Annotated in this window: 382 protein-coding genes, 3 tRNA genes, 3 pseudogenes, 1 riboswitch and 1 other annotated feature (2 of these 390 only partly in view); of the genes and pseudogenes, 77 read left to right on the top strand and 311 right to left on the bottom strand. The window is 47.1% G+C overall.

The annotated features are described in order from the left end of the window. The 6 genes from FB479_RS13830 to pepT form a co-directional block, all read right to left on the bottom strand. Nucleotides 1-873, bottom strand: partial view of a serine hydrolase domain-containing protein gene (locus FB479_RS13830; protein ID WP_142065657.1) — the beginning only. 1,176 nt of this gene lie to the left of the window's left edge; 873 of the gene's 2,049 nt are visible here — the first part of the coding sequence; its start codon is at nt 871-873; the stop codon falls past the left edge of the window. A 41-nt stretch (nt 874-914) separates the two neighbouring features. Then, nucleotides 915-1,667: a GNAT family N-acetyltransferase gene (locus tag FB479_RS13825; protein WP_142065656.1), complete on the bottom strand. Its 753-nt coding sequence runs from the start codon at nt 1,665-1,667 to the stop codon at nt 915-917. Between the two features lie 104 nt (nt 1,668-1,771). After that, nucleotides 1,772-2,599, bottom strand: coding sequence for a MerR family transcriptional regulator (locus tag FB479_RS13820; protein WP_255438396.1), 828 nt, complete (start codon nt 2,597-2,599; stop codon nt 1,772-1,774). Between the two features lie 138 nt (nt 2,600-2,737). Continuing rightward, the gene (locus tag FB479_RS13815; RefSeq protein ID WP_142065654.1) at nt 2,738-3,334 is read right to left on the bottom strand and encodes a class I SAM-dependent methyltransferase; all 597 of its coding nucleotides are present in this window, start codon (nt 3,332-3,334) and stop codon (nt 2,738-2,740) included. A gap of 144 nt (nt 3,335-3,478) precedes the next feature. Further along, nucleotides 3,479-4,495 (bottom strand): agmatine deiminase family protein, encoded by a 1,017-nt coding sequence (locus tag FB479_RS13810; RefSeq protein ID WP_370511686.1) that lies wholly within the window; start codon nt 4,493-4,495, stop codon nt 3,479-3,481. A gap of 275 nt (nt 4,496-4,770) precedes the next feature. Continuing rightward, the gene (pepT, locus tag FB479_RS13805) at nt 4,771-6,003 is read right to left on the bottom strand and encodes a peptidase T (RefSeq protein WP_142065652.1); all 1,233 of its coding nucleotides are present in this window, start codon (nt 6,001-6,003) and stop codon (nt 4,771-4,773) included. A gap of 401 nt (nt 6,004-6,404) precedes the next feature. Between pepT and FB479_RS13800 the strand changes: the two genes are divergently transcribed. Continuing rightward, nucleotides 6,405-7,688 carry a cytochrome P450 gene (locus FB479_RS13800; protein ID WP_185746365.1) on the top strand — a complete coding sequence of 428 codons (1,284 nt, stop codon included), beginning with the start codon at nt 6,405-6,407 and terminating at the stop codon, nt 7,686-7,688. Nucleotides 7,689-7,859: 171 nt separating this feature from the next. Here the strand turns inward: FB479_RS13800 and FB479_RS13795 are convergent, their stop codons facing one another. The 12 genes and pseudogenes from FB479_RS13795 to FB479_RS13735 form a co-directional block, all read right to left on the bottom strand. Next, nucleotides 7,860-19,880 (bottom strand): non-ribosomal peptide synthetase, encoded by a 12,021-nt coding sequence (locus FB479_RS13795; protein ID WP_142065650.1) that lies wholly within the window; start codon nt 19,878-19,880, stop codon nt 7,860-7,862. An 836-nt stretch (nt 19,881-20,716) separates the two neighbouring features. Further along, complete coding sequence (locus tag FB479_RS13785) at nt 20,717-21,271, bottom strand: dihydrofolate reductase family protein (RefSeq protein ID WP_142065649.1); 555 nt, start codon at nt 21,269-21,271, stop codon at nt 20,717-20,719. Nucleotides 21,272-21,435: 164 nt separating this feature from the next. Beyond that, nucleotides 21,436-23,691 (bottom strand): ATP-binding cassette domain-containing protein, encoded by a 2,256-nt coding sequence (locus tag FB479_RS13780; protein WP_142065648.1) that lies wholly within the window; start codon nt 23,689-23,691, stop codon nt 21,436-21,438. An 87-nt stretch (nt 23,692-23,778) separates the two neighbouring features. Beyond that, nucleotides 23,779-25,091: pseudogene (locus tag FB479_RS13775) on the bottom strand (molybdopterin molybdotransferase MoeA). After that, a complete protein-coding gene (moaA, locus tag FB479_RS13770) occupies nt 25,051-26,058 on the bottom strand; it encodes a GTP 3',8-cyclase MoaA (protein WP_142065647.1) in 1,008 nt (335 codons plus the stop codon). The pseudogene FB479_RS13775 and the gene moaA overlap by 41 nt, the downstream one beginning before the upstream one ends. Next, complete coding sequence (fdhD, locus tag FB479_RS13765) at nt 26,045-26,866, bottom strand: formate dehydrogenase accessory sulfurtransferase FdhD (protein WP_185746372.1); 822 nt, start codon at nt 26,864-26,866, stop codon at nt 26,045-26,047. Before fdhD ends, moaA begins: the two co-directional genes overlap by 14 nt. 32 nt (nt 26,867-26,898) lie before the next feature. After that, nucleotides 26,899-27,249 (bottom strand): Na-translocating system protein MpsC family protein, encoded by a 351-nt coding sequence (locus FB479_RS13760; RefSeq protein ID WP_106655290.1) that lies wholly within the window; start codon nt 27,247-27,249, stop codon nt 26,899-26,901. Next, entirely contained in the window at nt 27,246-27,659 is a 414-nt protein-coding gene (locus tag FB479_RS13755; protein WP_142065645.1) for a phosphate-starvation-inducible protein PsiE, read from the bottom strand. Before FB479_RS13755 ends, FB479_RS13760 begins: the two co-directional genes overlap by 4 nt. Continuing rightward, a complete protein-coding gene (locus tag FB479_RS13750; protein WP_142065644.1) occupies nt 27,656-28,135 on the bottom strand; it encodes a helical membrane plugin domain-containing protein in 480 nt (159 codons plus the stop codon). The genes FB479_RS13755 and FB479_RS13750 overlap by 4 nt, the downstream gene beginning before the upstream one ends. Further along, the gene (fdhF, locus tag FB479_RS13745) at nt 28,135-31,086 is read right to left on the bottom strand and encodes a formate dehydrogenase subunit alpha (RefSeq protein ID WP_142065643.1); all 2,952 of its coding nucleotides are present in this window, start codon (nt 31,084-31,086) and stop codon (nt 28,135-28,137) included. Before fdhF ends, FB479_RS13750 begins: the two co-directional genes overlap by 1 nt. Nucleotides 31,087-31,374: 288 nt before the next feature. Continuing rightward, nucleotides 31,375-34,038, bottom strand: a complete 2,664-nt coding sequence (locus tag FB479_RS30510) for an IPT/TIG domain-containing protein (protein WP_185746364.1) — start codon at nt 34,036-34,038, stop codon at nt 31,375-31,377. Nucleotides 34,039-34,107: 69 nt separating this feature from the next. Continuing rightward, entirely contained in the window at nt 34,108-34,533 is a 426-nt protein-coding gene (locus tag FB479_RS13735; protein WP_142065641.1) for a VOC family protein, read from the bottom strand. Between the two features lie 187 nt (nt 34,534-34,720). Here FB479_RS13735 and FB479_RS13730 point away from each other — a divergent pair, with 187 nt between their 5' ends. Then, entirely contained in the window at nt 34,721-36,778 is a 2,058-nt protein-coding gene (locus FB479_RS13730) for a LuxR C-terminal-related transcriptional regulator (RefSeq protein ID WP_142065640.1), read from the top strand. A 46-nt stretch (nt 36,779-36,824) separates the two neighbouring features. On the opposite strand, the gene FB479_RS13725 is transcribed toward FB479_RS13730, so the two are convergent. The 5 genes from FB479_RS13725 to FB479_RS30960 form a co-directional block, all read right to left on the bottom strand. Next, nucleotides 36,825-37,910: a serine hydrolase domain-containing protein gene (locus FB479_RS13725; RefSeq protein WP_142065639.1), complete on the bottom strand. Its 1,086-nt coding sequence runs from the start codon at nt 37,908-37,910 to the stop codon at nt 36,825-36,827. Beyond that, on the bottom strand, nt 37,907-39,355 hold the full coding sequence (locus tag FB479_RS13720; protein ID WP_142065638.1) for a serine hydrolase domain-containing protein: 1,449 nt from the start codon (nt 39,353-39,355) through the stop codon (nt 37,907-37,909). Before FB479_RS13720 ends, FB479_RS13725 begins: the two co-directional genes overlap by 4 nt. A gap of 27 nt (nt 39,356-39,382) precedes the next feature. Then, the gene (locus FB479_RS13715; RefSeq protein ID WP_142065637.1) at nt 39,383-41,002 is read right to left on the bottom strand and encodes an ABC transporter substrate-binding protein; all 1,620 of its coding nucleotides are present in this window, start codon (nt 41,000-41,002) and stop codon (nt 39,383-39,385) included. A gap of 97 nt (nt 41,003-41,099) precedes the next feature. Further along, nucleotides 41,100-42,122, bottom strand: a complete 1,023-nt coding sequence (locus FB479_RS13710) for a MerR family transcriptional regulator (RefSeq protein ID WP_142065636.1) — start codon at nt 42,120-42,122, stop codon at nt 41,100-41,102. 198 nt (nt 42,123-42,320) lie between these two features. Beyond that, complete coding sequence (locus FB479_RS30960; protein ID WP_255438386.1) at nt 42,321-42,560, bottom strand: pyridoxal-phosphate dependent enzyme; 240 nt, start codon at nt 42,558-42,560, stop codon at nt 42,321-42,323. A 329-nt stretch (nt 42,561-42,889) separates the two neighbouring features. Here FB479_RS30960 and FB479_RS13700 point away from each other — a divergent pair, with 329 nt between their 5' ends. Continuing rightward, nucleotides 42,890-43,447, top strand: a complete 558-nt coding sequence (locus tag FB479_RS13700) for a helix-turn-helix domain-containing protein (protein WP_142065635.1) — start codon at nt 42,890-42,892, stop codon at nt 43,445-43,447. A gap of 60 nt (nt 43,448-43,507) precedes the next feature. Here FB479_RS13700 and FB479_RS13695 read toward each other — a convergent pair whose 3' ends face one another. From FB479_RS13695 to FB479_RS13580, 24 genes are all read right to left on the bottom strand, one after another. Continuing rightward, nucleotides 43,508-44,440: a D-alanine--D-alanine ligase gene (locus FB479_RS13695; RefSeq protein WP_142065634.1), complete on the bottom strand. Its 933-nt coding sequence runs from the start codon at nt 44,438-44,440 to the stop codon at nt 43,508-43,510. Nucleotides 44,441-44,486: 46 nt separating this feature from the next. Next, nucleotides 44,487-45,977 carry an aminotransferase-like domain-containing protein gene (locus FB479_RS13690; RefSeq protein ID WP_142065633.1) on the bottom strand — a complete coding sequence of 497 codons (1,491 nt, stop codon included), beginning with the start codon at nt 45,975-45,977 and terminating at the stop codon, nt 44,487-44,489. Nucleotides 45,978-46,175: 198 nt separating this feature from the next. After that, nucleotides 46,176-46,430, bottom strand: a complete 255-nt coding sequence (locus FB479_RS13685) for an aspartyl-phosphate phosphatase Spo0E family protein (protein ID WP_106655277.1) — start codon at nt 46,428-46,430, stop codon at nt 46,176-46,178. A gap of 194 nt (nt 46,431-46,624) precedes the next feature. Further along, nucleotides 46,625-47,887, bottom strand: coding sequence for an aminopeptidase P family protein (locus tag FB479_RS13680; RefSeq protein WP_142065632.1), 1,263 nt, complete (start codon nt 47,885-47,887; stop codon nt 46,625-46,627). Between the two features lie 278 nt (nt 47,888-48,165). Further along, entirely contained in the window at nt 48,166-49,797 is a 1,632-nt protein-coding gene (locus tag FB479_RS13675; RefSeq protein WP_142065631.1) for a peptide ABC transporter substrate-binding protein, read from the bottom strand. Nucleotides 49,798-49,824: 27 nt separating this feature from the next. After that, nucleotides 49,825-50,781: an ABC transporter ATP-binding protein gene (locus tag FB479_RS13670; RefSeq protein ID WP_142065630.1), complete on the bottom strand. Its 957-nt coding sequence runs from the start codon at nt 50,779-50,781 to the stop codon at nt 49,825-49,827. After that, nucleotides 50,774-51,796 (bottom strand): ABC transporter ATP-binding protein, encoded by a 1,023-nt coding sequence (locus tag FB479_RS13665; RefSeq protein ID WP_142065629.1) that lies wholly within the window; start codon nt 51,794-51,796, stop codon nt 50,774-50,776. The genes FB479_RS13670 and FB479_RS13665 overlap by 8 nt, the downstream gene beginning before the upstream one ends. A 13-nt stretch (nt 51,797-51,809) precedes the next feature. Then, nucleotides 51,810-52,757 (bottom strand): ABC transporter permease, encoded by a 948-nt coding sequence (locus FB479_RS13660; protein WP_142065628.1) that lies wholly within the window; start codon nt 52,755-52,757, stop codon nt 51,810-51,812. A 4-nt stretch (nt 52,758-52,761) separates the two neighbouring features. After that, nucleotides 52,762-53,694 carry an ABC transporter permease gene (locus FB479_RS13655; RefSeq protein ID WP_142065627.1) on the bottom strand — a complete coding sequence of 311 codons (933 nt, stop codon included), beginning with the start codon at nt 53,692-53,694 and terminating at the stop codon, nt 52,762-52,764. A gap of 109 nt (nt 53,695-53,803) precedes the next feature. After that, nucleotides 53,804-53,908, bottom strand: a riboswitch (SAM riboswitch). Nucleotides 53,909-54,032: 124 nt separating this feature from the next. Continuing rightward, on the bottom strand, nt 54,033-54,824 hold the full coding sequence (locus FB479_RS13650) for a sulfite exporter TauE/SafE family protein (RefSeq protein ID WP_106655270.1): 792 nt from the start codon (nt 54,822-54,824) through the stop codon (nt 54,033-54,035). Nucleotides 54,825-54,855: 31 nt separating this feature from the next. Next, nucleotides 54,856-56,274: an MBL fold metallo-hydrolase gene (locus FB479_RS13645; RefSeq protein ID WP_142065626.1), complete on the bottom strand. Its 1,419-nt coding sequence runs from the start codon at nt 56,272-56,274 to the stop codon at nt 54,856-54,858. Nucleotides 56,275-56,300: 26 nt separating this feature from the next. After that, the gene (locus tag FB479_RS13640) at nt 56,301-56,876 is read right to left on the bottom strand and encodes a DUF1641 domain-containing protein (RefSeq protein WP_142065625.1); all 576 of its coding nucleotides are present in this window, start codon (nt 56,874-56,876) and stop codon (nt 56,301-56,303) included. A 42-nt stretch (nt 56,877-56,918) separates the two neighbouring features. Then, the gene (locus tag FB479_RS13635) at nt 56,919-58,118 is read right to left on the bottom strand and encodes an FAD/NAD(P)-binding oxidoreductase (protein WP_142065703.1); all 1,200 of its coding nucleotides are present in this window, start codon (nt 58,116-58,118) and stop codon (nt 56,919-56,921) included. A gap of 132 nt (nt 58,119-58,250) precedes the next feature. After that, entirely contained in the window at nt 58,251-58,895 is a 645-nt protein-coding gene (locus tag FB479_RS13630) for a response regulator (RefSeq protein ID WP_106655267.1), read from the bottom strand. After that, nucleotides 58,892-59,968, bottom strand: a complete 1,077-nt coding sequence (locus FB479_RS13625) for a PAS domain-containing sensor histidine kinase (RefSeq protein ID WP_232030467.1) — start codon at nt 59,966-59,968, stop codon at nt 58,892-58,894. The genes FB479_RS13630 and FB479_RS13625 overlap by 4 nt, the downstream gene beginning before the upstream one ends. A 235-nt stretch (nt 59,969-60,203) precedes the next feature. After that, nucleotides 60,204-61,391 carry a staphylopine family metallophore export MFS transporter CntE gene (cntE, locus tag FB479_RS13620; protein WP_142065624.1) on the bottom strand — a complete coding sequence of 396 codons (1,188 nt, stop codon included), beginning with the start codon at nt 61,389-61,391 and terminating at the stop codon, nt 60,204-60,206. Between the two features lie 43 nt (nt 61,392-61,434). Further along, nucleotides 61,435-62,178, bottom strand: a complete 744-nt coding sequence (locus FB479_RS13615) for an ABC transporter ATP-binding protein (protein WP_142065702.1) — start codon at nt 62,176-62,178, stop codon at nt 61,435-61,437. After that, nucleotides 62,165-62,989 carry a staphylopine uptake ABC transporter ATP-binding protein CntD gene (cntD, locus tag FB479_RS13610; protein WP_142065623.1) on the bottom strand — a complete coding sequence of 275 codons (825 nt, stop codon included), beginning with the start codon at nt 62,987-62,989 and terminating at the stop codon, nt 62,165-62,167. The genes FB479_RS13615 and cntD overlap by 14 nt, the downstream gene beginning before the upstream one ends. Nucleotides 62,990-62,993: 4 nt before the next feature. Continuing rightward, a complete protein-coding gene (cntC, locus tag FB479_RS13605) occupies nt 62,994-63,887 on the bottom strand; it encodes a staphylopine uptake ABC transporter permease subunit CntC (RefSeq protein ID WP_142065622.1) in 894 nt (297 codons plus the stop codon). Next, nucleotides 63,888-64,820: a nickel/cobalt ABC transporter permease gene (opp1B, locus tag FB479_RS13600; RefSeq protein WP_142065621.1), complete on the bottom strand. Its 933-nt coding sequence runs from the start codon at nt 64,818-64,820 to the stop codon at nt 63,888-63,890. Nucleotides 64,821-64,840: 20 nt separating this feature from the next. Then, nucleotides 64,841-66,448 carry a staphylopine-dependent metal ABC transporter substrate-binding lipoprotein gene (gene cntA / locus FB479_RS13595; protein WP_142065620.1) on the bottom strand — a complete coding sequence of 536 codons (1,608 nt, stop codon included), beginning with the start codon at nt 66,446-66,448 and terminating at the stop codon, nt 64,841-64,843. Nucleotides 66,449-66,472: 24 nt separating this feature from the next. Continuing rightward, nucleotides 66,473-67,789 (bottom strand): opine metallophore biosynthesis dehydrogenase, encoded by a 1,317-nt coding sequence (locus FB479_RS13590; RefSeq protein WP_142065619.1) that lies wholly within the window; start codon nt 67,787-67,789, stop codon nt 66,473-66,475. Nucleotides 67,790-67,807: 18 nt separating this feature from the next. Beyond that, nucleotides 67,808-68,614: a class I SAM-dependent methyltransferase gene (locus FB479_RS13585; RefSeq protein ID WP_142065618.1), complete on the bottom strand. Its 807-nt coding sequence runs from the start codon at nt 68,612-68,614 to the stop codon at nt 67,808-67,810. 35 nt (nt 68,615-68,649) lie between these two features. After that, nucleotides 68,650-69,495: a histidine racemase CntK family protein gene (locus FB479_RS13580; RefSeq protein ID WP_142065701.1), complete on the bottom strand. Its 846-nt coding sequence runs from the start codon at nt 69,493-69,495 to the stop codon at nt 68,650-68,652. A gap of 333 nt (nt 69,496-69,828) precedes the next feature. Here FB479_RS13580 and FB479_RS13575 point away from each other — a divergent pair, with 333 nt between their 5' ends. Further along, the gene (locus tag FB479_RS13575; RefSeq protein ID WP_142065617.1) at nt 69,829-71,046 is read left to right on the top strand and encodes an MFS transporter; all 1,218 of its coding nucleotides are present in this window, start codon (nt 69,829-69,831) and stop codon (nt 71,044-71,046) included. Between the two features lie 69 nt (nt 71,047-71,115). Here FB479_RS13575 and FB479_RS13570 read toward each other — a convergent pair whose 3' ends face one another. The 3 genes from FB479_RS13570 to FB479_RS13560 form a co-directional block, all read right to left on the bottom strand. Continuing rightward, nucleotides 71,116-72,936, bottom strand: coding sequence for a PAS domain-containing sensor histidine kinase (locus FB479_RS13570; RefSeq protein WP_142065616.1), 1,821 nt, complete (start codon nt 72,934-72,936; stop codon nt 71,116-71,118). 241 nt (nt 72,937-73,177) lie between these two features. Continuing rightward, the gene (locus tag FB479_RS13565; protein ID WP_106655255.1) at nt 73,178-73,750 is read right to left on the bottom strand and encodes a cupin domain-containing protein; all 573 of its coding nucleotides are present in this window, start codon (nt 73,748-73,750) and stop codon (nt 73,178-73,180) included. A gap of 51 nt (nt 73,751-73,801) precedes the next feature. Beyond that, on the bottom strand, nt 73,802-74,485 hold the full coding sequence (locus tag FB479_RS13560; protein ID WP_106655254.1) for an MOSC domain-containing protein: 684 nt from the start codon (nt 74,483-74,485) through the stop codon (nt 73,802-73,804). 126 nt (nt 74,486-74,611) lie between these two features. Between FB479_RS13560 and FB479_RS13555 the strand changes: the two genes are divergently transcribed. Then, the gene (locus FB479_RS13555; protein WP_142065615.1) at nt 74,612-75,508 is read left to right on the top strand and encodes a LysR family transcriptional regulator; all 897 of its coding nucleotides are present in this window, start codon (nt 74,612-74,614) and stop codon (nt 75,506-75,508) included. A gap of 88 nt (nt 75,509-75,596) precedes the next feature. Here the strand turns inward: FB479_RS13555 and FB479_RS13550 are convergent, their stop codons facing one another. The 5 genes from FB479_RS13550 to FB479_RS13530 form a co-directional block, all read right to left on the bottom strand. Next, nucleotides 75,597-76,211, bottom strand: coding sequence for a MarR family winged helix-turn-helix transcriptional regulator (locus tag FB479_RS13550; protein ID WP_142065614.1), 615 nt, complete (start codon nt 76,209-76,211; stop codon nt 75,597-75,599). Nucleotides 76,212-76,322: 111 nt separating this feature from the next. Then, nucleotides 76,323-76,562: a glutaredoxin family protein gene (locus FB479_RS13545; RefSeq protein ID WP_142065613.1), complete on the bottom strand. Its 240-nt coding sequence runs from the start codon at nt 76,560-76,562 to the stop codon at nt 76,323-76,325. A gap of 95 nt (nt 76,563-76,657) precedes the next feature. Next, a complete protein-coding gene (locus FB479_RS13540) occupies nt 76,658-77,113 on the bottom strand; it encodes a hypothetical protein (RefSeq protein WP_142065612.1) in 456 nt (151 codons plus the stop codon). 150 nt (nt 77,114-77,263) lie between these two features. Then, nucleotides 77,264-78,640: a sensor histidine kinase gene (locus tag FB479_RS13535; RefSeq protein WP_142065611.1), complete on the bottom strand. Its 1,377-nt coding sequence runs from the start codon at nt 78,638-78,640 to the stop codon at nt 77,264-77,266. A 12-nt stretch (nt 78,641-78,652) separates the two neighbouring features. Next, nucleotides 78,653-79,339, bottom strand: coding sequence for a response regulator transcription factor (locus FB479_RS13530; protein ID WP_106655248.1), 687 nt, complete (start codon nt 79,337-79,339; stop codon nt 78,653-78,655). A 147-nt stretch (nt 79,340-79,486) separates the two neighbouring features. On the opposite strand from FB479_RS13530, the gene FB479_RS13525 reads away from it, so the two are divergent. Further along, nucleotides 79,487-80,197 (top strand): C40 family peptidase, encoded by a 711-nt coding sequence (locus tag FB479_RS13525; RefSeq protein ID WP_142065610.1) that lies wholly within the window; start codon nt 79,487-79,489, stop codon nt 80,195-80,197. A 153-nt stretch (nt 80,198-80,350) separates the two neighbouring features. Here FB479_RS13525 and FB479_RS13520 read toward each other — a convergent pair whose 3' ends face one another. Next, a complete protein-coding gene (locus FB479_RS13520; protein WP_232030470.1) occupies nt 80,351-80,521 on the bottom strand; it encodes a hypothetical protein in 171 nt (56 codons plus the stop codon). 255 nt (nt 80,522-80,776) lie between these two features. Between FB479_RS13520 and FB479_RS13515 the strand changes: the two genes are divergently transcribed. Then, nucleotides 80,777-81,439 carry an S-layer homology domain-containing protein gene (locus FB479_RS13515; protein WP_142065609.1) on the top strand — a complete coding sequence of 221 codons (663 nt, stop codon included), beginning with the start codon at nt 80,777-80,779 and terminating at the stop codon, nt 81,437-81,439. A 53-nt stretch (nt 81,440-81,492) separates the two neighbouring features. Here FB479_RS13515 and FB479_RS13510 read toward each other — a convergent pair whose 3' ends face one another. The 7 genes from FB479_RS13510 to FB479_RS13480 form a co-directional block, all read right to left on the bottom strand. Then, the gene (locus FB479_RS13510) at nt 81,493-82,329 is read right to left on the bottom strand and encodes a M55 family metallopeptidase (protein WP_142065608.1); all 837 of its coding nucleotides are present in this window, start codon (nt 82,327-82,329) and stop codon (nt 81,493-81,495) included. A gap of 25 nt (nt 82,330-82,354) precedes the next feature. Then, on the bottom strand, nt 82,355-83,776 hold the full coding sequence (locus FB479_RS13505) for a serine hydrolase domain-containing protein (RefSeq protein WP_142065607.1): 1,422 nt from the start codon (nt 83,774-83,776) through the stop codon (nt 82,355-82,357). Nucleotides 83,777-84,137: 361 nt separating this feature from the next. Then, nucleotides 84,138-84,797 (bottom strand): anti-sigma factor, encoded by a 660-nt coding sequence (locus tag FB479_RS13500; protein ID WP_255438384.1) that lies wholly within the window; start codon nt 84,795-84,797, stop codon nt 84,138-84,140. A gap of 59 nt (nt 84,798-84,856) precedes the next feature. Continuing rightward, nucleotides 84,857-85,402, bottom strand: a complete 546-nt coding sequence (locus FB479_RS13495) for an RNA polymerase sigma factor (protein WP_142065605.1) — start codon at nt 85,400-85,402, stop codon at nt 84,857-84,859. A gap of 96 nt (nt 85,403-85,498) precedes the next feature. Beyond that, on the bottom strand, nt 85,499-85,987 hold the full coding sequence (locus tag FB479_RS13490; RefSeq protein WP_142065604.1) for a hypothetical protein: 489 nt from the start codon (nt 85,985-85,987) through the stop codon (nt 85,499-85,501). Nucleotides 85,988-86,025: 38 nt separating this feature from the next. After that, complete coding sequence (locus FB479_RS13485; RefSeq protein WP_142065603.1) at nt 86,026-86,829, bottom strand: extracellular solute-binding protein; 804 nt, start codon at nt 86,827-86,829, stop codon at nt 86,026-86,028. A gap of 274 nt (nt 86,830-87,103) precedes the next feature. Continuing rightward, a complete protein-coding gene (locus FB479_RS13480; RefSeq protein ID WP_142065700.1) occupies nt 87,104-88,009 on the bottom strand; it encodes a LysR family transcriptional regulator in 906 nt (301 codons plus the stop codon). Between the two features lie 139 nt (nt 88,010-88,148). Here FB479_RS13480 and FB479_RS13475 point away from each other — a divergent pair, with 139 nt between their 5' ends. Beyond that, nucleotides 88,149-89,189 carry an alpha/beta fold hydrolase gene (locus FB479_RS13475; protein ID WP_106655238.1) on the top strand — a complete coding sequence of 347 codons (1,041 nt, stop codon included), beginning with the start codon at nt 88,149-88,151 and terminating at the stop codon, nt 89,187-89,189. Nucleotides 89,190-89,309: 120 nt separating this feature from the next. Here FB479_RS13475 and FB479_RS13470 read toward each other — a convergent pair whose 3' ends face one another. The 16 genes and pseudogenes from FB479_RS13470 to FB479_RS13400 form a co-directional block, all read right to left on the bottom strand. Beyond that, nucleotides 89,310-90,881, bottom strand: a complete 1,572-nt coding sequence (locus FB479_RS13470) for a serine hydrolase domain-containing protein (protein WP_142065602.1) — start codon at nt 90,879-90,881, stop codon at nt 89,310-89,312. Nucleotides 90,882-90,884: 3 nt separating this feature from the next. Then, nucleotides 90,885-91,796: a sensor histidine kinase gene (locus FB479_RS13465; RefSeq protein WP_142065601.1), complete on the bottom strand. Its 912-nt coding sequence runs from the start codon at nt 91,794-91,796 to the stop codon at nt 90,885-90,887. A gap of 27 nt (nt 91,797-91,823) precedes the next feature. Then, the gene (locus tag FB479_RS13460) at nt 91,824-92,585 is read right to left on the bottom strand and encodes an ABC transporter permease (RefSeq protein ID WP_142065600.1); all 762 of its coding nucleotides are present in this window, start codon (nt 92,583-92,585) and stop codon (nt 91,824-91,826) included. Continuing rightward, entirely contained in the window at nt 92,578-93,501 is a 924-nt protein-coding gene (locus tag FB479_RS13455; protein ID WP_142065599.1) for an ABC transporter ATP-binding protein, read from the bottom strand. The genes FB479_RS13460 and FB479_RS13455 overlap by 8 nt, the downstream gene beginning before the upstream one ends. Before the next feature lie 98 nt (nt 93,502-93,599). After that, a complete protein-coding gene (locus FB479_RS13450; protein ID WP_106655477.1) occupies nt 93,600-94,289 on the bottom strand; it encodes a response regulator transcription factor in 690 nt (229 codons plus the stop codon). Nucleotides 94,290-94,621: 332 nt separating this feature from the next. Continuing rightward, entirely contained in the window at nt 94,622-96,211 is a 1,590-nt protein-coding gene (locus FB479_RS13445) for a lipase family protein (RefSeq protein ID WP_142065598.1), read from the bottom strand. A 51-nt stretch (nt 96,212-96,262) separates the two neighbouring features. Next, a complete protein-coding gene (locus FB479_RS13440; RefSeq protein ID WP_142065597.1) occupies nt 96,263-96,991 on the bottom strand; it encodes a thioesterase II family protein in 729 nt (242 codons plus the stop codon). Nucleotides 96,992-97,021: 30 nt separating this feature from the next. Beyond that, on the bottom strand, nt 97,022-97,729 hold the full coding sequence (locus FB479_RS13435; RefSeq protein ID WP_142065596.1) for a 4'-phosphopantetheinyl transferase family protein: 708 nt from the start codon (nt 97,727-97,729) through the stop codon (nt 97,022-97,024). After that, a complete protein-coding gene (locus FB479_RS13430; protein WP_142065595.1) occupies nt 97,726-99,525 on the bottom strand; it encodes an ABC transporter ATP-binding protein in 1,800 nt (599 codons plus the stop codon). Before FB479_RS13430 ends, FB479_RS13435 begins: the two co-directional genes overlap by 4 nt. Before the next feature lie 2 nt (nt 99,526-99,527). Beyond that, entirely contained in the window at nt 99,528-101,309 is a 1,782-nt protein-coding gene (locus tag FB479_RS13425) for an ABC transporter ATP-binding protein (protein ID WP_142065594.1), read from the bottom strand. 83 nt (nt 101,310-101,392) lie between these two features. Beyond that, the gene (tycC, locus tag FB479_RS13420) at nt 101,393-120,877 is read right to left on the bottom strand and encodes a tyrocidine non-ribosomal peptide synthetase TycC (RefSeq protein ID WP_255438394.1); all 19,485 of its coding nucleotides are present in this window, start codon (nt 120,875-120,877) and stop codon (nt 101,393-101,395) included. Between the two features lie 67 nt (nt 120,878-120,944). Further along, entirely contained in the window at nt 120,945-131,729 is a 10,785-nt protein-coding gene (gene tycB / locus FB479_RS13415) for a tyrocidine non-ribosomal peptide synthetase TycB (RefSeq protein WP_142065592.1), read from the bottom strand. Between the two features lie 94 nt (nt 131,730-131,823). Continuing rightward, on the bottom strand, nt 131,824-135,102 hold the full coding sequence (gene tycA, locus FB479_RS13410) for a tyrocidine non-ribosomal peptide synthetase TycA (RefSeq protein WP_142065591.1): 3,279 nt from the start codon (nt 135,100-135,102) through the stop codon (nt 131,824-131,826). Between the two features lie 727 nt (nt 135,103-135,829). Further along, a complete protein-coding gene (locus tag FB479_RS13405) occupies nt 135,830-136,978 on the bottom strand; it encodes an AI-2E family transporter (RefSeq protein WP_142065590.1) in 1,149 nt (382 codons plus the stop codon). A 164-nt stretch (nt 136,979-137,142) separates the two neighbouring features. Beyond that, nucleotides 137,143-137,607 carry a DinB family protein gene (locus tag FB479_RS30955; RefSeq protein ID WP_255438393.1) on the bottom strand — a complete coding sequence of 155 codons (465 nt, stop codon included), beginning with the start codon at nt 137,605-137,607 and terminating at the stop codon, nt 137,143-137,145. Between the two features lie 81 nt (nt 137,608-137,688). Beyond that, nucleotides 137,689-138,846 (bottom strand): annotated as a pseudogene (locus FB479_RS13400) (MFS transporter); the annotation flags it as partial. 220 nt (nt 138,847-139,066) lie between these two features. Between FB479_RS13400 and FB479_RS13390 the strand changes: the two are divergent. Continuing rightward, nucleotides 139,067-141,181: a hypothetical protein gene (locus tag FB479_RS13390; protein ID WP_142065589.1), complete on the top strand. Its 2,115-nt coding sequence runs from the start codon at nt 139,067-139,069 to the stop codon at nt 141,179-141,181. A gap of 48 nt (nt 141,182-141,229) precedes the next feature. On the opposite strand, the gene tyrS is transcribed toward FB479_RS13390, so the two are convergent. The 10 genes from tyrS to FB479_RS13350 form a co-directional block, all read right to left on the bottom strand. Next, the gene (tyrS, locus tag FB479_RS13385) at nt 141,230-142,498 is read right to left on the bottom strand and encodes a tyrosine--tRNA ligase (RefSeq protein ID WP_483297511.1); all 1,269 of its coding nucleotides are present in this window, start codon (nt 142,496-142,498) and stop codon (nt 141,230-141,232) included. Nucleotides 142,499-142,555: 57 nt separating this feature from the next. After that, nucleotides 142,556-142,785 (bottom strand) — a binding site (T-box leader). A 75-nt stretch (nt 142,786-142,860) separates the two neighbouring features. Beyond that, nucleotides 142,861-143,121 carry an ATP-binding cassette domain-containing protein gene (locus FB479_RS30950; RefSeq protein WP_255438383.1) on the bottom strand — a complete coding sequence of 87 codons (261 nt, stop codon included), beginning with the start codon at nt 143,119-143,121 and terminating at the stop codon, nt 142,861-142,863. Beyond that, nucleotides 143,024-143,536, bottom strand: a complete 513-nt coding sequence (locus tag FB479_RS30945; RefSeq protein ID WP_255438398.1) for a hypothetical protein — start codon at nt 143,534-143,536, stop codon at nt 143,024-143,026. The genes FB479_RS30950 and FB479_RS30945 overlap by 98 nt, the downstream gene beginning before the upstream one ends. A gap of 16 nt (nt 143,537-143,552) precedes the next feature. Continuing rightward, nucleotides 143,553-143,978: an ATP-binding cassette domain-containing protein gene (locus tag FB479_RS30940; protein WP_255438382.1), complete on the bottom strand. Its 426-nt coding sequence runs from the start codon at nt 143,976-143,978 to the stop codon at nt 143,553-143,555. Nucleotides 143,979-144,292: 314 nt separating this feature from the next. Then, nucleotides 144,293-145,957 carry a DUF6138 family protein gene (locus FB479_RS13375; protein WP_142065588.1) on the bottom strand — a complete coding sequence of 555 codons (1,665 nt, stop codon included), beginning with the start codon at nt 145,955-145,957 and terminating at the stop codon, nt 144,293-144,295. Between the two features lie 38 nt (nt 145,958-145,995). After that, entirely contained in the window at nt 145,996-147,057 is a 1,062-nt protein-coding gene (locus tag FB479_RS13370) for a suppressor of fused domain protein (RefSeq protein WP_142065698.1), read from the bottom strand. 135 nt (nt 147,058-147,192) lie between these two features. Next, nucleotides 147,193-147,831, bottom strand: coding sequence for an RNA ligase family protein (locus tag FB479_RS13365; protein WP_142065697.1), 639 nt, complete (start codon nt 147,829-147,831; stop codon nt 147,193-147,195). Nucleotides 147,832-147,845: 14 nt separating this feature from the next. Beyond that, the gene (locus tag FB479_RS13360; RefSeq protein WP_142065586.1) at nt 147,846-148,808 is read right to left on the bottom strand and encodes an AAA family ATPase; all 963 of its coding nucleotides are present in this window, start codon (nt 148,806-148,808) and stop codon (nt 147,846-147,848) included. Nucleotides 148,809-148,917: 109 nt separating this feature from the next. Continuing rightward, nucleotides 148,918-149,736, bottom strand: coding sequence for a VHS/ENTH/ANTH domain-containing protein (locus FB479_RS13355; protein ID WP_142065584.1), 819 nt, complete (start codon nt 149,734-149,736; stop codon nt 148,918-148,920). A gap of 106 nt (nt 149,737-149,842) precedes the next feature. Beyond that, a complete protein-coding gene (locus FB479_RS13350) occupies nt 149,843-151,318 on the bottom strand; it encodes a protein adenylyltransferase SelO (protein WP_142065696.1) in 1,476 nt (491 codons plus the stop codon). A gap of 246 nt (nt 151,319-151,564) precedes the next feature. Between FB479_RS13350 and FB479_RS13345 the strand changes: the two genes are divergently transcribed. Together FB479_RS13345 and FB479_RS13340 are read left to right on the top strand one after the other, a co-directional pair. Then, nucleotides 151,565-151,999, top strand: a complete 435-nt coding sequence (locus FB479_RS13345) for an SRPBCC family protein (protein WP_106655214.1) — start codon at nt 151,565-151,567, stop codon at nt 151,997-151,999. Further along, complete coding sequence (locus FB479_RS13340) at nt 152,000-152,371, top strand: ArsR/SmtB family transcription factor (protein WP_106655213.1); 372 nt, start codon at nt 152,000-152,002, stop codon at nt 152,369-152,371. It abuts the gene before it with no gap. A gap of 112 nt (nt 152,372-152,483) precedes the next feature. On the opposite strand, the gene FB479_RS13335 is transcribed toward FB479_RS13340, so the two are convergent. Continuing rightward, a complete protein-coding gene (locus tag FB479_RS13335) occupies nt 152,484-152,750 on the bottom strand; it encodes a hypothetical protein (protein WP_255438380.1) in 267 nt (88 codons plus the stop codon). A gap of 13 nt (nt 152,751-152,763) precedes the next feature. Between FB479_RS13335 and FB479_RS13330 the strand changes: the two genes are divergently transcribed. Next, nucleotides 152,764-153,729 carry a DHH family phosphoesterase gene (locus FB479_RS13330; protein WP_106655212.1) on the top strand — a complete coding sequence of 322 codons (966 nt, stop codon included), beginning with the start codon at nt 152,764-152,766 and terminating at the stop codon, nt 153,727-153,729. Between the two features lie 94 nt (nt 153,730-153,823). On the opposite strand, the gene FB479_RS13325 is transcribed toward FB479_RS13330, so the two are convergent. After that, on the bottom strand, nt 153,824-154,414 hold the full coding sequence (locus FB479_RS13325) for a dihydrofolate reductase family protein (protein WP_106655211.1): 591 nt from the start codon (nt 154,412-154,414) through the stop codon (nt 153,824-153,826). A gap of 176 nt (nt 154,415-154,590) precedes the next feature. Further along, nucleotides 154,591-156,069: an Lsa family ABC-F type ribosomal protection protein gene (locus tag FB479_RS13320; RefSeq protein ID WP_106655210.1), complete on the bottom strand. Its 1,479-nt coding sequence runs from the start codon at nt 156,067-156,069 to the stop codon at nt 154,591-154,593. A 519-nt stretch (nt 156,070-156,588) separates the two neighbouring features. On the opposite strand from FB479_RS13320, the gene FB479_RS13315 reads away from it, so the two are divergent. The 4 genes from FB479_RS13315 (at nt 156,589) to FB479_RS13300 (ending at nt 160,698) form a co-directional block, all read left to right on the top strand. Continuing rightward, nucleotides 156,589-157,218 carry a hypothetical protein gene (locus tag FB479_RS13315; protein WP_106655209.1) on the top strand — a complete coding sequence of 210 codons (630 nt, stop codon included), beginning with the start codon at nt 156,589-156,591 and terminating at the stop codon, nt 157,216-157,218. 304 nt (nt 157,219-157,522) lie between these two features. Continuing rightward, nucleotides 157,523-158,716 carry an MFS transporter gene (locus FB479_RS13310; RefSeq protein ID WP_142065582.1) on the top strand — a complete coding sequence of 398 codons (1,194 nt, stop codon included), beginning with the start codon at nt 157,523-157,525 and terminating at the stop codon, nt 158,714-158,716. After that, the gene (locus FB479_RS13305; RefSeq protein ID WP_255438379.1) at nt 158,700-160,079 is read left to right on the top strand and encodes a M14 family zinc carboxypeptidase; all 1,380 of its coding nucleotides are present in this window, start codon (nt 158,700-158,702) and stop codon (nt 160,077-160,079) included. Before FB479_RS13310 ends, FB479_RS13305 begins: the two co-directional genes overlap by 17 nt. A 148-nt stretch (nt 160,080-160,227) precedes the next feature. Then, entirely contained in the window at nt 160,228-160,698 is a 471-nt protein-coding gene (locus FB479_RS13300; RefSeq protein ID WP_142065578.1) for a GbsR/MarR family transcriptional regulator, read from the top strand. Nucleotides 160,699-160,792: 94 nt separating this feature from the next. Here FB479_RS13300 and FB479_RS13295 read toward each other — a convergent pair whose 3' ends face one another. Continuing rightward, complete coding sequence (locus FB479_RS13295) at nt 160,793-161,287, bottom strand: YdhK family protein (RefSeq protein WP_142065576.1); 495 nt, start codon at nt 161,285-161,287, stop codon at nt 160,793-160,795. A gap of 109 nt (nt 161,288-161,396) precedes the next feature. After that, nucleotides 161,397-161,876, bottom strand: coding sequence for a MarR family winged helix-turn-helix transcriptional regulator (locus FB479_RS13290; RefSeq protein ID WP_106655204.1), 480 nt, complete (start codon nt 161,874-161,876; stop codon nt 161,397-161,399). Between the two features lie 210 nt (nt 161,877-162,086). Here FB479_RS13290 and FB479_RS13285 point away from each other — a divergent pair, with 210 nt between their 5' ends. Then, nucleotides 162,087-163,475 carry an MFS transporter gene (locus tag FB479_RS13285; RefSeq protein ID WP_142065574.1) on the top strand — a complete coding sequence of 463 codons (1,389 nt, stop codon included), beginning with the start codon at nt 162,087-162,089 and terminating at the stop codon, nt 163,473-163,475. 63 nt (nt 163,476-163,538) lie between these two features. Here the strand turns inward: FB479_RS13285 and FB479_RS13280 are convergent, their stop codons facing one another. Continuing rightward, nucleotides 163,539-163,994, bottom strand: coding sequence for a serine hydrolase domain-containing protein (locus tag FB479_RS13280; RefSeq protein ID WP_142065572.1), 456 nt, complete (start codon nt 163,992-163,994; stop codon nt 163,539-163,541). Between the two features lie 284 nt (nt 163,995-164,278). Then, on the bottom strand, nt 164,279-164,623 hold the full coding sequence (locus tag FB479_RS13275; RefSeq protein WP_047069284.1) for a winged helix-turn-helix transcriptional regulator: 345 nt from the start codon (nt 164,621-164,623) through the stop codon (nt 164,279-164,281). Nucleotides 164,624-164,841: 218 nt separating this feature from the next. On the opposite strand from FB479_RS13275, the gene FB479_RS13270 reads away from it, so the two are divergent. Next, nucleotides 164,842-165,432 (top strand): NAD(P)H oxidoreductase, encoded by a 591-nt coding sequence (locus FB479_RS13270; RefSeq protein ID WP_142065569.1) that lies wholly within the window; start codon nt 164,842-164,844, stop codon nt 165,430-165,432. Nucleotides 165,433-165,710: 278 nt separating this feature from the next. Here the strand turns inward: FB479_RS13270 and FB479_RS13265 are convergent, their stop codons facing one another. The 8 genes from FB479_RS13265 to pdhA form a co-directional block, all read right to left on the bottom strand. After that, entirely contained in the window at nt 165,711-166,049 is a 339-nt protein-coding gene (locus FB479_RS13265) for a hypothetical protein (RefSeq protein ID WP_142065567.1), read from the bottom strand. A gap of 719 nt (nt 166,050-166,768) precedes the next feature. Next, complete coding sequence (locus tag FB479_RS13260; RefSeq protein WP_142065565.1) at nt 166,769-168,253, bottom strand: amidase family protein; 1,485 nt, start codon at nt 168,251-168,253, stop codon at nt 166,769-166,771. Between the two features lie 183 nt (nt 168,254-168,436). Beyond that, a complete protein-coding gene (locus tag FB479_RS13255; protein ID WP_106655195.1) occupies nt 168,437-168,694 on the bottom strand; it encodes a hypothetical protein in 258 nt (85 codons plus the stop codon). A 154-nt stretch (nt 168,695-168,848) separates the two neighbouring features. Next, nucleotides 168,849-169,199: a VOC family protein gene (locus FB479_RS13250; RefSeq protein ID WP_106655194.1), complete on the bottom strand. Its 351-nt coding sequence runs from the start codon at nt 169,197-169,199 to the stop codon at nt 168,849-168,851. A 131-nt stretch (nt 169,200-169,330) separates the two neighbouring features. Continuing rightward, nucleotides 169,331-170,776: a dihydrolipoyl dehydrogenase gene (lpdA, locus tag FB479_RS13245; RefSeq protein WP_142065563.1), complete on the bottom strand. Its 1,446-nt coding sequence runs from the start codon at nt 170,774-170,776 to the stop codon at nt 169,331-169,333. Then, nucleotides 170,777-172,078 (bottom strand): dihydrolipoamide acetyltransferase family protein, encoded by a 1,302-nt coding sequence (locus tag FB479_RS13240; protein ID WP_142065561.1) that lies wholly within the window; start codon nt 172,076-172,078, stop codon nt 170,777-170,779. A 17-nt stretch (nt 172,079-172,095) separates the two neighbouring features. Beyond that, nucleotides 172,096-173,079: an alpha-ketoacid dehydrogenase subunit beta gene (locus FB479_RS13235; protein ID WP_142065559.1), complete on the bottom strand. Its 984-nt coding sequence runs from the start codon at nt 173,077-173,079 to the stop codon at nt 172,096-172,098. Further along, on the bottom strand, nt 173,076-174,143 hold the full coding sequence (gene pdhA / locus FB479_RS13230) for a pyruvate dehydrogenase (acetyl-transferring) E1 component subunit alpha (RefSeq protein ID WP_142065557.1): 1,068 nt from the start codon (nt 174,141-174,143) through the stop codon (nt 173,076-173,078). Before pdhA ends, FB479_RS13235 begins: the two co-directional genes overlap by 4 nt. Before the next feature lie 231 nt (nt 174,144-174,374). Between pdhA and FB479_RS13225 the strand changes: the two genes are divergently transcribed. After that, a complete protein-coding gene (locus FB479_RS13225) occupies nt 174,375-175,784 on the top strand; it encodes a sigma-54 interaction domain-containing protein (RefSeq protein WP_142065555.1) in 1,410 nt (469 codons plus the stop codon). A gap of 304 nt (nt 175,785-176,088) precedes the next feature. Here the strand turns inward: FB479_RS13225 and FB479_RS13220 are convergent, their stop codons facing one another. The 8 genes from FB479_RS13220 to FB479_RS13185 form a co-directional block, all read right to left on the bottom strand. Continuing rightward, complete coding sequence (locus FB479_RS13220; protein ID WP_142065553.1) at nt 176,089-177,381, bottom strand: NPP1 family protein; 1,293 nt, start codon at nt 177,379-177,381, stop codon at nt 176,089-176,091. 446 nt (nt 177,382-177,827) lie between these two features. Then, nucleotides 177,828-178,319: an SRPBCC family protein gene (locus FB479_RS13215; protein WP_142065551.1), complete on the bottom strand. Its 492-nt coding sequence runs from the start codon at nt 178,317-178,319 to the stop codon at nt 177,828-177,830. A 19-nt stretch (nt 178,320-178,338) separates the two neighbouring features. Further along, a complete protein-coding gene (locus FB479_RS13210; protein ID WP_106655188.1) occupies nt 178,339-179,166 on the bottom strand; it encodes a carbohydrate ABC transporter permease in 828 nt (275 codons plus the stop codon). A gap of 12 nt (nt 179,167-179,178) precedes the next feature. After that, nucleotides 179,179-180,489: a carbohydrate ABC transporter permease gene (locus FB479_RS13205; protein WP_142065695.1), complete on the bottom strand. Its 1,311-nt coding sequence runs from the start codon at nt 180,487-180,489 to the stop codon at nt 179,179-179,181. A gap of 108 nt (nt 180,490-180,597) precedes the next feature. Next, the gene (locus FB479_RS13200) at nt 180,598-181,926 is read right to left on the bottom strand and encodes an ABC transporter substrate-binding protein (RefSeq protein ID WP_106655187.1); all 1,329 of its coding nucleotides are present in this window, start codon (nt 181,924-181,926) and stop codon (nt 180,598-180,600) included. Nucleotides 181,927-181,959: 33 nt separating this feature from the next. Next, a complete protein-coding gene (locus FB479_RS13195; RefSeq protein WP_142065549.1) occupies nt 181,960-183,018 on the bottom strand; it encodes a Gfo/Idh/MocA family protein in 1,059 nt (352 codons plus the stop codon). 12 nt (nt 183,019-183,030) lie between these two features. Continuing rightward, the gene (locus FB479_RS13190) at nt 183,031-183,999 is read right to left on the bottom strand and encodes a sugar phosphate isomerase/epimerase family protein (protein WP_106655185.1); all 969 of its coding nucleotides are present in this window, start codon (nt 183,997-183,999) and stop codon (nt 183,031-183,033) included. A 64-nt stretch (nt 184,000-184,063) separates the two neighbouring features. Beyond that, the gene (locus FB479_RS13185) at nt 184,064-185,050 is read right to left on the bottom strand and encodes a substrate-binding domain-containing protein (RefSeq protein ID WP_106655184.1); all 987 of its coding nucleotides are present in this window, start codon (nt 185,048-185,050) and stop codon (nt 184,064-184,066) included. Nucleotides 185,051-185,239: 189 nt separating this feature from the next. Here FB479_RS13185 and FB479_RS13180 point away from each other — a divergent pair, with 189 nt between their 5' ends. Next, nucleotides 185,240-186,136 (top strand): NAD-dependent epimerase/dehydratase family protein, encoded by an 897-nt coding sequence (locus FB479_RS13180; protein ID WP_142065547.1) that lies wholly within the window; start codon nt 185,240-185,242, stop codon nt 186,134-186,136. Nucleotides 186,137-186,148: 12 nt separating this feature from the next. On the opposite strand, the gene FB479_RS13175 is transcribed toward FB479_RS13180, so the two are convergent. The 3 genes from FB479_RS13175 to FB479_RS13165 all read right to left on the bottom strand — a co-directional run bounded on the left by FB479_RS13175 (nt 186,149) and on the right by FB479_RS13165 (nt 188,795). Further along, nucleotides 186,149-186,637, bottom strand: a complete 489-nt coding sequence (locus FB479_RS13175) for a MarR family winged helix-turn-helix transcriptional regulator (RefSeq protein ID WP_142065546.1) — start codon at nt 186,635-186,637, stop codon at nt 186,149-186,151. Between the two features lie 137 nt (nt 186,638-186,774). Further along, a complete protein-coding gene (locus FB479_RS13170) occupies nt 186,775-188,121 on the bottom strand; it encodes a serine hydroxymethyltransferase (protein ID WP_142065544.1) in 1,347 nt (448 codons plus the stop codon). An 11-nt stretch (nt 188,122-188,132) separates the two neighbouring features. Beyond that, a complete protein-coding gene (locus FB479_RS13165) occupies nt 188,133-188,795 on the bottom strand; it encodes a GntR family transcriptional regulator (RefSeq protein ID WP_106655180.1) in 663 nt (220 codons plus the stop codon). Nucleotides 188,796-188,950: 155 nt separating this feature from the next. Here FB479_RS13165 and FB479_RS13160 point away from each other — a divergent pair, with 155 nt between their 5' ends. Continuing rightward, nucleotides 188,951-189,550, top strand: a complete 600-nt coding sequence (locus FB479_RS13160) for a GNAT family N-acetyltransferase (protein WP_106655179.1) — start codon at nt 188,951-188,953, stop codon at nt 189,548-189,550. A 151-nt stretch (nt 189,551-189,701) separates the two neighbouring features. Here the strand turns inward: FB479_RS13160 and FB479_RS30935 are convergent, their stop codons facing one another. From FB479_RS30935 to FB479_RS13145, 3 genes are all read right to left on the bottom strand, one after another. Continuing rightward, complete coding sequence (locus tag FB479_RS30935) at nt 189,702-189,818, bottom strand: TetR family transcriptional regulator (protein ID WP_255438378.1); 117 nt, start codon at nt 189,816-189,818, stop codon at nt 189,702-189,704. A 78-nt stretch (nt 189,819-189,896) separates the two neighbouring features. Next, nucleotides 189,897-190,829: a response regulator gene (locus FB479_RS13150; protein WP_142065542.1), complete on the bottom strand. Its 933-nt coding sequence runs from the start codon at nt 190,827-190,829 to the stop codon at nt 189,897-189,899. A 4-nt stretch (nt 190,830-190,833) separates the two neighbouring features. Then, nucleotides 190,834-192,093, bottom strand: a complete 1,260-nt coding sequence (locus tag FB479_RS13145) for an ATP-binding protein (protein WP_142065694.1) — start codon at nt 192,091-192,093, stop codon at nt 190,834-190,836. 268 nt (nt 192,094-192,361) lie between these two features. On the opposite strand from FB479_RS13145, the gene FB479_RS13140 reads away from it, so the two are divergent. After that, a complete protein-coding gene (locus FB479_RS13140) occupies nt 192,362-193,339 on the top strand; it encodes a glutaminase (RefSeq protein ID WP_106655176.1) in 978 nt (325 codons plus the stop codon). 43 nt (nt 193,340-193,382) lie between these two features. Further along, nucleotides 193,383-194,795 (top strand): alanine/glycine:cation symporter family protein, encoded by a 1,413-nt coding sequence (locus FB479_RS13135; RefSeq protein ID WP_106655175.1) that lies wholly within the window; start codon nt 193,383-193,385, stop codon nt 194,793-194,795. A gap of 52 nt (nt 194,796-194,847) precedes the next feature. Here FB479_RS13135 and FB479_RS13130 read toward each other — a convergent pair whose 3' ends face one another. Together FB479_RS13130 and FB479_RS13125 are read right to left on the bottom strand one after the other, a co-directional pair. Next, entirely contained in the window at nt 194,848-197,433 is a 2,586-nt protein-coding gene (locus FB479_RS13130; protein WP_142065540.1) for a metallophosphoesterase, read from the bottom strand. 2 nt (nt 197,434-197,435) lie between these two features. Next, nucleotides 197,436-198,701, bottom strand: coding sequence for a class I SAM-dependent methyltransferase (locus FB479_RS13125; RefSeq protein ID WP_142065538.1), 1,266 nt, complete (start codon nt 198,699-198,701; stop codon nt 197,436-197,438). 177 nt (nt 198,702-198,878) lie between these two features. Here FB479_RS13125 and FB479_RS13120 point away from each other — a divergent pair, with 177 nt between their 5' ends. Further along, on the top strand, nt 198,879-199,583 hold the full coding sequence (locus tag FB479_RS13120; RefSeq protein WP_106655172.1) for a MerR family transcriptional regulator: 705 nt from the start codon (nt 198,879-198,881) through the stop codon (nt 199,581-199,583). A 61-nt stretch (nt 199,584-199,644) separates the two neighbouring features. Here the strand turns inward: FB479_RS13120 and gnd are convergent, their stop codons facing one another. Beyond that, nucleotides 199,645-200,541: a phosphogluconate dehydrogenase (NAD(+)-dependent, decarboxylating) gene (gene gnd, locus FB479_RS13115; protein WP_106655171.1), complete on the bottom strand. Its 897-nt coding sequence runs from the start codon at nt 200,539-200,541 to the stop codon at nt 199,645-199,647. 171 nt (nt 200,542-200,712) lie between these two features. On the opposite strand from gnd, the gene FB479_RS13110 reads away from it, so the two are divergent. From FB479_RS13110 to FB479_RS13100, 3 genes are all read left to right on the top strand, one after another. Beyond that, the gene (locus FB479_RS13110; RefSeq protein WP_142065536.1) at nt 200,713-201,579 is read left to right on the top strand and encodes a MurR/RpiR family transcriptional regulator; all 867 of its coding nucleotides are present in this window, start codon (nt 200,713-200,715) and stop codon (nt 201,577-201,579) included. Between the two features lie 195 nt (nt 201,580-201,774). Next, entirely contained in the window at nt 201,775-203,316 is a 1,542-nt protein-coding gene (gene gntK / locus FB479_RS13105; RefSeq protein WP_106655169.1) for a gluconokinase, read from the top strand. Between the two features lie 25 nt (nt 203,317-203,341). Continuing rightward, the gene (locus FB479_RS13100; protein ID WP_106655168.1) at nt 203,342-204,670 is read left to right on the top strand and encodes a GntP family permease; all 1,329 of its coding nucleotides are present in this window, start codon (nt 203,342-203,344) and stop codon (nt 204,668-204,670) included. A gap of 76 nt (nt 204,671-204,746) precedes the next feature. Here the strand turns inward: FB479_RS13100 and FB479_RS13095 are convergent, their stop codons facing one another. After that, a complete protein-coding gene (locus FB479_RS13095; RefSeq protein WP_142065534.1) occupies nt 204,747-205,169 on the bottom strand; it encodes a VOC family protein in 423 nt (140 codons plus the stop codon). Nucleotides 205,170-205,287: 118 nt separating this feature from the next. On the opposite strand from FB479_RS13095, the gene FB479_RS13090 reads away from it, so the two are divergent. Further along, nucleotides 205,288-205,590, top strand: a complete 303-nt coding sequence (locus FB479_RS13090; RefSeq protein WP_370511683.1) for a glycine zipper domain-containing protein — start codon at nt 205,288-205,290, stop codon at nt 205,588-205,590. A 226-nt stretch (nt 205,591-205,816) separates the two neighbouring features. Here FB479_RS13090 and gltB read toward each other — a convergent pair whose 3' ends face one another. Then, nucleotides 205,817-210,430 (bottom strand): glutamate synthase large subunit, encoded by a 4,614-nt coding sequence (gene gltB, locus FB479_RS13085; RefSeq protein WP_142065531.1) that lies wholly within the window; start codon nt 210,428-210,430, stop codon nt 205,817-205,819. Between the two features lie 124 nt (nt 210,431-210,554). On the opposite strand from gltB, the gene gltC reads away from it, so the two are divergent. Next, nucleotides 210,555-211,457 carry a glutamate biosynthesis transcriptional regulator GltC gene (gene gltC / locus FB479_RS13080; RefSeq protein WP_106655164.1) on the top strand — a complete coding sequence of 301 codons (903 nt, stop codon included), beginning with the start codon at nt 210,555-210,557 and terminating at the stop codon, nt 211,455-211,457. A 75-nt stretch (nt 211,458-211,532) separates the two neighbouring features. Next, nucleotides 211,533-211,967 (top strand): VOC family protein, encoded by a 435-nt coding sequence (locus FB479_RS13075; protein WP_142065693.1) that lies wholly within the window; start codon nt 211,533-211,535, stop codon nt 211,965-211,967. Between the two features lie 31 nt (nt 211,968-211,998). Here FB479_RS13075 and FB479_RS13070 read toward each other — a convergent pair whose 3' ends face one another. The 10 genes from FB479_RS13070 to FB479_RS13025 all read right to left on the bottom strand — a co-directional run bounded on the left by FB479_RS13070 (nt 211,999) and on the right by FB479_RS13025 (nt 220,337). Further along, a complete protein-coding gene (locus FB479_RS13070; RefSeq protein ID WP_106655163.1) occupies nt 211,999-212,538 on the bottom strand; it encodes a GNAT family N-acetyltransferase in 540 nt (179 codons plus the stop codon). A gap of 27 nt (nt 212,539-212,565) precedes the next feature. Next, complete coding sequence (locus FB479_RS13065; RefSeq protein ID WP_142065529.1) at nt 212,566-213,408, bottom strand: MetQ/NlpA family ABC transporter substrate-binding protein; 843 nt, start codon at nt 213,406-213,408, stop codon at nt 212,566-212,568. A 41-nt stretch (nt 213,409-213,449) separates the two neighbouring features. Further along, nucleotides 213,450-214,118 carry a methionine ABC transporter permease gene (locus FB479_RS13060; RefSeq protein ID WP_142065527.1) on the bottom strand — a complete coding sequence of 223 codons (669 nt, stop codon included), beginning with the start codon at nt 214,116-214,118 and terminating at the stop codon, nt 213,450-213,452. Beyond that, a complete protein-coding gene (locus FB479_RS13055; RefSeq protein WP_142065525.1) occupies nt 214,115-214,900 on the bottom strand; it encodes a methionine ABC transporter ATP-binding protein in 786 nt (261 codons plus the stop codon). Before FB479_RS13055 ends, FB479_RS13060 begins: the two co-directional genes overlap by 4 nt. Nucleotides 214,901-214,904: 4 nt before the next feature. Further along, on the bottom strand, nt 214,905-216,062 hold the full coding sequence (locus FB479_RS13050) for a M20 peptidase aminoacylase family protein (RefSeq protein ID WP_142065523.1): 1,158 nt from the start codon (nt 216,060-216,062) through the stop codon (nt 214,905-214,907). Between the two features lie 4 nt (nt 216,063-216,066). Next, nucleotides 216,067-217,419 carry an LLM class flavin-dependent oxidoreductase gene (locus tag FB479_RS13045; protein WP_142065692.1) on the bottom strand — a complete coding sequence of 451 codons (1,353 nt, stop codon included), beginning with the start codon at nt 217,417-217,419 and terminating at the stop codon, nt 216,067-216,069. Between the two features lie 21 nt (nt 217,420-217,440). Next, a complete protein-coding gene (locus FB479_RS13040) occupies nt 217,441-218,283 on the bottom strand; it encodes a MetQ/NlpA family ABC transporter substrate-binding protein (RefSeq protein WP_142065521.1) in 843 nt (280 codons plus the stop codon). A gap of 30 nt (nt 218,284-218,313) precedes the next feature. Next, nucleotides 218,314-218,964, bottom strand: coding sequence for a methionine ABC transporter permease (locus tag FB479_RS13035; protein ID WP_142065518.1), 651 nt, complete (start codon nt 218,962-218,964; stop codon nt 218,314-218,316). A gap of 2 nt (nt 218,965-218,966) precedes the next feature. Then, entirely contained in the window at nt 218,967-219,986 is a 1,020-nt protein-coding gene (locus tag FB479_RS13030) for a methionine ABC transporter ATP-binding protein (RefSeq protein WP_142065691.1), read from the bottom strand. Between the two features lie 93 nt (nt 219,987-220,079). Further along, nucleotides 220,080-220,337, bottom strand: a complete 258-nt coding sequence (locus FB479_RS13025; RefSeq protein ID WP_142065516.1) for a glutaredoxin family protein — start codon at nt 220,335-220,337, stop codon at nt 220,080-220,082. Between the two features lie 346 nt (nt 220,338-220,683). Here FB479_RS13025 and FB479_RS13020 point away from each other — a divergent pair, with 346 nt between their 5' ends. After that, a complete protein-coding gene (locus tag FB479_RS13020; RefSeq protein WP_142065514.1) occupies nt 220,684-221,700 on the top strand; it encodes an LLM class flavin-dependent oxidoreductase in 1,017 nt (338 codons plus the stop codon). A 31-nt stretch (nt 221,701-221,731) separates the two neighbouring features. Here the strand turns inward: FB479_RS13020 and FB479_RS13015 are convergent, their stop codons facing one another. The 5 genes from FB479_RS13015 to FB479_RS30925 form a co-directional block, all read right to left on the bottom strand. Beyond that, the gene (locus FB479_RS13015) at nt 221,732-222,226 is read right to left on the bottom strand and encodes a VOC family protein (protein WP_142065512.1); all 495 of its coding nucleotides are present in this window, start codon (nt 222,224-222,226) and stop codon (nt 221,732-221,734) included. A gap of 125 nt (nt 222,227-222,351) precedes the next feature. Further along, nucleotides 222,352-223,683, bottom strand: a complete 1,332-nt coding sequence (locus tag FB479_RS13010) for an LLM class flavin-dependent oxidoreductase (RefSeq protein ID WP_142065510.1) — start codon at nt 223,681-223,683, stop codon at nt 222,352-222,354. Between the two features lie 135 nt (nt 223,684-223,818). Next, the gene (locus FB479_RS13005; protein ID WP_142065508.1) at nt 223,819-224,793 is read right to left on the bottom strand and encodes an ABC transporter substrate-binding protein; all 975 of its coding nucleotides are present in this window, start codon (nt 224,791-224,793) and stop codon (nt 223,819-223,821) included. Nucleotides 224,794-224,940: 147 nt separating this feature from the next. Further along, complete coding sequence (locus FB479_RS30930) at nt 224,941-225,234, bottom strand: helix-turn-helix transcriptional regulator (RefSeq protein WP_255438377.1); 294 nt, start codon at nt 225,232-225,234, stop codon at nt 224,941-224,943. A 39-nt stretch (nt 225,235-225,273) separates the two neighbouring features. Continuing rightward, entirely contained in the window at nt 225,274-225,657 is a 384-nt protein-coding gene (locus tag FB479_RS30925) for a hypothetical protein (RefSeq protein WP_255438376.1), read from the bottom strand. Between the two features lie 388 nt (nt 225,658-226,045). Between FB479_RS30925 and FB479_RS12995 the strand changes: the two genes are divergently transcribed. Next, nucleotides 226,046-226,867, top strand: a complete 822-nt coding sequence (locus FB479_RS12995) for a hypothetical protein (RefSeq protein ID WP_142065506.1) — start codon at nt 226,046-226,048, stop codon at nt 226,865-226,867. Nucleotides 226,868-226,907: 40 nt separating this feature from the next. On the opposite strand, the gene ybaK is transcribed toward FB479_RS12995, so the two are convergent. The 16 genes from ybaK to FB479_RS12915 form a co-directional block, all read right to left on the bottom strand. Beyond that, nucleotides 226,908-227,387, bottom strand: coding sequence for a Cys-tRNA(Pro) deacylase (gene ybaK, locus FB479_RS12990; RefSeq protein WP_142065504.1), 480 nt, complete (start codon nt 227,385-227,387; stop codon nt 226,908-226,910). Between the two features lie 115 nt (nt 227,388-227,502). Next, nucleotides 227,503-229,080, bottom strand: a complete 1,578-nt coding sequence (locus FB479_RS12985; protein WP_142065502.1) for a glutathione ABC transporter substrate-binding protein — start codon at nt 229,078-229,080, stop codon at nt 227,503-227,505. A gap of 170 nt (nt 229,081-229,250) precedes the next feature. Then, the gene (locus FB479_RS12980) at nt 229,251-229,793 is read right to left on the bottom strand and encodes a GNAT family N-acetyltransferase (RefSeq protein WP_142065500.1); all 543 of its coding nucleotides are present in this window, start codon (nt 229,791-229,793) and stop codon (nt 229,251-229,253) included. Between the two features lie 97 nt (nt 229,794-229,890). Further along, complete coding sequence (locus FB479_RS12975; RefSeq protein WP_142065498.1) at nt 229,891-230,181, bottom strand: hypothetical protein; 291 nt, start codon at nt 230,179-230,181, stop codon at nt 229,891-229,893. A 24-nt stretch (nt 230,182-230,205) separates the two neighbouring features. Continuing rightward, entirely contained in the window at nt 230,206-231,864 is a 1,659-nt protein-coding gene (locus FB479_RS12970; RefSeq protein WP_142065496.1) for a hypothetical protein, read from the bottom strand. A gap of 2 nt (nt 231,865-231,866) precedes the next feature. Beyond that, the gene (locus FB479_RS12965) at nt 231,867-235,334 is read right to left on the bottom strand and encodes a DUF4132 domain-containing protein (RefSeq protein ID WP_142065494.1); all 3,468 of its coding nucleotides are present in this window, start codon (nt 235,332-235,334) and stop codon (nt 231,867-231,869) included. A 19-nt stretch (nt 235,335-235,353) separates the two neighbouring features. Continuing rightward, nucleotides 235,354-236,493, bottom strand: a complete 1,140-nt coding sequence (locus tag FB479_RS12960) for a VWA domain-containing protein (protein ID WP_142065492.1) — start codon at nt 236,491-236,493, stop codon at nt 235,354-235,356. Further along, nucleotides 236,478-238,880: a DUF5682 family protein gene (locus FB479_RS12955; RefSeq protein ID WP_142065490.1), complete on the bottom strand. Its 2,403-nt coding sequence runs from the start codon at nt 238,878-238,880 to the stop codon at nt 236,478-236,480. The genes FB479_RS12960 and FB479_RS12955 overlap by 16 nt, the downstream gene beginning before the upstream one ends. Beyond that, on the bottom strand, nt 238,841-239,941 hold the full coding sequence (locus FB479_RS12950) for an ATP-binding protein (RefSeq protein WP_185746362.1): 1,101 nt from the start codon (nt 239,939-239,941) through the stop codon (nt 238,841-238,843). The genes FB479_RS12955 and FB479_RS12950 overlap by 40 nt, the downstream gene beginning before the upstream one ends. A gap of 199 nt (nt 239,942-240,140) precedes the next feature. Beyond that, nucleotides 240,141-241,001, bottom strand: a complete 861-nt coding sequence (gene kynA / locus FB479_RS12945) for a tryptophan 2,3-dioxygenase (protein WP_142065486.1) — start codon at nt 240,999-241,001, stop codon at nt 240,141-240,143. A 79-nt stretch (nt 241,002-241,080) separates the two neighbouring features. After that, the gene (locus FB479_RS12940) at nt 241,081-242,076 is read right to left on the bottom strand and encodes an aliphatic sulfonate ABC transporter substrate-binding protein (RefSeq protein ID WP_142065484.1); all 996 of its coding nucleotides are present in this window, start codon (nt 242,074-242,076) and stop codon (nt 241,081-241,083) included. Nucleotides 242,077-242,107: 31 nt separating this feature from the next. Then, nucleotides 242,108-242,863 carry an ABC transporter permease gene (locus FB479_RS12935; protein WP_020477521.1) on the bottom strand — a complete coding sequence of 252 codons (756 nt, stop codon included), beginning with the start codon at nt 242,861-242,863 and terminating at the stop codon, nt 242,108-242,110. Next, entirely contained in the window at nt 242,796-243,638 is an 843-nt protein-coding gene (locus tag FB479_RS12930; RefSeq protein ID WP_142065482.1) for an ABC transporter ATP-binding protein, read from the bottom strand. Before FB479_RS12930 ends, FB479_RS12935 begins: the two co-directional genes overlap by 68 nt. A gap of 186 nt (nt 243,639-243,824) precedes the next feature. Continuing rightward, nucleotides 243,825-245,309, bottom strand: coding sequence for an amidohydrolase family protein (locus FB479_RS12925; RefSeq protein WP_185746361.1), 1,485 nt, complete (start codon nt 245,307-245,309; stop codon nt 243,825-243,827). Nucleotides 245,310-245,492: 183 nt separating this feature from the next. Continuing rightward, nucleotides 245,493-246,104 (bottom strand): DedA family protein, encoded by a 612-nt coding sequence (locus FB479_RS12920; RefSeq protein ID WP_106655137.1) that lies wholly within the window; start codon nt 246,102-246,104, stop codon nt 245,493-245,495. A gap of 152 nt (nt 246,105-246,256) precedes the next feature. After that, nucleotides 246,257-246,769 carry a GNAT family N-acetyltransferase gene (locus FB479_RS12915; RefSeq protein ID WP_106655136.1) on the bottom strand — a complete coding sequence of 171 codons (513 nt, stop codon included), beginning with the start codon at nt 246,767-246,769 and terminating at the stop codon, nt 246,257-246,259. A gap of 175 nt (nt 246,770-246,944) precedes the next feature. Between FB479_RS12915 and FB479_RS12910 the strand changes: the two genes are divergently transcribed. Beyond that, nucleotides 246,945-248,690 carry a cysteine desulfurase-like protein gene (locus FB479_RS12910; protein ID WP_142065480.1) on the top strand — a complete coding sequence of 582 codons (1,746 nt, stop codon included), beginning with the start codon at nt 246,945-246,947 and terminating at the stop codon, nt 248,688-248,690. Nucleotides 248,691-248,731: 41 nt separating this feature from the next. On the opposite strand, the gene FB479_RS12905 is transcribed toward FB479_RS12910, so the two are convergent. From FB479_RS12905 to cyoE, 5 genes are all read right to left on the bottom strand, one after another. Continuing rightward, entirely contained in the window at nt 248,732-250,339 is a 1,608-nt protein-coding gene (locus FB479_RS12905; protein ID WP_142065478.1) for a SagB family peptide dehydrogenase, read from the bottom strand. A gap of 22 nt (nt 250,340-250,361) precedes the next feature. Beyond that, nucleotides 250,362-252,302, bottom strand: coding sequence for a TOMM precursor leader peptide-binding protein (locus FB479_RS12900; RefSeq protein ID WP_142065476.1), 1,941 nt, complete (start codon nt 252,300-252,302; stop codon nt 250,362-250,364). Then, nucleotides 252,299-254,242: a putative thiazole-containing bacteriocin maturation protein gene (locus tag FB479_RS12895; RefSeq protein ID WP_142065474.1), complete on the bottom strand. Its 1,944-nt coding sequence runs from the start codon at nt 254,240-254,242 to the stop codon at nt 252,299-252,301. The genes FB479_RS12900 and FB479_RS12895 overlap by 4 nt, the downstream gene beginning before the upstream one ends. Nucleotides 254,243-254,409: 167 nt before the next feature. Further along, nucleotides 254,410-254,670, bottom strand: a complete 261-nt coding sequence (locus FB479_RS31270) for a heterocycloanthracin/sonorensin family bacteriocin (protein WP_106655131.1) — start codon at nt 254,668-254,670, stop codon at nt 254,410-254,412. Between the two features lie 179 nt (nt 254,671-254,849). Beyond that, the gene (gene cyoE / locus FB479_RS12885; RefSeq protein ID WP_142065472.1) at nt 254,850-255,767 is read right to left on the bottom strand and encodes a heme o synthase; all 918 of its coding nucleotides are present in this window, start codon (nt 255,765-255,767) and stop codon (nt 254,850-254,852) included. Nucleotides 255,768-255,947: 180 nt separating this feature from the next. Between cyoE and FB479_RS12880 the strand changes: the two genes are divergently transcribed. Continuing rightward, nucleotides 255,948-256,547: a TetR/AcrR family transcriptional regulator gene (locus tag FB479_RS12880; protein ID WP_106655129.1), complete on the top strand. Its 600-nt coding sequence runs from the start codon at nt 255,948-255,950 to the stop codon at nt 256,545-256,547. Nucleotides 256,548-256,560: 13 nt separating this feature from the next. On the opposite strand, the gene FB479_RS12875 is transcribed toward FB479_RS12880, so the two are convergent. From FB479_RS12875 to FB479_RS12855, 5 genes are read right to left on the bottom strand one after another with little or no spacing between them, the layout of a single operon-like run. Next, nucleotides 256,561-257,757, bottom strand: a complete 1,197-nt coding sequence (locus tag FB479_RS12875; RefSeq protein ID WP_142065470.1) for an MFS transporter — start codon at nt 257,755-257,757, stop codon at nt 256,561-256,563. Between the two features lie 22 nt (nt 257,758-257,779). Continuing rightward, nucleotides 257,780-258,154, bottom strand: coding sequence for a hypothetical protein (locus tag FB479_RS12870; protein WP_142065468.1), 375 nt, complete (start codon nt 258,152-258,154; stop codon nt 257,780-257,782). A gap of 5 nt (nt 258,155-258,159) precedes the next feature. Then, nucleotides 258,160-258,870 carry a DUF4274 domain-containing protein gene (locus FB479_RS12865; RefSeq protein WP_142065466.1) on the bottom strand — a complete coding sequence of 237 codons (711 nt, stop codon included), beginning with the start codon at nt 258,868-258,870 and terminating at the stop codon, nt 258,160-258,162. 50 nt (nt 258,871-258,920) lie between these two features. Beyond that, nucleotides 258,921-259,256: a hypothetical protein gene (locus FB479_RS12860; RefSeq protein WP_142065462.1), complete on the bottom strand. Its 336-nt coding sequence runs from the start codon at nt 259,254-259,256 to the stop codon at nt 258,921-258,923. Between the two features lie 10 nt (nt 259,257-259,266). Further along, a complete protein-coding gene (locus FB479_RS12855; RefSeq protein WP_142065460.1) occupies nt 259,267-260,217 on the bottom strand; it encodes a helix-turn-helix transcriptional regulator in 951 nt (316 codons plus the stop codon). A gap of 113 nt (nt 260,218-260,330) precedes the next feature. On the opposite strand from FB479_RS12855, the gene FB479_RS12850 reads away from it, so the two are divergent. Next, complete coding sequence (locus FB479_RS12850; protein WP_142065458.1) at nt 260,331-261,146, top strand: alpha/beta fold hydrolase; 816 nt, start codon at nt 260,331-260,333, stop codon at nt 261,144-261,146. 210 nt (nt 261,147-261,356) lie between these two features. On the opposite strand, the gene FB479_RS12845 is transcribed toward FB479_RS12850, so the two are convergent. From FB479_RS12845 to FB479_RS12740, 22 genes are all read right to left on the bottom strand, one after another. Then, complete coding sequence (locus FB479_RS12845) at nt 261,357-262,136, bottom strand: TrmB family transcriptional regulator (protein ID WP_106655122.1); 780 nt, start codon at nt 262,134-262,136, stop codon at nt 261,357-261,359. A 69-nt stretch (nt 262,137-262,205) separates the two neighbouring features. Then, on the bottom strand, nt 262,206-262,613 hold the full coding sequence (locus FB479_RS12840) for a nuclear transport factor 2 family protein (protein WP_142065456.1): 408 nt from the start codon (nt 262,611-262,613) through the stop codon (nt 262,206-262,208). 138 nt (nt 262,614-262,751) lie between these two features. After that, the gene (locus FB479_RS12835) at nt 262,752-263,663 is read right to left on the bottom strand and encodes a helix-turn-helix domain-containing protein (protein ID WP_185746360.1); all 912 of its coding nucleotides are present in this window, start codon (nt 263,661-263,663) and stop codon (nt 262,752-262,754) included. 307 nt (nt 263,664-263,970) lie between these two features. Further along, nucleotides 263,971-265,317: an acetyl-CoA carboxylase biotin carboxylase subunit gene (accC, locus tag FB479_RS12830; RefSeq protein ID WP_088907409.1), complete on the bottom strand. Its 1,347-nt coding sequence runs from the start codon at nt 265,315-265,317 to the stop codon at nt 263,971-263,973. Nucleotides 265,318-265,331: 14 nt separating this feature from the next. Further along, nucleotides 265,332-265,781 carry an acetyl-CoA carboxylase biotin carboxyl carrier protein gene (locus tag FB479_RS12825; RefSeq protein ID WP_142065452.1) on the bottom strand — a complete coding sequence of 150 codons (450 nt, stop codon included), beginning with the start codon at nt 265,779-265,781 and terminating at the stop codon, nt 265,332-265,334. A gap of 20 nt (nt 265,782-265,801) precedes the next feature. Next, the gene (locus FB479_RS12820; RefSeq protein WP_142065450.1) at nt 265,802-267,367 is read right to left on the bottom strand and encodes an acyl-CoA carboxylase subunit beta; all 1,566 of its coding nucleotides are present in this window, start codon (nt 267,365-267,367) and stop codon (nt 265,802-265,804) included. Nucleotides 267,368-267,371: 4 nt separating this feature from the next. Beyond that, complete coding sequence (gene meaB, locus FB479_RS12815; RefSeq protein ID WP_142065448.1) at nt 267,372-268,424, bottom strand: methylmalonyl Co-A mutase-associated GTPase MeaB; 1,053 nt, start codon at nt 268,422-268,424, stop codon at nt 267,372-267,374. Next, on the bottom strand, nt 268,421-270,592 hold the full coding sequence (scpA, locus tag FB479_RS12810) for a methylmalonyl-CoA mutase (RefSeq protein ID WP_142065446.1): 2,172 nt from the start codon (nt 270,590-270,592) through the stop codon (nt 268,421-268,423). The genes meaB and scpA overlap by 4 nt, the downstream gene beginning before the upstream one ends. After that, nucleotides 270,592-272,715 (bottom strand): methylmalonyl-CoA mutase family protein, encoded by a 2,124-nt coding sequence (locus tag FB479_RS12805; RefSeq protein WP_142065444.1) that lies wholly within the window; start codon nt 272,713-272,715, stop codon nt 270,592-270,594. The genes scpA and FB479_RS12805 overlap by 1 nt, the downstream gene beginning before the upstream one ends. 31 nt (nt 272,716-272,746) lie before the next feature. Beyond that, nucleotides 272,747-273,262, bottom strand: a complete 516-nt coding sequence (gene accB / locus FB479_RS12800) for an acetyl-CoA carboxylase biotin carboxyl carrier protein (protein ID WP_142065442.1) — start codon at nt 273,260-273,262, stop codon at nt 272,747-272,749. Nucleotides 273,263-273,503: 241 nt separating this feature from the next. Continuing rightward, entirely contained in the window at nt 273,504-274,151 is a 648-nt protein-coding gene (locus FB479_RS12795) for a TetR/AcrR family transcriptional regulator (RefSeq protein WP_185746359.1), read from the bottom strand. Between the two features lie 81 nt (nt 274,152-274,232). Beyond that, nucleotides 274,233-275,135 (bottom strand): M15 family metallopeptidase, encoded by a 903-nt coding sequence (locus FB479_RS12790; RefSeq protein ID WP_142065438.1) that lies wholly within the window; start codon nt 275,133-275,135, stop codon nt 274,233-274,235. Between the two features lie 96 nt (nt 275,136-275,231). Next, a complete protein-coding gene (locus FB479_RS12785) occupies nt 275,232-276,809 on the bottom strand; it encodes a glutathione ABC transporter substrate-binding protein (protein WP_142065436.1) in 1,578 nt (525 codons plus the stop codon). 96 nt (nt 276,810-276,905) lie between these two features. Continuing rightward, entirely contained in the window at nt 276,906-277,877 is a 972-nt protein-coding gene (gene msrA / locus FB479_RS12780) for a peptide-methionine (S)-S-oxide reductase MsrA (protein WP_106655098.1), read from the bottom strand. Nucleotides 277,878-278,051: 174 nt separating this feature from the next. Beyond that, nucleotides 278,052-279,431 carry a M20/M25/M40 family metallo-hydrolase gene (locus FB479_RS12775; RefSeq protein ID WP_106655096.1) on the bottom strand — a complete coding sequence of 460 codons (1,380 nt, stop codon included), beginning with the start codon at nt 279,429-279,431 and terminating at the stop codon, nt 278,052-278,054. A 31-nt stretch (nt 279,432-279,462) separates the two neighbouring features. Then, the gene (locus tag FB479_RS12770) at nt 279,463-281,478 is read right to left on the bottom strand and encodes a S9 family peptidase (RefSeq protein ID WP_142065435.1); all 2,016 of its coding nucleotides are present in this window, start codon (nt 281,476-281,478) and stop codon (nt 279,463-279,465) included. 5 nt (nt 281,479-281,483) lie between these two features. Next, nucleotides 281,484-283,286, bottom strand: a complete 1,803-nt coding sequence (locus FB479_RS12765; RefSeq protein ID WP_142065433.1) for a S9 family peptidase — start codon at nt 283,284-283,286, stop codon at nt 281,484-281,486. A gap of 80 nt (nt 283,287-283,366) precedes the next feature. After that, entirely contained in the window at nt 283,367-284,995 is a 1,629-nt protein-coding gene (locus FB479_RS12760; protein WP_106655091.1) for a peptide ABC transporter substrate-binding protein, read from the bottom strand. 36 nt (nt 284,996-285,031) lie between these two features. Further along, a complete protein-coding gene (locus FB479_RS12755) occupies nt 285,032-285,979 on the bottom strand; it encodes an ABC transporter ATP-binding protein (RefSeq protein ID WP_142065431.1) in 948 nt (315 codons plus the stop codon). Further along, nucleotides 285,980-286,999, bottom strand: a complete 1,020-nt coding sequence (locus tag FB479_RS12750; RefSeq protein ID WP_106655087.1) for an ABC transporter ATP-binding protein — start codon at nt 286,997-286,999, stop codon at nt 285,980-285,982. A gap of 28 nt (nt 287,000-287,027) precedes the next feature. After that, nucleotides 287,028-287,972 (bottom strand): ABC transporter permease, encoded by a 945-nt coding sequence (locus FB479_RS12745; RefSeq protein ID WP_142065429.1) that lies wholly within the window; start codon nt 287,970-287,972, stop codon nt 287,028-287,030. A 3-nt stretch (nt 287,973-287,975) separates the two neighbouring features. Then, on the bottom strand, nt 287,976-288,908 hold the full coding sequence (locus tag FB479_RS12740) for an ABC transporter permease (RefSeq protein ID WP_106655083.1): 933 nt from the start codon (nt 288,906-288,908) through the stop codon (nt 287,976-287,978). 399 nt (nt 288,909-289,307) lie between these two features. On the opposite strand from FB479_RS12740, the gene FB479_RS12735 reads away from it, so the two are divergent. The 3 genes from FB479_RS12735 to FB479_RS12725 all read left to right on the top strand — a co-directional run bounded on the left by FB479_RS12735 (nt 289,308) and on the right by FB479_RS12725 (nt 292,307). Then, entirely contained in the window at nt 289,308-290,618 is a 1,311-nt protein-coding gene (locus FB479_RS12735; protein WP_142065689.1) for a helix-turn-helix domain-containing protein, read from the top strand. A 174-nt stretch (nt 290,619-290,792) separates the two neighbouring features. Further along, entirely contained in the window at nt 290,793-291,731 is a 939-nt protein-coding gene (locus tag FB479_RS12730; protein ID WP_142065427.1) for an alpha/beta hydrolase, read from the top strand. A 48-nt stretch (nt 291,732-291,779) separates the two neighbouring features. Continuing rightward, nucleotides 291,780-292,307, top strand: a complete 528-nt coding sequence (locus FB479_RS12725) for a GNAT family N-acetyltransferase (RefSeq protein ID WP_142065425.1) — start codon at nt 291,780-291,782, stop codon at nt 292,305-292,307. A 71-nt stretch (nt 292,308-292,378) separates the two neighbouring features. Here the strand turns inward: FB479_RS12725 and FB479_RS12720 are convergent, their stop codons facing one another. The 3 genes from FB479_RS12720 to FB479_RS30505 all read right to left on the bottom strand — a co-directional run bounded on the left by FB479_RS12720 (nt 292,379) and on the right by FB479_RS30505 (nt 296,661). Continuing rightward, the gene (locus tag FB479_RS12720) at nt 292,379-293,266 is read right to left on the bottom strand and encodes a DMT family transporter (protein WP_106655078.1); all 888 of its coding nucleotides are present in this window, start codon (nt 293,264-293,266) and stop codon (nt 292,379-292,381) included. A gap of 172 nt (nt 293,267-293,438) precedes the next feature. Beyond that, nucleotides 293,439-295,514, bottom strand: coding sequence for an acyltransferase family protein (locus FB479_RS12715; RefSeq protein WP_142065423.1), 2,076 nt, complete (start codon nt 295,512-295,514; stop codon nt 293,439-293,441). Between the two features lie 616 nt (nt 295,515-296,130). Continuing rightward, entirely contained in the window at nt 296,131-296,661 is a 531-nt protein-coding gene (locus FB479_RS30505; RefSeq protein ID WP_185746358.1) for a hypothetical protein, read from the bottom strand. 220 nt (nt 296,662-296,881) lie between these two features. Here FB479_RS30505 and FB479_RS12705 point away from each other — a divergent pair, with 220 nt between their 5' ends. Next, nucleotides 296,882-298,492 carry a multicopper oxidase family protein gene (locus tag FB479_RS12705; RefSeq protein ID WP_142065422.1) on the top strand — a complete coding sequence of 537 codons (1,611 nt, stop codon included), beginning with the start codon at nt 296,882-296,884 and terminating at the stop codon, nt 298,490-298,492. A gap of 43 nt (nt 298,493-298,535) precedes the next feature. Here the strand turns inward: FB479_RS12705 and FB479_RS12700 are convergent, their stop codons facing one another. Then, nucleotides 298,536-300,500, bottom strand: a complete 1,965-nt coding sequence (locus tag FB479_RS12700; protein WP_142065420.1) for an ATP-dependent DNA helicase — start codon at nt 300,498-300,500, stop codon at nt 298,536-298,538. Nucleotides 300,501-300,668: 168 nt separating this feature from the next. On the opposite strand from FB479_RS12700, the gene FB479_RS12695 reads away from it, so the two are divergent. Further along, nucleotides 300,669-301,028, top strand: coding sequence for a Lin0512 family protein (locus FB479_RS12695; RefSeq protein ID WP_048032795.1), 360 nt, complete (start codon nt 300,669-300,671; stop codon nt 301,026-301,028). On the opposite strand, the gene FB479_RS12690 is transcribed toward FB479_RS12695, so the two are convergent. Together FB479_RS12690 and pepF (FB479_RS12685) are read right to left on the bottom strand one after the other, a co-directional pair. Further along, a complete protein-coding gene (locus tag FB479_RS12690; RefSeq protein WP_142065418.1) occupies nt 301,025-301,354 on the bottom strand; it encodes an MGMT family protein in 330 nt (109 codons plus the stop codon). The genes FB479_RS12695 and FB479_RS12690 overlap by 4 nt on opposite strands. Nucleotides 301,355-301,434: 80 nt before the next feature. Next, entirely contained in the window at nt 301,435-303,234 is a 1,800-nt protein-coding gene (gene pepF / locus FB479_RS12685; RefSeq protein WP_142065416.1) for an oligoendopeptidase F, read from the bottom strand. A 246-nt stretch (nt 303,235-303,480) separates the two neighbouring features. Here pepF (FB479_RS12685) and FB479_RS12680 point away from each other — a divergent pair, with 246 nt between their 5' ends. Then, a complete protein-coding gene (locus tag FB479_RS12680) occupies nt 303,481-304,707 on the top strand; it encodes an aminopeptidase (protein WP_142065414.1) in 1,227 nt (408 codons plus the stop codon). Nucleotides 304,708-304,810: 103 nt separating this feature from the next. Here FB479_RS12680 and cdaS read toward each other — a convergent pair whose 3' ends face one another. Continuing rightward, nucleotides 304,811-305,425, bottom strand: a complete 615-nt coding sequence (cdaS, locus tag FB479_RS12675) for a sporulation-specific diadenylate cyclase CdaS (protein ID WP_106655064.1) — start codon at nt 305,423-305,425, stop codon at nt 304,811-304,813. A gap of 155 nt (nt 305,426-305,580) precedes the next feature. Here cdaS and FB479_RS12670 point away from each other — a divergent pair, with 155 nt between their 5' ends. The 3 genes from FB479_RS12670 to FB479_RS12660 are packed head-to-tail and all read left to right on the top strand — an operon-like array spanning nt 305,581 to nt 309,305. Further along, nucleotides 305,581-307,056 (top strand): spore germination protein, encoded by a 1,476-nt coding sequence (locus FB479_RS12670; protein WP_142065412.1) that lies wholly within the window; start codon nt 305,581-305,583, stop codon nt 307,054-307,056. Nucleotides 307,057-307,106: 50 nt separating this feature from the next. Beyond that, nucleotides 307,107-308,150 (top strand): Ger(x)C family spore germination protein, encoded by a 1,044-nt coding sequence (locus tag FB479_RS12665; protein ID WP_255438372.1) that lies wholly within the window; start codon nt 307,107-307,109, stop codon nt 308,148-308,150. A gap of 21 nt (nt 308,151-308,171) precedes the next feature. Further along, entirely contained in the window at nt 308,172-309,305 is a 1,134-nt protein-coding gene (locus tag FB479_RS12660; RefSeq protein WP_142065408.1) for a GerAB/ArcD/ProY family transporter, read from the top strand. Nucleotides 309,306-309,309: 4 nt separating this feature from the next. Here FB479_RS12660 and FB479_RS12655 read toward each other — a convergent pair whose 3' ends face one another. The 13 genes from FB479_RS12655 to FB479_RS12595 all read right to left on the bottom strand — a co-directional run bounded on the left by FB479_RS12655 (nt 309,310) and on the right by FB479_RS12595 (nt 324,014). Next, nucleotides 309,310-310,074, bottom strand: a complete 765-nt coding sequence (locus FB479_RS12655; protein WP_142065406.1) for a LamB/YcsF family protein — start codon at nt 310,072-310,074, stop codon at nt 309,310-309,312. Nucleotides 310,075-310,078: 4 nt separating this feature from the next. Then, nucleotides 310,079-311,086, bottom strand: a complete 1,008-nt coding sequence (locus tag FB479_RS12650) for a 5-oxoprolinase subunit C family protein (protein WP_142065403.1) — start codon at nt 311,084-311,086, stop codon at nt 310,079-310,081. After that, a complete protein-coding gene (gene pxpB, locus FB479_RS12645; protein ID WP_142065401.1) occupies nt 311,087-311,836 on the bottom strand; it encodes a 5-oxoprolinase subunit PxpB in 750 nt (249 codons plus the stop codon). 32 nt (nt 311,837-311,868) lie between these two features. Further along, entirely contained in the window at nt 311,869-312,516 is a 648-nt protein-coding gene (gene pcp / locus FB479_RS12640) for a pyroglutamyl-peptidase I (protein ID WP_142065399.1), read from the bottom strand. Then, on the bottom strand, nt 312,488-315,688 hold the full coding sequence (locus FB479_RS12635) for a M14 family metallopeptidase (RefSeq protein WP_142065397.1): 3,201 nt from the start codon (nt 315,686-315,688) through the stop codon (nt 312,488-312,490). Before FB479_RS12635 ends, pcp begins: the two co-directional genes overlap by 29 nt. Before the next feature lie 12 nt (nt 315,689-315,700). Continuing rightward, nucleotides 315,701-316,612 carry an ABC transporter permease gene (locus FB479_RS12630; protein ID WP_142065395.1) on the bottom strand — a complete coding sequence of 304 codons (912 nt, stop codon included), beginning with the start codon at nt 316,610-316,612 and terminating at the stop codon, nt 315,701-315,703. Further along, nucleotides 316,609-317,544, bottom strand: coding sequence for a nickel ABC transporter permease (gene nikB / locus FB479_RS12625; protein WP_106655050.1), 936 nt, complete (start codon nt 317,542-317,544; stop codon nt 316,609-316,611). Before nikB ends, FB479_RS12630 begins: the two co-directional genes overlap by 4 nt. 70 nt (nt 317,545-317,614) lie before the next feature. After that, on the bottom strand, nt 317,615-319,195 hold the full coding sequence (locus FB479_RS12620) for an ABC transporter substrate-binding protein (protein WP_106655048.1): 1,581 nt from the start codon (nt 319,193-319,195) through the stop codon (nt 317,615-317,617). 67 nt (nt 319,196-319,262) lie between these two features. Next, a complete protein-coding gene (locus FB479_RS12615) occupies nt 319,263-320,249 on the bottom strand; it encodes an ABC transporter ATP-binding protein (RefSeq protein ID WP_152667630.1) in 987 nt (328 codons plus the stop codon). Between the two features lie 20 nt (nt 320,250-320,269). After that, complete coding sequence (locus FB479_RS12610; protein WP_142065391.1) at nt 320,270-321,223, bottom strand: ABC transporter ATP-binding protein; 954 nt, start codon at nt 321,221-321,223, stop codon at nt 320,270-320,272. Then, the gene (locus tag FB479_RS12605) at nt 321,223-322,014 is read right to left on the bottom strand and encodes an IclR family transcriptional regulator (protein WP_255438371.1); all 792 of its coding nucleotides are present in this window, start codon (nt 322,012-322,014) and stop codon (nt 321,223-321,225) included. Before FB479_RS12605 ends, FB479_RS12610 begins: the two co-directional genes overlap by 1 nt. A gap of 159 nt (nt 322,015-322,173) precedes the next feature. After that, the gene (locus FB479_RS12600; protein WP_142065387.1) at nt 322,174-323,058 is read right to left on the bottom strand and encodes a YitT family protein; all 885 of its coding nucleotides are present in this window, start codon (nt 323,056-323,058) and stop codon (nt 322,174-322,176) included. A 101-nt stretch (nt 323,059-323,159) separates the two neighbouring features. After that, nucleotides 323,160-324,014 carry a DMT family transporter gene (locus FB479_RS12595; RefSeq protein ID WP_106655041.1) on the bottom strand — a complete coding sequence of 285 codons (855 nt, stop codon included), beginning with the start codon at nt 324,012-324,014 and terminating at the stop codon, nt 323,160-323,162. 238 nt (nt 324,015-324,252) lie between these two features. Here FB479_RS12595 and FB479_RS12590 point away from each other — a divergent pair, with 238 nt between their 5' ends. From FB479_RS12590 to FB479_RS30500, 3 genes are read left to right on the top strand one after another with little or no spacing between them, the layout of a single operon-like run. After that, complete coding sequence (locus FB479_RS12590) at nt 324,253-325,857, top strand: SWIM zinc finger family protein (protein ID WP_142065385.1); 1,605 nt, start codon at nt 324,253-324,255, stop codon at nt 325,855-325,857. After that, nucleotides 325,854-328,712: a DEAD/DEAH box helicase gene (locus tag FB479_RS12585; RefSeq protein ID WP_142065383.1), complete on the top strand. Its 2,859-nt coding sequence runs from the start codon at nt 325,854-325,856 to the stop codon at nt 328,710-328,712. The genes FB479_RS12590 and FB479_RS12585 overlap by 4 nt, the downstream gene beginning before the upstream one ends. Before the next feature lie 7 nt (nt 328,713-328,719). After that, nucleotides 328,720-328,857, top strand: coding sequence for a hypothetical protein (locus FB479_RS30500; protein ID WP_185746357.1), 138 nt, complete (start codon nt 328,720-328,722; stop codon nt 328,855-328,857). 25 nt (nt 328,858-328,882) lie between these two features. Here the strand turns inward: FB479_RS30500 and FB479_RS12580 are convergent, their stop codons facing one another. The 6 genes and pseudogenes from FB479_RS12580 to FB479_RS12555 form a co-directional block, all read right to left on the bottom strand. Continuing rightward, nucleotides 328,883-330,841, bottom strand: a complete 1,959-nt coding sequence (locus FB479_RS12580) for an EAL domain-containing protein (RefSeq protein WP_255438370.1) — start codon at nt 330,839-330,841, stop codon at nt 328,883-328,885. Nucleotides 330,842-330,963: 122 nt separating this feature from the next. Next, nucleotides 330,964-331,746 (bottom strand): Fe-S oxidoreductase, encoded by a 783-nt coding sequence (locus FB479_RS12575; protein ID WP_142065687.1) that lies wholly within the window; start codon nt 331,744-331,746, stop codon nt 330,964-330,966. A 24-nt stretch (nt 331,747-331,770) separates the two neighbouring features. Then, nucleotides 331,771-333,516 (bottom strand): ABC transporter ATP-binding protein, encoded by a 1,746-nt coding sequence (locus FB479_RS12570; protein WP_142065382.1) that lies wholly within the window; start codon nt 333,514-333,516, stop codon nt 331,771-331,773. A gap of 198 nt (nt 333,517-333,714) precedes the next feature. Next, nucleotides 333,715-334,190: pseudogene (locus FB479_RS12565) on the bottom strand (P1 family peptidase); the annotation flags it as partial. A 234-nt stretch (nt 334,191-334,424) separates the two neighbouring features. Further along, the gene (locus FB479_RS12560) at nt 334,425-334,814 is read right to left on the bottom strand and encodes a YfjL-like protein (protein ID WP_106655032.1); all 390 of its coding nucleotides are present in this window, start codon (nt 334,812-334,814) and stop codon (nt 334,425-334,427) included. Beyond that, nucleotides 334,811-335,908, bottom strand: a complete 1,098-nt coding sequence (locus tag FB479_RS12555) for a C39 family peptidase (protein ID WP_142065380.1) — start codon at nt 335,906-335,908, stop codon at nt 334,811-334,813. Before FB479_RS12555 ends, FB479_RS12560 begins: the two co-directional genes overlap by 4 nt. Nucleotides 335,909-336,634: 726 nt before the next feature. Between FB479_RS12555 and FB479_RS12545 the strand changes: the two genes are divergently transcribed. The 3 genes from FB479_RS12545 (at nt 336,635) to FB479_RS30495 (ending at nt 339,941) form a co-directional block, all read left to right on the top strand. Beyond that, a complete protein-coding gene (locus FB479_RS12545; RefSeq protein WP_255438369.1) occupies nt 336,635-338,089 on the top strand; it encodes a SulP family inorganic anion transporter in 1,455 nt (484 codons plus the stop codon). A gap of 214 nt (nt 338,090-338,303) precedes the next feature. Then, complete coding sequence (locus FB479_RS12540; RefSeq protein WP_142065378.1) at nt 338,304-339,533, top strand: MFS transporter; 1,230 nt, start codon at nt 338,304-338,306, stop codon at nt 339,531-339,533. 252 nt (nt 339,534-339,785) lie between these two features. Beyond that, the gene (locus FB479_RS30495) at nt 339,786-339,941 is read left to right on the top strand and encodes a hypothetical protein (protein WP_185746356.1); all 156 of its coding nucleotides are present in this window, start codon (nt 339,786-339,788) and stop codon (nt 339,939-339,941) included. A gap of 137 nt (nt 339,942-340,078) precedes the next feature. Here the strand turns inward: FB479_RS30495 and FB479_RS12535 are convergent, their stop codons facing one another. The 6 genes from FB479_RS12535 to FB479_RS12510 all read right to left on the bottom strand — a co-directional run bounded on the left by FB479_RS12535 (nt 340,079) and on the right by FB479_RS12510 (nt 344,815). Then, nucleotides 340,079-341,032 carry an NADP-dependent oxidoreductase gene (locus tag FB479_RS12535; RefSeq protein ID WP_142065376.1) on the bottom strand — a complete coding sequence of 318 codons (954 nt, stop codon included), beginning with the start codon at nt 341,030-341,032 and terminating at the stop codon, nt 340,079-340,081. Between the two features lie 14 nt (nt 341,033-341,046). Beyond that, on the bottom strand, nt 341,047-341,376 hold the full coding sequence (locus FB479_RS12530) for a winged helix-turn-helix transcriptional regulator (RefSeq protein ID WP_142065374.1): 330 nt from the start codon (nt 341,374-341,376) through the stop codon (nt 341,047-341,049). Nucleotides 341,377-341,404: 28 nt separating this feature from the next. Next, nucleotides 341,405-342,379: an LLM class oxidoreductase gene (locus FB479_RS12525; RefSeq protein ID WP_142065372.1), complete on the bottom strand. Its 975-nt coding sequence runs from the start codon at nt 342,377-342,379 to the stop codon at nt 341,405-341,407. A gap of 80 nt (nt 342,380-342,459) precedes the next feature. Continuing rightward, complete coding sequence (locus FB479_RS12520) at nt 342,460-343,671, bottom strand: MFS transporter (RefSeq protein ID WP_106655022.1); 1,212 nt, start codon at nt 343,669-343,671, stop codon at nt 342,460-342,462. Nucleotides 343,672-343,885: 214 nt separating this feature from the next. Further along, the gene (locus FB479_RS12515) at nt 343,886-344,512 is read right to left on the bottom strand and encodes a LysE family translocator (protein WP_142065370.1); all 627 of its coding nucleotides are present in this window, start codon (nt 344,510-344,512) and stop codon (nt 343,886-343,888) included. 42 nt (nt 344,513-344,554) lie between these two features. Next, entirely contained in the window at nt 344,555-344,815 is a 261-nt protein-coding gene (locus FB479_RS12510) for an ATP-binding protein (protein ID WP_255438390.1), read from the bottom strand. Here FB479_RS12510 and FB479_RS30915 point away from each other — a divergent pair. From FB479_RS30915 to FB479_RS12500, 3 genes are all read left to right on the top strand, one after another. Further along, the gene (locus tag FB479_RS30915; protein WP_255438397.1) at nt 344,709-344,939 is read left to right on the top strand and encodes a hypothetical protein; all 231 of its coding nucleotides are present in this window, start codon (nt 344,709-344,711) and stop codon (nt 344,937-344,939) included. The two genes, FB479_RS12510 and FB479_RS30915, sit on opposite strands and share 107 nt — an antisense overlap. Nucleotides 344,940-345,319: 380 nt before the next feature. Continuing rightward, nucleotides 345,320-346,957, top strand: coding sequence for an ABC transporter substrate-binding protein (locus FB479_RS12505; RefSeq protein WP_142065368.1), 1,638 nt, complete (start codon nt 345,320-345,322; stop codon nt 346,955-346,957). A gap of 129 nt (nt 346,958-347,086) precedes the next feature. After that, complete coding sequence (locus FB479_RS12500) at nt 347,087-348,469, top strand: M14 family zinc carboxypeptidase (RefSeq protein WP_142065366.1); 1,383 nt, start codon at nt 347,087-347,089, stop codon at nt 348,467-348,469. A 370-nt stretch (nt 348,470-348,839) separates the two neighbouring features. Here FB479_RS12500 and FB479_RS12495 read toward each other — a convergent pair whose 3' ends face one another. The 9 genes from FB479_RS12495 to FB479_RS12450 form a co-directional block, all read right to left on the bottom strand. Then, nucleotides 348,840-350,186 carry a sensor histidine kinase gene (locus FB479_RS12495; RefSeq protein ID WP_142065363.1) on the bottom strand — a complete coding sequence of 449 codons (1,347 nt, stop codon included), beginning with the start codon at nt 350,184-350,186 and terminating at the stop codon, nt 348,840-348,842. Between the two features lie 7 nt (nt 350,187-350,193). Further along, nucleotides 350,194-350,883 (bottom strand): response regulator transcription factor, encoded by a 690-nt coding sequence (locus FB479_RS12490; RefSeq protein ID WP_106655017.1) that lies wholly within the window; start codon nt 350,881-350,883, stop codon nt 350,194-350,196. 11 nt (nt 350,884-350,894) lie between these two features. Further along, nucleotides 350,895-351,479, bottom strand: a complete 585-nt coding sequence (locus FB479_RS12485) for a TVP38/TMEM64 family protein (RefSeq protein ID WP_142065361.1) — start codon at nt 351,477-351,479, stop codon at nt 350,895-350,897. Nucleotides 351,480-351,605: 126 nt separating this feature from the next. Then, nucleotides 351,606-352,100: a GyrI-like domain-containing protein gene (locus FB479_RS12480; RefSeq protein ID WP_142065359.1), complete on the bottom strand. Its 495-nt coding sequence runs from the start codon at nt 352,098-352,100 to the stop codon at nt 351,606-351,608. An 83-nt stretch (nt 352,101-352,183) separates the two neighbouring features. Further along, nucleotides 352,184-353,113 carry a helix-turn-helix transcriptional regulator gene (locus FB479_RS12475; RefSeq protein WP_142065357.1) on the bottom strand — a complete coding sequence of 310 codons (930 nt, stop codon included), beginning with the start codon at nt 353,111-353,113 and terminating at the stop codon, nt 352,184-352,186. 465 nt (nt 353,114-353,578) lie between these two features. Beyond that, nucleotides 353,579-353,788 carry a hypothetical protein gene (locus FB479_RS12465; RefSeq protein ID WP_047069123.1) on the bottom strand — a complete coding sequence of 70 codons (210 nt, stop codon included), beginning with the start codon at nt 353,786-353,788 and terminating at the stop codon, nt 353,579-353,581. A 76-nt stretch (nt 353,789-353,864) separates the two neighbouring features. Further along, nucleotides 353,865-354,698 (bottom strand): ethanolamine ammonia-lyase subunit EutC, encoded by an 834-nt coding sequence (gene eutC, locus FB479_RS12460; protein ID WP_142065355.1) that lies wholly within the window; start codon nt 354,696-354,698, stop codon nt 353,865-353,867. A gap of 20 nt (nt 354,699-354,718) precedes the next feature. After that, the gene (locus tag FB479_RS12455) at nt 354,719-356,080 is read right to left on the bottom strand and encodes an ethanolamine ammonia-lyase subunit EutB (RefSeq protein WP_017248249.1); all 1,362 of its coding nucleotides are present in this window, start codon (nt 356,078-356,080) and stop codon (nt 354,719-354,721) included. A 137-nt stretch (nt 356,081-356,217) separates the two neighbouring features. Beyond that, entirely contained in the window at nt 356,218-356,592 is a 375-nt protein-coding gene (locus tag FB479_RS12450) for a response regulator (RefSeq protein WP_012686288.1), read from the bottom strand. 263 nt (nt 356,593-356,855) lie between these two features. Here FB479_RS12450 and FB479_RS12445 point away from each other — a divergent pair, with 263 nt between their 5' ends. Together FB479_RS12445 and FB479_RS12440 are read left to right on the top strand one after the other, a co-directional pair. After that, nucleotides 356,856-357,950 carry a bifunctional transcriptional activator/DNA repair enzyme AdaA gene (locus FB479_RS12445; RefSeq protein WP_142065353.1) on the top strand — a complete coding sequence of 365 codons (1,095 nt, stop codon included), beginning with the start codon at nt 356,856-356,858 and terminating at the stop codon, nt 357,948-357,950. Between the two features lie 21 nt (nt 357,951-357,971). Then, nucleotides 357,972-359,435 (top strand): MFS transporter, encoded by a 1,464-nt coding sequence (locus FB479_RS12440; RefSeq protein WP_142065351.1) that lies wholly within the window; start codon nt 357,972-357,974, stop codon nt 359,433-359,435. 72 nt (nt 359,436-359,507) lie between these two features. Here FB479_RS12440 and FB479_RS12435 read toward each other — a convergent pair whose 3' ends face one another. Further along, a complete protein-coding gene (locus FB479_RS12435) occupies nt 359,508-359,948 on the bottom strand; it encodes an Rrf2 family transcriptional regulator (protein WP_012686286.1) in 441 nt (146 codons plus the stop codon). A gap of 155 nt (nt 359,949-360,103) precedes the next feature. Here FB479_RS12435 and FB479_RS12430 point away from each other — a divergent pair, with 155 nt between their 5' ends. Next, nucleotides 360,104-361,393, top strand: coding sequence for an acyl-CoA thioester hydrolase/BAAT C-terminal domain-containing protein (locus FB479_RS12430; RefSeq protein ID WP_142065348.1), 1,290 nt, complete (start codon nt 360,104-360,106; stop codon nt 361,391-361,393). A 72-nt stretch (nt 361,394-361,465) separates the two neighbouring features. Then, nucleotides 361,466-361,804 carry a histidine triad nucleotide-binding protein gene (locus tag FB479_RS12425; protein WP_007727375.1) on the top strand — a complete coding sequence of 113 codons (339 nt, stop codon included), beginning with the start codon at nt 361,466-361,468 and terminating at the stop codon, nt 361,802-361,804. 10 nt (nt 361,805-361,814) lie between these two features. On the opposite strand, the gene FB479_RS12420 is transcribed toward FB479_RS12425, so the two are convergent. Further along, nucleotides 361,815-362,792, bottom strand: coding sequence for a YpdA family putative bacillithiol disulfide reductase (locus FB479_RS12420; RefSeq protein ID WP_142065346.1), 978 nt, complete (start codon nt 362,790-362,792; stop codon nt 361,815-361,817). A gap of 148 nt (nt 362,793-362,940) precedes the next feature. On the opposite strand from FB479_RS12420, the gene FB479_RS12415 reads away from it, so the two are divergent. Beyond that, nucleotides 362,941-364,542, top strand: coding sequence for a glycosyl hydrolase family 18 protein (locus tag FB479_RS12415; RefSeq protein WP_255438368.1), 1,602 nt, complete (start codon nt 362,941-362,943; stop codon nt 364,540-364,542). 76 nt (nt 364,543-364,618) lie between these two features. On the opposite strand, the gene FB479_RS30490 is transcribed toward FB479_RS12415, so the two are convergent. Beyond that, nucleotides 364,619-364,783, bottom strand: a complete 165-nt coding sequence (locus FB479_RS30490; protein WP_185746355.1) for a hypothetical protein — start codon at nt 364,781-364,783, stop codon at nt 364,619-364,621. Between the two features lie 214 nt (nt 364,784-364,997). Here FB479_RS30490 and FB479_RS12410 point away from each other — a divergent pair, with 214 nt between their 5' ends. The 4 genes from FB479_RS12410 (at nt 364,998) to FB479_RS12395 (ending at nt 367,187) form a co-directional block, all read left to right on the top strand. Beyond that, a complete protein-coding gene (locus FB479_RS12410) occupies nt 364,998-365,573 on the top strand; it encodes an adaptor protein MecA (protein WP_232030566.1) in 576 nt (191 codons plus the stop codon). A gap of 292 nt (nt 365,574-365,865) precedes the next feature. Continuing rightward, on the top strand, nt 365,866-366,234 hold the full coding sequence (locus tag FB479_RS12405) for a hypothetical protein (RefSeq protein WP_106653136.1): 369 nt from the start codon (nt 365,866-365,868) through the stop codon (nt 366,232-366,234). A gap of 54 nt (nt 366,235-366,288) precedes the next feature. Next, complete coding sequence (locus FB479_RS12400) at nt 366,289-366,516, top strand: YozQ family protein (RefSeq protein WP_106653135.1); 228 nt, start codon at nt 366,289-366,291, stop codon at nt 366,514-366,516. A gap of 116 nt (nt 366,517-366,632) precedes the next feature. After that, nucleotides 366,633-367,187 carry a spore coat protein gene (locus FB479_RS12395; protein ID WP_106653134.1) on the top strand — a complete coding sequence of 185 codons (555 nt, stop codon included), beginning with the start codon at nt 366,633-366,635 and terminating at the stop codon, nt 367,185-367,187. Between the two features lie 107 nt (nt 367,188-367,294). Here FB479_RS12395 and FB479_RS30485 read toward each other — a convergent pair whose 3' ends face one another. From FB479_RS30485 to FB479_RS12375, 5 genes are all read right to left on the bottom strand, one after another. Continuing rightward, nucleotides 367,295-367,453 carry a hypothetical protein gene (locus FB479_RS30485; RefSeq protein WP_185746354.1) on the bottom strand — a complete coding sequence of 53 codons (159 nt, stop codon included), beginning with the start codon at nt 367,451-367,453 and terminating at the stop codon, nt 367,295-367,297. A gap of 35 nt (nt 367,454-367,488) precedes the next feature. Further along, complete coding sequence (locus tag FB479_RS12390) at nt 367,489-367,824, bottom strand: hypothetical protein (RefSeq protein ID WP_142065342.1); 336 nt, start codon at nt 367,822-367,824, stop codon at nt 367,489-367,491. A gap of 160 nt (nt 367,825-367,984) precedes the next feature. Further along, a complete protein-coding gene (locus FB479_RS12385) occupies nt 367,985-368,947 on the bottom strand; it encodes an L-threonine 3-dehydrogenase (RefSeq protein WP_106653132.1) in 963 nt (320 codons plus the stop codon). Further along, nucleotides 368,944-370,137 (bottom strand): glycine C-acetyltransferase, encoded by a 1,194-nt coding sequence (locus FB479_RS12380; RefSeq protein WP_142065340.1) that lies wholly within the window; start codon nt 370,135-370,137, stop codon nt 368,944-368,946. The genes FB479_RS12385 and FB479_RS12380 overlap by 4 nt, the downstream gene beginning before the upstream one ends. A 293-nt stretch (nt 370,138-370,430) precedes the next feature. Beyond that, nucleotides 370,431-370,808, bottom strand: a complete 378-nt coding sequence (locus tag FB479_RS12375) for a (2Fe-2S) ferredoxin domain-containing protein (RefSeq protein ID WP_106653160.1) — start codon at nt 370,806-370,808, stop codon at nt 370,431-370,433. Nucleotides 370,809-370,954: 146 nt separating this feature from the next. On the opposite strand from FB479_RS12375, the gene xerS reads away from it, so the two are divergent. Next, complete coding sequence (gene xerS / locus FB479_RS12370) at nt 370,955-372,067, top strand: tyrosine recombinase XerS (RefSeq protein ID WP_142065338.1); 1,113 nt, start codon at nt 370,955-370,957, stop codon at nt 372,065-372,067. Nucleotides 372,068-372,404: 337 nt separating this feature from the next. Here the strand turns inward: xerS and FB479_RS12360 are convergent, their stop codons facing one another. From FB479_RS12360 to FB479_RS12270, 19 genes are all read right to left on the bottom strand, one after another. Then, on the bottom strand, nt 372,405-373,220 hold the full coding sequence (locus FB479_RS12360) for a transglycosylase domain-containing protein (protein WP_142065336.1): 816 nt from the start codon (nt 373,218-373,220) through the stop codon (nt 372,405-372,407). Between the two features lie 109 nt (nt 373,221-373,329). Further along, on the bottom strand, nt 373,330-374,913 hold the full coding sequence (locus tag FB479_RS12355) for an acetate--CoA ligase (protein ID WP_142065334.1): 1,584 nt from the start codon (nt 374,911-374,913) through the stop codon (nt 373,330-373,332). 128 nt (nt 374,914-375,041) lie between these two features. Further along, nucleotides 375,042-376,049, bottom strand: a complete 1,008-nt coding sequence (locus FB479_RS12350; RefSeq protein ID WP_142065332.1) for a branched-chain amino acid ABC transporter permease — start codon at nt 376,047-376,049, stop codon at nt 375,042-375,044. Nucleotides 376,050-376,056: 7 nt separating this feature from the next. After that, nucleotides 376,057-376,917 (bottom strand): branched-chain amino acid ABC transporter permease, encoded by an 861-nt coding sequence (locus tag FB479_RS12345; RefSeq protein ID WP_106653127.1) that lies wholly within the window; start codon nt 376,915-376,917, stop codon nt 376,057-376,059. 27 nt (nt 376,918-376,944) lie between these two features. After that, on the bottom strand, nt 376,945-377,646 hold the full coding sequence (locus FB479_RS12340) for an ABC transporter ATP-binding protein (RefSeq protein WP_142065330.1): 702 nt from the start codon (nt 377,644-377,646) through the stop codon (nt 376,945-376,947). Next, nucleotides 377,630-378,400 (bottom strand): ABC transporter ATP-binding protein, encoded by a 771-nt coding sequence (locus FB479_RS12335; protein WP_142065328.1) that lies wholly within the window; start codon nt 378,398-378,400, stop codon nt 377,630-377,632. The genes FB479_RS12340 and FB479_RS12335 overlap by 17 nt, the downstream gene beginning before the upstream one ends. Before the next feature lie 12 nt (nt 378,401-378,412). After that, nucleotides 378,413-379,582, bottom strand: a complete 1,170-nt coding sequence (locus FB479_RS12330; RefSeq protein WP_370511685.1) for a substrate-binding domain-containing protein — start codon at nt 379,580-379,582, stop codon at nt 378,413-378,415. Nucleotides 379,583-379,649: 67 nt separating this feature from the next. Then, complete coding sequence (locus FB479_RS12325; RefSeq protein ID WP_106653123.1) at nt 379,650-380,696, bottom strand: 3-oxoacyl-ACP synthase; 1,047 nt, start codon at nt 380,694-380,696, stop codon at nt 379,650-379,652. Then, complete coding sequence (locus FB479_RS12320; protein WP_142065324.1) at nt 380,693-381,109, bottom strand: MaoC family dehydratase; 417 nt, start codon at nt 381,107-381,109, stop codon at nt 380,693-380,695. The genes FB479_RS12325 and FB479_RS12320 overlap by 4 nt, the downstream gene beginning before the upstream one ends. A gap of 10 nt (nt 381,110-381,119) precedes the next feature. Next, nucleotides 381,120-382,646: an o-succinylbenzoate--CoA ligase gene (locus tag FB479_RS12315; protein ID WP_142065321.1), complete on the bottom strand. Its 1,527-nt coding sequence runs from the start codon at nt 382,644-382,646 to the stop codon at nt 381,120-381,122. Nucleotides 382,647-382,679: 33 nt separating this feature from the next. Beyond that, nucleotides 382,680-383,285, bottom strand: a complete 606-nt coding sequence (locus FB479_RS12310) for a TetR/AcrR family transcriptional regulator (protein ID WP_142065319.1) — start codon at nt 383,283-383,285, stop codon at nt 382,680-382,682. Nucleotides 383,286-383,492: 207 nt separating this feature from the next. Then, nucleotides 383,493-384,398: a C40 family peptidase gene (locus FB479_RS12305; RefSeq protein ID WP_142065317.1), complete on the bottom strand. Its 906-nt coding sequence runs from the start codon at nt 384,396-384,398 to the stop codon at nt 383,493-383,495. 335 nt (nt 384,399-384,733) lie between these two features. Then, entirely contained in the window at nt 384,734-385,360 is a 627-nt protein-coding gene (locus tag FB479_RS12300; RefSeq protein WP_142065315.1) for a fumarylacetoacetate hydrolase family protein, read from the bottom strand. 58 nt (nt 385,361-385,418) lie between these two features. Beyond that, nucleotides 385,419-385,964, bottom strand: a complete 546-nt coding sequence (locus FB479_RS12295; RefSeq protein WP_106653117.1) for a hypothetical protein — start codon at nt 385,962-385,964, stop codon at nt 385,419-385,421. Nucleotides 385,965-386,097: 133 nt separating this feature from the next. After that, entirely contained in the window at nt 386,098-386,727 is a 630-nt protein-coding gene (locus FB479_RS12290) for a VanW family protein (protein ID WP_142065313.1), read from the bottom strand. Between the two features lie 125 nt (nt 386,728-386,852). After that, nucleotides 386,853-387,899, bottom strand: a complete 1,047-nt coding sequence (locus FB479_RS12285; RefSeq protein ID WP_106653115.1) for an NAD(P)/FAD-dependent oxidoreductase — start codon at nt 387,897-387,899, stop codon at nt 386,853-386,855. A gap of 180 nt (nt 387,900-388,079) precedes the next feature. Further along, nucleotides 388,080-388,166, bottom strand: a tRNA-Leu gene (locus FB479_RS12280). A 7-nt stretch (nt 388,167-388,173) separates the two neighbouring features. Next, a tRNA-Thr gene (locus FB479_RS12275) sits at nt 388,174-388,249 on the bottom strand. 43 nt (nt 388,250-388,292) lie between these two features. Continuing rightward, a tRNA-Asp gene (locus FB479_RS12270) sits at nt 388,293-388,369 on the bottom strand. A gap of 177 nt (nt 388,370-388,546) precedes the next feature. Between FB479_RS12270 and FB479_RS12265 the strand changes: the two genes are divergently transcribed. Beyond that, nucleotides 388,547-389,455: a C40 family peptidase gene (locus FB479_RS12265; protein ID WP_106653113.1), complete on the top strand. Its 909-nt coding sequence runs from the start codon at nt 388,547-388,549 to the stop codon at nt 389,453-389,455. Nucleotides 389,456-389,534: 79 nt separating this feature from the next. Here FB479_RS12265 and FB479_RS12260 read toward each other — a convergent pair whose 3' ends face one another. The 18 genes from FB479_RS12260 to FB479_RS12175 form a co-directional block, all read right to left on the bottom strand. Then, nucleotides 389,535-389,774, bottom strand: a complete 240-nt coding sequence (locus FB479_RS12260) for a hypothetical protein (RefSeq protein ID WP_106653112.1) — start codon at nt 389,772-389,774, stop codon at nt 389,535-389,537. Between the two features lie 120 nt (nt 389,775-389,894). Continuing rightward, complete coding sequence (locus FB479_RS12255; RefSeq protein ID WP_142065311.1) at nt 389,895-391,682, bottom strand: M3 family oligoendopeptidase; 1,788 nt, start codon at nt 391,680-391,682, stop codon at nt 389,895-389,897. A gap of 98 nt (nt 391,683-391,780) precedes the next feature. Beyond that, on the bottom strand, nt 391,781-392,998 hold the full coding sequence (locus FB479_RS12250; RefSeq protein ID WP_142065309.1) for a M20 family metallopeptidase: 1,218 nt from the start codon (nt 392,996-392,998) through the stop codon (nt 391,781-391,783). Nucleotides 392,999-393,035: 37 nt separating this feature from the next. Beyond that, complete coding sequence (locus FB479_RS12245) at nt 393,036-394,004, bottom strand: P1 family peptidase (RefSeq protein WP_142065307.1); 969 nt, start codon at nt 394,002-394,004, stop codon at nt 393,036-393,038. Then, nucleotides 394,004-394,561: an ECF transporter S component gene (locus tag FB479_RS12240; RefSeq protein ID WP_056493023.1), complete on the bottom strand. Its 558-nt coding sequence runs from the start codon at nt 394,559-394,561 to the stop codon at nt 394,004-394,006. The genes FB479_RS12245 and FB479_RS12240 overlap by 1 nt, the downstream gene beginning before the upstream one ends. A 66-nt stretch (nt 394,562-394,627) precedes the next feature. Continuing rightward, nucleotides 394,628-395,464, bottom strand: coding sequence for an energy-coupling factor transporter transmembrane component T family protein (locus tag FB479_RS12235; protein ID WP_142065305.1), 837 nt, complete (start codon nt 395,462-395,464; stop codon nt 394,628-394,630). A 13-nt stretch (nt 395,465-395,477) separates the two neighbouring features. After that, nucleotides 395,478-396,338, bottom strand: a complete 861-nt coding sequence (locus FB479_RS12230; RefSeq protein ID WP_106653108.1) for an energy-coupling factor transporter ATPase — start codon at nt 396,336-396,338, stop codon at nt 395,478-395,480. Further along, nucleotides 396,335-397,204: an energy-coupling factor transporter ATPase gene (locus tag FB479_RS12225; RefSeq protein WP_106653107.1), complete on the bottom strand. Its 870-nt coding sequence runs from the start codon at nt 397,202-397,204 to the stop codon at nt 396,335-396,337. Before FB479_RS12225 ends, FB479_RS12230 begins: the two co-directional genes overlap by 4 nt. Before the next feature lie 162 nt (nt 397,205-397,366). Next, nucleotides 397,367-398,665: a sigma-54 interaction domain-containing protein gene (locus FB479_RS12220; RefSeq protein ID WP_142065303.1), complete on the bottom strand. Its 1,299-nt coding sequence runs from the start codon at nt 398,663-398,665 to the stop codon at nt 397,367-397,369. After that, nucleotides 398,662-398,904 (bottom strand): hypothetical protein, encoded by a 243-nt coding sequence (locus tag FB479_RS12215; RefSeq protein WP_106653159.1) that lies wholly within the window; start codon nt 398,902-398,904, stop codon nt 398,662-398,664. The genes FB479_RS12220 and FB479_RS12215 overlap by 4 nt, the downstream gene beginning before the upstream one ends. A gap of 24 nt (nt 398,905-398,928) precedes the next feature. After that, entirely contained in the window at nt 398,929-399,264 is a 336-nt protein-coding gene (locus FB479_RS12210; RefSeq protein ID WP_142065301.1) for a TIR domain-containing protein, read from the bottom strand. A 121-nt stretch (nt 399,265-399,385) separates the two neighbouring features. Then, nucleotides 399,386-400,057, bottom strand: a complete 672-nt coding sequence (locus tag FB479_RS12205) for a GNAT family N-acetyltransferase (RefSeq protein ID WP_142065299.1) — start codon at nt 400,055-400,057, stop codon at nt 399,386-399,388. A gap of 41 nt (nt 400,058-400,098) precedes the next feature. Continuing rightward, on the bottom strand, nt 400,099-400,770 hold the full coding sequence (locus tag FB479_RS12200) for a GNAT family N-acetyltransferase (RefSeq protein WP_142065297.1): 672 nt from the start codon (nt 400,768-400,770) through the stop codon (nt 400,099-400,101). A gap of 36 nt (nt 400,771-400,806) precedes the next feature. Further along, nucleotides 400,807-401,664 (bottom strand): carbon-nitrogen hydrolase family protein, encoded by an 858-nt coding sequence (locus FB479_RS12195; protein ID WP_106653102.1) that lies wholly within the window; start codon nt 401,662-401,664, stop codon nt 400,807-400,809. 128 nt (nt 401,665-401,792) lie between these two features. After that, nucleotides 401,793-403,052 (bottom strand): M20 family metallo-hydrolase, encoded by a 1,260-nt coding sequence (locus tag FB479_RS12190; protein WP_106653101.1) that lies wholly within the window; start codon nt 403,050-403,052, stop codon nt 401,793-401,795. Continuing rightward, nucleotides 403,049-404,671, bottom strand: coding sequence for an amidohydrolase (locus FB479_RS12185; RefSeq protein ID WP_142065295.1), 1,623 nt, complete (start codon nt 404,669-404,671; stop codon nt 403,049-403,051). Before FB479_RS12185 ends, FB479_RS12190 begins: the two co-directional genes overlap by 4 nt. A gap of 26 nt (nt 404,672-404,697) precedes the next feature. Beyond that, nucleotides 404,698-406,188: a sodium:solute symporter family protein gene (locus tag FB479_RS12180; protein WP_142065293.1), complete on the bottom strand. Its 1,491-nt coding sequence runs from the start codon at nt 406,186-406,188 to the stop codon at nt 404,698-404,700. Further along, a complete protein-coding gene (locus FB479_RS12175; protein WP_026043050.1) occupies nt 406,185-406,382 on the bottom strand; it encodes a DUF3311 domain-containing protein in 198 nt (65 codons plus the stop codon). Before FB479_RS12175 ends, FB479_RS12180 begins: the two co-directional genes overlap by 4 nt. Nucleotides 406,383-406,535: 153 nt before the next feature. Here FB479_RS12175 and FB479_RS12170 point away from each other — a divergent pair, with 153 nt between their 5' ends. Continuing rightward, the gene (locus tag FB479_RS12170; RefSeq protein WP_142065291.1) at nt 406,536-408,179 is read left to right on the top strand and encodes a PucR family transcriptional regulator; all 1,644 of its coding nucleotides are present in this window, start codon (nt 406,536-406,538) and stop codon (nt 408,177-408,179) included. 43 nt (nt 408,180-408,222) lie between these two features. Then, nucleotides 408,223-408,408, top strand: coding sequence for a hypothetical protein (locus FB479_RS12165; RefSeq protein ID WP_047069069.1), 186 nt, complete (start codon nt 408,223-408,225; stop codon nt 408,406-408,408). Between the two features lie 66 nt (nt 408,409-408,474). Here FB479_RS12165 and FB479_RS12160 read toward each other — a convergent pair whose 3' ends face one another. The 6 genes from FB479_RS12160 to FB479_RS12135 form a co-directional block, all read right to left on the bottom strand. After that, complete coding sequence (locus FB479_RS12160; RefSeq protein ID WP_047069488.1) at nt 408,475-410,088, bottom strand: ABC-F family ATP-binding cassette domain-containing protein; 1,614 nt, start codon at nt 410,086-410,088, stop codon at nt 408,475-408,477. Between the two features lie 349 nt (nt 410,089-410,437). Further along, nucleotides 410,438-411,559 carry a sulfate/molybdate ABC transporter ATP-binding protein gene (locus FB479_RS12155; protein ID WP_106653097.1) on the bottom strand — a complete coding sequence of 374 codons (1,122 nt, stop codon included), beginning with the start codon at nt 411,557-411,559 and terminating at the stop codon, nt 410,438-410,440. Beyond that, a complete protein-coding gene (gene cysW / locus FB479_RS12150) occupies nt 411,556-412,422 on the bottom strand; it encodes a sulfate ABC transporter permease subunit CysW (protein ID WP_106653096.1) in 867 nt (288 codons plus the stop codon). The genes FB479_RS12155 and cysW overlap by 4 nt, the downstream gene beginning before the upstream one ends. A gap of 12 nt (nt 412,423-412,434) precedes the next feature. Further along, on the bottom strand, nt 412,435-413,271 hold the full coding sequence (gene cysT / locus FB479_RS12145; RefSeq protein WP_142065289.1) for a sulfate ABC transporter permease subunit CysT: 837 nt from the start codon (nt 413,269-413,271) through the stop codon (nt 412,435-412,437). A 30-nt stretch (nt 413,272-413,301) separates the two neighbouring features. Then, entirely contained in the window at nt 413,302-414,294 is a 993-nt protein-coding gene (locus FB479_RS12140; RefSeq protein ID WP_370511684.1) for a sulfate ABC transporter substrate-binding protein, read from the bottom strand. A gap of 296 nt (nt 414,295-414,590) precedes the next feature. After that, a complete protein-coding gene (locus tag FB479_RS12135) occupies nt 414,591-415,817 on the bottom strand; it encodes an NAD(P)/FAD-dependent oxidoreductase (RefSeq protein WP_106653093.1) in 1,227 nt (408 codons plus the stop codon). 149 nt (nt 415,818-415,966) lie between these two features. Here FB479_RS12135 and FB479_RS12130 point away from each other — a divergent pair, with 149 nt between their 5' ends. After that, complete coding sequence (locus FB479_RS12130) at nt 415,967-416,269, top strand: DUF3846 domain-containing protein (RefSeq protein ID WP_142065285.1); 303 nt, start codon at nt 415,967-415,969, stop codon at nt 416,267-416,269. 91 nt (nt 416,270-416,360) lie between these two features. On the opposite strand, the gene dut is transcribed toward FB479_RS12130, so the two are convergent. Then, nucleotides 416,361-416,897, bottom strand: a complete 537-nt coding sequence (gene dut, locus FB479_RS12125) for a dUTP diphosphatase (protein WP_106653091.1) — start codon at nt 416,895-416,897, stop codon at nt 416,361-416,363. A gap of 196 nt (nt 416,898-417,093) precedes the next feature. Between dut and trhO the strand changes: the two genes are divergently transcribed. The 3 genes from trhO (at nt 417,094) to FB479_RS12110 (ending at nt 420,180) form a co-directional block, all read left to right on the top strand. Further along, nucleotides 417,094-418,038 carry an oxygen-dependent tRNA uridine(34) hydroxylase TrhO gene (gene trhO, locus FB479_RS12120; protein ID WP_106653090.1) on the top strand — a complete coding sequence of 315 codons (945 nt, stop codon included), beginning with the start codon at nt 417,094-417,096 and terminating at the stop codon, nt 418,036-418,038. A gap of 144 nt (nt 418,039-418,182) precedes the next feature. Beyond that, nucleotides 418,183-419,634: an amidase family protein gene (locus FB479_RS12115; RefSeq protein ID WP_142065283.1), complete on the top strand. Its 1,452-nt coding sequence runs from the start codon at nt 418,183-418,185 to the stop codon at nt 419,632-419,634. 12 nt (nt 419,635-419,646) lie between these two features. Beyond that, the gene (locus FB479_RS12110) at nt 419,647-420,180 is read left to right on the top strand and encodes a hypothetical protein (RefSeq protein WP_255438366.1); all 534 of its coding nucleotides are present in this window, start codon (nt 419,647-419,649) and stop codon (nt 420,178-420,180) included. Nucleotides 420,181-420,211: 31 nt separating this feature from the next. Here FB479_RS12110 and FB479_RS12105 read toward each other — a convergent pair whose 3' ends face one another. Beyond that, on the bottom strand, nt 420,212-420,661 hold the full coding sequence (locus FB479_RS12105) for a hypothetical protein (protein ID WP_106653088.1): 450 nt from the start codon (nt 420,659-420,661) through the stop codon (nt 420,212-420,214). A 217-nt stretch (nt 420,662-420,878) separates the two neighbouring features. Here FB479_RS12105 and FB479_RS12100 point away from each other — a divergent pair, with 217 nt between their 5' ends. After that, on the top strand, nt 420,879-421,622 hold the full coding sequence (locus FB479_RS12100; protein WP_142065281.1) for a class I SAM-dependent methyltransferase: 744 nt from the start codon (nt 420,879-420,881) through the stop codon (nt 421,620-421,622). Between the two features lie 92 nt (nt 421,623-421,714). Here the strand turns inward: FB479_RS12100 and FB479_RS12095 are convergent, their stop codons facing one another. Next, nucleotides 421,715-423,079, bottom strand: coding sequence for a D-serine ammonia-lyase (locus tag FB479_RS12095; RefSeq protein ID WP_142065279.1), 1,365 nt, complete (start codon nt 423,077-423,079; stop codon nt 421,715-421,717). A gap of 159 nt (nt 423,080-423,238) precedes the next feature. Between FB479_RS12095 and FB479_RS12090 the strand changes: the two genes are divergently transcribed. The 3 genes from FB479_RS12090 to FB479_RS12080 all read left to right on the top strand — a co-directional run bounded on the left by FB479_RS12090 (nt 423,239) and on the right by FB479_RS12080 (nt 425,100). Next, nucleotides 423,239-423,730, top strand: coding sequence for an NUDIX hydrolase (locus tag FB479_RS12090; RefSeq protein WP_142065277.1), 492 nt, complete (start codon nt 423,239-423,241; stop codon nt 423,728-423,730). An 18-nt stretch (nt 423,731-423,748) separates the two neighbouring features. Beyond that, nucleotides 423,749-424,201, top strand: coding sequence for a GNAT family N-acetyltransferase (locus tag FB479_RS12085; protein ID WP_142065275.1), 453 nt, complete (start codon nt 423,749-423,751; stop codon nt 424,199-424,201). A 98-nt stretch (nt 424,202-424,299) separates the two neighbouring features. Next, complete coding sequence (locus FB479_RS12080; RefSeq protein ID WP_106653157.1) at nt 424,300-425,100, top strand: VOC family protein; 801 nt, start codon at nt 424,300-424,302, stop codon at nt 425,098-425,100. 63 nt (nt 425,101-425,163) lie between these two features. Here the strand turns inward: FB479_RS12080 and FB479_RS12075 are convergent, their stop codons facing one another. From FB479_RS12075 to FB479_RS12060, 4 genes are read right to left on the bottom strand one after another with little or no spacing between them, the layout of a single operon-like run. Further along, the gene (locus tag FB479_RS12075; protein ID WP_142065273.1) at nt 425,164-426,282 is read right to left on the bottom strand and encodes a YheC/YheD family endospore coat-associated protein; all 1,119 of its coding nucleotides are present in this window, start codon (nt 426,280-426,282) and stop codon (nt 425,164-425,166) included. A gap of 59 nt (nt 426,283-426,341) precedes the next feature. Further along, entirely contained in the window at nt 426,342-427,250 is a 909-nt protein-coding gene (locus tag FB479_RS12070) for an RluA family pseudouridine synthase (RefSeq protein WP_106653082.1), read from the bottom strand. A gap of 33 nt (nt 427,251-427,283) precedes the next feature. Further along, on the bottom strand, nt 427,284-427,631 hold the full coding sequence (locus FB479_RS12065) for a thioredoxin family protein (protein WP_088907287.1): 348 nt from the start codon (nt 427,629-427,631) through the stop codon (nt 427,284-427,286). 58 nt (nt 427,632-427,689) lie between these two features. Next, complete coding sequence (locus FB479_RS12060; protein WP_047069050.1) at nt 427,690-428,577, bottom strand: LysR family transcriptional regulator; 888 nt, start codon at nt 428,575-428,577, stop codon at nt 427,690-427,692. Between the two features lie 114 nt (nt 428,578-428,691). On the opposite strand from FB479_RS12060, the gene leuC reads away from it, so the two are divergent. Both leuC and leuD read left to right on the top strand, forming a co-directional pair. Next, nucleotides 428,692-430,122: a 3-isopropylmalate dehydratase large subunit gene (leuC, locus tag FB479_RS12055; protein WP_106653081.1), complete on the top strand. Its 1,431-nt coding sequence runs from the start codon at nt 428,692-428,694 to the stop codon at nt 430,120-430,122. Further along, nucleotides 430,119-430,703 (top strand): 3-isopropylmalate dehydratase small subunit, encoded by a 585-nt coding sequence (gene leuD, locus FB479_RS12050; RefSeq protein WP_142065271.1) that lies wholly within the window; start codon nt 430,119-430,121, stop codon nt 430,701-430,703. Before leuC ends, leuD begins: the two co-directional genes overlap by 4 nt. A 76-nt stretch (nt 430,704-430,779) precedes the next feature. Here the strand turns inward: leuD and FB479_RS12045 are convergent, their stop codons facing one another. From FB479_RS12045 to FB479_RS11940, 22 genes are all read right to left on the bottom strand, one after another. Continuing rightward, entirely contained in the window at nt 430,780-431,286 is a 507-nt protein-coding gene (locus FB479_RS12045) for a GNAT family N-acetyltransferase (protein WP_142065268.1), read from the bottom strand. Nucleotides 431,287-431,402: 116 nt separating this feature from the next. Continuing rightward, the gene (locus tag FB479_RS12040) at nt 431,403-433,061 is read right to left on the bottom strand and encodes an AMP-binding protein (protein ID WP_142065266.1); all 1,659 of its coding nucleotides are present in this window, start codon (nt 433,059-433,061) and stop codon (nt 431,403-431,405) included. A gap of 180 nt (nt 433,062-433,241) precedes the next feature. Then, nucleotides 433,242-433,718: a hypothetical protein gene (locus FB479_RS12035; RefSeq protein ID WP_106653077.1), complete on the bottom strand. Its 477-nt coding sequence runs from the start codon at nt 433,716-433,718 to the stop codon at nt 433,242-433,244. Between the two features lie 275 nt (nt 433,719-433,993). Next, a complete protein-coding gene (locus tag FB479_RS12030) occupies nt 433,994-434,485 on the bottom strand; it encodes a YajQ family cyclic di-GMP-binding protein (RefSeq protein WP_106653076.1) in 492 nt (163 codons plus the stop codon). A gap of 20 nt (nt 434,486-434,505) precedes the next feature. Further along, nucleotides 434,506-435,294 carry an SDR family oxidoreductase gene (locus FB479_RS12025; RefSeq protein WP_142065264.1) on the bottom strand — a complete coding sequence of 263 codons (789 nt, stop codon included), beginning with the start codon at nt 435,292-435,294 and terminating at the stop codon, nt 434,506-434,508. 124 nt (nt 435,295-435,418) lie between these two features. Continuing rightward, entirely contained in the window at nt 435,419-438,514 is a 3,096-nt protein-coding gene (locus FB479_RS12020; protein WP_142065262.1) for an efflux RND transporter permease subunit, read from the bottom strand. A gap of 4 nt (nt 438,515-438,518) precedes the next feature. Further along, nucleotides 438,519-439,742: an efflux RND transporter periplasmic adaptor subunit gene (locus tag FB479_RS12015; protein ID WP_142065260.1), complete on the bottom strand. Its 1,224-nt coding sequence runs from the start codon at nt 439,740-439,742 to the stop codon at nt 438,519-438,521. Nucleotides 439,743-440,025: 283 nt separating this feature from the next. Continuing rightward, a complete protein-coding gene (gene pepF, locus FB479_RS12010) occupies nt 440,026-441,888 on the bottom strand; it encodes an oligoendopeptidase F (RefSeq protein WP_142065258.1) in 1,863 nt (620 codons plus the stop codon). Nucleotides 441,889-441,986: 98 nt separating this feature from the next. Next, entirely contained in the window at nt 441,987-443,273 is a 1,287-nt protein-coding gene (locus tag FB479_RS12005) for a UDP-glucose dehydrogenase family protein (protein ID WP_142065256.1), read from the bottom strand. A gap of 12 nt (nt 443,274-443,285) precedes the next feature. Beyond that, entirely contained in the window at nt 443,286-444,359 is a 1,074-nt protein-coding gene (locus FB479_RS12000) for a glycosyltransferase (protein ID WP_142065254.1), read from the bottom strand. Nucleotides 444,360-444,385: 26 nt separating this feature from the next. Beyond that, a complete protein-coding gene (locus FB479_RS11995) occupies nt 444,386-445,336 on the bottom strand; it encodes an NAD-dependent epimerase/dehydratase family protein (RefSeq protein ID WP_106653069.1) in 951 nt (316 codons plus the stop codon). Then, nucleotides 445,333-446,136, bottom strand: coding sequence for a glycosyltransferase family 2 protein (locus tag FB479_RS11990; protein WP_106653068.1), 804 nt, complete (start codon nt 446,134-446,136; stop codon nt 445,333-445,335). The genes FB479_RS11995 and FB479_RS11990 overlap by 4 nt, the downstream gene beginning before the upstream one ends. Beyond that, complete coding sequence (locus FB479_RS11985) at nt 446,133-447,179, bottom strand: glucose-1-phosphate thymidylyltransferase (RefSeq protein ID WP_047069035.1); 1,047 nt, start codon at nt 447,177-447,179, stop codon at nt 446,133-446,135. Before FB479_RS11985 ends, FB479_RS11990 begins: the two co-directional genes overlap by 4 nt. A 121-nt stretch (nt 447,180-447,300) precedes the next feature. Then, nucleotides 447,301-448,473, bottom strand: a complete 1,173-nt coding sequence (locus FB479_RS11980; RefSeq protein ID WP_142065252.1) for a glycosyltransferase family 4 protein — start codon at nt 448,471-448,473, stop codon at nt 447,301-447,303. Further along, nucleotides 448,454-448,876, bottom strand: a complete 423-nt coding sequence (locus tag FB479_RS11975) for a hypothetical protein (RefSeq protein ID WP_106653066.1) — start codon at nt 448,874-448,876, stop codon at nt 448,454-448,456. Before FB479_RS11975 ends, FB479_RS11980 begins: the two co-directional genes overlap by 20 nt. Nucleotides 448,877-448,981: 105 nt before the next feature. Further along, nucleotides 448,982-449,665 (bottom strand): DnaD domain-containing protein, encoded by a 684-nt coding sequence (locus tag FB479_RS11970; RefSeq protein ID WP_106653065.1) that lies wholly within the window; start codon nt 449,663-449,665, stop codon nt 448,982-448,984. 124 nt (nt 449,666-449,789) lie between these two features. Beyond that, entirely contained in the window at nt 449,790-451,079 is a 1,290-nt protein-coding gene (gene asnS / locus FB479_RS11965) for an asparagine--tRNA ligase (protein ID WP_142065250.1), read from the bottom strand. A 216-nt stretch (nt 451,080-451,295) separates the two neighbouring features. Continuing rightward, nucleotides 451,296-454,160: a WIAG-tail domain gene (locus FB479_RS11960; RefSeq protein ID WP_142065248.1), complete on the bottom strand. Its 2,865-nt coding sequence runs from the start codon at nt 454,158-454,160 to the stop codon at nt 451,296-451,298. A 178-nt stretch (nt 454,161-454,338) separates the two neighbouring features. Next, complete coding sequence (locus tag FB479_RS11955; RefSeq protein WP_106653062.1) at nt 454,339-455,850, bottom strand: AAA family ATPase; 1,512 nt, start codon at nt 455,848-455,850, stop codon at nt 454,339-454,341. After that, entirely contained in the window at nt 455,843-456,370 is a 528-nt protein-coding gene (locus FB479_RS11950) for a hypothetical protein (RefSeq protein ID WP_142065246.1), read from the bottom strand. Before FB479_RS11950 ends, FB479_RS11955 begins: the two co-directional genes overlap by 8 nt. A gap of 152 nt (nt 456,371-456,522) precedes the next feature. Further along, nucleotides 456,523-457,002 (bottom strand): cell wall elongation regulator TseB-like domain-containing protein, encoded by a 480-nt coding sequence (locus FB479_RS11945; protein ID WP_142065244.1) that lies wholly within the window; start codon nt 457,000-457,002, stop codon nt 456,523-456,525. Between the two features lie 29 nt (nt 457,003-457,031). After that, entirely contained in the window at nt 457,032-457,736 is a 705-nt protein-coding gene (locus FB479_RS11940) for a hypothetical protein (RefSeq protein ID WP_142065242.1), read from the bottom strand. Between the two features lie 133 nt (nt 457,737-457,869). Between FB479_RS11940 and FB479_RS11935 the strand changes: the two genes are divergently transcribed. Further along, nucleotides 457,870-458,049 (top strand): hypothetical protein, encoded by a 180-nt coding sequence (locus FB479_RS11935; RefSeq protein ID WP_126435445.1) that lies wholly within the window; start codon nt 457,870-457,872, stop codon nt 458,047-458,049. Nucleotides 458,050-458,112: 63 nt separating this feature from the next. On the opposite strand, the gene FB479_RS11930 is transcribed toward FB479_RS11935, so the two are convergent. The 4 genes in view from FB479_RS11930 to dinG are tightly spaced (at most 41 nt apart) and all read right to left on the bottom strand, a layout consistent with a single transcriptional unit that may run on beyond the window. Next, nucleotides 458,113-459,417, bottom strand: coding sequence for an amidohydrolase (locus FB479_RS11930; RefSeq protein WP_106653059.1), 1,305 nt, complete (start codon nt 459,415-459,417; stop codon nt 458,113-458,115). A 16-nt stretch (nt 459,418-459,433) separates the two neighbouring features. Continuing rightward, nucleotides 459,434-460,057: a redox-sensing transcriptional repressor Rex gene (locus FB479_RS11925; RefSeq protein ID WP_142065240.1), complete on the bottom strand. Its 624-nt coding sequence runs from the start codon at nt 460,055-460,057 to the stop codon at nt 459,434-459,436. A gap of 16 nt (nt 460,058-460,073) precedes the next feature. After that, the gene (locus FB479_RS11920) at nt 460,074-460,979 is read right to left on the bottom strand and encodes a ComEC/Rec2 family competence protein (protein ID WP_106653058.1); all 906 of its coding nucleotides are present in this window, start codon (nt 460,977-460,979) and stop codon (nt 460,074-460,076) included. Nucleotides 460,980-461,020: 41 nt separating this feature from the next. Continuing rightward, nucleotides 461,021-461,373 carry the final stretch of an ATP-dependent DNA helicase DinG gene (dinG, locus tag FB479_RS11915; protein ID WP_142065238.1) on the bottom strand. 2,551 nt of this gene lie beyond the right edge of the window, so the window shows 353 of its 2,904 coding nt (coding positions 2,552-2,904); the start codon falls outside the window, past its right edge; it ends in the stop codon at nt 461,021-461,023.

Below are 461,373 nucleotides of genomic sequence, written 5' to 3'. Positions count from 1 at the left end.
CTGTTCCATCGCCCGAACCGATTTTTCAGAAAGAATGTGGTTTGCCTGTCCCATAAATAGTTGCGAGAATCGCACCAGATCTTCTGCTGTGGAATAAATGCCCCCCTCAGCGATCACAGGAACAAAACTATTCGGAAGCTGACTTGGATAATCCGAGATATATAACCCGGCAAGCTTGCTGTCTTTCAAATCGTCCTGCGGTGTTTTCGTATATTTCATCTGCAATGGTACTGTGATCGCTTGATGAATAAAAGCGGTAAAGCTCATTCCACTGACTCTCTCAACGAGAATCTCGGCAAGCGAAAAGCTGCTATTGGAATACACCGAAAATGCTCCAGGGTCCGCCTTCAAGGTTTGCTCGGACAACGTCTGCAAAAGTGTATCATGGGCATAGGTGTCATTATCCTCGAATAAGACATCGTTCACAGATCCAGTTCCTCGCAGTCCGGAGGAGTGGTTCAACAGCATGCGTGGAGTAATGCGCTTATAACGTTCATCCTTCATCTTGAAATCGGTTATGTACTGGACGACCGGAGTATCCAGATCAATTTTCCCCTCGTCTACCAATTTCATGACGGCTGCCGCCCCAAATACTTTGCTGACCGAACCGATCCCGTACATCGTATCCTTGGTCAGTGGCTTATCGTTCTTGCCGATCTGGCCAGATACAGTGATTTTTCCATTATCAATAAGCGCATACTGAACGCTAAACGTTTCGGTGGAGTCGATAAGCAACGCAGCCTTCTCAACAGCGATTTTCGCCAATCCTTGGCTAAGAACCGCAGGGGTGACGCTTGCAGCTGTTGCTCCGTTTGGTGCGATCATAGTCAACGCAAGTGTAGCGGATAGCACCCAAGACTGCTTTTTCTTCATGATAGTGTCCTCCTGCAAATATGAGTCATGACATCGTAAGCTCAGTCAGTAGAGTCGGGAGAAATCACTTCCCATTTTCCAAACAGCGCGAAACCCGCTGCTTTCGCCAATCCCGTAGACGTATGGTTATCGAGTTGGCATCGGTACTGCGGCTCGTATCCCTGACTATAGGCGTATTTGGAGATGGAGCGCACCACTTTTCGGGCGTGACCTTTTCCTCTAAAGGACGTCAACGTCAGTACGCCAAGATCTGCAATTTGCGCATCCTCTTCCCATGGATACATACTGGCAGCGCTGACCAGGCGATTTTGCTCAAAAGAGCCGAACACTGCCCAGTGATCCAATTCCACATAAGCGTCATCCAAATCTTGTTCCGATGCGGAGGATGCGAATTCGGAGAAAACCGCCTCATCTTGCTCGGTTAACCGGCGCAAGTCACCTTCGGAGTCTTCTTGCAGCAATACATTCTTATCGGCTTTTGAAAAATAAAAAAGATAATCTGCGCCATGCAGAGTGACCCCCGCTTCATTCAATTTCTGGCGAAAGATCGACTCAGTTAAGGATTGTTGGTGAGAGATGCCTATCTTATCAGCCAGCGCAGGTGTTAAGACCGCCAGCACACGTCCGTCGGTGGTTTCCAGCACCATGACCCGGCTATCCTCGTCAAGTGCTGGGTTTATGGTAACAGTAAAAGATTCATTGCGATAGAGGACGTCACCGTTTAAAAATTGCTCCCGCCAAAAGTCAGTGATCGTTTGTGAAAATACAGGCGTACTGCCTACTTGATCTGTCATTATGGTCACTTCCCTTTACGTCAGACTTATGTCTAACACATTCTATAGCTTGACATAGTGTTAAGGTCAACAGCAAAACACGATTTCCTCACTATCCCGAACATTCACTGAGCACGATTCGAGTGACTTGCAATCGGAATGCATATTTCCGTGATGTATTCCGATTGGTTATCTATTTCTCTACCGTCTTTATAATATCGTTCTACTGTTGGTCCTATGATGGAATAGTGATTCTGCTTCGCCCATTTCATGAGCGCTATGTATGCATTGCCAATACTGTCATAGCTACCAATAAAAATCGTGCTCATAAATAAGCCACCTTCTATTATTCTGGTATGATACGCTCCCTGATTGTATTCTACGTTTACCGGTAGACAAACTTCGATATCTGAATCGTCCGGATCATAATCGGAATAGGATTGATGAAAGATCGTCATATGTGTACCGGTTGAAACCAAATCGTTGCTTGAAGCAATCACTTCGTAGAGTTCATTGATCATTTGATCGATGGCTTCTTCATTGGTTCGTTTTCTTTGACATAATGCTAAAAACTCGCTGCGATGTCCGAGTAAAATATCGAAGCTTCGAATAGATCCATATATGTTATCTTTGCCCGACATTGTCCTGATTTGTCTTTCCAGCTCCATCATTAAATAATGATGTTCTGTTGTAGACTGTTGCAGGATATCGATCCTGTGTTGAAGCGCCTGTAAGGTGTATTCCACATCATTTTTACATAGGAGGTACTTGATCTCTTCTAATGAGAAGCCATATCTTCTGAATTGTTTTATCATCGAAATTTTAAACATTTCCTCATCGCTGTAATACCTGTATCCGTTTTGTTCTATATAGCTGGGCTTTAACAATCCAATCTTGTCATAGTGACGTAACATCCTAGAAGATATCTTGCTTAACTTCGCAAATTCACCAATCGTATAAATAAAATCACCTTCATTCTCGAGAAGATAAACAAGTCCGTGGAGCCAATGTCAATCAGCTGGCAAAAAAAGAAGCCCCGGCAGCAATACTGTCGTGACCTCATAATTATTGCGCAGAACGATGATTCCCCATCATTTCCTTATTACTAGCTGAATGACATGGGCTAATCCAGTGTGCGCCTTTCCTGCCTTACGCTCTTGTTCGCCATAGAAGAAATGGATCACCTCATGACCTTCGCACCAAGCAAGGATATCTTTTGGTTCATATAGCATTTCACGTTCTGGAGGGCCGCCCGTACCATACTTTAATTGTTCCTCGGAGAATACCTCAAGCATGAGAATTCCTTTTGGCTTTAACGCCTTTTTCATTTTGTTAAGAACTGTGGCCTGAGCGTCTTTATAAAAATGTCCATATACCATGATGGCAGCGTCATACTCTTCTCGCGGGACATCTTCCTCCAACAGGTCAATTTTTTGGGTATGTACGTGAACGCCATGCTTCTGAGCCAGTTTTCTCGTTTTTTGCAATCCGCTTTCCGCATAGTCAATGGCTGTCACATCAAGATTTCTTTTTGCTAAAAAGACGGCATTTCGGCCTTCACCCTCAGCAAACGCAATAACTTTTTGACATTGTTCGAGGCGGAAGGCTTGTTGTTGAATGAATACGTTCGGTTCTTCTCCGTAATAATATTCTTCTGAATGATAACGTTCATTCCAAATATTTTCCATATTCACTGTCCTCCTCTGGTAAAAATTTTTCCAGGCGCAATTATTTTCGCTGACTATCATGGAGTTATTATATCCATAATATCTTTTTAATGGGTGTGTGTCAACTGGTGCTGTGCCGATTTACCGCGGTCATGTATGGTTTATTTACTTTGGTTGCTGTTGCGTTACGCAGTGAATCATGCCACCATACGCATACAACTTTCTTACATCTATGCCGACGATTCTTCTGCCTGGGAACTGTCCTTCCAAGATTTGCAGACCCAACCTGTCATGTTCATCACCATATATTGGAACCAATACCACTTCGTTACCTATATAAAAATTTAAATAGGAGCCTTTAGAGCCAGCTTCTTTCACTACTCTTTTGGTAACCGGCACTGGTATGAGTTGAAATGGCTTTCCGTCCGTATTTCTTGCTTGTCGTAATTCCTGATAATGCTTTTCGTACGTCTCCAAAAGATATGCTTCACTTTCGTCAAAAGGATCATATTCATAGAGGATGGTATTTGAATTAACAAAACGTGCTGACCCATCGATATGGAAATCCGTTACTTCATCATGGTTATCCTCTCCACGAAGACCGGTGATCCAGATAAAATTCGTTACACCCAGATACGTGGTTAGCTCACTTTCGATTTCTTCTTGACGAAGCGCTGGGTTGCGATTGTCATTCAGTATGGAGGATTTTGCTGCCAACAAAGTACCTGATCCATTTACTTCGATTCCCCCGCCTTCCAGACAAACGCTCGTTCTAACGAGTGGGCTACTACCATTCTCGCTGATTTTGATGGGAACCTTAGCGTCGTTTTCAAATGGATATTTATTTCCCCAACCATTGAAATTCCAATGGGTTAGACAAAGATCCCCTTTACCATCTTTTACAAAAATCGGACCATGATCTCGAATCCAAACGTCATCGGTTTCTTGTATCAAGAAATCTATTTTATCCATATTCACTTTTGCTTCATTCAACTTCGTTTGAACATGCTTTTTTTCGTTTTCATTACACACAACAATGTGCACATTTTCTCCATAGTGAAGCTCCCTTGCGATCGTTACCCAAATATCATCGAGTTTCGCTCTGTATCTTTCGCCTTTATCGGTTCCATTATGAGGCCATTGGAGCCACGTTCCCTCATGTTTTTCCCATTCTGCTGGCATATAAAAGACATTGTTTTCTCTACTTCCCACCAAGTTTCACTCCCTCTTACGAAAGTAAAACTCATCATAAACCTTCACAATGTGTCAAGGTCAAGGACAGATCTTTGAACGTACCTCATTGCCCAGCGGCAAATTTCGTGGGAGCATGGAAGAACTTCCATCTTTTTAGAGTTACATGGTGAAGAGATTAAAATGACTCATGACAAAGGGCGAATCGTCTCTACTAGACATCCGCCCTTTGCCTCGCTTTGCTTCAGCGTTGAGTCCACTCGCCATCAAGCTCTTTGCTCATACAACTTAACGATTTCGATGATGGTGTTGACAGCGTGCAACATGTTGTCAACGGAAACATACTCGAACCGCCCGTGGTAGTTTTCCCCGCCTGTGAAAATATTCGGTGTTGGCAACCCCATGTAGGATAGCTGGGAGCCATCGGTACCACCGCGAATCGGCTGAATACTCGGCACGATTCCGAGGTTTTCGAGCGCTTGTATAGCGATTTCCACTACTTCCATTACAGGCTCAATCTTTTCCCGCATGTTGAAGTATTCATCTTTGATTTCCAGCTCGATACGCTTGTCTCCGTATTTTTTCTGTAACTCTTCTACGATACGAGCCAACTCAGACTTTCTCTCCTGAAAACGATTACGATCGTGATCCCGGATCAGATAACGAAGCTGAGTTTGCTCGACGTCTCCTTGAATGGAAGACAGATGATAGAAGCCTTCGTAGCCTTCCGTCTCCTCAGGAGTTTCATCAGCCGGCAGCTTTCCATGCAGTTCCATGGCTATTTTAGCAGCGTTGACCATTTTACCTTTGGCTGAGCCTGGGTGAACGTTCTTTCCTTTGCAGGTAATGATGGCGGATGCAGCATTAAAGCTCTCGTACTCGATCCCGCCAAGAGGACCGCCATCCATCGTATAGGCATATACTGCATCGAAGGCGGACACATCAAACTTGTCTGGGCCTCTGCCGATTTCTTCATCCGGGGTGAAAGCCACCCTTACTTTCCCGTGCTTCAGTTCTGGATGGCGAATCAGATAAGCCATAGCGGTCATGATTTCGGCAATACCAGCTTTATCATCAGCGCCAAGTAATGTGGTACCGTCTGTCGTGATTAACGTGTGGCCTTTGTAGCCAGCCAGCTCTGGAAAATCACGCGGCGAAAGGACAATATCCAATTCTTCATTTAAAACAATGTCTTGTCCGTTATAGTTTTCGATGACTTGTGGCTTCACGCCAGCGCCGGTAAAATCGGTGGCCGTATCCATATGAGCAAGAAAACCGATTGTTGGAATTTCTTTGTCTGTATTGGACGGTAGGGTTGCCATTACATATCCGTTCGAATCCATCGTAACTTCCTGCATGCCAATGGCTTCCAGCTCATCTACGAGCATTTGGGCAAGCACTAGCTGCCCTTGTGTAGAGGGACAAGTTTCGCTGTTCTCATCCGATTGTGTATCAACTTGCGCGTAAGAGATGAATCTATTTATGATTTCCGTTTTCATGGTCTTATCTCAACTCCAATACAAGTAGTCAAACCTATTGAAGAAAGAGGCAATCTCGTGACAAATTCTACCACGATCCCTGGCGATTCTTCAATCCATACCCCAAGCATCCCAGCCTTCTCCCATTCTCAGCGTCTCGTACACCTTTTTACGGTGAAATATGTTCGATGATAACGCCTCTTTTAACTTAAGTTTGAAGCATATTTCTCGCGGATTTCCTTCACGCGTTCCCAAGAAAACTGACGAAACATTTTCACCATTCTACCAAAATTATCAGTAGTAGTTTTTTTGCATTTAGAGTAAGATAAATTTGAATTATAGTAATTATTTTACTTTTATGGATTTAACTACTACACTAGTTTGCTAGGATGGTTTTTGTCTTAATTAGAGGAGATGAAAAAATGAACAGACGGTTAATTGAGGAAGAGCTTTCAGCTTATACGGTTGATCCCCTCGCGTTTCTTACAGAAAAGGCAAGACAAACCGATGTGATTCGATTACATCAAAAAAGCGGAAAAAATATGTATTTTTTGCTTCATCCCGATGACATCAAGGAAGTTTTAGTTACTCAACATCATCTTTTCGTTAAAGGACGTGGTGCACGGTTAGTTAAAATTATGCTGCTCGGGGACGGCATTATAACCACTGACGGAGATCAACATCGGAAAGCAAGGACAATGATAAGTCCTCATTTTCGAGCGAGTGATATTGCTAGCTATGTCAAGATTATGGTTCGTGAAACCAATGCAATGCTAGATCATTGGGGTAACGGTGGGATGATAAATATTAATCATGAGATGGCCAGGCTTGTACTTCGCATCACAAATCGGTCTCTTTTCGGATATGAAATTGAACAAGATATAGAACCATTCATTAATGGAATATGGAAAATCAGCGAGCTCATGCGGCACCAAAACACACCCTCCCTTTCAGTCAAAAATCCTAGAAATATTATTAGAGAGCTAGACAAAATTGTTTATGGCATGATGGAAAAGTATCGCTCTAATCCAAAACAGTCCGAACATACCCTACTCGCCACATTGATGGAGTCTGGTATGTCCGATGAAGCTATCCGTGATCAAATCATGTCTATGACAGCAGCAAGTTTTGAAACTACAGCGGCCGCTCTGACATGGACGTTATATTTACTCTGTCAGCATCCCGAATGCATAGAGAACATCGTGCAGGAAGCAAAAACCTACGAAGGTGGGGATCGGTCACCAGATATCCATACCTTAAATGGATTGATGTATACATCTGCCGTTATCAAAGAATCTTTGAGACTGTACCCCCCCTCTTGGGCACTTACTAGGGAAGCTACAGAAGATGTGAACATCCATGGCGTTATGTACCCACAGGCAAGTGATATCTATATACCTCAATACATACTTCACCGTGATGAGCGTTATTTTGAGAAACCAAATCAATTTCTTCCAGAACGGTTTCTCCCTGGCTCTCCAGCCCCATCACCTTCTGTTTATTTCCCGTTCGGTATTGGTCCTCGAAGTTGTATAGGTATGAATTTTGCCATCATGGAAATTAGTACTGTCCTTTCGCTGCTTCTCAGTCGCTTTACTTTACACATTCCCGAAGACCAGCCCCCCCTTACACCACAGATCGGTTTCTCCATGACTCCGAGTAACCTATATGTACAAGCCAAAAGACAACATCCGATATTTGTATGATCATGCAGTTCGTTGAAAGTATAGTTTTATACTAGAAAATAAATCGGTGATGGACCTCATGGAACATCACTTTTTTGATGGGACAAAAAAGAAGCTAGAGAAAAACGAAACAGTTTTCCCTAGCTTCTTTACTATTTCGGGACTTTTTAGTCACCCCTTTATTACGAGACCTTATGTCTTCCGAACGTAGTTGACCAAAAGGATATAGTCAAACAATTTACGCAGGTATGGCAAATCTATTTCCGGATATTCAAAATTCAGCTTTTTCAGATACGCGATCGTGAATGTCGATTGCTGGATAATCCTTGGGTACTGCTGATCTGCCGTTTCCTCACTCTTGTCATGCAACATCCTGACCCCAAAATTTCCTGATGCTCTATCGCCTCTCAGTGTTTGCTCAATGTATCGCTCCAAGTCTTCCGCAGCCATTACCCTAATGGAAAATCCACTCGCTTGGAAAGCATCATACAAGCGTTGCCCCAATACATAGCGATGGTTATATATATGAAACGTTTTTCCTTCTGTTTCCGTTTGTATGATGGATACAATGGCCTCTGCGCAAATATCAACGGGTGTAAACTCCACAGGCTGACTCAACATTTCCGAAGACATAATACCTGTTTCCATTATCAACTTCAGATTCATATAGAACATGTTTTCCTCGATATTCTCTTGGAAGACGCCGTCCGAAAATCTCCCTGTTAAATTCCCCACACGATAAACAGAACCTCTTAATCCTTTCTTCAGATTGTCGTAGATCAATTTCTCCGCCTCAAACTTAGATCGGATGTACACATTATCCTTATAATTTTGACCAACGTAGAAATCGTTTTCTGTGAAAGTAACAACACCTTGAGAATCTCCTAGGACAGTAGTGCCAGATACACTCATTGTGGAGACATGATGAAGCGGAATCTGATTATATAAGCAGAAATCCACCATATTCTGTACGCTAAGTACATTCGATTTATCAAAATCTTCTTCGAATCCAAAATGTTTGACCAGTGCTGCCGTATTGATAACCGTATCTATTGTGTCTCCCAGCCGTAGGAGCTCTTCTAGCTCAATCCCTAAACCACTGTCGGAAATATCACCAGCATACACACGAATCCGCTCAAACCAGGCTTGCAACTGTACCTCACTTGTAGACTTGTAATAAAACCGCATTTTATCCTTTAATCGGTTAAAGACCATCGTTCGATTCCTACCGCGAATAATACAATGGATTGAGGCATCTGTTTTGGTAAGAAGCTCGTAGAGCACATGAATTCCAAGAAAACCGGTCGCCCCTAGTAGCAAAACCTCTCCTAGCGTACGTCTTAGGACTTTGGACTGTGTCACCTGATGTAATTCTCCACGAAGATCAATCCATTCGATTTGCGTATCATTTATCCCCGCTCTCCCAATTGATTTTCCGTCAATTTTCGCTGCGATTTCCTCTATTGTATGGAAATCGTAGAAATCCTTGATATTCAGATTCCAATTCAGTAAATAGGACTTGGTCAACAAATTTAGAATCATCAAGGAATGACCACCAAGTTCAAAAAAATTACTGTAAATACCAATTTGTTCTTCAGGGATTCCTAGCACCTCAGAAAATAGACCTATCAACCGAGCTTGCGTCTGCGTAGTCGCAGCAACTGGTACGTCTGTATCTTTCATCATATCCGCCGGTTTAGGCAACAATTTACGATCCACTTTCCCATTTGGAGTGAGAGGAAAACGCTCCAGCTTCATAATATAGGACGGAAGCATATACTGCGGTAACTGTTTGGACAGCTCGACTCTCAGTTCATGAACCGTTCGTTTTTGATCACCTGTGAAATAGGCGCATAAATAGGCTTGTCCCGCTTCGTCTTCTCTGGATATCGCCACTGCTTCGAGAACCCCATCTATCCCCAGCAGCTTCTCTTCTACCTCGCCAAGTTCAATCCGATATCCCCGAATTTTCACTTGTTGGTCGATCCTTCCTACATATTCAAGACTACCATCCGGTAGCCATCTAGCGAGATCACCAGAACGGTACATTCTCTCTCCAGGTACAAATGGATTTTCTACAAACTTTTCCAACGTCAACGCGGGGCTCCCCAGATACCCGCGAGCTAAGCCGACCCCAGCGATGCACAGTTCTCCCACAACACCAACAGGCTGCAAATGTCTGAAAGCATCCAAAATATAGACCTGATGATTTGAAATCGGGCGGCCGATCGAAATCTTGCTACTTCCAGTCGGATCCAATACTACTGACCCAATCGTAGTTGCGATTGAATCTTCCGTCGGTCCATACGCATTGAAGTACATCAGATGTGGGCTCCACTTTGACACCAATTGTGGAGAAGATGCAGAACCTGCCGTTATTAATACCCTTAATTGAGGCATCTGCTTTGGATCTAAATAAGTCGCATATGATGGTGGTAATGTCGCGATGGAAATGCGATGCTCCGCCATATACCTTTCAAATAGTTGAAAGTTAAGGATTGTGGCATTTGTGGGAATAAATAAAGTCGCCCCACAAAATAGCGCCTGAAAAATTTCCCAAACAGCAGCGTCAAAGGACAGGCTGGCGAACTGTATCACGTTGTCATGCTCACGGATGGAGAGCTTTTGATCAAACAATGCTTTTAGGTTGCATACGCCTCGATGTTCAAGCATAACTCCTTTCGGCTTCCCGGTTGTTCCTGAAGTATAAATCACATACGCAAGATGATTTATTTCTGCCACCTGAACTAAGTTCGAACCGTCTTCTCCGTCCCCACTTTCTTCGCCAAGTGTTATCCTATCGCCGTCAAAGACAACCCGATCCTTCAGGTGGTTTTGCAACAGCAAATGCTTTGCTCCTGAATCTGCCAGCATATAATTTATCCGTTCTTCTGGATAATTCGGATCGATCGGTACAAAGGCGCCTCCAGCTTTCAATATCGCCAGCACACCCACAATCATTTCCATTGACCGTTCAACCATGAGTCCGACCAAGTGATCCGGCTTGACTCCTTTTGATCGAAGTTTCCGGGCCAATCTGTTCGACTTCTCGTTCAGCTCGCGGTAGGTGAGGTGCTTGTCTTCATACACCACTGCAGTCAAATCTGGCGTTCGCTCTACCTGACCCTCGAACAAACCGTGTATCGTCGTTTTGCGAGGATATTCACATACCTGAGAATTAAATTCTTCTCTGATCTTACGCTTATCCTTCTCTGCAAGAAGCTCCAATTCAGGTAGGCGAATGTATGGATTCTCCATGATTTGCGCAAGGAGATACATCCAATGCTTCTGTATCGAGACTACATCTGATTCATTGTACACACTAGCATTGTAGCCAAAGCAAACCTCGATATCCTCAGATGGTACAATAATCACATTAAAGTCATAGTTTGTTTGTTCTGCTGACTTTATGTTACGAAGGGCAAAAGGCGCTCCTCCGTCGTTACCAAACTGCTGTAACTGCTTGTCCATCGGATAATTTTCGAAGACCATCAAATGCTTGATCAAGTCCTGCCTCTGGTCGCTAAGGGTTTGAATTTCATAGAGCGGGTATGTGTCATAAGCAAATGAGGCCAAAGCCTGCTCTTGTGTCTTTCTCATAACATCTGCAAAAGAATCTGTTTCCTCGGCTCTGATTCGTACCGGAATGGTATTGATTAAGAGGCCAATGATGCTCTCCACGCCCCTCAACTCCGCCGGTCTACCGGATACGACACTTCCAAAAATGACATCCGGATGGTTGTTATATTTCTGAAGCAGAATCCCCCATGCCGTTTGTATTAATGTATGTAGTGTCACCTCGTGCTTACTTGCCATCTCTTGTAATTGTTTGCTCCACTCTTTGCCTAGATTAAATCTCACTTGTTTAGAAACGTAGCCATCTGCCCCGCTAGAAGTTAAGCCAAAGGGGAGCTCTGTGTTATATTCGAATCCTGCCAAATACTCGCGCCAGTAATCAACAGCTGCTTTCTCATCCTGCTGATCCAACCACGCAATATATCTACTAAATGAAACGGCTTCGACATCCCGCGGCAGCTCATTTCTCATCAAAATGGAATACGTGTCGAATATTTCATTCAACATCAAAGACAAACTCCAGCCATCCATGATGATATGATGCGTATTCCAGATCATCTGGTATACTTGTTCTTCCTTACGTAGAACGAAAACCCGCAAAAGCGTATCTGCACCTAGGTCGAAGCCTCTAGCTTTTTCCTCTATGAGCAGATTGGAGATAAAATGCTCCTGATGGTCCTTCTCCATTGCTGTCAAATCCCGGTACAAAAACTCGCTTTGTCTTTTTTTGAATACTACCTGCTGATATTCTCCATTTCCTCCGAGGAGAAAGTTGGTGCGAAGCGCCTCGTGTCTTTGAATGAAGCAGTCAAGACTTCGCTTAAAATGGTCGATATCCAACGCCCCGTGAAAATCAAATGACAATTCACTAAAATAAGTGGAAGGTTCCAATATGCTTTGAAAAAGGATCCCCTTTTGCATCGGCGTGAGCGCATACACATTCTCAAGCTGGCCACGAGGAGAAATTCTATCCGCCAATAAGTCTAACTCCTCAATAGTCATTCCCTTCATACCAATATCGCTAGGAGTCAACTCCGGTTTTTCTTTCCCCACACAATGACTTACAACTGCTTGGAGACTTTCTTTCAGTAGCACAGCAAAACTCTCTATCTCTTCCCTATCGTATCGTATCGTGTTGTAACTGATAACAAATGAAAGTATGCCGTTTGACACCACTCCGTTGATATCGATCAAGTACGTACTGTAGGAACGAGGGCTAACAAGGCTTCCACTTGAATAAGGAGATTGCTGGAAAATGCTATTATGTTGGTTTTGATCGAATTGACCCAGATAGTTAAAGCTGATTTCTGGCGCGAATTCTAACTCGTCGCCGTGGTGGAATGGATTCAGGTATTTCTCAATGCCGAAGCCCATTCCTTTATGTGGAATTTGGCGAAGCTGTTCTTTTACATACTTGATTTGCATGCCAATGGAGAGATCTTCCCTTATCTCCAAAGAAACAGGAAACTCGCTTGTGAACCAACCCACGGTACGGGAAATATCAAGATCTACAGGAATACCTTCCCGGCCATGACTCTCCAAGTTAATTAGCACATGTTTCATACCCGTCCAATGGTGAATCGCCAAGCCTAGTGTCGTCAGGAGAAGATCGTTCACTTCCGTATTGTATGCCCGGTGCGTCAGCTTTAAGAGCTGTTCTGTTTCCGCGTTGTTCAACAGAACGATTACGTTTTCAATGTCTTTGGCCACTGGCATCTCTTGGGTGTTTTTTGCTAGCAAGCATTCCTGCTGGAACCTGCCAACCTGCCTCCAGTACTCCCGATCACTCTGGAATAAAGGACTTTGCGAGAAGAGGGACAACTGTTCTGTCCAATCCCGGAAGGAATCCGTTTTTTTCGGCAAACAAATAGTATCACCAGCAAGAGATTGCTCATAACCTGTTGCCAAATCATCAAGCAGGATCCTCCATGAAATCCCGTCCACCACGAAATGATGGATGACAATAAGCAGATGGTCTCCGTCCACGCAACGGAACAAACCACCCTTCACTAACGGACCGTTTTTTAGGCAAATACTACTTTGGGTCTCGTTAGCATGAATCTCTATATATTGTGCTGGATTGTTCATATTCCTAAGATCAAATACCTCTAAACTAAATAGTTCACCTTCCTGAACGCCCCGTATCCAAGCTTCTACGCCAGCTTCTGATTCCCGTAGTACCATTCGCAGCGCATCGTGATGTACGACGATCTTTTCCATTGCTTCGCGGAGTGAACCTTCGTCCCACCCCTGTTTCCGAAATAGCATGACTGCTTGGTTAAAATGATGTCGATCAACAGTCCATACTTGATTAAACCAATGTTGAATCGGTGTAAGTTTACTTGGTCCCTCCACCGTTCCTTGTTCCGCTACTCTGCCAACAGGAACGATAAAGGCGCTTATTTTGGCGATAGTCGTATATTTAAATAAATCTTTTACGTTTAGCCTGTATCCCGCTTGATACAGCCTGGAAGCAACCTGAATCGATTTAATCGAGTCGCCCCCTAGTTCAAAAAAATGATCTCTGATCCCGATCTTTTCGACGCCTAGAACACTCTGCCATATCGATACGAGAACGCTTTCCACCGTATTTCTTGGAGATTCATACGAACTTTCGGTCATTCGCCTCTCTGAAGGTGCAGGAAGGGCTTTACGATCAACTTTCCCATTCGGAGTCAGTGGTAGCTGGGGTAGCTGTACAAAGTGTGTCGGTATCATGTATACGGGCAGTTTTTCCAAGAGAGCATCCCTAAGTTCGTTACTAGTATAAGGCCGATCTCCAACAAAATAGGCGCACAGCCTCTTCTGCTCGTATTCATCACGTGTGATAGCAATAGCACGTTTTATACCCACTATGCTCAATAGCTGTGATTCAATTTCACCCAACTCGATCCGGTAACCGTTGAATTTAATCTGGTCGTCTAACCGTCCCAAATATTCGACATTCCCGTCAGGCAACCATCTTGCCAAATCTCCTGTCCTGTATATTTTTCCGTTTAGCTGGTAAGGATTGTCCACAAATTTTTGAGACGTTTTTACTAAATCGTTGTAATACCCCCGACCTACGCAGTCACCGCCTATATATAACTCTCCAACAACACCGATAGGCTGAGGTGCTAACTCCGCATTTAGAATGTACAGATGAACCGACGGCAAAGCTTTGCCAATTGGTACACGCATAAGTGGCTTGAATGTCGACTGTTCAAAATAGCAAGCATCGATACACGTCTCAGTCACTCCATAACTGTTAAGAATTCTCATATGTGTACCGTACCGTTTGAACAATTTGAGATATTCTTCTACAGGAAAATGATCTGCTCCTATAACCAGTAACTGAAGACTATCGATGTCTAAGCGATTTTCATAAACATAATCCATAAATGGGATGACTATTGCTGGTGTTGTATCCCACGCTTGAATGTTATGCTTCCGAAACAATTCATACATTTCTGCTGGATTGAGCCTCGCATAGCTGGAGCAAAGGATTAGTTCACCACCAAATAAGAGAGCACGCATCCAGTCGCCGGTAAAGACATCGAATGAAAAGCTTGCCGTTTGTAGCCACCTAATAGCCGCATTCTCCAATTGATACGCTTGATTCCATGCACTTGCCATCACCATCATTTGCTGATGTTCAATCATGACTCCCTTTGGTCGTCCGGTCGTTCCTGAAGTGTATATGACATAGCCCAGATTTGCCGGCGTATGGATCGACACGAGGTTCGTGCTCTCTTCAGCATAAGACACCGGTTCATCTAGCATGATCCATCTGCCTGCAAAGAAAGCCTTCTCCTTCAAGTGGGTTTGTGAAAGGAGCACTTCAACCTGTGAGTCCTCTAGCATAAACTCAATTCGCTCCGCAGGATATCCGGGATCTATTGGCACAAAGGCTCCTCCTGATTTGAGGACTGCTAAAATACCAATAATCATCTCCAGCGAACGTTCCGCAAGTATACCTACTAACTGATCTGGTTGCACACATTGAGTCCGTAATGTGTGAGCCAGCCGATTGGCCTTTTCATTAAGCTCCTTGTAAGTAATCCGTTCCTCTTCGAACCACACCGCAATCTGTTCAGGCGTTCGTACTACCTGCTCCTCAAACAAGATGTTGATCGTCTTCTCCCGTGAATAATTGGCATATTCAGGACTGCTAAATTCATGAAGAATCTTTGTCTCTTCCTCTGGTGTTATCATTCGGATGTGAGCAAGCTTTGTTGAAGGATCTTCCACAATGGATCTGATTAATTGACTATAGTGCTTAGCCATTCGCTCGATCGTATCTGGATCGAACAAGGCAGTAGCATATTCAAAACTGCACTCCAACCCGTTCTCGCATTCAGTTACGTCAAGACTCAAATCAAATTTTGATATCGAATAATCGCTAGGGTACCGTTTCAACAGTAAACCATCCATTTGCACATCCAGATTTATCTCATTATGCAAAGTAAACAACGTATCAAACACTGGGTTACGGCTGACATCCCGCTGAAGTTGCAGTCTATCTACCAACTGATCAAACGGATAGTCTTGATGTTCGAAAGCCCCTAGCGTCGTTTGTCTAACTTCTTCGAGAAAAGATAGAAATGATTGATCACCCCTCGGGTAGCTTCGGATAGCGAGGGTGTTCACAAACATGCCCATCAGAGGATAAAGGTCCTCATGGGATCTACCCGCAATGGGCGTACCCACAATGATATCTTCCTGCCCCGTATATTTGTGAAGCATGAGAGTATAGACCGCGAGTAGTACCATGAACAATGTCGTTCCGGTATCTTCCGAGAGTTGCCGAATTCCCTCTCTCGTCTGAGCATCGATCACAAATCGGAAAGTTTGCCCGTTGTAAGTTTGAATAGACGGTCGTGAATAATCCAAAGGCAACTCTAGATTCGGGAGATCTCCGCTTAGCACATCCAGCCAATATGCCTCTTGCCGTTTCATGATATCCTGCAAGTTCGATTGCTGCCACACGGCGTAGTCTTTGTACTGAATCCGTAGTTCAGGCAACTTTGTCCCATTATATAAGTGAACAAGATCCCTCAGTAGGATCGAAATGGAAACCCCATCCGCTATGATGTGATGCATATCAATAAATAGAAGATGGCGGTCACTCTTTGTTTGAATGAGCCAAACCCTCAAGAGCGGTGCCTTCTTAAGATCAAATGGACAAATGAATGACCTGAACAGTCTCGTTGTTTCCTCCTCACACGCTATATGATAGTCCAAAGCAAAGTCCACTTCCCGATATATTCGTTGCGAAGGTTCCCCTTCTACCATCTCAAAGCCGGTTCGCAGGGTTTCATGACGTGAGATTAAATCGCGGAATGCAGTCTCCAGACGGAATCGACATAGCAATCCCTCAATCAACAGTATGCCGGGCATGTTGTAAATAAGTTTTCCATCTTCCAAGTGGTTCAATATATACATACGTTTTTGAGCGGAAGACAATGGGTACGACTCCCTGTCTTCGATTACGGGAATGGCAGTATAGACGACTTTCTCTTTGCCTCTAATGACTTGAGCCATTTGCTCGATGGTTTGGTTCTGAAAAACTTCTCGCAAACTAAGGTTAATATGCAACTCTTTATGAAGCTTGGTCACCAGGGTAGCAGCCCTTAGTGAATGGCCCCCTATATCAAAAAAATTGTCCTCAATACTGATGTTTTGTATTTGTAGTACATCCTGCCATACCTCATGAAGTTTTTGTTCCAGTGCATTTCGTGGACCTACGCCCTCCTCTTCAGTAAGCATGCTTGTTTCCGGGGCAGGCAGTGCTTTTGAGTCGACCTTCCCGTTTGCAGTGAGTGGCAATCGCTCCATACGTATGTAGCAGGAAGGGACCATATATCCAGGTAGTTCTTTAGAAAGAATCGTTCTTAGTTGGCGAGGCGTCCAGTGTCCATCGTCAACGAAATATGCACAAAGTTGTACCTGACCATAAACATCTTTCCAGGGTACTACCACTGTTTCCTTTATGGATTCAATATTCAGAAGATGTGTTTCCACTTCTCCAAGCTCAACGCGAAATCCACGGATTTTAACCTGACTGTCCATTCGTCCTAAATATTCAATATTCCCATCTGGCAACCACCTCGCTAGGTCGCCTGTCCGATACATTCTTTTTCCCGGATCAAATGGATTAGTAATGAATTTCTCTGCTGTCATGTCAGGAAGATTAACATAGCTACGAGCAAGTCCTACGCCGCTAATGCATAATTCACCGGATACGCCGATTGGTTGCAAGTCAAAATCCGGACTTATGATATATATCCCGGTATTCCAAATGGGACGTCCTATAGATGGAATACTAGGGACATTGCCGGATTTCGGGTGAATAGCAAGTGCAGTAACTACATGCGTTTCCGACGGACCATAATGATTATGTAGGATTACTTCATTTTCTTGTAAAAATGATCTCAGATCTGGATTAATAACCAATTGTTCGCCCGCGACAATGAGGTGACGCAACCTGCCTTTAAACAACGCTTTTAATAAATCTATTTCTGAAGCCACATATTTTAGATAGGCTGTAGGAAAATATACGACTTCTAGTTCATTCTCTGCAATAAACTGAACGACTGCTTCGGGATTCCCCTTTTGCTCCTCTGGTATTACATGTAGCTCGGCGCCACATAATAACGCACTGAAAATTTCTTGATAGCAGACATCGAAGTTAATGGAAGCAAACTGGAGTATCTTGGGGTAAGAAAGATCCGTCATCATTTCGGTCTGTTGCCATTGAATTAGATTTGTTATTGTACCGTGTTCAATAATAATCCCTTTCGGCGTTCCGGTGGAGCCAGAAGTGTATATAATATATAGAGGCCCGGGATCTTTTCTAGATCGTAGCACTTGAGAAGATGACATACCTGTTGCAGAAGTGAGTGCTTGATCTATGGAAAGTACCGTTTGTTCACCATATGGTTCCTCTAACATAGAGCCATCTGTGAGTATAAGAATTGGACGGCTGTCATTAAGCATGTATCGAATTCGTTCCTGAGGATAATCGGGATCAAGAGGCAGAATGACCGCTCCCGTTTTCACTATCGCCAGGATACTTAGTAAATAGAGGTCTGAACGAACCATCATGACCCCTACAACACTCTCCTCTCCGACTCCCTTCGCTTGTAGGAATCGGGCCAATTGATTCGTTTTCCTATCCAACTCCTCATAGGTTAGCGATCTTTCTTTGAATACAATAGCTATGTTATCGGGTGTCAAAGAAGCTTGCTCTGCAAACATCTCATGAACACTCTTTTTCTTCAATTCTTTCTCTGTATCGTTGAAGTCTTCCAGAAGCACCTTTCTTTCTGACTGGTCCAACAGTTGTAATTCCTTCAATCTGATGTTTTTCTTGTCGAGAATTTCACTAATAATACACTTCAATCTCCAATAAATGAGATCGATTTCCTCATCGCTGAATTGGTCCGTTTTATAATCGATATACAGGGTAAGCTTATGTTCATTCCCTTCACGTATGCTTACCTGAAGTGGTTCGATTTGCTGTCCAGTGAAATGCCATTCTGAAATAACAGGTACTCCATTGATTTTATGAAAAGACTTGGAATTCAAAAAATTCAAAGTAACATCATGTAGACTTTCAAGATTACCGTGCTTTGTTTGCAATAGGGGAAACAATAAATCAAAAGGATATTTTTGATGAATATAAGAACGTTTAGTCTCTTGGTGGACATAAGTCATCAGTTCGGAAATGGTTACGTTAGGGGAACTCTTCAGTCTAAGTGGTAGGGTAGATGTACACATGCCAAAAAGCGCTCGCTCTTCTTTTCCCGATCTGTTGTATACAGGAGTACCTAAAACAATATCTTCAATATTATAAATTTTATGCAGATAGACATACATGACTGAAGTAAAGAAAGTATTGTACGATTTTTGATTGTCACTAATAAAGTTTCGAATAGATGCAGATTGTTCATCTGTAAACAGATACGTTTTCCGATTGGCTTTTATCTGCTTACTATCAGTCATTGCTCTTTCTGGTAAATCCGCATATTTTTCCAGCCAAAAATTTTCATTTTTGATAAACCTATCTGAAGAATCTATGTATGCAGCCTCTTTTTCCAAATAGTCGATATAGGAGAATGTGTGATTATGAAATGTATCTAGTAAAGACGATTGTAAAGATAGGTCTCCCTTTGCTTGATAGTAATCCCAAATGAAATTAACAAATAATGCATTTGACCATCCATCTGAAATGATATGGTGTATTTTAAAAATAAAACCTTGTCTATCCTCTATTTTGAAAAAATAAATTGCGAACAACGGAGTATCAAGCATGTTGAGTTGAAAATTTTCCTTCGCTAACAATCTTCGGTCAAATTCCTCCCAGGGATTTTCGTACATATTAAAATAAATGGTTTCAATATGAATGGGATCAAAGTCAGAAAAATACTGTTTGATTTCTCCATCAACAGCAGATAACCTCAGCCGGATACTTTCATGCTTTCGCATAAAAAGAGTAATGGCTTCTTCAAGGACTTCAAAGTTAATATCTTGTTGAACATAAGAGCTTATCGTTTGCAAATTTATGCTGGTGTCAGGATACATATTTTCGATATACCAGATTCTTTTTTGTGCATGAGATAATCTGTAAAACTGATCGGGATTTTCGCTTCTCATTTTTTCCTCCACCTATTCTTTTTTGTGTATAGACAGAGTAAAGTAACCTACTTTTTTCTGCCCCATGTGAGGAGATACTATCACTTGCTTAACTACAGCATTTCCGCATGGCAATCAACCGTACAGTGAGTAGTAGGAACATGTTTCGCATTCCTCATTTCTCCCAGCCGATATTTCCAGAACATTTCCACACAGCGTTGAAACTTTTGTTGATGCATCATTATACTTGCAGCGTATCGTTTCGGTGATATTTTCAGCAATTTGCCCCCATCAACTGATACTAAGCATCCCCAAAAGAGGATGCTTAGTATCACTGTTTATCCACCAACACCATGCTCATATTGTATTACGGTGTCTTTAGGGATTGAATCTTGTCCATTCGTAACGATGCTACCCAGTCCCAAAACGAGAATAATTGATAACAAAAATGCCCTCATCGCTTCGTGCCCCCTCCATAATTCTCTTGCAATTCCGAGCATCGAACCAGATAGGTAACGACTCGTGATCGTGTCACCCTCCCCTCGACAAAGTATTCCGATACGTACCGCTCATATAGCCATCCAGAAGTGCGCCCAGATGGCCAATTGTCTTAGCCCGGTAGGGAATTCGATTTAGCCAGAAACACCCAACTTACAGTATTTTACAGCATTCGTGAATTGCATGTAAATATTTTCCTCCTCATATGGTATTGTCGGCATCCTTGAAGCAACCTACTACTATCGGAAGAACAAGGCCTCTCAAGAACCCTGTATTTGTCATGGAGGGCGACCAATACCTGGTTATTATCGTCTTATTGCTTCCTGGGACCCCGATATATCTGAGTTCTAACCCGCTACTTACGACTTGGTCAAATGATAGATGAGTTGCACAACACCAGAGGAAAACGTTCTTGTATTCACCAGTTTTACATTCAACCTCTGTTTTATATCCATAAACAACGGTTTTCCCTCTCCCAAAATAACAGGGTGAACAGATAATCGAAATTCATCCACAAGCCCTAAATTGATAAAAGTTGTGATAAGACTGGCTCCACCATATAACCAGATGTCTTTACCAGGCTCATTCTTTAATTGATTTACGACTTCGAGAATATGATCATTTACGAATATTGCTTTATGATCAGTCCCTTTTTGTGTCTTGGAAAACACATATTTTTGTTTACGATGAACCAATTCCCAAATTTCTTTTTCCATATCAGAATGGTCAATTTCTGGTGTAAATTGCCCCCATAAATCATAACTTTTTCTTCCATATAAAATTGTATCAATTTGATGTAGGAACTGAACAAACCCCATCTCAGAGTCCATTATGCACCAATCAACTTCCCCATTTTTCCCTTCAATAAAACCGTCTAAAGTGACCGCTAAATCTAATATGATTTTTCGTTTCATGATTGATTACTCCTTTCGTTGATCTACCACCCAGTATAGACCTGTAAATATGTCACCTCATGTCATATTCGTAACAAAAAGGTCTCGATTAAACCGGTATATGCAAAAACAGCTCACTTAATTGGCGATAGGTACCATTAAGTAAGCTGTTTTATAATGATGGATTACTTCAAGTATCTTCCCGTAATCGACTGCTCCGCATGGATGATTTGTCTAGGTGTGCCCTCGAAGACCACCTGACCGCCATTGCTTCCTCCGTCCGGTCCCATATCGATAATCCAATCTGCTTGGCTGATCACATCGAGGTTGTGTTCGATGACGATTACCGTATTGCCGGCATCCACGAGGCGGTTCATAATCTCCAAAAGGTGACCGATATCTGACATGTGCAGGCCAGTTGTCGGCTCGTCCATCACATAGATACTGCCTTTCTTGTGCAGCTCGCTTGCCAGCTTGATGCGCTGACATTCCCCGCCCGATAGCGTGCTGAGTGGCTGGCCGAGTGTAATATAATTCAGTCCCACATCACTCATCGCCTGGAGTTTGCGCACAACCTCTTTTAACTCAAAAAATTCCAATGCCTGCTCTACAGTCATCTCCAGCACTTCTGCAATTGACTTGCCGTTCAGCTTGTACGCGAGCACTTCTTCCTTGAACCGTTTACCACCGCAGACTTCGCACGGCAGCTTCACGCTTTCAAGGAATGCAAGGTCTGTATACACCACACCCAGCCCTTGGCAGTTCTCGCAAGCCCCCTTGGAGTTGAAGCTGAACAAGCCTTGGTTGACCTTGTTCGCGGAAGCAAACGCCTTGCGCACATCATCCATAATCCCTGTGTAGGTCGCGGGATTCGAACGTGTCGACACGCCTACCGCCGATTGATCGATGACAATTGCATCCGGATACTTGCTAAGGAATACTTCGTTAATCAGCGTACTCTTGCCTGAGCCGGCGACACCCGTAACTACTGTCAGCACTCCGGTTGGAATATCAACGCTCACGTTTCGCAGGTTATGCAGTGTGGCATCCTCGATGGACAGCTTGCCGGACGGCTGCCGGGAATCTTGCTTCAGTTGGAGCGGCCGATTCATATGGGTGCCAGTCAGTGTCCCTGATTCCAGCAGGCCTTGGAAGCTTCCTTCATACACGATGGTACCCCCGTGGCTGCCGGCGTTCGGCCCGACGTCGACGATATGATCTGCCACCTTGATCACATCGGGATCATGCTCGACGACAATCACCGTATTGCCCTTGTCGCGAAGCTTTTGAAGCAATTCATTTAACCTGTGCACATCACGGGGGTGCAAGCCAACACTGGGCTCATCGAAAATGTAAGTGACATCCACCAGACTGCCGCTCAGATGCTTCACCATCTTTACGCGCTGCGACTCGCCGCCGGACAATGTATCCGTCTCACGGTCCAGCGTCAAATAGTCAAGTCCGATATCCACCAGATGTTGCAACCGCTCCGTAAGCGACTTGATCATCGGCGCGGCGACCGAATCGTCAATCTCCCGAATAACTCGGATAAGCTGACCGACCTCCATGGAGGACATCTCCGCAATGTTGAGCCCATTGATCTTGCAGTTGAGCGCGGCTTGACTGAGTCTTGCCCCATGGCAGCTGGAGCAGGTACCCTCTGAGATGAATGGCGCAACAGCCTTTTGTGTACGCTCAGACTTCGTCTTTACATCCTGCTTGATGTATTTGTTGGTGAACTTCTCAATGACGCCTTCCACTGTAATATTCGTTGCCTTCCCAGCGAAATCCATCTTCACTTTTCTCGCCTTGCCGTAGAGCAGTTGCTCCAGTTCTTCATTCGAATAATCGCTCAGCTTCTTGTCTGGGTCGAAGGACCCCGACTGCACGACGATCGTCCAATCCCAACTGTCTACCTTATAGTCCGGCAGCATGATTGCCCCTTCATTCAACGACCTGGACATGTCCACCGCCTTGCTGATGTCGACACCTAATTTGCGACCGATCCCGTTACATTCGGGACACATACCTTGTGGATCGTTAAAAGAGAACATATGCGCTTGTCCAACATAGGGCTTACCCACTCGGGAGAAGAGAAGACGGAGTATGGGGGAGATATCAGTAATCGTCCCCATTGTGGAATGGGAACCGCCGCCCAGCCGCTTCTGGTCCACGATAACCGCCATGCTCAGGTTCTCGATCGCGTCTGTATCTGGCTGTGGATAGCGGGGCAGAAAATTGCGCACGAACATGCTGAAGTTCTCATTCAGCAATCGCGTGGATTCTGCGGCGATCGTATCGAAGACGATCGATGACTTGCCGGATCCAGATACACCGGTGAAGATCGTAATCTTCCGCTTGGGAATTCGCAAGGATACGTTCTTGAGATTGTTTTCCCTCGCACCGGAGATTACGATATACTCCTGATTAGATTCGCTCATGCCAACATCCTCCCGACAGTATTCATTTCTACTTATATTTTCATTGTACCATTCAAAAGGAAGCTTTCGTACCGAATGCGGTTAGAATTATCCTCTAAGCATTAATGCCGATACAAGTTCACTTTGTAGAATTCCCTTTCCTCCAGGTGGAATCTTGATCAAGCAATCGGAATCTTTAATGGATACCGTAACACTTGATTGGTCAATCCCGACAGGCTTTACGAATACCTTGCCATCGATTACATACGACTTTCCGCGAACATACCGAGGATACGCATTTACCTTTGTAAAATCTTCGCCTAGAAAAGCAGTAAAGTCCTGCAAGTAACGATTTTGAATACCCTGCATACCCAAGGTCACGGGACGAACGAAGAGCTCAAAACCAACAAAGCACGCTCCCGGATTGCCTGACAAGGCAAACAAGAATTGATCATTCCAAACCCCTGCAGACGTAGGGCTTCCCGGTCGCATCGCTACTTTGTTAAACAGGACCTTCCCTTCCCATTTTTCTAAAATATCTACGAGAATGTCGTAGTCGCCTACCGATACTCCACCTGATGTGATCACGAAATCCGCAACGGAAAATGCTTCCAGAATAAGATTTTGTGCCTGATCCGCTTCGTCTGGGATGGATCCCATCTGTAACGGAATCCCTCCTGACTCCCGAATAAGTGCCGCCAGCATGTAAGAGTTACTGTTTCGAATTTTACCTGAGCAAGCGGAGCATCTACAGGTAAAAGCTCTGAGCCTGTTGCAAAGATCGCGATGATTGGGCGCTTATAAACTTTGACGCGAGAGAAACCGAATGTAGCCAACAACGCGGTCTCACCAGCACGGATTTCTGTCCCTTTTTGCAGGACACACTCGCCTTTTGTCATTTCGTGGCCAATTGGAGTCAGATTCTGCCCAGGGTGGACCTCTTTTTTTATCGAAATGTATGTTTTGCCCTGCTCCTCAAAGTCGTCTGTCATTTCCAGCATGATGACTGCGTCTGCATTTTCAGGTACCATCGCTCCCGTCATGATTCGGGAGGCCGTTCTTTGCGATAATTCTTTTGTAGGAAGGGTCCCGCAAGGAATATTGTCGATCACTTCCAAAAGAACAGGAGATTCAGGTGATGCCCCGCGAGTTGAACTGGACATGATCGCAAAACCATCCATCCCGGAACGCCGGAAATGAGGCAAGTTGTCTGGCGCAATGATATCCTCCGCCAACGTACGACTGTAGGCATTTTCCAATGAGACTTCTTCTGCAACTAGATGATTCAAATGTTGCTCAATTCTGCGCTGCGCTTCCACGACTTGAACCGCATTTCGATGAAATCGATTCACGCTTTCCACTCTTTCCATGTCCACTACACTACCCTCCAATTTGAGACATACGCCTAACGGTTGGTACATGCGACTGACTCTCATCGGCTAAAGCTTTGGCCATTTCGTGATTCAGTGGCTTGATATGCAATGCTCGGAAAAAGAGGTCGCGTACCGCTTCATCATTTCCAATGCACTTACGAACGTTAAACTCATCCGACCAGTATAAGCATGGCTTTATGTTTCCATCCGCGGTCAAACGAAGCCGGTTACACGTTTCACAGAAATGATCGCTCACGGGATGAATAAGCCCAAAACTCCCCTTGGCCCCTTCTATCCGAAAAGTTTGTGCGGGTCCGTTGCCTCGCACATCATGACTCTCCGTCACTTTCCAGCCCAATTGATGACAACGGTCCAATACGGCGGACAACGGCAGATAGGATTGCTTCCACTTCATGTCGTTGTGGCCGATGGGCATGTACTCAATAAATCGCACTTGTAAATGACGATCGATCGTTAACTGAAGAAAATCTTCTATTTCGTCATCGTTGATCCCCTTCATAAGAACGACGTTCAACTTAATCGGATCGATCCCTACTTGTTGGCATGCAGCTATACTATCCAGAACTCGATGGACATCACCACCGCGGGTAATCAACGAAAAACGATCCGCTTTCAATGTATCCAGACTGATATTCACACGGTTCAAGCCAGCTGCTTTTAATTTTTCGGCCTTTTTCGCCAAGAAAATACCATTAGTAGTTATAGCGATATCTTCGATTCCTGGAATTTCCGCTATCGCGAATACCAAATTTTCAATGCCATTGCGAACCAATGGTTCTCCACCTGTCAGCCTTACTTTTTTGACCCCTATTTCGGCCAAAACCCTCACAACCTCGGTTATTTCTTGCAAGGACAGGATATTTTCATCAGGTTCAAATTCCATTCCATCAGCAGGCATGCAGTAAACACATCGCAAGTTGCAACGATCCGTTACCGAAATGCGTAGATAGTCATGGACACGACCAAAAGCGTCCACCAATTCACTTGGAATCACTGGACTTCCCCCTTTCTACCTCTGCAATTCGTTCGGGCCAGGTGTACACGTTAAACGTCTGATTTCGAATAAAACCAACCGTGGTAATACCAAGCTCCTGTGCCAGACGAAGAGCCAATTCAGTAGGAGCTGATTTTGATAAAACAACGCTACATCCTATCTTGGCTACTTTCAACAATACCTCGGAAGAGATGCGGCCACTAAAGACCATGATTTTATCTTCAATAGATACGGAATGCATCAAACAATATCCGTATAGTTTATCGAGTGCATTATGTCGTCCTATATCCATTCTGGAGAGAACAAATCCGTTTTTATCGCACAAGGCAGCATTATGAACGCCACCCGTTTTTTGAAAGAGTTTTGCAGAGTGTTGCATCTCTTGCATGAATCGAAAACAATCAGTACTTGAGAGCAAGACTCCTTTGGCTTCAACCTTTTTCACTGTTCGCGCATCATTATAAAAGTAAAAACTTTGCCGACTTTTCCCACAACAGGAAGTAACGTATCTTTTCGAGTGAAACAGCTGGTTGTATTTGTTCACTTTTTTTGCTTCCACATAGGCGTGTCCCGTTGTTTCGTCTATGAAGAGATCTGCTATGTCAGAATACGCGTTTATCACTCCTTCAGACGCCAGAAAACCAATGACGAGTTCTTCGATGTATTCCGGACTGCAAACTAAAGTCGCAAACTCTTCCTGATTCAACATGATCGTAATGGGTGACTCTGTCACGATGGAATCTTCCACTTCTTTTAAAGTACCATTTTTATAATGCAGGACATGTGATAAAACGCACACAGGTTGAATCACGAACGTTTCCCCCTTCTCTCCTACACTGATCAAGAAATCGGTCTATCTAAAACATAGACGGTCATGGCAATATCCTCTTCAATACTGATATCTGAAAAAATCCGCAAAACCTTTGCGTGGATGATATCCTCGAGTTTTGCTACTACCGCAGGGTCGTTGTAAATGTTCTTCACGAGCTTCGTGCGAGCATCGTGTACCATTCGTTTGCCTTCTTCAGACAAAATCATAAATTTTTCTACATTTGTCAGGTTTCCTTTCATCTCACAGATCACCCATGGACCACAAAAACGTGTAACGATTTCTTTTGGACCGTTACCGACGTATTCTTTTCGTATCTCACGAACTAGCATGCTGAATTGATGTTCCAGGTTTTTCGTCATTCAATGTTCTCCTTCCATTCCCCCCACTTGTTCTTGCGAGGAGCCAACAATAGGTAACAAATGACCAGAATAAGAATAACTAGCGATAGAATCAGATTATTCAAAGCGTCATCACGATTGACGATAATAAAACGTATCGTGCCGGTAATGCCGATATAGATGAGGTAACGCAGCGGAAAGTGATACGCTTCCTTGAAATATTTGACGATCATAGAAACAAAAACAAAGTACAGAAAAAAGGCTAAGACTTCCTCCAAAATATCATGAACGTTAGTATTGCCAAGAAGTGCAGCGGTCACAATGAAATACAGTTCACGTACAAGATAAAAGCTCAAGACCAGTCCCAGAATGATGAGTGAAATATTTAACATCCGTTGATAGAAGTGCACGATCGATGTCTCCTTCATCATTCCTTTAGGCCCTCTCCTAATCCTTTCAGCAGGTTTATGCCAAAACCCAACGCCCGGTTGATGTCTGGATCACGCAGAGCTTTCATCAAATCGATGACACCTACCTTTTTTCCAGAGCGAAGAGCGTCATCTGCCCTTTGTAGCCCCTTTGTAACACCGCCCATCAGCTTTTTTGTCATTTCAGGATCTAGCTCTGCAAGCCCACCTGCGGCAGCCATCGCATTGTTGATCATATTGGTGACAGGAGGACGCACCATTTGTCCTACGACAATTTTGGCAATATCTTCTTTCGCTTCAACGGCCGCGTTAAGCGCTCCAAGAATTCCACTTTCATGGAGTTCCTGGAGCAGCTTGATCGTAGCCTGGATCCCTTCCGGATTTTTGGCGAGCGCATGTATGACACTTTCTACCGTTTGATCTTGTTTTTCTTTTTCGGTAAGAACAGGTTCTAGCACTTTTGAAATCGGTCTTGCCATTATTTTTTACCTCCCACAATGTTTACATCTGCAATCGGTTCATAATCGTCTCTGGCCCATTTTCGCTCTACTTGGACACCCATCTGAGGGTTTCGCTTCGCGTAGCGGGGATTGTACCTGGGCAGTGGGATCATTCCTTTTTCTTTGAGAAACTCCATACGTACCTTTGTTTGCTTGTAGGCAGGGGTTTGCGTTCGAACGTCCCCAACGCTGCCGGTCAAAAGGTTAATGGCATTTTCATGGCTAATGGAGTGCATGGGTACATACAGCTCTTTACCGCTTACTCGATCTGTCACGAGAACACGAAGCTTAATGGCACCGTATGGAGAGACGAGACGAACCAATGAACCGTCTTTTAGCCCCCGCTCGCTGGCAAGCTCAGGCGAAACTTCTACAAATACTTCCGGTAGTTTATATTGGATGCCTTTTGATTTATTCGTCATGTTTCCTTCATGGAAATGTTCCAGTAGTCGTCCGTTGTTTAAGGTAAGATCAAATTCCGATGAATACTCGATAGGCGGAACATATTCAACGAGCGAAAGTCTTGCTTTTCCGTCAGGGAAGTTGAATTGTTCTTTGTATAGAAGCGGCTCGTCGGTACCATCCTGTTGCACTGGCCAAAGCAAGCTGTTCCATCCTTCTAAACGATCGTACGAAACTCCAGCATAAATCGGTGCCAGACTCGCAATTTCGTCCATGATTTCACGAGGGTGTTGGTAATTCCAGTTTGCACCCATACGTTGTGCAATCAGTTGGATGATCGACCAGTCCGGTTTTGAATCTCCCGGTGGTTCCATTACTTGATACAACCGCTGGATACGTCTTTCCGTATTCACAAAGGTACCCTCTTTTTCCAGGGATGGAGACGCAGGTAAAACGACATCGGCAAATTGAGCCGTTTTGGTCAGGAATACGTCCTGTACGACAAAGAATTCAAGCTTGCTGAGGGTCTCATGCACGTGGTTGGCGTTGGAATCGACCCAAGCCATGTCTTCACCCATCAGGTACATCGCTTTCAGCTCACCTTTCTCCACCGCTTCCAGCATTTCGATATTCGTTAGGCCTGGTTTGTTCGAGATCGTTACGCCATACGCCTTTTCAAATTTGGCTCTCGCCTGATCGTCCGTAATAGGCTGATACCCTGGAAGCCACGTAGGGAGTGTCCCCATGTCGCAAGCTCCCTGTACGTTGTTGTGCCCACGCAATGGATAGGCTCCTGCTCCCGGTCGGCCGTAGTTTCCTGTTACCAGCAAGAGATTAGAGATAGCGGCTGACGTATGCGAACCGGCGATATTCTGAGTCACACCCATTCCCCACAAAATGCAAGTACCATCTGCTTCGCGAATCATTCTGGCTGTTTGAATCAACTGTTCTTTTGTCAGCCCGGTTACTTCCACAGCGTAATCCAGCGTGTATTTTTCGAGCATTTTCCGATAATCGTCAAAATCGTTTACCCGATTTTGGAGAAAGGGTTCGTCATGCCAGCCTTGGTCGATGATGTACTTTGCGACTGCCGTCAGCCAGACAAAATCGGTCCCTTGTTTTGGATGCAAGAAAAGATCGGAACGTTCGGCCATTTCATGCTTGCGCAGATCAGAGACAATCAGTTTTTGACCGTATAATTTCTTTGCCCGTTTCACGCGGGTTGCCAAAACGGGATGGCCCTCTGTTGGATTCGCCCCGACGATGATGACCAGTCCGGCACTTGCGATATCTTGAATAGTACCGGAGTCCCCACCGTGTCCTACCGTTGCCAGTAATCCGTCAGTGGCAGGTGACTGGCAGTACCTGGAGCAGTTGTCGATATTGTTAGATTCAAATACCTGCCGCGCCAGTTTTTGCATAAGATAGGCATCTTCGTTGGTTGTTTTGGATGAGCTTACAAATCCAAGCGCGTTGCCTCCGTAGTTTTGCTTGATGTTACCCATTCGCTCGGCAATCAGTGATAGTGCCTCATCCCACGTAGCCGGAACAAATGCGTCTCCTTTTCGAATCAAAGGTGTGGTCAAGCGTTGATCACTGTTAACAAAATCCCAACCGAACTTCCCTTTCACACAAGTAGAGACACTGTTGACTGGAGAGTCTTCCGTTGGTTCCACTTTCAGAATGTGGCGTCCTTTGGTCCATACCTCAAATGAACAGCCTACCCCGCAGAACGTACATACGGTTTTTGTTTTCTTGGTCCGTGTTTCCCGCATGGCCGCCTCCACTTCAGAGATAGCAAAAATGCTGCTGTAACCGGGCTCGACTTCTTTAATGAGATCGATCATCGGATTCAACAGGTCTTTTTTAATCCCTGACAGAAAGCCAGCTTCACCGAGCATGGATTTCTCCATCAGCGCATTGCACGGACAGACTGTCACACACTGACCGCAAGACACACAAGATGATTCATTAATCGATTTATTGTCGTCCCAGATCACTCTTGGAATCTCTCGTTCCCAATCGATGGTGAGCGTTTCATTTACCTGCAAATCCTGACAAACCTCCGTGCAACGTCCACAGAGAATGCATTGATCGGGATCATAACGATAAAAGGGATGGGACATATCCACCTCTTCCTTTTTTTCTCGGAACGGGCGTGTTTGGTGGTCAATTTCCAGCAGTTCTGCCGTATTGTGAACCCGACAATTTCCGTTGTTGTTGTCGCAGACGGTACAATACAGCATGTGGTTTTCCAAGATCCGGTCCATTGCTTCTGCCTGTGCGCCTTTTGCCCGTTCAGAGGATGTAAGGATGTGCATACCTTCCTCGATAGGGGTCGAGCACGCTCGCATCATTTTCCCGTCAATCTCACACATGCACGTATCACACGTTTGAATAGGTCCTAAAATGGGTGAATAGCAGATGTGAGGATGCTCTATTCCCTGTTGCAGCAAATAATCCAGGATACGGGTTCCTTCCTCCGCTTCATGCTTCACTCCATTTAGTTCAAAGCTAATTTTTTTCATCTTCTCTAAAACCTCCAAGAAAATAATAAAAGCCCACCACCAAACAACCTGAGCATGAACACATGAACATGCGCAAATTGTTTGATGGTGGGCTAATTCCTAAGCATCCAATGATACTCGTTATCCGTCCCAACATATCTATGCGTGAGATCAGGATGATTGAGCAATTCGTCATTACTAACCATCAATGATCAATTACGGCTACATTATATCACCGGATCTACATGGAAATCCAACTTTTTTTATGGAAGCGTATCTGTGTCAATCGTCCTATGATTCTTTGCTTGCTTACAGAAGAGGCAAAATGGCGTTCGCGTACGCCTGGGCTCCCTTTTGATTGGGATGACCGATGGAGGCACGCTTGCATATCTCGAAATCCAAACCCGTGCACCCTGCTTCTGTGCAGGAGACGAGGCGCTCGGCTGCGATCAGGTCTTGTGGAGTCAGGTCCAAATTGATGCCGAATACATAGGGATCATCCGTCAGCGCCGCATGCTCCGGACCAAAATTCGGATCGGCGAAAAAGATACGCTGTTGACCGAGCTCCGCATTTCTCTCATCGATGGCTTTACGCAGGTAGACCTTTGATTCTGTTTCAAGCTGGGCACAGCGCTTGTATACCTTTTCCAACTCAGCCATTCCTAGAATTCCTCCAGCTGCACCGCCGCCGACTCCTCCGACAATGGCCCCCACGCCGATCAACAGTGCTTCTACCGCTGTCATATCGCTCTTTTCAGATACAGGTGGATAATAACCGGTAACGATGACTTTGGCTTGTGTGAATTTATTCGTCACCTCGACCAGCAATTTCTTCATGCTCTCATAGAAATAGTCATAATGTAATTTCCCCAAGTCAGCTGGATGGAAAGGATTCAGAACTGTCCGAACATCGACATCGTTCATGCCTCCATCCAAAAGAATCAGATCCACCAAGTCAGCCTCGCCTTTGAAGAACGCACATTGCTGCAGGATCGTTGGGAATGATTTAGGTACTTCGCCGTCTACGGGGGCCACTACGTCATCTTTACCCTCTCCAATAATGGCGCCGGAATGAGCGAGTACTTGTGTATATTGCTTGATATTTCCTTCTCTGGCCTGAACGGCTGCACCCACGATGGAATAAAACTTCTCATGCTCTTGCAAGCCTTGCCCCCAGCTCACGGAATCGCCCATCACGAGCATATGGAAGGTTTCTAGGGTCAGCGGAATTTCATTAGAAGGTGTGCCATCGGAAAGCCGTACTTTCAGGGTCACCTGCTCACCCGCTGGATTGCTTTCCACTTCCGCTGGTCGAATCAAGGTAAATTCCACTTGTGTCGAGCTTAGTATCCGTACATCGGGCATTTCTTGGTTGTTTACCAAGACGAGTGTCCCTTCGGAAAAGCCGCTTCCGTTCACGATGGCTTTTTGTCCGGGTCTCATCCGTGTTTTCACTTGATTTTCCTGTTGGGCGGAAATGACTTTTGGATTCACGTAGATGGATGCCTTTGTAGAGAGAGTCATATCTGATTGTCGGACCTGGAGCATATGGGAGCCTCCTGTCACGAAAGGCAACACAAAATGGAGCATGGTATCGCTTACTACCTGGGTTTTCGTTTCCGCGCCATCGATCAGCACGACATCGGTTTTGGTATAACGACTTCCTTCCAGTGTCACTGTATCACCTGCGAATGCATAGAGCGGGGATACATGGCTGATCGACGGCTCCAAGAGCTTGCGTCTGAAATCATCCGCGTCGATGGCTCGAAAGCTCACAGGATCAGACAATCTGCCTCCCGCATATCCGGCACGACCAGCATCAGCGTATGAACCCTGCGCTCCCGGTTGACCTGCCGTTCTCGGCCCTGGACCGCATGCCGTACCGAATTTTGCATTCTTGCTGTCACCCACGGCGCCACCTGGTCCGCCTGCTCCAGGATTACCAGGGATTCCGCCTGCCCCCGGGCTGCCCCCCTCAATCGTGATCGCAAAGCCTTGCGAATAATTTTGGATGATGGTTTGTGGCGCGTACAAGGTCAGCCGACCGCCAGCGCCCCCATTGCCTCCCGGGCCTCCGTAGCCAGCTGCACCGCCACGTCCTCCGTTTCCACCTGCTCCTGCTCCGGCTTTGCAGAAACCTGCCCAATCCAATTCGGCTGGTTTGCCTTTTCCTCCCCGGCCACCATCTCCTCCGTCTTGCCCAGGCCCGCCTTGTGTGCCATCTTGCCCTTTCAAGTCAAAATGAGGGCGTCCCGCCATATTGAGGACCCACAGTTCGAGTTCAGGAGCAGCAGCTCCGTCAAATCCACGGTCTCCGGGCAATCCATGTGTTCCAGGTGTCCCCGGAATGCCGGAGAGCGTCGAAGACATTGGTGCATCTGGCGGTGTTGCCGGTTTCTGGCGTTTGCCTGGAACATAGCGGTAGGGACGCTCCCATGTAAACGTAACATTCTGACCGACCGTCAACTTTTCAGCGATGATGATTAAGTAGCGCTGCGGATATTTCAAAATGACATTGGTTCCATCCTCAATATAAATTTCCGATGCGGCCCAATAGGCGGTGTCTACCGATATATTCAAGGCCGAAGCAGGAGACGGTACAGCTAATGTAGCCGTCATTTTTTTAGGAAACGGAATGGCTTGCAACAGTTCCGCTTTACCACTCAACATTTGCAAAGAAGGCGTAGATTTGGCTGAGTCGATTCGATACGCAGACTGAATCATGGTATTCCCACTGACGAGTGTGGGGCTTGGTTTCGTCAGCCCCGATTGAGGTACTACTGTCCCACGGATCTTGAGCGAACCCAGACTGGACAGGGACGTAATCCCGAATGACTCCAGTACCGCTTTGTGATACGTCATTCGATCCTGAACCATTTGGGGTGCTGCTTGGAAGGAAGCCGGATTCACAGCCATGGACGTGATCCCAAGGGTATTTCCCCCTGCATTGAAAGTGTTTGTAGAAGTTGACATTGTTTTTTCCTCTCCCTTATCACAATGAATGAAATAGTTTGTGCGAGCCAGCCTTCATTGCACGGACAATCATTCTTGGCTAGCGCCGAATTCCTCTAACTCCCGAAAGCTGATTTTTCTTCTTTGTGGATGAGGTGTTTCCCCTTGATGCGCCCATATGATCTCCACATGATTGCCTTCCGGATCAAGAAAAGAAAAACGTGCAAATTCGCTCTCCACATACGGACCATGTGCCAAAATACCGTGCTCCGTCAGTTTCCTCCACAATTCCTTGAAGTGATCCAACGTATCCACCCAAAAAGCCAGATGCACATGATGCGGATTGTTCAGGATGAGCAAATCGTGCCTGCCCGATTGCGGATCAATCGCCAAGCATGCCGTTTCGTCGCTAGGGTTCACCACTGTCAGATCAAGTGCGGTTTCATAAAAAGAGGCCAATCTGCGAACATCATGCGCATATAAGGAAATGTGACCCAAGCGGCTTAGTTTTGACATGTTCCCTCCATCCTTTCGTATTGACTCGCCTGTTTCATCCTAACACCGAGAATACAGGGCTCGATATTACTCGAAAGGATGCATCCAAAAGGATACCCGTGCGATAAATATGAGTACCCAGTATATAAGAAGCGTAGTAAAATCGTAGGAAGAAAAAGGAAAACCTTTTGATGGAGCGGGTGATGCTATGAATTATCAGGATAGCCTTGAAGAGCTGGAAAGTCGTCTGTTGGTAGGACGAACCGAGGAAGTCCTTCATTTTTTGAAGTTGCTTGCGGATGAGCGGCGCTCCAAAAAAATCATGAATCTCTTCGGGACCGCAGGCGTGGGAAAAAGCTATTTGCTCGACGAACTTAAGCGGCAAGCTCATCTGCGTCAAGCAGCTACGCTCTCTTTGGACAGCGAGCAATTTTGGCACACGCCCTCTGATTTTTGCCTACATATTTTGCAGGCGTTGCACGTTTATCATAAGGGAGAAGAGCAGCATCCCTCTCAATTGTTGGAGGAATGCGTTTCGAAGCTGAATGAAAAAGCGGCTGATCAAAGACTCGTCCTCTTTCTCGACATTTACGAGAACTTGGACGGCCTGGACCATTGGCTGCGCGAATATTTTTTCAAACGATTAAGCGCGAATATCCTGATCGTAGTCGCAGGGCGGCATCCACTGTCTGAAGCTTGGCTTCTTTCCCCCGGTTGGCGTCACTTCATCAGTAGGGTCCCTTTGTCCCATCTTCCTTACGATGCTGTTGAACGGTATGCGCATTACTGTCACATTTTTGAACCGCCTATCATCCAAGAAATGTGGCGACGCTCCAAAGGGCATCCCCTTACCCTTTCCTTGCTGTCCTTTACCTTGCAGCCGAAAGATCAAGAAGGAAACGGTGCTTTTCAAGAGGAAATGGATACGTTGCCGTTTGTTGTAAGCCAATGGCTGCGCGAGGTTCCCGGCGAGCATTTGCGTCCTCTCGTGGAAGCAGCCGCCGTATTGCGGCACTTCAATCAGGATAATCTGTCGTTTTTATTGAAAAGGGAAATTACAGCCTCTGAGTTTTTTCAATTGATCCGATTTTCGTTTGTACGGAAAGTGGACAGCGGCTGGACGATTCATTCCTTGATGAGAGAATCCATTGCCCAGGATATGCGGGCACGGACCCCGGTTCATTTTGCAGATTTGCAAAAGCGGGCCGTTCACTACTATTATGAGAAGTTCACCAAGTCAGCTCATTCGGTCCGTACACCAGAGGCTTTAGAGCTTACCTTCTTTTTAGGTGATGCACTCATTCGCGCCTTTTTAAATTGGTTCGATCCATTACCCAAACCATTCGAATCGATTCACACTGGTCATCGGGAAGAACTGCTAGAGTATATCCGCAATCAGCGGCACTGTCCCTCCCCTAAAACGATCAAGCTGTTTGATCCGCATACGAACCACCATTTTGATTTTCACCTGACAGCGGAGCAAACCTTGTACCCATTGAATTGGCTTGATCATGACCGTCTATTCTCGCTGGGATACGACGTGCTTCGCGTTCTGCGCAATGAAAACGGAGCGATCTCAGCACTTGCCGCAGTTGTTCCCATCAACGAAAAAACCCTTCCTTACCTGATGGAACATTCCGGCTCCCGTTCGTATTTCACCGCTCTCTCCAAACAAGAGCTAGAACGATTTAACGTGCCGGAACACACACGAGCAGGCTGGTTCATTCATACCATTCATCAAGACGATTACGAGGATGTTTCCCAACATACAGCCATTGGCCATATGCTGCACGGTTTGATGTTCACCGGAGAATTTTTATTGTGTTCACCTGCACCGTTTCCTTTTTTCAAAGCCGCCCACGAAAGTTTGGGATTTGATATAGCCGAATTTGCTACCCACACCAACTATGACGGAGTAACACCCACCCTCGTATTTTTCCGTGATACGCAAGGTGAGCATTTGCCCGCTTATTTGCAAAAGCTGCTTAAGCGATCCGGATTGGATGCGGATTTGCGTCTGGAAGAAGAAGCGATTCCAGCTACTTCTCCTCCAGCATCACCGGGAATAGTCACAACACTGGACATGAGCATGCTGACAGCACGGGAACAGGAAGTAGCCGCCCTTGTTCTGGAAGGATTGACGAACGCAGAAATCGCTGCTCGCTTGTATTTGAGCGAAGTCACGGTAAAAAAGCATTTGAAATCGATTTTTGAAAAGATGGATGTCAGCAACCGGACACAGTTGGTGAAAAAAATGCTTGTGTAGATCGAAAAAAGAGGAACCGTCGATGGCGGCTCCTCTTTTTATATGGCTACGGCATGACATACGGTTGTTCGAATAAAATATTCTCCACTGCCTCTACTACTTTTTCCGTCCACTCCCGTTCCTGATCCACGTTTGTGACATAAATAATCGTTTTATCGGTTTCAATGTATCGTCTTAGCCAGCTTCGATACCCCGGCCAGCTACCTCCGTGATGCACGACTTTTCCTGTCACCTGATCTTCACGCAGCCGCCAGCCATATCCATAATGAGATAGACTGTCGTCCGTAAGCTGTATTGGGGAAAACGCTCTCTCTAGCGTTGCTTTTTTTACCAGCTTTTCTGTGTAAAGAGCTCTGTCCCACTTACGCAAGTCATCCAGTGTTGAACTGACCGCACCGTCTCCCTGAATGCCATCCAGATAAATGACAAAATCGTGCTCACTTGATTCATCCGGTAACACGAATGCATCAGATTGAGCAGACTTTACATATCCGTAAGCGTAATGTTTGGTCAACTCAGGAGAATATCTTCGGTTGTACACTTTCGTATGCTGCATATCTAGTGGTTGAAAAATGTTTTGCTGCAAAAAATCAGCAAATGGTGTATCAGCAACGTGTTCTACGATAGAAGCCAATAAGGCATAGCCAGTATTACTGTACTCATACTTTTCATTGGGTAGAAATAAGACGTTGGGTCGATGCTTGATTAGCAGTTCGAGTATGTCCTGATTCGTAGCGATTTTTGATTTATCCCAATATTGGGAAAACAATTCCATGTAATCTGGCAAACCGGATGTGTGTACAAGTAGATTCTCTACAGTAATATCGGCATAAGGAAAATCTGGAAAGAAGCTGTCAACTTTATCTGTATAGTCGAGCTTCCCCTGCTCTTGCAAGATCATGATGCCCATTGCTGTAAACGCCTTGGAAACCGATGCGAGTTCAAATACCGAATGTGGTGACAATCTCTCAGCCGTTTCCAGATTGGCCATTCCTATGGATTTTTGATAAAAGGGTTTCCCTTCTTCCAAAATCAAGATGTTGCCACTCCAATTGTTTTGTTCGGCAATCGTGGTAAAAAGCTCATCAAGCTGGCGGTGTCTCGTATCACTTACGTTGGCTCGCTGGGTCATTTTTCGTTTCCCCCACTCGTTTTTTTATCATGAATAGTAAATTGTCTCGCCGCAAAGGCGATTCGAACAATTTCATTATTACCACTTCTGATAAACCTTGCAGAGAGATCTGTTCCAAATGCTCGGACTACAAACAGATCTTCAGCAAATGGTCTCATTACGTAGGTTTCTCCCAAAAAGGAGAGCATCAGTTGACCATTTTCCAATCGGATCGGCACTGTCCCAAACTCACTTGATTGATAGTCCCCCACGAATTGATTCATTGCTTCCTCAGTTAGGAAATCAATCTTGCTAACCAGATGAGAGGATTCCGGAGGGCGGTTTTCCAGACTATTTAGCGCACCCAGCATAACAGCCAAAACCGGTGACATTTCTAGATTGGACAGTGCCACTCCGGCCAGTCCTGTTTCGGGAAAGAAGCACATTTGCGACGTAACCCCTTTAATGCCACCACTATGTTCAACTAACGTTTTTCCGTAGAAGTCAGAAGTGATAACCAATCCGTACCCGTAAAATTGACCAGGTACCAAGTCAGTCGGAAAGTACGGGGTTATCATTTGTTGCACACTTTCAGATGTCAGGATACGATTTCCCCCTGGTGTAAGCCCACCTTTGCAGAATATGTCCGTATATCGCAACATATCCCGCACCGTTGATTTTAGAAATCCTGCCGCCCGAGAAGCGGGAGTATCCCACCAATTCGGAGATGGAATCACTTCCTTGTGATCGCCTCTGTCTCGCATGATATACAGCTTTGTAATATTCTCATAGCCATTCAGCTCTTCCAGAAAAAAGCTCGTGTGCTCCATTCCGATTGGATCTATGATATGCTCCTTGACATAAGCCTCATACGACTTCCCGCTGACGCGTTCAATGATCGCTCCCAGCAAGGCAAAACAATCATTGGAATAACTGAACTCTGTACCTGGTGGCCCTAAAAGCTCTAAATCTAATGTAGAGATTACATTCATCAGGTCTTCGTACGTATCGATTGGTACCGCATCATCTGTATGGTTTTGCAGAAATGGATGGTCTTCTACCTCATTCTCTTCCAAGCTTCGCATCACACTTGCATAAAATGTTGGCAAAGGAGGAATTCCGCTCGTATTCGTCATAAAATGATGAATCGTGATTTGCCCCACATCAAGATTTTTCAGACGAAATTCCGGCAAGTATTTGACAACTGGGTCATGTACGGATAACTTACCAGCTTCTTGTAATTGCATGACCGCCACACAGGTAAAGGATTTTGTTATGGATCCAATCCCAAATACCGTATCGATCGTAACCCCTAGTTGCTGTTCCACATCACGGAAGCCAAATCCGTTACTGTAAAAGATTTGACCATCTTTTGCTATTCCCATACAAACACCAGGAACCTGACCTTTTGTTATCCATTTTTGAGCATATTGTTCAAAAGAATCCATCCATCCGTTATTTGGCATATGCTTCTCTCCTTTGTTGACATATCGTTAGTTCTCGATCCAGCTGTCATTATATGTCGGCATGACAGATGTCCACTTTACTCCTTTTACACGAGAATTCATGACAGTAAAGGCCTTATCGTAATAGAGAGGGACAACATACGCTTGCTCAATCAGATGCTTTTGTACCTCCATGTACACTTGCTTTCTGGCATCAGTCTGTATGGTTGTACGCCCTTTCAATAGGAGAGCATCCAGCTTGTCATCTTTTACACCAGACAGGTTGTAGGCGCCGCTGGAATGAAAATAGAAGTAAAGAATATCAGGGTCATCATAGGAGCCCGATATAAGCGTTATATCAAAATTTCCTTTAACGACTTCCTGCATGTACCCTGCTATTTCTAGATTCTGAATCATCATGTTGATACCAGCCTCTCCCAGCATGGCTTGGAGCAATTGGGCTTCTTTGTCAAAATCTGCGGTACTGAGCAAATTCAGACTCAGTGTTTTTCCGTCCTTTTCTCTCACACCACTTCCGTTTACTTTCCAACCAGCATCGTCCAGCAATTTCTTTGCTTCGTTCACATTATACTCGTAACCGTACTTCTCTAAGGATTTATCATACCCTAGCGTTGATGGAGATAACGGCGCATGGGCTACTTCGCCTTCTCCCTGCGTAACAGCTTGGATAATGGCTTCTTTATTGACGAGCATGTTAAATGCTTTACGCACCTGCATATCTTGAAACGGTGGTCTCTTCAGATTCATCTCCATCAATAAGCCCAGTCCAGGACGTAAACGCTCTATCACTTGATATTTCGGATTATTTCGATAATATTTGGCGTCTTTCACAGGTATTTCCGTTGCTACATCGATAGCACCACTCTCTAGCGCTGATAACCTGAGTTGGCTGTCAGCAATCGCTTTTATGACAAGTTTGTCGGCTCTTGGAGGACCTTGATTTTCATAATATGGCTCTCCCCACTGAAAAGCTTCATTTCTAACATAGGTGACACCTTCGCCCGTTTTCCAGCTCTCAAACTTCCACGGCCCTACTCCCACTGGACTCCGGCCGTACTCCTCTCCACCCTGTTCAATCGCTTTCAACGATAACGGCTGTGTTATATAATTCCCTAGCGAATCGAGGAAGGCAGAATTGGGGTCATGTAGTTCCAGAACGAGGGTCTGATCGTCTGGCGCTTTCACACTTTTTATTGGAGCCATTACTTCAGCGGCTGTTTTTGCTTTTGTCTGTGGATTGAGAACACGATCGAAGGTTTCCTTAAAGCTTTTTGCAGTCAGAGGTGTCCCATCGTGAAAGGTAATCCCGGAACGAATGGTGAAGGTCCACGTTTTGCCTTCCTCAGAAATTTTATAGTCACTTGCCAGGGAAGGCTTGTATTCATTTGTCGCAGAATCCTTATATAGCAGCGATCCACCGAGCAACCAGGTATAGACCCCAGCAGATCCAGCAGACAAGTGAGCGTCTAACGTATCCGGTTCATAAGGGTAGGCTACTGTAATGGTTCCGCCCGATTTTGGTTTGGCACTCTCCTGTTGCTCGACTGGCACAGGTGTTTGCGTGCTGCAACCAACCACCAAGAACACAAATAGAGTGACAAAGCCCCCCAAAAAGACACTGTACGTTTTTCGCTTGTTTTTCTTCATGTGTCAGCATGCCACCTCCTACCCTTTTCTTTTTGAAAGAACTTCCGATGATGACAAAGAATGTCACCTCCTTCGCAAGCTGTAACAAAGAGTACATTTACTCTTTATCCAGTTGTTGAAGCTTCCACTGTAATCCTTGGTAGAATAATTCATTTGTTTTCATATACGGTTGCAGACCAGGGTACAGGATTGAACAAATTCTTCTAAAGCGTTCGAGATTTTCTGATTGGTTTGAAAGCATCCTTTCAGCAAATCGACGGAAAAATAACTGCGAGACAGGGAGTTCGTCAACATCGGCAAACAGCAGCACATACTCTTGAATATTCGCCTGTACGACAGGACTGTCTGGAGTTGCATGTTGCTCCGCTGCTTTCAACAACTGTTTATGGTTTTTAAGCATTCTGGCAGTCCACATCTCAACACTAATTTTGGGCAGGTGAACTACTTCCAGGAAGGACATAACATCATGCTTCATCTCCCCGACAATCTGTGGATCATTAAACATTTCCTCCAACTCATCTAGTGCAGCCGTTTGTGCTGCCGAAAGCTTGCCTTCCAGCAATGAAGATACGTTAATCCCTAGTAAAAAAATTTCTCGCCATTCAACCGGAAATTGTTCAGGAAAAACGGACGAAAACATTTTTTCTAAAATAAACCTTTCCCGTTCCAATGCATTTGTAGATATTGATTCAATTAGCTCGTGCATATAACTCAGAGAATCATGGCCACCCTTACTCTGCTTTGTTTGTTCCAAAATGGATTTCATGCTGGCAAGCGTACGCATTTGGATGTCCAAAGCTTCGATTTGCCATTCTATCGCCATATCAATAGGTATATCCCCAGCTAACATTCTCTGAATCTCATCAATCCCAAAGTTTAGATAGCGAAGGGTTAAGATCAGCTTTAACCGCCATATTTCCTCTGCCGTATACATACGATGCCCTCCAGGAGTTATCTCAGCAGGTGAAAGCAGACCGATCTCGTCATAATAACGAACAGTGGGTACAGAAGATCCTGTCATTTTCGCCACTTGTCCTATGGAGAACTTCACGTCCTTTGTTGTTGGATCAATCTGTTGATTTTGTGTGGTGTCTATTCTGTTCCTCGCCTTTCCGTGCACGTTACAACACCTCCTAGTCAATTATAAAACCTCAAGTAACTTGAGATTCAAGGGGCAATCTGATGAAAGGAGACATGGGCATCCCTTCGCTCAACTGATTTTCATGCTTTTACCGTAAAAAAAGAAGCGTAATGTGAACATAAAAAAGCCAGGTGGGTGTTGACACCTGACTTCGTAAACGTAAACGGACGGTTGAAGTTATTCATAGAGATCTGCGCTTAAATATTTCAGCCCTGAATCATTAATCGTCAACGCAATATTTGCCCCTTTTTCTTTCCCTTTCAAAAGCTGTAGGGCAGCCGCAACATTTGCTCCTGAAGAAAATCCTGCGAATATTCCTTCTTTTCTTGCTAGTTCTCTAGCAGCTTGTATCGCTTCTTCATCAGTAACATGGATGTAGTCTGTAACGAAGTTCTTATCCAGAAGAGGTAAATCCATGCAATTTCCGCCACCTTGGATCTTGTGATTGAGATTAGTAGCAGCTTTACTAGAGTAGAAGGGAGCGGTATAAGGTTCAAAGGTACCACCAGAACCAGTTTGGCGAAAATATTTCCATCGAGATTTTCCGTAAGCCTTGAAAGATGAACCATGGGAGTATTACCAATCGCTTTATGAACGCCTGATAAAATCATGTTCTCCATAGACATAGCGCCTCTTTTCGTATATTTTGGACTAGATAGTGTCTGCATCGAACTATATATAGTCTGATTGCAGATTATAACGTACATACGTGCAATATAACGTCCAAATTCAATGGAGGGCATTTTATGGAAGAGTTCCACACAAATATTGGAGAGAACATAAAGCGTATTCGGAAAGAAAGAAACTTGAGCTTGGATAAAACTGCTGAAATAACAGGAGTTAGCAAAACGATGTTAGGACAAATTGAAAGAGGCAAGTCTGCTCCAACCATCACAACACTTTGGAAAATAGCGAGTGGGTTGCGCTTGTCCTTTTCTTCACTCGTTAGTCAATACAAGCCGAATGTTACGATCGTGAAAAAGAAGGAAGTAAATCCAATTATTGAAAATAATGGACAGTACCGTGTATATCCACTTGTACCCTATAATCCAGAACAACAGTTTGAAATCTTCTCCGTAACTCTTGAACCAGGATGCGAACATATAGCAGAACCACATTCAACAGGGGTTGAGGAATTCATTCTCGTAAATGAAGGCACGCTAGAGGTTGTTGTCAATGAACAGGTTTATGTAGTGGAACCGGAGGATACTCTTATTTTTAAAGCAGACAGGCCTCACATTTATCGAAACAACGGTGATCGTATCGTAAAGTGTTCCGTAGTCATTCACTACTCAAGTCAATGAAAACAAAGAGAAACCCACTACATGTAGGGTTTCTCTTCCGATAGATCACTAGCATATTTGCTATCCGTTAGCAGTATTCCCCCATTCCTGTTTCCGTTCATGGAGCGAGCTCGCAATCATACGGTCCAGCAGCTGTGTAAAGGTCATACCTGCTGCAGCTGCACTCTTTGGAAACAGGCTGTTGGCGGTCATCCCCGGTAAGGTGTTCACTTCTAGTACGTAAGGTATATCCTGGCACAAAATCATATCGACCCTCGCATAGACCTTGCACTGCAGCAGCCGGTAGCTAGCGAGCGCCGCCTCGCGAACACACTGCAGGGTAACGGGAGGAAGCTCGATCACCTTCTCCTCCGCGCCGCCGTCCTCATATTTCGCTCGGTAGTCGAACCACTCTGAATGCGCGGAGCGAATGCCGATAATCGGTAGTACCTCGCCATCCAGAATCGCGCAGGTAATCTCCGTCCCTTTCAAATAGGACTCAATCAAGATCCCCTGATCCAAATGGCTGGCTTCCTGAACAGCCGACAGCAGCTCACCCTCACTATGCACGAGCTGGACACCAATGCTGGATCCCCCCATATTCGGCTTCACAATCACCGGGTAACCCAATTGCTCCACCGCCTGAGGATTATAAACGTCCTTCCAATAAAGTCCTGTAGGCGTTTGAATACCCGCCTCCTTCAGCAGCATCTTGGACAGTTGCTTATTCATGCATAGGCTGCTTGCCAGGACACCGCTTCCTGTATAGGGAATACCGAGGGTCTCCAACGCTCCCTGCACCGTGCCATCCTCGCCATATTGGCCATGCAGCGCCAACAGCGCGAAATCAATACCTTCCTGCTGAATCTGTGTGAGTAAATCCGCTCGCTGCGTAACGATAATGGGAACTGCCTCATAGCGGCTGCGATCCAAATGATTAATCATCTCTTGACCAGTCTGCAGAGAAACCTCACGTTCAGAAGAAATACCACCCATAATTACGCCTATCTTCATGATGACACCTCATTTTTCATCAAAATGGTTGTACGGTTCGTAATCGTTATGTCTCAAGAAAGCGACGCGCCTGTTTGCCGATTATCTGAATACCCCGCTCGATATTTTCATCCGTTACTCGTGAAAAACCTAGTCGCAAGGAATTCGTCCCTGTTCCTTCTTGAATAAAAAATTTGTCCCCCGGTGTAAAAATGACACCCTCCTCTGTGCAAGCTTCTAGCAGCTGGCGTGTATTTACGCCAGAGGGGAAGGTAAGAAACAAATGCAAGCCCCCATCGCCAGACAGCTGCGCCTCAGGGAGATGCGCTTCACAGCATGCCTTCGTCAGCTCATATTTGCGCTTATATTCCATACGTGCTTTTTTGACATATTTATCGAAATTTCCATTCAGCAAATATTGATAGAGGATCGATTGATCAATGGTTGAAGTATGGATGGTACGTGCACGCTTCATGCTTTCCAGATGGTCGATCAGTGCCTTGTCTCCGAGCACCCAGCCCACTCGCAATCCAGGGAACAATACCTTGGAGAAGCTACCAATATAGATGACTCCGTTCCCTTGCCCTGCTGCCGCGATTAATGGCGCAACATGCGCCCCCGAGTAGCGCAGTTCCTCATTGAAACCATCCTCAATCACCGGAATCTGATAGCGCATCATTACTTTCATAACGGCAGTGCGCTTCGCTGGCGACATGACAATGCCTGTCGGATTGTGATAGGAAGGAGTCAAATAGGCCAGGTCGAAGCTGTTTGTCTGCTTCTGCAATACCGCCTCAAGCTGCTCCACATCAATACCATCTCTCTCCATCGGAATGCCGGTAATCTCGAATCCTTGCAACTTCAAATTCTTGATCGCTGTATGATGGGTCGGATTTTCACAAATGGCTGCTCCACGACGCGCAGAAGGACGCAGTGCCGATAGCACGATGTCAAAACCTTCTGTAAACCCGCTTGTAATCAGCATATCCTTGCCGGTCAAATCAACGCCCTTATTCTCCATATAACGCATCAAGTAATCGATCAGTGGCTTGTAGCCCTTGGCATATCCATAGTTGAGCAGCACCTGTCCTTCGATTGCCATCCGATCCATAAAGGCTCGCCTTACATCCCCCAGATCAAACAACTGCTCATCCGGTGCGATGCTTGTGAACGAGATGGTTCCTTTTTTGGCGCGAATGCCCTGCTTCATCATGTCCAGTTCTGCTGCGGATACCGCATATTCGTTCATTCGTGCCTTCCAGTCGATCTGCCAGGAGACGGCGTTGTCAGCTCCTCCGTTATCTGCAACGAAATGGCCTACCATAGCGGTTACATAGCTGCCTTTACCGGGAATCGCATACGCAAATCCGTCATCCTCCAAGCCTTCGTAGGCTGCAATGACTGTATTGCGGCTCACTTTTAGCAAACTGCTCATCTCTCGTGTGGAGGGCAGCTTTTGATCCGCCTGAAGCGCGCCTTTGATTATTAAGCGTTTGACGTATTCTTTTACTTGTATCGCGACTGGACGGTCACTAACAAGCTTGAAATCCTGGAACATCCTTCATCGCCCCCGTCTATAATGATGGCATGGGAGACGAGAGAAAAAAAGAACCACCGCACTGGATTTTTCATCCTTCGGTGGTTCCTCTGTAGCAGTCAGCATACACCCAGGGTAAAAATGAAAGTAAAAAAGAACCCATTTTTCCTAAGGGTTCCTCTTTTGCAATCATTTTTTAGTAGGCCGCTAGTGAATCCTTTACCAGAGGCTATCCGTTTTATGGTTGTTTTGCGCCATCACAATATATTTGTCCAATTGCTGGCTTACCCCCAAAACTACGTCACTTGTAAGACCATGTTTTCCTGCCAATTCAATCATTTGCTGTCGTAGTTGCTCGATGCTTTTTTCTAAATCTAAGTGGTGTCGACTTGCTTCTTTTCCCGAGCCCCAGATCGTGCACTTGTTTTTAGGGGCACCTACTCTTTCTCTTTTCGGGGATGTTCCTAGGTGCACAGGGACTTCCCTTTCTAATGAACTTACGAGAGCTTTTATGTTAAGCACCTCCTATTTTTACAAATTATTACATTAACAAGTATATATGAATATGCAAGAATTCACCAACTAAGAAAAAATTGAATAGAAAAAAACATCCTATCGAAAGGATGTTTTTTCTACAATGGATGAATCCATTCACTCGTAAGCGTTCGCTATTTCTTATTCCCGATCAACAATTCCACTTCTTCGATTTCCTTCGGGATCTGCGATGAGAGCACCTCGCAGCCGTCTTCTGTTACTAACACATTATCTTCAATCCGAATGCCAATCGCTTCTTCCTCTATGTACAGACCAGGTTCAATCGTGATCACCATACCTGGTTGCATGGTAACACTGTAATCCGAGAAATCGTGCGTATCCAGTCCAAGGTGATGAGACACGGAATGATAGTAGTATTTGGACAGCTCATTACTGTCCTGGATTAGACCGAGACGTAGGAGGCCATCTGTCAAGACTTGTTTCGTGACATCATTGAGTTGTGGAAGTGTGACACCAGGCTTCACTGCTTCGATCGTCTTGATTTCTGCTTCGAGCACGAGTTGATAGATCGCTTTCTGACGTTCTGTAAAGCGACCATTCACGGGAAACGTTCGCGAAATGTCAGCCGCATAGTAATTCGATGCTGCACCGAGGTCGAGAAGGACCAGGTCACCATCTTCCGTACGCTGATTATTCGCTTCATAGTGCAAAATAGTAGCATTGATTCCGCTAGCAATAATGGGTAAATAAGGAAGCTCGCGAACACCATGCGACTTCAACGTGAAATCATAGTGCGCTTCTAGCTCATATTCCATCATTCCAGGACGTGCATGCGACCACATACGCCGGATTGCTTCATCCGTGATCGCAATCGCACGTCTGATTTCTTCAATTTCTGCCGGACTCTTCACCATACGCAGTTCTTTCAGCCATGGGCCCGCATCGTGAATCTGCAGGGTCCGGTATTTTTTTTGCGCGTCTTCAGCAAAATTCTCTGCGGGCGTCAGCTCATCGCTCCACAGATAGCGATACAAGTCAAGATAAAGCGAGCACTTGCCTTCGCAGCGCCTCATAAAGGTTCCAAATGACTCCAGCCACTCATCGAGATAGTCGCAGTGTTCGATACCAGATTGCTCTTTCGCCTCTTGATCCGATAAGACGGCCCCTGTCCATTTCGCTTCCAGTTCATTTGGGCGCTGAAGAAATAACGTTTCGGTCACGATGCCAGCGCGTTTCGTGATCATAAGAATGAGGTTGCTGCGCGCAATGCCGGTTAAATAATAGAAGTTGCGGTTCGGTGAAAACAGAAATTTATCGTCATTGCTGCGTGTCTTTACAACCCCTGAAAATAGGACAAGTGCGCTGTGATCAGGCATTTTTTCCGCGAGTTTTTGACGGCGATTGATGAAAACTTTTGAATCCAAAGTTATTGTCATTTGATTCCACCTCTTCGTTCATGAGTTTCTTCTTGGCTTGATCCAGCATGTGAAAGGCACTCTTGCCTCCTGTAAGTTCAGTATAATCTGACAATTATCCACCGATTTTACTTTGATAAATCGTCATGAATCCTCCTTTTTCTATATTTTAGGATACTTTGATCATTTGGGAAACGATTTTTCGCAATAAACCTTTTATTGAGTCCATAAAACAAAGAGCAGTTGCTTTAGCTAAACTGCTCTTGTTTTAGTAGATTACGACCGTATTATATTAAAAGTTACTCTGCCACTCTTTTCGCCCAGCGCAGGTCCGGTGTCCCGGTTACACTAAAGCGGATGCCTTCGATTTTTTTGCTGTTGAGGTAGTTTTCATTATTGAAATAAACCGGGATGACGGGCATGTCCTGCATCAAAATGGTTTCGGCGTCGTGCAGAAGCTTCATGCGTGCTTCCTCGTTTTGCTCGACCTTTGCTTTTTCGATCAGTTCGTCAAACTTTGGATTGGCCCAGTTGGTGAAGTTACGCGAGCTTTTACCTGTGTACAGCTCCAGCATCGCAAGCGGATCGAGGTAATCGCCGCCCCAACCCATGCGGGCAATCTGGAAGTTTTTCTGCTTGAACGTATCGATGTACGTTTTCCACTCCTGATTTTCCAGCTTCACTTGCACGCCCAGATTTTGCTTGAACATTTCTTGCAGCGCTTCGGCGATCTTCTTGTGGTTTTCTGCGGTGCTGTATTTCAATGTAATCGGCGGAAGCTCTGTCCAGCCTTCTTCCTTCAAGCCTTCCGCCAGAAGTTGTTTCGCCTTAGCTGGATCAAACTGATAGTAAGGCGCCACTTCTTCTCGGAAGTCTTTGCCCGAAGGAGTTTTCACACCGAATGGCGTATAACCGTACGCCGGAAGCTGGCCCCCCTTGGTCACGTTTTTCGTCAGAATGTCCCGGTCGATCGCGTACGAAAAGGCCTGACGAATTTTCGCATTAGTAAACGGCTTTTCCTCTACGTTGAACGTATACGTATAAATGCTGTAGTCCGGGAATGATTTATACTCTTCTTTTTCTTTTTCCTGCTCAATCACATCGATCGGCAGGGAGTCAATCAGGTCGAGCGCTCCCGTTTTGAACATTTGGTAGTAGGTGGTCGCTTCATTTACCATCTTGAAGTGGACGGTGTCCATTGTTACCTGTTCTTTCTCCCAGTAGCTCTGGCTTTTGGCGATTGTCAGCTGACTGTTGTGGTCCCAGCTTTCCACGGTGTACGGGCCATTGGTCACGATGCCTTTCGCTTCGGCCGCCCAGTTTTTATCCGCATCCACGACTTTCTTGTTCACCGGCAGATAGGCGCGACTCATCATGATTTTCGGGAAATAGGTGATGGGGTCTTTCAGTCCGACGATGAGTGTGCGGTCATCCTTCGCCTTGATCTGAACGTCATCCACGCTGCCTTTGCCCGTGTTGTATGCCTCCGCGCCTTGTATGTAGTAGAGCGCAGATGGTTCATAGGCGGCAGTCTGCGGATTCAGCACGCGCTTCCAGGAGTATTCGTAGTCATGCGCCGTCAACGCATCACCGTTCGACCATTTCATATCGGGACGCAGAGTAAACGTGTAGGTTTTGCCGTCCGGAGAGACTTCCACCTTTTCGGCTGCGCCTTCGCTGATGTTCCCATTTTGGCTGTATCGGAACAATCCTTCGTACAGATGGTCAATCACCCAATATGAGGTGGTATCGGAAGCAAACGCCGGGTCTAATGTGTACGGTTCGCCCCGCAGATTAGCGGTAATAACTTGTTTGACAGCTGCTCCCGTCTGTTGATCGGAAGACGCTGCCGGTTTATCGCTGCCGCACGCAGAAAGCGCAGGTATAGCGAGCGCCAGCAATGCGGCAAAAGCGAGCAATCCCTTTTTCATGATGATTTCCTCCTTGTTCTCCTCTATCTACTGTACAAGATGGCAAGCGATCCAGTGTCCGTGCCTCACCTCCTTCCAGTCCGGCGCTGTTTCGGCGCAAATGCCTTGGGCAACTGGACATCTGGTGCGAAACGGGCAACCGCTTGGCGGATGAATGGGACTTGGCGGTTCTCCAGCCAGTACAATCTGCTCCCGCTCTTCGCGCTTGGCTGGATGGGAGACGGGCATGGCCGAGATCAAAGCCTGTGTGTACGGATGTAGCGGCATGGCAAACAACTCATCACTTGGTGCCAGCTCCATCATTTGTCCCAGGTACATCACGCCAATCCGGTCGCTGATGTGCTTCACCATCGACAGGTCATGGGCGATAAACAGATAGGTGATAGACCGCTCTGCCTGAAGATCGGCTAAAAGATTGACGATTTGCGCCTGAATAGACACATCCAGTGCGGAGATGGACTCGTCTGCCACGATAAAGCTGGGCTCCACCGCAAGCACACGGGCGATTCCGATACGTTGTCGCTGTCCGCCACTGAATTCATGCGGAAAGCGTTTTGCGTGGCTTGGGTGCAATCCTACCAGCTCCAGTAGCCGATAGATGCGCTCTTCCCGCTCTTTTCCTTTTGCCAATCCATAGGAATCGATTCCTTCGGCGATGATGTCACCCACTCGTAATCGTGGATTGAGCGAGGCTTGCGGATCTTGGAAGATCAGCTGCATGTGGCGGTTTGCTTCCCTTCGCTCACGTCTGTCCATTCTGGTGATGTCTTTAGCTTGAAACAAAATGCGCCCTGCAGTAGCCGGGTACAGGCCCACGATCGTCCTGCCCAGCGTAGACTTGCCGCAGCCGCTTTCCCCGACGATTCCGAGCGTCTCCCCTCGCCTGATTTCAAAAGAGACGCGGTCAACAGCTCTAACCCGCTGGCCTCCGCCAATCTCAAATGATTTGGCGAGATTCTCCACCCGCACAATGTTGTCAAACATGTATCTCCCTCCTTGCTACCATCCACGCATCCGCTCTTTGGGCACGCGGGTCGTTCAACCAGCAGCTTGCCTCATGCTGATTGAAAAACGAATTCGATTGCGGCATATGCTCCAGACAAATTTCCATGGCAAACCGGCAACGGGCAGCGAACGGACAACCGGCAGGCGGGCGAAACAAATCCGGCGGTGTCCCTTCGATGGGGATCAGCCTCTCTTTTTTGCCTGCATCGAGGCGTGGCACAGACTGCAACAGCCCTTGTGTGTATGGATGGCGCGGGTTGTCGAAGATTTCTCCCACCGGGCCGCTCTCCACCACTACGCCTGCGTACATGACCGCTACATGATCGGCCACCTCTGCGACTACGCCCAGATCGTGGGTGATCAGAATGATCGAGGTGTTCAACTGCTCCTGCAATTCCTTCATCAGACGAAGGATCTGGGCCTGAATGGTCACGTCGAGCGCCGTCGTCGGCTCGTCGGCGATAACCAACTGCGGTTGGCAGGCAAGCGCCATGGCGATTCCGACACGCTGCCGCATGCCTCCGCTTAGTTCATGCGGATATTGTTCAAATCGCCTCGCTGCCTCCGGAATGCCTACCCTCTCCAGCAGTTTCAGCGTCTCTTCCTTTGCTTCTGTCTTCGTCTGCTTTCGATGTTTGATCAGCCCTTCTGCAATCTGCTGGCCGATTTTCATCGTGGGGTTCAGCGAGGTCATCGGGTCCTGGAAGATCATCCCAATCTGCGAGCCACGAACCTGCTGCCATTCCAGCTTGGTCAGCCCCGTCAGTTCACGCCCGCGAAACCGAATGCTGCCGCCTTTTACCTGTCCGGATCGTGGAGGAATCATCCCCATCAATGCCCGCGCAGTCACACTTTTTCCGCAGCCGCTTTCCCCGACAATCGCCAGCGTCTCTCCCTCCTTTACAGAAAAGGAAACCCCTCTTACTGCCTGCACCTCTCCGCCGTACGTGCGAAAGGAGACGCGCAACTGATCTACTTCTAACAATGGCTTCACGATGTACTCCCCCTCATTTCCTGATCCGCGGGTCCAGTGCGTCCTGCAAACCATCCCCGAGCGCGTTGCACGCGAACATGGTAAGCGAAATCATAAATCCCGGAAAAAACAACCGCCACCACTGTCCGCTCAGCATAACCGCCAGCGCGTCGTTGGCCATCGTTCCCCAGCTGGCAGTTGGCGCTTGCACACCCAGCCCAAGAAAGCTGAGAAACGATTCGGCGAAAATCGCGTGTGGTATCGAAAAGGTCAGGTTGACGATGATGACGCCGATCGTATTCGGCAGCAGATGTTTGATGATGATTTTGGCATGGGAGGTACCCAGCTTTTCTGCAGCCAGCACAAACTCCTGACGCTTGATCTGCATGATTTGTCCTCTGACCAGGCGGGCCATGCCGACCCAGCCGGTTAGTGAAAGGGCAATAATGATCGTTGCGAGACCAGGCTCCAGAACCACCATCAGCAGGATTACCACTAGGAGATACGGAATGCTGTACAGAATTTCAGCCAACCGCATCAAAATGTTGTCCACACGGTCGCCCAGCTTGTTCCTCCCTGCCATGTAACCGGATATCCCACCGATGCATACACCGATCACTAGGTCGATGGCAGCCGCCGCCACACCAATAAACAAAGAGATTTGACCACCTACCCAGGTACGTGCCCACATGTCCCGACCCAAGTCATCCGTTCCAAACCAGTGCTCGCCCGACAGTGGCAGATTCCCCTTTGTCAATGACTGTTCATGCGGGCTGTGAGGAACGAGCATCGGACCGATGATCGAGAGGGTCACCACTGCCATGAGCAGGAAGAACCCGAGCATTGCCAGCTTGTTACGGCATACCCGCTGCAATACCTCCTGCCAATAACTAAGACTGGGACGTTCCCGAATTTCTTCGGAAAGCCGGTTTCGGTCGACCGGTCGAAACAGGGAATCCAGTTGTGTTGCCTGATTGGCCATAACGCTACTTCCCTCCACTCGTCAATCTGATGCGCGGGTCAATCACCCTATACAGCAGGTCGATGATGTACAAAGTAAAAATGAGTACAAAGCTGTAAAACACTGTCATTCCCAAAATAACGGGATAATCGCGGTTAAAAATGCTTTCCACGAAGTATTTGCCGAGCCCGGGAATGGCGAAAATCTTTTCCACCACAAAGGTTCCGGTCATCAGGTTGGCAAACAGCGGACCGATAAAGGTAAGAACCGGCAGGATGGCATTGCGCATCCCGTGTCGAACGACAATCGTAAAGGTGCCGAGCCCTTTCGCCTCCGCCGTGCTTATGTATTCCTGCTGCCAAACCTCAAGCATGCTGGCTCGGACGAAACGGGCGATAATGGCGAGCGGACCGATAGCGAGCGCAAGCGTTGGAAGAATCGAGTGTTCCCAGCTCCCCCACGCAGCAACAGGAAAAAGCTCCCATTTGACAGCCAAGTACTTGATCAACAGTGGCGCCAGAATAAAACTGGGGACGGAGATCCCAATGATGGCTGCAAACATGGACAAGAAATCCAAGGTTCGATTGTGATAGAGTGCCGCTACAATTCCCAGTGTGATTCCACCTGCCAGCGCGACAATAAACGACTGGAGTCCCAGGACAGCCGAGGCGGGAAATCCTTCTGCAATGAGCGTGTTCACATCTCTCGTCTTCGACTGGATTGAGGGCCCCAAGTCAAATTGCAGCAATCCTTTCAGATAGAGCAGATACTGTACCGTGATTGGCTGATCCAGGTTGTACTCCGCCCGCATGTTCTTCACCACTTCTTCGGGAAGCATTTTGGCGTCAGATGCGAACGGGTCACCCGGAATCAGGTGCATGGTCACAAACGTTACTGTGACAATGATCCACAGGGTAACGATCATGAGAAAGCCACGCTTGACCGCATAATGAAGCACGTTGTTTCCTCCTTAACATAAAAATAAGTAAACAGATATGAATACTACGAATTAAAAATAGAGAAAACCCCTCTCCGAAAAGAAGAGGGGCGATTTCGCGGTTCCCACCTTCTTATCTCGCAGAATACATCCGCAGGAATTGGCACCGTAAGGTCAATTAGACCAAGGTTGCCGGGTTTCATCGGGCCAGTCCCTCCACCACTCTTGATAAGAATGTTCTATGAAATTTAATTTCATCGTAAAATTCTTTTTTATCTTATCACTTTACTCGGATATGTCAACGCTGTTCCATGACAATTGATTTTTCTTTATTTTTGCTTTATGGAAAAAGTAAATCTTCACACCCCTATGAAAATGAAGATGTCGGCCCAAATCTTAATCGTGGTTCCTAGGATCAACAAGGCAAGAATGGTTTGGAGAATCCGGGTGTTCAACCGTTTGCTGACCTTCGTACCGATGGGCGCTGCCAGGATGCTGGCGATTACCATGACCACGGATGGCCACAGCAATATGTCCCCCGCCATCCATTTCCCAACCGTCGAACCGATGGAGGAAAGAAACGTAATAGCAAGAGAGGAAGCAATCGTTACTCTTGTCGGAATCTTGAGGATGATCAACATGATGGGAACCAAAATAAAAGCGCCAGCTGCCCCGACAATTCCGGAGGCGCCCCCGACAACCAAAGCGGATAATACGGCTGTTGGTTTATGAAAGATAACCTCGGTCTGTTCTCGTTCGTCCACTCGCTTTTTTGGCAGGAACATCAAGATTACAGCTATGGTGGCCAGAATGGCGTAAACGATATGGATGGCTTCAGCCGAAAGAAATTTCCCTCCATACCCTCCAAGCAAACTCCCGACAATAATGGCACTTCCCATGTACAGAACCAGCTGGTAATGAATAAGCTTATCTTTGCGCAGAGACCAAACAGCAGCCAGAGTGGCAAAAAATACTTGGACGGCACTTATTCCGGATACTTCGTGAGCCGTGTAAGCAACGAATCCAAGGGCGGGCGGAATGTACAAAAGCATCGGATACTTGATGATGGAGCCCCCGATTCCGACGAGACCAGAGATAAACGATCCCGCGAAACCGATAACAAACAGTGTGATCACAAGGTCGATAGTCATAGGCTCACCCTTTGCAACACCTCGCTTCGTTTTATTCTCGTTCTACGAGTGCCAAGCCGTCTAGTTGCCATTTCAAGATTCCGCCGCTTAAATTCATGACATCCTTAAATCCGTTTGCCTGAAGAATGCTTGCGCCTATGGCGGATCGGGCACCGGAACGGCACTGTACGAGAAGCGGCTTGTCGTGAGGAATCTCATCCAGCCGCATTGCGAGTGTACCGAGCATGACGTGCTGTGCGTCCGGAATGTGTCCTTCCTTCCACTCAGCTAGATTACGTACATCTACTACATGAACCTCTCCCTTTTCCACCCTTTCTGCAATCTCTAACGGTGTTACCTCTTCGATTGTCTCGAGCGAAGACTCTTCCCTTTCCAGTAGCTTACCGCTATCGATAAAGCCCGTAACACGATCAATCCCTACGGAATGCAAGGCTTGCAAAATCCCGTCCAGCTCATCTGGAGCGGCCAGGATGTGAACCGGGCGATTGTAATCGACGATCCAGCCCGCCCAGTTGGCAAATGATTTGTTAAAAGGAATATGAAGTGTTCCCGGCAAATGCCCCTTGGAAAATTTCTGGAAAGGACGCGTATCCACAATTTGACCGTTTTCCAGCGATTCCTTTACCGCTTCAATCGAGTTGAACTCTTGGATAACAGGGAGTTCCTTGAGCAATGCAGGGCCTTCTTTATTCACGCGTTTCATCACTGCAAAATACTTCGGTGGCTCTGGTTGTCCATCCAGGAGTGCCTTGACGAATTCCTCTTCATTGGAGTGTGACATCGCCCAGTTAAAGAGCTTTTCATAACCGACGGTAGAAGACGGCACGGCTCCCAGTGCTTTCCCGCAAGCACTCCCTGCGCCATGAGCTGGCCATACCTGCATATAATCCGGCAGCTGCTTGAATTTTTGGAGGGACTGGAACATAGCTCTTGCACCTGCCTCGGACGTACCCTTCATACCCGCCGCTTTTTCGAGCAAGTCCGGCCTGCCGATATCGCCGACAAAGACGAAATCTCCCGTGAAGATCCCGATGGGGCGATTTGCATTCCCTCCGAGGTCTGTCAAAAGGAAGGAGATGCTCTCAGGGGTATGGCCAGGGGTATGCATGACTTCAAATAGCAAGTTCCCGATCAAAAAGGAATCCCCATCGTGGACAAGCTGATGGTTCAATCCTTCCAAGGATTGATATTTCCAATCTTCATCGCCCTCATTGGATAAAAACAGCTTGGCCTGATAAGCTGCACCCAGTTCCCTGGCACCAGATACAAAATCAGCGTGAATGTGGGTTTCGGTGGCGGCTACAATCGTAACCCCCTCTGCTTTGGCGACTTGAAAATAAGGAGCCAGATTGCGGGCGGGATCGATCACGATCGCCTCCCCGGTTTTTTGGCAGCCGACCAGATACGATGCATGGGCCAGCATTTCATCATAAAAGTAACGCAACAACATGGTGCATTCCTCCTTTTACACGTCTATTATTTGCTTGATTTTTCCGCGAGTACCTCGAGCAGCGATTGGGTAAAGCGAAGTGACTTTTGGACGGTGGGATCTTTCATGAGCTTGTAAAGCGTGAACACGGAAACGGGTTCGCTTTTACGTTCGGCTCTTTTCTTTGCTTCCTGGAAGACAGCTACTCCGTGCTCCACTTGCGCGGACACTGGAGCGATGTACGCTTTCATCCCGTTGAGCAAATATTGCTGCGATTCCTTATCCTTTCCGAGGCTTTCCAAAAAATCAGCAGCTTGTTCGAGAACGCTGAGATATTGAACAAGCTTTGGCATTTTATCAAGCAAAGTGAACAGGGCGTCTAGTGATTCTTTTTCCACAAAGAAACGAGACAGTTGACTATCTACTCGCTCAAACAAATACCGTAGTGATTCCTGATCGCGCAAGATCGATGTGGCTAGTTCAAGCCCCTCTTCGGCTGCGAGGACGGTATCTTTTATTTTCGGGAGTTTTCGGATCAATATGGTGATGGCTTCCTGAACTTCTGGATCAGATAAATCCTCTACAAACATGTCAGGGCTTCGCTGTTCCTTCCTGTCGTTCAAAATGTTGCTTTCCCCCTCTCTCCCTCTCTTTCAAAGAATGTCTTACATCAATCCTTTTAGCATCCCATTCCAATAAAGAATGGGAAGCAGCTCTCTTTTCATTACGTACATACTGAATCTCTCTTCAGATTGATCAAAAGGAAAGGTTTCACACGGCATCAGGTTGTAGTCAAATTCGGCCAGTACCAGTTTGTTGTACCCCGTTACGAGTGGGCAGGATGTATAACCGTCATACTTGGCAGCCAATGGAGCACCATTGATCAGCGCGAGCAGGTTTTTCTCGACGACTGGCGCCTGTTTGCGTATAGCCGCTCCAGTTTTGGACGTAGGAAGATTCGTGCAATCGCCGATACCGAAAATAGTGGGGTATCTTTTGTGCGCAAGCGTAAATGGATCGACATCGACCCAGCCTCCTGTGTCTGCCAATACACTGTTTGCAATGAAATCGGGCGCTTTCATGGGAGGGGTCACATGAAGCATGTCATACTTCCATACGTCCTGCTCTTTGGTGTCCAGATTCTCGAAGACTGCTTCTTTGGTATCCGCCCGCACTTCCATCAGGTTATGCTTGTATCTGGTTTCGATGTTCTTGCGACGAATCACGTGATTGAGAGTATTGGCATACGCGGGAACGTCAAAAATACTTCCCTTCGCCGATGCAAAAATAATCTCTGACTGGTTGCGAACATGTACCTTGCGAAAGTAATCATCAGCCAGATACATGATTTTCTGAGGGGCTCCGCCGCACTTTACGGGTGAATTCGGGTGCGTAAAAATAGCTGTGCCGCCTTTAAAGCTCCGGATAGCTTCCCATGTACTTTCTACCGTTTGGTATGCGTAGTTGCTGCAAACGCCGTTCTTCCCGACGGCATCCTTCAGGCCCTTTACCCCCTCCCAATCTAGTTGCAGACCGGCAGCAACAACGAGATAGTCATAGGAAACGATGGTTCCCTGCTTTGTACTGAGTGTGTGTTGTTCCGGTTGAAACATGGTAACCGCATCGCAAATCCAGTCGACGCCCGCGGGTATCAGAGAGGGGAGGTCTCGCTCGGATTCCTCTTTTTTCGCGGCACCCCCTCCGACTAATGTCCACAAAGGCTGATAATAATGCTTGGATGCGGGATCGATGATGGCGATTTGTCCCATGAGCCTTTTGGAAGCCCGGACGATACGGGCAGCAACAGAGATACCTGCTGAGCCTGCTCCCACAATGACAACCGAATAATGAACCTGTTTTGCCATAGTTCCTCCTTCGACGACGATATGGTTTTCAATCGTACGATGATGGTTCATGAGGTGCAGTCTCTATATTCAGTTTATTTCTCTGTCATTTTTTCCATATAGGGGAAGTCCCCTACTTTTTGAGCCAGGCTGTTAAAACGCCAGATCGAGATATCTATTTTTAATGGCGTATTGGATCAATTGATGTTTGGAATCCAGTCCTAGTTTCTGCATGATATTCGTTTTGTGGTTCTCCACCGTTTTGACGCTGATCAACAGCTTATCTGCCATTTCCTTATTGGTATAGCCAAGCACAATAAGTCTGACAAGCTCCTTTTCACGTAGCGTTAAAACAGAAGGCATCGTTTTGGCATCCGATTTCAGCCATAGATTGATAATCTCTTGCGATACGGAAGTCTTGTAGAAGCGCTTACCTCTGTAGACCTCCACAATGGCTTGAAACAGCAGCTCGCCATGGCTGTTTTTTAAAATGTACCCATGGGCTCCGACGGTGATAGCCTTCTGGACAAAAATCTCCTCGTCATGCATGGTCAAGATGACAATTTTCACGAAAGGATTGGACTTGCGAATCTCATTGCTCGCTGTAAACCCATCCAGCCCATTCGGCAACGACAAATCCATCAGCACCACATCGGGTTCCAGCTGATTGACCTTAAGGATGGCATCGTTGCCTGTATGACTCTCTCCGACAATTTTAATTTGAGAGTAACTTTCGAGAAGCACACGCAATCCCTTCCGAATCATCGTGTGATCATCAACCAAAAGCACTCGTATCACTTTGCTCTCCCTCCTTGTCCCAGTACCGTTACCTTGATCGATGTACCTTCGTGGAGCACGGATTGAATCTGAAGAGTCCCCTCCATCTGATCCACTCGTTCTTCCATATGTTTGAGTCCCAGACCAACCTGAACCTGATCGCGCACAAATCCGATTCCGTTATCCTGAATCAGCAAAGTCAAGAGGTCGTCTTCCTTGTACAAGATGACTTCAATGAGTGTTGCCTTCGCGTATTTCAGTGCATTATGTAAGGCTTCTTGGATGACACGATACAGATTGATTTCCAAGATTGGCTGAAAATGATCGCTGACATTGCTGTAGGAAAAGGTAATGGAAACATCCTGATGTGCTTTGTTCAAGCTAGAAACAAGATGCCGAACTGTAGGAATCAGCCCCAGTTGATCGAGACTATGCGGACGCAGCTGTAGCGAATACAGCTTGACGTCTTGTATTGCTTTTTCCAGCTCATTCACGATCTCTTGCATGAATTCCCGGAATTGTCCTTCCTGGTTCAGACGCGCTTGAATCGCTTGTATGCCTACCGATACGGAATACAAGGATTGTCCTACGCCGTCGTGCAGCTCCTTGGCCAAGCGCTTGTGTTCGTTTTCCTGCGCTTCTAGTGTTTTTTGCAGAACCTGCTTGGAGATTCTGACCTCCTCTTCTTTTTTCTTGACCGTCATATCTTTCAAGACCAAAAGGACATCCTGCATGTTTTGTTCGCCATTTTCATAGATGACAGCCGTGCTCATCTCCATGTCTACGTACCGCCCTTCATAGGTAGGCATCGCAGAAAGAAAATAGGGAACCTCCCGTTTGGCGAGCAAATAACATCGTTCTTCTCCCGGTTCCAACTCTCTGTTTTGGCAATAGGAGCAGAACGGCACCTTTTCTCCTCGTTTCCAACCGGTCATTTTCTCGGCGGATGGGTTCATCACCATAATTTTTCGTTCCTGATCCATGAGAATAATCCCATCCTGTAAGTGGTCGAAGATTTGCTTTAGATAACCGTTATCCATCGCCTTCCCTTCATCGCCAGAGCATTCAAAAAAAGTGGGACATTGATCCATCATAGGTCCTCCATGCTTGCTCGTATTTCTTCCATGATCCAATCGTAAGAGACGTGGAGCACCTTTCAAATAGGTACCTTCCCCTATTTATGTGACGCTAAATGATGATCAAATAGATACTGGGTTATGATTCGCATCTGCGTATAAAAAAGCCGAGTAACCGCTAGGTATCATCCCCTAGCATGTACTCGGCTTGCCGTATCTTCAAACATTGCGTAGACTATTTCTGAGAACAACTTTATTGTAACCCAGCAGAAGTTTTGGTTCGTTCATAGGCGAAAATGATCATCGTAACGCCTAAGATTGCGCAAATCATATACATATCGGAATAGGAGAAATAATCCGCGACTGGCCCCATGATGACTCCTCCCAGAGAAACACCCAAATCGGCCATCGCTATGAATAATCCGATTAACACGTTGCGATCCGTCTTTGGCAGAACAAAGGTTAAATACGTCGTTAACGTAGGATAAAGGAGGGCTTGAGCAATTCCCATTAATATAGCGCCTACGTAGAAAAAGGCTGCCCCACCCAGGATAGAAAAGCTTACACTTAACGCCGCTGCTGCAAGCGTGAGCATAATTCCCATCATATAAGATGAACGCCACTTGCCATCCGAAGGAATTTTCTTTCTCAACACAAACCGCGATAATACGACGGTACCCGCTTGAAGCATTAGGAAAATTCCCGCATTCCCGTAGTTGATTTGTACAGCGTACAGCGGGATAAAGGTAGTTACAGCTCCAAATATAATGGATGCCGCCAGCATTAGGACGCTGCATTTACATAAATGTGGGTTTTTGACTAATTGGCTTACGGAACCAAACATGGTTGCTCCCTTTTCTGTCTGTCCCTGAACTGGCTCGGCCACTTTTTTGTCCATTTTGGCACTATAGCCCACCACTCCTGTAAGGATCGCAATGGTGACCATGGCAACTGTAAAAGAATGGCTATCCCCCGCTTGCCAGATGCCTAAAGCGAGTAGTGGACCAAGAATACCAGGCAAATAAGCACATAAGGAATACATGGAAATCCCTTGTGAACGATCCTTGTCCGGCAACGCATCAATAATCCCTAACTGTAAGGCCATGGAGAAAAAAGCGGTGCACACCCCTTGCAGAATACGGGCAACGATAAAGCCCTCTAATTCAGTGAACGTATATAAAATGAGAGCCGCTCCATTGAAAATAAGAATCGTGCGGAGCACTTTGATTGGTCCATGTTTTTGGATGATATGGCCTGCCCATGGCCGGATAAACATGGTTGTAAACAGATACGCTCCCATAACGACTCCGATTGTCGTATTGGTCGCCCCCAACTCTGCACCCTTCAAGGGAATAATGACATTCAGAATGGAGTTCGCGCTAAAATACAAAAGAGTCAATATGTACAATCGCAAAAATGGCCAAGACAGAGCCCCTCTCATAGCTCCTTCCTCCTTCCTCTGTTCACTCTCATTGCCCATTCCATTAAGCAATAATCATTTGCAGCAATTTCTTCGTATAGACGGACTGAACATCTTTTAATTGTTCAACCTTCACAACCTCTTCGATCTCACCATTTCGTATAATCATGACTCTGTCGCAAATATAGGCGGCAGCCTGTATATCATGGGTGATGAAGATATAGCCCATGTCGTAACGTTTTCTCAAGTTCTTCAGTAAATCAAGCACTTGCATTTGCACAGAGCCATCCAAGGAACTGATTGCTTCATCGAATAGGATACATTTTGGTTCCGTTGAAATGGCTCTCGCTATGCATACCCTCTGAGCCTCCCCCCCTGATAACTCATGCGGATATTTTTTTCGATAGGAAGGCTCCAAGCCCACTTGCCATAATAAATGGTCAATCTCGCTAAGAGCATTTTCCCGTGTCTTTCCTTTCATTTGTAAAGGCTCCCGAATGGCGTCCTCAACCGTATAAAATGGATTGATTGAGGAAGTGTAATCTTGAAATACAGCGCTGATGTTCCCTGTTCTCACTTTTCGGTCCTCTACTTTTTTGCCCTCAAACAAGATGGTACCTCGATCTGGCTTTTCAATCCCCAACAGCAATCGTCCCAATGTTGATTTACCACTTCCGCTTTCTCCGATGATACCGAGACATTCCCCAGGCTTGCATTCGAAGCTAATGTTTTTCAACACACGCTCTCTTTCCCTTGAGAATAATCCACCTTTTCGATAGGATTTCTCCACGCACTCAACGCTCAGCAACATGAACTCCTCCCATGACTCTCTTAAAATGTTGATTCATCGCCAGCTTCGTGGCGAGTAAATACCGGGTATATTCATGCTGCGGTTCTGAGAAGATGGCTTGGGTCGTCCCGGTTTCAACAATTTCTCCTTCCTTCATGACGAGAACTTCATCCGCCATTAATTTGACGATCCCTAAATCATGAGAAATGAAGATCATGGAGCAGCCCATTCGTTCACGCAATTGCAGGAACTGTTCAACGACTTCGAACTGCGAGATTGTATCGAGTGCTGTCGTGGGTTCATCAGCAATCAGAATGTCAGGCTCCAATACGATGGAAAGCGCAATCATGACTCGCTGCAGCATTCCACCCGACAGCTGGTGGGGGTACTTATTCATCACCTCTATCGGGTCTTTCAGCATGACGCTTTCCATGGCATTTTTCATTTTGGTTGTGATTTCGTCACGGCTCCATCCAAAATGCTCCGCAAGCGTCTCCTTTAGATGAACGCCCACCACGCAAGAGGGATCAAAGGCACGCATGCCATTCTGCAAAATCATGCAAAGCTGTTTCCCCCTCTTTTTCCTCATCTCCTGTTCGGAGAGCTCCATGAGGTTTTCGCCTCGTAACAGAATGTCTCCCGATTGGCGAATCCCGGCTTTATTCAATCTCATGATGGCCTTGCAAGTCACCGACTTCCCGCTTCCGCTTTCTCCAACGATGGCCAGGCAGCTTCCCTGCTTCACATAGAATGAACTATTTGGAACAATCACTCGATCATTGCGACTGTCCCAGATTTTCAGGTTTTTCACCTCCAAAATGTTCGTCATCCGGTTATGCTACCCCCTTTCCTTCGAGCTTTGCTGCAGAGGCTCTTACTAATCCTTGCTGCTTGTAGGTAGAAGTCATTAATTTCGGATCTAAAGCCACTTGAAGCGTATCAGACAAATAGTTAATCGCCGATACTACGATCACGATTGTCAAACCGGGAGCCAGCATGAATTCCGGGCGTGAAAACATGACGTCTCTCGCTTCATTCAACATCATGCCCCACTCTGCTCCGGGTGCTTGAATGCCTAAACCGAGGAAGGAAAACCCCGATATTTGCAAAATCATCGAACCGAAGGAGCTGCTTGAAATGACGGCAATGTCGGGCAATGCAACCGGAACAATGTGCCTGAGCATGATTGCCATATTGCTTGCTCCCATAGCCTTTGAGAATTTTACATAGTCCGATTCCGCATATTGCATGACTGACGTTCTGATGATTCGAGCAAACCACGCCCATTTCATCAATACAAAGGCGATGATCAAATTTTCAAAACCTACTCCCAAAATGCCGATGATCGCCAGAGTCATGACATATCCAGGAAAAGAAAGGATCACATCGCAAACGCGCATCAAGAAAGCATCTGTTCTTCCACGAAAGTAACCCGCAAGAACACCTACAATCGACCCAATCGATACAGATAGGAGCAGCGCAGCAAAGACCCAGAGCATGCTGGGACGAATCGCGTAAATGAGTCTGGATAAAACGCATCGCCCTAAGTGGTCGTTGCCCAAAAGATATTCCCATGATGCGGATGCAAATCGAAGCTCCATATGTACTTCTTCGGGATCATGCGGTGCAACGAAAGGCGCAAATATCCCAGCCACAGCTGTGACTGTAATAATCGATAAGGATAGGACAGCGACCTTGTCTTTCCACACATTTTCTAATCGCTTCATCTAGAGACCATCCCTTATTTTAGGGTTCAATGCCGCATTGATGATGTCGGAAACGGTGTTGAACAGAATAAAGACGACTGCCAACACAAGGACATAGGCTTGGATGATTGGGAAATCCCTGCTTAAAATGGATTTGACACTTAAAGTTCCAAGTCCCGGCCAAGCAAAGATGTTTTCCACGACGACTGTGCTTCCCAAAATAATGGGAATCGCCATGCAAAATACCGAAATGGCCACCTGCAATGAATTTCTGAGAATGTGCATCGTGATCTTTTTCTCCGGTAAGCCACATGCCCTGGCGTAGAGAACATAGTCTTCATTCATGTTGCTTAACATGGAACTTCTGATGATTCGAAAATAGATACCAGCATAGCTGATTGTAATCACAGCAACAGGCAATAGATAGCTTTTGAACGATTCCATTCCGCTTGTCGGTAGCAAATCCAGCTTGACGGAAAAATACCAGATCAAGAGAGCTGCGAGCCAATAGGACGGCATCGATGTCAGGAAAAACGAAACGCCTCTCACTGATCTGTCCACCCATTTGCCTGCATTCAATGCGCATGCCACCCCCAATACGATGGACAGTACAACAATGGCAAATGTCGAAACCAACGTCAGCTTTACTGTATGGAGAAAGGCTGGTCCTAGCATTGACCACACGGGTTTTCCCGTTACATAGGAATCTCCAAAATCTAGCTGCAAGCATGAAACAACCCAGTTAAGGTAACGAGTCAGAAAGGGTTGGTCCATCCCAAGTTTCGCTCTTGTTTGCGCAAGCAACTCATCCGTTATTTGGGGTATGCCTTGCGAATGCAGCACCACTTCGGCGGGATCCAAGGGAGATAGGTGAATGAAGGCAAACGTTACAAACGATATAATCAGGACCAAAGGAATCGATAGTAGTAACCTTTTGATGATATAACTGCCCATCGCATGCTCCTTTTGTGTATTTATTCAAAGTACATCCGCTCAAATGGTAGCTCGAATTGCGTTTGCTTAAACGAGATACCCTGCAGGTTTTTGGGCGCCAAGATCGTGACTCTTCCATTCGTAATCGGAATAAATACGGCTTCCTCATGGACAATGCTCAAAATATCGGCGTATAGCGATTTTCTATTTTCCTCATCAGTCGACACCATGACTTCTTCTATTTTTTTATAGAGCTCATCAGCTTTCGCGATGCCTCTTGTCGTATGGTAATAGGAAGACTTGGAAGTAAAAGCAGCGATTGTGCTCTGCGGATCATACGCAAGTCCCCAGGTTTGATTGAAAAGCAGGTCATAGTCACCTGTAGACCTTCTGTTCGCAATCGAAGAAGACTCCTCGCCAATAATCTCCAGGTGAATCCCAATTCTTTTTACCGTATTTTGAATCAATTCAGCCTGCGTTTTTTGAGTGGACGAATTTACATCATAAAAAAGCTTCATAGCTAATGACTTTCCGTCTTTCGTTCTGATTTCGCCCGCATTCCCGATACCCCAGCCTGCTTCCTCCAAAATCTTCCTCGCTTTTTCCAAATCGTATCCCCGCTTCTCTAATTTCACGTTTGCGTAATTCACATTCGAAGAGAATAGCGTATAGGCTGGTTCTTCAGTGCCTTCAAATATTTGTTTGCTGATCGTCTCTCTGTCAATCGCATGCCAAAACGCTTCGCGCACAGCCCTTTCATGTACAGGGCTCTCAGTTTTGCTGCTATTGGCGACAATTATGCCTGTGTTCATTGGTTGACTGCGAATGATTTGGTGTTCACCTGATTCAACGAACTGATTCATGGATTCTACATCGAGACTATTCGCGCCTCGATCATCCGTAAATACAAAGTTCACCTCTCCCTTTTGCAGGGCCAAGAAAGTAGTTTCTCCTGCGGGAAGTACTTTGGCTGTGATTTTCTTCACTTTGGGCGCGCCGCCCCAGTAATTTTCATTCGCTTCAAATACGGCATACTGATCGACTTTATGCTCAGTGAGCTTATAAGGGCCTGTTCCGTTATAACCACTGACGCCATCTTTGGTTCCCCCGTTCACAAAATTTTTGGGCGAGATGAATACATAAGGTCTTGTCATCGACAATTCGACCAGCGTCGGGTAATACGGTTCGGACAAGACCAGTTCAACCGTATACTCATCGAGTACATTGCACTCCACGATCTTTGTAGATAGCTTGATCCACGAATGCTTGCTTGCATTGCTTTGCACCGCTTCTATATTCTTTTTCACTGCTTCCGCATCAAACGGCTCTCCATCATGGAACGTCACGTTTTTTCTCAAGTGAAACGTGTACACTTTTCCATCGTTGGAAACTTCCCAAGATTCAGCCAACGATGGCTTGATTCCATCTTCCGTATTTTCTACTAACGATTCGTACACCATCCCTTGTGCCGGCATGGAGCCTGAGTAAAAATGGGGGTTCATATCGTTAATATCTTTCGAAGTGGCATACACGATCTCTTTCCCTGGATCGGTTGACTCCGTTTTTGCCGTATCACCGTTACTGCAGCCAACCAGCAATACGATTGAGGCCATGAAAGACCTTACTAAAAATCCCATTCTTCTTGTCATACCCATTCCTCCTGAAAATACGTGCTAACACAGTTTCTTTGATCCGATATCCTTGTCGATCTCACTGCATATCATCCTTAAATCTTCCTCAAAGCTTTGCGCCACGAATGCATCTGATAACCGTTCGCCCTTACGTGTTCGTGCAACTTCCGCAATTTTACGTTCGTACGTTTCAATGAATGTATCGATGGTAGGGCAGCTGACATCTATAAATCTTGCAATGCCTTGAATGATTTTTATCCGATAGTAATCTTCCTTTGGCATACGCGGGATATCCCAATACCCTTCTCTATTGATAAACATTTTGCGAATGGGAACAGCAGAAAAATCGAAGTATCTTCCATCTGAATCTGGCTCCGAAAAAGGATCGATCAACAGGGAGGTATACCGAATGAACAATAAATACTCTTGATGAATCGCTTCAAAATGAACGAAGTTTTCGATGTCATCACGCGATAGATTCTCCAGCCTCACCGGATAGTTGTCATCCGTCATGAACTTTAGCAAATTGAGCCCTCTTATATTGAGCTTTTCCAACACATTGGTGATCTCTTTCCATTGAGCCAGCATATCGCGGATGAGATATTGCGTGATGGGGCCCTCTGGAAACATTTTGTATACGTACTTTTTGATGGTTTCCTCTCCAAATATCACGCGAAGGGAGAAAGCATTCATAAACAACGGCGGATGTACGTATAGTGATATATTTCTCGTTTCCGCCTCGATCGGAGAATCCATGACTTCCAAATCGATACCTAATTGCTCATATAACTCACAAAGTCTTTTTACATACTGGGAGGGAGAGTGCGTCGAGCCAATATAAACTTTTTTCTTAACCCCTGTCGTCATCACACGATTGGAGGGCTTATCATGGAACCAGCGTGTATCACCAAGGTATGTAGAAAAACTGATAATCTCCGCATCTGAAGAAATACCGTTCAGATAATGGCGCAGTAAACTATTGGAACCAAAGGTCGGAGAAATTAATACCATGCACTTTACTTGTTTTAAAATCTGATCATTGATTTGTTGCAAGACCTCTATGTAAGCATCTGTTGTGACAGACAAAATGATCGTATCCCATTCCCCTGTAACGGTCCCATATCCATGGAATACATGATCGATTTGGCATTCGCCTTCCAGCTTTTGATGCTTATCATTTTGGATATCCACGCGAATTTGCTGGCTATTTTGCTTAAGTGCAGTAAAGAATGATTCGGAACGAACAGACTCACGCCCAACGATCCCAATGTAGCAATTCCATTGTTTTTTAAGCATGACAGCCATTTGAATGGAAGCAGGACCTGTTCCCAATAGCAAGATTCGTTTCAAAGAGCCCATAGAAACCTCCTTTTACGATCAGCATGCAGCTGATGCTTTTTTATACAAAGCGATATCAAACACACGGTCGGGACGCAAGATGGTTTCAATCAGCCTCCATTTCCGCTCATCTACCTCTCTCATGGGGTAGTTAAAAAGGGACTTCAGTTGATTACCGTATCGAATCGCCACAATCACTTGTTCATTTGTCAATGGATGCAATTGTTCCAGCAGGTCATATTTATTGGCAACCGTCGAACTAAAAATGATATGGGTTGCATCCTTCGTCACATCAAGTCGTTCCACAAACTCTTTCTCCAAGCGGATAGGCAATTCACTACCCAGCCTTTCTACAACACTCCGTCCTAGTTTGATGGCCTCCTCATCAATGTCGATACCAACCACTTCCGCTCCAGTTCGCTTCGCAATCAACAATGGCGTCATGGGAAATGAGCCTGAGCCAACCATCAACACCTTTGAATCAACAGCAACTTGGAAACTCCCAAATTCTTCTTCAATACATGATTCTATGTTTTGAAAGTAGTCAGTCTTATCGGCAATCCCATCCAGCAGCTTCAGCGCACGATATTTCTCCATAATGGCAACGCAAGTCGCCGACGCTTTCCTTACATCCTCCACAAGCTGATTCAACTGGCTTACGATTGACTGTTCTAGCTGCTCCCAGGCTTCTTTGTTTCTTTCATCCGTTATGAATGTAGAATACTCATCTATGATCTTCTCTAACTCCGAGCTATGATAGATGGTGCCGTCATAACGATCTGCTAAATGGGTGAACCTTTCTAGAAATGCCGTCAAATGTTGTTGCAACTGTTCTGGTCTATCCATTCAGTTCTCCCCTTGTTAAATTCAAATGTGAAACCTCAAACGGTATCTTGTATCTCGATAAATGCTTTGCCTCGTGCCACGATTCCGACGGCTCCCTCAATTTTCAGGCTTGTTACTTCCTCTTTTTGCCAATTGGCCGTTACATGAATCGTGCCACCCGGTTGCCTGATTGGAGCAGCGATATCGCCTTGCTTTTTCCAAGCCAGATAGGCTCCAAGTGAAGCAGTACCTGACCCACAGCCTCTTTCCCAGATCATGCTATCTAATGGCGGAACAAAGATAAGCGGAGCCAATTCATTTGAAGCTGGCCGATACAATAGCACCCCGATCAAATTCGCCCCTACAGTTACTCCAAGCAGCTTGGCTAAAGACTGTGCACGTTTTCTTACCTCCTCATTGAACTGGTCCACTTCAATCACGATGTGAAAGAAATCAGGATACCTCACAATCACTACGCTTATTTCGTGGCCATCGTAGTTGATTGATTGCTGCTCGATCTTTTTAGGAAAAGGCATCGAAACTTGGCAGAAATATTCATCTTCGATTCTTTTCACTCGACAAGCAACGAGATGATCTGTACCGGAAGCTTCCAAAACAATTTCGGTCCAATCATTTTGCTGTAGGCCATTTTCATGCGCAATGAACGTCGCTAATGCCATGCATGCATTGCCGCAAAACTCACCCCCAGCCATTTGCAGATGTGCTGCTGCTCCATACTTATTCGGACTTTCGATAAACCCCACTTGTTCAGCATAGACACTGTCGTATGACATGATTTTTGAGGCGATGTGCGTATATTCTTCAACTGGATGATTGTTTCTCACAAGAATGGTCATATTTTGTGTGGGATTAAACTTTATAAAATCGATTTCCCGTTTCATCACAACCTACCCTCTTACCATATTTTTAATGAACAGCTAATGATTTTAAGCTAAACGTAATCATTACGATTTAAAGCTCAAAAAATTAAACCGTAATGATTACGGTTATTAATGACTAGATCATACCCACAATTTGGTTGTCTGTCAACTGCACACTTGTAGTTCTTTATTCCTCTTCTCATTGTTCATCACTACGCAGAGTTACAAGGTGAAAGATTCCTCATGCAAAAAGAATACCTTGACTTAACAAAGTAGAACAGGTAATCTTTACCCGCTACTATAAAACGGCAATTCAACAGGGATTTTATACTGCAGAAAGGTTGTATTGACTTCATGGAGTTATCTCAAACTACTACCAAGAAACAGATCAACAAGGAAAAGTCTTCTATCTCTTTGCTCTCTCTTACCGTGGGCTCTTTTGCCATTGGGATGACGGAATTTGTCATTATGGGTCTGTTGCCGAATGTTGCACAGGACTTGGATGTTAGTATCTCATCTGCGGGTCAGCTCATTACCATGTATGCGCTAGGGGTAGCCGTTGGAGCACCGATCCTGACAGTCCTCACCCATCGAATTCCCCAAAAGAAGCTACTCTGTCTTCTTATGATTCTATTTATTATTGGAAATGGAATCTCTGTTTTTGCTCCCAGCTACGCAATATTGATGGGGGCACGCCTGATTACCGCTTTGACACACGGGACGTTCTTTGGAGTTGGAGCTGTTGTAGCCTCCAGTCTTGTAAGTCCTGACAAACGTGCCGCAGCCGTTTCCATTATGATGGCAGGTCTGACGATTGCCAATATTATTGGTGTGCCTCTGGGGACTTTCATCGGTCAACACATGGGATGGCGAGCCTCATTTGGCTCTATTGCGATCATAGGAATCATAGCACTGATCGGAATACTCGTTTTCGTCCCAAACATACGACAAGAAAACACGGGGAGTATCACTGGGCAAATAACCGCTCTTCTCAAGCCAAAGCTCCTTCTATACCTCCTGATTGGAGCACTAGGGAACGCAGGTCTATTCACCGTGTTTACGTATATTGCGCCATTGCTGACGCAAATTACCGGTTTTGCTGAGTATCATGTAACGTGGATTCTCGTCCTATTCGGCTGTGGAGTGACCATCGGCAATATCGTGGGCGGAAAGCTTGCGGATTGGAAGCTGATGCCTTCCGTACTCGGACTTTACTTTACGATTTGCATCATTCTTACGCTGTTTACGTTTACCGTATATAGTCCCATAGCTGCCGTATTGACCATTTTTCTATGGGGAGCTGCTTCTTTCGCTGTATTTCCAGGGCTGCAAGTACGTGTGATGAACCTCGCACAGAATGCACCAGCGCTGGCTTCTACCTCCAGCCATTCTGCCGGAAATCTAGGAAATGCTGCTGGTGCTTTCATTGGCGGATGGGTTATTACTCATCTGGATATTACCGCTCTCCCATGGGTCGGTGCTGTACTCGTAGCACTGGGTCTGATTTTGGGAATCGCTTCCTATATCGCTGAACGCAAGCAGCAACAAAGTGAAAAAGGGTACTCAATTTGAGCACCCTTTTTCTTTTGCTCTTTTTAAGCCGTTCCGTACGGTTTTGCTAGGATTCTCTCCCACATCTTCCTATTTCGAAATGGGAAACATGATTTCCACGAGGGTACCCTTGTTGATCTCACTTGAGATGGTGATGGTTCCTTGATGATCTTTCATTATTTTATTGCTGACAAGTAAACCTAAGCCTGTTCCTTTCTCTTTCGTCGTATAAAAAGGTTCGCCGAGCCTAGGCAGCAGCTCTTGGGAAATGCCACAACCATTGTCGGTAAAGCGAATCAGCACTTGGTTATTATGTAGACATGTGGTTTCTATGCTGATTTCGCCATTCGTTGTGATAGCGTCCAAGGAATTCTTCAATATATTGATAAAGACTTGTTTTACTTGATTTTCTTCCCCATTGATCGCAATCGGCATCTGGCTGAATATTGTGTTGATCGTAATGTTGTTTAGATTCGCTTCTGATTCGAGAAACTTTACCACACTTTCAATGAGAGGGTGTAAAAGAATCCGCTTCACATTCAGCGTTTGCGGTTTGGCCAATACAAGCAGCTCACTCACGATAAAGTTGATTCGATCTAGCTCGGACAACATAATGTCTGTATAAGTGGCGCCCTCCGATAGTGTTGGCCGCAAGTACTGGATAAAGCCTTTTAATGACGTAAGCGGATTTCTTATTTCGTGCGCGATACTTGCAGCTAATTCACCGATTACGGACAGCTTTTCTGTTCTGCGGAGAAGTTCTTCGTTTTGCTTCCTTTCCGTAATATCACGTGTAACGTTGATGAAGTACTGACTTTCGCCATCCGAGCTGAAAAAAGGCATTCCTTTTGATTCGAGGTAGATCCATTTCTCGTTTTCCAGTTTGTATCGATACTCACATGAAATAGGTATATGGAATTGAAGCATAGTGGAAAATCGCTCACAGACGAGTGGTGCATCTTCTGGATGTATGTTTTCTATGATAATTTGGCTCGTACCTAGTTTCTTCAGATGTGAAGGTGAACTATATGATACGTGACCGTTCTTATCGATCACGGATATGAAGTCTGCTGTGTGTTCGGCAATGAATCTATACTGTTCCTCGCTCTTGCGCAAAGCTGCTTCAGACTGTTTTCGCTCGGTGATATTGCGTGAAACGAATAGAAAGCTCTCAACCTCTTTGTTCTCAGACATGATCGGAACACAACGCGACTCCCAATACACCCATGATCCATTTTTATGGCGTAATCTGATCTCCACTTGAACATTTTGCGGATGCGTAGAGATTAAATTATGCAGATCTTTCACGATTTTTACATCTTCGGGATGAATGAGATCAAAACTATTCGTTTGAAGAAATTCATCCGGTGTGTATCCCAAGTGCTGCTCGATCGAAGGAGATACAAAAAGATTATTCATGTGTACATCATGTTGGCAAATGACATCGCTCGTATTTTCTACAAGGATGCGGTACTTTGCCTCGCTATTCACGAGTGCTTCTTCCGCCATCTTTCGGTCCGTAATATCTCTGGCGATGACTGAAGTGCCTACGATCGTACCTTCTGTATCTCTTATAGGGGAAGCTGTTAGACCAACCTGAACGATCTCGCCATTTTTTCGTTGACGCACGGTCTCATAGCCCGTAATATTTTTTCCTTCAAATTTAATCTCGTGGAAAATTTCCTTTGTCTCGTTTATGAGATCTTCAGGTACGAGACAGTACGGGTCATTCAGCAGGTCTTGATATGTCCAACCATAGATTTTTTCAAAAGCACTATTCACAAAAAGTACATTACCCTGCATGTCCCTAATTGAAATCGCGTCCATAGTCGTTTCAACCAGTGACTGAAGCAGCTCTTTCATGTTGAACTGTTCTTGTCTAAGGTCGATTCGCTGAGCTTCTTTATCCATAGGTTTATACCTGCCTTAAACGAAGATTGTGAATAACGTTAATATTCTATACTTGCTATAAATATCCTTGAGAAAATATCTATCTCACTAAAAAAAGCCCCTTAAAAAGGAGTGGCATGCCTTCTCCTATCTTTTTGAGTCGCTGCCTCAAGGTGAATACAGGTTGGATTATGTACGACAAGCTGGAGTCCAAACAGAAAAACCACCTGACCATTACTAGAGGTGGTTTCTTTGATGATTCTTATTGAGGGCTTTGCTCAGAAGCCATGGCACTAGCTTTCGTCTCATGAACGGTTCCAAATGGATGATGAGGTGGCGCGTAGATGGAATATACTTTAAGCGGCGTATTCCCCGTATTGATAAGATTGTGCCATGTGCCCGCAGGGATCATGATGGCATCGTTATCGTTGACTCTTTGTTCAAAATCTAAATGATCTTGTCGATCCCCCATCCGAACAAGCCCTTGACCTTCTTCCACTCGGATGAATTGATCCGTATTCGGATGATTTTCCAAACCGATGTTGTCTCCAACATTTATACTCATCAGCGTCACCTGCAAGTGCTTCCCTGTCCATAATGCCATACGGAATGTGTTGTTTTGCTTTGTGGCTTGCTCAATATTCACGACAAATGGCTTTGGCCCATAATCTCTCCATTCGATGGTATTCTGATAACGATTCCACTGCCGATTCCCATTCGTATGGCTCCAGTTGTTGTAATAATGAGGACTCCACCCATAGTGAAAATGGCTGTTATTCCAGCCGGCAAGCACGGGATAATACCATTGATAGTAATGGTAAGAGTTGTTGTACATCACAATCTCCTCTCCAGTGTTAAGGATTTACCCTTTAGCCTATGTGTGTAGTTATGATTGGTTCCCGGTCATCCTTTCACGAGTATCGATTTCCACGCCGGATAATCGTTTAGAAAAGGTCGCTCGCCAATTTAAGGACAGTTCCTCTACCTCCAACAGCTTTTTCATGCCATCGATATTGTCTTTTTCTTTATGCATGATTCGGTTTGCATACGAAATCGTAATTGCCTTTGGGTGGCGCGAGATCCTTGTCAAAACATCGGAAGGAGATACCAGCCCTTCTTTCAACACGCGAAAATAAAAGCCGGTATAGCCTGTCTCCTGTACCTTTAGCAGCATTTCAGGCAAACCGTATCGAACAGACAATTTGTAACACGGCTGTCTCGGTTGACTGACTTGTACGACCGCTTCCCCTAGCTGAAAGGTATCACCGATACAAACATCCGTTTCTACTAAACCCCGGATCGTCAGATTTTCTCCGAATGCACCGAATGCCAATTCTTTCTGTAATTCAGCTTCCCAAAATGGATAGTGCTCATAGGGATAGACGCATACAGCCTTTTCCTTCCCTCCATGGTGGACAAGATCTGCCTGCCCATCTCCCTCCAAGTTCAAAAAGGATAAATAAAGAGCTTGTGTGGTCGGCGTTTTGTAAATGCCGGTAGAAACCTCTTTATTTTGATACTGTACCTGTTTGGGCTTACCCACATTTATCGAAAGGATTTCGATATTCACAAGAGATCACCTCATTCTTTTTTGGAAAGTGCATTGTGCACTACATTCATACAAATCCATAATGGTTTGTTCTATAATGATAGGAAAATCCTATTATTAGATCATAAATCGCCGGAGGGATGGTCGTTGGAGCTCAAGCAATTAGAGTACTTTATGGCACTGTGCCAGGAGTTGAATTTTACACGCGCAGCCGAGAAATTGGGCATTGCGCAGCCTTCACTCAGTCAGCAAATCCGTCTGCTTGAGCATGAAATCGGCATGCCACTGTTTGATCGCGTCGGCAAACGAACGGTTATGACAGAAGCAGGCAAAACATTGCTTCACCATAGCTATAATGTGTTTCATGAGTTGTCACAGGCACGTGCAGCGATTAGCGAGCTGCAAGGCTTAAGCAGAGGCTCTTTAAAGATTGGCGTACTGCTGACGGTTGTCAATTACTTGCTTCCGCCTACTGTTATCGAGTTTCACCAGCGTTATCCGAAGGTTGAATTATCTATTTTCGGGTTAAGAACCGGTGATATTTATGAAGGACTTTTGAAAAACGAACTCGATCTCGGCATTGTTTTTTTGCCGATGGAGCATGACGATCTGGAAACCATTCCGCTCTATACAGAAAATCTGGCCCTAGGGGTACCTGTGGATCATCCGCTCGCGAAGGAACCGTTTGTTTCGCTTGCGATTTTAAAAGAAACCCCCTCCATTTTATTGCCCAACACGTACTTTTTGCGTCAGTTGATTGATGAAAGGTGTCAGGAGCTGGGCTTCTCGCCACAGCCTGTTTTGGAGATGACTACAATGGAATCCATTACGAATATGGTCGGGCAAGGTGTCGGTGTCACGGTCCTTTCGAAAGGCTACCTCGACTATATCGATGATAAACGAATTTGTACGATTTCGATCCAACAGCCCAATATCACGGCGCAAATCGGTATCGTTTACCGGAAAAACAAGTATTTGTGCGCAGCAAGCCGAGTCTTTATGGAGCAGTTGATTGCCACGGTAAAACGTGATGATGTTCGATGATGCGGGAGTCAAGAACAGTTTATGACGAGGCAAATCATTGTTCAATAGCATCGTTGTTATCATTTCGATAGGTATTGTCTATCATTATTTAGTCATTCCCAGAGGAAATATGCTCGGGGCATTCTTTCAAGGATGCTTCATGCGTGAGATACTTTTCAATGAACGCGCAATAATGGGGTGTACTGGAATCCCCTGTATTCGGCCGAAAATGAATGCAGCCTAGACAAGGCTCCGCTACAACGAGATGGCCACGACTTTGCATCGCGGTTATCACGGAGCCGAGCCCGATCTCGAAATTTTCCAGTATCTCATCTGGAATAGAATGAAGGGCTTCCTCGAGTGTATACCCCCATTTTTCAAGGCTTGATGCAGCTTCTTTTCCCTTTGCAGTCAGTTGAAGCAGGGTCACTCGTCGATCTTCTTTTTTAGGTACTTTCGCTATGTGCCCTTTCGTTACGAGTCCATTGATAATTTTTACGGCTGTCACATGCGTCGTTCCTATTGCTTTGGCAAAGTTACCAATGGAAGCTACGTCGCTTCTCGTATACAAAGTGAACAGTAACGCCTGAATTTGTACGGGGGACAATCCCTGTTCATCACTCTCTGCCTGTGTCACCTTTTTTATCGCCTGGGACATCCGAAATAGAGCCATCATAATACGGGCTGAGCGATTTTCCTTACGTTGTTGGGGATCAAACATCATGAGCTTATCTTACCTTCCATGTTCCATTCTTCTATCCATTGTAAATGCCAAGCATGGTCGTGTAAAAGCATAGGAAAAGGAGGCGCCTCAAAAGCACCTCCTTTTTCATACTTAGCCGTTTTTCACATCTTCCAAGCTCGCCCCATAGTTTATGTGGTAGACGTTCCCGCCAATCACGAGAGCAGGTACTGATTGAATACCAGCCTTCTCTGCTTCCTCAATGCGAATTCGCTCTGTACCAAGGTGGACAACTTCGATATCGACCTTTGTTTGATCCAGGTAATCTAGGACGACTTGCTCCGCATCTACACATACTGGGCAACCTGCATGATAAAAAATGGCTTTTAACATTTGGAATCAGCTCCTGTCGATTTTATGTAGCATTGATACGTATTTGATTATAGGAGCGACTATCTGTAGGAACAATTACATATTCCCTATCGTTATCATAGGGAATCTCGATGGTTGAAATGAATGAAGTCTTTGAACACTTTAACAAATTCTCTATACTGGTCTTTTTCGAAAGCTAATGGCGGAACATGGATCGGTTTTGACATGTCCACACCATATCCGAACGCTCTCCAAATGATGCAGTCCTTCATCTCCTCTACGTTCGTGGTGACAACAGTACATGAGATATCCATGTCATCTGAACAAACCAAAACAGGAAGAGCTACATTGGTATAAGACAGCAGTTCAAGGACTTTTTGCTGATCGCGATTTTCAAACAGTCCGATAGGTGGAACTAATAAATCAAAAGAACGACTCTGAGTATTTTGATTCAAATAGTCATTCAAAGTGATGTCGTTGATAGTAATGACATACTGGGGATGCTGAAAACCCTCCATCTGAGCTTGGCGTATATCGATTTTGCTACGTATGTATTTATGGGACTTACGCACTTTTAACACCTCCGTCAAGAAAATCTCTTTGTATGACTTCCTTTCATTTTACAGGTTCATAAACGGGAACACTATGAGAAACAAAGGCTCTGGAATACACGCCCGATCTGACCCATTTCTTGAAAAACGCGCACAGAGCCTCATCCCTATTCATTCGTATCGTGAGTCCATCCCCGCTTTTTTCAACAAGACATGAACAATCATGCCTCTCTCCGCAGATGGAGCAATGGAGATGCTTCCCTCGTGATCTGCGACAATCGCTTGGGCGATGGACAGACCGATCCCGCTTCCTCCTCTTTTTCGCGTACGGGATTTGTCCACGCGATAAAATCGCTTAAAAAGGTGAGGAATCTCCTTTGCTTGAATACCAATCCCTGTATCCTCTACCACAATGTGCACGGCCTCTTCATCCCCATAGGCTCGTACCTTCACTTCTCCTTCATCTGTATATTTCCGTGCATTGTCCAAAAGGATATCCAATAACTGTCGAATCCGCTCCCGATCCATCAAAAGGACAAGAGATTCTTCCCATTCAAAAAGCAGCTTAATTTGTGGAGGGAAAATGGGCACCCACGCTTGCTTTACTTCAAGAAGCAGAGGGGTTAATGGCTGCACGACTTTCGATGAACCTAGTTGAGAGATATGCTGCAATTTGGCTAAAGACAACAGATCATCAATGAGTTTGAAAAGTCGTTTACACTCCTGATGAACAGCAGCGAGCGCTTCATCCCTTACTTCGGGCTTGTGCTGCCCCCATCTTTGCAGAAGACTCACATACCCTTCAATAATCGAGAGAGGTGTACGCAACTCGTGTGATGCATCCGTGACGAATCGCTGCTGGTAGACCATTGCTTCTTCCATGCGATCTAACAGCAGATTAAAGGCGTGGATCAGCTCGTAAATTTCATTCTCTACGTGGTGATGATGAATTCGTTGGGAGAGTCGTTGAGGGAAAATGGAATGGATTTGTTGGATCAGATGATCGAGAGGCTTGAGTCCCCATTTACTCAACCAATAGCCGCCAACCGCAGAAAGAAGCAAGGTGAAAAAGGAAGAGAGAAACAGAATCGTGAGCAAGATGGAAAAATACCATTCAAGCGCTTCTGTCGTCGTAGAAATTTGCACAAAGAGAAGCTCAGATGTGAATGGCAGCTGTACAGGTTCTTTTGCGACCAAGGTCCTTTCATAATAGTCTTCAGGCTCTACTCTCCAATTGGCTCCCTGTATCGAGGCGATTTGCTTGCCGTTTTGGTCGCTGATGTTTATGAGTTGATTGACGTCAGCGTAATTGGTTAACAAACGAGTCAAATAAGTAATCGTCAGCGATGCTTCTTCGGTGATCTCCGTTTTCAAATCGGCTGCGATGGCCGTTGCCTTCTGATTGAGTAATTTTTGCTCATGCTGATGGACGAGATTAGAGGTGCTGAAAAAAATAAAAATGGACAAAAAGAGAAGCAAAACCAGCATGCCAGAGCTAAATAAAAGCGTGAGTCTCCATTTAAGTGAGTATCTGCGATGTGTAAGCACTGCGTTCTCCTTTTAATCTCGTAGTGTATATCCAATTCCTCGCACAGTATGAATCAGTTTGACAGAAGGATCACTTTCAATTTTGTTCCGCAAATACCGGATATACACATCCACGATGTTGGTATTCCCCATAAAGTCAAAACCCCAAACGGCTGTGAGAATTTGCTCTCGCGATACTGCTTGCTCCTTGTTTTGAACCAGATAATGAAGCAAATCAAATTCGCGTGGTGTCAGCATGATTTCCTCTTCATCGAGGAACACACGCCGAGCGTTGGGTTGGATCCGCAATCGGCCAACCTGTATCTCCTGGTTCGCTTTTGATTCCCGCTGACGCAATAAAGCCCGAATCCTTGCAAACAACTCCTCAATGGCAAACGGCTTCGCCAGATAGTCATTGGCTCCACTGTCTAATCCCGTCACGATATCCGGAACCTCTCCACGAGCCGTGATCATGATAATGGGGACATCATTGGTTTCCCGAATTCGTCGGCATAATTCTATCCCCGATAATTCGGGCAGCATGACATCCAGGAGGATGAGGTCGTACTCCATCGTCAGTGCCTTTTCTAATCCGGAAAGCCCGTCGTATTCAATATCCGTAGAAAATCCTTCATTCTCCAATTCCAACTGTAAGTATCTTGCCAAGTTATGCTCATCTTCCACAAGCAGTAAATAGCCTTTTCCATCTGGTGTAGGCATGCGAATCATCTCCGTTTGAATATCTTACCAACAGTTTTCTCAGGAAACTCTCATGAAATTCTACCGGGAATCTTAGTTTTGTTCTGTACGATAAGAGCGTGGATGAGGAACACACAACAAGATGAAGCATTCAGAAGGAGGAACATCATGACAAAGCGAAACTGGAAAGGTACCACTACTACGGTCGTAGCTATTCTAATGGGAACTTCTCTTCTCATGAACGGACAAGCCTACGCGGCTTCAGAGACAAGTCTCACCTCCACAACTACACATAATCAGGATAAACATAAGATTGACCATAAGCTGCAGCAGAACAACGAAGAATCAGTTGACGATCAAAACAATGAACAGGCTGAAAATGAGCAAACTGATCAAATGGTGCAAGATGGTACTAACATCGACCTGACAGCCGATGAGGAAAGCAACAATAATAGTCAGAATAAACAGACACAAGATAAAGCAGCCGCTTCCTCTTCCGACATTGCCGATCAGGTCATTTCAAAAGGATTGAAGTATAAAGGCGTACCCTATAAATACGGTTCGAGCAAAAAAACAACGCGTACATTTGATTGCTCTTCCTTTACACAGCGAGTGTTCAAAGAGGTTGGAGTAAAACTGCCGAGAGACTCGCGACAACAGTCCAAAGTCGGTCAAAAAGTTTCGAAGGATCAGCTGCAAAAAGGAGATCTAGTTTTCTTCCGCAGCTACGGCAGCTCGTCCTCTCGAATTACCCATGTTGCCATCTACGCTGGAGACAATAAGCTGCTGCATACGTATGGTAAGCCGGGAGTTACGACAACCAAATTCAAAGGAACTTCCTGGGAAAAACGCTTCGAGCTTGGAAGACGTGTGATGTAATCATCTTCTTGGAATAGGTAAAAAAGGCTGCTGAGAGCTTCAGCAGCCTTTTTCATGCTCTCCTTATAACTGGTAGCCTGATTCGCTCACCGTGACAAAGGAAATGGAAGAAATAGGTTCTTCTGCGCCCCACTATGTAAAAGAATGAGCAAACTACAAAAACTCTGTCAAAATGACGCCTTCCTGATTGTCGCCTGAAAGCACATATTTCCCATTGGTCGGCACTTGAAGCATGATGCTCGTCGTCACTGGATAATAATAAATTTTGTAGTCGCCACCATTTATTGTCCCTGACACTTCTTTTGCCGCCCGCAAGTCATTCACGTACTCCTTTAAGGATAATAGACGCTCTTGCATAATGGCGCTGTGCGGTCTTTTTCAATAGGATGATACTAGGCAATAATAAATGAAATCGTGATCAAAGGATAAAATTTTCCTTCAATCATTTTGTTGTAAACAAACTGAAAATTTCGGCAGAAGTCCTTTGTAAGTCGATAGGAGCGCGAAAGAAAGCTGAAACGTTGTCAATTGTTCCACGTCAAATGGAGTGAAACTTCAAAAATTGACGAGGTGGCTACCATGAATGTCAGGCAAAATATGATCTCTCTTTCCTTCCTTGCTCTGTTAACTGTATCATTCGCCCAACCAAGCTTTGCTGCAACGACTCCTTTTACGGATCTTGCCCACTCGGGAGCGAAAGATAAAATTCTTGCTTTACAGCAACAAGGCGTGATAAAAGGCGTAGATGATAGCAAATTTGCACCCGACGAAACGATAACGGCTGCGCAAGGTATTCAACTGATTGTAAATGCCTTTGATTTGAGTCTGGCGGCGATCCGTTTTGTAAAGGCTCCACAAGCCACTGACTTTTTTTCCAAAGCGGACAACGATGCTTGGTATGCAGAGAGTCTGATTATAGCGGCTGCGAACGGATTGGAGTTACCAGCTGATCTCGATCCGAATGCTGAATGGACAAAAGAGCAATTCATTCACCAGCTAATGAGAGTTATGGAGACCAAGGGGAATCTGCCCATGATCAAGCTAGTACCAGTAGAAATTCAAGATAATCATGAGCCCACCGTGGATTACCAAGGCTCCATTCAACGAGCTTTGGCAAGAGATATTATCCAATTGGATAAGGAAAACAAGCTCCATCCGCAAAAGCCCATCACGCGTGAAGAGGCAGCTGAAATGATTTACAATGCCCTTGCGTATTTGAAAAGCCATAAGCCTTTGAACTAAATCAAAAAAATGCAGCGAATCCTCGTGATGAGGGGCTGCATTTTTTTGTCTACTTAATCAGTAATCATCCGATTCACTTGCCCGGTTATCAACAGCATCGCTTGCAAGACGGGCATCATGCTGACAAGATCATGCGAATGGAAGCGTACCGTGCGTCCTTCGATGAGTTCAATTCCTGGCATCCAGCTGACTGCTGTGGCAAATTGTGATTTCGTAAACTCGACTGCTATCGTATTCTCTACTCTTTGCGCAAGCGGTTTAACTGTACTGCGATGGAGCAATGCTTCTTTTGCTTGTTGACGGATCAGCTCTCTCGCCCGAACTGGATGCATCGCTTGCGACGAGAGTCCCGTTATTCCTGTTTTCACAGCGACCGTAAAGACTCCAGGGATATCTTCTTCCACCTCTTTGGCTGTTTGGGAATCTCCGGTAACGAGTACGACTGGAACACCAAAGGCTCCAGCGATTGCTGCATTTAAACCAGCTTCGCCCACCTCTTTGTCATTCAAGATGAGCCGATGGATAGCGAGTCCAGACAATGTATGATTGAGTACCGCATCCCCTGTTCCCGCCCTTCCATGGTAACCGATGAAAAACGCGGCATCGCAGCTACTGTCGATCCCCTGCATCATACAGAGAGGCTTGAAAAATCCACGGATGACATCTGCCTGTGGATGCAATTCTTCCAGGATGATATTGTTCATCGGTCCATGAGACTCATTGACGATAATTTGGGTAGCTCCTGCTTCCAGTGCACCCTCAATCGCCGCATTTACATCTTGGGTCAGCAGTCTTCTCCCCGCTTCGTAATGTCTCCGCCCGGGGATAACATCCTCCCATTCGCTCAGTCCAGAGATCCCTTCCATATCCAACGAAATAAACACCTTCATGAGAAATAGCCTCCCTTATCTTGGATTAAATTGCTTTCGGCATTTGGCGCGATCCCAACGCCAAGCGCTTGATCTCACCGTCTGGATGGCGAACAAAGCGGATAAGTGAATCGACGTTGTGGCGCGTGAACAAAAACGTATCTTCGCCAACGGAACGCAATGGGAACACATCACTGCCCAGAACGAGTACGAGCTGTCTCTGTGCCTCATCGAATCTGATCTCTACTGCCTCTCCTTCTCCGGATTTATATGTACCAGGACATTGCTGCAAGTAAGCAAGCGGCACTTCACATTCGGAAAACGTGGCGAACTGCGTCTCGAGCGGGCGGCCGAACATGCTGTTTAACAAGCCTAATGTCAGATTCGTAATGGGGGCATCATCCATGTTGGTTAAAAGAATGCCAGTCACTCCCGCCTCTGGGACGATGATCATTTGCGCGGTGATTCCTTTTAAGCCACCAGTATGGGTAAGTAAGGTGTACTCTTCGGAAAATGGAAACACACCGAGTCCGTAACCATAGCTGCGACTCAAGTCAATACGGACATGAGGGGCAGTCATTTGTGAGGCGCTATCTCCCGAGATGATACTCGCTCCCTTTGAAAGCCCGCCTGTCCGATAGACATCCGCATACCGAAGCATGTCACGTGCGGACGATTTGAGGAAGCCTGCTGCACGCATGGAGGGAGCATCCCACCAACCGGGGGCACGTACTACTTCACGTACGCCATCATTCATGCGACGTGTGTACAGCATGGTCGTATTGTCGTTCTCGCCTAATTCCTCCACATGAAAAACCGTTCGTTCCATGCCAAGCGGCTGTAAAATATGTTCTTGGACGTAGGCTTCGTACGTTTTGCCGCTGACACGCTCAACAATCGCCCCAAGCAAGCCAAAAGCTTCGTTCGAATAGCTGAATTCTGTCCCCGCAGGTCCCAACAATTCAAAGGGCAGCTTTTCTATATATGACATGAGGTCTTCGAAGGTATCGATTGGGTGTTTACATTGCGCTTCAAAATGGTGGAGTAATTCTTCTGCTGTCGGATCGGCTTGTAAGCTGGGTAGCATGGCGGGAATAAGAGATGGAAGTGGTGGAAATCCGAGGGTGTGTGTCATGAAATGATGAATGGTAATACTCTTCGTTTGGGCTTCGTTCGGTGTACGAAATTCAGGCAAATACGTGATAACCGGATCATGCACGGAAAGCTTCCCTTCTTCCTGAAGCTGCATGATCGCCATACATGAAAACGACTTCGTAATCGACCCGATTCCAAATACCGTATCCAGATCGATGGGAGCTTGCTTTTCGCGGTCCCGATAACCAAACGCTTTTTCATAAGTGAGTTCTCCGTCTTTGGCTACAGCAATGATCGCACCGGGAACCTGAAAATCATCCATCAGCTTTTGGGCGTATGCTTCAAACGACGCTTCCCACTCATTCTTCTTCATGTCATGCCTCCTTAGGTTCATTACTTGCAAACAGGAAAGCAATTTCAGTTTTATTTTCGAAGTAGAAACTTCAAAAAAATAAGGATATGAAGTTCATGCACTAGTAGAATTATAAGGGGCAGATGAAAAAACGACAATATACAATTCTGAAAATAAATAATTTTCATAACGAAATGTAATCAAATATTGAATTATCCTGCCCGTTCGTTGAGCAAAGGCTGCGAGTTTTAACACCAGCAGCCTCTATTTGTGTTGTTCCACTATCGAACCCATTAGGCGGAACTGGCCGAGCCGTGTGGACATATGCGGATTCCAGCCGAAGCCCTCTCCATGTGGCAAATTCAAAGGGTTAGCCTACCATCTATGACCCGGCTATTTTTTTTCCCCTTGGTTGTCTGCTGTTGGCATCCGGTTCGACAGTGATGCCGATTTGATCAAAAGTCTGCCCTTCGGCGAGCTGGTAGGTCAGTATTCCGGATCCGTTTTCGTCCGGCTTGAATATGCCGCCATTTTCCCTCGTGCTGTTTTTCAGCAGCCAAACCTGGTAAACCTGTGAACCTTCGACGCCGGGCAATTCTTGAACCTGCACCACCAAATTTTTCTCTGATCCCTGCTGGACAATATAGGCGATGCCGTTTGTTCCTGGGTGGCTTTGATTGGCTGCTTTTAAGGGAATCGCCGTTACAATTTCAATGGGAATATTTTCAGCATGGCGATTTTTTACCTGTACATTCGCTACTCCAAGGCCAATAAACGCGAGCAACAGGACGGTCACGATACTGGTTGAAACTGGAGTGAACTGGCTTTTGAGCATCATGGCGAGCTTGCTCATCGTAGCCATGAATGTTTCCGTACCGCTTTTCCTTTTGTGCTCAAAAACAAACCCCAGCACCTCGCCTTTTAGCGATTCAGGCACCTCGATTTCGGAATAATCGAACGGCAAAGCATGCCAGGCCTGGGATAATTCCTGATATTCTTTCGTACACGCCGTACAATTCTTTACATGTTCAGCAAAGGCCATGTGTTCGCTCTCCTTGAGCTCATTTGCTATATATGGAATTAAATGATCACAAACCCTTCTCATTTTATATCCTCCGTTTCCAGATGCTTCCTCAATCCTTTAAGAGCCTGGTGAAGCCTGCTTTTAATCGTGCCGAGCGGCTCTTGTTCCAGCTTGGCGATCTCCGAAAGAGAATACCCTTTCCAATAAAGCAAATCGATTAATTTTCTTTGGGCCGTTGGCAATTTGTTTTTTGCCATCGCAATCTCATTCGTATTTACTCGTTGCTCGACTGCATTAACAGGGTCAGCGATCTCTACATGTTCCTCTCGATGGTATTGCGTATGCCTCTTCTCTTTTCGGAGATAGTCAATGCAAATATTGCGGGTAATCGTGAGGAGCCAATTTACAAAGCTGCCTTGAGTAGGATCGTAATGGCTGTTTGTTGTCCATAGCCTCAAAAAGACCAGCTGAATAATCTCTTTCGTCTTATCCTCATTCCCATTGCAAAACTTCATAACGAAGCCGTAAACAAGCTTTATATATCGATCATAGAGCTCCTCTAATGCGTGACCATTTTTTTCTTTTACCAATCGCATTAATTCCGCATCGTAATTTTCTTTCATGTGGCACTCCCTGCTTTTGGATAAAAATATACTGCCATAACACGATTTTAAAAGTAAAGATGGGAACGACCGCGACTGATCGTTCCCTGGGCAGGCTTATTCAAATGCTGTTTCGCTGTTTACGATAAACCATACATCTTTTACTCCTTGTCCGTTTACATCCCCTTCTTGCTGGTCTTTTGCATAATAATAGAGAGGAAAGCCTTTGTACGTAACCTGCTTCTTCCCGTTGTCTTCTCTTGTGATCGTATCGAAATCCTTTTTGTCAAAACCTTCCGGGACGGCGAAATCCTCCTGGGTAAATGCCGGCCAGTTTGCCAGGCAGTCTCCGCTGCAATTGCTTTTTCCTGCTTCGTCCTTTTTAAAGTAATACAGGGCCCTTCCCTGTGGATCCGCAAGGTACTTTCCAGCTTTCTCATTCTCCAAAAGCTGGAGGCTCTCAGCCGGGGCTTGTTCCGATTTCGTTTGTTCCGTTTGGGCTTGATCGGGTTGAACCGTCTCTGTTTTTACCTCCGTGCTTTTTCCGCAGGCAGCCAAAGCAAAAATAATCGTAAGTATCGCAAGGGTAAAAACTGCTTTCTTCATGTATGTTCCTCCCAGTTTTTTAGATGTAAGACTCGTCCTTACTTCCAGCCCCATTTTTGAAAGATTTGGTGAGATTCTTCCGTTCTTAAATAATCAATAAATTGCTGTGCCTCTTTTTTCTGATCAGTAATTTTCGTCAGGGCGATCGGCGTTCCACGATAGAGCTTTTCTTCTTCGGGCAGTTTGACCAGGTCTGTCACATCCTGGAGGCGGTAATGCCACGATTCATAGGTAATCCAGGCGTCCAGGCTGGAATTCGATTTCCATTGTTCAATGGCTTCGGCACTCGACTTTACAGAAAGGTTAATATTTTGAGAAATGCCTTCGATCAGCCCTTTTCTGCCTGCCAGGTCTTCCCACAGGCCAAGCTGGCCAGCCCCATTCACATCAATAATTTTTACTCCCTTTTTCGTTAAATCCTCCAGGCTTTCAATTTTCTTAGGATTTCCTTTCCTCACCAATATTCCTGCAGCACGCGGGTAAAGCTCCGTACGTGATTTTGTGTCGATCATTTCGGGGTGGTTAAAGATGAAGTCCTGCAGCATATACTCGGAGCCACCGAAAATAATATCGGCATCTTGCTTTGCTTGGCCGATCCACTTGCCCTCTGGTCCGGCTGTTACTTCCACCTTCATTCCTGTTTTAGCTGAAAAATGTTCAGCAGCCTCCTTGATCGGTCCAAGTGGTCCACCTGGTCCGTACACCCGGATGACTTGATCACTTTGGCTTGATTTTGGTGTCGCCTGGGACGCCGGCTTACCGTCCATTTGTGCATAGGCTGACATTCCGACAGCAGTAAAGACATAGAGCAGTAGAGCTGCTAGGAACACGGTCTTCTTCATGATTCTTCCTCCATTTCACACATGTTTTTTACCTGTACTATCAAAGGAAACGAAGGGAGGCGGTAAACGGTTTGATTGCAATTGCGAAATAGTTGGAAAGTTTCATAAAGGAAAACTAGTCTGGTGAAAAATAAATAAAGATCTCCGCACAACCTACGCCAGCCTGGCCAGGTGTATGGCGATCTTTTTCATATTCTGACACGCTGATCGGTTCGACTGCTTGAATTACCGGGACTTTCCCCCTGCCCGTAGGTGTTTTCATATCGGGAATAGGCTAAACGGTTTTATTCTCCTCTATAGCGATAACCTCCCTTGCTGCTTCTATGAATGATAATAGGATTGGTGAAAGCCACTTGTCTTTATGCCATAGCATCTGTGTATACACGTGCAAGTCCGGAATTTGCCATGGAAGAGCAACAAGTTCGCCCCGTTCAACTTCCGCTTTCGTTGTCATTTCAGGAAGAAAGGCAATACCGATTCCCGTAATTGCACATTGTTTAATGGCTTCGGCATTTTGAAACTCTAAATACGTAATACTATCAATGCCCTTTTTCTCAAATTGCCGGTCAAACATGGTTCGATAGGGACAACCCTTTTCATTCGTCAGGAACACCTGTCCGTGAAAATCTTCCAGCTGCAGTACAGTTAGTTTCGAGAGTGGGTGGTCTGGAGCGGCGAAAAAGCGGAAAGTTTCTTCCACCAATGGCTCCACTGCAAGTGCGCTTGAGCGAATGGGTTCGTCCAACATAAAGACGACATCCGCGGTTCCCTCAAAGAGCGTTTGCTTGAGTTGTTGATTTGGAACGGAGCGGAAGATGAGACGAACTCCCGGATAGCGCGAACGAAATAGGTGAAAGACAACTGGAAGCCGATAGGCGCAAAGAACCTCGTTAGCACTTATTGTTAGGGTGCCGCTTACATTCTCATTGTCATGAACGACGCCGCGAGCTTCGTCCAATTTGTCTAGAACGCTTTGGATATGAGTTAAAAAGCGTTTACCCGCAGTTGTTAGAACGAGCTGCTTGCCCAAGCGGTCAAAGAGACGAACACCAAGCTCATCCTCCAATGCTTTTATTTGCATCGTGACGTTGGAAGGGACGTAGTTCAGCACTTCCGCTGCCCGACTGAAATTTAAAGTTGATGCAACCGTGCGGAACGTAATCAGTTGGCGCAATTCCATCATACGATCCCCCTTTACCTTCAAAATTATTGAATATTGCTTTGAAATTCATTCACTTTTGCTGAGACTATCACAGATCTATACTAACAACAAGAAATACATACTTGTATGGTTTCATTTTGAAGGGAGAGACAATACGATGGATTATGAGATTTTTGATTTGGGTGACGTTACCTTGCAATCAGGAGTGACGTTACCGAGCGCTTATCTTGCTTATAAGACTTATGGAAGATTGAATGAAAAGAAAGATAATGTCATCGTCTATCCAACTGCATTTGGCGACCAGCATGTTCAGAATGAATGGTTGATTGGAAACGGCATGGCACTAGATCCGCAGAAATATTTCATTATCGTTCCAAATCTGCTGGGCAACGGATTATCTTCGTCTCCCAGTAACACGCCTCCCCCATTCGACCGGGCTAATTTTCCGCAGGTAACCATTTATGACAACGTTACATTACAGCATCGGCTGGTGACCGAGAAATTCGGCATTCAAAAGATTGCTCTCGTAGTAGGGTGGTCAATGGGAGGCATTCAAGCATTCCAATGGGGGGCAAGTTATCCCGACATGGTGGAACGAATTGCACCTTTCGCCGGAGTTGCAAAGACATGGCCCCAAACGTATGTGGTCCTAGACGGCATGAGAGCTCCGCTCATGGCTGCGGCCCGCTTCGATTCAAATAAACTAAACCAGTTGACTTCTGCAGACATGCGCGCGGTTGGCCGTGTCTATGCAGGATGGGGTGTATCGCAGGCGTTTTACAGAGAGGAAGTTTATCGTGAGCTGGGATTTGACTCATTGGCAGATTTTGTGGCTGGCGTCTGGGAAAATAGCTTTATGAAGATGGATCCGCACAATGTCCTGGCCATGTTATGGACAGGCCAACATGCAGATATTAGTGCAAACCCCTCCTATAACGGAGATTTCGATGAGGCGCTCAAAAGCATTAAAGCGCTTGCCTGCGTCATGCCAGGGAGCACGGATCTCTTCTGCTCGGCAGACGATAACGAATACGAGGCTAAGCTAATACCTAATGCTATTTTTAAACCTATCGAATCGATCTGGGGCCATTTTGCCGGTCGTGGAATCAACAGTGCCGATAATAAATTTATTGATGACAATCTAAAACGCTTGTTGGGTCAACGCCTTGCATCCAATAGCCTCCGCACAAATAATTAAAAATAGCATGGAAGAAGGCCAAATTCGAAGGTTGAACGTAACGATAATAGCTTCGTTCAACCTTCTATGAATTTGGTCACTACCCAATAAACTGCGTCGATTCACAGCCTACTCTCGACATTAAGCCATGGGGTGCCCTTCTGTAGTGATTCGGTTAATCGTTTGTTTCTGAGAACCTCTTGATTGTATCCGTATTTGACAAATTCGAATAACACGAACTATCACTATGACAAGATTTTGAAAAGAAGCTATTCCCAGCCAAATAATAATACTCGGCATCATCATAAAGATACCTTCCAAACTTAGCACTCGTTCGCCACCAAGAAATGTGATCATTTTCGGCAGGAAAAGGAGCAGGAATAACGGTAACATCATTAGGATGAAGGATAGGAATCTCAACCAACTAGGACGCTTCTTGTAGTGCGCTTCCCCTTTCTTTAACCGCCAAAAGCGGTGAATTCCCAAAAGCACCGTGATCAAGATGATGATACACATACCCGATTCAAGCATGGTATAAGTGAGAAAAGAATTTTCTGGCGGGGAATTAGTCAATATTCCCGACAATCCACTCACAAATGAATAATAATCGACGAAAGTATTCAAGCCACTGTTGAACAAGATGACAATACCAAGCTTCTGATCAGGTATTACAAGTTCTTGCGCTTTGTAGGTCCACAAAATTCCTCCATGTTCGATTTGTGTTTTTTCATCAGCGGTTTTAGAGATTTCCCAGCCCAGACCATATGATCCCTTAGGACCTGTAGGTGAATGCATGGTTCTAATCCCCTCACTACTAAGCAGCTGCACATTGTTGTATTTTCCACCGTTTCCCTGTATGATCAACCATTTAGCCATGTCGTTGACTGTTGAAACCATCCCTGCCGCTCCTTCAACGAACCATTCCGGTTCTGCAGTAGCTATTGGTTTTCCAAATAGAAAATAGTGTCCTCTTGAAATTTCACTGGACTTTTCAACAAATTGACTTGTATTTGAGACATCAAAGGTACGATTCATTTCAAGTGGAGTGAAAATATGCCGTTGCAAATAATCAGGGAACTTTTCCTTGCTGACTACTTCTACCAACCGGGCTAACAGTTGGTAATTCGTATTATTGTAATGAAATTCTCTACCGGGGTCGCTATGGAGGGTAACTTCATGCAATCGTTGCACGACTTCTTCTAACGAGTTGGGCTGGGGATGAATCGTCATATCTGGGTAAACGGTGTCAGTCAAGCCGCTTGTATGACTCAACAGGTGACGAACCGTGATTGTCGATCCACGGGGATCATTCAGTTGAAACGAGGGAATATAGTGAGCAATCGGTTTGTCTAGATCCACTTTTCCGGACTCAGCTAGCTGCATGACAGCCAAAGCTGTAAATGATTTGCTCAACGAAGCAATAGCGAATGGAGTATCAGCTGTGATCGGACTCTGATCAGCTGTTTTTCCATAACCTTTTGAGAAAATAACTCTGTCATCGCGGGTAATCGCTACCGCTAATCCCGGAATATGATTTTCTTCCATTTTCAATTGAATGAAACGATCGATTTGATCCTTAGGAAAGTCTTCTTGAGCAAAGGCACTATCAATAGAAGTAAGAAGGATAGTCAAACAAAAGATAAGAGTCAAAGTGAATTTGACATACACCGCCCACTGATATTTTTGTACTTTACACTGTAAATAGGTAATCAAACGTTATTCCCTTCCTTCATCCAGATTCCATTCACATTTCATGATGAGTGATTCTTCTTGAAGTTCTGCTGTCAGCTTCCCATTCATTTTTAGCATAAGAGTCTTGGCTATGGACAAACCCAGACCCGTGCTTCTGCCCGACCTTGTCGCATCAGACGTATAAAAACGGTCAAATAACTTTTCCACATCTTGCTGATTCAAATGGCAGGCATGATTGCTTACAGAAAAAATAACGGTCGAATCCTGCTTCTCAAGGCGAATCCTGACTGGGCCAACAGCGTGAGTAGCTGCATTTGCCAAGAGATTTTCCACAACACGCTTGATAGCCGATTCATCTGTATAAAGCAAGATTTTCTCGTTCGGCAATTGTATCAACGGTTCTAAAGCGCGTTCGTTGAACCGGTCGTAAAAGCCCAGTAAGACTTCCGAAACGAGCGTGTTCATGTCCACCTTTTCCAGGTCCAGCTCAAAGTCAGCATGGTCGATAACCGATAGATCGAAAAAATCATGTAACAACTCTTGCAAACGCTTCGTTCGGTTCTTGGCGATCATCAAGTATTCCAGCTTCTCCGCCTCGCCTGCACCTTCCGACTCCATAAGCTGGATATACCCCAGGATGGATGTGAGTGGGGTACGCAAATCGTGTGAGATATTCGCAATTCCTTGCTTGAGCTCGTTTTCAGTCCTTCTGCGCAATGCGTTGGCCTCCACAATAAGTGTAAGCAACTTGTTGATTTCCTCGGTCAATGTCTCTAAATCCTGATCAAACAAGGCAATATCGATCTTTTTCTCGGTTGATCCCTTCGTATAAGACTGCAACTGATGGGTTACTCGCTTTATCTCTCGTTTCATGCCATACAAGCGGATCATTGTAACGACTGCTATGGCACATGCAGCACACACCACAATAAGCATCTCGGTCCTTCCCTTCCTCCATCCTTGCTACTTGATTTCTTTTCTCTTGTAAACCCAGCAGCCGGCAAGTCCACAGCCAAAGAATGTCAGGATCGGGACTACCGTCAATCGCCATAATTCGGTGTTGCTTGGCGAGGTACTACCAATATCGCCTACTAATGTAAACACGCTATATTCATAAGCAGTTTCAAAGATAGGCAGATATTCACCTATGCTTGTAAAAATGACATCGATACTCAAAAAGAAGATAATTGAGGTAGAAATCGTTTTACCGCTGGTCGTGAAGGTAATGGCAAACAATGCAGCGACCGAGGCAAATGACGCCGAAAACAGTATGGTAAAAAGCATTGATCTCAAGACGAGCAACGCTGCTGATTGGTTATCGATCGCCCCAAACCCAGACAATATGGTGCTGATCACCATATTAAAAACCGGAAACAGTAGAGAAAGAAGGATTACACCCCAAGAGTACACACACAGTTTTGCCGTGAAAATTTTCATTCTGCTATTCCCGCTCGTTGCCATGTTCTTCATGACCCCGGTTGAATACTCGCTAGATATAAAGAAGCCTGCCAGGATACACAAGGACACCTTGATAATCAATGTGTTGCTGGAAAGAGCTCGCTGGAAGGATTCTAATCCAGTAAATAGAGGATCACCATCCAGCCTATTATCGAAATGCCAGTAAAGCGGCCAAAAGATCGATAGCGCTACCATGATCATCGCTAGTGTCCTGAAGGAGCGGTCCTTCCGCAATTTATACCATTCGGACTTGATGAGATTATACATGGCTCTCTCCTTTGATCCGATTTGCGAAATAGCTCTCCAGATCTTCACCCATCGGCATGAACTGTTCAATTGTGAGCCCAGCTCTGAAAAGAATCGAAGAAACCATACCGGGATCATGAACGAATTGATACAGCCTGATCACACCATCTGGCATCACTTCAAAATTGCTGGTATGCAGTTCTTGATCAATAATCGTAGCGGCCTTACTTGCATCATTTACTTTGATGTGCAAGTACTGCTTACACTTTTCATGCAGTTCATTTGCTGTCAATTGTTCCAGCAGCTTTCCCTTATGGATGATTCCATAATGAGTGGCTAGCAAATGCAACTCACTGAGGATATGCGTTGAGATCAAGATCGTAGTTCCGTTCTCCGAATGCAATCTTTTCAGGAGCTCTCTCAATTTTATGACTCCCGTCGGGTCAAGTCCTGTCGTAGGCTCATCCAAAATTAAAAATTCAGGATCGCCGAGTAAAGCAATAGCGATTCCAAGACGTTGCTTCATTCCTAAGGAAAAATGCATGGATTTTTTCTTGCCAGCTTCCTGTAATCCAACTAGCTCTAGTGTATTCTCTATGCATTTGCGTCCCGGTATTCCTTTTTGTATGCGATGTACCTCGAGATTCTCCCATGCGGTCATGTGAGGAAACAACGCAGGACTTTCGATTAACGAACCAATTCGTTTTCTAGCAAGGACAAGTTCCCGTTCTCCATTCGCTCCAAATAACTCAATAGAACCCGATGTAGGAAATGTCAGCCCATTCACAATCCGAATCAATGTAGATTTCCCTGCGCCATTTTGTCCAATAAACCCGTAGATTGACCCACGTTTAATCATAAGCGTTACTTTGTCAAGAGCGACGTTGTTTTTATAAGCTTTCGTTAAATCGTTCGTTCTGAGAACATGCTCAGTCATCTGTCGAACACCTCCCCCCTTAGGCGATACCTTCATTATCAAAAGCTCGCCATAAGAGAACTCAAAGAGAATCTTAAGAAAACATTAAGTTGGTACCGTTATCGAAGCCGATAGCCCATCCCCCATAGCGTTTCTATATATTCCTGTTTGGGATTGGCTTTTGCCAGTTTGCTTCTTAAATTGCTGATATGTACGCCCACCGTATTGTCATCCCCCATAAACTCCTCGTTCCAGATACTTTCAAAAACATTCGCCTTCGAAAACACTTTTTTGGGATACGACATGAACAGCTCTAAAATAGCAAATTCTCTTGCTGTCAAAGTTACATCGGAACCGTTAATCGTCACGAATTTGGTTTCTTTATCCAGCACGAGATCCTTGTACGTTAATCGATTACTTGGAGGCGGACTTGAGAATCGCAAGTATCTTCTCATATGGGAATCGATGCGTGCAGACACCTCCTCAATATCAAACGGCTTTGTAATAAAATCATCTGCTCCAGTACGAAGGGTTGCTATTTTCGTCTTTTGCTCGTCTTTGGCAGAGATAATAATAACTGGCGTCCGAAACACCTCGTTGATCTTCTCCAGTAATTGTTCACCGGTGAGTCCCGGGAGCATCAGATCAAGTAGTACGAGATCCCATTCCTGTCTGTCCAAGTAGAGATTCGCTTCTGTTCCCGAATAGGCTGCTTGGGCAATGTACCCGCTTTTCGTGACAATCGTACACAATAGTTTATTAATATCGCTGTCATCTTCCACAACTAATACATGTATCTTTTTATCCATGGTCTCACCTTTTTTCTTTGTGAATAGGGTTGAATCGTGATTTGATTCGTAGACTCCCACTGACTAGTATCTTCTCATGCTAATTGAGTCTTAATCCTAATAGTACCTTGAAAATACTAGCGTATTGCAAACTTTTACTTATTGTCAAAAAACCCCTAGCTGTGTATGCTAAGACCCTTGTTACGAAAATGGCACGGAATCTGTTATACACTCTAGATAGAAGATCAGGCAAGTAGACATGAAAGTTCATAAGAATGAATACAGTGTCTTTTGGGATTCAGTTGTATGCAGAAAAAAAACGACCCTTTTCAGGGCCGTGAAATGGTTTGCTCTTATTTTTCTAATTCTCCATCGCTATTTGTTACCGCAAAATTGTAATTAATAGAGCGTGTAAATGGTTCGCCGTCCTCATTGATGCCGGTTACGTCAAAGGAGAGATTATAAACGCCTGGCTTCGTCGGCACGGTAAAATTGCCAGTAAGCTCATCTTCTTTTACGGCAAACTTCACTTCATCAAGGACGCTTGCTTTTTCGCCGTTCAGCGAACGTGTCAGGTTTGCTTTTTCCAGTAATGATTGATCAATTTCGTTTTTGCCCAGGTCGACGGAAATCTTCGCTTTGTCGCCTTTCTTGAATACCTTTTTGCTCGCCTTTACTTTCGCTTCCTCTCCGCCATCCACGGAACCAACCATGAAAAAGGCGTCGTCAGAGCCCTCCACTTGAAGTGTCCATTCGCCTGCTTCTGGCTCCTCTACTTCAATGAAGTGATGAACAGCATCTTTGAATATTTCGGGTTCATCCTCCGAGTCGCTTTTTTCACTGCGGTCCGCTTCATACTCTTTGCCAGAAGGACTGATCAGGGTCACAACGGTGTCTTCCGATGAGGTCATCGTATCCAGATTGAACTGATCGATTCCGCTCTCCAGGAAAAATGTTTCCGTGACGTTGTCTTCCACTTCGCCGCCACGGAGAATGACGGAGCTCTCTTCCACAGTGCTTGATTTTGATTTGTCGTCTTTGCTTACTTTATTTGCATGTTCGCGGATAGAGGCCTTTTGCAATTTCGGTTCGACCAGATCCCATGTATGCGAGGCTTTTGCTATTTGACCGTGGGAAATGTCTTTTGTAAAGCTCTTGATCCCATAAGTCAAACCGAAGGCAGAATCAACGGAAACAGCGCCATCATCTTCTCCGGGAAGAACCGCATGAGCAAACCAGGTAGGACTAAACATGCCATCATCGCCTGTTCCGGCAGCCATGTATGTCTTGGTTGAACGACTTTCCGCACGGTTGTCAGTCTGGGATCGGAAGTTGGCCATGTATGACGTTTGCAGGGAATACACCGCATCGTCTTTTTTGCCGAGAATGTCAGCAAGCCATCCTGCCCAATTGCTGTACGCCATGTCAGCCAATTCTGAACCTTTGTTTGGCGTGGAAAGCTGGTGAACAACGTTGACATACGGATGCGCGCCATAGTGGACGAGTGCTGTCTGTGTATCGATGCCACCTTTTGAATGTGCAATGATATTGATTTTGGAAACACCGTAATAATCTGCAACCTTTTTAATGACTTCAGCGAGCTTGGCCCCGTTTGTCCACATGTTACCACCAGTACCATCCGCGTCCTTCAGTTGCACAAAAGCGGTACGATACCCGGCGTTATAGGCTGCATCATAAAATCCATCTGTTGTATACCAGGTTTTGTAGCTGGAGTGCAGACCTTGGACAAACAGAATCACGGGTTTGTCGTCGGATGCATTGGGAGGAACCGCACCTGTGTACCAGTCACCAAAATGACCACTTGGATTGTCGTCATGCAAAACAGGAGCTGGAGCCGCTGCGCTTGCTGCTTGCGGGTAGACCAGCGCCGTTGATAATGTAACGGCCGCCAGCAAACGAGATAATGCTTTCTTTTGATTCATGAAAAGAACACCAACCTTCACCTTATGATTTATTGTTGCCGTACACAATCGTTAGAAATGTGCACGGATTGCAACTGCCTGTTCTACCTTCAATGTGTCTTGAATGATCACTAGGATCGTATTCATTTGCTGATGAATAAAGAAATGCCCACCAGGCATGGGGTAAAATTTGCATTCTCGCCCGCAATAGTCTCGCCACGCCATAATATCTTGGATTTCTATAGAATCTTCTTTCCCAAACAAAACCGTCATGTTGACAGGGATTTGTCGAGGAAGCTCGTTATTCATTTCGTAAGTTTGCACGGCTTGGAAATCAGCGCGAATCGTAGGCAAAAATAACTCCAAGAGCTCGTGATTGTCCAAAACTTCATCGGGAGTGCCCCCAAGTGTACGTAGCGATTCGATGAACTCGTTATGCGGCAGGTTGTATGTTTTCACCAGTTTGTGATACGCATGCGGCACACGGGATGCAGACAGGAACAAGTGCTGGGGCAGTGGCTTTCCATTCTGCAGCAGCTTGCGTGTCAGTTCAAACGCGATTAATCCACCCATGCTGTGGCCAAAAAAGGCAAAGGGCTCTTCCCCCAGCTCTGGTGTGATCCGTTGGTATACATCCTCCAAAATCTCATAGAACGAGGTGGAAAGAGCCATGCTATCGCTCTGAAATGAAGGTCGCACCTCGAAGGGATCAATTTCCAAGAACGCTGGCGACAATACCCGCCTCCAACCGTAATAGATGCTGGGAAGTCCACCTGCGTACGGAAAGCAGAACAATTTCATCTCTTTCCCCGTCCTTTCCTCTTTACGTCATTACCTCGACATCTTTCTTTGAAAAATGGCTTGGTGCAAATCTAGTAAATTCTTCATAACTACTTGATCAGCAAACTGATTAGTAGTCGCGCATACTGACAATTTGTAGCCTGGATCGATCTCATACTGATGAAATGACCAAGCGTCGCGTGAATCATTTTGCGATACGGTAATCGATTGATCTAAATGTTTTCGAATGGCGAATGATTGCAACGGGATGGACAGCCCCATGCCTCTCGCTTTTATATAACTCTCCTTCAAGGTCCAAAGGTCGTAGAAATACAAAAGCTGTTCATCCCGATGTTTCGCCAAGAGATCTTCTATTTCGGCTGGTGCAAAATAATGAGCGGCAATATCCAAATCAATCGGACATATTTGCTCCACATCAATCCCTACTTGCGAGTCATGCGTGGCGCAGACCACCCACTCTCCAGAATGCGAGACGTTAAAGCAGAAGTTCGGAAATGATTTCAAAAAAGGTTTGCCGTATGCATTGTAGTCATACTCGATTTCGTCATTGGAAATCTCGTAGGCTTCACAAATGAGAGAGCGTACGAGCACGTCCGCGAGCAACGCCCGATAGGAATCAGCCGGATTTCTGAAACGGTTGACCCGTTCTCGTTTTTCTTCGGGTAGTGCTTGCAAAAATCGGTTGAACAACTCTTTCTCCATGACAGCAGGACATTTCAACGCGTAAATGGCAATCATGTAGTACTCACTCTCCGTTCTGTCAATTCAAGACGACTGACCTGTTCTGCTCGATCCTTTCGCTGCTGTACTTCATACAATTTGGCGTACGTACCGTTGTACTGCATTAAATCAACATGGCGCCCTTGCTCGATGACTTTTCCTTGATCCATCACGTAAATCACATCGGCATCCTCTACAGTCGATAGACGATGAGCGATGACGAGTACCGTTTTATCTTTCATGAGTGCGGTTAATGCTTGCTGCACCCAATATTCCGATTCTGCATCCAAAGCGGACGTTGCTTCATCCAGTAGAAGGATCGGTGCATTTTTCAGGATGGCTCTGGCAATGGCAATTCGCTGACGCTGTCCGCCAGATAGCGTGGCACCGCGTTCTCCTGTTTGGGTCTGGTAGCCATCTGACAGTTCCATAATAAAATCATGCGCATACGCTGCTTTGCTTGCCTTGATGACATCCTCTTCCGATGCATCCAGGCATCCGTATCGGATATTGTCCTCGATGGTTCCTTCAAACAAAAAGGCATCCTGAGGCACGTATGAGATCATGCCTCTTATTTCTGCAAGTGAATAAGCTCCCATGGGCTTGCCAAGTAAATAAAGAGAGCCGCTCGCAGGTGGGTAATACCCTAACAGAAGTTTCATGACGGTGCTTTTTCCACTTCCACTCGTTCCTACCAGCCCAGCCATTTGGCCTTGCTCGACTTGCAACGAAACACCATCCAGCACGTTTGTAGCTTCGTTGTATCCGAAAACGACCTGCTCCAACTTCAGCATGCTTTCGCATTGCTGATCTTTGTCGGCGCTCTTTAGATACTCTTCTGGTTCGAGAGGTTCATTCAAAAAATCGACGACCCTAGAAGCACCTGCTAGCGAGCTCTGCAACGCTGTGATGACTTGGCCAAGCTGGAGAAATGCCAGTGTCACAAGCATCTGTTGTTGAACCAGGGCGACCAGCACGCCCAACCCGATGATTTGTTTGGAAACCATCATGATTCCAAAAACAAGCATTCCCCCGAAGCTTAAGAATTGGATGAAAAAATTGGTCCCTTCCAATAATCCGTGTTTATGCCCTTGCTCGATGGCAGATGAGGCTACTTCTTCGTTTGCTTCCGTGTAACGTGCGGTCACAACGTTATGTAAATGAAACATTTTGATGATAGGTAACCCAGACAAGAAATCGTTTAATCTTTCTGTCCCAATCCCCATCTGCTGCTGCATTCGATCTCCGATTCGCCGGACTGACTTGGCAAACAGCGTATTCACATAAAGAGTCAATGTGCTTACGAGCAACAGGACAACGGCAATTTTCCAATCCATAGCAAACATTCCTATGATCGAACCGATCAGCGACAGCAGGATGATGCTTAACATTTTCAATTGCTCTGCGTACGCGTTTTCCATAAGGACAACATCATTGCCCAGTCTCGACATCGTATCTCCCGAATGGTGCTGCTCATAGTAATCGAAAGGCAGCTTGCTCAATCGTTGATAGACATGCAGCCGAATGTTGGCGATGAGCTCGCGAACGCATCGACGATAAATGTAGCTGAAAAATGGAGACAGGATACTCAGCAATAGGAACATCACAGCCATGGTGACAATCGCTCTGGTTAATAAAGCAGGGTCTTTTGTGTTCGCAAAATCCGTCAGATCCTTGAATACGAAAGGTAAAGATACCAATACAGCTGCTTGACCGATTCCGTCACCAACGAGTCCCAAAATATACGCTCGCTTTTTCGATTTCATAAACGACAGCAGTTGAAGTAGTTCCCGCATCAAATTCTGGATGAACATGCCTATACCCCTCCTGCTGCCAGCGAGCTGTGCAACTCTGTGGCAAACCGTTTTTGATACAATCTGGTGTAAACGCCGCCTTGGTCAAGCAAATCGTAGTGTGTACCTCGCTCAACAATTTGTCCTTGCTCCAAAACAAGCACTTCATCCGCGTCTTTTATCGTAGACAGTCGATGAGCAATGACGAGGACGGTTCGATTTTTCATCACATTTTCCAGTGCTTCCTGGACCAAAGCTTCCGATTCTGTATCTAAGGCAGACGTTGGTTCATCCAGTAGCAGAATCGGGGCGTCCTTCAAAATCGCTCGGGCAATCGCGATGCGCTGTTTCTGTCCTCCAGATAATCGGGAGCCGCGTTCCCCCACTTTTGTTTGATATCCTTGCGGCAGCTCCATGATGAAGTCATGCGCATTGGCCGCTTTTGCCGCTGCGATGATCTCGTCTTGTGTCGCTTGAATGCGTCCATACGAGATATTTTCCGCAATGGACACGGGGAATAGCATCGTATCCTGAGAAACCATGGAAAGATAGCTCCGCATGTCCGTCATATTCCAGTCCGTCATGGAATGCCCGAAAACATTCAATCTTCCGTTGCCCGGTTCGATTCGATAAAACCCGCACAGCAATTTCATGATGGTGCTCTTTCCACTCCCGCTGGCACCTACCAACGCAACGGTCTTGTTCGGATGTAACGTAAAGCTTACGTTGTCAAGAATCCTTGCCTGATCGTAGGCAAACGAAACATTCTCAAACTGTACAGGAATCGCCTCTGGATCAACAGGAATGGCAGGCTGATCATTTTGTTCGACTGGCTGTGAAAAAATTTCTTGCAGCCGCTTTGCTGCACCTGATGTCTCCTGTACTTGGGCAAACAACACGGGGGCGAGTGAAAGTGGTTCGATTATAAAGTGAAGCAAATAGCTGAAAATGACCAAGCTGCCCAGATCCAATTCTCCCGCCTGAATCAAGTACCCACCATAAGCGACAAAAAACAGGATTGGGGAAGAAAACAATAATATCCCTGGCGCTGTCATCCACGCGCGTTTCTTCTCTGCCTGAAACGCATTTTTCAATACCTGCTTCATACCCGCATGGTATTTACGATACAGGACGCCTTCCAATTGGAAAGCTTTGACCATGTGAATCCCGGAAAGCGTATCCTGAGCGATGGCGTTCGTTTGACCCAGATGGTCCTGCATTTGCTCCGAATATTTTTGAAGCGGTCTGCTCATCCACCCTGTAATAGCGATGGCGACGGGAAGGATTGCGACGCTGAAGATGATTAACTTCCAATTGATCGTCAACAACAGTCCAAGAGCTCCGACAAAAACAACTGGCAGATAAAAAAGCTGAAAAAAATGCTTTTGCAAAAAGCTTTGCAAGATTTGGGCATCCGTTGTTAAGCGAGAAACGAGATCGCCGGAATGATATTTATCCATGGTAGACATGGGGACTTTTTCGAGATGGGAAGCCATGCTGTTTTTTAAATCTCTCATGGCTCTTGAACTGAATCTAGCTGCCGAATACGTGATGAAATATTTCGAGAGAAAACCGACGATGGTCAGACAAAAAATGATGAGGGCGATATTGACCAGCTTGTCGAAGTCGTTCGTATGCTCGACCATGGTTTTGATCAGGATTCCCATCCAAATGTCTGCCACAGCCACAAGAATCGAGGCAATGATACAGATCATGACCCAACCTCGATAAGGCTTTACATACGAGAGTACCCAGCCAAACACGGGCTCTTTCTTTCTGTGCTGAGCTTGCTTGGTAAAAATCATTTGCTGCTCCTCTCCAAGGATGTAGTGGATGAACTCCCCTTGGAAAACGTGTTCCCAAGGGGAATCATCACAAAGCCACGATCTTATTTCAGAATGAACAGCTCTTGCAGGATGTCTCGGAGGATGGAGGCATTCATCGACACGTAATTTCCTCCCAACATTCTGGAGTGGATTCCGTACCCTTCGTACGTCATCAGTCGTTTCGTAGCCTGTGCCCAAGCGGATTCATTCCATTTGACTGCAACCAGATCTTCCTCGCCCGATTCCAGCTCTGATTGAATGAGATGGATCGCTCCGTTCGTTGCACCCGTATTGATCAGTTGATTGTGGTACATCACGTAGCTGACTGTTTTTCGAATGAAGCTTTGCTTGACGAATTCATTGGCAGCGTACAAATTGAAGTCTTCTTGTGTCATGTTGAACATCTCGATGTTTTCTCCAATTTCGGCAAATAACTGGGCAATATCACTCTCTGTTTCCGCCAGAGTCCGCTCCATCACCTTGTCTTTCCAATACGAATCGAACAAGATGAGGTCAGTCACGACATAGCCTTGGTTCTCCAGTTCTTTTGCGACTTCAAAAGCCAGATTGCCTCCCGAAGAATATCCCATGAGTGTATAGGGTCCTTTTGGATCAATCGCGACGATGGCTTCCATGTACTGCTCAAGTCGATTGTCTTCTTGGATGAAATCAAAGCTATACAGGGAGACGCCCTTGATTTCATCAGCAAGCTTCTGGTAATAGACACTTTGGGCTCCAATCGGTGTAAAGCAGAATACCTTTCTCGCCGTCTCTTCATTTAAGAGAATGGCTCCCCCGGAGTTGCCCTCGAAGTTCTTGTGCGTGATGAAATCCGCTACCTTCTCAATGGTTGGATGCTGGAAGATGAGGTTCAACGGCAGTTCAATCTGCATGTACTCATACACCTTTGCAACCAGCAGCGTTGCTTTCAATGAGTGTCCGCCCAGTTCAAAGAAATGGTCCGTGATGCCGATCGGGTCTACCCCCAAAACTTCTTGCCAGATGGATGCCAATTGATGCTCGGTCGCAGTTCTTGGTGCCACGAACTCACGTGTGGTCGCATCCGATGGCTGTGGCTTCGGCAACGCTTTGCGATCCACTTTTCCATTGGCCGAGAGTGGAAGCTGATCCAACTGAACAAAATAGCTTGGAACCATGTAAGCAGGCAGTTCCTTCGCCAGATGCCTTCTCAGCTCGGAAACGGATACGTCTGCTGCTGTGACCAGATAGGCGCACAGATACTGTCCGGACGTTACGTCATCCTCTTGCACAACTACCACTGCTTGATCGATGCCATCGTAAGCGAGTATGGTGCTCTCGATTTCCCCGATCTCGATGCGGTACCCTCTCACCTTCACCTGTTCGTCAGCCCGACCGATGTAATCGATCGTGCCATCTGTCCGCCATTTCACCAAGTCACCCGTTTTATACATGCGCTCTCCTGGCACAAACGGATTCGGAACGAACTTTTCTTCTGTGAGCTCGGGTTTGTTCAAATAACCTCTTGCAAGTCCGGCTCCTCCGACGCATAGCTCTCCCACTACGCCGATCGGTTGCAAGTGATGTTGTGTATCGACGATGTAAACCTGTACATTGGCTAGCGGTCGCCCAATCGTGATGTCTTGCCCTACTTCGATCGTACGAGAAATGGTGGTGACGACGCTGTTTTCGGTCGGACCGTATTCATTGTTGATCTCGATTGCTGGATGCTTTTCTTTCGTTTTTTGTACAAGCTGCGCAGGTAGTTTCTCGCCTCCCAATGTTACGCAACGCAGAGGAGAGAAATCTGCAGCAGTTGAGCAATCCAGAATCGCTTGGAATAAACTCGGCACACCGTAATAATGTGTGACTCCCGCCTGGGCAATCAGCTTCTTCAGCGCTACCGGATCTTTGGCTTCTTCCTCTCTCGGCAAGACGCAAGAAGCACCTCCGAGAAGCGGAGCGAACAAGCTGGCTACAAAACCATCGAAGGCAAAGGAGAATACCTGCAACGCCTTGTCTCCCGGTCCGAATCCATATTCATCTCTTCTCCACTGCAAGCAATTGACGATTCCCTGATGTGGAATCATGACGCCCTTCGGCTTTCCGGTCGTACCCGATGTATAGATCACATAGGCGAGATCGGTCGGTTGATTGAGTGGTGCGAGATTGGAACCATCCATCTGGGCATCATGCTCTGCGTTCAGATCAAGCCAATCAATCCCGCTCGACACGCGAGACAATAGCTCTGACAGATGAGCTTGGCAGAGAAGCAGCGCAGCGTCGCTGTCCGCAAGCAAGTACTGAATGCGTTCTTGCGGATACGCCGGATCGATTGGAACATAAGCACCACCTGCCTTTAAAATACCAAGGATGCCAATGATCATCTCCGGTGAACGCTCCGCCATGACCGCTACGAGCCGATCAGTTCCGACTCCTTTGGTGCGCAGAACTCTTGCCAGTCTGTTGGCTCGCTCATTGAGCTCGCTGTACGTCAGTGACTGCCCGTTAAAGAGAATGGCTTCCTGATCCGGAGTCTTCGCAACTTGCTCTTCGAATAATTGATGCAACGTTTTGTCTTGTAAATATTTTACAGATGTACCATTGAAATTCTCGAAAACCTGCTGCTTCTCCTCCTTCGAGAGCATGTCGATCTCACTCAAGCGGATATGCGGATTTTGCACAACCATTTGTGCAATGGTCAGGAAGTGGTTGCTTAACCGTTCAATCGTTTCTCTCGTAAACAAGCTTGTGCTGTACTCCACACCAATGCTAATCTCTTCATGCTCTTCTGTGGCAATCAACGTCAAATCGAATTTGGAATGGTTGCCAGTCTGATCCGTCATGAAAGGAGCAAGTGTCAAGCCTTGCAGGTCGATGGACACGCCTGTGTTGTTCTGCACAGTAAACATGGTGTCGAAGAGCGGGTTTCTGCTTAAGTCTCGTGGAATGTCGAGCTTTTCCACCAGCTCCTCAAATGGATAATCCTGATGGGCGTAAGCGTCCAGTGCATTCTGCTTGACTTCCAGCAACAACTCGGTAAATGTTTTCGCAGCATGCGGCTTGTTTCTCATCGCCAATGTGTTCACAAACATACCGACAATTGGTTCCAGATCAGCATGGGATCTGCCTGTAATCGGTGTGCCGACAATGATGTCCTCTTGCCCGGAATACTTGGAAAGCAGAACATTGTACGTCGCGAGGAGCACCATGTACAGTGTCGTTCCGGTTTCTCGGGCCAGCTGGTTCAAGCCATCCATGAGCTGTTTACCAGTTCCGATGGTATACTGATCCCCTGCGAAATTTTGGATGCTTGGTCGGGTGAAATCCGTTTGCAGGTTTAGTACTGGAATTTCGTCTGCAAACACTTGAGCCCAGTACTGTTCTTGCTTGTTGAAGGCTTCGGATCGGAAAAGCTCCTGTTGCCATACGGAGAAGTCCTTGTACTGGATTCGCAGCTCTGGCAAAACATCCCCTTGGTACAACTTCACTAATTCAGACAGGAGAATGCCGGAGGATACACCGTCGGAAATGCTATGATGCATGTCGGTAAAGAGCACATGACGATCTTCTCCGATATGCAGAAGACGGACGCGAAGCAACGGCGCTACCCCCAGATCGAATGGTTGAACGAGGGTTGAAAGAACCTCTTGAGCCTGGTCTTCAGTGATCGTTGTATACGAAAGTTCAAAAGAAACTTCCTCGTGAATCTTCTGAACAGGTTCTCCATTTACAACGGCAAAAGACGTACGAAGACTCTCATGTCGCTCAATCAGCTGCTTGAACGCTGTCTCTAATCGTTCCGGTTCCAGCTTCCCTTCGATCAGCATGGTCGAAGGCATATTGTAGCTGATGCCGACTCCCTCGAATTGATGGAGAATATACATGCGCTTCTGAGCCGATGAAACAGGATAATACTCTTGCGCAGGTGCTGGTTGAATCGAAATGACGTGCCCTCTTGCTGTCTCTTCGATGTGTGCAGCCAATTGCTGAATCGTCGGTTTTTCAAACAAAATACGAAGCGGAATATCGACTTGATATTCGTTATGCATGCTCGAAATCACACTCATTGCACGCAGGGAGTGACCGCCAATTGCAAAGAAATCATCCAGAATCCCTACTTGCTCCATATTCAGCACTTGCTCCCATACGTGGGCCAATTGTGTTTCCAATTCCGTACGCGGTGCTACGTACTCCGTTGTTCTAAGCATGGATACATCTGGCGCAGGCAAGGAACGTCTGTCGATCTTCCCATTTGCTGTAAGCGGCAGCGCTTCAAGAGTTACGAAATACGATGGAATCATCGCTTGAGGCAATTCTTTTAGCAATTCCTGACGTAATTGTGCTGTGTCGATCTCGTCGTCTGCCACCATGTACGCGCATAAATACTTTTCTTGTCTGTGATCCTCTCTTGCGATGACAACTGCTTCCAAAATTCCGTCCAGCTTGCGTAGCTGTGTCTCGATTTCGCCCAGCTCGATACGGACACCCCTGATTTTCACTTGATGATCGTTACGCCCCAGGAATTCCACATTGCCATCCGCACGCCACTTCGCCAAATCACCCGTACGATACAACAGCTCACCTGGCGCGAATGGATTCGGTACGAACTTTTCCAGTGTCAACTCGGGTCTGTTCAAATATCCGCGAGCGACCCCTGCTCCACCGATGCACAACTCACCCACGACTCCAACAGGTTGAAGGTTCAATTGTTGATCCATCACATACATCTGCATGTTCGGCAGCGGTTTTCCGATCGGTACCGTTCCCGAGCGGATGGATGCGACATCCGTTTCTTCATAATAGCTGGAATCAATGCACGCCTCTGTTACCCCATAGCTGTTGATAATGCGCAGCGTATGGCTGAATCGGCTCAGCAAGGTCTTGAAGTCTTCTGCTGGGCAACTGTCTGCTCCGAGAATCAGGAGCTTCATCTGACTGATATCTAGCTTGTTTTCGTAAATGTAATGCATCAACGGCATGATCAAAGCTGGTGTCGCTTCGAAAATCGTGATTTCATACCGCTTGATGATTTCGTACAAGGAAGCCGGGTCCATTTTGACCTCATTCGGGCAAATGATCAGCTGCCCTCCTGTAAGCAATGCTCTGGCAAAGTCGCCAGTCGATACGTCGAAGGCGAAGCTCGCCATTTGCAGCAAGCGAACCGGGAAGGTATCCAGGTGATACTCATCCTGCCAGGCAAACGCGACATTCGCATAGCTCCGGTGCTCGATCACGACCCCTTTTGGCTTGCCAGTCGTACCGGAAGTATAAATGATGTAAGCGGCGTGTTCCGGCAGTGCCACAGGCTCCAGATTGCTCGCTTCTCCCTGATACAGCCCCTCTGCATCCAGATAGAGAGTTTCGTGAGGGAATACAAGCTGTGTATTCATCTTTTGCAAGGTAAGCAGCAGCTTCGCATCGCTATCTTCCAAAATGAATGCTTGACGCTCCAACGGATAGTCTGGATCAATCGGGACGTAGGCGCCACCAGCTTTCAAAATACCGAGTGTCCCTACCACCATGTGCAAGGAGCGGTCTACCATGATGCCGACAGTGCTCTCTGGATTGACTCCCATTTGGCGCAAAACACGTGCGAGCTGATTCGCTTTTTCATTTAATTCCCGATACGTTAGCTGTTCATCCTCGAAGATTACGGCTACCTGATTCGGCGTTTTTTCGACCTGCTCTTCGAATAGCTCCTGGAACGTTTTATTCGTTGGATAAGCGGCTTTTGTTGCATTGAAATCATGCAGCATTTGCTCCCTCTCATCTTTTGACAAAACACTGATCTCTGCCAGCTTGCTATCTGGATTGGCTATGATCGTCTTTAAAAGATTGACGTAATGAGTTGCCATGCGATCGATCGATTCTTTTGCAAACAACTTCGTGCAATAGTTGAATTGCACGAGAAGCTCATCTTGTTGTTCCATCGCATCCAGAGCGAGATCGAATTTCGCGATCTTGCCATCTACCGGATAAGCGGACATGTTGAGACCTGCAATTTCTAATGCAGATGAGTCCGCTAGCCCCAGACTGAACATCGTATCGAACAGCGGATTTCGGCTTAAATCGCGCCGCACTTGCAGCTTATCTACGAGATGTTCAAACGGATAATCCTGATGTTCAAATGCATGCAGCGCATTTTGTTTCACGTCACCCAAAAACTCGCGGAAGGTCAGATTGCCTCCTGCCACATTTTTCAAAGCAAGCGTGTTGACGAACATGCCGACGATTCGTTCCACATCTGCGTGGGATCGACCTGCAATCGGTGTGCCGACTACGATTTCTTCCTGTCCTGCGTATTTGGACAGCAGCACATTGTAGGCTGCCAAAAGCACCATGAACAGCGTTGAGCCTGTATTTGCAGCGAGTTGCCGCAACTCCGCAAGCAAGTGATTTCCTGTACCGATCGCTACGGTGTCGCCTTCGAAGCTTTGAACAGTAGGTCTTGGGAAATCATTTGGCAGGTTGAGTAACGGGATCTCTCCTGCAAAGACATTCGCCCAATAATCCTCCTGTTTTTGGAAACGCTCAGACTGGGATAGCTTTGTTTGCCAAGCAGCAAAATCTTTGTACTGGATGCGCATGTCAGGGAGCTGCTTTTCTTCGTACAAGCTCGCAAACTCCTTGGCGATGACTGCAAGCGATACACCATCGGAGATAATGTGGTGCATATCCATGAAGAACAAGTATCGTTCTGCTCCCAGCTTGATCAATTCAACCCGGAACAGCGGAGCCACCTCGAGATCAAACGGCTGGACCAACTCCTGAATGCGATGCTCTACCTGGTCTTCTGTCGCCTCAGAAATACCAATGAACAGCGCGACATCTTCATGGACTCGTTGCACGGGTTCCCCGTTTATCGAATGAAAGGATGTTCGCAAGGATTCATGTCGTTTTACCAGTGTTTGGATCGCATGTTCAAAGCGCTCGTAATCCAGATGGCCTTCTATTATCAGCACATTTGGCACGTTGTAGCTGATCCCGCTTCCTTCAAACTCATGCAGGATGTACATTCTTTTTTGTGCGAACGAGACTGGATAAAAGTCAGCTTGCTCTACTGGTTGAATGGTCTCGAACTGTTCAATCTCACTCGCAGTGATATAGGCAGCCAGCTCATGGACCGTAGGAGATTCAAACAGCGCTTTTAGCGGAAGCTCTACCTGAAATGCTTTATGCACCTGCGTGATTACATTCATGGCCTTCAGGGAATGGCCACCCAGTTCGAAGAAGTTGTCGTGAATGCCTATCGCATGAGTACCCAATACCCCTTGCCAAATTTCAGCCAGCTTCTGCTCAGTCGTGTTTTGCGGGGCGACATATGTGGAGCTTTGTACCCGATCTCCAGATGGTTCAGGCAAAGCTCTACGATTGACCTTCCCGTTTGCAGTCAAAGGCAGTTTATCCATTTGGACATAGAAGGCTGGAACCATGTAGCTAGGCAATTTTTTGGAAATAGCCTCTCTCAGCTCTGCCACGTCGAGTTCCGTTTCTGGAACAAAATAAGCGCAAAGAGATTTTTGGCCGTTCGTATCATCCATCACCGTTACGACAGCTTCTTTTACCTTTTCCTGATTGGTCAGAACGGTCTCGATTTCCCCAAGCTCGATCCGATAGCCTCTGATCTTTACCTGTTGGTCGATACGCCCCAAATACTCAATCGTTCCATCCGCCTTCCATCGCGCCAAATCCCCTGTGCGGTACATGTTTTCACCAGAAACAAATGGATTCGAAACAAACTTCTCGGCGGTCAATTCCGGCTTGTTCAAATAGCCTCTGGCTACTCCATCTCCACCTACGCACAGTTCACCCGGCACCCCAATAGGCTGCGGCTGATTGTAGCGATCCACGATATAAGCAGTGGAGTTCGTGATCGGCTTTCCAATCGGAATATTGTCTTCGAATTCCTTCTCAATCAGATAGCACGTAGAGAAAGTTGTGTTCTCTGTCGGGCCGTATCCGTTCCAAATCTCCAGAGCGGGATGGGCGCTGTTAACTTTGTTGATGTGTCTCGGAGACAGTGCTTCGCCACCGACAATTAACGCCCGCAAGCCTTCAAACATCGCCGGGTTGTCTTGCGAAAGCTGGTTAAACAGTGGTGAAGTTAACCACATCGTTGTAATCCGATTCTCCCGCAGGAAGCTGCCCAGCTTCTCCGCATCCAACAGAACATCCTTGGTCACCAGGAACAAACTAGCACCATGCAACAGAGCTCCGAAAATCTCAAATGTCATGGCATCGAAGCCAATAGCACCCGTTTGAATCATGCGATCTTCTTCGCGTACCTGAACGTAATTCGTATTTTTCACCAATCGGGTGACATTGCGATGCTCGACCATGACTCCTTTAGGTTTGCCTGTTGAACCCGACGTGTACATTACATAGGCCAAGTCCTTGGCGTCATTGAGGTTGGTCAAATTGCTGGCATCTTCTTTCTCTAGACTCTCGTCTTCCAAAACGATTGGAATGAAACCTTCGTCAACAAGATGCAGCAAATGTCTTTGGACAAGAACAACCTTCACGCCGCCATCTTCAAGCATGTAAGAGATGCGATCAGCTGGATGCTCAGGATCAATCCCCAGATAGGCGCCTCCCGCTTTGATGATCCCCATAATGCCTGTGATCATCTCGAGTGAACGATCTGCCAACAAACCTACAACGCTGTCTCTTCCTATTTCCAATCGGCGAAGGGCACTTGCGATCTGATTCGCCTTTTGGTTCAGCTCCCGATACGTTAGCATCTGCGCGTTCATCACAACTGCAGTATGCTCGGGCGTTCTTTCCACTTGCTCCTCGAACAGCTCCTGAATCGTGCTTTCGCGTGGATACGCGGCAAACGTGTTGTTGAATGCAACAGTTACAAGGTGTTTTTCTTCCTCACCGAGCAAGTTGATTTCACGCAACGCCACTGTTTGGTCTGCAATGACTCCTCGCAGCACCTGGAGGAAATGACCTGCCATTCTTTCCATCGTGTCTCTTTGGAACAATTTCGAGGAGTACACGAGACCAAAATGAATTCCTGTCTCATCCTCATGCGCTTCCAGTGTGAGATCGAATTTGGCGTTGCCCTGCTGCCCATCTCCGGAGTAAGCTTCAAATTTCAGCCCATCCAGCTCATAAGCTTTTTTGTCCAGGTTTTGCAAAATAAACATGGTGTCAAACAGCGGGTTTCTGCTGAGATCCCTCTGGATTTCCAGTTTTTCGACCAGCGCTTCAAACGGATAATCCTGGTGGGCGTATGCTTGCAGCGTATTCTGTTTGACATCTTCCAAAAATGCCTGAAACGATTTCGTTCCGTCCGGGTAGTTTCGCAAAGCCAGTGTATTGACAAACATCCCCAAGACTTTTTCTACATCCGCATGAGATCTGCCAGCAATCGGCGTTCCCACTACGATGTCTTCTTGGCCGCTGTATTTGGAAAGGAGCACATTGTAAGCCGCCAGCAAGACCATAAACAGCGTGGTGTGGTTCTCATGGGCGAGCTTGTATAAATCGTCCATCAACGTTTTGTCTGTCTGGAACGTAATGCAATCTCCCTCAAAGCTTTGAACCAGCGGGCGAGAATAATCGGCGGGCAGATTCAGTACCGGAATGTCACCCGCGAAGGACTTCAACCAGTAGTTCTCGTGCTTTGTATAGATGTCTGTTTGGAACAGATCCGTCTGCCAGACAGCAAAATCTTTGTATTGAACAGCCAGCTCTGGCAAAGATTCGTTTCGATACAGCTTCGAGAATTCATCCATGATGATTCCGACAGAGACGCCATCCGAAATGATGTGATGCATATCCATCAGGAAGAGATGTCGCTTCTCTCCCAATCTGAAGAGTCCGACCCTCAACAACGGAGCCTTCTCCAGATCAAATGCTTGCACAAATGATTCGATGGTTTGCTCGACTTGGTCTTCCGTCAAATCCTCATAGCGCACATCCAGTTCGACTGCCTCATGTACACGTTGAACAGGCTCGCCATTCACTGTGTGGAAGGATGTCCGCAACGATTCGTGTCGCTTGACAAGCCCTTCCATCGCGGTTTCAAATCGTGCACGATCCAGATCGCCTTCAATATACATCACGCTTGGCATGTTATAGACTGTGCCAGTGCCTTCAAACTGTCGCAGGACAAACATCCTCTTTTGTGCAGAGGAAACGGGATAATACGCTTGCCGCGGTACAGGCTGAATCGGTACATGTGTGTCTTTTCCACTTGTTTCAATATACTGTGCCACTGCCTGGATGGTAGGTGTCGCAAAGAGTACTCTGAGTGGAAGCTCGACTTGATACTCCCGATGAATCTGTGCGGCAAGCGACATGGCTTTCAAGGAATGCCCGCCTAGCTGGAAGAAGTTGTCGAGAACACCAATGTCGTTTACCCCAAGCACACGTTCCCAAATCTCTGCCAGCCTGCTTTCCACAGGACTTGCTGGCGCCACATATTCTGCTCCCGTTACAGGTCTGCCTTCTGGTTTCGGCAAGGCTTTCCTGTCGATCTTTCCATTAGGCGTAAGCGGGAGATGATCGAGCTGGACCAAGTAAGCAGGAATCATGTAAGACGGCAAGGATTGCGACAGATACGCCCACAGATTCGAGACTTCAAGCTTTTCTTCCGCCGTGTAATAAGCAGCAAGCGACGATTGGCCCTGTTGGTCTTCATGGACAATCACGACAGCCGAAGTCACCTTTTCAACGGAGAGCATAACCGACTCAATCTCGCCGATTTCAATCCGATATCCCCTTACTTTTACCTGTTCATCCAAGCGACCGACAAATTCAATCGTTCCGCCAGGGAGCCACTTTCCTAGATCACCCGTTTTGTACATGCGCTCGCCTTCCAAATACGGATGAGAAACAAACTTCTCTGCTGTGAGTTCCGGCTTGTTCCAATATCCACGTGCCAAACCGTGACCACCGATGCAAATTTCCCCGACGACGCCGATTGGCTGTAGCTGATGGAATTTGTCCACGATATAGATGCTGGTATTGGCAATGGGACGTCCGATCGTTATCACAGAATCCAGTTGCGAAATTCGCTGCCAGGTGGCGACGACACTGCTTTCTGTCGGACCGTATTCATTGACGATAACCAGTTGCGGATTGTGCTGATTGCTCTTCTCAACGAGCTGCGCAGATACTTTTTCGCCCCCTAGTGTGACGGTTTGCAGGGAGCTGATATCCGCAGCAGAACCGCATTCCAATATCGCTTGGAACAAACTTGGCACGCATGTCATTTGAGTGCATCTCGCAGCTGCTATAAGTTTTCTGAGAGATACAGGGTCTTTGGCTTCTTCATCCTCCGCCATAACAACGGTTGAACCGGAAAGGATCGGCGTAAAGAAGGAAAGAACAAAGCCATCAAACGCAAAGGATAGGGGCACCAGACTTCTATCATGGACGCTAAACTGATACTCCTCTTTCTTCCACAACACGCTGTTGACAATGCCACGATGCTCGATCATTACTCCTTTTGGCTTGCCTGTTGTCCCCGATGTATAGATGACATAAGCCAAATCGGAAGCGGTTTGAATCGGCTCGAGATTCGAACGGTTGGAAGAATAGTTCTTCTCCTCCTCCAGATACAGGCATTCCACGCTCACACTAGAAGCCAGCTTAGCGCCAAGATGTTTTTGGGTAAGCACCAGACGGGCTTCGCAATCCTCCAGCATGTAGGCCACACGATCTTCCGGATATTCGGGATCGATAGGCACGTAGGCTCCACCTGCTTTCAAAATGGCCATGATTCCCACAGCCATTTCCACAGAACGGTTTGCCATGATTCCTACGAATTGGTTAGCCTTTACTCCCCGTTCACGCAAGGTAGCGGCAAGCTGGTTTGCTCGCTCATTCAGTTCGTGATAGGACATCTGCTTGTCGCCGATTTCAACCGCAGCAGCCTGTGGTGTTTTTTCCACTTGCTCCTCAAACAGCTCATGTAATGTCTTGTTCTGCGGATATTCCGTATGCGTTTGGTTGAATTCTACTATCAAGCGATGCTTTTCTTCATCGGAAAGCATCGTAATTTCGGACAAGGTAATGGCTTGTTGCTCAATAACGGCATGAAGGATATGGATGAAATGTGCCGCTATTTTTTCAATCGTCTCTCTTGTAAACAATTTGGTGCAGTAATCAAGGCTAAAGATGATCTCCTCATCTTCTTCGTACGCCTCTAATGCCAGATCAAACTTGGCCTGATTCACGTCTGCCATATAGGGTGTAAACGTCAGTTGCTCCATTTCGAACGGCTTCTGATCCATATTTTGCAAGATAAATACGGTGTCAAACAAAGGATTGCGGCTCAGATCCCGTTGAATGTTCAGCTTATCGATCAGCTCATCCAGTGGATAATCCTGATTCTCAAAGGCTTTCAGCGTATTGTTTTTCACTTCTGCCAAAAAGCTGAGGAAGGTCTTATCCCCCACAGGCTTGTTTCGCAATGCCAGTGTATTGACAAACATACCGATGATCGAATCCGTTTCTGCATGGGACCTGCCAGCAGTAGGCGCACCAACAATAATGTCCTCTTGTCCAGAGTATTTGGAGAGAAGTACATTGTAGGCAGCCAGCAGAACCATGTAGAGCGTAGCTCCAGTACCATGAGCAAGTCGATTCAATTCTTTTTTCAAAAGGGCCCCGGAGCTGAAAACAAATCGCTCACCCTCGAAGCTTTTCACAGAAGGTCTCGGATAATCCGTTGCTAGATTCAGTACAGGAATTTCTCCCGTAAAGGTATCGATCCAAGAGGCTTCCTGAGCAGCGAACTCTTCCGTCTCGAACCACTGATTCTGCCAATGGGCAAAGTCCTTGTACTGAATGCTCAGTTCAGGCAGCTCTTCCCCGTGGTAAAGCTGAGCAAGCTCTTGAACAAGAATGCCAATCGATACACCATCCACGACAATATGGTGGAAATCCAGCATGAAAAGATGGCGTTCCGGAGCCACTTTGACCAGTCCAGCGCGCATCAGTGGAGCTTTTTCCAAATCGAACGGTTGAATAAATTGCTCGACGATTTGTTTTAGCTCTCCCTCTGTTGACTCCATAAACGAGATTTCCAGCTCGACATTTTCATGTACACGCTGAACAGTCTCTCCTTTCATGGAGTGGAACGAGGTACGCAGAGATTCATGGCGTTTCACCAGACTCTTGAGCGCTTGCTGCAAACGCTCTGTATCCAGCTTGCCATCGATGTACAGAATGCCCGGCATGTTGTAGCTGATGCCTGCACCTTCCATTTGTCGGAGAAGAAACATTCTCTTTTGTGCAGAAGAGACCGAGTAATACTCCTGCTTTTGGACAGGTTCAATCGTCGTATACTTGCCTTTGCCAGCAGTAGCGATATATGCTGACAAGTCAGCAATCGTAGGCAATTCAAACAGTGTTTTCAACGGCACATCTACATGAAGGGTCCGATGGATCAAAGAGATAACGTTCATCGCCTTCAAAGAGTGTCCGCCCAACTCGAAGAAATGATCGTGTACCCCGATTGGGTTCACCCCAAGTACACTTTGCCAAATGTCTGCGAGCATGGCTTCCACTTCATTGCGCGGCGCTACATACACGGTTTCAGATGAGGATGTTCCCTCAGGCTGAGGCAATGCTTTGCGATCTACCTTGCCATTTGCCGTGAGCGGCAGCTGCTCCAAATAAACAAAATAAGAAGGAACCATATAAGATGGCAAATGGGAAGCCATGTAAGCTCTCAGGTCGGCCGTGTTGATTTCCTGTTCGGAAACGATATAGGCGTACAAGTTGCTTTGCCCTTTTTCATCTGGACGGGCAAGGACAATGGCCGTTTTTATCCATTCATGCTGCAAAAGTTTTGCTTCGATCTCACCCAGTTCGATCCGGTGGCCTCTGATTTTGACCTGATGGTCGATGCGTCCGAGATATTCCACGTTGCCGCAGGCTAGATACCTTACCATGTCTCCAGTACGGTACATCCTGCTACCCGGTTCAAACGGATTGTCAATGAAGCTGGCAGTTGTCAGTTCTTCACGATTCCAGTAGCCGCGGGCCAAACCATCGCCAGCAATGCACAGTTCTCCTGCAACTCCTACAGGCTGGAGCTGGTTGCTCGCATTTACGACGTACAAACGGACGTTATCAATCGGTTTGCCAATGGGAATCACGCCATACACCGGCAAACGAGGGCAAACCCAGTATGTCGCATCAATCGTGGATTCTGTAGGGCCATAGAGGTTAATCAACTGCGCCGTTTGCGTCTGGTAAAAGCGCGAAACAAGTGCAGGTGCCAATGCTTCTCCACCGCAGAGAACGCGTTGCAAGCTCGTGCAAGAGCTCCATCCCGGTTCTGTCATGATCAGGTCCAGCAAGGAAGGAACCATCTGTAAAGTCGTGATCTTCTCTTCTCTGATCATGCGAGTCATGTACTCGATGTCGCGATGTCCGTCTGGCTTTGCCAGTACCAGGCGTCCCCCCGTGATCAGCGGCAAATAAAATTCCCATACGGAAGCATCGAAAGAAAAAGGCGTTTTTTGCAAGACAGCATCCTCTGTAGTCAGTGGGAAGGCATTCTTCATCCAGAGCATGTGATTGCAGATCGCTTGATGCGCGATCATAACCCCTTTGGGATTTCCGGTCGAACCAGATGTATAGATGACATAGGCCAAGTCATCCCTGCGAGAGACATTGTCAAGATTGGTGTCGTCACCTGCATAAATCGCTTCATCATCTACGTCAATGATTTCTCCTGCATACTCTACTGTCTCTTTCAAATGACGCTGTGTCAGTAGAATCGGAGCTTTGCTGTCGCTGAGCATGTATTGGATTCTTTCTGGCGGGTAGGTAGGATCAATTGGCGTATACGCACCACCTGCTTTTAACACGGCCAACATGCTCACGACCATCCCAATGGAACGGTCTACCATAATTCCGATCAACGTATCTGGTTGCGTTCCTTTGCTCCTCAGCAAACGAGCTGCTTGATTCGCACGGGCGTTCAACTGGCGATAGGTCAAGGTGTATCCGTCATAGGCTACAGCTACTTGATCTGGCGTAAGCGCTACTTGCTCTTCAAACAATTGATGCAAAACCTGATCAGCGGAACGTTCGACAAAAGTATCGTTGACATTCAGGATGAGAGTACGTTTTTCTGCTTCTGTCATCATGTCGATTTCTGCTAACTTGGCATTCGGCTGTGCAGGAATGGTACGCAGGATTTCCAGATAATGATGGGCCATTCTTTGGATGGTTTCTTTCCTGAATAGCTTCGTTCCAAATACGAATTGGAATTGAATGTCGGATTGCGATTCACTCGCATTCAAAGCAAGATCGAACTTTGAAATTTTGTTAAACAACTCATACGGAGCTGCTGTAAGCTGCTCGATTTCCAGCGACTGCTGATTGGCATTTTCCAAAGAAAACATGGTGTCAAACAAAGGATTTCGGCTAATGTCACGTTGAATCGCCAGCTTTTCAACCAGCTCTTCAAATGGATAATCCTGATTGTCATAGGCCGCCAGCGCATTTTGTTTCACTTCTTGCAAGAATTGGGTAAAGGTTTTGTCGCTCGCAGGCTGATTTCTCATCGCCAACGTATTCACAAAGATCCCCATGACGTTTTCCACGTCGGCATGGGAACGACCAGCGACAGGCGTACCCACGATGATATCCTCCTGGCCGGAATACTTGGACAGGAGTACATGGTAGGCCGCGAGCAAGACCATATACAGGGTTGTTCCCGTATCAGCTGCTACCTTGCGCAAACGCTCGGTCAATTCTTTTCCTGTGTCAAAAAGAACAAGATCCCCTTCAAAGCTTTGAATAGTTGGACGCGGATAATCAGTCGGCAGATTGAGCAAAGGAATTTCATCCGCAAACGTATTCAACCAATGTAGCTCCTGCTTCTTGTACACGTCCGTCTGGAACAGCTCATTTTGCCACGCAGCGAAATCCTTGTACTGGAGAGGTAGAGGCTGCAAGGCTTCCCCTTGATACAACTTGGCAAATTCACTCAGCAAAATTTGGGACGAAACACCGTCCGAGATGATATGGTGCATGTCGAGCAGGAACAAATGACGGTCTTTGCCCAACTGGACCAAGCCTGTTCGAATCAACGGAGCGATTCCGAGGTCAAAAGGACGGACAAAATCACGCATGATCTGCTCCGCTTTGTCTTCCGTAGACTCCAGCATCAGGATGGGTACTTCTACCTCATCATGCACTTTCTGTACAGGCTCACCATCGATCCTGTGGAAGGAGGTGCGCAAGGCTTCGTGGCGTTCCGCCAGTCGTTGGACCGTGCTCGCAAAACGATTGTAATCCAGCTTTCCTTCCAGCAGCATTGCACCCGAAATGTTATAGCTGATTCCGCTTCCTTCAAATTGCTGAAGAATATACATTCTTTTTTGAGCAGAAGATACGGGATAAAATTCTTTTACCTCAACCGGTTGAATGGCTGTGTACTTGCTTTTCCCTGATCTCGAGATAAAAGCAGCGAGCTGGGATACGGTCGGATTCTCGAACAGTGCCTTTACTGGCAAATCCACTTCCAACACTTTAGAAACTTGAAAGATGACTGTCATAGCCTTCAGTGAATGTCCGCCCAAATCAAAGAAATGATCGTGAACGCCTACACGGCTAACCCCCAGGACTTGCTGCCAAATCTCAGCCAATTTTGTTTCCGTTTCATTCTGAGGAGCGGCGTACGCTGTTCCCGTTACAACTGCACCGTCAGGCTTCGGCAATTTCTTCCGCTCTACTTTTCCATTGGCTGTCAGCGGAATTTTCTCCAAACGGACAAAGAAGGACGGGATCATGTAGGAAGGAAGTGTACTTCCCAGATGCTCTCTCAGTTCCGATACGGTCAACTCCTGCTCGGAAACAATGTAGGCATAGAGCACATTTTGACCACTGTCATCCTTTTCAGCGATGACGACGGCTTCCTTGATCCATTCATGCTGCGTCAAACGCGTCTCAATTTCGCCCATCTCAATCCGATGCCCGCGAATTTTGACTTGATGGTCGATTCTTCCCAAGTATTCCATATTGCCGTCGGGCAGCCATTTTGCAAGATCGCCAGTTCGATACATTTTGGTCCCCGGGCGAAACGGATTATCGATGAACTTTTCCTGGGTCAGCTCTGGTCTTTTGAAATATCCTTTGGCTACGCCATCTCCAGATATATACATTTCACCAATGGAGCCGACGGGTATCGGCTGCATGGAGGAATCGAGCAAATAAAGCTGGACGTTGTCTGCGGGGACTCCGATTGGAACCGATTCTTGGATGGTTTTTTTAGGGTCATACAAATAAATCATGCAGCCCACAACCGTTTCGGTAGGTCCATACTCATTGAAAATCTTGACATTCTGTCCAAAGTTCTCATAGATTCTCTTCGCCAATTGGGTTGGCAAGTTCTCACCACCGACAATAAACCGTCGGATGCTGCTGTTTGTTCCATCTATTTCTTCAATCAGCTTCAAATGTGTTGGCGTCAGCTTGATGATGCCCACTTGATTATCTTGGATGATGTCTAAAATGACCTGTACCTTATCTGCTCCTCTGTAGACATAGATCGTATTGCCTGACAGAAGCGGCGTGAAGATCGAGGTGACAGTCAAATCAAACGAAATGGAAGAGTATAGCGGAAAGTCTACAGCTTCCCCTTGGACATACTCCTTGTTGGCCCACCAAATGTAATTGACTAGACCTTGGTGGGTAATCATCGCGCCTTTTGGATTCCCCGTGGACCCGGAAGTATAGATCATGTACGCCAAATCGTCCGGTGTGCATGCAGTGTCTAGATCCGTACTGTCTCCTTCAAACAAGGAAAGATTGTCTAGGTAGAGGATGTCGCCTTCAAACTCGACTTTTTCCTGAAGATGGGATTGCGTCAAGAGAATCGTCGTCTGACTGTCATCCAGTAAATACTGAATTCTCTCTATCGGATACTCAGGATCAATCGGCAAATAGGCGCCGCCTGATTTTAGAACTGCCATCATAGCCACGATCAGCTCGAGTGAATGCTCCGCCATTATGGAGACGATACTGCCTTGGGTAATTCCTTTCCCACGCAGAGCTCTGGCCAACTGGTTGGAACGCTCCTGAAGCTCCTGGTAAGTAAGGCGATCTTCCCCGCAAACAACCGCAACTTTCGAAGGCGTCTGTCTTGCTTGCTCCGCGATCAGCTCAAAAATCATTTTGTCCCGCGGATATTCAGCTGCTGTGTCGTTATAAGCTACCAGCAATTGCTGTTTTTCCTCATCCGTGATGATCCCGATATCTTGAAGCAGCACATCAGGGTTGCGAATGACTTGCTCGATGACGGTTTTCAAATGGCCTTCCACTCTGTCTACGAATGCCTGCTCATAAACCGCTGCATTATAGCTCAACTTCACATACATTTCGTTCCAAGGTGCGATAGCTACTACTACGTTAAAATCATAGGAGGTCTGCTCTTCTCCGTTTTCAACGGTGAACTGAAAACCTAGTGAATCCTCCATGTGCTTTAAGGAATTATCCGGGTAGTTTTCAAACGTCACCAAATGATCAATCAATTCCTGCTTCAGTTGTGTTTTACTCTGAATCTCATAAAGAGGGGCGAAATCATAGGCGGCAGACGACAAGGCCTGCTTCTGAACAGTCTTAAGCAGCTCGCTGAACGATTGCTGTCTGTTCGTTTGGATTCGGGTTGGAATCGTATTAATGAACAAGCCAACCATACTCTCAATGCCTTGGATCTGGGGAGGACGACCGGATACAACAGAACCGAATACAATATCGTCCGAATTTTTGTACTTGCTCGCCAAAATGCCCCAGAGGGATTGAACCACACTGCTCATAGTGGCCTGATTCTGATTGGCAATTTGCATCAATTGCTGCGTCTTCTCAGGGGATATGGTGAAATGAGAATCGATATGCAGATAAGTGCCATCCTCCGCCACATGCTTCTTCTTGGGGAAATCAGCCTGATGGTCAAAGCCTTCCAGGTAATTTTGCCAGTAAGCGAGCGCCTCCTCTTTGTTTTGCTTATCCAGCCATTTGATGTATTCGCTATATGGTTTGGTTGCTTCCTGTGGAATAGGCTCACCTTTGTAAAGGGCCGCGTAATACGAGAGCAGTTTATTGAGCAATACCCCCAATGTCCAACCGTCTACGATGATATGATGGAACGCCCAAACGAATTGAAACTTGTTCTCCTCTGTTTGGAAAATCGCTGCTTTCATCAAGCTATCTTTTGTCAGGTCAAACGTATGATGCTGACGCGTATACGCTTTTATGTAATCGTTCAGATCATTTACAGGCAAATGAGCAATGTTTTCGAAATGCACAACTGCTTTTTTCTCTTTAAAAACAACCTGTCTGGGTCGCTGCAGGTTTTGATACACAAACACCGTTCGCAATACCTCGTAGTTTTCTACAAGCTTGTTTATGCTCTCTTCAAACGTAGGCAGATGAAAATTGCCTTGGATCGTTGCGGACATCTGGAGGCAGTAGGCACTGCTCTCTGAATCTTTGACAGCATGAAACAGCATACCCTCTTGCAATGGAGTTAACGGATAAATTTTTGCGATATTTTCCTGCTTTTTCATTACGCACCTCAACTCTGTTATTGATAGATTCAAAGAGGGTTCCTCCAATAAAAACTCCTCTTGCACAGCTTTTATTGGAGGAAAAGCATTAAATCATTTCCAGTATGTTCTCCAGTTCTTCCATGGAAAGGTCGTCATCTCCCAGATCGCTCGGAGTCAACTCCCCTTCTTCTTTTGCCATGCAATGCTCGATGATACGCAGTAAGTGATTCCGGTAACTGTACGCTAAGTTTGTCATGGTTTCTTCTTTGTACTGGAGACGGCTGTATCCAAAGCTGATCTGGAGCTTTCCATCCTCGATCAAGCCGGAAATGTCCAAGAGGAATACTCTCTCTGATTCTGGACTGAACAGCTGTCCTGTCCCGAGCGGTGAGAAGGTATAACCGCCCGATTTTACATCTGAGTCAAATTGCCCGAGATAGTTAAAGCTGATTTCCGGCTGCAAGGCAAATGACAAGGATAGTTGCGTCTTGCTGGACGTCATCGTACGTAAAATCTCGTAGCCAATTCCTTTTTTCGGAATGCGGCGCAGGCTTTCTTTGATCTGCTTGATTTGGTAAGCCAAGTCTTCTGATTTTTCCATATCAAGTACGACAGGGAACTGGGATGTGAACCAGCCAACCGTTCTTGTGACATTCATTTCATTCTGAATGTCCTCACGTCCGTGACCTTCCAGGTTGATGACAGGGCAGCTGGTATTTGCCCATTCTTTTACGGTTAACCCCAAAGCTGTCAGCAGCAGATCATTTATTTCTGTGTGATAGGCATGATGCACGTGACGCAAAAGGTTTTCTGTCTCTTGTGCTGTCAATTCGACCTTTACAGTGTGCGTGTGCTTTTGTTTCCGATCGACTGTGACAAAATCAGTTGGCAATGCGACTGGCATAGTGGTGCTCTCCAGGTTGTGCCAATACGCTGCTTCCCGTAACAGCTCGTCACTCTGTGCGTAGCTTTGCAGTTGAGCTGCCCAGTCTTTATAGGAATCTGTTTTCTTCGGTAAAACGATCTCCTGATTTTGGAGAGCCTGTGAATAGGCCGATGAAAAATCTTCAAACAAGATTCGCCAAGATACGCCATCCACGACCAGATGGTGTATGGCAATCAGTAAATGGTCGCCTTCTTTGGTTGAGAAGAGAGCCAAATGAACCAGTGGTCCCTGTTCCAAATCGATACTGCTTTGGATGAGATCAGACAATTCCAGGATGTGAGCTGCGCTATTTGCATGTTCCCTCACATCAAAAGAATAGAAACGGAATCGGTCATCCGTAAGCCCTTGATTGATTTGCGTCATGATCCCATTTTCCTGTTTGTATATCATTCGTAACGCATCATGGTGCTCGACGATTTTATGGAAGGCTTGCTGAACAAGGGCTGCATCAAAGCCTTCTTCACGATAGAGCATGACAGCCTGATTCCAATGGTGACGATCCGTGAAATTTCGCTCGAAGAACCACTTCTGGATGGGTGTCAAGCCAATCTCGCCCTCTACGACTCCCTGATCACTCTCTCTGTTGTTCGGTGTTACATGGATAGCGACTTCCTCGATCGACGGATGTTGGAACAGTTCTTTCATCGCAAGCGTCCAGCCTGATGCGTACAGGCGAGTGGAAACTTGAATCGCTTTGATGGAATCTCCACCCAATTCAAAGAAGTTGTCTTTTATTCCGACTTGCTTGATACCCAATACGTCTGTCCAGATGGTAGCCAGCAATTGTTCCAGCTCGTTTCTGGGTGCTTCATATTCTCTTCCCGAATTGACATCCTGGCTTGGCTTCGGTAGTGCTTTTCGGTCAATCTTGTCATTGGGGGTCAGCGGCATCTTATCCAATTGGATAAAGAAGGATGGAACCATATAGGCAGGCAGTTCCTTGGCAAGATGCCTTCTCAACTCGGCAATGGACACTTCTGATGCTGCTACGAGATAGGCGCAAAGATACTGGCCGGCAGCAGAGCCATCATCTCGAGCAACCACCACCGCCTGATCGATGTTCTCATAGGCGAGTATGGCGCTCTCGATTTCCCCGATCTCGATTCGATACCCGCGCACTTTGACCTGTTCGTCAGTCCGACCGACGTATTCGATCGTGCCATCCGTCCGCCATTTCACCAAGTCACCTGTTTTATACATGCGCTCTTTTGGTTCAAACGGATTCACAACAAACTTTTCATCTGTGAGCTCCGGTTTGTTCAGGTAGCCTCTTGCAAGCCCAGGTCCTCCAATGCATAGCTCACCCACCACACCAACCGGCTGCAAGCGATGTTGTGCATCTACGATGTAGACCTTTACGTTGGCAATCGGCCGGCCAATCGTGATGTCTTGACCGGGTTCAATAGAACGGGAGATGGTGGAGACCACGCTATTTTCAGTCGGACCGTATTCATTGTTGATCCCGATTTTTGGATGCTTTTCTTTCGTTTTTTGAACAAGCTGTGCAGGTAGCTTCTCGCCTCCCAGTGATACGCAGCGAAGCTCAGGGAAGTCTGCCACAGTCGAGCAATCCAGAATTGCTTGGAACAGACTCGGCACACCATAATAATGTGTGACCCCAGTGGATGCGATCAGCTTTTTCAACGCGATCGGGTCTTTGGCTTCTTCCTCTCTCGGCAACACGCACGCAGCACCTCCGAGAAGCGGCGCGAACAAGCTCGCTACAAACCCATCAAAAGCAAAGGAGAACACTTGCAATGCCTTGTCTTCCGGTCGGAATCCATATTCATCTCTTCTCCACTGCAAGCAGTTAATGATCGCACGATGCTCGATCATGACTCCCTTCGGCTTGCCGGTCGTACCGGACGTGTAAATGATATAAGCTAAATCGGAAGGCTTGTTGATGCAAAGCAGATTGTCTGTCTGTGGAGAATAGTTCCTAGAGTCGCCCAAATCGATGATCTCTGCATGACTGGTGACCTTGGGGATCAAGTGAAAACGAGTAAGCATGAGTTTCGCCTGACTGTCCTCCATCATGTAGCGGATTCTTTCTTCCGGATACTCAGGATCGATGGGCAAAAAGGCGCCGCCCGCTTTCAAAATGGCAAGAATGGCAATGACCATCTCTAATGACCGTTCCAGTAACATGGCGACGATTTGCGATGGCTCAACACCTTTCTCACGCAAAACGGATGCGAGCTGATTCGCTCTTTCATTCAACTCTTGGTACGACATTCGCTGTCCTTGGAATACGAGCGCTGTTTGATCGGGCATTTTTGCCGCCAGTTCTTCAAAGAGCTGTTGAAGGGTTTTGTCTTTGGCGTATTCTCTGTCCGTACGATTGAACTCCACCAGTAACAGCTGCTTCTCTTCTTCCGTCAGCATTTCAACCTCTTGCAGCATCCGATCAGGATGGGCCGCAATGCTTTTCAGGATTTGCAAAAAGTGGCGGGACATCCTGTCTACCGTATCTTTTTTGAACAGCTTGGTGCTGTATTCCAATCGCAAAAACAGGTCTGTTTCACGCTCGGTCATATGAAACGACAGGTCGAATTTCGCTATCGAAGGAGCACTGCCGGATTCATAAGGGCGATAGACCAGTTGATCCAGCGTTTTTGGGTCCAGTTCATCGGTTTGCAGGATGAACATGGTGTCAAACAGTGGATTACGACCCGGGTCACGCTGAATGCCAAGCTTTTCAACAAGACTTTCAAACGGGTAATCCTGATGATCATAGGCATCCAAGGCATTCTGCTTGACTTCCATCAGAAACTCCTTGAAGGTCTTTTCGGATGTCGGTTTGTTTCTGATCGCCAGTGTGTTGACGAACATTCCCACAACGGGCGCAAGCTCAGATCTTGACCTGCCGGAAATCGGCGTTCCCACAATGATGTCATCCTGCCCGGAATACTTCGAGAGCAGCACATTGTAGGCTGCCAGCAAAACCATGAACAGCGTCGTTTTGGTTTCTGTCGCCAGCTCGAGCAGGGCATCCCGCAGTTGGTGGCCAGTTGAAAGCGCGATGTGGCTACCTTCAAAGCTTTTTACGGCTGGTCGCGGGTAATCCGTCTGTAAATCCACGGCTGAAATGTCTCCTGCAAACGTACGAAGCCAATACTCTTCCTGTTGCTTGAAGGCATCTGACTGAAACAAGCCCTGCTGCCAGACAGAAAAATCCTTGTACTTAATGCGCACCTCTGGCAAATTTCTTCCCTGGTACAATTCAGCTAGCTCATTGAACATGATCGTGACCGATGCAGCATCTGCGGCGATATGATGCATGTCATAAAGGAGAAGATGACGCTCATCCGAAATTTTCACCAAGCCCATGCGGATCAGTGGCGGAACAGAAAGATCAAATGGACGGACAAACGAGTAGAAAATTTCATCGATCTGATGCGCCTCCGCTGTTTGATACTCCATTTCCACTTTCACATAGCTATGAATTTTTTGGACCAGCTCACCCCCGACCATCTCAAATGACGTTCTCCAGATGTCGTGTCGATCCACCAATGCTTGCAGCGCATACGCCAATTGCTCGCGAACCAGCTTGCCTTCCAGCATGATCATGCCAGGCGTATTGTAGCTAATGCCGGCCCCTTCAAGTTGATAGAGCAGATACATTCGCTGCTGGGCTGATGATACCGGGTAGTAATCTCGCGGCTCTGCTGGTTGAATGGATGCATCTGATGCAGCTTCGCTGTTTTCAATCAATCGGGACAAGGCACGAACAGTTGGAGAACCAAAGAAATGCTTCAGCGAAAGATCAATTTGAAACTCTCGATGCACATGCGCCACTACCGTCATAGCTTTCAAAGAATGTCCACCCAGCTCAAAAAAGTTATCCATCACGCCGATGCCGGAGATGCCAAGGACGTTTTCCCATATCTTTGCCAGTATTGCCTCTACTTCATTGGCAGGCGCGACATACTCCACACCTGTTGCAGGCTTTCCTTCAGGCTTCGGGAGCGCTTTGCGATCGATCTTGCCATTTGGCGTGAGCGGGAAAGCATTCAGTTGAACCAGATAGGTTGGGACCATATACGCTGGCAGTTCTTGCGATAGATGTGTTCGAAGAGCCACTTCCGAGATGTTTTCTTTACTGGTGAAATAGGCAGTCAGAAACGCGTCCCCGCTTCCATCCGGATAAGCGACGACAATCGCTTCATTTGTCGTTTCATAGCTGAGAAGAACCGATTCGATCTCCCCGATCTCTATCCGGTATCCTCTCACTTTTACCTGTTCATCCAGGCGTCCTATGAATTCAATCGTACCGTCAGGGAGCCATCTGCCAAGGTCGCCTGTCTTGTACATGCGTTCACCTGGCTTAAATGGATTGGAAACAAACTTCTCCTCGGTAAGCTCTGGTTTGTTCCAATATCCACGTGCCAACCCGAGTCCGCCAATGCATATCTCTCCCACTACACCAATTGGTAGCAGCTGGTGCGAATGGTCCACGATGTATATGCTTGTGTTTGCAATTGGCCGTCCAATGGTGATCGGAGCATCTGGGAGCGCATCGCACAAATAGGTGGCGATAACGCTGCTTTCTGTCGGACCATACGCATTGATAGTAATCATCTGCGGATTCATTTCTTTGCACATCTCAACCAGCTTCGGCGATAGCTTTTCTCCCCCGAGCATGGTCATTTTCAGTGGACTGATCTCTTCGGTGGTGCTGCATTCCAAAATCGCTTGGAACAAACTTGGCACGCACACCGTGTAGCTGCAACTCCAGATTGAGATCAGGTTTTTGAGCGCGATTGGATCTTTGGCTTCTTCATCCTTCGTCAAGACAACAGTTGAACCAGATAGAATCAATGCAAAGAAAGTAAGGGCAAAAGCATCAAAGGCAAAGGAGAGAACCAACAAACCTCTGTCATGGACAGATAAAGCAAGCTCTTCTTTGTTCCACGTGGCACTGTTGACAATACCTTTATGCTCCCCCATGACCCCTTTTGGCTTACCTGTCGTACCCGATGTGTAAATGATATAAGCCAGATTGGTAGCCGTATGAATCGGGTCAAGGTTTGTGGTGATACGAGAATAGTTACTCTTATCCTCCAAATACAGGCATTCCACTCCAGCAGCAATCTTTGTTCCAAGATGCTCATGAGTAAGTACGAGACGAGCTTCGCAATCTTCCAGCATATAAGCAATGCGATCATTCGGATAATCTGGGTCGATAGGAACATATGCCCCACCAGCCTTGAGAATGGCAAGGATTCCAATCACCATCTCCAAGGAACGATTGGCCATAATCCCAACTCGTTGGTCAGCCTTTACTCCTTTTTTCCGTAATGTACGAGCAAGCTGATTAGCCTTCTTATTGAGCTCCTGATATGTCAACTTCTTGTCCCCGCAAACCAGTGCGATTTGATCAGGGGTTTTCAGCACTTGTTCTTCAAATAGCTGGGGAAGTGTGCTTTCCAACTGAACAGGCTTCACTGTGTCGTTGAAATGGACCAGCAATTCCTGCTTTTCCTGCTCGGTGAGCATCTCCATCTCGTAGAGAGCCAAGTCCGTGTTCCGGATGACTTCTTGCAAGATTTGGATGTAGTGACGCGACATGCGTTCGATGGTTTCCTGCTTGAACAGCTTGGTGCAAAATTCGAAGCAGAACATTAGACCGGCATGGTCTTGGGTTGCTTCGAGAGTCAAATCGAACTTCGCCATTTTGCCCTCTGGCACGTAAGGCGTCACTGTCATGCCCTCGATCTTGATCGGATCGGCATCCATGTTTTGCAAAATGAACAAGGTGTCAAACAATGGATTGCGGCTTCGATTTCGACTGACCGCCAGCTTTTCAACGAGCTCCTCAAACGGGTACTCCCCATGCTCAAAAGCAGCGAGTGTATTGTCCTTTACTTCTCGTAAAAATTGCTTGAAGCTTTTGGTTGCCACGGGCTGGTTTCTCATTGCCAGCGTGTTTACGAACATACCCGTGATGCTTTCCGTGTCAGGGTGTGTTCTTCCAGCTGTCACGGTTCCGACCACCATGTCTTCTTGCCCGGAGTATTTCGCGAGCAAAACATGGTAGGCTGCCATGAGCACCATGTAGAGCGTCGTACCAGTATCAGCCGCCACTCGTTGCAAACCATCTAGCAGCTGTTTTTCTGTGCGGAATAGATAACGTTCGCCCTCAAAGCTTTGAACAGACGGTCGAGAGTAGTCCAAAGGCAGGTTCAAGACAGGAATTTCACCAGCGAATCGCTCGGTCCAATACGCTTCTTGCTTTCTGTATTCATCTGTCTGTGCCAAACCTTTTTCCCAAACCGTGAAGTCTTTATATTGAATGCGTTGCTCTGGCAAAGATTTGTCTTGATAGAGCTGCGCAAGATCATTCAGGATGATTTGCGATGACACGCCATCCGAGATGATATGGTGCATATCGATGATCATGACATGGCGCCGCTCTCCCAGTTTGACCAGTCCAACCCGACTTAGCGGCGCTTTTTCCAAATCAAACGGACGCATGAAATCCGTGATGACTTGATTCAAACGATCTTCTGTTGCTGCCATGCAGGTGATTGGCAGTTTGCATTCCGGATGGATGCGTTGAACCGGCTCGCCGTTGATGGTATGAAAGGACGTTCGCAGCGATTCATGACGATTCACCAGACTGGAAATGGCTTGCTCCAGCTGCTGCACATTCAATTCCCCATCGAGTACCGTCACTACGGGCAGATTGTAAACCGTACTAGCCGGATCGAGCTGGTTTAAAATCAGCATGCGTTTTTGCGCAGAGGATACTGGATAATGCTCTTGCATGACGACCCGCGGAATAGCGAGATACGTTCCTGCCTCTTCACCTTCCACATACTTGGCGATTTCTTGAATGGTTGGTCTGTCAAACAAGACGCGAAGCGGAACATCTGCTTGGCAGTCTTTTTGTATCCGGGAAATGAGATGAATCGCTTTTAGCGAATGACCCCCCAGCGTGAAAAAATTGTCCTGAATGCCAATTGGAGACACGCCGAGTACACTTTCCCAAATGGCTGCCATTTTCTGTTCCAGTTCGGTTGTCGGGGCGAGGTAATCCGCTCCCGTAAATGCATTCCCCTCAGGTATGGGCAAAGCTCTTCTGTCTGTTTTTCCGTTAGGTGTGACCGGAATCCGCTCCAGCTTCATAAAGAAGGAAGGGATCATATACTCCGGCAGCGTTCGTGATAAGTACGCACGCAGCTCCTCGTTGCTGACTTCTTCTGTCAAAACGACATAGGCGCACAAATACTTTCCGCCAGTCTCATCCGTTCTATCGATGACCACGGCTTCCTTAATCAAATCGTGGTTGAGCAAGTGCGATTCGATCTCTCCCAGCTCGATACGATGACCCCTGATTTTCACCTGATGGTCGATTCGCCCTAAGAACTCGATATTGCCATCTGGCATCCAACGGGCGAGGTCACCCGTTCGATACATTCTTTCCCCGGATTGATACGGGTTCTCGAGAAACTTCTCCGCAGTCAGCTCCGGATTGTGCAAATACCCTCTTCCTACGTTCGCCCCAGAGATATACAGCTCCCCGACAATGCCCTCTGGCTTCATCTGCAACTTTTCATCCAGGATATAAATGCCCGTGTTGCTGATCGGTTTTCCGATTGGCGGCAGCTCTGGTATATCCATACTCGGGTCCATCGTATAGGTGGTCACCACATGTGTCTCCGACGGCCCGTAATGATTGTGTAAAAATACGTGATGGTTCCGCAGATATTTCTGTAGCTCATGAGTGACGACGAGCTGTTCTCCGGCTGTGATAATGTGCTTGACGCAACGCGGGAAGCTTTGCGCATAATCTTTTTCGTTAAAGATAAATTTCAAGAAGGTTACAGGGAGGGACAAAATGCTGATCTGTTTTTCCTGGATAAAGGCAAACAGTTTTTCTACGTGACGTCTCATCTCATTCGTGATGAGATAGAGCTGTCCCCCGGAAAGCAGCGTCGAGAAAATCTCCTGGTAGCAAACATCAAAGCTGCATGTGGTATACTGCAATACTTTTTCATGAAACTCGATGTTGGTTTTGGCAAACGTAAAGTGCATCAGATTTGCCATGTTTTTATGCTCAAGCATGACGCCTTTTGGTTTCCCTGTCGTTCCTGAAGTGTAGATGATATAAAACAAGTCATCCGGTTGATTGATCGTTTCGACAGACGCACTGCTCTCTTCCCAGATGGCTGGAGCGCAGATATCTATTTTTTCAGTGGAAGCAGAGACTTTCTCGATTAGATGATGCTGCGTCACTACCAATTGAGTCCCGCTATGTTCGAGCATGTAGGCAATTCGTTCTTCTGGCAGCTCCGGATCAATCGGTACAAACGCACCACCGGCTTTCAAAACCCCAAGAATTCCGACAATCATCTCGATCGAACGATCCATCATCGTACCAACCAGACTGTCTGCTGCAATCCCTTTTCTTCTCAAAAATCTGGCGAGCTGATTGGACTTCTCATCTAGTTCACGATATGTCAATTGCTGTTCTCCGAATACGACAGCAACCTGATTAGGTGTCCTTTCCACCTGTTCCATAAAGAGCTCGTGTATGGTTTTCGTTGGATAGGCAGCTGAAGTAGCAAGGTTTTTGGCCATTAATTGTTGTTTTTCAGTATCTGTCAGCATGGTAACCTGTTGAAGGGTGATCTTCGGATTTTTTGCCACGCAAGCCGCGATCTGCTTGAAGTGTCCAGCCATTTTCTGGATAAAGGCTTCGTCGAAAACAGCAGCATTATAATCAAACCGCATCGCAATCTCTTCTTTGGGCATTACCATGACGGTCATGTCATAATTGGTAGGCTCAAACATCTCGACATCAGAAATGGTAAAGCCTACTTGCTGTGTCGCTGCCTTTTTCTGCAAGGCCTCCACTAACGGATAGTTTTCGATGACCATCAGGTGATCGATCAAATCTTTCTTCAATACAGAATCGTTTTGTATATCGTACAAAGGAACATGCTCATATGGCTGGGATTGCAGTGTTCTTTGGTGCACACCCTGTATCAAGTCGGCAAAGGTTTGATCGTTTTTCGCTTGGATGCGGAATGGAATAGTATTGATAAACAACCCTACCATTTTGTCGATTCCGACGATTTCAGTTGGACGCCCGGATACGACAGAGCCGAAGAGCACATCATTCGTAGCGTTATAGGATTGGAGCAGAATCCCCCATAAGGTTTGAATCACAGTCGGCAAGGTCACTTGATTTTGACTTGCGATCGCAGAAAGCTGCTGCGTCAGCATACGGTCCAGCACAAAGCGATATTGCGCTGGTAGAAAGGCATTGCTAGAAGACTTCCCAAATTTCGGCAAGGAAGTTTGCTGTTCAAACTGTCCCAAATAGTCTCTCCAATATGCGAGAGCAGCCTCTTTATCTTGCTTTTCCAGCCAGAGAATAAATTGGCTGTAAGGCTGCACAGGATCAAGGGAAATCGGTGCCCCGTTTTTTAAGGACAAATAGACGGAAAGCAAGTCATCAAAAATAATGCTAAAGCACCAACCATCCATGAGTATGTGATGAAAACTCCAGATGATTTGGTATTCGCTCTCCGTCATTTGGAAAATAGCCACTCTCATCAACGAATCTTTCGCCAGATGAAAGGTTTTCTCTTGGTCATTCCTTTTGTATTGTGTGTAGCGCTGCCGCTTTTCTTGCTCGTCATATGCCGTTAAATCGCAAAATAGGATGGGAACGGGCCGTTCTTTCAAGACAACCTGCAAAGGCTGCTTTAATTTTTCATAGAGAAACAGCGTACGGAACACATCATATCTCTCTACCAGCACATGCAAGCTATTGGTAAACAAACCAACATCAAGATCGCCCTGAATCGAAATGGACATCTGCACAAGATGAGAGTTATGTTCTTCATCTAGCAAGGCGTGAAATAACATTCCCTCTTGCATAGGCGTCAATAAATACATATCTTGTACTTGTTCTTTGCTAAAAATACTCATTCCGGCACCTCGATATCGATAATATTTGTCAAATTTGTATAAAAATGTAAATGAATAACGTGTCTTACCCCATGAAATATTAGCAAGTGCATATTTAGTTAAGCGTATTGGCAAGCACTTCGAAGATGTCGTCCATTTCTTCCATTTGAAGTCCTTTTAGACTAAAGTCACTGGGAGTCCGTTCGACTTCTTTTTTCTGTACGCAATGTGTAATGATTGACCGGAGATGTTTTTGATAGTTCTCACTCAATTGATGGATGGATTCTTCTCTAAACTGCTCCTCGCTGTAAGTAAACGTGATGAGAAGCTCCCCACCTTCAATTCTTCCTGTAATATTCAAGGCGGTATAAATCTCCGAATCGGGACTCAGATTGTTCTTCCCATCCGCACCGAGCGTGTTGCCTGAACTATAAGGAGAACGGGTAAACAGTTCGCTGTTAAGACCAGAGTCAAATTGACCCAAGTAGTTAAACGTCACTTCGGGTTGCAGGGAAAAGGACAAGGAACTTCGTCTTTCCGGTTCTGTCATATATTTCAAAATTCCATAACCAATGCCTTTATTTGGGATCTTCCTCAGGTTTTCTTTCGTGCATTTGATAAGGTTAGGTAAGTGATTCATTTGACTCACATCTAATAAAACTGGATATTGGGACGTAAACCATCCTATTGTTCTTGTCACGTTAGCGTGTTCGATCACATCCTCGCGCCCGTGCCCTTCCAGATTAATCACGATTTGGTCAAGCCTGCTCCACTCTGCAACAGCTAGCCCCAACGCTGCCAGTAACAAATCATTGATTTCTGTTTGATAAGCAGAATTTGCCTGTTTCAACAATTGTTCGGTTTCCTCTGCTAACAATCCGACCTGTATGTTTCGGGTACTCTTCTGTTTGCAGCCTACCGTTTCATAGTCTTTTGGAAGGGACGCATTCCTAGCTCCAGATTCAAGATTCTCCCAATACGGGATTTCCCTCATCAACGCATCACTATTCGCGTAGTCGTTCAGCCACACTGCCCAATCTTTAAAAGAATCCGTTTTTTCTGGGAGAACGATTTCTTTTCCTGCGAGTACCTGACTGTATGCAGTTGCTAAATCCTCAAACAGAATGCGCCAAGAGATTCCATCCATGACTAAATGATGGATAGCCAGGAATAAATGGTCGCCTTGGAGCGTATGAAACAAGGCTGCCTTTACCAACTGTCCCTCTTGTAAATTCATGCTGCTATGCAAACGTTTCGTTTCTTCTTCGATCGCTTTCTGGACATCCGAATGCGAGGTTAGATCATATTGAAGGAATTGATATAATTCACTACCCAATCCACGATTCTGTTGAACGATACTCCCATTTTCGCGTTGATAGATCATACGGAGCGCATCGTGATGTGAAAGGATTTTATCCAGGGCCTTTCGGATGGCTTCAGGATTAAATCCCTGTTCGCGATACAACACATACGATTGATTCCAATGGGACATATTCGTAAAGTTCTTTTCAAAGAACCAGTGTTGAATCGGCGTTAACGCGACAGGACCTTCGATGATTCCCTGCTCGCTACTCCTCGTCGTACTTTTTACATAGAGAGCAACCTGTGAAATTGTCGGGTAATTCAGTAAATCTTTCGTGTCTAGTTTTCGTTGATAGGCATGCAAACGAGCAGCAACCTGGATCGCTTGAATGGAATCCCCACCAAGTGAGTAAAAATTATCGAGAATCCCAATTTTTTCGATTCCCAATACCTCTTGCCACACGGTTGCGAGAATCTTTTCTGTTTGATTTCTGGGAGGTTCGTATGCAGGATTTGTCTCAGAAGTAACATCCGGTTCTGGCAATGCTTTGCGATCAATTTTGTCATTTGGCGTGAGCGGCATTTTATCCAACTTCACGAAATAGGAAGGAAGCATGTATGCAGGAAGCTTTTGAGCGGCATATTCTCTGATCTGTGCAGGTGTTACTTCCTTTTGCGAAATAAAATAAGCGCACAAATAGGGTTGAGCATGTTGGTCTTCTCTAGCGATTACCACTGCCTCTTTTATTTGTTCATGTTTCAGCAAAACGGACTCGATTTCACCCAACTCAATCCGATGACCTCTGATTTTCACCTGATGGTCGATTCTGCCGAGAAATTCGATTTCTCCAGACGGAAGCCATTTGGCCAGGTCTCCTGTCCTGTACATCTTCTCTCCTGGTACAAACGGATTATCTACAAATTTTTCGGCGGTCAAATCTGGACGATTCCAATATCCTCTGGCTAAGCCTACTCCACCTATGCACAATTCGCCTTCACTGCCAATTGGCTGCAATTGTAGCTCTTCATTGACAATATAAGCGTACGTATTTTGAATCGGTTTACCGATTGGGATCGTTTGGTTGAGAAGCTCATTGGGAGGTGCCTCCCATATTGTCGCGCAAATGCTTGTTTCCGTAGGTCCGTATGCATTCACGTACCTGACTTTGTTTTTCCATCTATTCACTAAAGGGAAGTTGGCAGCTGAACCTGCCGTAATCATGATGCGGAGAGTAGTAATATGATCTGGGTTGAGGTGAGTTAAATAAGTAGGTGGCAACGTGATGATGGTTAATTCATTTTCATTCAAATAGTTTTCAAGACTGATGAAATCATGAATTGTCTGTTTGGAAAGGATATAGAGGCTAGCACCGGTTAATAAAGCCATGAACATTTCCCATACCGATGCGTCAAAAGACATGCTGGCAAACTGTCCAATCCTGTCTGCAGGTGTAACGTCAAACGTATTTTGGAAGAATGATTGCAAATTCGCGATCCCTTTATGCTCCAGCATGGTTCCTTTTGGCTTGCCGGTTGTGCCTGAAGTATAGATGACATACGCCATGTCAGTAGGCTTGCTTGGCAAGTGAAGATTGGAATTTGGGCGAGAATCCAGCTGTTCTTCCTCGAGTACGACTACAGGACCACGGTATCCGACGTCATAAACAAGTTGGCTGACGTTTTTCTGGGTGATGACGATTTTAGTCTGACTGTCTTGCAGAATATATTGAATCCGATCACGGGGATATTCGATATCGATGGGAACATACGCTCCGCCAGCCTTGAGGATGGCCAGAATAGCCGTAACATTTTCAATGGATTTCTCCATCATCACACCGACAATGCTGTCTGTTGTAATTCCTTTTTCGATCAGAGCTCTTGCTAATTGATTGGCCTTCTTGTTGAGCTCCTGGTAAGTTAAGCGCTCATTTTCATAAACGATGGCAACTCGGTGTGGCACAGCTTCTGCTCGTTCCTCGAACAACTGATGAATCGACTTATCCTGTGGATATTCCGCCTTAGTATCATTAAACAAGGCTACTTGTTCTTTTTCCCACTCCAAGTCGATGAGATTGGCCTGATTTGCTAACATATGTCCCCTCCAATTAATTGGCAAACTTTTGTCTATCATGAAGTGTGACAATATCATATGATGGCCAAACAAGTGACAGTTAAGATAAACTTCAGCATCAGCAACATTAAGTATAATGGCCGAATGTAACAAATTATATGGGGTTTTGTATCTTTATTGTAATTTTCACCCATAACTGTATATCTATGGTCATGAACCGATTTTCACCTTCAAATTCTCTAAGATTTTTCAAAGTTTCACAATGGGGATAATTCCCTGTTTGTATTAAAATGTATTCAGGAAAAAAGTCTCTTTCCATTTTTTGGGCAAATGGTGAACACTGGTACTCTAACCGAATGGATACAGAAAATGATTTCTGAAAATAAAACCATCACATCACAATTTTCATACGGTTAGTTTGCGTATCACCCCTTCATAAAAAATTGTCCAGCGAAGTCCTCGTTATGTTCTGCATACATATTCTCGCGTAGCTTAAACTGTTATTCATTATAGCAGAGAGAAATTTTGTGTACAGATAAAAATAGGAATTTTTTGCTAAAAATGTTTATTTTTAAAAAATCTGTGTCTTTCAATCTGAAAGGACCTTAGACCCATCAAACTGCAAATACGATCTCGTGAACTCACGTTTTCGAGAACAAAAAAGGCCCACACCTTGTGTTTCCATCAAAAAGTGTGAACCCTTTTATTGACAATAAGGCTGAGCTCCTTAGGAGGTTTATGCCCTTGCTTACTCTTTTATCACAATGTTCTTCTCCTGCAATCGCTTGTTCGTAGCACTTCTGACCAGCGTATACACGACGGCAAAAGCAGGAATACCAAGCAACATGCCCATGATCCCAAATAGACTTCCGCCCACTAACAAGGCCAGCATGACCCATAAGCCTGCTAATCCGATGGAATTCCCTACGACCTTTGGATAAATAAAGTTACCCTCGATTTGTTGCAGAACAAGAATAAATACAACGAACCAAATTGCTTTTACCGGATCAACCATCAAGATGATAAACGCACTGGGAATAGTCCCGATGTAAGCACCAAAGATCGGAATAATGCTCGTTACCCCAATGATCACACTCACCAGAAGTGCATATGGCATATGGAACATCCACATGCCGACAAAACAGAGAGAACATAGTATCAGTGCCTCGGTGAGCTGACCCGCTATGAAACCACTGAATGCTTTGTTTGTAATTTCACCAATTTCTACAGCTCTGTCCGCCCTCTCTTTTGAGGCGTAGGCATATATCAGTTTTTTGGCGATCATCGTTAACTTTTCCTTACTGAGTAGCAAGTAGACGGACAGCATCAGGCCCATGATAATATCGATAAAGCTGATCGTAAACATTTTCGTGAATTCCAAAATCACCGGAATGGAAGTCAGGAAAAACTGTCCAAACTTGGTCAGACTATCGTTCCACTTCTCCACGAGTGTATTCCACAGATCGCCAGACAAATGAAACTTCGCTGCGATACCATCCACGAAAGCCTTCCATGATTCCATATCATTCGGCAGACTGAAGGCAAGCACGGAAATACTCGAGATCAACTGAGGAACAATAAACCACATCAAAAATGTCAAAAATACCAAAACAGTTGCTAAAGTTAACAAAATAGAAAATGGACGTCTCACTCTCAACCAGATTCGATTGTTTCTCCGGTTGATGGGAGCAAATACTCTCTCTTCATAAAATCTCAATAAAATGTTTAGAATGTAGGCGATGGCGATCCCATAAATGACAGGATCTAATAAATCAAACATGTTAAAGACGAACAACTTGACAGCCGTAAAATTCCAGAACAGAACAAACAAAAGTACGGTGTAAGTCGCGATCATGATGTATTTCTTCATATCTGGCCAGTTTAACCTATCCATCATTCTCTTACAGACTCCTAACGATTGTGTTTTCTAAGGTGACAGGCTTATCCATAACTTTTTTCTATTATATCTTGAATACCCTTCAAAAACCAAAATCGAAAAATAAAACATCATTAAGACTGCATGGAAACGAAAAAACACCCATGCGCGGGTGTTTTGTTATGTCATGTTTTGCTTGTACGCAACTTGTACGCAGCCCGTACCCGTTCGATCTGGGCAAGATGGGCGCGAACGTGCTCAACCCGATATTCGAGCAACTCTTTAAAGGTGAACCGCCCTGCATCTGCATAAACCCCTACACGCTCATATTGATCGCGGGTTAATGTCTCCAGAATCGGTTGCATGCTACAGCGGAGCATTTGGAATAAGAGTAGGTACTGCTCGCGGTCCAACAGATCGTATGCCAAGTTATTCACCCAAGCAAGCTGATCAAACGAGATCAAGAGTGGCTCTTCCTCTGCCAAAACTTTTTTCAACCGATGTGTAGACAAAATTTCGGAATCCGTTACATGGATAAGGATTTGATGAATACTCCATTTGTCTGGTGCCGGCTTGAAGCGAAGCTCTTCCTCGCTTAAGCCTTCGATTGCTTCTCGAAGCATGTTGTATCCACGTGCGTACTCTTCCATCAATGCTTCCACCTTTGTCCCCTCCTTGACTATACAGATGCTTTCCTGTGATGACGAAACGTTTTTCACATGAATGTAAGCTGCACGTATCAATTCCCGATCTCGTTTGCCGTGTAGCCAGTGATAAAGTGGGATACTGAAAAGGATGAAGGCAACCATCCCGATGAAAATTGTCCGGTATCCTGTATACGGTACGATAAATCCGAGCAGATAGGGCCCGATTCCTAAACCTAGATCATACAAAATGTAGTAAGTTGAGGTTGCTAATCCAAAGCGATGCGGAGCTGTCACCTTCACAGCTACCGTTTGGGCAATAGAGTTAAAGTTACCGAAGCCCACTCCAATCAATACGGCAGATAGCAGCAACATCCAAGAAGTTGAGGCTTGACTGAATAAAAGCATCCCGAGAGCAAATAGCACCAGGCTGGGGTATGTCACGATGTTCGCCCCTCTTGCGTCCATTAGTTTTCCTGAGAATGGTCGCGAGAGGATAATGACAATGGCATACACCAAGAAGAAATAACTGGATGCTGAGGAGAGATTCATTTCTTCCGCATAAAACGATAGAAATGACAAGACACCTGAATAGCTGAAGCCGATTAATAAAGCAATGAATGAAATCGGAAATGCTTTCGGTTCGATGAATTTCGAAAGCACAGAACCTTTTGCTTCCTCTTTCACACTCACGGAAGGAAGTGGAATATTGATTTTTGCCATGGCATAAAACATTAAACAAATCAGGGAAAACACGACATTCATCGTAAAGATCCAGGTGAAACCATCTTCAAGCCGCAATAAAATCATGCCGAGAAAAGGTCCAATCGCAGTGGCTAAAATCGCACTTAAACTATAATAGCCAATCCCCTCACCCTTGCGAGACGCTGGCAGGATTTGGGCAATAATGGTACCTGTTGCTGTACTGGCAATACCAACGGCAATCCCTTGCAGTAATCGATTTACCAGTAGCAAAGTAATATGGACAGCAAAAAATCCTAACCCAATCCAAAGCGTTTTTTTCGTACCAATATGACTAATGGCTCTACCAGTGAGCAGTCGGCCAATCAAAGCTCCAATGATAAAGATACTGGAAACCAATCCGGCTGAACTGGTTGAAGCGTGAAATTCAGTTTTAGCATACGATGCAATCGTTACCATTAGCAAGAAAAACATAAGTGTCAAAAGAAAATTGATGAAAGAAACAATGACGAACTCTTTTGTCCAAAGCCAATCCTTTTTCACTGCTCACCCTCTTCTCTTTGGGTAATAGCCGGCTTCTCTACTTGCCAATAATTGGCGACGTCGCTAAAAGTAGCAGGACCGTTATTTTTGAGATACCGAATTAACGCCCATTGCGTGTTTTTCTTGCTGCTTGAGAAGGTCTAAAATCTTATGGGTTACCTTGTGGCTTTTTCCGCGCCCATTCGTCTAACCTATATCATCAATACAAAAGGAGAAAATCATGCTGGTAAAAAGGTTTTTCGCTATTTACTTCTTATTATTGCTTTTCTTCGTACTTTATTTTCCAATACCTACGCTTGCAAAGGAATCCTCCTTTCAAAATCCGTATTATGTGTTTAGCTGGGATGAGGCAGGCAATGTCCGCATTACCGATTTGGGAAAAAACGAAATTCTCTCTTCCATTCAGTACCAAGCGGAATATGGCACGATCTATAATGCACTAACTCCTTCCCTTCCGAAAGGAGCCAATCAAATATCGTTGGATCAAAGTCCACCATTTCAACCAGGGGCGGCCATCGAGATTCGCTCCGAATCGTTTGGCGGCAGAATGAATGCTCCGCTTGTCCATCAGGCTAAAGTGACTGCCGTCCGTGGAAATGTCGTTTATTTCTCTCCTGCTACGACGAAAGTCATTGACCGGAACATATTTATCAAAAGAGCCAGCCAATGGGTTCGCAAATGGGATGACGTACAGGTGGAACAACAGGAGACGGCTACTGGCAGCACAGTTATCGTCACCGGTCAAACTCCGATTTCAATAGTTACAGCACAATATGAATTGCAAAAAAATAGCCCTGCCATCGATGTCACCGTAAAAACCCGCTACAAGCGGGAGGCAAAGGTTTTTCGAGAGGCGTTCACCTTGCAATTCAAGCCAAAAGTAACAGAGGTATACCGGAAGAACCGGAAAGTGGACACACAAAAATTCCAAGCTTCTTACTGGCTCGATCACCAAGGTGCGAAATTTGGTCATGGGAAGCAAGCAGCTTTTTTATACCATACCCCCAACGTATCGTCACTTGAATTGAATACGACGCAAAAACAGCTCATCGTGAATCTGGATCACATGAACGATCACAGATACGTGCAGCAAGGCTCTACGAATCAAGTCGGAAAAGTCCGACACGCTTCCGAATATCGTGCAAACGATGAACGGACGAATTCCTTCTCGCTGGTAGTTGGGTATCAACCGAAGCTCATGCCGCGATTTATGAGTCAGCCTTCTGGTTTTTTGGCGACGCACGTATGGACAGAGCATGCTGACGAGCAGACGATACAATCGAATCGGGCTGTTTATTTCGGCTCCGAGAAAATTACATCGTCGGCACAAGCGACAGGCGGTTTTGTCAAACACCGGATTCCGGTTACGAAAAGCGTGTTTTACTCGAATCCGTATTTTCAAGCGAAATCGCCTGTCAATGTCGCCATTCAGCAAAGCCCTGAATTTTTGCAGTTTCTGGATGATCTGAATCGGAACGGTAATGATATCGGTCTACATACCCTCTATCCATACGAAATAAGGCACTACCAAAAAACTACGGAAGATGCCTTGCAGGTAATGAAAGATCACTTCCAGAGCAGTACATGGATTGACCATGGGTATCTGAAGTCCAGCTTTGCGTTTAACGCGCTCGACATCCACACTGCGAATTACTTGGCGCATCAATGGAAAAAATACGGCACATCGTATTTTTGGCACTACAGTTCAGAAGATATCGCCAATCCAAACAATGGCCTTGATTTGTACCAAACCCAAAGAGGCGACGCTCTGCGCACCCCTCTCTATTGGTCGCATCCGACTGTCACCGGCCCGTTTTATTCATGGTCGGCTGCCACCATTCCGGAAGATACACTGTATCTGTATCGAGAACAAAATCTCCAGCAGCTCATTCAAAATCGTGGGGTTTTTATCAACCATACCTACTTGGCAAGAATTCCGTCCAATAAGAAAGGCGGGAAATTTGTCATTCGGGATGCCAAAGGAAACTGGATCATTCATCCTGATTTTGACCGCTTGTTGAAGCGAATGGACACGCTGCGCGATCAAGGCAAATTGCATTTGACAACCGTACGTGAAATCATGGATTATTGGCTCGCTCTCTCTCAAGTCAGAATCGAATATGCACCAAACGGCTCTATTGTTCTGCACAATGATGGCAAGCGCAAGATTTCTGGTCTTTCCATGGCGACAAAAGCTACGGAAGTCTATGTGAATGGGATGAAGCCGTCGCAAAAGAAAACAGATGGCGATCTTATCTTTTGGTTCGATCTGGAGCCGAATGCAGTTGCTGTTATTGCTGCGAACAAAGTGGATAGTATTGCACTCCCGAAATAAAATTAAAAGCTTCCCTAGCGGTTCTAGGGAAGCTTCTTATTTCTTCATCTATTGAGACAATTTTACCAAGCTGTAGTTTTTCTTGCCTTTGCGGATAATGATGAAGCGGCCGCCGATAGCGAGACTTGGCGTTACTTCCAGTTCCAGATCAGTAACACGCTCGCCATTCATGGAGATAGCTCCTTTTGTAATATCCTCACGTGCTTGACGCTTGGATGGCTCAATGCCGATCTCAACGAGCCAGTCGACAATGTTCTTCGTTTCGAGGGTAGATTCGTACGTCGGCATTTCTTTGAAGCCTTGCTCGATCTCATCTGCCGACAGCGATTTAATATCACCAGTAAACAAAGCAGCTGTAATGCGTTTCGCCTGCTCAAGCAATTCCTCGCCGTGCACAAATCTCGTCATTTCCTCAGCCAGCGCTTTTTGCGCCTCGCGTTTATGTGGCTCAGTCTGTACTTTTTCAGCCAGTTCTTCGATTTGCTCTTTGGAGAGGAACGTAAAGTATTTCAAGTATTTCACAACATCGCGGTCGTCGGTATTCGCCCAGAATTGGTAGAATTCGAATGGTGTTGTCTTGTTTGGATCGAGCCAGATGGCTCCTCCTGCTGTCTTCCCGAATTTCGTTCCATCTGCCTTCAGCATCAGAGGAATCGTGAGACCGAATGCTTTTGCTTCTGGCCCTTCTTTTTTGCGAATCAGATCGAGACCGCTCGTAATGTTGCCCCATTGGTCGGAACCGCCGATTTGCAGCTGAACATCTTCATGTTTGTACAGATGCAGGTAATCCAGCGATTGCAGAATTTGATAGGAAAACTCCGTAAACGAAATGCCGCTCTCCAGTCTGCTCGACACGACATCCTTGGCAAGCATCGTATTGATGCTGAAGTTTTTCCCGTAATCTCGCAAAAATTCAATGACATTAATTTTGTGCGTCCAGTCGTAGTTGTTCACCAAACGGATTTGGTTGTCTCCTTCTGTAATGAACAGCTTTTTCATCTGTGCAGTGAGTTTTTCGACGTTCTCCTGTATTTGTTCAAGTGTTTGCAAAGAGCGCTCAGATTGACGGCCGCTCGGATCGCCAATTGTACCTGTTGCACCACCGATCAAAATGACCGGACGATGACCAGCGAGCTGGAAGCGTTTCAGTACCATGAAAGGAATCAAGTGACCGATATGCATGCTGTCACCTGTTGGATCTACACCACAATATAACGAGACTGCTTTTTCATTCGTTAATTCTCGCAGCCCTTCTGCATCTGTTTGCTGATTGACGGCTTCGCGCCATTCGAGTTCGTCGATAATATTCACTGCCATACACTCCTTCAATCTCCTATGGTAAAAAACAAAAAATCGCCCCTTGTCTATTGTAGACATAGGGACGATTGAATAACCGTGTTACCACCCATCTTGCACCAATGGACCCAAGCGTTAGCGCAGGCCATTCATGCCACTCGTAGCGAGTTATCGTTCGCGATTCCGCTCGGCATTACCCGAGATACTCCAGAGTGTAATTCGCTCGCTTATTGTGTACCGGGTTCCATCAACCCCCGGCTTTCTAGAACAGGGAATAAGCTGCTACTGGGCTCTTTCAACGTATGTTTCATATGAAATTAAAGTCAGTATATTGAATTCAAATAGCAATGTCAACCATGTAGCAATGATTCCGCCACGATCCCTTATTTTATTTTCGTGAGACCGTCGGAAGTTAGTTCATAAACAGCTGTTGCGACTTCATGTAAATACCGTCGATCATGCGAAATACTGATAATCACACCGTCAAAAGCCGTTAAGGCGCGGCACAGAACAGGAGTCGTCAAAGGACTGAAGTTTCTGGTCGGTTCATCCAGTATCAATATTTCGCACTGCTCCAAAATCATTTTTAACAGGAGTAATTTCGCTTTCTGTCCTCCAGATAATTTTTGAATCGGTTGATGCATCGAATTCGCTCGCTTCTTCCACACTCGGGATCTCTAGAAACGATTCCGACGCTTTCTCCATTCGCTCTCTTTGATTTTTCAAAGACTTGATTTTCTTTTGCAGTCGCGGATCTGACCGTACGTTTCGATGCTGATGCTCCGCCTTATTCCAAATGTCATGCCATTTCTCCATTTGCTTTCTATGATCAGAAGCTTGCTTTTTGGCTATCTGTTCTTGTTTGCTCAAGTTGTTCTCCCGATTGGCGAGGTAAATCTCATATGGTTCTCTTGAAAACGTATGTTTGGGTACTTGTTTGCGCTTCGTCAGTTCCATATGAAGGATACTGTTTGCTGTATTCGCAATAAAAGTTTCGTCATGCGATACATAGATGACAGGAATAGCCGTCTGTTGAATAAATTCTTCCAGCCACTCCATTGTTTGAATATCCAAATCATTCGTGGGTTCGTGCCAACAGACTTAAAAAGCGGTATTTGAAACGCTCACCACCAGACAGAACACCCATTTTTTTATCTGAATCCAATACATGAATGTCGAAATCATCCATCGCTCTCACCAGTTCTTTGCTCCATTGATTTTCAGCAAAAAAGTCGGCGATGGTCATTTGTCTTTCTTCGTCCGATAGCTCCTGCGAAAGAAAACCCATGGAACATTCGTTTCTCAATACTTTCCCTTCAAATGTACAATACTCGGCAATCATTTGTTCCTCGTAAATGAATGTTAATAAGCTGCTTTTTCCATTTCCCTCTTCCCCGATGATGGCAATCTTGTCGCCGAGTTGCAGGGTCAGATGCAAATTTTCAATGAGAGTCCTGTCGTCTTTTTTGGTGGTAATCGTGATATTGTGCAGTTCAACCATTTGGATTCCCCATTTCGTTTTTCCGTTTCTCGTCATTTACTCTTTGTTCATCTGTATCACCCCCCTTTTTTGACAACAAAAAAAGATGCTTCTGTCCAATAAACAGAAGCATCTTGCTCTCATACTAGAAAACGCTATATGGAAAATAGCCCATACAGGAATTCAAGATATAAATTTGCGGGTGAATTTGGCTTCTTGTTTATTTATTATAGGATTGGCTTTTCCAATAAATAAACAATGGCGCAAATCATTCACCCTCCGTTTCATGTAGTTGCCTTCCATATAGCATGGCCTTCTAAATATTGTCAATGAAGCTATTCCACCAAGGCTAGCAATTGTGCAAGCTTGTCTTTGATGGGGGAAGATTCCTTTTTCACCGCCTGTGCGAGCTTCTTATTCCCGCCGAAAAGGCGATAAATAACGGTTTCCCGATGGTAATCTTCCATCGCTGCCAGCTCCGCTATGAGAGCATCCACCAGTTCTGGACGATCGATGGTCATATTTTTCAAAGGCTTCGCCCCTTCGCCACTGCCAAGCAAAAGAGAGACAAGTACCGGCATATTCTCTACGGTTACACCGTGCGCCTCCATAAAAGGGATGGCATAATCGTCCTGGGCAGACTGATGTTCGGTGTCGACCAGCTGCATATAGCGACGAACGAGCGGAAAATAATCACTGCTAGTTAAGCCAAGCGCAAATACCGCATAGGTGCCAGGCATGACGGATTTCTCACTAGGCTCTACATCCCCGTACCACGCGAACTCCTCCATCGCAAGCTCGGCATATTCTGCGATTTTCGGGTATAAGACAGGATAACGCGACGCATTCGCAAAAAACTGATGGAGACCAGACTTCGCCAGCTTTTTTACTGGCAGGTAGTGCTTTTCGCTGCTCTTCAGCTTGAGCTTGTACCCTTTGGGAAAGCCTTCACGCAAAAGGCCGTTGATAAAATCGATGGCTTCACCATAGGCAGCTTCTTCCTCAAAAACGATCCGGATGTCGATTGCTTGCAAAACGTCATTGGCGCTTGCTTGAATCAGACTGCTTTTATACTCGTTTTCAAAGCGGCCGCTGCCCCGTTTTACATAGTCCACAGCTCGCTTGGAACCCAGCTGAACAGCGAGGTCCAAGAACTTCTTGCGGGTGTCCGGTTCCTTGTTACCTATTGCGAGAGCAACGTACAGGAAAAAGTCCAGCTCCTCTGTCTTTGGTTCCTGACGCTCCTGCTCGGGTTTCAAAACCCAATCCATTCCATAGTGCCCGGTACGGTCGAAAAATTTGACTAAAAAACGCTCATCCGCCCAGCCTTTTAAAGCCAAAGCAGAGTGGTATGTCCACGAATCACTGCGTTCTTTATTGGAGCGCAGCTTTTCGCTAAGACGCTGGATGAGTGGTTCGATAAGCTCCTGCTTTTGTTCCATCAAATCGGGATTTGCGAGACAATGGGCGAAGAAGAAATCATCTCTTTCTTTCGGACGTACAGGAAGCTCCGCTTTAATTTTTGTCTCGATAAATTGATCCAGTGCTTGTTTTAGACTCTCGCGTTTTCGCTCGTTTATGAAATGGCGAGAATGGCATTGCACCGATTGTTTCCACTCGAATTCGAAGACGAGCTCGAAGCGGTAATTAAAAAAGCGAGGACCATAGTCGTTGGAAAGGAAAAGGGATTCCATACGTTCACACAGTGCCGGAAAAAACTCTTGCATAAGCATTTCCTCTGTAAGCTCCTCCATGTAAGAACCCGCGTCGTATTTGTATGAGTCGTCGCTCCAACTGAACGGTTCATGGACATCCACGTGGATTTTGCCATTGGCCCAATTAAGTTTTCCTTTTCTCCATGCGACCCTCAGGTAGTCTTTGATCCCCGCCTGCAGTTGACTCCAGTCTTTGATCTCGTTGATCCGCTGGTTCTCTTTATTGTAAATTTCTTGGATGGAAGTCCATACTTCATTTAGAAATGCTTCTGCTGCCTGATTCATTGAATGACTCTCCTCCTCGCCAAAACAACGCTACCGTCCTAACCGATGACCTTGACGACATTGCCCTCGCTATCAGTAATATTGGTTTTCACAATGTTTATAGCAATTCCTTTCAGGGAAGGGATCTCAAAGCTGCTTTCCTTTGGAAGCAACTGCTTGGTAAGTGCATTCGTCGTCGCATCATCGAGAACAAAGCGAATGACGTCCTCTCCAGGAATACATTCAGGCTTGTCTCCTGCCTCAAATACAACGCGGACATCAGGTCCCACCAGGCTCAGGCTTTCCCCTTTTCGCAGACGTCCACGGAGAATTTTTCCGATAACTTCCGCTTGCTTAGCTCCCAGCCTCAGGGTCGAAGGCGTTTTCTTCAAGAAGCCCTTTTTACCTGGCTCCCAGCCAAGCTGACTCACAAACAAATAGGCAGTGTTGGAGCCTTCTTGTTCCATTCCTTTTTGAACAGCATCAGAAACTGTAGAGTTGCGCAGGAGAGAATCCCGCTCGAGATCGGTTATGTAGGAAGGCATGTACGGCAAGCCAGATTGGAGTACGCCATGTGTATTCCAAGCCATCATCGCATCGAGTTCATCACCTGTGATCCCAACCATTTGCAAGAATTGGACTCGACCATTCGGCGTATCGATTTCGGCAAGCTGCGGGTCCTTGACAAAAGCGAGTGCAGTCAGTTCGGTATCGGCACCCAAGCATATCGGTCCGTTTGCATCCAAATGATCACCTGCTTGAAACACATTGCCCGTGTTGAATACGTAACGCCCCATATTTTGAAGCAGATTCAGCGCCCAAGCAGGAGGTTCTTCCTCGTCGTCCTTTCGCGCCAATCGAAACGTCAATTCAAAGCCAAAACCGCTTTCCTCTTCATTCTCGGATTCCTTTTCATACAGCTCGGTAAATCCATAGGTCACAAAATGCCAATGCGGGTAAGGCTCGTCTGATTTATAGGCGCTTATTCCATCCAATGGATCGTTACCACCCAGCGCATACGAGATGAGTGTCCCGTAATGCTTCGGCTCCTGCTCTCCATAAATATTTCTCATCTCCTGATCAATGGCATCCCAGCCCGCTGACATCATTTCTTCATTCATTTCTTCACTCATCGTTCTTGCCTCCCATGTAATGACTGTCTTAACAATAGCCAAAATGAATTTTGGATACTCTATTAGACCGTCAATACCACTTAACAAATTACATCGTTCTCATTCCCTTCTATTCAAAAAACTTTAATCGGTTGGTGCTATCCCATTCGGAACGACTGGCTTCGATAACCAATGCTGGTCGGTTTGCACATGATTTTTGCGCACAAACTTGGCGGCCGATTGTTTAAAATCTTCGTACGGAAACCTCTCCGTTACGCGTACCACGTACCCTTCTTGTTCACCGCCGAAGACAGATTGTTTGGTGTAGCAACTTTTTACGGTCTCTTCCTTCCAAATCCCCCTGTATAAGACAGGCGCTGTTTCTAAGCCAAGCAATTCGGCCCATTCGACCGTTTCATCCCACGACAAGCATTCATTGTTTTCATTCCAGATCGAGAAAACGTAGAAATAGCTCGTTAGGTGTTCGTAGTAGATGGAGTGCAGGGCATATACATTTTCCCCGCATATTCTCCAGCCTTCCGGGATATGAAACGAAATCGTCCCGTGCAGCATCTTTACCCAATGTCTAGATGCGTGGTCTTTGCTATCGAGTGACCTTGCATGGATGTGGTTTCTGTATAGAGTCGTATTCTCTCCATCCAGTTTTTCTGTCACGACTACTTCTTTTCCCTCGAAGTGAGTAACCGATCGTAAAATCTTATCATCGTCGGTTCTACTTCTTGACCAGGGTAAATGAAAGGTTCTCGGGTATTTTTTCAACATCATTTTTCACCTCCTTATTTGGCATAGGCATCTCCTTCCTTGAAAAAGTACAGCTTCCACAGGTACTCTTCGCCCAATAAATGATAAATCTCGGAAATATCTTGCTGTGTCCCGTAGTTAATCTTCATGTGCATTTGAATCAGATTGACGACTTCGAAGATAAAATCATCTTCGAATCCTAATTCTTTTAAGAAATGGCAAGCAATTTGCGCAGAAACATGCTCATGTCCGTAGTAGGAGTAATGGCCTTTCATCGGTTTGTAGGTTTTACAAAATGGTTTTCCTGTATCGTGAAACAAGGCGACCACTTGCATGAGAAATTTGTCTTCTTCCGTATAAAAGGCGTTTACATAATCGAAAACATGATACGTATGCTTGCACAAAGGATACTGATGATAAGGGTTTTCCTGATTAAACTGATACATCTCACGGAAGATCGGTATGGCATTCAGCCTGTCGAACAGCTCTTCATAGGAGGGTTCATTTTGAAGCAATTGAATAAACTCTTCTTTTTCAATGGCATAAGGAACTGATTCGTGCAAGAGATGAATGTGATCCCAGCCTTCATTCTTAATGGGAAAATGAAAGTTCTTCCGCATCTTCGCCAAGATGTATTCGTCTACGGTTCTCTTTCGGGAACGATTGCGCTCCAGGCAAACAGAATAAGGAACATCGACGTAATAGCATTCCTTTTGAACATCGGGAAATTTGGCAAGGACCTTCATTCTTTTCTCTCTGTCGATATTGGTCGCGTCTAAGATGACATTCTTTCCATTTGCCAGCTCTGTTGCAATTTTTGAATAAACCTCAAAAAATACTTGCGCTGACTTTTTTTGTTTTCGCTCATCACCGAATAAGTTTTGGCGAATTTCATCCGTAGACACGATGGTTGCCCGTTCCTTTTTGGCAATTTCTTGTGCCCACTTGCTTTTGCCACTGCCCGCAATGCCTGACAGGACGATTAATTTCTTTTTCACTTATATCTCACCTCCTTTCAATAAAAACTAAATTTCGACACGCTTTTCCAATATTATACACACATCGCGTATAGATGGCACCCTTCTTTATTCCTAGATTTTTCGTTCTTTACAGCCACGGACCAAAGAAGTTCTGGACAGCTTGCTCCGAATAGCTATCCTCACCGCGCCAATTCACGACAGCGAAAAAGTCGTTCTTCCCGCCACGACCTGGTCTGTCCTTGCTTGGAGCCAAGATCCCAGCGGATGCAAGAATTTCCATGAAGACATCCCGTTCGTTCTTGCTAGATGGAAAGACTCCATTAAGGCGCTTCTCCAGTTGACGAGCGGCATCAGTTGGTTCACTGCTTGCGATGATGTCTAGCACCTGTCGGAAGATTGCAATATCTTCTTCCTGTACCGAAAGATTTTCTTCCTTGCTTACTAGCTCCAAATCAAGCATAAGGTACGGTAAATAGTTCAGGCGTATACCTCCCCACTTGATTCTTTCGAAATTCAATACATTCAAATCTTCATCCGTATACTGCTCTCTGCTTGCAATATGGTAGCGGTCGCAAAGATGGCAATCTCCGTACATAGCGAAATAGGTGCCGTTTTCTGGATTTATATACTTGCCGACGTTGCTTTCGAACGTATGGGCAGTCAAAGTCTGAGTCAAAGCCCAGCTAGACAAGGCGCTGCGCAGGTACACCTTTCGCGTCGAGAGACTGTGCAAAAATGCTGCGGCGACTTGCTCTTTCGTCACTTTTTCATGCAGGGCAATGATTCTGTCTATGCACTCCTCGTGACTGATCGTCAGCGGGTCAAACATGAGACCTTTGCTTTTTGCGTATTCAAAATCTTCTCCCGAAAAATCGTACGGAGCACTGTTCCAGCCTTTGCTGCTCCAAAATGTCTTCATCAAGATTTGCTTTGCTTTTTTATCCATACAACAATTGCTCCTTTTTTCTTGTCTTTCCATATTTTAGCGCGGATCGTATGTATGAAAAAAGAGTCCAACGTGTGAAAGATCGTTGGACTCTGATTGCGTGCTTTCACGTACCGCAAAACGTTTGGTAACGACATGCCGATTCCGCTGGTAACGTCGTGTATTCAACCTGTTCAGGAGTGTAAGCATATGGATCAGAAAGGACTGCTAGGAGCCGTTCCATCACTGTGTAGTCGCCCTCTTTCCATGCTGCTTCCAACGCTTCTTCTACACGATGGTTCCGAGGGATGACTGCCGGATTACTCTTTTTCATCAACTGTTGCATTGCTGCGGGATCTTCTGGTTGTCTAGCTAGTCGCGCTTTCCATTGCTCATGCCACTCCTTGAATTCGCTCGTGCCAAACAGAGCGGTATCTTCTAGTTGATTAAGCGTGAAAGCACGGAATGTATTGGTATAGTCTGCACGGTGGTCCTTCATCATGTTGAGCAGACCTTCGATCAATGCTTCGTCTTGTTCCTCTTCGTTAAACAATCCGAGCTTTGCCCGCATTCCTGTGAGCCAATTGCTGTGATACAGCTTGCTAAATTCGGCAAGGGCGTCTTCGGCTATTTTCACTGCCTGCGCTTCATTTTCATGAAGCAACGGCAATAAGGATTCCGCAAACCGAGATAAATTCCACACGGCAATGTACGGCTGATTTCCGTAAGCGTAGCGGCCCTGAACGTCAATGGAGCTGAATACCGTTGCGGGATCATACGTGTCCATGAAAGCGCAAGGACCGTAATCAATGGTCTCGCCACTGATCGCCATGTTGTCGGTATTCATGACCCCGTGAATAAAGCCCACGAGTTGCCACTTGGCAATCAACGCAGCCTGGCGCTGGATAACTCCTTTCAGCAGGAGGAGATAGCGATTTTCTTCTGCTGCGATCTCTGGGAAATGTCGTTGCAACGTGTAATCAGCTAACGCGCGAAGATCTTCTATGGAGCACCATCTTGCCGCGAATTGGAACGTTCCTACCCTGATATGACTGGCAGCGACACGCGTCAAAATGGCACCAGGCAGCTCGGTTTCACGATAGATAGACTCGCCGGTTGTCACTACGGCAAGGCTCCGAGTAGTAGGAATACCGAGTCCATGCATCGCCTCGCTAATGATGTATTCACGCAGCATCGGTCCAAGGGCTGCCCTGCCATCGCCGCCGCGTGAATAAGGCGTTCTGCCTGAGCCTTTCAATTGGATGTCAAAGCGCTCGCCGGAGGGCGTAATCTGCTCGCCAAGCAGGAGAGCCCTGCCGTCGCCCAGCATGGTAAAATGGCCAAATTGGTGTCCCGCATATGCCTGAGCGAGAGGCATTGCACCTTCTGGGGTTTTGTTTCCCGCGAGCATGGCTATCACTTCTTCGCTTTGCAGAGCTTCGACATTCAACCCTAGCGATTTTGCCAAGCGTTCATTGAGAATGGCTAGCTTCGGTGATCGTACAGGAGGTGGATTTAGCCTCGAAAAAAATGATTTTGGCAGCGTTGTATAGCTGTTATCGAAGTTCCATCCAGGTTCGATTGGTGTTTTTTTGTCTGTCATTGTATCTCCTTTATCGATTGGCGTTATTTGAATGGACGTAACGGTACGCATGATACATTTTGCCAATTTATTATACCCTTTTCATGCAAAATAGGAGCACATTCGCACATTTTTAGCGCACTCCTCGCCGAATATATTTCATTAATTGGAGGAAAAATACCATTTACATAAAACCAAAAGGTGTTATATCATCATAAAATAAAACCAAAAGGTGTTATATTTACACTACGAAACGGAGAGATTTTTGTGGAACAGAATAATCAGCAAGCCGTAGAAGATATTAAACAAACCATCGTTTTCGATGCTCCTATCCAAAAGGTATGGGAGAAAGTATCCACTGCGGAAGCCATTTCTGCTTGGTTCATGCCTAATGATTTTCAGCCTGTCGTTGGTCATGAATTTCATATCCAATCGCCATTTGGGCCGTCCCCTTGCAAAGTGTTGGAAGTAGAAGCTCCTCATCGCCTTTCTTTTGCCTGGGATACGGATGGCTGGGTAGTTTCTTTTCTTTTAAAAGACATGGGGGATAAAACGGAGTTTACCCTGATTCATGGTGGTTGGGGGGCAGCAGATGCCATCATCGGAAAAGCAAACGAGAAGAGCGCAGTGATTCGCGACAGAATGAATCAAGGCTGGGTTGGCATTGTTCACGAGCGTCTGAAAAAGGTTGTGGAAGGCTAAATGTCTGCTTCAGCAGAAAAGGTTGATGTATTTCAAGCGATCGCTGATCCTACTCGTCGAGAAGTACTTCGCTTGCTAGCTGAAAAAGAATTGCCGATCTCAGCGATTACCTCTCATTTCCCCATAAGCCGAACTGCTGTGGTCAAGCATCTTCATATACTTGCGGATGCAGATTTGGTTACGGGACACAAGGTAGGTCGCGAGAGAATTTATCGGTTACATCCCGGTCCCCTGACCGAGGTAAAACAGTGGCTTTCCTTTTACGAGCAGTTCTGGAACAACAAGCTGTCTATGCTGAAGCATTTGGTGGAGACCGATGGAGATACGGAGCTGACTGTCGTGCAAACGGAACCGCATCAACCAAGGAAATAGTTTGTCATGCCTTCCCTCTTGAGCGATTGACCCAAGATCAAAAGGGTTTTCTTTGATCAGGTATTTCGAATAGCAAAAGACTGCCGATTTCTCGACAGCCTGGGTAGTTCGATTACTTGTTCAACAGCTCGGTCAGTTCAGTGGATTCGGTCAAGTGCAGCGATGCAGTTCCATAAGCTTTGCCATCTTCTGAATCCAACATATGGTCTTTTTTATCTCCGCTCAATACGAAGAACAGTGTCTTCGCCTTTACTTCCGCTTTGTTGTCTGTACCAACAGTCGCTGGCAAAGTGTTTGTCGTTACTTCAGCGTAGTTGAATTCAACAAGACAGAATGGGAAAAACAATGAATGGTAGTTTGAATGACGAACCTCTTTCATAAGGAGATGCTTCATGAATCATCAAAAAATCGTGCATTTCAGTGATAAGGATTTGGATGGCGAATCATGTGCGATCCTGAGTCGGATTGCTTTTTCCAATCAAGAAGTCGATTCCCGCGGAGTGACGCCTTACACTGTCAATCAAGAAGTACAAAAGTTCATCGAAGAAGAGCTTACGCTCGATATGTATGTCGTGATAACCGATGTGAGTGTCAATGACGAGGTCGCTTTGCTCATTCAGAAAAAGATCGATCAAGGACATGTGTTGGTCTTGATCGACCATCACCCAACCGCCTTGCCATTGGCATCCAAGTACGATTGGGCAAAGGTTATCATCGAAGAATCAGGGAAAAAGACCTCGGCAACGAGCCTTTATTATGATTACCTGGTTAACCACGGATATCTGTCTCCTACTGGCGTTCTCTCTCACTATGTGGAGCTGGTTCGTTCCTTTGATACGTGGGACTGGGATGCAACCGGTACAATACAGGCGAATCAACTGAACATTTTATTCTATATGGTCGAGCGAGAAACGTTTGTTCAAAATGTGCTGGGACGCTTGCGTGGTGAGGGTGCCGATACGGATCAATTCGTATTTGACGAGGTAGAATCGATTCTCATCTACACAGAAGAAAAGCGAATCGATGAGTTTGAACAAAAAAAGCTGAAGCAAATGAAGCTAATTCCCGTAGAAATCGATTTAGAAGAGCCAAAAACGTATCAAGTGGGCGTCGTTTTCCTTGAACAGTATCACTCCACAACAGGCAATTTCTTATGTAAACATGCAGAAATGATTGATTTCGTCGCAATGCTCGATCCTGGAAAAGGCAGAATCAGCTTTCGAACCATTCGAGAAGATGTGGATCTGTCTGTGATCGCCCAGCATTACGGAGGCGGCGGTCATCCAAAGGCGTCTGGATGTTCCTTTACGGGTGTTACGTTAAAGGCTTACGTGTACCCTGCTTTACGAACGGATTAGAGAAAAAAATATAAAGTCCAATTTCTCCATCCATGAAATTGAGAAATTGGACTTTTTGTTACTCCAGAAAACGCCTGATTGTTAAACAACCTTTTTATTTTTCTTGTGCCTCTCCGATCTCATAACGCAGTTGTATGGATCCGCTTTTTCCGTAAAGCTTCGTTTCTATCAACTTCATATCATGTCGTGTTTGGATGTTGTCAAAGTAAAATTTGCCGCTGCCCATTAAGACCGGATGAATAATCATTCGGAGTTCATCAAGCAGATCCGCATTGATTAAACTTTGAACAAGACCCGCGCTTGCAGGAACAATGATATCACCCTTGATTTGTGTTTTTAGTTCCTTTATTTTCGTCATGACATCAGAATGAAGGAGTGTAATCGTATCGGCATAGTCCCCCCAATGAGCTTCCGTAAGCTCACTATTATTGGTTGCTACATACTTTTGTGTCTTATTCATAGCATCAGCCCAATCTCCCTCTTGGAACGGCCAATAGCTTGCAAAGCCTTCATAGGTGACCCGCCCCATCAAAATTGCGTCAACCCTCTGGAAGAACGCAAGACCATCATCTGTGGCGTCGATGATACCAGGCAACGCCCAGCTAACCATATTGTCTTCTTCTCCTGTTGGCCCAGTGTAGATACCATTTAATGTGCTGCTTACATTTGCAATTATTTTCCCCATCGGATCTCCGCCATTCTTTTATTATTATCTTAAAATTACCACATTTCACTACTTAGTATTTCTTCTCGATTGCTCACATTTCCCTTCCGAATAGTCCCTTTTCCTCATACGAAAAAAAGGTGAGGAAAACGAAACGGTTTTCCCCACCTTCTTCCTTTTAGAGACTTTACGTCTTATTACAGTTCAACGATCTTTGTAGCGATGTTATTGCAAAACTCCCTGTCATGCTCCACAAAAAGAATCGTTGGCGAGTGTTCAAGGAGCAGCTCTTCAATTTGCATGCGAGAAATCACGTCAATAAAGTTTAACGGCTCATCCCAAATATGAAGATGTGCTTTCTCGCAAAGACTTTTCGCAATGAGTACTTTTTTCTTCTGCCCGCCACTAAAAGCGGAGATATCCTTCTCAAATTGCACGCGGGAAAAATCCAGCTTGCGCAAAATCGATTTAAACAGGCTTTCATCGATCCCGTTGTCTCGCGCGAAGTCAGTGAGATTGCCCTTTAGATGGGAAGTGTCTTGAGAAACATACGAGATTTTCAGTTGACTCCCCTTTCGGAAGGTGCCCGTATAATCGATGTTCTCCTCACAAATGAGCTTGAGAATGCTGGATTTTCCTGAACCGTTCTTGCCTGCGAGCGCAATACGCTCCCCCTGTTCAATCGTAAAGTTGACATCGGAGCAAACTAGCTTCTCTCCGTAATAAATCGAAACCTTCTCCAGTTCGGCCAGTTGACTTTTATGATAAGCAAGCTGTGCAATCTTTAAACTATCCTTGTTTTCAATGTTTTTCAGCAGCTTCGATTTTTCATCAATAGCGGATTGCTGTCTTTGCTCAATCGATTTGGAGCGCTTCATCATTTTCGCAGCCTTATGGCCGACATACCCTTTGTCTACTTTGGAACCGGAATTCAATGTTCCATTTTTCGTCTTTTCCACAGCGTCCGACCAGTTGCTTGTACGTTTGGCTGCGTCCGACAAGCGTTTAATGTCTTTTTTGAGCTTCTCGTTCTCAGCAAGTTCATAGTTATCCTGTCTCTGTTTATTTTCCCACCAATCGGAGAAACTCCCTTTTTGCACCTCGATGTTCGTCTTGTTGATGGACAGGATGTGGTCGACACAGTTGTCTAGAAATGCTCGGTCGTGGGACACCAGAATATAACCGCTTTTGGAATGGAGATAATCACTGACGAGCTCCCTTGCATGCATGTCGAGATGATTCGTTGGCTCATCAATTAACAAAAAACTGTTTTCCTTTAGAAATAAGGCGGCTAACATCACTTTCGTTTGCTCTCCGTTAGACAAAGATTCAAAGGGACGATATAGAACATCCTCTGAAACCTTTAAGAGGGAGAACTCGCGCATTAATTCCCATAACTGATAGTCCGGGACAATGTCTTGAACGATATCAAGGGTAAGATATTCTTTGTTCTCGACTTGGAATGGGAAGTATTCAAAGCTGACATGAGCGCTTATCTTTCCGCTGTATTCATACTTACCAAGCAACAGGTTGAGAAAGGTCGTCTTCCCTCTCCCGTTTCTTCCCGTAAAGCCCAATTTCCAATCCGTATCGATTTGGAAGCTCACGTTTTCAAAAATGTTATCGAAGCTGCCTTCATAGGCAAACGTCAGGTTATTTACACTAATTAGCGACATACAATTATCCCCCTGTATGCAAAAAAATAGAAAAGCTACAAGAAAGTTACTCTCTTGTAGCTCAAATAAATACAGCAAATCCAACTCAAAAAATGGAGTTAGGATAAGGATATATTGTTTGAGTGAAGAGATATAAGTAACTTTCTTGCACATAAAGAATAAAACAAGCGAAGGATATCGCTGTTTGTTTTATTTTTTAAGCAAGAAAATTATCCATTATACTCTTCAGCTCCAGTCATTAAGTTAACAGCATCATATCATATTCATTTGTACGTTTCAACCAGTACTATTTCCGTTTTTTTACTGTACTTCTACTGAAAGCTTGTTTCCCCTTGCAGCAATCGCCTTGCAATCGTTCGTTTTTGTATTTCAAATGATGGCTGTCGGGTTTAATTCTTTCATGCATATCCACACAAGAATTTTTTTCCATAAAAGGCAGGGATTTTCAATTCTATTTTGAATTTATCATACTTATTGAAATTCATTTCACTTATTGCATTCATATGGAGGAGTAAAGCTATGAAAAACGTGGTAAGAAGTCTGGGTATTCTCGTTTTGGCATCATCATTCCTGATCGTCCCGACACAAGCAGCAGATGCGGTAGCAAAAGGAAAAGACTCTATCGTCCGTCCACAAAAAAATATCTTTGAAGGAAACTGGCGGTACGGCGATACGTTAGTAGTGGCATACGATACATTCTTTCCGAATGGATGGATTTCGATTGAAAAAGAGCCACATCGCGGAACACAGCGTGGATATGAAGTAGCGAAATATATTAATGGCGCTAATTATGGGCAAGTGGAAAGAAGCTTAAGCTTTAACATCCCTTCTGGCTGGGTAGAAATCGGTCGAGGTTATAACAGCAAGAGACAGGCTTATATTGATATCAGAAATGAGAATAAAAAACGGTACCAGCCTCATGAGCTGGAGAATAAATGGGTCTCTACCGGCCAACCTGTACCATATGGCTGGGTCGTGGTAAATCTAAATCTCTTTGAAAAACATATCGTAAATATCACCAGTATCCCTACTGAATCCAGCATTGAAGCGATCAAGCATCCTTCGCCATCCTTTGCTTATGAAATACCAAGAGGCTGGGAAATCACTGTAGACGGGGCGAATTCTCGAATCCTCACGAGAAAGTACTAATCATAACGGATACAATTAGTTACGAAATGAGATAAATAAACGACCTGTAGGTAGCATGATGGAAAACCATTCATGCAACCCACAGGTCGTTTTCGTTATTCGAAATGTAGCTCTCAGCTGCTTCCAATTACATGTGCAGTTGAATCAGATTGCCAGAAGGATCCTCCGTGACAAAATGGCCGCTCTCCTCCTGGCTAGGAGTTTTTTCAGACGAAATCAATTTCAGTAATTTCAGTATTGACTAAAATAACTGAAAATAATTAAGATAATACACATAACACATCTATCTTAGGAGGTGATGCATATGAAAAAGGCTGCTTCGATCAGTGCTATGCTCTTGTTTGTCAATACGCTCGTAGGGGTTCTTGGCTCGTACAGCATCATTATGGCACTACCACTTATTGGAGAGGAATTTCATCTGAATCCAGTGGAGCAAGGCGCGATCGTGAGTGTTTATTTTTTAGGCTTCGCGATTTTTACCATTCCAGGAGGGATCATTGCTGATAAACGAGGATCGAAGCAGATTATTGTAATCAGTTTGGTACTGTGGGCAATATTGACAGCACTTACAGGGGCGGTCACAGGTTTTGCAGCCTTACTCGTTGTCCGTTTTTTGTTGGGGTTTATCGATGCCCCGCTAATGCCCGCTATGTTAAAAGCAATTGCCGAACGAACACCTGCAAACATCCGTACGACCACATTATCCATCGTTTCATCAGCCGAACCAATTGGGACTGGACTTGCCCCTTTTCTCGTAGCACCATTGATTGCGATACTGGGATGGCAAGAAGCTACTTTTGTTACAGCATCAATCGGCCTGCTCTTGGCACCCATTCTCTGGATATTCCTTCCCCGTCCTTTCGTAAAGGAACCACCTTCAAGCTCAGCATCAAAACCGAAACCTCTCCCTTTCCTATCTCTTTTGCGTAATGAGCATTTGTTGAAACTAACAAGTATGCTCTGTGGAATTCAAATCGTGATGGTTGGCTGCTTGACATGGGTACCTACCTACTTAACAACGGAAAAACATCTCGCTATTACCCAATCAGGCTTCTACGCATCGCTTCCTCTTCTCATTTCCATGCTTGGCAATTTGGCAGGAGGTTGGTTATTTGACCGTTATTTTCATAAAAAGTTTCGAACGTTGGTCATTCCGTCCCTTCTGCTCTCAACGATTTTCCTTACGCTTATGATCCTATCTGACAATGTCAACTGGTTTCTGTTGTTTGAGTCGATCTCTTTGTTTTTTCTCTCCCTTACCACTCAACCCATTCTTGGATTTACCATGCGTATCATTCCCTCTGATGCTTTGGGTACTGCTAGTGGAATTCTGTTAACCGGAGGAAAACTGGCAAGTATTTTTACACCAATCGCGATGGGCGCATTCATTCTTGCGTTCTCCTTTCAAGCCGGTTTTTCCCTATTGCTAGTAGGTGCAGGAATCGCTTTAGTTTCATCCTTTCTTATCCATCTCAAAAGGAGTGAGGAGCTTGACTGATTTCATTCAAAAAATGCTGCAAGAAATGCCTGATTTCTCACATTTTCTAACCATTGAGGAATTGGACACCTCTTCCCGTGAATTAGCAGCCGCCTATCCAGATCTAGTTACCCTCAGTACCATTGGTCACTCAACAGAAGGACACCCAATCCTCATGCTGCGAATTGGAAATGGTCAGCATCGCGCGCTGTTCGTCGGTTGTCCGCATCCGAATGAGCCGATTGGAGCTCTATCCCTAGAGTACCTCAGCAAAAAGCTATGTGAGGATACTGCCCTATTAGAGCAAATGGATTATACCTTCTATATCATCAAAGAAATCGATGTAGATGGTTGCCGATTGAATGAAGGATGGTACGGCGGCCCCTTTTCTCCAGACCGTTACATTCGCAGCTACTATCGTCCCAGTATGCTCGAACAAGTGGAATGGACATTCCCGTATGCCTATAAAACGTTGAGCTTCAGCGAGCCCATTCCTGAAACCGTCGCATTTATGCGGGCGATTGATGAAGCCAAGCCGCATTTCCTCAACAGCTTGCACAGCTCCGATCAAACTGGAACGTTTTATTATGTATCGACTCCTCTTCCCGACGCATTGTGCCAACAGATCATAAAATTCACCCATGATCATCAATTACCGCTGATGATCGGCGAACCGGAGGCACCATTCATGCCTCCTATCCAACCCGGTTTTTATCAGCTGCCTGAGCTGTCTTCTATGTACGATTACTACCAAAGTATCCTGCCTACTGGAGAAGACCCTGCGAAAGCAATCCTCATGGGGGGCTCATCCCGCGATTATGCTGGGACACGTTACCGTACCTTTTGCCTTGTTTCGGAAATATCGTTGTTTACGGATCCAAGGATGGGAGATAAATCTGAAACCACTCATAGCTACAAGGATGCTACGCTGGACATAGCCAAACTGGAAGGTGAACAGATTGCTTTTTTATCCAAACAGTACCAAAGCGCACAGCCATTCATAACGAGACCAACCAGATTCCAGCGATCTGTGGAGGATTTTTTGATCGGTATGGAGGAAGTTCGATCCCATCATTTACAATCAGCTGAAAGTGATGCAGCTTTAGCACGCTTCGCAACAGTAGCTGAAATGTTTGACCTGAAATTACGCACTTTATGGAGTTCTCTATGCTGCTGTAGCATGCTGATCCGCATGCTGGATGCCCAGCCCGACAACATCACCCTTTCAGAGATTCGAGCAGATTCAGAAAAATGGCTGGATCAAGGCTTACAAGAGCTACTCTCCTTTTTTAACTGGTCGATGCGTCCGCTGCGCGAATTATGCGGTGTCCAGCTAGGTTCTGCCTTGATGATCATGGAGTACCTTCGTCAAACCCATGAATGATCTGCCACGCCACTAAAATAATGAATGAGGTGAGCGCCTGTCAGCAGAGCAGGCGCATTTTCTTTTGGTATTTTCTGAAGAAAGCGATGACTATTGGTAGTATAATAGACAAAAGCATGGAAATCGGGCAAAACGAGGAAAAGGAGTCATGAAGTTGGACAAATTAACGGCGGAAACGATGCAATTGATTGAAGAAATGGCTCTCCATCACGAAAATCAAGGATTATCCAGAATTGCTGGCCGGATTATTGGACTGTTGATGGTCTCTCAGGAACCCCTTTCATCTGAGCAGATTGCCACTACATTACAAGTCAGTCTAGGAAGCGTATCTACCAATATGCGCATGCTTTTGAAAATTGGATTCGCGGAAAAAAAGAGTGTGACAGGCGACCGTGTGAGCTATTACATCATGGCACCAAACACAATTGAGGAAGAGCTTATTCAGGGTTTAGAGCGAATCCTATCATTAAAGAATGTCATAGAAAAAGGAATGCGAATTGAAAATTTGAAGCAAAGTGAGCTAGTTATGCAGCGATTCCATGAGACGCTGGAAGCAATTGACCTATACAGGGAATCTCTTAATCAAATGCTCACTGAGTGGAAGGCTCGTCGCATGTAACATCAAACAGCACGTATCAATGGAAAAAAGCAGAAAGGCAGCTTTGGCGATGAAAAAGCCACGGCTGCCTTTTTTCATAAGAGGATGGCATCGATCATTTGACTGGTGAAATCTCATCTTCCGTTACCCATTTGTAGTTCTTAACTTCTCCTCCCCCTGTCGTGGGAGTGTAATCGATCATATAGACAGTCATTGTATTTGCCGTATCAAGCTTGGCTGATGCATCGAGCATCCCTTTCACATGATCCGCTTTCAAGACGACTTCCGTTCCTGGATTATACGGTTGCTTGATATAGTTCTTGATTTCTTCTTGAATAATCCATTTATATCCTTTCACAGGGGGCTCACCCGTTGTAGGCGTATAGGTAACTGAATAGGCCGTCGTGTCGTAAGCCCCCACGATTTTTGCTTTCGCCCCTTGCATCCCTGGTTGGTGGCTTGCTTTCAAAATGACTTCACTCCCTACTGTATACGTAGGTTTCGGTACAGCCTCTACTTGCTCCAGCACATCCGGTGCAGCAGGACCGCCACATGCACTTAATCCCATCACGGTAATCAGCAAAAGTGATATCAGTTTCCATTTTTTCATTCCAAACACCTCGAATTCTTTGTTGTCTGTCCGCAGTCGATTTCCTCTTGATGTAAGGTATTATGGGTCCACTAAACCTTCCTTATCCACTTTCATCCTGCTTGTTGCTTTACTTGAATGCATCCTTGGAAGGGATTGACAAATCCTTGTTTTCAATCAACTGTAAAAGCAGCGCGTAGAACTGCTTCCGCTGTTCACTTGGCAGATCCTCGAGTATACTTTCGGCAATATCCGTTTGCAGTGCCAAAACTTGATCTATGCTGGATTGGGCTAATTCCGTGAGCTGGATCAAGGTGGCACGGCGATCAGTCGGATCAGGGATCCGCACCAGCAGCTTGTCACGCTCCAAGGCATCAATAAAATCCGTAACGGTGCGCGGCTTTACACCCAATTTTGAAGCGAGCTCATTCATGCGAATTTTTCCGGCTTCTGAAACGATAGATAGCAAACGTAGTCTTGGCCCAGAGATATGGTATGGAATATCAAGGGCAGCCAATTTGGTCTCGAATTCTCGCTGAATAGAATAGGTGGCACGAATCAGAATGTGAATGATATCAATCGCTGGTGGACTGATAGGATTGGGAAACATGGTAGACCTCCTTGACAATTGTGCGGAAAACGAATACCCTCATTTACAGAGGTTACTCACTATTCTATAGTTTCTTAGTGAGGAAGCTCACTATGAGGAACACACACTAATTTCGTCGGTATTCTCATTATTGTAGCGAATCTTACGCTATATGCAACATCGAGCGGCCTGAATGCCTTTGAGAACTACCCTGGAAATGGAGGAATACACATGAATCACTCCGATTTTGCCATGGAGAATAGCAACAAGCTCCTTCGAGTCCTTGTCGTCACCTTGATTTTTTCGGTCATGAATGGAACGATGTTTAATGTTGCTTTACCGGAAATTGCACAGGAATTCCATCTGATGCCTTCGCAAGTCAGTTGGATAATGACGGGATACATGGTCGTCTATGCCATCGGCTCGGTTGTTTTTGGCAAGCTCGCTGACCAATATAGGCTCAAGGACCTTCTGACATACGGTCTCCTTATTTTCGCAGTTGGTTCCATTGTAGGAATGATCGCCACGGAATACTGGATGATTATTCTTGGACGCATCTTGCAAGCCTCTGGTGCATCGGTTCTGCCAGCGACCGCCATGATTATTCCGATTCGCTATTTCGCTCCTGAACAACGAGGACGAGCTCTTGGTACTTCTGCTGTCGGACTTGCCTTGGGAAATGCGTTTGGTCCGGTGGTGGCGGGACTGATGGCTAGCTTTGGAAGCTGGCGCATGCTGTTTCTTATTTCTTTGCTGCCGCTCTTTACTCTCCCCTTCTTCCGAAAATATTTGGACGATGAAAAGGGAGCCCCTGGATCAATTGACTTCCTCGGAGGAGGACTATTGGCTGCAGCAGTTGCCGTGTTTCTCCTGTCGATTACCGAGAGCAGCAGACTGTTATTCGCAGGGGGAATTGTGCTGCTGGCCATGTTCATCGTACGGATTCGGACTGCCGAACATCCCTTTATTCAACCTGGTTTGTTTCGCAACCGAAACTTTTCAGTAGGCTTGATCATCGCTTTTCTATCGACAGCCTTGAGCTTTAGTGTCATGTTCATGACCCCGCAATTTTTGAGCGCACTTAATCAGTTGCCTGCCGGAAGCATCGGCTTTGTCCTTTTCCCTGCCGCAATTGCCTCTGCACTCATGGGACGCAAAGGCGGTCTGCTCGCAGATGAACGCGGGAACTTCTTTGTTGTCTCGCTTGCTGCTTTCTTTATGCTTGTATGCTTCAGTCTGCTCTCGACCTTCGTCGGCATCTCGCCAATCGCCATTGCTGTCATTCTCATTTTGGGCAATGTAGGTCAAACCTTCATGCAAATCGCCTTGTCCAATACACTTTCGAGAACTCTCGTGAAGGAACAGACAGGCGTCGGCATGGGACTATTCTCGATGCTCAACTTCATCTCAGGTGCCGTTGCTATGAGCCTGATTGGAAAAGCATTGGACAATCAAGCGGCAACGATGAAGATCAATCCGCTGGTAACCAATCCGGCAGCATCTGTGTACAGCAACATCTTCCTCCTGCTAGCCATTCTCATCATGGGAGTTTGGATGCTGTATCGCCTGCAATTCCATACCAGTACAACTCTTGTCCATAAAGACGAACCGTCCGAGTAAAATGTTTCATGTAAAAAGAAACCAGTTCTAAGGACCTGCTTGTGTCCTGAACTGGTTTTCGTTCTATTCCGCTGCAAGTATGTACTTTCTGAATAAAGCAAGCGGCCGCAAAGAATGATCGTACAGCTCACTGCTAAACACAGCAATTCTCTTTCTCGAAGGAACAATCAGTATATACTGCCCTCCAAATCCAAGGGCAAAATAGTAGAAGTTGTCCTCTGTCCAGTCATCGCTTGGATCGATTCTATCACTCCACCAATGCAAGCCGTAAGACCCAATCCTCTCGTATGTCCGAAATATTGGCTGAATCGATTTTTGAACCCATGCTGCTGAAACAATCTGCTTTTCTTGCCATTGACCGCCTTGCAGATAGAGTAATCCTAGCTTTGCCATATCACGCGAAGTAAGGCGTAATCCGTCTCCCCCGTTATGAATCCCCTGTCCGTCAGAATACCAATACGAATCTTCGATGTTCAGTGGCTGAAAGAGATGCTTTTTGGCAAAATCATATGTGCTCATTCCTGTTGCCTTTTGCAGGATGGCAGACAGCGATCAGTCCTTGATCCAATGCAATCCCAATGAGTACCGAAATAAAGCTTTTTGTGCAAGAATTGATCGTTTGAAGTTTTTCTGCTTGCTTCTTGTTTTTATGATATTCGTAAGCCAGACAACCGTCTTGCATCTTTTCTGACCTTTCTGTCAAATTCCTTGAGTAGCTCTGTATCTAACCGCGTTTTTACAGGGTCTGCAAGTGGAAACAAGGATGAATGCACGTGACTGTTCCTCCTTCGACCGTTCGGTATTTAAGACTCTTTCCCCGGTATTTCCCCCCGAAGGTAACGTTCGCCCCATTCACACATGAGATCCATGATTGGTTTGAGCGATTCTCCCAATTCACTCAATTCATACTCGACCTTTGGCGGTACTTGGCTGTACACGGTTCTGATGACGATTCCGTCCTCTTCTAGCTCGCGAAGCTGCTGTGTCAGGATTTTTTGGCTAATGTCCGGCATTTGTTTTTTCAATTCGCTCGTTCTTTTGGGGCCGTAGTATAACTGACATAAAATCAAGGTTTTCCATTTGCCCCCTAAAACATCTAGCGTTGCTTCAGAAGGAATCTGGTATGTATGTTTGAGTTTTGGCCTCATCGATTGGCTCCCCTCCCTCATTACTTACGATTATTACAGGAACCTTTTTGTTCCTATGTTACTTTTTGGTATTAAAAGCACAAAAAAGTGCGTACTTTTCACCATTCATTATATGGTGCATGATTCGGATATACCAGCACCTTACTTGTAAGTTTTGCTATCGACCACATCAAAGATTTTGGTGTACAAATTCCTACGGAAATAGAGGGTGTATGATAATGAAAGTACTCACAGTTGTTACCCATCCACGAACCAATTCCTTGACCTTTGCCGTTGCAGAACGTTTCGTTCAGGGACTAAAAGATGCAGGACATGAGGTTGAAGTACTGGATTTGCATCGCAGTGGTTTTCACCCTGTTTTATGGGAGGAAGATGAGCCAGATTGGAACAATGGAGATAAGAAATATTCCGAAGAGGTCGAGATTGAAATGGAACGGATGAGAAAACACGACGCGTTAGCCTTTATTTTTCCAATCTGGTGGTTCAGCATGCCCGCCATGCTGAAAGGATATATCGATCGCGTCTGGAACAACGGGTTTGCCTATGGCTCACGTAAACTGCATCATAAGCATGCTTTGTGGATCGGTCTCGCAGCTGCTCCTGAAGATCATTTTCAAAAAAGAAATTATGATCAAATGATAGCGCATCACCTCAATGTCGGAATATCCAGTTACGTTGGAATCGACGACTCGAGGGTTGCGTTCCTTTATGACACCTTGGCCCAAAATCCTGCCCATATCGAACAGCTGTTGAGCCGTGCCTATGATCTGGGATTGCATTATGGGAAAAAAGAGAGCCTGTCCATTTAAATTTATCTGAGTTATAGGTGGGCGTTACGAAAGGAAACTCCCACCCTTGTGGCTTACCGATTGTCAGATGTTCGTGCACCAAGGCTATTCATTCTCTCAAATATCTCTTTTTTGACTGACGGATAATCGAAAACACTCGTTAAAGGAATGATCTCAAGCGTGCCTTCCACAATTCCCCAATATTTCTTTTTCCCCTTTGCCGTTGCTTTGTGTATCCATAAATCGTGACCTTGTTCCATTTTTGTATAGGTGAAGCAATCACTGTCATGCAGCGGGTATTAAAAGATCCAATGATCGGAGATTTGCGGCAGCCGCGACCATTCAGAAAGCTGATATTGATTTTGAAAAACAGTAATCGTAGGACAATTCCACTCTTCTTCGTCTGCTAAGTCAATTTCCACTCCATACACTGAACCCGCTCTCAGCTCTGTATCCTGAAAAATGGAACGATCATCTTGACTGCTGTATAATGGGTCGGATGCTTTTTGATACAACTTGATAAAATTGCTGCTCAACCAGCCATCTGTTTGGGCGTCAGACTTCCAGCGCAAAAATTTTGTTGTAAGGGGAACAGAGCCTTCCTCTTCGGCAGCTCGATCCGTCTCTGAAATCGCCACGGTAGGCCAGCAGATCGATCATTTTCTTGAGTCCGATACTCATACACTTCCTTGGTAACATCAAGTTCAGCTATCCCCTTATCAAATCCTGTAAACCGTGCAAAACCTTTTCGATCCAGCAACGCTTGTATATCTTGCATGATGAGTTTTTGATAAGGAGGCGCGTCCTCTAAGTGGACTTGTAACATCCGCTCCAAGACCTCTTCCCATGACAAAAAACCGATACAAACATCTTTGGCGATAATGGATCGATGCGCAAGATCTGTTCTCACAACGGAGACCATAGACTGTGGAGCCAAGAAAACGAGATGTTCGTGCTCGATTTCAGCAAAAGTGCTCAACATACGGGAATACCTGCTGAGCTGGTTCTTGCTGTCTTCTGTGCTTATGTACGGAGCTTCATCCTCTGATGACAATCCGCTAAAATATTTGACCTCGATCCCGATAAGGCTGTTCTCAAGCGTGAATCGAAGGTCAATTTCTCCTAATTCATGTTTGGTGTTCGGTGAAAATAAAGAGTTAGACTGGTGGTCGTTGATAGACGCGGTTTTTGAATTGAAAAATCGTTAGCTTTTGAAAAATGAGTTGTAGACTGATCCATTAAAAGAAACAGCGGCGGACCAAGACTTGAAAAATAAAGTCTTAGATTTTGCCGCTGGTGTCATTCTTTAGGTTATTGTGAAGTAAGCCTACTGTTCCTTAATGGACGGAATTGGAGACTAAACCGGATCTGTCGGCGCAAAACGGTATTGGCTTGCTTGTTCGTAGGCGTAAGCGAGACGGAAAAGCAAGGGCTCGCTGTAGGCGGTTCCGACGAAAGTGATTCCCTGCGGCCCTTTGGTCGTATAGCCGCCTTCGGCGATGATGCCTGTCTCTGCGAACCCGCCCGGTACGGTAATGGCAGGATACCCCGCACGCGCGGACAAATCAATCCCTTCCTCGTTGCCTAGGAACAGCAGCGCGTCCAGCCGATGTTCGCGTATCACGTGGTCGATGCCTTGGTCACGGGATAACTCATGGTTAAGGCGCAAACTCTCGGCGTACACCTGTTCAGACAATGTGCCGCTTGTTCCATTCGACCAGATCAGCGTGTCTTGCCCATATTTAAGCGCGACGTCGCGATTCGCTTCGTTATAGGCTATGAGTTCATCTAACGACCGAACGAATGCGCCGGGGCCAGCTTTGGCGAGATAGTCGTTCAGTCCTTTTTTGAATTCGAACCGCATCACGTCCCAGTCCCACTTCGCACTCTCGCATGGCAACGATACCGGGTCTACGACGATCGCCCCGCGTTCCTTGCACAAGGTGATCGCCCGCTCGATAATCACCGCCCGGGCTTTGTCCAATCCTCGATAATAATATCGCGGAACGCCAATTCTCGCGCCTTGCAAACCGTTCGCGTCCAAGAAAGGCGTATAATCCGTATACGCTATTCGCCTATTCTCTAGCATAGCCGCATCTTCCGGATCTGCCGCCGTCATGGCCCCGAGTAAGATCGCGGCGTCCCTGACCGTACGCGTCATCGGACCGGCCGAATCTTGGCTATGTGTAATCGGAATGATTCCTGTACGACTGACGAGCCCGATAGTCGGTTTTATACCGACGATGCCGTTTTGCGAGGACGGGCTGATGATCGAACCCGAAGTTTCTGTGCCAATGGCAGCGGCACACAGATTCGCGGCAACCGCCGCGCCAGAGCCCGAACTCGAGCCGCCTACAAACAACTCGCCGGGCCCATAAGGATTAAGCGTCAGACCGCCCCTGGAGCTATAACCCGCCCACATCGTGCCCGACATGAAGTTAGCCCATTCCGTCATGTTTGCCTTACCAAGGAATACACATCCCGCAGCCCTTAATTGCGCAGCCACGGCCGAATCCTTTGGAGCGAAATGTTCAGCAAGAGCAACCGAACCCGCACTAGTATGCATGCGGTCACCTGTATCAATATTATCCTTGAGCAAGATCGGGATGCCGTGAAGCGGTCCGCGAGCCCCGTGTTCCCGTCGCTCCGCGTCAAGTCTCTTTGCGACCGCTATCGCGTCCGGGTTGACTTCCAGCACCGCTTTCAGCTTCGGGTTTAGCCGTTCGATTCGTTCCAAATACCAGCTAACGCAAGCTGATGACGATAACTCGCCTGATTCCATCGCCAACTGCAACGAAACGATGTCTGCCTCTATTAAACTATCATTTAGTGTTCTGGCCATTCAGAGAGACTCTCCTTTTTGCAATGTTCTGCTTATAATAATAACAAAATGAAAAAAGCAATGACCTGTAGAGAACGATTAAAACTAAACTGCCAGTTAGCCTAATGATCGGCATTAAGTCTAAATCTTTATTTGCTTAGTCTATAACTATATTTTCACAGTCTAGCACTTTATTTTTCGAGTCTAATACATTATTTTCAGTAAACATTTGGGCCAGAATTCCATTTCATACGAATAGCCAGATGTTCGCTCCAGAAGGTGATTCCACTCTGTTTGGGCGCGCCTCTCTTCAAAGTGAACGCCAGACAACAGCATCTGTAATCCTGCTTCAAATGGTAAATAGCGCAAGCTCCCGAAAACATCCCCCGTTAATTTATCTTCCAATCGATCCGATAAATTACTTCCCGCACGCGAAATTTTCCCGAATATTTCGGCGATCATCGATAGTCATCCTTTCGCGTTTTGTCTCTCATTTCTCTCCTACGATACCAAAGCAAGTCCGGTGCGAGCAAGCCAATCACATCTATGAGCACGAAAAGAGAAAGCCCCCCTTTTCTTGTGAGAAAAAGAGGGCTTTCGACTATGTGTATACGCGTTACGCAAGAACCTCAACCGTAAATCCACCAGGAGCTTTCACATAAAACGTCCATCCATGCGACCTTACTGGCGGTGCAACTTGGTAACCATCTTCTTTTAAGCGTTGATTGATTTCGTTGACTTTCTCTTCGCTCTCCTGGATGAAGCCGATATGAAATGTCTTGGGATATTGGACTTCGACACCCTTCATCAAGGTAAACACCAGGCCGTTATCATCAAATAGGACCCCAAAATTTTCGCCACGGGCATCATCCGAAGTATCTAACTTTTTCAGGCCAAAATATTTCTCCAAAAAATCAGAAGCAGCTGGAACATCCGTAACGGTAAGATTGACGTGATTCAATTTCATAATGACCACACATCCTTTGCATGAGATTAATTCAAGCGTAGCACATTCATGCAAATGCTAATCTTGATAGGCTCCGAGGCTGATCATTGTCATGAATATCCGTCACGTATCTTTAAGGTTTCACGATAATTCTATTTGCTTACAGCTACTTTTGATTTGTTTACGATATGAATGGCATGACCTAACACTGCTTCGGCAGCCTCCAGCCATACCTCGCTTAAAGTGGGGTGCGGATGCATGGTTAACGCCACATCTTCTACACGTGCAGCAAGCTCAAGCGCCAGCACACCCTCCCCGATCAGGTTCGATGCATCAGCACCTACAACGTGCATTCCCAACAATAAATGACTTTCCTGATCCACTATCACTTCTGCAAAACCTTCTCCTTCATCCATGGCGAGTGCTCTTCCATTCGCTCGATAAGGGAACGCCGCTACCTTGACTTTGTATCCTTGAAGCTCTGCCTCTTCACGTGTCATCCCCACACCCGCTATTTGCGGCTCGGTAAAAATCACATACGGTACATACGGGGAATCTACGCTGCTAGGCAGCCCTGCAATCACCTCTGCTGCCACAATCCCTTGCTTCGTCGCACGATGGGCTAATGCAGGGCCAGGTGTTACATCGCCGATGGCATAAATATGTGCCTTGTTCGTACTGCCAGTCGATGTCACGGGAATATAGCCGCGCTCGTCCATTTTTACTCCCGCCTGAGCAAGTCCGAGTTCACCTGTGTTCGGCACTCGCCCTATCGTGACAAGCGTTTTATGTGCGGTGATGCTTTCGGAACCGTTCTTTTCTGAAGTGCATGCGAGCGTGACTATTCCATTCGCTACCTCTGCCTTCTCTACTTTTGTCGCGATCTTTACCGTCATCCCGAGCTGTTTCGCTTGCTTGAGCACTTCCTGGGAGAGATGGGCGGCTGTTTGCGGCAAAATGCGCTCGGCTGCCTCAATGACGGTCACCTGCGATCCAAGCTTGGCGAACGCCATCCCAAGCTCCATGCCAATATAGCCGCCGCCGATAATGGCCAGTGTTTCCGGCACTTCATCCAGTGCCAGCATATCTGTAGAATCCAGAATATATTCTCCATCTGTTTTCAAAAACGATGGAAGGAATGGACGTGATCCTGTCGCGATAATCGCTTGTTTGAATTTGTACGTTTCAAAATCGCCACCCGTCTCTACGCCAATCCGATCACTCGAGAGAAATGTCGCTGTCCCCTTCACGACTGTAACGCCATTGGCCTGACAGAGATAATCGACCCCTTTGTTCAGTTGAGCAACGACAGAAGACTTCCATGTCTGCCAGCTCGGCATATGGAAGGTCGCTTTCCCTATTGGCAGTTGGATTCCCAGCTTATTTAGACTACTTAGCTTGTAGTATTCACCTGCTGTATGAATCAAAGCTTTTGACGGGATGCATCCGCGATTCAAGCAGACCCCACCCAGTACTTCCTTTTCAATCAGAACGACCGATTTCCCCAGCTGTCCAAGACGAATAGCGGCTGCATAACCTCCTGGACCACCACCGATGACAACCACATCTGTTTCGACTGCTACTTCACCGACTACCATCTATACCATCTCCGCAAACAATAGATTCGGATCTTCCAGCAGCTCCTTGATCCGGTTGGTAAAACGCACCGCCGTCACACCATCGATCAGGCGATGATCAAACGAGAGTGACAGGTTCATCATCCAGCGAATAACCCCTTCATCCTCACGTACAACCCAGCGCTTCTCCATTTTGTGCAAGCTGATAATCGCCACTTCGGGGTGATTAATGATGGGAGTTGCTTGCAGTCCCCCGATTGGTCCTACATTGCTGATCGTGAAGGTGCCGCCTGTTATGTGCTCCATCGTCAATTTGCCTTCGCGTGCCAAGCGTGCCAGTTGATCGATTTCTTCTGCGAGTTGAAAGATCGATTTGTGGTCTGCATCCTTGATGACTGGTACAATCAAGCCCTCAGGGGTATCGGTAGCAATGCCAATATGGTAAAAGCGCTTGAGCAGGATTTCATTCGTACGTTCGTCAATCGATGCGTTCAGCGTCGGGAATTCCTTCAGTGCAATGACCAGCGCCTTGATAAAGAACGGCAGGAAGGTCAACTTGATCTTTCGCTTATCCGCATGTGGCTTTAACTTTTCGCGCAAAGCACGCAGCTGATCCATCTCCAGCTCATCGACAGAAGTAACATGCGGGATAATTGTGACTGATTTCACCATATGCTCGGCAATCTTTTTCCGGATGCCTTTTAACGGTAGGCGTTCGATATCTCCCTGCGGCGAGGTAGCTGCACGAGTAGCGGTTCCTGTTTTCGGCTGAACAACCTGCTCAGTCTCAACCGCCACTGTACTTGCCTCCAATAGACGCTCATTGCCAGTAGCCGTGGTCGGGAACTTAGCTGGTGCTGATTTTTGCAGTCGATTGGCGAATTGACGTAAATCTTCTTCCGTCACACGCCCCGCTGCTCCTGTACCCGTGACCAGTTCGATATCCAGCTTCATTTCCCGCGCCAGCTGCCGAACGTATGGCGTGGCCAATGAGCGCCGGTGATCAGCACGAGCTGGTGCAAAATTGACTGTCTTATCCGGGTTTACGACCTTTTCTGGAAGCTTGATCCCTTCTTTCTTTGCTTCTGTACCTGCATCAATCACGAGAAGGGTAGTTCCGACCTCTACTGTTTCCCCTTCCGAGATGAAAATCTCACGAATGATACCTGTCACTGGCGCAGACAGCTCGGCATTCACCTTGTCTGTCTGCACCTCCAGCAATGGCTGATCCTGTTGAACGGATTCGCCCGTGCGAACCAGTACTTTTACGATTTCTCCTTCATGCATACCTTCTCCCACATCAGGAAGCTTGAACTCAACCATATGACTCGCTCCTTCTCTTAAAACGTAGCCGTTTCCATAATGCCGTCCTTCACGCGTTCAGCCGTTGGCAAATAGTCATCCTCGATGCTAAATTGCGGGACGGGTACGTCAAATCCGGTAATCCGTTTCACGGGAGCCTTCATGTAGATCAATGCTTCATCATTGATGATGGAAATGATCTCTGCACCCAGCCCAGCAGTCTTATGCGCTTCGTGTACGACAACTGCACGTCCAGTCTTTTTGACCGAGGCGATGATCGTATCCCGATCCAATGGATAGAGCGTGCGCAGATCAATGACTTCACAACTCAAGCCGTTTTCACGCTCGATCTGTTTCGCAGCATCCTCTGCGACACGAAGCATCGCTCCCCAGGCAAAAATCGATACATCCGAGCCTTCCTGGACGACCTTCGCTTTTCCGATGGGCACACGATATATTTCTTCCGGAACCTCTTGTTTAAATGCACGATAGAGCTTGGTCGGCTCCAAAAAAATGACCGGGTCAGGATCTTCCATTGCTGCAATCAGCAAGCCTTTTGCATCATAAGGTGTGCTTGGTGCCACAACCTTTAAGCCCGGGACATGGGCAAAAAACGTTTCGACACTCTCCGAATGCAGCTCAGGACCGCGAATCCCAGCCCCGTACGGCGTGCGGATGACCATCGGTACATGGTACTGTCCGCGAGTCCGATAGCGCATGCGTGCAGCATGAGAAACAATTTGCTCAAAACCCGGATAAATAAAGGCAAGGAATTGAATTTCGACCACAGGAATTTTCCCGTTCATGGCAAGACCGATTGCCGCCCCGATTATTCCCGCCTCAGCTAGCGGTGTGTCCACTATACGGTCCGGACCGTACTTGTGAATCAAATCTTCCGTCGCCCGGAACACGCCCCCATTCACGCCAATATCCTCGCCGAGCAGCATAATGCGAGAATCATCTGCCAATTTTTGATCCATGGCTTCCGTGATTGCTTGAATCATCGTCAGTTTGCGTTTCATGCTGGGATTCCCTCCTGCTTCGATGGCTTGACGAGCTCGCTCTCCTGTTCCGTTGCCATCCACGATGGTTCCGCGTAGACGTGCTTGAACATGTCTTCCGGTTTGGACTTCGGATAGCTCTCTGCTTCGACAAGAGCAGCGTCGATCTGTTCATTCACCCGTGCAATCAGCTCTGCTTCTTTTGTTTCATTCCACAAGCCCTGACTCTCCAGATACACACGCAGTCGTTGGAGTGGGTCGCGTTCTTGACGCCATTCCTCGGACAAAGTCTCTTGATCCCGGTATTTCTTCGGATCATCTGCGGTTGTGTGTGCGCCATAGCGGAAGGTCACGGCTTCGATCAACGTCGGTCCCTTGCCGTCCAGCGCCCGTTGCATGGCTTCTTTCATGGTCAGCCAAACAGCGAAAATATCATTGCCGTCTATCCGAACCCCAGGGATGTCATAAGCGGCCGAACGCTGTGAAATCGTTTTCGATGCAGACTGCTGTGAAAACGGAACGCTGATCGCGAAACCGTTGTTTTGACAGAAGAAGATGGTTGGCGTTTGAAACACGCCTGCAAAATTCAATGCCTCATGAAAATCGCCTTCTGAGCTTGCTCCGTCACCAAAGTAGGCGATGCTGACATGCTTTTCGTTTTGCAGCTTGCTCGCCCAAGCAGTCCCTACAGCATGGACCATTTGAGTCGCAATCGGTACACATGGCGGCATGATGTTCAAATGCTTCGGGCTGATACTCCCTTCCATGTGGCCCATCCAATAGAGGAACACCCGTGCCATGGATTGACCATGGACGATCGCTGCCGCATGGTCCCGGTAGGTTGGGAAAAGCCAATCTCCAGGTGTCAATGCCATCGCGCTTCCAACTTGCGAAGCTTCCTGCCCTTCAAAGGGAGCATACGTACCCATTCTTCCTTGTCGTTGCAAGTTAATCGACTTGCGGTCAAACTGGCGAACCAGCATCATATTTTCATACATCTTGATCATCGTCGCCTCGTCTAATTGCCCCTTGAGATCGCCTACCTGCTCACCCGCTGGACTCAATACCTGATATAATGAAGACATGAAATCATCCCTCTCTTTTTCAATGAAAAACACCGCGGTGTCTTTCGATAATGTGATTCAGATCGTCTTGCTTCTGCTTTCGTCCCTATAGAAGAGCAAATAGCATGCCAAACAATTGAAAGCGATTTCACAGCAAAGCGATTCGGAAATGATCATTTTTGCATATGCATGATTGCACACAGATGATTAATTCTGATTATTCCGTTTACAAGCCTATCTAGGAGGACTTCGATGTATCAAACCAAGTATTTCCAGGCCAGTGACAATCATGAGCTGGCAAAATTGCTGACGACTATCTTCAGTACGTCCCACGATGGATTGGCAATCTGTGACCGTAACGGCTACGTCCTGCTCTACAATGAGGCGTACTTGAACATCACGGGAGTTCCCGCCGACATCTTGAATAATTTTAGCTTTATGGAGCAAAAGGAAATGCATCTTGTTCCGGACTCTTCTGCTGTACGTACGATTTTGACAAAACAAACGCATAGTGTCGTGATCGATTATGCGAACGGCCGGCAAGCGATCAACACAGCTACCCCGCTGCTCGATTCAAACAAGGAATTATTGTTTGTGGTGGGAAATGTGCGTGACGTCACAGAGCTGAATCAACTTCAGAAGGAGCTGGAGGAAACACGTCAAATCAGTTCCGCGTATCAAAGGGCGTTGGAGCATATCCAAACCGATGGTGACTTTGACGAGCAGATCATTTATCGCAGTGGGCTCATGCACCGAATCGCTTCACTCGCCAAACGCTTTGCGACCAACGACTCCCCCATCCTTTTGCTAGGCGAGTCTGGTGTCGGAAAAGATGTCATGGCGAACTACATTCACGCCCAAAGCGGACGAACTGGTGAATTCGTCAAGATTAACTGTGGGGCCATTCCCGAGCATTTGCTCGAGTCAGAATTGTTTGGCTATGAGAAAGGCGCATTTACGGGGGCAAGTCAATCGAAGGAGGGATTGTTTGAGCTGGCGGATCGAGGAACCATTTTTCTCGATGAGATTGGAGACCTCCCTTTTCCTTTACAGGTGAAGCTCTTGAATGTCTTGCAGGATGGACGGATTCGCAGACTCGGGGGAAAAACATCGCGTCAGGTTAACATGCGTATCATCGCTGCCACCAATAGTGATTTGGAAGCGATGGTGGAACAAAAGCGTTTTCGGCAAGATTTGTTCTATCGGCTAAACGTGCTTGCCCTCACCATTCCACCCTTGCGTGAGCGTCGCGAGGATATTCCGGCACTCATTTTCTACTATTTGAAAAAGCTTGAATGGAAGTACCAGCAAGAAATGCGCATCGAAACAGATGCGTTGGAGGCACTGATGGATTATGATTGGCCAGGGAATACACGCGAGCTGAAAAATGTGGTGGAACGTTCTTTCCATATGTGTGAAAATGGGCGAATTACTTTTGACCAGTTGCCAGCGTCTATCCGCAATACCCAACAGACGGCTCTTCCGCTCCAACTCGCTAAAATGGATGAGCTATTGCCGCTAAAAGAAGCGGTCGAACGGTTTGAACGAGCGTATATCCAACGCGTCTTGCAGGAGACAGACACCATGCAGCATTGTGCGGATAAGCTGCGAGTGAACATATCCACGCTCGTTCGAAAAAAGCGAAGCCTCGGCATTAAATAGTGCAAAAGGAAAAGCCCGATATATTGGTAATATCCCCTTTGAGTAGACAGTGTTAAAAGCCAGCCCACCTAACATTGGGTCGTACACTCTCCTTAAAGGGGATTTAATTATGGGAAAAAAGGTCGAACATTCAAACGATTTCCGGAGGAAGAAAGGGCTTATCTAAAGGAGTTGGTAGAATACCTACAGAAGCGCCGTTATTTTGGTAGAGCTCCCTCAATTGTAAACAACCAGTCGCCGGTTGAATTCCGACGACTGGCTGCTTAAACTTGTATCTTTCTTTGAAACATACCTTTTCTCCAAATCAGCGTGTATTACTAATTTTAAATGATGATGCTTTGTCATGAAAACCTTCCAAGATAAATACCTGTTCCGCATTCGTATCATTTACATACTCTTTTTTAGTCCCACCATAGTTTGCATGTTCAAATAGCTCCACTTTTGTATATGCTCCTACAATTACAGTTGAAGCCATATCGTTAAAAGAACTACCAATTGGACTATTGGCGAATGAAGGTTGTGAGACTGTTTCTGTATAGTGATGTCCTGAATTTCCGTTATCATTATAAGGATGTTGTAAAAACGTTACACTATGCTGTGGAAGTGGGTCAATTTCGTACGACGATATCGTATCATTAAAGGTAGTGAGATCGTAGGTTTTCACATCATTACTATCATTTATGATCGTATGTCTATATCCACCCTTATTCGAATGTTGATACCCCACAAGCCTTGTGTGTGGGTCCAATTTTACACTCGAAATTTTATCTTCAAAGTATGCTCCCCCTGGATAACTTCCCACCCAGTTTCTTGAGACTGAATCTCTAAAAGATTGACCTGTGCCAGAATAATCTTCAAAAAATGTTACGAAGTTACGCTTTGAATCATCTGCATAAGCATCAAAAGTAATCCCCGGAGGTTTTGCACTGTTAAGGGCGTCATTGAATCGTTCATCATTGATTTTAATCGTTGCGTCTCCAAAGTCTGTTTGCATCAGTGTATTTCGTACATGAACGTTCGGATAACCATCCCATCCAACTAACGGTGGTGAAAACCATCTACCTGTATAATTCTCAGGTGGTTCGTCATTGCTGTTTGCTAGACGAATAAAATGAGTGGAACCTCCATCTTTGTGGTAAACCACTTTGGGGTGATTGTTTTCAAACCGTACGTTGGATCGAGGATCTACTTTCCAACCACGATGTTCTGAACGGGACACATATTGGATTTGATTATCTTGAATCCACACTACCACATGTTCCCAGTCGTGTCTGTGCCCACTTGCCGCCGGACCAAGAGTAGACTGATCTTTTTCAAAATAGCTAGCATACATAATCGCAGTCCAACCGTTATTCGTTTTGGATCTAGAGTAGGTATTTGAGTTTTCGAGCTGTCGAGGGTCTCGGCATTTCCCGTTCACGTCTCCACCTAGAGCTAATCCGGGATTAGTCCTCCCCTCAGGAGTTATTGCTGAGGTCGCATAGCATCCATCTTTATCATAGTCATATAACGGTGCAAACTCCAGCTCTACTTGCGATGCATTCTGTGGCAGCGAACTAATCACATCTGCACTTGCATTTCCAGCATTCAACAGCATTGAAAGTGCAAAAATGGAAACGACAGTAGCTTTAGAAATAGCTTTTTTCGTATTAATTTTGAATCCCTCCTAAAAATTTTTAGTAATCAACAATTTGTTGATTCGACTAATCATATTATGGGATAAAAAGTATGTAAATGAAAAATTTTCCATCAAATAAACGAATTTAGCTCTAATTAAACACCCTGCTTTCCGATGACATTTCGGCAGCAAGTTGCGGTATTAGGATTGGCCAATCGTAGATGCCATAAACGAATCATTTAGATGGAGGAGATCGAGGAATCATATCGAGAAGACGACAACTAGCAGAAAGAACCGTCAGTGCATTCTTGACGGTTCTTTCTCGTGATGAATCGTTACAATCGATTTCATTATTTTTCTGCAAGCCCAGCCTAGGGGTAAGACTAGGTTCGGGCTTTCTCATTATTCTCGCAATACATCCATACCTATCTCACAAGCCCTTCTCTTAATGTGTTGATCCCATGCTCGAGATACCCCTTCAAACAGCTTAAGACGTACACCCAGCCTTCTTTATTGTCGACCATTTTTTGAAGGAGCGCAGGATCATTTTCTTGAAAACCCTCTTCGTTCACTTCAATGATCGTCGTGGCTTCATCCACCGCTTTTAACGTAATCGTTACAGTATTTTCTTCTCCAGTCCACTGGAAAAAGATTCGTTTATGCACTTCGATTTCGCGAACGGTAATCCCTACTTCTGCGTTGTAAATATCGTAGAATAACGTAATATTCTTTCCTTCCTCCCACCTTGCCGAGCTGGAAGAGAACCAGAAGTTGCCGATTTTCACCGGATCCACGAATGCTTCGAACACTTCATGGGCAGGCCTGTTAATCTGAAATTTTGTAAGATTGTTCATGCGCTCGTCAACTCTCTTTCTGATTGCTGCTTCCACCGTATCATAATCACACTTGCGAGACAAATAATAGAGTAACTCCCTTTTATTCTTTTACTGCCCCAGAAGTCAGTCCTGAGATAATCCGCTTCTGGAAAATCAACACCATCACCACGAGCGGGATCGTCACAATGATGGAGGCCGCAGATATTTCCCCCCACGGGATTGTAAACATTCCCTGAAACATGACGATTCCCACAGGCACAGTCTTCATTGCTTCCTGCGTATTCAACGTCAAGGCGAATAAAAATTCATTCCACGCTGCTATAAAAACGAGGATGGCGGTCGTAAAAACCCCAGGCATGGCGAGTGGGAAAAACACTTTGGTCATCGTCTGCCAAATGCTCGCCCCGTCTACTTTGGCCGCTTCGCCCAAATCACTCGGTATTTTGCGAAAAAAGATGGTTAAATTCCAGATGGCAAGCGGCAGTGCGAAAGTTGTATAAGGAATGATCAGGCCTATGTAGCTGTTCGTTAAGCCCATCGATTGCATGAACATAAAAATAGGTGAAATAGTTGCGATCTGCGGAAACATGGACACAGCCAGTACGACACCCAATATAATGGTCTTTCCCCGAAAGGACAGCCAGGCAATCGCATATGCAGCAAAAGAAGCGATCGTAATGGAGTAGAGAGTGGTTAACGTCGCCACGACAGTTGAATTCCACAAGTAACGGGCAAACGGTCTTTCGGTGAAGACACGGACAAAGTTGTCAAACGAAGGGTTTTGGATGATAAAATGAAAGGCTCGCTCTCCAAACAGCTCCGCTGGTGGCTTCAATGCTGCGAGGAGAATCCATAAAAACGGGAACATCACAAGAAAAATGAATAGCAATAGACCGACGTAAAACAAGGGACCCGTATGTTTGCGCATCCAATCACCTCCTTATTTGCCACTGCCATCACTCAGCAGATCAGCTCCCAATATTTTGACATAGCCGATGGAGATCAACGCCACACATAAAAATACAATAACTGCGAGCGCGGAGCCTTCTCCGAAACTCATTTGAGCAAACATCGTTTTGTACGCGTAAATGGAAATGGTCTCGGTAGAGTTCCCAGGTGCCCCACCTGTCAGCGTGTAAATCAAATCAAATACACGGAATGCATCAAGTGTACGGAACAATAACGCCACCAGAATGGTTGATTTCAGCATCGGAAGCGTAATACGAAAAAATTGCTGAGTGCGGGTGGCACCATCGACAGAAGCTGCTTCATACAAGCTTTGCGGGATCGTTTGCAGGCCAGCGAATATGAGCAAGGCCATGAACGGCGTCGTTTTCCACACATCTGCCAAAATGACGGAAAACATGGCCCCAGCCTTTGTCGTCAGAAGCATCCCCATATCTGAGATCAGCCCTGCCTGCTCAAAAAGATAGGCAACGATGCCATTTTGCCCGTCATACAAAAACTTCCACATCATCGCGGAGATAACAGTCGGAATCGCCCACGGTATTAACACGGTTGCTCGAACAAGACTCCTTCCACGAAAAGGTCGATTGATCAACAGTGCAATCAATATGCCGAGCACCAATTCAATGGCAACGGAAATAACGGTAAAAAACGCCGTATTGTACAGAGCCCCCCACATCCGAGCGTCCGTTAAAAACTTGTTGTAGTAGGCAAAGCCAATAAAGTTGGGCTCGATAATCGAAGCTTCAATGCCTTGGATCACGCCAAGAGCACCCTCTGGCTTCGAAAGCTGCTTTTGTTCACTCATTTGCAAAAGGACCGCTCTGACTTCCGCCAAGCTGGTTTTAATTGACTCTGTTTGTTCGTTCGAGAGGCTCACATATTTGAGTTCTGTGGGGACTGGTTTAAAGTCCAGCAATAGCTGATCGATCATTTGGTATCGGCTCGCGACCTCGCCTGTTTGGTTGAGGGAAGTGTTCATTTGCTCGATTTGCGCTTGGAGCGCGTTCAATTTTTCCTTTGATGACCCTTCTGCAGAGTCCGCCTCCCGCTTTACATACCGGAGCAGATTGGGTAACGTGCTGACGTAGCGCTCCATATCTAGTCCGTATGAAGAGTGAATCTCTGATTTCGTCGGGTCGTTCAACCGGATGTCGTGCAGACTGATCCAAAAGGATCGCATGACAGGCCAAATCGCGATAACAAGTATGATGAGCAGTGCAGGAAAAATCAGCAAATACCCCATCTGTTTTTCTGAGAGAGACATTTTGGTTGATCGATTCATCCGTTCACCACCTTCCTTCCCGCTAGAAGCTTGCTTGTGCTTGCCTGATCGTTGTGTATCTTCCAAGGAAGCCGGTTAGACCCCCTTGGAAGCCCCACATGTTGCCGCTTATTTTTTCATCAAATCGTTCATCTGTGTTTCCATGTTTTGCACCGCTTGCTCGGCTGTTTGCTGCCCTGCGAGTGCTTTGGACACCTCGATCTGGATCACTTCCGAAATTTTTGGATAGATCGGAGTCGTTGGACGAGATACAGCAGCGCTTACGCCATCGACGAAATCTTTGTTGGCAAACAACGGACTGGCTTTTTGAACATCGGCATCTTCATAGGCTGGCAGGTAGGTTGGTGCGAGCCCACCTTCTACAGCGGATATTTTCTGACCCTCTGGACCTGTCATGAATTTGAGGAATTCCCATGCTTCTTTCGGGTGCTTCGAGAACTTGTTGATTCCGCCCATCCAACCGCCGAGTGCTGCTGCGGAGCCTGCATCGCCAGCTGGCAGTGGAGCGATCCCGACTTGATCAACGATTTTGGACTGGGTCTGATCCTGCGCCAACGCGAACTGATATGGCCAGTTGCGGATAAAAGGTGCCTGCCCCTCGAGGAATGCGGTGTGTGATTCCGGCTCCATGAATGTGGTGATATTGGTTGGGACGAAATCGGATTTGACGACTTCGATCATTTTTTTCAACCCTTTAATCGTAGCCGGATTGTTGACCGCTACTTTGCCTTGTTCATCCAAAATTTTTCCACCGTACGATGCACTGAACTCGACAAAGTTGCAAACCAATCCTTCATATTGCTTGGCTTGCATCAAGTAGCCGAACTTCGTGCCTCCCTTGCCCTTCGTTGCTTTTGCTTGGGCAATCAGATCATCCCACGTCTTTGGTGCTTCGGCTACGAGATCTTTGCGATAAAACAAGAGACCCGCGTCGATAAACTTGGGCATGGTCCATTGCTGACCGCCAAAGTTCCCGGCATCCATAGCCCCTTTGATATATTTTCCGGTTTCGATCCCGTCCTGTTCCATCAGGCGATCGAGCGGCAGGAGATAACCCGCTTGTGCGAACTCAGCCGGCCAGATAACGTCCAGGTCAAATACATCGATCTCGGAGGATTGCGCACTAAACATTGTCACGTATTGATCATGACTCTGCCCGGAATCGGCAGGCATCTCACGGATTTCTACTTCGATATTCGGATTGGCTTTTTGGAAGGCTTCGACGAGCTTTTTGGTGGAATCCGTCGCGTCTTTCCCACGTGCGTAGACGAGTTTGATTTTTTCGGCTGCGGGTTGTGCTGGCTCTGTCGTGGTAGGTGTCGCTGGCTGTGGGGTCGAATCCGTAGAGGCTTGCTGAGGTGTAGAGGAACATGCTGCCAATGAGAAGGCCATTAATAAGGTAAGTCCAACGGATGTAAGTCTTTTCGCAACTTTCATCTAAGTAACCCCCTATGCTCATGTTAAGAAAACCTAAAAACGGACTGCTTCACCCTTTTGTGCAGATGCGTAGATGGCTTCGATCAATCTGTTGATGTACAAGGCTTGTTCCGGTGTGCAGAGAACCTCTGCCTTCCCTTCGATGGCGTCGATGAAATTACGGAATAAGAGTACGCGTTCTTTTTGAGGCTTTGGCGTTATTTCTGTCGAGGCAGTTACGCCGTTCCACTCGTGGTAAAGCCTGAACTGGTTATCCAATAAACGAAGGGATGCCCCACCCTCTTGTCCATATAGTTGAAGGAAAACGTTTTCCTCCTCGATGTGAGAAGCCCAGCTTGCATCGAGCGTAAGCGACAATCCGTTCTCAAAGGTGATCATCGCCACTGCCATATCTTCCACGTCAAACTTCCCGTTATCATCGATCCTTCCCCACTCTGACAAGCCGCGTTTGTGAGGCCCGAATTGCGCGTACGTTTGCCCGAGGACGGATACAGGCTTTGGATGGTCCAAGAGCCATAAGGTCAAATCGAGCATATGTACGCCGATATCAATCAACGGACCGCCGCCTGCCCATTCTTTTTGCGTAAACCAGCTTCCCCATCCTGGAATCCCATTTCGTCTGACCCATCCGGTCTTGGCGTGATAAATGTTCCCTAGCTTTCCTTCCTTCAGCCATGTTTTGACTTGAAGGGAATCGCTTCGGAATCGGTTGTTTTGTGCTACCATGAGGATTTTGTCTGCTTTCTTCGCAGCTTCGATCATATCTTCTGCTTCCTGGGCATTCATCGCCATCGGCTTTTCGCACAGCAAGTGCTTGCCTGCTGCAAGCGCACTTTTGGTTGCTTCTGCATGCAAGTAGTTCGGGACACAAACAATGATCGCGTCCGTATCAGACTCTTGTAGCATCGTCTCGTATTCGGTGAAAACCTGCGGAATGTCATGCCGCTTCGCCCGATAGGAAGCCATTTCTGCGGAAATATCTGCAATGGCAACTACCTCTGCTCGCGGCTCTTCCTTGATCGCCTCCAAGTGTGCTTCTGTAATCCCCCCTGCACCGATGATTCCGATTTTCCATTTGCGTCGATTCGTCATTTTTTCCCCCTCCTAGACCCACCATAGATTCTGGACTGGTTCTCGCAAGATGACTTGCTGCAAGTTTTGAACAGCGCGCTGAAAGCCTTCCTCAATCGACATGATGGCATCCTCGTGCTCGATGCTCACGACATAATCGTATCCATTCATACGCAGTGCACTCATCATATCTGCCCACGTCTGCTGTGAATGCCCATAGCCTACGGTTCGGAAATACCAAGCACGTTCATGTAAATTGGCGTAGGAATTCATATCCGTCAGCCCGTACATGTTTACCTTTTCCTGGTCGATATACGTGTCTTTGGCATGGAAATGATAGATGGCTTTTTCCTTGCCCAAGATTTTGATCGCAGCTACCGGATCAATCCCTTGCCACCACATGTGACTTGGATCGAAGTTTGCCCCGATTCCCTCGCCTACCTGTTCCCGCAGCTTTAGCAGTGTCCCTGGCGTGTGAACGAGAAAGCCGCCATGCAGCTCCAACGCAACCTTGACATGATGCTCAGTCGCATACGCAGTCCATTCGCGCCAGTACGGGATGAGCTTCTCATTCCATTGCCAGTGGAGCACGTCACGATACTCATTGGGCCAAGGAGCAACAGGCCAGCTCGGGTACTTCGCTCCTTCGTGGTCGCCTGCCGTGCCAGAAAAGCAATTAACCACAGGCACCTCCAGCATCTCGGCTAGCTGTACCGTTTTCACAAACGTATCGTGGGACTGCTGCGCAAAGCTTTTGTCTGGTGTCAACGGGTTGCCGTGACAACTGAGTGCGCTGATTATCAATCCCCGATCCTCTACTGCTTTTTTGTACGCTCGTCTTTTTTCTGGACTTTCCAACAGCTCATCCAAATTGCAGTGCGCATTGCCCGGATAGCAGCCTGTTCCGATTTCCACCGCCTCTAAACCTGCTGCCTTCACATGATCCAGCATTTCTTCGAACGTCTTCTCGCTAAAAAGAACGGTAAATACGCCAAGCTTCATATCTCTTCACCCCTTTTGAATGCGTAAACTCGCTTGCTTCTTCTATATGGTAAGACTTGTTGCCTCACTCCAGTAAAGCGCTTACAGTTTGGCGAATCACGAGTTGGTGTGGGACGGTGCTCATTCTCTCTACGGGTTCATTGCGGATTTGTCTGAGTAACTGCTCTGCTGCGGCTTTTCCGTACATGAACGGGTCATTGTGCACGGTGGTGAGCATGGGGCGGGAAAGTGAAGCGAGCTCCAAATTGTCGAAGCCCATGACGGAGATGTCTTCTGGTACACGAATGCCATGGTCGTACAAGTAATTGAGGACGCCAACCGCCATCAGGTCTGTTGCGACAAAAACCGCTGTCGGACGAATTTTTTCCTCACAAATACGGCGCATGGCTTCGTAACCGCTCTTGGCTGTGAATTCTCCTTCCACAACGAATCCTTCATGGATGGGCAAATCATGTGCCCGCATGGCTTTTCGGTAACCGCCCATGCGATCCAGACCGCACGGCGGGTCCCACAGTGGCCCAGATATACACGCGATTTTTGTATGGCCTTGCGAGATGAGATAGGCGGTAGCATCATAGGAGGCTTGCACATTGTTGACGTTGACAGTCGGAATCTGATAGCCGGGCAAATCGTGGCCGGTAACGACAAGGGGGACCTGAATCTCTTGCAGCGTCTGGATATTGCCCTCCAGGAAATGAATACTCGCGATAATGACACCATCGATTTGTTTTTCTTTGAACAATCGCAAGTACTTCAGCTCTTTGTCCACCACTTCGTCGGATATCGCCAAGAACATGCTGTAGTCGTACTCGCTAATGACGCTGTCGATCCCATAAATGAGATTGGAGTAAAAGTTGTTGGAGATATCGGGAATCATCACCCCGATGATGCGGGTTTCTTTGCTAACCAAGCTCCTGGCAATCGCATTTGGCTGAAAGCCCGTCTCTTGCACGATTTTCAAGACTCTTTCTCGCAGCTCTGGACGGACTGGCTTGGAATTATTCAGCACGCGCGAAACAGTCGCGATGGAAACGTTGGCGAGTTGTGCGATGTCTTTAATGGTTACAGGAATGGTTCTTCACTCACTTTCTATGTAACGGGTAAACGTTTTCCTAATGTGAAAATAACACCCATTTTTCGTTTTGTCAATATTCAGTTAATTATAAACACTGTTGACTTCGCAGGAAAGTTACTAAATAATTTAGTTACTAAATTAATTATACATGCAGGAGGTTTTGACATGTATGTTTTCCTTACAGGCATAACCGGTTATGTCGGGTCCGTAGTAGCCGAGCATTTTCAGTCCCAAGGGTATCAGGTTGCTGGACTTGTTCGATCGGAAGAGAAAGCGGAGCTGTTGCTCTCGAAAGGATTTACCCCTATTTTTGGCGATCTTGCGGATACCACCCTGTTAACAGAAAGTGTTAAAAAATTCGATGGTGTCATTCATATGGCGATCTCGCACACACCTCATATGGAAAAACTAGACGTTGCAGCGGTTCAGGCAATACTGAAAGGTATGGAAGGCACAGGGAAGCCATTTATTTATACGAGCGGAACGCTGATCTATAACGATACGTACGACAATGTCGTGGATGAGGACTCCCCTCCCCATCCCTTGCCTTTTCTCCAGTGGAAAGTGAACCAGGAGCAGGAGGTGTTAGGAGCTGCCGAGCGCAATATTCGTACAATCGTCATACGTCCAACTCTTGTATACGGTCGAGGAGGTGGACTCGTGCAAGCAACGATTCAAAGGACGAAGCTTTCTCAATCTGCCAACTATATCGATGACGGGCAAACGGCATGGTCTACTATCGATGTTGATGACTTGGCGAGACTTTACGAATGCGCTTATTTACGGGCACAGCCAGGCTCATTATTCAATGCAACTTCCAAGGAAATGATCACGACGAAAGAGCTCATGGCTTCGATTGCAAAAATAACTGGGATAGAAAAAGTGGAATCATGGAGCTATGAGGATGCGGCCAAAGCATTAGGACCAGCCGCTTGGGGGGCGAGCATCAACCAGAGGATATCTGGATTGCGCGCGGAACAACAGCTGCAATGGAGCCCCTCTGCGAACTCGATCCGCAAAGAGCTGGAGCAAGGTTCTTATCAAAACAATAAAAAACCATAGTTCATCTTCGCACTATGGTTGTGATTCATCGCTATCCTGATACGTATGCAGGAATCTGATTGATTTCGTTAAGAGGCGTATGAGTGCCTGTGCATCATCCGTACCAAGATGCTCATGCAGCTGCTGAAAACGATTAAACAGCTCTTGCTCCCTCGCTGTAACAAAATCAAAGCCCTCTTTCGTAGGAGCTACGAGAATGGAGCGTCGATCCTTGGGTCCCACGGTACGGGTGATAAACCCAAGCTGTTCGAGTGATTGAATGACATGCGTCACAGCTGCTGACGTTATTTTCAACTGCTTGCCTAGCTCGGAAACTCTGACGCCGTTTGTGCCTGGTGGACTAACGTAGGTCAAGTGAACAAGCAAATTCAATTCGCTCTGACGGAGGTCTTTCGAAGGGCTGAAAACATGTCCGATCCGCTTTAACTGACCAAATACGAGAGCCAGCTCTTTCGTCGTATGATCAATGGTAACATCCGAGTTTGTATGGTCTGTACTCATCCGCTTAGACTCCCATTCTTTGATGGTATCAATCGATTATTTACGAAAGGAAATGAGATTGTCAAGAATGAGAGTCTACTTACCACTCGAAAAGGCACCGTATGCCAAGGTCTGATCCTCGGCATACGGTGTTAATCCTACCTGCTCAATTCTGGGAAGCAGAACTGCATCTTGCTAAACGATCTGCGCAATTCGATCACCTTGGATTGGACAACCTCGGGCTTTTCCTTGCCTGACAACACACTTACAATCAGCTCTGCAATCATGTCCATCTCTTGTTCCTTCATGCCAAAGCGAGTGATTTCTGTCGTCCCGATACGCAGACCGCTTGGAAAGTCCCAATCCTCTGGTCCGTCGCCTGGAATCAAATTTTTGTTCGTGATGATGTTCGCTTCTGCCAATCGCTTGCCTACCTCGTAACCTCCGCCAAACTCTTTTACGTCCAGAATGACTTGGTGTGTACGGGTATAGCCTTTGTGCGCGCAAAGCACCCGAATTCCCCGTTCATCGAATGCTTTTCCCAGTGCTTGTGCATTCGTCACAATTTGTGCCATGTATTCCTTGCCAAACGCCAAAAACTCTGCCGCCGCCGCTGCTAGTGCCGCTACCCGGTTGACTTGATGTGTCGCGGCAAGGGCTGGGAAAATGGCATCTGTAATCGGTACCGACAGTTCCGGGTCATTCCAGACGATGATGCCGCTTTGTGGGCCACTAAACGTTTTTCCAGCAGAGCCGGTCATCAAACATGCCCCTTCACGTAACGGGTCCTGAAATTGACCGCCGCCAATCAACCCCAACTGGTGTGCGCCATCAAAATAAATGCGCCCGCCCCATTCTTTCACGATCTCAGCCATTTCCTTCAGCGGGAATGGAAATAAAGTCATGGACGCACCTAGGGTAACGAGCTTTGGCCTAACTTGCCGTGCGACTTTGGCAAACTCGTCCAGATCAACGGTAAGCTCAACGGGGTCCATTGGCACATCGACAATTTGCAAACCGCGAATGCCAGCAGGCCCGTCCACTCGATTGCTGGAATGCCCCCCAAACGGTTGCGCAATCGTCATAATCGTATCGCCCGGTTGCGTTAACGCCGCGTAGACCGTCATGTTCCCGATCATGCTCGCTACCAAGCGATGGTCAGCAAAATTGGCTTGGAATACTTTTTTCAACAACTCGACACATAACGCTTCGATTTCATCGATATATTTCGTGCCTGCGAACCATCTCTGCGTGCTGCCGATATGTCCTTCCGCAGCGCGAGTACCTACCTCAGAAGCGAGCAGTTGCCGTACGATGGGCGTGGTGGGTGCTTCGGGTGCGAGCAAATTCAAGCATTCTTCGCCTCTCCAAATCGCATTTCGGTTGACAGCATTCACGATCTCTTGCTGAATCAGACGGTGGGACGGACTCTCTTCAATAATGGATCGCGCCCATTGCAGAACACGCGAATCATGTACTTCCCCCTTCATTTCAACCGTACTCATGCCATTACCCCCTATTCATCTTTGGAATGGTCCGTAAGCAATCTGCCAAGGTTGATCCAGTTTTCTTCCATCAAAGAAGAGGCAAGCTGACTGTTGTTGTCTCGAATCGCTTCGATGATTCTGCGGTGCTGTTCTACTGATTCCACCCCTTCTAAGGAACCGAACCGAGCAAATTCCAAACGCCGAATTTTTGGTACAACCCGCTCAAGTGCCAGGTAGATTTCACGATTGCCCGCAGCCTCGAGGATCACCTCGTGAAAGCCGTCATCTGCTTCAATCGCTTTGATCACATCTTGCTGTTCGAGTGCTTCCTGCAGCTTTTCATTCCACTGCTCCAGACTACGGATGCCCTCCGATTCAAATGGCATCGCCAATCGTGCTGCCAACGCGTGCAAGGCCGCAACAACCGGAAAAGCGTGCTTCGCCTCCTTTTCATGTAAGGGTGTTACCCGTGTTAGAGAGCCCGGAACGGATTCAATAAGACCTTCGTCCTCCAATCGTTTGAGCGCTTCTCTCACAGGTGTTCGACTCACGCCAAATAAAGCCGCCAGCTCGTTGTCGTTGACTCGTTGTCCTGGCTTTAGCTCTAGCATGACGATCGCTTTCTTCAAGCCTTGGTATACCTGTTCGCGTAATGAGGGCCGTTCGATTTGTTTGATTAGGTTTGTATCCATAAAACCAATATATTGGTTTTCTTTATTTCTGTCAATTTTAAATATTTAGATAACGATAGATAACGGTTTGGTTGGAATTTGCTTTAGGCTTGAGTGAATACACTTAACTATCTCATTTTCCGCTTGGCTCAGGACTGAATGTAGGAGGGAAAAACGTGGAGACGCTGTTGATCAAAAGCTTTACCGAGCTTGATAATGTGCGGCTAGAGGAAGCTGCCAACGTTTTCATCGATAGCTATCCTGAGATGATGACTCTTTTATCGCGGGATCGAGCTGTTCTCGTTGATTTTATGAAACCTTCATTCGCCACCGAGCTCTATTACGCTGCTCTATGGAACGGGAAAGTCATAGGCATTATGGCATACTCAACGATGGCTCAACGTCCTCTCTGCTTTGATAAAAAGCGCATGCAGAAAGCATTTGGTACCTTCAAGGGGTGGGTGTATTATTGCTTTTTTTCCTGGCACTTCCATTCTCCACTTGCTGTGCACCTTGATGAATGTTTTATTGAATCCGTAGCTACGTCACCCGAATCACGTGGAAAAGGAGTAGCTACTGCACTACTGAACTATTTTTTTGAGCATTTACCATATCGCGACTTCCACCTTGAAGTGGTAGATACGAATACCAACGCGATACGCCTCTATCAAAAGCACGGATTTACGATTGTGAAGTCGAAGAAGCAACGACTTTTTCGGAAACAAGCTGGCTTTAATGAGACATACACGATGAAGAAGATGCTGCTAACCAAATAATGGTCAGCCAAAAAATCTATAATCTGAATGCTCTCTCTATCACTTCACAAAGTTGTCTAGTCTTCTTCCGCATGCGTGATTTTGCAAAACCAATGATTTCGCTTTCCGTAATTTTGCCTTTGTAATAAGTATAAAGCAGTCCCTTCGATATCTAGGCCTGTTTGGCTACATCGTCGATTGAGGTCGCGTGGTAGCCTTTTTTTATGAAGAGCGTCAACGTTGGTTTATGATCGGCACCTGTAATCACAATCACCCTGTGCTCTGGCAAAGAATGCATCCCCATACAAAACAAAAAGCCCTAATCACCATGATCAGGACTTACCTCTACACGTCAGACACAGAACAATCATGCTTCTGACTGAATGCGCTTCGCCTCTGCATACAGCACTTGAATGAACTTTTTCATATTGATCCGAATATCCGAACTCGGCGATGCGGCATTGCTCTTTAACTCCGCCATCTTCTTCCACACATACGTAAAATCAAAAAACTGCGAAGCGTAATTCTCGAACTTCCAATTCGAGAGGTCCGCAAGCCCAAGAGACGCCAAGTGATTCAGCGACTGATAGATCGCTCGGCGGACTCTCTGCTCAGAAGCTTTGACAACCTTGGCGATTTGTGGGTCGTCCACAGTTACTCCGAGCCTGTCCTGTGCTACTGCCACAAAGATCTCTTTCAGGGCAGGAAATCCATTTTTAAACGTATGCGTTTGCTCGTAACCATGCAAGAAGTCCAAAATATCAAGCAAATCGTTGCTTCCATTGTCTCCCGCGATACCCAATTCCGTTAACAGAAACTGCCCCGCCTCGCGAAGTGGTTTGCCCTGTGACGGACGAAGTTGTCCGGAAGGCTGCTGGTCCACTTGCATGACGGCATTCAGCGATTTGTGAATGTCCCGTATCGAACGCTCGAGGCGAATTTTCTCGATCACTTTTTGGAGGATCGTAACGACTTCGATCTTATTTACAGGCTTGATAATGTAGTATTCGCTTCCAAGGGCGTAAGCTTGGGCGATTAAATCTTTCGTTTCTGCCTGAGAAATCATGACGATCTTTCCTGTGAATGTCGGCTTCACTTGGCGAATCGTCTCAATCCCATCCCGGTTGGGCATGAACAAATCGATCAGCAAAATATCTACGTTGCGTGCGGTTAGCGTATGACCGTCTACCAACGAGCCGTCAGATGCTTCCCCAACGACTTCGCCCAGATTCTCGTCTTCTATGATTTCCGTCAACATGAGGCGAACAGCATCATCGTCATCTACTAAATAAAACAGCATCTTCTCACTCTTTCTTCGTTATCGGATCAATTGGTAGTCGCATGAGAAATGTTGTCCCCTTGCCATCTACTCCATCCTGTAAGGAAATTTCCCCTTGCCATTGTTCCACCAATTGTTGTACATAAGACAGTCCGATCCCTGTAGAGGGGTTGCCGGTTTGATCGTATTTCGTAGTAAAGCCAGGCTTGAACAGCAAAGCCTTTCGCCGTGGAGGTACTCCCGGTCCGTCATCGTTGATTCTGATTTCCACAAGATCGCCTATCCGATCAATTTCGATGGAAATGGCTCCTGTTTGCTGGATGGCTTCTACAGCATTTGCCACCAGATTATTGATCAGGGAAAGCATCATGAAAACATGGTAGAGCGGATGTGTCCCCGTAATGGAAGCTGTGATTTGTATGTCCTTCTCCAGCAAAGTTGCATACTTCATATTGCTTCGTTTGATAATGTCCACGAGCTGATGGATGTCCATGTAATCCGTGATGCTTTCATCGGATATCAGCTTGTGAAGTCCTGCAAAAATGCGTTGGTTATCCTTTTTAATCTCGTGAACCTCGCCTGCGACAATCAATGCTTTCTTGGCAAAGCTCTCTACATTTGTAGCCACCTGTTTCTTATGAAGCTCCTGCAAGCCCTGGTATAGCTCGAATGACTTCATACTAATACTCTCGGCATTTTGCAGTGTTTTTTTCAGATGAATCGACTCCTCATACAAGGTGGAAATCAGCATAAGGATGTGTTCGTTCTGTTTTCTTGTCTGTTGCTCTCGCGACTGTGCTTCGTACAGCTTCATCATGTTGAGAAAACTAATCACGATAAAGCTGTGGGAAAGAGCGATGACGAGCATCTCTTGCACTGCTCCCCATGTGAGGACGGTATCCAGCAGGACATGTTGCGAGAGAACCTCAATGAGATCAGCCAATACCTCGATGACCATTCCCATCAAGCCAACCAAAATCGTCCTGTTGTGAAAACGACGCATTCCGGTTAAATAAAACAGAACAGAATAAGCGAAATAAAAGAAAAAGCTAGAATAATGCGCTTGGAGAGAAGCCTCCCATGCTGTATGATTCCCGGCGATGAGGTCAATCACAATCCGAAAGCATACGACTGTAATCCCCGTTAAAAAGCCAGCGAAAACAGATGGAATTCTTTGGAACAGTAATAAAAAGAAGAAAAAGGTAGGAGCTCCAAAGCTAATTCGAAACGTCTCATTGACGGGATAAAATTTCAACTCCCCTGCCAAAGGGACCGTAATAAGCATGAGCGCCAATATATACCAATCTCGTTTTACTTGTGTCTGTGCACGCACACCTTTCACTTCCCATGTTGTTTCTAGATGCCCCTATCTATTTTTACCGAGGATATGCTTGTAGGACAAGTCTCAAAAAAAAAATGGGAAACCCACATGAAACAATCTGTGAGTTTTTGTTTTATTTTGTAGGGTGGTTGTAAAGTGTTCATTATATGTATTTTCGCGAAGCATGGAAGCGCTTTCTCTCCTCTTCGCGTAAGAGCAATGTATTCGATTTTTGGGGGGACAGGCGTTGATTCAACAGGTTTTACTCGTGGATGAATTACAGCAATGGGTGGAACAATATCGTTCCAAGGCATCTGAAGGAAAATGTGCCAGTTATATCCCTGCTTTGTACAGAACAGATCCGAATCAGTTAGGCATTTGTATCATCGAGCCTACAGGAAAAATGCACACGGCGGGTGACTGGGATGTCCCTTTCACAATGCAAAGTATTTCCAAAGTAATCAGTTTTATTGCTGCTTGCTGCTACCATGGTATCCCTTACGTGTTGGATCGGGTAGATGTAGAACCGACTGGAGATGCATTCAATTCCATTATCCGTCTGGAAATGAACAAGCCAGGTAAGCCTTTTAATCCGATGATCAATGCGGGAGCGATTACGACCTCTTCACTTCTCCCTGGTCAAACACCGGATCATAAACTGCGCTACTTGTATGCATTTTTCAGTAAAATTACTGGTGTTACGCCAATGGTGAACGAGGAAGTGTTTCTTTCCGAATGGGAAAACTCTCACAGAAACCGGGCACTCGCCCATTATTTAAAGGATACGGGCTATCTGGCCTGTGAAGTGGAAGAGGCATTGGAGGTTTATCTCACCCAATGCTCGATTGAGGTAACCACCGAACAAATCGCCTTGATCGGTCTCCTTTTGGCACTCGATGGCTACCATCCGATGCGCAACGAACAGGTTCTCCCGAAAGATGTCGTCCGTTTAGCCAAAGCACTGATGCTCACCTGCGGCATGTACGATGCATCGGGCAAATTCGCCGCGAATGTTGGCTTGCCAGCAAAAAGTGGCGTCTCTGGCGGAATCATGACACTGGTTCCTCCTAACCGCAAACCACATTCACCGTTTCAAGATGGCTGTGGAATCGGTATTTTTGGACCTTCCATTGACGGTTGTGGAAACAGTGTAGCGGGCGTTTCTTTGTTAAAACATATGGCTCAGGAATGGGATGTAACGATTTTTTAGAGAATACTAAGGAAAAATTTATAACTAAATTCGAGGTGACACGATGCAACAATTCCTACTGGATGTAACAGCTTCCATAAACGATTTTTTGTGGTCCTATATTATCATTGTCATGCTAATCGCGTTAGGCTTGTTCTTTACTTTCCGTGGTAAATTTTTGCAAGTACGTATGTTGCCGGACATGATCCGTTCCATTAAAGAAGGAAGAGCGAAAGACGATGGAGGCATCTCCCCTTTCCAAGCTTTCGCTATTAGTATGGCCGCGCGTGTCGGTACAGGGAACATTACGGGTATTGCCATTGCGATCGCATTAGGTGGTCCTGGCGCCGTTTTCTGGATGTGGGTCATTGCGATTATCGGTTCGGCATCCAGTTTTGTTGAGAGTACGCTCGCTCAGATTTATAAAATCAAGGATAAGAACGGTTTTCGTGGCGGTCCGGCTTATTACATGGAAAAAGGGCTGAACAAACGTTGGATGGGCGCCTTGTTTGCTATCCTCATCACTCTATCGTTTGGTCTCGTATTTAATGCCGTGCAATCCAACACGATTACGATTGCTTTTGAAAATTCGTTTGGGACAGATCGTTTGATACTTGGTATCATCATGACGATCGCATTTGCAGCTATCATCTTTGGTGGTGTGAAACGCATTGCAAAAATGTCTGAGTACATCGTAATTGTATTAGCTGTATTGTACATCGGAATGGCCCTGTTTATTGTGATGATGAACATTTCCGAGATGCCTGCATTGATCGCGTTGATCGTGAAAAACGCGTTTGGGTTCGAGCAATTCGCTGGTGGTACCCTGGGTGCAGCCCTGATGCACGGCATCAAGCGTGGTTTGTTCTCGAACGAAGCTGGTATGGGTAGTGCGCCAAATGCTGCGGCTACAGCAACGACAAGCCATCCAGTGAAGCAAGGTCTGATTCAAGCATTCGGTGTTCTATTCGATACCCTCGTGATTTGTACAAGCACAGCTTTCATCATTTTGCTGTCCGGCGCCTACACGCAACAAGGATTGAGTGGCATTGAGCTGTCCCAAGCAGCACTGAGCATTCATATCGGTTCTTGGGCTTCTGGCTTCCTTGCCATTATGGTGTTCCTGTTCGCCTTCAGTACATTAATCGGGAACTACTATTACGGCGAGACCAACATCGAGTTTTTAAAGACAAGCAAAGCATGGCTATTGCTGTATCGTTTAAGTGTACTCGCTATGGTGTTGTTCGGATCAGTGGCAAAGGTACAGCTCGTATGGGATTTGGCCGATTTGTTCATGGGCTTCATGGTCATTGTCAACCTGATTGCGATTGCCATGTTATCGAAAATCGCGTATGCTGCGCTACATGATTATTTGGTACAGAAAAAAGCAGGAAAAGATCCTGTGTTCTACAAGGACAGTATTGAAGGTCTCGATAATATTGAAGCCTGGGATGCTACTCCTTCCTCCAACAAATAGCTCAACGAATAAAAACGAGAAGCCTGTGTGGTAGCGGCTTCTCGTTTTTTATTTACAAGCGCGGATCGATCTCTTTTTCCTTCGCCACTTCAAAGAGCATCGTTGCGACTACTTTTTGATACTCCGTATTTTCTGGAGAAATGTCATCAAATTTGAAACCAAGCATCCGCTCACCCAGCCTGTGCTCCTGCATCGAAGTCTTGAGCTTTTGCACAATATTTTTCTGCTTGAAAAGCTTGCGGTACTTGTGTGGGAAACGGTAATCGTAGCCATAAATAATCGACAAGTACTCCGGATTGCGTACCTTCATGGCAGACACGACCTTCTGATCGATGAACTCTGGCTTGATCACGATGCCTTCCATTTTGTTTTCCAGTGTGATCGTGGAAAAGTAACGAGCCGCTTGTTCATACGCATTCGGCTCAGACAAATCGATGGCAAGAAAATGATCGTCATTTACGAAGCGATACATCTCGGATGTTTTCCAATCGGGCAATTGCTCGTCCCCATTCAAATAGACGGCTTTTAGAATAGTAAAAGGCTTGTAGGCAAGCTCCCCTTCTCCTGCATAGAGCTCAAGCTGTTTTTGGTAAATGTGATAGGCCTCCACATGCTTGTCGACAGAAACGTAACTCTCTTTGATTTCTCGCAAGTACTTATAGTTTTGATACAAGCTCGAGCCGAATTTTTCCGTGAGGGCACTCTTTGGTAGGTGGAACTGGTCTTTTTCGAAGCCGCTCTCGTCATAGTTGCGAATGAGCTGGTGAAGCGCCTCTTCAAAACCATTTTCCTGCAAAAATGCAAATTCACTCCGCAACGCGGATTCAATTGGTTTGAACTGCTTTTCGATCAAGCCCTTCCCTATTGCACTCCACGGCAACAATTCGCCATCCAAGATGAGCATCGCGATTTCATTCTGCTCCATGTATTCGCGAAACCTTGCATATAGCTTGTCATAAATCGATGTCAAATCAACCTGATTGATGGCATAGCCATTTCTGCTGATCGCAAAGCATTTGTCGCGATCATGATGGAGATAGAGATTGCACCTCGAACCCATATATTTCGGCTGCAACACGACTTGATGAATGCCTCGATTCGCGAAATAGTCCAGCCCCGCATTCAACGACTCCAATTCCTGAGTCGCCTCATCCTTATCCGCCGGAGGCATCGTTCCGGAGATAAAATTGACCTTATTTTGCGAGCAGTAACGGAGTCGACGGAGTTCTTCCTCTTCCAAATCTCCCATGGATACTTGTTTTTCTGCATGGAACAAGATCGGCAGCTCCTCTGTCATTACCCGATGCTCAGACTGAAACGACTTGAAAAACGGCTTGTGTGAGATCACGACAGAGGTCAAAGCATTTCCGTGCACACAGCCGGTATCGAGATGGAGCTTGTTCTTTAAGCGAAACGTTTTTTGTGCCGCGATATGTCCAAAAATATGGTATGGATGGTTACTGACCGCTTCAACCGTCAAAAATGCAAGTTGCTCTTCCAATGAAGCTGTTCGGTCTATCCGAAAATTGCGTTGGCGCCGCATCGAATTCGCATCAAGCTTCCCAATATACTTCTTTTTGCAGGGAGCGTGTGTTACATAATAGGACGGGCCAGTAAGTGCGTTAGATCGATAAAACGGCTGAGCCAGCGCATACAGGTGATTGAACATCTCTGTTAATTCAGCGTCTTTTTCCAGGACGTGTGTGGAATCAAAATAAGTATCCAGTAGCTGCGGGTCTACTCCTTTTAGTTCCTTGCGCAAGTACTTGTAGACAAAATTTTCGTGATTCCCTCGAACAAACAAGAAATGCTGTTGATTCTCGTATAGAAACTCGATGATCTCCCTGGTTTGCGCTCCTTTGTCGATCCAGTCCCCTGCTACGATGATTTTGGTATGCTGCACCTTGTCAGTCGAGATGAGACGATTTTCCTCAAGCTTGAATCCGTAGTTTTGCAGGAGACCTTTTAATTCGCGGACGCATTCGTGAATGTCTCCGATAACGATGTATGTTTGATCTTTGGGAAGGATCGTAGCCAGATAGGCTTCCTTATTTTCGATAACGACCTCATAACGAGGATTTGCCGCCCCATCTGCTAGTGAGTAAAAATCTTTGTGCCGTATCCGGTGAATGTTGTGGTACCCTTCCTTGGATAACGCCCGGAGCACTTCTTGCTTCAAACGGAGAATATGGTTCGTAATCAGTTTTTTTGACCGCTCGGATGCGTAGTAATCTTCCCGATTGCGATAATCAAAGAGGATCACTTCCAGGCGGTAATTGTTCTCTGCTGCAATTTCGCGGACCTTCGAGCGGAAGTCTTCTGCTAGCCCTGTAGTATCGACGACCACGAATTCGGCGTTGATCGGAAACGAAGTCACCAAGCGCAGCTTTTCAAACAGGAGCTGAAATGCCTGTTCGCTGGCTTCCAGCATCACCTGATCGTACTTGTCGTAATCATGGCCCAGCAGTTCCTGGCGAATGCTGTCCGAGGAAATGTATTGGACATTTGCTTTTACGTTTTTTTGTTCATCTTCAAAAGATAGCCTCGGCATGAGTACTTCCTTGGCAAAAGTCGTTTTCCCACATTCGGTGGGACCGACGAGCATAAAAATCGTGTGAACCTGTGTCTGAATCAGCATCGTTACGCCCCCTTTCTCTGGAGAATGACGCCTTGTGTGGTGTGGATGTCGTTCACGCCGTCACCAATGGACACAAACTGCCCCTGTACCCCGGCTTCTTCCATGATCTCGGTCATCCATGCCTGGAACTCTTCTTGTCCCATTTCCCATTTATGATCGTCGTGGCGATAGCCATCCAGCTCATAGAACTGATTAAAATCCGAGTTCGGTGTCGTAATGATCAAATGATCAAAATCCAATCGGCTGCAGATTTGCTTGATGAGGGCTCTCGCTTCCTCTTTGCTCATATGCTCAATGACCTCAGTCAAAATGACATCGACCTGCTCGCCGTTGTAATCCTGTAAAAACTGATCAAGCGAGCGGAACAAAATCAGATTCGAGATTTCTTTTTCCTCGGCCCTGCGTCTGACTAATCCCAATGATTGTTCATCGATATCAATGGCATAGTAATACTGCGGCAGCCTGGTAGCAAACGGGATCGCATAAAAGCCTTCCCCACATCCGATATCTACAATCGATTTAGTAAAAGGAAGCTTACTCGCGATGTAATTCCTTCTCTGCAAACCGGTGCTGCCATATTCCAAATGAATGGGGTAGCGATTCGTCTTCTCGATCTCGGTCTTGTACTTGCGATAGCGCTCTCTGGTTGTCAGGAAGTTGCGTGCAAACAGGCTTCGTATGTAAAAAGGTGCGTCGATGACATGGATGCTTTTGATGTATTTATCCAGGATGTTATCGGAAATATCCATGTACTCTTTTCCAAACATACTCAAGAAAAGGCAGAGTACGCTCACGACGTGGAGAAGCTGATGCAGACTTGTTCTGGTTGTGATGGTCAAAGCGTAGCTTTTATCGGCGTGGTGTTTGAGTTCAAAGGTGAAGTCCTTGAGGTGCTTCTCCAAAAATGTCAGATAAAGCAGCCGTTCGATGTGAATCATGTTGATGAAAAAAACATGCTCATACCCTTCTGCATCCCGCTCATCGTGTTGCTTCATCGGAGCGGAAAAAAATTCACTGATCGCATTTAACGGAAACAAGGGTGTATTGTACCGGGAAACATTCAAATATTCAAAATGCTCCTGTTCGGACTGTTTGTAGGAAACCTCATTATCTGCATCTTTAAAGTAAACGTTATATGTATCCGTTTTGGAAAACCACCCGTACGCGATGCCTTTTCGAATAGATCGTAAACTCAGTCCGGAATTCGGGTTTTTCTTGATCATGTACGAAAAATCCGGGTTCTCTGATCGTAGCTGAACAATGGCCATACGTTTTCTCACCTCTGGAAAAGAAGAATGAATACCTACTGACAATATTCGCCTTTCCATCTCATGCTGAACAGGGTAAAAGTATTACGACCTTTCCATTAACAGAAGTATTTGATTCAACATGCTGTTCTTGGTATAGTGAAATCCGCGATAACAAACCAGCGGGAGGTGCGTCAGATGCCTTATTACAAGCCGATTGAGATCGCTCGCGAGCTACATATTAGCACGAGTGCTTTGCGCCATTATGAATCATGGGGAGTCGTTCCTGCTCCTGATCGTGCAGCCAATGGTTATCGACTTTATACAGAAATCCATCTTGCCTATTTTCGTTGCCTGCGCGCCATGTTTCCCGGCTTTGGGGTCGCTGTCACCTGTGAAGTCCTTCGATCGATTCAAAAAGCGGATATGAATACTGCCTTTTGGTTGGTGAATAAAGAACAGGCCAACCTCCAACAGGAGAAGGTAGCAGCAGACCAAACACTCGAACTATTGGAAAATCTCGATCTCCCTTTGCCTCCAAACAAAAAATGGAGAAGCCGCATGACGATTGGTGAGGTCGCTGCTTACACAGGGGTCACAACTTCTGCCATTCGCCACTGGGAAAAAGAAGGCTTGCTGGTACTGCCACGAGATCCTGAGAATGGCTACCGCCAGTTCAATCCAGTGGATATACGAAAAATTTTGCTTATCCGTACCTTACGCAATACGGTGTATTTTTTAGCGAACATGAAAGAAATTGTACAAGCAGTAGAAAATCAAAGTATTGTGCAGGCCAAAAAAGTGACGGCAGATGCCATCAGAAGCATTCACGATCGGAATCGTCATCAAATGTACGGAGTTAGGCGGTTGGTTGAATTGTGTGAGGTACTGAAGCTGGTTTGACAGCGAGCATCTAGCCATAAAAAAAGGACGAGCTATGATCGCTCATCCTCTGTTGCATCTTTTATTTCTTTTCTACGGCATGTCCGCCAAACTCATTGCGCAAGGCTGCGACCACTTTTCCGTGGAACGTATCCTCGTCCAACGAACGGTAACGCATCAGCAAGGACATCGCAATCACGGGTGTGGCTGCCTGTAGATCCAGCGCTGTTTCCAGCGTCCATTTTCCTTCTCCGGAAGAATGCATGACCCCACGGATTTCATCGAGCTTGGCGTCTTTTCGAAAAGCTCGCTCTGTCAAGTCCATCAGCCAGCCTCGAATGACGGAACCATTTGCCCACACGCGTGCGACTTCAGCAAAATCGTAGTTATACTGGCTTTTCGCAAGTACCTCAAAGCCTTCCCCGATCGCCTGCATCATGCCGTACTCGATCCCGTTATGAATCATTTTCAAGAAGTGGCCGCTGCCCGCTTCCCCAGCGTACAAATACCCGTTTTCAACGTTAATGTCGCGAATCATCGGCTCGATATGAGTGAATGCTTCCCGATCGCCACCAATCATCATACATGCTCCGTGGCGCGCTCCCTCCATGCCTCCGCTCGTTCCTGCATCCATGAAGTGAATGCCCTTCTCCTTTAAGCGAGCATAGCGATCTAACGATTGCTTGTAATGAGAGTTGCCACCGTCAATGACGATATCTCCTGCAGCAAGCAAGGCAGAGAGTTGATCAACCAATTGATCCACAATCTCTCCTGCCGGTACCATCAGCCATACTACGCGAGGGGTCGGCAGCTTCGCCACAGCGTCCTCCACCGAAAATGCTGGAATCGCGCCTTCATGACTCAGCTCTTCTGCACGCGTAGAATCTACATCATAGGCTACGACTTCATGCTGATGCGAGAGCAAATTAAGCGTCAGATTGTACCCCATTTTTCCTAATCCGAGGATCGCAAGTTTCATATCGTGAACGTCACTCCTTTTTGGATCATATCCGTTACCACGTATTATAAGACAAAAATTTTCATCTTTCATCAAAAATGAAGAAAATTTTTTCGAACCTATGAAAAGGAGTTTGATTTTCCTTATACTATCAGTACAGATTCACAATGGAACGTTAGGAGGTACTTATTGATGAACGCTTCCAGCCCACATGCTCCTCGGGTGCTCACACAATTACGCGCCATCTACACGCAACTAAGCGGGAAAGAACAACAGATCGCCGACTATATTTTGGAGCATGCCAGTGAAATTATTCACTTCTCTATCACGGAGCTAGCCGACCAATGCCAGTGTGCGGATGCTACTGTTTTTCGTCTGTGCCGCAGGCTTGGATTTCGCGGCTACCAAGCATTCAAGATCGCGTTGGCGAGTGAAGTCACGAATCCTAAGCAAACGATTCACCAAGAAATCAATCTCGACGACGATGACGTCAGTGCGATTGCTGAAAAAATTTTCACAGCGAATATCGAGACGATTCGGGATACGCAGCAGATTATCAATAAAGATGAGTTAATGAAAATCGTCTCCTGTTTGGAAAACGCAAGCCGGATCGAGTTTTATGGCTCGGGAGGCTCAGCCGTCATCGCACAGGATGCGTACCACAAATTTATGCGCACTGGCATCCCTTGTCTCTATCATTCTGATGCTCACTATCAAGTAATGTCCGCCTCTCTGCTTGCCGAAGGTGCTGTCGTCGTAGGCATCTCCCACTCTGGCTCCAATAAAGATATTTTGGCAGCCCTGCAGGTTGCCAAGGAAGCCGGAGCAAAAACAATCGGCATCACGAGCTATGGGAAATCTCCAATCGTGCGTCTCGCAGACATGTGCTTGTACACGACTTCACGCGAAACGGTATTTCGCACAGAAGCTCTGTCGTCCAGGCTTGCTCAGCTCAGCTTAATTGATCTGCTCTATGTAGCCGTATCCTTACGTCGGCAGGATGATACGATTGCCAATATCCAGCACATTCGCGAAGCCATCTCACTCAAACGCCTGTAAATCAGGCGTTTTTTCTTTTGCTCGCCTCCTCTTGCAACTTGCAGGAGAAAAATGCAAATCATACAAGCATCGCGAGAAGTGTTCAATAATGAAATAATTTTTTTCTTAATGCTTAACAAATGAAAAAAATTTCGATATAATCGCGTTATCTCCATGACAACACGTTGAAAGCGTATTCAATTAGGGGTGACATCTATGACGCAAACCTACTTTATTGGACTTGATATCGGAACAACCAGTACCAAAGCCATTGTTTTTACTCCTTCCGGCGCCATCCGCGGTACGGGTAATATCGATTATCAGCTACTCGTTCCCCAGCCGTCTTGGGCTGAACAAGAGCCGGAGACGATTTTTGCTGCTGTCATCCAGGCTTTGAAACAAGCACTGGAACATGCAGGCATTGCCAAAAGCGAAATCGGTGGTATTGGCTTCTCTACTGCCATGCACAGTCTGATCGCTGTCGATCCGAGTGGCAATCCCCTGACGAACAGCATCATTTGGGCTGACAATCGAAGCGTGGCACAAGCAGATCGACTGAAAGCAGACGGTGTCGGTCATCAGATTTACTTAGCGACGGGCACGCCCATCCATCCCATGTCTCCACTGCCCAAAATCATGTGGCTCCGGGAGAACTTGCCAGATACGTTTCGCCGGGCAGCCAAGTTTATTTCGATCAAGGAGTATGTGATTTATCGGCTTTTTGGTGAGTATATCGTCGATTACTCTATCGCTTCTGCTACAGGGCTGTTCAATCTGAGAAAGCTTGACTGGGATGAGGAGGCGCTGCGAGTCGCAGGCATTTCCAAACAACATCTCAGTGAACCTGTACCGACTACTCATATCCTGCGAGGAATGAAGATTCGTTATGCGGAAGAGATCGGGATCGATCCAGATACGCCCTTTGTTGTCGGTGCCAGCGATGGCGTTTTGGCAAACCTCGGCATAGGAGCTATTGATCACGGACAAGTTGCCATCACCATTGGCACGAGTGGCGCTGTTCGAACAGTCGTGCCAGAGCCGATCACCGATCCAAAAGGACGAACTTTCTGCTACGTGCTGACGGAAAACCATTGGGTCATTGGCGGACCATCGAACAACGGTGGGATCATGCTTCGCTGGTTCCGTGACGAATTCAGCTGGCCCGAAGTGGAAAAAGCCAAACAACTCGGCGTTGATCCCTATGAAGTCATGATCCAAGCTGCTGAGCATGTTCGAGCTGGTGCAGACGGGTTGCTCTTTCTCCCCTTCTTGTCCGGCGAACGAGCTCCGTACTGGAACGCGCAAGCAAGAGGCTCCTTCTTCGGTATCGGCCTCCATCACAAACGCGAGCATTTTATCCGAGCTGTTCTCGAAGGAATTTTATTTAGCGTTTACAGCATCGGTATCGCCCTGCGCGATCTGGCAGGTGGAGCCAAGGAAATCCGTGCATCAGGTGGATTTGCCCGCTCGCGGGAATGGCGCCAGATAATGTCCGACATGTTCGGCTATGAGGTTCTGATTCCTGAGAGTCATGAAAGCTCGAGCTTTGGTGCCGCTCTCTTGGCGATGCATGCATTGGGGGCAATGGATCATTTGCAAGATGTGAAAAAGATGATTCATATTTCCCATCGCCATGAGCCTGATTTGGAACGATCCAGTGTCTATTTGGAGCTTTTCTATATATACGAGCGTGTTTATTACAACCTGCTGGAAGAGTACAAGCTGATAGCCGAATTCCAAAAGAGGTTGAACAACTAGAGACAACAACTAGGGAGGGTTCATCATGCCACTCGTCATTACACTGCTGTCCATCATCTTCCTGCTCGTTCTCATTACTCGCTTCAAATTGAACCCATTTATCGCACTGTTATTGGCCGCTGGATTTGTGGGAATCGCATCCGGCATGCCGCTTGTCAAAGTTGTGGATTCAATCAAGGATGGGATGGGTGGCACTCTCGGCTTTATCGCGATCGTGCTTGCCTTGGGAACTATGCTTGGCAAAATGATGGCAGAATCTGGCGGTGCCGAACGCATTGCCCGTACTCTCATCAACCGCTTCGGTGAGAAAAACGTACACTGGGCTATGATGTTTGTAGCGTTTATCGTAGGGATTCCGGTATTTTTCCAGGTTGGTTTTGTTCTCTTGATTCCACTCGTGTTTACGATTGCCAGACAAACAGGTGTCTCCCTTGTCAAAATTGGAATTCCGCTCGTAGCCGGTCTTTCCATCGTTCACGGGATCGTTCCGCCACACCCTGCTGCTATGGCTGCTGTCGATCTGTTCCAAGCGGACGTGGGTAAAACAATTTTGCTTTCGATCATTGTCGCGCTGCCTTCCGCGATCATTGCCGGACCGATCTACGGCAGTTGGATTAGCAAACGTGTCAAGACCAGCATCTCCCCAGAGCTGGCTTCCCAGTTGGCGGAGCCTAAATCCGAGCGTGATTTGCCTGGCTTTGGAATCACTGTCTTCACCGTCCTGCTCCCTGTGCTGTTGATGTTGTCTGCAACGGTTGCGGATGTGACTCTGCCAAAAGAACATACGATTCGCCAATGGGCTGATTTTATCGGAAGCCCAATTACGTCCCTATTGATTGCCGTGATTGTTTCCTTCTGGACGCTCGGGTTCAACCGTGGTTTTACCAAAGACGATATTCTCAAATTCACAAATGATTGCTTGGCCCCAACCGCGACAATCTTGCTCGTCATCGGCGCAGGTGGCGCATTTAACAAAGTACTGCTGAACAGTGGTGTGGGTGACTATATTGCCGAGCTTGCTACTGCATCTGCGATCTCCCCTATTTTCCTGGGCTGGCTGATCGCGGCCTTGATCCGTGTGGCGACTGGCTCTGCGACCGTCTCCATGATGACGGCAGCCGGTATCGTAGGTCCGATCGCGATGCAAATCCCTGGAACCAGCCCAGAGCTTTTGGTACTGGCAACAGGTTCAGGCTCCCTGATCCTGTCTCACGTAAATGATTCCGGATTCTGGCTGATCAAGGAATACTTCAATATGTCTGTGCAAGATACACTGAAAACATGGACAATGATGGAAACCATTCTTTCTGTTGTGGCCATCATCTTGATCATGGGACTGTCCTATATCGTGTAACACGAAATGAAAAACAGGTCTTTCCATCCACATCATTGGAGGGAAGACCTGTTTGTTTGACTGGCTGGGTAACTCGCTACTTCATTCGCTTGGCAATCGGATGATCTTCATTCAGCTCTAGCAAATCCCACAGGTTGCCATATAAATCCTGAAAGACCGCCACCATTCCATACGGCTGTTCTTTTGGCTCTCTCACAAAGTGGATTCCTCTTGCGACCATCTCATGATAATCTCGCCAAAAGTCGTCTGTGTTTAAAAAGAGAAAAACTCTCCCGCCAGCCTGATTCCCGATAAATCGCTCTTGCTCAGGTTTGGATGCTTTTGCAAGCAAGATCGTAGTTCCGACCGAACCAGGTGGAGATACGACAACCCATCGCTTATCCTGTTCTGGCTGATACGTATCTTCCACTAAGGTAAAGTTGAGCTTCTTGGTGTAAAACTCAATAGCTTCATCATAATCTTTGACGACTAAAGCGATATGAACGATGGATTGAATCATGATCTCAATACCTCCAGACTTCAAGGTTATTTTTGGAATGAAATGAATGGTTTGGGGCAACCTATGCCTTGGGGCTGCACGTTTGATATAGCAGAGCTTCCCAACACTAATCGAGGGAGTGACAGTCTTGGCTACTGACAACGAACGCAATGACAACAATGCTGTTGACAACGTAGAAGCAAACCTGACAGGCAATGGAGCTGCTGAAGCTGTAGGAACAGTTGGCGGTGCGGCAGTAGGTGCTGCTGTTGGTTCTATTTTAGGACCGCTCGGCACCATTGCAGGCGCTGTTGCCGGGGGTGCACTTGGCAACGAAATGGGAGAAAATGTGGCGGCAGATGGCAATGACACGTGGGATGTTGCGAATGATGTTGTGAATAATGTTGTGAATAATGATGCCGATAGAGACCGAACAGAATAAAACAAGCTTCTTCTAGGTTTGAAAAAACAGGGTGCAGGGGCAAACCTGCACCTCTTTCCATTAGCTGATGTAGAAAATGATGATTCCACCTTTATAAACGGTCTTTTTTCGAGTCACTCATCATCATAGCAAAGTTTCTTCCACTTCCCAATCCTATCAGTTGACAAGTGATTGTTACCAGAAGAAAAAGCCGACGACTCACAAAATAAGTCATCGGCCATCTTCCTTATTTCCCCACAGAAACAAAGGATTGGTCGGGTGCTTTCTTTTTCGGTGCTTTTGCATCGCCTTTCTTTTGGCTCATTTCAAAAGCTGCCAAAATCGCCTCTTGGCGCTTCATGCCGGATTTCTCCAACTCCTCCATCGTGGAGACGATTTGCTTGTAGTCTTTTGGAATGACTTTGACAAACTGTTTGACGGTACGTTCCCACTCATCGAGCAAAGCTTGTGCATGACGGCTGCCTGTGTGGCTGACGTGGTTTTCCAGCAAGCGTTTGACTCGAGCGATCTCCCGTTGATCTTCCAGTGTCTCCAGGAGTACCATCTCCTGATTGCACATCGCAGCAAACCTCTCTTTATCCTCAGCCAGAACGTAGGCAGTACCGCCTGACATGCCTGCTGCAAAGTTTTTGCCGACGGGGCCGAGAACGACGACGCGTCCTCCTGTCATATACTCGCAGCCATGGTCGCCTACTCCTTCAACAACTGCAGTCACGCCGCTGTTGCGAACGCAGAATCGCTCACCAGCCATCCCGTTGATATACACCTCACCAGACGTCGCTCCGTAGAACGCAACGTTTCCGATAATCATGTTGTGCTCGGGAGCGAATTTGCTTTTTTTCGATGGTGCGACCGTAATTTTGCCGCCCGACAATCCTTTTCCTACGTAGTCGTTCGCATCTCCCTCGAGATGAAGCGTGATCCCTCGTGGAACAAATGCCCCGAAGCTTTGTCCTGCCGAGCCAGTAAAATGCAGACGGATTGTATCCTCCGGCAGACCGTGCTCGCCAAAGCGTTTGGTTACCTCGCTGCCCAAGATCGTACCCACCACGCGATTTGTATTGGTGATGGCGAGCTTTGCCTCTACCTGTTGCTGTTTATTCAATGCTGGCTTGCACAGCTTGAGCAGTTCTTGACGATCCAGCGTTTCTTCCAGCTTGTGATCCTGGTTGCGTTGATGATAGCGGCCCACTTCCTCGGATACATCCGGTTGGAACAAGAGCGCAGACAAATCAACGTGCTTGGCTTTCCAGTGTTCTTTTGCCTTGTCGCTCATCTTCAGCACATGGCTCTGACCGACCATTGACTCGATGGAGTGATAGCCGAGCTCTGCCATGATCTCACGAACTTCGCGGGCAACGAGACGCATGAAATTCACGGCGTGCTGCGGATCGCCTTTAAACCGTTTGCGCAGCTCGGGATTTTGTGTCGCCACACCCACTGGGCATGTATCGAGGTGGCATACGCGAGCCATGACACACCCTATGGAAACAAGTGGTGCCGTAGCGAAGCCGAATTCCTCCGCACCGAGTAAAGCTGCAATGACAACATCGCGTCCCGTCATCAGTTTGCCATCCGTTTCCAGAACCACACGGTCGCGCAGCTGGTTCAGCAAGAGCGTCTGATGTGTCTCAGCAAGACCGAGCTCCCATGGCAGTCCTGCGTGTTTGATGCTTGATTTTGGGGAAGCGCCTGTGCCGCCATCGTGACCACTGACGACAATGACATCTGCAAGACCTTTCGCCACACCAGCCGCAATCGTTCCGACTCCAGCCTTGGATACGAGCTTCACGCTGATTCGTGCACGCGGATTCGCATTTTTCAAGTCAAAAATCAGCTGTGCCAAATCCTCGATTGAATAAATATCGTGATGAGGCGGCGGTGAAATGAGTCCTACACCTGGAGTTGATCCGCGTACTTCGGCAATCCACGGGTAGACTTTGCTTCCTGGCAATTGACCTCCCTCGCCCGGCTTTGCTCCCTGTGCCATCTTGATCTGGATCTCAGAGGCATTGACCAAGTAATGACTGGATACGCCAAAGCGTCCTGATGCGACCTGCTTGATGGCACTGCGTCGCAAATCTCCGTTTTCATCCATAATGTAACGTGCCGAATCTTCGCCACCCTCCCCGCTGTTGCTTTTCGCACCCAAACGGTTCATCGCGATCGCCAAAGTCTCATGTGCTTCCTTGCTAAGTGAGCCGTATGACATCGCCCCCGTTTTAAAACGATGAACGATGGAGTCAACAGATTCTACCTCGTTCAACGGAATCGGTTGTCGATTGGACTTGAAATCGAGCAAATGCCGCAGGGCTACGAATTGCTGGGCAGTCGCTTGCTCCACATAGATTTTGTACTGCTCATAGCTGCCTTCCCGACAAGCTTTTTGCAGGGCATGAACCGTCTTCGGATTGAACAGGTGGAATTCACCGTCACGGCGGAACTGAAAATCACTGCCTGCCTCCAATGCTTCCTCGGAATGCTCTGGCAAAAATGCTTTCGCATGGCGAATCAAAGTCTCTTGCGCAATCACATCCAGTCCGATCCCCGAAATCTGCGAAGGAGTACGGCTAAAATAGCGATCGATGACGGCAGAATGGATGCCCACCGCTTCAAAAATTTGTGCGCCACGGTAGCTCTGAATAGTCGAAATACCCATTTTGGACATGACTTTTACGACACCTTCTACGGCTGTTTGCAGGTACACTTCGACTGCTTCGTCGCTTGTGATATCCTTCAGCTTAGCCGATACAACCAGATTGTGTACCGTTGAGATGGCTACGTATGGGTTGATCGCGTCGGCCCCGTAACCAATCAGCATGGCAAACTGGTGTACATCGCGCGGTTCACCGGATTCTATAATGATGCTCGCTTTCGTACGTGTCCCTGTGCGGACGAGATGATGGTGAAGTCCACTTCCAGCCAGCAAGGCAGGGATCGCAGCCAAATCTTGATTCATCCCGCGATCTGATAAAATCAGCAAGGTGTAGCCAGCAGCAATCGCTTCATCCGCCGAAGCAAACAATTGATCAAGTGCCAGCTCTAGCCCCTGTTCGCCCCCTTGCGCCGGGAAGAGTATCGACAATGTTTTCGCCTTGAACTCTTGGTATGGGTTCGCGCGAAGCTTCGCCAGCTCTTGATTGGAGATCAAAGGATTGGTCAGACGAATTCTGCGGCAATTGCTCGCATCCGGAACCAGCAGGTTTCCTTCCGCGCCAAGCACAGTATGGGTCGATGTTACGCAAGCCTCCCGCAGCGCATCAATCGGTGGATTCGTGACTTGGGCGAATGACTGTTTGAAATAGTGGTACAAAAGCTGTGCGCGATCAGACAATACCGCGAGTGGTGTGTCTACGCCCATCGAACCAATGGGATCTTTTTGTTCAGCCACCATCGGGGCAAGTACCTTGTCGACTTCCTCCTGTGTATAGCCAAATGCTTTTTGGTGCGCAAGCAGGCTATCTCCTTGCAGCTCCTCTGTGCGACCTGCTGCCGGCAAATCCTCGATAGCATGCAGGTTTTCTTTCACCCACTCCCGATATGGCTGTTCGCTTGCGATTTTTTGCTTGATTTCCTCGTCAGATACGATTCTGCCTTCCTCGAGGTCGACAAGCAGCATCCTTCCAGGGCTAAGCCGTCCTTTCTGGACAATCGTTTCATCTGGTACTTCGAGAACACCAACCTCTGATGAGAAAATAATCGTATCATCTGATGTCACATAGTATCTCGCTGGTCGCAATCCGTTTCGGTCGAGAATCGCGCCGATGTGTCTGCCATCCGTAAAAGAAATAGCTGTTGGACCATCCCACGGCTCCATGAGGCAGCTGTGATACTCGTAAAAAGCTTTCTTATTCTCGTCGATTCGCTCATCCTGATCCCACGGTTCAGGAATCATCATCATCGCGACATGCGGCAAGGAACGGCCTGCCAGCGAGAAAAACTCCACGCAGTTATCCAAAATCGCCGAATCACTGCCCGCCATATCAATGACTGGTACTACTTTTGCCAAATCAGCACCAAACGCCTCGGACTGGAACATTTTTTCACGAGCCATCATCCAGTTGATGTTTCCTTGCAAGGTGTTGATTTCCCCGTTGTGAATCAAATAACGATTCGGGTGTGCCCTCTCCCATGTCGGGAATGTGTTCGTGCTGAAACGCGAGTGAACGACTGAGAAGGCAGAAGTGTAAGAATTATCTTGCAAATCAAGGTAAAAAGCATCCAGTTGTCCTGGTGTGAGCAAACCTTTATAGACAATCGTACGCGAAGACATGGAGGCGGCGTAAAAATCAGTACCTGCTGCCCGTTCCATCTGCTTGCGAATGACATACAGCTTCCGCTCAAATGCCAGTTGGTCCTGTATATTCGAGCTGGCTCCGATGAATACTTGGCGGACATAAGGCTGACTCGCTACAGCCGTTTTGCCGATTTTCGTCGCATCGACAGGAACGGTTCTCCAGCCGAGCAGCTTTTGTCCCTCTGCTGCAACAATCGCCTCCAGCTGATCTTCATACTTTTGCCGTTTCGCCTCATCCATCGGAAGAAACAGCATACCTACGCCATATTTGCCTTGCGCCGGCAGCGTGATATTCAGCTCTTTACAGGTCTTTTTGAAAAACGCGTGTGGAATTTGCGTTAAGATCCCTGCACCGTCTCCCGTTTCCGGATCACTGCCTTGGCCGCCGCGGTGTTCCAGTTGGCACAGAATTTTCAGACCCTTTCGGACCATATCATGCGTCGATTTCGATTTCAAATTGGCAATAAAACCAATTCCGCAAGCGTCATGTTCGAAAATCGGATCGTACAGACCTTGCTTAGCAGGCATTCCTTGTGTCGTCATGTATCTCCACTCTCCTTGCTCTCTCTGGTATGTACATTTTAGATTGAGTGAAACGATACAAACAATATATAATTTATGCAAAATCTATCTCAAATCGAGATAAATGGGTAAGGTGGGGGTATTCATGGAGCTACGACAGATTCAATACTTCATCGAGGTTGCCAAACGAGAGCACTTCACCGAGGCCTCACATCATTTGCACGTCGCCCAATCTGCCCTCAGTCGGCAAATCGCCAATCTGGAGGAGGAGCTCGGTGTGTCGTTGTTCCTCCGCGAGGGTCGCAATATCAAGCTGACGGCAGTTGGAAAAATCTTTTTGCAGCACGTCGAAATGGCGATGAACGAAATCGAGAAGGCAAAAGAAAAGATCGAAGAGTTTCTTGACCCGTCACGCGGTACGATTCGTGTTGGCTTTACAAGCAGCCTCGCCGCCAATCCCCTGCCGACGGTCATCTCCGGTTTTCGAGCCCGGTATCCCGACATCGGCTTTCAATTGAAGCAAGGTTCTTATCAGGGGCTGATCGACTCGGTCATCAACGGAGAAATTGACTTGGCTTTTCTTGGACCTGTTCCCACTCAGGAAAAAAATGTGCGCAGCTATATCTTCTTCGCTGAAAATATCGTAGCACTGCTGCCCGCGAAGCACCCGCTGTCCAAACAGCCTAGCTTGCGTCTCAGTCAGTTGCAGGAAGATACTTTTGTGTTGTTTCCACCCGGTTTCATCCTCCGCAATATCGCCGTCAATGCTTGCTCGCAAATGGGCTTTTCTCCTCAAGTTGCTTTTGAAGGGGAAGACATCGATGCCATTAAAGGATTGGTGGCGGCAGGCTTGGGCGTCACATTATTGCCAGAGCTTACGTTAACGGATAACGTTCCCCGTGAGACAGTGAAAATCCCGATAAGCGAGCCATTGGTGACGCGAACAGTGGGCATTATCATCCCCAACAACCGTGAGCTTCCCCCTTCTGAAAAGCTCTTTTATCATTTTCTGAAAGAGTTTTTTGATGTGCTGAGTAAGTACAGTTAAACTACTGACAGACAGTTGTCAGTAGTCAGTCCTTATAATCGGAAGTACCAAGCATTTGAAGGAGGAACTTCGATGATGAGTCACAACCAAACCTTGCGGGGCTTTGCTACGATTAGTTATTGGGCGGATGATATGCAGGCGGCAAAAAAATGGTACACGGAACTACTGGGCATTGCGCCGTACTTCGAACGCTCTGGACCGGATGGACAGCTCGCCTACGCCGAGTTTCGCATTGGAGACTACAAGCACGAACTAGGCCTCATTGATCGCCGTTTCGCACCCACTGCTGCGGTACCTGGTCCGGGTGGCGCTGTGATGTACTGGCACGTCGACGATATCGAATCCGTACTGGATAAGCTGTTATCTATGGGAGCAAGAGAGTACGAACCCCTGATCCAGCGTGGTGACGGATTCATAACGGCTTCTGTCCTTGATCCGTTTGGGAATGTCCTCGGCATCATGTACAATGCACACTACCTGGAGATTCTCGGTTCGTTCCAAACAGAGTAAGCGAAAGAAAAAGTCCTGATGAACAGATGCATCAGGACTTTTGTGTATCTTCATTCAGTCGCAGCCAATAGCTTTTCACAAGTGTCTCCCCGTTTGAAAAGTCTTTGTCTATGGCTCGCGTAAATCCCAGGCGCTCATATAATTTGATTGCGGATGCCATCATGTCTGTTGTATGGAGATGAAGCGTCGTTGCTCCTAGTCTCCGCGTGCGATGGATACTTTCCGCAATCAGCTGTGCCGCAATACCATGGCCCCTCGCTTTCGGTGAAACTGCCAAGAATCGTATAATCGGCGAATGTATCCCGAGTTCTGGTTTGGCATAAGCGTCTTCCGAGGAACCAAAAAGCTGAACGCTCCCTACTATTTCGCTGTCCAATTCTGCCACGATGAAAGCGAGAGTCCTACTGTTTGCCACGGATTGCCTGATTTCTTCTTTATATCGCTCCCATTTCACAGCGGATAAATGCTGCTCATATTGCCGGTAGGCTTCGAGGAGATGCTCCTCAATCTGATCGCAGTCCTCGACTCTTGCGTTACGAATGCATAGATCGCCTATGTGGATTCCTTTCATGTTTCACGCGCACTCCCATTCGATGAGTTATAAGGCGGGCACGACGGCAACTCCGTATTTGTCTTCGATGAACTTTTTGACCTCGGATGAAGTCAAAGCAGCGTCCAGCTTTTTGATTTCTTCCCGATTCTCGTCTCCTTTTCGCACCGCAATTACGTTCGCATAGGGTGAATTCGCACCTTCACGAAACAAGGCACTTTTCGGATCAAGATTTGCTTCGAGAACGATGTTCGTATTGATGACGGCTCCCGCGAGATCGGGCAGCACGCGGGGTAACGTAGCTGCTTCTACTTCTACGAATTCCAGTTTTTTCGGATTATCTGTGATGTCTTTCGGAGTTGCGGCGTAATTGGTTAGACCGTCTTTTAGCTTGATCCAGCCTTGTTCTTGTAACAGAATCAACGCCCGGTATTCGTTGGACGGATTGTTTGGGATGCCGATTTTCGCGCCTTCCTTGATTTCGTCCTTCGATCCTAATTTGTCCGAATAAAATCCGATTGGCTCTACGTGAACTTTGGTCGTGGCGACAAAATCATAGCCTTGTTCGTTTTTGACCGAATCCAAATACGGCACGTGCTGGAAAAAATTCGCGTCGATTTGCTTCTCTTTTAAGGCAGGATTCAGTTGACCCTCGTCGTCTAGCACGACCACTTCCAAGTTCACCCCTTGCTCTTTGAGCTTCGGCTTGATGAACTCCAATATTTCAGCATGCGGAACAGGGGCAGCACCGACTCTCAAGGTGACTTCTGTCTTCGGTTCAGTCGCTTGTCCCGTGCTGTTACTAGAGAAAGCTGATGTTGAGCACCCTGCAACTGCCATGCTAACTACGGTAAATAATCCAACGATCATTCCGAGACTCTTTTTCCCCATACATTCCACTCCCCTCGTTACATACGGCTTGGATTCTTGCTTTACTCAAACTTGTATCGTTTCTTATGGATCGCTTTGACGATGGAATCCCCCGACCATTGAATGACTTGGACGAGCAAAATGATAATAATGACGGTTGCGATGAGGACGTCTTCCCGAAAACGCTGGTATCCAAAACGAATGGCCAAGCTGCCTAATCCCCCAGCACCGATTGCCCCAGCTACTGCGGTAAATTCCGTGATGCCGATAATCCCAATCGTGACGCCCCGCACTAAGGCTGGCATCGCTTCCGGAATAAGCACGCGGAAAATGATTGTGATGGGCGAAGCTCCAACGGATTTGGCTGCTTCCATCTTCCCTGCACTTACTTCCTTGAGCGAGTTTTCAATGATTCTCGCCAAAAATGGTGCTGCACCAATGGATAAAGAGACAATAGCAGCTGTGGGCCCGAGCGAGGTACCCACAATGAGTCTCGACAACGGCAATAGCAATACGATCAGAATAATGAAAGGAAGAGACCGAACGCCATTTATCATTGTCCCGATCCATTTACTCAGTTTTGGTGATTCAAGAAGGCCACCCTTTTCCGTCACGACGAGGGTAATCCCCAAAAACATGCCGATCAAAAGGGCGAACAAGGATGACCAAAACACCATGTAGAGCGTCTCAAGTAGTCCTTCCCATAGCAATTCAAACAAATCTGCGTTCATATGCCCGCTCCGACTCCTTCCATCACATGGCGCTTGTCACGGTAATAGTCGATAATATGGACAAATCGCTTAGCGGTATCACTTTCTGGATGAAGGAAAAACTTCTCCACACTCCCCGTCTCGACGATTCTGCCGTTTTCGATGACCGCCATGTTGTTGCATACGTGCTGAAGCACATCCAGCTCGTGAGTAATGAGCACAATTGTCAGCTTTAACTGGCGATTGATCTCCTTCAACAGCTCCAGAATCGAATACGTCGTCTGCGGGTCGAGCGCGGATGTCGCTTCGTCACTCAGCAGCAAATCAGGCGAATTGACCAGCGCCCTGGCAATCCCGACACGCTGCTTTTGACCGCCGCTGAGCTGGGACGGATATGTGTTTTCCTTGTCTCCGAGCTGTACGAGTTCTAATATTTCTCTTACACGCTGGTGAATATATGGCTTCGGATGGCCAGCTACCTCCAAGGGAAAGGCAACGTTTTGATAGACTGTTTTTGCATCCAGCAGATGAAACTGCTGAAATATCATGCCGATTTTTTGCCTTGCCTGACGCAGTTCTTTCTCGGATAGTTCTGTAATAACCCTGCCTCGGATCTCGATGGTCCCGGAATCGGGCTCCTCCAGCCGATTGAGACAACGAATCAGGGTTGATTTACCTGCTCCCGAAAACCCGATGATCCCGAAAATATCTCCTTTTTCGATTTGTAAATGGACGTCCTGCAAAACAGGGATGATTCCATTTGCCGTTTTGTAAGATTTATGGAGGTTCTCGATGTTTACCATTCGATCACCTGTCCTTTAATGCGCTAGCAGCCAGCTCGGCAAAATAATGAGCGCCAGGCAAAAGTGCCCGTTCATCCAGCGTAAATCCCGGATGATGCCATTCCTCGGTACCCGATGTTCCGAAAAAAATGAAGGAGCCGGGTATTTTCAATTGATAGTAAGCAAAATCTTCTCCCGCCGCAGACGGTTCGGGCGTTACGACTTGCAAGCCAACCTTCTTGGCTACATCGATGGACAGCTGCGTTAGCTTCTCGTCATTGTGAACAGGTGGTGGTCCTGCAAACCAGCGCAGATGAACGTTGGCACCATAGGCTGACGCTACGCCCTCGATAATCGCACGCAAGCGCTCGGGAATACGCGCACGTACCTCCTCTTGAAAGGTGCGGATTGTACCGCCAAGAACGACTTTGTCGGGAATCACATTCCAGGTCGTTCCGCCGTGAATGGTCGTCACGCTTACAACAGCGTTATCCAACGGACTTACATTTCTACTGACAATCGATTGCAAAGCCGTGACGATTTGCGAAGCTGCTACGATTGGATCTACCCCGGCATGCGGGATGGCTGCATGTGTACCGATCCCTTCCACATCGATCTCAAAGCCATCTACGCTTGCCATCAGCGGTCCCGGTTTAATCCCGATTGCCCCGACTTCCAGATCAGGTTTGTTGTGCAAGCCAAAGATCGCGTGAACCCCTTCCAAAACGCCCCTCTCCACCAACTGCCTTGCACCTGTTCCTTTCTCTTCTGCGGGTTGGAAAAGAAACCGCACTGTTCCTACCAGTGTCTTTTCCTGTTGCTTCAATAGATAAGCAGCTCCGAGGATGACCGCCGTGTGGAAGTCATGACCGCAAGCATGCATTTTCCCTGGGATTTTCGATGCGTACGGCAAGCCTGTTTCCTCTTGAATCGGCAATGCATCAATATCTGCGCGCAGTGCAATGATCGGTCCACTATTGTTCACGCCTATTTCTGCCACTACGCCTGTTTGCAGTGGGAAATCGACGATGCGAATATCCGCTTCCTCCAGCCATTTACGAATAGCGCGAGTGGTTTCGAACTCTTCGTAGGCAACCTCGGGATATTGATGCAGTTGTCTGCGAATTGCAATCAGCCTGGCCTCCAGTTCGGTTGATCGTAATGCCTCTATACCTGTTCCCACTGCGCTATCTCCTTTCTGTCAATTGCTTGTTGGGGACCCGGAACCGATTGGGCGGTTTTTTCAAATGCAGATGATCACGTAGCGTATCTCCCTCGTAATCCAAGCGATAAAGCCCTCTTTCTTGCAAAATCGGGATGACCTTATCGACGAACACTTCCAAACCATGCGGGAGAATCGGAGCGATGAACATGAATCCATCTGCCGCCCCTTGGGTAAACCATTTTTCCATCGCGTCTGCGATTTGTTCAGGGGTTCCGATCCATTCCCGATTGCTTCCTCCTTCGAGCAACGCGTACAACTGGCGCAAGGTCGGATTCTTTTGGCGAATCAGCTCTGTCATCCATTCGAAATGACTCTGGATGCCATTCTCTTCTGGAAAAATGACTTCTGCTGCTGGCGTATCCAGCGAATACTTGCTGAAATCGACTTTGCCCAAATAACCCGACAAAAATCGCAAGCCTTGCTCAGGCAGCAATAAGTCATGCAACTGCTCATAAATCACCTCTGCCTCTGCCTTTGTATCCGCAATAATCGGGGATATGCCTTGCAAAATGTGCAGTTCATCTGGAGTTCGACCGTAATCAGGAAGCCTGCTTTTCAGGCTGTGATAAAACTTCTTGGCACGCTCAAAATCCTTGACGTGTGAAAAGACGACTTCTGCTGTTCGCGCTGCCAGCCGTTGTCCCGGTTCTGACGCTCCTGCTTGCACGATGACAGGCTGTCCTTGCTTGGACCTGCCGATATTCAGCGGTCCTTGTACCGTGTAATGTTGACCTTTGTAATGGAGTCGGTGCATTTTTTCCGGATCAAAAAACACACCCGTCGTTTTGTCTTGTACAAATGCGTCGTCTTCCCACGAATCCCACAAGCCGGAAACGACATCGATGAATTCTTCTGCCTGCTCGTAGCGCTGATCGTGTGGTACATGGGTTGAACGGCTGAAGTTGCGCCCCGTTTCTCCTGTTGCATCGCCCGTAGTGACCATATTCCAGCCTGCGCGGCCATTGCTGATATGATCGACAGAAGCAAACAGCCGAGCCAGATTGTAGGGCTCGTGGTAAGTGGTGGATGCAGTTGCGACGAGACCGATTTTGGACGTAGCACCAGCGAGGGCTGCCAATAATGTAATCGGTTCAAAACGATTGAGAATATTCGGATGCGAATCTTCATTGACTGCCAAGCTGTCTGCAATAAAGGCGATGTCAAACTTCCCGCGCTCTGCCGTCTGAGCCAGCTGCTTATAATATTCGATGTCGATACTCGCATTTCTTTTCGCTGTCGGTAACCGCCATGACGCTACATGTATGCCCGTACCAACTAAGTAAGCGGATAAGTGAATTTGTCGCTTTCCCATCAGCTCTTCTCCCATTCGTTCGCGTTATGGTTTACTCTTAAACGCTTGTTTGAAATTGATAAGTTCTTCGACAGCAACTTGTGTAGGAATGTAGTTTCCTTTATACGTCTCCGTGATAAAATCAGAAACGATTTTGGACTGGTAGATCGCCACCAGCTTTTTTACATCCTCCCTATTTGCCTTTTCTTTTGTCGTCGCAATCACGTTGATGTATGGCTTCGCCGTTTTGCTTTCATGAAACACAGCGTCTTTTAATAGAAAACCAGCCTCGACTGCCACACCGTTGTTTATAATGGAGGCCGCCACATCCTTCATGACACGAGGAGTCGTTGCACCATCGACGGGGACAATTTCTAAATGTTTGGGATTCGCCTTGATCTTATCCGCCCCGCCAAATCCATCGAAATTATCCACGACTTGAATCAGTCCAGCCTCTTGGAGCAGCAGCAAGGCACGCCCCCAGTTGGAGTCATCGTTCGGTACGGCGATCTTTGCCCCGTCCGGTATTTCTTCGATTTTTTTAAACGTATCCGAGTAGATCCCGAGGGGTGCAATGATCGTGGAGCCAACGGGCACGATTTGCGCATTGTTTTTCGTGTTGAATTGGTCTAAAAAAGCGACGTGCTGAAAGGCATTGGCGTCGATTTCCCCCTCAAGCAGGACGGTATTTGGATTCACATTCGCGTTGAATGAAACCAATTCAATTTGCAATCCTTCTTTTGCCGCCTGTTCCTTCACGAAGTCCCACGTACGGCTTTCCGACCCGCGAATGCCGATTTTCAGCCCCGCCTGTTCCTCTGTTTTTCCGCAACCAACTGCGAGCATGGCTATCAAGGCGCACAGTAGGGTAAGCGCTACTTTTTTCATCGATGGTTCTCTCCTGTCTCTTCTGTTGCCTTAGTTCCGGCGAATTTTACCGGCCAGCACGTTGCCGAATGATTGAATCCCTTGGACGAGAACGACGAGGATGACGACGGTCGCAACAATTGTCACAGTGCTGAACCGCTGATATCCGTATGTAATCGCCAAGTCTCCAATTCCTCCGCCACCGATTGCGCCAGCCATGGCTGTGGCTCCGATTAAGCCGATGGTAGCTGTCGTGATGCTGAGAATAATCGACCCGAGTGTTTCCGGGATGAGAAAGCGAAAAATGATCTGCAACGGCGTCGCTCCCATTGCTTCCGCAGCTTCGATGATCCCTTCGTTTGCTTCCAGCAAGGAGTTTTCCACCAAGCGCGCAATGTAAGGTCCGCTGTAGATGACGAGGGGCACAATCGCCGCTGTCGTGCCGATAGAGGTCCCGACAATCAGCCTCGTCAACGGGATAATGGCCACCAGTAAAATAATAAATGGAACCGAACGAAGGACATTGATGATCGGATTCAAGATCGAAAAAATCAACGGGTTCTCTAAAATGTGGCCCTTGCGCGTGACCACGAGCAAGATGCCGAGCGGAAGGCCAATCAATGTCGCAAACACGAGCGATACGCTCACCATGTAAATCGTTTCGTAAACGGCTTGGATGACTTGGTCGGATGTGACTTCCATCGTTATGAAATCTCCTTTACCGAGACGTTTTGCTGTAGGATGTATTGGTATGCGCGGGCAATTTCCCGCTCGTTGCCCTGCAATTCAACAATCAGGTTGCCAAATGGCACTCCTTGCAGCTCGGTGATGTTTCCGAAAAGGACATTGACGTCACTGGCAAATCGCTTCGCTACTTGCGAAAGCATCGGCTGACCAGAGCTTTCCCCGATGAAACGAATATGAAGGATCTTGGATTTCCCTTGATTCGCTTCAAGAAGCTTGTAAACGCTCGCTGGAATGTCGTCACGTACCACTGATTTGACAAAATGGCGAGCCGTCTCTGTCTGAGGATTTGCAAATACATCCAAGACATTTCCTTGTTCCACGACAGCGCCTTGCTCCATGACCGCAACACGGTTGCAAACCTCTTTGATGACATTCATTTCATGGGTAATCATGAGAATCGTAACGTTGTATTCCTCGTTCACCCTTGTGAGCAATTCCAGAATGGACGCGGTCGTTTGCGGGTCCAACGCCGAGGTTGCTTCGTCGCTCAGCAAAATCGACGGGTTGGTCGCCAGTGCACGTGCGATCCCGACGCGCTGCTTTTGTCCGCCAGATAGCTGGTTAGGATAGCTCTGCGCTTTTTCAGTTAATCCTACAAACGACAGGAGCTCGCCTACGCGTTCCTGAACTTCCTTTTGTGAAGTGGTTCCAAGCCGCAGCGGCATCGCTACATTGTCAAAAACGGTCTTCGTGGAGAGCAGATTGAACTGCTGAAAGATCATGCCAATGTTTTTCTTCAAGCTCCGCAAATGTTTGACCGACAAAACAGACAAATCATTCCCGTCGACAATCACTCTGCCAGATGTGGGCTGCTCCAATCGATTGACCGTGCGAAGCAGCGTGCTTTTGCCAGCACCGCTTAAACCGATTACTCCGAAAATGTCGCCTTTGTGCACATTCAGCGTAACACCTTTTAATGCCTCAATAGTTGCGCCGCCGTTTTCGTATGATTTATGGACTTCGTGAAACTCAATCATGCTCTCTATCGGTTCAACCTTTTTCCCGTTGGACGGAAGAGATGTACGTGTCTCCTTCCTAATCGCTTGTACGCTCCCCATGTTGTTTTCCCCCTAGCTAACTGACAATCGCGATTCTAACTGATCCAGTTCTGTATGAAGCAATGCTTCGTATTTGCCGTCCCCGCCGAATTCCACCACCGGGACTAAGCGCGTGCCGTATTTGAGTTCCAGCACATCGCGGAGCACGTCTTTTCCTTCTACATCAATCCATTCAAAAGGATGTTGATTCGCTTGTAATACAGCCTTGACGTCTGTACAAAACGAGCACCCGCTTCTCCCCCATACAATCACTTTTTGTTTGGCTGACACGTACAACTCCTCCTTCTCCCAACACTGGCTTCCGGTGCGATCCAAAAACAAAAAGACCCCCTACCCATTGGCAGGAAGTCTCCAGTTGTCTGGTCGACATTTTTAATTCACATCGGATTACTTGGGATATTATCATTCACAGCTTTGCCACGTCAACAGCTATTTTCCATCGCATTACAAACATTGCAGCTTGAAATAGTCATTGACAATGAAATGGGTTACCGATAAAATCCTAGCAAATAACTATGAAATCAGCCGACTGGTCATCCAGAGGCCCCCTTTGTACATGCAAGCGTACGATCAGGGGGCCTCTATTTCTTTTCCATTACGAATAGGAGCGAAGAACATGCCGCTAAAACTAAGCATTTTGGATCAGAGTCCCATCCAAGAAGGAGAAACGGCAACAGAGGCTTTTTTGCACACCATTGCCTTGGTCAAGAAGGCCGAAGAGCTCGGCTATCACCGGTTCTGGGTGTCTGAGCATCACGACTTAGATCATGTGGTCGGCTCATCACCAGAGGTGCTCATCGCCCATTTGCTGGCGAAAACGGAACATATCCGCATCGGTTCCGGTGGAGTGATGCTGCAACACTACAGCCCGTATAAGGTAGCAGAAAATTTCCATGTATTGGCTTCCCTGGCACCTGGTCGTGTCGATCTCGGTATTGGCAGAGCTCCCGGCGGGCTTCCGTTATCAACAAAAGCACTGCAACAGGAGAACACAGGAATCAACCGAACTCTTGCAGAAAAACTCGTAGAACTCGAGCACTTTCTCCATGACGAGCTAACGCCTGCGCACTCCCTTTATGGATTAAAAGTCATCCCGACTCCCCCCGAGCCTGCTGATTTATTCCTATTGGGTACGAGTCTCGAAAGCGCAGAATTAGCTGCTTCCCGGGGCATTCCATACGTGTTTGCCCTGTTTATCAACCAGGATGGGACGGTGAGTCAAGCCGCTATTAATGCCTACCGAAAGCAGTTTCGTCCAGGCAGAATCGCCAATCCGCAAGCACTCCTTGCTCTTTCTGTCATCGTAGCCGATACCGAAGAAGAAGCCGCTCAATTAGCAAAAGAAAGCAAGGTCGCCAAAATCCATTTGCAAAGCGGAAAAACCGTAACCGTCACCAGTCTGAAAAAGGCGGAAGAATTCGGGCTTCAATCCGTCGAACCGTATACCATTGAGGTAAAGGAAGCGAATGTCATTCACGGAACGAAAGACACGGTACGGGAAAAGCTTATTGTCATCCAGGATCAATACGATATCGAGGAAGTCATCATTATAGCGCCTATCAAAGACTTTCAAAAACGCGTGCTGTCATATGAGCGATTGAGGGAAGCATTTTCGGAACTGACCGTTTCCTGATTTGTGCCAGACAGATCACAAAATGAATTTATTAAGGCCGATCCGCTTGAGTGAATGAGGCGAGTCGGCTTTTTTCCCTTTGATCCCACTCCTCTAGCGTCATCATTTTAAAGGCTTCCTCAAAATCAATTCGCAAAGGTGCGATGAATTCCAACAGGTTGCTGTCGGGATCTTCGAAATAAATCGCAGCGTGAGCTTGGGGGTTATTCGGCAAAACAAGCGGCTGCTTTTCTGGCGGGAAACCAAAGATAGTGGTCACCGTTATTCCCTTCTGTTCCAGCCACTCCTTCGCTTCCGTCATATCTTTTCCATCAATATGAAAGGCCACATGTCTCAACGATACGTGATACGGAGTATCTACCCGATCGGTCTCCCATAGTCCTAACCAGCTGCGCCCTTTTTCAATCCAAAAGAAAGCCACTGTATCGGTCTGATGAGCAAGTTCCAAATCCAGCTCTTTGTAAAACGCAATCGATCTTGCAAGATTCTTGACAGGTAAATGTGCTTCGTACAGTCCTTTAATCATACTTGACATCCTCCTTTACCTTTTTCAACATTAATGTATTATATGTATGATTATATTAACAATTCTGGATGATTGCAAAAAAAAGAGTCTGCAAATGAATGCAAACTCTGACCTGAACTGCCCACTTACACGATCGTATGCTGTTCTTTCACGTAACGGTTCACCGGGATGGAAAGCCCCAGGTTCCCACGTAATGTGTCCGCTTCATATTCGTCGCGATAAATCCCCCGCTCTTGCAAAAGGGGCACTACCAACTCAACAAAATCGTCCAACCCATGCGGTACAACGGAGTGGACAATAAATCCATCGGCGGCTTGTTTTTCAAACCACAACTGAATTTGGTCCGCTACCATCGTGGGCGTTCCGATAAAATCGCTGGAAGGTGTGGCCGTTTGCAAAGCAACCTGTCGCAACGTCCAGTTGTTCTCTTTGGCATTTTGTTTGATTTTGTCAGTCGTACTCCGAAAGCCGTTACTTCCGATCTCACCTAAATCAGGGAATCGTTTATCCAATTCATATTGGGTAAAATCGTGGTGGTCAAAAAAGCGGCCCAAATAATTCAATGCATGCTCGATACTGACTAGATTGACGATTTCCTGATGCTTTTGCAGCGCCTCTTCCTTTGTTCTGCCGACAATTGGGCGTATCCCCGGAAATAGTAAGATGGACTCCGGTGAGCGTCCATACTTCGCCGCTCGCGCTTTTACATCCTGATAGAAGCTGGCTGCCTCCTCAAGGGTTTCTGCCCCTGTAAACACGGCGTCTGCCGATTTTGCCGCCAATGTCTTGCCGCTTTCAGAAGAACCTGCCTGAAAAATAACAGGGTGTCCTTGTTGAGAACGAGCGATATTTAATGGACCCTGCACGGAAAAGTGCTCCCCTTGATGATTCAATCGATGCATTTTTTGCGGATGGAAAAAGATACCCGCTTCCTTATCGCGAATGAACGCATCATCTTCCCACGAATCCCACAGCCCTTTGACTACTTCCAAATACTCCTCCGCAATTCGGTATCGCAGCTCATGGGATGGATGCTCCTTTTTCCCATAGTTCAGCGCTGAGCCTTCCAAAGGCGAGGTCACGACATTCCACCCAGCCCTGCCGCTACTGATATGATCCAGGGACGCAAATTGCCTGGCTATAGTAAACGGCTCGCTGTACGAGGTAGATACGGTGCCAACCAAGCCGATGCGTGAGGTGACGGCTCCAAGTGCAGATAAAATCGTAAGTGGCTCGAAACGGTTCAAAAAATGGGGGAGCGATTTTTCATTGATGTACAAACCATCTGCAATAAAGACAAAATCGAACAATCCTGATTCAGCTTTCAGCGCCTGCTGCACATAAAATCCAAGATTGACGCTGGCGTCAGCCAATGCTTTCGGGTGCCGCCACGCTCCCATATTCCCTCCGATTCCGTGAATCATCGTCCCTAGCTTCAATGTTCTCTTGCTCCCCATGGTTCGTTCCTCCTTTGTTAAATAACAAAAAGGCCCCTGTCAAGTACAGGAGCCTTTGGTTGACCAATCAGCCAAGAATCGTTGTAGATTAGATTATGGTAATTATTCCAATGTGTCAAGTATGAATTAAACTACTTACTTCCCCATTGCTTTCATGATTTCTTCAATCCCGTCTATTTTCGCCAGAGCCATCGGTCCAGGTAACGAAGGGTCTGCCAATTCATAGACTCGGTTATTTTTGACGGCGTTCAAGCTATTCCAGACGTTGCTTCCTTTCAGGGCCTCTTTCACTCCACCTTGGATCGGCGCTTGCCAATTATTGATGACGAACAAATGGTCTGGATTTAGTTGAGCGAGGCCCTCGAGTGAGAGCTGCCCATTTTCATGAGCCCCTTCCGTTCGCTTCAATCCAAGTCCGTTGTAAAATGGATCGAATCTTCCATCGGTCCAAGTAATGAACTGCTCTTTCCCTCTGTACATGACGAACATGACCGACTCCTGACTGCGAAACGCGAGCTGTTCTTTGTATGCCGCCGATTTTCGATCAAACTCGGCTAGCACATTCGCAGCCTTCTCCTCTTTTCCTATAATCGAAGCCATTTGTTGAAGGGTTTCACGCCAATCCCCAGCCTGAGGCAAGATGACAGTTGGTGCAATTTGCGATAATTTTTCGTATTGGTCTCGCATGTCATCAGCGGCAATAATGATATCAGGCTGAACAGCCAGCAACTTCTCCAGATCGACCTCCATCCCCAGATCGATGATATTTTTATCCCCCACTCGTTTACTGAGACTGGGAAAATTCGCCGTAATGGTCGATACACCTTGGGCAGCAATCGGATACTCTTCCAAAACGGCCAAGTAGTCAACAAAAGCAATGTACGGCGTCGCGATTTTTATTGGTTTTTCCTGAATGACCGTTTCACCTGATAGATGGGAGATCGTCCGTGGAAAAGCACTCTCGCTCTTTGCAGGCGTTGAGCCTTGGTGTCCCGCTTGTTTGTTCGTAGTTAGTGCAGTTGTTTGTTGGCCCGATCCTCCGCCGCATCCTGTTATCATCAGGACTAAAATAATAACAAGGGCCATAAAAATACTACCTAGTCGTTGCATACTCCGGTCTTCTCTCCTTTTTGAGGCTCCCCTACATTAAAACGACATGTAAATGAGATTCGTTATCAACGCCCCAAATGATACTACTAGTCGGTCATCCATACTACCTGTAGACGGAATAGTTTGCTGGTTATCGGGATACTGAGCCTACCTGTTAGAGGAACGTCTCACGAATGCACTTGGGTTGACACCATATTTCTCCCGGAACGCTTCCGCAAAGTAGCTTGTATTCGTGTATCCGATGGCACTCGAGGTTTCCGTCACATTCATTTCCCCTTGTTGAAGTAAAAATAAGGCTTTTTCCAGCCTCTTTTCTCGCAAGTAGCCAAAAACGGTTGTGCCAAACATTGCTTTAAATCCTGCCTTCAGCTTGTAATCATTTAAACCAATCATCCGGGACAGTGCAGGTAATGAAGGCGGGTCCGCCATGCATTCCAACATGATCTCCCTTGCTTGTACGATCTTTTCTTTGTCGCTTTTCTATAAGGGAACAGACGCAGTTTCCTTATCAAGCAGAAAGGATTGAAACGCCATCGAAAGCAGTCCCAATACGCCAGTTTCCATCTCAATCTTTTTCGTTCCCGGTTTGGCGGCGTGCTGCATCACACGTTGGAGTGCAACAGAAGCAGCAGGAGACAGCTTTTCCTGAAAGATACGAAACAATTGTTTTCCAAGAACTTGCCTGAATTCAATGGAACGCTCACCATTCGACTCCTCCATGAAATGATGGAAGGTCGACACCGGAATACCGATGCCAAGCATGTGGAACGGCTCATTTCCACCGTATTCAAACCTCGCTTCCACTTCTGACATGAATTGTAGCGAGCAAAGACCAGGCAGCAATTGATGCTCTTTGCCTTGCACCCGAATTCCTCTTTCCCCTTTTAAACAAAAATTAAGCTCTACCATAGGGCTTTTCGTAGAAAGAGAGATACTCTGTGATCGGTAAAATGTATAGTCGGATACAACAACTTCCATATCATACCGAGGAAGAAACCGACGAATATACCCCTCGCCCATCTCTGGATGAAGAGTCAGATGTGTTTTCTGATCCACATGTTGCGGTTCCAGATTCATTCTGTCGAAAAAAAGATGAAAGTTTTCTTGAATATGTGTAGAACTCAACTCTGTCCACCCCATCCGATGCGTAAAATGCACATGATAATCATTCTTAAATTATAGCGGATTGAGGAAAGTTTTACTATGATAATGGAAATAGTGGGTTCATTTTAGCAAAAGAGGTGATGTTCTTATGCTAGATTTAGCTAGTCCTGTATGGGGTAAGCTGCAAGGTCCTTATGGTTATTCTGATAGCGTCCCTACGCTCATCCAGCATATTCAGCACGACTATTTTTCTGAGGAAAAAGAAGAGTTGTATTGGGAACTTCTGTATCATCAAAATACGATTTATCCATGCACATATGCCGCCGTTCCCTATTTAGTAGAGATCGCGCTAAAAACAGGAAGCCCCGATATTCTGTTGGATATCTTCATAACCTGCGGCATTTTCGAAGCCAATAGCGAAAAAGAGCTTCATATGGAGGTGCCTTCGGAGTTTTTACGAGATCACACTTCATTATTGGATCAAGAGACCATCAGAGAGATCTATCGTGAATACCGACGTGCCATTCTATCACTGACAGAGCAAACAGAATCAATCCTTCACCTAGTACGGATGGAAGAGCATGATACAGACAAGCGCTACATACTAGCTGCGGACGCTGCGTTTCGTGGGAACAAAGAGATTGCCAACATGCTTCTCACCTTTTCGGAGGGAGACGAATATGTAACGGTGTGTCCGACGTGCGATCACTCTATCTACTTATGGCCAGATGAGGAGGAGATCTTATTCGCTTACGAAGACGATCCCGTTTCACACGGTACAGCGAAACGATTTTCAATCATCGCCAAAAGACCAGACTTGTCAAATGACAGCGGACTTCAGCGATTATACCAACGTGCGCTTGAGATTGGGGATAAAAAGCTGCTTGCCCACCTTCCTTATCTTGCTGGTGAATTGAACTGCTGCTCATGCGACAGCCCTATCCAAGTTTGGCCGGGCCTTTTTCCATAAACAGCAAAAAGGCCTCAGCTTATGCCGTGGCCTCTTTACTTTACATTGCAGATATATCTGCCAAGGATCCTTTCGTTGCTTGTAACAAGCCCTCTACCGCCATCTCGATCTGGACGCCAATATTTCCGCCACTGACAATAATCGTCTCTAGCAATTGTGCTCGTTGATCGATCACTGTCGGAAACAACTTCTTCATCCCAACTGGCGAACATCCACCACGAATATAGCCAGATACTTTGGTGATCTCCTTCACGGGAATCATCTCGATTTTCTTCTCGCCAACTGCTTTCGCCGCTTTTTTGAGATCAAGCTCGGCTTCAACAGGGATGACAAACACATAATAAGATTTGCTCGTTCCTTGCGAAATCAATGTTTTATAGACAACGTTTTCTTCGCGACCGATCTTTTGGGCGACAGCGATTCCGTCGATTTTTCCATCATCCGTTGCATATGTCAGCATGGTGTATGCGATTTTTTCTTTTTCCAATATCCGCATCGCATTCGTTTTTCCCTGCTTCACGCCATACCACCTCCACTACACGCTGGTCAACAAAATATAATCTATCTTAGGGGATGGCGTTCTACTTTTCAACCAAAAAACGCCACTGACATAATCATGTCAGCGGCGCCTCGTATTATTGAATCGTTACTTCGTCAATCTCAATATGACCAGCAGGGCTAATCCATACACCCTGCACATTCTTTTGAATCGCCGCCAAGTTCTCGGAGAATCGGAACGGGATGAGCGGAGCTTCGTTCATTTCGATTTGTTGTGCTTTTTCATAGAGTTGCTTCCGTTTTTCTGCGTCTGTTTCTTTGCGTCCTTCGTCAATCAGCTTGTCTACTTCCGGATTGTTGTAGAAGGAATGATTACCAGGTGCGCCATGTGCTTTCGAGTGATACAGGTTCGCTTGGTTGTAGTCGGCATCGCCGGTAGCATTTCCCCATCCACTCATGAACAGGTCAGTCTCACCTTTGGACGCTGCTTCGATATAAGCCCCGAATTCCATCACATCCAGTTGCAGGTCAATACCGATTGGCTTCAGCTGTTGCTGCAAAACCTCGGCTACGCTAATCCGTGCCTTGTTGTCATTCAACGCGATTTTTGCTTTGAAGCCGTTTGGATATCCAGCCTCTGCGAGCAATTGCTTCGCTTTCTCGACGTCATACGGAATGTCTTTTACATTCGAGCTGTATCCAACCATCGCTGGTGTAATCGAGGAGTGCGCTGGCGTTCCCACGCTGTTGTAAACGCCTGCAATAATGGTTTTCTTGTCGATTGCGTGGGCAATGGCTTGGCGGACACGCATATCATCAAACGGCTTTTTCCTTGTATTCAATCCGATATGATCGACAGAGAAACCAGGGTATCGACCCAATTGCATCGATGCAGAATTTTGCACGCGATCAATGTCTGTTACAGGCAGGTTTTCTGCCACGTGAACTTCTCCTGTCTCAACCATGGCAAGGCGCGTCGTGTCTTCCGGTACGGTTTTGAAAACGACTTTCTCCAAATTTGGTGTACCGCCATAGTAGTTATCATTTCTTACGAGAATCACTTCTTGGCCCGGCGTCCATTTCTCGAATTTGTACGGGCCCGTACCAGTTGGATTCTTGCTCAAATCTTTTCCATATTGTTCAATGGCTTTCGGGCTGATGATGCTACCCTCTGCACTCGCCAAAACAGACAAGAGCGGTGCGTACGGATAATTCAGAAGAAATTGTACCGTGTACTCATCTACCACTTTCACTTCTTTGATGGCTTCAAACATATTCATCCGGCTAGAGCCAACGGCAGGGTCCTGAACGCGCGCGATTGTAGCCTTTACTGCTTCCGCATTGAAAGGTGCGCCATCATGGAACGTCACGCCTTGACGAAGCTTGAACTCCCACGTCAGGTCATCGAGCTGCTTCCACTCGCTTGCCAGGGATGGGACGTATTTGCTTTCTTTATCCATGCGCACAAGCCCTTCGTATACTTTGTGATGAACGATTGCTGCTGAAGGGATTTGGGACAGGAAATGCGGGTCGAGGTTGTTCGCATCGGACAGACGAGCGATGACGAGGGTTCCTCCTGTTTTGCCAGCTTCCGCAGTACCCCCTGCTTGTCCAGGGTTAGTGGACGCATCCTGCCCCGACGAACACCCTGCCAAAGCCGCAGATATCGCGATCGTCATGGCAATCAGCGTGTGATAAAAGCTCTTCTTTTTCATCTGTGTTCCCCCAATTCTTGTTACAAATGTTTTAGCATTCAAACATGTTTTATTTTAGATAATATTCTGTCATTACATGTTCATTTTGTTTACCTTTATTTTCAGTTTCTTTACAACTTTATATATAAACAAAAAACTCTCCCCTATAGCAGCGAGAGAGTTGTTCAAGACTATCTGACAAATTCACTTTTTAACAGCCCATATATGTATTCATCATAATGTTGGCCGTTCGTATAGATCATATTCCGAAGCGTGCCTTCCAGTTGAAAGCCGAGGTGTTCCTGCAATCGTTTCGATGTTTCGTTAAAAGCAAAAACATGTGCCGTTACTTTCTCATAGCGCAGCTCCTGAAAAAAATAGGTGAGAAAAATCTTTACGGCTTCCGAAGCATATCCTCTGCGATGATAGCCGCGGAAAATGGCCACTCCATATTGAAAATTTCCATTCCGGGAATCACAGTGATGCGAGTTGATCGTGCCTACCAATTCTCCATCCAAGGTTTCAATCGCAAGCCGCATATTGTCTCCGTCAGGGACTCTGGCTGCTTGCTGCTCTGTCCACAATCTTGCTCCGGCTTCCGATCTAGGAAAATAAATGGCATCAGATGCTCTTGCTATCTCCGAATCTTGATCATTTCCGTGAAACTTCTGCCAATCCTCGGGAACGACGGCGCGTAATCTAACCTTCTTTCCTTCCCACAGATTCACAAGCATCAACCCCTTTCCAGAAAAAGGATAGCATAAGGTAATACCACGAGCTATAGAAAAAGAGAGACTCTTTACGAATCTCTCTTCCCTTCCTACACCCGAATTACGATGACCGAGTCAAAGGCTTTTTCATCATATTGACGTACTGCACCACATACAAATACTGCTGCGTTAACAACTCCGCATCCGCTTTTACTTCCTGCAAATAGCGATTGCCCTCCACTTGCAGGTCTTCTATCAATGAGCCGAGGAAGCTCATATCGTATTCGGTCACGAGCTCTTGCAGCTTTTTCAGCTCCTGCAAATCTTGCTTGTCAAGTTTATGGATTCCTTTGAGTAATAAGCGTTCCTGCCATTCCGTCAGCTTTTCGGTTAAGGAATATAGCTCCTCCATGATTTACGTCCACTCCCTCACCGTCTATAGGTCTAACTTAAAGCTCGTCAGCGATTTGCCCTGCATGATGCTGATCGGATAAAGCCCATCTCCTATTTTTTGCACAAGCAAATACACATCGCGCAACTCTAGCAGCCGTTTGTTTTGCTCGAGATGACGTATATTGCGGGCGAATTCCCCCTGATAGGAGATGCTTAATTGGAGAGAATGACATTGCTCGTCTTCGATCGTCAGAATCAACTGCTGCGTCTTCTGATCGAATTCGACTTGGTTGAACTGCTTCGCTTTCAATAGAAAAACCGAGTCCAACGCAGTCTCAAACATATCGCCTGCCGCGTCCTTCCAACCATTTGACCAATCGCGAATGAACACCTTGCCCAGATCCAGTTCTTCGATATTGTCCCTGGGAACGATGGTTAATCGCGTCTCTTCACTGGAAGACAAGCGCTGCTCCCGATTCGTCTTCGCCTGTGTCAGGATGACCTGTGAATGAGAGAGCTCCTCCATGGAGATCAACTCTCCCCAGGGTACCTTGCCTTTATAGCTGTCCTTAAAGGAAAAGGATATGCCTTCATAATATACGGGGCGCGCTTCTGTATACGTGTAGATGCGCTGATCAGAAAGCGAATAAAAGTAATACGTAATCCCCTTGTACCCTGACCGCGTCTCCCATGGATTCGCTCCCAAAGCATACAGACTTAACTGCGGAACCATATGGTACTTACTCTTGAAGCTGCCGAGCAGCTGCTTTTTCGCTTCGGTTTGATCGGCCTTCTCTAGGGCAAGCAAACTAAGGTACACCCGGGAAAGCCGGTCGAGCAGCGCTTCCGTTGAAAACTTGACATGACGCTGAAAAAATAAGTTCAGCTCCCCATGAATGCCGCGAATGTCCTTTTCTAAGCGGGGAAGATTGCCGTTATGCGCAGCGATAGCAAGCAGCTCTAACCGAGTACAAATCGTCTGGGATAGCTTCGCCAAGCCGATGCCCAGAATCTCTGCGATCAGGGCTTTGGCTTCTGCTACGACATCGGTTTCATAGCTGACATCGGTTACGGATGCTTGTAACTGCTCACGATCCTGTAACTGATGCATAGCCCGATAGCGCAAAATGACCTCCAGCTTATGCAAGCAATTGCCTTTTGCCTTGCAGGTGCACATACTCTTCCCGATCTCCGAATCACTGTCAAAAGAAACGGATATATCCTGGGTGCGCAATGTCATGGTTAAAAAGGATGTTTCAACGACATCCATCTCCTCGAAATAGTCGAGGCGAAACAGCACTTCTTCCAACTGCGCTGGGGTAAAAGCCTTGCTAATATGAGACGGCTGCAATTGCAACAGCCAGCTAAAGTCAGGCTTGTAGGTCTCCAGCTCTACCTCGTTTCCTGCTCCTGCTTGCAAATGGTTTTGGGCATAGTAGACGATGGCGATGATGACATGCTTGCATATCTTGTCTGATGGACATGAGCAGGAAAAGCGATCAATATCTGCATGAAGTCGGCATACGCTGTCATCTGACAGCGCACACTCGACGTAATCGTCCCTGAACTCGTAGGAAACGGTCATTCCTTTTTCCATTTCCTTGATGGAACGATTGTAAATTCCTTTATTCGCGTATTTGATCAAATACTCTTCGTTGCACAGCGCGATAAACCGATGAAATTCAGATGTGAAATCCGCCATCGTTATTTTCCTGCTGCTCGCATGACATCATAGACGGTCTCGCTGAAAATGCGTGTTGGAATATCAGTGAGCTTCAGCCGATCCACTGGTTTGAAGTAAAAATGCTTGTACTCGGCATCTTTATTTGGAAAGAAAGCCAACGCTTCCAGCTTCACATCCTCCATTCCTTCCCAATACGAAATGCTCGCCCCGCTGATTTTCAACTCAGCCACCATACCGTCATACAGTTTGTAAAACTCGTAATAATAACCGGCATCGAGCGGCGTTCCTTTGACCCAGCCGAATTTCTCCATCATTTTTGCAAAAGCAGTAGGTGAGTACGATTCAACAGGCAGGCGGAGCAATTCATTGGCTTTTACTTCTTCTTCCGTAGGCAGGAACGCTTCCCGATTCAACTGCTCGAATGGCTGTGTAATCTCGTAATCTTCCAGCTGCGTTCGCCAGCCGTTCAACGTCTCTTCGTCCAGCTCCAGTGGGTGAATCAAGCCAATGAGCTGCTCATCTGCCAACTCATACTCATCCTCGTCGACGGTGTTAAATGTCCCATCGTCCATATAGCGGAACGTATCTACGAGCTTTCCGTCCTCGTATACACCCCAGATCAGTCCAATTGCGAATTTTTGCATCAACACGTTCTCCACAAAGAGATGTTTCCATGCTGCCGTTAACCAATAACGCGATTTAGACAGGGACTCCTCCAAACGAAGAGATTGTACCTTCACCATATTTTTCAGGTCTTTTTTCAATTGAGCAAAAGTCAATCGCGCTTGTTCTGCCTTCTCCAAATCATCTTTCGCGGACGGCGCAGGCAGATTTTTGACCGCTTTTCCTGTGCTGTCGTTCGTGACTTCCAGCTCCAGCTCGTTGCTGACTTTAACCGTGAAGGTGCGGTCGCCGTAGTCAAACACTTGCTTGCCGGATGCATCGAAACCAAGCGTAGTTACCAATCGGTCTTCCAGTTCCATCGCGGAAATGTTCTGATTCGCAGCCGCCATGGACAGCGCCTCTTCTGCTGCTGTTTTGACTTGCCTGTTTTTGATCGTACGCTTGATCTGGTCGATGAGACGCAGTGCAGTCAAATCATTTGAGAACGACAGGGCACGCACGCCATCCGCAGCCAAAGCACCGCGAGAGTGATCTGTCCATTCCTTAATCAACTGACCAATCGTATCGACTATACGTCGATCTCCGAAAGCGACGCAGAGCGGCATGATCCATTTTTCTTTGGCGACTGCTCCATTATCGAGCCATGTACGCAATGCTTCTACGGTAAAGTCAGCAACAGATGCCGCTTGCAGAGAAGGTTTCAAGTCAAGCACCAACGGGTTTGGTGCTGTCGGGAATTCGATCGAAGCGGTTAGCATGTACTCCATTACTTCTTGGCCCAGCTCGTTGCCGTCTTGGTCGCGAAGGACTGGCATGCGCTCCAGTGGCATCCATTTAATCCGTGTGAGCTTGCGCTTGTCGGTCAGATTGCCCAAATGGGTCAAACTCGCATCTGGCCCTTGCTCCTCGGCGTCGATAAATGTTTGCAGCAGCGTTTTAAATTTGCTGCTCTTTTCTGTTGTCAATAGCTCCTGGAAAATCTCCTTGTTATTGTCCAGGGAGCGAATCGCATCAAGCGCCATTTCCTTGACCTTTGCTTTTTTCTCGGTTTGATAAACGTGCAAATAAAGCTCCTTGTCTTTGGCCTGAAGAAACGCTGAACCAGCAAGGCCGCTCACTTTCTTCGAGCTGTCAGCCAACCCGAGCAGAATCGCTTGGTTCCGCAATTTCTCAGACAGCGTCTCCTTTGCCGCCAATAGGGTTTGCATCACAAACACGCGAAGCTCCGTATCCAGCTTGTCAAATTGAGCCAAACTCATCTCCGGATTCGCTACGACCAATGAACGATACACTTCTTCATTGACGTCTGTGTAATAATAGTGCATCTCCTTGATCGACAAAATCTGATGAAAGAGTGTTTGGATATCTACGGCTTCGTCCTTCTGGTAATGATCAATGATGGCGGTTAATCGATCCTGGAACGCATGAGCAAAGCACATATGGCCTACTCTGCGATTGGACTTGTCTTTGTAGTGGCACATGAACGGAATCAGACGCGCAATAAACGGATGGTCTACAGGCAAGAAGCTCAACAGGATCATCTGCTGTCTTACGAGTTGTACGTCCTCCAGATGCACATGCTCGAGCACATCCTCTAGGGCAGCTTTTCCATCCAAATAGCTCGCCAGCTTCGTTGAGCCCTTCGCACGTCGCAGCGCGTCTTGAATAATCCCTTCCAAAGAAGGCTGGAAATCGGTGAGATCCACGCCTGCTACCGCCAGCGTTTTGTATAAAAATCCTTTGACCATCGGGATTGAAGCAAGCTCAAGCGCTCGTCTCGATTTGGTTACATCTTCAAGCGCCAGCTGTTTCACCTGCTCCCAGAGCGTCGGGGGAGATAGCAAATGCTCGCGAAGTCCCAGCAGTAGATCGTAAGGCTCCTCCATCTGCACAAGGCCAGCCAGTCTCTTATCTTCGGACAGGATATCAAGCGGGAACATGTCAAAAAAGATTTGCAAGGTGTCGTGCAGCTCCCGATCGATCTCCTCTTCCTTCTTCAGAAATGCACTGATCCCGCCTTTGACGTGAATGCGGAAGTACAGCAAGCTGATGACCAGCTCCATATAACGCTTCAAATGCTTCTGGTTCAAAAGGGAGCCTTCCTTGACCTGCTCTCCTGGATAATACTTTTCTCGCAGCGCAGCCTTTTTCTCTTTGACGAACGAAGGGTACAACGACTCGTTCGTCAGTAAATTGTTGCTCGAAAACTGCATGGTCACGACTTCTTTTGCAATGGTATGCAGCTCTTTTATAAATTCGCGCGTATCACCTGTAAGCAGGTAATAGTAGATCGGCATCAGCTTTTCTTTTGCTTCCTCCAATACGCTCGGAGAAATCATGTACGCATATGAAATGAACAGCAAAAATTTGGCCCGATCAAATGTCGAGGAGTAGTCACGGCTGATGCTTACGCGATAATCCTCCGCGGCTTTTACCAAAAATTCGCCAAACAACGCAGGCCCAAAATGCTCGGCCGTTTTTCTCATGGCCTCCAATGCTTTCTGATCTCTAGCACGGATATCAGCATCACTAATTTCCTTCATACTTTGCAGTTCGATCTGGTCCAGGAAGCACTCATCCATTACGTTTTTCTTATCGTAAAAACGGTTACTTGCCTTGTAGATCAATACAGCTGCTCGGTAGAAAGCCAGCTCCTCGCCGCGTTTTTTCAGCTTGTCAAATTCGGATCGAATCGTATAGCTGTAAAACCGCGGGTCCTCTGCGATTTCCGGGCATTCGTCTGTGTCACCTGCAACGTAATCAGCGATTTGATCGTACAAATGCTTGTTTCGATCACTTGCACTGATAAACTCCTCCACAAATTTCTTCGTAACCGGATTGAGATCTGTCTTTCGTAAAACCATTCCTTACTCCTCCTTCTCTCTATTTGATAACTTTACCAATCCATTGCGCGAGCTCATCAGGCGTGATCGCGGCGACATTTGCTCCCATATCGCTCAATACCCTTGCAGCATGCTGGTTGTATGTAGCGTTGCCATTGAAATCCAAAGCCGTCAGCACTAAAAATTTGCAGCCCGCGTCTATAATTTCCTTGCTTTGGCGATACATTTCCTTGATCGGATAGCCCTCCTCCAAATCGCTGACGAGGATAAATATCGTCTTCGATGGATTTTCGAGCAGTGTTCTACCGTATTTGAGCGCCTGGGCAATATGAGTCCCCCCACCAAGCTGCACACTCATCAGCACATCGACCGGATCATCCAGTCTATCGCTCAAATCAACGACCTTTGTATCAAAAATAACCAAATGCGTCTTTAAAGCAGCGAGCTTGTAAAAAATGCTTGCCATAACAGAGCTGTAAATCACAGAGTCCATCATACTGCCGCTCTCGTCCACGACAATGACGATGTTCCATTTGTTGTGATGCTGGACATTGCTATGGAAATACAGTTCATCGATAATAAAACGGCTTTTTTTGCGGTCGTAGTTTTTCAAGTTTTTGCGAATCGTTTTATGGACATCCAGATTTTTCATCGACTTCGTATAGCCGCGCTTGTGGCGATTGCGTTTGCCGACGATGCTGGTCTGCACTTCATTCTCAAGCTGACGCCGCAGATCGTCTACGACCTTGCGTACAATTTCCTTTGCACTTTTCACGACCTCTCCTTTCATCCTGCCTTTAAATTGGAGGATGTTTTTCAAGAGGGTCATGTTGGGCTCCATGCTTTCCAACACTTTTTTGTCTGTCAACAGCTCTGTCATGTTATAGCGGTCCAGAGCTTGCCGCTCAAGGATTTCTACCGTTTTTTTGGGAAACAGCTTGCGGATTTTATTCAGCCAGGAGGGAACCGTCAATGCCGAATCTCCCCGGCCGCCTTCTTTTCGATAGCCTTGCTCTTCTCCGTATTCACGGTTGTATAAAAATTCAAGAATCGAGTCTAGTTCCTGATAGGAAAACTCGGGTGATTGATAGACCCCGCTGCCTTCCAATGATTCCTCGGCATGAGAGCCTAATAACAACCGCCAGCGGTTCAAGGCTTCGCGGCTCAAATCAGGTTCCATTTGGCAAACTCCTCCTTGATCGCTTGATCGAGCATGCGGGCATCACGCAAGGTACGCTCATCGATGACTGGATTCGTGACTTGTTCCACCGTCGTTTGGAAGAGAGCTGCCACTTTTTCCGAGAGCATGCTAATTTCCATTGGGCTAAAATACGTAAACGCCAATCGCAGTTCAGGCACCACCTGCAAAAAGTCGTCGTAGGCCAAGGATGTAATCATCTGATGCAGATCGCGCAAGATTTCCTCTTGATGAAAGAGGTAGTCACGAGCCACGATAAAAACGCCATGTAAATACGCGGCGGTATGCAGCATTTGCTCAGGCGAGCCGAACATATATGCACGTGCACGTCGGGAGATTTCTGCGCGCTCTAACACTTCGAGATTGCACAAGATTGCGACCACTACTCCCTCCAATTTCGCGGGTAGCTTGTCGTTGCGCAGCAATTCCAGCAGTTGATCACTGAAAATCTCTCGGGAATCATCTGCCTGTCTCTTCTCACTCAGCATGTAGAGGAATTTGAGCTGATCGGCCAACTCATCCAGTTCGTTGGGGTTCGGGTTTCCCTGCTCGACGATTTTGGTCACTGCCTGGTAATATACCTCTTCCACCAAGCTCTCCAGCCGTTCTGTTTCGATAAGACCGAACAACCGTTTTTGTTCCAAAAGAATCGTGAGTGTCTTCAACGTTTTGCAAAGAGAGAGAAAATGTCCATCCTGCCGAACGGACTCTTCTACAAATTCAAAGAGCCTTTCCGATAGCTCTTCCAATCCCATGACGACCGCCATCAAGAGCCATTTTGCCAGCTCATGGCTCTGGTGCTGCGGCATTTCTTTTACCATATCGGCTAGCTTATGCGCAGCTGCCTCCTTCACCGTCCCACCGTAGACCGAGCTCTCGATCAGACGGGCTTCGACGAAGGAGGAATAGCTGTAGCGCCATGTTTCTCGGACGAGATTGACATTTCGGTTGTTCATCCAGTCTGGCCCTGCTTCTTTGGCGCAAAATTCTGTGCCCAAGAACTGCATGCAGTGAAAAAATTGGCTGGCTTCGCGATGCGACTTCTTGGCATACAATTCGAGCACCTTCTGATTGCGCCCTGTGGTTGTGATCGCGAGCTTTAGCGATTTACTTCTGTCTTTGCAATCGCGAACGATAGGCACATCCAGTGAATTAGGAGCTACCTCACCGATTCCGTCTCCGGTCAACAGCTCTCGCAATGTCTCGATCGGCTGTGAAGTTGCAATCGAGCGTTCGCCTTTTGTAAAAGCAGAGAGAACGGAATCGATCAACTCATAGGCACCGCCCTCCGCCTTTTCCCGCATGACAGCCAAGCCGTTCATGAGGCTGTACGCTTCGATTGCATCCGCAGTTGACGTCGTTTCTCCTTTGTCACGAAGCCTTTTGAGCAGTTGAGGGAGGTACATCAAGGCGCTTTTCGAGAAGGGAGCACGCTCCTTCTTCTCCAGTGCCTTCCACACACTCTCGTAGTAGTGAACGTACGGCATCCCGCTTGCGTATCCATTCAACTGATCTGCTTCCTGGTACGTGTACACCATCGGATATATTTTTTCTTCCTGCACCTTTTGTATCTTGTAGGAAGTCTTGTGCTCCTCAATGAGTCCGTATGTATGAAAGCCCCCGGTAATCACGAGAATTCTCGCATGTTTTTGTTTTGCCTCTGCAATTTTTTGACGCATGTGCGCCTCGCGAATCAAATCACCTTCCGCTTCCAACGTAGCGTCATCATAGCATTTTCGTGACAGGTAGCAGTAGGCAAAGACATCCTTGACGAATTCCTGCGTTTTCTTTCGGATACCATCAATCTCAAAAACCTTTTCCCAAAGCTCATCGAAGTTCCGGTATTTCATCGTCTGGCACAATCGCTGAATAAACTGCGAGCCTGCCAACATGCGCTCATCGTGATAGGACAGCTTTTCATTCTTCTTTTTCAAATCATGGCCGTCTTCCAAGCTTTCGAGGCGGCTTCCGTAGCTTAGATCAATGAAAGCAGCAGGAATCTGCCGGCGTTTTGCTTCGACCAAGGCCACATATTCCGGCGAATACAGAAGAAACGGAAAGTAACAGACGTATTTTTGCTCCCCTGAGGCGTACGCATAATAAATGCTCACAGGAGGCTTCGTCCGTTCATCCGTCAAGATCGGAATGATATGATTGCTATGGTCCGGGCCTTCAATCAGAATGATTTCCGGTTGATACTCTTCGATTGTTTTTTTCAAATGAAACGCGCAGGCAGGACTATGATGACGAACCGGGAAATAGACAACCTGTTTGCTGAGGTTGTAGACCTCTTCTTCGACGAATGACTTTATGAAGCGGTCCTGACTGTTTATTTGATCCATTTCTTCTCGTTGTAATACGTTCCCCATAGACCCTCTTCCTTTGCCCGTTCTTTGACCACTTTGGTAAAGTAGGTTTTCAGGATATTTGCGTCCTTCTGGTTTTCCTTGACGACCGCTCCCAGCATGTTCTGCACCAATCGATCCATAGAAATGGGCCTGCCATCATAGTAATGGGACGTCATCGCACTTTGGACATAGACGGATACGGCTTCGGCTGTACTCATCACGGATTGGGGGGAATCGATTTTGAAACCTTCCTTGGTCTCGCCCATGCGCAGTTCCATGAAGGTCGTCGCCAATATCTCAACCACATCCCGATCGATTTCGATGTTTACGCCACTTTGCTCCAGAATCACTTTTGCTTGGGATTCGATAATTTGTGCTTCCATTTTCACATGATTAATCGGCGCGATTGTCTCGAAGTTAAAACGGCGTTTGAGCGCGCTGCTCATTTCATTGACGCCTTTGTCCCGCAGATTCGCTGTTGCGATGATATTAAAACCGGGCTTCGCAAACAGGATGCCGTCTGACAGCTCGGGGATGTTCATCACCTTGTCGCTCAAAATACTAATCAACACGTCTTGGACCTCAAACGGGCAACGGGTAATTTCTTCAAAACGGGTAATGATTCCCTTGCTCATTCCGGTGTATAACGGGGAAGGAACCAGCGCTTGCAGCGAAGGACCTTTGTCCAGCAGCATCGCGTAGTTCCAGGAGTATTTGATCATATCCTCAGTCGTTCCTGCGGTGCCTTGGATCGTATTCGTGCTCGTTCCGGAGATGGCCGCAGACAGCAGCTCAGACAGCATCGTCTTTGCCGTTCCAGGTTCACCGACGAGCATCAAGCCGCGATTGCCTGCCAACGTGACGATTGCACGCTCAATAAGCACATCGTCTCCATAAAACTTCTTCGTAATCGTTATACTTTCGCCCTCATAAGAGAGGGGTTCATCTGTTCCTAAAATAAAATCGCGCACAGCTCTGGGAGACATCAGCCAATTGGGAGGTTTTGTCCCTGTATCATGGGATCGCAGTGCATTCAGCTGTTTGGCATATAACACTTCCATAGGTGGCTTCATTGTTTCCATCCAAGTGCCCACTCCATTTCTTGTTGTTCTTGAAAAATATGTATACTAGTAAAAATGAAAACATATGTTTGTCAGGAAAAGAAGGGTATTTGTACCCAATATTAGGAAGGATATGTGAAAAGATGTGAAATGAGTACTACACGAAAAAAAGCGCCCTGGGTCCCCAAGACGCTTTTCTCGCTTTTTTTGATGAATTTTTCTACAACAGAGTCCGCAAGCTCCACAGCTCCGGGAAAAAACGGTGATCGAGCGCTCTACGCAAGTACATGACGCCTGATGACCCTCCTGTTCCCGGCTTTTGACCTATGATGCGTTCGACTGTCGTCATATGGTTAAAACGCCATTGCTGTTGCTGACTGGCGATATCCACCAGCTTTTCTGCCAACTCGTACAGATCCCAATACTGGTTCACATTTCGATACACGGTCAGCCAGGCTTGCTCTACACTCTGATTGGGTTGGTATGGCTGTGACCAATCGCGATTCAAGCATTCCGGATCAATCGGCAAGCCACGAGCAGCCATCTCCCTGATCGCCGCATCGTAAATGCTAGGCTGCTGCAAGGCCGCACTCATTTGGGCGTGAAGCTCCGGTTGATGCGCATACACCGCCAGGACATGCTGGTTCTTATAACCTAGCGTAAATTCGATGAGTCGGTTTTGATAGGATTGAAAACCGGACGAATGACCCAGCTTGTCACGGAACTGGAGGTAGTCTGCTGGCGTCAATGTAGAAAGGACATCCCACGATTTAATCAATTGCTGCTGGATACGCGAGACTCGCGCGAACATTTTGAAAGCAGGCTCCAGATCGTGATTGCAGATGCACTCATTTGCTGCTGACAGTTCATGCAAAATTTGTTTCATCCATAGCTCACTCACCTGATGAATGATAATAAACAGCATTTCATCATGATGGCTGGATTGGCATTGTTGACTCGACAAGATTTGATCGAGCTGTAAATAATCGCCGTACGTCATCTCTTTTTGGAAATCAGTATGAATCTGCGTCTCCAATGAAGTGTCGTTTGGTTGATTACTTCCTTGTTCATGTGGTCTCATCGCGGCATGACCTCCTTTCCCATCTAATTCCTTTCCATCCCCCGTTCCTCCTGCTAATCTCGCTCCTTCTCACTCGATATTATTTCACCGCTTCCAAATATTTTAAATCAATCAAACCATCGATCTTATTACTGGAAATATAGCCGGCTTCCTGGCTGATATCGGCCATTTCCTGAATGACTTTTTCATTGACCGCCGTTGTTACTTCCAAACGGGAAAAGGCTGCCTGCACTTCTTTTTTGCTCAGTTCTTTGCCAGTCAGACCTTTCAAATGCTTGATGATCAGGTCTTGGCTTTCTTCGGGATTTTCCTGAATGAATTTGACTGCCTTTTTATGTGCTTGCAGGTAGGCGGTTGCCAATCCTTCTCGTTTCAAAAATTCATCGCTGGCTGCTACGACAGTATTGGTTGATTCTTTCCCCCAAGCGAATTGATCCCAGTCCAAAAGCAATTTTCCTTCTGCCTGATTTTCCAGTACATATCCCCATGGCTCTTGAGTTGCTGCACCATCAACGGATTTTTGCACGAATAATGCTGCCGTATCTGCTGGAGCCGCAGCATACAGTTCCACATCTCCACCATTCGTCGTCGGTTTGAGACCAACCTCATTCAATGCTTTTCTAAGCATGACATCCTGTGTGCTGCCGATAACCGGAATCGCGATTTTTTTGCCTTTTAAATCTTTTAGTTCCGTAATATTGGTTGAACCATTCATGACGAGCACAGCTCCGCCATTGACCGCCCCTGAAATCAAGCGATACCCGGGGTGCTTCACATAAAAGTTCAACAGCGGTCCAGGTCCGACTGTCCCTACATCAATTGCTTTGGTTGCCATCGCTTCCATAAACAATCCGCCATTGGTGACCGTTTTTGTTTGAATCTTTACATCCGCACCAAAAGCTTCCTTGAAATAGCCTTTCTCCAGCGCGATAATCGTTGCGCTATGGGTCAGATTTGGGAAATATCCGATCCTTACTTCCTTCTCAGAGGATTCTGCTCCTCCAGTAGAGCACCCGCTCGCAACCCCCATCAACAATAGGGATGCGACAACGGTACTGAGCACTTTTTTAAGCATGTGACGACACACTCCTTAGGCCATTTTTCTTTTATGAATGGACTCCCCACTTCATCTGAACGTTGCGTTCGATGCGTGAAAAGACAACATTATCGACGATGGTACCGATGATCGCAATAATGATCATCACTGATATCACCAAATCCATTTGTCCAAGTGAACGTCCCATCTCGAGCAATTGACCGAGACCACCGCCACCCCCGAGCAATTCACCAGCCATAAGTGCCCGCCAGGAAAATGCCCAAGCGATTCGAAGCCCGGAGATGATCTGCGGTACGGAAGCAGGAAGAATGACTGTTCGTACAAAGTGAAAGCCAGACGAACCGTATGTCTTGGCGACTCGTTGATATAGCGGCGGGACATTTTTGAAACCGCTGGTAGCATTGACCGTCATCGTCCAGGTCGCCCCGATCGTCACGATGAACAAAATGGAGAAGTCATTTAAGCCAAACCAGATAATCGCAAGCGGGAACCAGACAATGCTCGGGATAGACTGAAGCGCTGTCACCACAAAGCCAAGCGTATCTTCTACGAGTTTGTACCTCCAAATGAAGTAACCCAATATCAGTCCGACGATAATGGCAATGAGAAAGCCCAACAGGATTCGTCCCATGCTTTTTCCAATCGCAGCGGTAATTTGCCCGCTTATCAAGCCATTTACGAGTGTTTCGAAAACCTGGGTCAAGCTAGGAAACATGAACGATGGGAGCCCAGATAATCTAGATGTGACTTCCCAGATCGCCGCTATCATAGCGATGAAGATGACCCGTCTTAAAGCTGTAGTCATTGCCCATTTCCTCCTTCAGCACCTTTTCTATCTCTTCTTGCAGGATCGACAGCACCTTCTGCTCGGTGCTTAATGTCACACTGTCCGGCATGACTCCATCGCGCATGGCAGGAACTGCAATGATCTCCTTGATTTTGCCGGGGCGTGTGGCAAAAACGACGATCTTCTCCCCAAGCTGAACGGCCTCTCGGATATTATGGGTCACGAAAAAAATCGTGACCTTGGTCGTCCGCCAAATCTCAAGCAACTCCTTATGAAGAACCATCCTCGTCTGTTCATCCAGCGCCGAGAACGGTTCATCCATCAGCAAAATATCGGGTTCCATGACAAGTGCCCGAGCTATGGCTACACGTTGCTTCATTCCGCCTGAGAGCTGATGGGGATAGGAATGAACATACTTGCTTAAATGGACCATTTTGAGCACTTCCAGCGCCTTTTCGTTGGCTTTCGCTGCAGACATTTTCTTCAACTTGAGCCCGTATGTAACATTTTCCAAAACAGTTAGCCATGGAAATAATCCCGCTTCTTGGAAAACGACGACTCTGTCGGGACCGGGCTTATTCACTTTGTTGCCAGCAACGTGTATGTCACCGCTGTCTGGTCGATCCAATCCGGCTATTAAGTAGAGCAGCGTCGATTTACCACAGCCAGAGGGGCCGACAATGGAAACGAAGCTGCCCTTTTCCACTTCAAGATTAATATCATCCAGCACCTTTACTTTTTGTTTCTGCTCATTCTCAAAATGTTTCGTAACATTATCAATAGTCAGATACATGACTGCACCTCTTTTTATTCCAACTTTGTCGATGGGGATTATGAATAAATAATGATTAATCCTATCGTTTTTGTCAACTATAATCCATAAAAAAGGGAAGGCGGCGGGCACCTTCTCCTATTCAATGCGGTAACCTAGTTTTTTGTGCAGCATTACATGGGTCTTCGTTTATCCACTCTTTTTCCCCTACAACTTCGTCGGATCAAATCTTCTCTCATCCAAATAAGCTCGCGCATGCCCCCAGAAATACTTGCTTGGCTGCATGTAGATTTCTAAGCCTGCCCGCTCGATTGTGCGGTTCGCCTCTTCATTCGCTTCTTTGAGGATTTGCTTTTCATCCACAGTCAAAACACGGCGCTCGTCCATAATCAGCTCACCATCGACAATGACATGGTTCACATCTCCACCAACTGCCTGATAGACGACACGATGGACATGCATGTTCTCCGGATTCAAGTGGGCCTGATGCATATTTACGGTAATGACATCCGCTTTTTTACCAGCTTCCAGTGACCCCAGTTCGTCATCCCAGCCGACACAGCGTGCCGCATCAATCGTGACCATTTCCAGCAGCTTGCCCGGCGGGAGGTAGTAATAATCACGCAGCGCCGCTTGTTGCAGCAGCTGCATTCTGCGCATGGCCTGGAACATGTCAAAAGGAGTCATCGGCGAGGTGCCGTCCGTCGTGATCGCAACAGTTGCTCCCATCTCCAGCAATTCCGTAATGGGAGTGCGTGCATTGATTTGACCAAAACCAGGAGAAGCACTCACATTCGTTCCTGTTTCGGCCAAAATTTTCGCCTCGTCAAAAGAAATTCCCCGACAATGCTGCAAGTGCACGTCTGGACCGAGCAGCGCGTACTCTTTGTCTTGAATCGCGAGGTGAATCATGCCTCCAAAAGCATCGGAATGGATGCGCGTGTCGTACTTTTTTGCAATCTCCCTGATTTTCCGCGCTTGGTAACGGTCAAAATCGGTTAAGCCAAACAATTGGTCAGCTGGTGTCGGATAGGACGGATTGACAGAGGTGACGATGACAAATGGCGTTATGTATGCTCTGGTTTTATCGTTATTTGCGTGATTCAGGGCTTCAATCACTGCTTCTGCTCCAGCAAGCACCTGCTCATACGTGACTTCCTTCGTTACTTTTTGTCCATCGACCCATCGGCTAAAAGGATGCGGCCACGGCGGATTGCAAGGACCTGTCGCTACGATTTCACGAACGCCAACCTCGTTATACGCTTTGGCGTGATTCAAGGCAAAGATCGGATCATCTGAGCGCGGCATCGAGCCTAGTACGCTAACGCCTGTCGTAATTCCAGCTTTAAGCCGCTCCAGTGCTGACAGCTTTCCCTCGTAGTACCAGAAATCGTCTGTCACGTAGTGCTTGTAAGTGTTGGTCATGATTGGCATCCAGTCGTTGATATTGTCTGTCGCAATCGTTTTGAACAGCGAATGTCCGCCATGACCATGTGCGTCAACGAAGCCTGGCAGTATACAATGATGCGCGCAGTCGACTACCTTTTGTGCAGGATACTTGTCTTTAAGAAGTGGAGTGTCGCCTACCTCCAAAATTCTTCCTTTATCTATGGCGACTGCCCCGTCTTGTAATACCCGACGGTCTTTGTCCATGGTAATGACTACGCCGTCCACGAGTAACAAATCGATCAAGTTGCATCTCCCCCAGCTTCAAGAATAAGGACGGTGCCCATGTCACCTACTCCCCTCCCTACACCTTACCGCAATTTCGACACCTTGTATTTGCAAGAAAATTACAACTTTTTATAATATGTTTACCTGTTGGTTCCAAATGGAAAACCACCTTCCCTTGAAGGAAAGATGGTTTGGAAGGTTTTAGGCATCCGCTTTTCGTTTGCGGAGGAAAAAAATGAGAAAGGCTACCCCCGTAAAAGCGAGTACAACATAAACGACATTGGAATAGAGATCGAAATAGTACAGAATGTCTTCCCACGATTCCCCCAGTAAATGACCAGCCATCACTAGGACGATGTTCCAAATAAACGTACCGAGTGTTGTAAACAGCAAAAACAGCGGGAAATTCATTTTGGTCATACCAGCTGGAATGGAAATCAGGCTTCTGATTAATGGGATCATGCGACAAAAAAAGATCGTCCAGTATCCGTAACGGTCGAACCATTCATTCGCTTTATGGATATCTGCCGTTTTAATGCGCAGAAGATGCCCCCATCTCTCTACGATCTTCTCTATTTTTTGGACGTCTAGGTAGAAACCGATTCCATAGAGCATGATTGCCCCGATCACCGAACCGATTGTAGCTGACAAGATTACGCCAAAAACCGTTAAGGATGATTGCGTCGTCATAAATCCACCGAAGGTCAAGATCACCTCAGAAGGTATGGGTGGAAAGATGTTTTCCAGTGCCATCATGAGTAAGATACCGAAGTAACTATATTGTTCAATAATTTGGGTCATCCAGTTCTGCATGTTATCCCTCACAATTATTTACCAATGCTTATCTCTTCAGTATAGAGACACGCGTTGCATAGTTCAATGAAAAGCGATAATCTTTTCCTTATTTCAATACGAAACAAGGAGGTCTTGGGTTACCCTTCCATTGAAAATTTTCATGTAGACTATTATCCCTTCTGACTAGACCAGTAAATCATGGTGTCGTCCCTCTTTATTTCTGTGAAGCCCATTTTGACTAATAATTTTGCGGAATCTATATTATCTAGCAAGCACTTCGCCGTAATCTTTTTCACATCTGGCTGCAACAACGCCCAATTCGCCAAGCCTTCTGCCGCCTCGTACGCATAGCCTTTTTTTCGTTCGGCTTCAATAATTCCATAGCCGATGTCCACTTCTCCCTCTGTATTCGGGGCTCCCTTGAACCCTGCATCACCGATGATCTTCCTACCATCTTTTGTAATGATCATCCACGATTCAAATCCTGTTGGTTCCCCTGCGAGTTCGAGTGCTTTGATGATTTTGGGTATCGTTTCCATCGCATCCTCATCAGGCCAGCCTTTGCCTAATGTAAGCCCCATATCCAATAACTCTTCGTAATTTTCTTGCAAAATATTCGTCGCTATTCTATGTGTAAATGGAATCAATATAAGCCGTTGTGTATGGATGCTTTTTTCATTCATGGGCAGGTACCCCTTCCTCTCAGTGAATCTCTCGGGCATCTAACATTATAGCATGATTTTCCATCCCTCTTTCTCAAACGAATGAAAGATTGATTAATTGGAATCTTTTCCGAATAATGAGAGATACCGAATGATGTTGGACACCACGAATATCCAGTTGATAAGGAGTGAGAAAATGTCCACAACGCTTAACACTGAGCTTGTTCGTATTCAGCCCTGGGCAGATCACGATCTTCCCTTGCTGCATCTTTTGAATGCGCCTGCCATGATGGAGCATGTTGGAGGTCCAGAGACAGAGGAGCAACTCCTCGCCCGGCACGAGCGATACGTCAATAAGGACGGTCAGCAATCCAGCAAGATGTTCAGCATCGTACTGCTGCCAGATCACATCCCTGTCGGAAGCATCGGCTATTGGGACCGCATCTGGCAAGGAGAACACGTATACGAAGTAGGCTGGAGCGTCCTGCCACCCTTTCAAGGGAAAGGAATCGCCTCTGCGGCTTTAGCCTCACTCATCACACGCATCAACCAAGAACGAAGACACAAGTTTATTCATGCCTATCCCTCTGTAGACAACCCTGCCTCCAATGCCATTTGCCGTAAGCTCGGTTTCACTCTGCAGTCTGAATGCGTCTTTGAATACCCTCCCGGAAGTTTTATGCGTTCCAATGATTGGCGATTAGAAGTTGCATCGGAACATTACCCCATTGAAAAAGTCCGTGAGCAATTCCCCGCACTACAACGAACCTACGAAGGCAAACCAGTTGTTTATCTGGATGGCCCAGGCGGCTCGCAAGTCGTAAAATCCTCTATGGACGCGATCTATCGTTTTATGGCGAACGGTGGAGCGAATTTACACGGCTCCTTTCCAACGAGCAAGGAGACAGAAGCCATCCTTGCAGATGCCAAGCAAGCCGTAGCAGACCTCTTCCACGTGAGGCCGAAGGAGGTAGCCTTCGGTGCAAATATGACCACGCTGACCTTTGCGATTGCGCGTGCACTAGGTCGGCATTGGAAAGAAGGGGATGAGATCATCGTCTCCGAGATGGATCACCGCGCCAATGTAGACCCGTGGCTGACTGTTGCCGCTGATCGCGGAATGACCGTTCGGTGGTTAAAGGTGAATAAAGAGACACTTACGTTACAGCTAGATGAGCTCGATACCCTCCTTACTTCCAGAACCAGACTTGTGGCAGTCGGGCTTGCATCCAATGCTGTCGGAACGATCCATGATCTCGCTGCCATTTCCCAAAAAGCACGTGCCAAAGGAGTCATTTTCGCCGTCGACGCCGTGCATGCGGTCCCTCACTTCTCCATCCATCGTGACGAGATTGGAGCCGATATCCTGCTCTGTTCAGCCTACAAGTTTTTTGGTCCTCATGTGGGAATCGCTGTCATCCGCAAAGAAATTTTTGAAGCACTCGATGTTTACAAATTGGTTCCTGCCCCCTCTTCTTATCCAGATAAACTGGAGACCGGAACACAAAATCATGAAGGAATCGCAGGAATCAGACCCGCTATCGAATTTGTTGCTTCGCTCGGTTTCGGTGATAGCTTTGCTGAAAAAATCCGCTCTGGTTACGAGATGATCGAAGCCTATGAAAATCATCTGGCAGATAAGCTGAGAAAAGAACTAAGCGCAATGAAGGGCGTCACACTCTATCAAGCGGGTGAAGATGTACCGAAAACACCGACGGTCGCTTTTCGGATCGAAGGGTTTAGTCCCCGAGAAATATGTGAGCGATTGTGCGAGGAGCATAGCATATTCGTTGCGGACGGGGACTTCTATGCGACAACACTCGCCAATTGTTTAGGAATCAATGAAAGTGGCGGCTGGATACGAGCGGGGCTGGCACCGTACAATACCCACGAGGAAATTGACCGCTTCATTCAAGGTATCAAAGCCATCATAAGGACATAATACAAGACCCGGGTCAGCGTTGACTCGGGTCTTCCCCGTATTTATCCATGAAGCCCGCCCTGAAACCTGGCGCGGGGGCGATAATGCCCGACCGGAATTTGAATCAAGCAGGTTTTCTCTTCTGTCTCTAGGTTGTAAAGATCATCGCAATTTTTTACGTCAAATCCGAGTAGCGGATGACCGCCCATTCCACACGTGAACGCTGCCAAAAGCAAGCGATGCACGACGATTCCCGCCTCCATCTGCTGGATGCGATACCCTCTAAACCCAAGCTGATTGATCAGATGATCGCGTTTACCCGCCACATGAAAGCAGAGCGGCACTTGATACAAATTCACATTGTCCAGGGTCATTCCGTCTTGAAGGCGTGCGCGTAAATCTCCATAGACAATCGGATAAAGAGCGTGCTCCAGTGGTTCGTAAGCGTATGCCCCATCTTGTATCCCTTCTACCTGATGAATGCTTACAAGGAGAGAAAGCCTTCTCCACGCTACTTCCTGATTTTTTCCCAAATCATTGCCATACGATAGAACACTCATCGCCATTTCCATGATACGCGCTACCTGATCTCGGCCTGTTTTCCTCCTGATAAAGTCCATTTCCGGTGAAAAACGCTCCCGTGAAAATTGCGCCAGATCATAGCTTGGTTTCTCCAACCGTGGGAGAAGGATTCGCTCTTCGGAACGACGAGTCCACTTGTTTTCCAAGTGATCCGAATAACTTGTAAACGAATGGGGAGATTCCTGCATGGCAGCTTCATTCATCCGCAAGAGCACAGGATATTGTCTCATTCTTTTTGAACGCATAACATGCACATGCTTTTGCTCAGGCAGTTCTCGGATTAGCTCGCTTGCCGTCTCCTCTCCTCGCTCTGCCCAATGTGCGGGTGAGTGCGAATGCCTCTCTCCTTCTGTTTGAAGCGATAAGGGGACTACCGCGTATACACTCTCTTGATCAACAGACAATCCCAGCAATGCATTCATCGCTCTATCTAGGAACTGGTAATGTACCGCATTCGTCACACCGAGCTGGTTTGCCATTTCCTGCAATTGCCCGAGCAGTACACCAGCATCAAGGCCCTGCAATCGATAGGAAAACTCATCATACTTGAAAAAGTTCTTCCAAAAATAGATGGATACGAACGCAACTCCAAAGCATGCATGTACCGGACAATGGCCACCAAGCGCCCGGCTAAGGACGTCATCAAAATTCCCTTCCCGCAATCGCACGAGTCTGTGATGAGCCACATCGTAGTGGTAGAGACCTGCAGGAATACTCGACAACTTCAAATACACGTACAGCTCACTCGGATAGAGCCCTCCCCCAGACGGAACCGGTCTTCGATTCGTTACGAGCGGCAAAAACGACTCAGATCCTGCATCTCCCGGAATCGTGGTTAACAACGATTGGCTGATTTGGATGAGTCCGTAGCTATACCATAACCAAGCACCCAATTGAGGAAGAGACATCTCTTGTGAAACCGTTTGATCTATGAGCGATAGAGGCACGTCCTCTGGCAGTGGAATGACAGGTAGTCCCCTGTACAGCTTGTATGTCAGTGGCGCATCCTCCCAATCCACTTCGAGATCACTTGGTCGGGCGTTTTCTGTATCAAAATGAAGGCGGTACAAAAAATTTTCGAGACTCATCCGGCTCACTCCCAGATGCATGTTATGGAAACGGATGCGGAAAAGGATTCAACTCTTCTACACGCAGTGGTTGTTTCGCGTAACCCAGCTTTACAGGAACCTCCAATGCTCTTTTCAATCCGGTTACTCGCGTGAGATGATGGCCAAAAGTCATCGGGAGCATGCCAGGAATCAATACACGCACGCAAGATAAGCCGTGGCGCTCGACTTCTGGTGTCGTTTGATCCACCACAATGACATTGAGATCCAATTTTTGGAACACACCGAGCAACTCCCGCAAATCGTCTGTTAGATCACGATGCTGCTTTCTTTTAGGAAATTGTTCAGCGAATGAGACCATCGGGCGGGAATCATCCATAAGAAAGGATAAGCGCTCCGCTGCTTCCGGCAAGCTGTAAAGCATCGCATGATCGTCCATCTTTTTCACCAAGGATGAATCATGGAGCATACGCAAATATTTGTCTCGATTCGCTTCGTACTTGTCTGTCAAAGGCATGAGCATGGCAGCCGTTTCGAAAATAGAGCTTTTTACAGCGCGGATGGGGTCTGGATGGGCTCCTGCTGCACAAACGAGGTGCAAGCCTGCCTCTCCGCGGTTTTTCGCAATCGTCCATACAGCAGGAATTCCATTTTCCATTGTCGCATCGAACAAGTACAAATCGTAATTGGTAACGGTCTGCATCCGATCGATCAACAGAAGCAATTCCCGATCGTTGACCGAAGCCGGATCGAGGCGCGGCAATGGCAATTTGGCATACCAGGTCATCAAGAAAGCATCTCGCTCCACCACTTCGAGGATGCCGTAAAAGATCGCCTCCTCCAAACTCCCACCTAACGCACAGCCATTGGAGGTCTCAAATACAACTCCCTCCCCGAATCCCATACTGTAGTAGGCCATGAGCTCAGGTACTAGAATGGGTCGCTCTTCTTTAAAGGAATAACCCCATACCCAGTTCATATCTTGCTTGGGATCAAACGGCTGAAACGGAAAATCAGGCAGGGCATACTGCTCTTCTGAATGGGTTCCCGCTGTCGTCGGATCAAGTGCATGCGGCGCAAGGTTTGCATAGCAGTCGCGCACCATCGTCCTCTTGCCACGCGGCATCAGCCCACAATATCTTTCCATTCCTTCTAAAATCGCTGTTATCTCACTATCCGCGTACGAAACAGACCTTCCGGCCGTACCCTCGTCATGTGAAAATAACGGAAGATTGACACTTACATCTGCGAACACAGAGACAAGATCACGTACTTTCCCATTCAAAAATCCAGTACGGGAATCCAAAAATTCGGTGGGGAGAGCTTGTTTCAAATCGGCTATGGGTTTTGTCCGGTAGCTGTCCGGACTTTGCTTTACAATAGGCTTCAAGCGTACTCTAGCCTGCTCTTCAGAATCCTCAGGCAGCCGACTGCATACCGGACATAACGGATTCGGCAAAAAGAAGTGGCGTGTGCTTGTCAATGTTTGTAAATCAATGAATTGGATATGCTCTGACAACTGGGCTTGCCTGCCCTCAACTATGCGTTCAACCTCCGCACTCACATGAAATGCCACCTGTAACAACCCAGAGCGAGATGACCACGGGTCACGCGGTATGCCGCCTTTTTCGCTGAACATGTGTTGTACCTTCCACATTTCTTTGCGATCGCGTCCCGCCATCAGTCGCCGTATATCTGCACACTGGGAGCACCCTGTTTGACCTGGAAGAACCAACGGACCTACGATTGCCTCCCCAAATGAAACAAAGCCGCGAAGCCACGGGATATTTGTTTGACGAAAATGTTTTTCTGCCTGCAAATGCAAAGCGGGATGGTACGTATCTTGTAACAGGAGAGCCAAATCTGCTCCGCTTGTCGCAGACTCCATGTTTTCACTGTGCCACACGCGATAGTCCTTCCTCAAACGTTCTGAAACCAGCTCTGCCAAAACACCGTCTCCGATGACAAGAATGTCAGCGCTCATCGAGGCACCTCCCTCGAGAGCAGCAAGGCGAATACGCCACCAAGGTCTTCTTCCAGGAAAGGCTCCATCGCGGCATTCATTACCCGAGGAGAAAGGTGATGAAGGGCCAGCACCTCGACAGCTTGTTTCCAGACCTCTTTTTCCGATTCTTTCTGAACGCTGTTGCGTGCAACTTCGATGGCTTCACCCGTCAACCCAACAGATTGCGCTGTCAACACATACTTGGACATTTGATTGGTTGGGGTCTGAATCTGTTGCAAGGCATACATCAGCGCTGATCGCAGTGCCTCTCGCTCCTGCAAGCCAATACTCCCGTACCATCCCGTGCTCGTTTCCACCCAATACACCGAAAATCCGAACACCTCATGCCCCTTTGCAATCGTTGGTTTTTCACCCAACGTAGTAAATGACCGGATATAAAATTGGCATCTTTCATCAGCAATTGTGTCAGTGTGGACAGGTCTCGCTGTTGGCTGTCTCCCTTTCATGTCTGCTGCATACGTAAGCGTCAAGCAATGCCGCAGTGCACGATTAAGTCCTTCTGCTGCCGTTTCCCCTGCTCCGACTCCGATATTGCCATTTCCTACATTTCGAAAAGCTGAATCTATGGCTGCGAGGTGGTTCACCATTCTTCCAACGTACATTTCTGCCCCAAGCAGTCCCGCTTCTCTTCGTGCCTCCTCATGGGTATAACCTGGGCAGACGATTTGCGGCATAAGCTCCGCCGGGCCTTCTGAGACAGGATCGACTGCTGTAACATTACACTGCGTGAGCGGTAATTGCGTGAGCTCGCCCTCATCCCAACTGTGAAAAATTCCGGTATCCGATGAGGTCCACGACTGAAACAGAGACTGTAGTCCTTCCTTTGGCTCCGTCTCATTGGATAGCCGTGATTCAAGCTCCTTTCTATCCAATACCTCCAGCCTCATTCCTTCCTTCACCATCGGATGGGGCAGGAATGATCGCCAGCTTCCTTCCAATGTCTCCAGATTCAGTACATACACCTTGTTTTCATCCTCATTGTCATTGACGCCAGTAACATGTTTGAACCATTCGAACACAGCGACGTTCGCTAGCATCGCTGCTGCCGTCATCGAGAATGGATGTTGATCGGGGTCCGCACACAAGGTCTGTCGGTGCAAACGACGCCAAGCCGATTCTAAGCAAGCTTCTGATTCGGGATGAATCAACGGTCCGGCTATTCCTTTTTGCATCAGACAAACGGCAGGAACAAATACTTTCTTCCTCTCTCTGCACGCGGAATGAATGACGCTTATTTCATCCTTGTTCACTTGCGCTGATGTGTACAAAACAGCAGAGAAAGGCTCAATGGCCTCCGACCACTCCGCAATCCCCCACGACGCTGGTTTGAGCTCCTCCAGCTTGACGTGCGGGTCTTTCCTGCGAGCATGCTCTATGATTGCGTCTAATCGCTCCCGCTTCGTAGGAGCTTCATTCGTAATGACATAATGGAATTGAACGCAGCCTGATTCTAGCAAGGCGTGGGCAATAGAAAGGAGAAAGGAACCTGCCCCAACTATTAATACTTTTTCCGTACGATATTTTTGAAACAAATATCCACCCGATCCGCCAAACTGGTCCAAAAATTCAATCTGTTCCGCATAGGCCGATATGATTTCTGGCGATAGTTCATGTGGCTTCTCTCGACTGATGTCTTGAAGAAATCCATTTTGTAAAAGCGTACCCGCTACCTGGTATATTTGCTGTTGGTATTCTTCCGGCAAATCGTCGGTCAATTGTGCCAGCGTGTACTCACCATTAAACATCGGCATGAGCTGGTCAACCCATCGTTCAATCATGTCCCCCTTCATTCGAAATGTTCCGATGTTATTCCGAAAGTATACACTCCCATCTGAATCAGGCAGATAAACCGTATCCCGCTTCACTTTTATGCGCATCGAAGGATTCAGCTTAACCATTCTCCTCCCCCTTTTTGTGCCAGATCAGCCCTTTTGCTACATGATGTGTCACAGTCATTTTATGTAGAATACTTTGTCTCACATGCCAGCAAGAAAAACAAAGCCCCTGCCAATCCGTCATTCTGGCAGGGGGCTTCATTCGGATCGTGGTTAGAAAATATCGCCATTTAGACGATAAAGCATGGGAAGAAGCAAGTGCAGCTGCACGTACAGAAGCAGGAACAGCTACAGGAGCAGAAACAGGAACAACTGCAACTACAACGCCCGCAACGGCCGCATCCACATCTACCACATCCACATCTACCACATCCACATCGCCCGCGAACAAGCGTCGCTTCATTCATCTTTTGTTTATCCCAGGGCTGCACTTTATCCGCTTTTATTTCGGAAGCCTTTAGTTTTTTTAGCTCTTTTTTGAAATCATCCATTCATCTTCACCTCCGCCACTTCATGGAGCTACTCTAAATTTATGAAGCGACATTGGGTATTTGTTCCATGATCAGGCGCCCATTTTTGGTTGAACATGAGAAGAACCAGCTATGCTGCAAGATTCCCAGACAAAAAAGAAACCGCCCTCAAAGTGAAGGCAGCTTGGATGATCACTGATTTACAGTTTGAAGATAATCCCCATGAGCGAGTAAATAATCACCGTTGAGAACAGCACCGTCATATGGATCAGCGAATAAATAAACATCGTTTTCGACCATTTCTGAGAATCCATTTTCCGGTATCCAAAAACACTCAGAACCAGCCATAGAATATTCAGGAGCAGGGCCATAAACGTAAGACCAGCGCTCAATGACCAGAATAGAAAACTGCTGGCAATTAAAATAACCAAATAGACATTTGTTTGAATGTAGGTACGTCTTGCACCTTTGACCACAGGCAACATAGGAACCCCAGCCGCTTTGTACTCATCATGCTTGCGAATCGCGATCGCATAGAAGTGAGGCATCTGCCAAATGACCATGATGATAAAGAGACCGAGGATAGCAGGATGTGTGATATCTGGGTGAATGGCTGCCCAACCGATGAGCGGCGGCATTGCGCCAGAAATACTCCCTACCTCCGTATTGTAAACCGTTCTTCTTTTTGTCCACATCGTATAAGGCACGACATAAAAAAACAGTCCGAGAAAACCCATAATAGCAGCCAACGGTGTTGCCAACACAAGAGCCACCAAGCCAAAAATCGTCATCAAGGAGGCGAGCCATAAAACTGTCTTCGTTGATATTTCCCCTGTCACCGTAGGTCTGTTTTTCGTCCGCTCCATGACAGAATCGATATCGCGATCATACACGTTATTAAATGCACCCGCTGCGCCCATGATTAAAATAGAGCCAATTGTAGCAAATAAGATTTCTGGCAGCTTATCTATTAGACTGAAGTGATACGTATATAAAGCCAATGTTAATCCGGCAAACATCGGAATCAGATTCGATTTGATAATCCCCGTCTTAACCGTTTGCGCCAAAATATTGGACATAGGCCGATTCCGCGTTGCAACGCTTTCTTCCCTCTGCATTCGTACACTGTCCCCTCTTACTAGATGATCTATATCTATCGTACTCCAAAATAGCATGACATAGTAGACGGTTAAATCCTACAAAACTGCCATTTGTATCTTACATACCAATAAGGATTTAAATACTATATGGAATGTTAATTCTATATGGTATGATTGTCAAGAGAAGGAGGCGGACGAATGAACAGACGCAGATTAACCCAAGCAGAGCGTAAACAGGAAACAAGGCAATTGCTCATAGACGCAGCAATTGAGACCTTTGCTCAGTTAGGCTTCCACGGGGCTTCCGTTGATAAAATCGCAGACCATGCTGGTTTTACCAAAGGAGCTGTTTATGCTCATTTCCAGTCCAAAGAAGATCTCTTTCTCGCTATTTTGGAAGGTCAAATGCAATTACATGTGTCCAATATCCATCACGTAATTGATCACCAGCCATCATTATCGCATTTTATAGAGGCCATGGACGCCTATTTTATGTCCGTTCAGCAACAAAATCGCACGTGGAACATGCTGAACCTGGAATTTTTGCTTTATGCCATGCGCGAAGAATCTGTTCGCAAGCGATGGTCGAACATGATCATAGAGTCGGTACAGCATCTTTCCAAGGCCATACAGACATTGATGCCAAAAGAAAGTGACTCTACTCTATCCGCGGATGAAATGGCATGGACGATTCTGGCTCTTGAGAATGGCATGACCATCTTTTATTACATGAGCGGCGACCAGGTCCCCTTGTCTTTATACGGAAAAGCTTTGCAAAACATGCTATCGTCAAAATAGCGAGTGCCCTATGCTAGATCGTTTCTGACTGAGCAGCCCGTTGCTTCATGATCCGATTGACTCTCTCAGAACCATAGAGTATGAACACAATGTAGAAGGCTGTAAAAAACGGTAAAATTGAAACGGTCGTCTGTGTAGCAAGCCACCCTAGCAACGGAGGCAGAAGTGTGGCACCCGTGTACGCAACCGCCATCTGATAGCCCATCAGCTTTTGCGTTTGCTCTTTCCCAAAGCGTTCGGGGGTATCATGCAGCATACAGGGATAAATCGGAGCGAAGCCTAGCCCGAGCAACAGTAAACCGATCTGCGAATAGTAGGTTGGTAATGGCAACATCAACAGCGCTGCCCCAGCGAATGATACAAGAAGTCCACTGCGAATCAGGACGCGGTTGCTCACTTTGAAGGTAACAAAGCCCGTGATAAATCGCCCAACAGTAATGCCACCATAATACATGGCTACCCACACCGCCGCCACAGCCACGGGTAGCTCTTTCACATTTACCAAAAAGCTGCTCCCCCATAATCCCACCGATGCTTCAGCCCCACAATAGAAGAGAAAGCTCAGCAAAGTCAGCTTGACGCCTTTTGTCCGTAACGGTTGTTCGCTCTGCCCACCAAACGGCTGACCCTGTGACTCTTTGACAGCATGGCTCTGCATGTTCTCCATCCGTTTCCACAAAGGAAGTGTAAACGCTAGCAGAATGACTAACCCAAATTGTATAAGCGAAACGGTCAAGTATCCATTCCGCCATAAACCATGATCACGAATAAAACCAGACATAATAATGGGGCCAAGCGTAGCACCCACACCCCAGAAGCAATGCAGCCAGCTCATATGATGTGCTTGGTAATGCGTGGCGACATAATGATTCAGTGCAGCATCAACAGACCCAGCACCGAGTCCAAGCGGCAATGCCAATACCATCAACCATATAATGGAAGGGGAAAAATAAAAGCCGAGCAAGGCTGCCGCTGTCATCAAGCAACTAATCAGCGTAATCTGTCCAGTACCGAGCCGTTTTAATAAAGCTCCGCTTGCCAAGCTTGACACGATCGTACCAGATGAAATCACAATGGTGATCACACCCGCTACACCGAATGCCGCACCATATTCTGCTTGCATGACCGGCCAAGCTGCCCCCAGTAACGAATCAGGAAGGCCCAAGCTGATAAACGACAAGTAAATCATGATCAAAAAGAATGTTGCCACGATCCCCGCCCCCTGGTCGTTTTTACATACTTACTGTGAGTCTATTCAGCAATTTCTCTCCCTCTGTTTTGAACCGCTTGTTCTTTTCGAGAAATTCGTTCACTTCATTTAATTGGGCTGGTCGGTAGCCTGGACCACCACAGCCACAGGAATGATAGGTAAACCCATGCTGATAGAGGATTTCAACCTTTTTCCACTGCTTCACATCCGTTTGCTTCGGAGCCTTGAAATCATGCCCCATATCCTTCATTCCCTCACCACATTGCGGACAGCTATGCTCGATCTTGTTCCACTCTTCCTCCGTCAGCTCATACTTGGAGGTTTGCTTGAAAACTTTTCGGCAAGGGAAACAGGCGTATATTTGTTTGTACGGACCATACATCCCATATCGACACATGATGATCAACCCCTATCCCATTCATCTGCCAGCTTCTCTTTCAATTGGATGGCGAGCATTCTCCAACGTTTTCGCTCCTCCGATTCCGTAGTTTCTTCCTCGTCCATCTCCAACCAATAGTCGGCATCCATCAACTCATACATATCCAAAAGAGTGATCGTTGCACAGGCAGGATTCTCAAAAGCCGCAATCATCGCCTCAGGTCCGTCATCCCAGTTGTAGCCATTCACCACAGCGTGAAGAAGAACAGATAAATCAAGCTGACTGATTTTCTTGCGCCGCTTGCCCTCAGATTCCTCATATAAAATGTCGTCCACCGCTTCCTCTTCCTCAGTAGACAGTGTTAGACGTACGGCGCCTTTCGTTTCGAGCAGCAGGTCTGCTATAGCTTTATCCATCCTGGCCGCATTCCAAGCAGTCGCCAAAATGCCATGCTTAGAATCAAGCTCAGCTCCCTGTTGCAGCAATCGTTTTACGGCTTCGACTTGCTTGAATTTGACGGCTTTTTTCAATGCTGTATCACCAAGTTTGTCTTCCGCCTCCAGCTCTGTGCCTTTATCCAATAGCATCTGAATCGCTTCCACCGGCATTCGGTTTGTGATAAAAAGCATCAGCGGTGTTCGTCCGCGTTGATCTCGTTCGTTGATATCCAATTGATCCACCGCTGCTCGCACGATCTCAAGATCCTTTGTCTTGCTGACGGTTGCCCAATCCATCCGGCTTCCTCTCCTCTTCTTCTCTATAGACAACTCCCGTTCCGGTATTGCTATGTATCCCCTTTTTTGACAAGCGTACTACCGATGAAGTAAAAGCTCAAAGGCGCCCCCTTTTTGTCAGGCTGCCACCCCAGCTTGAGCGCCTCTTCAATGATAGCCGCAACGTCAGCTGGCTTTATCACTCTCATATCCAAATGCTGCACAAGTGGAAACTCCGCCCAAAAATCATTCACATCTGATTTGACATACACGCGAATCAGTTGCCCCATTCCTTCATTGTGCTGAATCGTCAAAGCAAGCAGACCCTTCGCTGCTGGGCTAATGACCCAACGATATCGCTGCTCTCCTACCGTTATACCCCGTGTGCCTTTTTTGGGTAATGCCATAGCTGCCTCCTCATTGAGAGTAAATGTTTATCAGTTCTGCCAAATACGTTTTTATTCCATTCAATATTTCGGGTGAATGCTGGACCGTCACTTCTTTCCCCAACCCAATCAAAAACTTTGAAAAAAACAAGATGTCACTTCTCGCTACATTTCCTTCCAACCAACCACTCCCATCCTGCCGCACATGCAGCATGGATGCAAGCCAAAGTTCAGCCTCACAAGCCTGCACACCCTCAGTGGTCAGCTCTGCAAATAAGTGGACGGTGTCCTGATCCTCGACGGTTTTGACCTGTCTATTTTCCAAGTGAATGTCTCGAAGATCCAACGGCTTCGATGCCGATACCGATTGTTCGGCAGAGAGGATACGGTCACAACGAAACACGCGAATATGTTTCTGTTGAAAACAATAAGCCGGGCTGTACCATAGACCGTTTTTTGTATAAATTCCAATCGGCTGTATGTCCCGTGTGGATTGTTGTCCGCGCGATTCATAAGTGATGCTGAGCACTTTTTGTTGGATGGCGGCATCCAGCAGAGTGGATAAATGCGGAGAGCTGGCTTGCCGCTTCGGTGTCACGAAATCAACGCGGCGTTTCATTTGATCAATGCGATCACGAATGTCCGGCGGCATAAATTGATAAAATTTGTTCAGCGCCGAAGAGGATTCTGTCTCAAACGGCAGAGAGGTATGGTGTCGAAGAGCATGGATCGCGAAAAAGATTGCGACCGCCTCCTCCTCTGAGAATGCAATCGGCGGCAAAATCCTTTCCTTCAAAACATGATATCCACCATGCGGTCCCACCTCCGAGTACAAAGGTACCCCTAACTCACTCAGCTCTTGTAAGTCCCTTAGAATCGTTCGCCCTGATACGCCAAATTCGGCAGCAAGCTCACTCACAGTAAACTTGCGCTTCCGGTTGACAGTCATCATCATTTCCAGCAGTCGTTTTGATTTCGGCATGACATAACTCTCCACATGTTTTTATTATGACAATTCCTGTCACTATTATCTGTTATGGTGAAGGAGAAGTCGAGTTGGACATGATGCTGATGATAAATAAGGAGGAATTGTGTATGCTTCAGCCACAAGAAAACGGTATGGTAACGAGAAAATATTTCCAATCAGGTAACGTAAAACTATCTTACCTCGATTTTGGCGGGGACAGTCAAAGAGTTTTGCTCCTGCTGCATGGTCATATGAATGATGCACGAACATTTTCAGAGTTTGCTTCCAGATTCACAGATTGGCGCGTGATTGGATTGGATCAACGCGGTCACGGCTGGAGTGAGCATGCCCCAGATACGGATTATTCACGTGAAGGCTACCTCAACGACATTCTCGCCTTTGTTCAGACCGTTTTGGACGGAGCTCCTGTTACGATCGTTGGGCATTCTTTAGGAGGTGTCAACGCTTATCAATTTGCTGCTCATTATCCGGAGCTTGTGAACGCGGTCATTGTGGAAGATATCGGAGTAGAAATTAAGGCCGACTTATCCTTTGCAGAAAAACTCCCACATCGCTCCCCTTCTTTACACGATCTAAGAAAATCACTCGAAGAAGTCGGCGTTCGGGCGGTCGATTATTTTTCGGAAAGCGTGTTTGAGGATGAACAAGGCTGGGGATTCCGTTCTGATTTAAAAGGCATGCCTATTTCTCAACGACACATTGACGGAGAATGGTGGAGCGATTGGCTAGCGTCTTCTTGCCCGATCTTGCTGATTCATGGCCAAAAAAGCTTTGTATTGGATGAAAATCAAGCCGATCGCATGGTGACGCAAAGACCAAACACAAAGCTTGCAAGTTTTGCTGAGTGCGGGCATGATATCCATTCTACGGACCCTGACGGATACTATCGGGCTGTAAGAAGCTTTCTCGACGAGTTGAAATAATAGACGATGCACGCATAAAAGGGGGGAAGAGACATCGGAAAGTCTCTACCTCCCTTTTTAAGGCTCCTCCATAACAAACAGCCAACCCTCTAAGGATTGGCTGTAAATGAATATTATTAGCTTTACGTGTTCAATTCTCTTTTGGTTGATTACGAGAGTCTTCTTCGTACTTGAAGCCACTGTTTTGTTGATAAAAAGAGGAAATACTCGTTATAAGTATTCCCTGTAAGGTGTGATAATGCGTACATAGTCACTCCCATATTTCTCTTCCAGCATGGGGCTGAAATCCTTCTCGATCTGACCCATGATTATGTCATGGTAGAACGCATTTTGCAGCAATTCAATGAGAGATGGGTGGTCCGTCTCCAGTACAGTTGGCTTGATCCCACGCCCAAAGCTGCCCAGCAACGCTGAATGTGCATCGCAAAGTATAGAGAACTTCCTGGATTGCACTTGATTCCATTCCGCGCTTCTTTTATGTACGACAACATTTTTTAGCTTTGCATGGCATTCGCCAATGGATATTAGCGTGACAGCAACCCCTTGTTTTTCCGCTTCTATCAGTGGCTCCTCTACCCAATGAACATCTTCAGACCAAATATCGACAACTATGCTTTTGTTTGCATTTGAGATGATACGTTTGATGGCTGTTTCAATCGCTTTGTCACCTTGCCAATTATAAAAGGAAGGAGACGTTCGGGGAGTGGATTTCAACTGCTCTTGAAGGACACGGGTTGTTTGATCAAATTCCGATTGTAACAAACGAATCAGCTGCTCGATCGGTACTGCATCATAAAGAACAGGCTCCGATTCGATTGTGCGGCACATGCCCTTTTCCGTTAATGCTCGAAGTGCAGCATATACGTTTGTCCGAGAGACGGAAACTTTCTTGGCCACTTCATATCCAGATATTTTGGGTTCCTCGTGAAGCACCAAATAACATCTGGCTTCTAGGTCTGACAATCCGATTTTTCGGAGCTCATCAATCAAGTTGTTACCTCCTTTTTGTTTAGTAGTATATATGAATACTGCTATTGTCCCGTGAGAAAGTCAACAGTCCTATGAATCCAGCACCTTCTGCAACTCAATCGGATTGAAATATTCCCTCCACAAGACTATCTCCCCATTGAAAACTCGTAACATACTCACATAGGATTGGGAATATTCCAATCCACTCTCTTTTACGGTTGCCTTCCCGTCCATTTCAACGAAATACAGCTCGTGACTGCTTTCATTTACCTCATAGATTCGAATGTTGGAGATTTCCCAGAACGAGTACAGACTATTTTCCTTTCCAATAAACTGGTCTAGTAATTGAATGAGTTTTTCTTTCCCCTCCACCCGATCTGCTTGAAGACTATACGGCATTTCATAGACGATTTGGTTTGCCATGAGCATTCCCATTCCCCGAACATCCTGCCTTGCTTCTCTTTCAAAAAAAAGCTGAACAACCTCTTGTCCTTTCAAGACTGCTTCACTCCTTCTTGTATCTTTTGTGATTTGGCATTCTCAGTATAAAAACGATTCCACGTGAAAATATTGAACAAAATACGCATGTTTTGGTCAAAAATGCTCACCAAAAAACACCAGTAGCCTTGTACTCGGCTATTGGTGTTTCGGGTCAAGCATGGTCCCATCCTTTCTACTGTGGGCCGCATATTTCAACGGCGACATTCCCGTCATTCTTTTAAACAGCTTCGTAAAGTGAGCCTGATCGGAGAATCCTGCTTGCACGGCAATTTCCTTTCCACTCAAATTTCCGCAGCGAATCAACTGTTTAGCACGTTCAATCCGCAGTTGAATTAAATATTGATGCGGCGTCACTCCTGTATGCTTTTTAAACAAGCGAACCAATTGAGACAAGCTGATATTGCTCACCATCGAAAGGTCGGCGAGGGAAATACCCGCCTCCAAATTCGCCTGCATGTAGGCAATCATGGTTGTGACATGTTTGTTCGTGGCAAAGGTGTCCACACGGCTTTGCGTGTATCCGGTATAGTGGCGAAGTAAATGAACGGCTGCCATATTAGCGAGTGAATGGTTGTAAAGTTTTCCGCTTTGCCCGCCATTTTGAACTTCTTCCAGCATCCACCGGATGAGTACGACGAGTTTATCGTCGCGAAAGAGGAAGCGCAGATCCAGTTTCTTTTTGTCAGCATGCCCAAAACCGGATTCTTCCGCCACCTGATCCAAAAAAAGAGGATCGAGCTCCAGTTTGACAAAGGAGAGTGGACGCGTCCATTGACACGACCATTTTTCGCCAGCAGGAAAAATCTGTACATCCCCAGTCGTTACTTTCTTCTCGCGTGGGTACCTGCCGTCAAAAAATTGCAGCAGCAACGGTTCTGCTGTCCCATGGATGACAATCACATGCTTCGATAGCTGCGAGGCATCGTACATTCGTGCGGGCGGAATCCGATCCCACTGTGATACCTTCATACCCGAACACCCCAGATAATCGCTGGACAATAAAGGCTGGTAATCACTGGCGCTGAAATCTGCCATCTTTTTCTTCATGAAATTCACCTCCTTACTCCTGTCACTCATTTCCAGTAGTAGCCGCAGTATAGCATATACCGATTCGTCATGTTGCCGCATTTATGGCAAAAAGAGACGCACCAGCGACTCTTTTCGTATACCAGTTGAATGTGGCGGACACTTTTTGGAGTGGGAGGAACCAGCGCTGGTCGCAGAAGACTTGTTTGCAGCCTATTTCCAAGGGTAATAACACCTTTCCCTCCATCGGGTAAATTGAAAAAGAACTGTAACAGAAAGCGGTTTCTGTTACAGTTCTTTCATGCTCATTGATATTGGAAAATTCCTGTTACAAATCCAGCGTATTTTTTTCCAGAAAATTCGTAGCGAAATTCCCTGCAACAAAGTCAGGGTGCTCCAGAAGCTTCTCATGGAAGGGAACCGTCGTATGCACACCCTCGATGACAAACTCACCTAGTGCCCGCTTCATACGAGCCAATGCTTCGTTGCGATCTGTTCCCCAAACAATCAGCTTGGCGACCATCGAGTCATAGAAGGGAGAGATTTCATAGCCGGGATAAACCGCACTGTCCACTCTTACACCGTACCCGCCAGGCGGCAAGTAATTGATGACCTTGCCTGGTGATGGCATAAAGTTTTTCGCAGGATTCTCCGCATTGATTCGGCACTCGATTGCCCATCCGTTGATTTTCACGTCTTCTTGTGAAAAGGATAACGGATTACCTGCTGCGACAGATATTTGTTCCTTAATCAAGTCGATCCCTGTAATCATCTCTGTCACGGGATGCTCTACCTGAATCCGCGTGTTCATTTCCATGAAGTAAAATTGGCCGTGCTTGTCTAGCAAAAATTCAACGGTACCTGCTCCGTGGTACGAAACCGCTTTGGCTGCCGCCACCGCAGCCTGCCCCATTTGCTCGCGCAGCGCTTGGTCCAGCGCCGGAGATGGCGCTTCCTCTACCAGCTTTTGATGACGACGCTGGATGGAGCAATCCCGCTCTCCCAAGTACACAGCGTTGCCATGCTTGTCGCCCATGATTTGAATCTCCACATGCCGCGGCTCTTCCACGTATTTTTCCAAGTACACGCCGGCGTTGCCGAATGCCGTCTCCGCTTCTTTCTGGGCTTGCCGAATGGCCTTGGACAACTCATCGGCGTCAAAAGCGACACGCATGCCTCTGCCGCCGCCTCCAGCCGTTGCTTTTACGATGACAGGATAGCCGATTTTCTCCGCCACCTGCAATGCCTCATCGATGTCTTCAATCAAGCCGTCGGTACCCGGAACTAATGGAACATTCGCTTGACTCATCGTTGCCTTTGCTACGGCTTTGTCACCCATTTTTGTGATCGCTTCTGGATCAGGACCAATAAAGGTAATCGAACAATCTTGGCAAAGCTGGGCAAACGAAGCGTTTTCCGCCAAGAAGCCATAGCCCGGATGGATTGCGTCGGCCTTCGTATGAAGAGCGACCGTCATAATCCGTGCCATGTTCAAATAGCTGTCCTTGGACGCCGTAGGACCGATGCAATACGCTTCATCCGCCAATTCGACGTGCAATGCTTCCCGATCCGCCTCAGAAAAGACAGCGACTGTACGTATCCCTAATTCCTGACAAGCGCGAATAATGCGGACAGCGATTTCGCCCCGATTGGCAATCAATACTTTCGTAAACATAGGCGCACTCCTTCCTACTGAGTTTTGACAACGAGCAATGCTTTTCCGTAATCGACAAACTGACCATCCCCGACGAGAATTTCCGTGATAATGCCGCTAACGGGGGTCGTTATGTCGGCAGATAGCTGAAGAGCATCAGCCGTGCAGCGTCCAACTTTTTCGCCTGCTTGAACAGTCTGCCCAACTGTCGCTTCCGCATAGAACTGTCCTACTCCTGGAGACATGACTTGCTGTGTTACTTCCTCAGGTACCTCAGCAACGACATCGACGGACTCAGCAGTGGCCGCTGCCTCCTGATAGCCATGCTCCACTTCGCCCACCTGTACAGGCGCATTTATAGCCACGACATGGGCTGGTGCGCTTTTCTTGATCACGATGCGGGTCTTGCCCTTCTCCCATTCCAGCTCCTCAATGGAAGACTGATTCACCAGCTTGATGAATTCACGCAGTTCATGCAGCTTCATAGTACGATCAGAGCTCCTTTCTATAATGGGATATTCCCGTGCTTTTTGTACGGACGATCTTCCTGTTTGTTTCTGAGCATTTCCAAGGCTTGCGCCACCTTTTGACGGGTTTCGCGCGGATCGATGACGTCATCTACCATGCCGAGACTTGCCGCGACATATGGATTGGCGAACTTTTCTCGGTAGAGGGCAATTTTCTCTGCACGAGTCGCAGCCGGGTCCTCACTTTGTTCGATTTCCTTTGCAAAAATGATGTTGGCAGCACCCTCGGGACCCATGACGGCGATTTCTGCATTCGGCCAAGCATACACGATATCAGCTCCAATGGACTTGGAGTTGAGCGCCACATAAGCGCCTCCGTAAGCTTTACGCAGAATCACGGTAATTTTGGGAACCGTTGCTTCTGAGTATGCATACAAGATTTTCGCCCCGTGACGGATAATCCCGCCGTGCTCCTGATTGATTCCCGGGAAAAAGCCAGAGACATCTTCAAAGGTCAAGAGCGGAATGTTGAAGCAGTCGCAAAAACGGATGAACCGTGCCAGCTTATCCGAAGAATGAATGTCCAGTCCGCCTGCCATGACCTTCGGCTGGTTAGCGATAATACCGACGCTGTATCCATCGATACGCGCCAAACCAATAACGATATTGCGGGCAAAGTTCGGCTGTACTTCCATGAAATCACCGTGATCCACGATTTTTCCGATGACCTTGCGCACATCATATACTTTCGTGCTCTCAGCAGGTACGAGCTCCAGGAGATCTTCTTGCCAACCATTGTTCTCTTCTGCTTTCATCACTGGAGCGCGATCGCGATTGTTTTGTGGCAGGAAGCTGAGCAGCCTGCGCACTCCTTCCAATACTTCCTGTTCGGTTTCTGCCGTAAAATGGGCATTGCCGCTCACCGTCGAATGAACCTTCGCTCCGCCTAGATCCTCCGCGGATATTTTTTCACCTGTAACGGTTTCGATCACTTTTGGACCTGTGATGAACATCTGGCTCGTCTTCTCTACCATGAACACAAAATCCGTAATCGCTGGAGAGTATACCGCTCCTCCCGCACACGGACCGAGGATGACAGAGATTTGTGGAATCACTCCGGAATAAATGGCATTGCGGTAAAAAATCGTGCCGTAGCCATCCAGCGAGCTAACCCCTTCTTGAATGCGTGCGCCGCCAGAGTCGTTCAGACCGATAAAGGGAGCGCCATTTTTCGCTGCCAAGTCCATCACCTTGGCGATTTTCATCGCGTGCATCTCACCCAGAGCACCGCCAAATACCGTGAAATCCTGCGCGAACAAATAAACAGGGCGACCGTTGATTTTTCCGTAGCCTGTCACGACGCCTTCGCCCGGTGCCTCCATCTGGTCGAGACCAAAATGCGTGGCACGATGCTCAACAAACGGGTTCAGCTCCATAAAGGTGTCTGGGTCAAGCAGAAGCTCGATCCGCTCGCGTGCAGTCAACTTGCCGCGATTATGCTGCGCATCGATGCGTGCATCACCGCCGCCAAGCTGGATTTTATATTTGCGTTCCATCAATTCATCAATTTTTTCGTACATATTGCTGCTCATAAGGGCCACCATCTCTCTATTCCTTTTTCATGATCGCATTCTCATAGATCGCCACTAATTGCTGTACGGCGCTCGTCGGTGAAATCTCGCCACTCGCAACGGCTCCTTCAATGGAGGGAAGCAGCTCGGCTACTTGCTGGTTGCCAAAAAAAGTCGCACGCAAGTAGTCCTGAGCCATACTGTGCATCCAATCGAGCAGCTGCGCTTTGCGTCTTGCCTCGAAGCTGCCTGATTGAACGGTGGTTTCACGAAATTGACCGATGACCTCCCAAATATCTTCAATGCCTTCCCCTGTTAGCGAAGAACACATGTATGCTTTCGTCTCCCAGCCAGTGGTTGCCGGCTGCAAGTAATGCAGAACGCGATTGTATTCACCTTTGGCGATCAAGGCACGCGTGCGGTTTTCCCCATCGGCTTTGTTGATCAGAAGCGCATCCGCAATTTCCATGATGCCTTTTTTGATTCCTTGCAGTTCATCTCCCGCCCCTGTCAGCATCAGCAGTAAAAAGAAATCGACCATGGACCTGACCGTCGTCTCGCTCTGTCCGACCCCGACCGTCTCGACCAAAATCACGTCATAGCCTGCTGCCTCACAGATCAGCATCGTTTCCCGCGTCTTCCGATTGACACCGCCCAGCGTGCCACCCGTTGCAGAAGGTCGGATAAAGGCATGTGGATTGCGTGACAAGAGCTCCATCCGCGTCTTGTCGCCGAGAATGCTCCCGCGTGTAACCGTACTGCTCGGATCAACGGCCAAAACAGCGACACGATGGCCTTTTTCGCAAAGCATACTGCCAAATGCTTCAATGAACGTGCTCTTGCCCGCACCTGGCACACCGGATATACCTATGCGTATGGATTGACCAGTATGAGGAAGCAGCTGTTTGATCACCTCTTGAGCCATATCCATATGAGCGGGAGCGTTGCTCTCGACCAGCGTGATTGCCTGCGCCAAAACCGTTCGGTTATTCTCTCGTACGCCTGTGACGTATTGATCCACCGATAAGCGTGGGAGGCGTGCCTTGGAGGTAACATTCAAGAAATTCTTGTCAGCCTTGCCCCCGGTCATTGTCCAGCAGCCTCCAGGCGATACACGATCTCTTGCAGAACGTGCTGGGCTGCTACAGGAATGACTGTTCCTGGCCCAAAGATAGCTGCGGCACCATGCTCTCGCAAAAAGGCGTAATCCTGCGCTGGTATAACACCACCTACGACGACGACAATATCCTCGCGCCCCAGCTTCTTGAGCTCTTCTACCAGTTGCGGCAGCAATGTTTTATGTCCGGCCGCAAGCGAGCTGAAGCCGATCACGTGCACGTCATTTTCTATTGCTTGTTTTGCTGTTTCTTCAGGTGTCTGGAACAACGGACCGATGTCGACATCAAAGCCTAAATCAGCAAAAGCGGTAGCAATCACTTTCGCGCCCCTGTCATGTCCGTCTTGACCCATTTTCGCGATCATAATACGGGGACGTCTGCCTTCCCACTGCTCGAATTCGTCTGCCATCTTGCGCACTGCCGCTACCTCATCGGCATCTGCGTATTCGGAACTGTAGACGCCGCTGATGGAGCGAATGACCGCCTTGTGTCTCCCCACGACTTTTTCATAGGCATCCGATATTTCCCCCAAAGAAGCTCTTGCTCGCGCCGCTTCAATGGCCAGCTCCAACAGATTGCCTTCGCCCGTTTTCGCGCATTCCGTAATGGCCTGTAGCGTTGCTTGCACTCTCGCCTCATCCCGGTTATTGCGCAGCTCCTGCAAACGCCTGATTTGCGCTTCCCGGACCGCTGTGTTATCAACTTCGAGAATTTCCAGCGGATCTTCCTTGTCCAGACGGTATTTGTTCACGCCAATTATGGCTTCCTTCGCCGAATCGATATGTGCCTGACGGCGTGCTGCCGCTTCCTCGATCTTCATTTTCGGCAATCCCGTCTCAATTGCTTTTGCCATACCGCCAAGTGCTTCGATCTCTTCGATGTGCGCCCACGCTTTTTCCACGAGCTGCGCCGTCAAGGACTCGACGTAATAGGAGCCTGCCCACGGATCGACGACCTTGGTTATCTCGGTTTCGTCCTGCAAAAACAACTGCGTATTTCGCGCGATCCGAGCCGAAAAGTCTGTCGGCAGCGCAATCGCTTCATCCAGTGCGTTCGTGTGCAAAGATTGAGTATGCCCCAGAGCCGCGGCCATGGCTTCGATGCACGTCCGCACCACGTTGTTATACGGGTCCTGCTCCGTCAAACTCCATCCCGACGTTTGCGAGTGCGTCCGCAGTGCCATCGACTTTTCGTTTTTTGGGTTAAACTGCTTGATCAGATTGGCCCAAATCAAGCGTCCTGCACGCATTTTTGCCACTTCCATGAAGTAGTTCATGCCAATCGCCCAGAAAAATGACAGCCGTGGCGCGAATGCATCGATGTCGATGCCTGCTGCAAGGCCCGTGCGAACGTATTCCAAACCATCTGCCAATGTGTAGGCCAATTCAATATCCGCGGTCGCACCCGCTTCCTGCAGGTGGTAGCCTGAAATACTGATGCTGTTGAATTTGGGCATATGATTGGAGGTGTAGGCAAAAATATCGGAAATGATCTTCATCGACGCTTCTGGCGGATAAATGTAAGTATTCCGAACCATGTATTCCTTCAAAATATCATTTTGGATCGTTCCAGTTAGCTCCGCTTGTGATACCCCTTGCTCTTCTGCTGCCACGATATAGAAAGCCATAATCGGCAAAACCGCTCCGTTCATCGTCATGGAGACGGACATTTTATCGAGGGGGATGCCATCGAACAAGATTTTCATATCGAGAATGGAATCAACTGCCACACCTGCTTTTCCGACATCACCGACAACCCGCGGATGATCGGAGTCATAGCCGCGATGTGTCGCGAGGTCGAAGGCAATCGACAGCCCTTTTTGGCCTGCAGCCAAATTCCGTCGGTAAAAAGCGTTGCTCTCCTCCGCCGTAGAAAATCCGGCATATTGGCGAACCGTCCATGGCTGGGTCACGTACATCGTCGGATACGGTCCACGCGTATAAGGCGGCAAACCAGGCATGTAGCCGAGGTGATCCATTCCCTCTACATCTTCCATTGTGTAAAGAGGTTTTACGGGGATCTGCTCCAGCGTCTGCCACATTTGCTCCTTTCCTTCAGGGTTTGCTCCCAGCTGAGGAAACAAGTCAGACACATCTCTTTTGGACTGATAAGCCATTTTTGAAAAATCAGGTCGCTTCATTATGAGCTCACTCCTATCCGCTCCTGAAGTTCTCGCAGCATCTCGTAGCAATTGGAACGCATGTGGATGCAATCATCTACACCTGCCGTCTTATAAGTAGCCAAATGTTCCGCGTCTGGCAAGCCAGCCAACAGAACTGTCATCTGAGGTACATGTTGCTTGATTGCTTGAGCCAACGGTGGTACCAGCTCAGGATAGCTCGCATCGTCCGAACAAATGACCGTGATCATCGCTCCGGAAGCAATTGCAGCTTCTGCCGCCTCTTCAGCTGTAGAGAATGTTTGCTGGCGAACTGCTTCAAAGCCTCCCACCGCAAAAAACTCTGACGCAAAATCCGCGCGGGCCTTATGCTTTGCCACGGGTCCCATCGTCGCCAAGAATACGGTTGGTCTTTTTCCTGTTGTTTTCAAGTAATCATCTGCCTGCATCCGCAAGGCTTCAAAGCGTTCGGAAGCCCGGTGAATACGAAGTGGCTGAATGATCTTCCCTACCTGATCTTCACGTCTCATGGCTTTGGCAATATCGCCCACAGTCGCCCCATGAAGCACTGCATTTACTGCACGTGCCACGAGCTCATCGGTATGTTTCGCCAGCTCATCGAGCTCTGCGGAGACGAGAGTCTCGTTCTGTTTCATCCGATGGGATCGTGCTTCCTCTGCTCGCTCTTCGTGAATGCTTGAAAGACTCTCAGCCTGCAGTGGCTGCTCAGCCGTATTGGCATACATGTTGGTTCCAACCAAACGCTTTTTACGTGTATCGATACTCGCTGCTTTTTGATCCGCGATCTGGCCGATCAAGCCTTGTGGGAAGCCTGCCTCTAATGCGCTCAGCATGCCTCCGTGTGCATCTACCTGCTGGAACAGCTCCCAAGCTTTTTTCGCCAATGCATCTGTGAGCCATTCTACGTACCAAGAACCTCCCGCAGGGTCGATCACTTTTGCCAAATGCGCTTCTTCTTGCAAAATGATTTGCGTATTTCTGGCGATTCTTCTTGAAAACTCATTGGCAGGGCGGATTGCTTCGTCAAATGCGGATACATGCAGACTGTCTGCTCCGCCAATAACGGCTGAGAACGCTTCTGTCGTGGAACGCAGCATATTGACATACGGATCGTACATCGTCTTCGTCCAGGCCGAGGTTCTGGCGTGAATCGTCATCTTTTGGGCTTCCGTTGATCCGCCGTAGGCCGCCACGATGTTAGACCAGAGCATTCTTGCAGCACGCAGCTTCGCGATTTCCATGAAGACGTCTGAACCGATCGAATACGAGAACTGCATCCGTGCTGCGATATCCTCTATGGACAGCCCCCGCTCAAGCATCACTTGCAAATAGTCGACCCCTGTGGCCAGTGAAAAAGCCAGTTCGGTTACTGCATTTCCGCCGCCGTCCTGATAAGGATTGCCCTGAACCAAGATGGTTTTCAGCGCAGGCGCATGCTCTGTTGCCCATTTCGTCACGCTTGCCATGGCGTTATAGGCTGTCTGCAAGGAACAAGGGAGCTTGCCCTCTGTGAGCAGAACCGCTACCGGGTCTTGCCCGATGCATCCGCGCAGCTCGGAGACTTGCTGGCCTGTCGCTTCAACATGTCCGAGGATGAGCGAAAGTATGGGCAAGCCAAGCGCTCCCGTGTTCACGTAAAGAGGTACCTCTGAAAGCCTTACCCCTTGGAATGCCTGCTCTACATCCTCCCTGCAAAAAACGGATACGCCTTTGTGACCAATCGTATCTGGCAATGCTTCGTCAGGGTCAAGTCCAGCCAATGTCGCTTGATCCACCATCAGATGCAGCATCGTTTGCCCGCGCGCTAAATCGTCTACGGATGCCTGATTGAATGCCTTGGCACTCCTTGCGATGATTTCCTGACAGACATGCCATTTGTGTTCCTTTTGCTCGCCAGGCTGCTGATTCCCTCTATGAAAAGGTGCCTCTCCTGGTAGCGCTTCCAGATGCGGCAATGTTTCGACATCTTCGTACCGATAGATAGGCTGGCGAACAATCCCCTCGTACGAATGCGTCAGTAGCTTGGCATCAAAAGCTGCACCCTTCAGCGATTTTTCTGCCGCTTCCCGCCATTGCTCGTACGTGGGAACGGAGAATTCCTTGAACCATGTATGTTTGCTCACTCTTCCAGTCCTCCCCTTAAAAGCTGCTCCATTACGCTTGCTTCACCAGGAACAACGGCTGTCCATGCTCGACCAACTGACCGTTCTCCACCAAGACTTGGACAATCTCCCCTTTTACTTCTGCTTCAATCTCGTTAAACAGCTTCATCGCTTCGACAATACAGACAATGGTAGTTGGCTCTACCCGATCATTTACGGATACGTACGGTGCTGCGTCAACGGCAGGTGCTGCGTAGAAGGTACCGACCATGGGAGAAGTGATTTTGTACAAGTTTTCTGTCACTTCCGGCGATTTCTTAGGCGCTTCCACAGGCACCGTTGCGACCGGACGCTCAATCGTTTCTTTTTTAGCCAAAGGGACAACGGGTGCCGCCGTCACGATTGGCGCGTTTTTGGTTTGTACAGGGGTCTGATGTACGGCTGTGACTTGATCACCGTTTCTTCGTTTGATACGCAATGACGAATCCTCATCGTTCACCTCAAAAGATTCTATGTCCGTCTGCTCCAATAGCTTCACAAGTTCTCGCAATTCGTAAATGGTAAGCACGACTATTCCTCCCCTATTTCCCGAATCTGACTGGCACAATCGCACGAACCGACTAGTTGGTCTGTAAGGATTGTGCAAGACCGACCAGTTGGTCTTTTTGATATTATAACAAATGTCAGAATACTAGTACAGACCAACTAGTTGGTCTGATTGAGGTATTTGATAAGGGACCATCAAGCGACTATGCCCCTGTCTCCTATCGAAAAGCTTGAGTGTAGCCGCATGATCCTTGTTAGCACCCCTACAATGGCTTTAAGGGATTTTCTTGTGATTGCAGGAAAAAACGTTGAAATGCCGGGTTTTCCATCGATTCTGATTTCAAAACGGAATGAAGAACCATATCTGCATAAATATCCGCGATTTGCTCGATCGAGTACGTTCCTGACTTTTGATACCATTTGTAAATCCAGTTCACCATGCCAAAAATAGCCATGGACACAATCGGCACAGGCAGCTCCGGGCGGAACTCACCCGATTCGATCCCGTCCGAAATGACGGTAAACATGATTTTTTTATAGCGATCCCGCTTCGTTTCAATATCCGTATAGTACTCCGGAGCTAAAAACAAGCTTTCCTGATAAAAGATCGTAACCTGCGAGCGGTATAGATCAATCATCATGACGAAGGATTTTACGATGGCTTGGAGTCTCTCCGTCGGGGTATCCCACTTCTCGTAAGCTTCTTCTGCTTTCTCCAACACATACGTAATGAATTGATCATGAATGATGTAGAGGAGTTCATCCTTTGATTTGAAGTTGTGATAAAATCCTCCCTTTGACGTTCCGCTGTCTTTCACAATTTGATCCACAGTCACTTTGTGGTAGCCATTTGCTTCAAACAAGCGCATGGATGTTTCAATAATACGTTCTCTGATTGATTTTTCGACCATTATCTTCACCCGTGAACATTATAGCATAACTGCCTAGCAAAAACGCCGATTCTCTTCGGTGAGAAATCGGCGTTGCTTCTTTTAATTCGTTGGTGTGGAAACAGGCACGGCACCTGAATATTCTTCAAGCGTAATTCCTTTTTCTCCGATTTCTTGCGCGATCTCGACACCTACATAACGCAAATGCCACGGCTCATAAATATAGCCAGTAATCGCGTCTTTTCCATCTGGGTAACGAATGATAAATCCAAACTTCTCGACGTTTTCATCCAGCCACTTCGCTTCCTTGGTTCCGGCAAAGCAGCTTGTTGCTGCGCATTTGCCATCCTTACCAGAGACGTCAATCGCGAGTCCCGTCTCATGCTCACTCGTCCCCGGAACCGCGCTGTACGTCCGTGCCTTTTCTACTCCGTCTTTTTTTACATAGCGATTAAACAGTGCCTTTTGGTAGGCATGGGAGCGATAGGCAGAAACACCAGCCAGCTGAACACCGTCAGCCTGGGCCGCAGCAAATAATTGTTCAAGGGCACCAGCTGCTTCTTTGCGCATTTTGCGTTTCTCGCTCTTTTCCGGGAGCAAGTAAGGAACGTTTGGAAACACTAAATCGTTCGGCTGATAATTCTCCGGAAGCTTGCGTTGTTTGTTCACCAATACAGCAATACTCTCAGGCTCACCCACGACCTCGATGTCCGGGAACGACAGCTCAGGTGGCTGATCCGCTGGCGTCTTTTCTGCCGGCTTCGTTTCCGTTGGCTTCGCTTTCTGGGGTTGCTCTGGTTGTTTCTGCTTTGGTGTTTCAGTCGGTGGAGGGGTGGTCTCCTCTTTTGGCTTTGCTTCTTCCTTCTTTGGAGGAGTTGGCGTCTCCACGGATGGTGGTGTCTGTGGTTCTTGTGGAGCAGCCGTACTGTTACATCCAGACAACACAAAGGTCATTGCCGTTACGAGTACAAGTGGATGCAAAATTCGTTGTCGAAAACTTCTCATTGTAACGTTCCTTTCGTTTTGGAGCTGATCCAATTATGTAAGTAATAAAAGTACGTATTTATTATGACATAATTGACCAGCGTTTCGTTACATGATTTACTGAGAAATTACGACCTGATCGATATTCAGGTAACCCGCCGGACTGATGGAGAAGCCCTGAATGTGGTTGCTAATCACAGCCAAGTTCTCTAGATTGCGAATCGGAACAACCAAGGCATCTTGCAGCTCCACTTGTTGTGCTTTTGCGTAGATGGCAAGTCTTTTGGCCGGATCTGTTTCGATACGACCAGCTTCGATGAGACGATCCAGCTCGGGATTGCTGTATTGAAAGCTGTTGCCAGCCCCGCCACCCGATGTATGAAACAAATTGTACTGATTGTAGTCGGCATCCCCGGTTGCATTTGCCCACCCACTGACAAAAATCTCATGATCCTTCGTCTGCTCAATCGTTCGGACAAACTCATCGTAGCTGACGACTTTTAGCTCCGCGTCGATGCCGATCCCTTTTAGTTGCGATCGTATCACTTGGGCAACCAAGATGCGATCCTGTCTGTTGTAGGTAATCATTTGAATCGGAAAACCATCTGGATAGCCCGCCTCTGCGAGCAACCGACGTGCTTGGTTGATGTCGTACGGGTAGCTTTTTACAGTCGGACTGTAGCCGAACACATGTGGTCCCATCGGTGAGTTCGCCTTCGTTCCCACATTGTTATAGACCCCTTTAATAATCGCTCCCGTCTCGATTGCCATACTGATGGCTTTCCTCACACGGATATCATTCAGAGGTGGACGTGATACATTAAACCCGATAAACTCCGTGCCGAGCGCATCACTGCGGTACACACGCATCTGGTTGGATGCTTGAATCCGATCCAGCTCCATGACAGGGATAGATTCCGCGACATGTGCTTCACCATTCTCAACCATCGCAATGCGATCCGCATCATCCGGAACGACCTTGAAGACGACTTGATCAAGTGTAGCGACCTCGCCCCAATACGACTGATTTTTGCTCAACGTGATTTGACTGCCAGGCTCCCATGATTGGAACTGATAAAGGCCAGTACCAACCGGGTGATGAGATAATTCCCGGCCGTATTTATCGATCGCAGTAGGACTGATGATGCTTCCCTCGTGACTGGCCAAAATCGAAAGCAAAGGTGCAAATGGCTTGTGAAGAATGAATTGCACCCTGTACGGATCGATGACCCTTACCTGCTTTACTTTTTCGAACATGGCTGCCCGAGGAGAAGCCACCGCTGGATCTAATACGCGATCAAATGTTTTCTTGACTGCCTGTGCATCAAAGGGGGCTCCATCGTGAAAAACAACACCTTGTCGGAGAGTAAACTCCCAAGTAAGATCGTCGATTTGTTCCCATGCCGTTGCCAGCTGTGGCTGAATGTTCATGTTCCGATCACGTTTGACGAGCCCTTCATACACTTTTCCTTGGATGACACTCGCCTCATTGATCGTCAAAATGAAATGGGGATCGAGATTTGCGGCATCCGACATACGTGCAATGATTAACGTTCCACCCTCGGCAGCGTTTTGGGGTGTCGGTACGATTTGGTTGTTGTGAGACGGCTCCTGACCGAAAGAACAGCCTGCTATGGTCATGATTGCTGCGAGTAACAGTCCAATTAATCTGTGAAAGGATGTCTGCGTGTACATTGGACCCTCCCTGCATGCTCTTATGTTTACCTAGTTGTATGTTTAGCAAAAAGACCGCCCTTCTCCCATGTTTCCCGGAGAGTAGCGGTCCACACTCTATTCTTTTTCAAACAATCGCTTATATTCCCCGAAGCCTTCTTCTTCCAAACGATCCTTCGGAATGAAGCGCAATGCGGCTGAATTGATGCAGTAGCGCAATCCATTTTCTCCAGGTCCGTCCTCGAAAACGTGGCCGAGATGAGAATCTGCTTCTTTGCTGCGAACCTCTGTACGAATCATATTATGTGTCAAATCCACATGCTCGGTTACGTTTTCCTCTTGCAGTGGCTTTGTAAAGGATGGCCACCCGCAGCCTGAATCGAACTTGTCCAAGGAACTGAACAAAGGCTCATTAGAGACGATGTCTACGTAGATGCCCTCTTCCTTGTGATCCCAGAATTCGTTCGTAAATGGACGTTCTGTCCCGTTATTTTGCGTCACCTCGTACTGGAGCGGGGTCAAGATTTTTTTCAATTCTTCTTGCTTCGTACGGTCGCGCCATGCTTCCTTAGTGAATTTCGCTCTACCTGATGCCGCGCGGTAGTATTGGTAGCGGACCGGATTTTTCTTATAGTAGTCCTGATGATACTCCTCCGCCGGATAGAACGGCTTGGCTGGTAAAATCAGCGTTGCAATGGGCTTTTGGAAACGACCGCTCGCATCCAGCTCTTGCTTGGATTTTTGCGCAAGCCTTTCTTGCTCTTCATTATGATAGAAGATCACTGGCGCATACGATTGACCTCGATCACCAAATTGACCACCAGCGTCTGTCGGGTCGATTTGTCTCCAAAACATTTGCAGCAATTCGTCGTAGGAGATGAGGGACGGATCATATGTGATTTGGACCGCTTCATAGTGTCCCGTCGTATCAGAGCATACCTGTTCATAGGTTGGGTTTTCGACATGACCGCCTGTATAGCCGGAGACGACTTTTTGAATGCCTGGCATCTTGTCAAATGGACTGACCATGCACCAGAAGCATCCGCCTGCAAAGGTTGCGATTTCGAATGGATGTGTATCGCTGTTCACGCATTTCGCCTCCTGTAAATGTATGTACACTTTCATTTACGATTGTACATGGTTTGCAAAAGCAAAGTCCACTCTGGAAGTGCTGCGAGGGGGGTTCAAATAGAAAAGGAGACCTTTTTACACGAAAGGTCCCCTTTTCGCTATCGGATTGCATGATCCTTCACTCGTTTGTTGCTACTCTTGCAGCGCTTTGGCAAATCCAGAGAGCATGACAACCATATGCGCAATTCCTTCCTCGAAGTCTTTCAAACGGATGGATTCGTTCGGCGCATGTACTTTGCAGCCAACCCAGCCTACCCCTGTACTGACAACAGGAAGCTTCAGCTGTTCACCGAAAATATACATCGGGCCCGTGCCTGCCGCGTTTGGAGAAAGCACTGGTTCATGATCGTAAATGAAGCGAGCCGAATCCAGTACGTGAGCAACAAATGGATGGTGGAAATCGGAGCGGTACGCTTTTTGTCCGTTGATCATGGTGACGGTAATATCCGTAAAACCATGCTTCTCCAAATGATTCTCGATGCAATTCATGATGTGCTGTGGATCTTGCCCTGGGACAAGGCGGCAATCCACCTTGGCCTTCGCGCTTTTCGGCAGTACCGTCTTCGCGCCCTCTCCTGTATAGCCGCTATCCAGACCGCAAATGGTCATGGTCGGGTGAAAAACCATGGCTTCTCGTGGGTCCACGTTGTTTGCCGCGGTAATCAATGGGCGTTTCAAACCGTATAGCGCTGCTGTCGCCTCTTCACTGAACGGCAATTCGGAAACGACTTTCTTTTCATCCGCTGTCGGCTCCTCGATCCCATCGAAGAAGCCTTCGACCAAAATCTCGTTTTGCTGATTTTTCATCGTCGCCAATGCCTGTACCAAGCGCCATGCGGCATTGTCTACATACGCACCGACTGAGGAGTGCATGTCGATATCCGCTCCAACGCAGGTCAGCTCAAGGTACGCCATCCCTTTGATTCCGGCAACCATGCTGATTCGCTCATTTTCGTCCTTTCCACCGAATTCCCAAATGCAGGCATCCGCCTGGAAAAGATCCTTGTACGCTCGAAGGTATGGCTCCAGATTCGGACTGCCGATCTCCTCTTCTCCTTCGATCAGGAACTTGATGTTGCAAGGCAAACCGCCCGCTTGCTGCTGCAAAATGTGAATCGCCGTCAGACGTGCGACGAGATCACCTTTATTGTCGGCAGCACCACGCGCATACAGCTTTCCATCGATTATCGTAGGGTCAAACGGCTCCGTGGTCCACTCATGAAACGGCTCAGGTGGTTGAACATCGTAGTGATCGTAAAACAGGATCGTTTTGCTGGCGTCTCCTTCACTCCCTGCTGCAAAAAACGCATACACAACGGGATTGCCGCCAAGATTGTCGAGTACCTTTGTCTCACCGCCAACCTCATGAATCATCTTGACCACGTATTCAACCGTCTCTGGGATGGCCTTATGCTGTGCGGATACCGTAGGAAAACGCAAATATTGCTTCAGCTTCTCGATTGCATGCGGCAAATTTTCTTGCACGATACCTAAAACTTGTTCTTTGTTCATGATCGGGCACCTCCTACTGGCATTTACCTGCTTATTCGACTTTCTCTTTTTGGTGTGCAACCAAATAACTGTCAAACCAATCTGTGGTATATTGCAGTCTCAACACGCGTTGCTCAGGATCACCACTGCGGGAAAGCTCATGACTGGCACCCGGGAAGCGGATAAACGACACCGGAGCCTTGCCTTGATGCTTCAAGGTTACATAAAGCTGCTCGGCCTGTTCGATTGGGCAGCGGTAGTCATGTTCTCCATGCATGATCAGCAGAGGCGTCTCCATGTTCTCCACTAAGCGAATCGGTGAATGCTGCCACATTTTTTCCGGATTTGTGAATGGGTTTGCCTGAATCTCCTCGGCAGTAAAGTAATAACCGATATCACTGACACCGTAGAAGCTTACCCAGTTGCAAATACTCCGATCGGTTACACCCGCTTTGAATCGATTTGTTTTACCGACGATCCAGTTTGTCATGAAGCCACCGTAGCTGCCGCCTGCGACACCCAAGCGATCTTCATCGACAAAATCAAAATGATCGCATGCATATTGCACGGCCGTCATCAAATCGCGGTAGTCGTTCCCTCCATAGTCACCGCAGCACGCCTGAACAAAACGTTCTCCGTAGCCAAAGCTCCCTCTCGGATTCGTATACAGTACGGCGTAGCCTTTTGCAGCGAGCAGCTGGAACTCGTGGAAGAACGTATTTCCGTACATGGAATGTGGCCCGCCATGAACTTGCAGAACCATCGGATATTTTTTTCCTTCTTCAAAACCGACAGGCTTAAGCATCCAACCGTGCAGCTTCCAGCCATCCTTTGCAACAAATTCAATTTCTTCCGGAACAGGGAGCTCAATGCCCGCAAATAGCTCTTCATTCAGCGCTGTTAGACGTTTTTCTTCTCCGTCCTTCAGACTTACTTGATACAAATCACCCGGAGTAAACGGATCACTGATGGCAGCAACCACTGTTTGTTCATTTTCATGCAGCGAAAAGCCGTAAATATTCCGGTTGCCCGCTACAACATTCGTGACTTGTCCGTCCAGCGTTACGTGATAAATGCCGGAATTTCCTCGCTCACTTGCGATGAAATACATGCCTCTTCCGTCTGCTGTCCATACAGCGCCAGGATTCGGGTGACCTGGCGAGCGCATGTCTCCGATGGTGGAATCGCCAACCTGTACGTCCCAATCCGCTGTGATGCATGTATAGTCGCCCTTTTCAAAATCATACACCCAGATGCGCTTTTGCGCCGCGTGCAAATGCGTGTCCAATTCACTTCCGATATACGCTAGCTTTTTGCCGTCATGTGACCAGGTTGGATAGACAAAAGTCCCCTTGCTGTTCGTCAGCTTTTTCCATTCTCCCCCTTCCGAAGGGATGAGAAAAACGTCGATGCTATGCTGAAAATCAGGATCTTCTGCTCGGTTCGCCGTAACGGCGAGCCACTTTCCATCCGGGGACCAGGAGCCAATCGTATGATTGTAAGGTCCATCGCTGAGTGGTGTAACCTCGCCTGTTTCTACATGGACAATGGCCAGCTGCTTGTTTTTCTCATAAATGAACCCGAGATCATCGGATTTGTACTTCATTCTTCCGACTTGAATGGCTTTGGCATTTACTTTTTCCTCGGTTCCCTCCAGGTCTGCGAATGTTTCACCTGCATCCAGGATCGACGAGAAGACAATGTATTGGCCGTCAGGCGACCAAGTCGGGTTGCTGACGCCGTTTTTGCAATGTGTGAGCTGCCTTGCTTCTCCTCCGTTTGCATCAATCAGCCAAATCTGTGGTTTTCCAGAGCGATTCGAGACAAAGCTAATCTTTGAACCATCCGGAGACCAGCGCGGGAAGGTGTCGCGGGAGCCAGACGTCAGGGGCTGTGGATCATCCGTATCTAATCTTCGTAAAAACAAGTGATTTTGGTATGCGTGGGACTCGTCGATTTGATTTTCCACATAGGCAAGTGTTTTTCCGTCTGGTGATAGCTGCGGATCGCTCGCATACCGCATTTGATACAAATCTTCTGCCGTAATGCCTCTTTTGACTTGCGTCATACTAATCACTCCTCGATTTTATTGGTGGATGCAAGTTGCTCCAAAAAGAACTGGGAAATCTTTTGATTCAACGTGATGTGATTGTCTAGCTTTTCGGTAAAGTGACCTTCATCCTCAAATATGTGCAAATCGACTTCTTGTCCCCTGCCTCTCATATCTGCTACGAGCTGTTCTGCTTCGCTGACAGGAACACGCGTATCATTGCGCCCGTGGAATACAAGCAGGGGAGCCGTGATCTTATGGGAATGATTCAAAGGAGCAATTTCTTCAAAAAAGTCATCGTCTTCGCCGAGGAACCCGTATTCCACCTCACGCAATCTCCGTCTCCATGCCCCGGTGTTCTCCAGAAAGGTTTTGAAGTGGGAAATCCCCACAATATCAACACCTGCGGCCCACAGATCAGGGTAATGCGTAAGCGCAGCCAGTGTCATGAAGCCTCCGTAGCTGCGGCCCATGATGCCGATCGCATTCGGGTCAACGCTTGGGCGGTTGCCTAAATCTTTGACCAGCCAAGCCAAATCTGCTACAGAATCCATCCGTTTGCGACGATCATCGAGCTGGACATATTCCCGACCGTAGCCCATACTGCCGCGAACATTCGGCGCTACTACCGTAAAGCCTTCGTTCGCCAAAAATTGAAAAACGGGATGATACTCCGGTCGAATTTGGCTCTCTGGCCCGCCATGGACGTAGACGACGACTGGTTTTTTCTCTGCTTTTTCAGCTGTATCTTTCGCATACAGAAAGTACGGCACCTCCAAGCCATCAAAAGAGTGAAAGCTACACAATTCCGGCTCGATGAGTTTATCCTCCAAAACATCGGATTGACCAATGTTCGTCACACGTCGGCTGGTTTGCTCTGAGATGGAGTACGTCCATATGTCGCCTGGAAGTGTAGGACTTTTCAGTGTATAGGCGAGCTGATCATCACTCACCCACGCCAAGGAAGAGATCACTCCACTCGGTGCTTTCTCCACCCGCTCCCAGCGTTGCTCTGTCAAGGAATAGAGAGCAAGAACGGAGTAGCCTCCTTCATTGATTGTGAAGGCAAGCATCGTCTCATCGGGGGATAATTTCGTCTCCTCGATGTCCCATTTCGGGTCATGCACCAATTGGTCCAGCTCTCCTGTATACAGTGAAAAGCGGCACAACGCTTTCGTATTTTCATCGCGGTCGGTTACAAGATATCCCACCTGACCGTCTTTAGACAGTGCCAAGGAATGGTAGCGCGCATGTTTGCTGCAAATGGCGAGCTTTTGTGCTTCCTTCGTTTGCAGATTCAACAAATACAGGCAATTGTCAATGTTGGTCTCCTGCACGCTGAAAATGAGTCCTGTCCCGTCTGGCAGCCAGCCAATTGGATCTGTCCGCCCGTCATAGCGGAAGACTTCCTCATACGCACCACTCTCGACATCCTGTACAAAAATATCAAAGCTCCGCGGATTGCGACGATTGCTGGACCACGCGATCTTTTGCCCACACAAAGACCAGCCTCCCAAATAGTGAAAATAAGCAGGAGCGTCTGTCAGCGGCTTCACGACTGCACCATTTTCTTTTAACAAAAAGAATTGCTGCCGCTCGTCTCCCTTGTTGTCCATACCAACTATCGTTTTCGTTCCACACGGAGAATGGTCAATTTCTACCACACGATCAGGCAAAAAGGTCACTTGCTCCGATTGGTTGGACTCTTCATTCCAGCGCCACAACTGTGCGATACCTGTCAGCTTCGTTAAAAAGGTAATCTCTCTACGCTGCGGTACCACCTTCAATTGATAGGCGGATTTCACTTGCAGATAGTCCAAAATCACGAGAAATCATCCTTTCCTCTTTTGCTAGATGTACGTTGGAGTATGTAAAGAGAAAAAAGAGGAGAAGCTCCTCTTTTTTTCTATTTTTTTGTTGCCCAGCGAGCACTTGGGAACGCGTTGACTGGATAGGTGAGCCCTTCCAAGTTCGGTTTCACCAAATAGTTTTGCTGGTAGTGGTAAACTGGAATGAATGGCATTTCATCCATCAAAATGGCTTCTGCCTGATGAAGCAGTTCCATACGCTTGTTCGGGTCTTGCTCTACTTTTGCCGCCATATTCAACTGATCATACTCTTTGTTCACCCAACCAGTACGGTTGTTCGGGCTTTCACCCAAATAGTAGTCCAGGTTAAACGCAGGGTCGTTGATTTGACCTACCCAGCCCATACGGCCCATTTGATAGTTCTTTTGTTTCGTTGTATCCAGATACACTTTCCACTCTTGGTTTGTCATTTTCACTTCTACGCCCAAGTTTTTCTTGAGCATTTCTTGGATCGCCTGCGCTATTTTCTTGTGGCTTTCATCGGTGTTGTACATGAGTGTAACTTCTGGCAGTGTGGACCAGCCTTCTTCTTGCATACCTTCAGCCAGCAACTTCTTCGCTGCTTCGTAATCTTCCTTGAAGTAGTCTCCGCCCTCTTCGCGGAAGTCTTTTCCATTTGGTTGCATCGCTCCACGCGGAACCATGGAGTAAGCTGGTGTCTCTCCGCCTTGGCTTACCATTTCTGACAATGCTTTACGGTCAAGCGACATCGCGAATGCTTTGCGAACCTTTTTATTCGTAAATGGCTCTTTCGTTACGTTAAACATGTACATGTACGTACCGTAGTAAGGAACGGATTTAAAGTCTGGACTCGATTTTTCTTGGGCGAGGATGTCAGATGGCATCTCTTTGTTGAAGTCGAGCTCACCGCTCTTGTACATCTGATAAGCTGTCGTGGCGTCATTCACCATTTTCCAGGTGATCTTTTCCATTTTTACGTCCGCTTTGTTCCAATAATGCTCGTTCTTTTCAATCACGAGCTCGGAGTCATGCTTCCAGGATACGAGCTTGTAAGCACCATTGGAGATGTAGGTGTCCGCATTTGCTGCCCATTTTGGATTGGCTTCCGCCTGCTTCTTGTTGATTGGGTGCCAGTAACGAGTAGCCAGCATTTTGTCAAAGTATGAAGTAGGTGCAACCAGCTCGATTTCGAGCGTTTTTGCATCCACAGCCTTGATACCTACATCTTCCGCTTTTCCTGTGCCCTTGTTGTATGCTTCTGCTCCTTTAATGTAATAGAGCAGGTAAGCCGTAGTCGAAGCAGTTGCTGGATCAAGATGCTTCATATATGTGTAGGCAAAATCCTCAGCTGTCACCGGCTCGCCGTTGGTCCATTTCACATCGTCGCGCAAAATGAACGTGTACTTGAGCTTGTCATCCGACAGCTTCACTTCCTTGGCTTGTCCCAGGATCGGATTGCCGTCCTTATCCTTGGTGTACAAGCCCTCCCCCAAATGATCCATGATCCAGAAGGACGTGGTATCCGTCGAGGTGAGCGGGTTCAAGTCTGGTGGCTCAGACTTGGCATTGAACACAACTTCTTGCTTGGCAGCAGCGCCTGGGGTAGTGGTACCTCCAGTCGATGCTGACTCGCCACTACCGCCGCAACCAGCCAGAGCCGGAATGACAAGCGAGAGCGACAGGGCAAAGGCAGCTAATTTCTTCACGTTGTTTCCCCCTATATATTAAGATAGAAAATCGAACTACTGATAGAGATGACAAGCGACCCAATGGTTCGGTGCGGCTTCCTGCCATTCAGGAACCTGTGCCGCGCATTGCTCCATGGCCTTCGGGCATCTTGTTCGGAAAACACAACCGCTTGGAGCGTTGGCAGGACTCGGCAAATCGCCCTGCAAAATGATGCGCTCACGCTTGATCGTCGGATCAGGAATCGGAATCGAGGACAACAACGCTTGTGTATATGGATGAAGTGGCTTTGCGTACAACTCGTAGCTGTTTGCCATTTCTACCATTTTGCCGAGGTACATCACTCCGATTCGAGTGGAAATATGCTTCACCATGGACAGATCGTGGGCGATAAACAAGTAAGTCAGCCCCCTGTCCTGCTGCAAGTCTTCCAAAAGATTCACGACCTGCGCTTGAATCGACACATCAAGCGCCGAAATCGGTTCATCCGCGATGATAAATTCCGGTTCGACCGCAAGTGCTCGGGCAATCCCGATCCGCTGCCTTTGGCCTCCGCTGAATTCATGAGGGAATCGGCTCGCATGTTCCTTAGACAAGCCAACCAGCTCCAGCAATTCTTTGACCCGATCCGCTCTTGCACCACGGGACAAGCCATGAATATCCAAGCCCTCCGCAATAATGTCCATGACGGTCATGCGCGGATTCAGACTTGCTTGCGGGTCTTGAAAAATCATTTGGACGTCGCGGTGGAACTGCTCTGCGTCTTTCCCTTTTAGACGGTGTGCATTTTTGCCTTTGAACAAAACTTCTCCATCTGTATTTTCATAGAGGCGAATCATCGTTCTGCCTAATGTCGACTTTCCGCAGCCGCTCTCCCCGACAAGCCCAAGCGTCTCGCCGCGATTAATCGTGAAGGTAACGCCGTCGACCGCCTTTAGCGTAACTCCATTACCGATCTCAAAATGCTTTTTTAGATTTTTGACTTCAACCAACGCTTGGCTCATCTACGCCTGCCTCCCTGCTGCCACCAATTCTTCCAGCTTCGGTGCCCGTGGATCATGCAGCCAGCATGCAGCTTGGTGACCCTCGGTGAATGTGGAAGCGTCCGGCATTTGCTGCTCGCATATTTCCATCGCAAACTGACAACGCGGAGCGAAAGGACAACCTTTTGGCGGGTGGAATAAATCTGGCGGCGTTCCCTCAATGGGTACCAGGCGTTCCTTTTCCACACCATCGATCCGCGGCAGCGAGCGCATCAAGCCCCATGTGTACGGATGCTTCGGATTTGCGAAAATATCTTCTACCTTGCCTGTTTCCACCACAATTCCCGCATACATAACGACGGCCCGATGCGCGATTTCGGCTACGACACCCAAGTCATGTGTAATCATCACGATGGAGAGCTGCTGCTTTTCCTGCAATTCTCGGAGCAAGTCCAGGATTTGTGCTTGAATCGTTACATCCAATGCTGTCGTCGGTTCATCTGCAATGACGAGCTTTGGATTATTGGCGAGTGCAATCGCGATGACGACACGTTGCCGCATTCCCCCGGAAAACTCATGCGGGTATTGATCGACCCGTTTTTCCGGATCGGGGATACCGACCAGACGAAGCATCTCCATCGCTTTTTTACGCGCCTCTTCTTTGCTGACCTGATGGGTACGAACAAATCCCTCGACGATTTGGGCCCCAACCTTCATCGTCGGGTTGAGTGCCGTCATCGGGTCCTGGAAGACCATCCCGATCTCGGCCCCACGAACCGAAAGCAATTCCTTCTTGCTCATCCCCGTGATGACTTTTCCGTCAAAACGAATCTGACCATCCACGATTCTTCCTGGCGGGTTCGGGATCAAGCCCATGATCGCTTGGGCGGTTACACTCTTCCCACAGCCACTCTCCCCCACTACCGCAAGCGTCTCGCCACGATCAACATGAAAGGTAACTCCCCGTACAGCCTGTACCTCTCCACCGTACGTTTTGAAATGTACGCGGAGGTTTTCTACTTGTAGCAAATGATCCGCCATGTCTGATCCTCCTATCTTCGTGGCGAGGTTACTCGCGAATTCTTGGGTCCAATGCGTCCTGCAAGCCATCACCAAAGACGTTGAAGGCAAACATCGTCAAAGAAATCATCAAAGCCGGGAAGAAAAGTCTCCACCAATCCCCTGTCAAAATGACACCGAGTGCATCGTTCGTCATCGTTCCCCAGCTAGCGATTGGCGCTTGCACACCCAACCCCAAAAAACTGAGGAAAGATTCTGCAAATATCGCCGACGGAATGGTAAACGTCAAGTTCACGATGATGACTCCGATGGTGTTCGGAATCAGGTGGCGTAACAGAATGCGAGGGAATTTGGCACCCAGCACTTGTGCAGCCATGATGAACTCCTGGTTTTTCAATTGCAGGATTTGTCCCCGAACGAGACGAGCCATCCCTACCCAACCGGTTGCGGACAACGCGATGATGATGGTAACAATTCCAGGCTCCATGACAACCATCAGCATGATTACTACGAGCAGGTACGGCAGTCCGTACAATACCTCAATCAATCGCATGATGATCGTATCGATTCGGTCTCCCTTTTTGCCTCGACCAGCCATGTATCCGGCAATACCGCCGACGGTGACACCTATGATTAAGTCAATTAACGCTGCCGAGATTCCGATAATCAGTGAGATCCGCGCTCCGTACCATGTCCGTGAAAACATGTCGCGTCCCAGCTCATCTGTTCCGAACCAATGCTCGCTCGAAATTTCCTGATTCGCATTCAAGAGACTCTGATCGGAATAGCTGTACGGAACGAGATGTGGTCCAATGATCGCCATGGCAATCAGTAAAACAATCAGGGTCAAACCCACCATTGCCAGCTTGTTTCTGACAAGCTTTCTCGTTACTTGTTGAAAATGAGTCAGGCTCGGTCGCATCTGGGCGATCTGTCCATCTGCTTTTTGAGCTCTAGGTCGAAACAACTCATTTACTGATTGATCTACCGCCATTGGCTACCTCCCCCTGCTCGATAGTTTGATTCGTGGATCGATGAACATGTAGGCCAGATCAATCAAGAAGATAATGAGCACCAGGATGGCGCTGTAGAATACTGTCGTTCCCAGAATAACGGGATAATCTCGATTGAAAATGCCATCGACGAAGTACTTGCCGATCCCCGGTACCGCAAAAATCTTTTCGACGACGAACGTTCCGGTTAACAACCCGGCGATAAGCGGTCCCATAAACGTGACGATCGGCAAAATCGCGTTGCGGATTCCATGCTTGACTACTATCAGAAAAGTCGGAATTCCTTTTGCCTCAGCTGTCCGTATGTAATTCTGGTTCATCACGTCGATCATGCTCGTCCGCATATAGCGTGTAATGATGGCTAACGGTCCAAAAGCAAGTGCGAGCGAAGGCAGAACCGAGTGTTTCCAGCTGGTAAGCGTCGCTACTGGGAATAACGGCCATTTGATTGCCAAGTAATTAATGAGCAATGGCGCCATGATGAAGCTGGGTACAGCAATTCCTAATACGGCCATGACCATTGCCGCATAATCAATCCAGGTATTTCGGTTTAATGCCGCAATTGTTCCGAATAAAAGTCCGAAAAAAAGGGCAACCGCTATCGCCTGCAAACCGATCAGTGCAGATGCTCCGAAGCCATCTTTGATCATATCATTGACACCGCGTGTCTCCGACTTAATAGAAGGTCCTAAATCCAACATGACCAAACTTTTTAGATAAAGGATATACTGCATCGGCAGCGGTTCATCCAGATTGTATTTGGCACGCAGATTCAACAAAATTTGCTCGGGCAACTGATCTGACTCTGACGCGAATGGATCACCAGGGATCATATGCATCAGGCTAAAGGTCAACGTTACAATAATCCACAAGGTGAGTACCATCATCAGAATTCTTTTAAGTAAATAACGCGACATCTATACGAGCCCCCTAGTCCAGACTTGCAAAAAGATTAAGAAAATTTACCCTCCTTTTTGAACAACCTCTTTAACGGAAAATGACCTAAAACATTCCTTAATTCAACAATATAGTGCTGTCATTATTTAATGTCAATTCTGATTTTTTTATTTTTTACATCGATTCATAAAGGAATTTGCTGAAAGTTGTCAAATATACAACGATTAATACGGAAATTTTCCCTAAAACATCCCTATTAAAAATTTTGCTGGTCTTTTACAGCTATCTCGCCCATTTCAAGGAGATATATCGTCCTTAAATAAGAAAGACTTACATACAAGGATGCCGAAAAGAGGATGGAACTCCTGCGTGACGAATTGTTTATCCGGTAGTTTAACCCTTAGTTGGAGGACATGATGATTAGTAAAGTTGGCATAGTGGGTCCAAAAGATTCCGTAGAATTAATGGTAGCTGTGGGACGTGAGTTTTCCGATCGCATGACGCTCATCCCCCATATTTATCAACGAGTAGAAGAAGTAGCGACCATCGTAACTGAAAATGAAATGGAAATAGACATCTGGTTCTTCTCGGGGGTCGGTCCCTATTCCATCGCTAAAGAGCATATTCGGAAACAAAAAGCATTTTTTCCGCAAATCAATGCGAGTGTGCTTACGAAAGTCTTGCTCGAAATGGTATACCGAGATGGTTTTACATTAGATCGTGTGAGCTTCGATACGGTATCGGAGGCACATTTTCGTGAAACCTTGGAGGAATTGGGCATGCAGTGTGAGAATCCATATCTGAATCCGTATCAAGAATTCAGACTGACCGCTCACTTGGTCGACTATCACACCCGCCTCATCCAAGAGGGCAAGGTAGACGCTTGTGTTACGGGTATGCTATCCGTCACCGAAGAATTGAAGCGACGAGGAATCAAGGTATACCGCATGGGCTTCACTCGCCTAACCTTCCGCGAGATTTTCAAGCAGATTTTGCAGGAGGGCGAGACACTTCATTTCAAGCGCTCCCAAATTGCTGTTCAATTGATTGAAGTAACCGACATAGAAAAGCTTGTGAACGAACCTGCAAACGCCTACGAGCTGCGCCGCCTTGACCTGAAGCTACAAGAGCTAGTACTGGATTATACGGAGTCGATATCAGGCAGCTTCGTCGCCGTTGGCAATTCCAAGTTCATCATTTTTTCCACCCGGGGTTCATTCGAAGACAATCCAGAATTTCACCCCACGATCCTTTTGGAAAAAATCAAGCTGCTCACCAATTCACACGCCAGTATGGGAATCGGCTTCGGTGTCACAGCATTGTCTGCTGAGCGCAATGCACAGCTCGCTCTCGGCCATGCCAAAAACCATAGAGATGCCGCCATTCTCGTCGACCATGACGGTTCGATTGAAGGACCGCTGCGTCAAACGAACAGCATCAGTTACGAATATTGGACACAGGACAAAGAAATGAGCGAAAATCTGAAAAAAGCCGGGGTCAGTATTACGACGTTTAACAAAATTATTTCCGTTCAAAAAGCACTGGGGCAAAAATATATCAGCGCTTCGATGATCGCGGAATGGATAGGCATGACTCCTCGCAATGCGCGAAGAATACTAAGTGATTTAGCAGAGCACAACATCATCGAACTTATTGGGGAAGAAACGCCTACAAACCGAGGGCGCCCACGGAAGATTTATCGTATCCTCCCCTCCCCACAAACCACATAATTGTTTCTCCATGAGAAAGGCGTAAGCTTGTGATTTCCAGAAAAATTCTTTTGTGGATCATTGTTTGCGCTTTTTCTCGTGCTGTTTCTTTCAGATTGTTCAGCTCTCTCCTCTTTCCATTCTGGTCATGCATGTTAATCTATCCAAAAATCATACGATTAGGGGGTCATACACATGCCCGTTCATCCCCAGATTCAACAAATATTAGACGTCTTCAACCGCTCACGCCATGATGTTGATTTCAACCAATTGACACCACAGATTATGAGAATGGCGACTGATCAAAATCGAGATTCAGGCGTGGAACGTGAACAGGTAAAAAAGGTCGAGAATCTATCGCTTCCCTTAGAAGGCCGTTCTATTTCGATTCGCATATACACACCAGAAGGAGATGCACCCTTCCCTGCACTCGTGTACTATCATGGAGGCGGATTCGTGATCGGCAATCTCGAAACGGTAGACTCGGTATGTCGCAACTTCGCAAATAACGCAAAATGTGTGGTCATTTCTATCGATTATCGGCTCGCTCCGGAACATCCTTTTCCTGCTGGTTTGGAAGATGCCTATGATTCTCTCCTCTATATTTCAAGCCATGCTGATCAGTTTGGCATTGACCCATCGCGGATAGCCGTAGGCGGAGATAGCGCCGGAGGTAATTTTGCAGCAGTAGTGAGTCTCATGGCTAAAGAGCGACAGGGCCCATCTATCGTTTATCAATTGTTAATCTATCCTGCCGTAGGAATTGTGGACACCACTCCCTATCGATCCATGCAGGAAAATGCGAGTGGCTATTTGATGGATGTGGAATTGCTGAATTGGTTCCTCTCTCATTATCTACCACCTGCCGATCTCCAAAATCCATATCTTGATCCAATCAGCGGAGCCGATCTCACTGGTCTGCCTCCTGCCATGGTGATTACAGCCGAATACGACCCTTTGCGAGATGGCGGAAAAGCGTATGCAGACAAGCTACGCGATAGCGGTGTCGATGTCGTCTACCGAAATGAACAAGGCTTGATCCATTCCTTCATCGGATTCCATACTACTATCAAGCAAGCGCAAGAATCGTTAGATGAGATGTCGGCACAATTGCGAAAAGCTTTCAAAATATAGGCCGTATTGAATAAACAAAGCGGAAGCCCGCGAACTGGGGTGAAATCATTGACTAGACATACAGAAGACAAAGTGACCATTCGCTTCGTTCGTATCGAGGATGCGGCAGCCATTTTATCTTTGCAGCGTGATGTGGTTTGCGAAGGCGAATTTTTTATTGCTGTTCCCGAAGAGTTCAACAAAACCATGGAGCAGCAGCTTGCGTGGATACAAAGCATCATCGACAATGACAGGGAAACCATGTTCGTAGCAGAAGTAAACGGTGAATTGGCTGGTATGGTCGTGTTCGCTTCTCCGGCTCGCAAACGTTTGTCTCATACAGGTTCGATCACGATGATGATCCAGAAAGCTCACAGAAATAAGGGCATCGGCAAGGTATTATTGAAGGAGTTGTTAGCTTGGGCTGAGCAACATCCGCTCATTGAAAAAGTGAGCTTAGGGGTGTTCTCCAACAATCTGAGAGCGATTGCTTTATACAAAAGCCTTGGATTTGTGGAAGAAGGACGAAAAGTGAAAGAATTCAAGTTGGCTGAGAATGAATACGCAGATGATGTCCTGATGTACAAATTCGTATAGTGTCCATTCGTATTCCTTCCATGCAAAAAAGGACCTTCGCATCAGGTCCTTTTCTTATGAGCAAGTAAGCTCTATACTGATTTAGATGGCTGAACAGATTGTTTCTTTTGAACACTGGCAACAATCACACCCACGACGATCAACAAGGAACCTCCCACTTGAATCGACGTCACCTGCGAACCAAGCAGCAAAAACCCGACCAGCATCGCTACAAAGGGCTGCAAGTTAAGAAAAATAGCTGCTTTGCCCGTCCCTACCACTTTTAATTGTTGATTCCAGACGATTCCACATATTCCTTGCATAAGGATCGCGGTCAAAATGAGCATCGCCCATGCCCACAGTTCGTGGCTGATCTGCGCCCCGGGCTCGATCGTCAACAGGGCCGCAGGAGTCAAAAACAAAGTGCCAACCGTCGTCGAGTACACGGTGGCAATAAACGGCTGTATCGTTTGCGTCAGTTTGCGAATGATGATCATGGAAGACGAGAATGTGACCATGGCAATCACAATGAGAAAGACTCCTTTGGAAATGGAGAGTCCTGCCCCAATACCGACTACGAAGAATGTTCCCAGGAGCGCCAACCCAGACCCAATCTTCATCCGCAAGGTAAACTGCTCCTTCAAAAACAAAGAGGCCAGCACTGCGGTAACGATTGGCGACAAGGAAAGAATCAACGATGCCGTTGTCGCGTCAGTCGTCAAGAGCCCGTTGAAATACGCTGTTTGATTTGCCAACGTCCCGATCAATCCGAGCAAAACAAGAAGCCCTAGCTCACGAGCGGTGATTTTTACGAATTTTTTGGTTAGCCACGCGTAAATGATCAGAAACACAGACGTGAAAAGCAAGCGTACATCTGCCAAAAACAGCGGAGGAAACTCTTTGACCAGCATGCTTCCAAACACAAAATTACTGCCCCACAGCGTCACACAAAAAAGCAACAGCAAGTACGACCGAATCATGATTGTTCCTTCTTTCACCCGATGCATTATTCTTCCGTTAGCTATCGTACAGGAGAGTGCGAAAAAAGTCCATGAGCTGATCTGCTATTGTTTGATGAAAATTATGTTTAGCTGTACAACCGAGCTACGGAAAAAGACCAGTGAACCTTTGCATTCACTGGTCTTCCTAATTTCATTGCACCATTTCTTCCACGGGGGTTTCCTCCGTTGCCTCCAGTGCCCCTTCCATCTGCCCTTCCTCTTCTACTGCCGTATCTGCCGCTTTCTCTTCCTCTTTCACTTCCGGCTTCTTCTCTGGCTTCGTCGGCGCGATTGCACTCGCCACGAGTGCCGCGTATTTTTGCGAGCCTTCCTTATTCGGGTGAACACCGTCTTTGTAAAAGTAAGAGCTCTGCCCTTCACTTGCCGCATACCAATCCACAAGAACGACATGCGGGTAGGCAGCAGCAGTTTCCGCTAGCATCTTATTCACGACGCTTTCCCACGGTTTAGGTACGCGAGAGTTGACCAGAATGATTTGCTCGACGCCATCCAGTGATTGCAGCAGCTTATCGAGCTGCCCTTTACTAAATGCGCCGTTCGAGCCTAATTCAATCACAACACGATTTCCCAATTGCCCTTTTGCCTTGAGCTGGGCAATCACCTCAGGAGCTTGGGACATTTGCCTTCCGATTTTGGCATCAACGACGATCCCTGGCAATAGCTTCTCCAGATAAGGAGCCACGTCAATCATCACAGAGTCACCAACTACAGTGATTCCTTTACCGGAGCCAATTGCTTTTATCGATTCTTGTTTTGGGTCAGGCTGTTTGGAAGCATTCGAATCTTTCTGCTTCTCCACAGGCTTCTGTTTTTGTGTGTTGTTATTTGGTTTCTGCTCGTTTTTCGGTTTTGCTGGTGGAGTAGCTGGTTTTTGAACCGTTTCCGGCTTCTTCTCTATGATTGGCACCTCAGGACCAAGGGGCTTGTCGGGGATCTTTGTCTCGGTGACAGTCTGCGTTGGCTGTGTCTGCGTCACATTTCCGGCGGTCGCATCTGACGTGAGCGAAGCGATCCCATAATACGTGACACAAAGAGCAATCGCGCAACCAGTTGCCAATACACGGTTTAATCGTTTTGTTTTCTGCCCTGCCTTATTGGAACGATACCAGATTCTGCCTAATGCACCATAGCGAATTGGCTCTTCGAGATATTTCCATGACAGCGATGCCAGCAAAATGCTTGCGAGGAGCTGCAAAACCGCTCCAGGTACCGTCATCCACTCCCATTCCGCTAAAATCGGATTCGTCCACACGATAACAGGGTAATGCCACAAATAAATACCGTAAGATCGAACGCCAATCCAGCGCAAAGGCTTGCAGCCCATCCATTTCGCCAAGCTGCTTGCCGGATGTGCGAGTACGGCGACCAACACGGCACTGACGACAGACAAAAGGACGAGCCCGCCCTCGTACAAATAATCATCATATTGATTCGTGTTCCAAATACTGTACAAAAGAATCCCTAAGCTCAAGAGACCGCTTAGATCAAGCGTCATTCGCGCTTTTTGTGAAATGTTCGTCGTAAGCATGCGACTCGGCCACATCATGGCGAGGGCGGCACCGATCAGCAACCCGAATACCCGTGTGTCCGTTCCGTAATAAACACGACTCGGATCAAGACCTGGCTCATACAAAACAGCCATGGAGATGGCGGATAGTGCAGCCAGCGCCAAAGTAATGATCATGATTGGCCCCCTGCGCTTCAGGAAGCGGAGTCCCAAAGCGAGTACGAGTGGCCAAATGACATAAAACTGTTCTTCTACTGCCAATGACCACAGATGGCCTAATGGTGAAGGCGGACCGAATTTTTCAAAATAAGATACGTCATGAAAGACAAGCCACCAATTGCTCACGTACAGAACGGCTGCTCCTACATCTCCGCGGATGGTGTCCAACTGAGCTGGCGAAAAGATGGCTACCCCTGCCATCACCACAAACAGCATGAGGAAAAGCGCTGGGAGCAGTCTTCTGGCACGGCGCAACCAAAAGTCTTTCATATCGAGTCTGCCATTCCGATTCCATTCTGCAATTAATAAGTCGGTAATCAGATATCCCGATAAAACGAAGAAAATACCGACACCCAACAATCCACCGGGTGCCCAATCGTAATTCAAGTGATAAATAATGACTGCGAGTACCGCCAGCGCACGAAGCCCGTCGATCCCAGCCATGTATCGACTGCTGGAGCCTTTGATCGGTTCAGGCATGCTGGTGGCCTCCTATCGTTGCATGTTGGCGAGTGATTAATTCGTTCTGATTATTGATTCTTTTCGTACCCATCGTCCTTTTTATTTTTTTATGGTGATTCTTCGTGCTCGCCATGCAAAACATTGCATTCTCCCCTTTTACTTCCGTTCTGTTTTCATCATTTGTTGTTGGGGGCAGTCATTACACATCGGGAATTGCGTGCTCTATGAATGCAAAAACCCCTGTTTTTTGAAATCGTGCGAAAACGGGGGTTGGTCTCGTTCATTATCTTTATGGAAAATGAATTCTTCCCATCATCGTTGCCCGTATTCAGGATGTGATGAACTACTCACTATCTTGTTGTTTTCTGTTCGATTACTCCCTTATATATGCATCACACCTTCCTTATATTGGATGGTCTCACAAGGAAATTACCCGGTACTTGTCTTGCGTTGTACGCTTGCTGAATCGTTGTTTGTAACCTGATTATATGACGGTTTCGGGGGATAACTCGTTACAAACTGTTTACATTCTGACCATGTTTTTTCCCGGTAAAAACGCGGAACAAAAAAAGAAGCTGCTGGTATACTTTCCCCCATCAGCTTCACGATTGTAGATCATCGCAGACCACCACTGTCAGATGCAAAATGCAACGTGTTTACTTGTCACAAAAGATTTACGGATCAACAGCCTGCATCCGTTCCCAAATTTTTGCGAGTTGTATTGACATTCTTGATTGTCATTTGTTGATAAACCTTTGAGCCAATAAGTTTTTGCTTGATGTAATGCCCAATCCAAAAGCTTGTATGTATAGTCTGTTCCAATTTGTGAGGAATGGTTGCTTTGGAATCGGTATCCCCCGAAGGAAAGCGACATCAACCCGGTTATTCCCCTGTCACTTCCATTTTCGCCAATCGAAACGGGAAACACAAGATAAAAATAAAATCCCCATCGATTACCAGCACCGACGAGGATTTCCGCTTGATTATCAAGATTTAAATGTGATGAGTAAACAAATAATTCAAGAAAAAACCACCACTGACAACCGCAATCACCATGCATACGATGCCACTTTTCACCCGTTCGGAAAGCAATCGCATAAATCCAAGACAGAAAAAGACTCCTGTGACCAAAAAATAAGCGACTCCAACCCAAAAAATATTCCAAGGCAAGCTCGCAAAATCTACGTTACCCAAACGTGAACACCATCCCTGTCCGATTCTACTGATTACTTGTATGTACGATACTCCATTATAGCATTTGTTCACGCTTACTTTCCCATTTTTGCACAATGCGTAACAGAAGTGTCATACATCTTTGTCTTCATGTTTTCTACACAATCGTTTGGTACGCTTTCTCCAACAGCTCAAAGGAGGAAAAAGTGCACATGAACAAACGGAAAATACGCCCATGGGCTTATCCTATCGTTCTAGGTGGCGTTTTGCTGTTATCCGCTTGCTCCACTGACAATCCCACGATGGATCATAATGGACACAACATGAATGCTTCACCCCAAACAGCAGCAGAAACGCAACCGCAGCAGATGTCTGCTTCCAGCGACTCGTCGATGGAGGTACTTACAGGAAATACGTTTACCCTCACGGCAAAAGAAAATATGCTCCACCTCGATGACAAGACCATGAAAAACGCATGGACGTACAACGGAACCGTTCCAGGTCCACAGCTTCGTGTCAAACAAGGGGAAACCATCAGCGTGACGTTGAAAAACGAATTGCCCGAGCCGGTCACCATTCACTGGCATGGCTTACCCGTCCCGAATAACATGGACGGAATCCCTGGCGTGACCCAAAATGCCGTAAGACCAAACGAAAGCTTCACCTACAAATTCAAGGTGGACGTTGCCGGGACATACTGGTACCACTCGCATCAAAACAGCGCCAAGCAGGTAGATAAAGGCTTGTATGGTTCACTTGTGGTAGAACCGGCTACACCAGAGCCAGCTGACAAGGACTTTACCCTCGTTCTCGATGAATGGATGCAGGACGATAGCATGGCGGAAATGCACGGAAGTGGCATGAGCCACGGCACGATGCCCCCTACTTCCGATAGCTCATCCTCTGGCGGTCACAACATGTCCGGTATGGAGATGCCCATGAGTGACGCTGAGATGATGCCTTTAATGTATACAATCTTTTCAGTAAACGGAAAAACAGGCCCTGCAATCCAGCCGCTATCTGTTAAAGAAGGAGAGAAAGTCAGAATCCGCCTGATCAATGCCGGATACTTGAACCACAAGCTGAACCTGCAAGGTCATGAATTTAAAATCGTGGCAACAGACGGGCAGCCCATCAACAATCCGCCCCTCGTGGGAGGCCAGCTCCTCAATATCGGACCAGGCGAACGATATGATCTCGAATTCGTCGCAAACAATCCTGGCAAATGGTTATTGGAGGAGCGCAGCACAAATCCAGGCGCCAAGTCACTGGTCGTGCCCATCGTCTACGAAGGCTCGGAAACAAAAACAGCCAAATCTGAAGCTGGCGACATGCCAACGATAGACATTACCAAATACGGCGAGGCGGCAAAAAGCAGCTTTACGCTGGAGCAGAAGTATGACATTACGTATCAAATGGATCTGAACACGGAAACGGCTGATGGAAAAATGGCCTTTACCATCAATGGAAAAACGTTCCCGGATGTCCCTCCGCTCAACGTCAAAAAAGGCAATCTGGTCAAAGTCACAATGGTGAACAAATCACCAAAAGATATCCACCCAATGCATTTGCACGGACATTTCTTCCAAGTATTGAGCAAAAACGGACAGCCTATCACAGGCTCCCCTCTGGTCAAGGATACGCTGAACATTTTACCGGGTGAATCCTACGTAGTCGCCTTTGAAGCTGACAATCCAGGAGACTGGATGTTCCACTGCCACGATTTGGGCCATGCTGCGCAAGGAATGGTATCCGAAGTAAAATATGAAGGCTTCAAGCCAGATTTCGTCGTCGACCCTACAGTAGGCAACATGCCGGAATAGCCATAGAAAAAAGCAGGAGCCTTCATGGCTTCCTGCTTTTTCCTTACGCCAATACATCTTCCAAAGACGTTTTCCACTCTACGCCAGTCGGAAAAACATCCTTTACTTGCTGTCTCAGCTGGTCATTTTGGCTCAATTGCGGACTCAAGATCGATACCAGACCGCTATCCTCTCGAGAACGGATCAAGCGCCCGATGCCTTGACGCAGTCTCAGCAGCATGTAAGGCAAATCGACCTCTTCGAAAGGATTCGCTGCACTTTTTCGTTTTGCTGTGAACACCGGATCATTCGGCGGGAATGGCAGTGACCAAATGATCACGTTGGACAGTGAAGGCCCCGGAACATCCAGCCCCTCCCACAGGCTCACCGCACAGAGACTGCTTTTCTCGTCGTTTTGGAACTGAGAGATCAAATGGCTGATTTCCGCATCTCCTTCAAACAAGAATCGCAGATCCGTACAGGCAGGCTCGTTTTTGATGGCGGCCTTGAATTGCTGTAATTCCTCCATGGAGGAAAACAACAGAAGCGCACTACCGGCTAATTTTTGCAGCAATTGGGTAGCCTGGCTCATTTTTTCCGCAAAGGAGTCGGTCGCAGAAAGTGTTGGTACGTAAACCTCCATTTGCTTGTCGTACTCGTATGGAGAAGCCACCGAGAAAGACAGGTATTGCTCAATGCCCAAGCTGTCCGCCACATACTTGAACGATCCATCAACAGATAAAGTCGCCGACGAGAAGACAATCGGCATCTTTTGAGAGAATACGCGCTCTTCCAGTACTTCCTGCACCTTTTTTGGCATGACGACCAAGGTTGGCCCTGTAATCTCTTCACTCATCCAGGAAATGACGTGATCCGGGTCTTGGAAAAGCCCCAGGGCCAGCTGCATCATTTCCAGATGCTCTTCGACAATTCGCAGCTGGAACTCGTCCAACGTATACAGACCACCCTCTAACGCCAGCTCTTCTTCAATCCAACTGACAAGGCTCGTAAATCGGTGGATGGTTGCAATGAGTTCCGGATGAAAATGGATTTCTTTACGGTTGGAGCCCTTCACAGCCTTGCTCTCTTCGTTCAGTTGGGAGAACATTTCTTCGCTCTGGGCAATAGCTTCTTCAATAGCAATAGCGAGCTCTTCCCTGATCTCACCCTTCAAGACACGCGTAATCGTTTCTTCGAACACGGAGTGATTCAGCTTGTATGTCAATGCTTTTTGGGCAGCAGGCTCCAACAGATGACCCTCGTCAAAGATAACCGAGCTATGCGGTGGCAGCAACGGTAGCTGACCTCCACGCTTGCGGATCTCATAGGTCCACACATGCTCCATATAAAAGTCATGGGAGCAGATGATCAAATCGGCTGACTGGCGGTAATGATTTCTGGAAAGGGTCTGCCCACAGCGGTGCTGTCTGTCGCACACAAAGCAATCCTGAAAAGTATCCCAATTCATCTGCGCCCATTCTTGATCACCCAGATGAGGATATGTGCTGCGATCCCCGTACGGGTAAAACGATTGCAACGCCTCATGTGTATGGACAAATGATGGCAGTTCTTGATAAATATGCTGGAAAGCTTCTCCTGTCTCGGGCTGGAATCGTGCTTCATCCAGCTTGCGCAAACAGACATATTGATCCGGAGATTTTCCGAGTCTCGCGTCAATCGTCAGGTTGAGATGGCGAGCCAGTTTGGCAATATCGCCCTCCGGTTTTACGAGCTGCTCAATCAACGACTCATTCGCACAGGCAATGATGGCTGGCTTTCTGGTATATCGTGCATAGCAGATGGCGTACAGTAAGTAAGCCAATGTTTTTCCCGTGCCTACTCCCGCCTCTGCAAAAATCGTTTGCTTTTCTATAAAAGCCCGTTCAAGCTGAAAAGCCATGTAGATTTGCTCATCACGCACCTCGAATCCAGCTTCAGGCAATACTTCATAAAAAACGTCCGCTACCCAATCGCTCACCTGAGGGATGAACGGCTGGGACGGATCGTAGGCAAAAGGATAACGTTCCAATTGTGACCTGCCTCCAATAATGAAAAGAATCGTCAAGCATAGAATTGCCAACATGTAATGATGACATGTCTTGACGATAAACACAAGACAGATGAGCGAAAAACAAACGAATTTCGTGGTAAGATAAGAATGGTAGAAAAGTAGAATGAAACAGGAGTGAACAAGCCGATGGAAAAAGTAATGTTTATTGAAATAGGAATGGGCATCGACATGCATGGACAAAACGTCACCAAAGCCGCAGTCCGCGCTGTTCAAAATGCCATCCATCATAATTCGATGCCTGGACTGCGCTCTGTCCTGCCTGGAAACGATATCCATAACATGAAAGTAAATGTGAGACTGGCCGTTCCTGCTGACAAGGACAAGCTCGACTTGGAAACGGTTCGTAAAGCACTGCCTTACGGGGAAGTCTCCTTCGAAATCGTCGATGGCGGCATGCTGACGAGCAGTGGAGTCGTAATCGCTGAAAAAGAAGACAAGAACGACCTTGCTTATATCGTCATTGCTTCCGTAGAGGTAGGGTACTAGAATACCAGCTCATCAGCTGCATGCGGGTGAAACTGATAACGCTCCAACTCTATTTCTCCTGCTGCTGATACTACTACCCCTTCGCTTTCCAAGGCCATTTTTTGCAGCGTAAACGAATCCAAATCTTGCAATCCGATCTTTCCTTGGGCGTTGATGACCCGATGCCAAGGAAGCTTGTGCTTTTTGGACATGGAATGAAGAATGCGAACAATTTGTCTGGCAGCTCTCGGACTCCCGGCCAACGCAGCAATTTGCCCGTACGTCATGACATGGCCCGCTGGGATCCTGGCAATGATTTTTAATGCGCGCTGCGTAAATTCGGTCATGATGACTACTCCTTCTTGCTTGATCAAATCAAAAGGCTTGTGACTCCTCGCGATCACAAGCCTTTTGTTCTTTTATCAGGTTAAAACAGTCTTTCCAGCTCGTCAACCAGACTGCCGACGTATGCGACAGCCTCGCGGATTGGCTGTGGATCTGACATATCCACACCAGCTTTTTTCATCAGTTCCAGCGGCGTTAGTGTTCCACCGGCTTTGAGTACCTCGATCCAACGATCAACGGCAGGCTGTCCCTCTTGCTTGATGCTCGCTGCCATTGCTGTAGAAGCGGTCAAACCAGCTGCGTATGTGTACGGATACAGCCCCATGTAATAGTGCGGTTGGCGCATCCATGTAAGACTCGCTGCATCATCCAGATCAACTGCATCACCCCAGAAGTCTGCGAGCACTTGCCCTTTCCATTCAGAGAGCTGTTTGGCAGTCAATGGTACGTCTTTTTGCGCTGCTTCGTACACTTTTCGTTGCATTCTTGCTTCTAGAAGATGCGTGACAAAGTTGTGGTAGTAGGTATTCATCAATTGCAAAATGACCCAGCGCTTCAGACGAGGATCGTCGGATTGCTCCACGATATGCTGCGCGAGCAAAAGCTCATTGAGGGTGGACGGCGCTTCGATAAAATACAGCGATGGACGAGAGTTCGTAAAGCTTTGCTCTCTTGTCGCCAGCATAAAGTGTCCGCAATGCCCCAGCTCATGAGCCAATGTGAAGGCACTGCGCATATTTCCCGACCACGTAATGAGAATGTAAGAGTGCTTGCTGTATGTCGTTGAGCAGAAAGCACCTGTCGATTTGCCCACGTTGTCTACATAGTCGATCCAGCGTTCATTCAGCGCTTTTTCCATAATCGCCGTGTACTCTGGTCCCATCACTTGCAAGGATGCCAATATCTTTTGCCCAGCTTCTTCAATCGTAATCGGCGGACTGAACTCTGGGTCAAGCGGAGCTTTCAAATCGCAAAAGGCAAGTTTTTCGAGGCCGAGCTCTCTTGCTTTCAGCTTCGCATAGCGTCGCATGTGCGGAGCGAGTTCATTCCCGATAATATCCAGGATGTTGTGGTACATTTCCAGTGTAACCTGCTGTGGCTTAAGCAGCATGTCCGTTACGGTCTCATAGCCACGCAGACGAGACATGACGGTTTGTCTTTTCACCTCTGTCGCATATACCGCAGCGAAGGAGTTTTGGTAAGAAGCGAGTGTCTTTGAGAAAGATTCATACGAAGCACGGCGTAGCGCCGTATCGGACGACATTTCATAATCGGTCTCAAACAGCGCGAAGGATACTGGACGTTCATTTCCCTCGCCATCATGGACGGGTGCAAATGTCATGTCCGACAACTTTCCGCGCGCGTATATGTTGTATGGTGCAGAGAAAACCTCGCCCATCGCCGCAAACGCTTCTTCCGTCTCGGCCGACAGTCGGTACGGCTTAGTTTCCAGTAAATCATTCAGGCTTTTGCGGAATATTTCGAGTCCTGGTTCTTCCTTCAAGAAGCTCTCGATTTTTCCTTCAGGCAACGCCAAAATCTCAGAAGGGATAAAAGAAAGCGCAGCGTTCAGCTGGGACACGACATCCCCTACCCGTGCAGCGTTCGCTTGGTTTTGTGGATTCGTTCCGTCTTCAGACGACCGCAGTCTCGCATACGTCGCTGCAATATTCGCCCGAACATTGATCGCCTCGTTTGCCTCCAAGCATGCCAACAACGTCTCTCCACTCGTATGCAGCTGTCCTTTGAATGCAGTGACGACAGGCAGATGCTGTACAATTTCTGCTAATTCTTGCTCCCACGCTTCCTGGCTCTCAAACAGATCGTTCAGGTTCCACGTATACTCGACAGCGACTTGATCACGTGTCTGTCTTGTCTTCACTCTGACTGCCTCCTTTAATTCTGCCAATAAAATATTTTTATGTAATAAAATTGCCTTTTCATTTGAATTTTCCTACAATTAACCAAAATAAACAAGTGGATAACTTGCTCGAAATAGGCCGTAATCTGTCTTTTTCTGCGCTTTCCTAGGAAATTCTTTCAAATCATAAGCAGGTGATTTCGGAGGGGAAGGTAAAATAGATAGAGTGCAAGTAAGCCTTTTGTTCTTAAAAGGAGGAAATGAACCATGTCTTTTGAAACCTTGTTTGACCGTTACGCTGATCTCGCTGTGAAAGTCGGCGTGAACGTACAGCCTATGCAAACGTTAGTCGTAACAGCTCCGCTATCTACTGCTCCTTTTGTGAGAAAGGTAGCCAAAAAAGCGTACGAAGCGGGTGCCAAGCACGTACATATTGAGTGGACCGACGATGAACTCACACGGATGAAATATGATTTGGCGCCTGATGAAGCGTTTCGTGAATACCCGCAATGGAAGGTACAGGGATTAGAGGAAATGGCGGAAAATGGCGCGGCGTTTCTCTACGTTTCTGCAGCGAATCCCGATTTGCTGAAGGGCGTGAGTCTTGACCGCATTTCTACTGCCAACAAAACAGCTGGTCAAGCTCTCCATAAATTCCGCAGCTATACCATGTCCGATAAAGTGAGCTGGTGCGTGCTTGCCGTTCCGTCACCTGCATGGGCCGCCATGGTCTTCCCGCATTTGCCGCAAGAGGAACAGGAGCCTGCCCTGTGGGATGCGATCTTCCGGGCCACACGGGCAGATATGGATGACCCTGTCCAAGCTTGGCATGACCATCATGCGACACTGAACAGCAAGGTGGATCAGCTCAATGCCAAACAATACCGCTACCTTCATTACGAAGCTCCCGGTACCAATTTGACGATCGAGCTGCCTGCCAACCACATTTGGATTGGCGGCGGAAGCCTAAATAAAGACGGTGTCTCCTTTATGGCCAACATGCCGACAGAAGAAGTATTCACCGCGCCATTAAAAGAAGGCGTCAACGGAACCGTTCGCAGCACTAAGCCTTTGAGCTATCATGGGAATTTGATTGAGAACTTTACGTTGACTTTTGAAAAAGGAAGAATTGTCTCGGCAACTGCTGAAAAGGGAGAAGAATCCTTGAAGCAATTAATTGAAACAGATGAAGGTTCGCATTATTTGGGGGAAGTGGCCTTGGTTCCTCATCTGTCCCCGATTTCCCAATCGAATATCATTTTCTATAACACACTCTTTGATGAGAATGCTTCCAACCACTTGGCGATCGGAAATGCTTATAGTGTGAATATTGAAGGTGGCGCTGACATGACCAATGAGGAACTGGCTAGTCGCGGTATCAATATCAGTCTTACCCACGTCGATTTCATGATCGGCTCCGCCGAGATGAACATTGATGGTGAAACAGCTGACGGCAAGCGTGAACCACTGTTCCGCAACGGGAATTGGGCATGAATCTAACCTGAGAAGACATAGCAAGAGGCTGGATTTTTGTCATTACCCTGACAAATCCAGCCTCGTTTAGTTCCCTGATGCAACGGCTTTTCGCGGAGCGTTTTCATGAGGGTGAAATAATCGGATACAAGTGCCCCTGCATGGCAAAGGACGCTTTCCCCGTTTCCTCGGAAACAACAACGATCAATGCATCGCTTTTTTCACTCAACCCCAGAGCAGCACGATGTCTGGTTCCCAGCTTTTTTTCCCCTACTACAACTTGTGATAACGGCAGCACATTGGCCGCGGAAATGATATGATTTTCCCGAATCAGGACGGCCCCATCATGCAAAGGGCTGCCAGGATAAAAGATCGACTCCAGCAAGGAATGGCTCATCGTTGCCCCAATCGGTATGCCAGCTTGCAGCAGCAGATCAAGCGGGTCCTCGCGTTCAACGACAATCAATGCTCCTTGACGCCTTTTGGCCAAGTGCTGGACAGCCTTGGATAAATCCAAATATTTTTCCGTATAGGGAGAGAGATAGCATTGCAAATAAAACGAGGCTGCTACTGTTTCGAGTCGGCTAAACTTGGTGCGTATTTGATCAAATGTCCCGAGCAGGCAGTCGTTTTCATTTTTCAAAGCATGTATGCTCTCATCTAACGTCACGGATATTCCCCGCAGCTCTTGCAGCAATTCCGCCTTCAGCGATGATGTATCACAGTTAACTTCCAGCATATGAACCCCTCAATCTCCATTTCTCTTCACACCTCGTTCTTTGTTTGATTGTTCCCCTCCCCATAGGAAATCATTCTATTTCCTAGATGATAATTCCACTACAAACCGGACATAGTAAAACACAAATGATCAACAGCTTATGGAGCGAAACCGACATGATAACGAAATGGAATGAGTTTCTTTCCATCGCACGAGACTCGTATGATTTTAAACATTACTCCCTTCTGGACGAGGAAAGTCCTTTTGTCATTTCGTACTATCAAACCTTGATAAAAACAGAGCTGCTGCAAAAAAACCTTTTACGACCCTATCAAGAGCGCATGGAAGCAAATGAATCGATCACGGACCTGCGCCACTTTTCCCGCTTTATCCATGTAGAGGATATTATTTATACAGACGACATACAAACAGTCGTCTCCAAAATGATGACGGGCTATGCTGCCATCCAACCGAAAGACAATCTGCAGATCTTCGCCCTCATCAATCTGTCCAATCGGACTGAAGGACTGCGAACCGACAATGACACGGAAAACGAGTTTAGTGTCGTTGGGCCTAAGGTAGGCTTTGTTGAAAACATCGATATCAACCTGCATCTCATCCGTCAACAAATCAGCACACCCAAATTAATCATTCGAGAGTTAACCTTAGGCACACTCTCTCATACGCGCATCGCCGTTGTCTATTTGTCTGGTATTACGAATCCTCAGCATATTGAAACCGTTGAGCAAAGACTACAGACGATCGACTTCGATATTATTTTTGATTCATCACAGCTCGATCAAATCATGAGTGACAATTCGAACACCCCTTTCCCATTGTTTCTGTCTACAGAAAGGATTGACCGGGTCATCTATGCATTAACTCTCGGGCAAATCGTGATTATTTCCGACGCATCTCCGTATGTCATTACGGGTCCAACCACTATTTTTGATTTCTTCATTTCTCCCGAGGATTATTATTTGCCGTGGATCTTATCGTCCTTGTTTCGGTTGATTCGTATTTTTGGTGTGCTTTTTTCTATTTTGATGACACCTGCCTATACGGCGGTTCTCACTTTTCATTTGGAAATGATTCCGCAAGACATGCTGGCTCCCATCATTTTATCGAGGAAGTACGTCCCTTTTCCTCCTGTCTTGGAAGTGCTTTTCCTGGAGCTGACGATCGAGTTCTTGCGAGAGGCGGGTGCCCGGCTTCCGACAAAGGTCGGGCAGACTCTTGGAATCGTAGGTGGAATCGTCATTGGTCAAGCATCAGTCGAAGCAGCCTTGACCAGCAATATATTGCTAATCATCGTAGCTCTGTCGGCGCTTGCCTCTTTTACCACCCCCATCTACAAAATGTCAAACACGATCCGTTTCTTGCGCTTTCCGCTCATTATTTTGTCTGGAATATGGGGCGGGCTTGGGATTGCCATCGGTCTCATGTTCATGCTGACTCATCTACTTCAGCTTAAATCGTTAGGAACACCTTACCTTGCTCCGCTTTACCCTTTTCGCAGACGCAGCTTCGCGGACAGCTTCATTCGCTCTTCCTATAGCAGAACGGCCAGAAGGTCTGCTATTATGCGCGTCATCTCGCAGTGGAGATACGATCCTGACAAGGCGACTCAGAAAAGAGATATAGATGAATAGATGAAGGAGCCATCGAGGAAACCATGGTTGCAAAGAGGAAATGGATACTGGTGTTATTGATATGGATCATGACTGGCTGCTCTTCGACTCGAATCGTCAGCGAAGTACAACTGATTCATTCACTGGGTCTCGATCTCGAAGACCAAAAAATAGAAGGGGCAGCTATCACTCACGTGTACGGAAAGGAAACGACACAGATAGAGCTGCTGGAAACAAAAAGCTCGAATTTATTTACGATCCTCCCTGACTTTAATACCATCACTCCTTCTCAAGTGGAGCTAGGGCAATTGCGTTCCGTCATTGTTGGGAGAAAATACGCTGAAAACGGAGTGGAAGCGCTGGTACATACACTTTGCCGCGATCCCTCTATTGGCTTTCGCCTTCAACTCGCTGTAGCGGAAACAAAGGCATTGACGATTCTGAAAGGCATACGTCATATGCAAATTCCTTTTTTCATCTCCGATAGCGTCGCTCAAAATATCAAAACACTGAATTTGCCCAAGACCAACCTGCATATTTTCTTGTTCAATTTATACGGCGAGGGCCGTGATCCTTACCTACCCTATTTCGTCATGCATAATGACAGAGTGAAGCTGGATGGTCTCGCGCTTTTTCGAGATGACAAATTCGTGCATCGCATCAATTCGAAAGAAAGCTTTTTGTTAAAAATCATGGTGGAAAAAGCCAAGAGTGGCCAAATTCCATTTGAAGTGACGATCAAGAATCGAAAAGAAGCAGGGATGTTGAAAAATCTGCATTCCCATGCCGCCTTCGATGTCAATATGACAGAATCCGTTCCCAGCATCAGGGTAAAGCTCATGGTAAATGGGCAAATCAGCGATTATTCGGAGTGGCTGCAATTATCCAATCCACAGGTATTGCGCCAAATGGAAAAAGAACTTTCCTCCTACCTGCAAAAGGAGGCGACGATTTTTGTAAAGCATTTGCAGAAGCTTGAAGTTGATCCGGTTGGATTTGGTGATTTCGTGCGCAGTCGAAGCACGTCATGGGACTACTCCCACTTCAGAAAGATGTATCCACACATGAAAATCGCCGTGACGGCCTCGATTAAGCTGGAGCAAACGGGTGAGTAATGAATAACCAGGAGGGATCAGGTGAGTACTTCCATTCGGGAAAGCGCGATGGTTTCACCTTTTTTTGTATTCTTTCTCGTGCACGCCAATATCGTGGGGATCGGGATACTGGGCTTTCAACGGACAATCGTAGCCCATGCCGGATACGATGCCTGGATCTCCCTTCTACTTGCCGGGGCAAGCATCCATCTCATTATTTGGATGCTCTATTTTATGTTGAATGCGGGCAGCCAAGATCTGTTCTCCCTTCACGAGCTCTGCTTTGGAAAATGGCTAGGCAAGCTGATGAGCTTTGTCGTATTGATCTACGTCTGGATGGCTGCTTTTCTCATCTTGCGTTCTTACGTCAGTATTGTGAAGCAGTTTATTTTCCCTCTCATGCATACGTGGAGTACGACGCTAATAATCTTGCTCCTCATTCTGTACATTGTTGCTGGCGGTTTTCGCACGGTTACGGGCGTCTGTTTTTTAGGTGTGGTGATTCCGGCGATTTTAATGCTTCCTTTATTTCTATTCCCTTTCGAGTACGCTCACCCAAATAACCTGTTCCCGATGTTTTCGCATAACCTCACCGCTTTGATCGCATCTGCCAAAGACGCTGTTATCAATTATATGGGCTTTGAATTAGTGCTCTTCTACTACCCGTTTATCAAGCGAGCAGCTCACTCGCAAAAATGGGCCCACGCTGGCGTCCTTATCAGCACGCTTCTATATGTAGCCGTCGCCATCGTAACATTTCTCATGTTTAGCCACGGTGAACTGGATAAGATTATTTGGCCGACGTTGACCATGCTCAAAATCGTCGAAATTCCGATTTTGCAGCGATTGGAGTTCATTGTGATCTCTCTATGGCTGTTCGTGATTTTGCCAAACATCTGTCTCAATCTATGGGGGGTTACCCGCGGAATGAAACAACTATTGGGCATCAGTCAAATCCGCTCCCTTTTGCTTCTCCTCATATCTTTGGCAATGGGTTCCTATCTGCTCGAAGGTACGACTCCATTGCTCATGGCACTCGATTTTTATGGGCAAGTTAGCATCGTTTTCATTTATGGCTATATCCCGCTGTTGTTCTTGCTCTTCCTCCTCTGGGGGAAAAAACGAAGTACCGCACGATACCAGAATCCCGGAGTGGAAACAGAAAAAGCCCGATAGATGTCTATCGAGCAAATCGCGCTGTGATTGTAATTCCAGCTCCCAACAGAGCTGTTCGGATGCTTTGCGCGAATTCCAGCGCATGGGCACCGTCGCCATGAATGCAAATCGAATCGGCCTGAATCGGGATATCCACGCCTTGCTGGGTCAGGACGAGTCCCTCGCTTACCATACGAATGACTTGCTGGAGGGATTGCTGTTGGTCCGTAATCATCGCATTCGGCTGACTGCGCGGTGTCAGCGTGCCATCCTGCTGATACGTACGGTCGGCAAATACTTCGTGCGCCGTAGCAAGACCGATTTTTTCCCCTGCATGCGTCAACTCGCTTCCAGCCAAGCCATACAACACCAGTTCCGGATTTACTTTGTAGATGGCCATCGCGATCGACTCAGCCAGAGCGGGTCTTGTGGCTGCCATATTGTACAAAGCGCCATGTGGCTTCACATGATGCATGACGCCCCCTTCTGCATGTACAAACGCTTGCAGGGCGCCAATTTGGTACACGACTAGATCGTACGCCTCTTCAGGGGAAATCTCCATGTTGCGGCGACCGAAGCCGACCAAATCAGCGAATCCGGGATGGGCACCGATTGCCACACCGGCCTCCAAAGCCATTTGCACCGTTTTTCTCATCGTCGCAGGATCGCCAGCATGGAAACCACATGCCACATTTGCAGAGGTGATATAGGACAAAATTTCTTGATCGTTGCCCAACTGATAGGCGCCAAAGCTCTCTCCCAGATCACAGTTTAGATCTACTGTTTTCATCTTTTTACCTCCATCCCACGGTTACTTCTATACCAAGCTTGATCGCCTTCATCAATGAATCCCTCTCGATAAGCGCCTTTTGAGCATCACGCAGAGAAATTTCTTGAAAGTGAATCTTTTCGCCTGGCCGCAACTGGGCGACGATCGGCAAATCTATCGTTGGCACATAGCCTATCTTCGGATAACCTCCAATCGTTTGTCTGTCTGCCATCAGGATAATAGGTTGGCCGTTTGGCGGTACCTGTATCGTACCAATGGTGACCGCAGCCGAGATCAGTTCCATTGACTGCGTAAGTTCGAGCGCCGGTCCTGTTAAGCGATACCCCATCCTGTCTGATTGAGTAGACACTTGAAAGGTTTGTTCGAAAAAGCTTTGACGACTCTCTTCCGAAAAATCTGCGAATTGCTCGCCTAGTATCACCCGTACAACCGCTTCTCCATTTTTTACAAACGTATTTGAAGGAATAAACCAATTCGCCTGGTAGAAGGGAGCCGCTCCTGCCTTTTTTTCCAATTGGTTAGCGAGAAATTGGCTGAATGAACCTGGAGAGCTTTGAACTAGCTTATCTCCTGCTGCAAGCATTCTACCTGCAAAGCCTCCGAAGCTTCCACGGAGATTCGTACTACGACTTCCCATCACAAGTGGCACATCCCATCCGCCTGCGACTGCGAGATAGGCGCGACAACCTTCATTGGCCAGGCCAACCTTCAAGATGCTTCCACTCCTGATCCAGACTGCTCGATTGGGCAGGACGGATCTATCATTGATCGTGACTTTGAAGTCACCACCACAAATGGCTATTAGCATGTCCTTATGAAACAACAAGCTTGGACCTCTCATCGTCAGCTCCAGAACCGCATCCGTTTGTTGATTGCCAACTAACATGTTCGCAATCTGTACAGCTTGCTTGTCCATCACCCCACTGACACTGACCCCATACTGCTGAAAGCCAAATCTACCTGTATCTTGAACGGTCGTGCAAAGTCCTGGCGTAATCACCTCTACACTCACTTAGTACACCTTCTCCCCGTTATCGTATTCCCGCTCGGAGATAGGACGGAAGCGAACTTTATCACCAGCGCACAAGAGACTTGGAGAACTTTCACCTGCCTGAAATAAGCTCAATGGTGTTCTTCCGATAATTTGCCACCCACCTGGGCTCTCTATCGAATAAATACCTGTTTGCAATCCTCCGATTCCTACACTACCCTTCGGAATAGATAGTCGTGGCGAGGAACGTCGCGGCGTGGACAGTCGCTCATCCATTCCTCCGAGATACGGAAAGCCGGGAGCAAATCCGATCATGTACACCAGGTACTCTGTTGTCGAATGGATCGAAATCACTTCCTCTATACTAAGACCATTTCGTTTGGCAACAACCTCCAGATCCGGCCCAAAGCTCCCACCGTAACAAACCGGGATTTCTACCAGTCTGTACTCTTTAGAGTGAGTGTTGGAGATTTGCTGCGACATTTGCTCAAGAATAGCAACAGCACGATCGTATGGCAAAATATCATCAAGTGGATCGAAAAGAGTAATCGGATCGTAATAGACTGTAACAGTCGTAAAGCCAGGTACAGATTCGATCATCCCGGGGAAAGGATGCTCCTGTAGGTATTCAGAGAATTGGATGACCTTCTCATGGGTCTGTTGATCGATAACCTCTCCTAGTTTGACCATGACACCCGAGTCCCCAAGAGGAGAGAATTCATATCTAGGCAACGGTTTTCCCTCCATTTTCGAATATCGGCACTGCCACATGAATGGAAGGGAGGAGGTTTTTCTCCTCCTGCTCAGCTAATTTGTCCGCCTTCCATGACAATATCCCGATCATTAGATATGGTCGTCTCGATTGCCAATCGCAAGCCTTTTACAATTGTTTCTAACGCCATGCTTGGCTGCCCTGCTTGCCTTGCTGCCTGTTCAGGCAAATAAGGGATATGGATGAACCCTCCACGTATGGAAGCTTTTTTCTCAGCAAGGTAATGCATCAATCCATAAAAAAGATGGTTGCACACATATGTACCCGCCGTCTGCGATATGGAAGCCGGAATTCCTTGTTGTTTTAACTCTTGTACAATCGCTTTGATTGGCAATGTAGACCAGTAGCCAATAGGACCATTTTCCCTGATCGGTGTATCAATCGGCTGATTTCCTTCGTTATCCGGGATTCGAGCATCATTGACGTTAATCGCTACACGCTCAACTGCAATATCTCCTCGTCCACCTGCTTGTCCGATACATAACACGATGTCCGGATTCGTTTCATCTATCGCCGTGTACAGATGTTCGATAGATTTTTCAAAAACCGTAGGAATTTGCCGCAGCTCTACTTTATACCAATCAGACTCGATTTTTCCCAGCTCTTTTACTGATTCCCAAGCAGGGTTAACCATTTCTCCACCAAAAGGATCAAACCCTGTTACTAAAATGGTCTTCATGATTGCCTCCTCCGATCCGCATCGGTCTCATTCGTGTGAGTCGAATATGGTCTTGTCTATACTGTCGCGAAACACGCCGTGGGCTGGATGCCACACACTCCATGACAGCACGATTGAAAACCTTATGTGTTTCTATGCAATCTCGCAATGCTCCTCCCGCGACCGTCTCATCAGCCGCTTCCGTTATTAAATCAAGCGTCACCCATTCAGGAAAACGAGAGAGTAAGGAAGGAGAGGTTCTGTTCGGCTTTGTAGGCCAACGATAAAACAAGAAATCTTGATCAGTAGGCAATGGGAAAATGGCGGGCTCCCAATTATGTCCATACCGAATGTAGCGCTCGATAAAGCGTTTATTTTTGTTCCACAGACGCGGATGATGTCTCAGCCCTTCCTCGGCTGCCTTTTGAATCGTATCAAGAGCGACAGCATGATGAGGATAGTCAGATCGCTCCATCTCGCGGCCAATTCCGTAAAAGAGTGAGATCGGCATCCAATAAGATACAGGGAATCTTGGCGGGCTATTGTACCCTGCGAATGGTTGTGTCCATTCATGCGAAGGGATTCCGTGATCATCAATGATCACATCCGGCAACCAGCGATAAAACAGTTGGGGAACTACCCGCGATTCTCCAAAGACACTCGGCTGAAAACGGTGATTGGTATATTCTAATCCAACGGCATTATAACGGGCAGCATGATGCTTCCAAAATGGATTATCTTTGACGAGCTCTTGATGCAGTGCGACCCCATCCGGATTCGCAAATGGAATCACGACCAGATTGAAACGAGTAAGCCAATCCATTTTTTCGGTTATGAGCTCTGCTACTAGCTCACGTGCAGCAGGCATACTGGAAACCTCGTTTGGATGATGTCCGGTTTCGAGCAAAATGGTTGGTTTATACAGAGATAACTTGTGAGTTGATACGTATGTGGAAATCTGGGGTGCTGTTACTTCCACTGCAAAAATCGGCCTTCCTTCAAACGATTTCTCTACTTCCCAGATATGCACAGAGGGATGAGTAGCCAGCTCTGCCCATTCGCCCATATCTGGATGATGGCTTCGGTGTAGATAAGGAAGCTTCCGTTCTTCGATGCTGGTACTCTTTTCGTTCGTTCTCAGGATGCGTGCTTTTACAGGAGCAGATTGCTCTGCCTCGAAGTATAAATGGGTCGTTTTGATAGAGAAAGCTGGTTCCTCTTTATATTCTTTTACGCGAATGGTTGCCACTGGAGAGCTTGCTGGTTTGACCTTTACAAATGGTCGCACCGCCCCAGGAGAATTCCACGCCACTCCCGTTTTTCTTTCACCCAAATACGCATAGTAGTCCAGCGTATAAAAATAAATATCTTCATGCAACGCTTCTAACGACGATATTGTTTCTTCGTCTATGTTTAGCCGTTCTTCCTGTTCACTCATAGTGACGGTTACCTCTATCGAATGAAAGAGCGGAAAGTTTCCTTGATACGGTTCATTTTGTTTACATAACAATCCTTCCGTCAACTCAGGTAAAAATTGCTGCGTATAGAATTGCCAAAACCTCTCTCGATCCGTAGGAACCAAGAATTGTTCTTTTGTTGTTCCATAGGAGAAGAAGAGTCCTGACGTAGTTGGATAAGCTCGACTTTGCTCGTCGGCATACGGCACTGTGGATACAGGTACATCCAAATTCCATGTACCTAAGTGCTCCAACCCGACTCCCCAAGCCTCGACTTGGTAAGTATAAGGTAGGTTCTCATCCATCACGAATGATACTTGCGACAAGGACAAGCCCAATTCTTTTTCCAACAACTGATCAACCGGATATAACTCTTGAAGCCATCGATGAGAAAGCTCCATCCCGCCTTCTCTTTCTTCTCGTTGGAAAAAGATCAAAATTCGCTCTACTCGTTTCCCTGTACGTACAAGAGACGGCAAAATCGTTTCTTTTATCCAGCACAAACCTGGCTTAAAAGCAGAGTGAATATGTACCTTACTATCGTTATCAGGAAGCAGCTCCGTGATTGCGCTCTTCCAGCATCGCTCCAACGCACGTCTAATCTCTTTTGGTTCTGACAAAAACGCGGTGACCGCAAGCGGAGAAGATAAGCACCCAGCCGTTTCCTTTTGACTAACAATCGCGATCAACCGCTCATGAAACAACTGTATTATCTCATTTCGCTCGCCCTGGTCTTTCCATGTTTTCTCTATAAATAAGGGAAATTCCTTCACTTTTGGCTCTTCTACTTCTTCCCATGCACCAAAAGTCCCCCCGAGTCGGTGCGAAGTGGCAGTCCCGAGATAATCAAGCGCCGCAACAATCGCTTGTCCTCCCCCTGAAAGCTGGATGACTCTTGTTGTCTTTTCTTTAGGGTCTGAGATTACTTCGACCACTCCACTTGCTAGAGGTGCTTCACAATTCATGTGTAAAGAAAAGGTGAGCTCCGCAATCCGATTTGCTTCTCCTGTGAGCGGGAAAAGTATCCCGGTCGAAGCTAGACCAATCCGAGCTGCAAAGCGGGCGGCAGACATAACCGCCTCTGCAGTATGGAGCCCTGTAAAAAACACATCTGTCCGACTCGTTAAATCCGTACGCCCTGCTTGATAGAACCCTGCCGTTGTCCAAAGCTCTGCCAAACTATCAAGCGGAGTTGGTCTCTCTACGATAGGACTTCCCTCATGCGAACTCATCAGCCCATACTGGGGTATCGCAATTTGATAGACAGGTGAAGCATCCGCACAAACATATAGTTGAACTTCATGTAAAGAACAACGAATCCTTTCAATGTCACCGAGTGAAGTGGTTGCAGGTGCTGCATCTGTCCAATACGCCGCCATCCAGCGCAGTAATCGGCTAAGACTCTCCTCGCTTCCACCAACGAAAGCAATTCGATTGTTCCCTCGATCGAGAGTGCATGACGCATCATCCACGTCGCAGGATGGCTCAATACATACTGTGCAAAGCCACTCACCGCTTTTCGTGCTGCTAGCAGCCATCGGTGAATCTTCCATACGAATGGAAGGCAGATCCAGCTCACTTGTTTCAAGGCCTAATCGGGCGCAAAAATCAATGAATCCTTCTACGACGATTCCCGTTTGAAAACAGAAGGAAACAGACAATGAATCAGCTACACCGTCATTGTTTCGGTCGGCAACTAACCCTTTCGTTGTAAAAATTTCACCTAGCCCTCTCATTGGTTAGCCCCCTTACACGCGCAGATTTGGATCTAGCTCATCACGCAGCCAATCGCCCAGCAGGTTAATTCCAAACACCGTAATCATAATGGCGATGCCAGGGAAAGTAGCAACCCACCATGCCGTCTCCAGATAGTTTCGACCGTCTGCCAGCATGCCTCCCCATGTAGGAATCGAAGGGTCTACACCCAACCCAATAAACGTCAACGATGCTTCCAATAAAATGTTGGTGGCTACATTTAACGTTGCCAATACGATGATCGAAGAAGAAACGTTTGGCAGAACATGTTTTCTGATGATCCGCAAATTCGTAGCCCCGATTGCTTTGGCAGCCTGGACGTATTCCATTTCTTTTACACTCATGACCTGTCCTCGAACCAGTCGCGCAAAGCCTACCCAGTTACTGATCCCCAGAACAAGTATGAGCTTCCATAGACCTGCCCCAAAGACCGTCATGACGATAATCGCAAACAAAATGAAAGGGAATGCCAGCTGTACATCTGCCAAGCGCATTAACAGATCATCTACCCAGCGTCCGTAAAAGCCTGCGATGAGGCCCAGAATCACCCCGATAACTAAGGAAATCAGTACGGATACGACACCAACCAATAACGATATTCGCGCTCCGTAAATGATTCGGCTCAGCAAGTCACGTCCTACCTGATCGGTACCTAGCAAATACTCGGATTTCCCAGTATCGTCCATCCACGAGGGAGCAACCAGCCGTGCACGCAAATCAGCTTTATCAGGAGTGGATGGCGCAATTACCGGAGCGAAAAGTGCGGATACGACGGCAAGCATGAGCAATAACATCCCCGTCATTGCCCACGGATTTCGAACGAATCTTCTGCCCATCTTGCTCCATTTTCCACGTTTTTTGATTGGTGGATTGGTCTGATTGTTTGTAACTGTCGCTGTCGTCATTCGCTTTTTCCTCCTCCCTGCCTAATACGTGGATCAATAAAGCCATAACTGATATCAACCAACAGGTTCACGAAGATCATCAAAAATGACAAGATAATCACAGAGCCTTGAATCACTGGAAAGTCGCGTTGCGATATCGCGTCAATCAGCATACGCCCGATACCTGGCCATGAAAAAACTTGCTCAATAATCACGGTACCGCCCAACAACGTTCCAAATTGCAGTCCAATAAAGGTTACCGTTGGGATTAATGCGTTTCGCAAGCCATGCTTGATGATGACAAGCCATTCCTTGATCCCTTTGGAACGGGCCGTATTGATATATTGCTGATTCATTACCTCCAGCATGGAAGAGCGAACTAATCGAGCCAAAATCCCTGACAAGATGAGTCCGAGTGCAACGGAAGGCAGAACCAAATACTCCAGACCTTCATAACCAGAAGCAGGAAACCAGCCTAGCTTAACGGCAAATATGATGATTAACATGATCCCTAACCAAAAGTTGGGAAAAGAGATTCCTAGCAATGAAAAAATGCGTCCGAAAAAGTCAGCTACGCTGCCTCTGTAAACAGCGGAAATGATACCCACTGGAATCGCAATCAACAGGGCGACAAACATTCCCCCGAAGGCAAGCAGCAAAGTTGCTCCCATTTTCTCCTTCATCATGTCGATCACGCTCTCACCCGTTCGGAAAGAGGTGCCAAAATTACCGGTAAACATATCTTTTAAATAAAGCCCGAACTGTACATGAACGGGCTCGTCCAGACCCAGATTTTGCCGAAGCTCAGTAATTGCCTCTTTGGTAGGCTCACCTGCTTGAAACATGATCGATACTGGGTCACCAGTCATTCGCACTAGGACAAAAATGACAAGAGTAATAGCAAGAACGACAAAAACACTATGTAGTAGACGTCTAATTAAAAAGGCTGCCATCCCGCTCCTCCTTTATGAAAAGTGAAGGGAATAGAAGAGACATCTTCTACTCCCCTGTTCAAAACATTCCTTATTCAACCGATGCTTCGCGCAAATCGATACGTTCATCTGTCGGAGGTTGGAAGCCTTTTACTCGTTTGTTTACAGCCCACAGGTTGATCGATTGATAGAGCGGTACATCTGGGACTAGCTCATACAGACGTTGATTCAGCTCTTTAAATGCTGCCAGACGCTTTTCTTGGTCAAACGTGGAGCGTTCTGCTTTCAAGAGCTCCTCTACTTTTTCGTCATAGAAATCAGGGTTCCAGAACTCGCCTTTGTGATACATCAGATAGGCAGTATTATCAAAGTCGAGCGTCCATCCACCCCAGCCATTCCGGTACATATGTCCTGCTTTTCCGTTCGGAATGAGGTCAGAAGTAAATGTGGAGGCGTCCACCAGATTCAGCTTCACCTTGAGACCGACTTGACCTAATTGCATTTCGATCGCTTGTGCTACCTCTTTAAACGTAGCATCTGTACCAGGCAGGAAGAGATCAAGCTCAGTTCCTTCCTTCACACCTGCTTCTGCGAGCAGTTGTTTTGCTTTTTCTGGATCATACTTACGTAATGGCAGGTTAGGATCATAGCCGAAAGACATATCGCTTTGAAATGAATTGACGCGCTTACCATATCCGCCGAGCAGCGTTTCGATAATCAAGTCTGCATCAATCGCGTAAGCAATCGCTTCACGGACTTTTACATTGTCGACTGGCTTCATCGATGTATTGAAACGAATCGAATAAACGGTTGGCGACCCGACTTGCATCAGTTCAAGTTCAGACATGCCCTTGATGGATTCTGTTTGGCTAATCTCGACTTTTTTCATAATGTCGATGGCACCTGTTTGCATTTCAGCTAGACGTGTAGTCGCTTCTGGAATAAAACGGAACGTTACTTTTTCCAGCTTCGGTTGACCTTGCTTCCAATAGTTTTCATTTTTCACCAGTACAACCTTGTTATCTTTTTCATAGCTATCCATTTTGAAAGGACCCGTTCCTACTGGATGCGTGTTAAAGTACTCGTCCCCTTTTTCCTTGTAATATTTAGGCGGAACGATCACACCGCCATAACCTGCTAGCTTTGTAAGGAGTACAGGATCTTTTTCCTTGAGAATCATGTTGACTGTAAACTCGTTCACCACTTCTACACGGTCAATCGAAGCATAGTTCGCTTGCTGTGGTCCCTTTTTCCCTTCTTCACCAAGCAGGCGATCAAATGTAAATTTCACTGCTTCCGCGTTGAATGGCTCGCCGTTGTGGAAGGTAACTCCTTGACGAAGTTTAAATTGAAGTGTCTTGTCATCCTTGAACTCCCACGATTCAGCGAGTCCTGGCTGGATTTTCAAGTCAGTGGTACGTTCGACTAAGCCTTCAAATACAGATGTTGCTACAGTACTCCAATCAAGCAAAAACGTATCAATCGGATCCCAAGAGTGCGGATCTCCATTCACACCAAGTGTAAGTTCATTTTTTGCCGGAGCTTGTGCTTCTGTCTTAGATTGCGGATTTGGCTGTGTGCTCGTGTCAGCCGGCTTACTCGAACATCCGCCTAAAGCAGCAGCTAGCACGAGTAATGCGGAGCAAGCGGTGATACCTACTTTCTTTTTCAAAACAAGTCCCCCTTTTCTTTTCGTTCTGGCATTCATGTTGAAAAAATATGATAGCTGTCATTTGTTCCTATTGGTTATACAAATGACAGGCAACATATCGACCATCGCCCATCGATTGAAATTCGGGCTTGTCCGTTTTGCAAATTTCCATACAATCAGGACAACGCGTATGGAACGTGCAGCCACTCGGAGGATTCGCAGGACTCGGTACATCTCCAGTCAAGATGATGCGCTCACGCTTCGTTTTTGGCTTGGCAATCGGAACTGCGGACAGTAATGAGCGTGTATAAGGATGCAGCGGCTCTTCATATAGCGCATTTTTGGGTGCCAGCTCAACCATTCGTCCCAGGTACATCACGCCGATCCTGTCGCAAAAATGCTTCACGACGCTCAAGTTGTGAGAGATGAATATGTAAGTGAGTCCGTATTGCTTTTGCAAATCTCTCATCAGGTTCAATACCTGGGATTGAATCGATACATCGAGTGCCGATACTGGCTCATCTGCCACAATCAGCTTGGGATTAAGCGCTAGCGCACGTGCAATGCCGATCCGCTGTCGCTGACCACCGCTAAACTCATGAGGAAAGCGTTCCGAATTTTCAGGTTTCAGACCAACAACCCGCATCAATTCCGCTACTTTTTCCTTGCGTTCTTTTGACGTTTCATACAGTTCGAATATGATCATCGGCTCTTCAATGATCTCCCCAACTGTCATTCGCGGATTGAGGGATGCGAACGGGTCTTGGAAAATGATTTGCAAATCCTTTCGCTTCATCCTCATCTCATTTGGGGAAAGTGCCGCTAAATTCTCTCCTTGAAAAATCACTTCGCCACCCGTAGGCTCGAGCAATCGTAGAATAGCTCTGCCTGTGGTTGACTTCCCGCAACCGGATTCACCTACAATTCCGAGCGTCTCCCCTGTTGCAACGGTAAAAGAGAGATCGTCAACAGCTTTGACGTGATTCGTTACCTTCTTCATTAATCCACTGCGAATCGGAAAGTATTTTTTTAACCCTCTCACCTCTAGTAAGGGTTTACATTCTGATTTTTCCAAACAATTCACGTCCTTTCCGCTTACTCATACAGCCAGCATCTGCTTTTTGTACCATCGTTCAGATCGAATAACGGTGGCGCTTGCTCGTAGCATTTGTCCGTAGCCTTCTGGCATCGTTCAGCAAAACGGCATCCTGGGGGCATCTGACCTGGACTCGGAACGGTCCCGCCAATCGTAAACAAGTACTCCTGCTCTGTGTCCATATCTGGGATCGAACCCAACAAACCAACCGTGTACGGATGCTTTGGAGTAGTAAATAGCTTTTCTACCTCGGCTTCCTCGACGACTTGCCCTGCATACATGACGACCACCCGATCACACATCTCTGCTACCACACCAAGATCGTGCGTGATCAGCATGATGGTCATCTCGCTCTTCTGCTGTAACTCTCTCATCAGGTCAAGAATCTGCGCCTGAATGGTCACGTCTAGTGCGGTCGTAGGCTCATCTGCAACCAATAGAGATGGACTACAGGACATCGCCATCGCAATCATCACACGCTGTCTCATCCCGCCAGATAGCTGATGGGGATACTCATCAACGATTTCTTCCGCTCTCGGAATCCCGACCAGCTTCAACATTTGGATCGCATGCTCTTTGGCTTGTTTTTTGTTCATACTTGTATGATTCAAGACGAGCTCCATGATCTGCGCCCCGATTGTATAAACCGGATTGAGTGAGGTCATCGGTTCTTGAAAAATCATCGCGATCTCTTTTCCTCGCACCTTCCTCATCTGATCCTTGGAAAAGGCAACCAGATTTTCACCGTTGTACAGGATCTCTCCTCCAGTGATTCGCGCGGTTCTAGGCAGAAGCCCCATGATGGATAGAGAGGTGACACTTTTCCCACAGCCCGACTCCCCCACTACTCCAATCGTTTCACCTTTGTTGATTTGAAAACTAACTCCATCCAAAACGGTAATTTCTCCATTATCGGTTCGGAATCTCGTCTGAAGATTTTTGATTTCCAGCATCAAAGTCCCGCCTTTGCATCTGAATAGCCCAGCTTGCTCATGATTTTATTCGCTGCTGCTTTTGTCTCCTGTACCAAATACCCCAATCGATCGATCTGAAAGCGTGATGTAGCTCCAGCCAAGCTCAAGCCTGCTATTACTTGTCCCGTAAAATCTCGAATAGGTACAGCAATTGCTGCGGAATCCGGCTCCAATTCACCGTAGCTGACTGTATAGCCTTTTTCACGTGCATCGTGAATCCATTGCCATAGCAGATCTTTGTCTATATTTGTGTCTGGTGAGATTTTCTTCATGTCTACCCGGTTCAATAATTCTTCGATCTCATGATCCGGCATAAATGAGAGTAAAATGCGCGGGCATGCACCTGCGTACAACGGTGATTTTCTACCTACCTGTGTATATACACGAACATACTGGCGGGTATCGACTTTTTCGATGTACACCCCTTCGTCTTGATCACGAATAATCAAGTTGACTGCCTCATCCACCGTATCTCGTAGCTGCTGCATATACGGAAGCGCGATTTTCCTGATCTCCAGCCGTTGGGCGACAATGTTCCCAAACTCCAGCAACTTCAATCCCAATTGGTATTTAGGCGGATTATGAGTGGTCGTTTTGGAGACAAAGCCGCGCATTTCGAGCGTCTGAAGAATTCGAAACACCGTACTCTTCGGCATATCTGACAACTCGACAAGCTCAGCCAGGCTTAATTCACTGTTTTGGATAAAATATTCTAGAAACTCTAGCGTTTTTAACACACTTCGGTTTGCCGTTTTTTCTGTTTTGTCCATTTTCATCACCATTCGTATGTCCCAAAATACGGAACGTTATTTTGTATTTTGGCATGACACAATATTAAATGAATTCAGTTATTTCCGTCAATACATTTTTACCCCTTAGTAATCAGGTCGTTCTACCTACTGACTCAGGGGTAATTTGTATGTAAGGTTTTAGTGAATATTCTTTTTCTTAAATCGTCCACCAGAAACATCGTGAATATGGCCGATTGCCAAAAATGCTGAGGAATCGATTTCCTCCACGATGGATTTCAGCTTTGCTTCTTCCAAACGGGTGATCACACAGAAGATGACTTTTTTGACGTCTCCGGAGTAGCCACCTTCTCCATTCAAATAGGTAATTCCCCGCCCCAATCTCGCCGTTAACGCATCGCCAATTTCGGCTGGATAATCACTGATAATCCATACTGATCTTGATTGCTCAAGTCCGACCATGGTAATATCGATCATTTTATAAGCGATGTAGTAAGCAATTAACGAGTACATGGCCCGGTCCCACCCAAAAATGAAGCCCGCACTGCCTAAAATAAATATATTAAAAAACATGACCATTTCGCCGACCGAAAACGGACTTTTCCTCGTCATCAGGATCGCAACAATTTCCGTTCCATCCAAGGAGCCTCCCGCGCGAATGACAAGTCCCACACCGATTCCGATGATGATCCCCCCAAAAACAGCGGAGAGGAGCAAATCGTCCGTCAAGCTAGGGACATGATGGAGGTAGTTCGTCCCCAACGACATCACGACGACACCAAACAGCGTAGAGATGGCAAATGTCTTGCCAATTTGCTTGTAGCCTATAAGTAAAAAGGGCAGGTTCAGTAGGAATAAAAATAATCCGAGTGGGCTTCCCGTCAGCTTTGAGACCATAATGGAAACGCCGGTTATACCACCGTCGATGATGTTGTTTGGAACTAGAAATATTTCCAGTCCGACTGCCACCAACAAAGCTCCAATGATAATTCCCAGAGCTCTCAGTGCGATCCTGCTTTTTTTCGCCCGCTTATGAGTGATCGGTGCAACTGCTTTTGCATCCATTTTGATCATCCTTAGCCGTTTTTTTCTTACCACTTCATCTTTCCCTGGTAGCAAAAAAAATAGCCAGCCAGGATTTCTCCCAGCCGACTCTTCATCATACATTAGCCCCAAACCGCAATGGAAATAATGCCAATCGTGATCATCAAAGACATGGACAAGCGCCATAAACGTTGTCGTTCCTTTAACAAGAAGACCCCGAGCAGCGTACCAAAGACCGTACTTACCTCACGAATGGGTGCAATGGCTGCCAGTGGTGCCAATGTCATGGCAAACAAAAACAACAAATACGAACCTGGTGAAAGAACCGCACCGAGTACAATCGTTCGCCAGTTTTTTTGCCACTCACGGCGGATGAGTCCCTTGTTCCAAACGAAGCCCCCGGCGACAATCAGACAGGCAAAGTTCGTGATTTCCAATAAAGCGAATGGAGATAATTGTTGTACGATTTGTTTGTCGGTTAACGTGTACCCTGTAATGCATAGTCCAACAGCAAATGCGTATCGCAGGGCGAGCGGATTCACAGGTTGAGCCTGACGATCTGTGCCAATCATCCCACTTATAGCGAAGACTCCAATCACGATGCAAATGACCCCCAGCCATCCCGGTACAGATAAATACTCTTGAAAGAAAATCGCGCTAAAAAACGGAATGAGAAGCGTCCCTGTCCCCCTCATGATGGGGTATACCTGTGAGATATCCCCGTATGTATACGCCTTTGAAATCAACAAGGTATAGCATCCTTGAAAGAAAAAGGACATAAACAGAAAAAGAACCAAAGACCATGTCAGTTGTACGTGCATCAATTCCCAAATAAGAACAGGCAAGAGGATTATGGTTGTTGGCAATGTGATCAACCATAGAAACGCCATTTTGTTTTCACTTTTTTTCGTGAACAGGTTCCAAACTGCGTGCGCAAGGCCTGACGATAGTACGAGCAGAATCGAAATCGATAGCATGTGTGCCCCTTCTCTCTCATGTTGTACAAATACAACCAAAGACAACAAAAACACATTGCGTTTAGTTGTTTTTCATTCGACGTGTACAGTATACACCCAGTCCCCGCAAAAATTAAACATTGTTTCTGCTTATGGCCCAAACCATTTTATTGATGTTGCGAACACACGCATCTTTTTCCATTCTCCGCATTTTGAGTTATAATGGAGGGATGACACTTCGTTCGGAGGATCTGACTACATGTTGCAAAGAGAGTTGACTCGGGAACAAGCGATACAGGTAGGCGAGCAAATCCTAATTGCCGTCGAAGGACACATCATTGAACGGGGCTATACGTACTTTTCTGATGGCGTCGTCTTCAATACACGCGTAGAACAAGGCCAATATTTGACGAGTGATGTTCAAGGGTCCGAGGTGTATCATGTTCGCCTCGATATGGAAACGGTTCAAAACAGTACTTGTACCTGCCCTTATTCGCGCATTTGCAAGCATATTGCTGCTACTTTTTTTCAGATGTATAGTGTGTTCGAGAATCCTCGGACATTTTTGACCCGCTCCCAACAACCAAGACGAGCTACTTTTTCTCCTCATCTGCTGATTCCTGCTTACAAATACAGCCATACCGCTCCTGCTCAGCAGGATACAGCGTCTGTTTCCTCTCCGCTTACCGCGAACAGCTCCGTCAAAGAATGGTGGGCATTTTTTGAGAGCTGGACACGCAACCTGTTTGCGGCCATGGAATCGTATCGAGCTTCCTCTGAGTTATTATCGAGCTATCAAAATGTACTGAGTGTTGCTGCCTCGTGGCCAAAGGATCGGGCACAACTCTTTGTCATCCATGCCAATCTGTTTCATCTCATGAAGCTTACACAATACGTCAAAACGTACCGCCAATCCTACTGGTTCCTAGATTTGGTTCAGACAGCCGAGCGGCTATTGGATCAATTAGAAGGGACGTTGTACTTCGCAGACATCCCTGCTCTTCTGTCTGACCACCAGGATGCCATCGTAGATACACTTCAACTGACAAAGGAATTAAAAGAAAACGAAGCCACTTCCCTCTACTGGATTTTCGCCTATCAAATGTTATGGTGGATGCTATTGAAGCAACCAGAGTGGATGCAAGAGGAGATCCATGTGCTGGATCAGCTTATCAACGATGAAAACAGTTCTGCCGCCGAAAAGGAAAAAGGGCTGCTGCTCCGTGCCCACTTTCATGTGATGGAAAAGGAAGACGAAGCTGCTCTACAAATCTGGAAAAGAATGAGCCGTTTGAACCTATCCTTCTACTTGTCCTATATGAAAGCTTTCGCTCGCAATGGAGAATGGCAGCGATTTCTCGATTGGACTGCTTCGTTGACGTCCTTAATCGGTCAAGCCGAGACACAGCAATACCGACTCGTTATCGCCATTTGGCAGGAAGCGATGGAGCAAGTGGGACGATCAGCCGAGTGCGGCGCCAAGCTGAAGCAGTTCTTACCGAGTAGTTATCACGAATATGCCGCCTATTTATATGAAGGACGCCAGTTTCAGCAATGGATTGATTTGCAAATGTCGTTTCAAGTGCCTATGGCAGATATTTCGATCGTGCAGGTGAAAGAAATCGAGGAAGCTGAGCCGACTCTCCTCTTCCCTTTTTATTTGCGTGAGGTGAACAGACTGATTGCGGAACGTAATCGAACGGCCTACAAAGAAGCGATCAAGCTCATAAAAAAGGTAAGAACGATTTACAACAGAGCAAACCAAGATGCGCGCTGGGAACGATACGTGGAACAATTATCTGCCAAACATAATCGGTTACGTGCTTTTCAAGAAGAGCTAAGGAGAGGAAATTTCAACTTATGAATACCGTCACTACATTGGTTCTAGACGGAGAGCTTTTGGCAGACGGACAATTCTTGATTACTGGCAAAGACACGCAAGGAGCAGTGGTCGATCCAGAAGAATTGGCAGGAACACTGTTTGCGTGGGATGAGTCCTCCTATTACGGAACCTTCCTGGACAAAAGCGAGCATGGCGTACTGCTCAGTCCTGCCAAGGCCCTCTCCTTTTTCGTCTCCCCCCAGTGGCTTTTGCATCGGACCTATTCATCCAGCACGCCATTTGAACAATTTACGCATGTAGCGGTAATGATCCGTGACAGGCTCGCAGAAGGCTCTATTGCCCCTGATTTTTCTTCCTGGAAAAAAGGCCAAATCGGCTGGAGAGCCCTGCATACTCCCTGCGATTTTCCGGAGTATGGTCACAGGTGGCTTTCGCTCGTCCTGGAGGAATCCTTGCACGGCAATGGCGAGATTGGACGAAAGTGGGAGCAGCTATTGACGCAATACCCGGCCCTGTACGTCATGGGCGCCGAGCTTTCTCCACACCTTCAGGAACAGGAATGGTTGCAATCGATAGGCTGGCTGCCAGATACGACACCGTTTCGCACATGCTTGCAAATCGTCGAGGCCGAGGAGCACCCCAATGACTGGCAACTCCACGTGTATTTGCAGAATCGTGAAGAGCCAGATCAGTTATTTCTCATTGAGCCACACCAGTTGACGGCTGAGGGAGTAGTCACCGCACGCATCCCTGCTGACTGGCGTGAACACTGGAGTCGTTTTCTTACGGACCTGGCCAAATGCAAAGAGATTCTCCCCTGGCAAAAAGACAACCAGGAGAATCAAAGCCGTTTTCTCACCCGACTGACGAACGAGCAAGCATGGATCTTTTTGACGTCGAGTAGTTTGCAGTTGGTGCAAGCCGGTATTCACGTCTTTCTGCCAGCATGGTGGGAACAAGTACGGCGGGTAAAACCAAAGCTAAAAGCCAAGATTACAACCTCTGTCGGGGCTAGCAGACAATCCTTCCTGGGTGTCTCCCAGCTCATGGATTTTGAATGGAAGCTCGCCTTGGGACCTGTGGAGCTCAGCGAAGAGGAATTTGAGGAACTCATTAAACAAAAACAGCGCCTGCTGAAAATTCGCGGGCATTGGGTACAATTGACTCCCGATCTTTTCTTGCAGCTACAGGAAGCGCTCAAGAAAAACCAAACGAAAAACGGCATGTCCCTACGTGATGTCATGCGAATGCACCTTGCCCCTACAGTGGAGGTTGAGGAGCTACCCGATGATGAGTTCGAATTCGACACTTCCCTAACGGTTGAAGTTCAGCTAAACCAGCATTTGCGAGAGCTGTTGAATCAATTGCAGGAAACAAAGCGCATCCCGATCATGGAGCAGCCATCTACTTTTCACGGGACGTTGCGAAATTATCAGCTGGAAGGCAGTTCGTGGCTGTTCTTTTTACGCCGTTTTGGGCTGGGAGCTTGTCTGGCTGATGACATGGGATTGGGAAAAACGGTTCAATTTATTACCTATTTGCTTCATGTCAAACAACATGGCCCAGCCAGTACTCCATCTCTTCTAATCTGCCCGACCTCCGTCATAGGCAACTGGCAAAAAGAGCTGAAGCGCTTTGCCCCCTCTCTTCACGTGATGATTCACTATGGCAATGATCGTCAAAAAAAGGAGGCGTTTTTGCCAGCGATCAAGGGAGCGGATCTGGTCATTACCTCCTACGCCCTGTCCCATTTAGATGAGCAGGAGCTAGGAATGGTTACATGGGATACGATATGTCTCGACGAGGCGCAAAATATTAAAAACGCCTATACAAAGCAAGCGTCCGCTGTGCGCGATTTGAAAGCATGGCACCGGATCGCTCTCACAGGCACTCCGATCGAAAATCGTCTGAGTGAGCTCTGGTCCATTTTTGACTTCTTGAACCCTGGCTACTTGGGAAGTCTCGGGGAATTTACCCAGCGCTTTGTCCACCCTATCGAACGCGACCAAGACCAGCAGCTCATCAATCAAGTGCAACGACTCATTCAGCCTTTCCTGCTCCGGCGTGTGAAAACCGATCCGAACATTCAGCTCGACTTGCCAGACAAGAATGAGAGCAAGGAATATGTACCGCTGACTACCGAGCAAGGCGCACTTTATGAGACAGCGATTCAAGATATGTTTGATCGTATGGAAAAAGCCTCCCCTATGGAGCGGCGCGGTCTGATTCTGACGACACTGACACGTCTCAAACAATTGTGTGACCATCCCGCCCTGATTTTGAATGAAATCTCAACAACAGATGAAGCCAGTCGCTCACACAAATTGGAAAGGCTGCTGGAATTGGTGGAGGATATTCGCCAAAAGAAAGAGCGTTGCCTGATTTTTACCCAATACATTGAAATGGGCAATTTGCTCCAACGGGTGCTGACACGAGAAGGCTATGGACCTGTCTACTTCCTAAATGGGGCCACGAAGAAAGAAAAACGCGATGAGATGATCGCTCGTTTTCAAGATCCGACACTTCCGGACCATGAACGCGGGGCCATCTTCATTCTTTCCTTGCGCGCGGGTGGAACCGGCTTGAACTTAACGGAAGCCAACCACGTCATTCACGTAGATCGCTGGTGGAATCCTGCGGTAGAAAATCAGGCCACTGACCGAGCTCATCGCATAGGGCAGCAGCGCAATGTTCACGTCTACAAATTCATCTCGCTCGGGACGATTGAGGAACGCATTGATGAGATGATGGAGAGAAAGCTATCGTTGAGCCAGCAAATTGTCGGGACAGGCGAAAGCTGGATCACAGAGCTATCAACGGAAGAGCTGCGGGACTTGTTCACCCTTCGCCATGATTGGCTAGACACGAAAGGATAGATGGAGAATGGAGCCAGTGAAACCAAACGACAGCAACTCCACTATGCGCCGTCCTACAGAAGAGCCCAAGCTGCCCGAGGCATGGCTGCGTTTTTTGGAAGCTGTTCAAGAACATTTTTCCGATAACCAAACAAAGAAAAAGTAAGTAAAAAACCCAAGGCCTGATCACGTTATGGATCGAGCCTTGGGTTTGATTTTCCTAGTGGAAAGGAAACCTCCACTGTCGTCCCTTTATTCGGGGTACTCGAAAAATGGATATACCCGTCGTGTGCCTGAATGATTTTATAACAAATCATAAGTCCTAGCCCGGTCCCCTTCTCTTTCGTGCTATAAAAAGGCTCCCCTAATCGTTTCAGACGTTCTTCCGCCATACCGCAACCTTGATCAACAATTCTAATCATCACATGCTCGCTTTCTTTACGCATTGCCATGATCTGAATCGTCCCACCATCATGCATCGATTCAACGGAGTTTGACAGGAGATTCATAAAAAGCTGCTGAATTTGATTCTGATCGCACCATATCATGCTCCCCTCCACTTCCTTGACATCCAGCACTAGATGGTGACGTTCTAGCTTTATTTGCACCAATCGTGTAACCTGTCGCAGCAAATCCGCTAGATTTTTTGGTTCGTACGGTTCTGTGCACTCTCTTGATAAAAAGACGTATTCTCGCAGGACACTCTCTAATTGGTGAAATTCAGCCTGCATAATATCAAAATATTCCCTCTTCCATTGGTCTCGACGGAGCAATTGTACGAAGCCTTTGATGGAAGTTACCGGGTTTCGTATTTCGTGCGCAACCCCGGCAGCCATTTGCCCAATGACGGATAGCTTGTCCATCTTTTGTAAAAACTCTTCTGTTTGCACATGCTTCGTGTGATTTCGAATGATAAATATGAATTGGTTCGTCTCATGTTCTTCATGAATCACCGGGGTGCCTTTTGCCTCCAGCGTGATCTTTTTGCCATTCCGGTCCGGGCACGTAAATGTAATGAGACGAGGCTGCTTCTCCACCGTGATTTGACGAATCGTTTGCATAACAAGCCTGCCCGTTTCCAGTGGCAGTACAGCTAACAGGTGGCGATTCACTACTTCATCAGGAGCAATTTCCAGAACGGATTGAACGGATGGAGAAATATACGTAATGATCCCCTGACTATTGATGATCACGATAATATCAGACAAGTTTTCTGCGATCATTCGATATGTCGATTCATTCACATGTTGCTGCTTGCGAAGAACGTCTCCTCGCTCGCTATGTTCCACTTCGTATGTATCAAAAGCTCGGTGCTGTCCGTCATTGAGTAGTAGAAATGCACTGTTCCTAAACCTATCCTCACGCTTCAACACACGAGCCAAGTCTTCAGCAGGCATGGGCTCACTAAACCAAAATCCTTGAGCCGAATCACAACCAAGCTGCCAAAGAAACTCCAGTTGCTCTTGCGTCTCTACACCTTCTGCCGTTACTTGCACGCCCAGACTTCGTGCCATCGCCATAACGGTTTTGATAACGGTCGCCTGTGTGACATCGCTCATGCATTCCCTTACACAGGTTTGATCGATTTTTAGCTTGTTCATGGCGAAACGGGATAGATGTTGAATGCAGCTATAGCCCTTCCCAAAATCATCCAGGCTGATTTTTACCCCGATTCTTTTTAATTCTGCTAAAATCTCGATGGTACGCTCCCCATCTCTGGTAGAATCCTCGGTAAATTCCAGCTCCAAGTAGTGAGGCTGCAGATTTGTTTCATCTAAGATCGCTTGAATCCTGCTACCCAACTGGTCCGATTCCAAGGTATAAGATGACAGATTCACGCATGTCACAAGAGGTGGCAGTCCAGCATCCTGCCAAGCTTTGTTCTGCTTGCAAGCCGTTCTGATCACCCATTCTTCTACCAAAAGAATCAACCCACTCTTTTCTGCTAACCAAAATACCCAATCCGGGGTCAGTAGCCCTCTTTGATGATGGTTCCATCTTACCAGAGCTTCTGCTCCGATTATTTTGCCTGTCCTCAAGTCGTAGAGAGGTTGATAATAAAGGCTAAGCTGCTGATTGACAACCGCATGATGAAAATCTCGAACGTAGCGATCCAGTTCCTTTTGGTTCATTGTCTGTATACGAACCACGCCTTCCTGGAAATCATTCTGATTTTTCCAACTTTACCCCTGACTCTACTTTAAAGGAAGAAGCTAGCACATGTCCATACGTCTACGGTGATAGAAAAAACCCTCCACAAAGGGAGGGTCAGCTACGCGCGAATTCTCATCAGAGCGCGCTCTTCTTCTTTTATCCGCGGACAGGTATAGCAATACTTTTGCTCCCCCGTCTTATAGTACAAACAGCATTGATTCTTAATGCGCACTTTCGCTTGGGGATCACGCATATCCTCGATCCAGCGCACATTCACGCGAAATGGATTTTTTTGCAATCCAAAGCTCTCGCCTTCCAGCTGATTACAGAGAACATCGTAATCAGCCTTCACTTGTTGCTTGATACGATCCTGTTCTACCAACGCCACAAAAGCATCCGTATGGTAATTGAACTTGGTCGGGAACTGTCCCCAGAGCATCGCTTCTGGATTTCCCGTTACCTTTGCAAGAGTCGTGAGCAACGGGTGCAGGAAGTCTTGAAAATACGCACGATAGCATTCCTTCAGCCAGATTGCACGCTCTGCTTCGCTGGTAGGTGCTTCTACGATCTCATACGCCGGGATCACAAAGACGAATTGCGGATAATCATCCTCGTAAAACAGTCCAATCGTCATATTATCCAGCGTCATGGTAAGTGCTCGGTTCCAGACAGAGATCATGTACTGAAGACCGAGAGAAGGGCTCGTGAGCCAACTGCTGATGTAAGTACCAGCAGCAGTCAGCTCATGTGCCTTGATTAGCGGAGCATAGATTTGTACGAGCTCATTCATATGTGTCGAGTCTACCAAATCTCTTGCCTTCATGGAAAATAAGGCATTGGGTCTAGGTTTTGAAGAAATATCAAACCGTTGTGCGATAAAATCGTCATTCCATTCTTGCATCACGATCTCCCTCTCTATTCCTTATCAAGAAAAAACGCTGTTCGACTGGTCGAGGTACGTGCCGAACTGTGCTTGATACAGTCTGCTATAGATGCCTTCACGAGCCAAGAGCTGATCATGACTTCCCTGCTCCGTGATGCCTTGTTCCGTCACAACGATGATTCGATCTGCATTTTTAATAGTAGCCAATCTGTGGGCGATCACCAATGTCGTACGACCTTTGGACAATTCCTGCAAGGACTGCTGGATCGCCGCCTCCGTTTCGGTATCGAGTGCAGAGGTAGCTTCATCCAAAATCAGGATCGGCGGGTTTTTCAAGAACATGCGCGCAATCGCCAGTCTTTGTTTTTGACCACCGGACAATTTGACTCCGCGTTCACCGATGATCGTCTCCAGACCAGCAGGCTGAGAACGGATAAACTCTTCTAGTTTAGCCAGACGCGCTGCCTCCCAGATCTCTTCCTCTGAAGCGTTGAGTTTTCCATACGCGATGTTTTCGCGAATCGTCCCTGAAAAGAGGAACACATCTTGCTGAACGATCCCGATTTGGCTGCGCAATGACGATAGCGTGATTTGGCGGATATCCATTCCATCAATGGAGATGCTGCCCCCGTCGATTTCATAAAATCTCGGCAAGAGACTGCACAATGTGGTTTTTCCTGCTCCAGATGGGCCTACAAACGCAATGGTCTCGCCCGCCCGGATGTTCAAATCAATGTTTTGCAAAACAGAAGACTCTTGGTCGTAGCTAAACGAAACATTCTTGTACGAGATATCGCCCTTCAACGACTCTACCTGGATCGCATCTGGAGCATCCGCAATATCCGGTGCTGTGTCCATGATTTCGATGTAGCGCTTGAAGCCGGCGATCCCTTTTGGATAGCTCTCAATAATCGCATTAATTTTCTCCAACGGACGGAAAAATACATTCGTTAACAGCAAGAAAGCGACAAATTCACCGTAGGTCAATGCACCTTGAATAACAAACCAGCTGCCGCAAATCAGGACAAACAAATTGACTAAACGCATCAGCACGTAACTGACGGAAATATTTTGAGCCATGATTTTGTAGGACAATAGCTTCGTGATCCGGAAACGCTGGTTGTTCTCTGCGAATCTTTTGTTTTCAAATTGCTCGTTGGCAAAAGCTTGTACGACACGCATTCCACCTACGTTGTCCTCAACACGTGCGTTGAAATCGGCCATGTCGCCGTACAGACGGTGGAACGCTCCCGTCATTTTACGGTTGAAGTAAACAACAAAGAATATCAAGAGCGGAATCACCAAAAACGTAAGCAGCGCCATTTCTTCATTAATATTGAACATCAAAAGAAACGCACCGATCAGCGTCATCACCGCGATAAACAAATCTTCCGGACCGTGGTGAGCGACCTCCCCGATCTCCATCAAGTCATTCGTTAGGCGAGATAGCAGATGCCCCGTCTTGGTATTATCGAAAAAGCGGAAAGAGAGCTTTTGAATATGGTCGTACAGCTTCTTGCGCATATCCGTCTCGATATTAATCCCGAGCATATGTCCCCAGTACGTGACGACATAGTTCATTCCGGCGTTAAGACCATACAGAGCCAAAAGTCCAATGCACGCCCACACGATCATGTTCCAATCCTTGCTTGGAAGTAATTGATCGACAACCATGTTCACTGCAAGCGGAAATCCCAACTCCAACAAGGCAACGAATACTGCACACGTGAAGTCGAGGATAAATAATCCACGATAAGGCCGATAGTAAGAAAAAAATCTGCGAAGCATGGAAGCAGCAACTCCTCTCTCTCAAGAACAACATAAATCAACTCTTTGATTTTGAAAATCATTTTCATTATATATGGATTTGACTTTGATATCGATGTTTTATTGGAATTTTTTTCTTCGCGGAGCACATTGGCATAAAAAAAACGATTCGAACCTCTTGATCCATCAAGGAATGGGAGGCTCAAATCGGAATTTCACTCAGCGTACATCTTGATAAGCAGGTACCCCACCCGCTCCTTTGGCAGAGAGGATCGCATTGACGACCGCTTCCGCCAGCACTTCTACACTCAGCGTCCCGACGAGATTGACCGAAGCATCCACGCCCCCTGTGGCGATGGCAAAAATCGTATCTCCATCACTCATCGTATGAACCGGATGAATGGTTTTGGCGAGTCCATTATGCGCCATTTGCGCGACTTTATTCGCTTGTACTTTATTCAAATTGGCGTTGCTCGCAACCACTGCGATGGTAGTGTTCGTCCCTGCCGGAACCGGGGGAGTTGCCGCATCAATCATCCAGGACAGGCTATCGCGGATATGCCATCCTCTCCCCTTGCTCCTGCCAAAATTTCTCCGGTGGAGGGTAACCGCACTTCTCCGACGGCATTCACCGCTACGATTGCACCTACGACGAGACCATTTGGCAGACGGCGAGAGGCTGTTCCAAGCCCCCCTAAATCTTTGATGCTGAGATTGTGTGCTGTAAATAGATCAACATCTTTTACACAATTCATCAAATTTTGAACCCATTCTTTACAGTTGCTTATACTAGGTACATCTTGTGCTCATTAACGCATGTACATTTTGGTTACATTGTTCTCAGTACTTTCGAAAGATGTATTCATAGATTACAACAGATCGCTTTGTTTCAAATGGTTTTATGATATTTTTTTATTTATTTTTTTGCATCACTCCCTAACCGGATTCTTTGAATATTCTTCAATTCTCTGCATGTCACCATTGGAAGTTATTTTAACATTGATTAGATATGATTCTTGGGCTTTTGTGTTTCTCACTTTTGTCATATATGTCCCATGTGAGAAATTGTAAGTAGGCTCATCTGTCCTTAAGCTCTCAATTGGTAAATTATACTTCTCACTTACATACTCTGTTGCATAGTTAATAGCCAATGCCTTGTCTCCAGATGTTCCATAAAATATAGTGTAAAGGTTCCAAACTAAAATAATACTTAGTACACTAACTACACCCCAAATCATCTTTTTTTTAATGGTAACTACCCTCCATCTATATGGAATGATAAGGAGCAGAAACGCCTGCTCCTTATTTAAATGACTCATGAAACTTCTAAAGATACCATAGTAATAATTGGCTTGTTTGTTGTGTAGTCAATGTACAATTCTTTCGACCAATCCCAAGTCCCATCCGTATATCCAATTCCATTGTCTTGAATATAGAGATATTTATCGGTTCCATCTTCTAGATACCCAACACCAACAGTCCAATGGTAGTCGTAGGCGTACTCAGCATCTGGTTCGAAAAATGTGAAGTACTGATCAAATTTTACTGCAAGTGGGCGACTTCTACCAATTTCATACTTGTAAGTAGAAAAACTATTAAACGAGTCTGTTGACACAGTATGAGTGTGACCTCGGTTTATGTAACTTTTTAACCCACTACGCACATTTGAAACTGACATGCCATATGACTTTCCGCCATGATACTTGTAAATAGCATTTATCATCTCAGTTCTGGTGAAATAGTCTAAACCATCTATTGTGTCAAATCCTTTTTTGCTACGCCAGTACTCAGCTATTGCAGCAATTGTTGCAGGCCCACATGAGCTTGCTGGGTTATTTACTCCATCTTCCCATTGAGTGAACCTTGTTACGTTAAGATATTCTTCGTCTACTCTTAAGGTGCTTACATCACTAGCTTCTTCTGTCGTGTAACTTTCCCAAATAGACTTTGCCTCTCTGTTCTTCTGGATCGTAAATTCAATGTCTTTTTCCTTCTTCTGTAGTCCTTTGTTGATTTTTTTAACCAACCTACTGCCATCATTAGATTTTAGGATTGAAGTGTTTCCCAAAAAGTAATACTTTTCATCATCTTCTAATTCTTGCAGTTTAATCTTTCCTTTTCCAGCAGCAAACACTGGAGAGTAATCAGTGTTTGCTGAAACAATAAAGAAATAACTTTCTGCATTTTCTAATTCATAATAATATCCGATATGCTCATCGTTGGTGTCATAAAGTTCAACAACATCTTGCTTGTCCTCAAGACTAACATCAAATTTGAATTTCTTGATGTAATCTTTGACTATCTCATCTGCAACTTTTTCTGAAACGTATGTATCATCTTCATTAGCATTTGCCCCAGATGAAAAAAATAGTAGAGAAACTACAAAAAGCAACCAAGAAAATCTTTTAACCATTACCAGCACTCCCTTTTTTTACTATATTATATAATATTCAGAATATTCGTCAATATTTGCTAGTACGCTGTTGTATATTATAGAAAAGTGTCGGGAGATACATTGTTTGTATTTACAATAAAATCCTGAATTCATTTTATGCATTTTAAACGTCTATACCCTATTAACGTTTTACTATACTGATCACATTAATTATTTTTGGCTAATTTACTCGAATACAAAGAAGGAATTCCTCCTTATACTGAATATCCTACTGAGCATGAAAATTGCCCTAATTAATCCCTTGTTCTCTGAACCTCTGTAATAGTATTGTATTTCGGGGAGAGCCGTTCTTTGACGAGCTTCCTTCTTCTCCAGTTGTCTCCATTCCAATAGCAGTTCCAGGCGTCAGGAGAGAAGCAGGTACGGCTGCAGCCAATTCTAGCAATGCTGTTTTTTGGAGGAATTTTCGTCTGGTTACGGACGGTTTCACGAGCATTTCTTCGTCGTATCCACCCTTCCATAAAAAATTACAGACTTATTATCCTCATAACTTGTTTCACTGACCCGCTCAATTCCCCTCTGCACTTTTGGTCGGAAAGTCTATATTTTTGCATTTTACCGTTTCCTAAAAAAAAAGATGGCGAAGAGGACTCATTTTTACTATAATGAAAAACTGTGAAAAACGGCCCCGACTTTTCTGAAAGGGGAAAGTCACTATACTGAAAACAGAAATGAGGAACATCTTTGAACCTTCAACAACTAAAAATGGAATGGTTTTCTAACGTACGTGCTGACATGTTGGCAGGGATTACGGTTGCTCTAGCCCTGATTCCGGAAGCCATCGCTTTTTCTATTATTGCCGGTGTCGATCCAATGGTTGGCTTGTACGCTTCCTTTTGCATAGCAGTCACCATTGCGTTTGTCGGAGGAAGACCGGGTATGATTTCCGCAGCTACGGGAGCTATGGCGTTATTAATGATTACCCTGGTCAAGGAGCATGGTATCGAGTATTTATTCGCGGCGACTGTTCTGACCGGTATTTTGCAAATAGTACTGGGGGCCTGTAAAATCGGCAGGCTGATGACCTTTGTCCCGCATACCGTCGTGCTTGGCTTCGTCAATGCGTTGGCTATTCTCATCTTTATGGCTCAGCTTCCCCATTTCATTGGGGCATCCTGGGTTATGTACGTCATGCTGGCTGGAACGCTCGCCATCATTTATTTGTTGCCGCGTCTCACCAAAGCAGTCCCTTCTGCTCTCGTAGCCATCATCGTCATGACTGTCATTTCCATTTTGGCAGGTCTTGATTTGCGGACCGTTGGAGACATGGGAGAAATCACACGTCAATTGCCAATGTTCCACATTCCTAGTGTCCCGTTGAACTGGGAAACACTCATGATCATACTGCCTTACTCCTTTCCACTTGCATTGGTCGGGATTCTGGAATCATTGATGACTGCTGCCATTCTTGATGAGATGACAGATACACGAAGTAACAAAAACACGGAAGTAAAAGGCCAAGGGATCGCCAATATCATCACCGGATTCTTTGGCGGAATGGCTGGTTGTGCCATGATCGGACAGTCCGTTATCAATGTAAAATCAGGTGGGCGTGGCCGTCTGTCCACCTTGGTTGCAGGGATTTTTCTCTTGTTCTTGATCCTTGTCCTTGGAGACGTCGTCAAACAAATCCCGATGGCTGCCCTCGTCGGTGTCATGGTCATGGTATCGATCGGGACGTTTAACTGGCAGTCCATACGGGATTTGCGGAAAATTCCTTTTGGGGATGCCATTGTCATGATTACAACGGTGATCGTCGTCGTCGCTACGCATGATTTGGCAAAAGGGGTCATTTCTGGTGTGATTCTGAGTGCCGTCATTTTTGGCTGGAGGATGGCCCGCTTGCATGCCACCTCCTACGAGAGCGATACGGGCGAAAAAGTGTACGCCGTCTCGGGTCAGCTGTTCTTTGGTACTATGACACACTTCGTCGACCAGTTTTCCTTCCAGGATGATCCCGAGCAGATTATCATTGACTTTTCTCGTTCCCACGTTTGGGATCTGTCGGCTGTAACGGCTATCTCGAAAGTCATAGAGAAATACAGGCAGCTGGACAAATTCGTTGTCATCACTGGACTTAATGATGAAAGCAAGCGATTGATTGATCGTGTGGGCATTAGCACGCCTGCCGGACATTAACCTGCTGTTTACATGGAAATCCCCGAACGGATACAAGAGCCCCCTCTCTTGTCGTGAGGGGATTTTCTTTTGTCCGAATGAAGTCAAGGTTTCCTCTTATTTCATTTTTGCAATAGTCCGATCATATTTCCGAATTGGTCAGCAGTAAATTGCAGTGCTAGAATGATCAATAACAATATTCCTGCTTTTTAACTGCAAAGGTTGTGACAGAAAGATGGAATTTTCATGGAAACGTAATTTGATTGTGTTATGGATTGGGGTATTTTTCTGTAGCACCGCCTACTCCATCTCCATCCCTTTCCTGCCCATCTTCCTCCATACTTCACTGGGGGTCAATGAGCATCTGGAAGCCTGGTCCGGCATTTCGTTTGGCATCACATTTTTAGCAAGTGCACTCATCTCGCCATATTGGGGTTCTCTTGCGGACAAATATGGACGAAAGCCTATGTTGATTCGCTCTGGATTTAGCCTCGCTTTGCTGTACTTTTTGACTTATTTGATTACGGACCCTTATTTGTTTCTTGTGTTACGGATCTTCCAGGGCTTGCTTGCCGGCTACGTACCTGCCGCCATTGCGCTGGTAGCGACGAATACACCAGAAAAAAACGTCGGGTACGCACTCGGGATAATGGCGACTTCGGGTGCAACAGGAGGAATCATTGGTCCGTTGGTTGGCGGTGTCGTCAGTCATGTATGGGGAAACGCGGAAGCTTTCATTTTTTCAGGATTTGTCGTGCTCGTAGCCGCGCTGATCGCTACTTTCTTCGTGAAGGAAACGAACTTGAACCGCTCCGGCAGCCGCTCGAGTGTACGGGAAGATTTGCGCGCTGCGCTGGCAAACCGCCCGTTGATGTCCATACTGGGTATGAGCCTGATGGTCACGATTTCCGTTATGCTTCTTGAACCTTTATTAACCGTGTATGTCATGCAATTGGGCGCTTCGCAGCAAGATGCTTCCCTCAGCTCCGGCATCATTTTTGCGGCAGTAGGAATCGCGACGGTCATTGCTGCGCCACAATGGGGAAAACTCGGGTCAAAGGTCGGCTATTCCAAAATCTTGTTCATCGGCTTAATGGGTGGAGCGATCGGAAATTTACTGCAATTTTTCTTCACCAATCTGTATGGATTTGGCATTTTGCGATTCGCGTACGGACTGTTTTTTGCCGCTGTCTATCCGTCGATTAACGCCATGATTGTAAAGGTCACAGAACCAGAATTTCGTGGCAGAGCATTTAGCTTGAACCAATCCTCGACGCAGCTCGCGACCATGATGGGGCCGATCATTGGCGGCGTTCTCGGAGGACTCATCCCGATTCGCTTCGTATTTATCATCAATGGAATCGCGCTGTTGATTACGGCCATCTTGATTCGATCCAAACAATCACAATTGGCCGGACAGCCGTTGAAGCAGCAGACAACCGAGCGTCAGCTAGCGACGAAGTAACGAGAGTAGCACGATCACAAATGAAAACTCCCTCTCCAGCGTACAGGTGATAACCTGGCGATGACAGAAGGGAGTTTTTTCACGTTATCCCGCCTTTTCTTCCACGATCGTATTCGCTACAATAGTAGGTACTAAGAGGGTGAACAGAAGATTCTGACAACCAAAAAGTCAAATTACATACGCCATGGAACGACCCGCTTTGTCCGATTTGACGAGACCACTCATGTTGTTTAGGGAAGGGGGAGCACGTTCATGTCGGAGAAAACAGTGATTTTGCTTATTCTAATCATTATTGGGCTGATCTGTGTCAATCTGTTTGTCTCCAACGGTTTCATTCGACTCCTTGCCATCGTAGGAATCTTAGGGATTACCTTTGTTCTGCAGGGGGCCGTGATTCGAAAGAGGTGAAGCGGGGTGTACCAGCGAAGGCGATTTACACCGTCACGCTGGCTTTTTCATGAAAACAGCAGCGGGTTCGGTTGAAAATTCAAGTCCTAGCCCGCCGCTGTTACATTCTCGCAGCTTGCTCGTGCTCTGTCTCCCCCTCATGAATAGGCGAGCACAATCTTACCACGCACTCTACCCGTTTGGCTGGAGAGATGCGCATCTCGAACACCTTCAATGGTCAATGGATATATCTCTGTCAAGAAAGGCTTTACGTGTTTGGCTTCCACTAGCTCACGGATATGATTCATGTTTGCCCCATCTGGACGCGTAAACACAAAAGTAACATCCAGCTCTCGTTCCTTCTCAGCCGCTTCAGCGAACGAAGGTTTCTTAGCATCGCGCTCGCTGATAATGGTTGCCACTCTTCCTTGTCGCTTCATAAATGGTAAAGCTTCACCGTATGCTTCTCCACCCAGCGTGTCCAGCATGAATGCAAATTCTGTAGAGGTTTGAAGTGGTCCCCGATCATACACGATGACTTCATCTGCTCCCAGCTCACGGACATAATCGCTGTTTTTGGAGCTGGTTGTCGTCGCCACGTAGGCACCTAGCGCTTTTGCTAGCTGGATCGCCATGGAACCGATCCCGCCGCTTCCCCCCAACACCAGGACTTTTTCTCCGGCTTGCACCTTCCCTACCTCCACCAATGCCTGCCAAACCGTTAGTCCGACCAATGGAAGTGAAGCCGCTTCGGCGTATGATAAACCACGTGGCATCGGGGCTACGATAGACGCCGGAACGACAATTTCATCTGCGTATGTCCCTTCCCTTTCCAGTTCCGGACGAAAGAAGACATCATCCCCGATTCGAAAATCCTGCACATTCGTACCGACAGCTGTTACCGTGCCCGCCGCATCCCACCCTAAAATAAGTGGCAGTTCAAAAGGAAAATCTGCTTGCAACAGTCCTTCCCGCACCTTCCAATCCACGGGATTTACCCCACTCGCTTTGATCGAAATGAGCAAATCGTCCGGCCCGATCGGCTTTGTTGGCCATTCAATTTCTGTTACCTGTTGAATGCCGCCGTATTGCTTGATGCCAATTCCTCTCATCGAACTTCCCCTTTTCACTCGACAATTTTTCGTAATTCGGTTTCGATGTGCCTTTCTCCCCATTCACACATGACATCGAGGACCTTCGACAGGGTCTTTCCGTACTCAGTTAAATCATACTCGACGCGTGGGGGAACCTGCTGATAAACATGGCGGGTGATAATATTGTCCGCTTCCAATTCTCGCAGTTGCTGCGTTAACATTTTTTGCGTAATGGCAGGCATTGCGCGTTTCAATTCGCTTGTCCGCTTCGTCCCTTTTGCCAACAAGCAGAGGATCACTACTTTCCATTTCCCTCCAATGACTTCCAATGTTGCCTCTACAGGGATATTGTATTTTCCCATGTCCTCCCCTCCTCATATGAAGGTGTATTCAAAACCGCTCCGGCGTATCGATATGGGCCGGGAAATAAGGCAATACTTCTTGTCCAAGCTCATCGATGACCTCATCAATGGGACGCTGGCTAGGGAATAGGGCGAAGAATAAATGATTGACGCCGACCTCTTGATAAATGGCCAGCAGTTCTAAAAGCATTTTTCTTCCGACTCGGTACCCTAATCGAATCGGCGTGACCGACTCATCCGGATTTTCCGCTAGGTCCAAGTGAAGGGGCTGAATAAATGGCTTGAACACACCTGGATGGTATTTCTGGACAAGCTCTCTCCATTCTTGGATGGCATGTGCCTGGTTGAATGGATCACGCGGGTAATAAATCCAGCCATCTCCGTTTTGCGCAAACCAGTCCATCGTTTGTTGGCTGTACCCCGTGATAAAGGTAGGAATGGGCGCAGTCGATTTTGGCACCAGATTCGCTCCATCAATCATGCCGTATGGAGAGTTGATTTTCGGGAAATGCTCTGCCATGACCTTCTGCAAGTATTCGTAGCCATCCCGAAACAACTCCGCACGCTGTTCATGTGGCACATTCAATCCAAGAAAATCAGCCCGTCTGTCCCCGGAAGAAATCCCCATCATCAAACGTTGGGGAAACAAATTTTCGATGGTCGCTGTCTCTTTTGCCACTCGTAGCGGATGCCGCAGTGGAAGCACGATACTCGAGGTACCGAAAGCGATTTTTTTCGTTTGCGCAGCCAAATAGGTTAAATAGATCATCATGTCATAAATTTGCCCGGTGGCAGGGTCACCAAAAGCAGGGTCCTGCAAAATCACATCGCGCAGCCAGATTCCGGTAAAGCCATAGTCTTCTGCCGCTTGGACGAGTTCAACCTGGCGCTCCATTGTCGGTGCATCCCATTCGTATGCCTCTAGCGGAATGTGAAATCCTAACGTCATCTTATCTTCTTGGAACATTCGCTGAAAACCGTAATGACCGTCAAATTTGCTCATAGATGTTCTCTCCTCACGTAACGTATATCGAAATCAACGGCGGACACATGCTTTGATCCGTATCCGCCGTCTTCGTACGATTAACGACGAGTTTTTTCCAGCTTGCTGCTGATTGCCGTGAGTAATGCTGCACCTAGCACCATCACTCCGCCGACCCATGGTGTATGAATCAGTCCGATGGTATCGACGATGATTCCTCCCACGAAGGCTCCAATCGCAATGCCGAGATTGAATGCCGCAATGTTAATGGCAGATGCTACATCAACAGCACTTGGCACGTATTTTTCAGCCAGCTGAACGACATATACCTGTAAGCCCGGTACGTTCATAAAAGCCAAGAGGCCCATCAGGATAATCGTGAGGGTTCCCACCCATTTGAACGGAGCGGTAAATGTTAAAATGATCAGGATGATCGCCTGAATGATGAACATCCAGCGCAGTGCTTTTATCGGATTCTTGTCAGCTGCTTTTCCTCCTACCGTATTTCCAATGGCTACCGCAATCCCATAGACGAGAAGAATCAGACTGACGGCACTTGCCTGATAACCTGTGATTTCTTCGAGAATCGGACCCAAGAACGTAAAGGTTACGAAGGTACCGCCGTAGCCTAGTGCCGTAATCCCAAAGACAAGCAACAGTGGTAAGTTTGTAATTATTTTCACTTGGTCTTTAATGGAAGCAGGCTTGGATTTTTTTAAATGACTTGGCACCAGAATCGCTGTCGAAATAAGTGCAATCACTCCAAGAATGGCAACTCCCCAAAAAGTCGCTCTCCATCCAAACATTTGTCCAATAAACGTTCCCAAAGGTACGCCTGTAACGGTTGCAACAGTCAGACCTGTAAACATCGTTGCAATCGCGCTGGCACGCTTGTTTTCTGGCACCAGATCGGCTGCAATCGTAGAACCGATGGAGAAAAATACCCCATGAGAAAACGCGGTAAAGAAACGGGCAATGATTAAAAGCGTAAAACTACTCGACAGGGCTGCCGCACTGTTTCCGACAACAAAGACAATCATCAAAAGCATGAGCAGCATTTTCCGTGGAATTCGACTTGTGAGTGCTGTAATAATCGGTGCTCCAATAGCTACCCCTAATGCATATCCAGAAATAAGAAGTCCTGCTAAGGTTATGGTTACTTTCAAATCCTGTGCGACCGTCGATAACAAACCAACGATGACAAATTCAGTAGTCCCGATACCAAATGCGCTGATTGCGAGAGCAAGTAAAGCAAGAGTGGAGTTTTTCGTACCAGTTGCTTGCTGCTTCACATTAGATGTAATCGTGCTCATCTGAGTTGTATCCTCCCTTAATTTTTCTTGCCATTCACAAAGCAGGGCCCTTACTTATCATGATTGGCGAATATGTTGGATCTGAATGCTATTATGTCTCATGCCTAACTTGATAGGAAGTACGTACTTTCAAGTATCATAGGCACTAAAAAGTACCTTATAGCCATAATCAAGCAACAAAAAAGCCGGGAAGACTGTCTTCCCGACTCATAACTTATCTCTCTTGCAGTGCTATTTTTAATCCCAATAAGATATAAACAGAACCTACGATCTTGCCACTCCAGCGGCCCAGCCAGGAAATTCGCTTCACCAGATGCCCCAATGGTCTGATGCTGATCGCAATCATCGCGGTGTAAAAGAACCCCAATATGGCGAAAATCAGTCCCAGGACAAGGAATTGAAAAATGGCTCCTCCACGCTCCGGATGCACGAATTGCGGCAGAAACGCCAGAAAGAACAACGCCGTCTTCGGATTCAGTACTTCTGCTAGGATGGCTTGCCCATACGATTGCAACGGTGGCAACGGTGTTACTTTTGGCAGCTCTGGGTCAACCGGTTTTTCAAGCATCGCCCGAACCCCTAAATAGACCAAGTAAGCCGCTCCTGCATATTTTACGAGATTGAATGCCCATGCAGATGTCATCAATATCGCGGATAAACCGACCGCAGCAAAAGTCGTATGAATGAAGTCGCCGGTGGCAATGCCTAGCGCTGCCATGATCCCTGCTTTACGCCCCCCCTGTACGGTACGCGTCGCGGTTAACAGGACAGCGGGTCCCGGAATTAAAAAGAGGCCGATCACAACAGCCAAAAATGCCCCCATGGTAGTCCAATCAAACATGTGCTCTCCCTCTTTGTATCGAATATTCAAATTCTCTTCTTATCATAAACGATGTACAGCCAGAACGATACGGTAAGGCTTACTTTTCGCCTTCATGAGCTTGTGGCGGAAACAAAATCGTGATGGTCGTTCCCTTGCTCGCGAGCGATCTCCCCGATAAAAACGCTCAAAGACGTACGGGAGGTCCTTTTGATCGATGCCTGTGCCGCTGTCCTTCACCTGCAAACGGACCATTGTACTCGGTTTGTCTACCGTGACTACGACTACTCCTCCCGCTGGCGTATGCTTGCAGGCATTCGTCAACAAATTGGCCACGATTTGCGCCAGTCTCTGCCTGTCCCCTTTGATCCAGACAGCTCATCGACTCGGTGACTTCTTTGACAACCTCATGCAGTTCCACTTCTTCACTACGAGTCGGCCGTATTAGCGACATCACGCTTTTATCAGAAGTAAATGTAGACATCATTACGGGAAACAGCTCCATGGCGGCCGTATACAGTATTTTGCATATGCTCAGCATGGGGCTTCTGATAAGGAACCGAGAAACGATGCAAACGCGGCAGGAGCGTATGGAACAGATCTACAGTAGTTTTGAAGAAACATATTGTCGAATACTAACAATTGAATCTCCTCTTACTGGAGGTTTTATAATCGGGACCAAGGGGGCTGATGCGTTGGATTCACTTGCAAAATATTTTTTAAAGCGCTTGCCAAATCGGCGCTTTAAACGTAAAGGAGGTCAGATATCTTTCAAAATTATGTCGTCATGTAGATTTTTTAAACAATACAGAACAAGGGAGCTGTAACATGGTAAAGAAGAAGAAACAGAGATTTCATGGCTTTATTTTAGGATTACTACTTATGATATGTACGTCGTTGGTGGTTGCATGCAGCACACAATCAACCACACCTGAACCAAATCAACAGCCAGAGGCTGACAAACCAAAGACAGGCGGAACCATCACTGTGGCTTACGCAAGTGAAGCAGATACCTTAGATGTTCACAAGTCAGTTGGCAACGATATGGGTGTTACTTGGAATATGGGTGGATCGCTGGTCTACAAGGACCCTGTTACAAAAGAATTCAAACCTAATCTTGCAAGTGAATTCAAGATTTCAGAGGATGGAAAAACGTACACCTTTACCATTCGTTCTGATGTTACGTTTCACGATGGAACACCTCTGACTGCCAAGAGTTTTAAGGATACCTTTGAACGCATTAAGAATCCGAAAACAAAAGCAAAACTGGCGGGAATAGTTATGATGCCGGTGAAGAGCGTCAGTGCCCCTGATGATAAAACCCTCATCCTTGAATTACATGAACCCAATTTGTCGATTCTTGAAGATTTAGGCACTGGTGTAACTCAACCGCTATCCATGAAGGCCATTGAAAAATACGGTGAGGAATATGGACGAAATCCTGTGGGAATGGGTCCATGGAAGTTTGAGAGCTGGAAGGCTGGCGAGGGGGTTACATTGGTTCGCAATGAAGCCTTTAAGTGGGCCCTGCCGCTCGATGAAAATCAAGGACCGCCAAGAGCTGATAAACTGGTGATCAAAACAATTCCAGAAAAAAGTGTTATGTTGGCCGCTTTGGAAAACGGCACCATCGATGTTGCATTCGATGTACCTGCAAAAGATATCAAGAAGTATCGAAATAACCCAAAATATCAGGTTCTGGAACTCTTACGGGCTGGGATACCTCTTAGTTTATATATGAACTTGACAAAACCAGAGTTCCAGGATATCCAAGTCCGAAAAGCATTCCATATGCTGGTTAATAAACAAGCGATGGTCCAAGCGGTTTTGATGGGTGAAGGAGAAGTTGCCCAATCGTTTTTATCCCCTTCAACATTGGGGTATGATAAGTCATTGGAAAAATACGGGTACCAATACAATGTGGAAGAAGCAAAGAAGCTCCTTGACGCTGCTGGATGGAAGGTAAACGGAGAAGGCCAGAGAGAAAAGGATGGAAAAGTATTTACCCTTTCCTTTTTGAGTTCGGCTAGGTTTGAGATGCAAGCTCAGTTGTTGCAAGCTATGCTGGGCGAGGTGGGTATCAAAGCTACCATTCAAAATTTAGAGGAGTCAGCGTTTAGTGATGGACAAATGAAAGGAAATTTTGATGTGACGATGGTTACTTATAGTTACGATGACCCTGATGCTTTATACCAAAGTTTCCACTCTAGCCAAATTGGTGCTGGTTTTAACATAAGTGGTCTAAAAGATGGCAAGCTGGATGCCTTATTAACAAAAGGACGCGCAACCGCTGAAACGGAAGCCAGAAAACAGGTATATGTAGATGCCCAAAAGCATCTCCTTGAGCAAGCATATGTTGTTCCCATCTATTATGACAAGCTCTTTGTCGTAGTAAGCTCGCGAGTAAAAGGCGTGAAATGGACGTCTTATTCTCCCAATTTCCAAGATAGCTGGGTAGAAAAATAAATGGAGTCTTTACGTCTACGTCAAGAACCTAATCGATACGCTACAGGAATAGCATCTTTTTTAGAATGACTTGGAAGATTGCAACCGAGACAGGATTAAAATATTGCATCAGACGAGGGGGAATGATCGATGAATTTTCAACATGTGATTGATAAGGTGCCAGACTACAAGGTTTTTCTAACAGTAGATGAAATGGATGAAAGCACCAGAAAGCTGGCCGAAGAGTTTCCTGATGCTGTAACCGTATTTGAGGCGGGAAAGTCCCGCGATGGACACCCCATTCAATGTATCAAAATCGGAGACGGGCCCAAAAATGCGTTATGTTTTGCCTGCCCGCATCCTAACGAGCCGATTGGCGCGATGACAATGGAATATCTCTCCCGCGCATTGGCAGAGGACAAGGCTCTGCGCGACGAGCTGGGCTTCACGTGGTACATCATTAAATGTGCTGACCCTGATGGTACGCGACTAAATGAAAATTGGTTTAAAGGGCCATACAATATTTTTAACTACATTAGAAATTACTATAGACCTGTCGGCTATGAGCAGGTGGAATGGACTTTTCCGTTTGAATATAAAGGATATCGCTTTGACAAACCATTGCCTGAAACGCAAGTGCTCATGAAAATCATAGACGAGACTAGACCTGAGTTTATGTATTCTCTACACAATGGGGGGTTATGCGGTGCTTATTGGTATATTTCGCACTATTTTCCAGAATTATACGAGGGATTTCACAATTCAGCAAGGAAGGAAGACGTGCCTTTAGATCTAGGAGAACCAGAGTCGCCATTTGCGACAGAGTTTGCTCCGGCCATCTTCAGTTTAAACGGGCAAGACGAATACTATGATTATATGGAGAAACATACTGGAAAACCCCCGACACTTGATGTGGGGGCAGACAGCCACACATACGCCTCTTCGAAAGCGGATTGTATAACATTAATCACCGAGCTGCCATATTTTTTCGATCCACGAATAGAGGATCAGAGTGATTCAGATATCTCCCGCAGAGAGGCACTTCTGACCGAAGCAGATCAAAGTGAGGCTTTTTTTGAAAGGCTGGAGGGACTTGTGGGTGGCATACAGTCCTATATTTCGAAGGATAACCCGTTTTTCAAGTTGATGGACCCCTCTTCCCCGGCACGCAAAGAAAGGAACGAAGCACAGAGAAAATGGGCAATGAGCGATCCTGAATTTGAAAAGCCGGCAAAGGGTTCTCAAGTTTTCAGCAGTTTCGTGGTATCGAAGTTTTATCGAGGATTGAGCTTAGGACTAACGGTCCGCACTTGCGAATTTGAGCTAGAGCGGCTAGCAAAGGAAGGCTCAAACGACCAAGAGGCAATTACAAAACTGAAAGCAGTGCTGGAAGAAGGGCTTCGCCAATTGCAACAGTATACGGATGAGCTGGAACGAGAACTGAACTATACAGTTATTCCCATTCAGAAATTGGTACGTATTCAGTTGGAATGCGGCTTACTAGTCTCCAATCACATCAGCAAGAATCGGTAGTCTTGCTGATTAATAGCAAATAGGAGGGGGCACTCCCCTCCTATTTGCTATTAAAGGTTGCTTAATTCGCCAGCACTTCTATAACGATAACCATCACAATAACAAACACGAAAGGTGGCACCATGAGAACCTTGCCCTGTCAGGAACGAAAGGACGATCACACCAATCAGAATGATCGAAGGGAAGGCTTTAGTTGAAGCAATCAAAACCTGGACTAGCGAAACTTGCTGCCAATACGTATAGAACAGCTTTATGGACAGGAAAGTACTTTCAAGCAACTCAAATGAGCATCAATGTTCCCTCTTTGTATCGAGTATTCAATTCTCTACCTATCATAAACGATGTACAGACAGAACGATACGGTATAGGCTTACTTTTCGCCTTCATGAGCTTGTGGCGGAAACAAAATCGTGATGGTCGTTCCCTCTCCCACTCTGCTATCCAACGAGATGATTCCCTTGTGTGCCTCCACGATCCCTTTCACAATCGTCAACCCCAATCCTGCTCCACCGCGTTCCCTTGCTCGCGAGCGATCTCCCCGATAAAAACGCTCAAAGACGTACGGGAGGTCCTTTTGATCGATGCCTGTGCCGCTGTCCTTCACCTGCAAACGGACCATTGTACTCGGTTTGTCTACCGTGACTACGACTTCTCCTCCCGCTGGCGTATGCTTGCAGGCATTCGTCAACAAATTGGCCACGATTTGCGCCAGTCTCTGCCTGTCCCCTTTGATCCAGACAGCGTGATCTCCTTTGAAATGAAAATTCACCTGCGCACGGGCAAACGTAGCGCTCATCGACTCGGTGACTTCTTTGACAACCTCACGCAGTTCCACCTCTTCACTGCGCATTTGCAAGGAGCCCGACTCCACCTGGATCACCTGATCTAAATCGCGGACGAGACGGCTCAAACGCAGTACCTCAGACCTTGTGTTTTCGAGATTTTTGGGAGTTGCTTCCCAAATGCCGTCGATCATTCCCTCTACCTGCGCCAGCAAGGTGTTCAGTGGTGTTCGCAATTCATGGGCAATATCGGAGGTCAGTCGCTTGCGCAGCTCCTCCTGGTGCTCAAGACTTTGGACCAGGTTGTTAAAAGCAGCGACCAATGAAGTAACTTCATCCTTCCCACGAGGCTCCGGTACGCGTATGGACAGATTGCCCCGCGCGACTCGTTGCGCTGCTGTGCTCACCTGGACGACTGGGCGAACCATGGTTCGGGCAAGCGGAATGCTAATGATCATGACCAGAATGAGCAGCACAGCCATCGTCCACAACGTCGTGTTTTTATGCGCCCATTGGAAATGACTTTCCAAAGTCATATATGCACTCCGGTCATCGTGACGAATCACCAGTTGCCCGATCATGACACCCTTACTGACAAGGGGAATCTTGTCGACACTGTAATTGCTCGTATGGATTGACCGCTTGCCCCACTCTTTTTTCACTTGTCGCTGTTGATCGAGGAGTGTGATATGCAATCCCAAGACCTCGGAAACCGCTTCAAGCTTATGATAGGCTTCCGCTCCCCAGCCTTGATGGTCCTGATACGCCTGAAGTGCAACACGCGATATTTCTTGGTTATGCTGATTTCTCACTTCATTGGCATACATGGAAAAATGAACATCCATTTCCTTTACGGACAACAAAGAGGAAAAAAGAACAGCGCAAGCGCCGACTGTCATGATCACAAGGGCGAGCTTTACCCATATATGCTTCATCTTGGCCTCACTTCTTCATGGGATCGTCAAAGCGATAGCCCAATCCATACACTGTCTTGATATATTCCGGGTGCTTCGGGTCTGCCTCTATCTTTTGGCGAAGATTTTTGATATGCGTATCAATGGTTCGGTCGTATCCTTCGAAATCAAAGCCCATGACCTCACGCACGAGCTCCTCCCTGCCCCACGTTCTCCCCGGATAACGGACAAGTGTTGTAAGCAAGCGGTATTCATTTGGCGTAACCTCCAAAACCACTCCATTTTTCGTGACTCTCTTCTCATTCATCGATATGGTCAAGTCTCCCACTTCGATAAAATCGGAGAGTGTTGAATAATCGCCTGCACGACGCATGACGGCTCGAACACGTGCTACGAGTTCTCTCGGGCTAAAAGGCTTGATCAAATAGTCATCCGCGCCGATCGTAAGCCCGCGAATCCGATCCGCCTCTCCACTTTTCGCCGTTAGCATCAAGATCGGGACACGCGACTCTTTGCGAATTTGGACGCAGACTTCTTCCCCGCTCAGATCGGGAAGCATCAGATCCAAAATGATACAGGTCAATGAAATCGTCGTGGCCATTTCCACTGCTTCCTTGCCTGTTTGGGCGGTCAGAACATGATAGCCTTCCTTTTGCAGATAGGAGGACAATATTTCTAAGATTTGCGGCTCATCATCGACTAGCAAAATGGTAGACATGTGAATCCTCCCTACTTTTCTTGTGTTTGATCCTTTCCTTTTTTCCAGAAAAGCAAAAAGACGAGAGCGCCTGCCAGCAAGGCAAAGAGCAAGCGAAACTTATTTTCACTAAAAGTAATCAGATCATGACCGACGAATGTTTCAAATACCATCGACGGCACTTTTCCAAGCAGGGTCGCTACTAAAAATTGCACGAAGGTGATATTCGTCAAAGCCGCGCCCAAATTGATTACACCGGAAGGCATCATCGGATTCAACCGGAGCAAAACGATGGCAAGACATTTGCGAAAACTCGTCGTTCCGTTGATCGCATGTACCCATTTGAATGATTTCAGTTTTTCGCGCCGATCTGCTTTTTTGATCGTGTAGCGATAAAGGAAAAAGGCGATGCAAGCACCCGCCACCTCTCCCGTTAAGGAAATCAAGAACCCTCCGTACAAGCCAAACACTACCGCATTCGCACCCGATAAAAAAATGGACGGCAAAACACCTGCCACACTGATCACGATGTTCAATAATATACTGCCAATAATCCCCAGCATCCCCAAAGAGCGAATCCATTCTGCCAGGGCTTCTATATTCGTTATCCAATCCATCCGTCTGTATGACTCCCCTCTGCCACTCTCTTTCTAGAGTAAACGAAACTTGTGAAGAAATCATGGAAAAAAGCAAAACAGTCGTAGCCTGATCGACTACGACTGCTTGTATGATTTGCTGCACCATTATTCTTCAGCGATCGCGATGTACAAATCGACTTGTGCGTTGTTGGGATCAGCGCAGCGCACTCCGTCATATCGTTCGAAATCTCCGGTAAATGTCCGCTTGTTCCCCGGTTGATGGGACCACTCCCACACCTTCGCCCACGCTTCCATCACAACCTCTACCATCGGGCCTACGCGAGTCGTAAATACGGCATAGGTAGAAGCGGGCAGAGTCTTGACCGTGAGCTCAGCAGGCAGCTCCCCGGTATTTTCGACGACGGTTCCTACTAACATGGAGTACTCACCGGTCTCATCACTTTCGTAATCGGAGTACACCCCCAGAACAACACCCGGCTCTTTTTGATGGGGAGTTTTGAAAGGATGCTCTTCTTGATAATAGCGCTGCCACAGTCCCCCAATTTTCCCATTCGGTCCGCATTCCGCCTCATTCGTTGTCCGAATTTGCAAGCCAGCTACACGCATTTCATCCAGTTTGATAATCGTTGGGTTCATCATTAACCACGCTCCTGTATGAGTTTGTTTACATGACTTAGTATAACGACCATACCCTGACAACTATCTGTCAACGTTCTACCGTTTTATTCATAAAGTTTCGCCATTCTTTTTATCGTATCCCCCATTCTCTGCCTCACATGCGCAGGCTCATGTACACACAGGGCATCGCCAAAGCTAAGCAGCATACCATTTAACCACTCATCGTCTGTCATCTTCGTTCGTACCAGCAACGAGCCATCCTGCATGGTCTCTATCGCTTCTGGCCCAAACATATCCCGCACCCTTACATGTACACGCGGCGCAAATTCGAGGACAAGAGAAATGCGCTCTGCTGTATCCCATTCTTCGAGCCATTCCAGTTTATCAACATGATATGGGCGAGGCGAAAACTCTTCTGTCAGCACAGACATGTCTGCAATCCGTGACAAGCGAAACAGACGATCCTCCTGGCGCTGTAAACAATAGCCGTACACGTACCACACATAACCTTTGATAATTAGTGTGACAGGCTCAATGGTGCGCTCTGTCGCATCGCCTTGTATTTTCGTATAAATGATCCGCACACGAAGTCTTTTCTCGATGGCTTCCCGTAGCTTATTTACTTTTTCGGCGATTGCCGGTGTACTGCCCCATGGATTGAAGTCATAAACGACGGGATGTGCATTTCCTTGCAGGGAGGACGGTGCAGTGGTGAGCAGTGCTTTTATTTTTTCCAGAAGCTGTCCGATTTGCTTATCGTCTGTGGAGGAATGAACCCCTTTTAGCGCAGCAATAACCGCGACCAGCTCGTCCAAGGATAAGTATTGCCGATCGATCGTAAAATTCTCCATGATCTCGTATCCGCCGCTTGCCCCAGGGTACGCTACGATCGGAATTCCGGCTGCGTTAATGGTTTCCAAATCCCGATAGACTGTACGCAGGGAGACTTCGAAGTGGTCGGAAAGTTCACGAGCGCTCACACGGCGCTTATTCAACAGCATGATGACAATAGCGAGTAGCCGTTCTACCTTCATAATCTCTCCACCTTTCTGATGGAAGTTAGAAAGACCTAAGAAGCTCCTTCTGGTTTGAGTCAACATGGTGGAGGAGAAGAAAAAGCACAGTTCTCTTCGACTCTGACACGCCAACAGGGGTGATTGACTGTCCGTCTCCACTCCCAAAAGGGGACCGTCGATCCAAAGCCACCCTACGGGCGGAAGTTTCTCAAGGATGAAGTGTTCGACAACCGGGTCCCCTTTTGGAAGTTCCGACTGGGTGGGCGTTGTCAAGGTCTACGAGACCTGTGCTTTTTTTTCTCACCAGCTTTGTTGGTTCATCGATACATTTAAAAACTAAAAGAGATCATCCGTAAAAACGGAAGGTGATCTCCAAAAAGTACAATCCTTTAACGTGATTGTTATACTTTCAGGTAATGCAAAAAAGAGAACCTGCAGCCTAAACTGGCTGCACATTCCCTTTTTGCCTTGCTTCAATCGAAGCTATACGCCCATACGTCTGCGTTGATTGTTTGGTTTTTTGGTGAGCTGGCTTTTCATCGTTTGGTTTTTTGCTTTTTGATTCAGTGGGTTATTAGCCTGTGCTTGCGCTTGTTTTTTCTCCGCCAATTTGCGCTTCATCGCCTCTTGCAGGCTGATCTTCCCAGGCTTTTGCTCAGTGGTTTCTTTTTCGTTTTGGTTTGGCTCCGTCATGCGTAGCAACTCCTCATAGAAATTGGTTATCTTCTATGTATTCTAGTGCAAGACAGGAGGAAGCGCCAGTGGGAATCTACCCGTTAATCGCCCGAAGCTGTGATAATTTTACACCACTCGCCTGGTACTTCAAAATTTCCTCCAAAAGCTCTGCAAGGTAAGCACCTGCCTCGATCGGTAGCGTGCCACCCTTATGAATATTAGAAATAACCGTACGATCCGATTCTACCGTATTCGCATCCGGTTTGTAAATCATGTAAGCACTGAGACTTTCTGCCGTCGCAAGCCCTGGTCGCTCCCCGATCAAGGAAATGACGACCTTGCAATTGACGATGGACGCGACCTGGTCCTGAATCCAGACGCGACCTTTGTGAATAAACACTGGTTTCCCGACACTGATGTTACGCATGGACAGACCCTGCATCAATGCAGGCAAGAGGTCTGGAATGGTCGCCTCACATGCGGAGGTGCTCAGTCCGTCCGAGATGACGATTTGCACGTCTTTGTTTTTATCCCCATTCTGCTCCAGCCAGCGAGCGGACTCATCCGATAGCATCCGTCCTGAGTCGAGGTTCATTAAATACTCCTCCATGCTTGTCGCTCTTGAATGGAGGACAGGGAGCTGCAGGCTCTCGATCAGCTGCGGACTGATCGTTTTCATGACCGCATCGCGTGCTGCTGCCTGATCAATACGAAATTGGAGGTAGCTTCCCGTCTTCATCCGGGTACCCGCCCGCCCGATTCCGATTCGAGCCGGCGTTCGTTTCATGGCTAGCTCCAATGCTTCTGGATTGTTGGGGTTCTTGACTCCGCATTGCTTTTCCTCAGGAAAATGAATAACTCCTTGACCTTTTTTGGACAGCTCATCGATTACACGCTGAACCAAGTCGTCCATATTGATCTGTTTCATCTTGCTTCCCTCCCCACTACTTAGTCAAAAATGGTTAAATCGCCTGCACGCTCTGTCAAACGACCATTTTCCATAATGCCCATTTTTTCCAACCATTTCTCGAATTCTCGGAGAGGTCGCAGTCCCAAGAGCTCGCGGTAGCTGGCGTCATCGTGGTAGCTCGTGTCCTGGTAACTAAGCATGACATCGTCCCCACCCGGAACACCCATATAAAAATTCGCCCCTGCCAAGGTCGTCAGCATCCCTGCAATCTCCTGGTCATTCTGATCCGCATACATGTGATTCGTATAAGTCGGAGCAATTCCCATCGGTAAACCATGCAGCTTGCCCATGAACAAGTCCTCCAGATCGGCACGAATCATCTGTCTGCCATCATAGAGTGTTTCTGGTCCGATAAAGCCTGAGACATTATTGACCATGAACGGCTTCCAGTGACGGCAAAAACCGTACGTACGCGCTTCCAGCGTCTGCATATCGACGCCTTCATGGGAGTCCAGCGATACTTCCGAGCCTTGGCCTGTCTCAAAATACATGACGTTTGGTCCCGACGCTGTACCTTTTCGGAGCATCAAATCCATTGCCTCATCCAAAATCTCTTTGTTTACGCCAAACGCATCATTCGCGCGTTGTGAACCTGCCAGACTTTGGAACATCAGGGAAATGGGCGCTCCGCCGCGAAGAGCCTGCATCTGTGTCGTGATATGAGCCAGTACGCAGTTTTGCGTCGGGATTTCCCACTTTTGCATGAAATCATGTGTCATTTTCAAGAGCTTGGTAACGCTTTCAACAGAGTCATTATTGGGGTTAATTCCAATGACAGCGTCGCCTGATCCATATGACAAGCCTTCCTTCATCGAAGCCAAAATGCCATCGGGATCATCGATTGGGTGATTCGGCTGACAGCGGAACGCCAGTCTTCCCGGCTCGCCAATCAATGTGTTGCAATAGGCTTGATGCTTCATTTTTTGCGAAGCCATGACTAGGTCGATGCTGGACATCAGCTTGGCGGTAGCGGAAATCATCTCGCTTGTGAGTCCACGGCTAATTCTTGTCAGCTCAGGCATTCCTGTGGAAAACGACAAGATGTACTCCCGTAGCTCCCCTACTGTCCAATTTTTAATCTCATTGTAAATGGAGAGATTGATATCATCATAAATGATCCGTGTCACTTCGTCTTTTTCGTACGGAATGACTGGATTTTCATATATATCACGAAGTTGCATTTCGCTTAGTACGACTTTAGCCGCCATCCGCTCCAGTGCGGAATTGGCTGCTAGTTTACTCATGTGATCGCCAGACTTTTCTTCACTCGCTTTTGCCAATACATCACGAACGGAAGTAAACTGGTAATGCTGTTTACGTACAACGCAAGCCAATTTCATCTCTAGCCTCACTCACTTTCTTTTCAACTTTCCTGACTTCTATCTCATGGAACGAAAAAAAGCGCTTCGAAACATAAGACGAAATGCTCGCCTTGGTCCAAGCGCCGTTGCTCTTCGTACGATTCACTTTTTTGCGTTCATTGTTTGCTCGTAAGCACGAACTCCACTGCCGGTAGCAGTTCTTCCTCCATGACGGGTTTGACCAGATAGGCACATATCCCTTTTGCTTTGGCTTGCATGACCATGTCCTTTTGACTGTAAGCAGTCAAAAGAAGGATAGCCGCATCCGAATGCTCTCGGATAATCCCAGTCGCTGTCAAACCGTCCATAATTGGCATTTTGACATCCATAATAATGAGATGCGGATTCCACATTTGCGTCAATCGAACGGCCTCTTTGCCGTTTTTTCCTTCAGCTACGACGTTATATCCCTGCTCTTGCAACATCTCGACCAGGTCCATACGTGTTATGGGGTCGTCGTCTATGATGATGACTCGATAATGCTGACGCAATACTCCACCTCCCGATCACCAGTGAACGGACGTGCCAACTGCTCATCATTTCCATACGCAACCGACGCCGTTGTCGGTTTATCGCATATTTTCTGAATACGTTTATTATATCTATATTTTCAGGCTAATTCCAGCTTAAATCCAGTCCATTATCCTCGTTACTTACGATTGAAGGAACGAGAAAAAAATCAATGTACGATTTTCGGCTGCATCCATTTTAGGTGAGCGATAAAATGAAAATAGAAAAATAGAGGGGGAAACAAATGATAACGGCCGAGATGAAGTCTGAGTATTATCAGGCGTTACTGGATAAAAATTCAGAATATGAAGGTGTCTTTTTCGTTGGAGTCAAGACAACTGGCGTATTCTGTCGCCCGACATGTCCAGCAAGAAAACCTAAGTTTATTAATTGTGAGTTTTTTGATCATGCCAAACAAGCACTTCTGGCCTCATTCCGGCCCTGCCAGCGCTGCCGTCCGCTTTCACATCCCAATCATGTTTCAGAGCTTGTGCGTCTGCTAGTAAACGCTGTAGAAGAAAACCCCGAGCAACGTTGGACGGAAAAAGACTTTCAAAGATTATCCGTGGACGCTGCAACAGCACGCCGCCAATTCAAAAAGCGTTTTGGCATGACGTTCGTTGAATATGCAAGGGCGCGACGTATGGGGATTGCGCTGAAAGAAATCAGAGAAGGAAAAGCAATCATCGATGCTCAACTAACCACAGGGTACGAGTCCAGCAGTGGTTTTCGAGACGCATTTTCACGAATTATGGGGGCAGCTCCTACTCGTCTTGGAGATCATCATGTCTTAAAGGCATCGTGGCTGGATACGCGACTCGGTCCCATGATAGCTATAGCAGATGAAGAAGCGCTATATCTACTTGAATTCATTGATCGCCGCGGCTTGGAACGAGAAGTTGAACGTCTTAGACTAAGAACGAAGTCAGCGATTATCCCTGGTTCTACAGCACCAATCCGTTCGATTGAACGTGAGTTAGAGGAGTATTTTGACGGAAAGTTAACAGAATTTGCAACGCCTTTGTTTTTGTGCGGATCGCCTTTTCAAAGAATGGTCTGGGAGCATTTACAAATGATCCCCCCCGGTCAAACTTCATCCTATTCCGATGTTGCAGCAGCAATTGGGAAACCAAGCGCCTTTCGTGCCGTCGCTCAAGCAAATGGTGCGAATCAGTTAGCAATTGTCATTCCTTGTCACCGTGTCATCAACTCCAATGGTGATTTGGGTGGTTACGGAGGAGGACTTTCACGCAAACGCTGGCTGCTTCATCATGAAAAGGAAACACCCGCCCCATTTGACTCGGATTCGAGAAAAATCCAGCAAGTGGATCATGGATGAATAAGCAAAGGAGTGTACAAATTGACACCCGTACAATCGAATAAATGGGCTGTTTTATCTGTGGTCACGCTTGTTTCGTTCATTACCAACTTAGACGCGACGATTGTGGTTATCGGTCTTCCTTCTATCATGGAAGATTTGCGTATTCCGATCAACATTGGTATGTGGACGATTACCGCGTTCTACATCATGAGCACATTATTTTTGCTTCCAGCTGGGCGTTGGTCGGATATGCTCGGAACCAAGCGCATTTTTATATGGGGACTCGCCTTGTTCACGATTTCCACTGCGCTTTGTGGTCTTGCGATCTCAGGCGCAACATTGATCGGTGCACGACTCCTTCAGGGGACTGGTGCTGCAATGGCAATGGCATCAGCAACACCAATCCTCATACGGACATTCCCACCCAATCAGCTCGGAATCGCTCTCGGAATAAACAACATATCATGGGTGACTGGATCACTCATCGGTCCGGTGATCGGAGGCGCGCTTATCGGTGGTTTCGGCTGGCGATCCATCTTTTTTGTAGCTGTCCCCGTTGGAGTCATTGGCTTGATCGCTGGCCTCCTGGTTCTCAAAAACACGCCACCAATCGAAAAGGGCAAGACTGACTGGCCGGGAATTTTGACCTTTGGATCAGGGTTAGTCGCTCTGCTTGTCGCACTATCTGAGGGGCATTCTTGGGGTTGGACATCGGTACACACACTTAGCCTCTTTGCAACCGCTCTACTTTTTTGGATAGCATTCGTACTCATCGAGCTACGTGTCAGGCATCCACTTTTTCCTCTAAGCCTTTTCACCTATCGAAACTATTCGATTGGTCTTGGAATCACGATGAGTTATTGCATTGGTTATTTCGCCGTCACCATTCTCCTGATGCTATATCTGCAAGGGGCACATCGCTTAAGCCCGTTGGAAGCGGGATTGTTATTGATCCCATTATCTATTCCCCAACTCTTCACGGCCCCCTTTGGCGGTAAACTTGCCGACCGTTTTGGCCCCGGTCGCATGATTCTGTTAGGATCATTTCTAATAGGCTCAGCCCTACTGCTACTTGGACAACTTGGTTCTCAGTTATCGAGCATGGCTGTGATTATCCCGCTTCTTATCATATCCGCCGCCACTGGTCTGTCCTGGCCGTCGCTCGCGAAAGCAGTCCTATCTGCTGCTCCGCAAGAGCGCGCTGGCTCTGCTTCTGGCATGTTCTGGACCGTCTACGAAATGTGTCGGGCAATAAGTCAAGCTCTTTCATTGGTAGTCGTTCAGCTAAGCGTCAGGTCTTCATCCGTCTTGCCGCTATTTTCCGAAACGGGAGCTGGAGAGATCGCACAATCGAAGAGTGACTTGATCTATGCAACGAACAACGGTTTCCGATTCTTCGCCATCTTCTTCGCTATCGCAATCGTGTTAGGATTTTTTCTCATGAGGCCACAATGGAAGAAAGACAGCTGGAAGGAGAAAAAAATAGCCCGCCAGTCCGGATGAGATGTGCAAGCATTATTACTGGCACTCCTTCCTCGCAAAAATGCCCTCGCATACGCAAGGGCATTTTTGTTCTTACTGCGCTTTTTCGGTTATTTTTTGACGTAGGTTATCTACGAGCTCGGACATTTTCACTCCTCCCAAAATCTCCTCCATAGCATGCTGCGCACGAGTCAAAATCAACTCCAACACAAACTGTATATTCGCTCCCACTGGACAATCGGGATTCGGTTGCTCATGGATGTGAAAAAGTTGCCCTTCTTCCACAACATCGACTGCACGGTAAATCTCAAGAAGCGTGATTTGATCCAGTTCCTTAGCGAGAGAAGCGCCGCCAGCTCCGGCACGTACGTTCACGAGCCCAGCCTTCTTCAACAGCCCCAGCACACGTCGGATCACGACCGGATTCGTATTCACACTACCTGCGATCCATTCGGAAGTGCAATGCGAATTAGAATCAATGGAAAGCAGTGATAAGATGTGAACCGCAATAGAGAACCGGCTGCTGATTTTCATACGTTGTCACCCTTTCGTTGTAATGATTATAGTTACACCACAGACGAGAAGTCAAGTTAACCATACCGTCACATTTCGTCACGTCGAACTTTTATTCATTCTACTATAATGACTGTGTCAAGTGTTCCCGTAATCTGGAAGGAGTGTTGACAAAAATGATACTTCCACAAATTGAAGTTACGCCTGCAACAGCCTTAATAGATGTTCCTGTCCATATCACGCTGAGCGGGTTTGTCCCCAATCAGTTAATCACCCTTCATGCCACCCTGAAAAATGGGTTGCCTGGAGGAGATTTGACTGCATCATCACATGCCATCTTTCAAGCGGACGAGAATGGTTCAGTCGATTTGGTTTCCCAAGCCCCCCTGTTTGGTACCTATGAGGGGATTGATCCGATGGGGCTTTTCTGGTCTATGAATGTTCAAACCATGCGTTTCTATCATGCCTATTCGCTGGACGACTTTCAGTTCACTCCACGCTCCACCGAAATAGAATTGACAGCAGAAGTTCACGATAAACCTGTAGCAAAAGCAGTCGTGAAACGTATTTTTGTCTCCCGCGACGTATCGATACAGAAAGTGTTCGACCATGGTCTGATCGGCCTGTATTTTTCAAAACCCCACACAGAGCAAAGACCCGCCATTGTCGTACTAGGTGGAAGCGAAGGCGGAATTGGTTCCTGCTCACAATTCGCTGCTTTGTTCGCCTCTCACGGCTATCCGGCGCTAGCACTCGCTTACTTCCAATGCAATGATCTTCCTGACGATATTCGTCAAATCCCGATCGAATATGTTCAACGCGCCATTCATTGGCTACAGCAGCTGCCTTCCGTACATCCTGATAAAATTACGCTATTTGGACGTTCAAAAGGAGCAGAATTGGCATTAGTCACAGCATCGATCGATCAACACGTACATGCTGTTATTGCTTCAAGTCCCAGCTCTACTGTTACTATCGGGACGGATAAGGCATTCGCTGGATCAGACACGTTCTCTCCGCAATCCTCTTGGTCGTTTCAAGGAGAGCCTCTCCCTTTCGTGCCATGGACTGAGGAACAGACAAAAGTCTCACAGGAGCGACTCGACGCAGGTCAACGTATCGATCACATCCATGCCGAAGCCTGGGCTGCTTGTGTTTGGGTAGAAGATGCCGCAATCCCGGTGGAAAAAATCAATGGCCCGATCCTCTTCCTCTCCTCGGATGACGATCACTGGTGGCCTGCGACAGAGCATTGCGAGCAAATGGTCGAGCGGTTAAAGGATCATCAGTTTGCTCATCCGGTGGTGCATTTGCGGTACGCGGATACAGGACATGGGATCCGCTTTCCTTACATCCCGACTACCCGTACACAGCTCAATGGGGGTACGCCCAAAAACAACGCCTACGCATCCGAACACTCTTGGCGTGAGGTTCTTCAGTTTTTGGAACGGACTTTTCCAGAGTAAAAACAGGGAAAGCCTACTCGCATGACGAAGTAGGCATTACCATCTATCATTTTAGAAAGGATGTAGAACCCTATGGACTGCCTATTTTGCAAAATTGTAAACGGAGACATTCCGTCCAAAAAAGTGTATGAGGATGAGCATGTATTGGCTTTTCACGACATTAATCCTGTTGCCCCTGTACACGTCCTGATGATTCCAAAAAAGCATATTCAATCCGTTTTGGCTATCGAGCCTGAGGACAAGGAGCTAATCGGCCATCTCCATTTGTCGCTGCAAAAAGTAGCAGAAACAATGGGTGTGAACGAGGATGGCTTTCGTATCGTAACCAACATTGGCAAACACGGCCAACAAACCGTCTTCCATCTGCACTACCACCTCATCGGAGGCAGACAATTGGAGTGGCAGTTCTAATCCTTAGCAGCTACTGCTCCCTATGAGAGGCAATGTGGCGGGCGATACCTTCACCGTGAAACCTTCCATTTTCAATAAAAATGGCGTTTGCGTGATGGCCCGCCGCAATGACTCCCGCAATATAGAGACCTGGGATGTTCGTCTCCATCGTCTCTGGATGATGCGCCGGGATTCCCGTTTCCTCGTCAATCATAACCCCTAACGAATGAAGGAAGGTACGATCCGGACGGTATCCAATCAAAGAAAACACATGGTCATTGGCAAGTGTAATGACTTCCTCCCCTGTTTTCACCCTGATGGAACGCTCCTCGATGTTCTCGACAGTTGCACCGAACAGCATGTGGATGCGTCCCTTTTTGATCAGACTCTCAAAAACAGGTCTTGTCCATGCCTTGACCTTGTCGGAAAGCTCCGTTCGGCGGCAAATCACCGTTACTTCTGCTCCTGCCCGCTCCAGCTCCATCGCCGCGTCTACGGCAGAGTTGTTTCCCCCTACTACCGCTACTGCAAGCCCAGTATACGGATGTGCTTCCTTGTAAAAGGACGAAACCTTCGGCAACTCCTCGCCCGGTACCTGCAGCCGATTCGGATTGTCAAAGTACCCTGTGGCGATCACCAAGTTTTTCGCTTCATACGTATGTGTTTTGGCGAATCGGTCCGTTGTCGTGACTTGAAAGCCAGCTGGCGTCTTCTTCGCTTCCGTTACCGTTTCATATACATTCACGCGCAATTTTTCTCTCGCTGCTACCAGTCGATAGTAATTGAGTGCCTCCTGTCTGGTCGGCTTGTCGTTCGCCGTTGCAAAAGGTACGCCCCCAATCTCCAGCAAATCAGGTGTGCTATGAAAAATCATATAGGTCGGGTAACGATAAATCGAATGGACAAGCGACCCTTTTTCAATAATGATGGGATCAAGTCCAGCTCGCTTGCAGGCAATTGCCGCTGCCAGTCCACAAGGCCCACCGCCTACAATCAGTACGTCTTCCATTTCTCTCCGCCTCGCTTCATTCTCTCTATTCTTATTCCTCCATCATATCATATCGAAATTCCACCAAAAGAGTTCGGGCACACTGCAAGGTTTCTACCAAAATCTGACCAATGAAAGATTGGTTCTCTCTCCTTATACTGGATGTATGATGAAAAAACAAAACATACATATCTGGTTCGTTTCCTTGGCTTTTCTGGTGTACGGTCTCTCTTTTGCAATGGGAGTTCCTGCATCCACAGCATCGACGAAAAATTTAAAAGATATCGCAAACAGCTATGCGATAGAGCAAATCCGCTCGCTACATGCAGCAGGTGTCATCGCTGGGGATGAAAACGGGTATTTTCACCCGACTCGCCCGGTTACGCGTGCTGAGTTTGTCGCGATGCTCACACGAACGCTCGGTATTAAACCGGTGGTCAGCAACGTCGCAGCCTATTCGGATGTCCCGAAAAACTCTTGGGCATACGGGTACGTCCAAGCTGCAGCTGGTCTTAACATCGCAAATGGCATCGGTCCTACTACTTTTGCTCCGAAGCGGACGATTTCTCGCGAAGAGGCCGCTGCGTTTCTCGTGCGCGCACTGGAACAGAGCATTTCGCCTTCTTACCAGCTTTCCGTGAAGGATGCCAATGCGATTTCGAGCTGGGCGCGCGCCTCAGTCAGCCACGCCATGCAGAAAAAGTGGTTGGTTGGCTATAACGGCTACTTCCGTCCAACACAAGCGCTGTCTCGCGAAGAAACGGCCGTTGTTCTGCATCGAATTCTGGAGAATCTAAAGAAGCAAAACGTTACAGCAAAGCCGCTTGTCTCTCTCGGATGGCAATACCAGTCCACGACAGAGGAGTTCATTGCACATGTCAAGAAAAGCGGAGTCAACACACTGTCACCTCGCTGGTATTTCCTGCAAAAAGACGGAACGATTAGCGACTTTACGGATGCTTCACTCGTCCATTGGGCACATGCAAATGGCAAGCAGGTGTGGCCGCTGTTCGGGAATAAATTCGATACCGCTGCCACCCACGCCATGCTGTCTGATGCCAAAAAACGAAAAGCGGCGGTTCAAAAGCTGGCTTCCTTCATTGACAAGTACCAGCTGGATGGAATCAATGTCGATTTTGAAGGGTTCTCCCCTGCAGATCGTAACAACTTCACCTTGTTCATTCAGGAGCTCGCGACTGCCCTTCACGCAAAAGGAGCGGTGCTGTCTGTAGATATTCCGCCCGATGGTCTAGCAGAATGGAGCGCTCCATTTGACTTTGCCAAATTAGCAAAACATGCGGATTATTTAGTAGTAATGGCCTATGATGAGCATTGGGCAGGCGGGCCAAAAGCAGGCTCCGTGTCATCCTTGCCATGGTTGAAAAAAGTCATCACCAACTTGCTCGACGACGTTCCAACCCAAAAGCTGATTGTGGGCATGCCTCTGTACACACGAGATTGGCACCAATCAAAGGGAGCGCTGAAATCAACGGACCTCAGCATCCCTCAGTCCTACCAACTGCTCTCTCAATATAGAGCCAAGACGGTCTGGGACGATAAAATTGGGCAATACCGCTCGACGTATCAAAAACAAGGCGTCTCACATACTATCTGGCTGGAAGAAAGTCGCTCCATGGGACTCAAGGTTCAGGCCAGCCTGCAATGGAATATTGGTGGACTGGCGTACTGGTACGTAGGTTCTGAATCAACTGATATGTGGACAGCCATTGCCAATTCGATTACCCTTAAGCATGCACGTGAAAAACTGTAAGAATGATGAAAACAAGCACCCTCCGTCCGGCTACAGCCGTCGCAGAGGTGCTTCTTTTTGTTAGGCTAGGCAATACTCAATACGTCCCAGATGAGCCTGCTCCACCAGGATGGTTAGGTGCCTCTACGACTTCGTCCTTCGACGCTTTTCGGGTCTCAAATAAATCCGTGCTTCCTGCTGCGTGCGTCCCCAGTACTTTCAATTCTTTATTTTCCACTTCCTGATTGTTTTGTTTAGTCAATTGTGATCCCTCCAGGATGCATGTTACCAGTAGTTTGTCTCGTTTAGCGATTATTAGACGATAATGGGACGATACGTTCTACCCAATAATCTCCTATTGTTGCAACATGAAAAGTTAGGTATATTGAAATGCTACCCCCCAATTTACTGCCCAAGACAATATCTGAATTTCATTTTATATACTTCGATGAATGAAGGAGGAATCAGCTGTGAAGATGGAAATTTCAGATAACCGCATCATTTCAATCTTTGTGCCGGAGAGTGAACTGGCAGAGCGCGGTTACGATCAAAATAATCACGAAGCCGCTCTTTCGCTCCTTAACCATTTGATCGACGAAGCGCTTTTGTTTGCGGAATCTACGCAAGATTTTCCGGCAATGGATATGCCGTCACGTACGGAGGTAGCTTTCATTCCTTCTCAAGGGATGTATATCACTATTACCTTACTAGAAAGCCAAGAAGAAAAAACAGATGGGAAACAGACTGTAATTCTGGAGCAGGAGGCATCATTTTTTGTCTTCCCTGACTTTGAAGATTTGACGCTATGTGCAGCGAAAATGCCCGAGCGTTTGCGTAAAAGTGGAAAGCTGTATGTATACAACGCTTCCTATGTGCTCCATCTTCCGAAATCCGATTTTTCCACCGAGGATGATCATCAGCTCGCAGCCTCTATTGTTGCTGAATATGCGACAAGACAGGTTGATACGACATCTGCGGTCGTGAATGAGTACGGAAAAGTCCTGTTTGAAAAAGAAGCTTTTCTTGAGATAGCACGCTTGTTTCCTTGTTAAATATACAGCAACTTCTTGTCATAAACTGCAAAAAGGCCAACCCTCACAGTTGGCTTTTTTGGCTACATACTGCCATTGTATACGTCGGCGCTTTGAAATGAATGCAGTACGATTCCGTCAGCGTCTCCCTTTTCCTGCGGGTTCACAAAAAATGCATTTGTCTCCTCGAAAAAACGTTTCTGATATTCGCCATGGATTCTATACGTAAAAGCTCAGCATGAATATCTTGGTGTTCTGCATGGGATTGCCCTCCTTTATTCATACTGAAAGGGAGTAAAAGGAGGAAAGGTTCTTGCCGGATATTTTGATGAGCCCTGAATTAAAAAGAAAAACAGAGGAAGCTATCCAAGGTCTCACATTTACGAAAAATTTCCGTTCTGCAACAGCCGAGGAATGGTATCTGTTTTTGCCGGGATACCAAGATCCGCAGACAGAAGGGGCTTGCGGGAAAGTAATCATTCATTACGACTTGATTGGAAATCGGGATGTGTTCATCAACACCACCGTGATTTTCGATGACCCCAAACTGTATGACCCTGCTCTGCATCCGCTGGTCTACGCAGTGGTAGATGAGACCATCAATCGTTTGGTCGGCTATGCAAATACGTTACTCTCGGTACATGCAGGCTTCAATTCGTACTCAGCTGAATACGTGAGTTAGCACCACTTTGCAAAATGTCTGTTGGATAATCTTGCAACTTCAGGAGGGAACACGATGAAAAACAACGATGAAGATTTGCTTCAGGCAGCCGAGGAGGTCGCCGACAAAATGTACGACCCATCCTTTTATAAAAGTGAATCGTTGACGGAGCAAGGGCTCGCCATTACACACGAGCAAGTCAGCGACAATTACATGGAAGGTACAAACGACGGAAAAATCGATGAAAATGCTGGACAGAAAAATATCGAGATACCTCGAACCGGCTACGAAAACATGTTTTGAAGCCAAGTTGATATCCCATGCTAATCATTTCTCCATTTTTCCCCTGAATATCCATCGATTCTATACAAACACTATCAAAGGTTGACAGTAACCCAATTCGATTACAGGAGGCCATTATGCAACGATTTGCCGCTCATGAGTTTTTGGAAACACAAGAAGCACTCCGCTCCAAGCACGCCGCGATTGAAATGCACGGAGTACTTGCCGAGATGGCACAAGACCCTCAATTAACAGGTATCATTAACAGACATCAACAAATGATCATGAACGCATACCAGCAAGGAATTAGCCTCTTGCAGGGAAAAGGCATCAACATCGCACCAGCTCCTATTCAATTGCGTGTAGCACAACCTACGGCAGTTGGTCTTAATAACCCGCAGATGGCTGCTCCCAACCCACATCCTACCCGCTTGTCAGATATGACGATTGCTACCCTGATGCTGAACTGGCATAAAGCGGGTTCGGCAATCGGCATGCTCTGGGCGGCTGAGTGCGTAGATCCAGGTATCCGTCAATATCATGTAAATGGCGCAAATGCTTGCCAGCAAATGGCTTATGAAACCTGGCAATACATGAATGCCAAGGGCTACTACCAAGCTCCGCAGCTTGCCGATCACACGATGAACACGATGATTAACGCCTACCAGCCTCAACAACAAATGTTCATGTAAGCCAAAAAACCGTCCTTGTTTGGACGGTTTTCATTTTATGCTAGGCATGGCATCGTGGAATAAGAAAAACCTTCCCGCTTCTGGAAGGTTTTGTTTGTTACAATGTGTCAGCGATCTCGAACAGTCTCGGTATTAGTTGACCAGCCCCAGCTTTCTATTGGTTGTTCCTCATTACCACTGTCTTTAGTAGCTAGTAAATTTTTGATGTCTTGTCCTTCTTCGTCTTGCCTCGATTGGTTGCCCTGCAATTTTTTTGGCAAGTCCATGGTTCTTCCCCTCTCTTTTCGTTTGCTTTTGCTCGCTACTCTGGAGAATACCCCTCAGATTCATTCAGCAAGCCCTCATACTGGGTAATGGCTGAAATCAAATCTGGATGGGAATCTCGGTTTGCCTCAGCCAGCTTTTTCAGATCGAAATACACTTCTGATAATCGAAAGAGAGGGTCGTTACGCTCAGAAACACCACTTGTTGCAGATTGTGTCACTACCCCATTCGTTTGCAAATAGAAGGTTTCTGCCGGGACACTTTCAATATCCTGCTTCACCTCTTTTAACACAGCCTGCAACCGTTCTGGCATCATATCGTTGTGTTTCTCGAATTTTCCAATAATCGTAAGGATGTAATCCTTTTTGCTCATCGCTCTCGTTCATCCTTTCCTTCAAGCATGCTTTGTTAATGTGCCCGTACAACAGGAAAGGCATTCAAAAGTCTTGTTTAGCATGTAATTGGACAAAAAACTGCCACCTCTCTCGCATCACGCACAAGTAGAAGTGGCAGTTTTTCTTTTCCCTATTCGTTTATCCGACTTGCTGGAGCAACTTTCCCCGCAGTTTTGCGAGCATGTCCTCAGTCATTTTGTCCAAGTCGTACTCTGCTTTGAAGCCCCACTCTTGCATGGCAGCCGTCGCATCAATGGAGTTCGGCCAGCTGTCAGCAATCGCCTGACGCACAGGGTCAACCTCATAAGAGAGCGTAAACTCAGGAATGTGCTTACGGATCGCTGCTGCTACATCTTCTGGCTCAATGCTCATCGCAGTCACGTTGAATGCATTGCGGTGAATGAGCTTGGAGGCATCTGCTTCCATCAGGGAAACAATGGCATTCAGCGCATCAGGCATATACATCATATCCATGTACGTACCTTTGCCGATGTAGGACGTATACGATCCATGCTGGATCGCCTTGTAGTAAATGTCTACTGCATAGTCCGTCGTACCACCACCCGGAGGTGCTACATACGAGATCAGACCTGGGAAGCGCACACCGCGCGTATCTACCCCAAATTTTTGATAATAGTAATCGCAGAGCAACTCACCGGATACCTTATTTACACCATACATGGTCGTAGGGCGTTGAATTGTGTCCTGCGGCGTGTTGTCCTTCGGTGTAGTCGGACCAAATGCACCAATCGAGCTCGGCGTAAAGAACTGGCAGTTCAACTCACGTGCTGCTTCCAGAGCGTTTACCAGCCCGCCCATGTTCAGGTTCCATGCCAAGAGAGGCTTCGCTTCTGCTGTTGCAGACAACAAGGCAGCCAAATGCATGATCGTATCCACGCCATGTTTCTTCGCCAGCTCAAACATCCGGTTCCCGTCGGTGACATCAAGAACTTCGAATGGACCCGATTGCACGACAGGATCGTCTTCGTTTTTCCGGATATCTGTGGCGATGACTTGATCCGCTCCGTAAATATCGCGTAATTTCATGATGAGCTCGGAACCAATTTGTCCTAACGCCCCGGTTACCAGAATTTTTTTCATTTCAGGATCCCCATTTCTTTCCCAACTTTTTCGTAGATGCTAAGGGCACGATCCAACATTTCCTTGCTATGTGCGGCTGTTGGCATATTCCGTACACGGCCGGTTCCTTTTGGTACAGTAGGGAACACGATCGCTTTCGCGTACACGCCCTCTTCATACAGTCGCTTGCTGAACTCTTGGGTCTGCTGTTCGTCTCCGATAATGCAAGGAGTGATAGGCGTTTCGCTCTCCCCAATATTGAAGCCGAGTTCTTTCAAGCCTTTTTTGAGGTAGTGTCCGTTATCCCACAACTTGTCGTGCAGCTCGGTGCTGTTCATCAAAATATCGATAGCAGCAATGGAAGCAGCCACATCCGCAGGGGTCAGCGAAGTTGAGAACAGGAACGGTCTGCTGCGTACTTTGAGCCAGTCGATCAGCTCTTGGCGTCCCGCTACATAACCGCCGACTACCCCAATTGCTTTGGAAAGTGTGCCGATTTGGAAGTCGATCTTATCAGACAGCCCAAAATGCTTAACCGTTCCTGCCCCTTTACCGAGAACACCAGAGCCGTGGGCATCGTCTACATACGTAATCAAGTCAAATTGTTCGGCTACCTCTACGATTTCCGGCAGCTTGGCAACATCGCCATCCATCGAAAATACGCCGTCAGTAATGACCATCAGCTTTTTATATTTGCCGGATTCTTTCGCTTCCTTCGCTTTCGCACGCAAATCATCGATATCGGAGTGATTCACACGGATAATTTGTGCACGAGACAGGCGGCATCCATCAATAATGGAAGCGTGGTTTAACTCGTCAGAAAGAATCGCATCGTCCTTGTCCATGACAGCAGAGATCGCAGCCATGTTGCAGTTAAAACCAGATTGGTAAGCAATAGCGGCTTCCGTGTGCTTGAAGGCAGCGAGCTTTTCTTCCAGCTTCACATGCAAGTCCAAGGTACCATTAATTGTACGTACAGCCCCTGCCCCTACGCCGTATTTGCTCGCTGCTGCAATCGCAGCGTCCACAAGGCGTTGATCAGTAGCCAAGCCCAGATAGTTATTGGAGGAGAGGTTGATTAATTCTTTCCCTGCAATCGTAATGACCGGACCGTTCGCGCTTTGCAATGGGTCAATGACGTTGTACAGTCCCTTGCTCTTCAAATCTGCCAGATTTTCATGTAAAAAATGTTCAAGTGTTTTGCTCGCCAACGAGAATCCCTCCATTAATCATCCATCGATTAGTAAGTTCCACAAAAACAATTGTTCACGCTGTATGGACATATCATTGTGATAAAATTCGCATAAAATCAACTTAATCTACAGACATTTTACCACCATTTACTTAAAACGTCCACATCACAAAGACACATTGTTAACGCTTTCAATCATTTTCCTTTTGCTATTGTCATCTTTCCTACTTTTTCCTTTTGTCGTAATTGGTAGACTCCTAGAAATGAAAAAACCACTATCCTGCTACTTGTGAGCAGATCGTGGCCTTTTCCTCATTTTTTTGCCTTTTGTGATTTTAAGATACCAGGCTTGGTGTCTATCGTGCGCACAAAACCGTTCGTTTCGAAGCGATGTGTCATCAAGGCCTCTACTGGTCTGCCGTTTTGAAAATGCTCTTCCACCAACATCTGGGCATCTTCTGGCGTCACGTTTTCATACCAGATTCCCTCGGGGTACACGATCATCACGCATGCGTCCTCACATCGTCCGTTGCAACGCGTGCGGGTTGTATGTACATAGTCATCCAAACCTGCGTCGGTAATCGCTTCGCGTATCGCTACCGTAACCTCTTCGCCACCCTTGCGCATACAGCTTCCACCATTACAGATCAGTACATGATGTTTGGTCTGAGATAAGTCCCATGTTGCCACTACAAATCCTCTCCGTTCTTGTCCAACATCCATCCACACTCCCCATCATGACGGTTTCTTGTTCAATTTGCAATTCCCAGAACGTTTGGTTTTTGATAGAATATATGTTCGTATACGATTTACAAATAGATTTTGGTGGTGAAAGCATGTCCGTTACCAAACAGCGCGATGCCTTGCAGCTTTTGCAAATAGTGGGCTCCTACCCCTGGTATGTCGAAAAGTTTATTGAGCATAAAAAATCTAAAAAGAATTCCCCCTCCACCTTGCTTGGATACCTTCGCGATTTCTCTTTTTTCTTTCGCTGGATGATGACAGAAGGATTGAGTACCGCGGCGGATATGAAGGACATTCCGTTAAGCGATTTGAATGACTTGAAGAAAGAAACGGTAGAAAGCTACATATTATACTTGCAGGAGTCGCATCTATATGAGCGATCCGCTTTGCTCTCGAACCCTACCAAAAGCGCGAAGAAAGAGTACAGCGACCGCACCATCAGCAGAAAAATATCAAGCCTGAAATCACTTTTTCATTACTTGTCTGCCCTCGCTGAGGATGAGAATGGGGAATCGTATTTGACGCGGAATGTACTCGCCAAAATCGAGCTGGAGATCACGGAGCTGACTCCCCTCGCACGCGCCCACGCCATTCGGGCAAAAATCCTGATTGACGACGAAATCTACCAGTTCGTCGATTTTGTCTACAACGGATATTTGGCCCATTGTGATACGGAAAAAAAGAAGCAGTATCACATGCAAAACCGTGACCGGGATACCGCCTTGATCGCGATGATTCTATCCGGCGGCTTCCGTGTGTCAGAGATCGTCAGTCTCGATCTATCCGACATTATTATGGAAAAAAACCAGTTGAAATTGATCCGCAAAGGAAAGAAAGAAGACGCTCCTTTTTTCAGTGACTGGGGAAAGGATTACTTAGCCAAATACTTGCAGCTGCGTGACAAATACAATCCCGAACCGCAAGAAGACGCTGTTTTTCTCGCTGTTTCTCCGACCAATCCGAATGGGCATCGGATTGAAGTGCGGTCTGTCCAAAAGCTGGTCAAAAAGTACGCCAAAGCATTCGGCATCCCCGATTTGTCTGTCCATAAGCTTCGTCACAGCTTTGCTACACAGTTTCTCCGCTTGAACCCCGACCCCCATCAGCTCCAAGCACAACTGGGGCACTCCAAAATTGAAACGACCATGCAGTATGCCCATGTCCTAGAAGATGCTTTGAGCAAGGCGGTGAATCGAACTACTTAAGCGATACGACAACAAAAACAAGTGACCAAATCTGCAAGCACACGTGTGCCACTGCCGACTGGTCACTTTTTTTCGATCATGATTTTTCCCCTTTACTCTACATCCCCGCTGACCTTTGCAAGTGTTCCGAGATTGATTTTCATAAAGTCTTCCGGTGATACACCTGACGCAAATTCTTCTGAAAGTTCGTCTAAGTCCGGAATAAGGCCGCCATCCGGGACGCCTTGATGACCTCCGCTGTTCCCCGATCAGGCAACGGGCCGCGCCAAATGCCTGCTTGATCTGTTCCATAGCAAATATCCCCTGCCATTTAGACAGGGGATTCCATCACATTCGATTATTTCGCTGCTCGTTTGGCAGTAGGAACAACGTATATCTGCTCGTTCTTTGCCAATGTACTCTCGCTTTGATCAATCACTTCCAATTCATTCATCCGGTCCAGCACAACCGCTTGCCGTTGTTTGGCCCGCTCCCAGTTCTTTACCGGTGAGTAACGCTCTGGTCCTTTCGGTAAAGAAGCCAGCATTGCCGCTTCTCCTAGTGTTACCGCTCGATCGCCTGGTTCTGTTGCTTTTTTTCCGAAGTAAAAGGGAACAGCCTCGCCAATCCCGTATTTTCCGTGCCCGAAATAAATGACGTTGAGGTACATTTCGAGCAGTTCCTTTTTGCTGTATCTCTGCTCCAATTGCAATGCGATCGCGATTTCTTTCACTTTTCTGGTCATCGTTTTGTCGTTCGTGAGAAACAGGTTCCGCGCCAACTGCATGGTGATTGTACTTCCGCCCTGCACGTAGGCACCTTCCTTAATATCGACCCAGATCGCTCGGCTCAATCCAATTGGGTCAACCCCTGGATGCTGCATAAACCGATGATCCTCTATCGCAACGAACGCCTTCCACACATGATCAGGCATTTCGTCCAGCTTTGCATAGCTGCTGGATTGCTGTATAGCAGCCAGCTTTTTTTCATCTATCCATATATTCCCTGTCCACGCAAGCACAATCGGCGCCAGGATGGCTGCCATCATGATCACGAGAAAACTGATACGCAGTCGTTTTTTCCAACGAACACCGAGTTTCTTCATGCTCTTGGGCATGCTCGCCGCTTCATACAAGTCGGTGTTTCTTCCTAATGGGATTGGAAGGTGGTTCATGCTGCATTCCCCCTTGCCTTGCTTCTACTCACATTGTAGGGGATGCGCGCATTTCGTCCCATCGAATCCACTTACAGCAATCTTACAATTTCGTAAGACAAACGATTGCCTACGAATGCTGATTTTGCTGTACCTCCAGCTGCCGCAGCTCGATCCGTCTGATTTTACCAGAGGTCGTCTTCGGCAGCTCCTGTACAAATTCGATTTTGCGCGGGTATTTATACGGCGCGGTTAATTGCTTGACATGATTTTGCAATTCGACGATCAACTCTTCGGACGGCTCATTCCCTTTTTTCAAGATCACAAAGGCTTTTACCACATGCCCACGCTCTGGATCTGGACTGGCAACCGCCGCACATTCCGCTACTGCCGCGTGCTTCACCAAGGCATCCTCGACCTCAAACGGACCAATCGTATATCCGCCTGAGATGATAATGTCGTCCGAACGTCCCTCGAACCAGATATAGCCATCTTCGTCCATGCGGCCTTGATCACCCGTCACGTACCAGTCGCCGCGAAACGCCCTGGCAGTGCGCTCGGGATCATCCAGATAGCCTTTGAACAGCGCTACCATATGGCGATCAATAGCAATATCGCCTACCTTGCCTACTGGCAGCTCCGCTCCTTCTTCGTCAATAATGGCGATCCTCACAACAGGTGAGGGCTTGCCCATTGAACCTGGCCTTGGCTCCATGCCGACAAAGGTACCTACCAGCAACGTGTTCTCTGTCTGTCCGTATCCATCTCGCACGGTCAACTGGAAGACGCGGCGGAATGTGTCGATCACTTCCCGATTGAGTGGCTCACCAGCCGAACATGCGGAGCGCAAGGCGGACAGCTTGTATTGATCCAGATCCGTTACTTTTGCCATGATTCTGTATTCGGTTGGCGTCGCACACAAGACAGAAACCGGATATTTTTGCAGAATCGTCAAATAATTCTCCGCGGAAAACTTTCCTTTATAGACAAACGCGGTCGCTCCCAGCCCCAACGTAGAGACAAACGGGCTCCAGATCCACTTGGCCCAACCTGGCCCAGCCGTTGCCCAAACCACGTCACCTTCGCGAACGTCCAGCCACTGCGTAGCCGCCACAGCCAAATGCGCAAACGGCCAACCATGAACGTGCATAACCCCTTTTGGTCCCCCAGTCGTTCCTGACGTATAAGACAGGAAAGCCAGCTCATCCGACTTCGTATTTACTACCTCAAATTCTGTGTCCTGCCCCTCGAACAACCCATTAAGCGAAATCCAACCTTCTTTCTCTTCGCCCGTCGTGATGTAGTGTTGCAGCGTAGAACAGTTGCCTCTCGTCAGATCAACCTCACTCATTGCTCCCGCGAAGCTGATCACAGCCTTGACTTTTGCATGATTGATCCGGTACTCGATATCTTTATAACGCAGCATCTCAGACCCTGGCAAAATCACTGCCCCCAGCTTTAGCAGTGCCAAATAGAGACCATAGGCCAACGTCCCTCGGGAAACCAGGACAAGTACCCGATCCCCATGCTCGATTCCAATGGACTCTAGACCATTCGCAATTTTGTTTGAATATTGGCGCAAATCTTCGTACGTAAGGATATGTTCTTGACCTTGTTCATCTAGCTCCCAAACCGCTCGTCTCTCCGGATGTTTTCTCGCCCATTCGTCTACTTGGGCAGCGAAGTTATAATTTTCTGGAAAGTTCAATTCCATAAGTACATCTCCACCTTTTCAAAGATTGATGAATAATAATTCGACATAACTATAATTCTCACCTTTTTCTTTCGACAAAAATGGGACAAAAAAAGGCCAACCTTTTGCATGGGTTGACCTCCTCTCTTTCATTTCGATCCCTCTACTTGCTCTGTGATCGTTGCAGCCTGTACGGAACGCTGTTTTCTTTTTTCCCTCCATTCTTGAAAGCTGCCGACAATACCGCTCGGAAAGCAGAGAACGACCAAAATATAGAGCAAGCCAAGGAAGATGACCCATCTCTCGAATATCGGGTGAAGCTTCGCCAACTCAGTCAGCCCGTGATGCGCGAGCTCTACGATCCCCGACCCCAAAATGGAGCCAAATAGCGTTCCCAGTCCACCGATCATGCTCATTAAGAGCGCATCCAGCGTCGTTTCAATTGAAAACACTTGGGTGTTTACGAATCGCAGCATAACCGCGTACAAGCCTCCACTAATCGCAGCTACCACTCCAGCGACGATGCTGACGATTACCTTATAATGAAGAATTTGATAGCCTAACGCTTCCGCACGTTGTTCATTTTGACCGATGGCTTTGAGTACCTTGCCGAGTGGAGAGCGAGTAAATGCCAGCAAGATGACGAACAGCATGACCATTAGGATCAGGCATACATAGTAAAAGGACAAACGATCACGAAACAGCTCCGGCACAGGGAAGGTGAAGCCATCCCCACCCATCGTCAGCGAGCGCCATTTTTCTGCCAATACGAATAGCAGCTGGGAAATCGCCAAGGTCAGCATCGCATAAAAATGGCTTTTCAAACGCAAGGACAGCATCCCAATCACGTAGCTGAGAATGCCGGAGAGAACGATCGCAACGAGTACCCCGAGCAAGAAATAACCGATCGTCGCATCAAAGTTTTTCAGGAATAACGAAACGGAGTACGCCCCAATTCCGAAAAACATACAGTGCCCGAACGAGACGATCCCCGTATAGCCGAGCAACAAATCAAAGCTCATGGCAAAAATCGCAAAGATAAAGATTTGGGTGAACAAGATGTACATGCTTCGCGAATCTGAAAGAAACGGCAAAACCGCCAAGGACAAAAACACAAACAGAATAAATCGATGGTTCAACAATCCGGATGTAGTCAACGCATGATCACCCCTTCGCTCCAAACAGGCCGGATGGTTTGATAAGCAGCACTGCCAGCATCAGTAGCATGTTCACTGCCAGTGAAAGCTCTGGAACGAAGTAAGCCATAAACGAGCCAAGCACCCCTACTAAAAGCGCCGCAACAATAGAGCCTTGAACACTTCCCATCCCACCGACAATGACGACGATGAATGCCAGAATCGCATACTGCATACCCATTTCCGCAAAAATAACCCCAGAATACGGTGCGAGCAGACTTCCTCCTAGCGCAGCCATGCCTGCCCCCAGCAAAAAGACGAAAGTAAACACTTGTTTAATATTGATGCCGAGTGCCTGCACCATTTCCTTATCGATGACGCCCGCTCGGACGATCAAGCCTAGTCTCGTTCTCGTCAACAACAGATGCAACCCGACGTACACAACTACTCCCACTGCGATGACAAACAAGCGATAAGTGATCAATATGATGTCGCCAAACTCGATGCTTCCTTGCAAATAATCTGGCAATACGGCCCGAATGGGATTGGGGCTCCAAAACACCTTGAGCAATTCACTGATCACGAGCATCCCGCCCAATGTCACGAGCAGTTGCTGAATGTGATCACCGTACACGGGACGGATCAGTACGCGCTCTAACACGAAACCGAGCAGCATCCCGATGACGACAGCACCGGCGATGGCCAGAAGAAAACTATCCGTCAATCCGAAAAGCCATACACCAGCAAAGGCTCCCCAAGCAAACAATCCACCGTGGGCAAAGTTCAACACACTCATTAAGCCAAAGATCAGCGTGAGCCCGGAAGCGAGCAAGAAAATGAGTATGCCTGTCGCCAGTCCATTTACAAGCAAATTAATCGCGACATCCATTTCATCCTCCCCCTCCCTGTTATACCCTCAGGCAATGCCCAAATATTTTTGTCGCGTATCTGCATCATCCTTCAACTCCTGCATCGCGCCACCGCGGACAATTTTCCCTTCATCCATCAAGTAGTACTGCTCGCCGATCATGCTGGCCATCATAAAGTTTTGCTCGACTAAAAGCACGGTCGTTTTCTGCTTCATCGATTCGATGTGGAACATGAGCTTTTCAACCATGATGGGCGCCAGCCCCTTGCTCGGCTCGTCAATTAACAAAAGTCCGTTGCTGTTCACATAAGCTCGTGCAATTGCCAGCATTTGCTTTTGACCTCCGCTTAAGTGCCCACTTTTCTTTTTCCAGTAGTGACGCAGGTCAGGGAATAGATCCAGCATCCAAGCGAGCTTTTCTTTTTGTTCGTCGTCATTTTTTTGCATGGCGAGCCGGAACGTCTCTTCTACCGTAAAATCATGAAAAATCCCTTGATTCTCCGGTACATAGCCAATTCCCTTACGCGCGATGGAATAGGTCGGCAGATGTCCGATTTCTTCTCCTCGATAGCGAATTTGGCCATGACGGATCGGGGCAAGCCCCATGATGGAACGTAGCGTCGTTGTTTTGCCCGCTCCGTTTCGACCAAACAAAACGGTAATACTGCCTGCTCGCACAGACAGCGAGACACCCTGCAAGATGTGAAACTGGTCGAGGTACGTTTCGATGTGATCAAGTTGCAGCATCATGCTTATACAACCCTCCCAAATAGGCTGACTGCACCTGTTCATTTCGCATCATGTCAGTCGGTGTCCCCTCAGCCAATAGCTCTCCATGAAACAGAACGACCATGTGATCGGAGAGTGATTTGACCATGTCCATCTTGTGTTCGATTAGGATGATCGTGCAGGTATTGCTTTCCTTAATCGATTCGATCACTTTCAATACAGCTGGGACTTCCTCCAACGAAATCCCCGCCGTCGGTTCGTCGAGCAAGAGAACATCTGGACGCAGTCCGAGGAGCATGGCTAGCTCCAGCTTTCGTTTCTCCCCGTGCGCCAATAGGCTTGCCAGCACATTTGCCTTTTTCTCCAGCAAAACCAGATGCAGCAATCGCTCCACTTCCTCTGCCTGTCGCATCTGATCTGCCTGGGAAATCCATAAGCGAAACCGAATGCCCTGTGCCGCTTGAACAGCCAAGCGAATATTTTCCCGCACCGTGAGCTTGGGAAACAGGTTCGTCAATTGAAACGATCGGCCAATCCCCAATCTCGTTCGTGCTGCTGGGGGCAAGTGTGTAATGTCCTGACCCTTGTATTTGATTTTTCCTTGCGAAGGAATAAGCTGCCCGCTTAACAAGTTAAACAACGTCGTCTTTCCGGCTCCATTCGGTCCGATGATCGAAGTAAATCGCTGCTTTGGTATGCTTAGCGATACCTTGTTTATGACTGTTTGCTCCCCGAATGCTACGCTGAGGTCAACCGTTTCCAACAAGTAACTCATCACACACCTCCTCTACTTCTGGTTCCTGACAGGTGGTGCTGTTTCTTCCATCGTCATCTCCCGGACGAGTACAGGCACAGGGTGATCGACTCCGTCTTTTTTCTCCAGCTTGATCGCGTACAACGTTTGCAGTGCCTGATGATCCTCCGCCCGGAACTGCATCTGGCCCTTCGGCGTATCAAAGGTCATGCCTTCCATCGCAGCAATCAGCTTCTCCGAATCCGTATCGGCGTTCGTCTTTTTCAGTGCTTCCACAATCGCTACGGCTGCCGTCATCCCGCCTGCCGTAAACAAATCTGGAATCTCGCCGTTAAAACGCTTTTTGTGCTCATCGATGAGCCAGTCGTTCATTTTCGTTTTCGGGAGCGAATGGTAATACACCGAGAAGCCTTCCATCCCGATCATTGCCTCCATCGTTTTCAATGCAGCGATATCAGGCGCTCCCGTAGACACCTTGATGCCTTTTTGCTGGACCTGCATATCTTGAAGCTGTTTCCACGGGGAGTTCGAGCCTGCCCACGTGATGAACACGTATTCGGGTTTGGCGCTGATGATTTTTTGGATGTTGGCTGTAAAATCAGTCGTGTTTGTGTCCACGTATTGTTCTTCGATAATGACAGCCCCTAATTTTTCAGCAGCGGTCTTAAAGGCTTCAATCCCTTCTCGACCGTAGGCGCTGTCTTGAGCCATCGTCGCGATCTTCGTTCCTTTCGAAGCAATCGCCGCAGCACCAGCAACTGCGTCCTGCGAAGAATTTCGCCCCGTGCGGAAAATGTATTTGTTCCAGTTTTTCCCGGTGATACTATCTGCTACAGCCGGTTCTACGACCATGATTTTTTTGTACTCTTCTGCCAGGGGAAGGACAGCTAGCGTATCGCCTGAACTCGAGGAGCCTACGAGAAAATCTACCTTGTCTGTCTCCAGGAGCTTCGTCGCTTTTTGGACGGCGACATCTGGTTTCGTCTCCGTATCCTCCAAGACAAACTCGATCTTTTTGCCAGCAATCTCTCGCTTGCCCTCTGTTGCATAATCGAGTCCGAGCTCAAAACCTCTTGCCGTCTGCTTGCCGTAGCTCTCCAATGGTCCCGTGAGCGAAGCGAGTACGCCTACCTTGATCGTATTGCCCCCACCAGATGAAGCGCTTTCATTTTGGCTGCAACCAACAGCAAGCACGACAGACATCACTAGCGGGAGCAACATTTTCCATCCTCTTTTTTTCACGCCAGTCCCTCCTCGAAAGTCAAAATGTTCATTGCGATTCGGCTAACCATTCCAGTACGGTTGCGGCCCACGTATACCCTGTTCCAGCACTGACAGCTACGACAATATCCCCTGGGGCAAGACGTCCCTCTTGCTGTGCGACATGCAGTCCAATACACGGATCGAGTGCAGACAAATGCCCGTAATGATCGAGATAGACGGCCTGCTCCTCGCTCAGCTGCAAACGTTCCAGCAGCTCCATGAACATCGAACGCTTTGTGTGCAAAGGAAGCAGCAGTTTCAAATCCCCCAAGGAACGATTGCTTTTTGCCAATGCCTGCTCTACCACATGGACAAAGTTCGGTATCGAGATGGGATCCAGTCGTTCTTTCATGTCGCTCGGATTCGGTACATCGATGAAGTGGAGTCTGTTTTCCACTGTTTCATGACTAGGTTTGTGCTTCGAGCCGCCTGCGGGTACCCTTATATCATCGTGAAAAGAACCATCGGTAATGACACAGCTGTGGAGAATTCTGCTCTTTGTAGCACCACGCTTTACGAGAGCTGCTGTCCCCCCATCTGCAAAATTAAACATGAAGCGCGAGCGAGGATTATCGTAATCGACGATTTGTGATTCTTTACAGCCAGCAACCAGCAGGATGTTTTCAATGGATGCATCTGCCGTCAGCATATCTTTGGCGACCTTCAAAGCGATTGGAAAGCACGAGCTGACATTCATCATCTCGAATCCGTATGCGTTTGTCGCTTTTAGTTCGTATGTAATCTTCGGTGCGCTGGACCATACATAGTAATCTTTGTGCGGACTGCCGAAGTAAATAATGACGTCAATCTCAGATGGATCGATCACTGAGCTGGTCAGCTGTTGGGCAGCGAGCACAGCGAGGTCTGATGCATGAAGGGTGTCATCTGCGACATGCTTTTGATATAGACCGAATTTTTCGATAATAACTCGCGTGGGGATTCCAGTCTTTTCAGCCAATCGTTCAGCTGTTTCTATTCCCTCTGGAAAAAAAACGGACGTCGCTTCCACTCCGATGGTCTGTTCGTGGATCGTATTCGCTTCAAGATGATTCATACTTTCGCTCCTTCCTTCGGTACGAGCATCGTCGCTGTTCCAGTCAGAACTACTTTTCCATGCTGATTCGTGCATTCCGTAAGCAAGCGGATGATGCCCCGCTCTTCCTGATATTCCAGCACGGTGGCGGTTGCAGTGATCGTGTCTCCGATCAGTACCGGAGCCGTAAACTGAATGGTCTGGTCTTTGTAAATGGAACCGATGCCAGGCAGCTGCATCCCGAGCAATCTGGATAACATGCTCGCCGTCAACAGTCCATGTGAGATACGTTGGCCGAACCGCGTGTCTTTTGCGTACTGCTGGTCGATGTGCACGGGATTGTAATCCCCACTCATTCCCGCAAACAGGACGATATCTGTTTCGGTAATGGTTCTGCTAAATGATGCTTGCTCCCCAATTTCAAATCTGCCCATGCGAATCACCTCATTGTGTAATGGAATCGGTCTTCAATCTGGTCAATGCTTGCTTGACGATTTTGCCTGTTGCATTGCGTGGCAGCTCGGTCAGAAATACGAATGACTTCGGGATTTTATACTTCGCCAATCTTTGCTCACAGTGGGCTTTGATGTATGCCTCCGTGAGGACTGCTCCTGCTTTGGGCACGATAAAAGCCTTCGCGACTTCTCCCCATTTTTCATCGGGTACACCGACGACTGCGGCTTCCTGAACGCCATCCAGCTCGCCGATGACCTGTTCCAGCTCCAGCGGATAAATGTTCTCTCCGCCTGAGATAATCATGTCTTTGCGCCTTCCTACGATATAGGCGAACCCTTCTTCATCAAAACGAGCCAAATCCCCTGTGTACAACCACCCTTCCCGGATGGTCTTGGCTGTTTCTTCTGGTCTGTTCCAGTATTCCTTCATCACATTGGGACCTTTGACGAGCAGTTCTCCGATTTCGCCTTGACCCACATCTTTTCCGTCATCCGAGATCAGGCGGACTTCACAAAACATGACGGGCTTGCCGATTGAGCCTGCTTTTCTTTTTGCATCTTCCTTCGCAATCATAAACACGGTGGGGGATGTTTCTGTCAGGCCGTATCCTTGTCCAAAAGGGAGGCCCCGCTCCTGAAAATGCTGGATGAGTTCCATGGGGCATGGAGCGCCGCCGTTGTAAAACCAACGGACGGAATTGAATGATGTGGTAGCAAACAAGGGACTTTGACGAATGGCTTCATGGATGGCGGGCACACCCATCACAATGGTGACTTGGTGTGCTTCGATTAGTTGAATCGCTTTATCAGGTTCGAACTTCCCGGCGACAACGACGCGCCCGCCAGCAAGCCATGTAGGGAAGGCAAACAGTCCGATTCCCCCGATATGAAAGAGTGGCAACAAGACAATCGAGCAGTCTTCTGAGGTGAGATCAAGCGCGGCTACATTGTGTACGGAGTTCCAGAACATATTTTCTTGAGTGAGCACTGCTCCCTTAGGCTTTCCTGTCGTTCCTGATGTATAGCAAATGATGTATGGATCGTCTCCACTGCCGTCTTCTGCTCCGTTCCTACTGTGCTGGGATGACTCATTCGGACCATCCTGGCTCCAAGGGAGTTCGCCCGGTTCCAGCCATATCATATGCTCAACACTGGCCTTCCCTTTGATTAGCTCAATGGTGGCAGCGAACTCGGGCTGGGCACATAACACGCGGATACCACTATCCTCAAACTGATAGTCTAATTCTGCAGGGGTCAAGCGGATATTAAAGGGGACGGCAATCGCACCGAGTTTGGCGATGGCAAACAGCAAGAGCACATACTCCAAACTGTTTTGGGACAAAATGCCGACCCGGTCCCCCTTTTTGACCTGCAGCTCATGTCGTAAATAGTTGGCAAGACGTTGGAGCTGTTCATTCATTTGCTGATAAGTAAGTGATTGATCGTTGGCAATCACTGCGATCCGCGTTGGAGTGATTCGGGCTCGCTTTTCAATCCAATAAGCAATTCCGTGCATGAACTCTACTCCTTTGCCTATAAAATGGATCGGTTATGGCTTGACAGCAATCCCTTTCATAATCATCGACATGGCTGTTTCTAACACCTCATCAGGAACGTCTTCATTTTCCCAGTACACCCAACGCATCCCGATGAATTGTCCGATCGACATGAGGCAGTAAGCCAGCGTCTCATGATCCATCTCTCGAAACGCCCCTTCGTTCATGGCGTTCTTCAGACTTCGTACGTACCCCGCTGCCAGTTTGGCGTAATACCAGCGATACAGCTCCTGATCGACGAGTGCAGCCTGTTGAATAATGCTGTACATGTTGCGATGATGCTTGATCCAACGAAAAAAGGCCAGAAATCCCAGTCGCAAATTCTCTTCTTGCGTGGGTGCTCCCATGATCGCTTCTTTGATCGTCGAACGTAGCTCTCTACTCAGCTGCCTGATCAATTCATCATAAATCGCTTTCTTCGACTCGAAATAATTGTAAAACGTTCCTTGGGACACCTGTGCATACTGCGTGATCAAGACGATAGATGCATCATAATAACCCAGCTCGCCAAACACATGCTCTGCGGCATCCAGTATTTTTTTGCGGGTTTCCTGTCCTTTTTTGGTCAAAACAGGGGTAGGCAAACTATTTTCTGACACCTGAATCACCTCTCAGTTTTTATTATATGTATAATTCTAAATATTACAACATATTTTATTCTCTATTTTTCTGCGAGAAGATTATTGCCAATAATTGACGCGAAACGATTTGAACAAACAAGCGTCTCTATTCATACAGAAGCTACATACAAAAAAGCTCCCATGCGAACGCACGAGAGCTAAATAAACCATATAGAGCTTGTCTGATTAAAGAACGCGCTTGGCTTTTACCACACGCTTTTCCCAGTTTGTCCCATCATACTTGGAGTAAGTCACGCCCGGACTGCCATACGTGTGCAAAATTTTCCCGTTACCCACGTAAATCGCAACGTGTGTGATTCGGTCAGAAGAGCTGTTGACAGATGCCTTCATGAAAACCAGATCGCCTTTTTGCAGATCATTTTTAGAAACGGTTTTCCCTACAGTAGATTGCTGGCGGGAATCGCGCGGCAGTGTAATGCCCGCTTCTTTAAACACACGTTGTGTAAAGGAAGAGCAGTCGAACGTTTTGGTTGTGCTGCTGCTGGAACCGTATTTGTACTTTGTGCCCAAATACTTTTCGCCATTTTTGATCACTTGGTCGGCAATATTGCTTACTGGCGGTTCTGGCTTGCTAGGAGAAGTCTCGGAAGAGTCTGTTTCCTCAATAATACGACGAGCCCCTACAAATTTGTTACTGTACTCCGAATATGTTTTTAAAACTACCTCGTCTTCCCCTTGCGAAGAATAGACGAATTGGTCACCGCCTATGTATATTCCCATAAAAGTTGGGCTGCCGCTTCCGCTGGAGGCGAAGAACACCAAATCCCCTGGCTCCACGCTTTTTTCGGATACTTTCTTCCCAGTCTTGTACAGGCTAGAGATTGTGCTCCCAATGGAAATCCCTACTTGTTTGTACGCATACGTAGCCAGCTCCGCAGATCCGAATTGCTTCGGTCCCTTTGCTTTGTACTGGTAATCCTTCCCAATCAAAGAAATAGCAACATTTGCAATCTCTGACTGTTTTGAATCTTGTGTCTTAGCGGCCACTTCTCCAACTTGACCACCCATTAACAGGGACGTACTCAGCATGACTGCTACTGTTGACTTCATTACCCAATCTCGTTTCGTCACTTTCTTTTCCTCCTTGTCATGTTGTGGCACCCGTCTTGGGTACATGGACAGAATAGCGCAGGAGGAAACGGGAGGATAAGACCGTAAAATTTTCCAGTAGTGGAATTGGTAGCATGGGACTAGTCAGAAAACGGGGTGCAAAGTAGACGGTTGCTACTTCTTAGTTCCATGGAACCATAAAGGTTACAAAACGGTTTCAAAGATAGTTTTCTTCGCGAAAAAACGGCATTTCACACGGCTTCCCGCATAATTGTTACTCGTTGAATGCATGCCCTGGCCCCAAACAAAAACCATCTTCTGCTTGTTTCTGTCAGAAGATGGTCCTTGATTCGTACTTATTTCATTTTAGCCGTAAACTGCCCCCAAGTCTCTTCTCCCCACTTGAGAGTGAGGACATCTCCATCCGTAACAGGTCCAACCCCCGCTGGCGTACCTGTGTAAATGATATCCCCTTGATCTAGTCCGAGATGCTCGGAAATATAGGCAATCATCGTTTCCAAATCAAATATCACATCACGCAAATTGCCGCGTTGTACTTGCTCTCCATTTTTCAACAAGGAGAAATCAGTTTGGTGCAGCTCATGAATACCAGGGAAAGGATGAAAAGACGTCAAAATAGCTGAATTTTTAAACCCTTTTGCCAACAACCATGGATGCCCAGCTTTTTTCAGCTCGCTCTGAACATCCCGTAAAGTAAAGTCGATCCCGAGTGCTATTTTATCAATCATCTCATCAAGTGTAGCTCCAGCCTCATACGGTCTCGCGATGTGAATCACAAGCTCCGCCTCATAATGGAGCTCTCCACGAGATGCCGGAAGCTCAATGGCCTCTCCATTTGCCAATGCAAGCGCATGTGTTGGCTTATCAAAAATCATTGGCTTGGTTGGCACATCGTTCCCCAACTCCGCGGCATGCAATCGATAGTTGCGACCGATACAGTAAATATTTTTGACTGACTCCATTTTGTCCTCTCCTTTGGTGGCTGTCTCTTTTTTCACTATATCATGGCTGCACGGCGTATTACAGCTTGTCTTGTTCATCCTCTTCCATGCAGTTTCCATAGCCAGGCCAAAGGCGGGCATTTCCTCGCGCTTCTACTTCAATCACGGTATCACATATGGATTCCAGCGCACTCTCCAGATCCATCTCTTGCTCAGAGCTCCAGGAAAATTCGTAATGAAAAATCACTTGCTGCTCTGTCGCTTCAGAGAGGACAAAGGCAAACTGCTGCTGTTGTTCCACGACATGCTTTCTGGCTTCAACCGTTGCCTGTACCGAGAACAAACCATCCCATTCAGCAACCATATATGTAGAAGTGACATCAATCCACAGGGAGGGAGTATCATTCGTTCGCCGAAAAATAACAGAGTCCTCCCGATAAAACCCGTAGCCAGAGGGCAGCGCACCCGAGAGCTTGAATGGGATTCCTACCGGCAAATCATTTGGCTTCAATGCGTGGACAAGTCTCCCAGGCAATAGATAACAACCATCCTGCTGGCGATCTAACCGTTCTCCCATGACGAGAACCTCTTGATTGTGTGAATCCCCTGTCACCTGAACGAACATCACGGCACCTCCCTCTAGAACAGTATGGTCAGGAATGCATGACTCAAAACCAAAAGACCATCCATTTTTTTCCTGACGAAATACCGAAAAAAACAGGGTTCATCCATAGGATGCCCCCTTTATTCCTTCTAAGCTACGCACGTATAATCGCAATCACAACATGTTCGTCATCATATGATTTTGCTTTGATTTTCACAGGGAAATCATTCAGGTTGGTAAATTTAAAATCCATATAGCCATACGCTACTGTGGCATCTTGCCCCACTGGCACGTATCCCACAGATTTGCTGTGGTTATGTCGCTCCACCATGGTCATGCCCGCTTCCGCAGCTGCATTGTAAAGCGTACTGGAAACCTGACAAATCCCGCCTCCATAGTCATCGACGAGCTGGCCGTTCTGAATAACCCCGGCCTTTTGCCAACCATCCTCTGGCAAGTTCGAATTGCCCACTACCTCATTGAATGAGAAAACCTCTTGCGGCTTGATTTTTTCATTATGAATCTTGCTCAATGCTTGCTTGATATTATGCTTACGCGCATCTGTGCTGTCTTTCATCGATGAGTAAAAAAAGCCGAGAACCTCCTCTTCCTTGAGGTCCATCTTGTCCACATACTTTTCCTGTAGCTTTTCCTGCAACTCGATAGCAGGAGATAACGGATCCACTTGTAATGCCATTGCACGCTCAGGCGCGTAGTTCATACCGAGCGAGAACACGAGAGCCACTGTTGCCATACTGATCGGCCAATGCCGAACTTTTTTCATTTCTGCTTCCTCTCCCACATTTGTTGATCGATTTACTGACGCTACACCTTGACTCTAACAATGTACCGTATGGGAAAAGCGCCTATCAACCTGCAAATGTTGGGCTTTTTGTCCTACATTAGGTTCTACTCGTCATCCTCATCGATAACCCCAAGGGCTTTGTTCTTTTCTTTAAAGCGCTGGTTATGGGACGAAACGTACGCCATCCGATCTGCTACCGGGTCTATGTGCAATTTCGCACTATTTACGGCCACAGCCGCATCTGTGAATGCTCCGGCAATCAGCGTAATCTTGCTGTCAAAGCTCGCAAAATCTCCCGCCGCAAAAATCCCTGGCAGATTCGTTGCCAGACGAGGACTGACAAACACGTTCCACTCATCCATGTCCAAGCCCCACTCTTTAATCCCGGTGAAGTCGGCCTTCAATCCGTGATTGACGATGATGGCGTCTACATCGATTTGTTCCGTTTCGTCTGTCTCCAGATGACGTATCGTCACTTTATCAATGGTTTCTTTGTCTGAGCTTTGCAATTGCGTGACCGCATACGGGGTGCGAACGATCGCAGAGGACTCTTTCATGCGCTTCACATTCCGCTCATGTCCACCAAATACATCACGGCGATGCACAACGGTTACGGACGCTGCGATTTGCACTAGTTCATTTGCCCAATCGACCGCGGAGTCGCCGCCCCCTGAGATGAGAACGCGCTTACCACGGAATGGCTCCAGTTCCTGCACTGTATAATGAAGATTTGTCACCTCGTAGCGCTCGGCTCCTTCGATCTCCAGCTTTGCCATTTTCAAAATACCTCGACCCAAAGCCAGTATGATCGTGCGGGTCCAATGCCGTCTCCCCGATTTTGCAACGAGTATGTACGTTCCATCTTCTTGTGGCTCTAGTCCAATGATCGCCTCGCCCAGGACGATGGTGGGATCAAATGTCTTCGCTTGCGCCACCAGATTGGCAATCAGCTTTTCGCATAGCTGTGGTGGCACACCGCCTACATCCCAGATCATTTTTTCTGGATAGATCAACATTCGTCCACCGAGCTCTTCTTTCGCTTCAATGAGTTTCGTCTTCATATCACGCATTCCGCTATAAAAGGCAGCGTACATCCCTGCAGGACCACCGCCAATAATGGTTACATCAAACAGCTCCAACTGTTCTCCCACAACTACCCCTCCACTGTCTTTCCTGTTTGTTTATGAATCATCAATCATATTATTGAAAATGAGATTCATTATCACAATGTGATTGTAATGGAAAATGGAGGAGGATTCAACATTCAAGAAAAAATAAAAAGGTTCGTAAATAGCTTCTTCAGCCAATTTACGAACCTGTTGTTTGCCATATGGTGCGGTCGAGAGGACTTGAACCTCCACGGTGTTGCCACCACTAGAACCTGAATCTAGCGCGTCTGCCAATTCCGCCACGACCGCATAAAAATGGTGCCGGCAATAGGACTTGAACCCACAACCCCCTGATTACAAGTCAGGTGCTCTACCAATTGAGCTATACCGGCACATTTCGTGAAACTATGTAATTCGCACATTCTAGAGATAGAATGGCGGAGCTGACGGGACTCGAACCCGCGACCTCCGGTGTGACAGACCGGCGTGAACTCCAACTTCACCACAGCTCCATGTGGTTTTTGTCTCCAGCTCGTGGCGACTTCTGTAATATAGCACGATCCTATCTCCTGATGCAATAGTTTTTAAAAAAATAGTGAAAGATTATTTTTTTCATAGATTTACCAACCAAAATCCGATAGAATTTTAGCTAGATATGCAGATTTTAGTAGATTGGTGGAGACGATGACATGAAAAAGACTTCGAGGCTACTCACCTTCCTCGCCCTCTTCACTCTGCTGCCTACTGCTGCCCATGCTTCCTCATCGGCATATGTGGTATCAGCAGGTGATACGTTGAGCAAGATCGCACGCGAGCATCAGGTAACAGTGGATCAAATCATTCAATGGAACGAATTGAATGATGATAGATTGTCGATTGGACAGACTTTGTCTATTCATGGGGCAAACACTTCTGACTCTGTTGCGCCTGACATTCCTTCCGATGTAGCTGTCGATCAGAATGATAACGCTACCACTGAGCCTAAAGAACTAACGGCTGGAGAAAAAGCCCGCGTCTCTGGCGATGTGCTGAATGTGCGTAAAAAACCATCGACTGACGCAAAAGTTTTAGGCAAGCTAAGATTCGGTTCCATTGTAGAAGTCGTAGAAACGGGTAGTGAATGGACGAAAATCGAATTCGAAGATCGTGAAGCATACGTTGCTACAGAGTTCCTTAGTCCAAATCTCACTTCTACCGTTTCGCTGCCTGCCGAAGTAAATGCAGAAGATCTGGGTCGAATGAAGGACATTTTTGAGCCATTGCTCAATACACCATACGTCTTAGGCGGAACTACTCCGAATGGCTTTGATTGTAGTGGCTTTACTTCATACGTTTTTGAACAGCTTGGGGTTACACTTCCACGCACTTCTGAAGATCAATTCCGTGGCGGTCAAGAAGTATCACTGGATCAAGCACAGCCTGGTGACCTCTTGTTCTACGATTCGCTTGGAAAAGGACGCGTGTCCCACGTAGCGATCTATTTGGGTAATGGAACGATCGTGCATGCGAATGGCGAAGATGTTCGCTATGGCAAAGTCGAGTACATGCACAAGCTCTACCCGTTTTACGGCGTGAAGCGTTACGCTAATTTCCAGTAAGCTTTCCTACACAGAAAAGCAAACAAACAGCCCTATCTGCTTTTTGCAGCAGTTCGAGGGCTGTTTGTCGTTCCTTCACTTAGTGCATTTCGGTATTATGGGCCTGATTTTGTTGTTGTTGCCCTCCGATTTCGATTTTGCCCAATGCTTGCTTCATTTTGTCGAGCTGAAGCTGATAATCACGAACGACAACGGTAAGAACACTGACAGACTCCTTGAAATCTGGCTCGCTGCTTACTCTGTCGATGGCTCTATGTAAATGCAGCATCTTGTTCTCCGTTTCCCGTAATAGGTCGAGTAACTGCAATCCGTTTACCACGTAATCACCTCATCTGTTTTTTCTTACTTTCTCCTTCCCCTCTGTTCCCTATGCGCACAAAAACGCTTTGCATCATGAATAAAAAACGTCCGCTAATGACATAGCGGACGTTCTTCCTATTTAGTTCAGGCGAGCAGACGCGAGCTCAACGAATTTGTCGATATCTTTTGCAACCAACGAGAGTGAATTCCGCCAGAAATCGACTGAGCGTACATCAACATCCATGATGGCTGCTACATCTGCAACGCTCATTTTGCCCGTTACAGATAAGAGCTTGTCGTACTGGTCAACAAAAGCTTCCCCGCGCTTGAGATACTCTGCGTACAAGCCTTTCGCGAACAGAAGTCCAAAAGCATACGGGAAGTTGTAGAAATTGTAATCCGCGCTATAATAGTGCGGTTTGCATACCCACATGTAAGGGTGTAGAGCTGCCGGATCCAAACCATCTCCGTAAGCATCCTTTTGTGCTTGCAGCATCAGTTCATTCAGAGTGGAAACAGACAAGGCCCCTTCTGTTCTGCGCTCAAATACAGCAGTCTCGAACAAGTAACGGCTATAAATATCGACGATCACCTGACTTGCTCCGCTGATATCATTTTCCAAAATCGCAAATGCCTCCTCGGAGGTCGCTTGTTCAAGTGCTGCATTGGCAATGATGGTTTCGCACAAAATGGATGCGGTTTCGGCGATTGGCATCGGGTATTCGCTGTTCAAGAATGCTTCGTCTACAAGACATTCTCCGTGATAGCCATGTCCCAATTCATGTGCCATTGTACTTACATCGCTGTAGCTGCCTGTGTAATTGGACATAATTCTGCTCTCCCCTACGATGTGCAGGTTGTAGCAGAATGCCCCTCCTCGTTTGCCTTCGCGAATCTCAGCATCAATCCACTGATTATCATAAGCTCGTGCTGCATAGTTGGCGAGCTTTTCGCTAAAGCTACCAAAGTGCTTCACAATGAAGTCGCGGGATTCCTCATAAGAGAACCGCATGTCTGCCTCGCCTACTGGCGCAAACAAATCATAAAACGGCAACTGAGCGCTCTCATGGCCGAGGAGCTTCGCCTTTGTACGGAAGTATTTATGGAAGGATGGCAAGCTCTCACGCATTGCCTGAAGCATTGCTTCGAGCGTCTCGCGGTCCATGCGGGAGTCTTGCAACGTCTTATCAAGCGGCGATTCATAGCCTCTGAGCTTCGCTACGGTAATAACCTCGCCCTTAATTCCATTCAAGCTGGCAGCAGCAGCTTCCACGATTTTTTTGTAAGCGGCAAGCTCCGCCTCGTAGGCCGTTTTGCGAAGCTGCGGATCTTTTTCGTTCGCCATGTTCCGCACCACTGGCAATGGAAGCTGTTTATGCTCCCCATCGACTGTAATGTCTACAAGCAACGTCGAAGTCAGCATTTCATGGAGCTTTGTCCATGCATTTGACCCTGTATTTTTCATTTTTGCCAGGATGATTTCTTCTTTTTCGCTCAGCATGTATTTGCTCTTGTCTGACATTTCTGTCAACATAAAGCGATGTGTTTCTAACAGCTCCGATTGGTTAATCAATTCGTCCAGGTTGTTCAACGTTCCTAGCCACTTTTGGAATTGCACGCCTGGTTCAACCAATTCAACAGCCTGATTCTGTACTTTTTCAATCGCGAGCAGTGCTGTTTCATTCTTGGCATCGACGCTGGCAGTCAGCTCTCCGTAGGCATACAAGCGGAATTGCGTTTGCAGGACAGAAGTCATCATCGTGATGTATGTCTCCATCTTCGCTACTGCATCTTCTGAAGATTGCAAGTTTTGCGCTGCCCAGCTTTTGATCTCTTCTGTTTCACGAACTAACTTCTCCCAATCTTGTTTCCATTCTGGTGCATCAAACGAGGAATACAAGACGTCCAATTTCCAGCGCATATTCATGGGCACGCGCCTCCTTTTCGCTTATGTAACAAGCCTATTGTAAAAAAATTTAGATGGATTCTGCAAGTTTTTACTAAGAAAACTTCTTTTGCAGGCGATCAAGCTCGTACTGGCTGCGTCAAAAACGTTAATGCAGACAAGGCAAAAAGCTGGGTGGATTCCACCAATTGGTCAATAGCTACGTACTCATCTGCATGGTGAGGGATGTGGCGATCGCCTGCGCCTGTCGTCAAAATCGGAATGCCGGCCTTGTGCAGGAAGGTTCCATCTGTCGCACCTGGGACGCCATTATATACGGGTTCTTTTTTCGTAAGTTCCCGATAGGCGCTCGCGACAGCAGTCACGACTTCTTCCTTCATGCCAGTCAACGTCCAAGGACGCTCTTCGATTACTTCCAAGGTGGCTTTGAAATTGTCATCTTCTTTGCTTAATCCTTCTAATATGGCACTGATTTCTTTGTACAGCTCTTGGTGGTCCTGCCCCGGTACCGTGCGAATATCAAGAGTCGTCATGCATTGATCAGGAACGACATTGATTTGGGCGTCTCCTTTGACAGGGGCCTGCAAAATCGTCGGAGTGATACTCGGCCACCCCAACATCGGGTGCTCTCCCAGACGAGCCATTTCCTTGCTCTCCAGCTCCTCTAACGCCACTATGGCGCGTGCCATCCTTGTGTTCGGATTGATTCCCGTCAGTGGCATGGCACCATGCGCCATCTTGCCAAACGTACGAAGAATGGCTCGCATGGCTCCTTTTTGCGTAATGCAGAGCTGATTTTCTTCCGGTTCGCAGATAATCGCCGCATCGACGTTGTTGGCCCAACCGCGACGGATGAAATCTTTGATCCCGATCATCATGCTCTCCTCATCGCAAGGGATGCACAGGAGGATTTTGCCTGTAAAAGACTGTTTGGATCGTTGGATAGCTTTGACGGCACATATCGCCGCAGCCAGATTTCCTTTTGTGTCACAGGAGCCACGCCCGTAGATACGCCCACCAGATATTGTCCCGCCAAAAGGGTCGTAGCTCCAAGCATCCCGATCCCCTTCTGTTACGACATCTGTATGGGCTTCGAACAAAAGCGTTTTGCCAGGTCTGCCCGAATCGTAAAAAGCGATGACATTCGGTCTGCCTGGAACAACCTCCTCATAGAAGACCTGCAAACCCATATTGCGAAGATAATCGGCGACAAATAACGCGACCCGCTCTTCATTCGCTCCTGCCTGATCGGGACGAAACACACTCGGAATTCGAACTAGCTCCTGCGTAAGGCGCACAACTTCCTGCTCGTCAACAAAGGATATCACCTGATTCATCCGACAATCCTCTCCTCTGCATCCAATTATGTTACACCTATTCCTGGAAGTAACTGCGATAAGATGGCAGTCCCCCTGCTTCCTCTGCGTGCTTAACTGCTTGTATGACGGCTTCCGCCAGCACATCTGCGGACAACGCGCCCACCAAGTCTACACTCGCCTCTACTTCGCCTGTTGCTACAGCAAAAATCGTATCGCCATCGTACATGGTGTGAATGGGACGGATCGTACGGGCAAGCCCGTCGTGGGCCATTTGCGCTACTTTGTTTGCTTCTGCTTTGGACAAGCGGGCATTGCTCGCGACTACGGCAATCGTCGTGTTCGTGCCTGGAGGAATCGGGGCAAAAGCTTGCTGGCGCATCATCTCCACGCTATCCCGAATGGCTCCCTGCTCGTCTCTCGGCCCGGCGAGGATCGTCCCTGACCCTGACTGCGGATCTACGACATGACCGACTGCATTTACAGCGACGATGGCGCCTACGACGAGTCCATTAGGCAAAGTCATGGAAGCTGTGCCCAACCCGCTCTTCATCGCGTTTCCAAATCCATTCAGCTTGCCTACTGACGCACCTGTACCAGCACCGACATTTCCTTGCGCCATTGTCTCACGGCTTGCTGCCTGTGCTGCCTCATAGCCCATTTGACGATCCGGGCGAACCCGATAGTCGCCTACAGCCAGGTCGAACAAGACTGCTGCTGGAACGATAGGAACGACGCCATAGCCAACATCCAGTCCGATGCCTCTTTCCTCCAAATACTGCATGACACCTGTAGCAGCATCCAAACCGTATGCACTGCCACCCGAAAGGCAAATCGCATGGACGACACTCACCAGATTGACAGGGTCCAAGAGATCTGTCTCGCGGGTGCCCGGGGCAGAACCCCGGACATCTACGCCGCAAACAGACGGCTTTTCCAGCACAATCACACTGCATCCCGTTAATGTTTCTTCGTTTTGTGCATGCCCGACGAGTACGCCGGGTACGTCAACAATCGTTCCAGTCATTATAAGTCTCCTGAAATTTTTGATTTTTGCCTGCCTGCTGAGCCCAATTTCTTCCAAGCTGCAACGACAGCCAATGTAACAATGACAGAAACAATTGCTTCTGGCAAGCCGCTCGTGATTGCGACTGTGGTCGCTACACCGAGCGTCATGTATCCTCGAATAACAGCCATGCCCAGTACCAGAATCGTGTTTGTCATCGCCCCAATAAAGCCAGCGGCACCAATCGCCAAGTACTGATTGACGTTTTTCAAACCGACATAGGTCAAGTAAGCAGTCACACCGATGAACAAACGTGGCAGGATGGCTACAAGAGGGTCTTTAAAAAGCGGAACGGTGGCATTTAAGAAAGAAGAGACTCCAAATATAAGGCCAATGATCATACCAACGCCCCAGCCCTCCATTATGCCCCCGATGACAGCCGGGATGTGCATAATAGTGGCATTGCCCGCTGCTGTCGGAACCGGAATGTAGCCGAGACGTGTCACCCCGAGCAAAATCGCTATCGCGCCAAGAACGCCTGCAATGACAATCTTGCGAACGGTCAAGCCTTTTTCCATGCATACTCCTCCTTTTACGAGTTTTATGTGGAATGCCCTACTCGGGCGAGTTCCCGCTTGTCTCCCTTACCAAGGTATGACGAGCATGACGGCAGAAATGACAATGCTTGCGATCAGCGCGACATAATCTTTGCCTACTGCCTTGTATTGGGTGTATCTGGTCCGTGCAGCACCTGGTGTGTAGCATCTGGCTTCCATTGCCAAAATCAAATCTTCTGCTCTGGAGAGCGCCACATTAAACAGCGGGATGATGATGGGAAACATGTCTTTTGTTCGCTGGATGATCCGCCACCATTCTCCTGTACCGAAATCTGCACCACGGGATGCTTGAGCTTTCATCATTTTCTCCATTTCCATTGCGAAGGTAGGTACAAAGCGCACAGCAATCGTGATGATCAACGCAAAGGCATGAACCGGAAACTTTACTTTTTCCAACGGCCCCAGCAGTCGCTCCATTCCGTGCGTGAGTTCCGTCGTAGAAGTGCTGAGCGTGAGGACACTCGATAAGAAGATCACTTCTACAAAGCGCATGGCAGACACGATGACGAGGCGTACGCTCTCACTCGTGATCGTGATGAAGCCGTATTTCAAATAAACGGTACCGCCATTGACAACCTCGCCGTAAAAAAGCAACTGCATGATCGCCAATATAATGATAAAGGGGATAGCGGGCTTGATCCCGGATATGCCGTAATGCAGGGGGATTTTCGAGATTTGAAACATCCAGATACAAATGGCTAAAGCAAACAGGTTGCCCACGTATGTATCGCAGATGGCGATGGCTAAGATGAGGATGACGAAAGCACCAAGCTTGAAACGAGGATCGAGACGATGAACGACCGAAGCAGTGGGTAAATATTGACCGATGGTAATATTGCGCGTCAATTCAAATTCTGCTGACATGTGGACCCCCTCCTTAGCGGTTCATCAGTTTCAAAATTTCCATCGCTGTCTCTTCGGGTAAAAAAGCACTAGGATCGATGCTGTAGCCCTGCTCACGGAGTCTGTATAAAATATCAACCGATTCGGGTGTGCCGATGTGATGCTGCCGCAGCAATTCCTGATTGCCAAAAATTTGTCGTGGTGTCCCTTCGCAGACTGATTTGCCGTTTGCCATGACGTAGACACGATCAGCAAGCCTGGCGACCTCTTCCATATTGTGTGAGACGAAAATAACCGTTAGCTTTTCTTCACGATTGAGACGGCGGATGCGATCCAATAGCTCAAGACGAGAGCGCGGGTCCAGCCCTGCTGTCGGCTCGTCAAGCACGAGAACCTTGGGTTGCAAGGAAAGGACACCCGCCAATGCCACCTTGCGCTTCTGTCCGCCACTTAAGGCAAAAGTCGGACGGTCTTTCATCTCCTGAAACGAGAGGCCGACCAAGTCCATCGCCCACTGAACGCGTCGCCTTACTTCCTCTAAAGGCAGCCCCATCCGAAAAGGGCCGTAGGCTACATCATCACCGACCAGTTTTTCGAACAGTTGATCCTCCGGGTTTTGAAAAACCAGCCCTACTTGTCTGCGCAACGTACGAATATCGATCTTGGGTGAAGATACATCCATTCCATTAATGATGACCGTACCGGACTGCGGGCGAATCAGGCCGTTAAAATGCTGGATTAACGTCGATTTTCCCGATCCGGTATGACCGATAATCGCCAAGCATTCTCCTTCTGCCACCTGGATGCTTACCTGGTCGAGAGCCCGATGTTCGAGTGGTGTTCCCTGCATGTAGACATGAGAAAGATTTTGTACGTTTACGATCGGTTGCGTCATGAACCACTCGCCTCCGCTTGTCTGACGTGTAGACGATTAACCTCCGCGACAACTTCCTCATTGTGGATGAGATCAGGTGTAAACTCGCTATATTCGGAGTGGACGAGATGAGCAATTCGGCTCGCGTCAGGAACATCCAGATGAAGCTCGCGAAGTCTTTCCTGATGGGAAAATACTTCTCGCGGAGTGCCCTCCAATACGATCTTGCCGCCCTCCATCACGATGACGCGATCTGCTTCTGCTACTTCTGACATGTGATGGGTCACCGTGACGATCGTCATTCCTTCGCGATGCAGCTTGCGAACGACTGCCAAAATATCCTGTCTGCCATAGCTGTCCAGCATGCTCGTCGCTTCGTCCATGACAAGGACTTGCGGCTTCATCGCCAATATCCCCGCAATGGCGATCCGCTGCTTTTGTCCACCAGACAAATGATGTGGCGGTCGATGGCGAAAGGCACTCATTCCTACTGCCTCTAGGGCAAAGTCTACTCGTATTTTCATCTCTTCAGCAGATGTCCCGATGTTCTCCAATCCGAAAGCCACATCGTCCTCTACAATCGTGGCGACAATCTGATTGTCCGGATGCTGAAAAACCATCCCGACACGGCTCCTCACTTCATGAATGCGCTGTTTTTCACGCGTGTTGATTCCGTTCACGATGACATCGCCTTCCTTTGGAGTCAAAATTCCATTGAGATGCTTGGACAGCGTTGACTTTCCGGACCCATTATGACCAATGATGGCGACATACTCTCCAGGAAACACTTCCAGGGAGACATTTTGCAAGACAGGAATTTGTTGCTCTTGGTTAACCTGATAGGCAAACGAGACATTTTCTACACGAATAATCGGTTGTGGTGTCATGCTCTCCCCTCGCCTCTTCGTAAAAGTCGGATGTGTTGTGTCCTCCATAATTAAGCAACTACCATGCCAAATGAATATGTTTTTAATTTTCTGTAAATTAAACAATTAACGGAGCCACTCTGTTGCAAATATGCATCGCTGATGTTGCAATTGCATCAATTTCTACAACCTTTCGTAGCGCTTCATTTTTCTCCACAGCGTGGACCGATCCATTCCCAAAATTTTCGCCGCCTCTCCCTTGTTTCCCTTCGTTTCCGCCAAAACCTTTCGGATGACTTCTGCTTCTCTCTCTTCTTGATCTCGGAAAGATTGTCGCTGATACAGCTTCTTGGCAAAAAAAGCCGTGTCCTCCTTGCCAAGAGCGTCCTTCTTGCAAAGCAAGACCATTCTTTCCACCACATTGCGCAGCTCTCTTACATTGCCTGGCCAGTCGTATTGTTTGAGAACGTGGAAAACGGCTTCTTCTACTTTCAGATGCCTTTTATTTTCCCGTTCCTTGATTTCTCCAATGATCGATGCCACCAAAAGTGGAATATCATCAATTCGCTCTCGCAAAGCAGGCAACTCTAGCGTCAACACATTCAATCGGAAGTACAGGTCTGAGCGAAACTGCTTTTCCTCTACCAGTCGTTCCAAATCCCGATTCGTCGCCGCGATGATTCTCACATCGACAGGGACAATGCGCTCCCCGCTGATTCTGCGGACTTTTTTCTCCTGCAAAATACGCAAGAGCAGCGCTTGGATCGGGATCGACATCTCTCCGATTTCATCGAGAAATAGCGTACCTCCGTGTGCCAATTCAAACAGCCCGGGCTTTCCGCCTTTTCGCGCGCCAGTAAAAGCGCCCTCCTCGTATCCGAACAACTCGCTCTCCAATAAATTGCCGGGGAGAGCCGCACAGTTAACCGGGATGAACGGCCCTGTTGCACGCTGGCTGCTCAAATGAATCCCTTGGGCAAACAACTCCTTGCCAGTTCCAGTCTCCCCCTGTATGAGAACCGTCGCATCTGTCCGTGCAAAAGTTTCCGCCCATTCCTTCGCTTCCTGGATGGCAAAAGATTCTCCAACGATATCCTCCAGACGGAATTTGGCTTCCAAGCCGCTCTCCATGCTCTGCTTGCGAATGCGCATCTCCATTTTTTGAATGTCGGTGATTTCTTTAAAAGTGGACACGGCCCCAACGATTTCACCCTCTATGACAATCGGCAAACGGTTGATGATAATTTGTCGATTCAGGATCGTTGCGATGTCTCCTATCTCTTTTTTTCCTGTTGCCAAAATTCTCAACATATCTGAATTGGGAATATAACGGGTGATTTTTTGTCCAACGATATTGCCTGGCAGACCGAGTATTTCCATCGCGTTTTTATTGACCCCGATAATAATGGAATCCCGATCGACCGCGATGATCCCGTCGTGAGAAGCGTCCAGAATCGCCTGCATGTGGATGTCATGGATCATTTGCCTGGCTCTCCTTCCTCGGCATGCTCAAGCATGACTGCTACTTCCGGTGCTGGCCTTCTTGCCCGACGCTTTTTTCGTTTCTTTTTCCGCAAAATGAAAATGGACAGGAGCATAAGCGCAAGGATGGCGAGCTCGATCGGTTGTGCCAGCTTTGCAGAAGTCCAGCCACTCATGCCCAGCAAGTGAAAGATGACGGCTATGTAAAGGAAGATCGATGCTAGATTTTGCGCTTTCACCTGTTTCACCTCTGTTTTTTCTCGTTAGGGAAAGAATGCGGCAATCACTTTTTCGTTGATCCCACTCTTGGAGTAATAATGAACCGGCTTTCCTTGTTCTTTTGCATACGCAATTTCCTTGCTTGTACTGCTTCCGATATAGCCCTCTACATCGATGACGAAAATCTCGTCGGACAAATCGATTTTTCGAAAGTGAATGTCTGCAAGAAGTTCCGCTTGCTCCTGTGATATCTCAAAGCCCTCGCTCTGTTCGAAAAAGGCTACACTCATCACAATGTTTCCTTGGAGCGTCCAATACGTATTGGCCTGCTCAAATTCCTTTTTGAATTTTGTCGACCCGTATAGTGTGATAACTTTCATTTTGAATCCCTCTTCATACGGTTTATACATTTTTCGCAATAATCTGACTTGCACGCTACGAAAAACTCCCATGGAGCCGTGAACATAGCTCCACAGGAGAGTTGGTCTTGTTGTCTTTCGATTAGATAGGGAGCAGCTCCACTGTTTCTTTGCTCTCCAAGTCTTTTACCATGTCGAGCCATGCCTGCGGCTTCTGTGGAAGCACGGCGTAATAACGCTTCAAGAACGTGACGATCAGATCCGCTTCGAGCATCGTTTGCTCTTCGTTTGTCGGCATAAAGCCCAGATCGAGTCCGGATACCGCTTCGCCGTCATTTTGCCAGGACGGATGCACATACGTAAAGTTCGTACGTTTGTAGCCCAGATGAGAGAGTACTTCACGGCGAACAAATGGGTCCATTGGCTTGATCCCGCCAAAGTTGTGTTCTTCCACACGGTACGGGTCGTAGATTTCTGCAAACATCCCGTACAGCTCCTTGCCGTTTTCAGCAGCCAGAGAGAGCAGGTCCTTTTGACGCTCTCTGGCGAGGAATCGGCCCACTCCGAGTCCTTCTCGACCGATGATCGTGAAGTCTGTCATGGCTACGTTCATGTCTGTGTAGTAACGGTATTCGGTAGCGCCCACAACTTCTCCTTCGTGTACAGCTACAAATACACGAATGCCCGGATCTTCCAGCGGATCTTTCCACAGATCGTACTCCAAAACTTCCTCAGGCGGGAAAACCTCTTGCATCAAACGGTGCATTTTTGCAAACAGCGGATTGTCAATATGTTGAATACGTAAGAACTCCATCAGTCAAATCCCCTCTCGATCGATTATGTCAGAGAAATGCCCTACAGATGCTGCTGAAATGGATTTTTCCATTCCATGAGTGTCGCGTAGTTGCGGGATTCCTCATCTTCCAAATAATCCGCCACGACCTGAACAGGCGTGCGACCGCAGCGCATGAGAAATGTAATCACCGGGTCTCTTGCTTCCCCTGTCAGAACACGCTCCAAATACTGCTCAGGTGTCCATTGGTCTGCATAACGTCCATATCCTGGCATGCGACCTCCGCCGAGCAATCTGCGCAGTCCTTTTTGTACCACCAGCTCATACATCGCTTGCATCATCTGTTGACCCAATCCCAGCTTGCGGAAGCTCGGACGAATGCAAATGTCTACGATGTACAGCGTGTCCCCTTTGGGATCATGATTGCGGATATAACCGCTATCCGTGACATCCTCCCACTTATGCTCAGGATGAGCCGGATCAAACTTCACGAGCAGTCCTGTCATCGAACCTGCCAAAACGCCGTCCACTTCTACACAAATGGCTCCTTCGGGGAACAGCGTAATATGGTTCGTCAGCTGCTCCTGGTTCCACCATAGCTCGGACGGGAACGGCGGGGGAAAGCTCTCCGCCTGTATTTGGATCAACTCGAAGAAGTCTGCGCGATTGTAGTTGCGTAAAACGGCTTTGCGTGGCTTGTTCCCTTCAAATACATACAGCTCTTTTCTGTACATATTCATCCTCCTGCTGTCCAGATCACGATGGAATGCTTACTTCCAGTCTGTATACAAATCAGTGCGGCGGTCGCGCCACGTTGTTACGGAGCCTTTTTCCCTCACATCGTATAGCAGTTGAATATCTAGGTCAGCGGTTACCATCATGTCGTGGTTGATTTCCCCTTCAGCAAGAACGCCTCGCGGAGGGAACGGAACATCGTTTGGCGTCAAGATCGCCGCTTGTCCGAAGTTCGCACGCATGAAATCAACTGTCGGCAGTGAGCCTACTGTTCCAGTCAGCACGACATACACCTGGTTTTCAATCGTCCGGGCATGACTGGTATAACGTACGCGGTGGAAGGCATGGCGGTCATCCGTGCAGGATGGGCAGAAAATGACGTCTGCGCCCCGTGCTTTGGCGATGCGCACCCACTCAGGGAACTCGATGTCGTAGCAAATAATCATCGCGACCTTCCCTTTGTCGGTCTCAAAGATTTGCAACGAGTCGCCAGCCCCCATGTTCCAGCCTTTTACTTCCCATGGCGTGATATGGATTTTTTTCTGCTGCCCTACACGTCCATCCGGGTAAAACAGAAAAGCCGTATTGTAAAGCTTACCGTTTTCCTCGATGATGTGCGTTCCACCAATCAGATACATCTCATATTGGGCAGCGAGGGAACGAAACAGCTCGACATATCGATCTGTGAAGGACGGCAGTGCTGTAATCGGCAGCGCATTACCCTGCTCGTCTCCGATCGACATGAGTTGAGTCGTGAACAGCTCCGGAAAAAGGAGAAATTCTGTGTCGTACTCTTGCGCGTTTTTCACGTAGTGCTCAACTTGATTGGCGAAGTCTTCAAAGCTATGTATGGTATGCAGATGGTACTGCACAGCGGAAACACGCATTTTCATGCCATTCTTCCTTCCTCAGACGTGATAAGAACCTCTAAGAATAAAATATATCAAAAACAGTCTGTAAAGTCTCGTCATTGGCTGTATGAAAAAAGTCGCCTATCCGCTTAGACGGGCGACTCTCTCTTTTATTGGGTGGTGCTCATCCGCAAAACGGTTTTGTAGAGCAGCTCTGTGCCCAGTGCAATGTCTTCATAGGCTGCGTATTCTTGCGGATTATGACTGATGCCATCCTTGCAGCGGACAAAAATCATCCCGTAATCACAAACGTACGAGAGCGCCAAAGCGTCATGGAAAGGACCACTCATCAGCTCGCGCACAGAGGCACCGAGCTTGCTGCTCTCCTCATGCATGATTGCCTTAATCCAGTCGGCACAGTAACGCGGGTCACTATTCGTATCTTCCGTAATGCTATATTGCAATCCACCTTCTACAGCGGCTAGCTCAATCGCCTCGCGCAACGCTTGTTCGCGCTCATCGCGACGCTTCAAATCGATGTCCCGCAAATCAATCGAAAAACGCACCCGCTCGGGAATGATGTTGCGCGAATCCGGGAACACCTCCAAGTGACCGACTGTACCGACTGTTGGTGCTTGTGGATCGAGCTTTGCCAGCTCATTCACTGCCAGTATTACTTTTGCCGCTCCGACTAGTGCATCCTTTCTCATCGGCATCGGTACGGAACCAGCGTGCCCGGCAAAGCCAGTCAGCTCGACCGTCCACCACAAAGGCCCTGATATCGCAGACACGATTCCAATCGCTTCTTTCGCATCATCGAGAATCGGCCCCTGCTCAATATGCAGCTCCAGATAAGCACCGATGCTGCCTTTGGGATAAATAGACGCTTCCAGGCGATCAGGGTCGCAGCCAAAATCAATCAATGCCTGCCTGCGTGTGATCCCGTTTTTGTCCGTCCTCTCCAAGTCCGTCGGGTCCAGCATCCCGAGAATGCCTTTGGAACCAAACAGTCCTTTTTGAAACCGGCATCCTTCTTCGTCACAAAACGCAACGACCTCAATAGGCTGGGCAGGCATGATCCCTTGTTCATTCAACGTCTGGACGACCTCTAGCCCCCCCAATACCCCGATCACCCCATCGTACTGACCGCCGTATGGCTGCGAATCGATATGCGAGCCAATCATCAAGAGCGGAGCTTGCTCATCCTTCCCCGCCATCCGACCAATCAAATTGCCAAAGTCATCGATCCGCGTCTGAAGGCCGGCTTCTTCCATCCAGCTACGCACCAGCTCTACGCCTGCCCGATCTTCAGCGGACAAAGCGAGTCGACATACACCCGTTTCGCCTATTTTCCCGATTTGCGCCAATTGCTCGATTCGTTTTTGCAACCGTTCTTCATTGATCGCAAGCTTTCTCGCTTTTACGTTCATGCTTGCAGAACCTCCTCATCTTGGCGTTGATAGACGAACTCCCCATCTATCATCGTTTTGTCTACGCGCAGCTCTTTGATGCGATCTGTAGAGGTTGCCAAAATATCGCCGTCCAGCACCACGAGATCAGCCAGCTTCCCGACTTCAATACTCCCTTTGATCCCCTCCTCAAAACTGGCGTACGCTCCGTTCCAGGTAAACATACGGATCGCCTCCATAATGCTGACCCTTTGATTGATCCCCACATCCTGACCTGTTTTACTCAACCGATTAACGGCAGCATGAATCCCGATCAGCGGATTGAAATCAGTCACGGGACTATCCGACGCTCCTGCTGCAATGATCCCCGCGTCGAACTGATCCCTCGCCGGAAACATATGCTCGACACGCTCTCCGATGTTGTTCACATACGAATCTCCGTAATCGTAGATAAAAGCAGGATTCGGGATGGGTACGACACCTAGCTGAGCCATTCTCGCCAACAGATCTGGCGCAGATACACCCGCATGTTCAATTCGATGTCGGTGGTTCTCGCGCGGATGTGCTTCTAGTGCCGTTTCAAAGCATGTCAGCAGCATGTCAATCGCTCGATCTCCCTGGGCATGAGCGGTAATTTGAAAACCTCTTGCATGTGCCTCTCCCAAAATGGTATTCAACTCGTCCTGTTCATAGTAGAGAATTCCGTAATCATCTGGTCGGCTGGTGAACGGTTCACGCATGGCCATCGTGGGCGCAATGCTTGCCCCATCTGTAAAAACTTTCGCGGGTCCGATACGGAAGCGAGCATTCCCTGTACCCGTTACCATTCCGGCATCGATCATCTTTCGGACAAAATCATCGGATTGATTCAGCGCACAAACCATTGCATAGATGCGAACTTTCACATCACCTTCCTGTACCGCTTTTTGCATCGCCCGATAGTTCTCCGGACCGTATCCTCCCGCATCGTGGACACTAGTAATGCCCGCAGCAACAAAGTCTTCCGAAGCCAATTGTAGGCCTTGAATATACTCGGTTTCTGTAAAGGCAGCTTTTTCAAACATGTTCATATGTGCCGTTTCGATGAGGAATCCGGTTAGCTCACCATCTGCATCACGATCAATACGTCCACCTTGGGGATCGGCTGTGTTTCGGTCATAACCCGCAATGGCAAGCGCTCTGCTGTTTACGACAGAATGATGAGCGCACGTCCTCATGACAAAAACAGGATGCGCTGTCGTCACTTCATCCAGCTCGGCAAGCGTCGGATAACGCTGCTCGACCATGAGATTTTCATCGAAACCACATGCCCTTACCCATTCCCCTTTGGGTGTTTTTTCCGCTTGTTCTCTCAGTGCAGTGAGCAGGTCAGCAATCGACCGGATCTTTCTCGCTTTGCAATCGACCCCCAGCTTGTTCGTACCGTAAATCGTAATATGCAGGTGGGCATCGATAAAGCCGGGCAATAGACTCTTCCCTTGCAAATCAATGACGTTTGTATGTGATTGAATCAACTGTTTCACATCTTCACTAGACCCGACAGCAAGGATGCGATTCCCTCTGACTGCCATTGCCTCTGCCACCCGATTTTCTTGATCTACCGTGATCACCTGTCCATTGAGAAAAACAGTATCTGCCATATGACTGCCTCCTTTAGGAATAAGTATTAAAGAGTTGGTGTGCCTTCTGTGTTTGCTGCATGACGATTGAGTGCAAAAAGATTCTTCGTCACAAATGTCACAGCAAACATTACGACGAGATTGACTAGCAATGCCACGACACCAATGTTCAAGTCTTTGACAACGGCTGGCCAATTTGGAAACATGGTCGCAATCGTCACTTGGAAAATGGTCACATACGCAACGGTAGACACGCCGCATATAATCCCGGCAAACGCACCGTATTTATTCACCCATGGCTTGGCAGGGAGACTGAAAAGCAATGCCGGGAATAACTGTGTGACCAAGCTGTAGCCCATTAATAACAGCGTAACGAGCGTATCTCCCCCACTCAGTGCAAAATAAAGCGAGACCAACGAGATGACAGGCACCAACCATTTGGCAATCCGGGCGATTTGTGCATCAGACGTGTGCGGAGCCATGACTTTGTACACATTTTTCGCCAAGAGTGTCGCCCCGGTCATCAATAGCATCGAGCCTGGTACGAGTGCCGTTAGCAAGCCTGCCGCTCCAATAATCCCGACTACCCACGGATCGAATGTTTGCAACGACAGACGGAGCAAGGACAAATCGCCGTCCGCCCCTTTTAAACCAGGTACTTGCAGAATCGCGGTAAAGCCGACAAAGAACACAAACAAAAGCATCAAGGTATAGAGCGGCAGCATGATCGTATTTTTGCGGAACACATTTTCATTTTTCGCTGAAAACACAGAGCCGAACGTATGCGGCCACATGTAAAAGCCAAACACTGTGACCAGCACCGTAGAAATGTACCAGGAAATGCTTAATCCCTCTTCGGGGAAAGTCAAGAAACCAGGATTGGAGGCTTGTACGGCTTCAAACATTGGCTGGATGCCCCCGTAGTAATGAAACGGAAGGTAAAGCCCAAGGAAAACGACGACAAAGAAAATCATGATGTCTTTGATCGCAGCCGTCCAAGCCGAACCGTGAATTCCCGAGATCATGACGTAAATGGTAACAGCGATGACCCCGATCCATATCGCAGCAGCAGGCGAAATCGAGCCATAGGAAGCTTCCGATACAATGATCCCAAGGCCTTTGAATTGGAGGACGAGATACGGGATAATCGCAATAACTCCGACTGCGGCGACCAAAATGCCAAGTATCGGGCTATTGTATTTGCTCACAAAAAAATCGGATTGGGAGACGAGCTTGTGCTCTTTGGCATACCGCCAAATTGGCGGCAAGAGCCAGTAGGAAATGACATAGGCGAGGGAAATGTAAGAGAGAACGTAATAAGAAGGTGCCCCTTTGGAGTACGCCCAACCGCTGCCCCCCAAAAAGGTGAATGTCGTATAAATCTCGCCTGCTACCAGCAAGAAAATAAAGATCGAACCAAAACCTCTACCGCCAACGGTCCATTGTTCCATATTCATGTCTTTCCCTTTTTGTGCACGAATACCGGAGTAAAAGGACAGCAACAAAAAGGCAAAAATAATGATCAAGGCAATATTCATTGGCCGTCCTCCTTCGTAGCAGGGTCGATTTTGTTGAGGAATGCCATGATGACGGAAGTTAAGACAACCCAGAGAACGATCCAAAATAGGACAAACGGCATGCCTAAAACATAAGGCTCAACCCGATTCACAAACGGAATTCCTCCCAGCATCCCAATGAACGGCAGTACCCCTAGCCAATCTCTCGCTTTCATGCAACTCCCCCCAGTTTGCTCGATTTGTCCCATTGCCTGTACACATCCTGGACATGTACATTAGTATTATCGAAAAATTCAAATATCTCCTTTGTTCACATGGCTAGAAAACGGAACAGGGTTTTGTGCAAGTAGCTAAAAGATGATGAAGGCATGGTGAGCGTAATGATTACTGTCCGTGAGCTCATACAAGTTGGTGGCTTTGATGAATCGTCAGTGCTTGCAGGCGCGGACTCTTTAGAAAATGAACTGCTAGGTGTCACTTCGTTTGATTCTCCCGATGGCCATAGGTGGCTGCGGGCTGGTGAATTCGTTCTGACGACAGGCTTTCCATTTCTCTCTCAGCAAAAAACATGTACGAAACGGCTGATCACGCTCATCGATGAGCTAGTCGCCATCGGCACCCCCGGGCTTGCCATCAAATTAGGTCGATACATGGAGGACCTTCCTGAAGCCGTTCTCTCCCACGCTACGAAAAAGGCTTTTCCCATTCTGTCCTTTCCGATGGATAAAGCTTGGTCGGATGTCATCGTGCCAGTTGTTCAATGCATCAATGACAAACAGCGCATCGAGCTGGATAGAACCCATGCTATTTATGAACGATTTCATCACTATTTAACGGGTGGAGCTCCGATTTCTACTTTGACAGATTTACTGTCCGATATCCTTGATGCTCCTGTCTCCATCCATGTCCCCCAGCATAAATGGAAATGGGATTCTTCTCTTGCTCCGCTCCCACTCGATCATTCTTTGGACAAGCTTTACGGTCAGCGCGCTCCGATTCGACTCACGCAAGAGCCTCTTAGCAGACAAAAAGAGGGAATCCATGTCCGGTGGCTTCTCCACGACCAAATCGTGCAGGGAACCATCATCATTGGACAGCGGGAACGTGATCTATACGCGTGGGAAAAAGTCGCCATCGAGCAAAGTGCTGCGCTCTTGTCACTTGAAATGCAGCGCCAACGAGCCATCCAGGAAACATTCCAGCGTTTTCGCAATGATTTCTTGCAACAACTCGTCAGTGGCCAGATCGTCTCACACGAAATGCTCATGCGAAAAGCCGATGAAGTCGGCTGGGAGTTGTCCGATCACTATATTGCGATGATCCTAAGCTCCTCCCCCCACGACAAGACCGGCATGGAACTTTGGCAAGAAAACCATCATCTTCTGAATGCGTTGCACAGCTTTTTTTCCTCAAATGAAGCGATTCTGTATGGATTGGATCAGGAAAATCGTGTCCTCTTGCTCGTACCGTTGTCTATTCATGTCGCTATGGAATCGCTTTCGCAATGGTTGCAGGAACAGTGCTTGAAGACGGTCACCAAGCAACTGGATCAACCCGTTTTTGCAGGAATTGGACGATATCATCCTGAACGGGAAGGCATCGTTCGTAGTTACAGGGAAGCGTTGATCAGCTTGCGAACCGCTCTACATTCTGCAAACCCAGCCAACGTCTCTTCTTTTAGCGTCAAAAGCTACCACGACTTAGGACTCGAGCGAATCATGTACGCAGACGATCCTGCGACAGAAGCACAAGCGTTTGCAGAAGAATGTCTGGGCAAAATTCAAAGCTATGATCGTGAAAAGAACAGACAGCTCTTGCAAACTTTGCAAGTGTTTTTGCAAACGGATGGCAATTACGCAGAAGCCGCGCGTCGTTTGTATGTCCATAAAAATACAATCAAATACCGCATCCAACTCATCCGGGAGTGGACCGGATTGAATGCGGAAAACGGGCACGATCAAATGCTGCTGCGCATTGCCATGACTGCACATGTCATTGGGCATCGCCTTTAATCTTGGTATAATGAATGGGAAAGTCAGGTAGGAGGAGCATCAGATGAACGAATGGTTGAATAAACCCGTGAAGACGATACAGAGACCAAAGAAACGAGGCACGGTAGAATACATCGATGACCAGTATATCGTGGTGTTCTTTACTTCCCCGCGAAAAGAGCGTGTTATTTTCTCGAGCAAGGAAGCGTTCCTTAACAAAATCGAGTTCGTGGAAGACCCCGCAACATGAGAAAAAGCCCCTGACTTCGGCACGATTTGTGCGAAGCCAAGGGCTTTTTATATGTGCGTAGGCAGCTTACGCGTAATGCTCGTCACGCAGGCGTTTGATTTCATCGCTCTCGAGGTACTCGTCGTACGTCATCATTTTATCAATGACACCCTTCGGCGTGAACTCAATGATCCGGTTCGCAATCGTTTGGACGAACTGGTGGTCATGAGATACGAACAGAAGTGTACCGTCGAACTCAATCAAGCCGTTGTTCAATGCAGTAATGGATTCCAAATCCAAGTGGTTCGTCGGTTCGTCCATGATCAGTACGTTGGCACTCGCCAGCATCATCTTGGACAGCATGCAACGAACTTTTTCTCCCCCGGACAATACGTTCGCCTTTTTCAGCGCTTCATCTCCAGAGAACAGCATGCGACCGAGGAATCCACGAATGAATGTCTCGTCTTGATCTTTGGAGTATTGGCGCAGCCAGTCAACCAGGCTCAAATCAGAGTTAAAGTACTCCGCATTGTCTTTTGGGAAGTACGCTTGGGAAGTCGTAACGCCCCATTCGAAAGAACCGCTATCAGGCTGAACTTCACCCATCAAAATTTGGAAGAAGGTTGTTTTCGCCAGCTCATTTGGTCCGACAAACGCAACTTTATCCCCTTTGTTAATGGTAAGGTGAAGGTTTTCAAACAGCTTTTCGCCTTCAATCGTCTTGCTCAAGCCTTCGATGGCTACGAGGTTTTTACCCGCTTCACGCTCTGGCTTGAAGTTAATGAACGGATACTTACGGCTTGAAGGACGAATGTCTTCCAACGTAATTTTCTCCAACAGCTTTTTACGCGAAGTCGCCTGCTTGGACTTGGAAGCATTCGCAGAGAAACGCGCAATAAACTCTTGCAGTTCCTTCATTTTTTCTTCTTTCTTCTTATTCTGATCACGAACCATTTTCAGCGCCAATTGGCTGGATTCGTACCAGAAGTCGTAGTTACCCACGTACATTTGGATTTTGCCAAAGTCAATATCCGCAATGTGCGTACACACCTTGTTCAGGAAGTGACGGTCATGGGATACAACGATGACGGTGTTTTCATAATCCGCCAGGAAGTTTTCCAACCAACGAATCGACTCGATGTCCAAGTGGTTCGTCGGCTCATCCAAGAGCAGGATGTGTGGATTACCAAACAGTGCTTGTGCCAACAGAACGCGTACCTTCTCCGTACCAGAGAGGTCCTTCATCTGCTTGTCGTGCAGGTCTGTCGGGATACCGAGGCCGATCAGCAAGCTAGCTGCATCTGCTTCGGCCATCCAGCCGTTCAGCTCTTCGAATTCTCCCTCCAATTGGGACGCGCGATTGCCGTCTTCCTCGGAGAAATCTTCTTTCATGTAAAGAGCGGTCTTCTCTTCCATGATCTCGAACAGGCGCTTGTGGCCCATAATTACCGTTTTTAACACTTCGTACTCGTCGAATTCAAAGTGGTTCTGCTTTAATACAGCGATACGCTCGCCCGGTGTCACCGAAACGTGACCGCTCGTCGGCTCGATCTCTCCGGAGAGGATCTTTACGAAGGTAGACTTCCCTGCACCGTTCGCACCGATGAGGCCGTAACAGTTACCTGGGGTAAACTTAATGGATACATCTTCAAACAGTGCGCGCTTGCCGTAGCGCAGCGTCACGTTCTGAGTGCTTATCATCGTCGCAATACCTGCCTTTTTTGAATCGTTCAAACACTTATCTTACCAGAGATGACCTCATTTTGCAAAAGATAAACGATTTCGAGCACAGCAAAAAATACCTGACTCATGAAATTGCCTGTGGCAGGGAAAACTACCATGGCAATCCAGTGGGAAGGAGGCAAAGAAATGTCCAAGCACAATGGTGTCAAGAATGAGATGGGAAAGAAAGAAAACCCTTCGCAAACCCGTACATCGAACACAATTAGCAAAGAACAGACTCGCTCCAAGCAACGTGGCGAGTAGCGAGTGCCTCCATCAAAAACCGGCCTGCGGCATATGCAGACCGGTTTATTTGCAATCAATCGGATCAAACACTGGCCTGCAACGGAACGAGAGCAGGGCGATGTGTCTGTAAAGGCTGTGAATCCACATAGATCGATACATTGTGCAATGTTACGTACACAATGCTCTCCTCTTCTACGTTCAACTCCATAAAGCGCTGCCTGCTCATTTCGGCTTCAAACACCTCATCCGTGTCCAAACGCTTTAAGTCAAGGCGAACGATCGGACCCAAGAGGGAAATATGGTTAATCTCGGCCTGAACAGATCTGGCAGACTTCCCCTCTGGCGGACGCAACGAAATCTCTACATCATGTGGGCGCATGTATCCGACAGCGGGAGCCTCCACCGCTTTATCTTTCCAATCTGTCTCGAACTCTGCTTCGCCGAGCTTGATTTTGCCATTTTGGATTCGTCCGTGAAACAGATTGACCCGCCCGAGAAAGCTGTAAACGAACGGATTCGCCGGATGATGATAAATTTCTTCGGGCGATCCTACCTGCTCTACTCGCCCTTCATTCATCACAACTACCTGATCCGCCAATTCCATCGCTTCCTCCTGATCGTGTGTGACGAACAGAATCGTCAGCCCGAGCTTCCCGTGCAGATGACGGAGCCAGCGACGCAGCTCCTGCCTCACTTTCGTATCCAAAGCGCCAAACGGTTCATCCAGCAGCAAAAATTTTGGTTCCACTGCCAACGCCCTCGCCAATGCAACACGCTGGCGCTGACCACCGGATAGCTGTGAGGGATAGCGATGTGCGAGACCATCTAGCTGCACGAGCTTTAACAGAGAATGAACCTTTTCACTGATTTCTTCCTTGCTCGGTCGGGTTTTGCGGGAGCGAACTGACAATCCAAACGCAATGTTGTCAAAGATGTTCATATGCCGAAACAAGGCGTAATGCTGAAAAACAAATCCAACCTGCCGCTCGCGCACGTCACGGTTCGTATTATCCTCTCCGTTAAAGAGGATGCTCCCCTCCTGTGGTTGCTCCAGTCCAGCGATGAGACGCAAAAGCGTCGTCTTTCCCGATCCGGAAGGCCCAAGAAGCGCTACGAGTTCACCTTCCGGGATATGCAGATTTACATTTTTCAGCGCCGTAAAGCTTTTATATGACTTCGTAATGTTCACTACCTCGATACTCATCCGGCTCTCTCTCCTGTCACGTCGTAGTGTTGTTCCTCATCCAGCTTTGCCTGCCGCTCGGTTTTCCACTCGATCAAGCTTTTCAAAATAAGCGTCACCAAGGCTAAGGCAGCAAGCAAGGTGGCTACCGCAAAGGCAGCAGCGAATTGATATTCGTTGTAGAGAATCTCCACATGCAACGGGAGCGTATTGGTCATGCCGCGAATATGACCGGAAACGACGGATACTGCCCCGAATTCACCCATGGCGCGGGCATTGCACAGTATGACCCCGTACAGGAGTCCCCATTTTACGTTTGGCAGCGTGACGCGTAAAAATGTTTGCCAGCCGCTTGCTCCGAGCGAGACTGCTGCTTCCTCCTCGTCTCTTCCCTGTGCTTCCATGACCGGAATCAGTTCACGAGCGACGAACGGAAAGGTAACAAAGGTCGTCGCGAGCACGATACCTGGAACCGCAAATATGATTTTGAAATCCCACGCCTCAAGCAAGGGCGCAGCCACACCTTGACTCCCAAACAAGAGGACAAAGATCAGACCCGCAATGACTGGAGACACGGCAAAAGGCAAATCTATCAACGTAAGCAACACATTTTTACCCGGGAACGAAAACTTGGCGATTGCCCATGCAGCAGCGATCCCGAACGTCACATTCAGCGGAACACTAATGGCAGCCACAAGCAAGGTGAGCTTGACAGCGGATAACGTTTCCTCATCTGTAATGGACGCAACGAACACCTCCGCCCCTTGCCGAAACGCTTCTGTAAAAACAGCAACAAGCGGAAGAATCAAAAACAAGCCGAGGAAGAGCAAGGCCACGATAATCAATGTCCATCGGATATAGGCCGGCTCCGTCAAATGCTTCATACGTGATACCTCCTAACGGGCCGCATCGAATTTATTGATTCTCCATTGCAAGTAGTTGATGATCAAAAGCATGATAAAGGAAATCACTAGCATGACTGTTGCAATTGCCGTGGCGCCTGCATAGTCAAACTGTTCCAGCTTGGTCATAATCAAGAGGGGCACAATCTCTGTTTTCAACGGCATGTTCCCGGAGATGAAAACGACAGAGCCATACTCCCCCAATGCTCTGGCAAAAGCGAGCGCAAAACCCGTAATGATCGCCGGTAACAGATGAGGCAAAACCACCCGCCAAAATGTATTCCATCGGGTAGCGCCCAACGTAGCTGCCGCTTCCTCCATTTGCAAATCCCAATCCTGCAAAACAGGCTGGACGGTTCTGACGACAAAAGGAAGACCGATGAATGTTAGTGCAACCCATATACCGATGGGGGTGTACGCTACCTTGATCCCCCATTCCGCCAGATACTGCCCGATCCAGCCATTTTCAGCGTAGATAGAAGTCAGGGCAATCCCGCCTACAGCGGTAGGTAAAGCAAATGGCAGATCAACCATGCCGTCAATGATCCGCTTCCCCGCAAACTGATAGCGAACCAATACCCATGCCACTAAGACACCGAACACTGCATTGAGACAAGCCGCGAAAAAAGAAGTCATAATACTCACACGAATAGAGGCAAGGACACGCGTATCCATGATCGTCCCTATGAATTGCTCCCAGCTCATCGTCGAAGCTTTTAAAAACAAGACAGACAGAGGGATCAGCACCAGAAGACTCAGGTAGACGATTGTATAGCCCATGGTCATGCCAAAGCCTGGCAAAAACCCTCTGTTGCGCAGTGATTTTCTCATGAAGGTAACTCCTCTGAGGAAAGTGTAGGTCTATGGTTTATAAAGTTGATCGAATACGCCTTGATCTGCAAAATGAGTCTTTTGTGCTTTCGTCCAGCCACCAAACAACTCATCGATGGTAAACAATTTGATTTCGGGGAATGCGGGTGTATGTGCTTGGAGCACTTCCTGCGAACGAGGGCGGTAGAAATGCTTGGCTGCGATCTCTTGGCCTTTTTTGGTATACAGGAACTGGAGGTATGCTTCTGCTACTTCTTTTGTCTTGTGCTTGTCAGCGTATTTGTCAACGATGGTGACAGGCGGTTCAGCCAAGATGCTCAAGGACGGATTCACAATCTCAAACTTGTCTTTCCCTAGTTCATTGACAGCGAGATACGCTTCGTTTTCCCAAGCAATCAGCACATCCCCAATGCCACGCTCGACAAAAGTAGTGGTCGAACCACGTGCCCCAGAATCGAGGACGGGTACATTCTTAAACAATTGTGACACGAATTCTTGTGCCTTCGCTTCATCTCCCCCATTTGTCTTCAGGGCATATCCCCAGGCAGCCAAGTAATTCCATCTGGCTCCCCCAGACGTTTTCGGGTTCGGGGTGATCACGGAGATACCAGGCTTGATCAAATCATCCCAATCTTTGATTTGCTTCGGATTGCCTTTGCGCACGAGAAACACAATCGTGGAGGTGTAAGGCGAGCTGTTGTCCGAGAGCTTCTTTTGCCAATCGGCAGGAATCAGACCGCGTTCAGCAATCGCGTCAATATCATAAGCGAGGGCAAGGGTGATTACATCTGCTTCCAAACCATCGATGACGGAGCGGGATTGCTTGCCTGAACCGCCATGTGATTGCTTGATCGTCACTGTTTGACCTGTCTTTTGTTGCCACTCTGAGGCAAACTCCTTGTTGATGTCTTGGTAAAACTCGCGTGTCGGATCATAGGAAACATTGAGCAGCTCTACCGTAGAGTTGCTGCCCCCCGCTCCATTCCCTGTTTCTGCTGGTGCAGCAGCTGAGCAGCCTGCCATAGCAGCCGCCAAAGCAACGATTCCTACGCGTTGCAGGATCGTCTGGACCTTGCCTTTCGTGGTTTTCATACAGCGTACCTTCACTCCTCTTTTAATCTATAGTATTTTACTCGGAATACTCTGTTATTGAAGATTATACCTGCCTTTTTATTCCTGTCAACGATATTTCCATCTACCCTATGCTAGGCAGGTAGGCCACGTTCAAATGTTACTTGCCTATCCAGCAAATTTGGGCCCGCCCGTTCTGTCATTTTCAAAAAAATAAGCCTTCCCGTTGAATGGGAAAGCTTTTCCGATCAGACTTTGGCACTGGCATATTTCATCCGGTCAAAAGCAAAAAGATCGGCGTCCGAATGACTTCCTTTTGTAATCAGATCACTGATGATTTGCGCGCCGATAGTCGAATAAACGGTTCCATTCCCCCCATACCCTAGCGTGAACAAGCAATGGGGATACCCCTCCTGCTCCCCAAACAGCGGGAGTCCGTCATGCGTTCCGACAAAAGTAGCTCCCCAATAATATTCGGCTCGCATGGGAATCTGCGGAAATAACTCTTGAATCTTTGCGAGCAATTGATCACGCTTCTTAAGGCTAGAAGCATCCCTCTTTTGCAAGTCGTTCAATGGCTCATCAAGTCCTCCGACAATGATTCTCCCATCTGGACAAGTGCGGATATACAAATAGGGACGGGCTGTTTCCCAGATTAAACATGCATGCGGCCAACCCGTAAGCGCTTCGACTTGATTAGTCACGATGGAAAACGAGCTGGAAATGACAGCATTGGCATTACGCTTCATGGATTGTGCCTCATAGCCAGTTGCAAACACAGCACGCCTGCACTTGATTGTGTGCCCACTTTTGGTATAGACCAAAAGCCCTCCGTCCTGTACTTTTTGATGCACGACTTCCGTGTTTTCGTATACGCGCGTCCCTTTTTTTACAGAGTGGGCGATCACACCGTTGGTAAATTTGTACGGATTGAGCTCCGCATCTCCCTTGGAATAAATAGCCCCTGCCTTTGAAAAGGAGAATCGCTTCTCTATATCTGGTCGGTCAAAATACGTGACTGGGAAGCCATACTTCTTCAATAACTGGTACTCTGTACGCAAGCTCTCCGCATCGGCTGGTTCGCTGGCATAGTACAGGCTGTCACGCCTTATGTAATCTGGAGATTGGTCTAGCTGCCCAGAAATTTTTTCTAATTCATCAACCGCCTGCCGGGTCAGCTCGTAAAAACGAACTCCTTTTTGCTCACCGAAAGAATGGATACAGGCTGTCAACGTTTTGTCATTGCATATTTGCAGCAAACCGGTGTTAGCGCTGCTGCTGCCCCCACTCACCCGCCGTTTATCCACGAGGATGACATCCACATCATGCTGCTTCAGATAATAGGAAACGAGTGCACCTGCCTCACCGCCACCAATGATCAGGACATCACACTTCACGTCCTCGGTCAGAGCGGGATATAGGGGTGGCGCTGGCAATGTTTCTGGCCAATACAGTTTTCCGGTCACGAGTATCATCAGCATGTCCCCTCAGGCTGAAAGTATCAAAACGGACGTTACTTCAATTCTCAACCATAGGATAACCAACACGCCAACAGGCATCCGCTCTCCTATCGCAAAATTCATTGGTTATACGTTATGATGGGTGTCAGAAGGAGTGATTGCGCTTGACTACGGTATACGTAAAGCTTCCGCATGAACATGCAGTTGTTCGAGAAATCGATGGGACGGATGAACTACAGGAGCTGGTGGGTGGTGATTATGAGGTAGTAGATGATGACCATCTGGAGGGTATCTCCCTCATTGTGAATGAAGATGCTCGCGGGGTACAAGCGAACAATTTCCCTATCACATCAGACGGATTTTTAGACTGGGTCTATGGACCTTGCGTATTCGTCAAAGCAGATGGACGTTCGTTGACAGCTGACGATCTTTCGAGAATTGACCAGTTTTTATCCGCCAAAGGATGAGGATTTAATCAAAGCAAAGACCCCTGACGTATCAGCTCACGCCCATTTACACGGCTGATAATCAGGGGTCTTGTATTTTTACTCGATTGAACTAGCTCTTGAGACCGCTGCTGCCGAAGCCGCCCGCTCCTCTTTCTGTCTCATCCAGCTCATCGACTACTTCGAACTGCGCGACTGGAACGATTGCAATGACACCCTGTGCAATCCGGTCCCCTTTTTTGATCAAGTAGCTATGTGCATCGACTTCTTGTTCAACAGTTACTTCGTTTTCGCCAGCGCCCAGACATACCTTGCCACTTTTTCCGGATGCGATCCGAATGTTATCGATCAGTACGCATACTTCACCGCGATAGCCTGCATCAACAGTCCCCGGTGCATTGGACAAGCGCAGCTTTGTTTTAGCACTGATCCCGGAGCGAGGGCGCACTTGCAATTCAAATCCTTCCGGAAGCGCGAACGCCAAGCCTGTTGGAACTTTTGCAGATTGGCCAGGGGCAATCAATGTATCCTCTACCGCGACCAGATCAAAGCCCGCGTCCATTGCTCTCGCGTACGCTGGGATCACGGCGTCTTGGTGGAGCTTTTTAATTTTCACCTGCGTAACCAGGCGCTCATTTGTCATGTTCATGTAATCGTCTCTCCTCTGTAGCCTGTCAGCTGAATACCATTCATAGTGTACAGGATGCGTCCACTTCCAGCAAGAAGCACGGAATTTCATAAAAACCTCACAAATCCCTTTCTTTTTCAGCGCTTTTAACAATGGAATGTGGTATAATCACCGTTGCATCTAAAATCACAATTGAAAAGAAAGGTGGAATTGTACCTTGCAAGTACAAAAACCATATCGCATTTTGTTGTATTACAAGTATACTCCTATTGAAAATTATGAGGAGTACGCAGCCGAGCACTTGCAATTTTGCAAGGATAACGGTCTGAAAGGGCGGATTATCGTAGCTCCGGAGGGCATTAATGGAACCGTATCCGGTACGATTGAACAAACCGACGCCTACATGGAATATGTGCGAAAAGATCCACGTTTTAGTGATATGTGGTTTAAAATAGATGAGTCGGAAGAACATGCGTTCAAAAAAATGTTTGTGCGCCCGAAAAAAGAGCTGGTAACCTGGCGTTTGGAAGAGGATGTTGATCCGAATAAACTAGTCGGCACCTATCTGAAACCAAAAGAATGGTACGAAATGATGCAGGAAGAGGACGTCGTGATTCTCGACGGTCGCAACTACTACGAATACGATTTGGGACATTTCCGTGGTGCGATTCGCCCCGAAGTGGATTCATCCCGTGAGTTCCCTGAGTGGATTCGTGAAAACATGAGCCAATTCAAGGATAAAAAAGTCCTCACCTACTGCACAGGCGGTATTCGTTGCGAAAAGCTGACAGGTATATTGCTGCAACAAGGCTTTGAAAATGTTTACCATCTTGAGGGCGGAATTGTCACGTATGGAAAAGATCCAGAAGTCCAAGGACGTCTGTGGGATGGAAAATGCTACGTGTTTGACGAACGCATCTCTGTGCCGATCAACCATACCGAAGAAGACGTTGTCATTGGCCGTTGCCATTACTGCGGTACGGTGGAAGACCGCTATGTAAACTGCGCGAACCCATTCTGCAACAAGCAGCACTTCTGCTGCACAGAATGCGAGACAAAATTCAAGCGCTCTTGCTCCGATGAATGCCGCGAGCACCCTCGCAACCGTTATGTAGAAGCGGAAGAAAAAGCGAAGCTGCAAGCTGCTGGATCAAACGCATAATTTGATAGGAACACATGCAAGCTGATTCTCTCGTAGAGTCAGCTTGTTTTTTATAGACAAAAGGTTCACACTCCCCTCGCTTTCCCTTTACCTGAATTTGGTACTATAATAAATAATTAAATCATTCGCAAAAGGGGATACATTATGTCATTGATTCATGAAACAAGCATTCTCGAATGGCAAGCTGCAATGACAGCCGGAACCACGACTTCCCGGGAACTGACCCTCGCCTTTTTAGAGCGGATTGCCACCTACAACAAACAAGGCATCCGAATCAATGCTATTTGTGAGCTAAACCCAGATGCACTGGCGATTGCAGAGTCACTGGATCGGGAACGAGCGGTGTCAGGCAGTCGCGGGCCGCTTCACGGAATCCCTGTACTCATCAAGGATAACATTGCGACCTCTGACAAAATGCACACGACGGCTGGAGCTCTAGCTTTAGCAGATTCGTTTGCCTCTGCGGATGCATTTGTTGTGACCAAGCTCCGAGAGGCGGGCGCCGTCCTTTTAGGGAAAACAAATCTTACGGAATGGGCTAACTATATCTCCAATGACATGCCAGATGGCTATAGCTCGCGCGGTGGACAAGTATTGAACCCATACGGTCCTGGTGTACTCGAAGTCGGCGGGTCTAGCTCGGGTTCAGCTGCTGCGATTGCCGCAGGATTTGCCGTTGTGGCAGTCGGTACGGAGACTTCTGGGTCCATTCTCCACCCAGCGGAGCACAATTCGCTCGTGGGAATCAAGCCTACGGTTGGCTTAATCAGCCGTTCGGGTATCATTCCGATTTCTCATAGCCAAGACACAGCCGGACCGATGGCGAGAACCGTGACTGATGCAGCAATTTTGCTTGGCGCGCTTACTGGGATAGATGAAAATGATCCGGTGACTGGAAAAAGCGAGGGTCTAGCACATACCGATTACCTCCCCTTCCTCGATGCAGATGGATTGCGAGGTGCGCGCATCGGCGTTGTACGCTCCAGGTTTTTGGCTGAGTGTGATGACGAAGAAATCGCCTTGTATGAAGCAGCTATTGAAAAGCTCAAAGAGGCTGGCGCAACTGTCATAGATGCGGTCACCATTCCGACAGAAAATGCCAAGTGGGATAGACAAGTTCTGGTGCATGAATTCAAGGTAGGCGTCAATGCGTACTTAAAAACCTTACCAGCCCCCTACCCGATCCGCTCCTTGCGGGATGTCATTGCCTTTAATCGGGCACATGAGGAACAAGCCCTGCTTTACGGGCAAGAGCTGCTGGAAGAATCCGAGCAAACAAGTGGTACGTTGACAGAGCCGGAGTATCTGGCGAATCGCCTGTTCGATTTGGAAATGACACAGAAGCAAGGCCTTGATGCTGTCATGAAGGAGCACGAACTCGATGCCCTCTTGTACCCCGGCAGTACGGGTTATGCTATCCCGGCCAAAGCCGGTTACCCTTCGATTACGGTTCCAGCTGGCTATACTTCCGCGGGCAAGCCATTCGGCATCATGCTAACTGGATTGGCATTCCAGGAACCTACCCTGCTTCGCCTGGCCTACGCTTATGAGCAAGCAACTCGACTGCGTATAGCTCCGAGTATGACTACCGTGTAAAGGAAGCACAGAATGAACCACAGAATGAACCGATATTACGGACTTTTTATTGGCACAGCAATCCCTTTCAAGCATCTGAAGAAAATCATTCGCAAATTCAACTATGATTACTATGGCAAAGCCAGCCCAGAACGACAGCAGGACTTTATCGAAATAATTCCAGAATTCCACATCAGTCACTCTCATAATCCACACCATTGGCTAGCGTGTATCATGGTGGAACCTGCGTTTTTGAACAGATTTTTAGAAATCGTAAACAACCTAGATTTCACTTTCATCCTTTGCCAGTATCGTCACGGTCATTTTCAAACGATAATGAATGAAATCGAGTATAGTGTTACGAGCTATCGCTCCTTGGAAGATGTCGTCTATCTGCTATTCGAAGATGAAGATGATATCGAAGGGAAATTCGCTAAAAAACTGCGCACGCTCCCACTCGAAAAACAATTTGCCTCAGCCCCTGGAATCAAAACGAGCGAAGAATATCAATATCTGCTAGATACATGGGTAAAGGAAGTACTCGCCTATCCAGCAAAAAACGCATGAGACCCTTTTGGCCCCATGCGTTTTTCCCATTCTACATTGTCTTGCTTTCTTGCTCCGCTTTACCGAGTCGGTCCTGGAACAGCTTGCTCAATTGACCGATATTTACTTCCCATTCCTCATCCTTGTAATAGACAGTCGCTTTGTTTTCGCCCTTTTTGCCTACGATGCGAATACTCGTTGTCTTCACTTCATAGGTGCCATCTTCCTTGAAGGAAATATCGGCATCCTTAAGCTCTTTGTCCAAGACTGGTGTAATCGTCTTATCGACGACTTCCTGTGTAGCTACGGCTGCTTGACGTCCCATTTGAATCACTTCTTCAGGACTGAATTGGAAAAACAACACGAGCACAACACCAATAATAGCAGCGAGCGAAATAATTCGAATGATACTTCGCACCACCCATTGGGCAGCCATGATGATGAGTATGATAGCTAGCGCAATCGGCCAGTAATCTTTGATCAGCTGAAGTATTTGGTCCACGTCTATCCCTCCTTCGATTTCAGTCTCGCCAAAAAATATCGAAACCAAATCTTCTTACAGAAAAAAACCGTCTCAGCAAAGCGGACGGAATCGCGAAAATGGGTTGTCTCTCACTAATTCTCGTAAAAAATGCAAACTCCTGCTCTCATTTTCAATCGTTTTAAACGAATTTTGCCATTATATTCATCTTTAATAAAATAGAAACAGGTGATATAGGATGAAACAAAATCTGTATGATCAACTGGATTTTTATCAGGACTATCAAAAGCTCCGTCTGTCCGGTGAATCGGAGAATGATATAATCGAACAGCCTGCTTTTCGCGGTTGTCTCCCCTCCCTGAAAGGATTGCGTGTACTCGACCTCGGATGTGGTGGCGGACAGTTCGCCAAGTACTGTGTGGAGCAAGGAGCAAGTGAAGTGATCGGTGTTGATCTCTCTCACAACATGCTGGAGTATGCCCGGACGAACAACAGTCATGAGAACATTCACTATCTACATGGCTCCCTGGAGGACATTGCGCTTGCCGATCATGACTACGATCTCATTACGAGCTCTCTTGTCATGGACTATGTTCGTGACTATGAGCACGTGATCAACAAAGTAAGCCGCGCCTTGCGCAACGGAGGCCATTTCGTTTACTCGACACTCCATCCGCATATTACTGCTCGCAAAAAGGTCGAGGGTTGGGTACGCGACGAAGAAGGGCAGAAGCATTTCTGGCCCTTGGATAACTACTTGGAAGATGGAGAGCGTGAAATGCACATGATGAGCGGCAGAAAGGCCCTTTTTTACCACCGCTCCATGTCCACTGCCGTCAATACGTTAATCCAATCGGGGCTTACCCTGCAAGAGATCATCGAGCCAACCTGCACACCAGAAGGACTCCTTTTGCAGCCGCATCAGATTTCAGAAGTAAGAAGACCGACGTTTATTATTTTCAAGACGCAGAAGACTTTTTGAAATGAATGGTTAAAAGCCCGGAAGAATGCATCCGGGCTTCACGAAAATTGTTTACATAATAACTATTATGTATCTTTAATATCATACTTTTCTTATTTTTTTCCATTCCCATCCAGAGCTTTGGCATAATACTCTTCCTGAATATACTCCGGCACCATACTCCCACCAGTCGCCCATACGATGTGGGTCGCCTTTTTCATTTTCTCCGTTAGACCTTGCTTCTCCAAATACATCCGCCCTGTCTCCTGCTGAAACAATCTAACAGGTCCTGGCATACCAGCCAATGCAGACGGCTCCAATCGAATGGACTCATGATCGCGCAAGGCTCGCAACAAGGCATATAGCTCCTCGTCGTCCACGGTAAACACGCCACTCAGCAGGTCCTCCATCATTTTTCCTACCAATCGGGAAGGTCGACCAACTGCCAGACCATCTGCCTCTGTCTTGTTGTCTATCCCGAAATCTTGAACGGAAACTTTGTCATGGAGCCCTGTCATTAAACCTAGCAGCATGCAAGGAGAATGAGTCGGTTCCGCAAAAAAGCAATGAACATGGTCACCATAAATAAGCTTTAACCCGTATGCTACACCACCAGGACCACCACCAACTCCACACGGAAGGTAGACGAACAGCGGGTGATCACGATCTACTTTTATTTGTTGTTCCTCTAGCTGCCTTTTCAATCGTTCGGCTGCTACTGCATAGCCGAGGAATAATCGCTTGGAGTTCTCATCATCGATGAAGTAGCAGTTCGGATCGGCTTCAGCCTGCTTCCTGCCCTCTTCCACGGCTTTTCCGTAATCCGATGCGTACTCCACAACCTGAACCCCTTTTGCCCGCAGCAATTCCTTTTTCCATGCTTTAGCGTCCGCTGACATGTGTACAGTGACTTGAAAACCGAGCTTCGCGCTGATGATCCCGATGCTCAAACCGAGATTCCCTGTCGAGCCTACCGCAATGGAATAACGGGAAAACAGTTCCCGGAACGCATCCGAGGCCAAAATAGCATAATCCTTGTCCGGTTGCAGCATCTGATGCTTTTGGGCCAATTCTTCTGCATGTGCCAGCACCTCGTAGATGCCGCCCCGTGCTTTGATCGAACCTGCAATAGGCAAATGGCTGTCGCATTTTAACCAGAGATTCCCTTGTATATTCGTCGCAAATCGAGACTCCAGGTGCTTTTTCATCTCTTTTATCGGAACGAGTGGGGACTCGATCAGTCCACCAGCTTCTCTCGTCTCGGGAAAAGCCACTTGAATGAACGAGCCAAAACGCCGCAAGCGTTCTTCTGCATCATGGACTTCCTCTGGCCGAACGGAGAGAGCTGCTTTTGCGATCTCGTCATAGCTAGGGTTCGTCCAGAACACTTCCTCCGTCGCCATCATGTTATGGAGAAGCGGATATTTCGTTTTCCACTCCTCTATTGTCAGCCCTTCCACCTTTTCGTTGTTTCCCATCTTGAACGAGCCCCCTATTCTTTCCATCTTCTTTGTTATTATAACGAAATATTACAAAACTTCTTTTGGAAAACCAAATAAAAATTACTGATGAATCCACTCATTTGATACAATGGTCGTGATAAAGAAGTCGACTGTACCAAAAAGGAAAGTGATAACATGTATCGCTATACCATATGCTTTCTCAAACATAGAAATGGGATACTCATGCTAAATCGCAACAAATCACCGTTGATGGGGCTATGGAATGGCGTAGGCGGTAAGCTAGAGCACGGAGAGACTCCACTGGACAGTGTCCTTCGCGAGGTTCGGGAAGAGACGGGCATTTTGCTAGAAACCGCTTGCTACAAAGGAATTGTCTCTTGGCTAGTCGATGGAATGGAAACGGGCGGTATGTATGCATTTCTCGCTCATCTTCCGGAAGACTACGAGCGCTCTCAAACTCCACAGCTCGTGGAAGAAGGCATACTTGACTGGAAAGAGCTAGCGTGGATCTTGGACCCGGACAACGCTGGCGTCCCAGAAAACCTTCCCATGTTTTTACCATACATGTTGGAAGAGGCTGAACCTTGTCAACATTTCTTTACGTACGAAAATAACCTGATTGTCAACTACGAAACAGCTCCATTGCCAAAGCCGGTAACAACCTGAATCGGAGGAGAAACACGGATGGAAATTCGCAAGCTTGCAGCACAGGAACAACCACCACTGGATTTACTCTTATTGGCTGACCCTTCAGTCAGATTGGTAAAAGATTATTTACAACGAGGTCAGTGCTATGTCGCTCTTCTGGAGGAGAGCATCGTAGGCGTCTACGTCTTGATTCCAACCAGACCGGACACGATTGAACTCGTGAATGTTGCTGTCGATGAGGCCCACCAAGGGAAGGGCATTGGCAAAAAGCTCGTTCTTCATTCCATTGAAGTAGCAAAATCTCTCGGTTATAAGACGATCGAGGTCGGCACAGGGAATTCTAGTGTGGGTCAGCTTGCCCTTTATCAAAAGTGCGGATTTCGGATGAATTGGATCGATCGGGACTTTTTTTTGCGGCATTATGAGGAAGAGATTTACGAAAACGGGATTCAGGTGGTAGATATGATTCGCCTCTCTCAAGATATTTGAGAAGATTGTCTAGAAACAGTGTGAACCGAATGAGTATACATAATTTATATTATGTTATCTTAATGTACGTTATCTTTTTATAGGAAAAGGTGATGCCAGTGATCACGCATTTTTCTAAATTAACCTTACAAACTGTGTCCATCCAAGGGGTACATCAGGTTTACGCAGACCGTCTCGGCTTTCCGATTTCATCTCAATCAGACAAACAGATTACGTTTCAAGTCACTCCTGATTTTCGTTTAACCTTTCAAGAAGTGTATGAGCCGATTTCCCCCGCCCATATTGCGTTTCAAGTGCCTTATTCCCTCTTTCATGAATCAGCGAAAAAGATCAAAGAATCTGGTCTTTTGATTGTTCGATGGGAGGATGGGCATGACATTGATCAGGAAAAACAACGGATGAACTTGTATTTCCGCGATGGAGACGGGAATCTTCTTGAAATTATCGCCCACGAGTATGTGTCAGAAGAGGTCGTCAAGCCGTCCACTCCCCTGCACATTATATATTTACGGGAAGTGGGCTGTCCTGTGGAAAGCGTGCCTGTCTTTACCCAATGGCTAAAATCGAATATAAGCCTGAAAACATACGAGGATGGTGAAATTTTTAACTTCGTCATCGGGGGCACGGCACATATCGTAGCCACATGGAAAAACAGGCCTTGGATTCCCATTGCGATGAAAGCGTTACCACCAAAAATGCACGTCACTTTTGGAACACCTGACCAAACGTTCCTGCAAAAAGTACGGAGGCGCTTTGAAAAAAGTAATGTCCTATTCCATTCGGATGCCCATGAGCTTACGTTCGTCCGGGAAGGATACTCTTTTTCTGTTATCCATACACCCGATTTCGCCCCTGACATCCCGAGTAAATTGCAATTACCTCTTTCTATCTCCACCTAGCAAATACAGCGGCAGACGAGGACTTCAGACGTTGTCCTTGACTGCCGCTGTTCTGCTTTCACGCTATCCTCTAGCGACCTTTCTCTTTAAAAGTGGCTCACGACCTTCGCGTCCTTGTGTTTTCGCAAGGTAGACGGCATATTCAAGCGGGCGAGTAATGGCATTCTTGTACTGCTCCATTGCCCCCATCTCCCGGAAAATTTCCCGAGCTGGTTTGGGATTCACTTCGATCAGCCACGCACGACCCTCTACATCGATGCCAATATCCAGTCCAAATTCAACCATCCGTCCAAAATGATCCTCGAGTGTTTCTGCTGTTTGAAAAGCGAGCTGTTCGCAATCACGTACGATCTGCGCAGTTCGCTCCTCCCCAAACCTCGGTCGGAGAAATACCGAAACAGGAATAGCTTTTCCACCGCCATGCAGATTAGAGGTGGCACTGCGTTCTGGACCCACGCGAATCCCATGACCTGTAATGCTCCATTCACCCTGCCCATTCTTTTGAATCAAGAGGCGCATGTCTACTGCACGCGAAGGAACCAGCTGCAAACGAAGCCCTTGCTGAACGATGTATTTCTCCTGTCTCGTCCAACGATCTACCCATCTCTGGGCAGCGGCTTTGTCTCTTACTACTGTGGACACTTTCGCCCTTTGCTTATTACGTCCGAGCAGTCTCAGTTCGTCGCCACGCTTTTCAATGGACAAGATGTTTCGACCCCCTGTTCCATTGAGTGGCTTTACGTAGAGCAATGGATGCTTGCCTAACATGTTTACGAGGCTTTGACGGTTATAGAGGTAGGTCTCCGGAAGCCAGCGATGCATTCTGGAGTCCCGATGCAGCACCTCATGTACTCGCCATTTGTTAGCCAATCGATTGTTTGCGTACAAAAAATTACTCGTCCGCCGAAAGGCCACGTAGTTCTTAAACGCCTGTGTCGGTGTATAACGGTACCGGTCGAATACAGCGTCTGGACGATCAAATATCCTTGCTTGCCAGCCGCCACTCTTCCCCGGGACATACCCTCTCACCTGCTTGCCTGATCCCAACACGTCGTTAGGTGAAAACAAGAAAACGGTACAGCCCAGTTCTTGTCCAGCCTTGAGCAGTCGCCGAAAATAGGTTGGCTCTGCAAAACGTGTGCCTTCCCGCCAAGTCAAGATGCCGATTATGGGTCGTTTCAAAAGACCACCCTCTCTCGTTTCCTCCTTGGCAGTTTATTCAGTCTGTAGTCAAATGGCGATTATCTCAGCTTCTTTTCCAAGTGAAACAGATCGAGTGGCAACGGAGCCGTGACTTCGATAACTTCTCCACCGAATGGATGCTCAAATTTGAGTACGGCGGCGTGCAGCGCTTGTCGCTTAATGAGTTCGCGCTTGCCACCATACAGTTCATCCCCCAAAAGCGGGTGCCCAATATGACTGAAATGAACGCGAATTTGATGGGTTCGCCCCGTCTCCAATTGACATTCTACTTTCGTAGCTGTTTGAAAGCGTTCTTTCACCTGGTAATGCGTAATCGCTGGATCTCCGTTAGGTGTGACCCTTCTGCGCGTCCCATGATTCCGATCTTTTCCGATGGGTTCATTGATTTTCCCGCGCTCTTTGGGCATTTGTCCCGAAACATACGCGACATAAGTACGCTTGATTGTGCGCTCACGCAGCATTTCATCTAAAAGTGCAGAAGCCCACGCATGCTTCGCGTACAGAACGACGCCTGACGTATCCTGATCCAGCCGATGGACATGGCGGACTTTTGCTTCCAAACCCGTACGAAAAAAGTGCCCCGACACGAGATGATCCAACGTCACATGATGATAGCGTTCGGTCGGATGCAACAGAAGTCCAACCGGCTTATTTACGATGAGCAAATGATCATCCTCGTACAAAATCTCGGGAACTTCACTAGCCGGATCAAGCCCCAAAGGCTCAGGCTTGCACATCCGCAGCCGAATTTCCTGCCCTGCTTTTCCCACAACATGCTGAGCAACAGGTGCACCGTCCAGCAATACTTCTTTGTGTTGGAATAAAAGATGGACCTGCTTGCGAGGCAGCTTCCACTCTTCGCGCAGCAGGTTCCCAATCGGAATGGCATCATCTTTGTCTCGTAAGTGAGCAACAAGCCATTCCCCTTCTTTTTTCATGTTTAACATTTCTGTCTATCTCCCTGTTCTATGTTCATGCCATTACGCTTGCTCGAGTCCTTTACCCACTTGAATGGCACGGTCTAAGAAATGCTCGATCTCCTCACGACTTTTTCCGAGCTTGCTGACGAAGCGAACCAGTTCTTTACCATTTTGGAACGCAATAAAGCTCGGGATTCCGAAGACATCGTACTTTTCGGACAGGTCCGGGAGAGTATCACGGTTGACTTCGATCATATCCAGCTGTTCTTTGTATTTTTCCTCCACGGCAGGCATGAAAGGATCAATGCGATGGCAATCTGGGCACCAATCCGTGAAGAATTTGACGATGACTGGCTTGGTTGCTGCGATTACTTGCTCGAACTCTGCTTCTGTCTTAATTTCTCTCATGTTATGTTCCTCCCCAGAATGATTTGGAAATAGTGTACCACAGGCGTGGGAAATCACTCTATATTTTTCCACCCTGCTCGATGAGACATTGCACAAACGCTTCAGCCGGGCGCGACAATGGCTTATCCTTTCGATACGCCACGACGAGAGTGCGAGAAGGTTTTGTTTTGATCCGCACATAAGTTGGCGGCTCGATCGTTCCGGGTGCGAGCGTAATCATTTTCGGCGCAAACGACAACCCCATGCCTGCTGCAACAAGTGACTGAGCCGTCTGGATGTTCGAGCTCTCAAACACGATTCGCGGTCGGAATCCCGCCTGCTCACAGAGCCGAAGCGAAATCGTGCGGAAGCCTTGTCCTTCTTTTAATAGAATAAAAGGCTGATCGGCTACCTCTGCGAGATCGACTTCTTTACGTTTCGCGAGCGGATGATTGGCTGGTACCGCCAAAAAGATTTCTTCGTTGATCGCGGGGATGATTTCCAAAGACGGATCACTGATGGGCATGGTAAGCAGGCTTACATCAATTTTCCCCCGCACGAGCAGCTGCTCCAAATGACTCGATGTTTCCTCCATCAATTGCAGCTCGACACCGGGAAATTGCTGTGTAAACGTAGGCAGCACCCTTGGCAGCACGTACGCCCCTGTAATCGGTAGACTTCCGACTAGCAATTTACCGCTTTCTCCTACGGCATAAGCTCGCATTTCCCTCTCCAGCCCCTCTGACATGTCGACGAGCGTTTGCGCCACCTGTATGAAGCGCTGGCCCGCATCAGTCAGTTCAACGTGCTGCGGCAAGCGATGGAACAAGCTGACACCAAGTATTTTCTCCAGCTTCGCAATTTGTTGGCTCAACGACGGTTGGGCCAAATGTAATCGATTGGCTGCCCGGGAGAAACTGCGTTCTTCCGCAACAGCGAGTACATAACGAATTTGTCGTAACTCCATATAAACCTCCCGATAGGCAAAAACTATCCTTCTTATAATTATTATATCTTTGAACTATTCTCTTTGCCATGTTACAACCTTGTTAAGAGTTTTTGAACGAAGGAGGAAAACATGATGACAGCCCGTACGATGTTTGAAAAGATTTGGGACAATCACGTTATTCACGAAGAGGCAGGCAAGCCGAGCCTTTTGTATATCGACCTGCACCTGGTTCACGAGGTGACATCGCCACAAGCTTTCGAAGGACTACGCTTGGCTGGCCGCAAAGTACGCCGTCCAGAGCTTACCTTCGCAACCATGGACCACAACGTACCGACTGCTGACCGTTTTAATGTCAAAGACCCGATTTCTCGTCAACAAATGGAAACCTTGACGGCGAACTGTGAGGAATTCGGGATTACACTGGCGGATTTGAACAGCCCGGATCAAGGGATCGTCCACGTCATTGGTCCTGAGCTCGGCCTCACACATCCAGGCAAAACAATCGTCTGCGGTGACAGCCACACCTCCACTCACGGCGCATTCGGTGCCCTCGCCTTCGGTATTGGTACCAGTGAAGTGGAGCATGTACTCGCAACACAATGCTTGCAGCAATCCAAACCAAAAACAATGGAAGTACGCGTAAATGGCGACCTGCCATTCGGTGTCAGTGCAAAAGATTTAATTTTGGCGATTATCGCAAAATACGGAACTGACTTTGCCACTGGCTACGTCGTAGAATACACAGGCGCTGCGATCCGCAACCTGACCATGGAAGAACGCATGACGGTGTGCAACATGACAATTGAAGGTGGCGCTCGCGCCGGCTTAATCGCTCCTGATCAGACTACTTTTGACTACTTGAAAGGCAAGCGCTATGTTCCGCAAGGGGAAGATTTCCTTGCAGCTGTCGAGGCTTGGAAAGAGCTCTGCACAGACGAAGGCGCTGCATTTGATGCCTGTGTAGAAATCGAGGCAGCCGAGATCGCACCGCAAGTGACGTGGGGAACGAGCCCTGGTATGGGTACGAACATTACGAGCACCGTTCCAAACCCTGAGTCATTCGAGACAGCCGCACAGCGCAAAGCGGCACAAGATGCTCTGGCGTACATGGACCTTGCACCTGGCACCCCTATGAGTGAAATCAAAATCGATCGTGTGTTTATCGGCTCCTGTACAAACGGTCGGATCGAGGACCTGCGCAAAGCAGCAGAAGTGGCAAAAGGACGCAAGGTGTCCCCTTCCGTACACGCGATGGTCGTTCCCGGCTCACAAGCTGTTAAGCAGCTCGCTGAGCAAGAAGGCTTGCACCTCATTTTCCAAGAGGCTGGCTTTGACTGGCGCGAATCTGGTTGCTCCATGTGTCTGGCGATGAACCCAGATATCCTGTCTGAAGGTGAGCGTTGTGCTTCTACCTCCAACCGGAACTTCGAAGGACGTCAGGGACGCGGCGGACGGACGCATCTGGTCAGCCCGGAAATGGCAGCAGCAGCAGCTATCGCAGGTCACTTCGTCGATGTACGTGAATGGAAAAGCGAGAACGCTAGCAAGGAGGTATTCCAATGAATCCATTTGTCATCCACACCGGAGTGGTAGCCCCACTCGATCGTGTAAACGTAGATACGGACGCAATTATTCCTAAGCAGTTCTTGAAGCGTATTGAGCGCAGCGGTTTTGGTCAATTCCTGTTCTACGAATGGCGCTTTACTGTCGATGGTGCGCCAATCGATTCGTTCATTCTGAATACGCCTGCGTACAAGGAGTCTACTGTCCTTCTTGCCCGCAACAATTTTGGCTGCGGCTCCTCTCGCGAGCATGCGCCATGGGCTCTCCTTGACTATGGCTTCCGCTGTGTAATTGCTCCATCCTTTGCGGACATTTTTTACAACAATTGCTTCAAAAACGGCATCCTGCCGATCACGTTGAGTGAAGAGCAAGTCGATGAGCTGTTCAATCGTGCTCAAAACAAGCCGAACTACCAGCTTACCATCGATCTGCAGGAACAAGTCGTTCGTGACAATGAAGGTCTCTCCTACCCGTTCGAGGTAGACTCCTATCGTCGTTACTGCCTCCTGAATGGTCTCGACGATATTGGAATTACGTTGCAGTATGAAGATAAGATCGCTGCATACGAGGCAAGTCGTTAATTTTTCATCTATAACGTTGTGCATAGAAAAAGCGAAGGCAGCCGCTATTGTGTGCCTTCGCTTTTTTCATGTTTTCCTATAGAAGAATATACATGTGACTCTCATCAAAGTATTGATCGCCATTTTTCAGTGCACGCTTTTCTAAACCATATGGAATAAAGCCCATTTTCTCATAGAGACGAATGGCAGCCGGATTGGTCGTGACGACAGCGAGCTGTACCGTATCGATATCTCCCCGCTCCTTTAAGTAGGCTAGCTCTGCCTGCATAAGCGCTTGTGCGACACCTGTCCCGCGATACGCTTCACGCACGTACATGGAGACGATAGAAGCTTTGTGTCTTGCTTTCCCCCCTCTGTGACGGAAAAAACCGATGATGCCGGCCAGGTGTCCTTCCACAAATGCACCAAAATAGCCGCTATCACCTGAATCCCCTTGAGAAAGTCTTTGCCGCCACTCTTCCATCGATACCTGCATGGCCTCTTCATAGGTAGAGCCAAAAGCGTCTGGGTCTGTTTGCAGCCCTTCCAGTCTAATCTTTACCAATTCTTCTGCATCGTCTGGTCCCAAAAATCTAACTTCCATGCTAGGCTGCACCTCTCCTATTTTTGATTTCCACTTATCTTAATTAAGAGTTGCTCGAATGTAAAGAACTATCTAAAAAAGCGCCAGGAGCATCTCCCTAGCGCTTGAACCCCTTCCTATGCAGTTCCCATTTGGTTTGGATTGCTTTGTCCAAACAGCTGCAACGCTTGCTCCCGCAGCTTGAACTTTTGAATTTTACCGGAAGCGGTCATCGGATATTCGTCAACAAACTGTATGTAGCGAGGAATTTTGTAATGAGCAATCTTCCCTTCGCAATAGTTCCGTACCTCTTCCTCCGACAACGTCTCGTGCGGCTTTACCCGAATGCACGCCAATACCTGCTCTCCGTATTTGGCATCAGGTACACCTACTATCTGAACGTCCAACACTTTTGGATGCGTATAGAGGAATTCTTCCACTTCACGTGGATAAATATTTTCCCCTCCGCGAATGATCATGTCTTTGAGCCTGCCAGTTATCCGATAGTAGCCTTCTTCATCTACGGTTGCCAAGTCTCCGGTATGTAGCCAGCCTTCGTGATCGATCGCTTTCACTGTCTCCTCTGGCATATTGTAATAGCCCTTCATGACCAAATATCCTCGAGTGCACAGCTCACCTTGTACACCTGGCGGCAAAATGTCACCAGTTGCCGGATCAATGATTTTTGCTTCTACCTCTGCATGCAGACGACCGACAGTGGATACTTTTCGCTCGAGGGAATCCTCCGGCACGGTCTGTGTGATGACAGGAGAAGCTTCGGTTTGTCCGTAGGCAATCGTAATGTCACGGATTCCCATTTGATCGACGACCTTCTTCATGACCTCAATCGGGCATAAAGAACCAGCCATAATGCCTGTTCTAAGCGAGCTCAGGTCACGCTCGGCAAAAGTCGGATGGTTCAATTCGGCAATAAACATCGTGGGTACACCGTACAGTGCTGTGCAGCGTTCGGCCTCCACAACCGCAAGTACCACGCCGGGATCAAAGGCGATGACTGGAACCATCGTCGCACCTGTCGCCACACATGCCAAGGTCCCCATCACACAACCAAAGCAGTGGAAAAACGGTACCGGAATACACACCTTATCCTCTAACCCGAGCCGCTGACATTCCGCTACCTTGATGGCATTGTTGACGATATTGACGTGCGACAGCATGACTCCCTTTGGAAAACCAGTCGTGCCGGATGTGTACTGCATATTGATAACATCATCAGGTGAGAGCGTCGCCTGACGTGCGATCCTCTCTTCTTCCGTCACCAATGCAGCCCGTTCGAGCAAATCACTCCACAAAAACATTCCAGGTTGGCGCTCATTCCCTAGATAGATCACATTTTTTAAATGCGGAAGCCTTTCGGATTGAAGCCCTCCAGGTTCACATGTCAGTAACTCCGGGCAAATTTCTTGAATCATGGCAAGATAATTCGCATCGCGATAGGAATCCATTAAGAGAAGCGTCGTCGACTCTGATTGGCGCAGCAAATATTCCAGTTCATGTACCCGGTAGCTCGTATTGACCGTTACTAGTACACCGCCCATTTTCGCTGTGGCAAATTGAGAAATCACCCATTCTGGCACGTTGGTTGCCCAAATCGCGATATTTTCTCCTTTTTGAATCCCAAGAGACATAAATCCCCGCGCTGCCTGATTGCATATCTCTTGAAATTCCCCAAACGTATAGCGAAGCCCTCGTTCGTGATAAACCAGCGCTTCCTTTTCCTGATACTTACTGGCTGTGTCGTCTAACATGTTGCCGATTGTGGTCATATGAATCATACAAGCACCCCCAAAACATTCAGACTATTCTGTAGGATTCTTCCTTTTCGCCACAATCCCTTCTTTTTCCGTTATCGTCCTATATCCATTCGTTCTACGGTTTTGACATATCAAGAACGTTCCTTTCCTTTCCCTTCCCCACAAAAAGAAAAGCGTCCCTTTTGTGGAACGCCATCTGCTTTACTTCACGACGATTTTTTTCGTAGTCTCTACCTTGTATGGCAGATGATTGCTGTAGTTGAGCTCTACCCGAATTTCATGCTCTCCCTTGGGCAATTTTTTCAGCAAAAACTCTGGTTGATAAATCATCCCTTTTGGTTCGCCATTCAGGTATAAATGTGCGTGTCCCTCTCCAAAGACTGGGGCTTCTGCCAATTCGCCATTTTCCTGAACAAATGTGAAGTTCTCTGTTAGCAAGGAAACTTCTGCCGTCGTCCCATCCACCTTGACGTCCATGTTCAGCGCGGGCTTTTCAGCCCCTGCTGGCTGGTTCATGGGTGCCGTCGCTGTAACAGAAGTAGTCGGATCTGACGGTCGATAAGAGTCCGAGACGCTCAGAGGGTCTTTGACCAAAAGTACGATTCCCGCCACGAGTACTACAAGAAAAACAATTCCGCCCAAAATGAGATTGCGCATACTGATAATAAAGACCTTCATGTCTCTACTCTCCCTTTCGCAAGTGCTTGTCACTTATTTGTACATGCATATGCGAGAGTGAAGAGAGTTAGAAGCAAAAACTTTTCTAGTAGTCACTGCTCAAAAAGTTGGCTTTTCAGCACCGAGAAGATGGCGAGAACTGAACGAAGGAGGAGCGGAGTGTAGGCTAACTACATGAGCACCGGACTTCGGAGGTAAACGCCATATTCGATGTCGATTTCGCTTGCACGACTACTTCGTGATCAAAAGACGACTTTTTGAGCAACCTCTAGTAATCAACGGTAGTTAATAAATTGCACTTCCAATGGAAGATCAGCCTTGCGGATCGCGTTGATGATTTGCTGCAATTCATCCTTGCTTTTTCCCGTCACGCGAATTTGATCGTCTTGAATCTGTGTTTTCACTTTGAGTCCTGTATCTTTGATGATGCTGTTGATCTTTTTCGCATTGTCTTTGTCGATCCCTTGCACCAGCTTGACACGTTGACGGACAGTACCGCCCGCTGCCGGTTCCATTTTGCCGTAGTCGAGGTTTTTGATCGGGACATCCCGTTTGACGAGCTTCCCAAGCAAAATGTCTTTTACCTGACTGAGCTTGAAGTCGTCATCGGAGACGAGGACGAGCTCTTCCTTTTCCAAGGAAATGCTGCTCTTGCTCCCTTTGAAGTCAAAGCGATTTTCTATTTCTTTTAATGCGGTCTGAATCGCATTGTTCACTTCGGACAACTCTACTTTGGACACGATATCAAATGAGCTCTCTTTACTCAAAGGAATTCCCCTCTCTTTTATTAGATCGCACGGATTAAGCCACCGTCGACGAGGAAGGATTGACCTGTCACGTAGCTGTTTGCTGGCGAAGCCAAGAATGTCACCATGCGAGCAAACTCGTCTGGCTGACCGTATCTGCCCAATGGAATTTGCTTCTCCCAATTTTCCCTAACTTCATCAGTACTGATGCTCTTCGCCTCTGCGGCAAGCCCATCCAGTTGTGCCACCCGATCCGTCGCAATTCTGCCAGGCCCAATGGTGTTAATCAGAATCCCATCTGGTCCTAGTTCTGAAGAAAGCGTCTTGGAAAGGCCCAATACCCCTGTTCGAAACGTATTGGACAGAAGCAAATTCTCAATTGGCTGTTTAAAGGACGAAGAAGCGAAATTGATGATTCTTCCAAACTGGTTCGCTCGCATATGAGGCAAAACAGCACGAATGGCCCGTACATAGCTGAGCAAATTTAGCTGGAAGGCTTGCATCCACTGTTCGTCGCTGAGCTGATCAAATCTGCCTGCTGCAGGCCCACCTGAATTGTTGATTAAAATATCGACGCTGCCAAAATGCTTGACCGTTTCTTCGACAACTCGTTTAATATCATCTTCCTTTGTCACATCCACGGTTACAGCAAGAGGGGATTTTCCAGTAGCCTGTTCGATCTCTGCACGTACGATTTCCAGAGCAGCTTCATCTCTACCGCATATCGTGACATTCGCTCCTTCTTGGGCGAGGCACTGCGCTGTTGCCTTCCCCAATCCTTTTGAAGAGGCGAGTACCAGAGCCGTTTTTCCTTGCAATAATAGATCCATGTGCATGCTCCTTTCATGGTTCACTCATTTATGTATCTTGATCTCTTTATTCTACAGAACTTTCAGACGAAGGAAAAGCAAAAGAGAAGGGGGACAGCACATACTCCCCTTCTCTTGCGAATCATTATACCTCTGTCGGAGGTACGTTCTTATCTTTGTTTTGTTTCGCCTCTCGTTTTGCTTCGCGCTTCGCTTGGCGAGCCGCTTTGCGCGCCAGTCTTCTTGCCTTCGCCCCCTCAAACAGGGAGTACAGTACTGGAACGAGCACCAGCGTGACGATAGTATGGAAGATCAAGCCAGCGATTACGGCAGTTGCGAGCGGCGCTTCCAAATCAGAGCCTTCCGCCATCGCAAGTCCCATCGGAAGCATCCCGAGAATCGCCGTCAGCTTCGTCATGATAACAGGACGAATCCGTTCTTTGGTTCCTTGGATAATGGCTTCCGCTGTCTCCATTCCACGCTTGCGGAGCAAGTTGATCCGGTCGATCAGGAGTATCGCATTGGAAACGACGATACCGACCAGCATAATGATCCCAATCATCGCCATTTCACCGAATGTCCGCTGTGTAAGGACGAATCCTAACACGACACCGACCAGAGCCATTGGAATGGTCAGCATGATGATAAACGGCTGGGAAAGACGTCCGAACTGAGCAACCATGACGACATAGATCAATGCGAGTACACCGACGAAGACGAAGATCGCTTGTGTCATGTTCGTGCTTTGCTCTTTCAATTTTCCGGCGATCTCTACTTTGTAGCCCGCTGGAATCACTACACCTGGAAGCTTCTCTCCGATCTCACGACCAACTCCAGCCAAATCGCCACCTTGAAGCTCAGCAGAAACGGTGATAATCCGCTCGCCTTTTTTGTGCTGAATCGTAACAGGAGATTTGCTATAGGTCATCTCTACCAAGTCAACCAAAGGTACTGCTGCACCATTTTTTGCGCTCACCATGACGTTTTTGAGTTGATCCGGGTGCTTCAGCCAGTTATCAGGCATTTTAGCCACAACGTCCACTTCGATTCCGTCCTGCGTGATAGATGTAATTTGTTGGCTGCCAATCAGCACACTCAACTGTTGTAACAACGAACGATGATCTACATTCAGCCTTGCGAGAGCTTCTTCTTTTGGCAATAACGTGACCTTTTCCTTGCCTTCTTTAAAGTCGTTGCGAATGTTGCCAACACCGGAGATAGTAGAAAGCATTCCTTCCAAATCGGTAGCGATCTTGCTCAACTGCTCCATGTCGTCCCCGAAGATTTCCAATTGGATCGGCGCACTGCCACCCTGCTGTCCGTAAGACATAGAGACCGATTCAATTCCTGGCAATCCATTCAAAATATTGTTGATATCTTCATTCAAAGCTTCCTTATCCCGTGTTCTTTCTGTTTTCGGAATCAAGGAAATGAATAACTCTGCGCCTTCCTTGGAAGCGAAGAAGAATACATCGTTAATTTCGGGGATTTTCCGCAGAGCTTCTTCCCCGGCGACTGCTGCTTTTTGTGTCTTTTCAATTGTAGCCCCAATCGGCATGTCAATGTTGGCAAAAATGATATTTTCATTAGGATTGATCCCTTGGCCTGTTTTCATCATAGGCGTAAGGAATACCGATCCAACTAGCATCGCAATCGCCAGTAGAATCGTTTTGACGCGATGTCTAATCGCAATCTGTAAGAGACCGCTGAACGCACGGATGATAAAGTGTTCTTTCCCTTCTCCTTCTAGCGAAACATGCTTATCCTTTTGCAAGAAGCGATTGGAGAATACGGGAACAAAAAAGAATGCGGCGATGGTTGAAGCGATAATGGCAGCAGATACGGTAAACGCGATCGTTCCCAAAATCGGTTTGAGCCAGTCTTCAAAATCTGCAAGGACGAGCGGCAAGAAAACGATAATAATCGTAAGCTGTGAAGTAAACACAGGCGTCAATACTTCTCTCGTTCCTTTTACAATCGCCTGTTTGAGCTCCTCGCCTTTTTCTCGATAGTGATAAATACTCTCCAGCACCACAATCGCGGCGTCAACAATCAATCCGACTGATAAGCTCAAGGACAACAAGCTGATCATGTCAATGTTGTACCCGCCGATTTTCATTGCGATAAATGTCATAAAAGCAGAGAGTGGCAGTGTCGTTGCAATGACGAGAGTAACCCTCCAGTTACGAAGGAAAACGAACAGGATGATAATCGCGAGCGCACCACCGATCATCACATCACGACTGAGGTTGGAAACCGCATGCTTAATGAAGGAAGCTCCTTCAAACATCACTTTGATGGTATACTTGCCATTCGCTTCTGCGATTAATTCGCGAACAACTTCTTCTACCTTCTCTTGCGTGGTGATCAAATCATAGCCATCAGCTCGTGTGACGCTCAAATGAACAAAAACGGAGCTGTTCGTAAGGGCTACTGAATCTTTCACTTTTCCACGCAAGTCTTCAATGTCTGCGAGCTGATCTAGGGAAACCGCTCCCTTCGGCGTATCGATCGACAGTGCTCTCATTTCCTCCGCATTTTGGTACGAGTTGTCGATCATGACTACCGTGTCAAAACCTGTGTTCTCCAGCGTCCCAATCCCTTGTTTCCAGTTCGTATCCTGCAGTTGCGAGATAACTGCCGAAGGATTGGTTTGATACGCATTCAATCGCTCAGGCAACAGGGAAACGGCTATTTTATTTTCGAAGCTTCGGTCAGAAACAGATACTTCCTTGACACCTTCGATTTCCTCAATGCGGTCCTTGATCGATGTTTTGGCCAGACTCAGCATCGTCTTCGGATCAGCGCCTACGAGGGCGTAGTCAATCATTTGTTCGCCACCAAAGCTGCTCTGGTTGACTTCTACGGAATCAATGGCTTTCGGGAAACCGTTGCGAAGGCGGTTGACGGCATTTTGTACATCTTGCTTGACTTGCTCGCCTTTTCCTTCATTCGCAGAAATATTGATACTAACGTAGCCAGCACTCGTTGAAGAATAATAATTTTTAATATCATTAATCGATTTTAGCTCTTGTTCTACTTTTTTCGTTATTTTCTCTTCCATTTCTTCAGGAGGAAGTGACCCACCCGAAATTCGAACAAAAATGTCCGGGAAGTTCGTCTTCGGTACCAATTCAATATTAAAGCTGAACAAGGACCCCAGTCCGGCAATGACGAGCAAAAAAGTAAACAAATAGACAATCAGTTGTCTCTTAAGCAAAAAGAGAATCATCTTGTTCATGCAGCTATTCTCCCTTCGCCTCTACTTTTTGCCCTTCGACATAGAATGTAATCCCACTTCGCAGGAGCTGGTCGCCTTCTTTCACTCCTGAAACGATTTCGATGGAGTCTCCGACCATTTGACCGGTCTTCACTGGTTTTCTCACAGTCAGTCCATTCTCTACTGCCATCACATAATGGTCTGTTTGACTCACGCCGACACTTTCCAGCGGCACGAGGAAACCATTCACTTGGCGCGGCACCTCAATCGTCGCGGCCATTCCTCCACGCCAGTAACCATCTGCATTCGGTATCGTGATCTCAACGCGGTACTTCCCTGTATCCTTGTTTACAACTGGAGATATAAATGCAATGGTTCCTTCACTTTTCTTACCATCGTCCGACAAAGCCTGCACCTTGGTTTTCTCACGGAATTGACCGATCAAATCATTGGAAACATCCAGGGTTACCTTCATTTCGGACAGGTCAACGAGTCGAATGATTTCCTGACCAGGAGACACCTGCTCACCAATTTGCAAGTTCACATCCACCACTGTTCCTGTGAATGGTGCCTGAATTTTCGCATCATCCAAGCTCTTTTTCGCACGGTCTACACCGCCGGCAGCAGCTTTAATCGATGCGTTGGCGACAATGACATCTTCTGGTTCCGCTCCTTTTTGCAGTTCATTCAAAGACAGCTGAGCGTCGCGCAGGGTAATCTCTGCTTGCGTCACGGCCCGTTTACTCGCATTTATTTCGTTTTGCGAAATGGCTCCGCCAGCAAACAGCTTCTCATTTGTTACGAGGTCCTGCTTTGCTTTATCCAGACTGTCTTGCGCGCTTTTTACCTGCAAACGCTTCTGCTCAATTGCTTCTGCTGTCGCTCCCTTTAACGCCTTGATTTTCCGCGCTGCTGCTTCCTCGACCTGCCCCTGTGCCGCTGCAATTTCTTTTTGGTGGTAACGGGTATCCAATGTGGCCAATAGTTGACCTTGCGCGATTTTTGCACCTTTGGTCGCGGAGATCGCTGAGATCGTTCCCCCCGTACCAAACGACAACACCGCGTCCCGCTTGGCTTCTACCATCCCTGTAACTGCGAGCATCACTGGCTTTGTTGCTTTTTGAACCTTCACTACCTCTACTACCTTCGCCTTTGCCTCTGTCTGCTGCGGTGCCTCAGGTGCTGGCGCTGAGCAACCTGCTGCGACCAACATTACCGAAGCCAGAATAATCGATGCCCGTTTTTTCACAAGAATTCCTCCAAATTTTCACAATCATTCCTCATGGCGTAATTGTGCCAGTTTTTACCTCTGCTGCAAAACAGTCAGCGGGTGGAAATTCATCTCCGCCCCGAGACGGAGACCAACACCTCCTAGCGCATAAATAGATACGCAAAGAAAATGGGAAAGTTACCGTATTTTGGACGACTTAAAGAAAAATTTTACAAAAGGGCCATGAGAGGAGACGTTTTCCACAGAAGTGCAAAAAAGGCAGCCAAGTCTTGGACTTGAACTGCCTTTCGGATATCGTTTCTTAGTTTTGTGTGACCAGCTGTTCCAGTTCTTCGAGCAATTCCTTAAAAACACTCAATGCTTCCGCAATCGGAGTTGGCGACGTCATGTCTACGCCTGCTCCCTTGAGCAGATTGAGCGGATAATCTGAGCTGCCACCCTTGAGGAACTGCAAATAGCGATCCACAGCTGGCTGACCTTCCTCCAAAATCTGCTTGGAAAGAGACGTCGCGGCCGAGAAGCCAGTCGCGTACTTATACACATAGAAGCCGCGATAGAAATGAGGAATCCGGGCCCATTCCAAATCAACTTCGCTGTCTACTACCATATCTGGACCGTGATAGGCAACATTGAGCTCACGGTAAATCGCACTGAGAGATTCGGCAGTCAGCGGCTCTCCCTGCTCTTCTTTTGCATGCACAATTTTCTCAAACTCGGCAAACATGGTTTGACGGAATACCGTACCACGGAACTGCTCCAGATAATGATTAATCAAGTACATGCGCTGTTTCTTGTCTGTCGTCGTCTCGAGCAAATGATTCATCAGAAGTGCTTCGTTCAGTGTGGAGGCCACTTCTGCTACGAAAATCTTGTAATCAGCATAGGTGTAAGGCTGTGCGTGGTTGGAATAGTAGCTATGCAAAGCATGCCCCATCTCATGCGCCAGTGTAAACATGTTGTTGACATTGTCCTGATAGTTCATGAGCACAAACGGGTGTGACGTATAAGCGCCCCATGAATAGGCTCCGCTTGTCTTCCCTTCATTTTCATGCACATCGATCCAACCGTTGGAAAAGCCCTCATCCAAAATGCGACCGTACTCTTCGCCCAGTGGATGTAGTGCTTCTTTAATCGTTGAGACAGCCTGATCATACGGGATTTTCATGTCCGTCTCAGGTACGATCGGCACATACAAATCGTACATGTGCAATTCATCAACACCCAATAATTTTTTGCGCAAGGCAATGTATCGGTGCATGAGCGGAAGATGCTCATGGATCGTTGCAATCAGGTTATCGTAAACAGGAAGCTCCACATTATCGGCAAACAAAGCTGCGTACAGGGCAGACGGATATTTTCTCGTCCGTGCGTAGAAAACATCCCCTTTAATCGCAGATGTCAACGAGGCAGCGATCGTATTGCGGAACTTGCCATACGTACTGTACAGCGCTTCGAATGCTTCTTTTCGCACGCGTCGGTCTTTGCTTTCCATGAACTGCGTATAGCGTCCCTTGGTCAGCTCGACTTCCTCACCGTTTTCATCCGTGATCATCGGAAATTTCATGTCCGCGTTGTTGAGCATTCCAAAAATTTTGGAAGGAGAAGACGCAAGCTCGCTCATGTTTGCCAGCAATGCTTCTTCCTCGGAAGATAGCGTATGTGGCTTAAAGCGGGTAATCTCTTCCAACAAAATGCGGTAGTGTTCAAGACCTTCTACTTCTTTTATCCACGATTGCAAGTCTTCCGTGGGAATGGCCAAAATCTCTGGCTGTATGTACGAAATGGAACCGTATACTTGCGTGCTCAGGCTGGTCGCCCTGTCAGTCAGACCTTGATACTTGCTGTTCGCATTGTCTTCATCTCGACGCATACGTGCATAGACGTACACTTGATCAAGCGTCTTCAACAATTCATCTTGCAGAGTCAGCACGGCCAGCAACTGTTTACCGGAAGTAGCTAGAGAGCCTTTCATTGCTGCGATTTTTTCTGTGAGCTGTTTTACTTTTTGTACGTCCGCTTCCCAATCATTATCAGTGGGATACATGTCCTCGAGACGCCATTTGTATTCTGCGGGGACGTCACTGCGTTTCGGCAGTGTTTTGCTTTTATTCACCGTGATCACTCCCTCGTTATTCATGTAAGATGAAATGGTCAAATCATCCATATGTGTATCCTATCGTATTATGCCTACAGGTTCAAATCAGTCAGGCACTTTCACGATTTTCCACAGAAAAAAAGCCGAGCTTTCCCGAAATGGAAAAGTCAGCTTCTCCCTACTCCGATATAGTGAAAGCCTGCTTCCTTCACCTCCTGGTTCGGCCAGGCATTTCGTCCGTCTACCAAGAGCGGCTGCGTCATGCTTTGATGAACCTGTTTCCAATCCAGTTGGACACACTGTTCCCATTCTGTGACCAATAATGCGGCGTGTGCTCCCTCGCATGCTTCTGCCGCGGATTGCGTGTATGTGACCTGCGGAAACTGCTTGCTGACACTAGGTACTCCAATCGGATCGAACGCCTTCACGGAAGCACCTCTTTGCAGGAGTGCTTCTATCAATTTGAGCGATGGCGCTTCGCGGATGTCATCCGTATCCGGTTTAAACGTCAACCCCAAAACGGCAATTTCTTTGCCTTTTAGATCAGGGAGTTGCAAGCACAACTGCTCCATAAACCAGGCAGGCTGCGTAGCATTCACCTCTCGCACTTTATCCAAAATGCTTAAGTGAATATTGTGCTCAGCTGCGAGCTGCAATAACGCAATCGTATCCTTCGGAAAACAGGAGCCGCCATATCCTACTCCTGCCCGTAAAAATTGCGGTCCGATTCGGCTGTCCAGTCCCATTCCCCGCGAGATCGTCACGATATCCGTCCCGAGCGCGGTACTTAACCGTGCTAGCTCATTCATGAAGGAAATTCGGGTGGCCAAAAATGCATTCGAAGCGTATTTGATCAGCTCAGCGTTTGCTCTGGTCGTGATTACTCGCGGTGCCTTCACACCGTTGTACAGCTCCTCCATGCGCGCCGCTGCCTGAGGATTATCTACGCCAATGACGATTCGCGAAGGCTCCAATGCGTCCAATAATGCACTCCCTTCCCGTAAAAACTCCGGGTTGGACGCAACAGATACTCCTTGGCAGCCAGCCAGCATCCCCGCTACTTTTTCGCCAGTTCCGACTGGTACGGTACTCTTGATTACCACGATGCGTTCTTGCGGTGCGAGCGAATGGACCTTTTCAATGTCTGAAACAGCCCCGAGTAAATACGTTAAATCGGCTGTGCCGTCTGCTGCTTCAGGTGTCCCTACACAAATGTAAAAGATCTCTGCGTCCTTTGCCTCTGTCAGATCCGTATAAAAAGCAAGCGCGCCATCATCCAGTACTTTTTTTAATGCCTCATCTAAGCCCGGCTCGTAAATCGGCGAGATCCCTTGGCGCAATTTTTCTACTTTGGATGCAACGAGGTCAATACCAGTTACCTGATGACCGTTCATGGCAAGGGAGACAGCAGTCGTCAAACCTACGTAACCGGTCCCAATAACGGCAACTTTCATTCCTTCACCTCATCATTTTTTCGAGACACGCAAATAGAGCTCTTCTAGCCTCATCCGTTGCTTATGGATATCATGGTTTTTTTCTACTTTCAGTCGAGCCTCCGTCGTGATCTGTGCCCATTCGTGACTTTCTGTTAGTACACGGTTGATCATTTTCCCGAGTGCAGTCGGCGATTTCTCCGGGACAAGATATCCGGTCCTTTTGTTTTCGACCAGCTCAGGAATCCCCGCGTGATAGGTGGAAATGACAGGGCGTCCGCTGGCCATCGCTTCCATAATGACATTGGGAATTCCCTCTTGGTTGCCATTTCTCGCTGTCTTGCATGCGAGGATAAACAAATGGCACTTGGCCAATTCACGCTGGACTTCACGATGTGGCAGTGCACCTTTGAGCACGACTTGTGTGCCTAACCTGTTTTTCTTGATCAGTCGTTTGAGCTTCTTTTTTTCTTCTCCATCGCCGACGATGATTAGCTTCGCCTTGGGATGTTTTTTATGCACCTGGGTAAACGCCTTGATTAACGTATCCATCCCCTTTTTTTCAGTCAGTCTCCCTACACTTAGCAATCGGTACTCCCCATTTTCCACAGGCTGTTGCGGCAGCATCGGAAATTTGCGCAAATCAATTCCTGAACGAATAAGGGTAATTTTAGACGGGGGACAGCCCAGACGAATCAATCGCTTTCTCATGTGATTGCTGACGACTGTAAACGCCTGGCCCTTTCGAAAGAGACGCGTAAGGGACCGTCTGTACACGGGATTTTCTTTTACGCGCTTGGTCGCATCAAAGCCGTGAAAGGAAGTGATCAGGGGAAGCTTGCTTTTTTGTGCATAAGGAAGCAATTCTAATCCAGCAGGACCAAAACGGGCATGCAGGCATTTAATTTTTTTTCGTCGCAGCCAAGTGGAGAGGCCGGCCATATGCTTGCGCACATAGACCGGCGAATAAGGAAATTGTTTTCGGTTAAAGGCTCGCTGTCGGGTCAACACCACGGGTTTGACCACTTGATGTCCTATCAATTGCTCATAAATAAATGTTTCACTCTTGGGAAGAAACTTTCTGCGATAAACGAGGACCCGATGCATGCAACTGGCCTCCTTTATGACGGGAGTTACCCCTTCGATTGCGAACGAATCTCTGCTAATTGATGGCGAAGGCCCTCTTCTAGCGTTACTTTTGGTTTGTATCCCAAGCGTTGTTGGGCAAATTGGATATCCGCACAGGTTCGCAAGGAATCACCTGCTGGCCCATTTTGATACGCAATGCGAGGGGTTAGATTCATTAACGTGCCCATGATGGATAGCACATCGATGAGCTTGATTTCCCGATCTCCACCCACATTAAAAATGTCACCAGGAACGGCATGCTGTGCAGCGAGCAGATTCGCCTCTACCGCGTCTGTTACATACGTAAAGTCTCGTGATTGCTGGCCATCTCCATAGATGATGACCTGCTCGCCTTTCATCATTTGACGAAAAAAGCGATGAAAAGCCATATCGGGACGCTGTCTGGGACCGTATACCGTAAAGTAGCGAAGCATGGTCACCGGGAGTCCATAAGCTTTCACATAAACCGAGCAGATTTGCTCCATCGCTTCCTTGGTCACTCCATAGGGGGAAACTGGGCGAAGAGGCGCATTTTCATTGGTTACGGTCCCTTGCATCGTCCCGTATACCGAAGAGGAGGACGAGACTACGATGACAGGCGGCTTCGGTCTTTGCAAGCAAGCCTCCAGCAATTCTTGTGTAGCCAAAATATTATGGCTAACATAATCGGCAAAGGACTTTCCCCAGCTGTTTCTCACTCCCGGCAAGGCAGCGAGGTGGAAAACAACATCGACGTTCTCGAGCCAAATGTCCCAACGCCCAGTCTGAAGCGTTGTAGAATGGAAGGTGAAGGCAGGATGTTTTCCTATTTCGGCCAGATTACGTAGTTTCGCAGCAACATCGTAGTTATCGATGAACCCGTCTATCCCGATGACTGTCACGCCATCGTTCAACAAGCGCTGCGTCAAATGAGACCCAATAAAACCTGCACAGCCGGTGACAAGAGCTTTCTTCATCGTCTCCGACGCCTCACTTTCTTCAGCCTTCTAATGACTAAATAACCGTTTTTGTAACCATAGATGGCCTTGTACTTCTTGCCCCACCTTTTCAGATAAAATTTGAATGTTTTTTTTCGCAAATAATTTCGGCGGAACTTCATCTTGCTATCCGTGAGCTGACCTTTATGCTTCGTTCGGTTGTAAAGGATTTTGTTGATGTATCTGACCCGATACTTTTCAATTAATCGCAAAATGATTCGCCGGTCCTCCATAATCCTTCCCTCGTACCGATCCGAGGTATCCCAACCACCCACTTGATGCAGTGCATCTACGCGATAACAACGTGGAGAAACCATCCAGCGATTGTACTTCAGAAACTGGTACTTGTTATGAAATGTCTTGTGCGTCACCTTGAACGACTTGGTATACTTTCCGCGCCTAACTTTCCAGATGTTCATGTTGCCATAGAAGAGAGCTGTGCTTTTCTTGCTTTTGTGAATGTACTTTTTGAGCACCGCCAGCGTTCGTTTCGGTAACCAGTCATCGGAGTCGAGTTGTACAAGATAAGGGGTATCTACCATTGACAATGCCTGATTCATGACTTTGCCGATTCCAGAATTTTGTTCCATTCGATGATACATAATGTTTGGGTGGTACATATATTTTTCAATTTTACTTCTGGTTCGATCGGTGGACGCATCGTCAATGATCAACAGCTTCCAATCTTTTGAGGTTTGATTCAAGACACTTTTAATGGCTTTGCGAATAAACTTGGCGCGATTGTAGGTCGGAATGACTACAGTAAAGGTCGGATTCATACGTCCTCCCTCTTAACAGCCGGAATGCAAATGGACGATTTGTCGCTTACAATGAAAACGCCCGTACTGTTAGAAGATTGACCCGTCATCATCGATGAGCGGCCAAAAACGCTGTTTGTTATTTTCCATGCAATGTCATGCAACGAGCAGTTTTCCAGCAAGATACTATTTTCGAGATACGAGCAATTTTTCAAGCTTACGCCATTTTGGATCGAGACGTACGGTCCGATTTGGCAATTTTCAATCACACAATCATCACCAATTAGTACGGGACCCGTAATCTTCGAATTTTTCACAATGGTTCCTTTGCCAATTTGATGTTGATTGCCTAGCTCCCTCGTAAGCATCCACTGGTTGGCCTCCAGCCAGCGATCGATGGTTCCCACATCCGAATACTTTCCGTTGGTGACGGAATGGGCCAATTTGAATCCGCGATTAATCATCGATTGAATCGCATCCGTTATTTCTAGTTCGCCTCTGGGAGATGGCTGCAGGGTAGCAATCGACTCAAAAATAGGTGGCGTAAACAGGTATGCGCCAATCACTGCCAGGTTGCTCTTTGGCTGACGTGGCTTTTCCTCTACAGAGATTAATCGTCCTTTTTGTACTTCTGCAATCCCATAATCCTGTGGTCTCTCCACTTGACTCAGCATCACGACACCGTCAGATTTCCCCTTCGTAAACGCTTTGGTAAGCCCGTGAAGTGAATCCATCAATAAATTATCACCTAGTAGCAAGATAAACGGTTCGTCTTGCAAAAACGGTTGCGCTAGCTGGACAGCATGGGCAATTCCCAGTCTTACCTCCTGCCTGATAAACGTAATGGTAGCCCCGAATTGACTACCATCGCCCACCATGGGAGGAATCTGTGATTGTGAAGGATGTATCACGATGCCAATGTCCTGAATGCCCACTTCACGCAGTTTGCGAATGCAATAGTGTAAGACCGGGTGATTGGCCACAGGGAGGAGGGTTTTCGGTTGCGAATAGGAAAAGGGGTGCAGTCGCGACCCACGTCCAGCACACAAGATTAACCCTTTCACAAGTATCACTCCCCAGTTGTGCTCTGCGATACTTATAAGGTATGCGTATCTGGATAGCTGGACAGGGCAGACGTCCACATCGGCGAAAGAAAAGGCAACCACCTACATCATTTACATCGAATTAACCTGTTTTTAAAAGCTGTTGCTTCTCTTCTCTTCGCGTTGGAACTACGGTTTCAAATACGTTCAGATAGCCTTGCGCAGTTGCATACCATGAAAAAAACTTTGCTCGTTGCAGAGCCTGTTTGCCCATTTCATTCCGGACGGCAGGTGAACTCCACAACAGTTCCCAGACAGCAGGCAATCCTTTTTCCCAATCTTTTGGCGGGATGATAAAGCCACTTTTCTCGTGAGCAACGACTTCACGAATGCCGCCACGTGGAGTGGAAATGACGGGCTTTCCGGAAGCCATTGCCTCTAAATTGACACGGCAAAACGCTTCTTTCCAAACGGACGGTGTCGCTACGACATCCCCAATTTGGTAGTAAAGCGGCATTTTTGCGGATGGTACGAAATTGACGAAACGCACCTTTTCACCCAAAGGCTTCGCAAGGCGCTTGAGCTCGCGAACATACGGATTCAGGCGATTGCTACCGTATCCCGTACCGCCCACAATGACGAGTCTGGCTTTCGGGTCTTGTTTGCTGACCTGGCGAAAGGCTTTGATCAGCACATGGACCCCTTTTCCGCGCATGAGTCTACCGGCATAAAACAAGACGCGATCATCTGGCTTCAATCCTAGTTCTTGACGCATTTTTTTAATCGCGATCTTTGCAACCTGATAAGGCGTGACATCGACTCCCAGGTGAACCGCATGAATTTTATTTGCAGGAATCTTGCACGTCCGAATAAAATGTTGACGTAAAAATTCACTGTTGGTAATAAAACCCGCTGCCAGTCGAACGGCACGCCGCATATTTTCCTTGCTGATGATCGGCTGTGAACCGTACACGTGAGAATGCATATTCACAAAGACTGGGATCTTGGGAAAATGGCGTTTTAATGTGAGAACATAGATCGGTCTGTTTTCCACAAGAATGACATCTGGCTTGTTCTTCTTGATATGGTTAATAATCCGGCGCAAATATGGCTTTGGCCCTTGATACGGGACGCGAATGAACTGCCGGTTTTCTTCCACGGATGAGGTTGGATAGGTCGCACATTGACGAGTGTAGATCGTCACGTTATGCATGGGCTCGATCATCTTTGTGACCTCGTCGATATCGTGTTCGACCGAGCTTCCTTTGACCGGTGGCACAGAAAAGGGACCCGGACTAATAATTGCGATGTTCATTTCGCTCGATCTCCCACTCCTTTTTCAGTGAAAGAACTACTTGATACAAGTACTGCAATTGTTTTGTATGGTGCTCTTCAAGCTTCTCCCATCTTTCTTCCCACGAAGCAAGCGCCTCTCTCAGTTCCATCACTTCTTGCTCAAGCTTGTGAACCTGTTCCACGACTGCCTCGTCGGTCTCTCTCATAATAATTTCAAAGGTAGGCTCCAAGACCAGTTCCTTTGGCTGCTCTGCTGTTGTATTTACGACCAACTCCTGGACGTTTTCCGTTTCTTCCTCTTCCTGTTTTTTATTGGCATTTACGATTGAAATACGTTGAACGGCCTCATCTACGACATAATTTCCTGAAAATACACCTGGTGTCACCCAATGAGACAGATCCCATTTTTTCCGTTTTTCCACAAGTCATCGCCTCCTGAAGCTTGCATCTACGTAATATGTTATGACCGACAAGGAAAATGGGTACGTGTACGGTGACATAGAAAAAACCGCTTGATTTAGATGAAATCAAAGCGGTTGCCCGTGGTCTCTCATATTTGCTTGTCTGCGGAAATTCAAGCTGTAAAGACGCGCTTGTTCTACGGTTGTTATCTGTTGCTTTTGCCATTCGAGCAAGATCCTGTCGATATAGCGGATGTGGAGCTTGCCGACGGTTGCAGCCTCACGCAAAGCGGTCAAAATCAATTCTTCCTGATAGCCATCCTGTTCGGTCCACATATGGATATTCTCCAACTCAAACGGCGCTAGCGGGCGGCCAAATGCCTGCTCAAAACGAGCGTAAATGGCAACAGGTTCCGCATCCAGTGAAACGGCCACTTCCATATAAGGGTCCATGCTTCTCGGGTCTGCTTGCTGCTCCCGCCAGGTCTGGTACAGCTTTTTGTACAACGGGGTCAAATTGTATTGCTCATGACGCATGCCAGTTTGTGGGTCAATAAACTCATCTATCGTAATCCAATCTTCTTTTAATAGCTTTTGAAGAGATTGAATCAATCTCCTGCTGGTCATGGACATGCGTTCCTCCAGCTCTGTTAAGGTCGGGAATCGATTCCCTTCCTGCTGAAAGGATAGCAGATGAATCAGTAGCATCATCTCATCATCAGTCAATGACATACGCTTATACATTTTCAAAAGAAGGTTGGAGACGGATGTTGCTCCTTCTTGCAACAATTGCAATATATGGGAGTCCATAACGCATATTCACCTCTGGGTTGGAATAACAAGGGAGTGCGTAAAACGCGCTGTCAAACAATAGGAACACCCTGCTGCCCTCTCGCAACAGGGTGTAGATCGTTCGTTCACCGATAAAGGAACTCTACGGATAGAGACGATTCAGCATGCGTGGGAATGGAATGGTTTCACGCACATGATCCAGACCACAAATCCATGCAATGGTGCGCTCCAGACCCAAACCGAAGCCTGAGTGTGGAACTGTACCATATTTGCGCAGATCCAAATACCAGCGATAAGCCTCTTCCGAAAGCTCATGCTCAGCAAAACGTTTCTCCAAGAGTTCTGGATCATCAATCCGCTGGCTACCCCCGATGATTTCACCGTAGCCTTCCGGTGCGATCATATCCGCACACAGTACCACTTCCGGACGTTCAGGGTGTGGCTTCATGTAGAAAGCCTTGATTTCGGTAGGATAATGGGTAATGAAAACTGGCTTGTCGAAGTGGTCCGCAATCATCGTCTCATCCGGTGCTCCGAAGTCGTCTCCCCATTTGATCTCGCTACCTTTTTCCTGCAACAGTTTGATCGCATCATCATAAGAGATGCGTGGGAACGATCCCGTTACATTTTGCAGTTTTGTTGTATCGCGCTCCAACGTTTTCAGTTCGCGCTCACAGTTTTTCAATACGGATTGTACCACATGAGAAACAAACGCTTCCTGAATACGCAGATTTTCTTCGTGATCCACGAAAGCCATCTCCGGCTCGATCATCCAGAACTCGATCAAGTGACGACGTGTCTTGGATTTCTCGGCGCGGAAAGTTGGACCGAAAGAGTAAACGCGACCTAACGCCATAGCGGCTGCTTCCATATAAAGCTGGCCGGACTGCGAGAGATACGCATCCTCATCAAAATATTTGGTATGGAACAGATTGGTGGTACCTTCCGCAGAGGTCGGTGTCAGAATCGGTGGATCTACTTTTACGAACCCGTTCTCGTGGAAGAACTCATACATGGCGCGAATCACCTCGGAACGCACAGCCATGACTGCACGCTGACGTGGAGAACGCAACCACAGGTGGCGATGGTCCATGAGGAAGTCAACACCGTGTTCCTTCAAGGAAATCGGATATTCCTGGGCGACCTGAATAATTTCCACACCTGTTACTGTCAGTTCGTAACCGCTTGGTGCGCGGTCATCCGCACGAACTACACCGGTTATGTAAAGTGAGCTTTCTTGTGTGAGCTGCGATGCATTCTCCCACACTTCTTCCGCTACTTCCGCTTTTACTACTACCCCTTGGATGAAGCCAGATCCATCGCGGAGCTGCAAAAATTGAATCTTGCCGCTGCTGCGTTTGTTGTATAACCAGCATCCCAGGCGTACTTCTTGTCCAACATGCTGCCCGATTCGGGCAATCGTCGTCAACATTGAATGATTCCCTCCATTTACCATGCCACGCAAATACAGACTAAGTATACCTAACAATTATACTATTGGGGGTCTGCAAATTCAATGAAAGTCTACCTGCATAATGTTAACCATAAATTAATTATGTAAACTATTGTGCATTTGGGAGACCTGATCTCAACATCGGCCTCCCTGCTTCTGAATCATCCACTCGCCCCATTGTTGTTTCCTACCGAATTATTTATCGTTCTCGATATCGCTATCGTATTCTTCACTACTTTCATAATCTTGCTCGAGATCACTTTCATCCGTGTCTTCTTCATCCATGTCGTGATCCTCCGTGTCATCCTCGTCTGTGTACTCATCTTCCATGTCTTCGTCTTCCATGTCTTCATCATCCGTATCTTCGTCTTCCATGTCCTCATCTTCCACGTCTTCATCATCCGTATCTTCGTCTTCCATGTCTTCATCATCCGTATCTTCGTCTTCCACGTCTTCATCTTCCATGTCCTCATCATCCGTATCTTCATCATCCATGTCTTCCTCTTCAAAGTCGTGATCATCGTCACTTTGATCTTCCTCGACTTCTTCTCCCTCCAGATACCCCTTCTCTGTTGACCATTCCAACATTTCGTGTGGAACATCTACTCCTTTTACTCCAATTCCGATCCAGTGAATCACACCAGTCGCTTCCTGCCCCTCTTGATTGCGAAATACGGTGATGATCGCTGAAGTCCTTTTCGTGTATTTGAGCGATGTATATATCCCCGGTTGATTTGTCATTGCCACCATACAATAATGGGTATCCGCATAAGGCTGTGGCAATCGAACGGTCACATCTGTAGACCTGCCTGTGGCAGAAAGTCTGAATGGGACGAAACCGTATTGTTGCAAGGTTACTCCTATGTGATTATGCGTCTCAATTACCGGAAAGGATAACTTCTCAGGACTAATTGACTCATTCGCAATGTGATGCGTAGTGACAGCTCTGGACGCAATTTTAGAACCGGTCACGGAGTCCTCTGCCAGTTTTTCCTGCGTAATGATCCGGTTTTGCAGATGCTGTTCTGTTATGCTCCTGCTAACAAGATGATTTCCTCTGAGTGTCCCTTCCTTAATGTGAGTTCCATCCAAGCTGCCCTTTATGACATGAGCACCATGAACGGAATGGCTATCCAGCTTGCTCGCATCAATGCTCTGGTCGGCTATTTTATCTCGGGTGACACTGCCGTCCTGTATTTTTTCCTTGGAAATGGAGTTTCCCTGGAGATGGTCCGCATGAATGATGTGACTGTTGAGATGTGTAGACGATATGGCTTTTTCCGCAATTTTTTCCCCCGTGACGGATGATCTGCCCAGATGGCGTGTCTTGATCGCATCTTTGGCTATTTTGGGAGCTGTGATGATGGCATCTCCCAGTTTGCTTGTCGTAATGCTTAGGTCTGAAATTTTGTCTGTGGAAACAGATTCCGGCGCCAATTTTGAGGTGGTCACCAAGTGGTCATGAAGATGCTGCGTCTGGATGATGTACTCGCGTAGATGATTGCCCCCAATGAGTCTGTCAGTCAAATGCTGTTCTTCAATCGATCTCCTTGCCAGCTTTTCTGAGCGAATGGACCCGTCAATCAGATGTCGTGAACTCACGCTCTCATCGAGTAAGTGTTGCTCTCCTACACTCCTGTTCGCCAATTTGTCTGTAGTGACAGCCTTGTCAGCTATCTTGGCTGAGGTTATCTGCTGATCTCCAATTTTTTTAGCCGTCAGCATCCCGTCTTGCAAGTGGCTCGATAGGACACTGCCAGCTTGTAAATGTGTGCTGCCGATTGATTCTTTGGCGAGCTTTTCTGCCGTGACACTGTTGTTGTCCAAATGCTCAGTCAATATTGCATATGGCCCTACTTTATCACTGGTCACTGCTTCTGGATGTAAATGCTGGCTATAAATAGCCTGAAAGGCAATGTGCTGATCCGTGATGCTGCCAACTCTAATGTTGCTGCCATCTATTAGCTCTTCCGTAAGATGATGATGGTAAATGGAGCCTTCACGAATATGCTGAGACTCAATTGAATCTTCGTCTATCTTCGTCGAAGTCACTGCTCCATCGCGTAATTTATCGCCTGTGACAGCTCCATCCTCAATCTTCACGGTGTTGATCACATAATTGGCGAGATTACTTGTTTGAATGGTCCCCATCTTTATTTTTTCCGAAGTAATCGATTGATCCTGGATCAACTCATTCGTGATCGCTTGCTCCTGAATATGCTTGCTCTGGATCGAGTGGTCGGCAAATTTCATGGAGTCGATGGTTTTATCAGCTAACTTCTCGGACGTAATGCTATGGTTGATCAATTTTTGCGCGGAAATCGAATAATCCTGCAAATGCTCTCCGCTTACGATTCCCTGCCCCAGATGATCCCTCTGTACCGCATGCGGTGCGAGTTTGGTGGAAGTTACGCTCTTGTCCGCGAGTTTACTGCTGTCTACAGCATAATCCTTCAAAATCGAATTATCCACGGCGCCTTGCTTAATCTTGGACGCGTCAATGGCACGGTTCGCAATTTTTTCGGTTGTCACCGATTGATCTGTCAAGTCGTCTGTATAGACAAATGATTGGACACGATCATCATTTCGGTCTTTGATGACCTTCGAATAAAAGTTCTGATTGGCAGTTGAGCTTTGTTTGGAGGATACGTTTTGTTTGGAGGATACGTTTTGTTTGGATGATGAATCCTGTTTGGATGGTGAATCCTGTCTGGATGGTGAATCCTGCCTGGATGGTGAATCCTGTCTGGATAGTGAATCCTGTCTGGATAGTGAATCCTGTCTGGATGATGAATCCTGTCTGAAAGACGAGTTCTGTTTGGAGGATAGGTCCTGCTTGGGTACTTTGGGAATCGGTTTTTGTTGCTCTTTCGGTGTGGCAGCAGAGATGGGTGGTATTTTCTGAGTGCTCTCCAAATTACTTTCAAGCAGATTTAATTCGAGGTCTTCCATCCACTCCCGATCGGGTGATGATGTATAAGAGAGCGGTAACTCGTGCATGGTCTGCCTAAAGGTTTTGCTCAGGCTTTTGTTTGTTTTTCGCCGGTTCACATTGGCCATAGGGTCTCCTTGCCTCCTGATTTCATTCCCGTATCACTCTTGTAGGATATTCATCCATTTCCGTATTTGGCACCGTGTCTACAAAATTGTTTCATCCTTATTGGCCTAAGTTTCCAGCAAACGCAAAAAAACCTGCTTCGCCAACACTCTCATTGGCTAACAGGTTCTTTCTCTTCATTTATACAGCAACTTCTTCTTTCGTTTGTGACAAAAGCGTCCTGAATTCATCGCCTTGCAGAACTTCCGCTTCCATCAATGTGTACAAGCCCGTTTGGAATACGGAGTCATACTGTCTCAAAAGATTGCGAGTTTCTACGAGCAATCCTTCCAGCAGACGCTCAACCTCGTCATGAATACGTCTCTTATCCACATATTGCAAATGTACAATCCCTAGGTCGGACATACCGCTTTGAACAATTTCCTGTGCCATTCCCAGCGCTTGCTCGAAGTCATTCTTCGATCCAGTACTGCGCCCACCGTAGTAGATTTCCTCCGCTACGGCTCCCCCAAGGCTAACCATGATTTGCTTTTCCATCGCTTCCTTGGTGTACAGATAGCGGTCTTCCATTGGATTTTGTCGGACGTATCCGAGCGCTTTTCCACGTGGACTCAGCGTGACCTGCGAGACAGAGCCTGGACGCACGACCTCACTGACAATGGCATGGCCCAATTCATGGAGAGCCACACGCTTCTTCTCTTCCTCTGATGCTTGTCGGTCTACCTTTTCACCGAGCATGACCTTGTCCACAGCATAGGCAAAATGCTTCGCAGTGATCTTTTCCTGGCGGTCACGCATGGCGTAAATGGCCGCCTCATTCGCTACACTTTCCAATTGGGCGCCAGAAAAACCGAATGTCTCCTGTGCCACTTTTTCCAGTGTGACGTCCTCGCCTAGCGGTTTATTGGCCGTATGAATGGTCAAAATCTGCTCGCGTGCTGGCTTGTCTGGAAGATCAACGCTGATATGACGGTCAAAACGACCAGGACGCAACAGTGCTGCGTCGAGCATGTCTTTCCGGTTCGTAGCTGCCATGACTAAAATCCGCGGCTTGTCGGTCGTAGCTACACCATCCATCTCCGTCAACAGTTGATTCAAGGTTTGATCGTATTCACGCTGCTGTTGACCGTCCCTTTTCCCACCGACGACATCGATCTCATCGATAAAAATAATCGCGCTGTCTTGCCCATTTTTCTCTGCTAATGCCTTCGCTTCTTGAAACAATTCACGAACGCGTTGTGCACCGACACCCACATACATCTCTACAAACTGCGAACCTGATGCCGCCACAAAGGCAGAATTTGTATAGTTCGCCGCTGCTTTCGCCATCAGTGTCTTACCCGTACCAGGAGGACCTGTCAAAAGAACACCTTTGATGGGGCGAATCCCGTACTGCTCAATTTTGTCCTTGTACACGAGAAAATCAAGCGATTCCTTCAGTTCTTTTTTGGCGCGTTCCTGTCCACCGATATCGGCAAACTGCACGTCCGATTTCGGCAGCTCATGCTTGTTTACTTTTCTTTTCCCACCGAGGGCGACATTCCCGCCTTGTCCATTTTGCTGGCGGATGACCAGAAAGTAAATCGCCCCCAGTACGGCTCCGAACACCAAGAATGGCGTAATGTTTACACCTAGAAAAACAAGAAAAATCAACAGTGCAGGTACGACGCCGATCAGTACTTCCTTACGCACGTGCCGTCACCTCTTTTTCAATCGAACGGGGTATGATGGTGTAAAAATCCTCCGTTCCTTTTTTCAAGTAAACATAAATGTTCTCGTCATCCATCAATGCAGATGCTTCGTCGAGCTGATTCCCTTTTTTCCATTGTTCCACGAGGGCCGGAATGCGGCTATATTCATGCAACTCCACCGCTTCTGTAAACACAAATTGACCGCTCTGCCAGATATCGTTCATCGTCGTCGACTGGTTGTCGATGTCAATGACCACTTCTTTTTCCCCTGCGATCTTTTGTGTTTCCGTTAGCAGATTACGATATTCTGCTGGAAAAGCGTCTGGTTTTGTAACAGTTACATCTATTTGAATTTTATCTTTGCTGATCTCCAAATTGCCCAATGTTGCGGACTGCATCTGTCCTATTTCTGCACGGATTGGCTCCTCAATCTCTATCTTTTGATACAAGAACCATCCGCCGAACAGGAGTGCCAATGTTGCCACCAAAGATAATCCAATTGCGCTCTTTTTCAACTGCACGGCTACTCCCCCCATAAATATCGTTCTCGTTTTCTCTCTATGCAACGTCCCCAGTATATCATATGAGTATATCAATTTCTTATACAGATGTTGGATGGAATGCCAAACAGGCCTTCTCCCATAAGGAAAAGGCCTGTCGTTATGCAAGCGTATTAGGTTGGTGCGAGCACGTATGAGGTTAACAGAGCGCCAGTGAATAGATCATAGTGAATGTAGTGAAAACGACCGTCTTTATCTTTGACAGTAACTTCCCAAAATTTCTTATCGTTTTCAAGACCAGGAACCAAATGCGTGATCTCCGATTGCGGGAATGACTTGTAAACCGCCTCTTCTACATTCTTTTTTGGAACAGCAAGATCCATTCGATCGAAGCTAACTTTCTGATCGGTCATCCAAGCTACAACCGGTGTTCCCGCCTTATTTTTCCCAATGACGACCGCGTAGCTTTCTTTGCCTCGATATTCATCAATGGATTCAATCTCGGTGATTGTCGTGCGTTCGTGGACCCACTGACGAACGGTCTCCTCAAATTGATTGCGCTCTCCTGCTACAGAAGCCGTCAGGTGATAGGCGAACCCAGCCCCCGTAAGTAAAATGACGGCTACAATTGATAGGATAATTCGTACTAACACAGCAAAGTAACTCCTTTACGTGGCTGACATTACAATCGGAATCGAAGCTGGTCTCTCTTCACTCCAACTGCCGTTTGTATTTGCAAATCCAGCTCCAGTTGTCGAAGCTGCCCCGTAGTTGACTCGTACCATAGTTGGTAATTGACTTTCATTCCGTTCGTTACGTTCGCAGTCAAATCGTGAATAGGGAAGGATGGACCTAGCCACATCGATAATAGCGAAGTGACTTCCTCAGGTGGTACCGCAATCCGATATCCACTCCATCCTTGCCCTGCAGTATCTTCAAGGCGTTCAGGACTAACCGATGGCATAACTCCCTTGAGCAATACTGCGTGCTCATACGGGGTGAACATCGCATACGGCAGTGCAGCATGATCCTGTATCTGGCCATCAATTCGCACCGATACGGGCTGCCCATCTTTTCTGGCTATTTCAAGCTGCTGTCCACCGATTTCTCCTGCGAGCTGAAATTGCTCATTTTGATATCGCCCATGCAAGGTCTGATCCTGCATGTATACCAGAAATGAGCGTTCCTCATCCTTCGTGATCTGCTCCAAAAGCTCCGCTACCGTCGTCGTTGTCTGCTCCGTACCTGCTGTTTGTCTGACCCCAGACGCAGTATCTGTGCTGCCTGTATTGGTTGATCGACTTACTATCCCCAATACAATCCCGAGGAGAAATAGACCGAGTAGGATAGGAATGAGCCACCACAGCATTTTGGGCCGGATGTACATGTCGTCCCCCCTGTCCCATTTTTGTCTTTAGCCTATGCTATACGGGAAGGTTTTAGAACGACACGGAAAAGTTGCTAATCATAGCTTAAGGTCGGGCGGTCATACTACATATACACCCCGAGGAGGTGAGCGCGTGACATCTTCGCAACAAACCACATCTCCTGACATACTTGGGTTTCTGTTACAGGAATACCGCGTCTCCTGGGCAGGATTGTCGTCTCCCTTGCGTCAATGGTCGCAAACACCCACTCTTCATTTTCGCCATCATCTCCTGACAAAAGCGGTGGCAAAAATGAACAACGGAACGTCGTAGTATCCAATTCCCCTACCTACACCTGCACTGCCTTACTCCTGTCCCCCACCTGACAGGAGCCTTTTACCGTTTTAACGTTTGGAATACGCGGTTCGCTTCGTAAATCGCGCGCTCCTCATCAATGGTCAACAGCTTGTGATTACGCATCAAGAATTTACCCGCTACAATCGTATCTTTCACGTCACGTCCATTTGCTGCGTACACCACGTGTGAAATCGGTTGGTGTGCCGGGTGGAAATGGGCTTGGTGGCTATCCAGCACGATCAAGTCAGCTTGCTTGCCTACTTCAATGCTTCCGAGCGTTTCCTCTTGGAATACTCCTTCTGCGCCATAACGAGTAGCCATGCGAAGGGCTTCTTCTGCTGGTACAGCTACTGGATCGTTGTTCACACCTTTGTGCAGGATCGCAGCGAGTTTCAATTCCTCAAACAAATTCAAATTGTTGTTGCTTGCCGAGCTGTCGGTACCCAGCGATACACTGACACCTTTTGCCAACATTTTCGGAACAGGCGCAACTCCGCTTGCCAGCTTCAGGTTGCTCACTACATTATGAGAAACTCTCACGTTGTATTTTGCCAAAATGTCGATTTCTTCATCCGTTAAGTGAACAGCGTGTGCGACAAGTGTTGGGCGATTGAACATTCCCAGCTTTTCCAAATGAGCAACTGGACGCAGCCCGTAGTCCTTCTCGTTTTGACCGACTTCCCATGCAGTTTCAGACATATGGATATGAAGCGGCAAGGACAGCTCATCTGCTTTTTCGATAATTTGGGTAATAAATTCTGGTGAGCAGGTGTACGGCGCATGCGGTGCCATCATGACGGTAATACGCCCGTCTGCCTGATTATGCCATTCTTTTGCAAAAAGAGTCGCGTCTTTCAGCTTTGTTTGACGTTCTTCTTCGGAGCACAGACCGATCATCCCTCTGCAAAGGCGGGCACGCATTCCAGCTGCATCGACTTCCTTCGCCACAACATCCATATGATCATACATATCCACAAACGTGGTGGTTCCGGTACGAATCATCTCAATAAGCGACAGTTGGGTACCCCATTTTACTGTGTCTCCCGTAAATTGTGCCTCCAATGGCCACATTTTGTCTTCCAGCCATTGTTGCAGCGGCAAATCATCTGCATAACCGCGTAGGAGAGACATACCAGCATGTCCATGCGTGTTGATTAATCCAGGCAGTATGTAGTCTCCTTTTTGATCGATAACTTCATCGTATCCCGCTTCCGACAGGTCCTCAGGAGTTGGGCCCACATATGTAATCTTGTTGCCTTCGAATGCTACGGCACCATCGTAAATGACTTCATTCGTCTCGTTAACGGTAATAACTGTTGCGTGAATGAGGATCGTCTTTTTCATAGTATACACTCCATTCTTACGTCAAGTAGTAGGCCAAGCTTTGCAGGTTGGACGTCACATCCGCATAGTGAATGCGAACATCTTTTCCTGCGCGAATCGTCGTAGGGGCAAAATTCAAGATCCCCCTGATACCCGCTTGAGTCAACTGATCACATACGGATTGCGCTGCAGGTGCCGGTACCGTAATAATCGCCAGCTTGATTTGCTTGCTTACGATCGTTTCTTCCAGCTCTGATAAAGGCTGAATCGGTATACCTGCGACTTTTTTGCCCTGCTTCTCTGGATTATTGTCAAAGATGGCCGCAATCCGCATGTTATCTTTCAAATAAGCGTTGTAGTTACTAATGGCATGGCCCAAATGCCCAGCTCCGACCAAAGCAACACGGATTTCATCCGTTAGCTTCAGGATTTCACGGATTTTTTCCACCAGATAATCGACATCATAGCCGATTCCCTTTTTTCCAAAATCACCAAAAGCTGCAAGATCTTTTCTGATTTGGGCAGGATTCACATCAAGATTCTTGCCCATCTGTTGGGAGGAAACGGTGGTCACCTCAACTTGCTGCAAATAACTGAGGTAACGCAGATAAATCGGCAAACGACGGACGACCGCTTCTGAAATCTTTTCGTGTTTTGCCACGTTCGGTCTTTCCCCCCTAATTCTTTTGCTTCAAAATCCGATATTCTTTTCCATTCGATAAAATGGTAATGGAACCGTCGTGGCTGGTCACGTACGTCTCGGCCCATGACTCACCCAGGCGCTCCATGACTTCCGTCTGACCGTCTTTCATTTGATCCCGCGATCGGCCTGTCTGAATAATGGCGACCTGAGGATCGACCTGTGTCAGAAACGGTTGCGAAGAGCCTTGATTGCTCCCCTGACCGGCTACCTTTAGCACTTCCGCCTTCAGTCTGTCATTTTGCCGTTCCAACAGTCGCTCTTCTGCTTTTTCATTCACGGCACTCATAAATAAAAATCGCAATTGGCCGTGTGTTAATCGAAAAACGAGAGAATTGTTCTGGGGCGATAAAAATAACGGTTCTTCCGGGAGCAAAACCTCCATGGAGATTTCTTGGTCAAGAGTGAGTACTTGTCCTTGCTCTGCTTCCATCTGCTTGTGGTTGGCGCGAAGCAGCACGACATGGCGAATGGATGGTGCGATCAGCTTGGGCAAAATGACGGCATCTACAAGCACTTGCTGGCTCAATAAAGCGTAGCCCCCCATATGCTCTGGCTGGTCGTTTGTCAACACCACATAATCGAGCCGTGTGATCTTGAGCTCTGCCAAGCGTGCCGAAAGAACGGGCCAATCTTCTGCCGTACCCGTATCAATCAGCATCGTTTTGCCGCCTGGCATTCGCAAAAGCGTACTCTCGCCATGCGGAAGTGCCAAGTAGGTGACAATGAGACCCGAAAATTCCTGTTCTGTCTCCGTTTCAAACGGGTCATCTATCTTCACTGCTGCTTCTTGCAAATACAAATGGCTATCAATCGAGCATGCGCAAAGGAAAATCGCACTAAGAACTACAATCCACCAACGCCACGCTTTTTTCCATAACATTTATTTTATCACCTTAATCCCTATGAGACTATTGCTTCATTTTATGAATCTGACAGGGATTGCATACTAAGGAATGGCTCTATGCGCTCTCGAAGTGTTGGCCATGGACCGCTTTCGATTTGAAATGGCGGCAAAGATTGAAGGAATGAGCGTCCATATCTCGACTCAACTACACGCGTGTCGAGAACGATCACGACCCCTCGATCCAAGTGATGGCGAATTAATCGACCCACCCCTTGCTTAAATTGCAAAACGGCTTGTGGAAGAGACAAAGACATAAAGGCGTTTTTTCCTTCTGCCTTCAAAAGCTCTGCCCTTCCTTGATAGACAGGATGATTCGGAGGCGCAAACGGGAGGCGAACAATGACTAAACTGCTCAGCCATTCCCCCTGGA

The sequence above is a fragment of the Brevibacillus sp. AG162 genome, assembly GCF_006715575.1.
Taxonomy (GTDB): domain Bacteria; phylum Bacillota; class Bacilli; order Brevibacillales; family Brevibacillaceae; genus Brevibacillus; species Brevibacillus brevis.
Note: the sequence above shows the minus strand (reverse complement) of the source record. Positions and strands in the feature narration are given on the sequence as shown.

Coding starts and splice junctions, on each gene's coding strand:
- FB479_RS13825 (WP_142065656.1), bottom strand. CDS start 1,667: ATGACAGATCAAGTAGGCAGTACGCCTGTATTTTCACAAACGATCACT.
- FB479_RS13815 (WP_142065654.1), bottom strand. CDS start 3,334: ATGGAAAATATTTGGAATGAACGTTATCATTCAGAAGAATATTATTAC.
- FB479_RS13810 (WP_370511686.1), bottom strand. CDS start 4,495: ATGCCAGCAGAATGGGAAAAACATGAGGGAACGTGGCTCCAATGGCCT.
- pepT (WP_142065652.1), bottom strand. CDS start 6,003: ATGAAAACGGAAATCATAAATAGATTCATCTCTTACGCGCAAGTTGAT.
- FB479_RS13800 (WP_185746365.1), top strand. CDS start 6,405: ATGAACAGACGGTTAATTGAGGAAGAGCTTTCAGCTTATACGGTTGAT.
- FB479_RS13795 (WP_142065650.1), bottom strand. CDS start 19,880: ATGAGAAGCGAAAATCCCGATCAGTTTTACAGATTATCTCATGCACAA.
- FB479_RS13785 (WP_142065649.1), bottom strand. CDS start 21,271: ATGAAACGAAAAATCATATTAGATTTAGCGGTCACTTTAGACGGTTTT.
- FB479_RS13780 (WP_142065648.1), bottom strand. CDS start 23,691: ATGAGCGAATCTAATCAGGAGTATATCGTAATCTCCGGTGCGAGGGAA.
- FB479_RS13760 (WP_106655290.1), bottom strand. CDS start 27,249: ATGACGAAAAACCTGGAACATCAATTCAGCATGCTAGTTCGTGAGATA.
- FB479_RS13755 (WP_142065645.1), bottom strand. CDS start 27,659: ATGATGAAGGAGACATCGATCGTGCACTTCTATCAACGGATGTTAAAT.
- FB479_RS13750 (WP_142065644.1), bottom strand. CDS start 28,135: ATGGCAAGACCGATTTCAAAAGTGCTAGAACCTGTTCTTACCGAAAAA.
- fdhF (WP_142065643.1), bottom strand. CDS start 31,086: ATGAAAAAAATTAGCTTTGAACTAAATGGAGTGAAGCATGAAGCGGAG.
- FB479_RS30510 (WP_185746364.1), bottom strand. CDS start 34,038: ATGTCAACTTCTACAAACACTTTCAATGCAGGGGGAAATACCCTTGGG.
- FB479_RS13735 (WP_142065641.1), bottom strand. CDS start 34,533: ATGTCAAAACTAAGCCGCTTGGGTCACATTTCCTTATATGCGCATGAT.
- FB479_RS13730 (WP_142065640.1), top strand. CDS start 34,721: ATGAATTATCAGGATAGCCTTGAAGAGCTGGAAAGTCGTCTGTTGGTA.
- FB479_RS13725 (WP_142065639.1), bottom strand. CDS start 37,910: ATGACCCAGCGAGCCAACGTAAGTGATACGAGACACCGCCAGCTTGAT.
- FB479_RS13720 (WP_142065638.1), bottom strand. CDS start 39,355: ATGCCAAATAACGGATGGATGGATTCTTTTGAACAATATGCTCAAAAA.
- FB479_RS13715 (WP_142065637.1), bottom strand. CDS start 41,002: ATGAAGAAAAACAAGCGAAAAACGTACAGTGTCTTTTTGGGGGGCTTT.
- FB479_RS30960 (WP_255438386.1), bottom strand. CDS start 42,560: ATGGATTTACCTCTTCTGGATAAGAACTTCGTTACAGACTACATCCAT.
- FB479_RS13700 (WP_142065635.1), top strand. CDS start 42,890: ATGGAAGAGTTCCACACAAATATTGGAGAGAACATAAAGCGTATTCGG.
- FB479_RS13695 (WP_142065634.1), bottom strand. CDS start 44,440: ATGAAGATAGGCGTAATTATGGGTGGTATTTCTTCTGAACGTGAGGTT.
- FB479_RS13690 (WP_142065633.1), bottom strand. CDS start 45,977: ATGTTCCAGGATTTCAAGCTTGTTAGTGACCGTCCAGTCGCGATACAA.
- FB479_RS13680 (WP_142065632.1), bottom strand. CDS start 47,887: ATGACAATAACTTTGGATTCAAAAGTTTTCATCAATCGCCGTCAAAAA.
- FB479_RS13675 (WP_142065631.1), bottom strand. CDS start 49,797: ATGAAAAAGGGATTGCTCGCTTTTGCCGCATTGCTGGCGCTCGCTATA.
- FB479_RS13670 (WP_142065630.1), bottom strand. CDS start 50,781: ATGTTTGACAACATTGTGCGGGTGGAGAATCTCGCCAAATCATTTGAG.
- FB479_RS13660 (WP_142065628.1), bottom strand. CDS start 52,757: ATGGCCAATCAGGCAACACAACTGGATTCCCTGTTTCGACCGGTCGAC.
- FB479_RS13650 (WP_106655270.1), bottom strand. CDS start 54,824: ATGACTATCGACCTTGTGATCACACTGTTTGTTATCGGTTTCGCGGGA.
- FB479_RS13645 (WP_142065626.1), bottom strand. CDS start 56,274: ATGTTGTTGCGTTACTTTTATGATGAAATGCTGGCCCATGCATCGTAT.
- FB479_RS13635 (WP_142065703.1), bottom strand. CDS start 58,118: ATGGCAAAACAGGTTCATTATTCGGTTGTCATTGTGGGAGCAGGCTCA.
- FB479_RS13625 (WP_232030467.1), bottom strand. CDS start 59,968: ATGATGGATCAATGTCCCACTTTTTTTGAATGCTCTGGCGATGAAGGG.
- cntE (WP_142065624.1), bottom strand. CDS start 61,391: ATGAGAGGGGCTCTGTCTTGGCCATTTTTGCGATTGTACATATTGACT.
- cntD (WP_142065623.1), bottom strand. CDS start 62,989: ATGACGAACATTTTGGAGGTGAAAAACCTGAAAATCTGGGACAGTCGC.
- cntC (WP_142065622.1), bottom strand. CDS start 63,887: ATGAAGCGATTAGAAAATGTGTGGAAAGACAAGGTCGCTGTCCTATCC.
- opp1B (WP_142065621.1), bottom strand. CDS start 64,820: ATGGGCAGTTATATCATCAAAAGGTTACTACTATCGATTCCTTTGGTC.
- cntA (WP_142065620.1), bottom strand. CDS start 66,448: ATGACAAGAAGAATGGGATTTTTAGTAAGGTCTTTCATGGCCTCAATC.
- FB479_RS13590 (WP_142065619.1), bottom strand. CDS start 67,789: ATGGGCTCTTTGAAACGAATCTTGCTATTGGGAACAGGTCCTGCTTCC.
- FB479_RS13585 (WP_142065618.1), bottom strand. CDS start 68,614: ATGGATAGACCAGAACAGTTGCAACAACATTTGACGGCATTTCTAGAA.
- FB479_RS13580 (WP_142065701.1), bottom strand. CDS start 69,495: ATGAAACGGGAAATCGATTTTATAAAGTTTAATCCCACACAAAATATG.
- FB479_RS13575 (WP_142065617.1), top strand. CDS start 69,829: ATGGAGTTATCTCAAACTACTACCAAGAAACAGATCAACAAGGAAAAG.
- FB479_RS13570 (WP_142065616.1), bottom strand. CDS start 72,936: ATGGATAAAGAAGCTCAGCGAATCGACCTTAGACAAGAACAGTTCAAC.
- FB479_RS13565 (WP_106655255.1), bottom strand. CDS start 73,750: ATGTACAACAACTCTTACCATTACTATCAATGGTATTATCCCGTGCTT.
- FB479_RS13550 (WP_142065614.1), bottom strand. CDS start 76,211: ATGATGTTTGATCCCCAACAACGTAAGGAAAATCGCTCAGCCCGTATT.
- FB479_RS13545 (WP_142065613.1), bottom strand. CDS start 76,562: ATGTTAAAAGCCATTTTTTATCATGCAGGTTGCCCAGTATGTGTAGAT.
- FB479_RS13530 (WP_106655248.1), bottom strand. CDS start 79,339: ATGCCTACACCAGATGGAAAAGGCTATTTACTGCTTGTGGAAGATGAG.
- FB479_RS13525 (WP_142065610.1), top strand. CDS start 79,487: ATGACAAAGCGAAACTGGAAAGGTACCACTACTACGGTCGTAGCTATT.
- FB479_RS13515 (WP_142065609.1), top strand. CDS start 80,777: ATGAATGTCAGGCAAAATATGATCTCTCTTTCCTTCCTTGCTCTGTTA.
- FB479_RS13510 (WP_142065608.1), bottom strand. CDS start 82,329: ATGAAGGTGTTTATTTCGTTGGATATGGAAGGGATCTCTGGACTGAGC.
- FB479_RS13505 (WP_142065607.1), bottom strand. CDS start 83,776: ATGAAGAAGAATGAGTGGGAAGCGTCGTTTGAAGCATACGCCCAAAAG.
- FB479_RS13500 (WP_255438384.1), bottom strand. CDS start 84,797: ATGGCCTTTGCTGAACATGTAAAGAATTGTACGGCGTGTACGAAAGAA.
- FB479_RS13495 (WP_142065605.1), bottom strand. CDS start 85,402: ATGAAAGAAAATTACGATGCGGAATTAATGCGATTGGTAAAAGAAAAA.
- FB479_RS13490 (WP_142065604.1), bottom strand. CDS start 85,987: ATGAAGAAAGCAGTTTTTACCCTTGCGATACTTACGATTATTTTTGCT.
- FB479_RS13485 (WP_142065603.1), bottom strand. CDS start 86,829: ATGAAGAAGACCGTGTTCCTAGCAGCTCTACTGCTCTATGTCTTTACT.
- FB479_RS13480 (WP_142065700.1), bottom strand. CDS start 88,009: ATGGAATTGCGCCAACTGATTACGTTCCGCACGGTTGCATCAACTTTA.
- FB479_RS13475 (WP_106655238.1), top strand. CDS start 88,149: ATGGATTATGAGATTTTTGATTTGGGTGACGTTACCTTGCAATCAGGA.
- FB479_RS13465 (WP_142065601.1), bottom strand. CDS start 91,796: ATGCTTATTGTGGTGTGTGCTGCATGTGCCATAGCAGTCGTTACAATG.
- FB479_RS13460 (WP_142065600.1), bottom strand. CDS start 92,585: ATGTATAATCTCATCAAGTCCGAATGGTATAAATTGCGGAAGGACCGC.
- FB479_RS13455 (WP_142065599.1), bottom strand. CDS start 93,501: ATGACTGAGCATGTTCTCAGAACGAACGATTTAACGAAAGCTTATAAA.
- FB479_RS13450 (WP_106655477.1), bottom strand. CDS start 94,289: ATGGATAAAAAGATACATGTATTAGTTGTGGAAGATGACAGCGATATT.
- FB479_RS13445 (WP_142065598.1), bottom strand. CDS start 96,211: ATGAATCAAAAGAAAGCATTATCTCGTTTGCTGGCGGCCGTTACATTA.
- FB479_RS13440 (WP_142065597.1), bottom strand. CDS start 96,991: ATGAAATTGTTCTGCTTTCCGTACGCAGGTGGACTTCCCAGCATCTAT.
- FB479_RS13435 (WP_142065596.1), bottom strand. CDS start 97,729: ATGATTGCCATTTACGCGTTGAAATGTCCTGCTGTCATGGAGAAAGAG.
- FB479_RS13430 (WP_142065595.1), bottom strand. CDS start 99,525: ATGTTCATCCAGAATTTGATGCGGGAACTACTTCAACTGCTGTCGTTT.
- FB479_RS13425 (WP_142065594.1), bottom strand. CDS start 101,309: ATGATTTTTACCAAGCAAGCTCAGCACAGAAAGAAAGAGCCCGTGTTT.
- tycB (WP_142065592.1), bottom strand. CDS start 131,729: ATGAGTATTTTTAGCAAAGAACAAGTACAAGATATGTATTTATTGACG.
- tycA (WP_142065591.1), bottom strand. CDS start 135,102: ATGTTAGCAAATCAGGCCAATCTCATCGACTTGGAGTGGGAAAAAGAA.
- FB479_RS13405 (WP_142065590.1), bottom strand. CDS start 136,978: ATGATGGATAGGTTAAACTGGCCAGATATGAAGAAATACATCATGATC.
- FB479_RS30955 (WP_255438393.1), bottom strand. CDS start 137,607: ATGGAAGAGTACGCACGTGGATACAACATGCTTCGAGAAGCAATCGAA.
- FB479_RS13390 (WP_142065589.1), top strand. CDS start 139,067: ATGCTGGTAAAAAGGTTTTTCGCTATTTACTTCTTATTATTGCTTTTC.
- tyrS (WP_483297511.1), bottom strand. CDS start 142,498: ATGGCAGTGAATATTATCGACGAACTCGAATGGCGCGAAGCCGTCAAT.
- FB479_RS30950 (WP_255438383.1), bottom strand. CDS start 143,121: ATGCATCAACCGATTCAAAAATTATCTGGAGGACAGAAAGCGAAATTA.
- FB479_RS30945 (WP_255438398.1), bottom strand. CDS start 143,536: ATGGAGTGGCTGGAAGAATTTATTCAACAGACGGCTATTCCTGTCATC.
- FB479_RS30940 (WP_255438382.1), bottom strand. CDS start 143,978: ATGGTTGAACTGCACAATATCACGATTACCACCAAAAAAGACGACAGG.
- FB479_RS13375 (WP_142065588.1), bottom strand. CDS start 145,957: ATGAATCAGGCAGCAGAAGCATTTCTAAATGAAGTATGGACTTCCATC.
- FB479_RS13370 (WP_142065698.1), bottom strand. CDS start 147,057: ATGAATGAAGAAATGATGTCAGCGGGCTGGGATGCCATTGATCAGGAG.
- FB479_RS13365 (WP_142065697.1), bottom strand. CDS start 147,831: ATGTTGAAAAAATACCCGAGAACCTTTCATTTACCCTGGTCAAGAAGT.
- FB479_RS13355 (WP_142065584.1), bottom strand. CDS start 149,736: ATGGATAAAAAAGCAAAGCAAATCTTGATGAAGACATTTTGGAGCAGC.
- FB479_RS13350 (WP_142065696.1), bottom strand. CDS start 151,318: ATGACAGACAAAAAAACACCAATCGAACCTGGATGGAACTTCGATAAC.
- FB479_RS13340 (WP_106655213.1), top strand. CDS start 152,000: ATGTCTGCTTCAGCAGAAAAGGTTGATGTATTTCAAGCGATCGCTGAT.
- FB479_RS13335 (WP_255438380.1), bottom strand. CDS start 152,750: ATGAAAGAGGTTCGTCATTCAAACTACCATTCATTGTTTTTCCCATTC.
- FB479_RS13330 (WP_106655212.1), top strand. CDS start 152,764: ATGAATCATCAAAAAATCGTGCATTTCAGTGATAAGGATTTGGATGGC.
- FB479_RS13325 (WP_106655211.1), bottom strand. CDS start 154,414: ATGGGGAAAATAATTGCAAATGTAAGCAGCACATTAAATGGTATCTAC.
- FB479_RS13320 (WP_106655210.1), bottom strand. CDS start 156,069: ATGTCGCTAATTAGTGTAAATAACCTGACGTTTGCCTATGAAGGCAGC.
- FB479_RS13315 (WP_106655209.1), top strand. CDS start 156,589: ATGAAAAACGTGGTAAGAAGTCTGGGTATTCTCGTTTTGGCATCATCA.
- FB479_RS13310 (WP_142065582.1), top strand. CDS start 157,523: ATGAAAAAGGCTGCTTCGATCAGTGCTATGCTCTTGTTTGTCAATACG.
- FB479_RS13300 (WP_142065578.1), top strand. CDS start 160,228: ATGAAGTTGGACAAATTAACGGCGGAAACGATGCAATTGATTGAAGAA.
- FB479_RS13295 (WP_142065576.1), bottom strand. CDS start 161,287: ATGAAAAAATGGAAACTGATATCACTTTTGCTGATTACCGTGATGGGA.
- FB479_RS13290 (WP_106655204.1), bottom strand. CDS start 161,876: ATGTTTCCCAATCCTATCAGTCCACCAGCGATTGATATCATTCACATT.
- FB479_RS13285 (WP_142065574.1), top strand. CDS start 162,087: ATGAATCACTCCGATTTTGCCATGGAGAATAGCAACAAGCTCCTTCGA.
- FB479_RS13280 (WP_142065572.1), bottom strand. CDS start 163,994: ATGAGCACATATGATTTTGCCAAAAAGCATCTCTTTCAGCCACTGAAC.
- FB479_RS13275 (WP_047069284.1), bottom strand. CDS start 164,623: ATGAGGCCAAAACTCAAACATACATACCAGATTCCTTCTGAAGCAACG.
- FB479_RS13270 (WP_142065569.1), top strand. CDS start 164,842: ATGAAAGTACTCACAGTTGTTACCCATCCACGAACCAATTCCTTGACC.
- FB479_RS13260 (WP_142065565.1), bottom strand. CDS start 168,253: ATGGCCAGAACACTAAATGATAGTTTAATAGAGGCAGACATCGTTTCG.
- FB479_RS13255 (WP_106655195.1), bottom strand. CDS start 168,694: ATGATCGCCGAAATATTCGGGAAAATTTCGCGTGCGGGAAGTAATTTA.
- FB479_RS13250 (WP_106655194.1), bottom strand. CDS start 169,199: ATGAAATTGAATCACGTCAATCTTACCGTTACGGATGTTCCAGCTGCT.
- lpdA (WP_142065563.1), bottom strand. CDS start 170,776: ATGGTAGTCGGTGAAGTAGCAGTCGAAACAGATGTGGTTGTCATCGGT.
- FB479_RS13240 (WP_142065561.1), bottom strand. CDS start 172,078: ATGGTTGAGTTCAAGCTTCCTGATGTGGGAGAAGGTATGCATGAAGGA.
- FB479_RS13235 (WP_142065559.1), bottom strand. CDS start 173,079: ATGAAACGCAAACTGACGATGATTCAAGCAATCACGGAAGCCATGGAT.
- pdhA (WP_142065557.1), bottom strand. CDS start 174,143: ATGTCTTCATTATATCAGGTATTGAGTCCAGCGGGTGAGCAGGTAGGC.
- FB479_RS13225 (WP_142065555.1), top strand. CDS start 174,375: ATGTATCAAACCAAGTATTTCCAGGCCAGTGACAATCATGAGCTGGCA.
- FB479_RS13220 (WP_142065553.1), bottom strand. CDS start 177,381: ATGCTGTTGAATGCTGGAAATGCAAGTGCAGATGTGATTAGTTCGCTG.
- FB479_RS13210 (WP_106655188.1), bottom strand. CDS start 179,166: ATGCGCAAACATACGGGTCCCTTGTTTTACGTCGGTCTATTGCTATTC.
- FB479_RS13205 (WP_142065695.1), bottom strand. CDS start 180,489: ATGAATCGATCAACCAAAATGTCTCTCTCAGAAAAACAGATGGGGTAT.
- FB479_RS13200 (WP_106655187.1), bottom strand. CDS start 181,926: ATGAAAGTTGCGAAAAGACTTACATCCGTTGGACTTACCTTATTAATG.
- FB479_RS13195 (WP_142065549.1), bottom strand. CDS start 183,018: ATGACGAATCGACGCAAATGGAAAATCGGAATCATCGGTGCAGGGGGG.
- FB479_RS13190 (WP_106655185.1), bottom strand. CDS start 183,999: ATGAAGCTTGGCGTATTTACCGTTCTTTTTAGCGAGAAGACGTTCGAA.
- FB479_RS13180 (WP_142065547.1), top strand. CDS start 185,240: ATGTATGTTTTCCTTACAGGCATAACCGGTTATGTCGGGTCCGTAGTA.
- FB479_RS13175 (WP_142065546.1), bottom strand. CDS start 186,637: ATGAGTACAGACCATACAAACTCGGATGTTACCATTGATCATACGACG.
- FB479_RS13170 (WP_142065544.1), bottom strand. CDS start 188,121: ATGAGTACGGTTGAAATGAAGGGGGAAGTACATGATTCGCGTGTTCTG.
- FB479_RS13165 (WP_106655180.1), bottom strand. CDS start 188,795: ATGGATACAAACCTAATCAAACAAATCGAACGGCCCTCATTACGCGAA.
- FB479_RS13150 (WP_142065542.1), bottom strand. CDS start 190,829: ATGCTGTTTTATTTAGTAGATGACGATGATGCTGTTCGCCTCATGTTG.
- FB479_RS13145 (WP_142065694.1), bottom strand. CDS start 192,093: ATGCTTATTACGGTCCCTTTGGCAGGGGAGTTGAAATTTTATCCCGTC.
- FB479_RS13135 (WP_106655175.1), top strand. CDS start 193,383: ATGCAACAATTCCTACTGGATGTAACAGCTTCCATAAACGATTTTTTG.
- FB479_RS13130 (WP_142065540.1), bottom strand. CDS start 197,433: ATGCTGATTCAGACACAGGTTCACACGATTTTTATGCTCGTCGGTCCC.
- FB479_RS13125 (WP_142065538.1), bottom strand. CDS start 198,701: ATGGCCATTGTTCAGCTACGATCAGAGAACCCGGATTTTTCGTACATG.
- FB479_RS13120 (WP_106655172.1), top strand. CDS start 198,879: ATGCCTTATTACAAGCCGATTGAGATCGCTCGCGAGCTACATATTAGC.
- gnd (WP_106655171.1), bottom strand. CDS start 200,541: ATGAAACTTGCGATCCTCGGATTAGGAAAAATGGGGTACAATCTGACG.
- FB479_RS13110 (WP_142065536.1), top strand. CDS start 200,713: ATGAACGCTTCCAGCCCACATGCTCCTCGGGTGCTCACACAATTACGC.
- gntK (WP_106655169.1), top strand. CDS start 201,775: ATGACGCAAACCTACTTTATTGGACTTGATATCGGAACAACCAGTACC.
- FB479_RS13100 (WP_106655168.1), top strand. CDS start 203,342: ATGCCACTCGTCATTACACTGCTGTCCATCATCTTCCTGCTCGTTCTC.
- FB479_RS13095 (WP_142065534.1), bottom strand. CDS start 205,169: ATGATTCAATCCATCGTTCATATCGCTTTAGTCGTCAAAGATTATGAT.
- gltB (WP_142065531.1), bottom strand. CDS start 210,430: ATGACGACACAAGGAATGCCTGCTAAGCAAGGTCTGTACGATCCGATT.
- gltC (WP_106655164.1), top strand. CDS start 210,555: ATGGAGCTACGACAGATTCAATACTTCATCGAGGTTGCCAAACGAGAG.
- FB479_RS13075 (WP_142065693.1), top strand. CDS start 211,533: ATGAGTCACAACCAAACCTTGCGGGGCTTTGCTACGATTAGTTATTGG.
- FB479_RS13070 (WP_106655163.1), bottom strand. CDS start 212,538: ATGAAAGGAATCCACATAGGCGATCTATGCATTCGTAACGCAAGAGTC.
- FB479_RS13065 (WP_142065529.1), bottom strand. CDS start 213,408: ATGGGGAAAAAGAGTCTCGGAATGATCGTTGGATTATTTACCGTAGTT.
- FB479_RS13060 (WP_142065527.1), bottom strand. CDS start 214,118: ATGAACGCAGATTTGTTTGAATTGCTATGGGAAGGACTACTTGAGACG.
- FB479_RS13055 (WP_142065525.1), bottom strand. CDS start 214,900: ATGGTAAACATCGAGAACCTCCATAAATCTTACAAAACGGCAAATGGA.
- FB479_RS13040 (WP_142065521.1), bottom strand. CDS start 218,283: ATGAAAAAAGTAGCGCTTACCCTACTGTGCGCCTTGATAGCCATGCTC.
- FB479_RS13035 (WP_142065518.1), bottom strand. CDS start 218,964: ATGGAAGTCACATCCGACCAAGTCATCCAAGCCGTTTACGAAACGATT.
- FB479_RS13030 (WP_142065691.1), bottom strand. CDS start 219,986: ATGATTGAGTTTCACGAAGTCCATAAATCATACGAAAACGGCGGCGCA.
- FB479_RS13020 (WP_142065514.1), top strand. CDS start 220,684: ATGCCGCTAAAACTAAGCATTTTGGATCAGAGTCCCATCCAAGAAGGA.
- FB479_RS13015 (WP_142065512.1), bottom strand. CDS start 222,226: ATGATTAAAGGACTGTACGAAGCACATTTACCTGTCAAGAATCTTGCA.
- FB479_RS13010 (WP_142065510.1), bottom strand. CDS start 223,683: ATGGGGAGCAAGAGAACATTGAAGCTAGGGACGATGATTCACGGAATC.
- FB479_RS13005 (WP_142065508.1), bottom strand. CDS start 224,793: ATGCAACGACTAGGTAGTATTTTTATGGCCCTTGTTATTATTTTAGTC.
- FB479_RS30930 (WP_255438377.1), bottom strand. CDS start 225,234: ATGTTGGAATGCATGGCGGACCCGCCTTCATTACCTGCACTGTCCCGG.
- FB479_RS12995 (WP_142065506.1), top strand. CDS start 226,046: ATGCTAGATTTAGCTAGTCCTGTATGGGGTAAGCTGCAAGGTCCTTAT.
- FB479_RS12985 (WP_142065502.1), bottom strand. CDS start 229,080: ATGAAAAAGAAGAGCTTTTATCACACGCTGATTGCCATGACGATCGCG.
- FB479_RS12980 (WP_142065500.1), bottom strand. CDS start 229,793: ATGCTTGTGAATCTGTGGGAAGGAAAGAAGGTTAGATTACGCGCCGTC.
- FB479_RS12975 (WP_142065498.1), bottom strand. CDS start 230,181: ATGGAGGAGCTATATTCCTTAACCGAAAAGCTGACGGAATGGCAGGAA.
- FB479_RS12970 (WP_142065496.1), bottom strand. CDS start 231,864: ATGGCGGATTTCACATCTGAATTTCATCGGTTTATCGCGCTGTGCAAC.
- FB479_RS12965 (WP_142065494.1), bottom strand. CDS start 235,334: ATGGTTTTACGAAAGACAGATCTCAATCCGGTTACGAAGAAATTTGTG.
- FB479_RS12960 (WP_142065492.1), bottom strand. CDS start 236,493: ATGGAACCTGATTTGAGCCGCGAAGCCTTGAACCGCTGGCGGTTGTTA.
- FB479_RS12955 (WP_142065490.1), bottom strand. CDS start 238,880: ATGGGGAACGTATTACAACGAGAAGAAATGGATCAAATAAACAGTCAG.
- FB479_RS12950 (WP_185746362.1), bottom strand. CDS start 239,941: ATGGAAACAATGAAGCCACCTATGGAAGTGTTATATGCCAAACAGCTG.
- kynA (WP_142065486.1), bottom strand. CDS start 241,001: ATGAGACCACATGAACAAGGAAGTAATCAACCAAACGACACTTCATTG.
- FB479_RS12940 (WP_142065484.1), bottom strand. CDS start 242,076: ATGCTTAAAAAAGTGCTCAGTACCGTTGTCGCATCCCTATTGTTGATG.
- FB479_RS12935 (WP_020477521.1), bottom strand. CDS start 242,863: ATGACTACAGCTTTAAGACGGGTCATCTTCATCGCTATGATAGCGGCG.
- FB479_RS12930 (WP_142065482.1), bottom strand. CDS start 243,638: ATGTATCTGACTATTGATAATGTTACGAAACATTTTGAGAATGAGCAG.
- FB479_RS12920 (WP_106655137.1), bottom strand. CDS start 246,104: ATGCAGAACTGGATGACCCAAATTATTGAACAATATAGTTACTTCGGT.
- FB479_RS12915 (WP_106655136.1), bottom strand. CDS start 246,769: ATGAATGAAAAAAGCATCCATACACAACGGCTTATATTGATTCCATTT.
- FB479_RS12910 (WP_142065480.1), top strand. CDS start 246,945: ATGTCCACAACGCTTAACACTGAGCTTGTTCGTATTCAGCCCTGGGCA.
- FB479_RS12905 (WP_142065478.1), bottom strand. CDS start 250,339: ATGAGTCTCGAAAATTTTTTGTACCGCCTTCATTTTGATACAGAAAAC.
- FB479_RS12900 (WP_142065476.1), bottom strand. CDS start 252,302: ATGAGCGCTGACATTCTTGTCATCGGAGACGGTGTTTTGGCAGAGCTG.
- FB479_RS12895 (WP_142065474.1), bottom strand. CDS start 254,242: ATGGTTAAGCTGAATCCTTCGATGCGCATAAAAGTGAAGCGGGATACG.
- FB479_RS31270 (WP_106655131.1), bottom strand. CDS start 254,670: ATGGATGATTTCAAAAAAGAGCTAAAAAAACTAAAGGCTTCCGAAATA.
- cyoE (WP_142065472.1), bottom strand. CDS start 255,767: ATGCAGAGGGAAGAAAGCGTTGCAACGCGGAATCGGCCTATGTCCAAT.
- FB479_RS12880 (WP_106655129.1), top strand. CDS start 255,948: ATGAACAGACGCAGATTAACCCAAGCAGAGCGTAAACAGGAAACAAGG.
- FB479_RS12870 (WP_142065468.1), bottom strand. CDS start 258,154: ATGTGTCGATATGGGATGTATGGTCCGTACAAACAAATATACGCCTGT.
- FB479_RS12865 (WP_142065466.1), bottom strand. CDS start 258,870: ATGGATTGGGCAACCGTCAGCAAGACAAAGGATCTTGAGATCGTGCGA.
- FB479_RS12860 (WP_142065462.1), bottom strand. CDS start 259,256: ATGGCATTACCCAAAAAAGGCACACGGGGTATAACGGTAGGAGAGCAG.
- FB479_RS12855 (WP_142065460.1), bottom strand. CDS start 260,217: ATGCCGAAATCAAAACGACTGCTGGAAATGATGATGACTGTCAACCGG.
- FB479_RS12850 (WP_142065458.1), top strand. CDS start 260,331: ATGCTTCAGCCACAAGAAAACGGTATGGTAACGAGAAAATATTTCCAA.
- FB479_RS12835 (WP_185746360.1), bottom strand. CDS start 263,663: ATGAAGAAAAAGATGGCAGATTTCAGCGCCAGTGATTACCAGCCTTTA.
- accC (WP_088907409.1), bottom strand. CDS start 265,317: ATGTTTACGAAAGTATTGATTGCCAATCGGGGCGAAATCGCTGTCCGC.
- FB479_RS12825 (WP_142065452.1), bottom strand. CDS start 265,781: ATGAAGCTGCATGAACTGCGTGAATTCATCAAGCTGGTGAATCAGTCT.
- FB479_RS12820 (WP_142065450.1), bottom strand. CDS start 267,367: ATGGTGGCCCTTATGAGCAGCAATATGTACGAAAAAATTGATGAATTG.
- meaB (WP_142065448.1), bottom strand. CDS start 268,424: ATGACCGGGGGCAAGGCTGACAAGAATTTCTTGAATGTTACCTCCAAG.
- scpA (WP_142065446.1), bottom strand. CDS start 270,592: ATGAAGCGACCTGATTTTTCAAAAATGGCTTATCAGTCCAAAAGAGAT.
- FB479_RS12795 (WP_185746359.1), bottom strand. CDS start 274,151: ATGGTCGAAAAATCAATCAGAGAACGTATTATTGAAACATCCATGCGC.
- FB479_RS12790 (WP_142065438.1), bottom strand. CDS start 275,135: ATGAGAAGTTTTCGACAACGAATTTTGCATCCACTTGTACTCGTAACG.
- FB479_RS12785 (WP_142065436.1), bottom strand. CDS start 276,809: ATGTACACGCAGACATCCTTTCACAGATTAATTGGACTGTTACTCGCA.
- FB479_RS12775 (WP_106655096.1), bottom strand. CDS start 279,431: ATGAACAAAGAACAAGTTTTAGGTATCGTGCAAGAAAATTTGCCGCAT.
- FB479_RS12770 (WP_142065435.1), bottom strand. CDS start 281,478: ATGACGCAAGTCAAAAGAGGCATTACGGCAGAAGATTTGTATCAAATG.
- FB479_RS12755 (WP_142065431.1), bottom strand. CDS start 285,979: ATGAGCCAAGCGTTGGTTGAAGTCAAAAATCTAAAAAAGCATTTTGAG.
- FB479_RS12750 (WP_106655087.1), bottom strand. CDS start 286,999: ATGGCGGATCATTTGCTACAAGTAGAAAACCTCCGCGTACATTTCAAA.
- FB479_RS12745 (WP_142065429.1), bottom strand. CDS start 287,972: ATGGCGGTAGATCAATCAGTAAATGAGTTGTTTCGACCTAGAGCTCAA.
- FB479_RS12740 (WP_106655083.1), bottom strand. CDS start 288,908: ATGTCGCGTTATTTACTTAAAAGAATTCTGATGATGGTACTCACCTTG.
- FB479_RS12730 (WP_142065427.1), top strand. CDS start 290,793: ATGCCCGTTCATCCCCAGATTCAACAAATATTAGACGTCTTCAACCGC.
- FB479_RS12720 (WP_106655078.1), bottom strand. CDS start 293,266: ATGATTCGGTCGTACTTGCTGTTGCTTTTTTGTGTGACGCTGTGGGGC.
- FB479_RS12715 (WP_142065423.1), bottom strand. CDS start 295,514: ATGCCTGAACCGATCAAAGGCTCCAGCAGTCGATACATGGCTGGGATC.
- FB479_RS12705 (WP_142065422.1), top strand. CDS start 296,882: ATGAACAAACGGAAAATACGCCCATGGGCTTATCCTATCGTTCTAGGT.
- FB479_RS12695 (WP_048032795.1), top strand. CDS start 300,669: ATGGAAAAAGTAATGTTTATTGAAATAGGAATGGGCATCGACATGCAT.
- FB479_RS12690 (WP_142065418.1), bottom strand. CDS start 301,354: ATGACCGAATTTACGCAGCGCGCATTAAAAATCATTGCCAGGATCCCA.
- FB479_RS12680 (WP_142065414.1), top strand. CDS start 303,481: ATGTCTTTTGAAACCTTGTTTGACCGTTACGCTGATCTCGCTGTGAAA.
- cdaS (WP_106655064.1), bottom strand. CDS start 305,425: ATGCTGGAAGTTAACTGTGATACATCATCGCTGAAGGCGGAATTGCTG.
- FB479_RS12670 (WP_142065412.1), top strand. CDS start 305,581: ATGATAACGAAATGGAATGAGTTTCTTTCCATCGCACGAGACTCGTAT.
- FB479_RS12655 (WP_142065406.1), bottom strand. CDS start 310,074: ATGAAAACAGTAGATCTAAACTGTGATCTGGGAGAGAGCTTTGGCGCC.
- pxpB (WP_142065401.1), bottom strand. CDS start 311,836: ATGTGGCAGTGCCGATATTCGAAAATGGAGGGAAAACCGTTGCCTAGA.
- pcp (WP_142065399.1), bottom strand. CDS start 312,516: ATGAAGACCATTTTAGTAACAGGGTTTGATCCTTTTGGTGGAGAAATG.
- FB479_RS12635 (WP_142065397.1), bottom strand. CDS start 315,688: ATGAGAGGGCTAGGTGAAATTTTTACAACGAAAGGGTTAGTTGCCGAC.
- FB479_RS12630 (WP_142065395.1), bottom strand. CDS start 316,612: ATGACGACAGCGACAGTTACAAACAATCAGACCAATCCACCAATCAAA.
- nikB (WP_106655050.1), bottom strand. CDS start 317,544: ATGGCAGCCTTTTTAATTAGACGTCTACTACATAGTGTTTTTGTCGTT.
- FB479_RS12610 (WP_142065391.1), bottom strand. CDS start 321,223: ATGCTGGAAATCAAAAATCTTCAGACGAGATTCCGAACCGATAATGGA.
- FB479_RS12605 (WP_255438371.1), bottom strand. CDS start 322,014: ATGGACAAAACAGAAAAAACGGCAAACCGAAGTGTGTTAAAAACGCTA.
- FB479_RS12600 (WP_142065387.1), bottom strand. CDS start 323,058: ATGGATGCAAAAGCAGTTGCACCGATCACTCATAAGCGGGCGAAAAAA.
- FB479_RS12595 (WP_106655041.1), bottom strand. CDS start 324,014: ATGCTATCGATTTCGATTCTGCTCGTACTATCGTCAGGCCTTGCGCAC.
- FB479_RS12590 (WP_142065385.1), top strand. CDS start 324,253: ATGTTGCAAAGAGAGTTGACTCGGGAACAAGCGATACAGGTAGGCGAG.
- FB479_RS12585 (WP_142065383.1), top strand. CDS start 325,854: ATGAATACCGTCACTACATTGGTTCTAGACGGAGAGCTTTTGGCAGAC.
- FB479_RS30500 (WP_185746357.1), top strand. CDS start 328,720: ATGGAGCCAGTGAAACCAAACGACAGCAACTCCACTATGCGCCGTCCT.
- FB479_RS12575 (WP_142065687.1), bottom strand. CDS start 331,746: ATGCAAGAATGGAATGACGATTTTATCGCACAACGGTTTGATATTTCT.
- FB479_RS12570 (WP_142065382.1), bottom strand. CDS start 333,516: ATGCTTCGCAGATTTTTTTCTTACTATCGGCCTTATCGTGGATTATTT.
- FB479_RS12560 (WP_106655032.1), bottom strand. CDS start 334,814: ATGAGTCATTTAAATAAGGAGCAGGCGTTTCTGCTCCTTATCATTCCA.
- FB479_RS12555 (WP_142065380.1), bottom strand. CDS start 335,908: ATGGTTAAAAGATTTTCTTGGTTGCTTTTTGTAGTTTCTCTACTATTT.
- FB479_RS12540 (WP_142065378.1), top strand. CDS start 338,304: ATGGAATTTTCATGGAAACGTAATTTGATTGTGTTATGGATTGGGGTA.
- FB479_RS30495 (WP_185746356.1), top strand. CDS start 339,786: ATGTCGGAGAAAACAGTGATTTTGCTTATTCTAATCATTATTGGGCTG.
- FB479_RS12535 (WP_142065376.1), bottom strand. CDS start 341,032: ATGAGAGGAATTGGCATCAAGCAATACGGCGGCATTCAACAGGTAACA.
- FB479_RS12530 (WP_142065374.1), bottom strand. CDS start 341,376: ATGGGAAAATACAATATCCCTGTAGAGGCAACATTGGAAGTCATTGGA.
- FB479_RS12525 (WP_142065372.1), bottom strand. CDS start 342,379: ATGAGCAAATTTGACGGTCATTACGGTTTTCAGCGAATGTTCCAAGAA.
- FB479_RS12520 (WP_106655022.1), bottom strand. CDS start 343,671: ATGAGCACGATTACATCTAATGTGAAGCAGCAAGCAACTGGTACGAAA.
- FB479_RS12515 (WP_142065370.1), bottom strand. CDS start 344,512: ATGTTTGATTGGACTACCATGGGGGCATTTTTGGCTGTTGTGATCGGC.
- FB479_RS30915 (WP_255438397.1), top strand. CDS start 344,709: ATGCCTGTGCCGCTGTCCTTCACCTGCAAACGGACCATTGTACTCGGT.
- FB479_RS12505 (WP_142065368.1), top strand. CDS start 345,320: ATGGTAAAGAAGAAGAAACAGAGATTTCATGGCTTTATTTTAGGATTA.
- FB479_RS12500 (WP_142065366.1), top strand. CDS start 347,087: ATGAATTTTCAACATGTGATTGATAAGGTGCCAGACTACAAGGTTTTT.
- FB479_RS12495 (WP_142065363.1), bottom strand. CDS start 350,186: ATGAAGCATATATGGGTAAAGCTCGCCCTTGTGATCATGACAGTCGGC.
- FB479_RS12490 (WP_106655017.1), bottom strand. CDS start 350,883: ATGTCTACCATTTTGCTAGTCGATGATGAGCCGCAAATCTTAGAAATA.
- FB479_RS12485 (WP_142065361.1), bottom strand. CDS start 351,479: ATGGATTGGATAACGAATATAGAAGCCCTGGCAGAATGGATTCGCTCT.
- FB479_RS12480 (WP_142065359.1), bottom strand. CDS start 352,100: ATGATGAACCCAACGATTATCAAACTGGATGAAATGCGTGTAGCTGGC.
- FB479_RS12475 (WP_142065357.1), bottom strand. CDS start 353,113: ATGAAGGTAGAACGGCTACTCGCTATTGTCATCATGCTGTTGAATAAG.
- FB479_RS12465 (WP_047069123.1), bottom strand. CDS start 353,788: ATGACGGAGCCAAACCAAAACGAAAAAGAAACCACTGAGCAAAAGCCT.
- eutC (WP_142065355.1), bottom strand. CDS start 354,698: ATGAAACAGATCAATATGGACGACTTGGTTCAGCGTGTAATCGATGAG.
- FB479_RS12455 (WP_017248249.1), bottom strand. CDS start 356,080: ATGAAATTGGCTTGCGTTGTACGTAAACAGCATTACCAGTTTACTTCC.
- FB479_RS12445 (WP_142065353.1), top strand. CDS start 356,856: ATGATAACGGCCGAGATGAAGTCTGAGTATTATCAGGCGTTACTGGAT.
- FB479_RS12435 (WP_012686286.1), bottom strand. CDS start 359,948: ATGAAAATCAGCAGCCGGTTCTCTATTGCGGTTCACATCTTATCACTG.
- FB479_RS12430 (WP_142065348.1), top strand. CDS start 360,104: ATGATACTTCCACAAATTGAAGTTACGCCTGCAACAGCCTTAATAGAT.
- FB479_RS12425 (WP_007727375.1), top strand. CDS start 361,466: ATGGACTGCCTATTTTGCAAAATTGTAAACGGAGACATTCCGTCCAAA.
- FB479_RS12420 (WP_142065346.1), bottom strand. CDS start 362,792: ATGGAAGACGTACTGATTGTAGGCGGTGGGCCTTGTGGACTGGCAGCG.
- FB479_RS12415 (WP_255438368.1), top strand. CDS start 362,941: ATGAAAAAACAAAACATACATATCTGGTTCGTTTCCTTGGCTTTTCTG.
- FB479_RS12410 (WP_232030566.1), top strand. CDS start 364,998: ATGGAAATTTCAGATAACCGCATCATTTCAATCTTTGTGCCGGAGAGT.
- FB479_RS12400 (WP_106653135.1), top strand. CDS start 366,289: ATGAAAAACAACGATGAAGATTTGCTTCAGGCAGCCGAGGAGGTCGCC.
- FB479_RS12395 (WP_106653134.1), top strand. CDS start 366,633: ATGCAACGATTTGCCGCTCATGAGTTTTTGGAAACACAAGAAGCACTC.
- FB479_RS30485 (WP_185746354.1), bottom strand. CDS start 367,453: ATGGACTTGCCAAAAAAATTGCAGGGCAACCAATCGAGGCAAGACGAA.
- FB479_RS12390 (WP_142065342.1), bottom strand. CDS start 367,824: ATGAGCAAAAAGGATTACATCCTTACGATTATTGGAAAATTCGAGAAA.
- FB479_RS12385 (WP_106653132.1), bottom strand. CDS start 368,947: ATGAAAAAAATTCTGGTAACCGGGGCGTTAGGACAAATTGGTTCCGAG.
- xerS (WP_142065338.1), top strand. CDS start 370,955: ATGTCCGTTACCAAACAGCGCGATGCCTTGCAGCTTTTGCAAATAGTG.
- FB479_RS12360 (WP_142065336.1), bottom strand. CDS start 373,220: ATGAACCACCTTCCAATCCCATTAGGAAGAAACACCGACTTGTATGAA.
- FB479_RS12355 (WP_142065334.1), bottom strand. CDS start 374,913: ATGGAATTGAACTTTCCAGAAAATTATAACTTCGCTGCCCAAGTAGAC.
- FB479_RS12345 (WP_106653127.1), bottom strand. CDS start 376,917: ATGGATGTCGCGATTAATTTGCTTGTAAATGGACTGGCGACAGGCATA.
- FB479_RS12340 (WP_142065330.1), bottom strand. CDS start 377,646: ATGATGCTGCAACTTGATCACATCGAAACGTACCTCGACCAGTTTCAC.
- FB479_RS12335 (WP_142065328.1), bottom strand. CDS start 378,400: ATGAGTTACTTGTTGGAAACGGTTGACCTCAGCGTAGCATTCGGGGAG.
- FB479_RS12330 (WP_370511685.1), bottom strand. CDS start 379,582: ATGTCTGTCGTGCTTGCTGTTGGTTGCAGCCAAAATGAAAGCGCTTCA.
- FB479_RS12325 (WP_106653123.1), bottom strand. CDS start 380,696: ATGAATCATCTTGAAGCGAATACGATCCACGAACAGACCATCGGAGTG.
- FB479_RS12320 (WP_142065324.1), bottom strand. CDS start 381,109: ATGGGCAGATTTGAAATTGGGGAGCAAGCATCATTTAGCAGAACCATT.
- FB479_RS12315 (WP_142065321.1), bottom strand. CDS start 382,646: ATGCACGGAATTGCTTATTGGATTGAAAAGCGAGCCCGAATCACTCCA.
- FB479_RS12300 (WP_142065315.1), bottom strand. CDS start 385,360: ATGGAGTCAGTCAAAAATATTTACTGTATCGGTCGCAACTATCGATTG.
- FB479_RS12295 (WP_106653117.1), bottom strand. CDS start 385,964: ATGTTCGTTCAGGTGACAGGGGATTCACACAATCAAGAGGTTCTCGTC.
- FB479_RS12290 (WP_142065313.1), bottom strand. CDS start 386,727: ATGAAAAAAGTTCGGCATTGGCCGATCAGTATGGCAACAGTGGCTCTC.
- FB479_RS12265 (WP_106653113.1), top strand. CDS start 388,547: ATGAAAAAGACTTCGAGGCTACTCACCTTCCTCGCCCTCTTCACTCTG.
- FB479_RS12255 (WP_142065311.1), bottom strand. CDS start 391,682: ATGAATATGCGCTGGAAATTGGACGTCTTGTATTCCTCGTTTGATGCA.
- FB479_RS12250 (WP_142065309.1), bottom strand. CDS start 392,998: ATGAATCAGGTGATATCCTTTGTTGACGAGCAGGAAGTTGTGCGCCTT.
- FB479_RS12245 (WP_142065307.1), bottom strand. CDS start 394,004: ATGACTGGAACGATTGTTGACGTACCCGGCGTACTCGTCGGGCATGCA.
- FB479_RS12240 (WP_056493023.1), bottom strand. CDS start 394,561: ATGGAAAAAGGCTTGACCGTTCGCAAGATTGTCATTGCAGGCGTTCTT.
- FB479_RS12235 (WP_142065305.1), bottom strand. CDS start 395,464: ATGTCAGCAGAATTTGAATTGACGCGCAATATTACCATCGGTCAATAT.
- FB479_RS12230 (WP_106653108.1), bottom strand. CDS start 396,338: ATGACGCAACCGATCGTAAACGTACAAAATCTTTCTCATGTCTACATG.
- FB479_RS12225 (WP_106653107.1), bottom strand. CDS start 397,204: ATGACACCACAACCGATTATTCGTGTAGAAAATGTCTCGTTTGCCTAT.
- FB479_RS12220 (WP_142065303.1), bottom strand. CDS start 398,665: ATGATCCATGACATCCACATGCAGGCGATTCTGGACGCTTCTCACGAC.
- FB479_RS12210 (WP_142065301.1), bottom strand. CDS start 399,264: ATGAAAGTTATCACACTATACGGGTCGACAAAATTCAAAAAGGAATTT.
- FB479_RS12205 (WP_142065299.1), bottom strand. CDS start 400,057: ATGGAGTTCTTACGTATTCAACATATTGACAATCCGCTGTTTGCAAAA.
- FB479_RS12200 (WP_142065297.1), bottom strand. CDS start 400,770: ATGTACAGAAAAGAGCTGTATGTATTTGAAGGGAACAAGCCACGCAAA.
- FB479_RS12195 (WP_106653102.1), bottom strand. CDS start 401,664: ATGAAAATGCGTGTTTCCGCTGTGCAGTACCATCTGCATACCATACAT.
- FB479_RS12190 (WP_106653101.1), bottom strand. CDS start 403,052: ATGAACGTAAAAGCGAGAAAGCTTGCGATCAATGAAGAACGGTTGCAA.
- FB479_RS12185 (WP_142065295.1), bottom strand. CDS start 404,671: ATGGCAGATACTGTTTTTCTCAATGGACAGGTGATCACGGTAGATCAA.
- FB479_RS12180 (WP_142065293.1), bottom strand. CDS start 406,188: ATGAATATTGCCTTGATCATTATTTTTGCCTTTTTGTTGCTGTCCTTT.
- FB479_RS12175 (WP_026043050.1), bottom strand. CDS start 406,382: ATGAAAGCGAGAGATTGGCTAGGGGTACTGCCGTTCATTGGGATGCTG.
- FB479_RS12170 (WP_142065291.1), top strand. CDS start 406,536: ATGGTGAGCGTAATGATTACTGTCCGTGAGCTCATACAAGTTGGTGGC.
- FB479_RS12165 (WP_047069069.1), top strand. CDS start 408,223: ATGAACGAATGGTTGAATAAACCCGTGAAGACGATACAGAGACCAAAG.
- FB479_RS12160 (WP_047069488.1), bottom strand. CDS start 410,088: ATGATAAGCACTCAGAACGTGACGCTGCGCTACGGCAAGCGCGCACTG.
- FB479_RS12155 (WP_106653097.1), bottom strand. CDS start 411,559: ATGAGTATCGAGGTAGTGAACATTACGAAGTCATATAAAAGCTTTACG.
- cysW (WP_106653096.1), bottom strand. CDS start 412,422: ATGAAGCATTTGACGGAGCCGGCCTATATCCGATGGACATTGATTATC.
- cysT (WP_142065289.1), bottom strand. CDS start 413,271: ATGAGAAAATCACTGCGCAACAGAGGGTTTTTGCCAGGCTTTGGCATG.
- FB479_RS12140 (WP_370511684.1), bottom strand. CDS start 414,294: ATGGCAGGCTGCTCAGCTGCTGCACCAGCAGAAACAGGGAATGGAGCG.
- FB479_RS12135 (WP_106653093.1), bottom strand. CDS start 415,817: ATGATACTCGTGACCGGAAAACTGTATTGGCCAGAAACATTGCCAGCG.
- dut (WP_106653091.1), bottom strand. CDS start 416,897: ATGAACATGACAAATGAGCGCCTGGTTACGCAGGTGAAAATTAAAAAG.
- FB479_RS12115 (WP_142065283.1), top strand. CDS start 418,183: ATGTCATTGATTCATGAAACAAGCATTCTCGAATGGCAAGCTGCAATG.
- FB479_RS12110 (WP_255438366.1), top strand. CDS start 419,647: ATGAACCACAGAATGAACCGATATTACGGACTTTTTATTGGCACAGCA.
- FB479_RS12100 (WP_142065281.1), top strand. CDS start 420,879: ATGAAACAAAATCTGTATGATCAACTGGATTTTTATCAGGACTATCAA.
- FB479_RS12095 (WP_142065279.1), bottom strand. CDS start 423,079: ATGGGAAACAACGAAAAGGTGGAAGGGCTGACAATAGAGGAGTGGAAA.
- FB479_RS12090 (WP_142065277.1), top strand. CDS start 423,239: ATGTATCGCTATACCATATGCTTTCTCAAACATAGAAATGGGATACTC.
- FB479_RS12085 (WP_142065275.1), top strand. CDS start 423,749: ATGGAAATTCGCAAGCTTGCAGCACAGGAACAACCACCACTGGATTTA.
- FB479_RS12070 (WP_106653082.1), bottom strand. CDS start 427,250: ATGTTAAACATGAAAAAAGAAGGGGAATGGCTTGTTGCTCACTTACGA.
- FB479_RS12065 (WP_088907287.1), bottom strand. CDS start 427,631: ATGAGAGAAATTAAGACAGAAGCAGAGTTCGAGCAAGTAATCGCAGCA.
- FB479_RS12060 (WP_047069050.1), bottom strand. CDS start 428,577: ATGGAGTTACGACAAATTCGTTATGTACTCGCTGTTGCGGAAGAACGC.
- leuC (WP_106653081.1), top strand. CDS start 428,692: ATGACAGCCCGTACGATGTTTGAAAAGATTTGGGACAATCACGTTATT.
- leuD (WP_142065271.1), top strand. CDS start 430,119: ATGAATCCATTTGTCATCCACACCGGAGTGGTAGCCCCACTCGATCGT.
- FB479_RS12045 (WP_142065268.1), bottom strand. CDS start 431,286: ATGGAAGTTAGATTTTTGGGACCAGACGATGCAGAAGAATTGGTAAAG.
- FB479_RS12040 (WP_142065266.1), bottom strand. CDS start 433,061: ATGATTCATATGACCACAATCGGCAACATGTTAGACGACACAGCCAGT.
- FB479_RS12035 (WP_106653077.1), bottom strand. CDS start 433,718: ATGAAGGTCTTTATTATCAGTATGCGCAATCTCATTTTGGGCGGAATT.
- FB479_RS12025 (WP_142065264.1), bottom strand. CDS start 435,294: ATGGATCTATTATTGCAAGGAAAAACGGCTCTGGTACTCGCCTCTTCA.
- FB479_RS12020 (WP_142065262.1), bottom strand. CDS start 438,514: ATGAACAAGATGATTCTCTTTTTGCTTAAGAGACAACTGATTGTCTAT.
- pepF (WP_142065258.1), bottom strand. CDS start 441,888: ATGGATGATTTGACCATTTCATCTTACATGAATAACGAGGGAGTGATC.
- FB479_RS12005 (WP_142065256.1), bottom strand. CDS start 443,273: ATGAAAGTTGCCGTTATTGGGACCGGTTACGTAGGTTTGACGACTGCT.
- FB479_RS12000 (WP_142065254.1), bottom strand. CDS start 444,359: ATGCATCGGGTCCTCGTTTATCGCAGAAAGTTTCTTCCCAAGAGTGAA.
- FB479_RS11995 (WP_106653069.1), bottom strand. CDS start 445,336: ATGAAGAAAGCTCTTGTCACCGGCTGTGCAGGTTTTATTGGGTCTCAT.
- FB479_RS11990 (WP_106653068.1), bottom strand. CDS start 446,136: ATGAATCCGACCTTTACTGTAGTCATTCCGACCTACAATCGCGCCAAG.
- FB479_RS11980 (WP_142065252.1), bottom strand. CDS start 448,473: ATGAACATCGCAATTATTAGTCCGGGTCCCTTTTCTGTGCCACCGGTC.
- FB479_RS11970 (WP_106653065.1), bottom strand. CDS start 449,665: ATGGACTCCCATATATTGCAATTGTTGCAAGAAGGAGCAACATCCGTC.
- asnS (WP_142065250.1), bottom strand. CDS start 451,079: ATGTTGACGACGATTGCCCGAATCGGGCAGCATGTTGGACAAGAAGTA.
- FB479_RS11960 (WP_142065248.1), bottom strand. CDS start 454,160: ATGGCCAATGTGAACCGGCGAAAAACAAACAAAAGCCTGAGCAAAACC.
- FB479_RS11940 (WP_142065242.1), bottom strand. CDS start 457,736: ATGTACATCCGGCCCAAAATGCTGTGGTGGCTCATTCCTATCCTACTC.
- FB479_RS11930 (WP_106653059.1), bottom strand. CDS start 459,417: ATGAAAAAGACGATCCTCATTCACGCAACAGTTATTACCGTTAACGAG.
- FB479_RS11920 (WP_106653058.1), bottom strand. CDS start 460,979: ATGTTATGGAAAAAAGCGTGGCGTTGGTGGATTGTAGTTCTTAGTGCG.